General features: G+C 72.0%; 393 protein-coding genes, 2 tRNA genes, 12 pseudogenes and 2 riboswitches (2 of these 409 running past the window's edge). Of the genes and pseudogenes, 230 read left to right on the forward strand and 177 right to left on the reverse strand.

Features of this window, described 5'->3' with window-relative positions:
• The 8 genes and pseudogenes from MMF93_RS22115 to def all read left to right on the forward strand — a co-directional run.
• Positions 1 to 32, forward strand: partial view of an SOS response-associated peptidase gene (locus MMF93_RS22115; protein ID WP_242754188.1) — the end only. 811 nt of this gene lie to the left of the window's left edge; only the last 32 of its 843 coding nucleotides appear in the window; the start codon falls outside the window, past its left edge; it ends in the stop codon at positions 30 to 32.
• A gap of 76 nt (positions 33 to 108) precedes the next feature.
• Positions 109 to 834 (forward strand): alpha/beta hydrolase family protein, encoded by a 726-nt coding sequence (locus tag MMF93_RS22120; RefSeq protein WP_242754190.1) that lies wholly within the window; start codon positions 109 to 111, stop codon positions 832 to 834.
• 377 nt (positions 835 to 1,211) lie between these two features.
• A complete protein-coding gene (locus MMF93_RS22125) occupies positions 1,212 to 1,883 on the forward strand; it encodes a sigma-70 family RNA polymerase sigma factor (RefSeq protein WP_181861069.1) in 672 nt (223 codons plus the stop codon).
• The gene (rsrA, locus tag MMF93_RS22130; protein ID WP_242754194.1) at positions 1,880 to 2,275 is read left to right on the forward strand and encodes a mycothiol system anti-sigma-R factor; all 396 of its coding nucleotides are present in this window, start codon (positions 1,880 to 1,882) and stop codon (positions 2,273 to 2,275) included. The genes MMF93_RS22125 and rsrA overlap by 4 nt, the downstream gene beginning before the upstream one ends.
• A 285-nt stretch (positions 2,276 to 2,560) precedes the next feature.
• Positions 2,561 to 3,433, forward strand: a pseudogene (locus tag MMF93_RS22135) (HD-GYP domain-containing protein); the annotation flags it as partial.
• The gene (locus tag MMF93_RS22140; protein ID WP_242754196.1) at positions 3,430 to 4,842 is read left to right on the forward strand and encodes an HD-GYP domain-containing protein; all 1,413 of its coding nucleotides are present in this window, start codon (positions 3,430 to 3,432) and stop codon (positions 4,840 to 4,842) included. The pseudogene MMF93_RS22135 and the gene MMF93_RS22140, both read left to right, overlap by 4 nt.
• Positions 4,843 to 5,058: 216 nt before the next feature.
• Positions 5,059 to 6,063, forward strand: coding sequence for a tetratricopeptide repeat protein (locus tag MMF93_RS22145; RefSeq protein WP_114014391.1), 1,005 nt, complete (start codon positions 5,059 to 5,061; stop codon positions 6,061 to 6,063).
• Between the two features lie 94 nt (positions 6,064 to 6,157).
• Entirely contained in the window at positions 6,158 to 6,805 is a 648-nt protein-coding gene (gene def / locus MMF93_RS22150) for a peptide deformylase (protein WP_242754198.1), read from the forward strand.
• 81 nt (positions 6,806 to 6,886) lie between these two features.
• On the opposite strand, the gene MMF93_RS22155 is transcribed toward def, so the two are convergent.
• The 8 genes from MMF93_RS22155 to MMF93_RS22190 form a co-directional block, all read right to left on the reverse strand.
• Positions 6,887 to 7,912, reverse strand: coding sequence for a ribonucleotide-diphosphate reductase subunit beta (locus tag MMF93_RS22155; RefSeq protein WP_242754200.1), 1,026 nt, complete (start codon positions 7,910 to 7,912; stop codon positions 6,887 to 6,889).
• On the reverse strand, positions 7,912 to 10,365 hold the full coding sequence (locus tag MMF93_RS22160) for a ribonucleoside-diphosphate reductase subunit alpha (RefSeq protein WP_423835496.1): 2,454 nt from the start codon (positions 10,363 to 10,365) through the stop codon (positions 7,912 to 7,914). The genes MMF93_RS22155 and MMF93_RS22160 overlap by 1 nt, the downstream gene beginning before the upstream one ends.
• Before the next feature lie 112 nt (positions 10,366 to 10,477).
• Positions 10,478 to 10,615, reverse strand: a riboswitch (cobalamin riboswitch).
• 54 nt (positions 10,616 to 10,669) lie between these two features.
• Positions 10,670 to 11,167, reverse strand: coding sequence for a GNAT family N-acetyltransferase (locus MMF93_RS22165; protein ID WP_242757707.1), 498 nt, complete (start codon positions 11,165 to 11,167; stop codon positions 10,670 to 10,672).
• 175 nt (positions 11,168 to 11,342) lie between these two features.
• The gene (gene mctP / locus MMF93_RS22170; protein WP_242754202.1) at positions 11,343 to 13,061 is read right to left on the reverse strand and encodes a monocarboxylate uptake permease MctP; all 1,719 of its coding nucleotides are present in this window, start codon (positions 13,059 to 13,061) and stop codon (positions 11,343 to 11,345) included.
• Positions 13,058 to 13,360: a DUF3311 domain-containing protein gene (locus MMF93_RS22175; protein ID WP_242754203.1), complete on the reverse strand. Its 303-nt coding sequence runs from the start codon at positions 13,358 to 13,360 to the stop codon at positions 13,058 to 13,060. Before MMF93_RS22175 ends, mctP begins: the two co-directional genes overlap by 4 nt.
• Positions 13,361 to 13,561: 201 nt before the next feature.
• A complete protein-coding gene (locus MMF93_RS22180; RefSeq protein ID WP_242754204.1) occupies positions 13,562 to 13,762 on the reverse strand; it encodes a YbdD/YjiX family protein in 201 nt (66 codons plus the stop codon).
• Complete coding sequence (locus MMF93_RS22185; protein WP_242754205.1) at positions 13,762 to 15,966, reverse strand: carbon starvation CstA family protein; 2,205 nt, start codon at positions 15,964 to 15,966, stop codon at positions 13,762 to 13,764. Before MMF93_RS22185 ends, MMF93_RS22180 begins: the two co-directional genes overlap by 1 nt.
• A 193-nt stretch (positions 15,967 to 16,159) precedes the next feature.
• A complete protein-coding gene (locus tag MMF93_RS22190; RefSeq protein ID WP_242754206.1) occupies positions 16,160 to 16,954 on the reverse strand; it encodes a GntR family transcriptional regulator in 795 nt (264 codons plus the stop codon).
• A 339-nt stretch (positions 16,955 to 17,293) separates the two neighbouring features.
• Between MMF93_RS22190 and MMF93_RS22195 the strand changes: the two genes are divergently transcribed.
• The 7 genes from MMF93_RS22195 to MMF93_RS22225 all read left to right on the forward strand — a co-directional run bounded on the left by MMF93_RS22195 (position 17,294) and on the right by MMF93_RS22225 (position 25,901).
• Positions 17,294 to 18,520, forward strand: a complete 1,227-nt coding sequence (locus MMF93_RS22195; RefSeq protein ID WP_242757708.1) for an extracellular solute-binding protein — start codon at positions 17,294 to 17,296, stop codon at positions 18,518 to 18,520.
• Between the two features lie 76 nt (positions 18,521 to 18,596).
• Positions 18,597 to 19,646 carry a carbohydrate ABC transporter permease gene (locus tag MMF93_RS22200; protein ID WP_242754207.1) on the forward strand — a complete coding sequence of 350 codons (1,050 nt, stop codon included), beginning with the start codon at positions 18,597 to 18,599 and terminating at the stop codon, positions 19,644 to 19,646.
• Positions 19,646 to 20,476, forward strand: coding sequence for a carbohydrate ABC transporter permease (locus MMF93_RS22205; protein ID WP_114014383.1), 831 nt, complete (start codon positions 19,646 to 19,648; stop codon positions 20,474 to 20,476). The genes MMF93_RS22200 and MMF93_RS22205 overlap by 1 nt, the downstream gene beginning before the upstream one ends.
• A gap of 44 nt (positions 20,477 to 20,520) precedes the next feature.
• Complete coding sequence (locus MMF93_RS22210) at positions 20,521 to 22,041, forward strand: glycoside hydrolase family 3 protein (RefSeq protein WP_242754208.1); 1,521 nt, start codon at positions 20,521 to 20,523, stop codon at positions 22,039 to 22,041.
• Positions 22,042 to 22,364: 323 nt separating this feature from the next.
• Positions 22,365 to 23,426, forward strand: a complete 1,062-nt coding sequence (locus MMF93_RS22215) for an SIS domain-containing protein (protein ID WP_242754210.1) — start codon at positions 22,365 to 22,367, stop codon at positions 23,424 to 23,426.
• A gap of 11 nt (positions 23,427 to 23,437) precedes the next feature.
• Positions 23,438 to 24,106 (forward strand): class II aldolase/adducin family protein, encoded by a 669-nt coding sequence (locus tag MMF93_RS22220; protein ID WP_242754212.1) that lies wholly within the window; start codon positions 23,438 to 23,440, stop codon positions 24,104 to 24,106.
• Positions 24,107 to 24,425: 319 nt separating this feature from the next.
• Complete coding sequence (locus MMF93_RS22225; protein ID WP_242757709.1) at positions 24,426 to 25,901, forward strand: sensor histidine kinase; 1,476 nt, start codon at positions 24,426 to 24,428, stop codon at positions 25,899 to 25,901.
• Between the two features lie 348 nt (positions 25,902 to 26,249).
• On the opposite strand, the gene MMF93_RS22230 is transcribed toward MMF93_RS22225, so the two are convergent.
• Together MMF93_RS22230 and MMF93_RS22235 are read right to left on the reverse strand one after the other, a co-directional pair.
• A complete protein-coding gene (locus MMF93_RS22230; RefSeq protein ID WP_016469673.1) occupies positions 26,250 to 26,513 on the reverse strand; it encodes a WhiB family transcriptional regulator in 264 nt (87 codons plus the stop codon).
• 316 nt (positions 26,514 to 26,829) lie between these two features.
• Entirely contained in the window at positions 26,830 to 27,798 is a 969-nt protein-coding gene (locus MMF93_RS22235; RefSeq protein ID WP_242754214.1) for a diacylglycerol/lipid kinase family protein, read from the reverse strand.
• A gap of 107 nt (positions 27,799 to 27,905) precedes the next feature.
• Between MMF93_RS22235 and MMF93_RS22240 the strand changes: the two genes are divergently transcribed.
• Positions 27,906 to 28,337: a hypothetical protein gene (locus MMF93_RS22240; RefSeq protein ID WP_242757710.1), complete on the forward strand. Its 432-nt coding sequence runs from the start codon at positions 27,906 to 27,908 to the stop codon at positions 28,335 to 28,337.
• A gap of 131 nt (positions 28,338 to 28,468) precedes the next feature.
• Here the strand turns inward: MMF93_RS22240 and MMF93_RS22245 are convergent, their stop codons facing one another.
• From MMF93_RS22245 to MMF93_RS22265, 5 genes are all read right to left on the reverse strand, one after another.
• Positions 28,469 to 29,422 (reverse strand): RNA polymerase sigma factor SigF, encoded by a 954-nt coding sequence (locus tag MMF93_RS22245; RefSeq protein ID WP_423835497.1) that lies wholly within the window; start codon positions 29,420 to 29,422, stop codon positions 28,469 to 28,471.
• Positions 29,419 to 29,832, reverse strand: a complete 414-nt coding sequence (locus MMF93_RS22250) for an ATP-binding protein (RefSeq protein ID WP_027735701.1) — start codon at positions 29,830 to 29,832, stop codon at positions 29,419 to 29,421. The genes MMF93_RS22245 and MMF93_RS22250 overlap by 4 nt, the downstream gene beginning before the upstream one ends.
• Positions 29,833 to 30,350: 518 nt before the next feature.
• Entirely contained in the window at positions 30,351 to 31,283 is a 933-nt protein-coding gene (locus MMF93_RS22255) for a 1-aminocyclopropane-1-carboxylate deaminase/D-cysteine desulfhydrase (protein WP_242754216.1), read from the reverse strand.
• A 48-nt stretch (positions 31,284 to 31,331) separates the two neighbouring features.
• Positions 31,332 to 31,922, reverse strand: a complete 591-nt coding sequence (locus MMF93_RS22260) for an N-acetylmuramoyl-L-alanine amidase (RefSeq protein WP_242754218.1) — start codon at positions 31,920 to 31,922, stop codon at positions 31,332 to 31,334.
• A 123-nt stretch (positions 31,923 to 32,045) separates the two neighbouring features.
• Entirely contained in the window at positions 32,046 to 33,749 is a 1,704-nt protein-coding gene (locus tag MMF93_RS22265; RefSeq protein WP_242754220.1) for a tetratricopeptide repeat protein, read from the reverse strand.
• Between the two features lie 249 nt (positions 33,750 to 33,998).
• Between MMF93_RS22265 and MMF93_RS22270 the strand changes: the two genes are divergently transcribed.
• Both MMF93_RS22270 and MMF93_RS22275 read left to right on the forward strand, forming a co-directional pair.
• Positions 33,999 to 35,357 (forward strand): NsdA family TPR-like regulatory protein, encoded by a 1,359-nt coding sequence (locus MMF93_RS22270; protein ID WP_242754222.1) that lies wholly within the window; start codon positions 33,999 to 34,001, stop codon positions 35,355 to 35,357.
• A gap of 85 nt (positions 35,358 to 35,442) precedes the next feature.
• Positions 35,443 to 35,973, forward strand: a complete 531-nt coding sequence (locus MMF93_RS22275) for an NUDIX hydrolase (RefSeq protein WP_242754224.1) — start codon at positions 35,443 to 35,445, stop codon at positions 35,971 to 35,973.
• A 42-nt stretch (positions 35,974 to 36,015) separates the two neighbouring features.
• Here MMF93_RS22275 and MMF93_RS22280 read toward each other — a convergent pair whose 3' ends face one another.
• Positions 36,016 to 36,252, reverse strand: coding sequence for a hypothetical protein (locus tag MMF93_RS22280; RefSeq protein ID WP_242754226.1), 237 nt, complete (start codon positions 36,250 to 36,252; stop codon positions 36,016 to 36,018).
• Between the two features lie 241 nt (positions 36,253 to 36,493).
• Here MMF93_RS22280 and MMF93_RS22285 point away from each other — a divergent pair, with 241 nt between their 5' ends.
• The 3 genes from MMF93_RS22285 to MMF93_RS22295 all read left to right on the forward strand — a co-directional run bounded on the left by MMF93_RS22285 (position 36,494) and on the right by MMF93_RS22295 (position 40,198).
• Positions 36,494 to 37,927 carry a N5-glutamine methyltransferase family protein gene (locus MMF93_RS22285; protein WP_242754228.1) on the forward strand — a complete coding sequence of 478 codons (1,434 nt, stop codon included), beginning with the start codon at positions 36,494 to 36,496 and terminating at the stop codon, positions 37,925 to 37,927.
• A 242-nt stretch (positions 37,928 to 38,169) separates the two neighbouring features.
• Positions 38,170 to 38,604 carry an SRPBCC family protein gene (locus tag MMF93_RS22290; RefSeq protein ID WP_242754230.1) on the forward strand — a complete coding sequence of 145 codons (435 nt, stop codon included), beginning with the start codon at positions 38,170 to 38,172 and terminating at the stop codon, positions 38,602 to 38,604.
• A gap of 262 nt (positions 38,605 to 38,866) precedes the next feature.
• Positions 38,867 to 40,198: an MFS transporter gene (locus tag MMF93_RS22295; protein ID WP_242754232.1), complete on the forward strand. Its 1,332-nt coding sequence runs from the start codon at positions 38,867 to 38,869 to the stop codon at positions 40,196 to 40,198.
• A 160-nt stretch (positions 40,199 to 40,358) separates the two neighbouring features.
• On the opposite strand, the gene MMF93_RS22300 is transcribed toward MMF93_RS22295, so the two are convergent.
• Positions 40,359 to 41,222 carry an N-acetyltransferase gene (locus MMF93_RS22300; protein WP_242754234.1) on the reverse strand — a complete coding sequence of 288 codons (864 nt, stop codon included), beginning with the start codon at positions 41,220 to 41,222 and terminating at the stop codon, positions 40,359 to 40,361.
• 128 nt (positions 41,223 to 41,350) lie between these two features.
• On the opposite strand from MMF93_RS22300, the gene MMF93_RS22305 reads away from it, so the two are divergent.
• Positions 41,351 to 42,403 (forward strand): aldo/keto reductase, encoded by a 1,053-nt coding sequence (locus MMF93_RS22305; protein ID WP_242754236.1) that lies wholly within the window; start codon positions 41,351 to 41,353, stop codon positions 42,401 to 42,403.
• Between the two features lie 46 nt (positions 42,404 to 42,449).
• Here the strand turns inward: MMF93_RS22305 and MMF93_RS22310 are convergent, their stop codons facing one another.
• Both MMF93_RS22310 and MMF93_RS22315 read right to left on the reverse strand, forming a co-directional pair.
• The gene (locus tag MMF93_RS22310; protein ID WP_242754238.1) at positions 42,450 to 43,505 is read right to left on the reverse strand and encodes an AraC family transcriptional regulator; all 1,056 of its coding nucleotides are present in this window, start codon (positions 43,503 to 43,505) and stop codon (positions 42,450 to 42,452) included.
• Entirely contained in the window at positions 43,502 to 44,467 is a 966-nt protein-coding gene (locus MMF93_RS22315; RefSeq protein WP_242754240.1) for an AraC family transcriptional regulator, read from the reverse strand. Before MMF93_RS22315 ends, MMF93_RS22310 begins: the two co-directional genes overlap by 4 nt.
• Before the next feature lie 266 nt (positions 44,468 to 44,733).
• Between MMF93_RS22315 and MMF93_RS22320 the strand changes: the two genes are divergently transcribed.
• The gene (locus MMF93_RS22320; protein WP_242754242.1) at positions 44,734 to 45,771 is read left to right on the forward strand and encodes an ANTAR domain-containing protein; all 1,038 of its coding nucleotides are present in this window, start codon (positions 44,734 to 44,736) and stop codon (positions 45,769 to 45,771) included.
• Between the two features lie 456 nt (positions 45,772 to 46,227).
• Here MMF93_RS22320 and MMF93_RS22325 read toward each other — a convergent pair whose 3' ends face one another.
• From MMF93_RS22325 to sodN, 3 genes are all read right to left on the reverse strand, one after another.
• On the reverse strand, positions 46,228 to 46,566 hold the full coding sequence (locus MMF93_RS22325) for a hypothetical protein (protein ID WP_242754244.1): 339 nt from the start codon (positions 46,564 to 46,566) through the stop codon (positions 46,228 to 46,230).
• A gap of 278 nt (positions 46,567 to 46,844) precedes the next feature.
• Positions 46,845 to 47,240, reverse strand: a complete 396-nt coding sequence (locus MMF93_RS22330) for a Rid family hydrolase (RefSeq protein WP_242754246.1) — start codon at positions 47,238 to 47,240, stop codon at positions 46,845 to 46,847.
• A 341-nt stretch (positions 47,241 to 47,581) separates the two neighbouring features.
• Positions 47,582 to 47,977, reverse strand: a complete 396-nt coding sequence (gene sodN, locus MMF93_RS22335) for a superoxide dismutase, Ni (protein WP_114023847.1) — start codon at positions 47,975 to 47,977, stop codon at positions 47,582 to 47,584.
• A gap of 173 nt (positions 47,978 to 48,150) precedes the next feature.
• Between sodN and sodX the strand changes: the two genes are divergently transcribed.
• Positions 48,151 to 48,597 carry a nickel-type superoxide dismutase maturation protease gene (gene sodX, locus MMF93_RS22340; protein WP_242754248.1) on the forward strand — a complete coding sequence of 149 codons (447 nt, stop codon included), beginning with the start codon at positions 48,151 to 48,153 and terminating at the stop codon, positions 48,595 to 48,597.
• A gap of 218 nt (positions 48,598 to 48,815) precedes the next feature.
• On the opposite strand, the pseudogene MMF93_RS22350 reads toward sodX, so the two are convergent.
• Positions 48,816 to 49,412, reverse strand: a pseudogene (locus tag MMF93_RS22350) (CGNR zinc finger domain-containing protein); the annotation flags it as partial.
• A gap of 78 nt (positions 49,413 to 49,490) precedes the next feature.
• On the opposite strand from MMF93_RS22350, the gene MMF93_RS22355 reads away from it, so the two are divergent.
• Positions 49,491 to 50,279, forward strand: coding sequence for a class I SAM-dependent methyltransferase (locus MMF93_RS22355; RefSeq protein WP_242754250.1), 789 nt, complete (start codon positions 49,491 to 49,493; stop codon positions 50,277 to 50,279).
• A gap of 154 nt (positions 50,280 to 50,433) precedes the next feature.
• Here the strand turns inward: MMF93_RS22355 and MMF93_RS22360 are convergent, their stop codons facing one another.
• Positions 50,434 to 51,630 (reverse strand): NAD(P)-dependent malic enzyme, encoded by a 1,197-nt coding sequence (locus MMF93_RS22360; RefSeq protein WP_274709492.1) that lies wholly within the window; start codon positions 51,628 to 51,630, stop codon positions 50,434 to 50,436.
• A 531-nt stretch (positions 51,631 to 52,161) separates the two neighbouring features.
• Here MMF93_RS22360 and MMF93_RS22365 point away from each other — a divergent pair.
• From MMF93_RS22365 to MMF93_RS22395, 7 genes are all read left to right on the forward strand, one after another.
• Positions 52,162 to 53,121, forward strand: coding sequence for an ABC transporter substrate-binding protein (locus MMF93_RS22365; protein ID WP_242754252.1), 960 nt, complete (start codon positions 52,162 to 52,164; stop codon positions 53,119 to 53,121).
• A gap of 75 nt (positions 53,122 to 53,196) precedes the next feature.
• The gene (locus MMF93_RS22370; RefSeq protein WP_242754254.1) at positions 53,197 to 54,165 is read left to right on the forward strand and encodes an amino acid ABC transporter permease; all 969 of its coding nucleotides are present in this window, start codon (positions 53,197 to 53,199) and stop codon (positions 54,163 to 54,165) included.
• A complete protein-coding gene (locus MMF93_RS22375) occupies positions 54,162 to 54,923 on the forward strand; it encodes an amino acid ABC transporter ATP-binding protein (RefSeq protein ID WP_274709493.1) in 762 nt (253 codons plus the stop codon). The genes MMF93_RS22370 and MMF93_RS22375 overlap by 4 nt, the downstream gene beginning before the upstream one ends.
• 111 nt (positions 54,924 to 55,034) lie before the next feature.
• Complete coding sequence (locus tag MMF93_RS22380) at positions 55,035 to 55,940, forward strand: TIGR03620 family F420-dependent LLM class oxidoreductase (protein ID WP_242754256.1); 906 nt, start codon at positions 55,035 to 55,037, stop codon at positions 55,938 to 55,940.
• A gap of 99 nt (positions 55,941 to 56,039) precedes the next feature.
• A complete protein-coding gene (locus MMF93_RS22385) occupies positions 56,040 to 56,633 on the forward strand; it encodes a Uma2 family endonuclease (protein WP_242754258.1) in 594 nt (197 codons plus the stop codon).
• A gap of 71 nt (positions 56,634 to 56,704) precedes the next feature.
• Complete coding sequence (locus MMF93_RS22390; protein WP_242754260.1) at positions 56,705 to 57,667, forward strand: zinc-binding dehydrogenase; 963 nt, start codon at positions 56,705 to 56,707, stop codon at positions 57,665 to 57,667.
• Positions 57,668 to 57,744: 77 nt separating this feature from the next.
• The gene (locus MMF93_RS22395) at positions 57,745 to 58,371 is read left to right on the forward strand and encodes a GNAT family N-acetyltransferase (protein ID WP_242754262.1); all 627 of its coding nucleotides are present in this window, start codon (positions 57,745 to 57,747) and stop codon (positions 58,369 to 58,371) included.
• 148 nt (positions 58,372 to 58,519) lie between these two features.
• Here the strand turns inward: MMF93_RS22395 and MMF93_RS22400 are convergent, their stop codons facing one another.
• The gene (locus tag MMF93_RS22400) at positions 58,520 to 59,065 is read right to left on the reverse strand and encodes a DUF6624 domain-containing protein (RefSeq protein ID WP_341483300.1); all 546 of its coding nucleotides are present in this window, start codon (positions 59,063 to 59,065) and stop codon (positions 58,520 to 58,522) included.
• 266 nt (positions 59,066 to 59,331) lie between these two features.
• On the opposite strand from MMF93_RS22400, the gene MMF93_RS22405 reads away from it, so the two are divergent.
• The 4 genes and pseudogenes from MMF93_RS22405 to MMF93_RS22420 form a co-directional block, all read left to right on the forward strand.
• Complete coding sequence (locus MMF93_RS22405) at positions 59,332 to 60,123, forward strand: 2-keto-4-pentenoate hydratase (RefSeq protein ID WP_242754265.1); 792 nt, start codon at positions 59,332 to 59,334, stop codon at positions 60,121 to 60,123.
• Positions 60,124 to 60,240: 117 nt separating this feature from the next.
• Entirely contained in the window at positions 60,241 to 61,194 is a 954-nt protein-coding gene (locus MMF93_RS22410) for an acetaldehyde dehydrogenase (acetylating) (RefSeq protein WP_242754267.1), read from the forward strand.
• Between the two features lie 23 nt (positions 61,195 to 61,217).
• Positions 61,218 to 62,282, forward strand: a complete 1,065-nt coding sequence (gene dmpG, locus MMF93_RS22415) for a 4-hydroxy-2-oxovalerate aldolase (protein ID WP_242754269.1) — start codon at positions 61,218 to 61,220, stop codon at positions 62,280 to 62,282.
• Positions 62,283 to 62,403: 121 nt separating this feature from the next.
• Positions 62,404 to 62,601: pseudogene (locus tag MMF93_RS22420) on the forward strand (DUF2568 domain-containing protein); the annotation flags it as partial.
• Between the two features lie 174 nt (positions 62,602 to 62,775).
• Here the strand turns inward: MMF93_RS22420 and MMF93_RS22425 are convergent.
• Complete coding sequence (locus MMF93_RS22425) at positions 62,776 to 63,183, reverse strand: VOC family protein (protein ID WP_242754271.1); 408 nt, start codon at positions 63,181 to 63,183, stop codon at positions 62,776 to 62,778.
• Between the two features lie 183 nt (positions 63,184 to 63,366).
• Positions 63,367 to 64,140, reverse strand: coding sequence for an IclR family transcriptional regulator (locus MMF93_RS22430; protein ID WP_242754273.1), 774 nt, complete (start codon positions 64,138 to 64,140; stop codon positions 63,367 to 63,369).
• A gap of 382 nt (positions 64,141 to 64,522) precedes the next feature.
• Between MMF93_RS22430 and MMF93_RS22435 the strand changes: the two genes are divergently transcribed.
• Together MMF93_RS22435 and MMF93_RS22440 are read left to right on the forward strand one after the other, a co-directional pair.
• Positions 64,523 to 65,683 (forward strand): 3-ketosteroid-9-alpha-monooxygenase, oxygenase component, encoded by a 1,161-nt coding sequence (locus MMF93_RS22435; RefSeq protein WP_242754275.1) that lies wholly within the window; start codon positions 64,523 to 64,525, stop codon positions 65,681 to 65,683.
• Positions 65,684 to 65,702: 19 nt separating this feature from the next.
• Positions 65,703 to 65,909 carry a hypothetical protein gene (locus tag MMF93_RS22440; protein ID WP_242754277.1) on the forward strand — a complete coding sequence of 69 codons (207 nt, stop codon included), beginning with the start codon at positions 65,703 to 65,705 and terminating at the stop codon, positions 65,907 to 65,909.
• On the opposite strand, the gene MMF93_RS22445 is transcribed toward MMF93_RS22440, so the two are convergent.
• On the reverse strand, positions 65,868 to 66,701 hold the full coding sequence (locus tag MMF93_RS22445; protein WP_242754279.1) for a class I SAM-dependent methyltransferase: 834 nt from the start codon (positions 66,699 to 66,701) through the stop codon (positions 65,868 to 65,870). The genes MMF93_RS22440 and MMF93_RS22445 overlap by 42 nt on opposite strands.
• A 151-nt stretch (positions 66,702 to 66,852) precedes the next feature.
• Positions 66,853 to 67,455: a TetR/AcrR family transcriptional regulator gene (locus MMF93_RS22450; protein WP_242754281.1), complete on the reverse strand. Its 603-nt coding sequence runs from the start codon at positions 67,453 to 67,455 to the stop codon at positions 66,853 to 66,855.
• Positions 67,456 to 67,554: 99 nt separating this feature from the next.
• Between MMF93_RS22450 and MMF93_RS22455 the strand changes: the two genes are divergently transcribed.
• Complete coding sequence (locus tag MMF93_RS22455) at positions 67,555 to 68,148, forward strand: NADAR family protein (RefSeq protein WP_242754283.1); 594 nt, start codon at positions 67,555 to 67,557, stop codon at positions 68,146 to 68,148.
• On the opposite strand, the gene MMF93_RS22460 is transcribed toward MMF93_RS22455, so the two are convergent.
• From MMF93_RS22460 to MMF93_RS22475, 4 genes are read right to left on the reverse strand one after another with little or no spacing between them, the layout of a single operon-like run.
• A complete protein-coding gene (locus MMF93_RS22460) occupies positions 68,096 to 69,229 on the reverse strand; it encodes an NAD(P)H-dependent flavin oxidoreductase (RefSeq protein ID WP_242754285.1) in 1,134 nt (377 codons plus the stop codon). The genes MMF93_RS22455 and MMF93_RS22460 overlap by 53 nt on opposite strands.
• Entirely contained in the window at positions 69,226 to 69,981 is a 756-nt protein-coding gene (locus tag MMF93_RS22465; protein WP_242754287.1) for a CoA-transferase subunit beta, read from the reverse strand. Before MMF93_RS22465 ends, MMF93_RS22460 begins: the two co-directional genes overlap by 4 nt.
• Positions 69,978 to 70,859 carry a CoA transferase subunit A gene (locus tag MMF93_RS22470; protein WP_274709494.1) on the reverse strand — a complete coding sequence of 294 codons (882 nt, stop codon included), beginning with the start codon at positions 70,857 to 70,859 and terminating at the stop codon, positions 69,978 to 69,980. Before MMF93_RS22470 ends, MMF93_RS22465 begins: the two co-directional genes overlap by 4 nt.
• A gap of 5 nt (positions 70,860 to 70,864) precedes the next feature.
• Positions 70,865 to 71,626 (reverse strand): enoyl-CoA hydratase family protein, encoded by a 762-nt coding sequence (locus tag MMF93_RS22475; protein WP_242754289.1) that lies wholly within the window; start codon positions 71,624 to 71,626, stop codon positions 70,865 to 70,867.
• A 201-nt stretch (positions 71,627 to 71,827) separates the two neighbouring features.
• Between MMF93_RS22475 and MMF93_RS22480 the strand changes: the two genes are divergently transcribed.
• From MMF93_RS22480 to MMF93_RS22490, 3 genes are all read left to right on the forward strand, one after another.
• On the forward strand, positions 71,828 to 72,586 hold the full coding sequence (locus tag MMF93_RS22480) for an SDR family oxidoreductase (RefSeq protein WP_242754291.1): 759 nt from the start codon (positions 71,828 to 71,830) through the stop codon (positions 72,584 to 72,586).
• 61 nt (positions 72,587 to 72,647) lie between these two features.
• The gene (locus tag MMF93_RS22485) at positions 72,648 to 73,580 is read left to right on the forward strand and encodes an SDR family oxidoreductase (protein WP_242754293.1); all 933 of its coding nucleotides are present in this window, start codon (positions 72,648 to 72,650) and stop codon (positions 73,578 to 73,580) included.
• Positions 73,581 to 73,706: 126 nt separating this feature from the next.
• Positions 73,707 to 74,333: a Uma2 family endonuclease gene (locus tag MMF93_RS22490; RefSeq protein ID WP_423835498.1), complete on the forward strand. Its 627-nt coding sequence runs from the start codon at positions 73,707 to 73,709 to the stop codon at positions 74,331 to 74,333.
• 36 nt (positions 74,334 to 74,369) lie between these two features.
• On the opposite strand, the gene MMF93_RS22495 is transcribed toward MMF93_RS22490, so the two are convergent.
• From MMF93_RS22495 to MMF93_RS22510, 4 genes are all read right to left on the reverse strand, one after another.
• Positions 74,370 to 75,194, reverse strand: a complete 825-nt coding sequence (locus MMF93_RS22495) for a hypothetical protein (RefSeq protein WP_242754295.1) — start codon at positions 75,192 to 75,194, stop codon at positions 74,370 to 74,372.
• Between the two features lie 488 nt (positions 75,195 to 75,682).
• Positions 75,683 to 76,846: an acetyl-CoA C-acetyltransferase gene (locus MMF93_RS22500; RefSeq protein ID WP_242754296.1), complete on the reverse strand. Its 1,164-nt coding sequence runs from the start codon at positions 76,844 to 76,846 to the stop codon at positions 75,683 to 75,685.
• 69 nt (positions 76,847 to 76,915) lie between these two features.
• Positions 76,916 to 77,515 (reverse strand): TetR/AcrR family transcriptional regulator, encoded by a 600-nt coding sequence (locus MMF93_RS22505; RefSeq protein WP_114023868.1) that lies wholly within the window; start codon positions 77,513 to 77,515, stop codon positions 76,916 to 76,918.
• 88 nt (positions 77,516 to 77,603) lie between these two features.
• Positions 77,604 to 78,404, reverse strand: coding sequence for an SDR family oxidoreductase (locus MMF93_RS22510; protein ID WP_242757717.1), 801 nt, complete (start codon positions 78,402 to 78,404; stop codon positions 77,604 to 77,606).
• A 248-nt stretch (positions 78,405 to 78,652) separates the two neighbouring features.
• Between MMF93_RS22510 and MMF93_RS22515 the strand changes: the two genes are divergently transcribed.
• From MMF93_RS22515 to MMF93_RS22530, 4 genes are all read left to right on the forward strand, one after another.
• Entirely contained in the window at positions 78,653 to 79,558 is a 906-nt protein-coding gene (locus MMF93_RS22515; protein WP_242754298.1) for an enoyl-CoA hydratase, read from the forward strand.
• 2 nt (positions 79,559 to 79,560) lie between these two features.
• Complete coding sequence (locus MMF93_RS22520) at positions 79,561 to 80,721, forward strand: acyl-CoA dehydrogenase family protein (RefSeq protein ID WP_242754300.1); 1,161 nt, start codon at positions 79,561 to 79,563, stop codon at positions 80,719 to 80,721.
• Between the two features lie 6 nt (positions 80,722 to 80,727).
• The gene (locus MMF93_RS22525; protein ID WP_242754302.1) at positions 80,728 to 81,771 is read left to right on the forward strand and encodes an acyl-CoA dehydrogenase family protein; all 1,044 of its coding nucleotides are present in this window, start codon (positions 80,728 to 80,730) and stop codon (positions 81,769 to 81,771) included.
• 107 nt (positions 81,772 to 81,878) lie between these two features.
• Positions 81,879 to 83,048 (forward strand): tyrosine-protein phosphatase, encoded by a 1,170-nt coding sequence (locus MMF93_RS22530; RefSeq protein WP_242754304.1) that lies wholly within the window; start codon positions 81,879 to 81,881, stop codon positions 83,046 to 83,048.
• A gap of 52 nt (positions 83,049 to 83,100) precedes the next feature.
• Here the strand turns inward: MMF93_RS22530 and MMF93_RS22535 are convergent, their stop codons facing one another.
• From MMF93_RS22535 to MMF93_RS22555, 5 genes are all read right to left on the reverse strand, one after another.
• A complete protein-coding gene (locus MMF93_RS22535; protein ID WP_242754306.1) occupies positions 83,101 to 83,928 on the reverse strand; it encodes an alpha/beta fold hydrolase in 828 nt (275 codons plus the stop codon).
• 147 nt (positions 83,929 to 84,075) lie between these two features.
• On the reverse strand, positions 84,076 to 85,149 hold the full coding sequence (locus MMF93_RS22540) for an alpha/beta hydrolase (protein ID WP_242754308.1): 1,074 nt from the start codon (positions 85,147 to 85,149) through the stop codon (positions 84,076 to 84,078).
• Positions 85,146 to 86,033 (reverse strand): glucose 1-dehydrogenase, encoded by an 888-nt coding sequence (locus MMF93_RS22545; protein ID WP_242754310.1) that lies wholly within the window; start codon positions 86,031 to 86,033, stop codon positions 85,146 to 85,148. The genes MMF93_RS22540 and MMF93_RS22545 overlap by 4 nt, the downstream gene beginning before the upstream one ends.
• Positions 86,030 to 87,172, reverse strand: a complete 1,143-nt coding sequence (locus MMF93_RS22550; RefSeq protein ID WP_242754312.1) for an LLM class flavin-dependent oxidoreductase — start codon at positions 87,170 to 87,172, stop codon at positions 86,030 to 86,032. The genes MMF93_RS22545 and MMF93_RS22550 overlap by 4 nt, the downstream gene beginning before the upstream one ends.
• A gap of 163 nt (positions 87,173 to 87,335) precedes the next feature.
• Positions 87,336 to 88,178 (reverse strand): LysR family transcriptional regulator, encoded by an 843-nt coding sequence (locus tag MMF93_RS22555; RefSeq protein ID WP_242754313.1) that lies wholly within the window; start codon positions 88,176 to 88,178, stop codon positions 87,336 to 87,338.
• A gap of 72 nt (positions 88,179 to 88,250) precedes the next feature.
• Here MMF93_RS22555 and MMF93_RS22560 point away from each other — a divergent pair, with 72 nt between their 5' ends.
• Together MMF93_RS22560 and MMF93_RS22565 are read left to right on the forward strand one after the other, a co-directional pair.
• Positions 88,251 to 89,534, forward strand: a complete 1,284-nt coding sequence (locus MMF93_RS22560) for an MFS transporter (protein ID WP_242754314.1) — start codon at positions 88,251 to 88,253, stop codon at positions 89,532 to 89,534.
• Between the two features lie 90 nt (positions 89,535 to 89,624).
• The gene (locus tag MMF93_RS22565) at positions 89,625 to 90,275 is read left to right on the forward strand and encodes a PadR family transcriptional regulator (protein ID WP_242754315.1); all 651 of its coding nucleotides are present in this window, start codon (positions 89,625 to 89,627) and stop codon (positions 90,273 to 90,275) included.
• Between the two features lie 72 nt (positions 90,276 to 90,347).
• Here MMF93_RS22565 and MMF93_RS22570 read toward each other — a convergent pair whose 3' ends face one another.
• The gene (locus MMF93_RS22570) at positions 90,348 to 90,932 is read right to left on the reverse strand and encodes a dihydrofolate reductase family protein (protein WP_242754316.1); all 585 of its coding nucleotides are present in this window, start codon (positions 90,930 to 90,932) and stop codon (positions 90,348 to 90,350) included.
• A gap of 165 nt (positions 90,933 to 91,097) precedes the next feature.
• Between MMF93_RS22570 and MMF93_RS22575 the strand changes: the two genes are divergently transcribed.
• The gene (locus MMF93_RS22575; RefSeq protein ID WP_242754317.1) at positions 91,098 to 91,694 is read left to right on the forward strand and encodes a TetR/AcrR family transcriptional regulator; all 597 of its coding nucleotides are present in this window, start codon (positions 91,098 to 91,100) and stop codon (positions 91,692 to 91,694) included.
• 152 nt (positions 91,695 to 91,846) lie between these two features.
• Here MMF93_RS22575 and MMF93_RS22580 read toward each other — a convergent pair whose 3' ends face one another.
• Both MMF93_RS22580 and MMF93_RS22585 read right to left on the reverse strand, forming a co-directional pair.
• Positions 91,847 to 92,455: a hypothetical protein gene (locus MMF93_RS22580; RefSeq protein WP_242754318.1), complete on the reverse strand. Its 609-nt coding sequence runs from the start codon at positions 92,453 to 92,455 to the stop codon at positions 91,847 to 91,849.
• A gap of 53 nt (positions 92,456 to 92,508) precedes the next feature.
• Positions 92,509 to 93,051 carry a flavin reductase family protein gene (locus MMF93_RS22585; protein ID WP_242754319.1) on the reverse strand — a complete coding sequence of 181 codons (543 nt, stop codon included), beginning with the start codon at positions 93,049 to 93,051 and terminating at the stop codon, positions 92,509 to 92,511.
• 144 nt (positions 93,052 to 93,195) lie between these two features.
• On the opposite strand from MMF93_RS22585, the gene MMF93_RS22590 reads away from it, so the two are divergent.
• On the forward strand, positions 93,196 to 95,055 hold the full coding sequence (locus MMF93_RS22590) for an AMP-binding protein (RefSeq protein ID WP_423835499.1): 1,860 nt from the start codon (positions 93,196 to 93,198) through the stop codon (positions 95,053 to 95,055).
• 120 nt (positions 95,056 to 95,175) lie between these two features.
• Positions 95,176 to 96,951, forward strand: a complete 1,776-nt coding sequence (locus tag MMF93_RS22595) for an FAD-dependent oxidoreductase (RefSeq protein WP_242754323.1) — start codon at positions 95,176 to 95,178, stop codon at positions 96,949 to 96,951.
• Between the two features lie 30 nt (positions 96,952 to 96,981).
• Here the strand turns inward: MMF93_RS22595 and MMF93_RS22600 are convergent, their stop codons facing one another.
• Complete coding sequence (locus tag MMF93_RS22600) at positions 96,982 to 98,241, reverse strand: sensor histidine kinase (protein WP_242754326.1); 1,260 nt, start codon at positions 98,239 to 98,241, stop codon at positions 96,982 to 96,984.
• A 223-nt stretch (positions 98,242 to 98,464) separates the two neighbouring features.
• Here MMF93_RS22600 and MMF93_RS22605 point away from each other — a divergent pair, with 223 nt between their 5' ends.
• The 11 genes and pseudogenes from MMF93_RS22605 to fxsT all read left to right on the forward strand — a co-directional run bounded on the left by MMF93_RS22605 (position 98,465) and on the right by fxsT (position 114,507).
• Positions 98,465 to 98,674, forward strand: a complete 210-nt coding sequence (locus MMF93_RS22605) for a hypothetical protein (protein ID WP_242754328.1) — start codon at positions 98,465 to 98,467, stop codon at positions 98,672 to 98,674.
• Between the two features lie 111 nt (positions 98,675 to 98,785).
• Positions 98,786 to 99,208, forward strand: a pseudogene (locus MMF93_RS22610) (pyridoxamine 5'-phosphate oxidase family protein); the annotation flags it as partial.
• 99 nt (positions 99,209 to 99,307) lie between these two features.
• The gene (locus tag MMF93_RS22615; protein ID WP_242757718.1) at positions 99,308 to 99,511 is read left to right on the forward strand and encodes a DUF6104 family protein; all 204 of its coding nucleotides are present in this window, start codon (positions 99,308 to 99,310) and stop codon (positions 99,509 to 99,511) included.
• Between the two features lie 226 nt (positions 99,512 to 99,737).
• Positions 99,738 to 100,709, forward strand: a complete 972-nt coding sequence (locus tag MMF93_RS22620) for a DUF4097 domain-containing protein (protein ID WP_242754330.1) — start codon at positions 99,738 to 99,740, stop codon at positions 100,707 to 100,709.
• Position 100,710: 1 nt separating this feature from the next.
• Positions 100,711 to 101,868, forward strand: coding sequence for a PadR family transcriptional regulator (locus MMF93_RS22625; RefSeq protein ID WP_242754332.1), 1,158 nt, complete (start codon positions 100,711 to 100,713; stop codon positions 101,866 to 101,868).
• A 92-nt stretch (positions 101,869 to 101,960) separates the two neighbouring features.
• A complete protein-coding gene (locus tag MMF93_RS22630) occupies positions 101,961 to 102,434 on the forward strand; it encodes a CU044_2847 family protein (protein ID WP_242754333.1) in 474 nt (157 codons plus the stop codon).
• A 470-nt stretch (positions 102,435 to 102,904) separates the two neighbouring features.
• Entirely contained in the window at positions 102,905 to 105,196 is a 2,292-nt protein-coding gene (locus tag MMF93_RS22635; RefSeq protein WP_242754335.1) for a VMAP-C domain-containing protein, read from the forward strand.
• Positions 105,193 to 106,263 (forward strand): AAA family ATPase, encoded by a 1,071-nt coding sequence (locus MMF93_RS22640; RefSeq protein WP_242754337.1) that lies wholly within the window; start codon positions 105,193 to 105,195, stop codon positions 106,261 to 106,263. The genes MMF93_RS22635 and MMF93_RS22640 overlap by 4 nt, the downstream gene beginning before the upstream one ends.
• A gap of 7 nt (positions 106,264 to 106,270) precedes the next feature.
• Positions 106,271 to 109,588, forward strand: a complete 3,318-nt coding sequence (locus MMF93_RS22645) for an SAV_2336 N-terminal domain-related protein (RefSeq protein ID WP_242754339.1) — start codon at positions 106,271 to 106,273, stop codon at positions 109,586 to 109,588.
• Between the two features lie 567 nt (positions 109,589 to 110,155).
• Complete coding sequence (locus tag MMF93_RS22650; protein WP_242754340.1) at positions 110,156 to 111,430, forward strand: aKG-HExxH-type peptide beta-hydroxylase; 1,275 nt, start codon at positions 110,156 to 110,158, stop codon at positions 111,428 to 111,430.
• Positions 111,431 to 111,489: 59 nt separating this feature from the next.
• Complete coding sequence (fxsT, locus tag MMF93_RS22655) at positions 111,490 to 114,507, forward strand: FxSxx-COOH system tetratricopeptide repeat protein (protein WP_242754341.1); 3,018 nt, start codon at positions 111,490 to 111,492, stop codon at positions 114,505 to 114,507.
• Between the two features lie 165 nt (positions 114,508 to 114,672).
• Here fxsT and MMF93_RS22660 read toward each other — a convergent pair whose 3' ends face one another.
• The 4 genes from MMF93_RS22660 to MMF93_RS22675 form a co-directional block, all read right to left on the reverse strand.
• Positions 114,673 to 118,575, reverse strand: coding sequence for a multifunctional oxoglutarate decarboxylase/oxoglutarate dehydrogenase thiamine pyrophosphate-binding subunit/dihydrolipoyllysine-residue succinyltransferase subunit (locus tag MMF93_RS22660; RefSeq protein WP_242754342.1), 3,903 nt, complete (start codon positions 118,573 to 118,575; stop codon positions 114,673 to 114,675).
• A 291-nt stretch (positions 118,576 to 118,866) separates the two neighbouring features.
• Positions 118,867 to 120,006, reverse strand: coding sequence for a HAMP domain-containing sensor histidine kinase (locus MMF93_RS22665; protein WP_423835500.1), 1,140 nt, complete (start codon positions 120,004 to 120,006; stop codon positions 118,867 to 118,869).
• A 176-nt stretch (positions 120,007 to 120,182) separates the two neighbouring features.
• Positions 120,183 to 120,977, reverse strand: a complete 795-nt coding sequence (locus MMF93_RS22670; protein WP_114023889.1) for a response regulator transcription factor — start codon at positions 120,975 to 120,977, stop codon at positions 120,183 to 120,185.
• Positions 120,978 to 121,046: 69 nt separating this feature from the next.
• Entirely contained in the window at positions 121,047 to 121,760 is a 714-nt protein-coding gene (locus tag MMF93_RS22675; RefSeq protein ID WP_242754343.1) for a spermidine synthase family protein, read from the reverse strand.
• A 143-nt stretch (positions 121,761 to 121,903) separates the two neighbouring features.
• On the opposite strand from MMF93_RS22675, the gene lon reads away from it, so the two are divergent.
• Positions 121,904 to 124,387: an endopeptidase La gene (gene lon / locus MMF93_RS22680; RefSeq protein ID WP_242754344.1), complete on the forward strand. Its 2,484-nt coding sequence runs from the start codon at positions 121,904 to 121,906 to the stop codon at positions 124,385 to 124,387.
• A gap of 80 nt (positions 124,388 to 124,467) precedes the next feature.
• Here the strand turns inward: lon and MMF93_RS22685 are convergent, their stop codons facing one another.
• Positions 124,468 to 125,403, reverse strand: a complete 936-nt coding sequence (locus MMF93_RS22685) for a lysozyme (protein WP_242754345.1) — start codon at positions 125,401 to 125,403, stop codon at positions 124,468 to 124,470.
• A gap of 238 nt (positions 125,404 to 125,641) precedes the next feature.
• Between MMF93_RS22685 and MMF93_RS22690 the strand changes: the two genes are divergently transcribed.
• On the forward strand, positions 125,642 to 126,178 hold the full coding sequence (locus tag MMF93_RS22690; protein ID WP_242754347.1) for a MarR family winged helix-turn-helix transcriptional regulator: 537 nt from the start codon (positions 125,642 to 125,644) through the stop codon (positions 126,176 to 126,178).
• 49 nt (positions 126,179 to 126,227) lie between these two features.
• Here MMF93_RS22690 and MMF93_RS33750 read toward each other — a convergent pair whose 3' ends face one another.
• On the reverse strand, positions 126,228 to 126,899 hold the full coding sequence (locus tag MMF93_RS33750; RefSeq protein ID WP_242754349.1) for a roadblock/LC7 domain-containing protein: 672 nt from the start codon (positions 126,897 to 126,899) through the stop codon (positions 126,228 to 126,230).
• Complete coding sequence (locus MMF93_RS22700; protein WP_242754351.1) at positions 126,896 to 129,976, reverse strand: sensor histidine kinase; 3,081 nt, start codon at positions 129,974 to 129,976, stop codon at positions 126,896 to 126,898. Before MMF93_RS22700 ends, MMF93_RS33750 begins: the two co-directional genes overlap by 4 nt.
• 485 nt (positions 129,977 to 130,461) lie before the next feature.
• Between MMF93_RS22700 and MMF93_RS22705 the strand changes: the two genes are divergently transcribed.
• Positions 130,462 to 131,289, forward strand: a complete 828-nt coding sequence (locus MMF93_RS22705) for a protein phosphatase 2C domain-containing protein (RefSeq protein WP_242754353.1) — start codon at positions 130,462 to 130,464, stop codon at positions 131,287 to 131,289.
• A 47-nt stretch (positions 131,290 to 131,336) separates the two neighbouring features.
• On the opposite strand, the gene MMF93_RS22710 is transcribed toward MMF93_RS22705, so the two are convergent.
• The 6 genes from MMF93_RS22710 to MMF93_RS22735 form a co-directional block, all read right to left on the reverse strand.
• A complete protein-coding gene (locus MMF93_RS22710; RefSeq protein ID WP_242754355.1) occupies positions 131,337 to 132,446 on the reverse strand; it encodes a C40 family peptidase in 1,110 nt (369 codons plus the stop codon).
• 556 nt (positions 132,447 to 133,002) lie between these two features.
• The gene (locus MMF93_RS22715) at positions 133,003 to 133,905 is read right to left on the reverse strand and encodes a protein kinase family protein (RefSeq protein ID WP_242754357.1); all 903 of its coding nucleotides are present in this window, start codon (positions 133,903 to 133,905) and stop codon (positions 133,003 to 133,005) included.
• 239 nt (positions 133,906 to 134,144) lie between these two features.
• Positions 134,145 to 134,420 (reverse strand): hypothetical protein, encoded by a 276-nt coding sequence (locus MMF93_RS22720; protein ID WP_242754359.1) that lies wholly within the window; start codon positions 134,418 to 134,420, stop codon positions 134,145 to 134,147.
• 3 nt (positions 134,421 to 134,423) lie between these two features.
• Entirely contained in the window at positions 134,424 to 134,969 is a 546-nt protein-coding gene (soxR, locus tag MMF93_RS22725) for a redox-sensitive transcriptional activator SoxR (protein WP_242754361.1), read from the reverse strand.
• Between the two features lie 244 nt (positions 134,970 to 135,213).
• The gene (locus tag MMF93_RS22730) at positions 135,214 to 135,951 is read right to left on the reverse strand and encodes a TetR/AcrR family transcriptional regulator (protein ID WP_242754363.1); all 738 of its coding nucleotides are present in this window, start codon (positions 135,949 to 135,951) and stop codon (positions 135,214 to 135,216) included.
• Between the two features lie 104 nt (positions 135,952 to 136,055).
• On the reverse strand, positions 136,056 to 137,003 hold the full coding sequence (locus tag MMF93_RS22735) for an AurF N-oxygenase family protein (protein WP_242754365.1): 948 nt from the start codon (positions 137,001 to 137,003) through the stop codon (positions 136,056 to 136,058).
• A 216-nt stretch (positions 137,004 to 137,219) separates the two neighbouring features.
• Between MMF93_RS22735 and MMF93_RS22740 the strand changes: the two genes are divergently transcribed.
• A complete protein-coding gene (locus tag MMF93_RS22740) occupies positions 137,220 to 138,329 on the forward strand; it encodes a ferritin-like domain-containing protein (RefSeq protein ID WP_423835501.1) in 1,110 nt (369 codons plus the stop codon).
• A gap of 190 nt (positions 138,330 to 138,519) precedes the next feature.
• Positions 138,520 to 138,708 (forward strand): annotated as a pseudogene (locus MMF93_RS22745) (Hsp70 family protein); the annotation flags it as partial.
• 75 nt (positions 138,709 to 138,783) lie between these two features.
• On the opposite strand, the gene MMF93_RS22750 reads toward MMF93_RS22745, so the two are convergent.
• Positions 138,784 to 139,299: a MarR family winged helix-turn-helix transcriptional regulator gene (locus MMF93_RS22750; RefSeq protein WP_242754369.1), complete on the reverse strand. Its 516-nt coding sequence runs from the start codon at positions 139,297 to 139,299 to the stop codon at positions 138,784 to 138,786.
• A 28-nt stretch (positions 139,300 to 139,327) separates the two neighbouring features.
• Here MMF93_RS22750 and MMF93_RS22755 point away from each other — a divergent pair, with 28 nt between their 5' ends.
• Positions 139,328 to 139,900, forward strand: a complete 573-nt coding sequence (locus MMF93_RS22755) for a carboxymuconolactone decarboxylase family protein (RefSeq protein ID WP_423835502.1) — start codon at positions 139,328 to 139,330, stop codon at positions 139,898 to 139,900.
• Between the two features lie 299 nt (positions 139,901 to 140,199).
• Here the strand turns inward: MMF93_RS22755 and MMF93_RS22760 are convergent, their stop codons facing one another.
• Entirely contained in the window at positions 140,200 to 140,700 is a 501-nt protein-coding gene (locus tag MMF93_RS22760; protein ID WP_242754371.1) for a DUF5949 family protein, read from the reverse strand.
• A 280-nt stretch (positions 140,701 to 140,980) separates the two neighbouring features.
• On the opposite strand from MMF93_RS22760, the gene MMF93_RS22765 reads away from it, so the two are divergent.
• Entirely contained in the window at positions 140,981 to 141,436 is a 456-nt protein-coding gene (locus MMF93_RS22765) for a hypothetical protein (protein ID WP_242754373.1), read from the forward strand.
• Between the two features lie 89 nt (positions 141,437 to 141,525).
• On the opposite strand, the gene MMF93_RS22770 is transcribed toward MMF93_RS22765, so the two are convergent.
• From MMF93_RS22770 to MMF93_RS22790, 5 genes are all read right to left on the reverse strand, one after another.
• Positions 141,526 to 141,936 (reverse strand): rodlin, encoded by a 411-nt coding sequence (locus MMF93_RS22770; RefSeq protein ID WP_242754375.1) that lies wholly within the window; start codon positions 141,934 to 141,936, stop codon positions 141,526 to 141,528.
• A gap of 137 nt (positions 141,937 to 142,073) precedes the next feature.
• On the reverse strand, positions 142,074 to 142,352 hold the full coding sequence (locus MMF93_RS22775) for a hypothetical protein (protein ID WP_242754377.1): 279 nt from the start codon (positions 142,350 to 142,352) through the stop codon (positions 142,074 to 142,076).
• A 504-nt stretch (positions 142,353 to 142,856) separates the two neighbouring features.
• Positions 142,857 to 143,447 (reverse strand): chaplin, encoded by a 591-nt coding sequence (locus tag MMF93_RS22780; RefSeq protein WP_423835503.1) that lies wholly within the window; start codon positions 143,445 to 143,447, stop codon positions 142,857 to 142,859.
• A 184-nt stretch (positions 143,448 to 143,631) separates the two neighbouring features.
• Positions 143,632 to 143,868, reverse strand: a complete 237-nt coding sequence (locus MMF93_RS22785) for a chaplin (protein ID WP_027735637.1) — start codon at positions 143,866 to 143,868, stop codon at positions 143,632 to 143,634.
• Positions 143,869 to 144,204: 336 nt separating this feature from the next.
• Entirely contained in the window at positions 144,205 to 144,606 is a 402-nt protein-coding gene (locus MMF93_RS22790) for a rodlin (RefSeq protein WP_242754381.1), read from the reverse strand.
• Positions 144,607 to 144,869: 263 nt separating this feature from the next.
• Here MMF93_RS22790 and MMF93_RS22795 point away from each other — a divergent pair, with 263 nt between their 5' ends.
• From MMF93_RS22795 to MMF93_RS33400, 5 genes and pseudogenes are all read left to right on the forward strand, one after another.
• On the forward strand, positions 144,870 to 145,109 hold the full coding sequence (locus MMF93_RS22795) for a chaplin (protein WP_242754383.1): 240 nt from the start codon (positions 144,870 to 144,872) through the stop codon (positions 145,107 to 145,109).
• Between the two features lie 250 nt (positions 145,110 to 145,359).
• Positions 145,360 to 146,229 (forward strand): annotated as a pseudogene (locus MMF93_RS22800) (universal stress protein); the annotation flags it as partial.
• Positions 146,230 to 146,617: 388 nt separating this feature from the next.
• Complete coding sequence (locus tag MMF93_RS22805; protein ID WP_242754385.1) at positions 146,618 to 146,845, forward strand: hypothetical protein; 228 nt, start codon at positions 146,618 to 146,620, stop codon at positions 146,843 to 146,845.
• Between the two features lie 193 nt (positions 146,846 to 147,038).
• The gene (locus MMF93_RS33395; protein ID WP_274709495.1) at positions 147,039 to 147,173 is read left to right on the forward strand and encodes a hypothetical protein; all 135 of its coding nucleotides are present in this window, start codon (positions 147,039 to 147,041) and stop codon (positions 147,171 to 147,173) included.
• Positions 147,174 to 147,740: 567 nt separating this feature from the next.
• Positions 147,741 to 147,875, forward strand: coding sequence for a hypothetical protein (locus MMF93_RS33400; RefSeq protein ID WP_274709496.1), 135 nt, complete (start codon positions 147,741 to 147,743; stop codon positions 147,873 to 147,875).
• 668 nt (positions 147,876 to 148,543) lie between these two features.
• Here MMF93_RS33400 and MMF93_RS22810 read toward each other — a convergent pair.
• Both MMF93_RS22810 and MMF93_RS22815 read right to left on the reverse strand, forming a co-directional pair.
• Positions 148,544 to 148,724: pseudogene (locus tag MMF93_RS22810) on the reverse strand (2-phosphosulfolactate phosphatase); the annotation flags it as partial.
• 166 nt (positions 148,725 to 148,890) lie between these two features.
• A tRNA-Ser gene (locus MMF93_RS22815) sits at positions 148,891 to 148,951 on the reverse strand.
• A gap of 143 nt (positions 148,952 to 149,094) precedes the next feature.
• On the opposite strand from MMF93_RS22815, the gene MMF93_RS22820 reads away from it, so the two are divergent.
• Positions 149,095 to 149,991 carry a phosphotransferase family protein gene (locus tag MMF93_RS22820; protein ID WP_242754387.1) on the forward strand — a complete coding sequence of 299 codons (897 nt, stop codon included), beginning with the start codon at positions 149,095 to 149,097 and terminating at the stop codon, positions 149,989 to 149,991.
• A 792-nt stretch (positions 149,992 to 150,783) separates the two neighbouring features.
• On the opposite strand, the gene MMF93_RS22825 is transcribed toward MMF93_RS22820, so the two are convergent.
• Complete coding sequence (locus MMF93_RS22825; protein ID WP_242757721.1) at positions 150,784 to 152,034, reverse strand: NsdA family TPR-like regulatory protein; 1,251 nt, start codon at positions 152,032 to 152,034, stop codon at positions 150,784 to 150,786.
• A 380-nt stretch (positions 152,035 to 152,414) separates the two neighbouring features.
• Here MMF93_RS22825 and MMF93_RS22830 point away from each other — a divergent pair, with 380 nt between their 5' ends.
• The 3 genes from MMF93_RS22830 to MMF93_RS22840 all read left to right on the forward strand — a co-directional run bounded on the left by MMF93_RS22830 (position 152,415) and on the right by MMF93_RS22840 (position 157,159).
• A complete protein-coding gene (locus tag MMF93_RS22830) occupies positions 152,415 to 152,732 on the forward strand; it encodes a bifunctional DNA primase/polymerase (protein ID WP_242754389.1) in 318 nt (105 codons plus the stop codon).
• A 328-nt stretch (positions 152,733 to 153,060) separates the two neighbouring features.
• Positions 153,061 to 153,243, forward strand: a complete 183-nt coding sequence (locus MMF93_RS33755; protein ID WP_423835504.1) for a hypothetical protein — start codon at positions 153,061 to 153,063, stop codon at positions 153,241 to 153,243.
• Between the two features lie 1,717 nt (positions 153,244 to 154,960).
• Complete coding sequence (locus MMF93_RS22840) at positions 154,961 to 157,159, forward strand: hypothetical protein (protein WP_242754391.1); 2,199 nt, start codon at positions 154,961 to 154,963, stop codon at positions 157,157 to 157,159.
• Positions 157,160 to 157,933: 774 nt separating this feature from the next.
• Here MMF93_RS22840 and MMF93_RS22845 read toward each other — a convergent pair.
• Positions 157,934 to 158,689, reverse strand: a complete 756-nt coding sequence (locus tag MMF93_RS22845) for a GntR family transcriptional regulator (RefSeq protein ID WP_242754393.1) — start codon at positions 158,687 to 158,689, stop codon at positions 157,934 to 157,936.
• A 169-nt stretch (positions 158,690 to 158,858) separates the two neighbouring features.
• On the opposite strand from MMF93_RS22845, the gene MMF93_RS22850 reads away from it, so the two are divergent.
• From MMF93_RS22850 to MMF93_RS22885, 8 genes are all read left to right on the forward strand, one after another.
• Positions 158,859 to 159,215 carry an SCO3933 family regulatory protein gene (locus MMF93_RS22850; protein ID WP_242754395.1) on the forward strand — a complete coding sequence of 119 codons (357 nt, stop codon included), beginning with the start codon at positions 158,859 to 158,861 and terminating at the stop codon, positions 159,213 to 159,215.
• Positions 159,212 to 160,591: an FtsK/SpoIIIE domain-containing protein gene (locus MMF93_RS22855; RefSeq protein WP_242754398.1), complete on the forward strand. Its 1,380-nt coding sequence runs from the start codon at positions 159,212 to 159,214 to the stop codon at positions 160,589 to 160,591. The genes MMF93_RS22850 and MMF93_RS22855 overlap by 4 nt, the downstream gene beginning before the upstream one ends.
• A 12-nt stretch (positions 160,592 to 160,603) precedes the next feature.
• Positions 160,604 to 160,798: a hypothetical protein gene (locus MMF93_RS22860; protein WP_242754400.1), complete on the forward strand. Its 195-nt coding sequence runs from the start codon at positions 160,604 to 160,606 to the stop codon at positions 160,796 to 160,798.
• A 24-nt stretch (positions 160,799 to 160,822) separates the two neighbouring features.
• Positions 160,823 to 161,116, forward strand: coding sequence for a hypothetical protein (locus MMF93_RS22865; protein ID WP_242754401.1), 294 nt, complete (start codon positions 160,823 to 160,825; stop codon positions 161,114 to 161,116).
• A gap of 104 nt (positions 161,117 to 161,220) precedes the next feature.
• On the forward strand, positions 161,221 to 161,466 hold the full coding sequence (locus MMF93_RS22870) for a hypothetical protein (RefSeq protein ID WP_242754402.1): 246 nt from the start codon (positions 161,221 to 161,223) through the stop codon (positions 161,464 to 161,466).
• The gene (locus MMF93_RS22875; protein WP_242754403.1) at positions 161,463 to 162,830 is read left to right on the forward strand and encodes a replication initiator; all 1,368 of its coding nucleotides are present in this window, start codon (positions 161,463 to 161,465) and stop codon (positions 162,828 to 162,830) included. Before MMF93_RS22870 ends, MMF93_RS22875 begins: the two co-directional genes overlap by 4 nt.
• Positions 162,820 to 163,011 carry a helix-turn-helix transcriptional regulator gene (locus tag MMF93_RS22880; RefSeq protein ID WP_242754404.1) on the forward strand — a complete coding sequence of 64 codons (192 nt, stop codon included), beginning with the start codon at positions 162,820 to 162,822 and terminating at the stop codon, positions 163,009 to 163,011. The genes MMF93_RS22875 and MMF93_RS22880 overlap by 11 nt, the downstream gene beginning before the upstream one ends.
• On the forward strand, positions 163,008 to 164,411 hold the full coding sequence (locus MMF93_RS22885) for a tyrosine-type recombinase/integrase (protein WP_242754405.1): 1,404 nt from the start codon (positions 163,008 to 163,010) through the stop codon (positions 164,409 to 164,411). The genes MMF93_RS22880 and MMF93_RS22885 overlap by 4 nt, the downstream gene beginning before the upstream one ends.
• A gap of 223 nt (positions 164,412 to 164,634) precedes the next feature.
• Here the strand turns inward: MMF93_RS22885 and MMF93_RS22890 are convergent.
• A tRNA-Arg gene (locus MMF93_RS22890) sits at positions 164,635 to 164,706 on the reverse strand.
• Positions 164,707 to 164,856: 150 nt separating this feature from the next.
• Between MMF93_RS22890 and MMF93_RS22895 the strand changes: the two genes are divergently transcribed.
• From MMF93_RS22895 to MMF93_RS23015, 25 genes and pseudogenes are all read left to right on the forward strand, one after another.
• Positions 164,857 to 165,294, forward strand: a complete 438-nt coding sequence (locus MMF93_RS22895; RefSeq protein WP_242757722.1) for a response regulator — start codon at positions 164,857 to 164,859, stop codon at positions 165,292 to 165,294.
• Positions 165,295 to 165,534: 240 nt separating this feature from the next.
• A pseudogene (locus MMF93_RS33405) lies at positions 165,535 to 165,702 on the forward strand (DALR anticodon-binding domain-containing protein); the annotation flags it as partial.
• Between the two features lie 105 nt (positions 165,703 to 165,807).
• Complete coding sequence (locus tag MMF93_RS22905) at positions 165,808 to 166,476, forward strand: DALR anticodon-binding domain-containing protein (RefSeq protein WP_242757723.1); 669 nt, start codon at positions 165,808 to 165,810, stop codon at positions 166,474 to 166,476.
• Between the two features lie 30 nt (positions 166,477 to 166,506).
• Positions 166,507 to 167,898: a diaminopimelate decarboxylase gene (gene lysA / locus MMF93_RS22910; protein ID WP_242754406.1), complete on the forward strand. Its 1,392-nt coding sequence runs from the start codon at positions 166,507 to 166,509 to the stop codon at positions 167,896 to 167,898.
• A gap of 162 nt (positions 167,899 to 168,060) precedes the next feature.
• Positions 168,061 to 169,359, forward strand: a complete 1,299-nt coding sequence (locus MMF93_RS22915) for a homoserine dehydrogenase (protein ID WP_242754408.1) — start codon at positions 168,061 to 168,063, stop codon at positions 169,357 to 169,359.
• A gap of 145 nt (positions 169,360 to 169,504) precedes the next feature.
• On the forward strand, positions 169,505 to 170,611 hold the full coding sequence (thrC, locus tag MMF93_RS22920; RefSeq protein ID WP_114024266.1) for a threonine synthase: 1,107 nt from the start codon (positions 169,505 to 169,507) through the stop codon (positions 170,609 to 170,611).
• Between the two features lie 688 nt (positions 170,612 to 171,299).
• Complete coding sequence (thrB, locus tag MMF93_RS22925; RefSeq protein ID WP_242754410.1) at positions 171,300 to 172,340, forward strand: homoserine kinase; 1,041 nt, start codon at positions 171,300 to 171,302, stop codon at positions 172,338 to 172,340.
• Positions 172,341 to 172,743: 403 nt separating this feature from the next.
• Positions 172,744 to 174,825, forward strand: a complete 2,082-nt coding sequence (rho, locus tag MMF93_RS22930) for a transcription termination factor Rho (RefSeq protein ID WP_242754412.1) — start codon at positions 172,744 to 172,746, stop codon at positions 174,823 to 174,825.
• Positions 174,826 to 175,206: 381 nt separating this feature from the next.
• Positions 175,207 to 176,382 (forward strand): LCP family protein, encoded by a 1,176-nt coding sequence (locus MMF93_RS22935; protein WP_242754414.1) that lies wholly within the window; start codon positions 175,207 to 175,209, stop codon positions 176,380 to 176,382.
• Between the two features lie 159 nt (positions 176,383 to 176,541).
• Entirely contained in the window at positions 176,542 to 176,766 is a 225-nt protein-coding gene (gene rpmE, locus MMF93_RS22940) for a 50S ribosomal protein L31 (protein ID WP_114024267.1), read from the forward strand.
• Positions 176,767 to 176,956: 190 nt separating this feature from the next.
• The gene (gene prfA / locus MMF93_RS22945) at positions 176,957 to 178,027 is read left to right on the forward strand and encodes a peptide chain release factor 1 (RefSeq protein ID WP_242757724.1); all 1,071 of its coding nucleotides are present in this window, start codon (positions 176,957 to 176,959) and stop codon (positions 178,025 to 178,027) included.
• Between the two features lie 75 nt (positions 178,028 to 178,102).
• Positions 178,103 to 178,948, forward strand: coding sequence for a peptide chain release factor N(5)-glutamine methyltransferase (gene prmC, locus MMF93_RS22950; RefSeq protein WP_242754415.1), 846 nt, complete (start codon positions 178,103 to 178,105; stop codon positions 178,946 to 178,948).
• Entirely contained in the window at positions 178,948 to 179,595 is a 648-nt protein-coding gene (locus MMF93_RS22955; protein ID WP_242754416.1) for an L-threonylcarbamoyladenylate synthase, read from the forward strand. Before prmC ends, MMF93_RS22955 begins: the two co-directional genes overlap by 1 nt.
• Positions 179,595 to 180,287, forward strand: coding sequence for an arsenate reductase/protein-tyrosine-phosphatase family protein (locus MMF93_RS22960; RefSeq protein WP_242754417.1), 693 nt, complete (start codon positions 179,595 to 179,597; stop codon positions 180,285 to 180,287). Before MMF93_RS22955 ends, MMF93_RS22960 begins: the two co-directional genes overlap by 1 nt.
• 148 nt (positions 180,288 to 180,435) lie before the next feature.
• Positions 180,436 to 181,788 carry an MraY family glycosyltransferase gene (locus MMF93_RS22965; protein ID WP_242754418.1) on the forward strand — a complete coding sequence of 451 codons (1,353 nt, stop codon included), beginning with the start codon at positions 180,436 to 180,438 and terminating at the stop codon, positions 181,786 to 181,788.
• Between the two features lie 283 nt (positions 181,789 to 182,071).
• The gene (locus tag MMF93_RS22970; protein ID WP_242754419.1) at positions 182,072 to 182,497 is read left to right on the forward strand and encodes a Cg1360 family ATP-synthase-associated protein; all 426 of its coding nucleotides are present in this window, start codon (positions 182,072 to 182,074) and stop codon (positions 182,495 to 182,497) included.
• 221 nt (positions 182,498 to 182,718) lie between these two features.
• Positions 182,719 to 183,546: a F0F1 ATP synthase subunit A gene (gene atpB / locus MMF93_RS22975; RefSeq protein ID WP_114023934.1), complete on the forward strand. Its 828-nt coding sequence runs from the start codon at positions 182,719 to 182,721 to the stop codon at positions 183,544 to 183,546.
• Between the two features lie 78 nt (positions 183,547 to 183,624).
• Positions 183,625 to 183,879, forward strand: coding sequence for an ATP synthase F0 subunit C (gene atpE, locus MMF93_RS22980; protein ID WP_114014038.1), 255 nt, complete (start codon positions 183,625 to 183,627; stop codon positions 183,877 to 183,879).
• Positions 183,880 to 183,939: 60 nt separating this feature from the next.
• Entirely contained in the window at positions 183,940 to 184,491 is a 552-nt protein-coding gene (locus tag MMF93_RS22985) for a F0F1 ATP synthase subunit B (RefSeq protein WP_114024270.1), read from the forward strand.
• On the forward strand, positions 184,488 to 185,303 hold the full coding sequence (locus tag MMF93_RS22990; RefSeq protein WP_242754420.1) for a F0F1 ATP synthase subunit delta: 816 nt from the start codon (positions 184,488 to 184,490) through the stop codon (positions 185,301 to 185,303). The genes MMF93_RS22985 and MMF93_RS22990 overlap by 4 nt, the downstream gene beginning before the upstream one ends.
• Before the next feature lie 165 nt (positions 185,304 to 185,468).
• Complete coding sequence (gene atpA / locus MMF93_RS22995; protein ID WP_242754422.1) at positions 185,469 to 187,040, forward strand: F0F1 ATP synthase subunit alpha; 1,572 nt, start codon at positions 185,469 to 185,471, stop codon at positions 187,038 to 187,040.
• 2 nt (positions 187,041 to 187,042) lie between these two features.
• Positions 187,043 to 187,963 carry a F0F1 ATP synthase subunit gamma gene (locus MMF93_RS23000; RefSeq protein ID WP_114014041.1) on the forward strand — a complete coding sequence of 307 codons (921 nt, stop codon included), beginning with the start codon at positions 187,043 to 187,045 and terminating at the stop codon, positions 187,961 to 187,963.
• A gap of 2 nt (positions 187,964 to 187,965) precedes the next feature.
• Positions 187,966 to 189,408 carry a F0F1 ATP synthase subunit beta gene (gene atpD / locus MMF93_RS23005; protein WP_242754424.1) on the forward strand — a complete coding sequence of 481 codons (1,443 nt, stop codon included), beginning with the start codon at positions 187,966 to 187,968 and terminating at the stop codon, positions 189,406 to 189,408.
• 186 nt (positions 189,409 to 189,594) lie between these two features.
• Positions 189,595 to 189,978, forward strand: a complete 384-nt coding sequence (locus tag MMF93_RS23010; protein WP_242754426.1) for a F0F1 ATP synthase subunit epsilon — start codon at positions 189,595 to 189,597, stop codon at positions 189,976 to 189,978.
• Between the two features lie 155 nt (positions 189,979 to 190,133).
• The gene (locus MMF93_RS23015) at positions 190,134 to 190,592 is read left to right on the forward strand and encodes a DUF2550 domain-containing protein (RefSeq protein WP_242757725.1); all 459 of its coding nucleotides are present in this window, start codon (positions 190,134 to 190,136) and stop codon (positions 190,590 to 190,592) included.
• A 60-nt stretch (positions 190,593 to 190,652) separates the two neighbouring features.
• Here MMF93_RS23015 and MMF93_RS23020 read toward each other — a convergent pair whose 3' ends face one another.
• From MMF93_RS23020 to MMF93_RS23030, 3 genes are all read right to left on the reverse strand, one after another.
• Positions 190,653 to 191,573 carry an AEC family transporter gene (locus MMF93_RS23020; protein WP_242754427.1) on the reverse strand — a complete coding sequence of 307 codons (921 nt, stop codon included), beginning with the start codon at positions 191,571 to 191,573 and terminating at the stop codon, positions 190,653 to 190,655.
• Between the two features lie 91 nt (positions 191,574 to 191,664).
• The gene (locus MMF93_RS23025) at positions 191,665 to 192,417 is read right to left on the reverse strand and encodes a response regulator (protein ID WP_242754429.1); all 753 of its coding nucleotides are present in this window, start codon (positions 192,415 to 192,417) and stop codon (positions 191,665 to 191,667) included.
• Positions 192,414 to 193,742 (reverse strand): sensor histidine kinase, encoded by a 1,329-nt coding sequence (locus MMF93_RS23030; RefSeq protein WP_242754430.1) that lies wholly within the window; start codon positions 193,740 to 193,742, stop codon positions 192,414 to 192,416. The genes MMF93_RS23025 and MMF93_RS23030 overlap by 4 nt, the downstream gene beginning before the upstream one ends.
• 192 nt (positions 193,743 to 193,934) lie before the next feature.
• Here MMF93_RS23030 and MMF93_RS23035 point away from each other — a divergent pair, with 192 nt between their 5' ends.
• Positions 193,935 to 194,495 carry a hypothetical protein gene (locus MMF93_RS23035; protein ID WP_242754431.1) on the forward strand — a complete coding sequence of 187 codons (561 nt, stop codon included), beginning with the start codon at positions 193,935 to 193,937 and terminating at the stop codon, positions 194,493 to 194,495.
• A gap of 51 nt (positions 194,496 to 194,546) precedes the next feature.
• Here MMF93_RS23035 and MMF93_RS23040 read toward each other — a convergent pair whose 3' ends face one another.
• From MMF93_RS23040 to MMF93_RS23060, 5 genes are all read right to left on the reverse strand, one after another.
• The gene (locus tag MMF93_RS23040) at positions 194,547 to 195,392 is read right to left on the reverse strand and encodes a hypothetical protein (protein ID WP_242754432.1); all 846 of its coding nucleotides are present in this window, start codon (positions 195,390 to 195,392) and stop codon (positions 194,547 to 194,549) included.
• A 9-nt stretch (positions 195,393 to 195,401) separates the two neighbouring features.
• The gene (locus MMF93_RS23045) at positions 195,402 to 196,049 is read right to left on the reverse strand and encodes an HAD-IA family hydrolase (RefSeq protein WP_242754433.1); all 648 of its coding nucleotides are present in this window, start codon (positions 196,047 to 196,049) and stop codon (positions 195,402 to 195,404) included.
• On the reverse strand, positions 196,046 to 196,618 hold the full coding sequence (locus MMF93_RS23050; protein ID WP_242754434.1) for a cob(I)yrinic acid a,c-diamide adenosyltransferase: 573 nt from the start codon (positions 196,616 to 196,618) through the stop codon (positions 196,046 to 196,048). Before MMF93_RS23050 ends, MMF93_RS23045 begins: the two co-directional genes overlap by 4 nt.
• A gap of 101 nt (positions 196,619 to 196,719) precedes the next feature.
• Positions 196,720 to 197,472, reverse strand: coding sequence for an ABC transporter permease (locus MMF93_RS23055; RefSeq protein WP_242754435.1), 753 nt, complete (start codon positions 197,470 to 197,472; stop codon positions 196,720 to 196,722).
• Positions 197,473 to 197,537: 65 nt separating this feature from the next.
• Positions 197,538 to 198,326, reverse strand: coding sequence for an ABC transporter ATP-binding protein (locus MMF93_RS23060; RefSeq protein ID WP_242754437.1), 789 nt, complete (start codon positions 198,324 to 198,326; stop codon positions 197,538 to 197,540).
• A gap of 81 nt (positions 198,327 to 198,407) precedes the next feature.
• On the opposite strand from MMF93_RS23060, the gene MMF93_RS23065 reads away from it, so the two are divergent.
• The 8 genes from MMF93_RS23065 (at position 198,408) to MMF93_RS23100 (ending at position 207,345) form a co-directional block, all read left to right on the forward strand.
• The gene (locus tag MMF93_RS23065) at positions 198,408 to 199,118 is read left to right on the forward strand and encodes a TetR/AcrR family transcriptional regulator (protein ID WP_242754439.1); all 711 of its coding nucleotides are present in this window, start codon (positions 198,408 to 198,410) and stop codon (positions 199,116 to 199,118) included.
• A gap of 186 nt (positions 199,119 to 199,304) precedes the next feature.
• Entirely contained in the window at positions 199,305 to 200,153 is an 849-nt protein-coding gene (locus tag MMF93_RS23070) for a 3-hydroxyacyl-CoA dehydrogenase family protein (RefSeq protein WP_242754441.1), read from the forward strand.
• A 346-nt stretch (positions 200,154 to 200,499) separates the two neighbouring features.
• Complete coding sequence (locus MMF93_RS23075) at positions 200,500 to 200,859, forward strand: STAS domain-containing protein (protein WP_242757726.1); 360 nt, start codon at positions 200,500 to 200,502, stop codon at positions 200,857 to 200,859.
• Between the two features lie 115 nt (positions 200,860 to 200,974).
• Positions 200,975 to 203,491, forward strand: coding sequence for an ATP-binding protein (locus tag MMF93_RS23080; RefSeq protein ID WP_242754443.1), 2,517 nt, complete (start codon positions 200,975 to 200,977; stop codon positions 203,489 to 203,491).
• Positions 203,492 to 203,611: 120 nt separating this feature from the next.
• On the forward strand, positions 203,612 to 204,556 hold the full coding sequence (locus MMF93_RS23085; protein ID WP_242754445.1) for an ABC transporter ATP-binding protein: 945 nt from the start codon (positions 203,612 to 203,614) through the stop codon (positions 204,554 to 204,556).
• Positions 204,553 to 205,353, forward strand: coding sequence for an ABC transporter permease (locus MMF93_RS23090; protein WP_242754447.1), 801 nt, complete (start codon positions 204,553 to 204,555; stop codon positions 205,351 to 205,353). The genes MMF93_RS23085 and MMF93_RS23090 overlap by 4 nt, the downstream gene beginning before the upstream one ends.
• Positions 205,354 to 205,394: 41 nt before the next feature.
• Positions 205,395 to 206,678, forward strand: coding sequence for a sensor histidine kinase (locus tag MMF93_RS23095; RefSeq protein WP_242754448.1), 1,284 nt, complete (start codon positions 205,395 to 205,397; stop codon positions 206,676 to 206,678).
• Positions 206,668 to 207,345, forward strand: coding sequence for a response regulator (locus MMF93_RS23100; RefSeq protein ID WP_242754449.1), 678 nt, complete (start codon positions 206,668 to 206,670; stop codon positions 207,343 to 207,345). The genes MMF93_RS23095 and MMF93_RS23100 overlap by 11 nt, the downstream gene beginning before the upstream one ends.
• Before the next feature lie 73 nt (positions 207,346 to 207,418).
• On the opposite strand, the gene nucS is transcribed toward MMF93_RS23100, so the two are convergent.
• Positions 207,419 to 208,081, reverse strand: coding sequence for an endonuclease NucS (nucS, locus tag MMF93_RS23105; protein ID WP_114014059.1), 663 nt, complete (start codon positions 208,079 to 208,081; stop codon positions 207,419 to 207,421).
• A 217-nt stretch (positions 208,082 to 208,298) separates the two neighbouring features.
• On the opposite strand from nucS, the gene MMF93_RS23110 reads away from it, so the two are divergent.
• On the forward strand, positions 208,299 to 208,691 hold the full coding sequence (locus tag MMF93_RS23110; RefSeq protein ID WP_114023953.1) for an SCO5389 family protein: 393 nt from the start codon (positions 208,299 to 208,301) through the stop codon (positions 208,689 to 208,691).
• Between the two features lie 188 nt (positions 208,692 to 208,879).
• Here MMF93_RS23110 and MMF93_RS23115 read toward each other — a convergent pair whose 3' ends face one another.
• On the reverse strand, positions 208,880 to 209,941 hold the full coding sequence (locus MMF93_RS23115) for an LLM class flavin-dependent oxidoreductase (RefSeq protein WP_242754450.1): 1,062 nt from the start codon (positions 209,939 to 209,941) through the stop codon (positions 208,880 to 208,882).
• 295 nt (positions 209,942 to 210,236) lie between these two features.
• Between MMF93_RS23115 and MMF93_RS23120 the strand changes: the two genes are divergently transcribed.
• Positions 210,237 to 210,599, forward strand: coding sequence for an ATP/GTP-binding protein (locus MMF93_RS23120; RefSeq protein ID WP_242754451.1), 363 nt, complete (start codon positions 210,237 to 210,239; stop codon positions 210,597 to 210,599).
• A 78-nt stretch (positions 210,600 to 210,677) separates the two neighbouring features.
• Here MMF93_RS23120 and MMF93_RS23125 read toward each other — a convergent pair whose 3' ends face one another.
• The 6 genes and pseudogenes from MMF93_RS23125 to mce all read right to left on the reverse strand — a co-directional run bounded on the left by MMF93_RS23125 (position 210,678) and on the right by mce (position 221,057).
• Positions 210,678 to 211,697, reverse strand: coding sequence for an ABC transporter permease subunit (locus MMF93_RS23125; RefSeq protein WP_242754452.1), 1,020 nt, complete (start codon positions 211,695 to 211,697; stop codon positions 210,678 to 210,680).
• On the reverse strand, positions 211,694 to 213,007 hold the full coding sequence (locus MMF93_RS23130; protein ID WP_242754453.1) for an ABC transporter ATP-binding protein: 1,314 nt from the start codon (positions 213,005 to 213,007) through the stop codon (positions 211,694 to 211,696). The genes MMF93_RS23125 and MMF93_RS23130 overlap by 4 nt, the downstream gene beginning before the upstream one ends.
• A 1,079-nt stretch (positions 213,008 to 214,086) precedes the next feature.
• Positions 214,087 to 215,046: pseudogene (locus MMF93_RS23140) on the reverse strand (ABC transporter ATP-binding protein); the annotation flags it as partial.
• 163 nt (positions 215,047 to 215,209) lie between these two features.
• Positions 215,210 to 216,160: a coiled-coil domain-containing protein gene (locus MMF93_RS23145; RefSeq protein WP_114023959.1), complete on the reverse strand. Its 951-nt coding sequence runs from the start codon at positions 216,158 to 216,160 to the stop codon at positions 215,210 to 215,212.
• A 126-nt stretch (positions 216,161 to 216,286) separates the two neighbouring features.
• Positions 216,287 to 220,366 carry a polarized growth protein Scy gene (gene scy / locus MMF93_RS23150; protein WP_274709497.1) on the reverse strand — a complete coding sequence of 1,360 codons (4,080 nt, stop codon included), beginning with the start codon at positions 220,364 to 220,366 and terminating at the stop codon, positions 216,287 to 216,289.
• A gap of 250 nt (positions 220,367 to 220,616) precedes the next feature.
• Positions 220,617 to 221,057, reverse strand: a complete 441-nt coding sequence (gene mce / locus MMF93_RS23155) for a methylmalonyl-CoA epimerase (protein ID WP_242754454.1) — start codon at positions 221,055 to 221,057, stop codon at positions 220,617 to 220,619.
• Between the two features lie 135 nt (positions 221,058 to 221,192).
• On the opposite strand from mce, the gene MMF93_RS23160 reads away from it, so the two are divergent.
• Both MMF93_RS23160 and meaB read left to right on the forward strand, forming a co-directional pair.
• On the forward strand, positions 221,193 to 222,392 hold the full coding sequence (locus MMF93_RS23160) for an acetyl-CoA C-acetyltransferase (RefSeq protein WP_242754456.1): 1,200 nt from the start codon (positions 221,193 to 221,195) through the stop codon (positions 222,390 to 222,392).
• A gap of 176 nt (positions 222,393 to 222,568) precedes the next feature.
• Positions 222,569 to 223,525 (forward strand): methylmalonyl Co-A mutase-associated GTPase MeaB, encoded by a 957-nt coding sequence (gene meaB / locus MMF93_RS23165; protein WP_242754458.1) that lies wholly within the window; start codon positions 222,569 to 222,571, stop codon positions 223,523 to 223,525.
• Between the two features lie 103 nt (positions 223,526 to 223,628).
• Here the strand turns inward: meaB and MMF93_RS23170 are convergent, their stop codons facing one another.
• A complete protein-coding gene (locus tag MMF93_RS23170; protein WP_242754460.1) occupies positions 223,629 to 224,354 on the reverse strand; it encodes a PepSY domain-containing protein in 726 nt (241 codons plus the stop codon).
• Between the two features lie 125 nt (positions 224,355 to 224,479).
• On the opposite strand from MMF93_RS23170, the gene MMF93_RS23175 reads away from it, so the two are divergent.
• Together MMF93_RS23175 and MMF93_RS23180 are read left to right on the forward strand one after the other, a co-directional pair.
• Entirely contained in the window at positions 224,480 to 225,178 is a 699-nt protein-coding gene (locus MMF93_RS23175) for a response regulator transcription factor (protein WP_242754462.1), read from the forward strand.
• Positions 225,171 to 226,622 (forward strand): sensor histidine kinase, encoded by a 1,452-nt coding sequence (locus MMF93_RS23180; protein WP_242754464.1) that lies wholly within the window; start codon positions 225,171 to 225,173, stop codon positions 226,620 to 226,622. Before MMF93_RS23175 ends, MMF93_RS23180 begins: the two co-directional genes overlap by 8 nt.
• Positions 226,623 to 226,728: 106 nt before the next feature.
• Here MMF93_RS23180 and MMF93_RS23185 read toward each other — a convergent pair whose 3' ends face one another.
• The 4 genes from MMF93_RS23185 to MMF93_RS23200 form a co-directional block, all read right to left on the reverse strand.
• Entirely contained in the window at positions 226,729 to 227,205 is a 477-nt protein-coding gene (locus MMF93_RS23185; RefSeq protein ID WP_114023967.1) for a MarR family winged helix-turn-helix transcriptional regulator, read from the reverse strand.
• Between the two features lie 101 nt (positions 227,206 to 227,306).
• Positions 227,307 to 228,125, reverse strand: coding sequence for an AIM24 family protein (locus tag MMF93_RS23190; RefSeq protein WP_242754466.1), 819 nt, complete (start codon positions 228,123 to 228,125; stop codon positions 227,307 to 227,309).
• The gene (locus tag MMF93_RS23195; protein WP_242754468.1) at positions 228,122 to 228,772 is read right to left on the reverse strand and encodes an AIM24 family protein; all 651 of its coding nucleotides are present in this window, start codon (positions 228,770 to 228,772) and stop codon (positions 228,122 to 228,124) included. The genes MMF93_RS23190 and MMF93_RS23195 overlap by 4 nt, the downstream gene beginning before the upstream one ends.
• Positions 228,772 to 229,416 carry an AIM24 family protein gene (locus tag MMF93_RS23200; protein WP_242754470.1) on the reverse strand — a complete coding sequence of 215 codons (645 nt, stop codon included), beginning with the start codon at positions 229,414 to 229,416 and terminating at the stop codon, positions 228,772 to 228,774. The genes MMF93_RS23195 and MMF93_RS23200 overlap by 1 nt, the downstream gene beginning before the upstream one ends.
• 118 nt (positions 229,417 to 229,534) lie before the next feature.
• On the opposite strand from MMF93_RS23200, the gene MMF93_RS23205 reads away from it, so the two are divergent.
• Together MMF93_RS23205 and MMF93_RS23210 are read left to right on the forward strand one after the other, a co-directional pair.
• The gene (locus tag MMF93_RS23205; protein WP_423835505.1) at positions 229,535 to 229,933 is read left to right on the forward strand and encodes a DUF3817 domain-containing protein; all 399 of its coding nucleotides are present in this window, start codon (positions 229,535 to 229,537) and stop codon (positions 229,931 to 229,933) included.
• On the forward strand, positions 229,930 to 230,226 hold the full coding sequence (locus tag MMF93_RS23210; RefSeq protein ID WP_114023970.1) for an MTH1187 family thiamine-binding protein: 297 nt from the start codon (positions 229,930 to 229,932) through the stop codon (positions 230,224 to 230,226). The genes MMF93_RS23205 and MMF93_RS23210 overlap by 4 nt, the downstream gene beginning before the upstream one ends.
• Positions 230,227 to 230,296: 70 nt before the next feature.
• Here the strand turns inward: MMF93_RS23210 and MMF93_RS23215 are convergent, their stop codons facing one another.
• Positions 230,297 to 231,316, reverse strand: coding sequence for an ArsR/SmtB family transcription factor (locus MMF93_RS23215; protein WP_242754472.1), 1,020 nt, complete (start codon positions 231,314 to 231,316; stop codon positions 230,297 to 230,299).
• A gap of 77 nt (positions 231,317 to 231,393) precedes the next feature.
• Between MMF93_RS23215 and MMF93_RS23220 the strand changes: the two genes are divergently transcribed.
• The 4 genes from MMF93_RS23220 to MMF93_RS23235 all read left to right on the forward strand — a co-directional run bounded on the left by MMF93_RS23220 (position 231,394) and on the right by MMF93_RS23235 (position 235,636).
• The gene (locus MMF93_RS23220; protein WP_242754474.1) at positions 231,394 to 232,824 is read left to right on the forward strand and encodes an MFS transporter; all 1,431 of its coding nucleotides are present in this window, start codon (positions 231,394 to 231,396) and stop codon (positions 232,822 to 232,824) included.
• Positions 232,775 to 233,293, forward strand: a complete 519-nt coding sequence (locus MMF93_RS23225) for a MarR family winged helix-turn-helix transcriptional regulator (RefSeq protein ID WP_242754476.1) — start codon at positions 232,775 to 232,777, stop codon at positions 233,291 to 233,293. Before MMF93_RS23220 ends, MMF93_RS23225 begins: the two co-directional genes overlap by 50 nt.
• Before the next feature lie 220 nt (positions 233,294 to 233,513).
• On the forward strand, positions 233,514 to 233,852 hold the full coding sequence (locus MMF93_RS23230; RefSeq protein WP_114014082.1) for a DUF3817 domain-containing protein: 339 nt from the start codon (positions 233,514 to 233,516) through the stop codon (positions 233,850 to 233,852).
• Between the two features lie 83 nt (positions 233,853 to 233,935).
• Positions 233,936 to 235,636, forward strand: coding sequence for a coenzyme B12-dependent isobutyryl-CoA mutase large subunit (locus tag MMF93_RS23235; protein ID WP_242754478.1), 1,701 nt, complete (start codon positions 233,936 to 233,938; stop codon positions 235,634 to 235,636).
• A gap of 21 nt (positions 235,637 to 235,657) precedes the next feature.
• On the opposite strand, the gene MMF93_RS23240 is transcribed toward MMF93_RS23235, so the two are convergent.
• Together MMF93_RS23240 and MMF93_RS23245 are read right to left on the reverse strand one after the other, a co-directional pair.
• Positions 235,658 to 237,058 carry a HAMP domain-containing sensor histidine kinase gene (locus tag MMF93_RS23240; RefSeq protein ID WP_242754480.1) on the reverse strand — a complete coding sequence of 467 codons (1,401 nt, stop codon included), beginning with the start codon at positions 237,056 to 237,058 and terminating at the stop codon, positions 235,658 to 235,660.
• Positions 237,055 to 237,777 carry a response regulator transcription factor gene (locus MMF93_RS23245; protein WP_242754482.1) on the reverse strand — a complete coding sequence of 241 codons (723 nt, stop codon included), beginning with the start codon at positions 237,775 to 237,777 and terminating at the stop codon, positions 237,055 to 237,057. Before MMF93_RS23245 ends, MMF93_RS23240 begins: the two co-directional genes overlap by 4 nt.
• Before the next feature lie 74 nt (positions 237,778 to 237,851).
• Between MMF93_RS23245 and MMF93_RS23250 the strand changes: the two genes are divergently transcribed.
• Together MMF93_RS23250 and MMF93_RS23255 are read left to right on the forward strand one after the other, a co-directional pair.
• Entirely contained in the window at positions 237,852 to 239,102 is a 1,251-nt protein-coding gene (locus tag MMF93_RS23250) for a UDP-N-acetylglucosamine--N-acetylmuramyl-(pentapeptide) pyrophosphoryl-undecaprenol N-acetylglucosamine transferase (protein WP_242754484.1), read from the forward strand.
• Positions 239,099 to 240,106 (forward strand): GDP-mannose 4,6-dehydratase, encoded by a 1,008-nt coding sequence (locus MMF93_RS23255; protein ID WP_242754487.1) that lies wholly within the window; start codon positions 239,099 to 239,101, stop codon positions 240,104 to 240,106. The genes MMF93_RS23250 and MMF93_RS23255 overlap by 4 nt, the downstream gene beginning before the upstream one ends.
• A gap of 69 nt (positions 240,107 to 240,175) precedes the next feature.
• Here the strand turns inward: MMF93_RS23255 and MMF93_RS23260 are convergent, their stop codons facing one another.
• Both MMF93_RS23260 and MMF93_RS23265 read right to left on the reverse strand, forming a co-directional pair.
• Positions 240,176 to 240,616 (reverse strand): PPOX class F420-dependent oxidoreductase, encoded by a 441-nt coding sequence (locus tag MMF93_RS23260; RefSeq protein WP_242754489.1) that lies wholly within the window; start codon positions 240,614 to 240,616, stop codon positions 240,176 to 240,178.
• Positions 240,617 to 240,673: 57 nt separating this feature from the next.
• Positions 240,674 to 241,321, reverse strand: coding sequence for a TetR/AcrR family transcriptional regulator (locus tag MMF93_RS23265; protein WP_242754491.1), 648 nt, complete (start codon positions 241,319 to 241,321; stop codon positions 240,674 to 240,676).
• A gap of 238 nt (positions 241,322 to 241,559) precedes the next feature.
• Between MMF93_RS23265 and MMF93_RS23270 the strand changes: the two genes are divergently transcribed.
• The 5 genes from MMF93_RS23270 (at position 241,560) to MMF93_RS23290 (ending at position 247,013) form a co-directional block, all read left to right on the forward strand.
• A complete protein-coding gene (locus MMF93_RS23270) occupies positions 241,560 to 242,519 on the forward strand; it encodes a tetratricopeptide repeat protein (RefSeq protein ID WP_242754493.1) in 960 nt (319 codons plus the stop codon).
• A gap of 699 nt (positions 242,520 to 243,218) precedes the next feature.
• A complete protein-coding gene (locus MMF93_RS23275; RefSeq protein WP_242754495.1) occupies positions 243,219 to 243,836 on the forward strand; it encodes a DUF6230 family protein in 618 nt (205 codons plus the stop codon).
• Positions 243,837 to 243,953: 117 nt separating this feature from the next.
• Positions 243,954 to 244,550, forward strand: a complete 597-nt coding sequence (locus MMF93_RS23280; protein WP_242754497.1) for a DUF6114 domain-containing protein — start codon at positions 243,954 to 243,956, stop codon at positions 244,548 to 244,550.
• Positions 244,540 to 245,991, forward strand: coding sequence for a hypothetical protein (locus MMF93_RS23285; protein WP_242754499.1), 1,452 nt, complete (start codon positions 244,540 to 244,542; stop codon positions 245,989 to 245,991). Before MMF93_RS23280 ends, MMF93_RS23285 begins: the two co-directional genes overlap by 11 nt.
• Positions 245,992 to 246,116: 125 nt before the next feature.
• Positions 246,117 to 247,013, forward strand: a complete 897-nt coding sequence (locus MMF93_RS23290) for an aminoglycoside phosphotransferase family protein (RefSeq protein ID WP_242754501.1) — start codon at positions 246,117 to 246,119, stop codon at positions 247,011 to 247,013.
• A gap of 102 nt (positions 247,014 to 247,115) precedes the next feature.
• On the opposite strand, the gene pyk is transcribed toward MMF93_RS23290, so the two are convergent.
• Genes pyk through pta form a run of 3 tightly spaced genes read right to left on the reverse strand, consistent with a single transcriptional unit; the run spans position 247,116 to position 252,047 of the window.
• On the reverse strand, positions 247,116 to 248,543 hold the full coding sequence (gene pyk / locus MMF93_RS23295; protein ID WP_242754503.1) for a pyruvate kinase: 1,428 nt from the start codon (positions 248,541 to 248,543) through the stop codon (positions 247,116 to 247,118).
• Between the two features lie 52 nt (positions 248,544 to 248,595).
• Positions 248,596 to 249,858 carry an acetate kinase gene (locus MMF93_RS23300; protein ID WP_242754505.1) on the reverse strand — a complete coding sequence of 421 codons (1,263 nt, stop codon included), beginning with the start codon at positions 249,856 to 249,858 and terminating at the stop codon, positions 248,596 to 248,598.
• A gap of 50 nt (positions 249,859 to 249,908) precedes the next feature.
• The gene (gene pta, locus MMF93_RS23305; protein WP_242754507.1) at positions 249,909 to 252,047 is read right to left on the reverse strand and encodes a phosphate acetyltransferase; all 2,139 of its coding nucleotides are present in this window, start codon (positions 252,045 to 252,047) and stop codon (positions 249,909 to 249,911) included.
• Positions 252,048 to 252,465: 418 nt separating this feature from the next.
• On the opposite strand from pta, the gene MMF93_RS23310 reads away from it, so the two are divergent.
• The gene (locus tag MMF93_RS23310) at positions 252,466 to 253,491 is read left to right on the forward strand and encodes a 6-phosphofructokinase (RefSeq protein ID WP_242754508.1); all 1,026 of its coding nucleotides are present in this window, start codon (positions 252,466 to 252,468) and stop codon (positions 253,489 to 253,491) included.
• A 74-nt stretch (positions 253,492 to 253,565) separates the two neighbouring features.
• Here MMF93_RS23310 and MMF93_RS23315 read toward each other — a convergent pair whose 3' ends face one another.
• From MMF93_RS23315 to MMF93_RS23325, 3 genes are read right to left on the reverse strand one after another with little or no spacing between them, the layout of a single operon-like run.
• Complete coding sequence (locus MMF93_RS23315; protein ID WP_242754509.1) at positions 253,566 to 256,079, reverse strand: protein kinase domain-containing protein; 2,514 nt, start codon at positions 256,077 to 256,079, stop codon at positions 253,566 to 253,568.
• A gap of 9 nt (positions 256,080 to 256,088) precedes the next feature.
• Complete coding sequence (locus MMF93_RS23320) at positions 256,089 to 256,301, reverse strand: hypothetical protein (RefSeq protein ID WP_242754510.1); 213 nt, start codon at positions 256,299 to 256,301, stop codon at positions 256,089 to 256,091.
• 1 nt (position 256,302) lies between these two features.
• Positions 256,303 to 256,503: a hypothetical protein gene (locus tag MMF93_RS23325; RefSeq protein WP_242754511.1), complete on the reverse strand. Its 201-nt coding sequence runs from the start codon at positions 256,501 to 256,503 to the stop codon at positions 256,303 to 256,305.
• Between the two features lie 172 nt (positions 256,504 to 256,675).
• Here MMF93_RS23325 and MMF93_RS23330 point away from each other — a divergent pair, with 172 nt between their 5' ends.
• From MMF93_RS23330 to MMF93_RS23340, 3 genes and pseudogenes are all read left to right on the forward strand, one after another.
• Positions 256,676 to 257,590 carry a helix-turn-helix domain-containing protein gene (locus MMF93_RS23330; RefSeq protein WP_341483302.1) on the forward strand — a complete coding sequence of 305 codons (915 nt, stop codon included), beginning with the start codon at positions 256,676 to 256,678 and terminating at the stop codon, positions 257,588 to 257,590.
• Positions 257,547 to 257,672: pseudogene (locus MMF93_RS33530) on the forward strand (DUF397 domain-containing protein); the annotation flags it as partial. The gene MMF93_RS23330 and the pseudogene MMF93_RS33530, both read left to right, overlap by 44 nt.
• A gap of 33 nt (positions 257,673 to 257,705) precedes the next feature.
• Complete coding sequence (locus MMF93_RS23340) at positions 257,706 to 257,888, forward strand: DUF397 domain-containing protein (protein WP_242757730.1); 183 nt, start codon at positions 257,706 to 257,708, stop codon at positions 257,886 to 257,888.
• A gap of 22 nt (positions 257,889 to 257,910) precedes the next feature.
• Here the strand turns inward: MMF93_RS23340 and MMF93_RS23345 are convergent, their stop codons facing one another.
• Both MMF93_RS23345 and MMF93_RS23350 read right to left on the reverse strand, forming a co-directional pair.
• Positions 257,911 to 258,741, reverse strand: a complete 831-nt coding sequence (locus MMF93_RS23345; RefSeq protein ID WP_242754513.1) for a DUF4232 domain-containing protein — start codon at positions 258,739 to 258,741, stop codon at positions 257,911 to 257,913.
• A gap of 200 nt (positions 258,742 to 258,941) precedes the next feature.
• Positions 258,942 to 260,219: an MFS transporter gene (locus tag MMF93_RS23350; RefSeq protein WP_242754515.1), complete on the reverse strand. Its 1,278-nt coding sequence runs from the start codon at positions 260,217 to 260,219 to the stop codon at positions 258,942 to 258,944.
• A gap of 95 nt (positions 260,220 to 260,314) precedes the next feature.
• On the opposite strand from MMF93_RS23350, the gene MMF93_RS23355 reads away from it, so the two are divergent.
• The gene (locus tag MMF93_RS23355; RefSeq protein ID WP_242754517.1) at positions 260,315 to 261,310 is read left to right on the forward strand and encodes a LysR family transcriptional regulator; all 996 of its coding nucleotides are present in this window, start codon (positions 260,315 to 260,317) and stop codon (positions 261,308 to 261,310) included.
• Between the two features lie 305 nt (positions 261,311 to 261,615).
• Positions 261,616 to 262,239 carry an LAETG motif-containing sortase-dependent surface protein gene (locus tag MMF93_RS23360; RefSeq protein WP_114023995.1) on the forward strand — a complete coding sequence of 208 codons (624 nt, stop codon included), beginning with the start codon at positions 261,616 to 261,618 and terminating at the stop codon, positions 262,237 to 262,239.
• Between the two features lie 216 nt (positions 262,240 to 262,455).
• Here the strand turns inward: MMF93_RS23360 and MMF93_RS23365 are convergent, their stop codons facing one another.
• The 3 genes from MMF93_RS23365 to MMF93_RS23375 form a co-directional block, all read right to left on the reverse strand.
• Positions 262,456 to 263,490 (reverse strand): chitinase, encoded by a 1,035-nt coding sequence (locus tag MMF93_RS23365; protein ID WP_242754519.1) that lies wholly within the window; start codon positions 263,488 to 263,490, stop codon positions 262,456 to 262,458.
• A gap of 124 nt (positions 263,491 to 263,614) precedes the next feature.
• Positions 263,615 to 264,328 (reverse strand): response regulator, encoded by a 714-nt coding sequence (locus MMF93_RS23370; protein WP_242754521.1) that lies wholly within the window; start codon positions 264,326 to 264,328, stop codon positions 263,615 to 263,617.
• Entirely contained in the window at positions 264,325 to 266,007 is a 1,683-nt protein-coding gene (locus tag MMF93_RS23375) for a sensor histidine kinase (RefSeq protein ID WP_242754523.1), read from the reverse strand. Before MMF93_RS23375 ends, MMF93_RS23370 begins: the two co-directional genes overlap by 4 nt.
• Positions 266,008 to 266,184: 177 nt before the next feature.
• Here MMF93_RS23375 and MMF93_RS23380 point away from each other — a divergent pair, with 177 nt between their 5' ends.
• Complete coding sequence (locus MMF93_RS23380; protein WP_242754524.1) at positions 266,185 to 267,600, forward strand: cation:dicarboxylate symporter family transporter; 1,416 nt, start codon at positions 266,185 to 266,187, stop codon at positions 267,598 to 267,600.
• 70 nt (positions 267,601 to 267,670) lie between these two features.
• Here MMF93_RS23380 and treS read toward each other — a convergent pair whose 3' ends face one another.
• From treS to MMF93_RS23395, 3 genes are all read right to left on the reverse strand, one after another.
• On the reverse strand, positions 267,671 to 269,395 hold the full coding sequence (gene treS, locus MMF93_RS23385; protein WP_242754525.1) for a maltose alpha-D-glucosyltransferase: 1,725 nt from the start codon (positions 269,393 to 269,395) through the stop codon (positions 267,671 to 267,673).
• Positions 269,396 to 269,727: 332 nt separating this feature from the next.
• Positions 269,728 to 271,329: a M4 family metallopeptidase gene (locus MMF93_RS23390; RefSeq protein WP_242754526.1), complete on the reverse strand. Its 1,602-nt coding sequence runs from the start codon at positions 271,327 to 271,329 to the stop codon at positions 269,728 to 269,730.
• Positions 271,330 to 271,716: 387 nt separating this feature from the next.
• Entirely contained in the window at positions 271,717 to 273,000 is a 1,284-nt protein-coding gene (locus tag MMF93_RS23395) for an MFS transporter (RefSeq protein ID WP_242754527.1), read from the reverse strand.
• A 196-nt stretch (positions 273,001 to 273,196) separates the two neighbouring features.
• On the opposite strand from MMF93_RS23395, the gene MMF93_RS23400 reads away from it, so the two are divergent.
• From MMF93_RS23400 to MMF93_RS23415, 4 genes are all read left to right on the forward strand, one after another.
• A complete protein-coding gene (locus MMF93_RS23400) occupies positions 273,197 to 274,504 on the forward strand; it encodes a L,D-transpeptidase (protein ID WP_423835506.1) in 1,308 nt (435 codons plus the stop codon).
• 217 nt (positions 274,505 to 274,721) lie between these two features.
• Positions 274,722 to 275,996 carry a L,D-transpeptidase gene (locus tag MMF93_RS23405; protein WP_242754529.1) on the forward strand — a complete coding sequence of 425 codons (1,275 nt, stop codon included), beginning with the start codon at positions 274,722 to 274,724 and terminating at the stop codon, positions 275,994 to 275,996.
• A 62-nt stretch (positions 275,997 to 276,058) separates the two neighbouring features.
• A complete protein-coding gene (locus MMF93_RS23410; protein WP_242754531.1) occupies positions 276,059 to 276,850 on the forward strand; it encodes an enoyl-CoA hydratase/isomerase family protein in 792 nt (263 codons plus the stop codon).
• 310 nt (positions 276,851 to 277,160) lie between these two features.
• Entirely contained in the window at positions 277,161 to 277,661 is a 501-nt protein-coding gene (locus tag MMF93_RS23415) for an ATP-binding protein (RefSeq protein ID WP_423835632.1), read from the forward strand.
• A gap of 94 nt (positions 277,662 to 277,755) precedes the next feature.
• Here MMF93_RS23415 and MMF93_RS23420 read toward each other — a convergent pair whose 3' ends face one another.
• Positions 277,756 to 278,907 carry an FUSC family protein gene (locus MMF93_RS23420; protein ID WP_242754533.1) on the reverse strand — a complete coding sequence of 384 codons (1,152 nt, stop codon included), beginning with the start codon at positions 278,905 to 278,907 and terminating at the stop codon, positions 277,756 to 277,758.
• Positions 278,908 to 279,145: 238 nt separating this feature from the next.
• Here MMF93_RS23420 and MMF93_RS23425 point away from each other — a divergent pair, with 238 nt between their 5' ends.
• The 5 genes from MMF93_RS23425 (at position 279,146) to MMF93_RS23445 (ending at position 285,293) form a co-directional block, all read left to right on the forward strand.
• Positions 279,146 to 279,469: a plasmid stabilization protein gene (locus MMF93_RS23425; protein WP_242754535.1), complete on the forward strand. Its 324-nt coding sequence runs from the start codon at positions 279,146 to 279,148 to the stop codon at positions 279,467 to 279,469.
• A 148-nt stretch (positions 279,470 to 279,617) separates the two neighbouring features.
• Positions 279,618 to 280,148: a DUF1360 domain-containing protein gene (locus MMF93_RS23430; protein WP_242754537.1), complete on the forward strand. Its 531-nt coding sequence runs from the start codon at positions 279,618 to 279,620 to the stop codon at positions 280,146 to 280,148.
• A 243-nt stretch (positions 280,149 to 280,391) separates the two neighbouring features.
• On the forward strand, positions 280,392 to 280,928 hold the full coding sequence (locus tag MMF93_RS23435; protein ID WP_242757732.1) for a Dps family protein: 537 nt from the start codon (positions 280,392 to 280,394) through the stop codon (positions 280,926 to 280,928).
• A 394-nt stretch (positions 280,929 to 281,322) separates the two neighbouring features.
• Entirely contained in the window at positions 281,323 to 283,404 is a 2,082-nt protein-coding gene (locus MMF93_RS23440) for a SpoIIE family protein phosphatase (protein WP_242754539.1), read from the forward strand.
• Positions 283,405 to 283,592: 188 nt separating this feature from the next.
• Positions 283,593 to 285,293, forward strand: a complete 1,701-nt coding sequence (locus MMF93_RS23445) for a glycosyltransferase family 2 protein (RefSeq protein ID WP_242754541.1) — start codon at positions 283,593 to 283,595, stop codon at positions 285,291 to 285,293.
• Between the two features lie 237 nt (positions 285,294 to 285,530).
• Here MMF93_RS23445 and MMF93_RS23450 read toward each other — a convergent pair whose 3' ends face one another.
• The 9 genes from MMF93_RS23450 to MMF93_RS23490 all read right to left on the reverse strand — a co-directional run bounded on the left by MMF93_RS23450 (position 285,531) and on the right by MMF93_RS23490 (position 295,226).
• Entirely contained in the window at positions 285,531 to 286,001 is a 471-nt protein-coding gene (locus tag MMF93_RS23450; RefSeq protein WP_242754543.1) for an SRPBCC family protein, read from the reverse strand.
• A 68-nt stretch (positions 286,002 to 286,069) separates the two neighbouring features.
• Positions 286,070 to 286,573, reverse strand: coding sequence for a holo-ACP synthase (locus MMF93_RS23455; protein ID WP_242754545.1), 504 nt, complete (start codon positions 286,571 to 286,573; stop codon positions 286,070 to 286,072).
• A gap of 79 nt (positions 286,574 to 286,652) precedes the next feature.
• Positions 286,653 to 286,895 carry an acyl carrier protein gene (locus MMF93_RS23460; RefSeq protein WP_242754547.1) on the reverse strand — a complete coding sequence of 81 codons (243 nt, stop codon included), beginning with the start codon at positions 286,893 to 286,895 and terminating at the stop codon, positions 286,653 to 286,655.
• Between the two features lie 61 nt (positions 286,896 to 286,956).
• Positions 286,957 to 288,312 (reverse strand): beta-ketoacyl-[acyl-carrier-protein] synthase family protein, encoded by a 1,356-nt coding sequence (locus MMF93_RS23465; RefSeq protein ID WP_242754549.1) that lies wholly within the window; start codon positions 288,310 to 288,312, stop codon positions 286,957 to 286,959.
• Positions 288,313 to 288,356: 44 nt separating this feature from the next.
• Complete coding sequence (locus tag MMF93_RS23470; RefSeq protein WP_242754551.1) at positions 288,357 to 289,274, reverse strand: MBL fold metallo-hydrolase; 918 nt, start codon at positions 289,272 to 289,274, stop codon at positions 288,357 to 288,359.
• Complete coding sequence (locus tag MMF93_RS23475) at positions 289,267 to 289,728, reverse strand: SRPBCC family protein (RefSeq protein ID WP_242754553.1); 462 nt, start codon at positions 289,726 to 289,728, stop codon at positions 289,267 to 289,269. Before MMF93_RS23475 ends, MMF93_RS23470 begins: the two co-directional genes overlap by 8 nt.
• 11 nt (positions 289,729 to 289,739) lie before the next feature.
• On the reverse strand, positions 289,740 to 291,539 hold the full coding sequence (locus MMF93_RS23480; protein WP_242754554.1) for an AMP-binding protein: 1,800 nt from the start codon (positions 291,537 to 291,539) through the stop codon (positions 289,740 to 289,742).
• On the reverse strand, positions 291,529 to 293,754 hold the full coding sequence (locus MMF93_RS23485; RefSeq protein WP_242754555.1) for an alpha/beta fold hydrolase: 2,226 nt from the start codon (positions 293,752 to 293,754) through the stop codon (positions 291,529 to 291,531). The genes MMF93_RS23480 and MMF93_RS23485 overlap by 11 nt, the downstream gene beginning before the upstream one ends.
• The gene (locus MMF93_RS23490) at positions 293,754 to 295,226 is read right to left on the reverse strand and encodes a salicylate synthase (RefSeq protein ID WP_242754556.1); all 1,473 of its coding nucleotides are present in this window, start codon (positions 295,224 to 295,226) and stop codon (positions 293,754 to 293,756) included. The genes MMF93_RS23485 and MMF93_RS23490 overlap by 1 nt, the downstream gene beginning before the upstream one ends.
• A gap of 346 nt (positions 295,227 to 295,572) precedes the next feature.
• On the opposite strand from MMF93_RS23490, the gene MMF93_RS23495 reads away from it, so the two are divergent.
• The 4 genes from MMF93_RS23495 to MMF93_RS23510 all read left to right on the forward strand — a co-directional run bounded on the left by MMF93_RS23495 (position 295,573) and on the right by MMF93_RS23510 (position 300,537).
• Positions 295,573 to 296,202 (forward strand): TetR/AcrR family transcriptional regulator, encoded by a 630-nt coding sequence (locus MMF93_RS23495; protein WP_242754557.1) that lies wholly within the window; start codon positions 295,573 to 295,575, stop codon positions 296,200 to 296,202.
• A 146-nt stretch (positions 296,203 to 296,348) separates the two neighbouring features.
• The gene (locus MMF93_RS23500) at positions 296,349 to 298,124 is read left to right on the forward strand and encodes an MFS transporter (protein ID WP_242754558.1); all 1,776 of its coding nucleotides are present in this window, start codon (positions 296,349 to 296,351) and stop codon (positions 298,122 to 298,124) included.
• A 406-nt stretch (positions 298,125 to 298,530) separates the two neighbouring features.
• Positions 298,531 to 299,199 (forward strand): response regulator, encoded by a 669-nt coding sequence (locus MMF93_RS23505; protein WP_242754559.1) that lies wholly within the window; start codon positions 298,531 to 298,533, stop codon positions 299,197 to 299,199.
• 129 nt (positions 299,200 to 299,328) lie between these two features.
• Positions 299,329 to 300,537: a sensor histidine kinase gene (locus tag MMF93_RS23510; protein ID WP_242754560.1), complete on the forward strand. Its 1,209-nt coding sequence runs from the start codon at positions 299,329 to 299,331 to the stop codon at positions 300,535 to 300,537.
• Positions 300,538 to 300,541: 4 nt separating this feature from the next.
• On the opposite strand, the gene MMF93_RS23515 is transcribed toward MMF93_RS23510, so the two are convergent.
• From MMF93_RS23515 to MMF93_RS23525, 3 genes are read right to left on the reverse strand one after another with little or no spacing between them, the layout of a single operon-like run.
• The gene (locus tag MMF93_RS23515) at positions 300,542 to 301,780 is read right to left on the reverse strand and encodes a cytochrome P450 (RefSeq protein WP_242754563.1); all 1,239 of its coding nucleotides are present in this window, start codon (positions 301,778 to 301,780) and stop codon (positions 300,542 to 300,544) included.
• On the reverse strand, positions 301,777 to 302,625 hold the full coding sequence (locus MMF93_RS23520; protein WP_242754565.1) for a class I SAM-dependent methyltransferase: 849 nt from the start codon (positions 302,623 to 302,625) through the stop codon (positions 301,777 to 301,779). Before MMF93_RS23520 ends, MMF93_RS23515 begins: the two co-directional genes overlap by 4 nt.
• Positions 302,622 to 303,704, reverse strand: a complete 1,083-nt coding sequence (locus MMF93_RS23525) for an acetylserotonin O-methyltransferase (RefSeq protein ID WP_242754567.1) — start codon at positions 303,702 to 303,704, stop codon at positions 302,622 to 302,624. Before MMF93_RS23525 ends, MMF93_RS23520 begins: the two co-directional genes overlap by 4 nt.
• Positions 303,705 to 304,047: 343 nt before the next feature.
• On the opposite strand from MMF93_RS23525, the gene MMF93_RS23530 reads away from it, so the two are divergent.
• Entirely contained in the window at positions 304,048 to 304,476 is a 429-nt protein-coding gene (locus MMF93_RS23530) for an ester cyclase (protein WP_242754569.1), read from the forward strand.
• Positions 304,477 to 304,752: 276 nt separating this feature from the next.
• Complete coding sequence (locus MMF93_RS23535) at positions 304,753 to 305,178, forward strand: YjdF family protein (protein ID WP_242754571.1); 426 nt, start codon at positions 304,753 to 304,755, stop codon at positions 305,176 to 305,178.
• 1,176 nt (positions 305,179 to 306,354) lie between these two features.
• On the opposite strand, the gene MMF93_RS23545 is transcribed toward MMF93_RS23535, so the two are convergent.
• The 12 genes from MMF93_RS23545 to MMF93_RS23600 form a co-directional block, all read right to left on the reverse strand.
• Complete coding sequence (locus MMF93_RS23545) at positions 306,355 to 307,017, reverse strand: DUF6875 domain-containing protein (protein ID WP_242754573.1); 663 nt, start codon at positions 307,015 to 307,017, stop codon at positions 306,355 to 306,357.
• A gap of 269 nt (positions 307,018 to 307,286) precedes the next feature.
• Complete coding sequence (locus tag MMF93_RS23550) at positions 307,287 to 307,928, reverse strand: hemerythrin domain-containing protein (protein ID WP_242754575.1); 642 nt, start codon at positions 307,926 to 307,928, stop codon at positions 307,287 to 307,289.
• A gap of 97 nt (positions 307,929 to 308,025) precedes the next feature.
• A complete protein-coding gene (locus MMF93_RS23555; protein WP_242754577.1) occupies positions 308,026 to 309,864 on the reverse strand; it encodes an acyl-CoA dehydrogenase in 1,839 nt (612 codons plus the stop codon).
• A 151-nt stretch (positions 309,865 to 310,015) separates the two neighbouring features.
• Positions 310,016 to 311,113, reverse strand: coding sequence for a pyridoxal phosphate-dependent aminotransferase (locus MMF93_RS23560; protein WP_242754579.1), 1,098 nt, complete (start codon positions 311,111 to 311,113; stop codon positions 310,016 to 310,018).
• Positions 311,114 to 311,150: 37 nt separating this feature from the next.
• Positions 311,151 to 312,797: an AMP-binding protein gene (locus MMF93_RS23565; RefSeq protein WP_242754581.1), complete on the reverse strand. Its 1,647-nt coding sequence runs from the start codon at positions 312,795 to 312,797 to the stop codon at positions 311,151 to 311,153.
• Between the two features lie 2 nt (positions 312,798 to 312,799).
• On the reverse strand, positions 312,800 to 313,810 hold the full coding sequence (locus MMF93_RS23570) for an acyl-CoA desaturase (protein WP_242754582.1): 1,011 nt from the start codon (positions 313,808 to 313,810) through the stop codon (positions 312,800 to 312,802).
• A gap of 39 nt (positions 313,811 to 313,849) precedes the next feature.
• Positions 313,850 to 315,322 carry an MFS transporter gene (locus MMF93_RS23575; RefSeq protein ID WP_242754583.1) on the reverse strand — a complete coding sequence of 491 codons (1,473 nt, stop codon included), beginning with the start codon at positions 315,320 to 315,322 and terminating at the stop codon, positions 313,850 to 313,852.
• Positions 315,323 to 315,465: 143 nt separating this feature from the next.
• A complete protein-coding gene (locus tag MMF93_RS23580; RefSeq protein ID WP_242754584.1) occupies positions 315,466 to 316,392 on the reverse strand; it encodes an SDR family NAD(P)-dependent oxidoreductase in 927 nt (308 codons plus the stop codon).
• Positions 316,393 to 316,413: 21 nt separating this feature from the next.
• On the reverse strand, positions 316,414 to 317,430 hold the full coding sequence (locus tag MMF93_RS23585; RefSeq protein ID WP_242754585.1) for an SDR family oxidoreductase: 1,017 nt from the start codon (positions 317,428 to 317,430) through the stop codon (positions 316,414 to 316,416).
• Entirely contained in the window at positions 317,427 to 318,752 is a 1,326-nt protein-coding gene (locus MMF93_RS23590; RefSeq protein ID WP_242754586.1) for an NAD(P)/FAD-dependent oxidoreductase, read from the reverse strand. Before MMF93_RS23590 ends, MMF93_RS23585 begins: the two co-directional genes overlap by 4 nt.
• Positions 318,753 to 319,643, reverse strand: a complete 891-nt coding sequence (locus MMF93_RS23595) for an SAM-dependent methyltransferase (RefSeq protein ID WP_242754587.1) — start codon at positions 319,641 to 319,643, stop codon at positions 318,753 to 318,755.
• On the reverse strand, positions 319,640 to 319,891 hold the full coding sequence (locus tag MMF93_RS23600; protein WP_242754588.1) for an acyl carrier protein: 252 nt from the start codon (positions 319,889 to 319,891) through the stop codon (positions 319,640 to 319,642). The genes MMF93_RS23595 and MMF93_RS23600 overlap by 4 nt, the downstream gene beginning before the upstream one ends.
• A 189-nt stretch (positions 319,892 to 320,080) precedes the next feature.
• Between MMF93_RS23600 and MMF93_RS23605 the strand changes: the two genes are divergently transcribed.
• From MMF93_RS23605 to MMF93_RS23625, 5 genes are all read left to right on the forward strand, one after another.
• On the forward strand, positions 320,081 to 321,838 hold the full coding sequence (locus MMF93_RS23605; RefSeq protein ID WP_242754590.1) for a thiamine pyrophosphate-binding protein: 1,758 nt from the start codon (positions 320,081 to 320,083) through the stop codon (positions 321,836 to 321,838).
• A complete protein-coding gene (locus tag MMF93_RS23610; RefSeq protein WP_242754592.1) occupies positions 321,835 to 322,503 on the forward strand; it encodes an SRPBCC family protein in 669 nt (222 codons plus the stop codon). Before MMF93_RS23605 ends, MMF93_RS23610 begins: the two co-directional genes overlap by 4 nt.
• Complete coding sequence (locus tag MMF93_RS23615) at positions 322,500 to 323,525, forward strand: 3-oxoacyl-ACP synthase III family protein (RefSeq protein WP_242754594.1); 1,026 nt, start codon at positions 322,500 to 322,502, stop codon at positions 323,523 to 323,525. Before MMF93_RS23610 ends, MMF93_RS23615 begins: the two co-directional genes overlap by 4 nt.
• 87 nt (positions 323,526 to 323,612) lie before the next feature.
• Positions 323,613 to 324,884: an FAD-dependent monooxygenase gene (locus tag MMF93_RS23620; protein ID WP_242754596.1), complete on the forward strand. Its 1,272-nt coding sequence runs from the start codon at positions 323,613 to 323,615 to the stop codon at positions 324,882 to 324,884.
• Between the two features lie 34 nt (positions 324,885 to 324,918).
• Positions 324,919 to 325,413 carry a hypothetical protein gene (locus MMF93_RS23625; protein ID WP_242754598.1) on the forward strand — a complete coding sequence of 165 codons (495 nt, stop codon included), beginning with the start codon at positions 324,919 to 324,921 and terminating at the stop codon, positions 325,411 to 325,413.
• Positions 325,414 to 325,521: 108 nt separating this feature from the next.
• On the opposite strand, the gene MMF93_RS23630 is transcribed toward MMF93_RS23625, so the two are convergent.
• The 7 genes from MMF93_RS23630 to MMF93_RS23660 all read right to left on the reverse strand — a co-directional run bounded on the left by MMF93_RS23630 (position 325,522) and on the right by MMF93_RS23660 (position 335,152).
• Positions 325,522 to 326,271, reverse strand: coding sequence for a 4'-phosphopantetheinyl transferase family protein (locus MMF93_RS23630; RefSeq protein WP_242754600.1), 750 nt, complete (start codon positions 326,269 to 326,271; stop codon positions 325,522 to 325,524).
• The gene (locus MMF93_RS23635; RefSeq protein ID WP_242754601.1) at positions 326,268 to 328,772 is read right to left on the reverse strand and encodes a helix-turn-helix transcriptional regulator; all 2,505 of its coding nucleotides are present in this window, start codon (positions 328,770 to 328,772) and stop codon (positions 326,268 to 326,270) included. Before MMF93_RS23635 ends, MMF93_RS23630 begins: the two co-directional genes overlap by 4 nt.
• A gap of 56 nt (positions 328,773 to 328,828) precedes the next feature.
• Entirely contained in the window at positions 328,829 to 331,096 is a 2,268-nt protein-coding gene (locus MMF93_RS23640; RefSeq protein WP_242754603.1) for an MMPL family transporter, read from the reverse strand.
• Positions 331,097 to 331,182: 86 nt separating this feature from the next.
• Entirely contained in the window at positions 331,183 to 332,097 is a 915-nt protein-coding gene (locus tag MMF93_RS23645) for a TauD/TfdA family dioxygenase (protein WP_242754605.1), read from the reverse strand.
• Positions 332,094 to 333,722 carry an AMP-binding protein gene (locus MMF93_RS23650; RefSeq protein ID WP_242754607.1) on the reverse strand — a complete coding sequence of 543 codons (1,629 nt, stop codon included), beginning with the start codon at positions 333,720 to 333,722 and terminating at the stop codon, positions 332,094 to 332,096. The genes MMF93_RS23645 and MMF93_RS23650 overlap by 4 nt, the downstream gene beginning before the upstream one ends.
• Complete coding sequence (locus tag MMF93_RS23655; RefSeq protein ID WP_341483303.1) at positions 333,712 to 334,359, reverse strand: thermostable hemolysin; 648 nt, start codon at positions 334,357 to 334,359, stop codon at positions 333,712 to 333,714. The genes MMF93_RS23650 and MMF93_RS23655 overlap by 11 nt, the downstream gene beginning before the upstream one ends.
• Positions 334,360 to 334,384: 25 nt before the next feature.
• On the reverse strand, positions 334,385 to 335,152 hold the full coding sequence (locus MMF93_RS23660; protein WP_242754611.1) for a thioesterase II family protein: 768 nt from the start codon (positions 335,150 to 335,152) through the stop codon (positions 334,385 to 334,387).
• Between the two features lie 454 nt (positions 335,153 to 335,606).
• Between MMF93_RS23660 and MMF93_RS23665 the strand changes: the two genes are divergently transcribed.
• The 7 genes from MMF93_RS23665 to MMF93_RS23695 all read left to right on the forward strand — a co-directional run bounded on the left by MMF93_RS23665 (position 335,607) and on the right by MMF93_RS23695 (position 344,725).
• Entirely contained in the window at positions 335,607 to 335,783 is a 177-nt protein-coding gene (locus MMF93_RS23665) for a hypothetical protein (RefSeq protein ID WP_242754613.1), read from the forward strand.
• Entirely contained in the window at positions 335,780 to 338,041 is a 2,262-nt protein-coding gene (locus tag MMF93_RS23670) for a TOMM precursor leader peptide-binding protein (protein ID WP_242754615.1), read from the forward strand. The genes MMF93_RS23665 and MMF93_RS23670 overlap by 4 nt, the downstream gene beginning before the upstream one ends.
• 212 nt (positions 338,042 to 338,253) lie before the next feature.
• Positions 338,254 to 339,516 (forward strand): sensor histidine kinase, encoded by a 1,263-nt coding sequence (locus tag MMF93_RS23675; protein ID WP_242754617.1) that lies wholly within the window; start codon positions 338,254 to 338,256, stop codon positions 339,514 to 339,516.
• Between the two features lie 58 nt (positions 339,517 to 339,574).
• The gene (locus MMF93_RS23680) at positions 339,575 to 340,180 is read left to right on the forward strand and encodes a response regulator transcription factor (protein ID WP_242754619.1); all 606 of its coding nucleotides are present in this window, start codon (positions 339,575 to 339,577) and stop codon (positions 340,178 to 340,180) included.
• A gap of 135 nt (positions 340,181 to 340,315) precedes the next feature.
• Entirely contained in the window at positions 340,316 to 342,424 is a 2,109-nt protein-coding gene (locus tag MMF93_RS23685; RefSeq protein ID WP_242754621.1) for an ATP-binding protein, read from the forward strand.
• A gap of 64 nt (positions 342,425 to 342,488) precedes the next feature.
• Positions 342,489 to 344,192, forward strand: coding sequence for a hypothetical protein (locus MMF93_RS23690; protein WP_242754623.1), 1,704 nt, complete (start codon positions 342,489 to 342,491; stop codon positions 344,190 to 344,192).
• A gap of 77 nt (positions 344,193 to 344,269) precedes the next feature.
• The gene (locus MMF93_RS23695; protein WP_242754625.1) at positions 344,270 to 344,725 is read left to right on the forward strand and encodes an alpha/beta hydrolase fold domain-containing protein; all 456 of its coding nucleotides are present in this window, start codon (positions 344,270 to 344,272) and stop codon (positions 344,723 to 344,725) included.
• On the opposite strand, the gene MMF93_RS23700 is transcribed toward MMF93_RS23695, so the two are convergent.
• Complete coding sequence (locus MMF93_RS23700) at positions 344,628 to 345,320, reverse strand: TetR/AcrR family transcriptional regulator C-terminal domain-containing protein (RefSeq protein ID WP_242754627.1); 693 nt, start codon at positions 345,318 to 345,320, stop codon at positions 344,628 to 344,630. The two genes, MMF93_RS23695 and MMF93_RS23700, sit on opposite strands and share 98 nt — an antisense overlap.
• 326 nt (positions 345,321 to 345,646) lie before the next feature.
• Here MMF93_RS23700 and MMF93_RS33760 point away from each other — a divergent pair.
• The 3 genes and pseudogenes from MMF93_RS33760 to MMF93_RS23710 form a co-directional block, all read left to right on the forward strand.
• Positions 345,647 to 345,844, forward strand: a pseudogene (locus tag MMF93_RS33760) (MFS transporter); the annotation flags it as partial.
• A 13-nt stretch (positions 345,845 to 345,857) separates the two neighbouring features.
• Complete coding sequence (locus tag MMF93_RS23705; RefSeq protein ID WP_242754629.1) at positions 345,858 to 346,418, forward strand: hypothetical protein; 561 nt, start codon at positions 345,858 to 345,860, stop codon at positions 346,416 to 346,418.
• Between the two features lie 177 nt (positions 346,419 to 346,595).
• Positions 346,596 to 347,354 carry a class I SAM-dependent methyltransferase gene (locus MMF93_RS23710; protein WP_242754630.1) on the forward strand — a complete coding sequence of 253 codons (759 nt, stop codon included), beginning with the start codon at positions 346,596 to 346,598 and terminating at the stop codon, positions 347,352 to 347,354.
• Between the two features lie 221 nt (positions 347,355 to 347,575).
• On the opposite strand, the pseudogene MMF93_RS23715 reads toward MMF93_RS23710, so the two are convergent.
• Both MMF93_RS23715 and MMF93_RS23720 read right to left on the reverse strand, forming a co-directional pair.
• Positions 347,576 to 348,309, reverse strand: a pseudogene (locus MMF93_RS23715) (GAF and ANTAR domain-containing protein).
• Between the two features lie 134 nt (positions 348,310 to 348,443).
• A complete protein-coding gene (locus MMF93_RS23720; protein WP_242754632.1) occupies positions 348,444 to 349,646 on the reverse strand; it encodes a PP2C family protein-serine/threonine phosphatase in 1,203 nt (400 codons plus the stop codon).
• Between the two features lie 1,453 nt (positions 349,647 to 351,099).
• On the opposite strand from MMF93_RS23720, the gene MMF93_RS23725 reads away from it, so the two are divergent.
• Positions 351,100 to 353,616, forward strand: a complete 2,517-nt coding sequence (locus tag MMF93_RS23725) for a tetratricopeptide repeat protein (RefSeq protein WP_242754634.1) — start codon at positions 351,100 to 351,102, stop codon at positions 353,614 to 353,616.
• A 26-nt stretch (positions 353,617 to 353,642) separates the two neighbouring features.
• Here MMF93_RS23725 and MMF93_RS23730 read toward each other — a convergent pair whose 3' ends face one another.
• The 5 genes from MMF93_RS23730 to gcvT form a co-directional block, all read right to left on the reverse strand.
• The gene (locus tag MMF93_RS23730) at positions 353,643 to 355,328 is read right to left on the reverse strand and encodes a hypothetical protein (protein WP_242754636.1); all 1,686 of its coding nucleotides are present in this window, start codon (positions 355,326 to 355,328) and stop codon (positions 353,643 to 353,645) included.
• 394 nt (positions 355,329 to 355,722) lie between these two features.
• A complete protein-coding gene (locus tag MMF93_RS23735) occupies positions 355,723 to 357,105 on the reverse strand; it encodes an L-serine ammonia-lyase (protein WP_242754638.1) in 1,383 nt (460 codons plus the stop codon).
• 214 nt (positions 357,106 to 357,319) lie between these two features.
• Entirely contained in the window at positions 357,320 to 358,594 is a 1,275-nt protein-coding gene (gene glyA, locus MMF93_RS23740; protein ID WP_114024040.1) for a serine hydroxymethyltransferase, read from the reverse strand.
• 104 nt (positions 358,595 to 358,698) lie between these two features.
• A complete protein-coding gene (gene gcvH / locus MMF93_RS23745; RefSeq protein ID WP_114024041.1) occupies positions 358,699 to 359,079 on the reverse strand; it encodes a glycine cleavage system protein GcvH in 381 nt (126 codons plus the stop codon).
• Between the two features lie 252 nt (positions 359,080 to 359,331).
• A complete protein-coding gene (gcvT, locus tag MMF93_RS23750; RefSeq protein ID WP_242754640.1) occupies positions 359,332 to 360,462 on the reverse strand; it encodes a glycine cleavage system aminomethyltransferase GcvT in 1,131 nt (376 codons plus the stop codon).
• A gap of 173 nt (positions 360,463 to 360,635) precedes the next feature.
• Positions 360,636 to 360,789, reverse strand: a riboswitch (glycine riboswitch).
• 264 nt (positions 360,790 to 361,053) lie between these two features.
• Between gcvT and MMF93_RS23755 the strand changes: the two genes are divergently transcribed.
• A complete protein-coding gene (locus MMF93_RS23755) occupies positions 361,054 to 361,797 on the forward strand; it encodes an AAA family ATPase (RefSeq protein ID WP_242754642.1) in 744 nt (247 codons plus the stop codon).
• Between the two features lie 242 nt (positions 361,798 to 362,039).
• Here MMF93_RS23755 and MMF93_RS23760 read toward each other — a convergent pair whose 3' ends face one another.
• On the reverse strand, positions 362,040 to 362,519 hold the full coding sequence (locus MMF93_RS23760) for a hypothetical protein (protein WP_242754644.1): 480 nt from the start codon (positions 362,517 to 362,519) through the stop codon (positions 362,040 to 362,042).
• Positions 362,520 to 362,780: 261 nt separating this feature from the next.
• Between MMF93_RS23760 and MMF93_RS23765 the strand changes: the two genes are divergently transcribed.
• The 8 genes from MMF93_RS23765 to MMF93_RS23800 all read left to right on the forward strand — a co-directional run bounded on the left by MMF93_RS23765 (position 362,781) and on the right by MMF93_RS23800 (position 372,276).
• Positions 362,781 to 363,587, forward strand: coding sequence for an enhanced serine sensitivity protein SseB C-terminal domain-containing protein (locus tag MMF93_RS23765; RefSeq protein ID WP_242754647.1), 807 nt, complete (start codon positions 362,781 to 362,783; stop codon positions 363,585 to 363,587).
• A gap of 206 nt (positions 363,588 to 363,793) precedes the next feature.
• On the forward strand, positions 363,794 to 364,585 hold the full coding sequence (locus tag MMF93_RS23770; protein ID WP_242754648.1) for an enhanced serine sensitivity protein SseB C-terminal domain-containing protein: 792 nt from the start codon (positions 363,794 to 363,796) through the stop codon (positions 364,583 to 364,585).
• 315 nt (positions 364,586 to 364,900) lie between these two features.
• Positions 364,901 to 365,899, forward strand: coding sequence for an ABC transporter permease (locus tag MMF93_RS23775; protein ID WP_242754650.1), 999 nt, complete (start codon positions 364,901 to 364,903; stop codon positions 365,897 to 365,899).
• 68 nt (positions 365,900 to 365,967) lie between these two features.
• Positions 365,968 to 367,719 carry an ABC transporter substrate-binding protein gene (locus MMF93_RS23780; protein WP_242754652.1) on the forward strand — a complete coding sequence of 584 codons (1,752 nt, stop codon included), beginning with the start codon at positions 365,968 to 365,970 and terminating at the stop codon, positions 367,717 to 367,719.
• A 151-nt stretch (positions 367,720 to 367,870) separates the two neighbouring features.
• Positions 367,871 to 368,869 (forward strand): ABC transporter permease, encoded by a 999-nt coding sequence (locus tag MMF93_RS23785; protein ID WP_114024049.1) that lies wholly within the window; start codon positions 367,871 to 367,873, stop codon positions 368,867 to 368,869.
• Positions 368,866 to 370,182 carry an ABC transporter ATP-binding protein gene (locus MMF93_RS23790; RefSeq protein ID WP_242754654.1) on the forward strand — a complete coding sequence of 439 codons (1,317 nt, stop codon included), beginning with the start codon at positions 368,866 to 368,868 and terminating at the stop codon, positions 370,180 to 370,182. The genes MMF93_RS23785 and MMF93_RS23790 overlap by 4 nt, the downstream gene beginning before the upstream one ends.
• Before the next feature lie 28 nt (positions 370,183 to 370,210).
• On the forward strand, positions 370,211 to 371,374 hold the full coding sequence (locus tag MMF93_RS23795; RefSeq protein ID WP_242754656.1) for an ABC transporter ATP-binding protein: 1,164 nt from the start codon (positions 370,211 to 370,213) through the stop codon (positions 371,372 to 371,374).
• 179 nt (positions 371,375 to 371,553) lie between these two features.
• Complete coding sequence (locus MMF93_RS23800) at positions 371,554 to 372,276, forward strand: trimeric intracellular cation channel family protein (RefSeq protein ID WP_423835507.1); 723 nt, start codon at positions 371,554 to 371,556, stop codon at positions 372,274 to 372,276.
• Between the two features lie 111 nt (positions 372,277 to 372,387).
• Here MMF93_RS23800 and MMF93_RS23805 read toward each other — a convergent pair whose 3' ends face one another.
• On the reverse strand, positions 372,388 to 373,356 hold the full coding sequence (locus tag MMF93_RS23805) for a LysR family transcriptional regulator (protein ID WP_242754660.1): 969 nt from the start codon (positions 373,354 to 373,356) through the stop codon (positions 372,388 to 372,390).
• A gap of 94 nt (positions 373,357 to 373,450) precedes the next feature.
• On the opposite strand from MMF93_RS23805, the gene MMF93_RS23810 reads away from it, so the two are divergent.
• The 6 genes from MMF93_RS23810 (at position 373,451) to MMF93_RS23835 (ending at position 378,876) form a co-directional block, all read left to right on the forward strand.
• Positions 373,451 to 374,560 carry an epoxide hydrolase family protein gene (locus MMF93_RS23810; protein WP_242754662.1) on the forward strand — a complete coding sequence of 370 codons (1,110 nt, stop codon included), beginning with the start codon at positions 373,451 to 373,453 and terminating at the stop codon, positions 374,558 to 374,560.
• Entirely contained in the window at positions 374,560 to 374,970 is a 411-nt protein-coding gene (locus tag MMF93_RS23815; protein ID WP_242754664.1) for a hypothetical protein, read from the forward strand. Before MMF93_RS23810 ends, MMF93_RS23815 begins: the two co-directional genes overlap by 1 nt.
• The gene (locus tag MMF93_RS23820; RefSeq protein WP_242754666.1) at positions 374,967 to 375,857 is read left to right on the forward strand and encodes a fumarylacetoacetate hydrolase family protein; all 891 of its coding nucleotides are present in this window, start codon (positions 374,967 to 374,969) and stop codon (positions 375,855 to 375,857) included. Before MMF93_RS23815 ends, MMF93_RS23820 begins: the two co-directional genes overlap by 4 nt.
• Before the next feature lie 57 nt (positions 375,858 to 375,914).
• A complete protein-coding gene (locus MMF93_RS23825; protein WP_242754667.1) occupies positions 375,915 to 376,868 on the forward strand; it encodes an SCO6745 family protein in 954 nt (317 codons plus the stop codon).
• 452 nt (positions 376,869 to 377,320) lie between these two features.
• Complete coding sequence (locus MMF93_RS23830) at positions 377,321 to 378,187, forward strand: thioesterase family protein (protein ID WP_242754669.1); 867 nt, start codon at positions 377,321 to 377,323, stop codon at positions 378,185 to 378,187.
• A gap of 212 nt (positions 378,188 to 378,399) precedes the next feature.
• A complete protein-coding gene (locus MMF93_RS23835; protein WP_242754670.1) occupies positions 378,400 to 378,876 on the forward strand; it encodes a Dps family protein in 477 nt (158 codons plus the stop codon).
• A 421-nt stretch (positions 378,877 to 379,297) separates the two neighbouring features.
• Here MMF93_RS23835 and MMF93_RS33410 read toward each other — a convergent pair whose 3' ends face one another.
• The 6 genes from MMF93_RS33410 to MMF93_RS23865 form a co-directional block, all read right to left on the reverse strand.
• A complete protein-coding gene (locus tag MMF93_RS33410) occupies positions 379,298 to 379,834 on the reverse strand; it encodes a class I SAM-dependent methyltransferase (protein WP_274709498.1) in 537 nt (178 codons plus the stop codon).
• A 112-nt stretch (positions 379,835 to 379,946) separates the two neighbouring features.
• Positions 379,947 to 380,342, reverse strand: coding sequence for a glycine-rich domain-containing protein (locus MMF93_RS23850; protein WP_242754671.1), 396 nt, complete (start codon positions 380,340 to 380,342; stop codon positions 379,947 to 379,949).
• A gap of 99 nt (positions 380,343 to 380,441) precedes the next feature.
• Positions 380,442 to 380,567, reverse strand: a complete 126-nt coding sequence (locus tag MMF93_RS33415) for a hypothetical protein (protein WP_274709499.1) — start codon at positions 380,565 to 380,567, stop codon at positions 380,442 to 380,444.
• A gap of 132 nt (positions 380,568 to 380,699) precedes the next feature.
• Entirely contained in the window at positions 380,700 to 380,870 is a 171-nt protein-coding gene (locus MMF93_RS23855; RefSeq protein ID WP_242754672.1) for a hypothetical protein, read from the reverse strand.
• The gene (locus MMF93_RS23860; RefSeq protein ID WP_242754673.1) at positions 380,867 to 381,028 is read right to left on the reverse strand and encodes a hypothetical protein; all 162 of its coding nucleotides are present in this window, start codon (positions 381,026 to 381,028) and stop codon (positions 380,867 to 380,869) included. The genes MMF93_RS23855 and MMF93_RS23860 overlap by 4 nt, the downstream gene beginning before the upstream one ends.
• Positions 381,029 to 381,163: 135 nt before the next feature.
• On the reverse strand, positions 381,164 to 381,430 hold the full coding sequence (locus MMF93_RS23865) for a hypothetical protein (protein WP_242754674.1): 267 nt from the start codon (positions 381,428 to 381,430) through the stop codon (positions 381,164 to 381,166).
• Positions 381,431 to 381,527: 97 nt separating this feature from the next.
• Here MMF93_RS23865 and MMF93_RS23870 point away from each other — a divergent pair, with 97 nt between their 5' ends.
• The 5 genes from MMF93_RS23870 (at position 381,528) to MMF93_RS23890 (ending at position 385,778) form a co-directional block, all read left to right on the forward strand.
• Positions 381,528 to 382,715: a helix-turn-helix domain-containing protein gene (locus MMF93_RS23870; RefSeq protein WP_242754675.1), complete on the forward strand. Its 1,188-nt coding sequence runs from the start codon at positions 381,528 to 381,530 to the stop codon at positions 382,713 to 382,715.
• On the forward strand, positions 382,712 to 383,242 hold the full coding sequence (locus tag MMF93_RS23875; RefSeq protein WP_242754676.1) for a flavoprotein: 531 nt from the start codon (positions 382,712 to 382,714) through the stop codon (positions 383,240 to 383,242). Before MMF93_RS23870 ends, MMF93_RS23875 begins: the two co-directional genes overlap by 4 nt.
• Positions 383,243 to 383,253: 11 nt before the next feature.
• The gene (locus MMF93_RS23880) at positions 383,254 to 383,415 is read left to right on the forward strand and encodes a hypothetical protein (protein ID WP_242757896.1); all 162 of its coding nucleotides are present in this window, start codon (positions 383,254 to 383,256) and stop codon (positions 383,413 to 383,415) included.
• A gap of 474 nt (positions 383,416 to 383,889) precedes the next feature.
• Positions 383,890 to 384,423: an NUDIX domain-containing protein gene (locus MMF93_RS23885; RefSeq protein ID WP_242754678.1), complete on the forward strand. Its 534-nt coding sequence runs from the start codon at positions 383,890 to 383,892 to the stop codon at positions 384,421 to 384,423.
• A 167-nt stretch (positions 384,424 to 384,590) separates the two neighbouring features.
• A complete protein-coding gene (locus MMF93_RS23890) occupies positions 384,591 to 385,778 on the forward strand; it encodes a cysteine desulfurase family protein (RefSeq protein WP_242754680.1) in 1,188 nt (395 codons plus the stop codon).
• A gap of 65 nt (positions 385,779 to 385,843) precedes the next feature.
• On the opposite strand, the gene MMF93_RS23895 is transcribed toward MMF93_RS23890, so the two are convergent.
• A complete protein-coding gene (locus MMF93_RS23895) occupies positions 385,844 to 386,605 on the reverse strand; it encodes an N-acetylmuramoyl-L-alanine amidase (protein ID WP_423835633.1) in 762 nt (253 codons plus the stop codon).
• A gap of 232 nt (positions 386,606 to 386,837) precedes the next feature.
• On the opposite strand from MMF93_RS23895, the gene mnmA reads away from it, so the two are divergent.
• The gene (mnmA, locus tag MMF93_RS23900) at positions 386,838 to 387,980 is read left to right on the forward strand and encodes a tRNA 2-thiouridine(34) synthase MnmA (RefSeq protein WP_242754682.1); all 1,143 of its coding nucleotides are present in this window, start codon (positions 386,838 to 386,840) and stop codon (positions 387,978 to 387,980) included.
• Between the two features lie 111 nt (positions 387,981 to 388,091).
• Here the strand turns inward: mnmA and MMF93_RS23905 are convergent, their stop codons facing one another.
• Both MMF93_RS23905 and MMF93_RS23910 read right to left on the reverse strand, forming a co-directional pair.
• Complete coding sequence (locus MMF93_RS23905) at positions 388,092 to 388,616, reverse strand: LOG family protein (protein ID WP_242757734.1); 525 nt, start codon at positions 388,614 to 388,616, stop codon at positions 388,092 to 388,094.
• Positions 388,617 to 388,735: 119 nt separating this feature from the next.
• A complete protein-coding gene (locus MMF93_RS23910; RefSeq protein ID WP_479685627.1) occupies positions 388,736 to 390,463 on the reverse strand; it encodes a glycine/sarcosine N-methyltransferase in 1,728 nt (575 codons plus the stop codon).
• A gap of 314 nt (positions 390,464 to 390,777) precedes the next feature.
• Between MMF93_RS23910 and mreB the strand changes: the two genes are divergently transcribed.
• The 9 genes from mreB to gatB all read left to right on the forward strand — a co-directional run bounded on the left by mreB (position 390,778) and on the right by gatB (position 402,043).
• Positions 390,778 to 391,818, forward strand: a complete 1,041-nt coding sequence (gene mreB, locus MMF93_RS23915) for a rod shape-determining protein (RefSeq protein ID WP_242754684.1) — start codon at positions 390,778 to 390,780, stop codon at positions 391,816 to 391,818.
• A gap of 64 nt (positions 391,819 to 391,882) precedes the next feature.
• Positions 391,883 to 392,572, forward strand: a complete 690-nt coding sequence (locus tag MMF93_RS23920; protein ID WP_242754686.1) for an SDR family oxidoreductase — start codon at positions 391,883 to 391,885, stop codon at positions 392,570 to 392,572.
• A gap of 4 nt (positions 392,573 to 392,576) precedes the next feature.
• Positions 392,577 to 393,623 carry a methionine synthase gene (locus MMF93_RS23925; RefSeq protein ID WP_242754688.1) on the forward strand — a complete coding sequence of 349 codons (1,047 nt, stop codon included), beginning with the start codon at positions 392,577 to 392,579 and terminating at the stop codon, positions 393,621 to 393,623.
• A 14-nt stretch (positions 393,624 to 393,637) separates the two neighbouring features.
• On the forward strand, positions 393,638 to 395,845 hold the full coding sequence (gene ligA, locus MMF93_RS23930; RefSeq protein ID WP_242754690.1) for an NAD-dependent DNA ligase LigA: 2,208 nt from the start codon (positions 393,638 to 393,640) through the stop codon (positions 395,843 to 395,845).
• 293 nt (positions 395,846 to 396,138) lie between these two features.
• Positions 396,139 to 398,325 (forward strand): putative bifunctional diguanylate cyclase/phosphodiesterase, encoded by a 2,187-nt coding sequence (locus MMF93_RS23935; protein WP_242754691.1) that lies wholly within the window; start codon positions 396,139 to 396,141, stop codon positions 398,323 to 398,325.
• Between the two features lie 142 nt (positions 398,326 to 398,467).
• The gene (gatC, locus tag MMF93_RS23940; protein ID WP_242754692.1) at positions 398,468 to 398,767 is read left to right on the forward strand and encodes an Asp-tRNA(Asn)/Glu-tRNA(Gln) amidotransferase subunit GatC; all 300 of its coding nucleotides are present in this window, start codon (positions 398,468 to 398,470) and stop codon (positions 398,765 to 398,767) included.
• Between the two features lie 5 nt (positions 398,768 to 398,772).
• Entirely contained in the window at positions 398,773 to 400,269 is a 1,497-nt protein-coding gene (gene gatA, locus MMF93_RS23945) for an Asp-tRNA(Asn)/Glu-tRNA(Gln) amidotransferase subunit GatA (RefSeq protein ID WP_242754693.1), read from the forward strand.
• A complete protein-coding gene (locus tag MMF93_RS23950) occupies positions 400,266 to 400,508 on the forward strand; it encodes a hypothetical protein (protein WP_114015981.1) in 243 nt (80 codons plus the stop codon). Before gatA ends, MMF93_RS23950 begins: the two co-directional genes overlap by 4 nt.
• A gap of 26 nt (positions 400,509 to 400,534) precedes the next feature.
• Positions 400,535 to 402,043 (forward strand): Asp-tRNA(Asn)/Glu-tRNA(Gln) amidotransferase subunit GatB, encoded by a 1,509-nt coding sequence (gene gatB, locus MMF93_RS23955; RefSeq protein WP_242754694.1) that lies wholly within the window; start codon positions 400,535 to 400,537, stop codon positions 402,041 to 402,043.
• Positions 402,044 to 402,331: 288 nt separating this feature from the next.
• Here the strand turns inward: gatB and MMF93_RS23960 are convergent, their stop codons facing one another.
• The 7 genes from MMF93_RS23960 to MMF93_RS23990 all read right to left on the reverse strand — a co-directional run bounded on the left by MMF93_RS23960 (position 402,332) and on the right by MMF93_RS23990 (position 410,683).
• Positions 402,332 to 403,294: an MBL fold metallo-hydrolase gene (locus tag MMF93_RS23960; protein ID WP_242754695.1), complete on the reverse strand. Its 963-nt coding sequence runs from the start codon at positions 403,292 to 403,294 to the stop codon at positions 402,332 to 402,334.
• Between the two features lie 69 nt (positions 403,295 to 403,363).
• Positions 403,364 to 404,029, reverse strand: coding sequence for a GAF and ANTAR domain-containing protein (locus MMF93_RS23965; protein ID WP_242757736.1), 666 nt, complete (start codon positions 404,027 to 404,029; stop codon positions 403,364 to 403,366).
• Positions 404,030 to 404,286: 257 nt separating this feature from the next.
• Positions 404,287 to 405,042: an AIM24 family protein gene (locus tag MMF93_RS23970; protein WP_242754696.1), complete on the reverse strand. Its 756-nt coding sequence runs from the start codon at positions 405,040 to 405,042 to the stop codon at positions 404,287 to 404,289.
• 18 nt (positions 405,043 to 405,060) lie between these two features.
• Positions 405,061 to 405,747, reverse strand: coding sequence for an AIM24 family protein (locus tag MMF93_RS23975; protein ID WP_242754697.1), 687 nt, complete (start codon positions 405,745 to 405,747; stop codon positions 405,061 to 405,063).
• Between the two features lie 13 nt (positions 405,748 to 405,760).
• Positions 405,761 to 407,590, reverse strand: a complete 1,830-nt coding sequence (locus MMF93_RS23980) for a TerD family protein (protein ID WP_242757737.1) — start codon at positions 407,588 to 407,590, stop codon at positions 405,761 to 405,763.
• 163 nt (positions 407,591 to 407,753) lie between these two features.
• A complete protein-coding gene (locus MMF93_RS23985; protein WP_242754699.1) occupies positions 407,754 to 409,262 on the reverse strand; it encodes a M81 family metallopeptidase in 1,509 nt (502 codons plus the stop codon).
• 155 nt (positions 409,263 to 409,417) lie between these two features.
• On the reverse strand, positions 409,418 to 410,683 hold the full coding sequence (locus tag MMF93_RS23990) for an ROK family transcriptional regulator (protein ID WP_242754700.1): 1,266 nt from the start codon (positions 410,681 to 410,683) through the stop codon (positions 409,418 to 409,420).
• A gap of 174 nt (positions 410,684 to 410,857) precedes the next feature.
• Here MMF93_RS23990 and MMF93_RS23995 point away from each other — a divergent pair, with 174 nt between their 5' ends.
• The 8 genes from MMF93_RS23995 to MMF93_RS24030 all read left to right on the forward strand — a co-directional run bounded on the left by MMF93_RS23995 (position 410,858) and on the right by MMF93_RS24030 (position 425,093).
• A complete protein-coding gene (locus tag MMF93_RS23995; RefSeq protein ID WP_242754701.1) occupies positions 410,858 to 412,708 on the forward strand; it encodes a peptide ABC transporter substrate-binding protein in 1,851 nt (616 codons plus the stop codon).
• A complete protein-coding gene (locus MMF93_RS24000) occupies positions 412,705 to 413,655 on the forward strand; it encodes an ABC transporter permease (protein WP_242754702.1) in 951 nt (316 codons plus the stop codon). The genes MMF93_RS23995 and MMF93_RS24000 overlap by 4 nt, the downstream gene beginning before the upstream one ends.
• A gap of 65 nt (positions 413,656 to 413,720) precedes the next feature.
• Positions 413,721 to 414,581 (forward strand): ABC transporter permease, encoded by an 861-nt coding sequence (locus tag MMF93_RS24005; protein ID WP_242757738.1) that lies wholly within the window; start codon positions 413,721 to 413,723, stop codon positions 414,579 to 414,581.
• A 9-nt stretch (positions 414,582 to 414,590) separates the two neighbouring features.
• The gene (locus MMF93_RS24010; protein WP_242754703.1) at positions 414,591 to 416,759 is read left to right on the forward strand and encodes a dipeptide ABC transporter ATP-binding protein; all 2,169 of its coding nucleotides are present in this window, start codon (positions 414,591 to 414,593) and stop codon (positions 416,757 to 416,759) included.
• Between the two features lie 152 nt (positions 416,760 to 416,911).
• Entirely contained in the window at positions 416,912 to 419,032 is a 2,121-nt protein-coding gene (locus MMF93_RS24015; RefSeq protein ID WP_423835508.1) for a phosphocholine-specific phospholipase C, read from the forward strand.
• Between the two features lie 205 nt (positions 419,033 to 419,237).
• The gene (locus MMF93_RS24020) at positions 419,238 to 421,577 is read left to right on the forward strand and encodes an MMPL family transporter (protein WP_242754704.1); all 2,340 of its coding nucleotides are present in this window, start codon (positions 419,238 to 419,240) and stop codon (positions 421,575 to 421,577) included.
• A gap of 116 nt (positions 421,578 to 421,693) precedes the next feature.
• On the forward strand, positions 421,694 to 421,885 hold the full coding sequence (locus tag MMF93_RS24025) for a hypothetical protein (RefSeq protein ID WP_242754705.1): 192 nt from the start codon (positions 421,694 to 421,696) through the stop codon (positions 421,883 to 421,885).
• A gap of 61 nt (positions 421,886 to 421,946) precedes the next feature.
• Positions 421,947 to 425,093, forward strand: a complete 3,147-nt coding sequence (locus MMF93_RS24030; RefSeq protein WP_242754707.1) for a helix-turn-helix transcriptional regulator — start codon at positions 421,947 to 421,949, stop codon at positions 425,091 to 425,093.
• Here the strand turns inward: MMF93_RS24030 and MMF93_RS24035 are convergent.
• The 3 genes from MMF93_RS24035 to MMF93_RS24045 form a co-directional block, all read right to left on the reverse strand.
• Positions 425,043 to 425,450, reverse strand: coding sequence for a DUF6191 domain-containing protein (locus tag MMF93_RS24035; protein WP_274709500.1), 408 nt, complete (start codon positions 425,448 to 425,450; stop codon positions 425,043 to 425,045). The two genes, MMF93_RS24030 and MMF93_RS24035, sit on opposite strands and share 51 nt — an antisense overlap.
• A gap of 17 nt (positions 425,451 to 425,467) precedes the next feature.
• On the reverse strand, positions 425,468 to 426,598 hold the full coding sequence (locus tag MMF93_RS24040) for a PQQ-dependent sugar dehydrogenase (protein ID WP_242757741.1): 1,131 nt from the start codon (positions 426,596 to 426,598) through the stop codon (positions 425,468 to 425,470).
• Positions 426,599 to 426,764: 166 nt separating this feature from the next.
• The gene (locus MMF93_RS24045) at positions 426,765 to 427,760 is read right to left on the reverse strand and encodes an aldo/keto reductase (protein ID WP_242754708.1); all 996 of its coding nucleotides are present in this window, start codon (positions 427,758 to 427,760) and stop codon (positions 426,765 to 426,767) included.
• A gap of 140 nt (positions 427,761 to 427,900) precedes the next feature.
• On the opposite strand from MMF93_RS24045, the gene MMF93_RS24050 reads away from it, so the two are divergent.
• The 6 genes from MMF93_RS24050 (at position 427,901) to serA (ending at position 438,202) form a co-directional block, all read left to right on the forward strand.
• Positions 427,901 to 428,878 carry a 2-hydroxyacid dehydrogenase gene (locus MMF93_RS24050; protein WP_242754709.1) on the forward strand — a complete coding sequence of 326 codons (978 nt, stop codon included), beginning with the start codon at positions 427,901 to 427,903 and terminating at the stop codon, positions 428,876 to 428,878.
• 343 nt (positions 428,879 to 429,221) lie between these two features.
• Complete coding sequence (locus MMF93_RS24055) at positions 429,222 to 432,539, forward strand: putative bifunctional diguanylate cyclase/phosphodiesterase (RefSeq protein WP_242754710.1); 3,318 nt, start codon at positions 429,222 to 429,224, stop codon at positions 432,537 to 432,539.
• A 264-nt stretch (positions 432,540 to 432,803) separates the two neighbouring features.
• Complete coding sequence (locus tag MMF93_RS24060; protein WP_242754711.1) at positions 432,804 to 434,666, forward strand: acetolactate synthase large subunit; 1,863 nt, start codon at positions 432,804 to 432,806, stop codon at positions 434,664 to 434,666.
• 31 nt (positions 434,667 to 434,697) lie between these two features.
• Entirely contained in the window at positions 434,698 to 435,222 is a 525-nt protein-coding gene (ilvN, locus tag MMF93_RS24065; RefSeq protein ID WP_027735462.1) for an acetolactate synthase small subunit, read from the forward strand.
• Between the two features lie 175 nt (positions 435,223 to 435,397).
• Positions 435,398 to 436,396 (forward strand): ketol-acid reductoisomerase, encoded by a 999-nt coding sequence (gene ilvC, locus MMF93_RS24070; protein WP_242754712.1) that lies wholly within the window; start codon positions 435,398 to 435,400, stop codon positions 436,394 to 436,396.
• A gap of 216 nt (positions 436,397 to 436,612) precedes the next feature.
• Entirely contained in the window at positions 436,613 to 438,202 is a 1,590-nt protein-coding gene (gene serA, locus MMF93_RS24075; RefSeq protein ID WP_114015961.1) for a phosphoglycerate dehydrogenase, read from the forward strand.
• Positions 438,203 to 438,310: 108 nt separating this feature from the next.
• On the opposite strand, the gene MMF93_RS24080 is transcribed toward serA, so the two are convergent.
• On the reverse strand, positions 438,311 to 439,501 hold the full coding sequence (locus tag MMF93_RS24080; RefSeq protein ID WP_242754713.1) for a PucR family transcriptional regulator: 1,191 nt from the start codon (positions 439,499 to 439,501) through the stop codon (positions 438,311 to 438,313).
• Between the two features lie 249 nt (positions 439,502 to 439,750).
• Here MMF93_RS24080 and MMF93_RS24085 point away from each other — a divergent pair, with 249 nt between their 5' ends.
• The 7 genes from MMF93_RS24085 (at position 439,751) to cimA (ending at position 449,412) form a co-directional block, all read left to right on the forward strand.
• On the forward strand, positions 439,751 to 440,677 hold the full coding sequence (locus MMF93_RS24085) for a proline dehydrogenase family protein (protein ID WP_242754714.1): 927 nt from the start codon (positions 439,751 to 439,753) through the stop codon (positions 440,675 to 440,677).
• Between the two features lie 80 nt (positions 440,678 to 440,757).
• The gene (gene pruA / locus MMF93_RS24090; RefSeq protein ID WP_242754715.1) at positions 440,758 to 442,398 is read left to right on the forward strand and encodes an L-glutamate gamma-semialdehyde dehydrogenase; all 1,641 of its coding nucleotides are present in this window, start codon (positions 440,758 to 440,760) and stop codon (positions 442,396 to 442,398) included.
• A 289-nt stretch (positions 442,399 to 442,687) separates the two neighbouring features.
• A complete protein-coding gene (locus MMF93_RS33420; protein WP_274709501.1) occupies positions 442,688 to 442,816 on the forward strand; it encodes a hypothetical protein in 129 nt (42 codons plus the stop codon).
• Positions 442,817 to 443,103: 287 nt separating this feature from the next.
• Positions 443,104 to 444,168: a 3-isopropylmalate dehydrogenase gene (locus MMF93_RS24095; protein WP_242754717.1), complete on the forward strand. Its 1,065-nt coding sequence runs from the start codon at positions 443,104 to 443,106 to the stop codon at positions 444,166 to 444,168.
• A 315-nt stretch (positions 444,169 to 444,483) separates the two neighbouring features.
• A complete protein-coding gene (locus MMF93_RS24100; RefSeq protein ID WP_242754719.1) occupies positions 444,484 to 445,590 on the forward strand; it encodes a branched-chain amino acid aminotransferase in 1,107 nt (368 codons plus the stop codon).
• A 178-nt stretch (positions 445,591 to 445,768) separates the two neighbouring features.
• A complete protein-coding gene (locus MMF93_RS24105) occupies positions 445,769 to 447,415 on the forward strand; it encodes an alkaline phosphatase D family protein (protein ID WP_242754721.1) in 1,647 nt (548 codons plus the stop codon).
• A gap of 383 nt (positions 447,416 to 447,798) precedes the next feature.
• Positions 447,799 to 449,412 carry a citramalate synthase gene (gene cimA / locus MMF93_RS24110; RefSeq protein ID WP_242754722.1) on the forward strand — a complete coding sequence of 538 codons (1,614 nt, stop codon included), beginning with the start codon at positions 447,799 to 447,801 and terminating at the stop codon, positions 449,410 to 449,412.
• 52 nt (positions 449,413 to 449,464) lie between these two features.
• Here cimA and MMF93_RS24115 read toward each other — a convergent pair whose 3' ends face one another.
• The 4 genes from MMF93_RS24115 to ureA all read right to left on the reverse strand — a co-directional run bounded on the left by MMF93_RS24115 (position 449,465) and on the right by ureA (position 453,738).
• Positions 449,465 to 450,019, reverse strand: a complete 555-nt coding sequence (locus MMF93_RS24115; RefSeq protein WP_242757742.1) for a TetR/AcrR family transcriptional regulator — start codon at positions 450,017 to 450,019, stop codon at positions 449,465 to 449,467.
• 136 nt (positions 450,020 to 450,155) lie between these two features.
• Positions 450,156 to 451,190 carry an agmatine deiminase family protein gene (locus MMF93_RS24120; protein ID WP_242754724.1) on the reverse strand — a complete coding sequence of 345 codons (1,035 nt, stop codon included), beginning with the start codon at positions 451,188 to 451,190 and terminating at the stop codon, positions 450,156 to 450,158.
• A gap of 86 nt (positions 451,191 to 451,276) precedes the next feature.
• On the reverse strand, positions 451,277 to 452,977 hold the full coding sequence (locus tag MMF93_RS24125) for an urease subunit alpha (protein WP_242754726.1): 1,701 nt from the start codon (positions 452,975 to 452,977) through the stop codon (positions 451,277 to 451,279).
• On the reverse strand, positions 452,974 to 453,738 hold the full coding sequence (gene ureA / locus MMF93_RS24130; RefSeq protein WP_242754728.1) for an urease subunit gamma: 765 nt from the start codon (positions 453,736 to 453,738) through the stop codon (positions 452,974 to 452,976). The genes MMF93_RS24125 and ureA overlap by 4 nt, the downstream gene beginning before the upstream one ends.
• 178 nt (positions 453,739 to 453,916) lie before the next feature.
• Here ureA and MMF93_RS24135 point away from each other — a divergent pair, with 178 nt between their 5' ends.
• Both MMF93_RS24135 and MMF93_RS24140 read left to right on the forward strand, forming a co-directional pair.
• Positions 453,917 to 455,422, forward strand: coding sequence for a cytosine permease (locus MMF93_RS24135; RefSeq protein ID WP_242754729.1), 1,506 nt, complete (start codon positions 453,917 to 453,919; stop codon positions 455,420 to 455,422).
• Positions 455,423 to 455,641: 219 nt separating this feature from the next.
• Positions 455,642 to 456,389 carry the beginning of an acyl-CoA carboxylase subunit beta gene (locus MMF93_RS24140; RefSeq protein ID WP_242754730.1) on the forward strand. The gene runs 866 nt beyond the window's last position, so the window shows 748 of its 1,614 coding nt (coding positions 1–748); it begins with the start codon at positions 455,642 to 455,644; the stop codon falls past the right edge of the window.

Below are 456,389 nucleotides of genomic sequence, written 5' to 3' on the forward strand. Positions count from 1 at the left end.
TGCCGGCGCCGGAGGAGGAGACGCTGTTCTGACCGGGACTGACCGCCCCTTCGCGGGCCCCCTGGTCTGACCGGCCCTTTCCCGGGCACCCCTGGAAGGATGCCGGACATGAACGCGCACAAGGACCCGGACATGAGGGCGCACAGGGACAAGGCCACGGCGTATCCGGGCGGGGGCGGGGAGCGGCCCCGCGCGGGCGGCGGGCGGATCGAGACGGTCGCCACGCCGGCCGGGCAGGCCCGTATCACCTGGCACGACGCGAAGAAGGCGCACACGGTGCTGGCGCTCGGCCACGGAGCCGGCGGCGGTATCGAGGCGCGGGACCTGCGGGCGTTGGCCGGAGCGATGCCCGCGGAGGGCGTCAGCGTCGCCCTGGTGGAGCAGCCGTGGCGGGTGGCGGGGAAAAAGGTGGCTCCGGCGCCCAGGACCCTGGACGCGGCCTGGAACGCGCTGTGGCCCGCGCTCGCGCTTCCCGGGCTGCCCGTGATCGCCGGTGGCCGCAGCGCGGGGGCCCGCGTGGCCTGCCGTACGGCGGGCGAGCTGGGCGCACGCGCGGTGCTCGCGCTCTCCTTCCCGCTGCACCCGCCGGGCAAGCCGGACAGGTCGCGGGCCGACGAGCTGACCGGGGTGGAGCTGCCGGTGCTGGTCGTCCAGGGCGGCCGGGACCCGTTCGGGCGGCCCGCGGAGTTCCCGCGGGGCACCAGCCTGGTCGAGGTGGCGTGGGGCGACCACGGGTTCGCGCTCCCGAAGTCGGCCGCGGTCTCCGAGGACGAGGCCATGGGCGTGATCACCGGTGCGGTGGCCCGGTGGATCGGCGGCGGCACGCCTGGATGACGCCCGCGCCGGGGCGGGCCCCGCGGCGGAGCCGTACGCCCGCGCCCGGGCGGGCCCGCGGCGGAGCCGTACGAGGAGCCGGCGGGAAGAGTCTCCGGACGCCGGGAATGATCGGCGGGGCGGTGTGGTTGCACGCAGTGTCCACGAAGGAAGCCGATGTGCGGCGCTCGCCGCGCAAGGACCTCACCACGAGGCGAAAGGAAGCCGCCCAGATGGGTTCTGTCGCTTGCCCCCAGCGTCCGCGGGCCGCCGACCTGGACTGGGCCACGCTGGCGCTGGCCTCAGGGACGGCTGTTCGAGCGGCGGACGGTGCGGATCGTCGTCTATTCTCCGAATCGAGCGGGTCCTCGTTCGGGCTCGCCCCGACAGCGGAGGAGGTGGGTCCGGTCACCGGGACCGAAGACGGCTCGAACGCACAGCCCAGGGATCAGGAGTCGGAGACGGCACAGGAGCGCAGCGCGCGCTTCGAGCGCGACGCGCTCGCCTTCCTCGACCAGATGTACTCGGCCGCGCTGCGCATGACGCGCAATCCCGCCGACGCCGAGGACCTGGTGCAGGAGACCTACGCCAAGGCGTACGCGTCCTTCCACCAGTTCCGCGAGGGCACCAACCTCAAGGCGTGGCTGTACCGCATCCTGACCAACACGTTCATCAACTCCTACCGCAAGAAGCAGCGCGAGCCGCAGCGCAGCGCGGCGGAGGAGATCGAGGACTGGCAGCTCGCGCGGGCCGAGTCCCACATGTCCACCGGGCTGCGTTCGGCCGAGGCCCAGGCGCTCGACCACCTGCCGGACTCGGACGTCAAGGCAGCGCTCCAGGCGATCCCGGAGGAATTCCGCATCGCCGTCTACCTCGCGGACGTCGAAGGCTTTGCCTACAAGGAGATCGCCGACATCATGGGGACACCCATCGGCACGGTGATGTCCCGTCTGCACCGCGGTCGGCGCCAGCTTCGGGACATGCTGGAGGGCTACGCGCAAGAGCGCGGACTGGTCCCGGCCGGTGCCGCGGCGGACGGGTCGCAAGACCGGAAAGGTTCGGGCTCATGAGTTGCGGAGAGCCGCACGAGACGGACTGCGCTGAGGTTCTCGACCACCTCTACGAGTACCTCGATCGCGAGATGCCGGACGGGGACTGCGAGAAGTTCAAGGAACACTTCGACGAGTGCTCCCCGTGCTTCGAGAAGTACGGCATCGAGCGTGAGGTCAAGAAGCTCGTCAAGCGCTGCTGCGGGCACGACGACGTTCCGTCGGACCTGCGGGCCAAGGTGATGGGCCGGATCGAGGTGATCCGGCAGGGGCAGCAGAGCTGTCCCGAGGCGGAGGCCGAGACCGAGGCCGAGACCGCCGGGCCGGCCACGGACACCGTCGAGGCGCAGCACCCGCAGCGGGCACAGCGGGCGCAGGCCCCCACAGGGGCCGAGGGCACCAGCCCCGCCTGACGTTCCGGTTCGTACCCCGCCTGGGAACGTTCCGGTTCACATCGGGCGCGCTCACGTCGGCGCTTCCGCCCACTGTCCCCCCATCGGGTGAGCCCCGTCCGTCTCGTACGGGGGAACCACCCGCCGGGGCGGCAACGGGCCCACGCGGCGCTCCTATTCTCCCCGCCAGGACACGAGGCGGTCGGGAGGCCCGTGATGCGCGTGGGAGTGGGTAGGCGGTGGCGTGCCGGAGCGGGTGGGGGAGCGGATCGGCGGCGGGACGGGACGTTCGCGCTGGCGTGCGTGCTCGCCGCACCCGCGGCGCTCCTGCTGTGGCGCGGTCCCTACGGTCCCCTCGCCGCGCTGCTCGTTCTCGGACCCCTGCACCTGGCCTGGCGGGAGCTGCGCCGGTGCCGCCCGGAGAGCGCCGCCCGTCGCGCCGCGGTCCAGGCTCTCGCCCAGGCGGTGCACCTCAAGGACCGCTACACGCGCGGGCACGGCGAACGGGTCGGCCACGCGGCGGCCCTCATCGCCCGCGAACTCGGCCTGGACGAGGAGCGTACCGAGACCCTGCGCTGTGCCGGAGTCCTGCACGACGTCGGCAAACTCGGCGTGCCCGCCCGCCTGTTGTGCAAGGAGGGTCCGCTCACCCCCGCTGAGCGCCGCGTCGTGGAGCGCCACCCCGAACAGGGCGCGGAGATCGTGCGGGGCCTGGACTTCCTGGGCGAGGCGAGGGCCGCCGTACTGCACCACCACGAACGCGTGGACGGTCTGGGCTACCCGCACGGCCTGGCGGGCGACCGGATCCCGGAGGCGGCGCGCATCGTGTCCGTCGCCGACGCGTTCGACGCGATGACCTCCACGCGCAGCTACCGCAGGGGCAGGCCCGTCGCCGCGGCCGTGGCGGAGCTCGAACGCTGCGCGGGCACCCAGTTCGACCCCCGGGTGGTCGCCGCGCTCGCCCGTGCGCTGCGCCGTCACGGCTGGCCGTACACCGAGCCCGCGACCGCGCGTGACGGCTCCGCCGCATCACCTGCCCGCGCCCCCTCGGCGGAAGGGGCGGCCCCTGCCGTGCCGGCGCGTGGCGTCGCGGCGCGAGCCGTGCCGGAGGCCACCGTGGAGGAGGCCGGCCTGCGGCGCGGGCCCCTCGCGCCGGACGGGCGTGGTGTGGCCGTATGACGACGCGTCCCGTTCCGCGGGCCGCTCGTGTGCGGGCCGTCGCGGGCCGGCGCCTGGCCGCCGGGACCGTCGCCTGGGTGTACGCGGCGGCCGCGGCGCTGGCCGCCGCGGCGCTGTGCGTCACCCTGTGGCACGGCGCGGCGCGTCCTGGGACCGCCGTGGCCTTCGGACTGGTCATCGCCGTGGGGGAGTTGGCCCGGGTTCGGCTGCCGCAGGCGGAGGCCTGCGGGGGCGCGGGACGGAGCACCGGGCTGGTCTGCGGTGCGGGCGCCCTCGGTTACGCGCTGCTGGGCGCGGTGGAGGAGGCGCCGCTGTGGCAGTGGGTGGCGCAGGCGGTCACCGTGGCCCTGGTGGGCTCCCTCGTCGGAGCGGTGCCGCACGTGGCGCTGGGCCAGGCCCCCTCGCCCTGGGCGGCCGGTCGCCTCACGCTCGGTGTGGCCTTCGCCGCGACCTGCTGCCAATCCCTCTCGCCCGGTGGCGTGTTCGCGCCCGCCGTCGGCCATGGGGCGCTGTTCACGCTGTGCCTGCTGCTCCTCGCCCTGCTCGCCGGATGCGTCGACGCCTTCCTCGCCGCCGCGACGGCCGCCACCGAAACGCCCCCGCAGACGGCCGTCCCTCCCTCCCGGAGCGGCGCCGCCACGACGGCCACCCGGGCGTACGGGCCGCTGTTGCGCGCCCAGTTGCGCGCCCGGCTGGTGACCGTCCCCGCCGTCGCCGCGACGGCGGTGCTCCTCGCCCTGGCCTTCGCGTCGGCGGGGCTGTGGGCGCTGCCGGTCTGCTGTACGCCGCTGCTGCTCACCCAGGTCGTCCTGCGCCGCCTGGCCCCCGTACGGGCGACCCGGCGGCGCACTCTGGCGTCCCTGGCGAGGGCGCCGGAGGTCGCCGGGTGCACTCCCCGCGGCCGCGCGCGCCGGGTCGCCGATCTGAGCCGTGCCGTGGGACGCGAGCTGGGCCTGGCGGGAGGGGAACTCACCGCTGTGGAGTACGCGGCCCTCATTCACGACGTGGGGCGGCTTTCCCTGACCGGTCCGGAAACCCGCGGCACCACGGCTGGGCAGGCCCTCGGCAGCCGGCGGGGCGTCGCCCTGTCCGGGGGCGCCGTGGTCCGCCAGACCGGGGTCGGCGGGCGGGTGGCCACCGCGGTGGAGGCCCAGGCGGACCCGTACCGCGAACAGTCCCTGACGGCACGCGTCGTGCGGACCGTCAACGCCTACGAGGACCTCCTGACGGCGTACGGCGGCCCCGTCGGCGCCGCCCCGGGCGCAGGCGGGGCGGCGGACGGTCCGGCGGCGGCCGCGGGGCCGCGCGAGCGGGCCCTGCGGACGCTGCGTGGCGCCACCGCGCGTGACCACGAACCACGCGTCGTGGAGGCCCTGTCACGCGTCGTGTCCCGCTGCCCGGCCGTCTGACGCACGGGTAATGAGCGGGCACCCGAGCGGGCATGGTTGGATGCGAAGGGGGAACCGCGACAGGCGTGGAAGCGAGCGCCGGGCGTCCGGTGTCGAGGCCCCCGATGACGGGTGGCGGCAGGTGAGCGGCCGGGCGTCTGCCGGGCCGCGGGACAGGTGGAACGAGAACGGCGGGCAGCGGAAACGGCGGGAACGGCGGGAAACGGCGGGAACACTGTGAGGATCTTCGGCAAGGTGCGGCACCGTCCCTCCGCCTCGTGGCGGCAGGCGACGGACCGCGCGTTCACGCTCATCGGCGACGGCCGGTACGAGGACGCGGGTGCCCTGCTCACCCGCGCCGCCGACCTGGAGCCGTGGCTCTCGGAGTCCTGGTTCAACCTGGCGCTGCTGCACAAGTTCCGGCACGACTGGGAGCAGGCCAGGACAGCGGGGCTGCGCGCCGTCGCGCTGCTCGACCGGGAGGCCGGTGCGCCCGACTGGTGGAACGTGGGCATCGCGGCCACCGCCCTGCAGGACTGGCCGCTGGCCCGCCGCGCCTGGCAGGCGTACGGGCTGGACGTGCCGGGCCAGGGGCCGAGCGGCGCGGGCGCGATCGACGAGCCCTCCGGCATGCGGCTGGGCAGCGCGGCCGTGCGGCTCTCACCCGAGGGCGAGGCCGAGGTCGTGTGGGGCCGCCGTATCGACCCGGCGAGGCTGGAGGTGCAGAGCATCCCGCTGCCCTCGTCCGGGCGCCGCTGGGGCGAGGTCGTCCTGCACGACGGCGTGCCGCACGGTGAGCGCTCCACCGCGGCCGGACCCTCCTACCCCGTCTTCGACGAGATCGAACTGTGGGCGCCCTCGCCGGTGCCCACCTGGGTGGTGCTGCTGGAGGCCGCCACGGAGAGCGACCGTGACGCGCTGGAGCGGCTGGCGGCCGACGCGGGCTTCGCCGCCGAGGACTGGTCGTCCTCGGTGCGGCTGCTGTGCCGCGCCTGCTCGGAGAGCGCGATGCCCGCCGACGAGGGTGACGGCACAGCGCACCTCGACCCGCACGACCACAGCTCCCCAGGGCACCCCGGGCCGCTGGGCCACATGACGCAGGGCGGCCCCGGCGAGCTGTGGGTGCCCGAGCGGGAGTGCGGGCTGGCCGCCCCCGCCGCTCTGGTGCGCGGCCTGCTCGACGGCTGGGTGGCGGACAGCCCCGACACCCGCGAATGGCGGGATCTGGAGGAGGTCTGCTGAGCGCCTGCCGACCGCCCCGTACTCTGGGGGCGAGCAATTCGCGGTGCTCACCGGATCTCAGTCCCCGCAGGGTCGCAGGAAGGCGTACGACGGCATGGCGCAGCAGCAGGAAACCAGGGCCGGGTCGGCCGATGTGGCCGAGGGCGGGTTCGTCGACGACGTGACGGACGCGGCCGCCCGGGAGGAGGCCCACACCGCGCGCGGCACCGCCCGTCCCCTGACGGTGGTGGGTAACCCCGTGCTGCACCGGGAGTGCGCGGAGGTGACCGAGTTCGGCGACGAGCTCGCCGCGCTCGTCGACGACATGTTCGCCAGCCAGCGCGCGGCCGAGGGCGTGGGCATCGCCGCCAACCAGATCGGCGTCGACGCGAAGGTCTTCGTCTACGACTGCTACGACGACGAGGGCGTACGCCACGTCGGGGTGGTGTGCAACCCGGTGCTCGACGAGCTGCCGGCCGAGCGGCGCGTCCTGGACGACGGCAACGAGGGCTGTCTGTCCGTCCCCGGCGCCTACCACCCGCTCGCCCGCCCCGACTACGCCGTGGTGCGCGGTCAGGACGCGCAGGGCAAGTCGATCACCGTGGAGGGCACGGGATACTTCGCGCGCTGCCTCCAGCACGAGACCGATCACCTGCACGGATACCTGTACATCGACCGGCTCTCCAAGCGCGAGCGCAAGGACGTGCTGCGGCAGATGGCCGAGAGCACCCCGCGCTACGAGACCGTCCCCAACGACGCGTAGCCGGGTACCGGGTGGGGCCTGGGCCACCTGGCCCCACCCGGCGACTGTGGGCGCGCACCCGGCTTCTGGGAAGCGGGCCGCTCAGAAGTCGTCGTCGAGGGAGACGGATCCCTCCACGGCGACCTGGTAGGCGGAGGCCCGCCGCTCGAAGAAGTTGGTGAGCTCCTGCACGTTCTGGAGCTCCATGAACGAGAACGGGTTGGTGGCTCCGTAGCGTTCGGCGAAGCCGAGGCGGCGCAGCCGCTGGTCGGCGACGGCCTGGAGGTAGGCGCGCATGGAGGCGGTGTTCATGCCGGGCAGCCCCTCCCCGCACAGGTCCCGCGCGAACTGGAGCTCCGCCTCGACGGCCTCGTCCAGCATGGCCACCACCTGCTTCTGCAGCGCGTCGTCGAAGAGTTCGGGCTCCTCCTCGCGCACGGTGTCCACGACGTCGAAGGCGAAGGACATGTGCATCGACTCGTCGCGGAAGACCCAGTTGGTGCCGGTGGCCAGGCCGTGCAGCAGGCCGCGGGAGCGGAACCAGTACACGTAGGCGAACGCGCCGTAGAAGAAGAGCCCCTCGATGCAGGCGGCGAAGCAGATCAGGTTGAGCAGGAAGCGGCGCCGGTCGTCCTGCGAGGACAGCTGGTCGATGTTCTCGACGCTGTCCATCCACCGGAAGCAGAACTCGGCCTTCTCGCGGATGGAGGGGATGTTCTCCACGGCGGCGAACGCCTGGACGCGTTCGTCGTGGTCGGGCAGGTAGGTGTCGAGCAGCGTCAGGTAGAACTGGACGTGGACGGCCTCCTCGAACAGCTGCCGGGAGAGATAGAGCCGCGCCTCGGGCGAGTTGATGTGCTTGTAGAGGGTGAGCACGAGGTTGTTGGCGACGATGGAGTCGCCGGTCGCGAAGAACGCCACCAGGCGGCTGATCATGTGCTGTTCGCCGGGCGAGAGCTTCGCCAGGTCGGCGACGTCGGAGTGCAGGTCGACCTCTTCGACGGTCCAGGTGTTCTTGATGGCGTCGCGGTACCGCTCGTAGAAGTGCGGGTAGCGCATGGGGCGCAGCGTCAGCTCGAAGCCCGGGTCGAGCAGGCGGGGCGTGGTGTCGGCGGCTGGTGTGGTCATTACTGGCAGGCCTCGCAGGACTCGGGGTTTTCCAGGGAGCAGGCGACGGCCTCGTCGGCCGCCGCGGGGGTGGGCGCGGGCACGGGGACGGCGCTGGTCCCGGCCGCCTGCGCGATGCGGGTCGCCGGGCGCGAGCGCAGGTAGTACGTGGTCTTGATGCCGCTCTTCCACGCGTAGGCGTACATGGAGCTGAGCTTTCCGATGGTGGGGGAGGACAGGAACAGGTTCAGCGACTGGCTCTGGTCCAGGTAGGGCGTGCGGGCGGCGGCCATGTCGATGAGGGCGCGCTGGGGGATCTCCCAGGCGGTGCGGTAGAGCGCGCGCACGGGCTCGGGCACCCAGTCCAGGTCCTGGACGGAGCCGTTCGCCTGACGCAGTGCCTCGCGGGCGCGCGCGTCCCACAGCCCGTGCCGCTTGAGCTCCGCCACCAGGTAGGCGTTCACCTGGAGGAACTCTCCGCTGAGCGTCTCGCGTTTGAAGAGGTTGGAGACCTGCGGCTCGATGCACTCGTAGACGCCGGCGATGGAGGCGATGGTCGCGGTCGGTGCGATGGCCAGCAGCAGGGAGTTGCGCATGCCGGTGCGGGCGATGCGTGCGCGCAGGGCGCTCCACCGCTCGGGCCAGGCCTGGCTCTCGCGCGCTTCGGGGTAGTGGTCGGGGTGGAGGGTGCCGCGCGCGGTGCGGGTCAGCTCCCAGTCGGGCAGCGGCCCGTGGCGTTCGGCCAGTTCGGCGGACGTCTCGTAGGCGGCGAGCATGATGCGCTCGGCGATCCTGGTGGACAGCTCGCGGGCCGCTGGCGAGTCGAACGGCAGCCCGAGCCGGAAGAAGACGTCCTGGAGCCCCATCACGCCCAGGCCCACGGGGCGCCAGCGGGAGTTGGACCCCGAGGCCTGTTCGGTCGGGTAGTAGTTGATGTCCACCACGCGGTCGAGGAAGGTGACGGCCGTACGCACGGTGGCGTCCAGCCGCTCCCAGTCCATCAGCCCGTCCTCGCCCAGGTGCGCGGCCAGGTTGACGGAGCCCAGGTTGCACACGGCGGTCTGGTCGTCGTCGGTGACCTCCAGGATCTCCGTGCACAGGTTCGAGGAGTGCACGACGCGGCCCGGGGTGCCCGTCTGGTTGGCGGTGCGGTTGGAGGTGTCCTTGAAGGTCATCCAGCCGTTGCCGGTCTGCGCGAGGGTACGCATCATCGCGCCGTACAGCTGCCGTGCGGGCACCTGCTTCAGGGCGCGCCCGTCGGCCTCCGCCGCGCGGTAGGCGGCGTCGAACTCCTCGCCCCACAGGTCGGTCAGCTCGGGCACGTCGGAGGGGGAGAAGAGCGACCAGTCCTCGTCCGCCTCGACGCGGCGCATGAACGCGTCGGGGATCCAGTGCGCCAGGTTGAGGTTGTGGGTGCGGCGCGCGTCCTCACCGGTGTTGTCGCGCAGCTCGAGGAACTCCTCGATGTCCGCGTGCCAGGTCTCCAGGTAGACGCAGGCGGCTCCCTTGCGCCGGCCGCCCTGGTTGACCGCGGCGACCGAGGCGTCGAGGGTCCGCAGGAACGGCACGATGCCGTTCGAGTGCCCGTTGGTGCCGCGGATCAGCGCGCCCCGCGAGCGGATGCGGGAGAAGGGCAGGCCGATGCCGCCCGCGTGCTTGGAGAGCCTGGCCACCTGGTGGTAGCGCTCGTAGAGCGAGTCCAGTTCGTCCTTGGGGGAGTCCAGCAGGTAGCAGGAGGACATCTGGGGGTGGCGGGTGCCGGAGTTGAAGAGCGTGGGGGAGGAGGGCAGGTAGTCCAGGGAGCACAGCAGCCGGTAGAAGGTGCCGACCTCGGCGAGCGCCGCAGCCGTCTCGTCCGCCGCCAGCCCGCAGGCCACGCGCAGGAAGAAGTGCTGCGGGGTCTCGATCGCGCGCCGGGTGGTGGGGTGGCGCAGCAGGTAGCGGGAGTGGACGGTGCGCAGCCCGAAGTAGCCGAACCTGTCGTCGGCGCCGTCCGCGACCGCCTCGTCGACCAGCGCGTCGAGGTGTGCGGCGTGCGCCGCGACGAAGGCGTGCGTGCGGTCCGCGATCAAACCCTGGGCGTGGCCGAGCGCGACCGAGGCGGAGAAGGAGGTGACGCCCTCGGCCGCGGTCTCCTCGCGGATGGCGCGTGTGAGCAGCCGGGCGGCCAGCCGCGCGTACGAAGGGTCCGCGCCGATGGACCCCGCGGCGGCCTCGATGGCCAGGTCCCGCAGGTCGGCCGCGGTCGCGGAGGGGGCGCGCCCGCGCAGCGCCGCAGCGAGCACGGGGGCGGGGTCGGCGTCGGCCAGGTCCGCGGTCAGGGCGGTGAGGGTGTCGCCCAGTTCCGCGGCGGGGCCGTCCTGCGCGCCGGGTACGGGAGCGGTTCCGTCCTGTCCGGTGGGCCCGCCGGTGGGCCGCTCCTGGCCGGGCGGCTGCTCCTGGCTGGGTGACGGGGCGGTGGGGGCGATGGTCACGCGGTGCTCTCCCTCGCTGCTCGTGCTCGTGGCAGGGCGGGGCGCGGGGAGCGCGCAGGCGTTCGGGCATGCCGCACTCCGTCCGCCGGCCCAGTCCACGAGACCCGGACGTTCCTCGATGCCGCCGCCGGCAGGTGATCGGACTCGCGGGGCAGCGCTGAGCTGCTCCGCACACCGTTGCGGGACAGTCCCGGACTCGCACCGGGTTCCCCTGCGTCAGTGGCGACGGCCGTGAGGGAGCATACATGTTGTGGCCGCTGTGGCGTGAACCCCCATATCTTGTGTCGTGCTTACCGTGGTTGGCTCACAGCGTCAGGCCGTACGTCCACAGGCTCATTCCCTCGATCGGGTACCAGTCGCGCTCGGGCGTCCGGGCGAAGCCGAGCCGCTCGTAGAGCCGGTGCGCCGCGGCCATGCGCGGATGGGTGGACAGCACCAGCCCGCGCAGGCCCAGTGCGCGGGCCCGCTCCACGCACGCGGTCACCAGCGCCTCGCCCACCCCGCGGCCCCGCGCGCGCTCGGCCACGGCGAGCATCCGGAACTCGCCTTCGCCCTCGCCCGCCCGCTCCGCGTAGGGGCCCAGGGCTCCGACGAAGGTGACCGAACCGACCAGCGTGCCCGCGCCGTCCTCGGCGACCAGCAGGTCCGCGTGGGCGGCGCGGCCCGCGGCGTCGCGCAGGGTCGTCAGATACGGGTCGTCCTCGCCGAAGTCCAGCAGCCCCCCGTCGAGGTAGGCACGCGCGACCAACTCCCCGGCCGCCGCGTACTCCGCGGGCCGCGCCGCCCTGACCGTGATGCCCAACGGCCCCTTCGCGGTGCCGGTCGGGCCGCTCGCTCCGGTCGCCCCGGGTGCGGCGCCGGCTGTGCTCGTCGTGAAGTCCATGGCCGCCATCATGCGCCGACGCGCCGACACCCGTCCCGGAAATTTCCCGGGACGGGTGTCGGTCGGCGGTGGCGTACGCCGGTGCGGGAGGACGTCAGTTGGCCGCGCCGGCCTCCACCCTGGGATCCTCGCCCTTGCCGTCGTCGGTGCGGCCCTCGTCGGTGCGGCCCTGACCGGTGCGGCTCGCGCCGGAGTCGTGCGCCGTGCTGCCGGCGGCCTGCGCGGCGCCGTCACCGGCCTCGGTGGCGTCGGCCGTGTAGTCCTCGGGACGGGTCTCATCGACGCCGTCCGGGGCCCGCAGCGCGCGCAGTACGACCGTTCCGACGACGGTCACGGCCACGTTCAGCACGAACGCCGTCACACCGATGTAGCCCGTCTCCCCGATGCCGGGGATCACGTCGTTGCTGCCGCCGAAGTGCTGCTGCGTCGGGCTGGCCACGCCGTACGCCGCCAGCGTGCCGTACACCATGCCGACGGCCCAGCCCGCCAGCAGCGCCCAGCGGTGGAACCAGCGGGTGAACAGGCCGCCGACGAGCGCGGGGAAGGTCTGCAGGATCCAGATGCCGCCCAGCAGCTGGAAGTTGATGGCCACGGTCTTGTCCATGCCGAGGACGAAGACGAGGGCACCGACCTTCACCAGCAGGGAGACCAGCTTGGAGACCTTGGTCTCCTGCTCGGCTGTCGCGTCCGGCTTGAGGAAGTCCTTGTAGATGTTGCGGGTGAACAGGTTGGCCGCCGCGATGGACATGATGGCGGCGGGCACCAGCGCGCCGATCCCGATGGCGGCGAAGGCGACACCGGTGAACCAGTCGGGGAACATGTCCTCGAAAAGCTGCGGAATGGCCAGCTGCCCGTTGTCCACCTTGGTGCCCGCGGCGATCGCCATGAAGCCCAGCAGCGCGAGGAAGCCGAGCATCAGCGAGTACAGCGGCAGAATCGTGGTGTTGCGCCGGATCACGTTGCGGTTCTTGCCGGAAAGCGTCGCGGTGATCGAGTGCGGATACATGAACAGCGCGAGCGCGGAGCCGATGGCGAGCGTGGCGTACGCCCACTGGGCGTTCTCGCCGCTGGCCAGTTCCCCGCGCGGTTTTCCGGTCGCCGGATTCTCCTGTGCCAGCGCGTCGCCGGCCTTGGCGAAGATGTCGTCGAAGCCGCCGAGTTTGATGGGGATGTAGATGATGGCGACGGCGATGACGATATAGATGAGCGCGTCTTTGACGAACGCGATGAGCGCGGGGGCGCGCAGCCCCGAGGAGTAGGTGTAGGCGGCCAGTACGCCGAAGGCGATGAGCAGCGGCAGGTCCTTGATGAACCAGTTGGTCGATTCCGAACCGCCGACGCCCATCACGTCCAGTACGGCCTGGATGCCCACCAGCTGGAGCGCGATGTAGGGCATCGTCGCCAGGATGCCGGTCAGCGCGACGGCGAGCGAGAGCCCCTTGGAGCCGAACCTGCCGCGTACGAAGTCGGAGGTCGTGACGTATCCGTGCCGGTGCGAGACGGACCACAGGCGGGGTAGGAAGGTGAAGATCAGCGGGTAGACGAGAATGGTGTACGGCACCGCGAAGAATCCGGAGGCGCCGGCCGCGTAGATCGCCGCGGGAACGGCGACGAACGTGTAGGCGGTGTAGAGGTCACCGCCGAGCAGGAACCAGGTGATCCAGGTGCCGAAACTGCGTCCGCCCAGGCCCCATTCGTCGAGGCTGTTCTCGTTCGCGGCCTTGCGCCAGCGGGCGGCGCGGAATCCCATCACCGTGACGAGTACGAAGAAGAAGATGAAGACGGCGAGTGCGACGCCGTTGACGTCCTTCATCGGGCCTCACCGCTTTCGGCGGCGGCCTCGGCGACGGTCTCGGCGGCGGCCCGGCGCGCCCCGGCCTGTTCCCGCCGCACGATGCGGTAGGCGACCATCGTGAGCACGGCCGATATCAGCACCCACAGCATCTGGTACCAGTAGAAGAACGGAACACCGATGAGGGTCGGCTCGATACGGGCGTAGGAGTCGACCCACAGAATGCCGACGAAGGGCGCGAAAAGGCACAGGCCCGCCACGACGCGTGCGGGGGTGATGGCCGGGCGTCTCTTTCCGGCGTCCTGGGGTGGTGCGGACATGCGGCGGGCTCCGTCCTCGCTCAGAGATCATGCAATGTGCACGCAACCTAGGCGAGCCTCCGGCCCACGTCACGGCCCGTCCGTATAGCGGACATGACACCGTGCGCGTGACGCACCGGTCTCAGCGGCGGCAAAACCCCTCGCGTCTCAGCGGCAGCGACTACCCCTTCGCGTCTCAGCGGCAGCGAACCCCTTCGCGTCTCAGCAGCAGCGGAACCCCTCGCGCGGGTCGCCCTCGCGCGCGTCCGTGCGCCGCCGCTCGAACTCCCTGCGGCTGGGCACGGGTGCCGCCGGGCCCTGGTGGTGCCGCACGTGCGCGACGTACCGCTCGTAGGCGCTCTCGTCGGTCAACTCGCGCACGTACCAGCGCACCCACGAGGCGGCCCGCGCCACGGCCCTCATCACGCCTCCCCGCCGCTGTCGCCACCGCCCCGCGCGCCCTCGGCGGGTCCGGCGGCGGCCAGCGCCGCCCGCTCGGCCTTCTCCTCCTTGGTGGGGAACAGCCCGGCGGGCTCGACCAGCCGCGACGTCTCGTACGGCGCCTCGTGCATCGTCGCGCTCGCGCTGTGCGGGTGGCGGACCGCCTTCACGCAGGTGCGGGCCGCGTCCACGAGCACGACGACGACGAGGAGCGCGAACAGCGCCGAGAGCACCCCGTCCACGGTGGAGTTGGTGACGACGGTGTGCATGTCGTCCATGTTCTTGGCGGGCGCGATGACCTTGCCCGCGTCGATCGCGTCCTGGTAGTCGGAGCGCTGCTGGAAGAAGCCGACCTTCGGGTCGCTGGAGAAGACCTTCTGCCAGCTCGCCGTCAGCGTCACCACCGCGTCCCACGCCAGCGGCACGGCCGTCACCCACGCCCACTTCAGCCGCCCCGACTTGACGAGCAGCGTCGTGCAGACGGCCAGCGCGACGGCGGCCAGCAGCTGGTTGGCGATGCCGAAGAGCGGGAAGAGCTGGTTGATCCCGCCCAGCGGCTCGTGGACGCCGACCCACAGGAAGTAGCCCCACAGCCCGACGACGATCGCGCTGGAGACCAGCAGCCCGGGCCACCAGCTGATCCGGCGGAACGGCTTGTAGACGTTGCCGAGCATGTCCTGGAGCATGAACCGGCCCACGCGGGTGCCGGCGTCCAGCGCGGTGAGGATGAACAGCGCCTCGAACATGATCGCGAAGTGATACCAGAAGGCGCGCATGCCGGATCCGCCGACGACCTCGGAGAAGATGTTCGAGACGCCGATGGCCAGCGTGGGGGCCCCGCCCGTGCGCGAGAGCAGCGAACTCTCCTCCACCGCCTTGGCCGCTGCGGCCAGTTGTTCGGGGCTGATGCTGTACCCGAACGAGCGAACCGCTTCCGAGGCGGACTGCACCGAGTCACCGATCACCCCGGCGGGCGCGTTCATCGCGAAGTAGAGGCCAGGGTCGATGATGCAGGCGGCGACCATCGCCATGACCGCCACGAACGACTCCATCAGCATGGAGCCGTACCCGATCATCCTGACCTGGGTCTCCTTCTGGATCATCTTCGGCGTGGTGCCCGAGGAGATCAGCGCGTGGAATCCGGACAGCGCGCCGCAGGCGATCGTGATGAACGCGAAGGGGAACAGCGACCCGGCGAAGACGGGCCCGTCGCCCACGCCGGCGAAGTCGGTGATGCCCTCCATCTTCAGCGTCGGCAGCGTCACCACGACGCCGACGGCGAGCAGCCCGATGGTGCCGATCTTCATGAACGTCGACAGGTAGTCGCGCGGAGCCAGCAGCATCCACACCGGCAGGATGGAGGCGACGAAGCTGTAGACCAGGATCCAGACCACCAGCGTCGGCTTGTCCAGCGTGAAGGCGCCGGCCCACGACGACTCGGCGACCCACCGCCCCGCCACCAGCGCGAACAGCAGCAGCGCGATGCCGATCAGCGAGACCTCGGTGATCCGGCCCGGCCGCAGCACCCGCAGATAGAAGCCCATGAACAGCGCGATCGGGATCGTCATCCCGATCGAGAAGGTGCCCCAGGGCGACTCGGCCAGCGCGTTGACGACGACCAGCGCCAGCACCGCCAGCAGGATGATCATGATGGCGAGGACGGCGAGCAGCGCGGCGGCCCCGCCGACGGGGCCGATCTCCTCCCGCGCCATCTGCCCCAGCGACTTGCCGTCCCGCCGCATCGAGAAGAACAGCGTCACCATGTCCTGGACGGCGCCCGCCAGGATGACGCCCGCGACGATCCAGATGGTGCCGGGCAGGTACCCCATCTGCGCCGCGAGCACGGGCCCGACCAGCGGCCCGGCCCCGGCGATCGCCGCGAAGTGGTGTCCCAGCAGCACCCGCCGGTCCGTGGGGTGGAAGTCGATGCCGTTGTTGAGGCGTTCGGCGGGCGTGGCCCTGCTCTTGTCGACGCGCAGCACCCGCGTGGCGATGAAGCGCGCGTAGAACCGGTAGCCGATGGCGTACGAGCCGAGCGCGGCGGCCACCATCCAGGCGGCGGAGACCTCCTCGCCGCGCGCCAGCGCGAGCATCGCCCATCCCGCCGCGCCGACCAGCGCGACCACGGACCAGATGACGACGGACCGCGGGTTGATCCGCCTCGCTTGCTGAGCAGTGCTGCGCACGCGCGTTCCTCCTCGACCCCACCCGCCGGCCCCCCGAGGCGGCGGGCACACCACGACGGCAGGGCGACCGTAGAACAGCGACGTGATCCGCGCCATACCCCCGTACGGGGGTTACCCGATCTCCACGCTGCGCGTGCGTCGGCAGGGTGGGGGCGGACGGCCCCGCGGTGGGGCCGAAAGGCACGCGTGCCGCTCAGTCGGTGGGCCGCTGGAGGTTGGCGACGAACTTGTAGCGGTCGCCGCGGTAGACCGAGCGCACCCACTCCACGGGTTCGCCGCCGGTGTCGCGTGAGTGGCGCGAGAGCATCAGCATCGGCAGGCCGACGTCGGTGCCCAGCAGCCCGGCCTCGCGCGGGGTGGCCAGCGACGTCTCGATCGTCTCCTCGGCCTGCGCGAGGTGGACGCCGTAGACCTCGGCCAACGCGGTGTAGAGGGAGGAGTACTTCACCAGGCTGCGGCGCAGCGCGGGGAAGCGCTTCTGCGACAGGTGCGTGGTCTCGATGGCCATCGGCTCGCCGCTGGCCAGCCGCAGCCGCTCGATGCGCAGGACGCGGCCGTTCGCCGTGATGTCGAGCAGGACGGCGAGCCGGTCGTCGGCCGTGACGTAGCCGATGTCCAGCAGCTGGGAGGTGGGTTCGAGGCCCTGGGCGCGCATGTCCTCGGTGTAGGAGGTCAGTTGGAGCGCCTGGGAGACCTTGGGCTTGGCAACGAAGGTGCCCTTGCCCTGGATGCGCTCCAGCCGCCCCTCGACGACCAGTTCCTGGAGGGCCTGGCGCACGGTGGTGCGTGAGGTGTCGAACTCGCTGGCCAGGGTGCGCTCGGGCGGCACGGGCGTGCCGGGCGGCAGCGTCTCGGTCATCTCCAGCAAGTGCCGTTTGAGGCGGTAGTACTTGGGCACGCGCGCGGTGCGGGCCGCCGATCCGTTGCCGCCCGCGGTCCCGCTCTCCGCGGCGGCCGGTGCGATGGCGCCGCCCCCGTCCGTGCTCATGGCCCGCCTTCCCGACTCGCCTCGTGCTGCCGTCACCGGCTTCCTCCGTGTGCTTAGCGGTTCACATCGTGGCATGGCGCGGCGTTGGGCGGGCGCCCCAGCTCAGATGTCGTTCCGATAACGGAACCGACTGGGAGCTTTATACACCGTTGACACCCCTAAAGGTCTAGGCCAAGCTCTGCGCATTGGTCTAAACCAACTGTCCGGATGGGCCCGGATGTGCTGTCCGGAGGGACGGACTGTCCGAATGCGCCGTGTGGAGCGTTCCAGTGTGCAGGGGAGAATGCTGTGAAACGTCATCAAAGGGGCCTTGTGGCCGCGGCCGGTGTCGCCGTACTGATGGTGAACGTCGCGGCCTGTGGGTCCGACGGCGACGAGAAGTCCGGGCCGGAGAGCTTCAAGGGCAAGACGCTCACCCTTTGGGCGATGGACGGGTCCACCCCCGAGAAGTGGACCAAGGACGTCAAGGCCGCCTTCGAGAAGAAGACCGGAGCCAAGCTCAAGCTCGAGGTCCAGCAGTGGAACGGGATCCAGCAGAAGATCACCACCGCGCTGTCCGAGAACGACCCGCCGGACGTCATCGAGATCGGCAACACCCAGACCCCCGCCTACGCCCGCACCGGCGGCCTCGCCGACCTCAGCGACCTGAAGAAGGGGCTCGGCAAGGACTGGACCTCCTCCCTCAACAAGTCGGCGGTCTATGACGGAAAGCAGTACGCCGCCCCCTGGTTCGCCGTCAACCGCACGGTCATCTACAACAAGAAGATCTGGGCCGACGCCGGCGTCAAGGGCACGCCCAAGACCCGCGACGAGTTCTTCGACGCGCTCGAGAAGATCGAGCGGAAGACCGACGCCGAGCCGCTCTACATGCCGGGCCAGAACTGGTACTTCTTCGACGGCCTGCTTATCGGCAACAACGCCGACCTGGTCAAGAAGAAGGGCGGCAAGTGGGTCTCCAACCTCGCCGACCCCAAGGTCGGTGAGGCCATGAAGGTCTACAAGAAGTACGCCTCCTACTCCAAGGCGCCCAAGAACAAGGACGAGGCCACCCCGCAGCAGGCCGAGATCTTCGCCAAGGGCAAGACCGGCGCCTTCATCGGTCTGAGCTGGGAGGCGGCCACCGCGATCAAGGCCAACCCGAAGATCGAGAAGGACATCGGCTACTTCACCATTCCGGGTGAGACCGCCGCTGAGCCCGAGGGCGTCTTCCTCGGCGGGTCCAACCTGGCCATCGCCGCGGGCAGCGAGAAGCAGGAACTCGCCAAGGAGTTCCTCAAGATCGCCCTGTCCGACACGTACGAGGGCGCGCTCGCCAAGGAGAGCGGCGTCATTCCGAACAAGAAGTCCCTGCAGAGCAACCTGGAGGGCAACCCGGCGGCGGAGGCCGCGGCGCCGGCCGTCGAGGGCGGCGGCCTGACCCCGCTGATCCCGGAGTGGGGCGCGGTGGAGAACCCGCCGAACCCGATCAAGACGTACATGACCTCCGTGCTCAAGGGGAAGTCCCACGCGGCCGCGGCCAAGGGCGTGGAGGGCGAGATGAACAAGCGGCTCTCCCAGAAGCAGTAACCGCAGTAACCCACCTGAACGGGCGGGTTGCGGGGGGCGGCAGCCGCCCCCCGCAACCCCCTGCGTTGGAGTCCCGATGTCTGTGCAGACCCATGAGGCGCCGCCTCTCGACAAGGTGCCCGTGCGGCCCACGGGGGAGGGCGGACCGCCGGCCCGTGGCGGGAGGAAGGCGAAGGGCACGCTGCCCTACCTGCTCCTGCTGCCCGCGCTCGGACTGACCGCCGTCCTGCTCGGCTGGCCGCTGCTCACCAACGGCATGCTGTCGTTCCAGAACCTCAACATGACGCAGCTGATCCAGCACGTCACCGAGTGGAACGGTTTCACCAACTACACCGACACGCTCACCAGCGACACCTTCTGGCGGGTCACACTGCGGTCGGTGATCTTCACGGTGGTCAACGTCGTGCTGATCATCGTCGCCGGCACCCTCATCGGGCTGCTGCTGGCGCGGCTCGGGCCGAAGATGCGGCTGCTGCTGTCTGTCGGGCTGGTCCTCGCCTGGGCGATGCCCATCATCGCGGCCACCACCGTCTACCAGTGGCTGTTCGCGCAGCGGTTCGGCGTCGTCAACTGGGTACTGGCCAAGGTCGGTTTCGACTCGATGGCGGACTACAACTGGACGGGCAGCCAGCTGTCCACGTTCTTCGTCATCTCGCTGCTGATCGTGTGGACGTCGATTCCGTTCGTCGCGATCAACCTCTACGCGGCGACGACGACGATCTCCAAGGAGCTGTACGAGGCCGCGGCGCTGGACGGGGCCGGACCGTGGAAGAGCTTCAAGTCCGTCACCTTCCCCTTCCTCAAGCCGTTCTTGATGGTCGCGACGTTCCTGGAGGTCATCTGGATCTTCAAGGCGTTCCCGCACGTCTTCGCCATCAACGAGGGCGGCCCCGACCGGCTGACCGAGACGCTGCCCGTCTACGCCTTCGTCGAGGGCGTCGGCAACCAGCACTACGGCGCCGGCGCGGCGATCTCCGTCCTGACCATCCTCATCCTGCTGGCGCTCATGTCGTACTACCTGCGGCTGGTGCTCAGACAGGAAGACGCCGACGAGACCGAGACCGGTGAGACCGCCGGGACCGCCGGGACCGCCGAGACCGCCGAGAACAAGGGGAAGAAGGCCTGATGCGACGGTCGCTCCTGAGCCGGATATGGCCGAACGCCACCGCGCTGCTGCTGTTCGTGGGGTTCGTCTTCCCCGTGTACTGGATGTTCAACACGGCGTTCAAGCCCAACGGGCAGATCATCAGCGAGAACCCCGTCTGGTTCCCCACCTCGCCCACCCTCGAACACTTCTCCACGGCGGTGCACGCGGAGAACTTCTGGACGCTGGTGCGCAACTCCGTCACGGTCACCGTGCTGGCCGTCGGTATCTCGCTGCTGGTGGCGCTCTTCGCCTCGTTCGCGCTGGCCCGCATGCGGTTCAAGGGACGCAAGGGCATCATCCTCACGTTCATGATCGCGCAGATGGCCCCCTGGGAGGTCATGGTCATCGCGATCTACATGATCGTGCGGGACGCGGAGATGCTGAACAGCCTCGTGCCGCTCACCCTCTTCTACACGGTGATGGTGCTGCCGCTGACCATCATCACCCTGCGCGGCTACGTCGCGGCCGTCCCCAAGGACCTGGAGGAGTCGGCCATGGTGGACGGGTGCACCCGCCTCCAGGCGTTCCGCCGGGTCATCTTCCCGCTGCTGGCCCCCGGACTGATGGCCACCTCGCTCTTCGGGTTCATCACCGCGTGGAACGAGTTCCCCATGGTCCTCATCCTCAACAAGGACGCCGAAGCGCAGACGCTGCCGCTGTGGCTGTCGAAGTTCCAGACCGCGTTCGGTGACGACTGGGGTGCCACGATGGCGGCGGCCTCGCTCTTCGCCGTCCCGATCCTGCTCCTCTTCCTCTACCTCCAGCGCAAGGCAGTGGCCGGCCTCACCTCCGGCGCGGTGAAGGGGTAGTGGAGTGACGGGCCATCCAGTGAAGTGAAGGGACACCGCGCCGCATGACCACCTCTCTCCGAGCGTCCGACACCCTCACCCGCGACGCCCTCGCCGTCCTCCAGCCGGGCTTCGCCGGCACCTCGGCGCCGTCCTGGCTGCTGCGGCAGCTCGACGAAGGGCTCACGTCGGTCGGCCTCTTCGGCCGCAACATCGACTCGCCCGAGCAGCTGGCCCTCCTGACCGAACAGCTGCGCGAGGTGCGCCCCGAGCTGCTGGTGGCCATCGATGAGGAGGGCGGCGACGTGACCCGGCTGGAGGCCCGCACGGGCTCCTCCTACCCGGGCAACCTCGCCCTCGGGCACATCGACGACCCGGACTTGACCAGGGCCGTCGCCCACGAACTCGGCGGCCGGCTCGCCGCGGCGGGCGTCAACCTCAACTGGGCGCCCTCCGCCGACGTCAACTCCAACCCCGACAACCCGGTCATCGGGGTCCGCTCCTTCGGCGGCGATCCCGAGCTGGTGGCCCGGCACACCGTCGCCTACGTCGAGGGCCTCCAGGCCGCGGGCGTCGCCGCCTGCGTCAAGCACTTCCCCGGACACGGCGACACCGCCGTCGACTCCCACCACGCCGTGCCCCGCATCGACGCCGACCTCGCCACGCTCAGGGGCCGCGAGCTCGTGCCCTTCGCCGCCGCGGTCGACGCGGGCAGCAAGTGCGTGATGAGCGCCCACATCCTGCTGCCCGCGCTGGACGCGGCGCACCCGGGAACGCTGAGCTCCGCCGCATTGACGGGACTGCTGCGGGCGCCCCGGAGCGAAGGCGGCCTGGGGCACGAGGGGCTGATCGTCACCGACGGCATGGAGATGCAGGCCATCTCCGCCACCTACGGGCTCGAACGCGGCAGCGTGCTGGCGCTGGCGGCCGGCGCGGACGCCATCTGCGTCGGCGGCGGACTGTCCGGTGAGGACACCGTGCTGCGGCTGCGCGACGCGCTCGTCGGCGCCGTACGCGACGGCGAGCTGACCGAGGAGCGGCTCGCCGACGCGGCCGCCCGGGTGCGGAGTCTGGCCGCGTGGGCGAAGGGCGCGCGCGGCCGGTCGGGCACGGGGGGCCCGGCCGGCCACGCGCGGGACGGCATCGGGCTGGAAGCCGCACGGCGCGCGCTCGTGGTCACCGGGCTCGACGGGTACCGGCGGCCGTCCGGGCCCGGTTACGTCGCCGCGCTGACGCCGCTGGCCAACATCGCCGTCGGCGACGAGACCCCCTGGGGGCCCGCGGCCGAACTGGAGCGGATGATTCCCGGCACCCGCACCGGCACCTACGGCAGCACCGACGGCGACGTCGCCGCCACGGTGCTCGCCGACGCCGGGGACCGGCCCGTCGTCGCGGTCGTCCGCGACCTGCACCGGCACCCGTGGATGGCCCAGGCGGTCGAACAGCTGGTCGCCGCCAGGCCCTCGACGGTGGTGGTCGAGATGGGGGTACCCCAGGCCTCTCCCCAGGGCGCGCTCCACGTGGCGACGCGCGGGGCGGCCCGGGTATGCGGGCGGGCTGCCGCCGAGGTCATCGCCCGAGGCTGACCGGCCCGGACGCCGGCCTCGGCACGGCCCCGGGCTGGGCGCGCCCCCTGGCCTCCGCACCGGCCTCGGCCTCGGCGCGACACCTGCCTCCGGCCCCGGCACCGGCCCCGGCCCGGACCCGACCCCGGGTCGGGGCCCGCCGTGGGGTGCGCGGCCCGAGGGGGCGCGCACCCGGGCGCGGGCCCGCACGGCGGGCTCTCCCAGGCGCCGTCCGCGCAGCGGGCGGCGAGGGCGTGGCAGGGGGAAAACCGGCGTGCGCTCCCACAACGTAGGATCGAAGCAACCCGCACCCTTGTACGGAACCCCACCGGGAGGCGACCCCCATGTCCTCGAACGTCCCGTCTGAGCCGGGCACCATCATGTCCGGCGAGATGGCCGAGCAGCCGTCCGTGCTGCGCCGCATCCTGGACGAGGGCGGGCCGGCCATCCGCGAGGTCGCCGAGCGCATCGCCGCGAAGAACCCGCGTTTCGTGCTGCTGACGGCGCGCGGCACCTCGGACAACGCCGCGCTGTACGCGAAGTATTTGTTGGAGATCCAGCTCGGCAAGCCGTGCGGGCTGACGTCGATGTCCACGACGACGGCGTACGGCGCACAGCAGGACCTCACCGACTGCCTGGTGATCACGATCAGCCAGTCGGGCGGCAGCCCCGACCTGGTGGCCTCCACGAAGGCGGCGCGCGAGGCGGGCGCGATCACGCTCGCCGTCACGAACAACGCGGACTCCCCGCTCGCACAGGTGAGCGAGTTCCACATCGACGTTCTCGCGGGCCCGGAGAAGGCGCTGCCGGCCACCAAGACCTACACCGCCGAGCTGCTGGCGCTGTACCTGTTCGTGGACGGTCTGCGCGCAGGGCAGGGCGCCGAGGCGGCCAAGGCGCTGCCCGAGGTGGCCGACGCGATCCTGGCGCGGAAGGACGAGGTCAAGGCGCTCGCCTCCCGGTACAGGTTCGCGGAGCGGATGGTGCTCACCTCGCGGGGCTACGGCTACCCGACGGCGAAGGAAGCCGCGCTCAAGCTGATGGAGACCAGCTACATTCCCGCGCTGTCCTACTCGGGCGCCGACCTGCTGCACGGTCCGCTGGCCATGGTGGACAACATCTCGCCGGTGATCGCGGTCGTCGCGGACGGCAAGGGCGGCGAGGCGCTCCAGCCGGTGCTGGAGCGGCTGCGGGACCGGGGCGCCGACCTGGTGGTCATCGGCCGCCAGGAGGAGGTGGACCGCGCCTCGGCCGGGTTCGCGCTGCCGACCGACGGGCTGCCCGAGGAGCTCCAGCCGATCGTGCAGATCCTGCCGCTGCAGATGCTGGCGTACGAGGTCACCATGGCGCGCGGCCAGGACCCGGACGCGCCGCGCTCCCTCGCCAAGGTCACCGAGACCCGCTGAGGGGGCGCCGTATGGAGGGCCGCTCGCAGGGCTCCAAACCGCGGATGCGGCAGGCGCAGACCATCGACGGGCTGGTCGAACAGCTCATCGACGTCGGCGCCGACATCGTGCGCCGGGGCTACGCGCTGGCCAGCGGCGGCAACCTCTCGGCCCGGCTGCCGGGCGCGGCGGAGTTCGTCGTGACCGGCAAGGGCACCTGGCTGGACCGGCTGGAGCCCGCCGACTTCACGGTGATGAATCTGGCAGGCGAGGTCGTCGGCGGCAACCCGGTGCCCTCCAGCGAATGGAAGCTGCACCAGCGCAGCTACCGGGTGCGCGAGGACGCGAACGCGCTCGTCCACATGCACCCCCAGCACGCAGTCCTGGTCGACGCGCTCGGCCACGAGATCCGGCTGCTGACGCTGGACCACGCGGTCTACGTACGGTCGCTCGGCCGGATCCCGTTCCATCCGAACGGGTCCGACGAGCTGGCCGACGCCGCCGCCGAGCAGGCCGAGCAGCACAACTGCGTGCTGCTGGCCCACCACGGCTGCTCGGCGCTGGGCGAGGACGTCGGCATGGCGCTCCGGCGCGCCATGAACATCGAGGAGGCCGCGACGGCCACCTACCGCGCCCTGCTGCTGGGGGACCGCACCACCCGCTTCCCGACGAGCGCGGACGAGGCCATCCAGCACGCCTGATCCGCGCGAAGGGCGCGGCGAGAGGGCCCGCCAGAAGGGCGCGGCAAGGACGCGGAAACACTTCGGGCCGCGGCACCGGAGCGGGACCCTCAACCCGCCCGGCACCGCAGCCCGGAGCCACAAGACCCGGCCGCTGTCAGGGCAGAGAGCGTCACGGGCCTCGATCTGCCCTCCTGTGCGGGGAGAGCAGAAGTTCTTCACCCAGGATTGTGGACTAGACCACGGCCCTCTGTCTATGGATCGGACCGGTCAGGACAGCGGGACCGCACCGCCGCCCGGGCGGCGGCCGACCTGTCGTACCCTCGGCCCCGTGCCCTCCATGAACGACCTCGTACGCCAGCACACCGCGCTCTCGGACGCCGAGCTCGAGTGGCTGCACCTGCTGATCTCCGAATGGCAGCTGCTCGCCGACCTCTCCTTCGCCGACCTCGTGCTGTGGGTACCCACGCTGGACGGCACCCGCTACGTCTCCGTGGCCCAGATGCGGCCGAACACCGGGCCGACCTCCCACCAGGACGACATGGTCGGGCACCTGGTGCCCCGCGGCCGGCGCCCGCTGCTGGACGCCGCGCTGGACGAGGGCAGGATCGTGCGCGAGGGAGACCCGGAGTGGCGCGAGGAGGTGCCCGTCCGCGTCGAGTCGATCCCCGTACGGCGCGAGGGCCGGGTGCTCGGCGTCATCGCCCGCAACACCAACCTGCTGACCGTACGCACCCCCAGCAGGCTGGAGCTGACCTATCTGCAGAGCGCCAGCGACCTCGCGCAGATGATCGCGGCCGGCAGCTTCCCCTTCCCCGGGCACGAGGTCGACATGGACCATGTGCCGCGCGTCGGCGACGGCCTCATCCGGCTGGACGCCGACGGGTACGTGCAGTACGCCAGCCCCAACGCGCTCTCCGCCTACCACCGGCTCGGCCTGGCCGCCGACCTGGTCGGTCTCCACCTTGGGGAGGCCACCGCCGAACTGGCGCCCTCCCGCGGCCCGGTGGACGAGGCGATGGTCAAGCTCGCCAGCGGCTGGGCCCCGCGCGGCGCCGAGGTCGAGGCCAACGACTGCATCGTCCAGCTGCGTGCCATCCCCCTCAAGCCCAAGGGCACCCGCATCGGCTCGCTCATCCTGCTGCGCGACATCACGGAAGTGCGCCGCCGCGAGCGCGAGTTGATCACCAAGGACGCCACCATCCGGGAGATCCACCACCGGGTGAAGAACAACCTCCAGACGGTGGCCGCGCTGCTGCGCCTCCAGGCCCGCAGAATGGATTCTCCGCAGGGCAGGGACGCGCTGAGCGAGGCGGTGCGCCGGGTCGGTTCCATCGCCATCGTGCACGAGACGCTCTCCCAGAACCTGGACGAGCGGGTGGACTTCGACGAGATCGCCGACCGGGTCCTCTCGATGGTCGCCGAGATCTCCCCGGGCCGGGTCACCGGCCGCCGCACGGGCCGCTTCGGCATCCTGGGAGCCGAGGTCGCCACACCGCTGTCCATGGTGCTGACCGAGGTCTTGCAGAACGCCATCGAGCACGGCTTCGGCTCCGGCGAGCAGGGCACCGTGGAGGTGCGCGCGGTACGGGGCGCGGCCTCGGTCCGTGACGAGGCGCGGCTGCTGGTCACCGTGGAGGACGACGGGCGCGGCCTGCCCGACGGCTTCGACCCCCGCAGCGCGGGCAACCTGGGCCTCCAGATCGTCCGCACCCTCGTGGAGGGCGAGTTGGGCGGCACCTTCGACATGCAGCCCGCACCCGGCGGCGGCACCCGGGTGCTGTTCGATCTGCCGGTGGCGACGGAGAAGCGCTAGGGCTTTCCTGCGGCTCTTGCTCCGGCACGGGGGTGCCACTGGCCGCCGTGTGCGGTCTGCGGGTGGGGTGTGGTTGGTGGGGGCACCTCCCGGCCGGAGGCTGGGGGAGCAGTTCCCCGCGCCCCTCCGGGGCGCGGGCTGGGGGCACCACCCCTCCCCGCCGCGGCGGCAAGCAGACACGTTCGGCCTCCCCGCCGGAGGCGAAATGCGCTGAGCCCCCGGTCCGTTGGCACGGACTCGGGGGCTCAGCGCTGTACGCTCTGCGTTTGTGCGGGCGCTCTGTCTGCCAGGCGCTCCGAGGGCACTGCGCGCTGCGTCTCGGGGGTGCAGCTGGTGCCGGGCTGGGCGTCAGGCGGTCGCGGCGTTGTTCCGCGCCCGGTTGCGGGCGGCGCGGCGCTTCATCGCGCGACGCTCATCCTCGCTGAGGCCACCCCAGACACCGGAGTCCTGACCGGACTCCAGAGCCCACTGCAGGCACTGCTCCATGACGGGGCAGCGGCGGCAGACGGCCTTGGCTTCCTCGATCTGCAGCAGCGCAGGACCAGTGTTGCCGATGGGGAAGAACAGCTCGGGGTCTTCCTCGCGGCAAACGGCGTGGTGACGCCAGTCCATGGCTGCTACCTCTCCTCGTGTGTGGCTTTGCTTGTGAATGTGAACGCTTTCACGAATCCCCCCGCGTGGGAAGTGGGGCCTCATCGACTGTGATGCGGGTCCCACTGGAGTTAGGGGAGGGGATTCCGGCTCTCAAGGGGGCCCTGTTGACGGGCCGTCCCGATCGCCATGAAGAGACTCGCAAACCTCGGCGACGGATACAACCCCTTCCGGAAACTTTTTTTTGAATCCTTGGTGTCGGCTAGCTCACAGCCGTCATTCCAGGGGGTGGATCCTGGTCTAAACGTTCGAGTGGAAGGACTTTCGGGCCTTCCACTTACACAATCACACGCAGTGCACGCCGTACGCCTGTGAAGCTCACGCTCGTACGCAGTCCCAGGTGGTCACCGTCCATCTGAAACGGCAATGGAGCCTGCGAATGCAAGGTGAAGGAGGTGAGGTCGTGGAGTGTCACCGCGTGCTTGCCGCGCGGCCCCCGCTCGGGGCTGGAAGTGAGCAACTGGGTCCCGTAACGGCTCACCGCCAGCGGCGTCAGCCGCTTGAGACCGAGCACGTCCAAGCCCGTGTCGAAGGACGCCTCCGGCGCCGCGTACAGCGGTTTGTTCCCCAGGTACGACCACGGGGCGGTATTGCAGACCATCGAGAGCGCCAGGTCGCCGACCGGCTCGGCGCCCTCGCGCCGCAGCGTGATCGTGCCGTGCCGGCGGTGCGGCTCGTGCAGGAACTGCCGTACGACCTGGCGCACGTACAGCGGATGCGTCGAACGCTTGCCCCGCTCGCGCTGCTGCTCCACTCTGCCGACCACCCCGGCGTCGAACCCGAACCCCGCGGCGAAGGTGAACCAGCGCGCGGGCACCTCCGCGTCGTCACTGCCCGGCACGCCCCCGGCGAGCCCCAGCCCGACGGTTCTCTCCGCGTGCGACTCCAGCGCGTCCAGCAGATGCCCTGTGGCTTCCACCACATCGTTGGGCATGCCCAGGGCGCGGGCGAAGACGTTGGTGGACCCGCCCGGCACCACGGCCAGCCGCGGCAGCCGCTCGGGGTCCGGGCCCTCGTGCAGCAGACCGTTGACGACCTCGTTGATCGTGCCGTCTCCGCCGAGCGCGATGACCAGCTCCGTCGTGCCGCCCTGCGCCGCCTGGCGTGCCAGGTCGCGGGCGTGCCCGCGGTACTCGGTGGTGGCGATCTCCAGCTTGAGATCACTGGCCAGCGCGTGCGCCAGCACGTCGCGGGTGCGTGCGCTGGTGGTGGTTGCTGCCGGGTTGACCACGAGGAGTGCGCGCATGGGGTGAGCGTACCTACCCCGCGGTACGGGGCCCAGCCCAGCCGGATCCGGAGGGCTACGCTTCTGGTGTGAGCGAGAGCGTGACCCACACGGATACGGAAGAGGCCATGGACAGGGACGGCACGGGCGAGGCGGCCGAGGCGGGGGCGAAGGTGCCGGGGCCGCGCAGGATCGTGGCGGCCGCCGTGGTGACCGGTGTCGAAGGCGTGATCGTTGCCGCGTTCGGCCTCTTCTCGCTCGTGCTGCTGGTCACCGGCAGCCCCGACGACATGGTCCAGGCCGCCACGCTCGCCGTGACGGTCCTGGCGCTGTCCGTGCTGCCCCTGGCCGCGGCGCGCGGACTGTGGCGCAGGCGCCGCTGGAGCCGCGGACCCTCGATGATCGTCCAGCTGCTCGCCCTGCCCGTCGCCTGGCAGATGGCGCAGAACGGGGGCGGGCTGATCGCCGCGGCCGCAGCGCTGGCGCTGGCCGCCGTCGCGGTGCTGGCATGCCTCGTCAACCCGAAGGCGACGGAAGCGCTGGGCATCGATGCGAGGTGAGCGAGTCGCCGACGAAAAGCACCTGGTCCTCAACCTCCGCGCGGGCTGATGTCAGCCCGCACGGCCGTTGAGGACCAGGTGTCCGGGGGCGGGGCCTCCGGTTCGGGGAGGGGAAGGGACGGGGGAAGGGGTCACTCCTCCACCAGCAGGCGGTCACGGAGCTGGGCCAGAGTCCGCGCGAGGAGTCTGGAGACGTGCATCTGCGAGATGCCGACCTCCTGTGCGATCTGCGACTGGGTCATGTTTCCGAAGAACCGCAGCAGCAGGATCTTCTTCTCCCGCGGCGGCAGCTCCTCCAGCAGGGGTTTGAGCGATTCGCGGTACTCGACGCCCTCCAGCGCGTCGTCCTCCGCGCCGAGGGTGTCGGCGACGGCCGGCGACTCGTCGTCGGTGTCGGGCACGTCGAGCGAGAGGGTGCTGTAGGCGTTGGCCGATTCCAGCCCTTCCAGCACCTCCTCCTCGGAGATCTTCAACCGCTGGGCCAACTCGTGGACCGTCGGGGCGCGCCCGTGCTGCTGGGAGAGCTCGGCGGTCGCGGACGTGAGCGACAGCCGCAGCTCCTGGAGGCGGCGGGGCACGCGCACGGCCCAGCCCTTGTCACGGAAGTGGCGTTTGATCTCGCCGACCACCGTGGGTGTCGCGTACGTCGAGAACTCGACGCCGCGCTCCGGGTCGAAACGGTCGACCGATTTGATCAGGCCGATCGTCGCGACCTGCGTCAGGTCGTCCAGCGGCTCGCCGCGGTTGCGGAACCGGCGGGCCAGGTGCTCGACCAGGGGCAGGTGCATGCGCACCAGCTGATTGCGCAGCTCGGCGCGCTCGGGCCCGTCCGGCAGCTTGCGCAGTTCGATGAACAGAGCGCGCGCGCCGTCGCGATCCTGCGGGTCGAGCCCGCGGGAGTCGCCGTGGGTTGCCCGCCCACGCCGCTCGTGCTGCTGCTGGTTCATAGCGTCCGCCCGCTTCGCCTGCCTGGGTCGCTGCATGCTGGGGTCGGCCGGGTGCGGACGGGGCTGCTGTTCGGGAATGCCCCGGGAGACCGCCCCCGGGCGGCCTGACCACGTCTGACTTGCCTCGTGCTCGGTCACGATGCTCCGGGCCCCGCACCGCGCTTCTTGTGCAGGCTGATGCTCACCGTACGGTCATCCGACACTGCTGAACCCACCTCACCGGCCAGGGCCGAGAGCACCGTCCACGCGAAGGTGTCGCGTTCGGGTGCCCGGCCATCGGTCGTCGGCGCCGAGACGGTGACGTGCAGCGAGTCGCCGACGAGCTGGAAGACACAACTGAGCACGGAGCCGGGGACGGCCTGCTGGAGCAGGATCGCGCACGCCTCGTCCACAGCGATCCGCAGATCCTCGATCTCGTCGAGGGTGAAGTCCAAGCGGGCCGCGAGCCCGGCGGTGGCCGTCCGCAGCACCGACAGATAGGCACCCGCGGCCGGCAGCCGGACCTCGACGAAGTCCTGCGACGCGGGGTCGCCTGCGATCTGGGACACCCTCACCTCCAAGGTGACACGAGCCGGTTGGGCCTCGCGGCCGACGCGGCTGTTGGTTCGTTTCGTCAGCGACGCTATCGCGATCCGTGTCACGATGCCGCACGCACTGATCGTTGCCGCCTCAACCCGCGAGCGTCACCCATAGTAAACACATGGGTACTTTCTGTGGCTAGGGGTTGAGGACCCCAATTCCTCTGTGACTACGCTGTGTTGGCACCCGGGTCCGACGCGAACGACTGTCCCGGGCCAGGTCCTCACGCCCGGCGAACACCCTGGGTGCCCGAGGGCGGGCCAGGAGGCGCCAATGAGAGGGCCTGCCAAGTCAATACCCGTCACCCGTTGCGTTCATAGCCCCTGGAAGCACACCCTCGGACAAGGGCCGAAACCCGCCCCTGTGGGTGACCCGGCGGTGCATCCGAGTGGCGAGAGGGGCGAGCGCGCCGACTACGAAGCGTGAAGGTGACCGAGGGGGCGGTGAGTGATCGCTCACGAAGAGTGATGATCATTCTCACTCCGTGTCACCGCTGCGGGCTCCACGACGGCCCGGTCACGACAGCCGTCACGGTGCTCCCCGGGGTGAACGCACCCTCTTCCGTGAGTGCGGTGAGCGCGAGGAGCAGCTTGGCCACGTAGATCGTCTCCAGCGGGGGCAGCTCGTGCCGCGCGGAGAAGTCCTCCGCGAAGTCGGCGAGCCGCGCGCTCACCTTCGCGTAGCCGCCCTCGTGGAAACGCTCTTCCAACCGCCAGTGGCCACGCGGCCCGCCGAAGGCCTCCCGCTGGAGCGCGCGGACCTCGCCGCCCAGGAACCCGCCCTTCAGCACGGGCACGCCGAGACTGCGCTGACCTGCACGAAGACCGGCCGCCATGCCGGCGAGGGTGCCACCTGTGCCGCAGGCGACGGCCGCCACGTCGGTGCGCCCGCGCAGCTCCTCGCCCAGCAGGACGCAGCCGCGTACGGCCGCCGCGTTGCTGCCGCCCTCGGGAACGACGGCGCACTGTCCGAACCGTTCGCGCAGCTCCTGGTGGAACGCCGGCTCCGCACGTCGGCGGTAGACGGAGCGCGGGACGAAGTGCAGCAGCATGCCGTCCTCGGCGCAGCGGGCCAGCGAGGGATTGAGCGGCAGGTCGGCCAGTTCGTGGCCGCGCACCACCCCGACCGTGCGGAGCCCGAGCAGCCGGCCGGCGGCCGCGGTGGCCCGCAGGTGGTGGGAATAGGCGCCCCCGAAGGTCAGCAGCGTGCGGTGACCGGTCTCGGCCACAGCACGCAGGTTGGGGGCGAGTTTGCGCCACTTGTTACCCGCGAGTGCGGGGTGGATGAGGTCGTCCCGCTTGAGGAGCAGCCGCACACCCCGCCGCGCGAACCGCTCGTCCTCGACCTCCTGGAGAGGGGAGGGAAGACGCGGAGCGAGCGCGTCGAGGGGATCAGCGCCGGGGGCGGATGCGGGTGCCACCCCTCCATTGTGGGCGCCACCCGCATCCGCCCCGCACGGCGGGGAACCTCAACCGAGCCGGGCGGCGATCCGCTCCCGCAGCTCGTCCATGGTGAAACCGCGCGGGTCCACCTTCTGGTCCGTCCACTCCAGGTGGCCGATGACCGAGCGGGCACCCCAGCCGTGGTGGCGGCACAGCGCCGCCGCCGCGCGCTCGATGGCGTCCAGCTGCTCGTCGGGCCAGGGGTCCTTGCCGTCGCCGAGGTTCTCGCACTCGAAACCGTAGAAGTACCGGTTCCCGTCGGTGTTCTGCTGGTTCGGCGCGGGGGTGGCCCGCTCGGCGATGACGGCGCGGAGCACGTCGTCATCGCCCGAGCCCGCGTGGTTGGCCCGGCCGTGGCCGGTCAGATGGACGGTGCCGTCCTTGGTGACGCAGCCGTGCGCGAGGGGGCCAGGCAGCTGCGACCGCCCGTCGTAGATCAGGTCGACCGTCTCCTTCGCACCGCTGGTGACGGTGTGGTGGATCATGATGCCGTGCACCGGGCCCCACGGGCCCTGCCGGTTGCGGTTGTGGTTGCGCCAGTCGCGTACCTCTTCGACCGTCACGCCCTCCTTCTCGAGGGCCCGGACGAAAGCGGCCGCGGTGATGGGTGTGGCCATCTCGCCCCCGTCTGCTGTGTCACGTCACGGGTGGTGCCGCCGTGCGCCGGTGAGGTCCGGTGCGGTGCCGGACCCGCGGCGCCGACTGTGTCCCTTGGGCTCATACCCCGAATCGGGCCGCTTCTAGCCGGAGGATCCTGTACCGCTCGGTGGGTTCGCCTGTGCGAGGAGTGAGCGCACCGTGGCGTCGCGCCCGTACGGACGCAGGAGTCCGGGGATGCGCGCACGCGCGGCCCGCACCCGGCCCGAGCTGACCTGCGCCGACTCCGCCAGGAAGCTGCTCCAGGCGGCGCAGGCCTCCTCCAGGCGGCCCCGCGACAGCAGCAGTTCGGCCAGCTCGGCACGGCACAGGGCGCGTGAACGCAGCTCGTCCGCGGGGCGGGCGCCCAAGGAGGCGCGCAGGTCCCGGATCGCGCCGTCGCGGTCGCCCAGCGCCGCCCGCATCTGGCTGGACTGGTAGAGCAGCGCCGCGTGTCGGTACGTGCCCACCGGTTCGCCGCTGGGGCTCTCAGCCCCGGTCGTCAGGTCGGCGGGGGCGCGGGCCAACTGGCGTTCCGCCCGCGCCATCGCCTCCAGCGCCCGGCGCCGGTCGCCGTCGGCCGCACCGGCGACGGCCAGCCCCGCGTACAGGAACGCACGGGTCGCCGGGTCGGCGTCGGCCGGCGCCGCCGCCAGCGCCGCCTCGGCGAGTGCGAGGCTCACCCGAGGGTGGCCCAACTGGTGTGCCTGGGAGCTGAGGGCGCGCCGTGCCAGCGCCACACCGTCCGGATCGGCGGCGTCCTCGGCGAGCTCGGCCGCGGTGAGGAAGGCGCGCTGGGCCAGCCCGTGCCGCTGCTCGTCGGCGTAGACGCGGGCCAGCAGGAAGCTGAGCCGTGCCGCGCCCGCCTGCATGCCCCGCTGGTGCACCCCTTCCTCGCCGGTGCGCAGGGTGCTCACCAGTCCGGAGAGGAAGGCGGCCAGCGAGGTCCTGATGTGGCCGCCGCCGTGCCGGTCCGCCTGGAGGGCGAAGAACCTGGCGTGTTCGTGGACGGAGGCCACCTCGCCGGGCTCGGTGCGGCTCGTGGGGCGGGAGCCGCGCGCGGTGCAGGTGTTGCGTGCGCCGAGCAGCGGCGCGGGCACGGGCGCGCCCGGTGCGCCCTCGGGCACCTCCCCGTGCCGGGGCGAGGGCGAGGGCGAGCGCACCGTCTCCGTCAGCAGCCGCAGCGTGTACGGCGCCGGGGGAGGGCTGTCCGCGCGGGGCGGCGGCACCACGGGTGCCGTCAGCGCGGTGAGTTGGTCGGCGACGTGGGACGGCCTGGCGAGACCGAAGAGGCGGACGTCCACGGGGTGCGCTCTGGCGTTCCGCGGATGCCCGGCGTCACCGGCGTCCCCGGGCCCGAAGGCGTGTTCGCGCGCCGTGAGGTCTCCGGCTCCCCGCGGCCGCGGGGCCGCCCCTGCGGGACCGGACGCCTCGTCGTCGCCGTCCGCGCCGCTGCCCGAGCGCGCTCCCGCGGCCGCGCGCCCGCCCCGCGCGCCGGCACCACCGGGCCGCCGCATGCCCAGTTCCGCGACGGTGACGCGGCGTCCCAGGCGGCGGGAGAGCGCCTCCGCCATCAGGTGCTGCACCCGGGGGTCGGGGCGGCTGCCGCGCAGCCAGTGGGCGACTGAAGTCCTGTCGTACCGAAGGTGGACACCGACCTCGGCGCCGAGACGAGCCAAGGCACGCGCGAACGCCGCCTGCGTCCACTCGGTCTCCTCCAGCAGGGCGCGCAGCGCCCCGTTCGGCGTGCGGCCGCGGGGCCGGGGTCCCGGTTGTGCCGAGACACGGACGGGGTCAGAGGGACACATGGCCCCTCCCGAGGACGAGCCGGATGGGGTCGTTCATCGTTCTGCCTCATTTCCGGAATCCGACGATGCTTTTCCGTAGCTCTCCGTGTGCTGTCTGTGCTGTCATGCACCCGGACGTCTTCAGGAAAGCGCGCCGCCCGCGGCTTGGGGAGCATGTGCCGTACGCACGGCTGCGTGGTGCTTTCACACCCCGTGTGAAAGCAAGTCCGTTACTCTGCGAAACAACACGTTGGACGACGGAGGGCGGTAATGGAGCCCAACAGTCAACTGGACGCACTCCTTGACCAGTCAGGGATGTCGCGGGCCGGACTCGCGGCGAGAGTCAACCGATTAGGAACCCGCGCAAATATCACCCTGCGTTACGATCACACGGCCGTCGCGCGCTGGCTCAAGGGGCAGCGGCCGCGCGGCAGGGTCCCCGAGATGATCTGCGAGGTCCTCGGCCGCCAACTCGGCAGGACCCTCACCCTCAGTGATATCGGCATGGATGTCGCAGCGGCAGGACGCACCCTCGGCACCCCGACAGGATCCGAAACGCCCGGACTCGGCCGGTTCGTGGAGCGCGCCGCCTCCCTGTGGCGCTCCGACCAGGTGCACGGCGACTGGCCAGGCCCCTCCCTGCTGACCGGAGCCGCGGCCGTCGCACCGGTGTGGGAATGGGAGAACCCGCCAGAGGACCTGGACGTCTCCCGCGCCACGGGCGGCCCCGAGGTCACCGGCGCGGACGTCACCGTGCTGCACGCCGCCCGCAGCCATTACGAGCACCTGTACCGCAACGCCGGCGGCGTCGCCACCAGGTCGCGCGTCGTCGGCTTCCTCAACGGCGAGGTCGCCCCCCTCCTGCGCGGCAGCTACGACGACGCGACAGGACGGCGGCTCCACCGGGCCGCCGGATCGCTGGCCGCCATCAGCGGCATCTGCGCCTACGACGCCGACGCGCAGGGGCTGGCACAGCGCTACTTCCACCAGGCGCTGCGCCTCGGCAAGGCCTCGGGCGACCGGCTCTTCGGCGGCTACGTCGTCGCCCTCCTGGTCAACCAGGCCCTCTTCCTCTCCGACACCCGGCACGCACTCGCCTGCGCCGAGGCCGTCCTGCGCACTCTGGGCCCGCGCATCAGCCCCGCGCTCGCCACGGACCTGTACGCGATGCAGGCCGGCGCCTACGCACGGCTCGGCGACCGGCGCGGCGCCCACGCCTGCATGCGCAGTGCCGAGACCCACTCCCAGCGCATCCGGTACGCGGAGGAACCCGAGGAGACCGGCTACGTCCAACCTGGCCTGGTCGAGGTGCGGCTGGCCGAGGCGCTGCTCCTCCTCGGAGAGCTGTCCGCCGCCGCCGGCTACGCCCAGGAGGCCGCGCGGGCGCCCGCGCACGTCCGCGGCCGTGTCAACCGGCTCGCCACCCTCACCGACGTGGCCCTGCACGCCGGGGAGCCGGAGCGCGCGGCAGCCACCGCGGCCCAGATGGTGGACACCGCGCAGGGCATCGAGTCGCAGCGCCTGCGCGGGCGCATGCGCAGGGTCAAAACACGCCTGGCACAGCACCCCGGGACCTCGGCGGCCGAGGCCGCGAAGCTCATCGAGGACTCGCTGAGCGTGCCGTTCTAGACCGGGCGCGCCGAGCACCCCTGTCAGTGGGAGCGCGCGCCATGCTGGGATGTGCCCAACCTCCGTCGGGAAGGGGGCACATCACGTGCGATGGAAGAACCTGGGTGAACACACTGTGTACGAGAACCAGTGGCTTCGGGTGAATCTGGCGGATGTCGAACTGCCCGACGGGCGCCACCTGGATCACTACCTGATCCGGCTGCGCCCCGTCGCCATGGCCACCGCCGTCAACGAACGCAACGAGGTGCTGCTGCTGTGGCGGCACCGCTTCATCACCGACAGCTGGGGGTGGGAACTGGCGGCCGGCGTCGTCGAGGACGGCGAGGACCTGCCGCAGGCCGCCGCCCGCGAGATGGTGGAGGAGACGGGATGGCGCCCCGGGCCGCTCCGCCACCTGATGACCGTCGAGCCGTCCAACGGGCTGACCGACGCACGGCACCACATCTACTGGTCGCCCAGCGCGGAATACCTGGGCCCGCCCGAGGACGACTTCGAGTCCGAGAAGCGGGAGTGGGTCCCGCTCAAGGAGGTGCCCGAGATGATCGCCGGGGGCGAGGTGCCCGCGGCGAACATGGCGGCCGCACTGCTGATGCTCTACCGCGTGCGCTTCGGCTGAGCCGACGGGAGGGCCGCCCTCGCGCGGCCCTCCCGTGGGGCGTCAGCTGCTCTTGAGGAAACCGTCGCCGTTCTGCGCGACGTGCTCCTGGACTGCGGCGAGGGCCTGCTGGACCTCCTGGGCCGAGCCCGTGCCGCGCTGCTCCGCGTAGTAAGCGGCTCCCAGGCGGCGCAGCAGGTCGTTGCCCGTGCGCTGGGCCTGGACCTCCTCCACCTTCTCCTTGCCCTGCGCGAGCCCCCGCTGGGCCTGCTCCTTGGCGCGGTCGAGAAAGCCTGCCATGGTCCTGCCTCCGTGGTGTGCGGCGTGCCGGTCCGGTGCGTCCGGTATCCCGCTCAACGTATGCCGTGATCGGCGGGTTCCCCGAGGCGTCGGACGCGGCGCCGGGCGCCGGGGCGGCATTTCACACGATCGCGTGACTGCCCGGCCGATCCCGCGGGCGTGACGGGCAGGGACGGCGCGAAGCCGGGGCCGTCGGCCGGCGCGACCGGGGCTGTCGGTGGGCGCGGCTAGGGTTTGCCCGGTGAACGCACGAAGCGAGGCCGGTGCGGGAAGCCGGACGGAGTCCGCCGGCCAGGACGACGCCGCCGGCCGCACCGATGCCGCCGGCCGCACCGACGCTCCCAAGCGCGCCGACGCCGTTGGCGCGACCGACGCCGCCGGCCGGAGCGAGGACGTCGGCTGGGACGAGGACGGGGCGTGGCGCACGGCCGCGTGGCGCTCCGGAAGCGGGGCGCGGGCACCGCGCCGGGTGGCCGTCGCCGACGACCGGATGGCTGCCGACCTCGCCTACAGACTCGTCTGCGAGGGCACCGCACTGCTGTGGCGCGGCGACTACCACGGCGCCCGCCAACTGCTGGCCGCGCTCGGCCGCCGCGTGGACCGCAAGCCGCCCAAGCAGGGGGCGACGCCTCGCGAGAGCTTCCACCTCTACCGCCAGGCGCGCACCCGCCGCGCCCGCGTCCTGGGCATGCTGCTGGTTCCGTTGGAGACGGCAGCCGACGGGTCCTGGGCCGTGCCGCTGCGCCGGGCACCGCGGGTGGGGGAGGCGTGCGCCGAGGCGTACGGCCCTCCGCCCGGTCCCGCCGGGGCGCTGACGCTGGTGTCGCTGCGCGAACTCCAGGGCGTGCTCGGCGCGCACGAGTGGCGGCGCAAGGGCGTGCCGATCGAGGCGCTCGGCGGCGCGCGGATCCACCCGCGGCACGGCGTCTTCTCACCGGTCCGCGGCGAGTACGTCGACCTGGTCGCCCGAGCCCCGCTGCCCCGCGCCGCGGGAGCCGGGTTTGGGGAGGACGCCGGGCTCCGGGAGGACGCCGGACCCGTGCCGGAGACCGGCGCCGACGGCGGCGGGGCGCAAGGCAGCGAGGATTCGGGCGGCGAGGATCCTGGCGGCCTCACCGCGTTCGACATCGGCACGGGGACGGGCGTCCTGGCCGCCGTGCTCGCCCGGCGCGGTGTCGGCCGCGTGACCGCCACGGACGTGGGCGAGCAGGCGCTGGCCTGCGCGCGGGAGAACGTGGCACGGCTGGACGTCGCCCAGGCGGTGGAGGTCGTCCGCGCCGACCTGTTCCCCTCCCACGAGGCGGGCCGCGCCGACCTCGTCGTGTGCAACCCGCCGTGGCTGCCGGCCAAACCCACTTCCGTGCTGGAGCAGGCGGTCTACGACCCCGACAGCCGCATGCTGCGCGGTTTCCTCACCGGCCTCGGCGCGCGGCTCGCTCCTGCGGGCGAGGGCTGGTTGATCCTCTCCGACCTGGCCGAACACCTCGGGCTGCGCCCTCGCGAGCAGCTGCTGGAGTGGATCTCGGCCGCCGGACTGCGGGTCGCGGGCCGGCTGGACGCCCGGCCCGAGCACGCCCGCGCGACCGATACCGCCGCACCGCTGCACGCGGCCCGTGCGGCGGAGACGACCTCGCTGTGGCGGCTGCGCCACGCGGAGGAGGCCCCGGTGTCCTAGCCGAGCCGCCCAGGGAGGTCGGTGACGCCCCAAGCCGGTTTCCGATGTCCTGACCTGTTCCGATGCCCTGAAGAGTTCGCCCAGCTCGGCAGTCCCCTGCCGCGTTGCCGGGCTCGCCGGTGGTCTTCGTATGCGGGCGTGGTGATCGCGCTGCCGAGTGGGCGGGCGATGACTTTTCCCGGCTGACGCGGTCTGTTCTTCGTCGCCGTGGTCACGGACGACTCCTCAGGAAAGGACCTCTCATGCCGGAAGACACGCTCCAGCCGCACGGATTCACCGTGCACCGTAGGTACCCCGCCACGACTCAGGAGGTGTTCGACGCCTTCCTCGCGGTCTACGGGCCACAGCCGGAGGAATGGGTCCTGGAGTCGGAGCTCGACCTGCGTCCCGGCGGCCGCTGGTGGCTGCGGTTCGCGCCGCCCGGTGTGGAACCGTTCACCGAGGACCGGCGGCTGACCGTCGTGGACCCGCCCGGCCTGCTGCGCTACACCGCGCGTATCGACGCTCCCGGGAACCCGGCGTACGAGACCGACGTGACGCTGGAGCTCACCACCACACCCGACGGCCGGACCCGGCTGGCACTGACCCAGACCGGCTTCCCCGACGCGGAACTGGCACGGACCTTCGAGGAGAACTGGCCGGGGGTGCTGGAGTTGGCCGCGCAGCGCCTGGCCTGAATACCTGTTTCCCCGCCCGGGTCGGTCCGCTCGACACCGCCCCGCGGCAGCTCGCGTTCGAGCGGCACTCCACTCGTCGTGCTCGACCGCGCGCCGGCGCTTGCTGTCCGGGATCCCGCGGCCCCCTGACTTCTTTGGGCGCCGCTGCTACGTTGAGCCCCGTGTTCCTCCTCTTGGCATAGGCACGCCCCGGCCGCGGCACGCACACGGTGTCCGCGGCACTTCGGCGTCCCTGCTCCCGCCTCGACCGAGGAACACTTCCATGTCTGCGCCTGCTCAAGGGCGGCCCTCGTACGCCGCCGTACTGCGCCTTCCCTGCGCCCGACGCACCTTCGGTGCCGCCCTGCTCGGGCGGCTCTCGTACGGGATGCTCGCGCTCTCCCTGATGCTGGCGGTGACCCGGACAACCGGCTCGTATGCCGTCGCGGGCACGATCACGGCGCTGTTCGGCGCCACCAGTGTCTTCCTGTCCCCGGTACGGGCGGCCCTCGTCGACCGCCACGGTCCCCGCGCCGCGCTCCTGCCGATGGCCCTGCTCTACGCGGTTCTTCTGGGCGCCCTCGCCGCGGCCTCCTGGCGGCTCGGCGCCTCCCCTTGGTTGCTGGGCGCTCTCGCCGCGGCCGCGGGTGCCGCCACGCCTCCGCTCGGCCCCTCGGCGCGGGCCGTCTGGCGTGAACTCACCAATGATCCTTCGCTGTTGCAGCGCGCGTTCAGTCTGGACGGCGTCGCGGAGGAGATGCTGCTCGTCCTCGGCCCGCTGCTGGTCAGCGTGCTGGTGCAGAGCGCGCCCCCGGCGGCCGGGGTGGTGGTCAGCGCGCTGCTCGTGGGGGCCGGGACCTTGGCTTTCGTCCTGTCGCCTGTCGTGCGGGACCTGGGGCCGACTGCCGTTGCCCAGGGGGCGGCCTGCTCCGAGGCACGGTCGCGGGGGGCGCGGGCGCTGCTGACGCCGGTCGTGGTGGCGGCCGGGGTCGGGCTGTCACTGGGCGCCATGGATCTGCTGGTCCTCGCGTTCGCGACGGAGCGGCAGCACGGTGACGACGTGGTCGCCTGGGTGCTCGCGGCCCACTCGGCGGGCAGCGCGGTCGGCGGGCTCGTCAACGGTGCCGTCGGCTGGCATATCGGGGCCCGGGCACGACTGCCGCTGCTGGCCGCCGGCCTCGGTCTCGCCCTGGCCGCGGCGGGGCTCGCGCCCGGTGTGGGCGCGTTGACCGCGGCGGTGGTGTGTGCGGGGTTCTTCGTGGCTCCGGCGTTCACCACGGCGTATCTGCTGGCCGACGAGGCAGCACCGCCGGAGCGCCGCACGCAGGCGGGTGCCTGGGTCAACACGGCGGTGAACGCGGGGCTTTCGGGCGGCACGGCGGCGGCCGGTCTGCTGGCGGCACGGCTGCCCCTCGGGGTGTGCTTCGCACTCGCGGGCGGCGTGGCGCTGCTCGCGGCCCTGGCCTGCGCCGTGAGGACGCCGAAGACAGCCGGCCCGCACCTTGGACCTCCCCCGGAGGGGGGCCTGCTCCGAGAGGAGAGCCTGCTCCGAGACGAGAGCCTCCCGTTGGCGAAGGAGCCCCCGCGCCCTCCGTCCTCCCGCCCGGCTCGCTGAGTACCGGGCCGCAGTCCCGCGCTGCTCACGCTCCGCGATCCGGGCCCCGGCCGGGCACCCCGGAGGGTGGCCGGCCGGACTGGGTCCCCGGGTTGGGCTCTGCCCGGCCGGCCCGAGGCCGGCCGTCTCGCCACCACGCCCGGCGCCGGCAGGCGCAGGCCTACAGCGCGTGACGCACCCACACGTTGGGCTCGACGTAGACCGCGTGGTCGTGGGTGAGGTCGCAGTGGACGGGTACCAGGGCGCCGGGGACCTCCACGTCGCCGTCCCGGTCGAACGGCAGCCCGGTCCACTCCCGCCAGCGGGCGAGTGAGGCGCTCACCGTCATGGACGCGGAAGCCACCGACTCCACGGTGCCGCCCGCCCGAACGTGGACGCGCAGCCACGGGTCGGCCGGCAGCCCGTCGTCGCGGCGCTCGCGGGCGTACGCGGCCATGGGCAGGCGCGGCCAAAGATGCTTGGCGGTCGGCCGTACCGGAGCCAGCAGTGCCCCGAGGCCCTGCTCCGCGGCGGTGCGGCGGAGTGCGGCCAGCATCCGGTAGGAGAGCCCACGGCCGAGGTGGCCGGTGTCGATGGTGATCTCCAGGGCGCTCGCCGCGGTCACCGTGCGTCCCGTCCACCGGTCGGTGAAGGCCCAGCGCAGCACGCGGCTCCAGCCGCCGTCGGGCGTCTCCTGCCTGCCGTCCACGTCGGCGGCGAAGGGCACGCTGAATCCGCGCGCGATGACGCGGTCGCCTTCGGTGGCCACCACGCAGGAGGCGGGGAAGAGCTCGGGGACCCAGGTCAGGAGTGTGCTCGCGGCCGGGTCGTGTTCGACGAACGCGGGCCAGTCCTCGTCGATCTCGTACAGCCGTCCGGTCAGCTCGGGGCGTTCCGCGAGCGTGCTGATGACGACCCGGTCGAGGGCGTCGGAGCCGGAGGGCGCGCCGGAGTGGCCGGGCGCCGCACCCGGGCCGGACGTCGCGCCGGGGCGGCCGGGCGCCGCGTCGGAGTGGAGGCCTGCCGGCCGTGGGTCGGTGCTCATGGCCGTGCAGCCTGGCAGCCCCTCCCCGCGCCCACCAGCGGTTTTCCGGGAGTCTTGCCCAACTCGGGCGCGGTGGAGGACGGTTGCCCGGACAACTGCGCGATCATGACGGAGCGAGGGAGAGACCTGTGGAGTACCGACGGCTGGGGGACTCCGGGCTGCACGTGCCCGAACTGACGCTGGGCACCAGCTCCTTCGGGGCGAGCGGCCCCCTCTTCGGGCCCATGGGCACCACTGACGCCGACGAGGCACGCCGCATGGTGGACATCTGCCTGGAGAACGGCGTCACCATGTTCGACACCGCCGACGCCTACTCCGCGGGAGCCAGCGAGGAGGTGCTGGGCGCCGCGGTGAAGGGCCGCAGGGACCGGGTGCTCATCTCCACCAAGATCGGTGGCGCGCTGGGCGAGGGCCCCGGCGACATGGGAACCGGACGCTCCAGGCTGCTGCGCGGGGTGGACGAAGCGCTGCGCAGGCTGGGCACCGACCACATCGACCTGCTCCAGCTGCACGCCTTCGACGCGGGCACGCCGGTGGCGGAGGTGCTCGCGACCCTGGACCAGCTGGTCCGCTCGGGGAAGGTCCGCTACGTGGGGGCGTCCAACTACCCCGGATGGCAGCTGATGAAGTCCCTCGCCGTCGCCGACCTGCACGGCTATCCGCGCTACGTCTCCCACCAGGTCTACTACTCGCTGATCGGCCGCGACTACGAGCACGAGCTGATGCCGCTGGGCCTCGACCAGGGCGTGGCCGCGATGGCCTGGAGCCCGTTGGGCTGGGGCCGGCTGACGGGCAGGATCCGGCGGGGCGCGCCCCTGCCGGAGCGCAGCAGGCTGCACGAGACCGCACGGTTCGGACCGCCGGTCGAGGACGAGGCGCTCTTCCGGGTGGTGGACGCGCTCGACGAGGTCGCCGAGGAGACCGGACGCACGGTCGCCCAGGTCGCGCTCAACTGGCTGCTGCGCCGCCCCACGGTGGCCAGTGTCGTACTCGGCGCCCGCGACGAGGAGCAGCTGCGCCAGAACCTCGGCGCCGTGGGCTGGCGGCTCACCCCCGGGCAGGTCGCCAGGCTGGAGAGCGCCAGCGCGCGGCACGCCCCGTACCCGCACTGGCTGGCCCAGCGCCAGGCCCCGTTCGCCCGTCTCAACCCGCCCGCCGTGGACCTGACGCCGCCACGGTGACGCCCCGGGCCGGCGGCTCCGCGCCGTGCGGCTCGACCCCGGGCGCTCAGGCGCGCAGCACCTCATGCGGCGTGCGCCCGTAGGCCGCGCGGCACGCCGCGGCGAAGCGTCCTGGGTGCCCGAACCCCCACCTGCGGGCGACGGCCGTGACGGTCTCCCCGCGCGCGGGGTCGGCCGCGGCCAGCTCCTGATAGGCGCGCTCCAGCCGCAGGCGGCGCAGGTAGGTGCTCGGGCTGGTGTCCAGCTGGGCGCGGAAGGCGCGCTGGAGGGCGCGCGGTGTCGTGCGCGACCGGCGGGCCACCTCCGCGAGGTCGACGGGTTCGTGTGCGTGCGCCTCCAGGTAGGCGACGGCGCGCCGCACGACCGCCTCGGAACCCGTCGCTCCTGTGGCCGTGCCGGCCGTGCCCGGCGCGTCGTCGCGGGCCACCGCGGTGTTGGGGAACGCCGTCAGCAGGGCGGCGCCCAGGGACCGTGCCGCGCTGTCGAGTACCAGCGGCTCGCAGGCGGCCCCGCCGCCGGGCACCACCTGCGTGGTCACCAGATCGAGCACGCCGGAGCAGTAGCGGGCCGCGTTCGCAGACAGCGGCCCGCACCCGGTGAAGCGCACGCCCGCGGCTGCGGGCGCGTCGGGCACCTCGGGCCCCGTGGCGCCGTCCGCGACGCTCGCCAGGACGGCTTGGTCCAGGCCGACCAGCTGGAGACTGACGTTCTCCCAGGCGACCGTGTACGGCGCCTCGGGCTGCGCCACGAGGAAGACGTCGCCCCGCGTGGCGCGCACCGTCTCGCCACCGGTGCGGCGCTCGATGTGCCCGTCCAGCACCCGCGCCAGCAGCAGCCGTCCCAGCGGTTGCGAGACGTGTTCGACAGCCATGCTGTGCTTCAGCACGGCCACCGACAGCGGGCCCGCCTCGTCGTAGGTGTGTCTCATCCAAAAGCCGTCCCGGCTGCCCTGGATCCTCATGACGTTCTCGACGTAGGCGCGCCGCAGGAAGGCGTGGGCGCGTTCCGGATCGGTGGTCGAGAACTCCCGCGCGGCGGTGCGGGCGTACTCGGACGGCATGACGTTCTCCTTCGCCCCGCCGTGTCGCGGGGTGCGGCTCATGTACGCAGGGTGTGGCTGGGGGCGACCCCGTATCTGGCACGGTAACGACCCGCGAACCGTCCCGCCTTGGCGAACCCCCAGCGGGCGGCCACTGCCGCGACCGTCACCCCGGATGCGGGGTCGGCCGCCTTCAGCTCCCGGTGCGCGGCCTCCAGTCTGACCCCGCGCAGATAACCGGTCGGAGTCGTCTCGCAGTGCCGCGCGAAGGCGTGTTGCAGCGCGCGGGGGCTGGTGCCGGCCGCGTGCGCGATGTCGTGCACGCCGATGGGGCGCGCCGCGTTCGCGTCGATGTAGTCCATGGCGCGGCGCAGCGCGGCGGGGGCCGGACGGCCCGGGGCCGGCAGCCTGGACCGCTCGGCGGGGCTGCGCGGGAAGGTCGCCAGCGCGGCGGTCGCCAGCAGTCGCGTCGCCTCGGCCAGCACCAGCGGGCTGCCCACGGCCTCCGGGTTGGCCAGCACGTCGTGGTGGACGTGGCGGACGACCGCCTGCCAGTAGCGGGCCCGCTCGGGCGAGACGGGGCGCGTGAGGGCGAACCGGCTCGTCGCCGCTTCGGTGCCCTCGCTCTCCGCCGCGATCCGCTCCACCTCGCGCAGCCCGATGCGCACGATCCCCAGCCGCACGTTGTCCCACTTCACCCGCGTCGGCACGTACGGGTCGCACAGCTGCAGATCACCAGGGCCCGAGCGCAGTTCGTTGCGCCCGGCCGCCATCTCGAACCTGCCGCCCAGCACCTGGACGACGTACACGCAGGCGTGCGGCTCGGTCTCCGCGTCCAGCACCATCGACTGCGCGATCCGCTCCACGCCGACCGCGCCCGCCTGGGTGAGCGAGGCGTTGAAGCGGAACCGCTCCCGGTCACCTGACAGCCGCGGCGTGTGGTCCACGTAGGCCTGGCGCAGGAAGTGCTCGGCCTCCTGCGGGTCGGCGGTCTTCAGCCTGACGCGGCGCACCGGGTCGTGCATGACACCCGCACCTCCTCGCTCGGGCCGCGGGCCGGGCCTTCGATGCTAGGCCCGCACGGTCGGCCCCCGCAGCCCACATCGCGAAGTGGATAGCCACCAAGCGACATCGCGGCGCGGTGACGCTTGCGCCACGCACGCGTGCGCGCTGTCCTGAGCCGTGCCGTGCCGCGCGCTGCCCGACCCGACCGTGCGGAAGGCCGAGAAGCGCCGGAAACAAGCGCCGGGACCAGACGAGCGCCAGGAAGCGGAACAGGACCGGAGTGAGGATGTCTGTGCCGAGGTCCAGCGCGGCGGCCGCGCACGAGGCGGTCCCGGACGCGCCGACACCCCCTCCGCTGCCGTACGCCGACGACACCGCGCGCGCACGCGCATTGGACGCCGTACGCGAACGCGAGCCGGCCGTACGCGAACGGGAGCCGGAGCGCGAGACGGACCGCGAGCGCGAGTTGGCGGCCGCGCTGCTGGAGCTGGCCGGCGCACACGGGGCCTCTCCCGCAGGTGGGGCGGACGCTCCGCACGAGGCCACCCGCGAGGACGGGGCGCACGCCGGGCGCGAGAGCGCCCCCGGCGGCTGCCACCCGCTGTTGGCCGCACTGGCGGACCGCGCGGCCCGCCGCCTCGCACGCGACGGGCGGCGCGGTGAGACCACCGTGCTCCTCGTGCCCTCCGCGGCACGCGGCCCGGCGCCCCACGGCCACAGCGGCGCCCACGCCGCCGTACTGTGGCAGGCGGAACACGAACTGGGGGAGGGACCCGCCACCGACACCCTGCGCACGGGGACCCGCGTCCCCTGGCTGCTGCTGGAGGGCGCGGACGCCGCACGGTGGCCGCGGTACGGGCCCGTGGCGCGCGAGGCGGGCGTGCGCGCGGTGCTCACCGTCCCGTTGCACGGCGAGGGCGTCACGGGTGGGAGTGCCCACCGCAGCGCGACGGACGGGCCGCAGGCGCCGACGGGCGTGCTGGCCGTGCACCTCCACGACGACGGTCCGCTCGACGCGGCGACGCACGCGGCACTCGGCTCGCTCGCCGAAGCGTGCGCGCTCGGCCTGGCGCACCAGGCGGCGCTGCGCCGCGCCGAGGAACTCCAGCGGGCGCTGAGCAGCCGGATCGTCCTCGAACAGGCCAAGGGGATGCTCGCCGAGCGCCGGCACAGCACCCCCGAGGAGGCGTTCCGCACGCTGCGCGCCTACGCCCGCTCCCATCGGCGGGCCCTCCACCAGGTGGCCCGCGACCTGGTCGAGGCCCGGCTCGTCGGCCCGCCCTTCGAACCCTTCGACCCCTTCGACCGCGACCCGAACCGCTGACCGCGGCGCCACCCCACCGGCGCGGCCCGGGGCGCGAGGGGGGATCGCGTAGTGCCCCGGGCCGCTCGGGCCCGCCGCCGATAGGCGCGGCGGCGGGCCCCCGCACCAGCGGGGAGTCGCCGTCCAAGCCCCCGTGGTGCGCCCGGCGGTCGCGCCGCCGGAAGTCCCATCATCCTCTCTGCGGACAGGAAACCGAGCGACTTCGGCCAAATGGACCGAAGTTGATTCCGCGACGCACGAAGACCGCCCCCGGTCCGCCACGTCCCCGAGGGAACGTCACCGAGCGGGGCGGTGAGGTCGCCGAGCGGGGCGGGGAGCTGGTCCCACGAGGCGGCGTGAGCGCTCTCGGAACACGCCACACCGGCTTTCCGGCCGGCGGACACGCAGGGGCGGCAGGCTGGAAAGCGGGGGCACCCGCGTCTCATCCTCGGAGCGGGGCCCTCGCCCACTCGAGGTTCAGCACTCGTCCACGTTGCTGGGCGACAGCTCACCGTCGTCGGTCAGGATCGACGTGTGCGTGTCGATATACCCCGTGCCGCCCTCGAACTCGATCTTGTACGCGTCCGCGTATCCCATCCCGTTCGCGTCCCGTTGGCCGCGCTCGACGCACTTGACGGTCACCTTCGACAGCGTGGTCAGCGTGCCGATCGGTTGGCGGCCCCGGGTGTCTGCGGACGGCCAGACACTCACGTCGTCGTAGTCCATGATCTTTCCTTCGGTTCCGCAACCGGCCAGCGTCACTGCCGAGACCGCGGTGACCAGTGCTGTCGCCGCCAAGCGCTTGTTCGAACCCATGGGCCGATCCCCCGTGTGAGTCGCGGCTTTCACTGCGGGCATCGAACTACTTTTGACCGTCCCCCGACAAGATGCCGAACTGGCCACCGTCTGCGAGTCGTCCAGGGTCTCGGCCTGGGTCTCGGTCTGGGTCTCGGCCTGGGTCTGGGCCTGGGCCGGGATGACCGCCCGGAGTGCCCCGCCACCTGCTCGTAGTGCATCGACTCAGCCGGACAGGGGCCGGTGACGTAGGCAGCGTGCGGCTGTGAGGGAAGGGGCGCCTGTGGCTCCCCCGTGGACTACTGGGCGGCGAGTCCTTCGATCTCGATGAGCATGTGCGGGTCGGACAGGGCTCTGACCTCGGCCAGCAAGCTGGCTGGACGGCAATCCGCCTCGGCCAGTACGTCCAGCACCGCGTCGTAATTGGCTGTCACCGCGCCGATGTCGACGGTGAAGATTCTGATCTGGACGAGATCGCTGAGGGCGAAACCGGCCTTGTGCAGCGTGTCGCCCAAGCGCTGGAACGTCACCCGGATCTGGCCGCGGATGTCACCCACGGCGGCGATGCCTCCCGAGTCGTCCCGCGCTTCGTGACCGGCGACGGCGAGCCAACGCTGCGGCTGCTCGATCAACACGGCCCTGTTGTAGGCCAGCCTGTCACCGAAGTGACGCGGGTCGATGTCCTCACGGTCCATGCGTCCACTGTGCCCCGAAACGGTGTGAGCTGCTCGGCCCGCGGGTCTCGGACATCGGCTGGAAGCGTGGCACGTCCGTGCCGTGCCGCGTCACGCACGACCTGTGGCTCTTCTTCACCTCAGCGGTCCTCGCGGGCGGTGCGGCGTGCGGCAGGGGGCAGGCCGTTCTGGGCCGCGCGTCCGCGTCCGCCGTCCGCACGCTGCGGGCCTGTGTGTACCTGTGACCAGGGGAAAACGACCGCACCCGGTTCGCTGGACTCCGTCGTGGGAGTCCGGCGAACCGGGTGCGGACCGTCGGACACTGCGGAGAAAAACCGCAGGCCAGGCGGGCGAGAAGGGGGTCAGCCCTTCTTGGTCTCCCAGAAGATCTTGTCGATCTGGGCGATGTAGTCCAGCGCCTTCTGCCCGGTGGCCGGGTCGGTGGAGCCCTTGGCCGTGCTGAGCGCCTTGAGGGTGTCGTTCACCAGCTGGTGGAGCTCCGGGTACTTCTCGAAGTGCGGGGGCTTGAAGTAGTCGCTCCACAGCACCGAGACGTGGTGCTTCGCCAGCTCCGCGCGCTCCTCCTTGATGACGGTGGCGCGGGCCCGGAAGTGGGGGTCGTCGTTGGCCTGGTACTTCTCCTGAATGGCCTTCACGGACTCGGCCTCGATCCGGGCCTGAGCGGGGTCGTAGACGCCGCACGGCAGGTCACAATGGGCGCTGACCCGCACCTTCGGTGCGAACAGTCGGGAGAGCATAAAAGCCATCCTTCCTCGTGATCGTCTTCTCACGTGCGAGATTACTCCGTGTGGGAAGCCTTTTCGCGTGTGCCCCCACGGGCTTAGGACAAAAGTCCAGTCGCGGACTGGATCTGCTGGAGTAATCGGGCCGGGCACGGTGGCGCGGCCGGGACGACCGGAGGCGGAGAAAAATGCCGGAGGGTACGCCACAGCGCGGGCCGTTGAAGAGGATCGGTCTCGCGGAGGTCTACAACCCTTCGATGCGGCCGACGCTGCGGCCAGGTGACCACCTGGTGGTCACCTACGGCGCGGCCGTGCGCACCGGGGACATCGTCGTGCTCCGGCATCCCTTCCAGCACGACCTGCTCATCGTCAAGCGCGCGGTCGAGCGGCGCCCGGGTGGCTGGTGGGTCAGGGGCGACAACCCGCTGGTGGTCAACGACAGCCGCGAGTTCGGAGCGGTGCCCGACGACCTCGTCATCGCGCGGGCCTGGCTGCGGCTGCGGCCTCCGCGCGGGGCGGCGCGCTCGCCCGTGGCGGTGGCGCGCTGGGCCTTCTCCGCGGTGCGGCCGGTGACAGGACCCCTGCGGCCGCGCCCGCCCGCTGTACGGGCGGATGCACCGGCTGTGCCGGACTAGCGCTCCGGCCGTCGCCCCGTCGGCACCCCTGCTCAGCCCGCCGCGGCGGTGGCGCCCGTGGCACCCGACGCCCCTGTGGCACCTGCGGCACCTGTGGTACCGGTTGCGCCCGTGGGATCTGCCGTGCCCGCCGCTTCCGTCGCACCTGCTGCACCGTTCGGGCCCGTGGCACCCTCCGCACCCATGTGCCCCGTGGCGCCCGCCGCACCCGCCGCACCCGCCGCGTCCTCCGGGGCATCGGGGCCCTCGGTGCTGCTTTCGCGCCGCTTGCGTGCTCGGTAGGCGGCCACGTTGGCGCGGGTCGCGCAGCGGTCGGAGCAGTAGCGGCGGGAGCGGTTGGTGGAGGTGTCGAGGTAGGCGTTGCGGCAGGGCGTCGCCTGGCAGATGCCCAGCCGGTCCACGCCCAGGTCGGTGAGGTGGAAGGCCAGTCCCATGCAGGCCGTGGCCGCGTAGGCGGCGGTCGCGTTCGCGGGCTGCTCGGCCAGGTGCATGTGCCAGCGCGGGCGCCCGTCGCCGTCCAGGTCGCCGTGCCCGGAGATCTGCGGACTCGTCGGGAACTCCATCAGCAGGGCGTTGAGGAGGTCGACGGCGCGCACTTCGTCGCCCTCGGAGGCGGCGGCGAAGACCGCGCGCAACCGGGTGCGGACGGCGCGCAGCCTGCCCACGTCCGCGTCGGTGGCGCGCCGCCACATGGAGCTGTTCGCCCCGAACAGCTCACGCACCGCGTCGACGGAGGTGAGGGTGTCCTCCCCGCGCTCCGGCTGCTCACTGTTGACCAGTCGCACGGCCAGATCAGAGTAATAGTTGAGTTCCACTTGTGATCCTTACGGCGGACATTCTATGGTCGGTAACAGCTGAATCCACTACGAGGGTATTACGACAGAGGGGGCGCCATGACGACCCACGCACTGCCCGAGGCGGACTGGCAGGCCTGGCAGAACAGTTGGGACCGGCAACAGGAGGAGTACCTGCCCGACCGCGAGGAGCGGTTCCGGGTGATGCTGGAGATGACCGAGGCCGTGGTCGGCCCCGCACCCAAGGTGCTCGACCTGGCCTGCGGTACGGGCAGTATCTCGGATCGGCTGCTCAGGCGGATGCCGAAGGCCTCGACTGTCGGAGTCGACCGCGACCCCGCGCTGCTCACCATCGCCCGCGGCACCTTCGCCGGCGACCGGCGGGCCCGGTTCCTGACGGTCGACCTCAGCGACCCGGACTGGACCGGCGCGCTGAGCCAAGAGGGGCCCTTCGACGCCGTACTGACCGCGACGGCGCTCCACTGGATGCGCACCGAACCGCTGCGCACCCTCTACGGGCAGCTCGCGGGACTGGTGCGGGAGGGCGGCGTCTTCATGAACGCCGACCACATGCCGGACGAGTCGACGCCGCGGATCAACGCCGCCGTCCACACCTGTGAAGAGGCGCGGCGGCGGCAGCGCACGGGTGAGGGACGGCTCGACTGGGGCGGCTGGTGGGCGGCGCTGGCCGAGGACCCGGCGCTGGGGAAGGTCGCCGCCGAGCGGTTCGCCCTGTTCGGGAACCCGGCCGAGGTGCGGCACGACCACAACAACGAGGAGTTCCAGGACGCGGGGTGGCATGCGGCCACCCTGCGGCAGGCCGGCTTCGCGGAGGCGCGGGCGGTGTGGGCCTCGCCCACCGACGCGTTGGTGCTCGGATTGCGGTGAGGGGACCCGGCCTCCCTCCGGGGCCTGGGGACCCTCGCTCCTCGCGTGTCGAGAGGACCGGGAACCCGTCGAGCGCCGGACGGCCGGACCGGGCCGTCCGGCGCTCGGGACGGGGCGAGCCCCATGAGAGGGGGCCGAAGCCCCAGGAGAGGGGTCAGCGGCGGGCGACGCCCTCCGCTCGGGCCGCGGCCGCCACCGCCGAGGTGACCGCCGGGGCGACGCGTTCGTCGAAGGGGGAGGGGATCACCCGCTCGGGGCTCAGCTCGTCGGCCACCACGGCGGCCAGCGCCTCGGCGGCGGCGAGCTTCATGCCTTCGGTGATGTCGGTCGCGCGCACCTGGAGCGCTCCGGCGAAGATGCCGGGGAAGGCCAGGACGTTGTTGATCTGGTTCGGGTAGTCGCTGCGCCCCGTGGCGACCACGGAGGCGTACTTGCGGGCGACGTCGGGGTGGACCTCCGGGTTGGGGTTGGCCATGGCGAAGACGAACGCGTCCTCGGCCATGGCGGCGACCGCCTCCTCGGGCACCGTGCCGCCGCTGACGCCGATGAACACGTCGGCGCCGGCCAGCGCGTTCTCCAGGGAACCGGTGAGGCCGGCCTTGTTGGTGAAGCCGGCCAGTTCGCGCTTGACCGCGGTGAGGTCCTCGCGGTCGCCGGAGACGACGCCCTTGCGGTCGCAGACCGCGACGTCGCCGATGCCCGCCTCGATGAGGATCTTGGCGATGGCGACGCCTGCGGCGCCGGCGCCGGAGATGACGGCGCGCAGCTGACCGAGGGCGCGGCCGCTCAGTTTGGCCGCGTTGCGCAGCGCCGCGAGGGTGACGATGGCCGTGCCGTGCTGGTCGTCGTGGAAGACGGGGATGTCCAGCTTCTCCTTGAGGCGGGTCTCGATCTCGAAGCAGCGCGGTGCCGCGATGTCCTCGAGGTTGACGCCGCCGAACGAGGGTGCGAGCCGGACGACCGTCTCCACGATCTCGTCGGTGTCCTGGGTGTCGAGAGCGATCGGCACCGCTTCCACGCCGCCGAACTGCTTGAAGAGGATGGCTTTGCCCTCCATGACCGGGAGGGAGGCCTTCGGGCCGATGTCGCCCAGCCCGAGGACGGCGCTGCCGTCGGTGACCACCGCGACGACCTGTGACTTCCAGGTGTAGTCGTCGACGAGTTCGGGCTGTTCGGCGATGGCGCTGCAGACCTTCGCGACGCCCGGCGTGTAGGCGAGGGACAGGTCGTCCGCGTCGCGCACGGGCACCGTCGCCTGCACGGCCATCTTGCCGCCCCGGTGCAGGGCGAAGGCCGGGTCGATGACGTCCGGCTCCAGCCCGTCCTTCTGGTTGACGATCTCCGCTGCCACTGTGTTGAACCCCTTATTCGAATCTGGTGAGGGTGACCGCTCCCTGCGGTGAGGAACGGGCGGGCACCGCGTCCGTTTCCCGGGCGAGCGGATGGCCGCGGCCCGGAGGGAGGTACGGACGCCGGGCGCGCCGCACACGCGCCCTGGTCCCCGGGTGAGGGGTGTAATCGACCTTTCTACCCGACGACCGCCGCTGCGGACGACTCACTTCCAGCCGCACCGGTGACCATCCCGTCCCGATCCGGGGCAAAACAGTGGATCGCGGGCAAGCCGTCCACGAAGTGAGACGGGGAGAGGTGTGTGCGGCGGCGTGGGGGCCGTTCGACCGCCCTTACGGCCTCCTGGGGCGCCCTGTAATCGGATTCGCTTCTCCGTTATCCGATTTTGACCTCGGCGGCGTCCTGCACCCGCATGTCCGGATGGCAAGATGCCCCCCATCCGTTCATCCGTTCACGCGTCGGACACGGTCGCGACATCCGAAGGTGTGTGCCCGACCCACGGCTGCCCCCTCACCGCCAGGAGGACCCGCCCATGACCGCAAGCAGGCCCGTCACCGCAGGCACGACCGTGCGCGGGGCCGCGCGGCGCGCCCGTATCGTGCCCGTCGCCCTCGCGGTCAGCGGTGCCCTGCTGCTCGCCGGCTGCGGGGACCAGACGGACGGCGCGCAAAGCGGCGGCTCCTCGGGCGGCAAGGCCGAGTTGAGCGGCAAGCTGCCGGACAAGATCCGCAACGCCGGTGTCATCAAGGTCGGTACCGACGCCGCGTACAAGCCGATGGAGTACAAGGAGGGCGCCGACATCGTCGGCCTCGACGTGGACATCGCCGAGGCGATGGGCGAGAAGCTGGGCGTCCGCTTCCAGTTCACCAACGGCACCTTCGACGGGCTGATCACCTCCATGCAGACCGGCCGCTTCGACATGATCATGTCGGCGATGACGGACACCAAGGAACGCCAGAAGGGCCTCGACGACGACGGCAAGGAGGCGGGCAAGGGCGTCGACTTCGTCGACTACCTCTCCGCCGGCTCCTCCATCCTGGTCCGCAAGGGCAACCCCGAGAAGATCGACTCGGTGGACCAGATGTGCGGTGAGAAGGTGGCCACCCAGCGCGGCACCACCTCGCACGAGATCCTCAAGGCGCAGACCGAGAAGTGCGTCGAGGACGGCGAGAAGAAGATCGACGTCGAGGCCTACAACACCGACGACGAGGCCCGGGTACGGCTGAAGACCGGGGGCGTCGTCGCGGACATCTCCGACTTCCCCGTCGCCGCGAACGCCGCCAAGTCCAGCGGCGACTTCGAGGTCGTCGGCAAGCAGATGCAGTCGGCCCCCTACGGCATCGCCGTCAGCAAGGACAACCGGCAGCTGAGGGACGCGCTCCAGGCCGCCATGAAGGCGATCATCGAGGACGGCAGCTACCAGCGGGCGCTGGAGAAGTGGGGCGTCCAGGACGGCGGCGTGAAGAAGGTCACCGTCAACGCCGGTACCTGAGCCGGGCCACCACAGACGTAAACCGCATCAAGGGCCCCGTGCAGGACCGCCCAGGACGCTGAGAGGCAAGCCCCCGTGAAAACACCCACCGAAGCGACCGACTCCGACGGGACACCCCCGTCCAGGGACGTCCCGGAGGCCATCAAGGCCATACCCGTACGGCACTGGGGGCGGTACGTCTCCGCCGTGGTGGTCCTCGTGCTGCTGGCGCTGCTGGTGCGCGCCTTCGCCACCGCGGAGGGGCTGCGCTGGGGGTCCGTGGGCGACTTCTTCTTCGACGACCAGATCCTCGAAGGCGTCAAGAACACGCTGGTGGTCAGCGTGCTCGCGATGCTCATGGGTCTGGTGCTGGGCGTCATCCTGGCGGTGATGCGGATGTCGAAGAACCCGGTGACCTCCTCGGTCGCCTGGGGCTACATCTGGGTCTTCCGCGGCACGCCCATCTACGTGCAGCTGCTGCTGTGGTTCAACCTCGCGCTGATCTTCCCGATCCTCGACATCATGCCGATCTACAAGGACGAGATGACCGACGTCATGACTCCGTTCATGGCGGCGCTGCTCGGCCTCGGCCTCAACGAGGCCGCCTACATGGCGGAGATCTGCCGGGCCGGCATCCAGTCGGTGGACGAGGGCCAGACCGAGGCCTCGCAGGCGCTCGGCATGACGCAGGCGCAGAACATGCGCCGCGTGGTGCTTCCGCAGGCGATGCGGGTGATCGTGCCGCCGACCGGCAACGAGTTCATCAACCTGCTGAAGACCTCGTCCCTGTGCTCCGTGGTCATGTACGAGGAGCTGCTGCGCAAGGGGCAGAACATCGGCAACACCTCCAGCGCCGTCGTCGAGCTGCTGATGGTGGCCACCGTCTGGTACCTGGTGATCACCAGCGTCTTCAGCATCGGCCAGTACTACCTGGAACGCCGCTTCGCGCGGGGCTCGTCGCGGCAGCTGCCGGACACGCCCTGGCAGCGGGCACGCAAGAACCTGTTCACATTCGGCCGCGGCACCGGTTCCGGCGCCCAGGGCGCGGGAGGGATCGGCGCATGAGCACGATGGTCAAGGCCGAGGCCGTCCACAAGTCCTTCGGACCCGTCCACGTCCTCCAGGGCATCGACCTGGAGGTGCGGACCGGCGAGGTCTTCTGCATCGTCGGCCCCTCAGGCTCGGGCAAGTCCACCTTCCTGCGGTGCATCAACCACCTGGAGAAGATCAACGCGGGCCGGCTGTACGTCGACGGCACGCTCGTCGGGTACCGCGAGAAGGGCGGCAAGCTCTACGAGCTGCGCGACCGCGAGGTCGCCGCGCAGCGGCGCGACATCGGGATGGTCTTCCAGCGCTTCAACCTCTTCCCGCACATGACGGTGGTGGAGAACGTGATGGAGGCGCCCGTCCAGGTCAAGCGCGTGCCCAAGGCCGAGGCGCGCCAGCGGGCCGAGGACCTGCTGGACCGGGTGGGTCTCGCCGACAAGCGGGAGAGCTATCCCGCCCAGCTCTCGGGCGGCCAGCAGCAGCGGGTCGCCATCGCGCGGGCCCTGGCGATGGACCCCAAGCTGATGCTCTTCGACGAGCCGACCTCCGCGCTCGACCCCGAACTGGTGGGCGAGGTCCTCGACGTGATGAAGGCGCTGGCCAGGGACGGCATGACGATGGTCGTGGTCACCCACGAGATGGGCTTCGCCCGGGAGGTCGGCGACTCGCTCGTGTTCATGGACGGCGGCGTGGTCGTCGAGTCCGGCGACCCGCGCGAGGTGCTGGGCAACCCGCGGCACGAGCGCACCAAGTCGTTCCTGTCCAAGGTGCTGTGACCGCGGCGCGGCGCTGCTCGGCCGCGTTGTGGGCGTTGGCGGCGTCGCCGTTGTCGTTGTCGTTGCCGTCGATCCTGGAATAGCGGGCGCCGATGTGATGCTGTGGGCGCCATGGCATACAACGCGCATCTGGGCAGGATCGGCATCTGGGCGAGCGCGCTGCGCACGGACGACGCCGCCCGCAGGCCGCAGGTGGAAGAGGCCGCCGCCGAGCTGGAAGAGCTGGGATACGGCACGCTCTGGCTCGGTGGCAGCCCCTCGCCCGACATGGCCTACCGGCTGCTGGCGGCCACCTCGCGGGCGACGGTGGGCACCAGCATCCTCAGCATCTGGCAGCACGCCGCGCCCGAGGTCGCCGCGCGCCACGCCCAGTTGACGGACGAGTTCGGCGGCCGTTTCCTGCTGGGCCTGGGCGTCAGCCACGACGAGGCCAAGAGCGGCGCCACGCTCGACCACCCGCTGGTCCACCGCCCCTACTCGGCGATGCGCTCCTACCTCGACGTACTCGACAACGCGCCGCGTGGCGTGCCCGCGGCGCAGCGCGCACTGGCGGCCCTCGGCCCGAAGATGCTGAAGCTGGCCGCCGACCGCTCGCTGGGCGCGCTGCCCTACCTGGTGACGGTCGAGCACACGTCCGAGGCCCGGTCCATCCTGGGCGCCGAACCGCTGCTCGCACCCGAGCTGAAGGTCGTCCTCCAGCCCAGCGGCACCGACCGCGCCGAGGCCCGCGGCACCGCGCGCGACTATCTCTCCCACTACCTGGCACTGGCCAACTACCGCAACAGCCTGCTGCGCCTGGGCTTCGCCGAGTCCGACTTCGACGGCGGCGGCAGCGACCGCCTGGTCGACGCCGTCTTCGCCATCGGCGACGCGGAGGCGGTCCGCGCCCGTGTGGACGAGTTCTTCGCCGCCGGCGCCGACCACATGGCCCTCCAGGTGGTCACAGCGAACACCGGCACCGACCTCCCGCGCGCGGAGTGGCGGACCTTGGCCGAGTCCTTGCCGCTCCAGGGCTGACGCCCCCGACGTCACCCGTACGGGTGCACGTCGGGGTGATTCCGTACGACAAACCGCCCGCGTCGCCATGACTGTCTTCCCGAGGAAGGGAGGTACACCATGACGGTTATGGCCGAGCGGGAGGCGCAGCCGCGCGTGGAACAGATGCAGGTGGAGGAGTTCGAGGCGATCGCCTCGTCCTCGCCCGAGACCGTCACGTTGGAGTTCCTCGACGGACGGATCGGGGTCAAGAAGGTGCCGGACGGAAATCACGACGAGATCATCCAGTGGTTGCAGGAGCGGTGCATGCAGCACCGACCGGATGTGTGGTTGTACGGGGAGCGGGGCCTCGTCGTGGAGGCGTACCGAAAGGGCAGGGCGCGTCCGGACGGCGTTCTGGCCCCCAAGCGCCATTTCATCGGTCACGGCGAATGGTCCGACGCCGACGGCGTGCTGATGACCGTCGAGGTCACCTCCTACGATCGTGACACCGATAGCCGTGACCGCACGGAGAAGCCCACCGCGTACGCGTCGGTGGGAATCCCCGTCTACCTGCTCATCGACCGGGACAGCTGCACGGTCACGGTGCACAGCGGCCCGGAGGAAGGCCGCTACCGGGACACCCACACGGTCTCCTTCGGCGAACGTGTCGAACTGCCCGACCCGGTCGGTCTCGCACTTGAGACCGACGCGTTCAAGGAGTTCGTGCGCTGAGCGCGTGAGATGGATCGCTTGCACCCCGCGCGCGCTGTCCCGCGCGAGGCAGCGCGCGTAGCGTCGGCGGCATGTTTGCTGCTTACGCCGCGCGTATCGACAAGGAAGACCCGCTGGCCGGACTGGAGCTGGGGGAGAGGCCGGAGCCGAAGGTGCCGCCCGGGTGGACGGCCGTGGCGGTGAAGGCGGCCTCTCTCAACCACCACGACCTGTGGTCCCTGCGCGGCGTGGGTCTCGGCGAGGAGGCGCTGCCGATGATCCTCGGCTGCGACGCGGCGGGGATCGACGACGACGGCAACGAGGTCGTGCTGCACTCCGTGATCGGGCAGACGGGGCACGGCGTCGGCCCGCGGGAGCCCCGCTCGATCCTCACGGAGCGCTACCAGGGCACGTTCGCCGAACGGGTGGCCGTGCCGCAGTGGAACGTGCTGCCGAAGCCGAAGGAGCTGTCCTTCGAGGAGGCCGCCTGCCTGCCGACGGCGTGGCTGACGGCGTACCGGATGCTGTTCACGAACGCCGGCGTGCGCCCCGGCGACTCCGTACTGGTGCAGGGCGCGGGCGGTGGTGTCGCGACCGCCGCGCTCGTGCTGGGCGCGGCAGCCGGGCTGCGGATGTTCGCCACGAGCAGGGACGAGGCCAAGCGGCAGCGCGCCCTCGACCTGGGCGCCGAGGCCGCGGTGGAGTCGGGTGCGCGGCTTGCGCACCGGATGGACGCCGTGCTGGAGACGGTGGGCGCCGCCACCTGGTCGCACTCGGTCAAGTCGCTGCGCCCGGGCGGCACCCTGGTCATCTCCGGCGCCACCAGCGGGCCCAACCCGCCGGCCGCGGAACTGAACCGGATCTTCTTCCTGGAGTTGAAGGTGGTCGGCTCGACCATGGGCAGCAAGGAGGAGCTTGCCTCGCTGCTCAGCTTCTGTGCGGCCAAGGGCATCCGCCCCGTCGTCGACACCTCCCTTCCGCTCGACCGCGCCCGTGAGGGTTTCGAGAGGATGGCGGGCGGCGAGCTGTTCGGCAAGGTCGTGCTGACGGTCTGATTCCGCTGACGGGTGGCCCGTTGTGCGGCATACTCGCCACTCGAACCGGCCGTTGACGCAAGAGAGTTGTGGTGCGGGTGAGCGGGGTGGAGCCCGACGCGGTACGCGCGCGGATCGGCACGGGCGTCCGTGCGGTCGAGGAGGCCGATCTGGGCGCCGCCCGTGCGCTGCTGCACGCGGTCTTCCGTACGGATCCGGTCAGCCGGTGGATCTTTCCCGAGGAGGAGCACAGAGAGGCGCGGCACCCCGAGCTGTTCGGCGCCTTCCTGGCCTGCGCCCACGCGTACGGGACCGCCGAGATGACGGACGACGGGGAGGCCCTCGCTCTGTGGTTCGACGTACGTGACGGTGCGCTGCGCGGCGGCGGGGAACTGGCCGCCGCGCTGGGCCACGTCGACCCCGGCAACGCCCGGCTGTCGGCCTTGGGCGAGGCCACCGACGAAGGTCACCCCCATGAGGACCACGCCTACCTCCAGGCCATCGCCGTCACACCGGGCCGCCAGTGCCGGGGTATCGGCGGCGCGCTGCTGCGGCACCGGCTCGCCGTGTGCGACCGGCAGGGCCTGCCCGCCTACCTGGAGGCGTCCTCGCCGCGCAGCCGGTCCCTGTACGAGCGGCACGGATTCGCCGTGCGGGGCAGCGGCATCCAACTGCCCGCCGACGGGCCCGTGATGTGGCCGATGTGGCGCGATCCTGGCGGGTGACCGGGCGGCACCGCCCAGCGCGCTCCGGCTCCGCCGCTTCTCCGGCAGGACCGGTCCCCGCTATTTCTCCGACCAGCCCCCGCTATTTCTCGGACCAGCCCCCGCTATTTCTCGGGCCAGCCCCCGCCATCCCGCGGGCCAGTTCCCGCTACTTCTCGGGTAGGAACCGCGCCACGTACTCCGCGAACGGCGGGATGCCCACCTCGCTCCGGTAGGTGTCCATCCTCTCCGGGTCCTCCACCGGCCACAGAATCGGCTCCCCTGCGTCGGACAGACCCTGAATCTGGGTGCCGTAGCGCTGGGGCAGGCCCGCGTTGACGTGCAGCCGGTCGCGGAGGAAGGCCAGGCGGGCAGGCCCCTCTTGGCCCGCCGTACCGTCCTCGACCGCCTGTTCCAGCAGCCGCAGGGCCAGCCGCTGCACGTCGAGTTGGCGGTCGGCGTGCTGGGCCACCAGCCAGGCGCCGAGCACCCCCTCTTCTCCCACCTCCTGGGAGGTCGGCCAGTGACCGTGCGCTTCCAGCAGGGCACGCAGCCGGTCACCGTGCCGGGTGGTCAGCCGTCGCCAGGCGAGTTGCTCGGCCGGGTCCGGGCTGTTGGCCTGAGCCGAGGCGGCGTGGTCCGCCGCCTTCATCGCGGCGAGTTGGTCACCGAGTTCTTCTGTGCGTTCGGGCGCGGGGGCGGGTTCGGCATGCATGTGCTCACCCTAGGAGTGGTTTTCGCGCCGGATCTCGTCCTGCGAGACGGTGACGAAGCCCCCTTCCCGCGGCCATAATGGAACACACGGCGAGCCGCTGCGGTCGGCCGGGGCGCGGCCCCTCGGCGCCCCCCCCGGCTCGCCCCGTCTCCTTCCCACCCGCGGTGTGGCCCGTCCCGCTCAACGGGAGCTTCGGCACCGGCCCGGTCCGCTCCTGCCTACGGTCCGAGAGCCGATCGGAGGCGACGGAGGGGACGGGAGAGCACATGCTGGACGAGGCCGAGCGCCGCAAGGCCGCCGACGCGCTGGGCGCGGCCGAGCGGGCGCGCACCCCGGTGCCGCCCCTGCGCGTCACCTGGCCCGCTGTCGACACCGACGACGCGTACGCCGTCCAGCTCCTGGGCATCCACGACCGGTGCGTGGCGGGCGCCCGCGTCGTCGGCCACAAGGTGGGACTCTCCTCGCCCGTGATGCAGCGGATGATGGGCGTCGACGAGCCCGACTACGGACACCTGCTCGACGACATGGAGCTGAGCGAGGACACCCCCGTGGAGGTGGCGCGCTACTGCGCGCCCCGCATCGAGGTGGAGCTCGCGTTCGTGCTCGGGGCCGACCTGCCCGCCGGGGACTGCACCGTCGAGGACGTGCTGCGGGCCACCGAGGCGTTCGCACCGGCCATCGAGCTGATCGACAGCCGGATACGGGACTGGGACATCCGCATCGCCGACACCGTCGCCGACAACGCCTCCTCCGCCGGCTTCGTACTGGGCCGAGGGCGGGTACGGCCCGCCGACGTGGACCGGTGCGCCGTGTCCGCCGAGCTGTACGGGGCCGACGGTGCGCAGCTCGCCGCGGGGCGGGCCGACGCGGTGCTGGGGGATCCGGCACGGGCGGTCGCCTGGCTCGCGCGGAAGGTCGCCGGGTTCGGGGTGCGGCTGCGCGCCGGGGACGTGGTGCTGCCCGGGTCCTGCACGCGGGCCGTCGACGTCCGGGGCGGAGCGACTTACCGGGCCGCGTTCGGCGCGGGACTCGGCGAGGTGGCGCTGACCTTCGCCTGACGAGGAAGGCCCTGGTCGCCACCCTCGCCCCTCGCCCCTCGCCCCTCGGCGCTTTCGGCCTGCAAGGCGGCCGGGGGCGGGCCGACGCAACCACCACAGACGGGAGAGCCACCCCTCATGTCAACGCAAGTGCCGCGCAAGGCGCGGGCCGCGATCGTCGGGCCCGGGAACATCGGTACGGACCTGCTGTACAAGCTGCTGCGCTCCGCGCATGTGGAGCCCCGCTGGATGGTGGGCGTCGACCCGGCCAGCGAGGGACTGGAGCGGGCCGCGCGTCTGGGCCTGGAGGCCAGCCACGAGGGGGTGGACTGGCTGCTGGAGCGGCCCGAGACGCCCGACCTGGTCTTCGAGGCGACCAGCGCGGCGGTGCACCGCGCCCACGCGCCGCGCTACGCCGAGCGCGGCATCCCCTGCGTCGACCTGACCCCGGCGAAGCTCGGTCCTGCCGTCGTCCCCGCGGTGAACCTGGAGGCCCACCTGGACGCGCCGAACGTCAACCTGATCACCTGCGGTGGCCAGGCGACCATTCCCATGGTGGCCGCCGTCTCCCGCGTCGTGCCCGTCCCCTACGCGGAGATCGTCGCCTCCGTGGCGTCGCCGTCCGCGGGGCCCGGCACGCGGGCCAACATCGACGAGTTCACCCGCACCACCCGCTGGGGCATCGAACACATCGGCGGCGCGGAGCGCGGCAAGGCCATCATCATCCTCAACCCGGCCGAGCCGCCGATGCTGATGCGCGACACGGTCTACTGCCGGCTTCCCGACCGGGTGGACGAGGAGACCCGGCAGGCGATCACGGCCTCCGTCCAGGACATGGCCGCCTCCGTCGCCGCGTACGTGCCCGGCTACCACCTGCGCGGGGAACCGCAGTTCGAGGAGGCGACGCCCACGGCGCCCGCCCGGGTCGCGATCCTCCTGGAGGTCGCCGGAGCCGGCGACTTCCTCCCGCCGTACGCCGGGAACCTCGACATCATGACCGCCGCCGCGACCCGCGTGGGGGAGGGGTTCGCCGCGCGGATCACGGCACGGACGGGGCCCGGCGCTTCCGAGCCGTCGTCGACCACCGCATGACCGCCCGAAGGGGAGCACCCACCATGTCCACGCCGACCACGCCGACCACACCGACCGCACTCGACATCCGGGTCACCGACTCCTCCCTGCGCGACGGCTCGCACGCCAAGCAGCACCGCTTCACCGCCGACCACGTCCGCTCCATCGTCGCCGCGCTGGACGACGCGGGGGTCCCCGTGATCGAGGTGACGCACGGGGACGGGCTGGGCGGATCCTCGTTCAACTACGGCTTCAGCCACACCCCCGAACAGGAACTGATCGCCCAGGCGGTCAAGACGGCGACCAGGGCGCGCATCGCCTTCCTCATGCTGCCGGGGCTCGGCGTCAAGGACGACATCAGGGCGGCCTGCGACAACGGTGCCGAGATCTGCCGGATCGCCACGCACTGCACCGAGGCCGACATCGCCGACCAGCACTTCGGGCTCGCCCGCGAACTCGGTCTGGAGACCGTCGGCTTCCTGATGATGGCGCACAGCCGGCCCGCCGAGGTGCTGGCAGCGCAGGCCCGCCGGATGGCCGACGCGGGCTGCCAGTGCGTGTACGTCGTCGACTCGGCGGGCGCCCTCATCCTGGAAGAGGTCACAGACCGGGTGGCGGCGATGGTCGCCGCACTCGGTGACGACGCCCAGGTCGGCTTCCACGGGCACGAGAACCTGGGCCTGGGCGTGGCCAACTCGGTGCTCGCCGTCCGCGCCGGAGCCCGGCAGATCGACGGCTCCACGCGGCGGTTCGGAGCGGGCGCTGGCAACACCCCGGTGGAGGCGTTCACCGCGGTCGCCGAACGACTCGGCATCCGTACCGGTATCGACGTCCTCAAGATCGCCGACGCGGCCGAGGACGTGGTGCTGCCCGTCATGGACGAGGAGTGCAAGCTGGGCCGCCTGGAGCTGATGATGGGCCACGCGGGCGTCTACTCCAGCTTCCTCAAGCACGCCGACCGCTGGGCCCGCCGCTACGGCGTCTCCGGCGCGCGGATCCTGCTGCGCGCGGGGGAGCGCGAGCTCGTGGGCGGCCAGGAGGACCAGCTCATCGACATCGCCAGGGAACTGGCCGCCGAGGACGCCACGACTACCCCGACCGGGGGCTGAGCGGCTCTCAGGCCTCCCGCCCTGGAAGCCTCTTCCGCTACTGTCGGTGCCCGAGCTGCCCGGGCCGGCCACGGCAGGCCGCCGCACGCGCGCCTCCGTGGCCGACGGCCGGGAGGACACCATGCGCAACACGCCCGGCTCACCAGACCAGGTCGCGCCTGCGCACGGGCTGGACGAGCGGAGTTGGTACGCCGCCAACGACGTTCTGGCGTTCCTGCTCGAACTGGCCGCTCTGGCGTGTCTGGGCCGGTGGGGGGCGGCCGTCGGCGACGACACGGCTCTTCGCGTCCTGCTGGCAGTGGGAACGCCCCTGGCGGCGATCGTGCTGTGGTCGCTCTTCGCCGCGCCGAGGGCGCGCCTGCGGCCGCGGCCACCGGCACTTCGGCGGGACGTGCGCTCGCCGTGCCCGGCCGCCGGGCGGGCCGCCCGGCGGGCGGAGGCGGATGGCGTCGGACGGACGTCGTCTGGCTGCGCGGCGGCTGCGCGTCGGGGATCAGCCGGCGAGGTGGGAGGCGAAGAACCAGAGGTTGCCCTCCAGGTCGCGTGCACCGTACTCGCGCAGCCCGTACGGCATGTCCTGCGGCTCGTACTCGATGACCGCGCCGGCCTGACGGGCGTGCCGGAAGTGGGCGTCCACGTCGTCGACGACCATCATCACCCCGGCGTGCACGGCCGGCAGCTCCGACGCCGACTGGAGCTTCATCTCGGTGCGCGCCTGGCCGACGATGACGGTGTACGGGCCGAGGCCGGCCTGAGCGTTGAGCACCTGTCCGTCGACCTTGTGCACCACCCGCTTCTCCAGGCCGAACGCCTCCAGCAGGAAGGCGAATCCCTTGGCCGGGTCCCGGTAGAACAGGTACGGGCAGATGCTGGGAGCGTTCGGGGCGGGCTGCCGGCTCATCGCTCACTCCTCGGGGACGACGTGTCGCGGATGACGCCACGGTAGGGGACGCCCGGCAGCGCGTCTCGGATTCCGCCTGGGGCGCAGCAGTCCGGGCCGCGCTCCAGCGGTTCGACGGCGGTGCGGAAGCGCGGTGGTGGGGAGCGGCCCCGGGTGCGCTTCTCGGTCCCGGCTCCCGTGCGGTCAGCGGGTGCCGTCAGCGGGTGCGGCGCGTCGAGGGTGGCCCGCTGAGGTGCGCCAGATATGGGCTGCTGCCTGGCGGACCAGGGAGGGGAGGCCCGAGGCGGACCGTACGCGCCCGGCGGGGCCGCAGACGGAGACGGCGGCCAGAGCGGGGGTGCTTTCGCCCGCGCCGACCACCGGGGCGGCGACGCACGCGACGCCGCGGATGGCCTCCTCGCGGTCGTGGGCCACGCCGCGTTCGCGGATCCGTGCCAGTTCCGCGTGCAGCCGCTCGGGGAGTCCGGCCGCCGTGGCGCGGGGCGCGTGGGCGAGCAGTGCCTTGCCCACTCCGGTGCGCGCGGCGGGCAGCCGGCCGCCGATCCGGGAGGGCAGGAGGGTGCCGAAGCGGTTGCCGACCTTGTCGAGGTAGACGACGTCGGCGGCGCCCTCGTCGAGGATCGCCAGGTGCGCCACCAGCCCGGTGGAGGCGTGCAGTTGGTGCAGGTGGGGTGCCGCGGCCTCGCGTACCCGGTCCTGGTGGATGACCAGGGCGCCCAGCTCCATGATCCGCATGCCGAGCCGGTAGGTGTGCGCGTCGCGGCGCAGATACCGGACCTCGGCCAGGTGTTCCAGTATCCGGTGCGCGGAGGAGCGGGGGAGTCCGGTGCGGCGCACGACCTGGGCGAGGGTCAGTCCGTCGGCGCTCTCGAAGGCGTCCAGGATCGTCACGACCCGGTCGATCATCGAGACCGGTGTGGACGCTGCGACGGCGTACTCCGTGGCGGTGACGCTCATGCGACCTCCTAGGGGCTCTCGTTCGGATCTTGCTGGGCTCGCGGGTTCCGGCACGCACTCTCGCGGCGTTGTCGTCGGTCGCCGCTGCTCCGCAGGGACTCCCTCCTCCGCCTTGCGAGAGCACGCACCGGAACCCGCTCCCTGATCCAGCCAGATCCAAACGAAAGCCCCAGCGGCGCTCGCGAGACACCTGTGTCTCACTGCCGGGAGGCTACGCGCGGTCCGCGCCGGGCGGGAAGAGGGTTGCACTACCTAATCGAAATACCTCACCGGGTGTGGCGGGACGGATCCCGCACCCTCCCGGTCAGCGGGACCGGACCCTGTGGACGCCCCGCGGACCGGCCGAGACTCGGCCCATCGGCACCCAGGTGGAGGCGAGACGATGAGCGCGCGCAGCGGCACGGACCAGGGACCACGGACCATCGAGGCGGGCGCACCACCCACCCGGTACGCGCGAGGCTGGCACTGCCTCGGCCTCGCCGCGGACTTCGCGGACGGCAGGCCCCACGAGATCGAGGCGTTCGGCACGAAACTCGTGGTCTTCCAGGCGGAGGGCACGGGACGGCTGCACGTGCTCAACGCGTACTGCCCCCACATGGGCGGCAACCTCGCCGACGGCACCGTCAAGGGCGACGCACTCGCCTGCCCGTTCCACGACTGGCGGTGGGACGGCGACGGCAGGTGCGCCGGCATCCCGTACGCGCACCGGGTACCGCGCCGGGCCCGCACCCGCGCCTGGCGCACGCTGGAGGAGAACAAGCAACTGTTCGTCTGGCACGACCCGCAGGGCGCCACGCCCCCCGAGGGGGTGACGATCCCACGCATCGAGGGGGCGTTCAGCGGCGAGTGGAGCGACTGGACCTGGCACACGCTGCGCATCGACGGCGCCAACTGCCGCGAGATCGTGGACAACGTGGTCGACATGGCCCACTTCTTCTACGTCCACCACTCCTTCCCCACCTACTTCAAGAACGTCTTCGAAGGACACGTCGCCACCCAGTACATGACCAGCGACCCGCGCGAGGACATGACCGCGGCCGACACCCTCTCCGCGCAGGGCAGGCTGCGCTCCGAGGCCTCGTACCACGGGCCTTCCTACATGATCGACCACCTGTGGACGGAGGTCGGCGGCGCGACCGTCGAGACGGTGCTGATCAACTGCCACTACCCGGTGGCACCCGACGCGTTCGTGCTCCAGTACGGGGCCATCGTCAAGAAGCTGCCCGGCATGAGCGACGAGGAGGCGGCGCGGGCCGCGGCCCAGGCGTCCGAGGGTCTGGCCGCCGGCTTCGAGGAGGACGTCGCCATCTGGCGGAACAAGACCCGCATCGACAACCCGCTGCTGTGCGACCAGGACGGCCCCGTCTACCAGCTCCGCCGCTGGTACGAGCAGTTCTACGTGGACGCGGAGGAGGTGGGCGCGGAGATGACCGACCGCTTCGAGTTCGAGATCGACACCGAGCGGGCCGTGACCGTCTGGCGCGCCGAGGTCGAGGCCAACCTGGCGAGCCGCCGGGACGCGGCCACCGCGGGGGAGGGGTGAGGGCCCCGTGCTGGAGCCCGTGACCTGCACAGCGTGCGGCACCCGGGTGCTGGTCGAGAAGCGCAGCCTTCCGCACACCACCGTGCAGTGGACTTCTCCGACCACCCGCTGCCCCGAACTGGCCGGCTGCGCGCCCGCGGGCGTCGCGGTCTGCACCCGGCTGCGCGCCTCGATCGAAGAGGCACTACGGGAGGGACGTCTGAGGGTGACCGGCGGTGACGAGTGACCCGGTCCCCGGCATCGGTTCCGCGCTCACCCGGATCTTGGACTGGCCGTGGCCGCGCAGTTCCCAGTCGTCCATGAAACGGGCGCGCAGACCGTGGTCGTTGGCCAGGGCGGTGAGGGTCTCGGTGCGGTAGTAGAAGTCCTCGCGCAGTACGTGGTGCTCGCTGCCCAGGGTGCGGTCGAAGGTGAAGTCGAAGAAGCCGCCGGGCGCCAGCACGCGTCCGACGTGGGCCAGGCACTCGTCGATGATCTGCAGTGGGGAGTGCGAGAAGACGCTGTGCGCGTGGACGACGTCGAAGTGGGCGTCCGGGAGGAAGTCCAGGGTGAGGTCCTGGGTGAGGGTGAGATGGGGCAGCTTGGCCTGGAGGCCCTCGGTGGTGAGGGTGCGTTTCGCGGCGACGAGTACGTCGGGGGAGATGTCGATGCCGTAGTAGTGGCCGGGGTCGAGATAGTCGATGAAGCGCCGGCCCGCGCGCAGGTTGCCGCAGCCGATGTCGAGCATCCGGTGCCCGGGTTCGAGCCCGTGGGCGCGCAGGTAGTCGAACTGGAGCTCGCCCAGCTGCAGCCACGCCTCGTGGGTGGGGCTGCCCACCGCGGCCTCCGGGCTGCGCCGGGTGTCGGAGGCCATGACGGCCCGGTAGTAACTGACGTGGTCACGGTGGGTGAAGGCCAGCCAGCGGTCCCGCCCTGCGCGCCTGAGGTGGGCCGGGACGCGGTGCGGGTGCGTCAGGGCGTAGCGGACCTTGTGGGCGAGCGCGGCGCGGTCGGCGTGGAGGTTCTTCCTGCTGGCCATGCGTACTCCGTCTCCGTCCCCGGCCGGCCTGGACGGGGCCGCGGGAGCCCGCTGCGCGGGGTGGCGAGTGGCTGGCGCCGTACGCACGCGCGGTGCGGTCGTACGACGCACGTCCTGACCGCCAGTCTCGGCAGCGGCGGACGGCGGCGGGTCAGCGGACTGGGCCGGCCGGCCCCGTCGGGTCACCCGCCGGGGCGACGCACGCGCCGTCGAGGTAGAGCCGCGCCACCGACTCGGCGGCCTCGTCGAGCGAGTCCCCGATCAGCTGCGGGTACAGCAGCGCGCCCTGGATGAGCACCCCGTGCAACGCACCGAGGCGTTGCGCGCTCAGATCGGTGCGGAAGGCGCCTTCCCGCTGCCCGCGCCGCGCCAGCTCGACCAGCGGCCCGGACACCGCCAACTCGCGCTCGCTCGGCCCCTCGGCAGGCCCTGAGGCCACCAGCGTCCAGTACGCGCGCCCCACCCCGAGCAGGGCGCGGGTGGTGCGCACCACCGTGGTGCGCAGCTCCCCGCCCTCGTGCAGTGCCGCGCCTACGGCGCGTACCCCCTCGTCGGCGGAGAACTGGGACAGCTCCGTCAGCAGCGCCTCGCGCGTGGCGAAGTGCCGGTAGACGGTGGCCCGGCCCACTCCGGCGGCCCGCGCGATGTCCGCCATGCCGGCGCCCGTGCCCCGCTCGCGCAGCGCCGCCGCGGCCCCGCGCAGGATGACCCGCCGCTGGCGCACCGACTGGGGGGACTCTTCCGCACCGCTCACGCCAGGCACCCTACGCGGCAACGAGCCTGACAAAACCGCTGGGCCGTGCGGGTGAGCCCTGAGAGACTGCGGCGCGTGGACGTGGGGGAGACGAGTCGGATGAGCCGGGCGGCGAACGGTACGGCGGCGCGCGACGTCGTGGAGCTGGGCGCGGTGGTGCGGGCGGGCCGGCGAGTGAAGTACCTCTTCTTCTGGGGGCACCAGCCGCCCGCCTCGGGCGGCATCGGGCCCGGCTGCCTGAGCCAGTGGTGGCCGGCCCGCTTCCGCGTCGACGGCGTGGAGTACCCGGGCGCCGAGCACTACATGATGGCGGAGAAGGCACGCCTGTTCGGTGACGAGGAGACCCGGCGGCGGGTGCTGGAGGCTCCGCACCCGGGCGCGGCCAAGGCACTGGGCCGCCGGGTACGCGGCTTCGACGAGGAGACCTGGGCCCGCGAACGGTACGGCATCGTCGTCGCCGCGAACACCGCCAAGTTCGGCCAGGACCCGCGCCTGGCCGCGTTCCTGGCGGGCACGGCGGGCCGGGTGCTGGTGGAGGCCAGCCCGGTGGACCGGGTCTGGGGCATCGGGCTGGCGGCCGACGACGCGCGCGCCACGGACCCCGCGCGCTGGCGCGGCGACAACCTGCTCGGCTTCGCCCTCATGGAGACCCGGGAAGCGCTGGGCCGGGCGCGGCGGCAGTCTCCGGGCTGATCCGCGAGGCCAGCGCCGTCAGCTGCCTGGCCGCCTGTGCGACCGTCGTCTCCACCACCTCGGCGACGCTCGGCAGGTCGTCGATCAGTCCGGCGACCTGCCCCGCCGCCATCACCCCCGCGTCGGTACGGCCCTCCACCATGGCGGCCTTCAGCAGCATCGGGGTGTTGGCGGCCAGCAGCATCTGCGCCCACGTGAGGTCCTTGCCGTGGCGCAGTGCCCGGCCGTCGCGGAGCATCGCCGCCCACGTCAGGCCCGAGTCCTTCTTGAAGGCGGCGGCGTGGCGCAGCGCCCGCAGCAGGGAGGCCACCCGGCCCGACGACTCCAGCGCGGCGACCATCTCGCTGCGCAGCATCCGGTGCGGCAGCCCGTCGACCTTCGTGGTGACGGTGACGTCGCTGACCTTCGCCGCCAGGTACCGGGCCTTGACCGCGTCGGGCACCGTCGACTCGCGGGTCAGCAGGAAACGGGTGCCCATGGCGGCGCCGGCCGCGCCGTAACACAGCGCCGCGGCCAGCCCACGCCCGTCGCGGAAGCCGCCCGCGCCGATGACCGGCAAATCCACGGCTTCGACCACCTGCGGCAGCAGCACCGAGGTGGCGACCTGCCCGGTGTGCCCACCGCCCTCGCCGCCCTGCACCAGCACCGCGTCCGCACCCCACGCGGCGACCTTCTCCGCGTGCCGGACCGCGCCGACGGACGGGATGACGACCACCCCGGCGTCCTTGAGCGTTCCGATCAGCTCCCGCGAGGGAGCGAGCGCGAACGAGGCCACGCGCACCCTCTCCTCGATGAGCAGCCGCACCCGCTCGGCCGCGTCCCCGGCGTCGGCGCGCAGGTTGACGCCGAACGGTGCCGAGGTGCGGGACCTGACCTCACGCACCGCCTCCCGAAGCCGCGGCAGCGACATCGTGGCGGACGCCAGGATGCCCAGCGCCCCGGCCTCGGCCGTCGCCGCGACCAGCCGCGGCCCGGCCACCCAGCCCATGCCGGTCTGCACGAGCGGGTGGCGCACCCCCACGAGCGAGGTCAGCGGCGTGCTGAGCGGACCCGCGGGGCCCGGGCCCGGGCCCGCGGTCATGCGCGCACCTCACGGTCGCGGGCGCCGCGCGGATCCAGCACCTCGCGGATCAGCCGCAGTTCCTCCGCGCTCGGTTCCCGGGTGGTGGGCACCTCGTCCGGCACCTGGAGCGCGAACCCCGTGCGCTCCAGCACGAGTGCCACGTCGACGCCCGGGTGGACGCTCGCCAGCCGCATCCGGTTCTCCGCCGTGGCGAAGTCGAGCACCGCCAGGTCGGTGACGACGCGCCGCAGCCCGTGGAACCGGGCGGCCGCGGGCCCCGCCTCGGCCGCCCGGTCGAAGCCCACGCCGCTGACCATGTCCACGCGCTCGACGAACACCCGCGTCGAGTGCCGGGGCACCCAGTAGGAGACCGGGTGGTTGACGGTGTTGGAGGGGGCGCCGCGGGCGCCGAGCAGTTGCCGCGCGGGCCGCTCCCACGGGCCGATGCAGGAGATGTTCTGGTTGCCGTACCTGTCGAGTTGGCTGGCGCCCATCATCATGTGGCGCCTGCCGCGTGCCGCGAGGGAGAGGTGCTTGCGGTAGGGCAGCCAGCCCTCGATGTGCGTGGGGTCCTCGGGATCGGCCAGCAGCATGGCCTCCGAGTCGGTCAGCAGCAGCGCGGGGGAGAAGGTCAGCCGCGCCAGGCGGGCGCCGAGGGCCGGGACGGTGCCGGCCGTGGCGGCCAGTACCTCCCCGTCGCCGCGCCAGGCCTCGGCGCAGGCGACGACGCAGACTTCGGCGCGGGTGGCGGCGGTGGCAGTGGTGGTCACTGGCTGGTGTCCTTCCGCTGTGAACCGGTCTCTTCCGCGAGCGCGTCGACGGCCCTGCGGTAGTCGTCCTCGTCTCCGGCCAGGAAGCGCTCCTCGAACGCCCGCCACGCCTGGGGGTCCTGCGCCGCCCGCACGTACGCGCGCTGGAACGCCTCGTCGCGCCCGTAGTCGGGGGCGCAGCTGGTGAAGTGCGCGCCGCCCGGCGTGTACAGCACGCCGGTGACGTTCTGCCGCTGCACCAGCAGCGACTGCGGCGGCCCCTCGAACCGCTCCACGAGCTGCTCGCAGGACAGGTACGTGCGCTCGGCGGCCTCGGTGAACAGGTCGTCGAAGAACGGGTCGGGGCCGCGGAACTGCCCGTTGCCGCGCACGTCGGCGCGGTTGACGTGGACGAGCGCCACGTCCATCCGCAGCGCGGGCGCCGCCAGCAGCTCCTCGCCGTCCTCGTACGGCGAGGTGACGGTGCGCAGCCGGGGGTTGTGGCGCGGTACGTCGGAGCCGAGGCCGCCGCGCACCGGCATGAACGGCAGCCGGTGCGCGGCGGCCGTCAGCCCCCACAGGAACATCGACTCGTCCCACTCCTCGAAGGCGAAGGCCCCCGCCTCGCGGGCCGCACGGAAGTGCGGCTCCAGCGGCACCGAGTCCAGCGTCACGAACGGCGCCACCAGCCTGCCGATCCGCCCGGCCGCCGCCAGCAGTCCCACGTCGGGCCCGCCGCAGGAGATGACGGTCAGGTCCTTCACGTCCGTGCGCAGCAGCGCCCGCACCAGCGCCATCGGCTTGCGGCGCGAGCCCCAGCCGCCGATGCCGACGGTCATGCCGGACTCGATCCGGGCGGCGAACTCCTCGGTCGTCAGCCGTTTGTCGAGGTCACTCACGTCGTTCAGCCTCCTTGCGCGGCACGCGCGTCGACGAAGGAGTTCCGGTGCCGGTCGGCGACACCGCTCAGGTTGGCCTCGAAGGTGAAGCCCTGTTCGTAGCGGTAGCTGCGGCGCACGTCCACGGGGTCGATCCCGTTGAGGGCTTCCTTGGCCAGGCGCAGCAGATAGCCGTCCTTGCCCGCGATCTCCTCGGCCAGCCCGAGCGCCGCGTCCAGCAGCGTGTCCGCGCTCTCGGCCAGCTCCCAGACCGCTCCGTGGCGGTGGAGTTCGCGGGCGGTGAGGGTGCGCCCCGTGTAGTACAGGGTGCGCATCAGGTGGGGCGGCAGCATGCGGGAGAGGTGGGTGGCCGCGCCGAGGGCTCCCCGGTCGAGCTCGGGGAGCCCGAAGACGGCGTCCTCGCTCGCCACGATCGCGTCGGCGTTGCCCACCAGGCCGATGCCGCCGCCGAGACAGTGGCCGTGGACGGCCGCGACGACGGGGACCTCGCACTCGTAGACCGCCGCGAACGCGGCGGCACAGCCCCGGTTGGCCCCGATGAGGGCCTCGTGCCCCTCGGTGCGCTGCATCTCCTTGATGTCGACCCCGGCGTTGAACCCGCGGCCCCTGGCGGTCAGCACCACGGCGCGTACGGCCTGGTCGCGGCCCGCGGCGGTGACGGCTTCGGCCAGGTCGTACCAGCCGCGTACGGGGAGGGCGTTGACGGGTGGATGGTCGACGGTCACCACGGCGACGCCGTCGCGTGGTGTGGAGGTGGAGACAGTCATGGACGGATCAGCTACCTTTCCACCTAACGTTTGTTTGGTGAGAAGCTAGCAGTGCGCCGGTGCGCTGCGAAAGAGAGGGAGCCGTTTCACCGGGCCGGGCCGGTCGGCACCGGAACCGCGGCCCGGACCCGGACCGGGGGCCGGCGCGGCATCGGCGCCGGCACCGCCGCAGGCGAGCCGCCACCAACCCGAGGGAGCACCATGACCGTTGCCGTCGTCACCGGCGGGACCCGCGGAGTGGGCGCGGGCATCGCCCGCGCGTTCCTGAGCACCGGCGCCGAGGTCGTCATCTGCGGCCGCCGCCCGCCCCGGACCCCACTCACCGCGGCGGGCCGCGAGGCCCGCTACCTCCCCCTCGACGTCCGCGACCCGCACGCCGCGCGGGAGTTCTGCGCCCAAGTGGCCCGCGAACACGGAGCCCTCGACGTCCTGGTCAACAACGCGGGCGGCACCCCCTACCGCCCCCTGTCCGAGGGCTCGGCCGAGCACCACGCCCGCGTGATCGAGCTCAACCTGCTGGCCCCGCTCCACCTCTCCCGCGCCGCCCACACCGTCATGCGCGAACAGGCGGGCGGCGGAGCCATCGTGATGGTCGGCAGCGTCAGCGGCGAGCGCCCGTCGCCGGGTACGGCCGCGTACGGGGCGGCCAAGGCGGGCCTGGAGAACCTGGCGCGGTCGATGGCGATGGAGTGGGCCCAGGAGGGGATCCGGGTCAACACGGTCGTTCTCGGCATGGCCCGCACCGAGCGGACCGCACTGCACTACGGGGACGAGGCCGGGGTCGCCGCCGTCGGTGCCACGGTGCCGATGGGACGGCTCGCCGAACCCGAAGAGGTGGGGGACGCCTGCGTCTTCCTGGCCTCGGACGCCGCCCGCTACGTCTCCGGCGCCTCGCTCGCCGTCCACGGCGGCGGCGAACGCCCCGCCTTCCTGCACGCGGCGAACGTCAACAGACCCTGAGCCGCCACCCCACCACCCCCCAGACACCCACCCCCCAGACACCACCCCCTCAGGAGGTCACATGTCCGCACAGCACACGTCCGCTCCCCGTCCGGCCGAGGGCCGGGTCGTCGTCGTCACCGGAGCGGGGCGGGGCCTCGGCAGGGCGCACGCGCTCGCGTTCGCCCGCGCCGGCGCACGGGTCGTCGTCAACGACCTCGGCGTCGCGCTGGACGGCGAAACCGGCGCGGAGACGCCCGCCGCACAGGTGGCGGCGGAAATCCGGGCGGAGGGCGGCGAAGCCGCCGTCAGCACGGACGACGTGGCCGACAGCGCGGGCGCCGCGAGTCTCGTCCGCACGGCGCTGGACCACTTCGGGCGCCTCGACACCCTCGTCAACAACGCCGGTTTCCTGCGCGACCGGATGCTGGTCAACCTCGACGAGGACGACTGGGACGCGGTCGTCCGCGTCCACCTCAAGGGCCACTTCCTGCCGATGAAGCACGCGGCGGCGTACTGGCGCGCCGAGACGAAGGCGGGCCGCACACCGCAGGCCCGCGTGGTCAACACCTCCTCCGGCGCGGGCCTGCTGGGCGCGGTGGGCCAGGGCAACTACACGGCGGCCAAAGCGGGGATCGCCGCGCTGACCCTCGTCGCGGCGGCGGAGTTCGGCCGCTACGGCGCCCAGGTCAACGCCGTCGCACCGGCCGCCCGCACCCGCATGACCGAGCAGGCGTTCGCCGAGGACATGGCGGCGCCCACCGACGGCGCATTCGACGCGATGGCCCCGGAGAACGTCTCGCCCCTCGTCGTCTACCTGGGCTCGGCCGCGTCCGCCGGCGTCACAGGACGCGTCTTCGAGGCCGAGGGCGGCCGCATCACCGTCATGGACGGCTGGCGCCGCACCGCCCACACCGACAAGTCGGCCCGCTGGGACGCGGCGGAGCTGGACGCTCCGATCCGCAAGCTCCTCCACGAGGCCCCCGCCCCCGAACCGGTCTACGGGGCACGGTGAGGGCGCGGTGAGGCCCGGTGAGGGCGCACGAGCGGGCGTGACCCGTTCGGATGAACGACTCCCGCGTTCATATGCGTAGGGGCTGGCTACGCTGGCATCGTCGCTCCGTGACGAAGGAGGTCTGCCGTGGCGGTAACGGTCCCTGAGTGCGAACCTGAAGTGGTGGCTCACGACGACGACAGCGCGGTACCCGACGAGAGCCTGGCGTACGGACCAGGCCCGTCGGTGGAGGACGCCTTCGACGCGATGAGCGCGGCAGCCCCGAAAGGGTGGCGCGTGGAGTTGATCGAAGGAGAGATCCATCTCGTGCCACCTGCGAACGGCAACCATGAAGAGGTCGTGTCCGAAATCAGCGGGCAGGTCCGTGACCACCGTAAGGATCTCGGGCGCTACACCGGCATCGGTCTCACGCTCACCGGCGACGCACCGGTGGGCCGCGTCGAGCCGGACCTCGTCCTCGCCCCCAAAGGCAGCTTCGACGACGACGTCCGCTGGCACGACCCCGCGCCCGTCCTCCTCGTCGGAGAGGTCACCTCTCCGTCCACGGCTGCCAAGGACAGGGGACCGAAGGCGCGCGGGTTCGCCCGCGCGGGCATCCCCTGCTACCTCCTGATCGACCGCGAGGCGGAGGAGGTCCGCGTGCACACGGACCCCGAGGGGGAGAAGTACACGCAGATCGCTATCGTGCCGCTCGGCAAGACGATCGCTCTCCCCGACCCCCTCGGATTCGAGCTGGACACCGCCGAGTTCTGAGCACCGGGCCGACGCGAAGTCCGCCGCCCGCCGCCGTCAGGACGACATCTGTGGCACCCGTCGTACGTGCGTCATGCCGCTGCTCAGCAGGTCGTCGTGGTGGACGGCGAAGTCGCCGTTGGGCAGCAGCCCCGAGAAGTGGGCTCCGACCACGCGGGTGGGCAGGAAGGCCCGCAGCCGGTGCCGGAGGTCCAGGTTGTAGGAGACGGGTGCGCCCCACACTCTCGGGGCCTCGTCGCTGCCGAACAGCACCCAGTGGTCGACCGGCACCTTGCCCACCATGCCGGGCGGGCGCCCGGTGTGGGCGTCCAGCGCGGGCGCCGTGAGCACGTCGGCGTCCAGCGGCCGGTACCACAGCAGCAGGGGCTTGGCCCGTGCCGCTTCGGCGTTGTCGAAGCAGCACACGGCCATGGCGTACCCGGGGTAGCGCTCGGCGTAGAACCGCATGAGCGCGGGATCGAGCGCGGGCCGTTTGCGCGCGGGCACCCGCTCCAGCGCGCTCGGCAGCGCCGTGGGGTCGGTGGCGAGCAGCACGGTGTAGACGTCGTGCTCGAAAACCTGCACGCTCTCCTCGGCGCCCATCCAGTCCATCACCGCGGCGCCGCCCGCCCCCCGGGACCTGGGGCGTACGGCCCGCACCATCCGTTCGAGGACGTCGGTGTCGCGGCCCACGTCGAGGAAGTTGTCCCGCGTCATGGCGGTCGCGGGCAGGTGCAGCAGCATGGCGTTGGGCCCGTCGGCCCGGTTGACGGCGGTGTTCTGGTAGCCGAGGACGTGGACGAGACCCCGCTCGGGATGGCGGTGGCGTCCCACGTACAGCGTGGTGCCGGAGAAGTCTGCCGGACCCGTCGAAACGCACATACGGGGAGCGTAATCTCCGCGTCGCCGACGCCGCTGACCACGGTCACCCCGGCCTCGCATGTGACGACGAGCCCGCGCGCCCCAGAGGGGCGCGGGGAACGGCGCGATAAGCCCCTACGATCCGGCAGACGACCGGCAACTCTAGCCACCCTCCCCCGTCGAAGCCGCGCGGGCGGCTACGTGCGCACCCCAAAGGGGCGCGGGGAACGGCGCGACAAGCCCCCACGATCCGGCAGACGACCGGCAACTCTAGCCACCCTCCCCCGTCGAAGCCGCGCGGGCGGCTACGTGTGTGCCCCAGAGGGGCGCGGGGAACGGCGCGACGAGCCCCGACGAACGGGCACGCTGACCGGCGACGCAAGCCCCCCCCCTCCCCCCGACGACGAGAAAGCCGCGCCAGCGGCCACCGCGGGGAACGGCGCGACGAGCCACAGCGAACCGGCACGCGGACCGGCGACGCAAGCCCCCCCCAAAAAACACCAGGCGCACTACACCCGTTCGATGATCGTCACGTTCGCCTGCCCCCCGCCCTCACACATGGTCTGGAGCCCGAACCGTCCGCCGCTGCGCTCCAGTTCGTGTAGCAGTGTCGTCATCAGCCTGGTACCGGTGGCACCCAACGGGTGCCCCAGCGCGATGGCGCCGCCGTTGACGTTGACCTTCTCGGGATCGCAGCCGGTGTCCTTGAGCCAGGCGAGGACGACGGAGGCGAACGCCTCGTTGATCTCGACGAGGTCGATGTCGTCGAGGGACATGCCGGCCCGCTTGAGCGCGTGCGCGGTCGCCGGGATGGGCGCCGAGAGCATGCGGATGGGGTCCTCGCCGCGCGCCGAGAGGTGGTGCACGCGGGCGCGCGGGGTGAGGCCGTGGGTGCGTACGGCCTCTTCGGAGGCGAGCAGCATGGCGGAGGAGGCGTCGGAGATCTGCGAGGAGACGGCCGCGGTGAGCCGTCCGCCTTCCACCAGCGGGTCGAGGGAGGCCATCTTCTCCAGGGTGGTGCCGCGCCGGGGCCCCTCGTCGGCCGCGTGGCCGCCCAGGGGTGCGGTCTCCCGCTCGAAGTGTCCTTCGTCGAGCGCGCGGACGGCGTGCTGGTGGGAGCGCAGGGCCCAGCGTTCCATCTCCTCGCGGCTGATGTCCCACTGCTGGGCGATCAGTTCGGCGCCGTGGAACTGGTTGACGGGTGCGTCGCCGTAGCGGGCCCGCCAGCCGGTGGAGCCGTGGTAGGGGCCTTCGGTGAGGCCGAGGGGGTCGCCGGCCTGGCGTGAGGCGTAGGCGATGGGGATCTGCGACATGTTCTGCACGCCGCCGGCCACCACCAGGTCCGCGGTGCCCGACATGACGGCTTGGGCGGCGAAGTGCAGGGCCTGCTGGGAGGAGCCGCACTGGCGGTCGACGGTGACGCCGGGCACCGACTCGGGCAGGCCCGCGGCCAGCCAGGCGGTGCGGGCGATGTCCCCGGCCTGCGGTCCGACGGTGTCGAGGCAGCCGAGGACGACGTCCTCGACGGCTTCCGGGTCCACGCCTGCCCGCTCGACCAGCGCGCGCAGCGTGTGCGCGGCCAGGTCCGCCGGGTGGACGTCGGCGAGCGCGCCGCCGCGCTTGCCGACGGGGGTCCTGACCGCTTCGACTATGTAGGCCTCGCCACGGGACATCCCGTTCACACTCCTCGCTTGGGTGGGGCCCACCCAAGACGCGCGCCTTGGGGGGCGATGACGTGCGTCTCAGGTGGCGATTCCGTCGAGCACCATCGACGTGTACTGTTCGGCGATCTCGGCCGCGCTCTTGCGTCCCTCGGGCCGGAACCAGACGGCGGCCACCCAGACGGTGTCGCGGACGAACCGGTAGGCGACGGGCACGTCGAGGCCGGCCCGGAAGCTGCCGTCGGCCACGCCGCGTTCCAGCGTGCGGGTCCACAGTTTCTGGAACCGTTCCTGGGAGTCGGCCAGGTAGCGGAACCGCTCCTGGGAGGCGAGGCGGCGTGCTTCCTTCTGGTAGATGACGACGGCGGGGCGGTGCCGCTCCATCTGCCGGAACGACTCGGTGACCAGGCCTTCGAACGTGGCGCGTGGTGACGTGCCGGTCTCCTCGATCCGCTGGTAGCCCTCCCACAGGTCGGTCAGGAAGGCGCTGAGGATCTCGTCCGCCATCGACTCCTTGGAGTCGAAGTGGTAGTAGAGGCTGCCCGCGAGCATTCCGGCGCGGTCCGCGATGGTGCGGACGGTCGTGGCGTTGTAGCCCAGCTCCGCGAACACCTCGGCCGCGGTCGCGAGCAGTTCGGCCCGGCGCCCGGCGCCGTGGGGGGTCTTCTTCGGCGTCACCATGCGTCCATTGTCCGTCGGGCGGCGTACGCGCCGGCCACGCCCGTTGCCGGCCTCACGGACCACACAGGGCTCTCGGGCATCACGAACCTCACGGGTGGCGGCTGCTGACGGCGACCGTCTCGCCCGTCATGTACGAGGAGTAGTCGCTGGCCAGAAAGACGATCACGTTGGCGACCTCCCACGGTTCCGCGTACCGGCCGAACGCCTCCTGGGAGGTCAGTTCGGTCAGCAGCTCGGGGGTGGTGACCTTCGCCAGGTTCTCGTGCATGGCCAGGGAGGGTGAGACGGCGTTGATCCGTACGCCGAGTTCGGCGGCCTCCAGCGCGGCGCAGCGGGTGAGCGCCATGACGCCTGCTTTGGCCGCCGCGTAGTGCGCCTGGCCGCGCTGGGCGCGCCAGCCGACGACCGAGGCGTTGTTGACGATGACTCCGCCGCCGGGCTGGTCGCGCATCGTCCGCAGGGCCGCGCGGGTGCAGCGGAAGGTGCCGTTCAGTGTGACGTCCAGGACGCGGGACCACTGCTCGTCGGTCATCTCCACCACCTCGGCGGTGCCGCCGAGCCCCGCGTTGTTGACGAGCACGTCGACGCGGCCGTGGTGGGTGGTGCAGGCGTCCAGGAGGGCACGCACCTCGTCCTCGTCGGTGACGTCGCAGCGCTCGGCGTGTACCCGCTCGGGCCCGAACTCCGCTGCCAGGGCCCGTGCGCTCTCGCCGAGACGGCGTTCGTGGGTGTCGCCGATGACGACGCCCTCGGCGCCTTCTTCCAGCACGCGGCGGGCCGTCGCCCCGCCGATCCCGCTCCCGGCGGCGGCGGTGACGACGACGGAGCGGCCGGTCAGCAGCCCGTGCGGGGCTGGGCAGGCGGGCGGGGTGCTGCTCGCTCGGATCACGCGGAGCCCCTTCTGTGGTGGTCGCGGTCTTCCCGGTTGTGCGGTGTCCCCCGGTTGTGCGGTCTTCCCCGGTTGTGCGGTCTTTCCCGGTTGTGCGGGGGCGCGGTCTGCCCCGGTGCTGCGGGGGTCGCGGTTGGCTCCGCCGCCGGGTGGGTCTCGACGTGCTGTCGGGGCCAAGCTAATCTACCAAACACTTGTTAGGGAAGCCCTCGCCGAGGAGAGCACGCGAGCACCGAGGAGAGCAGCCCATGCCCGACGGCACCGAGAAGAACCCCGGCGCGGCCGACGTCGTGACCTACGAGCGCGTCGGCGCGGTCGCCCGCGTCACCCTCAACCGGCCCGACTACCGCAACGCGCAGAACTCCGCGATGACCTACGCGTTGGACGCGGCCTTCCAGCGCGCCGCCGACGACGACGAGGTCCACGCGCTCGTCCTCGCCGGCGCGGGCAAGCACTTCAGCGCGGGACACGACATCGGAACCCCCGAACGCGACGCCCACCTGAGCTTCCCCCGCAAGGCGGGCCTGTGGTGGGACCACGTCGGCAAGGAGGGCGCCGACGCGCGGTACGCCCGCGAGTCCGAGGTCTATCTGGGCATGTGCCGCCGCTGGCGCGAGCTGCCCAAGCCCGTCGTCTGCGCCGTGCAGGGCGCCTGCGTGGCCGGCGGACTGATGCTCGCCTGGGTGTGCGACCTGATCGTGGCCAGCGAGGACGCCTTCTTCGCCGACCCGGTCGTGCGCATGGGCATCCCCGGCGTCGAGTACTTCGCCCACCCCTGGGTGATGGGTCCGCGCATCGCCAAGGAGTTCCTCTACACGGGGGAGAGGATGAGCGCGCGGCGGGCGTACGAGATCGGGATGGTCAACCGCGTCGTCCCGCGCGCCGACCTCGCGGCCGAAGCCGACGCGCTGGCCGCCCGTATCGCCGGGATGCCGCGCTTCGGGCTCGCCCTCACCAAGCGCGCCGTCAACCAGGCCGAGGACCTGATGGGCCTGCACAGCGGGCTCGACTCCGTCTTCGGACTGCACCACGTGGCGCACGCGCACAACGCCGAGACCGGGGCCGACTCGCTCGGCGGCATGGACGCGCGCGGGATGCGGGACGCGGCACGGCGCGCCGCGGGGCCCGCGGCCGAAGCACCGGAGGGAGCCTGACCATGGATATGGACCTCACCCCGGCCGAGGAGGCGTTTCGGGCCGAGGCGCGGGCCTGGCTCGCCGCGCACGTGCCCGCCGAGCCGCTGCCCTCCCTGGAGACGGCCGAGGGCTTCGCCGCCCACCGCGACTGGGAACGCCTGCTGTACGACGGCGGCTGGTCGGTCGTCTCCTGGCCCCGCGCCTTCGGCGGCCGTGAGGCGAGCCTGACCGAGTGGCTGCTCTTCGAGGAGGAGTACTACGCGGCGGGCGCTCCGGGGCGCGTCAGCCAGAACGGCATCAACCTCCTGGCCCCCACTCTCTTCGCCCACGGCACGAAGGAGCAACTGGCCCGCGTCCTGCCCGCGATGGCCTCGGGGGAGACGATCTGGGCCCAGGCCTGGTCGGAGCCGGAAGCGGGATCCGACCTGGCGTCGCTGCGCTCCCGCGCCGAGCGCACCGGCCGCGACGGCGGCGGCTGGCTGCTCAGCGGTCAGAAGACGTGGTCGTCGCGGGCCGCGTTCGCCGACCGCGCCTTCGGGCTCTTCCGCACGGACCCCAAGGCGGAGCGGCACCGGGGGCTGAGCTATCTGATGTTCCCGCTGGACGCGGAGGGCGTCACCGTGCGGCCCATCGGGCGGCTGGACGGGAAGCCCGCCTTCGCGGAGATCTTCCTCGACCGCGTGTTCGTGCCGGACGCTGACGTCATCGGCGAGCCCCAAGCGGGCTGGCGCGCCGCCATGTCGACCGCGGGCAACGAGCGCGGACTCACGCTGCGCTCACCCGGGCGGTTCACGGCCGCGGCCGCACGCCTGCGGGGGCTGTGGCGGGAGTACGCCGACCCGGCAGACACCGCGCGGGCCGGGCAGGTGGCCGACGTGTGGATCAAAGCCCGCGCCTACCAACTGGCGGGCTACGCGGCCGCGTCCGCGCCCGAGGACCCGGAGGCCGCCGTCCCCTCCTCCCTCAACAAGCTCTTCTGGTCCGAACTGGACATCGAACTCCACGACGCCGCTCTGGACCTGCTCGGACCCGGCACCGCCGAGATCACCGAGGGGCTGAAGGAGTCCGCCTGGCTGGACGGCTGGACCTTCGCACAGGCGGGCCCCGTCTACGCCGGGACCAACGAGATCCAGCGCGACATCGTCGCCGAGCGCGTGCTCGGCCTGCCGAGGGGACGCTGAACAGCCATGCGCCTGCTGCCCGACCAGGACCAGACCGCCTACGCGCGCACCGTGCGCGGGATCCTCGCCGACGCCTCGCCGCCCCAGGTCGCCCGCGCCTGGGCCGCGGGCGACCACGCGCCCGGGCGCGCCCTGTGGCGCTCCCTCGCCGCGACCGGCCTGCCGGCGCTCGCCGTGCCCGAGGAGCACGGCGGGATCGGCTGGTACCCCGTGGAACTGGCCGCCGCCTTCGTCGAGATCGGCCACGCAGGAGCACCGGGGCCGCTCGCCGAGACGGTCGCCGTGGCGGCTGCGCTGCCGGACACCCCCGCCTGGAGCGAGGAGTTGCTGACGGGCGGGAGGCTGGCGACGGTCACCGACCCGGCGGGCCCCGGCTACGCGGTCGACGCCCACGCCGCGGACGCCGCGTACGTCCTGACGCACGAGGCCGGCGCGGCACCCGTGCGCGGGGACGGCGCCCCGGGGCCGGGGGGCGGGAGTCCGGCCGCTGGCGCGCGCCCCTCGGCGCTCTTCGCCGCCGCCTCGTGCGGCGCCCCGCTGCCGTCCGTCGACCCGGCCCGGCGCCTGATCCGGTGCGCCCCGGGCGAGGCGGTGCCGGGCGACACCGGACGCCTACGGGCACTGGCGACGCTGTTGACGGCGGCGCAACTGCTGGGCGCGGGTCAGGCGCTGCTCGCGGGCAGCGTGGAGTACGCCGGGGCGCGGCACCAGTTCGGGAGGGCCATCGGTTCCTTCCAGGCCGTCAAGCACCAGTTGGCGGACGTCGCCGTCGCGCTGGAGTTCGCGGTGCCGCTGCTGCGCGGCGCGGCGCTGGCCGTTCGCGGGGACGCGGCGGCGGACCCGCGCGACCTGCCCGCCGCCAAGGCGGCCTGCGCGCGGGCCGCCCACCGCGCGGCCCGCACCGCGCTCCAGGTGCACGGCGCCGTCGGCTACACCGACGAGTACGACCTCACGCTGCTCCTCCGCAAGGCCCATGCCCTGCGGACGGCGTGGGGCACCGAGGCCGCCTGCCGGGCCGCCGTCCTCGCGGACAGGCTGCTGCCCGACTGACCCCGTCCCGCCGGGGACTCCGCGGCGGGCCGCCCGCGTGCGGCGGCTCGTCCCGGTCACCGGGCGCGCGCCTGTCAGCGCCGCGCCGGCCTCCCTACGTTCACGGCATGCGACTGATGATGAGGGCCCCGAGAGCCCCGAGGGGCCGGAAACGTGCGCGGGTCGGTGCGGCCGTCGGCGTCGTCGTCCTGGTGGCGGCAGGGTGCGGCGACGGGTCCCGCCAGGGGCGCGCGGAAGCGGCCCCGGGGGTCATCCCGTTCACCTCGGCGGTGGTGACCGACCACGCGGACGGCACCTCGACGGTGCGGTGGTCGGCCCCGGGAGCGGGATCGGTCACCGTCTACGCCGAGGGGGAGGGAGAGGACGAGGGGAAGGGAGCGGGAGAGGGCCGGGAGGAGGGGGACGGGGGTGGCCGCGTCGCCGTGGGGGAGGCACGCGACGCGGTCACGCTGCGGGCCGGCGAGCAGGACGGGCGCCGGTGGTTCCGGCTGGTGCCCGACAGGGGCCGATCCCTGCGGCTCGCGGACCGCTCCCTCGGCCTCGACTCCGTGCCCAACTTCCGTGACGCGGGCGGGTACCGCACGGCGGACGGGCGCTGGGTGGCGATGGGCAAGCTCTACCGTTCGGCGAGCCTCGACCGGCTCTCCGCCGCCGACCGCCGCACACTGCGCCGCCTCGGCATCGACCCCGTGCTCGACCTGCGCACCGCAGGCGAGGCACGCAAGCAGCCCGACGCCCTCGGCGAGGGGGAGCGGCCGCGGCGGCTCGACGTGCTGGGCGGCGGCGAGTCCCTCGCCAACACCCAGCCCACCTCGGCGGACCACGCCCGCACCCTGCTGCGGGACTCCTACGCAGACTTCGTCGCCGCGAAGACCGGCCGCGCGGCCTACCGCGCCCTGTTCGCCGAGGCCGCGGACCCGGACGGCGAGGCGGTCCTCTACCACTGCACCGCGGGCAAGGACCGCACCGGCTGGGCCTCGGCCGCCCTCCTCACCGCACTGGGCGTGCCCCGCTCCACCGTCGTGCGCGACTACCTGGCCTCCAACCGCTACCTGACCGCCTACAACCGCCAGGCACGCGCCCAGCTGCCCGACGCGGTGGAGGACGCCTACGAGCCGCTGCTGGGCGTGCGGAAGACCTACCTCGACGCGTCCTTCGCGCGCGTCGACCACGACTACGGCACCTTCGACCACTACCTGGCCGCGGGCCTGCGCCTGGCCGACGACGACCTTGCGGCCCTGCGCGACGAACTCCTGGTGGGCGAACCGGAGTCCTGACGGTCCGGTGGCCCGATGGCCCGGCACGCCCGTGTGCGGGAGGCGGGCGGGTTCAGCTTCCGAGGAAGGCGAGCAGGTCCTCGTGGAAGCGCTCCTTGTCCCCGGGCACCAGGGCGAGACCGTGGGAGCCGCCCTCGTAGACCTTCAGCGTCGCGTCCGGGAGGAGGTCCGCCGCCCTGCGGGCCGTGGCCTCCAGCGGCACGATCCGGTCGTCGTCGCCGTGGACGAGAAGGGTGGGCACGGTGAACCGCCGCAGATCCTCGGTGAAGTCCGTGTACTGGAAGGCCGTCACACAGTCGACGCCGGCCTTGATGCTCTGGTGCATGGCCATGTACCAGAAGGCGTCCCTGTTGCCCTGGGTGGCGCGGGAGCCGGGGGCGTCGGCGCTGAAGAACTGCCCGGCCAGCTCCTGCCAGTACTGCGAGCGCTCCCGCAGGATGCCGTTCCTGATGTCGTCGAACGCCTCACCCGGTACGCCCTCGGGGTTGCCGTCGGAGCGCAGCATGGCGGGCGTGATCGCCGACAGCAGCACCGCCTTGCTGACCCGCGCCGCGCCGTGCAGCCCGATGTAGCGGGCCAGTTCGCCCCCGCCCATGGAGTGTCCGACCAGCACCACGTCCCGCAGGTCGAGGTGGGTGAGGAGGCAGTTGAGGTCCTCGGCGAAGGTGTCGAAGTCGTAGCCGTCCCAGGGCTGTGCCGAGCGGCCGTGGCCGCGGCGGTCGTGGGCGATGCCGTGGTAGCCGTTCTCGGCGACGAGCTTCAGCTGGTCGTCCCAGGCGTCGGCGTCGAGGGGCCAGCCGTGGATGAAGACGACCGCGGGGCCCTCGCCCCAGCTCTTGTAGAAGATCTCCGTACCGTCGCGGGCCGTCACGGTGCTCATGGGCGCCTCCTCGCACGGGTCACAGACCACGGGTCACGCGTTCCGTACGACGCTAGGCCAAAAGGAGGAAGCCCGCAAAAGGTACGGGAGTGCTCAAAAGCGTGGGAGGGGCGCGGGTGACCTGGGCGTCACGGGGGGGGGGAGGCGTCACGTCCGGGAAGCCAGCCGCTCCCGCAGCCAGGCCGCCGCCTCGTCCAGAGCCTCGCGGGCCTCGGGGAGCAGGCCGAAGAAGGCGAGGAAGCCGTGGAAGACACCGGGCACGGTGCGCTGCCGCGCGCACGGCAGCCGGTCCGCGTAGGCCAGGCCCTCATCGCGCAGCGGGTCGCACCCTGCGGTCAGCACGTAGGCAGGCGGCATGGCACGCAGCTCCTCGTCCGCGGCCAGTGACGGCGCCGTACAGGGCGTGGGGGCGGCGCCCGCGAGGTAGTGGCCCCAGTACCAGCGCATGTCCGAGGTGGTCAGGAAGTACCCGCCGGGGTCGCCGTAGGTCCGCATGGAACCCGTGGCCAGCCGCGGGTCCAGCGCCGGATACACCAGCAGCTGCGCCACCGGCAGGGTGCCGCCCCGCCGCGCGGCGAGCAGGCAGGCCGCGGTGGCCAGCGCGCCGCCCGCGCTGTCGCCCGCGACGGCGATCCTTCCCGGGTCGCCGCCCTCCTCGTCCCGTATCCGCTCGGCGGCCCAGCGCAGCACCGCGTACGCGTCCTGGACGGCCGCGGGCGCCGGGTGCTCGGGGGCACGCCGGTAGTCGACGGAGACGACCAGCGCGCCGGTCAGGTGGGCGAGTTCGCGGCAGAGCCCGTCGTGGGTGTCCAGATCGCACAGCACCCAGCCGCCGCCGTGGAAGAACAGGAGGGTGGGCGCCCGGCTGCCGGGCGTGTCCGCCGGCCGGTAGACGCGGACCCGCACGGTGGTGCCCGGGGCGGCGCCCGGTATCGCCCGGTCCGTGACCGAGGCGAGCGGACGCGGCACACCCGACGACCGCGCCGCCACGCGCCGCTGCTCGCGCACATCGGTGCCGGGCCCCAGCTCGCCGAACGCCTCGCGCATCGCGTCCACGACCCCGCGCGCCGCCGGCGTCAGCTGATCGTGCACCTGCGCCGCGGACGCCGTCGCGCTCTCGGGCCGCGCGGCCGACGCTGCCGCGCTCTCCGCCCGCGCCGCCGCTCCCGCGCTCTCCGCCCGCCGCTCGCTCGTCGGGTCGCAGGGCCTTCCCTCGCTCATCGGGCCGCCAGTCCGCCGTCGACGGCGAACTCCGCGCCGGTCACGTACGAGGAGGCGTCCGAGGCGAGGAAGAGCACCATGCGGGCCACGTCCTCGGGGGTCCCGATACGCCGCATCGGCACGTTGGGGTACGCGCGCTCGCGCACCCGCTCCCCGCCGCCCGTCACCCCGGCGATCATCGGGGTGTCGATCATGCCGGGGTGGACGGTGTTGACGCGCACCCGGTCGGCGGCCACGTCCAGCGCCGCGGATTTGGTCATCCCGCGCAGCCCGGACTTGGTGGCCCCGTAGGCGGCGTGCCCCGGTATGCCGGCCAGGCCCGCCGTGGAGGAGATGTTGACGACGGAGCCGCCGCCCGCCTCGCGCATCGCGGGCAGCACGGCGCGCATCCCGAGGAAGGGGCCGAGCAGGTTGACGTCGAGGAGTGTGCGGAACCACTCCTCGCTCTCCTCGCCGACCGGCGCCGTGTGCCACAGTGCCGCGTTGTTGACCAGGACGTCGAGACGGCCGTACCGCTCTGTCGCGGCGGCCACGACGCGGTCCCAGTCGGCGGCGCGGGAGACGTCCTGGCGCACGAAGAGCGCCGCGTCCGCGCGGCGCGTCGCCGTACCGATGGCCGCGGCCACCTCGGCGCCGCCCGCCTCCTGCACGTCGGTCAGTACGACGCTGGCCCCCGCGGCGGCGAGAATCCGCGCGTGTGCGGCGCCCTGGCCGCGGGCCGCACCGGTGACGACCGCGACACGGCCGCTGAGGTCGTAGGGCGAGTCCGCGCGTTCCGCGGGATCCGCACGTTCCGCGGGATCCGCGGGGAGCGTCGGGAGCGCGGGCTCGTGCGGGGAAGGGGCGGGAGAGGACGCGGACCCCTGCCGGGCCTGCCCGCTCACGCTTCCGCGCCCGCGTCGTGCGTCCGGAACCGGGGGATCACGTGTTCGCCCCACTGCCGGATCGTCTCCATGCACGCCTCCTGCGGCACGGTGCCCATCTGGATGAGGCACATCACCTCGTCCACGCCGATGTCGGCGAGCTGTCGCACGTAGTCGACGGCGCGGGCCGCGTCACCGTACGCGTGCTCGGCGTTGAAGGTGCCGGTGTCCACCGGGCGGGCCGGGATGTCGGCCTCGTGCAGCTTGGCGACCAGTTCCTCGCGGTCCTTGGCCATGGCCGCCACGTGGTCGCTGTAGCCGAGGGACTCGGCGTAGGCCGTCGGCGCGGGCGCGTTGCCGTACCAGTGGGCGATCGATTCGGCGAAGAAGCGCTGGCCGCGGGCGCCGAGGCGGAGCGCCAGGTCGGCGTCGTCCAGCACCACCGTGGGACAGAGCGCCGAGAGGTGGTCGTTGGCGCTGTCGGAGACGAAGCGCTCGCCGCTGCGGGCTGCGCGCGCGTCGTCGTAGACCTTGCGCATCGCGCGGACGTCGTCGGCTCCGGCGAACCCCATCACCAGGGCGCCGATGCCGAGTTCGGCCGCCAGCTTCAGCGTGTCGTGCTTGCTGCACGCCATGAACAGCGGCGGATGCGGGGCCTGTACGGGGCGGGGGAGGACGGCACCGGGGCCGATGTCGAGCGAGCCGTGCCACTCGAACCGCTCTTCGCGCCAGGCGGCGGAGAAGATCCGCAGCGCCTCCTCCAGCTGCGGATACGTGTCCTCGGGCCGTACCCCGAACATCGACATCTCCTGCTTGGTGGCCCCACGCCCCGCCCCGATGTCGACCCTGCCGCCGCTGAGGACGTCCAGCATCGCGGCCCGTTCGGCCACCCGCACCGGGTGCTGGTAGCCGAACGGCATGGTCACCACGCCGTGGCCGATCCGGATGCGCCGCGTCCGTGCCGCGACCCACGTCAGGAAGATCTCCGAGGCCGACATGTGCGCGTACTGGGCGAGCGAGTGGTGTTCGACCGCCCAGACGCGGTCGAACCCCATCTCCTCGGCGAAGACGGCCTGCTCGACACAGTCGTGCAGGACCTGCCGCTCCTGGGCGGGCGAGGGGTCCGCCAGTTGCGCTTCAAAGATCATCGAGAACTTCATGAGGTATTACTAACAGGAACACCTCCCTCGCCGAGCGAGACGTGTCACTGACCGGGATGCGGCCTTACGAGGCCTTGAGGGGCCTTGAGGACGCTTGAGGAAGCGGTCTGACGAGGCGCCGCCCCGCGCGAGCGCGGATCCCGCCCGAGGCCGCCCGCGCGCCTCACACCATGCGGCGCAGCGCCGTCTCCACGGCGTCGATCAGCGGATCGCCCTCGGAACGCGGGTGCCGTGCGAGGCCGAGCTCGACGTCCGGCAGGGTGGGCAGGGCGTCGGCCTCGCGGCACGCCATGGCCGGTTCGCGGTTCGCGGGCAGCAGCGCGGCGACGCCCAGCCCCGCCCGTACCGCGGCGAGCACACCGGCCAGGCTGTTGCTCTCGAACGCCACCCGCCAGGGCCGACCGGCCCGCTCGAGGGTCTCCAGCACGGAGGTACGCCAGGCGCACGTGTTCGAGAACAGCACCACGGGCAGCGGATCGGCGGTCACCTCCACCCCCTGGCCGACCGCCCAGACCAGCGGGCGGCGCACCGTCCAGCGCGGCGGTCCGGGAACGGCCGGCACCTCGTTGAGCACGAGGTGGACGCGGCCCGTGTCGTAGGCCTCCCGCATCGCGGCGTGGGACAGGTTGAGCACCTCCAGCCTCGCGCCGGGGTGCAGCCGGGCCAGATCGGCCAGTACCTGCGGGAGCTGGGACGCGGCGAGGTCTTCGAGCAGTCCGACACCGCAGCGGCCGGTGAGCGTGCGCCCGGTCTCGGTGAGGGCCGCTTCCCCGAGCGCGAGGATGCGTTCGGCGTACGGCAGGAGCTCCTCGCCCGCCCGGGTCGGCGACACACCGGACGGCGAACGGTGGAACAGCGGACGGCCGACGGCCCTCTCCAACTTGCGCACCTGCTGGCTGAGCGCGGGTTGCGTATGCCCGAGCGCGGCCGCGGCACGGCTGATGCTGCCCGCCCGCACGATGGCGACGAAGGACCGCAGCCACGCGGTCTCCAGATCCCTGGGCATAACGTTTCCTTATGTCGGCTCCAGCGAATGAACCTCTACCTATGGCATGGCCCGGGATCTAGCGTCACGCGAGTGACCGGATACCGACAGATCCTCGCCGTGCCGGGTATGGCACCGCTGCTGGCCGTTTCCTTCCTCGCCCGCATCGCGATCACGGCCGACGTGATGGCGCTGACGCTGTACGTCGTGCTGGGACTGGAGTTGAGCTACGCGGCGGCCGGCGGCGTCGCGGCGGCTCTCACCGCGGGCCTGGCTCTGGGCGGGTCGCTGCTCGGCCGCGTGCTCGACCGGCGGGGTCTGCGCCCCGTGCTGCTGCTGACCGTCGCGGCGCAGGCCGTGTTCTGGCTGAGCGTGCCGGTCCTGCCGTACGGGGCCCTGGTGGGTGCCGCCCTCGTGGCGGGCCTGCTGATGGTGCCGGCCCAGCCGGTGACCAGGCAGGCGATCGCCGCCATGACGACGGCGCGACAACGCAGGGCCGCGTTCGCGCTGGAGGCGGTGCAGGGCGAACTGTCGTACATGGTGGGCCCGGCGGTCGTGATCCTGTGCGCCGCGCGGCTGCCCCCCGGCGCGGTGGCGTGGGGCCTCGGCGCCGCGATCGTCGCGGGCGGAACCGGGATCGCCCTCCTCGACCCGCCACTGCGCGCCGAGGGCGGGAGCGATCTCGGGCCCGGTACGGGCGCGGAGGCCCGTACAGGTCGCGCGGCTGAACGGCCCCCGCGCCGGGAGTGGCTCGGCGCCCGCATGATCGCCGTACTGACGATGGCGTGCGGTACCACGATGCTGCTGGGCGGTGTCGACCTCGCCCTCGTCGCCACGCTCGAAGCAGCCGGACAGGTGTCCTGGGCCTCCGTGGTCGTGGCGGTGCTCGGCGTGGCCTCCGTCGTCGGCGGGCTGATACACGGTGCGCTGTCCCGGTCGCTGCCCACATGGTCGCTGCTGGGACTGCTCGGGCTCGTGACGATCCCGGCGGGGCTGGCACACCAGTGGCCCTGGCTGTGCGTGGCCGTCGCCTGCACCGGGTTCTTCGCCGCGCCGACCCTTTCCGCCGTGACCGACGCGGTGAGCAGGCTGGCGCCGGCCGGCGTGCGCGGTGAGGCGACAGGCCTGCAGTCCGCGGCGCAGAGCGCGGGTCTCGCGCTCGGCTCCCCGCTCGTCGGGGTGGCCGTCGACGTCTCCGCCCCGGCCGGCGGCTTCGCGGCGGCCGGACTGGCGGGCCTCGCCGCCGCGTTGACCGGCCGCCTGCTGTCCCGCCACCGCCCGTCTCCTGGGCCGTCGGCTCCGGCTGGTCACCAGAGCGGGACGGGGGTGCGGGGGCCCGGCCCACTGCCCCCTGGCTCACGGAGCCCGACGGCGTAGAGTCGGCCGCCGGGACGGAATCCGGCGGGCGCCGGTACGGAAGGTGCGGTACGCGGCGGCGTACGGCGTACGAAAGGCGTGCGGGGCACGATGACGGAGGAGAGCACGGGGACGGACGACGCGGCGCCGAAGGGCGGTCGCACCGCCCAGCGACGTCCGCTGCCGCCGACCAGCTGGGCGGTACTGGGGCTGCTCTCCTTCGAACAGGAGCTGTCCGGCTACGACCTGAAGAAGTGGGCCGACTGGTCGCTGAGCTTCTTCTACTGGTCGCCCTCCTTCAGCCAGATCTACGGCGAGCTCAAACGCCTGGAGGGGGCCGGTTACGTCACCTCGCGCAGCGTCCCGCAGGCGACGGGCAACCGCGACAAACGGGTCTACTCGATCACCGACGCGGGCCGCGGTGCCGTCCGGGAGTGGGCCCGCGGCGCGGCCGTCGAACCGCCCGTGCTCAAACACGGCGTGATGCTCCGCATCTGGCTCGGCCACCTTTTGGAGGAGGACCAGGCCCGCGACATCCTGCGCGAACACCAGGCCAACGCCGACAAGATGGTGCACCGTGCCAGGCTGGACGCCGAGGGGGCGGAGAAGGAACCCTCGTGGGCGTACCCGCGGCTGGTGCTGCGTTGGGCGGAGCGCTACTACGAGGCCGAGCGCCGGCTCGCCGAGGACATGCTGGCCGACCTCGACGAACTGGCGCGGGAACGGGACGCGCCGCCGGGCCACGGGGAGCCCGGCGCGTAGCGTCGGCTCACCGCTCCGCTCGTCACCGCTCCGCTCGTCACCGCTCCACGCGCGCGACCCCCTCCCTGTTCGTCACCACACCCGCTCGTAGGTCGTCCTGCTGACCCCCGAGGGGTACTCGTCGGTGGTGACGGGACGGAACGCCGTCGGGGAGAACGCCCCGTCGAAGAGCGGGACGCCGGCGCACGCCACGATCGGGTTGCGCTTGATGATCAGCTCGTCGATCTCCGCCAGCAGAGCGGCCGCCAGCTTTCCGCCGCCGACCAGCCAGATGTCGCCCCCCTCCTGCTGCTTCAACTCCCGTACGACCTCGGCCGGGTCGCGGTCCGCCACGATCTCCACGGCCGGGTCCTGGCCGGTCAGAGTGCGGGAGAAGACGATCTGACGCAGGTGCGCGTAGGGGCTGGTGACCCCCTCGTTCAGGCCCGGTTCGTAGCTGCCGCGCCCCATCAGCGCCACGTCGAACCTGCGGTTGGGCCGGTCCGGGAGGCCCAGTGCCGAACGGGCCTGCGTGGGGACGGTCTCGGGCAGGTCCTCCCAGATCGCGGCGGCCAGGTCGTCGAATCCGTCGGGGATGGGGAAGAAGTCGAACTCTCCCTCTGGCCCCGCGATGAAGCCGTCGAGCGTGACGGCGACGTAGTAGACGAGCTTGCGCATGGGTGCCCCCTGATGGTCGCTTCACCTGGACTGCTGCGAGCGAACTACTTCACGTGCACTACTCCAATTGCACCACTTCGCTTGCAGTGGTGTGAACGTAGTACTGCGACTACAGTGGTGTCAAGAAGAATCAAGTGCGTTCCCGGCGGAGGCAGGAGACCAGTCATGCGGCAGAACACCGAGCGGCGCGCGGCGCTGCTCGACGCGGCCATCGAGGTACTGGCCCGTGAGGGCTCACGCGGGCTGACGCTCCGCGCCGTCGACAAGGAAGCGGCCGTTCCCACCGGCACGGCGTCCAACTACTTCGCCCACCGCGGCGACATGCTCACCCAGGTCATGCGCCGCACCCGCGAACGCCTCACCCCCGACGAGGCGGTGGTGGCCGAACGGATGAGCGCCCCACGCACCCTCGCCCTCGAAGTCGAGCTGATGCACGACGTGGTGGGCCGGATGCGCGCCGACCGCAGCAGCTACCTGGCGATGATGGAACTGCGCCTGGAGGCCACCCGGCGGCCCGAGTTGTACGAGGAGCTGACGGGCTTCCTGCGGGACGAGTTCAACGGCCTGATCGCCTACCACAACGAGATCGGCATGCCGGGCGACGACATGGGCGTCGCCCTCCTCTACCTGGCGATGACCGGCCTGCTCGTGGACGAGATGACGCTCCCCGACATCCTGAGCGCTCCGTACGACGTGGACCGCCTCATCGCGGCGATGGTGCCCCGGGTGTTCGGTGACAGCGTGCCCGGCGCGGACGGGTAGCCCCGGAGGCACCCCGCGCGGACCGGACTTCGCCCGGGCGCCGGGGGCCTGGACGACCTGTGCCCGCCTCGCCGGGCGGCTTTCCGCCACCGCGCCGCGGGTGTCACCCGGTGAACTCGGTCAGCGGGGCCCGGGGCGGTGGCAGGCGGGCGTCAGTCCGTGCTGTCGTCGAACCAGGTGTCGAGCACGGAGTCGAGGTCGTCGGACCACGTCTTGACCTGCTTGCGGGAGGGCGCCTCGACTTCCGCGTCGAAGCGGCGGTGTCCTGTCGTACAGACGCAGATCCGGAAGCGGCGGCCGAACCGGGGGGCGCCGATCTCCACGGCGCCGATCTCGCTCCACTCGAATGCGGCCTCCGCGTCGTCGAGGCGAAGCGTCACGCCGCGGCCGTCCACGATGATGGCGGACCGGCGGTCCGAGACCTCGAACGAGGGCCCCTCGGGAGGCTCCTCCTCCCGCTCCTCGTCCTCGTCCTTCTCCTCATCCTCGTCCGCGTCGCTGTCGGCCTCCGTGTCGGCGTCGACTTCGGTGTCGACTTCGGAGTCGGAGTCGGAGTCGGCGTCGTCGTGGTCCGCCTCGGCGGGCTCCGTCGTCCGCTCCTCGTCCTCGCTCCCGGTGTCGGGTTTGCGCGATGATGCCGCCCCTTCGCCGGATTCCTTGTCCGCGGGGGCGACGGCGAGGGTGTCGAGGCCGGGGACGAACGTCGGGTCCGTGCCTGCGCTGAGCACGGCGGGCTCGGCTGTGTCAGGTCGTTGCTCCACGAGGCCAGTATGGCGACACGACCTGTGCGTCGTTCAGCGCCCCCTGTCCGCGCTCACGCCGCGTGCGTCCCGTACACCCCGTACGTGCGCCGGAAGTAGAGCAGGGGGCCTGCTTCGCGGGGCTGGTGGAGGGCGGTGACGCGGCCCACGGCGATGGTGTGGTCGCCGCCGGGCAGCTCGGTTTCGAGAGCGCATTCGACGACGGCGAGGGCGCCGTCGAGGAGGGGGGCGCCGTTGCGTCCCGGGCGCCAGGCGACGCCGGCGAACTTGTCGCCGCCGCTGACGGCGAACGAGCGGGAGAGGGCGTGCTGGTCCTCGGCCAGGATGCTGACGGCGAAGTGGCCCGCTGTCCGGATGCGCGGCCAGCTCGTCGAGGTCCGGGCGGGGGCGAAGCAGACCAGCGGCGGGTCGAGGGAGAGGGAGGCGAAGGACTGTACGGCCATGCCGGCCGGTGCGCCGTCGCCGCCCGCCGCGGTGACGACCGCGACGCCCGTGCAGAAGCTGCTCATGACCTGACGCATCAGCTCGGGGCCGACGGCCACGGGCGCTGCGGCGGACCCGCTCTGGGCGGCCGTCGCGGGGGATGTCGCACTCATTGGGACGCTCGCTTCCGTGGAGACCGATACCTGTGAGAGAGGTATTCCTAATCGAAATACCTCTCCGGGCAATCCGGATTGAAAACCGCCCTCGCCGCCGCGTCAACCCCCTCGTCCCGCACGGTGATTCGAAAGGCCCCCGCCATGACCGCACGCGCCGACCGGCCCGTCCGTCCAGCCCGGCCCGCTCACCCCACGCGCCCTGTTCCCCCTGCTCACGCTGAGTCCGCCGGTGCTGCGGCGGCCGCCGCCCCGCAGGGACCCGTCCCGCAGGGACCCGTCCCGCAGGGGGCCGGCGGGACGCGGCCGCCGGCGACCCTCGCCGAGCTGACCGCCTTCGCCGCGCAGGCTTACCCCGGGCGGGTGGCGCTGGTCGAGTACCCGGACGGCGAGGGGGCCGGGAGGGAGGGCGGGGAGGTCCGCTGGAGCTTCGCCACGCTGCGCGCCCACGTCGTACGCAGTGCGAAGGCGGCCCTCGCCCACGGGCTGCGCAAGGGCGACCGGGTCGCCGTGTGGGCCCCCAACTCGCGGCACTGGATCACCGCCGCGCTCGGTGCCGTCAGCGTGGGCGCCGTCCTCGTACCGCTGAACACGCGCTACAAGCCGGCCGAGGCCGCCGACATCCTGCGCCGCTCCCGCGCCCGCTTCCTGTTCACCGTCGGCTCGTTCCTCGGCACCGACTACGCCCGCTCCCTCGCCGAGTCGGGCGAGCCGCTGCCCGACCTGGAGTCGACGGTCACGCTGCCCACCTGCGAGTCCGCTCCGCCGGGTGGCGGGGCGGTCACGCTGCCCACCTGCGAGTCCGCTCCGCCGGGCGGTGGCGCGCAGTGGCCCGCCCTCCCGTACGCCGCTTTCCTCGACCGCGCGGCGGGCGTCGGCGACCCGGAGTACGCCGCACGCGCCGCCGCCGTCACCCCCGACGACCTCTGCGACATCCTCTACACGTCGGGAACCACCGGGCGACCCAAGGGGGTTGAGATCACGCACGGTCAGACGCTGGAGGCGTTCACCGAGTGGGCGCGGGCGGTCGGACTGCGCGAGGGTGACCGCTACCTGCTGCTCAACCCGTTCTTTCACACCTTCGGTTACAAGGCGGGCGTGCTGGCGTGCCTGCTGACCGGGACGACGATGGTGCCCGAGGCCGTCTACGACGCGGGCCGCGCCCTGCGCCGCGTCGCCGGGGAAAGCGTCAGCGTGCTGATGGGGCCGCCGACCGTCTTCCACACCCTCATCGACCACCCCGACCGCCCCACCAGTGACCTGTCCTCGCTGCGGCTGGCCGGGACGGGAGCAGCCGGGGTACCCGTCGACCTGGTGGCGCGGATCAGGCGGGAGCTGGGAGCTGCGGAGGTGTTCACCGCGTACGGGCTCAGTGAGTCCGCCGGTGTCGCCACCGTCTGTCCCACCTCCACCGACGCGGCCACCGTGGCGGGCACCGTGGGACTGCCGCTGCCCGGAACCCAGGTGCGGATCGTCACCGCCGACGGCACCGAGGCGGCCCCCGGCGAACCGGGGGAGATCCGGCTGCGGGCGCGTCACGTGATGCGCGGCTACTGCGACGATCCCGAGGCGACTGCCGCTGCCTTCGACGCGGAAGGCTGGCTGCGCACCGGAGACGTCGGCCGCCTCGACGAGCGCGGCTACCTCACTCTCACCGACCGGCTCAAGGACATGTACATCGTGGGCGGATTCAACACCTACCCCGCAGAGATCGAACAGGCGCTGCGCGGGCACCCCGACGTGGCCGACGTGGCGGTGATCGGCGTACCGGACGCGCGCCTGGGCGAGGTCGGCGCGGCCTACGTCGTGCCCCGAGACGGTGCGGACGCCGCCGCGCTGGAGGGCCGCCTCGCCGGCTGGGCCCGCTCCCGGCTCGCCAACTACAAGCTGCCCCGTACCGTCACGGCCGTCACCGCGCTGCCCCGCAACGCCTCGGGCAAGGTCCTCAAGAACGCGCTGCGCGCCCGCCACGCGCCCACCGGAGTGCCCGGCCAGGAGCGGTGACGCGTCCGACGGCTGGTGCGGCTGCCCGGCCGGCCCCTGCCCGGCCGGCCCCCCGCGGGGCCTCCCACCCACCGGGAAGAGCCGTGAGCGCGCACCGGGGCCCGCGCATAACGTCCCCGCATGAGCCGTATGAACCGTGTGAGCAGCGGCGGCCCGGCGGGCGGCCGGACCGGCGAGGACACCCGAGGGGCGCACACCGAGGCGTCGCGTACCGAGACGTCTCATACCTACGACGTCGTCGTCATCGGCTCGGGCGCCGGCGGCCTGGCCGCGGGGGTGACGGCGCGGCTGCGCGGCCTCTCGGTCGTCGTCCTGGAGAAGACCCCGCTGTACGGGGGCACCACCGCGCTCTCCGGCGGCGCACTGTGGATACCCGACAGCTTCCACCTCGCCGAGGCGGGACTCGGTGACAGCCGCGCCGCGGGGCGCGCCTATCTGGACGCCACCGTCGGCGACCGTGTACCGGCCGCCCGCAAGGAGGCGTATCTGGACCAGGGGCCGCGCATGGTGCGCGAGTTCCACGACCGCACCGACGTCAGATTCGTCCACACCGATGGCTACAGCGACTACTACCCCGAGCGTCCCGGCGGCTTCGCACGCGGCCGCTCCATCGAGCCCGAGATCTTCGATTTGAACCGGCTGCCCGCCGCCGAGCGGGCCCTGATGCGCCGCGCCGCGCTGCCCACCTACGGGCTCACCCTCACCTCCTACGACTTCCGCTACCTCAACATGGTCGCCCGCACCTGGGCGGGCAAGCGCGCCTCCCTGCGCGTGGGGCTGCGCGCCGCCCGCGCCCTGGCCGACGGCAGCAAGCCCATCGCCCTCGGGGAAGCCCTCATCGCCCGGCTCCGCCGCTCCCTCGGTGTCCTGGGCGGCCACCTGTGGCTGGGCGCCCCCATGACGCGGCTGCTGACCAACGAGGCGGGCCGCGTGAACGGCGTGCGCGCCCGGCACGACGGGCGGGACGTCACCTTCCGCGCCCGGCGCGGCGTCGTCCTGGCCTCCGGCAGCTTCGCCAGGGACCAGCGGCTGCGGGAGCGCTACCTGCCCGCTCCGACCCGCGCCGCATGGAGTTCCGCCCCCGAGGGCAACGACGGCGACGGCCTGCGGGAGGGCCTGCGGCTGGGCGCGGGCGTGGACCTGATGGAGAAGGTGTGGGGCGCCCCCTCGGTCGTGGTCCCCGGCAGGGAGGCGCCCTTCTTCCTCGTCGCCGACCGCGGCATCCCCGGCATGGCCGTCGTGGACGGGCGCGGCGAGCGGTACGTCAACGAAGCCGCCCCCTACCACGAGTTCGTCGACGCGATGTACGCGCACCGCGAGAAGACCGGCGCCGAGACCGCGCCCTCCTGGCTCGTCCTCGACGCCCGGTCCAAGGCCCGCTACCTGTTCATGGGCCTCTTCCCCGGCCGGCCCTTCCCCCGCGAACTGGTCCGGAGCGGCTTCGTCAAGAAGGCCGGCACGCTGGAGGAACTGGCGGCCGGGATGGGCGTCCCCGCCGACAGGTTCGCCCGTACGATCGCACGCTTCAACACCTTCGCCCGCCAGGGCAGCGACGCGGACTTCGGCCGCGGTGACAGCGCCTACGACCGCTACTACGGCGACCCCACCCTCCTCAACCCCAACCTCGCCCCCCTCACCAAGCCGCCCTACTACGCCGTCCCCGTCGTCCCCGGCGACCTGGGCACCAAGGGAGGCCTCACCACCGACGAACACGCCCGGGTGCTCCGCGAGGACGGCAGCGTCCTCGACGGCCTCTACGCGACGGGCAACGCCTCGGCCGCCGTCATGGGTGAGACCTACCCGGGCCCGGGTGCCACCATCGGGCCGGCGATGACCTTCGCCTATGCCGCGGTCGGCCACATGACGGGCGGCGCGGCGGACACCGCACGCGGGTGAGACACAGGGGCCCGGAACCGCCGTGCCCCGTCACGCGGTGGTGCCCTCCTTCCCCGCTTCGCCCGCAACCTTCCGTTCCGTGCGGTCCTGCGTGCCCTCCCTTCCGGCGCGCCCGTGCACCGGCGTCGTGGCGTCCCACGGGAGCGTCGCGCTGAGGCGGAAGTCCGCGCCGTCCCAGCCGTGTACGAGGGTGCCTCCCGCCAGCTGGGCGCGTTCGGTCAGACCGATGAGGCCCAGGCCGGCCCCGGGAACCTCTGCCTGCGGGCCGCCGCGGCCCGCAGGGTTGCGGACCTCGACGGTCAGGCCGCGCCCCGAGGCGCCGCGCACGGTCACCGAGACGGGCGTCCCGGGCCCTGCGCCGTGCTTGCGCGCGTTGGTCAGCCCCTCCTGGACGATGCGGTACGCGGTGCGGCCCGTCACGGTGGGCGCGTTCCCCAGTCCGCCCGCCACGTCGAGGTCGAGGCTGACGCGGGCACCGGCCCGCCGTGACTCGTCCGCGAGCTGCTCCACGTCGGCGAGCACCGGCTGGGGATGGTCCACCTGTTCGGGCGCCCGCAGCACGCCGATGATCTCCCGCAGGTCCTGCAGCGCCTGGTGCGCGCTCTCCCGGATCACACCCGCCGCCTGTGCCACCTGCGCGGGATCGCCGCGCGGATTGAACTCGAGCGCTCCGGCGTGGACGCTCAGCAGCGAGAGCCGGTGGGCCAGAACGTCGTGCATCTCGCGTGCCACGTCCTCGCGGGCCTCGCGCCGTGCGTCGGCCGCCGCGTGCTCGGCCCGCTCGCGGAGCGAGGAGAGCAGCTCCCTGCGGGAGCGGACGTACAGCCCCCAGCCCAGCGCCCCGGCGAGCAGCACGAAGTAGGTGAGCGCGGACTCGGTCCTGGGGTCCCCTGCCGCCGGGCCGCTCGCGAGGAGGACCGGCACCGGCGCGTAGGCGAGCGCCGCCACCCACGCCGTCACCCGCGGCGGCCTGCTGACCGCGACGGTGAACAGCGCGACGAGGATCGGCCCCGTGACGAAGTGCGAGAACGGCTCGGCCACCAGCAGCACGACTGCGAGCTGCACCGGCCACCGGCGCCGCAGAAAGAGTGCCGCGCAGGCGAGCCCGCCCCGCAGCTGGTCGAGGAAGAGCGCCGTCGGGGAGGTGCCCGGGTCGAGGGCGACCGCGTCGGTGCTCAGCACCAGGAAACACCCGGCGAACAGGAACGCGCCGATGTCCACCGCCCAGTCGCGTGCGCTGCGGCGCCCCGTCCGCCGGACACCGGCGCCGCTGATGTGCTCAGACCCCATGCTGTGAAATGTACGGTCGCAGCCGGGCCACTGTCCCCGCCGGGCCGCAGGCGGAGACTTCGGTAGGGTCGGGCGGCGACTTCGGTAGGACTGGGCGCAGACATCGGGAGGACCGGGCGGCGACTTCGGTAGGACACGGACGCTCCCTATCGCGGACTTCCGCCGCCCTTTCCGCTCCCGAAGCCCGATCCCCTCAAGCCCCGGCCGCCGCCAGTCTGCGGGTATGAAGAAACTTCTCGGCTTCGTCGCCTTCGTCCTCATCGCGCAGGGAGCGGGCGGCATCGCCCACATGTTCATCGGCTGGTTCGACAAGTGGGCCCTCGTCGACCACCTCGCCTTCCTCGACGGCTACGAGATCTACGTCTGCGTGCTGCTCATCGCCCTGGGCCTCGCGGTCGGCGCCGCGTCGGACGCCGTCGGGCGACACGAGTGACGAAGGGATGGCCCCGCCGCGACGGTGTGAGGGCCGCGCGACGACCGGGGGCCTGCGCCACGACCGTGCGGCCGGGAGTGCCGGGTCCGACGCGCGGGCACGGAGGAGAGCATGGACTTCGATGTCGACGCCTTCCTGGAGCGGCCCCTGACGGCGCGGGTCGCCACCCACGGAGCGACGGGGCCGACGGTGCGGCCGGCCTGGTTCCTGTGGGAGGACGGCGCGTTCTGGATCCTCACAGGCCCCTGGGCGCGGCTGCTCCCGCTGGTGCGGAAGGAGCCCCGAGTGGCGCTGGTCGTGGACGAGTGCGACCTGGCCACCGGGTTGGTCCGCCAGGTGATCGGGCGGGGCACCGCTGAGGTGGTGCCCTTCGACGTGCCGCGGGGCCGGCGGAAACTGAGCCGGTACCTGGGCCCCGACGAGGCCGGCTGGGACGAGCGGTTCGTCCGCTACCTCCGCGACGACCCCGAGCAGCGCGGCACGGTGTGGCTGCGCCTGCGCCCGGACCGGCTGGTGGCCAAGGACCTCAGCTATGTGCCCTCCCGGCCCGGCATACCCTGGGACGACGGCCGCAGGCCGCGCCCGTTGTCCCGTGACCGCCCCGCGGTCACGCATCCGACCAGGAGCAGAACCGTGTACTTCACCGACCGTGGCATCGAAGAGCTGGAGAAGAGGCGCGGCGAGGAAGAGGTCAGCCTCGCGTGGCTGTCCGAGCAGCTGCGGACCTTCGTCGATCTGAACCCGGACTTCGAGGTTCCGGTGGAGCGGCTCGCCACCTGGCTGGCGCGACTGGACGACGAGGACGACGAGGACGACGACGACGAGAACGAGGACTGAAGGCGCCGGCGCCGAGGGTCGCCCGGGGGCGGCCGGGCCCGCCGCCCTCACTCGCGAGGGGGGTTGCGTCTGTCGCGACACACGACATATCGTGTTCTTCGAGAGACGCGATATGACGTTGCCGTGTGCGGAGGCGCAGGCGGGGTGTCGCGCAGCCGCGCGATGTGCCGTGGCCGCGCGCCGCGCCGCGCCGCGCGTACGGCAGCGCCGAGCCTGGGAGGCCGCCGTGCCCGTATCCGACGACCGGTCGTGGCAGATCACCGAGCCGTGGCGGATCGACTTCGAGGACCCCGTCACGGAGTTGGACGTGCGCGTGGTGGGCGGGACGGTCAACGTGGTCGGCACCCAGGAGACGGCCACCCGCGTCGAGGTGGGCAAGGTCGAGGGGCCGCCCCTGCTCGTGCGACGTGAGGGCGGCCGGCTGGTCGTCGCCTACGAGGACCTGCCCTGGGGCGGCTTCCTCAAGTGGCTCGACCGCAAGGGCCGGCGTCGCAAGGCGGAGGTGTCGGTGCGGGTGCCGGCGGATGTCGCGCTGTCGGTCGGAGTGGTGGGGGCCACCGCCGTCGTCTCCGGCATCCACGGCAGCACACAGGTGGCCGGCGTCTCGGGTGCGACGACACTCGTCGGACTGCGGGGTCCGGTGACGGCCGAGACCGTCTCGGGGGACGTCGAGACGCAGCGGCTGTCGGGGCCGCTGCGCTTCTCCACGGTCTCCGGCGACCTGACGTGCGTCGACGGCGCCCTCGGCGCGCTCACCGCCGACTCGGTCAGCGGCGCGATGATCCTCGATCTGAGCTCCTCCCGGGCGGACGGCCCCGCGGACATCCGGCTGAACAGCGTCTCGGGTGAGCTGGCCGTCAGGCTGCCCGCCGACGCCGACCTGACGGTGGAGGCGCAGAGCGCGGGCGGCGGCGCCGTCTCCAGCGCCTTCGACGAGCTGACGACCACCGGCTGGGGCTGCCGCAGGCTGACCGGCGCCCTGGGCGGCGGGCGCGGCACCCTGTGGGCCAACAACGTCTCCGGCGGTGTGGCGCTGCTCCGCCGCCCGCCCGAGGCGGACGGCCCGGGGGAGGGCCCGCCTTCCGGCGACCGTGTCGGCGCCGCCCAGGGGGCAGGGGCGGCCGGCGGCACCCGCCCGCCCGGACCTCCGGATGGCTTCGCGACCCGTGGCAACCCCTCCTCGCCGAAGGATCTGTGACATGCCCCCCGTCTTCGCGCACGGCCGACTGCGCCTGTATCTGCTGATGCTCCTCGCCGAGGCGCCGCGCCACGGCTACGAGGTGATCCGTCTCCTCGAAGAGCGCTTCCAGGGCCTGTACGCGCCCTCGGCCGGCACCGTCTACCCGCGGCTGGCCAAGCTGGAGGCCGAGGGGCTCGTCAGCCACACGACCGAGGGCGGCCGCAAGGTGTACGCCATCACCGAGGCAGGCCGGGCCGAACTCGACGGCCGGCAGGCGGAACTGGCCGAGCTGGAGATCGAGATTCGCGACTCCGTGGCGGCGCTCGCCGGCGACATCCGCGAGGACGTCAGCGGGACGGCGGGCGACCTGCGCCGCGAGATGCGCGAGCAGGCACGGACCACCCGCCACCGGTCGAAGCAGGCCCGCTCGGGGAAGGACGCCACCTCGGGATCTGTGAAGGACGCCACCTCGGGGTGGGACAAGCCCGCCGGCTGGGACGACGGCTGGGGCGAGGGCTGGGAGGGGGTCTGGGGCGACAAGGAGGCGTGGCGGCACGCCAAGGAGGAGATGCGCCGGGCCAAGGACGAGTGGAAGGAGCAGGCCCGCAAGGCCAAGGAGGAGGCGCAGCGCGCCAAGCGCCAGGCCAGGAAGGAGCGGGAGGCCCACACCGAGGCGCTGGCCGAGGTGCAGCGGCTCGCCCACCAGGTGCAGGATCAGGTGCAGTCCCGAGTGCAGGCGGGCGACTGGTCGGGGGCCGTTCGCGACGGCATGTCCGAGCTCGCCCGCGGCATGGGCAGCCTGGGGCGGATGACGGGAGCGGCCACGCCCTGGCCGCCGTACGTACGCCCGCACCCGGCCGGTAGCGACCCGGACGCCGAGGCCGAGGCCCCGATGGCCGATTCCACGGGTGACCCGGCCCGCGATCTCGAACGGCTCCTCGACCGCTTCCGGGACGACGTGCGTGACGCCGCCCGCGATCACGGCGTCAACGAAGGGCAACTGCGCGAGGTGCGCCGCCACCTGTCGACGGCCGCCGCCCATATCGGTGTTCTGCTGCGCGGAGCCGAGGCGGGAGCGGACGGTGCCACGGCCGGCACGACCACCGCGTCCAAGGCGACGGACGGCGTCCATGGGGCGAGCGGGGCGGAGGGGAAGAGGGGCTCGCCCGGCGCATGACGCCGCCGCCCACGCTCGCGCGAGCAGCAGCCGTGGATGTTCAATAGGAGGGCGGCGCAGGGCCGTTGGGGTGCGAGCGGCGAGGGGGACGTATGAAGCGGGAGATCCGGGAGATCACGCTGCCGGGCGGTGAGACCCTGCTGGCACAGGTCCGGGTCCTGGACGAGGACGAGGTCCCGCCGGGGGCCGACGAGTTCCAGTACGACGACGTGGGCACACGGGACCAGCTCATCGCGCGGGCCCAGCAGCTCAACGAAGTGATCAGCGGTGTCGGATCGGCCGTGCTGAGGGCGGCACGCCAGGCCCGCCCGGACGAGGTCAGCGCCACGTTCGGCGTCGAGCTGGCCGTCAAGTCGGGTAAGGCCCTCGCGGCCGTCCTCGCCGACGGGGAGGCCAAGGCCTCGGTCTCGGTCACCCTCACGTGGCACGCGGCGCACCAGCGGGACAGTGACGGCGAGGACGGCGGTGACGGTGGGGACGGCACGACGGGAGCCACACGGACCGCGGACGGCACCGCCACACCCGGCACCGCGCCGCAGGGCGGCACCGCGCCGCAGGGCGGGTGACGCGCGGGCGCGGGTGAAGCGCGGTCAAGCTGCGAGCTCTTTCGCCGGGTTGGGCCGCCGATCCGCTTTGGACCGGGCTGCCCTCCGCCGGGCTGGGCCGCCCACCGTCTGGGCCGGGCCGCCCACCGCCGGGTAGGGCCGCCCGTCGTCCGGGCGCGGCACCCGGGCGCGGCACCCGGCCTCGGCCCGGCCTCGGCCCGGCCTCGGCCCGGGTTCGGGTGCGCACGCGAACCCGGGTGCGCACGCGGGGGAGTGGCCGTCCCCCGCGGTGAGTACGGGCTGTGCGGGGGATGCCGGGGCGCCGCCTCTCCCGTCTGTCGGACCCGGGGACTAGCCTGCTACCTCAGGCATCTCACAGAAGGAAGTGACGGGGGAACGGGGCGTAGAGGGGGGAGTGCTGTGACCGGAGTGCGAGCCGCGCGGTGCGGGAGGCCACGATTCGGCGTGCTGCTGTGCGCGCCCTGTGCCGCGTGAACGCCCCCACGGGCCTCGCCGACTCCGTTCGCGCTTCCGTCGTGCGCATCGGGGCACCGCCCGAGGGGTACGACGGAAGCAGCGGCGGCGGCGTCAGCGGCGGCCGCGGTGACGGAGTGAGCGGTGACGAAGTGCGCGGGATCGCCGCGCCCCTCGCGGGGCGGCGCTCGTTCTGGGGGAGCGGGTTCTTCGTCGCGCCTGGTTGGGTCCTCACGTGTGCCCATGTCGTCGGCAAGGGCGCCGCGAGCGTGTGGAGGGGGGATCGCGCCATCGGCATCACGGTCGGCGACGACGCGCAGAGCACGGTGCTCCTCGGCGAGCTCGCGTTCGGGCTGCCGCTGCCCGACAACCCCGAAGAGCCGCCGGCGCCGTGGCCGTTCCCCGATCTGGCCCTCGTTCGGGTGCCGGACGCGACGGATGTGGACTGCCTGTGGCTGAGCGACCGCTCGGCCCTCACCCCGGCCGCCATCGGGCTGTACGGCTGGGTGCCGGGCCCGGAGCGCGGCGAGCAGATGTTCTTCACGGGGCTGGCGACGGCCACGGGCGTGCGGGGCCGCCCCCTGATGCTCAGCGGTGACGAGTTGACGGAAGGCTGCTCGGGCGGCCCGGTGCTGGACGAGCGGCGCGGTGCGGTGCTCGGCGTCAGCAAGGGCAAGGGCTCCCGCCCGCACACCGGGGTGGCCACGCGGGTCACGGCGCTGCGCAGGCTGTGCGACGCGGGGCCGCGAGGGGCGCGGGTGCTGCACGAGGTGCTGTCCGCGCACGACCGCTATCACCTGCGGCGCTATCACGGGTTCGGGCACAGCTGGTATCGCCAGCACGCGCGGCTGGGCCCCATGGGCGGGGAGCCGGCCTACGGGTTCACGGTGGACAGGCGAGCGGAGCTGTATGCGCTGTTCGCCGAGGTGGAGCCGCCGACGGGCGCCGGACAGGTGCTGCAACTGGCCAACGAGGCGCGGGACATGGTGCTGCGCCTCCCCTACACCCTGAACGAGCACGACCCGCGCTCCTGGCGGGAGGGCGCGGGCCTGCTCTACGAGCCACGGGACAGCGACGCGGCGGCGGAGGAGCCCTCGCCCGACCTGGCCCTGGAGGCGGTGGTGCTGTACGCCGCCAAGGTGGTCGCCGCACTCACCCGTTCGGGTGTGGCGGCGTCGCCGCATGCGGCGCGCGCCCTGGCGGAGCTGCGCGGCTGGGTGGAGCGCACCGCGCACACGCTGCTCAACGACGTGATCAGAGCCCGCGTCCCCACCGTGCTGGAGAGCCACCGTCCCGCGTCGGCGGCCAGGGCCAACGTGCTGGTGGAGGTGGAGCCCGACATCTACGGCTCAGGACGGCACGCCTGGCGGGTGCTGCTGGTCCGCTCGGCCGACAAGGACGAGCTGCTGGCCGGTGACGACGGCGTGGATGAGACCGAGGAGGACGGGGAGCGGGAGGAGTCCATCGTCGACCAGAGCCGCGAGGAGGTGCCGCGCTCCCGGCTGGAGGAGGCCGTGCGCGGTGCGCTGTCCCAGGCGCTCGACCAGTGCGACGTGGACGATCACCTGGCGGCGGTGGAGTTCCTGCTGCCGCGCGCGCTCTTCGACGAGCCGGTGGACGAGTGGCGGGTGCGTCCCTACGATCCTGACGATCCGTTCAATCCGCACGCTGTGCCGTTGGGGCAGCGCCGCCTGGTCGTGGTGCGTGACAGGTCGCGCAGGGACCACGGGTTCACCCCGGAGGCCCGGGCCAGGGCCGCCGCGGTGCTGGGTGGCCCGATGGAGGCCGTGCCGCTGCGGCGCGAGGTGCCCGTGTCCGGGCACGGCGCGTCGGCGCCCGAGGGCGGGCAGGCCGCATACGGGCGGCTGCTGGCCGCGCCGCCCGGTGCCGTTCCCGTGTACTGCGCGCGGGCGGGCAGCGGCCCGGGGGCCCGCGCCATGGCGGCGGCGCTCGGCGCGGGGCACGCGGTGGCGCTGTGGCGGCACTCGTGCGGCGACCAGCACGACCACGACGACTGCGAGGAGTTCCACGAGCGGGCCGCCGCGCTGCTGCGCCAGGTCCACTCGGCGCGGCAGCTTCCGCAGGAGATCAGGGCGCTGCGGAACACCAACGCCGACCTGGGCGACGGGGGGAGCTGGGACACGGAAGGAGCAACTGGCGTGAACAGTGCGCCAATTGACCACCCAGCGGCCTGGGCACGGCATATCGTCCTGCTTTACGATCCGCCCCACAGGACCATTGGGGACGAACCGTTGCGCGAACCACCGCTCATGCCCAGGCAGTCGACAGCGTTGAGGAGCACATCGTGAGCGATTGGCGCATCTACCGCGGCGCGGGTGTGCCGCACGAGGGTGTGCGGGGGCTGCCCGAGCCGCCCCCGTGGCGCGACTTCACCGGTGCCGGCACCGGACCCGACAGCCCGAACGGCGCGGAGGGTGACGACGCCGACGACACCGAAGGCGCCGACACCGCGCGGCGGCTGGGCGCGCGGCGGCGCCTGGTGGAGAGCCTGCATCCGCGGCCCGAGGAGGTGGAGGCGGTCAACGCGGCGCTGTATCTGCGCCGCCCCCTCCTGGTCACCGGCAACCCGGGCACCGGCAAGTCGACGCTCGCGCACGCGGTCGCGCACGAGCTGGGTCTCGGCCGGGTGCTCCGCTGGCCGATCGTCAGCCGTACGTCGCTGGCGGACGGGCTCTACCACTACGACGCGATCGGCAGACTCCAGGACGTCCAGCTGGACCGTGCCGTGGCCGGCGCGAGCGACTCGGCGCCCGCCCGTCCCCCGATCGGGTCGTATCTGCGGCTGGGCCCGCTGGGCACGGCGCTGCTGCCCGCGCAGGAGGGCCCCGACGGGGTGCCGCTGCCCCGGGTGCTGCTCGTCGACGAGCTGGACAAGAGCGATATCGACCTGCCCAGCGACCTGCTCAACGTCCTGGAGGACGGCGAGTTCACCATTCCGGAGCTGGAGCGCATCGCCGACCGCGAGCCGGTCACCGAGGTGCTGACCGCGGACGGCGACAAGGTCCCCATCGAGGGCGGGCGGGTGCGGTGCACGGCGTTCCCGTTCATCGTGCTGACCTCCAACGGCGAGCGGGACTTCCCGGCCGCGCTGCTGCGCCGGTGCATCCAGCTCGACCTCAAACCGCCGGGCGACAAGCAGCTCGCCGCGATGGTCTCCGCACATCTGGGAGAAGAGGCGCTTGAGGAGGGCGCCGAGCTGGTTCAGCGGTTCCTGCGCCGCGAGCCCGGGCAGGTCATCGCCACCGACCAGCTGCTCAACGCACTGTTCCTGACACAGCGCGCCTCGGGCGTCGAGAGGGTCACCCGCGACCGGCTCGCCGAGATGCTGCTGCGCCCCCTCGATCGCCCGAGGTGACCCGCTGATGAGCCCGGCGCCGCCCCCGCCGCGACGGCCGCGTGGCCGTGCGCGGTCCGAGGCGACCCCGCCGCGCCCCTCCACGGCCGTCCAGGAGGCCCTGGCCGAGGGCGAGGTGGCTCAGCTGGTGGCGCGGCTGCGGGCCGCCGGCTGGGAGCCCTCGTCCGAGGAAGTGGCCGAGGCGCTGTGGCTGGCGCGGTTCACCGCCCCCGGGCAGGCGGACGCCGCCGCGGGCGCCACCGGCTCGCCCAGGGCCGAGAGCGGAGCGCCGTCTCCGCAGCCGTCCGCACCGCCGACGCACGAGGACGAGGAGACGGAGCCTGACGAGGCACCGGCGGCGGCCACCGAGCGGACGGCGCCGGTGTCGCTGTTCGCGCCGCGCCGGCACGGGGGCGCGCCGTCCCCCGGCTTCCCGGTGCGCGCCCCGGCGGCGGGGTCACTGTCCGGGCTGCTGGAGTTGCAGCACGCGCTGCGCCCGCTGCACGGCTACCGGCCGCCGCTCCCCCCGGCGACGGGAGGGCTGGATGAGGCCGCCACCGCGGATTTGAGCGCCCGTTCCGCCACGGTGCTGCCCGTCTTCGGCACCGCGATCCGCCGCTACAGCGAGATCCAGCTCATCATGGACGCCTCGCCGACCGCGTCCGTGTGGCAGCCCACGCTGGAGCGGCTGCGCCAGACGTTCGAACAGCTCGGCGTCTTCCGCGACGTGCAGGTCCGCTACCTCTACCGCGCCCGTGACGGTTCCCCGCTCATCGGCACGGGACCGGCCGACGGCAGCACGCGGCTGCGCCCCGCGGACCAGTACCGCGACACCACGGGCCGGCGGCTCACCCTGGTCGTCAGCGACTGCGTGGGGGCGCTGTGGCAGGACGGCCGCGCCCAGCGGCTGCTGCACCACTGGTCAGGGCGCTCCCCGCTGGCCGTCGTCCAGCCGCTGCCGCCCCGCCTGTGGCCGCGCACGGCGCTGCCGGCCGAGCCGGGGACGCTGCTGCGGGAGCGCGGCTCCGGCGGGCGCGTCACGTTCGAGCCCGAGGGGTATGGTCCGCTGCCGCCCGCCGACGCGGTGGCCGTGCCCGTGCTGCTGCCGACGCCCGAGGCGCTGGGCAACTGGGCGCGGTTGCTGGGCAGCGGTGGTGAGCGCGCGGTCCCGGGGGCCGCCGCCTGGGTGCTGCCACGGCACCCGGCGATGCCGCCGCCGCGCGCCGCGCCGGGTGGCGTTCCGCCGCGCACGCTGCTGAGGGAGTTCCGCAACACCGCCTCGCCCGGTGCGCTGGACCTGGCCCTGCACCTGTCCGTCGTCCCGCTGCTGCTGCCGGTCATCCACCTCGTGCAGGAGGCGATGCTGCCGGACACGGGCCCGATGGAGCTGGCAGAGGTCCTGCTCTCGGGGTTGCTGACGCGGCTGCCCGGGGAGGAGTGCGAGGGGGAGGCGTCCGCGTACGGGCCGCGGTACACGTTCGCGCCGGGCGTGCGGGAGTTGCTGCTCCAGTCGCTGGACCAGAGCGCGGCCGTCCTCATGCTCAAACACCTGTCCGACCATGTGGAGCAGCGGTTCGGCAAGGGCACCCGCAACTTCGCGGCCCTGGCCGTCGCCCAGCTCACCGGGGAGGACGAGGAAGCGCCGCTGGTCTCGCCGCGGGACGACGACGAGGTCGACGAGCTGTTCGCCACCATCCCCGCCGAGGTGGTGCGCTTCTACCTGCCCGACGCGCACGCGGCCGACCAGGTGGCCGAAGCCGAGCGGCTGCTGGGCCAGTGGCGGGCCCAACGGGACATCCAACTGCTGTACAGGGCCCGTTCGGTGGGGGAGGCCGCACGCGCCGCCGACCGGGACAGCCCGCGCGCCCGGCTGGCCCTCGGCCGCGTCCTGCGCGCCCTCGCGGGGACGGCCGCCCAACGGCGCAGCCCGCAGGGCGCCGAACCGCTGCTGCGGGACGCCGCCGAACTGCTGACGGACGACGCCCCCGCCACCCTGCTGGAGCGGGCCGGTGTCGAGAACGACCTGTGGCAGGCCCGCGGAGGGGTGCGGCATCTGCTGCGCGCGGAGCGGCTGCTGCGCTCGTTGGCCGGCCGCCTCACGGGGGACACGGCGGACCCGGCGCTGCCGCCGGACGCCGAGCTGACCCGTAAACTCCGGCTGGGCCGGGTGCTGCTCGCGCTGGCCCACGCAGCACCCGAACACCGCCACAGGGCGGCCCTCGAGGCCGTCAGCGAACTCCGCGAAGTGAGCGACATGCTGGCTGACCGCGCGCCCGGGACCCCCGAGCACTCCAGCGCCCCCACCGACCCCGCGGCTCCGTCCTCCGGCCGGTCGGCGGAGGACGGCCGTCGCAAGGACGGCGCGGGTACCGAGCCGGTCACCCCGCTGGAGGCGTCCACGCGGGTGCCCGAGCCCGCCGCGTCACCGCCCGGAGGGGACGCGGCCACGCGGCGGAACCCGCCCTCCGTCCGGCAGGGCAGCCCCTCGGGCCGTTCTGCCACCGCCACGGAGCGCCGCGAGGAGGTGGCGGCCCAGCGCTGCGGTGTCCTGCTCGACCTGGCGTCCGCGCTGCGGCTGAGCGGCGCGCCGCCCGAGGAACGCCTGGAGGTGCTGACGCGGGCTGACGCGGTCGCGGGGGAGCGGACGGGCCTGCGGCTGCGCTGTGCCAGGGAACGCGCCCGCGTGCTGCGCGAGACCCACGACTGGGGGGCCGCCGCCCAGGCGTACACCGAAGCCGAACGGTTCACCCCGCCGGACAGCGTCCAGCGCGGCGAGTTGCTCACCGAGTGGGGGGAGATGCTGCTCACCGGCGCGGGCGACCTCTCCCGCGCCGAGGGCATCCTGCGCGAGGCGCTCACCCGCGCACCGACGGGCAGCCCCGCGGTGGCCCGTGCGGCACTGCTGCTGGGCCGCGTGCTGCTGCTGCGCTATGACGCGGAGGAGTTCAGGCCCGATCTGTACGAGGGCTGCCATCTGCTGGAGCAGGCGGCCCGGCAGGGCGCGGACGCGGAGAGCCGGGCGCAGGCGTGGCTGCGGCTGGGCAGGGCCCGTGCCCTGTTCCCCGCGGGGACGCCGCAGTCCCAGCAGGCGGGCGCGGAGCTCACCAGCGCGCTGGAGGAGGTGGCGGGCGTCCACGAGCGCGGGTCCCTGACGGTGGCCAGGGCGCTGCACGCGCGCGGCGACTTCCACCGCGCACAGGGCCGCGAGGTGGACGCGCTGGCCGACTACCGCGCGGCGGACGCCGAATGGCAGCTGCTGGCGGGCCACCTGGCTGATGTTCCGTGGGACGAGGTGCGTGACACCAGGGCCCGGGTGGCCGAATCGGGGCGCGCGTCGGGGGGGTGATCCGGGGGTCCGACGAGGTGCGTCGTACGTGTGCCGTGGCGTGAGGAGCGGCCGAATGCGACGGTCGTGTACTGCGAACGTGTTTCCGGATACCTGCTACGGGAAAGGAAAACCATCCGTGGCTACCGCCCCCTGGGCGGGGTTCTAGGGGAGGAGAAGAGCGTGGCCGTGCGGACCGATGGCACGTCCCGTGGCCCGGGCCCTCAGACCGAAGCGGCAACGCCGCCTCTGCCCGACCTGACGGGCGTGACTCTACGCGCGCTGAGGACCTGCGACGATCCTGCCGTCACGGCCGTGGTGGAGAACACCCTTCGCGACGGGGGAGAACTGTCGCGGATGTGGAGATCCGGCACGAACGGCGGGAACGGCAAGCACACGGAGGACGCCGCCCCGTCGGGCGCGTCCCGGGCGGGGGAACGGAAGAGCGTGTTTCGGACAATCTCCGGCTCTGCGCAGGGCGCCTACGGCCGGACGGGTACCGCGGGAGGGCGCGGAGCGGGTCGCCAGAACCCGCTGTGACCCGCCGCGATGACGCCATTCGACATACCGGACCTCCAACTGCGCCGGATGGGAGAGACCAGACCGCTGCCCGGGGAGGCGGCGGAGCTGGGCGCCTGGCTGCACTCGCGGCGTCTCGTCCTGCTCAAGGCGCTGTTGACGCGCGTGGAGCGCGCCCGTCCGCCCGAGCGGACCGCCCGCGTGCTGGACGCGCACTGGGCGCTGCTGGAGCAGGCCGAGTCCCACGACCCGGCCGCCGCGCGCTCGGCGCTCGGCTATCCCGCCGTCGGCAACTGGCTCGCGCGGACCCTGGAGGCCGGCCCTGAGGGACTGCCCACGGCGCTCGCCGGCTCCGGGCCGCTCGCCGCCGCCGTCGCCACGACCGCCGGAACCGCCTTCGGGCTCGACCTGCCGGCCCCCCGGGGACGGCTGACGCTGCCGGGCCTTGGCACGTACCTCACGGACGCCCCGTGCGTCCGTCTCGAAGCGGCGGGCGGCGGCGTGTCCTTCACCCCGCAGGGCGGCCGCACGGTCCGCCTGCCGCGTGCCGCCGTCCTCGGCCACGGATACGACGCGGAGCAGGCCCCCTGGCGTCCGCTGCGGGGCCTGGCGGGCGGTTTCGCGGTCCTGGACGACCGCGACCCCCATCTGGGCGACGGGACGCGCCACGCGGGTCTCGGCGGGCTGCGGCCCGTCACCCTCGGAGCGCCCGGCGAGGCGGACGCGTGGCACCGGATGTGGAAGCGGGCTCTCCGCCTGCTGCGGGAGGCCGACCGGGAGCGCGCGGCAGAGGTCACCGGACTGGTGCGCTCCCTGGTCCCCGTGCTGTGGAAGCCCCAAGGGCGCGCCAGCGCGACCCGGATGGCCGCGCCCTGGGCGGTGCTGGCGACGCGCCCGCACACGCCGGAGGAGCTGGCGGAGGTCCTCGTCCACGAGGTGCAGCACAGCAAACTCGCCGTTCTCGAAGGCGTGGTGCGGCTCAGCAGGCCGGGCACGGAAGCGGTCTTCCAGGTCGGCTGGCGCAGCGACCCCAGGCCGCTGGACGCCGTACTGCAGGGCACCTACGCGCACCTCGCCCTGGCCGACCTGTGGGACCGGCTCGCCCGCCGTGCCGCGGCAACGCCCGCCGAGCGGGCGGCCGCGCGGGGCCGCCGCGCGGACTACCTCACCCAGGTCGACCATGCTCTTTTCCTCCTTCTGGGCTCTGGTCAACTGACCCGCCAGGGCACAGAGTTCGTGGAGGGGATGCGCCGCCGCCACGCGCGGCTCACCGCCTCAGGCGGCCGGGACGCCCGCGGCGTCGCCGTCGCTGCCGACAAGCTCACAAACGGTCACTTTGGGTAGTCTTGCCGTACAGGTCGCCCCCGGGTGACGACGGCTGCTGGACGAGGGAGAACGCAGGCATGGTCGCTCAGCGGGAACCGGCTCGGGGCACCCCGCCCGGAGGCGAGTCCGAGCACTTCGTGGTGGTCTTCCCCGGCTACCACCGCGCCTGGGGCCACTGGATCGCGCACCGGCTGGAGAGTCACGGCCACCGCACCACGCTCCAGCGCTGGGACCCGGACCGCGAGCAGCCGCTGCACGAAGCGCTGGGCGACCTCCAGCTGGCCTCCGGTCGCGTGCTGCTGGTCATCAGCGACGTGTTCCTCCAGCTCGGCCCGCGCACCGAGGCCGACTGGAACACGGTGCTGCGCGGCTATGTGGCCGAGCACGCCGACCGGTTCGCCGCCGTCAACCTCACCAACCGCGAGCTGCTGCCGGCCACCGCGGTGCTGGAGCCGGTCAACCTGTGGGGCGTCGGCGAGGAGGAGGCCGAGCGCAGGCTGCTGAACCGGCTGGGGCTCAGCCCGCGCCGCGCGCCCGCGGCGCAGACCGGCTACACCAGCCGCTACCCCAACGACCCGCCGGACGTGTGGGGGGAGGTGCCGCGCCGCAACGGGCGCTTCACGGGCCGCGACGTGATCCTCAACGAGCTCCAGGAGCGGCTGATGGACGCGGAGCAGGGCGCGGCCGTGTGCGCGCTCGTCGGCATGGCGGGCATCGGCAAAACGCACATCGCGGCCGAGTACGCGCACCGCTTCGGCCCTGACTACGACGTCGTCTGGTGGGTCAACTGCGACCAGCGCAACACCCAGCGCGAGACGTTCGGGCAGCTCGCCGTCGAACTCGGGCTCGACCGCGCGGGCGACGTCGGCGAGCGGCTGCGTACCGTGCGGGAGGCGCTGCGCAAGAACACGCCCTCGGGGCGGTGGCTGCTCATCTTCGACGGCTGGGAGGACCCGGAGGAAGCCGCCACCTTCCTGCCGCACGGCGGCAGCGGCCACGTCCTGATCACCTCGCGCAACAAGAGCTGGCGCGCCGCCACCGACATCAAGCAGATCGCCGCCTTCCGCCGCGCCGAGTCCACCGGCTACCTGATGCGCCGCGCCCCGCACATCACCGCCGAGCAGGCCGACGAGGTGGCCGGCGAGTTCCAGGACCTGCCGCTCCAGCTCGCCCAGGCAGCGGCCTGGCTGGGCGAGGAGGGCATGGAGGTCCCCGAGTACCTGCGCATGGTGCGCGGCGTGGGGCTGACCCGGCTGGAGTCGGGCACCATGCCGGACGACTACCCGTACTCGTCGCTGACCTCCTGGTCGATGCTGCTGAACAAGCTGCGCAAGTCCGAGCCGCGCGCCGTCGACCTGCTCTCCCTGTGCGCGGTCTTCGCCCCCGGACGCATCCCGCTCGGCCTGGCGCGCGGCATCCCCGCCGCCGAACTGCCCGACAACCTGCGGTGGATCGCCAGCGACCGCTCCAGCTGGGCGCGTGCCCTCGACTCGCTGGTCAACTACTCGGTGATCACCCGCGAGTCGCGCGTCCAGGCCGGCGAGAGCGAGCAGAACGACTCGGTGCTGATGCACCAGGTCGTCCACAGCGTCATCAGCGAGCTGACCCAGGGCCGCAACAACGACGCCGTCCGCGGCACCGTGCACCGGCTGCTGGTCGAGGCCGACCCGGGCGCGCCGAACGACAGCCGCCAGTGGGGCCGCTACGCCGAGCTGCTGCCGCACCTGCTGCCGTCGATCGCGCCTTCCAGCAAGGAGCGCCGCGTCCAGGAGATGCTGCTGAACTGCCTGCGCTACTGCTACAACTCGGGCGAGTTCACGCTCGGAGCCGAGCTGGCAGCCAGCATCCGCACGGAGTGGGAGAGGTTCCTCGACTCCGACGCGCAGCAGATGCTCTCCCTCGCCACCCTCCAGGGGAACGTGCTGCGCGCGGCCGGACGCTTCCGTGAGGCGCAGATTCTCGACGCCGACCGGCTGGAGCGCCTCGCCGAGGTGCCCCGCTCCGAGGGCCCCTACGAGGAGGCCCTCATGGAGGCCACCAGCTGCCTGGCCGCCGACCTGCGGCTGCTCGGACAGTACGACGAGGCGCTGCAACGCCAGGAGAGAGTCGTCGAGGTCGCCCGCAGGCTCTACGGCCCGGATGAGGGCGCCAGCCTGCTGGCGCAGCACAACCTCGCCGTCGGACTCAGGCTGCTCGGCCGCTACGAGGAGGCCTACGACACCGACCTGGACACCCTGCGCGCCCGCGAACAGGTGCTGCGCGCCCGCCACCCCTACACGCTCGGCAGCGGCAACTCCTGCGCCCGCGACCTGCGCCTGCTGGGCCGCTACCAGGAGGCGCTGGCCCGCCAGGAGCTCGCCATGCGGCTCCAGCTCCAGGTGCTCGGGGCCCAGCACCCGCAGACGCTGATGGCCCGGCACAACCTGATGCTGTGCCAGCGCCGCGCGGGTACACCCCGGCAGGACATCGCGACCGCGATGGCGCTCCTGCTCGACCAGCAGGAACAGGTGCACAGCCGCGGTCACTACACGACGCTGTCCCTGATGACGGACTACGGCAACTTCCTGCGCGAGCACGGCGATCTGACGCTCGCACGGGAGCTGCTGACGGAGGCCGAGGACGGCTTCCGCGCCCTGCTGGGGCCCGCGCACCCGGTGCCGACCGCCATGCAGTCCAACGCGGGCCTCGTCCTGCAGATCGAGGGCGAACGCGACGGCGCCCTGAACATGTTCGAGCAGGCCCTCGCCGGCGTCACCTCGCTGCTGGGCCCCGACCACCCCGTCACCCTCGGGTGCGCGTTGAACACCAGCGGCGGCCGTCACCTCGCCGAGGCGCTGGAGGACGCCCACGAGCTCAGCCGTGACACGCTGGAGCGCTCCCGGCGCGTGCTGGGCGAGGACCATCCCCTCACCCTTTCGTGCATGGTGGCCCAGGCCATCGACCTGCGCTCCCTGCGCCGCCGCGACGAGGCCCGCGCGGTGGAGAGCGACGCGCTGGAGCGCCTGACCCGCTCCCTGGGCGCCCAGCACCAGCAGACCCTCTCCGCCCGGCAGCGCACCCGTCCTTACTGGGACTACGAGCCCTACCTGGGCTGAGCAGGCCCGGTCCGGCCCGGTCCGGTCCGGATCAGCCCGGGAGGCACGCGGCTCGGACGGCGCGCCTTCCGGACCGCCCGAGGCTCCGGACGCCCGAGGGCCCCCACCACGGTCGCGGTGGGGGCCCTCGGGCGCTTCTGCGGCAGGCGGCAGGCGTCAGGCGTCTCAGATGTCGAAGACGTCCTTGACGAGCTGCGCCTGCTCCTCCGCGTGCCGCTTGCCCGAGCCCACGGCGGGCGAGGACGAGGACGGCCGGGAGACGCGGCGCAGCCGGTCCGCGTTCGGCACGGGCTCCGAACCGATGATCAGGTCCAGGTGGTCGACCAGGTTGAGCGCGATGAACGGCCACGCGCCCTGGTTGGCCGGCTCCTCCTGGGCCCAGACGTACTTCTCGGCGTTGGTGAAGCGCGCCATCTCGGTCTGGATCTCCTTGCCGGGCAGCGGGTAGAGCCGCTCCAGCCGGATGATGGCGGTGTCCGTGAGGCCCCGCTTGGTCCGCTCCGCGTCCAGGTCGTAGTAAACCTTGCCGGAGCAGAAGATGACCTTGCGGACGTTCGCCGGGTCCAGTTCGCCGCTGTCGACGAGCGTGTCGCCGATGACCGGACGGAAGCCGCCTGTGGTGAACTCCTCCGCCTTGGAGGCCGCCGCCTTCATCCGCAGCATCGACTTCGGGGTGAAGACGACCAGCGGCTTGTGGTGCGGGTTGTGCACCTGCCAGCGCAGCAGGTGGAAGTAGTTCGACGGCAGCGTCGGCATGGCCACGGTCATGCTGTTCTGCGCGCACAGCTGGAGGAACCGCTCGATGCGGGCCGAGGAGTGGTCAGGGCCCTGACCCTCGTAGCCGTGCGGCAGGAGCAGGGTGACCCCGGAGGTCTGGGCCCACTTCTGCTCGGCCGAGGAGATGAACTCGTCGATGACCGTCTGGGCGCCGTTCATGAAGTCACCGAACTGCGCCTCCCACATCACCAGCGCGTCCGGGCGGGCCAGCGAGTAGCCGTACTCGAAGCCCATCGCCGCGTACTCGCTCAGCAGCGAGTCGTAGACGTTGTAGCGCGCCTGGTCCTCTGCCAGGTACAGCAGCGGGGTGTAGTCCTCGCCGGAGTTCTGGTCGAGCAGCACCGCGTGCCGCTGCCCGAACGTGCCGCGACGCGAGTCCTGGCCCGACAGCCTGACCGGCGTGCCCTCCATCAGGAGCGAGCCGATGGCCAGGGTCTCGCCCATCGCCCAGTCGATCGTGCCGTCCTCGACCATCTGCGCGCGGCGCTGGAGCTGCGGCAGCAGACGCGGGTGGACGGTGATCCGCTCGGGGATGTTGACCTGCGACTCGGCGATCCGCTTGACGACCTCCTGGGAGATCGCGGTGTCGAGACCGACGGGGAACTCCGCCTGCGGGACCGGCACCTCGGCGGCCGCCGGCTGCGACGTCGCGTCGCGGACCTCGGTGAAGACCTTCTCCAGCTGCCCCTGGAAGTCCTGGAGCGCCTGCTCGGCCTCCTCCAGGCTGATGTCGCCGCGCCCGATCAGCGACTCGGTGTAGAGCTTGCGCACCGAGCGCTTCTTGTCGATCAGGTGGTACATCAGCGGCTGGGTGAACGAGGGGTTGTCCGTCTCGTTGTGCCCGCGCCTGCGGTAGCAGATCAGGTCGATGACGACGTCCTTGTTGAACGCCTGCCGGTACTCGAAGGCCAGCCGGCCCGCGCGCACCACGGCCTCGGGGTCGTCGCCGTTGACGTGCAGGACCGGGGCCTCGATCATGCGGGCCACGTCCGTGGAGTACATCGACGAGCGCGCCGACTCGGGCGGCGCCGTGTACCCGACCTGGTTGTTGATGACGATGTGGATCGTGCCGCCGGTGCGGTAGCCCCGCAGCTGCGACATGTTCAGCGTCTCGGCCACCACGCCCTGGCCCGCGAAGGCCGCGTCGCCGTGCAGCGCGATCGGCAGCACCGTGAAGTCCGTGCCGCCCTTGCCGATGATGTCCTGCTTGGCGCGGGACACGCCCTCCACGACCGGGTCGACGGCCTCCAAGTGCGAGGGGTTGGCGGTCAGCGAGACCTTGATCTGCTCGCCGTCCAGGCCGGTGAAGACGCCCTCGGCGCCCAGGTGGTACTTCACGTCGCCCGAGCCGTGCATCGACTTCGGGTCGAGGTTGCCCTCGAACTCCCGGAAGATCTGCGCGTACGGCTTGCCCACGATGTTCGCCAGCACGTTGAGCCGGCCGCGGTGCGCCATGCCGATGACGGTCTCGTCCAGCCGCGACTCGGCGGCCGCGTCGATGACCGCGTCCAGCAGCGGGATGACGGACTCGCCGCCCTCCAGCGAGAACCGCTTCTGGCCCACGTACTTGGTCTGCAGGAACGTCTCGAACGCCTCGGCCGCGTTCAGCCTGCGCAGGATGCGCAGCTGCTCGTCGCGCTCCGGCTTGGAGTGCTGCCGCTCGATGCGGTCCTGGATCCACTTGCGCTGCTTGGGGTCCTGGATGTGCATGTACTCGATGCCGGTGGTGCGGCAGTACGAGTCACGCAGCACGCCCAGGATGTCGCGCAGCTTCATCATGGACTTGCCGGCGAAGCCGCCGACCGCGAACTCCCGCTCCAGGTCCCACAGGGTCAGACCGTGCTCGGTGATGTCCAGGTCGGGGTGCTTGCGCTGCTTGTACTCCAGCGGGTCGGTGTCGGCCATGATGTGGCCCCGGACCCGGTAGGAGTGGATCAGGTCGAAGACCCGCGCGGCCTTGGTGACGTCGTCGTCGTGCGAGGCGTCGATGTCCTGCATCCAGCGCACCGGCTCGTACGGGATGCGCAGCGCGCGGAAGATCTCGTCGTAGAAGTTGTCCTCGCCCAGCAGCAGCTGCGAGACCTTGCGCAGGAACTCGCCGGAGGCCGCACCCTGGATGACCCGGTGGTCGTAGGTGCTGGTGAGGGTCATCACCTTCGAGACGCCGAGCCGGTTGAGGGTGTCCTGCGAGGTGCCCTGGAACTCGGCCGGGTACTCCATCGCGCCGACGCCCATGATCAGGCCCTGGCCCGGCATCAGCCGCGGCACCGAGTGCACGGTGCCGATGCCGCCCGGGTTGGTCAGCGAGCAGGTGACGCCGGAGAAGTCCTCCATCGTCAGCTTGTTGTTCCTGGCCCGGCGGACGATGTCCTCGTAGGCCTGCCAGAACTCGAAGAAGGTCAGCGTCTCGGCCTTCTTGATGCCCGCCACGACCAGCTGGCGGTCGCCGTTCGGCTTCACCAGGTCGATGGCCAGACCCAGGTTCACGTGGTCCGGCTTGACCAGGGTGGGCTTGCCGTCCTTCTCGGTGAACGCGTAATTCATCGAGGGCATCGCCTTGAGCGCCTGCACCATGGCGTAGCCGATCAGGTGCGTGAACGACACCTTGCCGCCGCGGGCGCGCTTGAGGTGGTTGTTGATGACGATGCGGTTGTCGAACAGCAGCTTCACCGGCACCGCGCGCACGGACGTGGCCGTGGGCAGCTCCAGGGAGGCGTTCATGTTCTTGGCCACGGCCGCGGACGGGCCGCGCAGCGCCACGTACTCCGGACCCTCTGCCTGGCCCTCCGCCGCGGCCTTGTCGCCGCCCGCGGCCTTCGCCGCGCCCGCGGGCCGCGCCGCCGGCTTGGCGGCCGGCTTCGGCTCGGCCGCCTTCTGCTGCGGCTCGGCCTTGCGCTGAGGCGCGGCCGGCGCGGCGGCCTGCTGCGGCTGCGCCTGCTGCGCCTGCTGCGCCGGTGCGGCCTGCGCGGGGGCGCTCGCGGGCTGTGCGGCCTGCTGGGCCCGCGCCTGCGGCGCCGCGGAGGACGCCGGGGCCGGCGCGGCCTTCGGGGAGGCGTCCCGTGGGGTGCCCGCGCCATCCGGCGCCGCGGCCCCCTCGGAGGACTCCGGCTGATAGTCAGCGAAGAAGTCCCACCAGGCTCGGTCTACCGAGTTCGGGTCCTGGAGGTACTGCTGGTAGATCTCGTCGACGAGCCACTCGTTCGGCCCGAACGCCGGACCAGGGTCTTTACCCTGTCCGTCCTTCCGTTCCGTAGAGGTGCTCGATGAGCTGTTGGGGGACTGTGACGACACGGCGGCAACCGCCCTCTTCCGCTTCCTTAGGTGGTGGACAGCGGAAATAAAGGCTACGCCTCTCCTGGCGAGAGGCGTAGTCCGGGCGGCCCCTTGGTCACGTACGTCACATTAAGCAGCCGGTTTCGGGCCAGGACTTGGCGGGAATCACTCACGGTTTTACTTCGCGGACGGAACCGGTCACCCCGCCGAGCGCGTCCCCGGGCCTCCCGGCCGCGGGCCGGCGGCGGGTTAGCGCGGGTCGGCGGCTGGTCGGTGGCTGGCCGGCGGTGGGTCGGCGGTGGGAAAACGTCAACCAGGCTGTCCGGTCGTCCCCGGAAGAGTGAGCTGGATCCGGCAGCCGCGGGGCGATTCGGCCACCCGGATCGACCCGCCGTGCAACTCCACCGCCCAGCGCGCGATGGCCAGCCCCAGACCCGTGCCGCCTCCCGGGCTGATGCCCTGGGCACCCCGTGTGGACTCGGTGCTGTGCGTGCCGTTGAACCGGTCGAAGACCCGCTGCCGCTCGGCCTCGGGTATGCCGGGCCCCTCGTCCAGCACCTCGACCTCCAGGCTGTCGGCCGACCCGCCCGCTGCCGCCTCGCCCGGCCTGGCCCGTACCGTGACCCGGCCGTGCTGCGGGCTGTGCTTGACGGCGTTGTCGATCAGATTCGCCACCACCTGATGCAGCCGTTCGGGGTCGGCGTAAGCCGTCAGCTCGGGCGGCGAGACGTCCAGATGCAGGTGGACATCCTTACGGGAGTGCCCCGAGCCCTTGCTCATGTTGGCCTCCTTCAGCACGCCCGCCAGGTACGGCCACACCTCGAAACGCCGCGAGTGCAACGGGACGACACCGCTGTCCAGCCGGGAGAGGTCCAGCAGGTGCGCCACCAGGCGGCCCAGCCGCTCGGTCTGCGACAGTGCAGTGCGCATCGTCTCCGGATCGGCCTCGGAGACGCCGTCGACCACGTTCTCCAGGACGGCCCGCAGCGCGGCGATCGGGGTGCGCAGCTCGTGCGACACGTTCGCGACCAGCTCCTTGCGGTGCTGGTCGACGGCCTCCAGGTCGGCCGCCATCCGGTTGAAGTTCTCGGCCAGTTCTCCGAACTCGTCCCGCCTCCCGCCGCGCACCCGGCGGGAGTAGTCGCCGTCCGCCATCGCCTTGGCCGCGTCCGTCATCTCGTCCAGCGGCGCCGTCACCGACTGCGCCACGAACTGGGTGATCAGCAGCGAGGCCACGATCGAGATGATGGTGATGACCCGCAGCTCGGTCGCCGACTGCACCGCGAAGAGCGCCAGCAGTGTGGTGATCACCACGGAGACGATCACCAGCGCGCCGAGCGCCGCCTTGACCGACCTGTACGGGTCCAGGGGCCGCAGACCCTCCCACAGCCGGTCCCACCAGTGGGAGCCGAGGCGGGCCGCCGCGGAGCGCTTCCAGCGGCTCAGCAAGCGGGCCGGCAGCGTCGGCGGCCCGGGAGGGTCGCCACGACCGGGAGGGCCGCAGGGCCCCGAAGGACCGGAGCCCGGTGAGCCGGATGAGCCGTGCGAGCTGTGGGGGCCGGAGGAACCGGAGGAACCGGAGGGGCTGGACACCGAAGCGGACACGCGCGCCGTCCCGCCGCCCGTCAGGAGCTCTCCGTCGCGGCGCCCGTCACCGGCGCGGGCGCGCCGTCGGGGCCTGGGGTCTCCAGCGCGTACCCCACCCCGTGCACCGTGCGGATGCGCTCGGCGCCGATCTTGCGCCGCAGGGCCTTGATGTGGCTGTCCACGGTGCGCGTACCGGACGCGTCGGCCCAGTCCCACACCTCGGCCAGCAGCTGCTCGCGGGAGAGCACGGCGCGCGGGGAGTGCGCCAGGCACACCAGCAGGTCGAACTCGGTCGGCGTCAGGTGCACGTCCTCGCCGCCGACGCGGACCCGCCGCTGGGCGTGGTCGATCTCCAGTTCGCCGAGCCTGAGTATGCCGTTGCGCGGCGTGCTCGCCGCCTGCGTCGCCCGCTCGACCCGGCGCAGCAGCACGTGCACCCGCGCCGCGACCTCGCGCATCGAGAACGGCTTGGTCATGTAGTCGTCGGCCCCCACGCCGAGACCCACCAGCATGTCCGTCTCGTCGTCCCGCGCGGTCAGCATCAGCACCGGAACAGGACGCTGCGCCTGCACGCGGCGGCAGACCTCCAGGCCGTCGAAGCCGGGCAGCATCACGTCCAGCACCAGCAGGTCGGGCTGCCAGGCCTCGGCCGTGTCGACCGCGGCGGGCCCGTCACCTGCCGTCTGCACCTGGAAGCCCTCCGCGCGCAGCCGCCGCGCTATCGCGTCGACGATGGTCGGATCGTCCTCCACGACGAGAATGCGTCGCTGAGCACCGGGGGTGGTCGCGGCGACGGCTCCGCCAGCTGTCTGAGTGGTGTTCTTCTGGTCCATACGACCCCGCCCCTGTGGCTCTTCCGGCTTTCTTGGAACAGCAGCGTAAGGGCCTGCTACACCGCTCGGCTACGCCGGTCGGGCTGCGAAGTGGACCACGTCGGGGACGCCTCGGACGACCGGGATCTCATCCGTCCGAACACGGCAGAACCCCGCATTCGCGAGTGATCGTTCGAATGCGGACGAGGGCTGGGCCGACCAGACGGCGAGGACGCCGCCCGGAGTGAGCGCCTCCCGGCAGGCCGCCAGGCCGGTCGGCGAGTAGAGCGAGGAGTTGTCGTCGGTGACGGTCCACTCGGGGCCGTTGTCGATGTCCAGGCACAGCGCGTCGAAACGCCCGCCGTCGGCCGCCGCCTCGCGCACGTACGCCACCAGGTCGGCCTCCACCAGCGCGGTCCGCGGATCCGCCAGGGCGTCGGCGGAGAGCCCGGAGAGCGGCCCTGTGCGGTGCCAGTCGAGGATCGCCGGCTCGCGCTCCACCACGGTGACACCGCCCCAGCGCGGCTCCGCCGCCGCCTCCGCGAGCGAGAAACCGACCCCCAGCCCGCCGATCAGGAGCCGCGGGTTCTCGCGGGCGTCGAGCTCCTCCAGTGCCGCGCGCACCAGCAGCCGCTCGGAGCGCCCGTCCGAGGTGTCCATCAGGAAGCAGCCGTTGGCGATGATCTCGTAGTGCGCGCCGCGCTGCCGTAGGACGACCTCGCCCCACGGGCCCTCACGCCGTTCGAGAGCGACGGGGTCATCGGTGGCCGGGAGGCCCGGGAGAGGGGCGGCGGGATGCGACATGAGGGCAGCGTAGGCCGGAACCCCTCAGCTGGTGGGCGCGGTGATCGCTGAGAGCGAACGGCCCCTCGGGGGACTGGGGGAACATCCGGGGCATCAAAAGCATTGAGTGGGTACTACTCAACTTGCCTGCCTAGGGAGAGATCATGGCTGCTGAGTCTGTTGAATCCACGGAGCCCCAGTCCGCACCGCTCGCCCTGCCCGTGCTGCCGATCGACGCCGAGGACGGCGTCGTGCTGCCGGGAATGGTGGTGCCGCTGGAGCTCTCGGACAGCGATGTGCGGGCAGCTGTGGACGCCGCGAAGTCGGCCGCGTCCACGGCGTCCGCTCCCGAGGGTGCGTCGGCCGGGTCCGAGGGAGCGGCCCCGGCGGACAAGCCGCGCGTGCTGCTCGTCCCGCGAGTCGAGGGCACGTACGCCGGCATCGGTGTCGAAGGGCGCGTGGAGCAGACCGGACGCCTCGCCGACGGCGACCCCGGCGCCCTCATCCGCGCCCTGCGCCGCGTCCGCGTCGGAACGGGCACGAGTGGTCCCGGCGCCGCCCTGTGGGTGCTGGGCACGCCCGTCGCCGAACCGGTGCCCGACCCCCTGCCGGGGCAGGTCGTCGAACAGATGAAGGAGTACAAGGCCCTCATCACCGACTGGCTGCGCAAGCGCGGCGCCTGGCAGGTCGTGGACCGGGTGCAGCAGATCGACGACGTGGCCCAGCTCGCCGACAACGCCGGCTACTCCCCGTTCCTGACCACCGAGCAGAAGCTCAAGCTGCTCGAGACCACCGACCCCGTCGAACGGCTGCGGCTCGCCACCGCCGCACTCCGCGACCACCTGGCCGAACAGGACGTGGCCGAGTCCATCGCCAAGGACGTCCAGGAGGGCGTCGAGGCGCAGCAGCGCGAGTTCCTGCTCCGCCGCCAGCTGGAAGCCGTCCGCAAGGAACTGGCCGAGCTCAACGGCGACCCGGAGGGCGAGGGCGAGGACTACCGCGCCCGCGTCGAGGCCGCCGACCTGCCCGAGGAGGTCAAAAAGGCCGCCCTCAAGGAGGTCGACAAGCTGGAGCGCTCCAGCGACCAGTCGCCCGAGGGAAGCTGGATCCGCACCTGGCTGGACACGGTCCTGGAGATGCCGTGGAACGTCCGCACCGAGGACGCCTACGACATCACCGGTGCCCAGGCCGTCCTCGACGCCGACCACGCCGGGCTGCAGGACGTCAAGGAACGCATCACCGAGTACCTCGCCGTACGCAAGCGGCGCACCGAGCGCGGCCTCGGTGTCGTCGGCGGGCGGCGCGGGGGAGCGGTGCTGGCGCTGACGGGTCCCCCCGGTGTCGGCAAGACCTCGCTGGGCGAGTCCGTGGCCCGCGCGATGGGACGGAAGTTCGTCCGCGTGGCGCTGGGCGGCGTCCGCGACGAGGCCGAGGTCCGCGGCCACCGGCGCACGTACGTCGGCGCCCAGCCGGGACGCGTCGTCCGCGCCATCAAGGAGGCGGGGTCGATGAACCCGGTCGTCCTGCTGGACGAGGTCGACAAGGTCGGCTCCGACTTCCGCGGCGATCCGGCGGCAGCGCTGCTGGAGGTGCTGGACCCGGCGCAGAACCACACCTTCCGCGACCACTACCTGGAGGTCGAGCTCGACCTCTCGGACGTCGTCTTCCTGGCGACGGCCAACGTACTGGAAGCCATCCCGCAGCCCCTGCTCGACCGCATGGAGGTCGTCGAACTCGACGGCTACACCGAGGACGAGAAGGTCACCATCGCCCGCGACCACCTGCTGCCCCGGCAACTGGAGCGCGCGGGACTCGCCGAGGGCGAGGTCACCCTGGAGGAGCCGGCGCTGCGCAAGCTCGCCGCCGAGTACACCCGCGAGGCGGGCGTGCGCTCCCTGGAGCGGGCCGTGCAGCGGGTGCTGCGCAAGGTCGCGGCCCGGCAGCAGCTGGGCCAGGCCGAGCTGCCGTACACCGTCGGCGTGGACGAGCTGCGTACGCTCATCGGCCGCCCCCGGCACACGCCCGAGGCCGCCCAGGACCCGGCCGAGCGGCGCACCGCCGTCCCCGGCGTCGCGACCGGTCTGGCCGTCACCGGCTCAGGTGGTGACGTGCTCTTCGTCGAGGCGTCCCTGGCCGACCCCGAGACCGGCGCCTCAGGGCTGACCCTGACCGGACAGCTGGGCGACGTGATGAAGGAGTCCGCGCACATCGCCCTCTCCTACCTGCGCTCGCGCGGCGCGGAGCTGGAACTGCCCGTCGGCGACCTCAAGGAACGCGGCATCCACCTGCACGTACCCGCGGGCGCCGTCCCCAAGGACGGGCCCAGCGCGGGCGTCACCATGACGACGGCCCTGGCCTCGCTGCTGAGCGGACGCCAGGTGCGGCCCGAGGTCGCCATGACGGGAGAGGTCTCGTTGACGGGCCGGGTGCTGCCCATCGGCGGCGTCAAGCAGAAGCTCCTGGCGGCTCACCGCGCCGGTGTGACCACCGTGATCATCCCCAAGCGCAACGAGCCCGACCTGGACGACGTGCCCGAGGAGGTGCTCGACGGCCTCGACGTCCACCCCGTCTCCGACGTCCGCCAGGTCCTGGAGCTGGCCCTGACCCCCGCACAGAGCCCCGCCCGGCAGACCCCGGTCGCGGCGTGACGGACGCGACCGGCACACGAGTGGCCCCCGCCTCCGGGCGGGGGCCACTCACTGTCAGTCCCACAGAGTGCTCGAACGGCTCAGCCGTTGCTGGCCAGCACCTTCAGCCGGTCCATCGACCCGTTGAAGTAGTTGTGGTCGCCGACGGTGGGGCCGCTGGAGGTGTACTGCCAGAAGGTGTAGAAGCCCCAGCCGGCCGGGAGGGTGCCGGGGGAGGAGGCGTAGCGGGCGACCCAGAGGGGGTTGGAGTTGCCGAAGGCGCTGCTGTTGCCGGTGCACTGGGTCCACCAGCTGGTGGTCGTGTAGATGACCGCGTCCCGCCCGGTGCGCGCCTTGTACGTGCTGGTGAAGTCCTTGATCCAGTTCACCATGGCGCTCTTGCTCAGGCCGTAGCAGGTCGCGCCGTACGGGTTGTACTCGATGTCGAGCACGCCGGGCAGCGTCTTGCCGTCCTTGCTCCAGCCGCCGCCGTTTCCGGCGAAGTAGTTGGCCTGGGTGGCGCCGCTGGAGGTGTTGGGCGTCGCGAAGTGGTAGGCCCCGCGGATCATGCCCACGTTGTAGGAGCCGTTGTACTGCTGCGTGAAGTACGGGTTCTTGTAGCTCGTCGACTCGGTGGCCTTGACGTAGGCGAAGCGGACACCGCTGTTCCACAGCGTCGACCACGCGACGTTGCCCTGATGGCTGCTGACGTCGACGCCGTGCACCGTCGCGGCCAGACCCGCACGCGCCCTGTCGGGCGGGGTGCCGTCGGTCTTGTCCGACTCGTGCATCCGCACACCGGCGCCCATCCAGGCCTCACCACGCTCGGCGGGCGCCTTGGGGTTGCCGCGCAGTCCTTCCACGTCCGTGACGGCCTGGTCCGACCTGGCCGCCTTCGTGTCTGCTTCCCCGTCGCCGGGAGCCGCCGACGCCGCGCCCGGAAGAGCCAGTACGAGCGCGAGCAGGGAGACGAACATCCCGATGACAGCCGCGAGTCCGCGTCTGTGACGGGCCGTACCGGATCTGAAGCTGGGCATCTCTGCCTCCGGAGCCTCGGTGGTGGGGGTCTGGTACGTGCGTAGTATTTACCGATGTGGGGGGTTTTGTGCTGCGACGCGCGGAGTGACAGTCGCTCCACTGGAATGGGCATGTCATGTGTGAAGGTACGCGCGTAGACCGACCGGGCGGAAGATGCCCCACCGTCCGCCGTTGGTCTAATCCTGCGAAATACTGGCGGAGCTGGGACTATCGCGCTCGCTGGAGATAAGTTTCTTCATGGAAAACGCCGGAGACACCGCCCCCGCCGCTGGGACGCCCGGAAACACCCCCGCGCAGGCCTCGCCCGCCACGGCCCACGCGGACCCCGCCGAGCTGTTCGGCCCCGAATGCCTCGACGTGGAACGCGAATTGGCGGTCTTCCTGCGGCGCGCCCGCTCCTCCTCGGGGGAGATGGCACGCCAGGTCCACCCCGACCTGGAGCCCGCCGCCTACGGTCTCCTCGTCCGCCTCGAGGACGCCGGCGAACAGCGGGCGACGGAACTGGCCGGCTACTTCGGAGTCGGCAAGGCGACGATAAGCCGTCAACTGCACGCACTGGAGGCTCTCGGCCTCGTCGAGCGCCGGCCTGACCCGAAGGACCGCCGCGCCTCGCTGGTACTCCTCACCGACGAGGGGCGCAGGCGGTTCACCCGGGTGCGGGACGCGCGACGGCTCTCCTACGCCCGCAAGCTCGCCGCCTGGGACCGCGGGGAGATCGCCGAGCTGGCCCGCCTCCTCCACCGCCTGAACTCCCTGGCCGACCAGGAGGAGTGAACAGTCCTCCATCCCTCTCCCGAAGGGGCCGCCCGCTCGCGCGGAGGAGCTACCAGCTCGCGCTCATCGCCCCGCGCAGCTCACTGCGCAGCTCCGGCGTCAGCACGTGCCCCGCACGGCCGACGAAGAGCCCCATCTGGTAGCCGACCGCCCCCATGTCGCAGTCCGCCGCCGCGTGCACCCCGAGCAGCGACCCGTCCCCGATCGCCATCACCATCAGGGCGCCCTCTTCCATGGCCACCATGGTCTGCCGCACGGCACCCCCCTCCGTCAGCCTCGACGCCGCCGTCGTCAGCGAGGCGACCCCGGACACGATGGTCGCCAGGTCCCCGCTGGAGCCCCGGGGCCCGCGGCGCCGGCCTGCCGCACCGCGCCGCCGCATCGGCGGAACACGGGGCTCGTCGGGCGAGCCGCCGTCCTGCCGCGCCTCCCCTCCCTCGTTTCCCTCGTCTCCCTCGTCAACGCTGTCCGTGCTCTCCGTCTTCCCGCTCTCCTTCTCCGCGCCACTGACAGCCTCCTCGTCCGCGGAGAGGGCCGCGCCCTGACCCAACCGCCCGTGCTCGGGGCCCAGCGCGGGGTCCGAGGCGAGCAGCAGCAGCCCGTCGGACGAGACGACCGCCACGGACCGGATGCCCGGCACCTCAGCGACCAGGCCGTCCAGCAGCCAGCGCAGACTCTGTGCCTCCGCACTGCCGGACGTACGCGTGGTGGGCACACTCACTTGCGGGCCTCCTCGGCGCTACCTCCGTCAGCCTGCGGACGCGCCGGCTCCGTCGCCGCGCTGCCCTCGGGACGCCCGTTTCCGTCCCCCGCGCGCTCCCGGTCACCCTCCGCCCCTTCGGAGCTCGCCGTGTCGCCTGCGCTCTCCGCGGCGACCCGGGCGGCCGCTTCACGCAGACCCTTGCGAGCACCCTGCTGGAACCCGTCGAGCCTGCGCCGCAGCTGCTCGGGGTCGGCACCGCCCGAGCGCTGTCGCGGCGCCGCCGCGTCCTCTGCCGTCGCCTCCTCTGCCGTCGCACCACGGACCCGCTTGGGCAGCCCGGTGTGTGTGACGGACCCGTCCGGTTCCGCCGCGCCGGCGGGGGTGCCGGCAGCCGCGCCCGTCGGCAGGCTCCCCTCCGGCTCACCCGCGGGCGGCACCTGCGCAGGAGCCACAGCGGGACCTTCGGGCAGACCTGCGCTCCGGCCCCCGTCCTCGCCCTCGCTCCGGGGCACCTGGGTGGCTCGGGTGCCTTCGTCGTCCTGAGCGGACGGGCTCGTCTCCAGGGCTCGGGTCGGCGCCTGGTCGGCAGCCCTGGCGTGCTGCCCCTCCCCGGCGTCGTCCCCCTCGGTCGAGCCGGCGCCCCCGTCGCCGTCGGCCTGCACGTAGCTGCCCCCCGCCTCGCCGCCGCCGGCACCACCGGCATCGGTGCCACCATCAACGGCGCCACCGTCAGCGGAATGACCGTCGTCCGCGTCGTGGTCACGGAGACCGCCGGTTGTGGGAGCGCCGAGAGCGGGGCCGCCGTCGCCCCCGTCGTCACTGGCGACGATGTCGCCTGCCGCTGCTGGGTCGGCCGGCCCGCTGCCGCCGGCCACACCGGCGTCGTCGAGCGTCCCGTTGAGCAGGAGTCTGCTCGCCACCGTCACCCGCGCCGCCGTGCCGCCCTCTTCGAGTGCGCTCAGCCGCACGCGTACCCCGTGCCTGGCTGCCAGCTTGGCGACGACGTGCAGCCCCAGCCCCCAGGGAGCGGAGGTCTCCCACGCGCCCGAGGACCCTGGCGCCTGCGCCGTCTGCGGCTCGGCCAGCCGCGCGTTCACCTGAGCGAGTACGGACTCCTCCATCCCGGCGCCCTCGTCCTCCACGGATACCAGGGCGTCACCGGCCTCGGTCGTCAGCGCGGTGAGCCGCACCTCGGACCCGGCGGGGGAGAAGGCGGCCGCGTTGTCGAGGAGTTCGGCGACCAGGTGACTCAGGGCGTCCGCCGCGACGCCCTCCACGTGTACGTCCTGCGGCACGTCACCCAGCGCCACGCGCTCGTACTGCGCTATCTCGCTGACGGCGGCCCGCACCACGTCCAGCAGCGGTGCCGGCAGCTGCTCCGCGGCGTCCTGACGCTGCGAGCGCGGGGAGTCCGCGAGGAGCAGCAGGTTCTCGCTGTGCCGCCGCATACGGGTGGCCAGGTGATCGAGCTTGAAGAGCGTGTCGAGCCGGTCCGGGTCGGCCTCCTTCTCCTCCAGCCCCTCGATGATGCCCAGCTGCCGCTCGACCAGGGTGAGACTGCGCGTCGCCAGGTCCGCGACCGCCTCCTGTCCAGTGGCCGACGAGGCCGTCACCGGAAGCGCCGTTTCCGACGGGACAGCGCCCTCGGAAACTGTGCCCGACGGGGCCGTTTCCGACGTGACCGCCGCGGCCGCGGGAACCATGCCCTCGTATCCGGCGCCACTCGCACCGTTCAGGCCCCCGCTGTGCGCCACCGCGCCGCCCGACCGTTCCCTGGCCTCTTCCAACTCGGCCCTTAGGGCGGCGAAGTCCTCGGCCAACAGCTGGTACTTCTCGGTCAGCTGGGCCTTCTCCACCGCCAGCTGGTCCTGTTCGCGTTCCGCGCACGCCGAGCGGCGCCGCAGCTCCGCGGTGGTGGCCCGCAGCGCGTTGAGCGCGCCGACGACATCGGCGAACTCGTCGTTGCGCCCGCGGAAGGTGATCGGCTCCTCGCCGACCGGATCCTTCGCCAGGCGCGTGGAGCCGCGCCTGAGCACGGAGAGCGGCCGCGTGAGCGAGCGCGCGGTCGCCACGCTGAGAGCGACGGCGAGCAGCAGGCAGAAGCCCACGAGCCCGGCCCGCAGCTGAAGCGCCGTCACGTCGTCGTCGCGGAGGCCCTCCAACCGCTTGACCTCGGCCGCGGCGAACGCGGACTGCACACCGCGCATGTGCGCGAGCCGGGCCGAGACGGAGGTGTCGAACCGTTCCTCGTTCACGGAGCGCGCCCCGGGGGTGAGGTACGGGCGCGCCGTGAGGCTGTTCAGGTACCGCTCCGCCGCGGAGACGTCGGGACCGTTGACGGTCGTGGTGTACCGCTCCCAGGCCTTCGTGCCGGCTGTTTCCTCGAAGTCGGCGAGCGCCGCCTTCTCCCGTAGCCGCGCCTGCCCGGCCTCCGCCATCACCTCGCGCTGGGTGCCCCGGCCCGCCAGGGCGGCCTCCAGCAGCCCCCGGGTGGCCGAGGCCTGGTCGACGGCGCGCGCGAGGTCGGGCAGCGCGACGGCCGTGCGGTCCTGTGCTCGCGCCGGCAGGCCGCCGGCCACGTCTCGGGTGAGGTGGCGGAGGGTCTGGATGACGCGGGAGTAGTCCTCGTACGACTCCAGCGCCCCCTTCTTGCCCGTCATGGCCTGCTGCCGGACGGCCGGCAGCTTCTTGAGGGCCTCGGCGACCGCGGTGGGGGAGCCGGACGGCACCGCGCTGCCGGAGGGTGCGGAGGAGGCGGCTGAGCGGACCTCACGTGCCTGCCGGTCGACCCGGGCGCGCTGGGCGTCGCCGGCCCCCGTGCCCTGTCGGCTGCCACGCCCTGCGGCGAGGTGTTCGACCATGCCGTCCCGCTCGTCCTCGAGGGAGTGGGAGAGGGCGATGGCCTGCTGGTTGAGCCGGGCGAGGTCCACGAGTTCCTGCGCGGCCGCGGTGTCGCTGGAGCCGGCGACCAGACTCGGCGCACCGGCCGCGACGACGGCGAGGGCGCACACCGCGACCGACACCAGTAGCCGGTTGCGCACGCGGGCCCGTCGACGGGGGGCGGCCACCACCTCCTGTGCCTGCGCGGGAGGCATTGACGGCGCGTCACCGCTGCCGGTCGGTGTGGCCTGGGGAACGTCCGCTGTCCGACGCTGCTTCTTCCGCACCCGCACTCGCAATCTCGTCCCGCCTCTCCCGGAGGGCCCGGGATGCCCCGACTCGACGACCGACCATTGCAGTGCGCTCTTGAGGCGGGTGAGGATCCCCTGCTGGGCCACCCGAAGGAGTGAACAACACTCCTCGGCGGCGGAACAACTCGGCCCGAGCCGGGCGTGGTCGGCGATTCGGACCCTGGTTGGAAATCCTTCCGGCCTCCTGGCAGGATGCCGGACCCAGTTTTTCGGAAGGTCTCATTCCGGTCATTCCCGCGCGGGACGCCCTCGCGCAACCCGGCCACGAGCCGGTACCCCCGCAGGGCCGCACCGCCGCTGTCGCCCCCGCCCGCGCCTCGGCAGGGGAGGGGGTGCCGCCACGGTTGCCGCCCGCCGCTCCAAGATCCCCGGTCCTGCACACTGCTGCCATGCGTATCGACATGGTCACCGAGCCGGGAGATCCCCAACGCCCCAACGAGGACTACGCGTCGGCCGCGGTGCCGGCGGCCGGCACGGGTGGTGTACTCGTGCTCCTGGACGGGGTCACCCCGCCCGAGGGGGACGACGGCTGCCGCCACGGTGTGCCGTGGTTCGTGGCCCGGCTGGGCGGCGCTCTCGTCGAACTGGCGGGCGCTCGCCGGGACATGGCACTGTCCGAATGTCTCGCGGCCGCGTTGACCCGCACAGCGGACACACACCGCGAAACGTGTGATCTTTCTCACCTCCGTACACCTCAGGCAACCGTGGTCGCGGCCCGGTGGGACCAGGAGCAGGTCGAACACCTGGTGCTCTCCGACTCCGCGCTGCTCGTGGAGGCCGCCGACGGCACGGTCGAACCCCTGCTCGACCGCCGCCTGGCCGAACTTCCCGAGACCGTGCGAACGCTGCGTGACCGGGTCCGCCGTACCGGCGCGGAAGAAGACCGCGCGGCCTACGTGCGCGCTGTCGAGGGCCTGCGCAACGCGCCCGACGGCAGCGGGTTCTACACGGCCGCCGCGGACCCCGAGGTCGCTGCCCGGGCGGTGACCGGAACCCGGCCCCGCGCTGACGTCCGCACTCTTCTTGCCCTCACGGACGGCGCCACACGCTGGACCGAGACCTTCCACCTCGGTGACTGGGCGGGGCTCTTCTCCCTCGTACGCAAGGAAGGCTCCCGCGCTCTCGTCAGCCGGGTCCGCACCGCGGAGGCGGAGTCGGTCCCCGCGCGGGGCAAGCAGCACGACGACGCGACGGTGCTCCTGGCGGAACTGAACTGACGCCTCATTCCTGGACGACGTGTCCCTCCCGTGAGCCGGCAACCTGCTCATGTCCGGCGCTTGTCCGGTCGTACGGCGCCCAGCGGAGGGTCCGTTGCCAGGGGGGTCACCTGCACGTCGGCACCGGGCCGAGGCGCCTGCACCACACGTCCGGCACCCGCGTACATGCCCACGTGGGTCGCCCCGCGGCGGTAGATGACCAGATCGCCCGGGCGCAGCTCGTCCAGTGGCACCCGGGGCAGCCGCCGCCACTGTTCCTGGCTTGTGCGGGGGATCGTGCGGCCGGCATGCCGCCACGCCTGCGAGGTGAGCCCCGAACAGTCGAAGGAGTCCGGACCCTCGGCGCCCCACACGTACGGCTTGCCGACCTGGTCCATCGCCCAGTCGAGTGCCTCGCGCCCCTGGCCCGAGGAGCGTGGCACCGCGCCGCTCGGGTCGAGTGCGCCCGAGGACACCAGCTTCTGCTGTGCCGCGTCCGTACGGTCACGCTCCAGCGTGTCCAGCTGGGCGAGCTGATCTCCGGTCAGCGAGGAGAGCAGCCTCTCGACGTTCCGCAGCCGCTTGCGCACCTTGTCGCGCTGCTTCTTCTTGCGCTCAGCCAGCCCCTCCTGTCGTTTCACCGCGGTGCGAGCACGCTGCGCCGCGGTGGCGTGCCGCTGTCGGCCGTCGGTCATCCTGCGTACCGTCTCCGCCTGTGTTCCCGCGGCTCGCCGCAGGAAGTGGCCGTGCTCCAGCAACCGCTCCGGGTTCGGGCTCAACAACATCTCGACGGCGGGCGGCAGCCCGACGCTCTCACCCCGGTACTGCTGACGGGCCAGCTCGCCCGCCCGGACCCTTTCCCGCTCCAGCGCCGTCCGGGCCCGGGCCAGCTGTGACTGCGCCTTCCGGGAGGAAGCGCGCTGCTTCCTGAGCTTCTCGGCCGTCTGGTTGTAGGCCTCCGAGGCCTCCTCCGTCCGCTGGTACAGCACACTCAACTCGCCCAGCAGCGCGCCCACCGATTCCCGTCCCGTCCCCGGCGGTCCCGGTTCGGGGCCGGGCGCCGGCGTGCCCGGCGCCCGTGCGCCTGCCTGCGGTACCGCTCCGAAGACCGGCGGAGCCACCAGTCCCAAGGCCACCAGCACCGGCACCACCACCGCCGACGACGCCAGCGCCGACACCCGCGCCGTACCGCCGCGAGCCTTGCCGCCGCGAGCCGTACCGCTTCGCCTCGCGCCGTCCCGCTTCGTACCGTCCCGCCTGGCGGCCCGGCTCCGCCCGTGCTCGCGGACCGCCCACGTCCTCCGTGCCCTCAACAACACCGCGCACCTCGCTTCCGAGCGGCATTTCCCCGTTTTCAGGCCGCTCCGCCGCGATCGTGGCACGGTTTCGGGCACCGGCTCAGGACGAGCTGAGCGGGAGAGCGGACGTCCCTCACCCGATCGAGATGACACCGGGGTTCGGCGCCGACGCGGCAGCCCGTGCCGGGGCATCACGAAGAGCGGCGCCGGGTGACGGTGGCCCGGGGCCGCCCGCCGGGCCTTCGTGACGACTTCGCGCTGGTCCGGCCTGCCGAGAGGCGGGGGACAGACCGCTGACGGGACGCCACATAAGGCTGGAGCAGACGAAAAAGCGCCTCCATAACCCCGGCACCCCGTTCCGTCCAGTACATGAACCACGGCCGTCTTCACTCGCACGGGTGACGACAGGGGCTGAGCCGGAGCTGAGGGCCCCGGCTCAGCGGCGCCACGCGCCTCTGCCCACCAGCTTCCGTGCCTCCTCGGCGCGGCCGTCGATCTCGTGGAGGTAGGCGTCGGGAAGCCATTCCCTCGCCGGGCGTACCGCAGCACCGGACAGGTCCAGCGCGCGGGCCAGGGCTTCCGGATGAGGGCGGGACTCGGGAGTCTTGTGCAGGCAGGCGAGCAGCGGTGCACGGAGGGCGTCGGGCACTCCCGTCAGGTCCGGGCTCTCCCGAACGGTGGGCAGCGCGCTCCCAGCGAACGGGTGCCGTGCGCTGGCGGCCAGGACCAGCACCGTGGCCAGCGAGAAGACATCCTCGGCCCGCCGCGTCAGCGGTCCGGCCACGGCGCTCTCGCCGTGGCCGGTGCCGTCAGCGAACGCGGCCGGACGCCCGAAAGCCGCGCCCTGGTCCACCACACGGGGCCCGTCGAGGGTGAGCACCACGTTGCCGGCGTGGAGGTCGCCGTGACCTGTGCCCGCCGCGTGCAGTGCCGTCAGGGCGCGGGCGAGACCGCCGCCGAGGGCGCGGATGGACATCTCGGGCAGCGGCCCGTACGACGTCACCAGCGCCGAGAGCGGCAGACCGTGGGCATACGCGCCGGCGAGCCACGGCTGCTCGCTGTCCAGTTCGCAGCCGAGCGCCTCGGCGACGAACGGACTGTCGACCGCGTCGGCCCCCCGATGGGTCTCCTGCCGTACCAGAGCCCGCAGCTGCCGGTCGCGCAGAAGCTCTGGCCGTACCGCGCGCACTGCCGCGAGCCGCTTGCGGGTCCCGCGCCGCGCGGTGCCTCTGCCGAGGTACACGGTGCCCGTCCGGCCGCTGCCAAGGACGCCGAACAGGCGGAAGGGACCGAGCCGCTGCGGGCCGGCTTCGGGCAGCCGTGCGATTCCGTCGATCACGTCCAGCAGAAAACCCCGCCGTTCCCCGCCTGTCCAGGTCCGAGTCCGTCCAGGTTCGGGTCTGTCCAGGTTCGGGTCTGCCCCGGTCCGGCGGTGACACGGCGATGGCGGCAACAGGACGCCCGTCGACGTTCCGCGGGCGAGAGTGGTGTGCCGTCCCCGGCCGGCTCGTCTCCTCCAGCCGGCGCCCCGGTGCGCCTCCCTCAGCCGGTGCGCCTCCCTCAGCCGGTGCGCCTCCCTCAGCCGGTGCGCCGCCGTCGCCACGGAAGCCGCGCCCACGGCCCCTTCTCGGGTGTGCCCTCCGGTTCGTAGACGTACGCCCAGCCGCGCGGCAGTCCGAGGCGGTTCACTGCGGCGGGTTCCAGCCGGTAGACGTGGACCGTCGTGGAGCCGCCGTCGGCAGCGGGGACGGGCACCTCGTAGCTGCGCGGCGGTCTGCCGGTGGGGCCGAGGGGGACGGAGAGTGTGCGGCCGTCCAGCGGTCCGCCACGGAAGGCGGTCTGTTCACTGCGCACGGATCAGACCGCCTCTCCGGCGGCAACGGGGGGCTGGCAGCCGGAATCGCCTGTGCAGACGGAGCCGTCCGCCCGGGACGGGTCGGGTCCGCACGGCTGAGCGAGTTGGCGGGCTCCCGGCCCCTCGTCCCCGAGACGGTCGCGCGGGTTGACCAGCGCGCAGGTGGTCATGGACAGGCAACCGCAGCCGATGCAGTCGGTGAGGTGGTCGCGGAGTTGCTCCATGAGCGCGATCCGCTGGTTGAGGTCCTCGCGCCAGCACTCGGAGACAGCCGCCCAGTCGTCACGGGTCGGTGTGCGTCCCTCCGGGAGCAGTGCGAGGGCGTCGCGGATGGCGGCGAGGGGGATGCCGACCCGTTGGGACGCCCGGATGAAGGCGACTCGGCGGAGGGTGTCGCGGCTGTAGCGCCGCTGGTTGCCGGTGGTGCGGCGGCTGCGGATCAGCCCTTCGCGTTCGTAGAAGCGCAGAGCGGAGGTGGCTACGCCGGCCCGCTCAGCCAACTCTCCGACGGTGGCTTCCTTGGCCTTCCATGACAGGTGAGTCGCCATGGGACCAGCGTAGCCCGCCCCTCAAGTCTTCTTTAAGTCTGCGTGACCGGAAGAGCCCCGTGACGCTGTGCGCGCTCACGCGACTCCGTGCGCGTGCGACTCAGCGCTCACGCGACCTCGCGCTCACACGGCTCCGCGCTCACACGGCCCCGTGCTCACACGGCTCCGCGCTCACACGGCCCCGTGCTCACACGGCTCCGCGCTGACGCCACTCCGTGCTGACAGCACCCCGCGGTCACCAGGGTCACGGGCCGAGCAGGTGGCCCGCGTCGGCGACCACGGGAAGCGCTCTGCTCACCAGATGGGCGACCGGCCCGTCGCTCTCCTCCATGGCCAGCGCCCTCCGGGTTACGGCGGCGGCTGCCTCATCGGAGGCGGCGGTGGCCGTCAGCACGGCGATGAAGTGGTCGACCAGCCAGTCGCGCAACGCGGACAGAGACGGCCGCTTGCCCTCGTCCAGCCAGATCAAGGAGGCGGCCTCGACGGCGGCTATCCAGGTGCGGACAGCCATCCGCAACCGGGCCGAACCGGGACCCGCTTCCGCTTCGAGGTGCGTGAGGATCTGTTCGGCCGCGTCCCTGCGCACCTCGTCGACGATCGCGGTGGTGCGGGAGGTCTCCACCACGCTGCCGCCCTGCAGCAGGGCCATGAAACCCGCGTCGTGCTCGTCGACGAACGCCAGGTACCGGTCGAGCGCCCGGGCGAGCCGGGTGGTGAGCGGTCCTGCGGGAGGCTCGGCGAAGCACTGTTCCAGCTGGTTGGCGGCGCTGCGCAACGCGGCCTCGTAGAGCTGTTGTTTGCCGCCGGGGAAGTAGCGGTAGACGAGTGGCCGCGAAACGCCCGCGGAGACCGCGACGTCGTCCAGCGAGACGTCCTCCGGCGACCTGTGCGCGAACAGGCCGAGTGCGTGACGGAGCAGTTGGCTGCGCCGCTCGTCCACACTGAGCCTGCGATACGCCGGGGCGGTGCCACTGCTGCTCATGCAGTGCAGCGTAACCGCCCCGGCAGGCTCGGAGGCCGTCAGGTTCCGCAGTTCTCTTCCACTCTCTTCCACGAGGGCTTCACGTGACCCTCACGCGAAGGGCGTCACTTGGCCAGCAGTCCCGAGCTCACCCACAGCCTGCGCCCGGCGCCGCGCAGGACGCCGATCTCGTCAAGGAAGTCGGTCAGCCTCTTGGCGCCGGTCTGCATGATCTCCCTGCGGTGGCCGCTGGCCTTCACCTGGGCGACCGCCTCCCGCTTGTCGAGTCCGACGTTCTCGTAGACCTGCGGGTTGACGAAGGAGATGGAGAAGACGCGCGCGGCCTCGCCGGAGCTGATCCGCGTCAGTTCGGCCTCCCAGCGCGGGCACGTGACCATCTGACGGCGCAGTTCCTCACGCGCGTAGCGCACGTGGCGGGCCTCTTCGATGACGTGGATACGGGTCACGCCGCGCACGAGCTGCTGCACGCGCTCGTCCGGGAACGTCAGCCGCTGCATCCAGTCCAGGATCTCCTCGCCCAGCAGCGTCGCGGTGAACGACCCCGGGGTGGTGGAGATCGTCTTGAGAACGCGAGCCAGGTTGTGGTGCAGCCGGGAGACGGGATAGGCGGGCGCTCCGCCCTGCTTGATCATGCGCGCGAACATCATGGAGTGCCGGCACTCGTCTGCGATCTCCGTCAGGGCGTAGCGCACGTGGTTGCTGGTGAGCGGCTTGTCGTAGATGTGCCGCACCAGCAGCTGCATCAGTATGACCTCGAACCAGATGCCCAGCGAGGCGAGTGAGGCGGCCTCGTGCCGGGCCAGGTCCTTGCGCTGTTCCTCCGACATGCGCCGCCACAGGGGCGTGTCGTAGAGGGAGACGAGCTCCGGCGGCCAGAACCACTTGTCGTCCTCGAACGGCGCGTCCCAGTCCAGCTCGGTGTCCGGGTCGAAGGAGTGCTTCCTGGAGGACTCGAGGAGGCGCTCGGCGACCTGCTCGCGGTCTTTGAGCAGTCCGAGGGCGTCCCTGAGCGCCTCGCGTTCCGTCGCGGCGATGTCAGGCGCTGTCGTCATGCTGGGGCACCTCTTCGTCGGGGTGTCACCGGCTCGCGAGGGGCTGCCGACTCACGAGGGTTACCGGTGGTCACGTCTGCTGTCGACTCTTATGAGACTGCTTGTCAGTAAGGACGTCAATCCCCCGCGCACCACTTGTTGACCCCGCGGTAACACGCGTGTGACTCTGCCAACAACCCATGCATACCGGGCAGTCCGTGACCGAAGGAGATGTCCGTGTCCACACACGATCTCTATGTGCACGCAACCGACGCCCCCCTCTGGCAGGTCCCCGCCTCCGGCTCCGCCCGCTTCTCCTGGGAGTACGACGACGGACGGGACCGTCTTCTCGCTCTTTACCAGAAGGGCAAGGACAAGCAGTGGGACGGACAGCGCCGCATCGACTGGGAGCTGGAGGTCGACCCGTACGACCCGCTGGGCACCCCCGACGAGGCGATGACCCTCTACGGCACCCGCTACTGGGACAAGATGAACGAGGCGGAGCGCGGCGAGCTGCGCAGGCACTACGCCTCCTGGCAGTTCAGCCAGTTCCTGCACGGGGAGCAGGGCGCCATGGTGTGCGCGGCGCGGATCGTGGAGTCGGTGCCCGACATGGACGCGAAGTTCTACTCCGCGACGCAGACCATGGACGAGGCCCGGCACGCGGAGATCTACGGCCGGTTCCTCCACGAGAAGGTCGGGATGCTCTACCCGGTCAACGACAACCTCCAGTCCCTCCTCGGCGACACCCTGCGCGACTCCCGCTGGGACATGCCGTACCTGGGCATGCAGGTGCTGATCGAGGGCCTGGCTCTCGCCGCCTTCGGCATGATCCGCGACACCACCGACAAGCCGCTGCCCCAACAGATTCTCGCCTACGTCATGCAGGACGAGGCCCGGCACGTCGCCTTCGGCAGGATGGCGCTGCGCGACTACTACAAGCAGCTCACCGACGCCGAACTGCGCGAGCGTGAGGAGTTCGTCATCGAGGGCTGCTACCTGATGCGCGACCGCCTCAAGGGTGCGGAGGTGCTGGAGAACTTCGGCATACCGCGCGCCGAGGCGGACGTCTTCAGTGAGCAGTCCGAATACCTCCAGCTCTTCCGCAAGCTCCTCTTCAGCCGCATCGTGCCCTGCGTGCGCGACATCGGGCTGTGGGGCGAGCGCCTGCAGCGCGCCTACCTCGATATGGGCGTCTTCGAGATGGGCAACCAGAACCTCGACCTGCTGATGGCCCAGGACGAGCAGATCGCCGAGAAGCTGGACGCCGAACGGTTCGCGGCGGAGGAGGCCGAACGGACCGCGGAGGTGGCCGAAGCCATCGAGGAGGGCAGGGCTCTCCCGTAGCCGGCTGGTGCCCCGCGCGTCGGGCCAGGGCCCGCACGGCAACCGGCGAAGGAGGACGGTCATGGCACGCGCTGGCGGGATCGCTCTCGGTGCGGGGAACTCGGTCGTCAGCGTCCTGGATGGCGGAGTGCCCGGCGCCGTCGCCAACGCCGGGTGGCCAACTGGCCAAGAGGGCCGGTGACGCGAGCACGGCCTCGACCTGTCGAAGGACGACATCGAGCGCATGATGCGCGAGGCCGGGCAGTACGCGGGGGAGGACCGCAAGCGCCGCGAGGCCGCCGAGGCCCGCAACCAGGCCGGGCAACGGGTCCACCAGATGGAACGGCTGCTTGCCGACACGGACGACGGCGCGGTCCCCGCCGAGACCCGTTTCGAGGTCGCGGGGCACGAGACCGGCAGCGACGAACCGAAGGGCGGTCCCGCCTCGGGCGGATGAGGCGCTCGCGGCCGTGAGTCAGTCGCCGAACCACCCGGCGGCATCCAGCCGGAACCCCGCAGGGCCGACCACGCTCTCCAGCGCGTCCTCCAGCTCGGTCAGCCGCCCGGTACCCAGGCGCTCGGCCCACTGGCCGCGCAGTTCCTGGAAGACGGCAGCCGAGAGCGTCAGCGCGTCCAGCCCGCGCGGAGTGAGCCGGACGAGCTTGCGCCGCGCGTCTCGTGAGTCCGCGACCCGCTGCGCATAGCCCACGGCCGCGAGCCGGTCGACGGTCTTGCCCGCCGCCTGCTTGGAGACCCCCAGTCGCCGTCCCAGCTCGCTCGCGGTCACTCCGTCCGGCCCGATGGCCTGCATCGCGAAACCGTGCGCAGGGCGCAGGTCTGGGTAGCCGTGGTCGGCGAGCTCCTCGTGCAACTGGTCGATGAGAGAGCGGAATCCGGCGAACAGCAGCAACGGCAACTCGAACCCCCACCGCTGAGAGGGGTCCCCCTCGACAGGGTCGACAACCTGGTTTACTTTCTTTTCGACAACCACGTTGACTACCCTAAGGGGGGCCTTCCGCATGCCTGAAGCGACGTCCGCCACGCGCACCGAGCCCAGCGAGTTCAGCGATCTCACCCCGCGAAGCGCCCCGGCCGCCTCCCGCCCACTCATGGAGGCCACGAGTCGACGGCTCGGCTTTCTGCCCTCCGCGGTGGCGCGCCTGGCCACCTCCCCGCGGACTCTTGAAACGTTCACGAGGATGAGCGCCGCGTTCGAGGCCACCACCCTCGATCCGCTGGCCCGCGAGACCGTCATCATGACCGTCGCGACCCGCAACGACTGCCGGGTGTGCGTTCTGATGCACACCCGCAAGCTGTCCGCGCTGGGAGCGGACGAAGAGCTGGTGGGGGCACTGCGTGACGGGCGGCGTCTCTCCGACGAACGACTGGAGGCCGTCCGGGCCTTCACGCTCGAGGTGCTCGACCGTGCGGGGGATGTCGACCGCGAGGTACTCGACACCTTCCTCGGTCACGGTCACACCCTCGAGCAGGCCCTCGAAGTCGTTCTCGGAATCGGCGTCTACACGCTTTCCACGCTGGCCAACCGGCTCACCGGCGCCCCCGTCGACCCGCAGCTGGAGTCTCGTGCGTGATCCGCGGCCCGGCCCCGTCCGAACCGTCGGGCGGGGGTCGGGCAGGTCTTCCGGCGCCTCTGTGCGCCGCACAAGGTGGACCCGTTTGCGGCTCACCCCGCGAGCCCCTCTGGCGGCCCACTCTCCTGCGCACCGAACGGACCCGCGCGCGGCTCGCCGTGCGGACGTTCTGCGGCCGACTCTGCGGCCCCGTGCGGACCCTGCGGCCGACTCTGTGGCTCACCGTGCGGGCCCCTGTGGCCCACGCTGCGGCCCTCTCAGGGCTCGACCCGTGGTCCACCGGACGGGCGCCCGTGCGGTCAGCCCGCGAGAGTCCGTACGGGCAGCAGACAGTGTGCGGCGGAGGACATCATTTCCTCGCTCACGTACTCCCTCAGCGCCTGCTCGCCCACGGCGGCGCCCGAGGGGGCCTGCGGCCACGGCGTGGTCGCCAGCATGAAGTAGACCTGCCCCCGTTCCCGTGCGGCGGCGACCCACTCCGGTGGGGCGGGATACTGAGCCGTCAGCTTCGGCATGGTCAGCGCCGCCTGGCCGCCTTCGACGATCAGCGTCACCGGGAACCGCCGTCCCGCCGCGGCCGCGTCCACCGCCTCGGTCCCCACCGGAAGTCCCGCCTCTTGTGCGAGCTTGTGCATCGCGGCGACCGTCGCCGCCCGGCCCCCGGCGCCGTCACCGAGCGAGTAGACGAGCAGAAAAGCCATGTCCCGACCGTCCCCGTACTCGCCGGCCCAGCCGAGGACGGTGAGGGTTCCGAAGTCGCGCTGCTGGGTGCCGCTCTGGGCGGCCTGGGGGGAAGTCATGGATCGGCACCCTAGCGGCGCAAGAGGCTGTTCATCGTCCCGGAATCACCCTGAATGACCACCGTGGAGACGCGAACACGCCCCCGAGGGCACGCTCGGTCACGCGTGCGTCGCCACCGTGTTGACACCCGTCGTCCCGGCCCGCGAGGGCGCCACTCGGGGTCGGTGCGCGGCTGGAGCACCACACGGGGGCTCGACTACCGTGTGCGCTTACACGGTCACAACGCGTCTTCGAGTGCTGTGTTCCGTGCTCCGTGCGACTCCTACTCGGTGGTGACACATGCTCAACTCTGCACACGCCCGCCACAAGGCACCCGCTCGCCGTACCCGTGTCCTGATGCGGGCCGGACTGCTCACGACGGCCCTCGGTGTGGCTCTCGGCACGGGGGGACCCATCGCGATGGCCGCGGAGGGGAGCAAGGCGCCACAGAGCGGCGGCGGCGACACTGCGGCCAATGCCGTCAGCAAGGGCCTGGCGGCTCCCGTCAAGGAGACGACACGGGGCACCGGCGTCGCGCTGGGGAGAACGCTCGAGACGGTCAACGACCTCCAGCTCAACCCGCTGGCCAACACCGGGACGGACCCGCTGGACAACTCCGTGGGGACTCAGGTCGCCGACTTCAAGCCGGTGAGCACCGCGGCTCTCACCGGACCCCTCGCGCGCGGGGCCTCGCTCGGTGAGCTGCCGCTCGTCGGGCCGGTGACCAGCACCCTGACAGAGGCGCTGCCCGGCTGACCCCCGGCCGTGCCGACACGGAAGAAGCCACCGGCCGGCTGCCGGTGGCTTCTTCCGTGTGGTGCGCGACGGGCGCGTGGCCCGCCGGCTCAGTTGTTGTTCTCGCCGTTCGCGGACAGGGCCGAGATGTCGTCCAGGATGTGCGACAGGGAGTCGTCGCCCTTGGCCTGCGAGGAGTTGTCCGAGCACTGCTGGTTCTGCGGGTTGTGCAGAACGTTGATGTCCTGGACGGCCACGTTGACCAGGCCGACGACGGAGCCGACGTTGACGTCAGCCGGCAGGCCGACGCAGGGCTTGTTCAGGGTGCCCTGAACCGCCTGGAACTGCGGGCTGCCGTTGCCGTAGGTGGCGGCGTTGCCCATGCTCTGGTCGGCACCGTTCCCGTTCACCGTGGTGGTGCCGGTGTCGTTACCGGTCGCGAACGCCTGCGGGGCGGCCAGCGCGGACATACCGACGAGCGAGACGGCCACCGTGGCGGTGGACAGAGCCTTCTTCATCATTGGTTTTACCGTTCCTCTTCGAAGAGTGCGGAAGTCTGGGACGCCGGGTTCAACTGTCGACCGCCCTCTGAGTTGTTCTTTTTCACCTGAATGGTGAGTATTCCGTGACCGGGGAAAACCGGGTCGGCCGATCCGGCTCACTTCGTCAGCGGCAGTCCGCCGAGCAGATTCCGGTCGCTGGTCAGCTCGCCGTCCCGCAGGGTGTTGCCCACGGCGTCCTTGAGGGCGTCCACCTGCGGCCCCGCGACACCCACCGGGGGCTGCGCGAGCAGTTCGCCGCTGGCGAGAGCCTGGTCGAGGGAACCGTTGAGGCTGAAGTTCGGCCCTGCGGCGGGCTGCGCTGCGAAGGCGGGCGCACCGGCGGCCAGAGCCATCACGGAACCGGCGAGGGCGGCGGCTGTCTTCATGTACTTCATGGGGTGCTTCTTCTCCCGGAAGTTGTCGGAGGTTCCAGGGCGCCCTGCTAACGACCCACTCGGCGGCCGGAAACGAGGGACGCGCGCATGCGCGAAGAGAGGCGAAAAAGGCGCGCAGAGGTGAACCCCGAAGTGCGATCACCTGGGCATACGAACTCACGAACTGATGAGCCCACGAACGCGAGGTGCACAAGAACGCGAGGTGCACAGGAACGCGAGACCGCGCCAACGTGCGAACGTGAGAAGGCGAGAAAGCGAGACCGAGGCGAGGGAGCGCGAAAGCGCGTGAACGCGGCGCGCACCCGGCTTTCGCGGGCGGTGGCTACAGCCCGGCATGAGGTCCTTGGAATCACAGAATCGCGGAACAGCCCAGGGGCCGTTCCGCGATTCAGGGGTGCCGGCGTCTTCCCGCGAGGGGACGTCTCTGTGCGAGGGATGTCTCCCGACGCGAAGCGCCTTCTCGTCAGGCACGCCTTTGCGTCAGGGGCGCCTTCGAGCGTGGGATCAGACCCGGTTCCGCGCCGCGCGGCGGTAGAGCACCGTGCCGCCCAGCAGGGCGCCGAGGCCGAGGGCCGCGGCGCCCCAGGGGCCTTCCGCGCCGGTCTCGGCCAGCATCTCGGGCGCCTTCTCCTCCTGCTGAGGCGCCGCCTGGGGAGCGGCCTTCTCGACCGGAGCGTCGGCCTGCACCGCGGGCTTCTCGGCCTCCGGTGCGCGCGGCTCCTCCGCCGGTTCGGCGGGCTTCTCAGGAGTGCGCTCAGGCGTGCTCTCCTCCTGCTTGGGCGGCTCCTCCTCCGTCCGCTGCGGGGGGTTCTTCGGCTCTTCCTCGGGCTCGTGGTGCTGCGGAGGGGCGTGGTGGTGGCCGGAAGGCTCGTTGACGCACGAGTTGCCGAACGCCGGGTTCAGCGCACCGACGACGTTGACGGTGTTGCCGCAGACGTTGGCCGGCACGTGCACCGGAGCCTGTACGGCGTTGCCCGACAGCACGCCGGGGGAGCCGGCGGCGCCACCACCGGCTCCCGCGTCGGCTTGTGCGTACCCGGCCGCACTGGCGAGCACTCCTGTGGTGGCGGCCGCGGTCAGGAGACTCTTGCTCAAGACCTTTCGCATGGTCTCTTCCTGCTCTCAGTCTGTTGCTGAAGGTGCGGACGGGGCGGACACGCTGAACTTCACGTCCCCCCGGTCCGCGCCGTGGGAAACCGGACGGCTCCGGTGCGCGGGCTCGACGCCCAACGCACCGGAGCCGGTCCGAACTGGTTCCCGCACACGAGGGCGGGGGACGTCAGTCGCTGACGCAGGTGTTGCCGAACGCCGGGTTGAGCAGGCCGATGACGTCGATCGTGTTGCCACAGACCTGGACCGGCACGTGCACCGGAACCTGGATCACGTTGCCCGAGATGACACCGGGGGAGTTCGCGGCGCCGCCCTGGGCGCCCGAGTCGGCGAGAGCCGGAGCGGCGGCGGTGCCCAGGGCCATCAGGGTGCCGGCGGCAACAGTCGCGACCTTCGTGTACTTCACGTGGGAGTCCTTTCTCAAGCGGGTTTCCCTGGACCACGGATTTCGTATGTCCACGAGTGCTGGCTGATCGCCCGCAACTCCGCTGTCGTCCTTCGTAACGAGGCCGCGATCCGTACGACACGAGTTATGCCGAATTCCCCGGTCTCTCCCTCGGATGGCCTAATGTCCGAGTCGGTTCCGTCACTCGCAGGTGGTGGTGAAACGATTGTGCGTACCGCCGTCGGAACCACCCGCACATGGGCGTAGGGCCCGGGGCGTGTGTGCCCCGGGCCCTGTTGCCCGCGTTCCGCTCAGGTCGCGGTGGGAACCCGCCTCAGATCGCGGCGGGAGTCCGCCTCAGCGGTTGTCCTCGCCGTTCCCGGAGATGATGGGAAGGTCGTTGAGAACGTGCGAGAGCGGCTCGTCACCCTTGGCCTGGGTGGAGTTCTCGACACACTGCTGGTTCTGCGGGTTGGACAGCACGTTGACGTCCTGGACGGCAACGTTGACCAGGCCGACCAGCGAGCCGGCGTTGCCCTTCAGCGGCAGACCGATGCAGGGCTTGTTCAACGAACCCTGGATCAGGGCGAACTGAGGGCTCCAGTTCCCGTAGGTCGCGGAGTTGCCGTACATCTGGTCCGCGCCGTTGCCGTTGACCGTCGTGGTGCCTTGGTCGTTGCCGATGGCCGAGGCCTGCGGGGCCGCCACGCCGACGATGGCGGTCGCGGCGGCGGCCGTGGCCAGCGCGTTCTTGATCATTGATAGTCCTCCTGAAGTGGAGCTCGACGCGGAGCGCACTGGACAACTGAGCCGCACGGTGTTGGTTGCGCACGTTCACCCGGACGACGAGTGACGCGCGCCAAACGTCGGTTCATCGTTCCGGGTGACAACTCCACCCGCGCGGGTGGTTCATCGGCCGATCGGCGGAAGCGCCACCGAAGCCGTGCCCGCTCCCGCACCCACGCGTTCACCAGGCCACGGCGCCGGCCCGGTGCCGCCAACAACCGTGCGGAGGAGCACACATGAAGACCACGAAGAAGGCCGCCTGGACCCTCGCCGCCGCGGGAGCGGCCGTCGGAGCCGCCTCGGCGCCCGCCTTCGCCGACGCGGGAGCCGCCGGGAGCGCGACCGGCTCACCCGGCGTGGTCACCGGCAATGACGCCTCGGTGCCGCTCACCATCCCGGTGAACGTCGTGGGCAACACTCTCGACGTCGTCGGTGTACTGAACCCGGCGTTCGGGAACCGCGGCATCAACGCCTGACCACCGGGGCCGCCGCCGCTCGCGGCGGTGCCCCCTCGCCCGGTCTCGCCCAGGGGAGGGTCGCCCGGCGGAGCGGCGCGACACGGCGGGGCCCGCCCTCCCTCCCGACGTCCGTCCGCGGCCGTCCGGTCATCCGGCCGCCCGTTCGGGCCATCCCTTACTGCCGTACGGCACGGCGGGCGGTATCCCTGGAGATGGGACGTGCGCAGGCGGAGCGCCGCGGAGCGCGGTCCCGGAAGGGAGCGCGGCCGTGACCGGGACCGTAGTGGTGGGCGTCGACGGCTCTGCCTCGAGCCTGGAAGCCGTGGACGTCGCGGCGCGGGAAGCCGAACTCCGTGGCGGTTCGCTGCACGTCGTCCACGCGTTCGTCTGGCCGACGATGAAGGTCCCCCTCGGCCCCTCCGTGATGGGCCCACCGGAGGGCGGCTTGCGCAACCTCGCCCACAAGACCGCCGAACAGGCAGCCGCCCGGGCGAAGAGCTCCCGACCCGCCCTGGAGGTCACGCACGCGGTCGTCAGCGGCGACCCGCTCTCCGTCCTGACGACCGAGTCCCGCGGCGCCGCACTCGTCGTCGTCGGGACCCGGGGCCTCGGCGGTTTCACCGGACTGCTCGTCGGCTCCGTCGCCGTCTACCTGGCCGCGCACGCGGAGTGCCCCGTTCTCGTCACGCGAGGAAGGAAGCGCCCCACTGGCCCGGTGCTGCTCGGAGTGGACGGCTCCGACGTGGGCGACCCCGCCGTCGGGTGGGCCTTCGAAGAGGCCTCGCTGCGCGGCGCGGAACTCGTCGCGATGCACAACTGGAACAACTGGAGCGGCCCCGTCGCTGCGGGCTCTGGCATCCAGGTGCCCACCTACTACGACGTCGACCTCTTCCGCGCGGAGGAGGAACGTGTTCTGTCCGCGGCCCTCACCGACTGGCAGGAGCGGTACCCCGACGTGACGGTGACGCCGCGCCTCGTCCAGGAGTACACGCGGCAAGCGTTGCTCTCGGCGAGCGAGGACGCCCAGCTCCTCGTCGTAGGAGCCCGCGGCCGCGGCGGCTTCACCGGACTGCTTCTCGGCTCCGTCAGCCAGGCCGTCCTCCACCACGCCGAGTGCCCGGTGGCGGTCGTACGGGCGCATCGCGAGCACGGGCACGCCCATGGGCATGGGCGTGGCCACGGGCGTGGGCATGGGCATGAGCACGGGCACGAGCGCGGGCACGAGGAGCGCGGTGAGGACCGGCCTGGCCGGTGGCACCGTCACGACGGCGGGAGGCATGGCGGCGCTGGTCATGGCGGTGGTGGTCGCGGCGGTAGCGCTGGGGGCCCGGCGGACTGTTGAACTGAACACCGCAGACGGGAACCGCCGTTGCCGGCGTCGTCTCCCGGCTACGGGCTGACGGGTCGGGGGAGAGAGGCCGACGGCGCGTCGACGTCGGCGACATCGTCGACGGGCCGTCGATGTCGACCCGCGCAGCGACGCGGGCACGTTGGCTCCCTGACGTTTCGTAGGCGACCATTCCTCCATGGACACCGCGAAGCTGGAACTGGCCGCGAAGCGCTACCGCGAGGCGGAGGAGGCCTTCAACGCGGCGGGCCTCGACCTCCAGGCGGAGGCCGTTGCTCTGCTCCGAGACCCTGACGACCCCACCGGCGTCCACTCCGCCATCGCCGACGTCACCGGCTGGACCCCCGGATACGTCCAGCAGCTCCAGGCGGTGGCCGACGCCGAGGAGGAGGAACCCGCGCCCTGACCGTCGTGACGGCGAGAGGGTCAGCGACGTTCACTCGGTCCCCGGGCCCCGATCCTGCCCGCGCACCCTCGTCCGGCCCCGGCCCCGGCCCCGGCCCCGGCCCCGGCCCCGGAAAGCGCGGAGGACGTCAGCGAGGGCTTGGAGGATCGCGGGCCGGTCGGCGGGTTGGGTGCCTGCCAAGGAAAGAACGGTCATGACGATGAAGGCCACCAGGGCGGTGACCAGAGTGACGGTGATGGGCCAGACAGCAAGGGCGGGGTACATCAGTCAGCGCTCCCATGCCTCGGCGGCTGAGGACGACCCCCGCCCGACCGTCCCGGCCGGCTGAAACCGAGCTTCCACGCGCGTGATCAGGGGTCTTTCCACGACTATGACGCATACCCCGGCCCCGCCCCTGCACCTGGAACCCGGCTGTTTCCGTGCCGCCGACCGCTTCCCGACCCCCGCCTCACCGAAACCACGCTGAGCGGCCGCTGACGCCTGTTCCGTCAGTCGAACCCTCGTCGGCCTCCTGTGCAGGGACACGTGCCCCAACTCGCGCCGCTCGTCGAAGAGTCATCGTCATCTTTTGCACGACCGTCCGACTGTGGTCGCATACTCGGAGCACCCGGGCGATCGCACTCGCCCCCTCACCTGGTGCCTGAGTGCCCAACCCGCCGCTGTGCCTGCGCACCTCCGCTGTGTACTCCGAGAAGGTGAGCCGGAACCTCCGTACGGCGCGCGTCTGCGTGCGCAGCACGCACCGGTGCCGACTGGCCTTCCCCGATGTCACCAAAACGACCAAGAGGGAGGCAGGCCGGAGCGCAGAAGCTCGGGCAGTGCGGGGGAGGGCGAGTACGGCTCGGTGGGCCGGGTGGGGGCAGGTGTCGGGTGAACCCGAGCGCACTCGGGGCCTGTGGCCCAGCGCAAGCGCGAGGTCGAGGGGTGGTTCTACGACGGCATGGTCAAGGCGCTCGACGAGAAGGAGGATGGGGAGGAGGCGATCCGGTTCATCCCGCCCTCGCGCGGGGGTGGTCAACTCCCGAGGTGAGGGCCTGGGGGATGACTCGATACGCTTCTCCGACCTGTACCACTTTCTGGACCAAGTACGCCCCGTGTCAGGCTGTTTGCCAGGCCTTCGAGAAGGCCAACATGGGCGGTCGCCCTGACCGTCTTCGCATTGCTGACGGCGACGTACGCCGCCGATGAATGCGATTTGCGGCGTCGCTGGCACGAGTTCCGTTTCGCCTGAGAGACGCAGGAGTACGCCTTCCTCCAGGAGGTCCCCAACACCGATTTCCCCCGACCCGGTTCAATCTCGCCCCCGACGTCGTCGACTGGATCAGCGGATCGACGAACGAGCTTCGAAAAAGGCGGCACGTCCTCCATGAACACGTCGCCACCGCGTTGGGCAAGCCGAGGGTCGACGACCGCAGCCCGGGCCAGCAGGCCCAGGCGGCGGTCCGGGGCGCGGAAAGAGGGCTGAAAGCCGGCGTCTCAGTCGTTTTGGAGCCGTGACGTGCCGGTCCGTTCCGGTCCATGGCCGGATGCCAAGCATCAGCTGCCAGACGACGGGCTAACGGGCTTCACAAGAGGATGGCAGCCACCTGCGGCTGCCCTGACCACCGGTGCGAGGTGGACCTCTCCGACGATCAGAGGCGATCAGACCGACGCTGCGTCGGTCAGCGAAGGTACGACGCATGGACGCGCATCATGAGGGAGGGCGCCGACCGTCCCCGCCGTGGTCTTCTGCACGATGGCGCGCTCGCCGAGGTCAGCGGGCCGCAGCGGGCCCGACGAGTTGACCATGGATCCCTGGCGTGGGCGGCCCGTCCTTGAGCGCCACCCAACCCGGATGTGCAGCCTTGAGGGCTAGGACTTCGCCCAGCGACTCAGCGAGAGGGCTCCAGTGGCTCAACCCCGGGTGCCAGCGCCGATTGTCCTCAGACGGGCAGGAGACCGGACCGCTGTCGGCGTTGGTCAGCTGCATCTGCCTGCCCTCACGACAAACGCCCCGCAACCAGCATCCAACCTGGCCACAGGGCGTTTCGGTACTTCGTTCAAAGTACCCCCGGCAGGATTCGAACCTGCGCACACGGCTCCGGAGGCCGGGCTGGTCTGTGGGGTTGCGCCTGGTCAGAGTGCTGTAGGCGTGTGCTGGCGTCGGTCCCACGCCGTGAATACGCCGCGTTGAGGTGCCCGGCGGGCTGTGGAGGGGAAGGGATCGCCTGTACGGTCGGTCGTGATCACCAGGCGGGGAGGGGCACCAAATGGCGGCAGAGTTCACCGCGGAGTCGGCCGGCGCCGTACTGACGGAAGCGTGCCACTCGGCGGGACTCGACGCCACCGGCGCTGAGCTTCTGCGCCTCGGCTCCAACGCCGTCTACCGGCTGGCGTCGGCTCCGGTCGTCGTCCGCATCGCTCGCGACTCGGATGCCCTGGAGAGCATGCAGCGGGCCGTGGGTGTCGCTCGCTGGCTGGAGACGGAGGACTTCCCCGCGACGCGTGTGGTGGCCGGGGTGGAACAGCCGGCTCTGATCGGTGGCCGTGTCGTCACGTACTGGGAGAACGCCCAGGACGGTGAGGAGTACGCCCGCCTCGACGAGCTGGCCGACCTGCTCCGCCGGTTGCACTGGCTGGAGGAACCGGAGTCGCTGCGCCTTCCGTACTTCGATCCGGTTGCCAAAGTTCGGGACGGACTGCGAGCGCTCGACGTGGTCACGGACGATGATCGCGTATTCCTGGAAGCGCGCGCGGAACGGCTGAGCAAGGAGTACGACCGCCTGGACTTCGTCCTCCCCTTCGGCATGATCCACGGGGACGCCAACGTCGGTAACGCCCTCCGCGACCGCGACGGCCAAGCCATCCTGATCGACCTCGACGGCTTCGCCCTGGCCCCGCGCGAGTGGGACCTCGTCCTGACCTCGCTCTACTACGAGCGCTTCGGCTGGCACACACGCGCGGAGTACGAGTCCTTCGTCCACCACTACGGCTTCGACCTCATGAACTGGCCCGGGTACCCGGTCCTCGCTGACGTCCGAGAGCTGATGATGACGCTCTGGCTCGGCCAGCAGGTGACTACGAACGAGCGGGCCGCGGAGGAGTTCCCGCGCCGCGTCCAGGACATCCGCACGGGCGGCAGCCGTCGCGACTGGCAGCCGTTCTGAACGAGCCGTTGCCCTCAGAGAACGTGCTCGTTGATCGTGTGGCGACACCGGCAGGGACGAGCATGTGTGAGTCATGAGGGCCGGGAAGTGTGAGAAGAGGCGACATGTCTGAGGTTCACGTTCGTATCGGAGTGCATCGATACGCATACCACACTGACCCGGAGTGCCCGGCGCTCAACGGCAAGCCGGGGACATATGGCGGGCGCGAGACAATGTCTGAGGACGACGCAAAGGAACAGGGCCTCAAATCCTGCAAGCAGTGCAAGCAGTAGAGGCCGTCTCGCTCAGGTCTTGGCACTTGTACGGAAGCTCGACGGTGCGGGGTGATCTTCGTGTCGGCTGATAGCAAGAAAGAGGAGCGATGAATAGATTAGGCATCTCTGGTGTGCTGGTTAGTGCCGCCCTTGCCTTGTCGGCCTGTGGGGGACATGAAGATGCCCAGAGAAACTCAGAGGTGGTGTCAGCCAAACCAACCGCAGGAGGGTCCATACAGGGTGCCGTGGAGAGGGAATGGGATGCTTTATCCCCGCAGGTCCGTGAAAGGATGTGCTCAATTTCCCGCGGCGTTAGTGCCGAGAGCGCAGCGGAAACGCTGGAATTCTACGGCAAGCAAGATCGGCCGAACACATTGGACAAGAGTGCAGAAGCACACAAACGCCGTGTAGCGCTCATGAGGTATGCGCAAGAACATTGCAAAGGAAAATAATGTGCCAGGGAACGGTGTAGCGCTCTGCGCGGATTCGCCGGAATGCCGAGCCCCGCCGGGGGCATCGGTGAAACCAGCTGAGCATGTCAGTGTGGCAGCTTGACGTCTCGGGCTGCCTGCCACAGACGGTGTTCAGCCGCCTGTTCGTGGAAGTCGCGCACTACGCTCGCTTCCCCCAGCTCCTTCAGGTTCTCGCGGAACTCCGCAAGGTAGCTCGCGCACCGCTTCGACTTGAGCTGAGCTCCAAGGTCGAGAGCGTCCAGCGCCACCCGGCAGCCTTCCTCCGGCTCCCCGGCACGCACATACGCGTCGGCGAGAACCATGGTGGCGAAGAAATCGCTCCGGACGTGGCTGCCGCTCATCGCGTTCTCGGCCTGGGAGACGGCCTTCCGCGCGTTGTCCACGTCTCGGAAGCAGTGGGCAGCCTCGGCGGCAAGTTCCGCATGGTCGAAGTACGTGATCCACTCGGGCTCGTCGTCCGAATTACTGCTGTCCACCAATCTCGTCGCCTCGGCGAGCGCAACCTCGCAGCCGCGTGTGTCACCCGTACGGGCAAGCGCGCGGGCCTCCATCGCGTGGAACTGGGCCATCAGCGTTGGCGTCGCGACCCCTGAGATCCCCATACGTGCTGCGCGCGCAAGCGTCGCAGCCTCGGTGAAGTTGCCGGTGAAAGTGGCCTGGTGGCTCATCGCGGAGAGGATGCTCCCGGCAAGACGGCGGTCGTCTCCGTCTTGGGCCAGTCTGAGCGCCTGGAGAAAGTACCGCTGAGCGAGTCCGTGGTGGCAAGCGTCGTATGACATCCACCCGACCAGGAGCGTTGACTCCGCCACCGTGGAGAACAAAGCCCGGCCGACCGCGTCCGTGTACTGCCCTGTAAGCATGGGAGCCACTTCGCGGTTGAGGTACTGGACCACGGACTGCCGGGCGTGGTCGCCTCCGAACCGGTCGTCGAGCTCGGCGAATAAGTCGCTGGTGGACTTCACCGCATCGACGTCGGCAAGGCCGACCCGGACGCTGGTGCCCTGCGCTGTGGGGAACGTCGCCTCGGGGGCGACCAGCCATCGGAGCGATGCCTCGTTCCACGCGGGCTGGGAGGTCTCTGAGAGGAGAAGTGGCTCGTACCCGTGAAGGTCGGCCCGCCACAGCTGGTCGACGGCCCGAAAGGCCTCCTCAGGCGTGGGCGGATAGCGAGCCTTCAACAACGCGGCGTCCTGTCCCGCAAGGTGGCTCAGGCCCAGCTCGGCCGGCGTCAGCCCGAGCCCCTCGCACACCAACGGGCCGTAGAACTCGTCGGGCGTGCTGTGCCCGTTCTCCCAACTCGCGATCCGGCGCTTCACGCTGGCGTCAGCAGGGAGCGTCTCGCCCCTTCGAGCGGCGGCCTGGCGCATCTCGATGATCAGGCGCCCCTGGCCCCACCCGCGTTCCTTGCGGGCGATTCGCAGCCGGGTTCCGAAAGCCTGGTTCGAGTCCGTAGTGACCGCCCTCCCCCTGCTGGCCTGGTCGTCCTTATTGAAGGTAGGCAACGCAACCCGCTCGTGTCTCGCGTTCTGACACGCCTTATCCCTCCCGCGCGACGGTGACGGGGGGGTGACACGGTCTCGCCGGGTACGTCATCCCCCGTCACCTCTCGTCATCTCCTCAGGTCAGCGGCTTACGTCGGAGGGTGGCGTTACGGCAGCCAACCGGCCGCCGGTCAGGCCAACTGAGGTGAGACAGCGTGCAGATGATGACCAAGCGCGGCATCCAATGGCTTTCCGCCTCTGCGGATGATCCGCAGGAGTGCCGGGAGCGTTGGGCGGCTGATCCGCGGGCTCCCTACGCGCTGGCGGCCGGCCGCTACTTCGACGTCGTGGTGATCGGCCAGCGAATCGGCATGGAGACCTTCGAACAGCTGGCGCGCCACGGCATGCCCATGGGCCCGGTCATGCTGGATCGTTCCGCGAAGCTGACCGGCTTCTTCCTGCCGTCCGGTCAGCGGGAGCGCTTCGCGCGGATGCTGATCAACGAGGACTCCGGACCACTCGCGTACCGCTAACTAGACACCGGTTCTGTGGTCGTCGTTCCGGGGCCGATGCCGCTCACGGGGGACCGGTACGCGTGGCTGCGGGCTCCCGTGCGGCGCCCGGAGGCCACGCCGGCCCGGGTCGCTGCCCTGGCAGCGATGTTCGTTGCGACGTCGGCCCTGGTGGAACGGGCGGAGCGGTACGAGCAGGAGCGCCTGGAAGTCGAGAGGCGGCCCGTCGAGCCCGTGGAGGTGGACAAGTGAACGCTGAACACGGTGGCTTCCCGGACAGCGCAAACTGGTCGCCGATCGACAGCAGCGAGTGGTACGCGGCGCGGAGGCAGTGGCCTCGCTGCGGGACGTGCTGATCGCGGCTGGCATGGGACGGGACTTCCCCTACCTCCGGGCCGACTTGAACGCCTTCGGGCACGGGGTGATCGACCTGGGGCGTATCGGACCGCAGGCGGCGGAACGCGTGGCTGAGCTGCTGGGCCTGGCGCTGGAGTGCCCGCACATGACCCGCAGCGTCGACGGCGGCCAGTGAGACAACGAGCGGATCGGTAGAACGAGCGGCAGAGGGTGAGAGACGTGACGGACAGGCGGGGCGTGTGCGCACCGAGCGCGGAGGACCTGCGGCCGGGCGTGCCGTATGTACGAGGGTGGCAGGACGGGAAGCGGGGCGCCGATGTGCTGGCGGACACGCTGCGGGTTCTGGGCCTGGATGACGACTTCCCCGGGCTGCGCGCGGATGTGAACGTCTTCGGTGAAGGGGTCGTCAGTCTCGGCGAAGTGCACCCAGCGGCTGTCGAGCTGCTGACCCGAGCCCTGACGGCCGGCCTCTCTGTGGAGAGATGGCCCGTCACGCATCTCCCTCTGACGGAGGTGAAGCCCCGCCCGCCGCTTCGGCGGCGTAGCTCGGCCACCCCTGAACGGCCCGGCATGCTGGCTTGCCCACCCCACCCGGCGGCCTGTGTGCGGGGCTTCTATGTGGATGCGGTGGCGGTGACTCCGGGGCTGGCGCCCAGCCGCTGCCTTTGCGGCACTGCGGGCGGCCCGACTGTCCCCGCCGGGACCGGCGCCCCAGCGCCGCAGCCCGGACGGGGCAGGCAGGGCCGCCAAGCTGCGTCTCGGCTGAAACTGCCCAGCCTTCAGCTGTTCGTCCGCCTACGGCCGGGGAAGTGTCGGGCCATGGATTCAAACGGTGACGCTCAAGCTGCAGCTCGGGAGTTGGCACGTCGAGCGCAGGAGATGAGGTTCACTGCTGCCCGAAGGGCATGGCGGAAGCTTCTTTGGAAGCTCACTGACGGGGAGTTCGGCCGCACTGGGCCATGGAAGGACCGGAGATGCGGTGCTTACGAGCGCGAAGGTTGGCGCGTACGAGCGGCTGGGCTGGACGACGACAATGCTTTCGCGGTCACCTACTGGGTGTGCAGGCGATGCCGCCGGGGATGGGTGGTGTGGCCGTATACCGCACCTCAGTACCTGCGATGTGGCCTGGCCTGTGCTGGCCTCGCAGCTCTGCGCGCTGACAATCCGGGGGTGGCTTGGCACACCCTGGGCGGACACGATCGGGACGCCCTCCCATTTTGGGAGTCGGTTGGTGCCGGCGTCCCAGGTGGCTACGAACCGCGCAAGCCGTGTGAGCACGACCCCCAGCGCCTTGGGCACAGCAGCGCTTGAGGCGCACGCTCCTCACTGGGGGCATGGAGCTTGCTCCGGTTGGTGTCCGTGGGCCCGCAGGGGAACCGGCGGCCAAGGTTGGGATGTACTGCTCTCAGCGGCTGACGCGTTGGCCGTCCGGGAGTGCTTCCTCTGCACAGTACCTTCTGATTACAAGCTGTGGACAGCTCAAACATCTACGGTCGGAGCGGTCGCACGAGCGGCGACTACAGGGGCCAGCGACTGCCAACGCTGGGTGGAGTTGCTGTACTTCGCTGCTGTACTGCACTGACCCCCAGACGGCGGCCAAGCCTTGAGATCGACCTTCGACTGGGCGCCACCGGCCGCTGATGGCTACTCAGGGGCGCAGAGGTACGGGGTTGTTGGCGTCAGAATGGGCGTCAACAGTGTGCCTCCTCTACCCTGCTCGACTCTCAGATCATCTTGGTGTGCGTCTGGGCAGGGGCTCTCGTGTTCAGAGGACACGCTGGGCTCAGAGACCAAGCTGAGACCTACGGCATACAACCGTTAGCCCCTCATGTACGTCTAAAATCTATCAATACCACTTAAGAACGTCCTACCGTATAGCGTTGGAGTACCGAATGAACCGCGATCGGTTTGAGCTAGCTCTCAAGCAACTTTCGTCTCATGACGGATTCCTGTTCGAGCAATTGGCCTCCGCATTTGCTGTCATTGAGTTTGGCGAACTGCGAACAGTGGCATCAGTGGGCGGCGATGGTGGTAGGGATGCGATTCTTTACTCATCCGTTGACGACAGTGCGGTTATCTTTCAATACTCGGTAACCACGGACTATGCGGGAAAGATCCTACGTACAGCCAAGAGGCTAGCAACGACGACACCCGATGCCAGAGAACTCATCTACGTCACCAATCAAGAGATTGGCACAAAGGTGGACGAAGCAAAGAGGAGGTTGAGGAGGGAATATAAGCTTTCTCTCGATGTCTGGGATAGAGGATGGTTTCTGGATCGGGTAAACCTGCACTCACAGACAGAAGAGGCAGCCGAGTCACTGGCAAGAATCAAAGTCGACCCCCTTGCTGCTGCCGCCCTCTCCCGTACGCGTTCACTTCCGTCTCTTTCATCCGATGAGGAGCGAGAAGCTGCCTTTTTCCTAGAGCTTAATTATGGTGATGAAGATCGGCATAAGGGGCTCACTAAAGTCGGCTTCGACTCGCTTGTCAGAGCGGCTCTGCGCCAGACGGATTCCGGTAATCGCATGTCGCGTTCCGATGTGCATGAACGCGTTTCGCGGATGCTCCCTGCAGGTCGCGATTATAACGTCGCTATTGACAGCTCCTTGAAGCGTCTTTCCAAGGGGGCGATTCGCCACTGGGCCCGAGCAGACGAATTCTGCCTATCTCACGAATCGGTTTTGAGGCTACGGGAAAAGATGGGCTCGTATGTATTGATTCAACAAGAGTTCAAGGATGCGGTGCAAAGTAGAGTGCTCGATATGGCTGCCATGGAGGGAGAATCTCTGTCGTCCTCCGAGTCCGCAAGTGCTGTCGATCTTGTTGAGATGACGCTCGATCGGATTCTTCTCGAACGAGGTAAGTCATTTGCAGAAGCTCTCATCACATCGAGAGTGTCTGATTATCAGTCGGAAAGCATTGAGCCGATGCTTGAACGTGCGATTCGCGCAATGGCGAAGAAGCCCTCAGGGAAGTCTCGAAGAATCGTTTCTTATGTGATTTCCTCGATTATTAGCGACTCAACGGGGGCGGTGCGTGAGTATATGCGTGGTCGCCTAGAATCTTATACCCTCTTCTCGCTCTTGCAGGCCACGCCTGATGTGCAGAAAACAGTGGTCAAACTATTCAGCGGTGGCACTATTTGGCTCGATGCCAACCTGATTCTTCCAGTAGTGGCAGAGGATCTGGCGGAGGAGAAAGACAGATCCTATACGCGCATGTTGGAAGCTGCGCGAACCTGCGGCATCTCGCTGCGTGTCACGAGAGGCGTTGTGGAAGAGCTCTCCTCTCACATGAGAAGGTCCCTCGCATACGCACGCGTCGTGGGGCAGGGGAAGGCATGGGACGGGGACGTTCCTTTCCTTGCTTCAGCACATGCGGCTAGCGGGGAACCCGCCGGCGCATTGGGAAGTTGGTTGGAACGCTTTCGAGGTACGGAGCAACCGATTGAGGATGTATTGGAATACCTTGAAGAGGTTCATGGGGTTCGTGTAAAGGATCTACATGACGAAGCTGAGGCGGTAGATGTAGAGATCAGGGGTGCTGTCCAGGAGATTTGGTACGAAGCTAGGGCACGGAGGACTCAGAAGTTCTCGCCTGCAACCATCCAGGTGCTGGTAAATCATGACGTGGAATGCTATCTGGGTGTGGTTCACAGGCGAAGGAGGGAAAATCGTAGCCCGTTGGGATTCAATTCCTGGTGGCTTACTCTTGACGGTACTGCCTTCAAGATGCACGGGTTTCTGAAGGAGAGGCTTGTGCAAGATCCCCCTTCGCCCCCCGTGATGAGTCCGGACTTCCTTTTGAGGTACTTGGAGCTTGGGCCTCTCCGCGCGCAAGTCTCAAATGACATGCGCCACGAATTGCCGGTAATGCTGGATGTCTCATTCTTGGAAGGGGTATCGCCGCACATAATGCAGGTGGTAGAGAAAGTTCGGGTGGAGCATGGAAATCTGCCCGGATATGTGCTGCGCAGGAAGATCAGAGACACAGTGAATCGGCTTAAGTCAGAGAGGGGGAGGATCGCTGAAGGTGGGGTCGCCCTGGTAGAGCAAGAGGTGCTTGAAAGTATCAACGCAAAAGAATAGAAGATGGGTGCTGGGATTTCCCGTCGTAAGGTCGGTGGAGCGGCTTTGGGCTGGAGCTGGCTTGGGGCGAGAGATCGGGGGCTCGTAAGCTTCCCGCGACTCGGGCAGTCTCCTGACCTGCCCGCAATAGCCCGAAGTGAGCCCCCGATCTTAGAGGCTCGCCCCAAGGTGGCTGCCTAAAGCCGTGGAGCCGACCGGTCCTGCCGGCGCCTTCCCTCTCTTCTGGCTGGCGCCCGCGCGCGGAACGGCGGCCGGGCCGGAGCGGGGCGAAGACAGGAGCGTCGGCCCGGCGGCGAGCCGGGCCGCGCGGCGAGCGGAGCGAGCCCTTGAAGACGTAGAGAAAGTTTGAGCCACGGCGGTTGGGTCGGTCACCGACGCCTTCCACGTGCGGCTCGAAGCACCTCAGCCAGAGCCCTAAGGATCGCGGGTCGTTCTCCGGGTGAACTGCCCGAAAGCGCGATCAGGGCGAGGATGACGAAGCAGATTGGCCCTGAGAGTGTCACAGCTACGAGGGGCCACAGTGGTGTATCGATGGGCACCAGCAACCTCCGGTGCTCGACTGTTTGCAGCCGAGGCAGACGAATGCAGCTGAAGCCCCGCGCCAGTGGACCCACGGTCTCCAATTTCTATGACGCCATGCGGCGGCGTATTTGTAAGCATCACGGTGGGGTGTTGGGTGATCAGCGTGCCACTGGCTCACGCCGATCAGAGCCACAGTGAATGCCGTTTTCCCCGTGGACCTCGGAGCCCACCCTATCGCAGGCTGAGCTTGGACTACAGGTTGAAGCTCAACTCAGAGTCACCGCCGGGGAGGTGGACCTCCTCAACCGCGAGAGGGGTCGACGCTCCGTTGCCCACTAGGCGGAGGATCTGCAGGAGCGGTACACCCTCGGCCAGGCGCAGGGCGTTGGCCTGGTCGGGCAACGGCATACGCGTACGTACGTACTCCGTGAAGCTCAGCTGATGCCCCAGCGCGGCCAGTGCCCCGTACAGCTCTGGCGCCGGTGGGGGAGCTTCCTCCTCGTACTTCGTGCCGACCAGCACGGAGAACGGGACGTAGGTGCGGTGGAGTTGGCGGAGGCGGCCGTTGTCGGCGGTCTGGAGGGCGTCGTACGTGTAGAGCGGCTCGCCCGGCGGGATGCGCAGCATTTCCGCGAGCGCTAGCGGGGCGTCCGTGCGGGTTGCTGTCTGGGGTTCGGCGTCCGTCCAGCGGATGCCGTCGGCCTCGACGTACCGGCCATCAGATGTACGGCGGACTCCGCGCGGGCGCGTGACGCTGGGGCGGCCGTGGAGTGAGCGGACGAAGGCGCCACGTCCGGCCATGACCTCGACCAGCCCTGATGCGCGGAGTTCTGCGATGCCCTGGCGCACGGTCGGCCGGGTCACCCCGAACTGCTCCGCGAGCTTGTCTTCCGAGGGGACGGGCCGGCCTTCCTGGAAGGTGCCGTTGAGGATGCCCTCGCGCAAGTAGTCCGCGACCTGGCGGTACTTGGGCTGTTTCTGCTGCTGGCTGCGCTTCTGCGTCGGCATCGGGGCTCCGTTGGGGTGGCTGGTTCGTCAGCTCGTACAGAGTCTCTCACTTCATGTCGGTTGACAACCCGTACTACGGGTTGCACTCTGGTCGTGCTGCACCCGTAGTACGGGTTGTAAAGCAAGGCGAAGGAAGGTCCTTCGGAGCCACAGACATGGAGGTCAAGCAGTGGCAGTCCTGCCGATCGATACAGCGAAGTACACCGGGATCATCTGCGCCGTTCCGCCTGCTCCCCGCATCGCGGACAGGGAGACGGGACGCGTCCGGGTGGACCGGGACACCGGCAAGACCGTGTACCAGGTCGGTCTGTGCCTGATGTCGGCCACGTCCGCCGACCTGGTCAACGTGAACGTCCCCGGCGAACCGGCCGGGGTGCAGAACGGGCAGCCGGTCCAGGTCCGGGACCTGGTCGCCGTGCCCTGGGAGAACGACGGGCGACACGGCATCGCCTACCGCGCCGCCGAGATCAAGCCCCTTGCGGCGACTCCCGCCCCGGCCGCGGGTGGTAAGGGGGCCGGCCAGTGATCCTCTCGGCAACCGCGTCCGCTGACTCAGCCGGTACCGGCTGGTCGGGCTGGGTGCTGGTGGTGGCCGCCGCGCTGGTGTCGGGTCTGCTCATCGCAGGCCCGGCCCTGCGCCGCCGCTGGCCGGTGGCCTGGTGGGTGTGCCTGGGATTCCCGGCCGCATGGCTGCGGGTCGTACGTACCTGGCGACCGCTCATGGCCGGCTGCGGCCTGGCGTTGAGCCGTAAGGCGGCGCTCACCGTGGTCTCGGGGCTCGTCGGCAACGGCGCACCGCCGCCCCAACCGCGCGTACCGCGCCGGGGACTCATTCGGCCGACGGCCGGCGGCTTCTGCCTCTTGGTCCGGCTGTTGCCGGGGCAGGTGCCCGACGACTTCGCCAAGGTGGCTCCGGCCATGGCTCACAACTGGGAGGTCCACGCCGTTCGGGTGAGCGAGAGTCGGCCCGGCGTCGTACGGATCGTCGCCTCCGCGTCCGATCCGCTCAAGGAACCGCGTCTTCCTCGACAGCGCGGGACGGGGCAGATGCTCCGGGTGGTCGTCGGCGTGTTGGAGACCGGTACGCGATGGGTCATGGACCTGCGGCAGATTCCGCACTGGCTCATCGTGGGCGCGACCCGTTCCGGCAAGTCCACGCTCATCAACGCGCTCGTCGCCGGACTCGCCCGACAGCCGGTCGCCCTGGTCGGCATCGACTGCGAGGGCGGTATGGAGCTCTCGCTATACCGGCCTCGGCTGTCCGCCCTGGCGACCAACCGGGCGCAGGCGGTGAAGCTGCTGGGCTCGTTGGTCGACCTGACCTTGGACCGGATGACGCTCTGCCGGGAGGCGCGCGTTCGGAACGTCTGGGGGCTGCCGGAGAAGAAGCGGCCGGTGCCGATCGTCGTGATCGTGGACGAGCTGGCGGAGCTCTTCCTCGTCGCCAGCCGCAGCGAGAAAGAGGAGGCGCAGGCGGCGGGGACGGCGCTGATCCGGCTCGCGCAACTCGGGGCGGCGCTCGGGGTCTTCCTCGTCGTGGCCGGCCAGCGGGTCGGCTCCGACCTTGGCCCCGGCGTCACGGCCCTGCGCGCACAGCTCGGCGGCCGTGTCTGCCATCGGGTCGCCGACCCGGGCACGGCGGAGATGGCCCTCGGCGACCTCAATCCGGACGCCCTGCACGCGGCGCAGTCCATATCTCCGGAAGCGGCCGGAACGGCCGTGCTGGCCTCGGCGGACGGCTGGGATCGCGCCCGGTCGTACCTGGTCTCGGAAGAGGAAGCGGAACGCGTCGCGGAGGAGTACGCGGACCTCACGCCGTATCTGCCGGAGCTGGTCGGCGCGGGCGAAGAACCGTCCGTCGTGCGGCTGGACCGGATCGACCCGAACGACCTCGACGACTGAAGGGCGAGATCCGTGCTGCTGTCCATCTCGGCCGTGCTGCTGCTCGGCCTGCTGATCGCCCTGTTACTGCGCATCCGCTATCTGCGCTGGCTGGAGGTCCTGCTCTGCACGACGTTTGGCTTTCTGCTCGCCAAGTCCGCTGTCGGGCCGGTGTTTCAGCTCGTGCTGGAAGGCGTCGGCGGCTTTCTCGGCGGACTCCGCTTCTGACGAATCGAAAGGAGAGACGTACCCATGAACGGCTACACGATCAAGGCGGCTGGTGATCGAGAGGCAGTCATCAGGGGACTCCGTGATCTCGCGGATTTCCTCGCCGCCCACCCGGACGTACTTCCGCCGGCGTACCCCTCGGTCGGCGTCCTTGTCGGCGCGGACGACGAGGAGGCGCGGCGAGAGAGCCCGGAACGCGCGGCTACGCCGCTCGGCGTCCCGGTAGAGGAACTGGGAGACGGCTTTCTCTCGGCCGATCTCCACTTCGGCCCGCTGCGCTACTACGTCGCAGCCGTACCGCCCGAGGGGCGCAAGTGAGCCCCGCAGTGACGGGCTCCCGACGGGGCGCGAAGTCGCCAAACCCGACCCCGTCAGGAACCCACTCCATCCGCCACGTAAGCAGTGAAAGGAGTAGCCCCACCTTGTCCACCGCGCATCGATCGCGCAAATTCTCTCGCCCCTGGTGTGAGCTGTACGAGGAGGAACAGCCCACCTGCGCTGGCCGCGAACCGGTCGTCCTCGTCGGGACGGATGACGAGGAACGGCACGTGTGCCCCGGGCACGCCGCTGCCCTGTGGCTGACCGAGCCGACGCTCCGCTTCTCCGCCAAGACCCGGCCGGAGGCCATCGCCGCCGTGATGCGGCAGGCGTTCGGGGGTGCGGGATGACCATCGAGACTCCTACTCAGAGCGGAGTCGGGGCGCTGCTGGAGCGGGCGGCGTCGCCGGGCTTCGACGGCTGGCGCCGGAACGTCCTCCGGCTGGGTGGGTGCACCAACCCGGTGCACCTCGTCGGCTCCGCCACCCTCGTCGACCAGGCGACGGGGGAGGCTCTGCGCTCGTTCACCTCGGACGAGTACGGCGGGCGGCTCCTCGTCGCCTGCGGGAACCGTCGGGCCTCGGTCTGCCCGGTCTGCGCCGCCCTCTACCGCGCGGACACGTATCAGCTCATCCGCGCGGGCCTGGTCGGTGGGAAGGAGACTCCGGCCGGCGTCGGCGGCCACCCTCGGGTGTTCGCCACGCTCACCGCTCCCGGCTTCGGGCCGGTGCACACTCGACGCGAGCGTGACGGCCGGGTTCGTGCCTGCCGTCCGCGCAAAGCGGGGGAGTGGTGCCCGCACGGGCTCCCCGTGGGGTGTCGCGCGCGCCATGCGGAGGATGACCGGCGGCTCGGCGAACCACTGTGCCCGCGCTGCTACGACTATGCGGGCGCCGTGCTGTGGCAGGCGCAGGCGGGGGAGCTGTGGCACCGGTTCGCGCTGGAGCTGCGGCGGGTACTCGCTCGGCGGGGTGGTCTCTCGCGTACGGAGTTTGCGGAGGCTGTTCGTCTCTCCTACGCCAAGGTCGCGGAGTACCAGCGACGCGGGCTGATCCACTTCCATGTCGTCATCCGCCTCGACGGTCCGGAGGGGCCGGAGACGGCTCCGCCTGGCTGGGTGACCACGGGCCTGCTCGCGGACGCGGTGCGGGAGGCTGCGGGCCTCGTCCGGCTCGTTGCCCGTGGTGCCGATGTGGTCGGGCGTCGGGTGCTGCGCTTCGGTCGACAGATCGACATCCGACCGATCGCGGCCTTCGATGCGGGGGAGCGGCTGACATCTTCAGCTGTCGCGGGCTACATCGCGAAGTACGCGACCAAGGGAGCCGAGTCGGCCGGCGCCGTTGACGGGCGGATTCACCAAGCGACGGACCTGCCGTTGCTGCCTGTACGGGATCACACGCTCCGCATGATCGGTACGTGCTGGCGGCTCGGTGGCCTGGAGCCGTTCGAGTCACTGCGATTGCGGCGCTGGGCGCACATGCTCGGCTATCGCGGCCACTTCTCCACGAAGTCTCGGCGCTACTCGACCACCCTGACCGCTCTGCGCTCCGCTCGGGCGGAGCATCGGGCCCAGGAGCAGCGAGACGCCTTCGGCTTCGGGGACCGGCCCACGCTTCTCGTCGGCCAGTGGCGGTATGCGGGGCGTGGCTACAGCCCGGAAGCGGCCCTCGTCGCGGAGTCCGTGCGAACGGGAGGTGTCTCCCATGACGCGTGACCGGCTGATGACCGTTCCGGAGGTCCTGGAGGAGCTGGGCGGCGTCTCCCGGCGGACGTTCTATCGCTGGCGGGAGGTCGGCCGGGGGCCGGCCGCGATCAAGCTGCCGAACGGTGAACTTCGTATCTGGCGCTCGGAATTCCTGGCATGGCTGCGCACGTACGAGGAGGTGCCCGCGTGAAGTCCCAAGACGTACGGATCTGGGAAATCCGTCGCAACAAGTCCAGTAAGCGACCCTCGTACGAGGTGCGGTGGAAGGTCGCCGGAAAGCCCCTCTCCAAGACCTTCCGGACTAAGGCGCTGGCCGACAGCTTCCGTTCCGGCCTGGTGAAGGCCTCGCGCGCGGGTGAGGGTTTCGACACGGACACCGGACTGCCGGACTCGCTGACCGAGGCTGCGCCGTCTTCGACGTGGTTCGCGTTCGCCAAGAAGTACGTCGAGATGAAGTGGCCGCACGCGGCGCCGAACTCGCGGGACAGCATGAACGAGACGCTCGCGGCCGTCACAGCGGTCCTCACCGCGGACCGGTCTGGTCGGCCCTCGGGTGCGGTGCTGCGTCGCGCGCTGCGTGGTTGGGCGTTCGTCCTCGCCACACCGGACGAGGAGTCCGAGATTCCCAAGGAGATCGCGAACGCCCTTGCGTGGGTCGGCAAGGCGTCGCTCCCGCTGGCCGACCTCAAGCAGCCGGCGACGATGCGACGCGCCCTCGACGGGATCACGCTCAAGCTGGACGGTTCGCCGGCGGCTGCCGAGACCGTACGGCGCAAGCGTGCAGTGCTCTCCAACGTGATGCGTTACGCGGTCGAGTTGGGCGAGCTGCCGGAAAACCCGATGGCGGCCGTCCAGTGGCAGCCACCGAAGATCGCCAAGCAGGTGGACCGTCGCGTCGTGCTCAACCCCCGACAGGCGCGGGAGCTGCTGACGGCTCTGTCGTACGTGGGCCTGTACAGCCGCGCCCGTGGGCGGCGCATGGTCGCGTTGTTCGCGTGCATGTACTACGGCGGGCTTCGTCCTGCGGAAGCGGTTGGTCTGCGTGCGCAGGACTGCGAGCTGCCGGACAAGGGTTGGGGGCTGCTCCACCTCCACCGCACGCGACCCACCGCGGGTAAGCGCTGGACCGGTACGGGTGAGGTGCACGACGACCGGGGGCTGAAGAACCGGTCCCGTGAGGAGGTGCGCTCGGTCCCGATCCCGCCTCGACTGGTCACGATCCTTCGCGAGCACCAGGAGGAGTTCGGCAAGGCTGACGACGGCCGGCTGTTCCGCAACGAGCGGGGCGGCGTGCTCGGCTCCTCGTCCTACTCCCGTACGTGGGAGGAAGCGCGGGCCCTGGCGCTCACCCCGGAACAGGTGGCGTCGCCGCTCGCGGGCACCCCGTACGACCTCCGTCACGCGGCACTGTCGTCCTGGCTGAACGCCGGAGTCGATCCTACGGAGGTCGCCGAACGCGCCGGCAACAGCGTGGACGTACTGCTGAGCCGCTACGCGAAGTGCCTCGACGGGCGCCAGGAGCTCGCCAACCGTCGAGTGGAGGCGCTGCTAGGTAACGAAGACGGAGAGGACGGGGGCGACGAGGGGTAGGCCCTCAACCTCACTCTCCCCTCACTCGCAGCCCCCGGGAAGCCATCCCGGGGGCTTCCTCATGTCCGGGACTGACCAGCGAAAACGCCCCCGGTTCCATCCCACGAATACGCCGTGAACGCCGACAACGAGCCGCCTACGCCCGCATCGCCCTGCACACACGACAAACGCCCCGCGCCAGCGAAGCGGCTGGTCGCAGGGCGTTTCGGCACCTCATCAGAAGTACCCCCGGCAGGATTCGAACCTGCGCACACGGCTCCGGAGGCCGTTGCTCTATCCCCTGAGCTACGGGGGCGTGCCGTTTGGGCGGCGACAGGTAGAACAGTACCAGGTCACCGGTGGTGGGGTGGAAATCGGTGGGGGTGGGGTGCGGGAGGGGCGGTGGAAATGGGCAAAAGCCGGACGCGGAGGGAGGGGCGCGCCTAGGCTTCTGGGTGTGCCAGGTATGTCCGGCCGGGTGCTGGTTGTCGACGACAGCAGCGTCATCCGGCAGTTGATCAGGGTCAACCTCGAGCTTGAGGGCTTCGAGGTGGTGACCGCCGCCGACGGTGCCGAGTGCCTGGATGTGGTGCACCGTGTCCAGCCCGACGTGGTGACGCTCGATGCGGTGATGCCGCGTCTGGACGGTGTGCGGACGGCGGAGCGGCTGCGGGCCGATCCGCGGACGCGGCACCTGCCGCTCGCGCTCGTGAGTGCGTGCACCGAGTTGGAGAGCGAGGGTGTGGTCGGTGGGGAGAGAGGTGTGGACGTCTTTTTGTCGAAGCCGTTCGAGCCTGCCGAGCTGGTGCGGATGGTGCGTCGGCTGATGCACGGGAGGCCGGATCCCGCCGTGGAGGGCGAGGGCGGCGGCCGGGGGGCCGTGACCGAGGCCGTCGAGCCGTAGCCCGTCACAGACCTGTCCCCGAGGCGCCCCCCCCCGAGGCGGCCCCCCGAGGCGGCCCCCTCCGACGGGCGCCCGCTCTGGGGGCCGCGCGCGGTGATCGGTGCGCAGCTGTGTGTGGTCGGCGATGTCGCGTGCGGCTCCGGTGGCGTCCAGGGGGCGAAACCGGCTCGCGCGTACCCACCCCACCTCCCATACGCTTGCTCTGTGACACCCGCCCAGCTCTCGCGCATCATCCGGCACGTGCTGTGCCGTGCGCTCCGCGACGATCTCGAAGGTGTGCGGGATGTGCCCGTCGTCGTCGAGTCACCGCCGCGGCGGGGAGGCGGGGACTACGCGACAGGGGTCGCCTTCCGGGTTGCCGCCCTCACCGGGCGCTCTCCGCGCGAGATCGCGGAACTGGTCTGCGCGCGCCTGGTCGAGCCCGCGGCGGGTCGGTATGACGCGACAAGTCGGTGTGACGTGACAAGTCGGTGTGACGCGACAAGCCGGTGTGACGCGACAAGTCAGCGTGACGTGACAAGCCGGTGCGAGGCGGCAAGCCGGCGCGGCGCCACAGGAGAGACGCCTCCCGCGGGGGCGGCCCCCAAGCCCCTCATCGCCGATGCCCGCGTCGTCGGTGGCGGGTTCGTCAACGTCACTCTGACCCCGCGGGCCCGCGCCGCGCTCGTGCGCGGCCTGGTCGCGGGGCGGCCGGCCGGGGCGCCGGATCCCGTGGCGGAGCCCGGTGTCGTGCCGAGCGACGCGCCCGCCCGTGACATCTCCCGGTGGGCGGAGTGCACCGGGGAGAGTCCCGCGGCGCTCGCGGTCCGTACGGAACGTGCGAGTTCGCTGTTCCGGGTGCAGTACGCCCACGCGCGCAGCTGCTCGCTGCTGCGGAACGGGAGTCGGCTCGGTGTGGAGCCGGTCGCCGAGGACGCGGAGCCGCTGGTGCCCGCGGGCGCCAGGCTGCTGGCGTTGCTGGCGGATCGGGCGCGGGTCACGGCGCCTGCCCGGCTGGCGCGCCACCTCGACGCGGTGGCGGCCGCCTTCGCGGTGTTCCAGGAGACGGCTGAGCCGTTGCCGCGCGGTGAGGAGAAACCCGGGGCCGCCCACCGCGGCCGGCTGGCCCTCGCCGAGGCCACCGGAGCGGTGCTGGCCGGCGGCCTGTCCCAGCTCGGCGTCACCGCACCCGCACACATCTGAGACGTACAAGGGACACAGGGACTCCAGATCATGAGCCGTTCCGCACACCCCGCAGGACCCCGCCACGGCGACGTCCTCCCCGAGGGGCATTTCACCGCGCCGCCCGCCGACCTCAACGCGCTGGACCCGCGCGTGTGGGCGCAGACCGTCGCACGTACCGGCGAGGGCGCCGTCGCGGTGGGCGGGCTGGACGTCCGTGCGCTCGCGGAGGAGTTCGGCACGCCTGCGTACGTGCTGGACGAGGCGGACTTCCGGGCCCGCTGCCGTGCGTGGCGGGACGCCTTCGGACAGGATGCCGACGTCTTCTACGCGGGCAAGGCCTTCCTCTCGCGCGCGGTCGTGCGCTGGCTGCACGAGGAGGGGCTGAACCTCGACGTGTGTTCGGGGGGCGAGCTGGCGACCGCGCTGGCTGCCGGGATGCCGCCGGAGCGCATCGCGCTGCACGGCAACAACAAGTCGACCGAGGAGATCGCCCGGGCTGTCGAGGCCGGGGTGGGCCGGATCGTGCTGGACTCCTTCCAGGAGATCGCCCGCGTCGCGCACGTCGCCAGGGCGCTGGGGCGGCGGCAGCCGGTGCAGATCCGTGTGACGGTGGGTGTGGAGGCGCACACGCACGAGTTCATCGCGACCGCGCACGAGGACCAGAAGTTCGGTCTGGCGCTCGCCGGGGGCCAGGCGGCCGAGGCGGTGCGCCGGGTGCTGGGGCTGGAGAGCCTGGAGCTGACGGGTATCCACTCGCACATCGGCTCGCAGATCTTCGACATGGCGGGCTTTGAGGTGTCGGCCCGCCGCGTGGTGGGACTGCTGACCGAGGTGCGGGACGAGCACGGGGTGGAGCTGCCGGAGATCGACCTGGGCGGCGGTCTGGGGATCGCGTACACGCCCGAGGACGATCCGCGTGAGCCGCACGAGATCGCCAAGGCGCTCGGGGACATCGTGACCCGCGAGTGCGAGGCGGCGGGGCTTGCGGTGCCGCGGCTGTCGGTGGAGCCGGGGCGGGCGATCGTGGGGCCGACGGCGTTCACGCTGTACGAGGTCGGCACGCTCAAGGAGCTGGAGGGGCTGCGGACGTACGTGAGCGTGGACGGCGGCATGTCCGACAACATCCGCACGGCGCTCTACGACGCCGAGTACACGGTGGCGCTGGTCTCCCGTTCGTCCGAGGCGGAACCGATGCTCAGCCGGGTGGTCGGCAAGCACTGCGAGAGCGGTGACATCGTGGTGCGGGACGCGTTCCTGCCGGCCGACCTGGCGCCCGGGGACCTGCTGGCCGTGCCGGCCACGGGCGCGTACTGCCGGTCGATGGCCAGCAACTACAACCACGCGCTGCGTCCGCCGGTGGTCGCCGTGCGGGACGGGCAGGCGCGGGAGATCGTGCGGCGCGAGACGGAGGAGGATCTCCTGCGGCTCGATGTCGGCTAGCGAGATACACGTCCCACATACGAGATATACGTCCCACATACTGGACCGGGCGTGGAATCTCCGGTCCGGTAAGTGAGACTTGAGCACCGGCAGCTGTGCTCGGGGACAGACGGACGTCAGACGGAAACCAGCCGGAATACAGACGGAAAAAGAGGTCGAATGATGCGTACGCGTCCGCTGAAGGTGGCGCTGCTGGGCTGTGGGGTCGTCGGCTCAGAGGTGGCACGCATCATGACGACGCACGCGGACGACCTCGCCCAGCGGATCGGCGCCCCCCTCGAACTGGCGGGGGTCGCCGTCCGCCGTCCCGACCGCGTCCGTGCGGGCATCGACCCCGGCCTGGTCACCACCGACGCGGCGGCGCTGGCGGCCCGCGAGGACGTCGACGTCGCGGTCGAGGTCATCGGCGGCATCGAGCCCGCGCGCTCCCTGATCACCTCGGCGTTCGAGCACGGCGCCAGCGTCGTGACGGCGAACAAGGCGCTGCTGGCCGAGGACGGCGCGACGCTCCACGAGTCCGCCGAGAAGCACGGCGTCGACCTCTACTACGAGGCGGCCGTGGCCGCCGCCATCCCGCTGGTGCGGCCGCTGCGCGAGTCGCTGGCCGGTGACGAGGTGGGCCGTGTCCTGGGCATCGTCAACGGCACCACCAACTTCATCCTCGACCGCATGGAGTCCACAGGGGCGGGCTACAGCGAGGCGCTGGACGAGGCGACCGCGCTCGGTTACGCGGAGGCCGACCCCACCGCCGACGTGGAGGGCTTCGACGCGGCCGCCAAGGCGGCCATCCTCGCCGGTATCGCCTTTCACACCCGGGTGCGCCTGGACGACGTGCACCGCGAGGGTCTGGCCGACGTGACGGCCGCCGACATCGCCTCCGCGAAGCGCATGGGCTGCACCGTCAAGCTGCTGGCCATCTGCGAGCGCGCGGCGGACGGCCGCTCGGTGACGGCGCGGGTGCACCCCGCGATGATCCCGCTCAGCCATCCGCTGGCCTCGGTGCGCGAGGCGTACAACGCGGTCTTCGTCGAGTCGGAGGCGGCCGGGCAGCTGATGTTCTACGGCCCCGGCGCGGGCGGCTCGCCCACCGCCTCGGCCGTGCTCGGCGACCTGGTGGCCGCCTGCCGCAACAAGCTCAGCGGCGGCAGGGGGCCCGGCGAGTCGGCGTACGCGCAGCTGCCGGTTTCCCCAATGGGCGAGGTGGTCACCCGTTACCACATCAGCCTGGACGTCGCCGACAAACCCGGCGTCCTCGCGCAGGTCGCAACCGTCTTCGCCGAGCACGGCGTCTCCATCGACACCGTGCGCCAGAAGGGGAAGGAAGGACCGCACGACGGGGCCTGGCTCGTCGTCGTCACCCACCGGGCCCCTGACGCGGCGCTCAGCGCCACCGTCGAGGCACTGCGCAGTCTCGACACGGTGCGCGGGGTGGCCAGCATCATGCGGGTCGAGGGTGAGTGAGCATGCGCGACGTTCCGCACTCGCGCGTGAGGGCGACGCCCCCGCGCGCCGTGCGGTGTGCAGCGCGAACAGCCCGGCGCGGTGGGCAGCGCCGGACAAGGGTCAGTAAGGGAGCCAAGGAACAGTGACCGTCATGGAGCCTGAGATGTCTCAGATCCCCGAAGAGGCGTCCGCGCCCGCCGCCCGTGGTGCGGGTCGTCCGCAGTGGCGCGGCATCATCGAGGAGTACCGGGACCGTCTCCCGGTCGCTCCCGACACCACTCCCGTCACGCTCCGCGAGGGCGGTACGCCGCTGGTGCCCGCCCGGGTGCTGTCCGACCTGACCGGCTGCGACGTGCACCTGAAGGTGGAGGGCGCCAACCCCACCGGGTCCTTCAAGGACCGCGGGATGACGATGGCGATCACCCGCGCCAAGGAGGAGGGCGCACAGGCCGTCATCTGCGCCTCCACGGGCAACACCTCCGCGTCGGCCGCCGCGTACGCGGTACGGGCCGGCATGGTCTGCGCCGTCCTGGTGCCGCAGGGCAAGATCGCGCTGGGCAAGATGGGCCAGGCGCTGGTGCACGGCGCCAAGATCCTCCAGGTGGACGGCAACTTCGACGACTGTCTGGAGCTGGCCCGCGGCCTCTCGGACAAGTACCCGGTCTCGCTGGTCAATTCGGTCAACCCGGTCCGGATCGAGGGGCAGAAGACCGCGGCGTTCGAGATCGTCGACATGCTCGGCGACGCGCCCGACATCCACGTCCTGCCGGTGGGCAACGCGGGCAACATCACGGCCTACTGGAAGGGCTACCGGGAGTACCACGAGACCGGGCCCGCCACCCGTGCGCCGCGCATGTGGGGTTACCAGGCGTCCGGCGCGGCGCCGATCGTGCGCGGCGAGGCCGTCACGGAGCCGAGCACCATCGCCACCGCCATCCGGATCGGCAATCCGGCCTCTTGGACGCTGGCAGAGCAGGCGCGCGACGAGTCGGCCGGCTTCATCGACATGGTGACCGACCGTCAGATCCTGCGCGCCTACCGCCTGTTGGCAGCCCAGGAGGGTGTATTCGTGGAGCCCGCCTCGGCCGCTTCGGTCGCCGGGCTGATCCAGGCGAGTGAGGAGGGCAAGGTCGAACCGGGGCAGCGCATCGTGTGCACCGTCACCGGCAACGGCCTCAAGGATCCGGACTGGGCGGTGGCCGGTGCGCCGCAGCCCATCGTCGTCCCCGTCGACGCCGACGCGGCGGCCGAGCGCCTCGGCCTGGCCTGAGCCGCGCCGGGGCCCGCCCGCGTGCGGCCACGCCCGCGTGCGGCCACGCCCGCGTGCGGCCACGCCCACGGGCGTCCGGTCGCCCACGGGCGTCCGGTCGCCCACGGGCGGCGGGCCGCGGGGGAGTCGCCGCCGCAGGCGGAAGAAACGTATCCCCTCGGGCCGCAGCCGCAGCCGCAGCCGCAGCCGCCGCGTCCCGGCCGCAGCCCGCGGCCCCTCCTGGCTGGGACGCAGGCCCGGCGAGGAGGGGCACGTCCAGCGCCGAGGGGACACTGCCCCGTCCCGAAGGGACATGGCCCCGCTCCGCCGGATGCGGGTCCGTGCCGCCCGGATGCGGGTCCGTGCCGCCCGGACGCGGGTCCGTCCCGCCCGGACGCGGGTCCGTCCCGCACGGAGGCGGGCTCCCGTGGCGGACTCCGCCGGACGGGGCACGGCCCCGTCCGACCCGCTCCGCACGGACATACCGTGCGGAAGCACGGAGAGGCTCACGACACGCATCGTGCGCCTCCCGTGCGCCCTATGTCGTCAGCGAACCCACCTTCGATAGGCTGAGTTTCACCCCGACCCCCGTAACGTCCCCGCAGCGGGACCTGTGCGGTGCGGTGGCCTGTCCGGCACAGCCATGGTCTCCGGCGCAGCCACGGTCTGGGGAGCTCCGCACAACCGAACCAAGGAGTGTCATCGGAAGATGGCCGGTCCCGCGTTCCGCGCCGCCGCCGTCCGGGTGCGCGTCCCCGCCACCAGTGCCAACCTCGGCCCCGGCTTCGACACCCTGGGCCTCGCCCTGGGGCTCTACGACGACGTGGTCGTCCGTGTCGCCGACTCCGGCGTGCACATCGATATCGCAGGGGAGGGCGCCGAGACGCTGCCCCGCGACGAGAACCACCTGCTCGTCCGCTCGCTGCGCACCGCCTTCGACCTGCTGGGCGGGCAGCCGCGCGGCCTGGAGATCGTGTGTGCGAACCGCATTCCGCACGGCCGCGGCCTCGGCTCCTCCTCCGCGGCGATCTGCGCGGGCGTGATGGCGGCCCGCGCCGTGACCACCGGCGGTGAGGCCCGTCTGGACGACACCGCGCTGCTGGAGCTGGCCACCGAGATCGAGGGCCACCCCGACAACGTGGCCGCCTGTCTGCTCGGCGGTTTCACGCTGGCGTGGACCGACGGCGGTGCGGCGCGTGCGGTGAGGATGGAGCCTGCCGCGTCGCTCGTCCCGGTGGTCTTCGTCCCTGCGAAACCCCTGCTCACGCAGACCGCGCGGGGGCTGCTCCCGCGCGCCGTTCCGCACGTGGACGCGGCCTTCAACGCGGGGCGCGCCGCGCTGCTCGTCGAGGCGATGACGCGCCGCCCCGAGCTGCTGCTGGCCGCCACCGAGGACCGGCTGCACCAGGAGTACCGCGCCCCGGCCATGACCGAGAGCGCCGACCTGGTCGGCCGGCTGCGGGCCGAGGGCGTCCCGGCCGTCATCTCCGGAGCGGGCCCGACGGTGCTCGCGCTGGCCGCCGACGAGGGCGAGGCCGACAAGGTCTCCCGGCTGGCGGGCGAGGGCTGGACGGCCAACCGGCTGGCTCTCGACGCGGCGGGGGCCAGCGTGCTGCCGCTGTCGGCGGGCCCCGCAGGCGGTTCCCCCGGCTCCGAGGGCGGGAGCGGGAGCGGCGTCGCCGTGGGTGGCGGCTCCCTCGCCCAGGGTGCCGGGCGAGCGCCGGGGGGATCGGGCGACGAGCCCCGGTGACACCGGGTTGCGGATCTTCGAGAGGGGGAATGTTTGTTGGATCCGGTAGTGTTAACCTCAAGTCTGCACTCGCAGTCTCGTGGACCTCGCACAGAAAAGTGCGATGGTTCGAGGAGTGCGGTGCTTGCGTGTTCCCCTGGCAGCCCCAGCAGGGGCCACCTCTTCTTCCAGGAGCCCCCCGTATTGCTCGGATCACTGTCGGGCAGGGGCGAACACGCTCCGGAGCCGACGTGAAGGACATCCATGTCGAGGCTTCACGCCGAACCCACGTACTGATCTCCCCGCCGTACATCGAGGCGGGACCACCGCCCCGGCGAAGTTCCCCAGCACAGGACCACAGCCGGACAGCACAACCGGTCGCCGAGCCAGACTGGCCGACGTCCGCTCCAGGGAAGGACCCTTCGTGAGCGACACCACCGATCTGATGGGCGTGAACGCCGATACCGCAGCCGACGGTGCCGCGGCGCCCGCCGCTACGGACGCTTCCGCCGCGCCTGCGGCCTCCGGTGCCGCACCCAGGCGTCGGCGCTCCGGCACGGGGCTCGAGGGCATGGTGCTGGCCGAGCTCCAGCAGGTCGCCTCCAGCCTCGGCATCAGGGGCACCGCCCGGATGCGCAAGAGCCAGCTGATCGAGGTCATCAAGGAGCGCCAGGCGGGCGGCAGTTCGCAAGGCGCCTCCGAGCCGGACGGCAAGAGCGCCAAGCCCGCCGACAGCAAGGACAGCAAGGAGGGCAAGGCCGCCAAGCCCGCCGGGGACCAGGCGGCCAAGGACGCCAAGTCCCCCGAGGGCGGCGAGCCGGCCGCCGAGCAGAAGCCGAAGCGCCGCGCAACCTCGCGGACCCGTACGGGCGATGCCGAGGCCGCGCAGCAGCCGCAGGGCGGTCAGCAGCAGATCGACATCCCCGGGCAGACCGAGGGCGATGCCAAGGCGGCCCAGGAGGGCGGCCGGGCGCGCCGCGCCAAGGGCGACTCCGCGGACGCCGCCGAGGGCCGCGGCGACGCCAAGTCCAGCGGTGACAGCGGCCGGCAGGACGGCAAGGACGCCAGGGCCGAGCGGCCCGACAAGGACGGCGGCAAGGGCGGCCCCTCCGGCGACGGCAAGCAGCAGCAGGACCGCCCCTCCAAGCGGGACCGCCAGCGTGACCGCGACCGCGACCGCAACCGCGGCAAGAACGACGGCGGCAACCAGCAGAACCAGTCGGGTGGCGGTGGCGGTGGCGGCCGCCGGGACGAGGCCTTCGACGACGACGGCGGCGGTGGCCGCCGCGGGCGCCGGGGCCGCTACCGCGACCGCAGGGGCCGTCGCGGCGGCCGTGAGGACTTCGAGCCGCAGATCGCCGAGGACGACGTCCTGATCCCGGTCGCCGGCATCCTCGACATCCTCGACAACTACGCGTTCGTGCGCACCTCCGGCTACCTGCCGGGCCCGAACGACGTGTACGTCTCGCTCGCCCAGGTCCGCAAGAACGGCCTGCGCAAGGGCGACCACGTCACCGGTGCGGTGCGGCAGCCGCGTGAGGGGGAGCGGCGCGAGAAGTTCAACGCGCTGGTCCGTCTCGACTCGGTCAACGGGATGTCGCCCGAGGACGGCAAGGGCCGCTCGGAGTTCAACAAGCTGACCCCGCTCTACCCGCAGGAGCGGCTGCGTCTGGAGACGGAGCCGAACCAGCTCACCTCGCGGATCATCGACCTGGTCTCGCCGGTCGGCAAGGGCCAGCGCGGTCTGATCGTGGCCCCGCCGAAGGCGGGCAAGACGACGGTGCTGCAGTCGATCGCGAACTCGATCACGCGGAACAACCCCGAGTGCCACCTGATGGTCGTCCTGGTGGACGAGCGTCCCGAAGAGGTCACCGACATGCAGCGGTCGGTCAAGGGCGAGGTCATCTCCTCGACCTTCGACCGCCCGGCCGAGGACCACACCACCATCGCCGAGCTGGCCATCGAGCGTGCCAAGCGGCTGGTGGAGCTGGGCCACGACGTGGTGATCCTGCTGGACAACATCACCCGCCTCGCCCGCGCCTACAACCTGGCGGCGCCGGCCTCGGGCCGCATCCTGTCCGGTGGTGTGGACTCCACGGCGCTGTACCCGCCGAAGAAGTTCTTCGGCGCGGCGCGCAACATCGAGGACGGCGGCTCCCTGACGATCCTCGCGGCGGCGCTGGTGGAGACCGGCTCCCGCATGGAGGAGGTCATCTTCGAGGAGTTCAAGGGCACCGGCAACATGGAGCTCAAGCTCGACCGGAAGCTCGCCGAGAAGCGGATCTTCCCCGCGGTGGACGTGGACCAGTCCGGTACCCGCAAGGAGGAGATCCTCATGGCGAACGAGGAGCTCCAGATCGTCTGGAAGCTGCGGCGCGTGCTGCACGCGCTGGACCAGCAGCAGGCCATCGAGCTGCTGCTGGACAAGATGAAGCAGACGAAGTCCAACGCGGAGTTCCTGCTCCAGATCCAGAAGACGACTCCGACGCCCAACGGCCAGGACTGAAGGTCCAAGGCCGCTCGCGCGGGCGCCCCGCGCGGGGGCGTCGCCCGGACGGATCACGGCGAGGGCCGTTCCACCACGTACGGTGGAACGGCCCTCGCCGTCTGTTCTGGCTGCTCGGAGCCCGGTTCCTCGGCGCTGAGAGCTTGCCCACAGGCCCGCTGGGCTCCGCGGCGGTCTCAGCTCGCCGGGCGCGGGTACGTCGTCGCAGGTAAAACGGGACCAGGGGCGAGATGTGGGCCCGTTGACGCGCCGCTGTCCCGCCGCGCGCGGCCGACGCGCGTGGTGACGCGTTGTGCAACCCTTCCGGCGAGACCCAGCGTCCAGACAGGACAAAGCGTCCACACAGGACACACGCCACGAGCAGGACTGAGGGAAGTGACAATGGCGGGCGACAGCTACGAGGGCGACACGGCGGCAGGAGGCCGCTCCCGGGGCATACGTGCCTCGGGCCGTCGCCGCAGGCCGCGCAGCGGGCGTCGGCGCGCCATGCGAGCCGCCGCCTGGACCGTGGCGGGCGCGGTCGTGCTCGGCGGTACCAGTCTCGGGTTCGTCTATTTCAAGCTGGACGGCAACATCTCCGGCGTCGACATCAACGCGGCCCTGGGGACGGACCGGCCCGAGGACGTGCCGAACGGCTCGATGGACATACTCGTCCTCGGCTCGGACACCCGCGCGGGTGACAACGCGAAGTACGGCCAGGACCAGGGCGGGGCCCGCTCGGACACGGCGATGGTGCTGCACATCAACGAGCAGCACGACAAGGCGTCGGTCGTCTCGATACCCCGGGACACGCTGGTGCGGCGCCCGGCGTGCAAGGGCGACGCCTCGGAGGGCCACAAGAACGTTCCGGCGCAGCGGGCCATGTTCAACAGCGCCTACGAGGTCGGCGGCCCCGCGTGCGCGGTCAAGACGGTCGAGTCCCTCTCCGGCGTACGGATGGACCACTACCTCGAGGTGGACTTCGCGGGCTTCAAGAAGCTCATCAACACCCTCGGCGGGGTCGAGATGACCACCTCCAAGCCGATCCACGACAAGAACAGCCACCTCAACCTCCAGGCCGGCACCCACCAGCTCAGCGGCGAGCAGTCGCTCGGTCTGGTGCGTACCAGGCACGGCGTCGGAGACGGCAGCGACCTGGGGCGCATCCAGCTCCAGCAGGCGTTCGTGAAGGCCCTCATCGACCAGGTCAACAGCGTCGGGCTCTTCAGCAGCCCGAAGAAGCTCTACGACTTGGCCGACACCGCGACCTCGGCGCTCACCACCGACTCGGAGCTGGACTCGGTCGGTGATCTGACCGGCATGGCCAAGATGCTCAAGGGCATCAAGTCCGACGACATCCAGATGACGACGCTGCCGGTCCAGTACGACCCGGCCAACCCCAACCGGGTGGTCCAGATCGACTCCAAGACCGACAAGGTGTGGCGGGCGCTCCGGCACGACAACCCGGTGCCGAAGTCGGCGACCAAGGGCTCGGCGGGCGACCAGACCGACATAGGCGGTGTGGTCGGCGGCAAGAAGGCCGCCAGGGCGGCGGCCGAGGAGCGGACCGGACGCTGAGGGGCCGCCTCGCGGCGGACCCGGGTGCCCGGGGAATACCGGGCGCGGCCCCCCGGTTTTGGGGGGTGCGGCAACCAGTGGCAAACTGGACCGTCGGCCCCGGTTCACGGGAAACAACCCGTCTCCCGACCCGGTGCCCTCCCGAACCTAGGAGTGACCTTGAAGCGCGACATCCACCCCGAGTACCGCGAGACCCAGGTGAGCTGCACCTGCGGCAACTCGTTCACCACGCGCAGCACCATGCCGGAAGGCGTCGTCCGCGCCGACATCTGCTCGGCCTGCCACCCCTTCTACACCGGCAAGCAGAAGATCCTCGACACCGGTGGCCGCGTGGCCCGTTTCGAGGCGCGCTTCGGCAAGAACGCCGGCACCGCCAAGAAGTAGCGACACCGCAGCGCCGGTCCGCGGCTGCCCCGTGCCGGGCAGCCCGGCCCGGCGCTCTTTTGGTGCTCGGCGCCCGGAGCGCGCCGCCTGCCCGGCTGCGGCGCACGGCCCTCCCGGGCGCCGCACGTCTTCCGTAAGCGTCCTTGCGTAAGCGGCCCGCCAGCAATCCGTCAGTAAAGGGATGACCACGATGTTCGAGGCGGTCGAGGAACTCGTCGGCGAGCACGCCGATCTGGAGCGGCGGCTCGCCGACCCGGCGATCCACGCCGACCAGGCGGGCGCCCGCCGGCTGAACAAGCGCTACGCCGAGCTCACCCCGATCATCACCGCCTACGGCGAGTGGAAGCGGACCGGGGACGACATCGGCACGGCGCGGGAACTGGCCGCCGAGGACGCGGAGTTCGCCGCCGAGGTCAAGGAGCTGGAGCACCGCCGCGAAGAGCTCACCGAGCGGCTGCGGCTGCTACTCGTCCCGCGCGACCCCAGCGACGACAAGGACGTCATCCTGGAGATCAAGGCCGGTGAGGGCGGCGACGAGTCCGCGCTGTTCGCCGGTGACCTGCTGCGGATGTATCTGCGCTACGCCGAGCGGCACGGCTGGAAGACCGAGCTGATCGACTCCACCGAGTCCGACCTGGGCGGCTACAAGGACGTGCGGGTCGCCGTGAAGGCCAAGGGCGCCTCCGAGCCGGGACAGGGCGTCTGGGCGCGGCTGAAGTACGAGGGTGGGGTGCACCGCGTGCAGCGGGTGCCGGCCACCGAGTCGCAGGGCCGCATCCACACCTCCGCCGCCGGCGTGCTCGTGCTGCCGGAGGCCGAGGAGGTCGACGTGGAGATCAACCCGAACGACCTGCGGATCGACGTCTACCGCTCCTCCGGGCCCGGCGGGCAGTCGGTCAACACCACCGACTCGGCCGTCCGCATCACGCACGAGCCCACCGGCATCGTCGTCTCCTGCCAGAACGAGAAGAGCCAGCTCCAGAACAAGGAGCAGGCCCTGCGCATCCTGCGCGCCCGGCTGCTGGCCGCGGCGCAGGAGGAGGCGGAGAAGGAAGCCTCCGACGCCCGCCGCAGCCAGGTCCGTACCGTGGACCGCTCCGAGCGGGTGCGCACCTACAACTTCCCGGAGAACCGCATCTCCGACCACCGCGTCGGCTTCAAGGCCTACAACCTCGACCAGGTGCTGGACGGCGAGCTCGACGCGGTCGTGCAGGCCTGTGTGGACGCCGACTCCGCGGCCAAACTGGCCGCGGCACAGTGACGCGCAGGGGTACGCCGTGACGCCGAGGACGCCGAAGAAGCCGGCAACAGCGCTGGCCCCGGGGAGGGGAACGGAGTGAACGTGCTGCTCGCCGAGGTGGCGCAGGCCACCCAGCGGCTGGCCGACGCGGGCGTCGACTCGCCGCGTTTCGACGCCGAGGAGCTCGCGGCGTTCGTGCACGGCGTGGGACGCGGTGAGCTGCACCGCGTGGCCGACGCCGACTTCGACGCGCGCTACTGGGAGGCCGTCGCCCGCAGGGAGGCCCGCGAACCGCTCCAGCACATCACGGGGCGGGCCTTCTTCCGCTACCTGGAGCTGCACGTGGGCGCCGGCGTCTTCGTGCCACGCCCCGAGACGGAGTCCGTGGTCGGCTGGGCGATAGACGCCGTGCGCGCCATGGACGTCGCCGAGCCGCTGATCGTGGACCTGTGCACCGGGTCGGGGGCGATCGCGCTGGCGCTCGCGCAGGAGGTGCCCCGCTCGCGGGTGCACGCCGTCGAACTCGACGAGTCGGCCCTCGAGTGGGCCCGCAAGAACGTCGAGGGGTCCCGGGTGTCGCTCCACCACGGGGACGCGCGCTCCGCGCTGCGCGAACTGGACGGCCAGGTCGACCTGGTCATCTCCAATCCGCCCTACATCCCGCTCACCGAGTGGGAGTACGTGGCGCCCGAGGCCCGCGACCACGACCCGCAGCTGGCGTTGTTCTCGGGTGAGGACGGGCTGGACGTCATCCGCGGCCTGGAGCGCGCCGCACACCGGCTGCTGCGCCCGGGCGGCGTGGTGGTCGTCGAGCACGCCGACACCCAGGGCGGCCAGGTGCCCTGGATCTTCACCGAGGACCGCGGCTGGGCGGACGCCGCGGACCACCCCGACCTCAACAACCGGCCCCGTTTTGCCACAGCACGCAGGGAGGTGCCGTGATGGCACGGCGTTACGACTGCTCCGACGCGACCGATCGCGCGACTGGACTGCGCGAGGCGGCCTCGGCCGTCAAGCGCGGGGAACTCGTCGTGCTGCCGACGGACACCGTCTACGGGATCGGCGCTGACGCCTTCAGCGCCGACGCCGTCGGCGATCTGCTGGAGGCCAAGGGCCGCGGCCGTGGCATGCCCTCACCTGTGCTGGTGGGATCCCCGAACACGCTGCACGGCCTCGTCACGGACTTCTCCGAGCAGGCGTGGGAACTGGTGGACGCCTACTGGCCGGGTGCGCTGACCCTGGTGGCCAAACACCAGCCGTCGCTGACCTGGGACCTGGGGGAGACCCACGGCACCGTCGCGGTCCGTATGCCGCTGCACCCGGTCGCCATCGAGCTGCTGACCGAGTTCGGCCCCATGGCCGTCTCCTCGGCGAACCTGACGGGGCACCCGGCGCCCGCCACCTGTGACGAGGCGCAGGACATGCTCGGCGAGTCGGTCGCCGTCTACCTCGACGGCGGGCCCACCCAGGACAACGTGCCCTCCTCCATCGTCGACGTCTCAGGGCCCGTGCCGCTCCTGCTGCGCGCCGGCGCCCTCGACGCCGACGAGCTGCGCAAGGTGGTTCCCGACCTGGAGGTGGCCGGGTAGTGACCGCCCCACCCGGGCGTGGTGCGGCCGAGTCCGGCGGCATAAACGGCGCCGCCGGCGCGTTCCGCATCCTCCACGTCTCCACAGGCAACGTGTGCCGCTCGCCGATCACCGAGCGGCTCACCCGGCATGCCCTGGCCGAACGGCTCGGTGCCAGCCGCACCGGCGGCCTCGTGGTCGAGAGCGCGGGCACCTGGGGGCACGAGGGCGCGCCCATGGAGGAGAACGCCGTCGCGGTCCTGCTGGAGTACGGAGCGGACGCCGAGGGCTTCACGGGGCGCGAGCTGCTGGACGACCACGTGGTCCGCGCCGACCTGGTGCTGACCGCTACCCGCGACCACCGGGCCCAGGTCGTCTCCATGGGCCACTCGGCGGGACTGCGCACCTTCACGCTCAAGGAGTTCACCCGCCTGGTGCGGGCCATAGACCCCGCGACGCTGCCCGCCGCGCGCAGCCGCGAGGAAGTGGTCGAGCGGGCGCACGCGCTGGTCCAGGCCGCGGCGGCGCTGCGCGGCTGGCTGCTGGCGCCCAGCCCGGAGGCGGACGAGATCCACGATCCGTACGGGGCGCCGATCCCGTACTTCCGCAGCGTCGGCGAGGAGATCAGCCAGGCGCTGGACCCGGTGGTCACCGCGCTGACGGGGGTGCCGGCGGCGGCGGGCGCGGCCGGGCACGGTCCCCTGTGCCGGTGACGGCCTGGAACCTGCCGCGCCACCGGTGGCGGCCGCGGAGGGTTCGAGGCCGTCACCATGTGTCATAGGCTGTGGTCCGAGCAGTTCGACTCGTTGACGTTGGCCTATGGTGTGGGCCCGAGCAACCCGCGAGACCTCTGGGGAGTCCGTGCGTGAGTATCTGCTGACGCTGTGCGTCACAGCCGCGGTCACCTACCTGCTGACCGGCCCGGTGCGCAAGTTCGCCATCGCGGCGGGCGCGATGCCGCCCGTGCGGGCGCGGGACGTGCACCGGGAGCCCACACCGCGGCTCGGCGGCATCGCCATGTTCGGCGGCTTGTGCGCGGGCCTGCTGGTGGCCTCGCAACTCACCAACATCGGTGAGCTGTTCACCCTGTCCGACGAGCCTAGGGCCCTGTTGTCGGGGGCCGGGCTGATCTGGCTGATCGGCGTCCTGGACGACAAGTGGGGCGTGGACGCGCTGGTGAAGCTCGGCGGGCAGATGATCGCCGCCGGTGTGATGGTGCTCCAGGGCCTGACGATCCTGTGGATCCCGGTCCCGGGTGTCGGCAACGTGGCGCTCACGCCGCTCCAGGGCACGCTGCTGACGGTGGCGCTGGTGGTGATCACCATCAACGCGGTCAACTTCGTGGACGGTCTGGACGGCCTGGCCTCGGGGATGGTCTGCATCGCCGCGCTCGCGTTCTTCATGTACGCGTACCGCATCTGGTACGGCTACGGCATCGAGGCGGCGGCTCCGGCGACGCTGTTCGCCGCCGTCCTCATGGGCATGTGCCTGGGCTTCCTGCCGCACAACATGCACCCCGCCCGGATCTTCATGGGCGACTCGGGCTCCATGCTGATCGGCCTCGTACTGGCCGCGGGCGCCGTCTCGATCACCGGCCAGGTGGATCCGGACCTGATGGTCGAGCACACCGGTTCGGTCAAGAACGCGGTGCACACGATGGTGCCCCTCTACATGCCGCTGCTGCTGCCGCTCAGCATCATCGCCATCCCCGTCGCCGACCTGGTGATGGCGATCGTGCGGCGCACCTGGAACGGGCGTTCCCCGTTCGCGGCGGACCGTGGCCACCTGCATCACCGGCTGCTGGAGATCGGGCACTCGCACAGCCGCGCGGTGCTGATCATGTACTTCTGGGCCGCGTTGATCGCCTTCGGCGCCGTGGCCTTCTCCGTGCGCTCCTCCAGCCTGGCGATCGTGCTGGCCATCGTGCTGCTCAGCGCCGTGGGGCTGATCGTGCTGCTGTTGCCGCGCTACACCCCGCGGGTGCCGGCCTGGTCCCAGCGCGTGCTGCCGCCCCGCTACCGGCGCTCGTCCCCGGCGCAGGGTGCGGCGGGGGTGGACCCGACGCCGCCCGGCCCCGGGGAGGATCCCGAGCCGGCGGGTGAGGGCGCCGAGGAGGGCGAGCGGGCGCCCGCGTTGGCGGGTCTGGAGGGTGCGACGGCGCTGGGGGAGCGTCGGCAGTTCACCCGTCCGAAGAAGATCAACACCCGGGACTGACCTGCCCTGTTGGCTGCCGTGCCGCCGCTGAATGCGTCAATACCAGACATAGCGCTCGGCGTCAGCCCGGTGCGCCGAGGCTCATGCCTCCGTGTGACCGGGGGCACACGAAGTAGGTAAAGACCTCATCAAATAGTTTGTGATACCGTTCACGAAACCCGGTGACAACCGAAGTGCCGCGCTTGCGCAGGCGCTTCTGCGGGAGGTCGGTCCGCCCTCCGGGCCGGGCTACTCTCGTCACCCGACGACTCACATTTCCCCGAGTTCCCCCGGAGCACACCACATGCAGTCGAACGACGCACGCATGCTGCTGCACTGCGCCGTCCCGACCGCCGTAGCCGGTGTCGTGGCCGCAGCGATCAGCGGCGTGTTCGCAGGAGGTAAGGGAGCCATCGGCGGCGCAGCCGGAGCACTCGTCGTGATCCTCTTCATGGGGCTCGGCCTTTACGTCCTCCAGCGGACAGCGCGCTCTCTCCCGCACCTCTTTCAGGCGATGGGCCTCCTGCTCTATACGACGCAGATTCTCCTGCTGTTCGTGGTGCTGGTGGTCTTCCGGGATACGACTCTTTTCGACACCAAGACCTTCGCGTTCACTCTGCTCGGCTCCACCGTCGTGTGGGTGGCCGCACAGGGCAGGGCGCACATGAAGGCGAAGATCCTGTATGTCGAGCCCTCCTCAGGTGGCAGCGAGAAGGCCAGTGCCACGTAGGGGCGGGATAAGCGCTCGTTCGAGCAACTGCTATCGTCCGTTGCCAACTGCGGCGCAGCAGACGGCGGCGGCAGAGCTTCGCTCCGTTCCGGCCCCAACGCCACGAAACGGACGCTCTGACGCCCTGATCAGCCGCCGCCCCCGATTCGTACGACCCAGACCAGTGCCGTTCCGTGGCAGCAGGCCGCGCCGACACAACGAGGTAGCCGTTTTCATGCGCCATGCAGAAGGAGCCCGCGGTGAGTGCTGACCAGATGCTCGCCTTTGAGACCGACTGCCACCTTTTCAGTGGTTGCGGCTTCGAGGCTCCCGGGCTCCACTCGTTCGTCTTCGAGCCGATGTTCAGCATCGGCGGATTCGACTTCAACAAGCCGATCCTGCTCGCCCTCGTCGGCACGCTCGCCATCGTGTGGTTCTTCTGGGCGGCCTTCGCCAAGCCGAAGATCGTCCCCGGAAAGCTCCAGATGATCGCGGAGGCCGGATACGACTTCATCCGCCGAGGCGTCGTCTACGAGACCATCGGCAAGAAGGAAGGCGAGAAGTACGTCCCCTTCGTGGTGGCGCTCTTCTTCTTCGTGTGGGTGATGAACCTGTGGGCGGTCATCCCGCTCGCCCAGTTCCCCGTCACGTCCATCTTCTCGATTCCGCTCGGCCTCGCCCTGATCGTCTACGTCGTCTGGGTCGGGCTCACCTTCAAGCGGCAGGGCTGGACCGGCGCCTGGAAGAACTTCACCGGCTACGACAAGTCCCTCGGCCCGGTGCTGCCGATGGTCATGGTCATCGAGTTCTTCTCGAACCTGCTCGTGCGCCCCTTCACGCACTCCGTCCGGCTGTTCGCGAACATGTTCTCGGGCCACATGCTGGTGGCGCTGTTCACGATCGCGACCTGGTACATGCTCAACGGTATCGGGATCGCCTACTCGGCCGTCTCCTTCATCATGACCATCGTCATGATCGCGTTCGAGCTGTTCATCCAGGTCATCCAGGCGTACGTGTTCGTCCTGCTGACCTGCTCCTACATCCAGGGCGCGCTCGTCAAGGAACACTGAGCCGGCCCGCTCCCCGCACAACCCCCAGCTGTCCGGCGGCCAACCCCCGCCGGTCCGTACAGAGAAGGAAGTAACGGCATGTCCGCTGCTCTCGACATGGTCAACATCGCCGCCTCCGAAGGCGTCACCGGCAACCTCGGCTCCATCGGCTACGGTCTCGCCGCCATCGGCCCCGGCATCGGCGTCGGCATCGTCTTCGGTAACGGCACCCAGGCGCTGGCCCGCCAGCCCGAGGCCGCCGGTCTGATCCGTCAGAACCAGATCCTCGGCTTCGCCTTCTGTGAGGCGCTGGCCCTCATCGGCATCGTCATGGGCTTCATCTTCCGCTCCTGACGGCCGAGCGAACGAACCCTTTTTCCGACGGAAGGCACTGACGTGAACGCCCTGGTACCCATGGCGGAGACCGAGGTTCCGCAGAACCCGCTCATCCCGCCGATTCCAGAGTTCGTCATCGGCCTGATCGCATTCGCCATCGTCTTCTTCTTCCTGTGGAAGAAGCTCCTTCCGAGCATCAACAAGGTGCTGGAAGAGCGTCGTGAAGCCATTGAGGGCGGCATCGAGAAGGCCGAGGCGGCTCAGCAGGAGGCTGCCGACGTACTCCAGCAGTACAAGGACCAGCTCTCCGAGGCCCGCCACGAGGCCGCCCGACTGCGTGCCGAGGCACAGGAGCAGGGCGCGGCGCTCATCGCCGAGATGCGCGCCGAGGGCCAGCGGCAGCGTGAGGAGATCATCGCCGCGGGCCACTCCCAGATCGACGCCGATCGCAAGCAGGCCGCGGCCACGCTCCGCCAGGACGTGGGCAAGCTCGCCACTGACCTGGCAGGCAAGCTCGTCGGCGAGTCCCTGGAGGACCACGCCCGGCAGAGCCGTGTGATCGACCGCTTCCTCGACGGCCTCGAAGAGACCGCCGAGGCGGAGGCGAATGTCAACGGAGCCGCCCGATGAACGGAGCGAGCCGTGAGGCGCTTGCCGCCGCACGTGAGAGCCTGACCGCGCTGACCGACTCCACGTCGGCCGACGCCGCGGCCCTCGCCGACGAGCTCGCCGCCGTCACCGCGCTGCTGGAGCGCGAGGTCTCGCTGCGCCGGGTCCTCACCGACCCGGCGCAGGACGGGGAGGCCAAGGCCTCGCTGGCCCAGCGTGTGCTGGGTGGCCAGGTCAGCGGCCCCGCCGCCGACGTGGTCTCCGGCATGGTCCGCTCCCGGTGGTCCACCCCGCGCGACCTGGTCGACGCGGTCGAGGAGCTGGCCGACCTGGCCGACCTGGTGGCGGCGGAGCGCGACGGCTCGCTCGACGACGTCGAGGACGAGCTGTTCAGGTTCGCCAGGACGGCGGCCTCCGCGCCCGACCTGCGCTCGGCCCTGACCAGCAGGACAGCGGCTCCGGCGGCGAAGAGTGCGCTGGTCAACACGCTGCTCGCCGGCCGGGTGCGCCCGGCCACCGAGCGGCTGGTGACCCGCCTGGTGATCCAGCCGCGGGGACGTAGCCTGGAGGCAGGGCTGGAAGCCCTGTCCAAGCTGGCAGCCGAGCGCCGCAACCGTTCGGTCGCCGTGGTGACGTCCGCGGTGCCGCTCAGCGACGAGCAGAAGCGGCGTCTGGGCGCGTCGCTGGCCAAGCTGTACGGCCGCCAGGTTCACCTCAACCTGGACGTGGACCCCGAGATCCTCGGCGGGATCAGGGTCCAGGTGGGCGACGAGGTGATCAACGGCTCGGTCGCCGACCGGCTGGAGCGGGCGCAGCGGCGGATGGCGGGCTGACGGGCACGCCGAGCCCGCAGAGCGTGGCAGGACCCGGCGCGTGTGCGCCAACCAACTCAACAAGCACGAACGCGGCCCGAGTTGGGCCGTACATGGGAGCCGGGGGAGACGCCCCCCGGTGCCCGCAGCAACTTACGGGCCCAACAAGGAGAGCAGGGAACCCAGATGGCGGAGCTCACGATCCGGCCGGATGAGATCCGGGACGCGCTGGAGAACTTTGTCCAGTCGTACACGCCGGACGCGGCCTCGCGGGAAGAGGTCGGTACGGTCAGCGCTGCCAGCGATGGCATCGCGAAGGTCGAGGGGCTGCCCTCGGCCATGGCGAACGAGCTGCTGAAGTTCGAGGACGGCACCCTCGGCCTCGCCCTCAACCTCGAGGAGCGGGAGATCGGTGCGGTCGTCCTCGGTGAGTTCAGCGGCATCGAGGAGGGTCAGTCGGTGCAGCGCACCGGCGAGGTCCTGTCGGTCCCGGTCGGCGACGGCTACCTGGGCCGCGTCGTCGACCCGCTGGGTGCCCCGGTCGACGGTCTCGGCGAGATCGAGCCCGAGGCCCGCCGCGCCCTGGAGCTCCAGGCGCCCACCGTCATGGACCGCAAGTCCGTGCACGAGCCGATGGCGACCGGCTACAAGGCCGTCGACACCATGACCCCGATCGGCCGCGGCCAGCGCCAGCTGGTCATCGGCGACCGCCAGACCGGCAAGACCGCGCTGTGCGTCGACACGATCATCAACCAGCGCGACAACTGGCGCTCCGGCGACCCGGACAAGCAGGTCCGCTGCATCTACGTCGCCGTCGGCCAGAAGGGCTCCACCATCGCGTCCGTGCGCGGCGCGCTGGAGGAGGCCGGTGCGCTGGAGTACACGACGATCGTCGCGGCCCCCGCGTCGGACCCGGCCGGCTTCAAGTACATCGCCCCCTACACCGGCTCGGCCATCGGCCAGCACTGGATGTACCAGGGCAAGCACGTCCTCGTCGTCTTCGACGACCTGTCCAAGCAGGCCGACGCCTACCGCGCCGTGTCCCTGCTGCTGCGCCGCCCGCCGGGCCGCGAGGCCTACCCGGGCGACGTCTTCTACCTGCACTCCCGGCTGCTGGAGCGCTGCGCGAAGCTCTCCGACGACATGGGCAAGGGCTCGATGACGGGTCTGCCGATCGTCGAGACCAAGGCGAACGACGTCTCGGCGTTCATTCCGACCAACGTCATCTCCATCACCGACGGCCAGTGCTTCTTGGAGTCCGACCTGTTCAACGCGGGCCAGCGCCCGGCGCTGAACGTCGGTATCTCCGTCTCCCGCGTCGGCGGTTCCGCGCAGCACAAGGCGGTCCGGCAGATCACCGGCTCGCTCCGGGTGAACCTGGCGCAGTACCGCGAGCTGGAGGCGTTCGCCGCCTTCGGTTCCGACCTGGACGACGCCTCCAAGGCGTCGCTGGAGCGCGGTAAGCGCATGACCGAGCTGCTCAAGCAGCCGCAGTACGCGCCGTTCTCCACCGAGGACCAGGTCGTCTCCATCTGGTCGGGCACCAACGGCAAGATGGACGACGTGCCGGTCGAGGACATCCGCCGGTTCGAGCGCGAGCTGCTGGACTACATGCACCGCGAGGAGTCGGGCCTGCTGACCAGCATTCGCGAGGGTGCCAAGATGTCGGACGACACCATCCAGACGCTCGGCGACGCGGTCGACAAGTTCAAGACCCAGTTCGAGACCTCGGACGGCAAGCTGCTGGGCGAGGGCTGAGCATGGGTGCCCAGCTCAGGGTCTACAAGCGGCGGATCAAGTCCGTCACTGCGACCAAGAAGATCACCCGGGCGATGGAGATGATCGCCGCCTCGCGCATCATCAAGGCGCAGCGCAGGGTGGCCGCGTCCGAGCCGTACGCCACGGAGCTGACCCGCGCGGTCACCGCTGTGGCGGGCGGCTCCGCCACCTCGCACCCGCTGCTGACCGAGGCCGAGCAGCCCAAGCGGGCCGCGGTCTTGCTCATCACGAGCGACCGCGGGCTCGCGGGCGGCTACAACTCCAACGCCATCAAGGCGGCAGAGCAGCTCAACGAGCGGCTGACCGCCGAGGGCAAGGAGATCGTCAGCTTCATCGTCGGCTCCAAGGGTGTGGCCTACTACGGTTTCCGCGACCGTCCGGTCAAGGAGTCGTTCACCGGCTTCACGGACAACCCGACCTACGCCGACGCCAAGACGGTGGCCGCCTCGCTGATCGAGGCGGTGCAGCAGGAGACCGCCGAGGGCGGCGTGGACGAGCTGCACATCGTCTACACCGAGTTCGTCTCGATGATGACGCAGACGCCGGTGCGCGACCGGATGCTGCCGCTCACCCTCGACGGCGACCAGGCGACGGAGGCGGCCGGCGGCAAGGGTGTCCTTCCGCTGTACGACTTCGAGCCCTCGGCGGAGGACGTGCTGGACGCGCTGCTGCCGCGGTACGTCGAGTCCCGGGTCTACAACGCCTTGCTCCAGGCGGCTGCCTCCAAGCACGCCGCCACCCGCCGGGCGATGAAGTCCGCGACCGACAACGCCGAGGAACTCATCAAGTCGCTGACGCGGCTTGCCAACGCGGCCCGCCAGGCCGACATCACCCAGGAAATCAGCGAGATCGTCGGTGGGGCGAGCGCGCTGGCTGACGCTAACGCGGGGAGTGACCGCTAACCATGACCACCACTGTTGAGACGGCCACCGCCACGGGCCGTGTTGCCCGGGTCATCGGCCCGGTCGTCGACGTGGAGTTCCCCGTCGACGCCATGCCGGACATCTACCAGGCGCTGACGGTCGAGGTTCTCGACCCGGCCGAGGACGGCAAGCGCAAGACCCTGACCCTGGAGGTGGCACAGCACCTCGGCGAGGGCGTGGTCCGCGCCATCTCCATGGAGCCGACCGACGGCCTGGTCCGCCAGGCCCCGGTGACCGACACCGGCGCGGGCATCACCGTGCCCGTCGGTGATGTCACCAAGGGCCGGGTCTTCAACACCCTCGGCAAGATCCTGAACGAGCCGGAGGCCGAGTCCGAGGTCACCGAGCGGTGGTCCATCCACCGCAAGGCGCCCTCGTTCGACCAGCTCGAGTCGAAGACCGAGATGTTCGAGACCGGTCTGAAGGTCGTCGACCTGCTGACCCCGTACGTCAAGGGCGGCAAGATCGGCCTGTTCGGCGGCGCGGGCGTCGGCAAGACGGTCCTCATCCAGGAAATGATCATGCGTGTGGCCAAGCTGCACGAGGGCGTTTCCGTGTTCGCCGGCGTCGGCGAGCGCACCCGTGAGGGCAACGACCTGATCGAGGAGATGGACGAGTCCGGCGTCCTCCCGCAGACCGCGCTGGTCTTCGGCCAGATGGACGAGCCGCCGGGGACCCGTCTCCGCGTCGCGCTGGCCGGTCTGACCATGGCGGAGTACTTCCGCGATGTGCAGAAGCAGGACGTGCTGTTCTTCATCGACAACATCTTCCGCTTCACGCAGGCCGGTTCCGAGGTCTCCACCCTGCTGGGCCGCATGCCCTCCGCGGTGGGTTACCAGCCGAACCTGGCGGACGAGATGGGTGTGCTCCAGGAGCGCATCACCTCGACCCGCGGCCACTCCATCACCTCCATGCAGGCGATCTACGTGCCCGCCGACGACCTGACGGACCCGGCCCCGGCGACGACGTTCGCGCACCTGGACGCCACCACGGTGCTCTCGCGTCCGATCTCGGAGAAGGGCATCTACCCCGCGGTGGACCCGCTGGACTCCACCTCCCGGATCCTGGACCCGCGCTTCGTCACCCAGGAGCACTACAACTGCGCCGAGCGCGTCAAGGGGATCCTGCAGAAGTACAAGGATCTGCAGGACATCATCTCCATCCTCGGCATCGACGAGCTGTCCGAGGAGGACAAGCTCACGGTGTCCCGCGCCCGCCGCATCGAGCGCTTCCTGTCGCAGAACACCCACGCGGCGAAGCAGTTCACCGGCCTGGACGGTTCGGACGTGCCGCTGGACGAGTCGATCGCGGCCTTCAACGCGATCGCCGACGGCGAGTTCGACCACTTCCCGGAGCAGGCGTTCTTCATGTGCGGTGGCCTTGACGACCTCAAGGCCAAGGCGAAGGAGCTCGGCGTCTCCTGACGCCGTTCCTCTCCCGTCCGGTGGGCCCCCGGGCTCCGGACGGGAGGGGCTTCGGCGCTCCTGCGTGCTTCCGCGCGCGGTCTCACGCACATGTGCGCCGGTCGTGCTCCGCGGCGGGGCGGGTGGGCGTACCCGTCCCCGCACCGCACCCCTTATCCTTTCCCCATCCCAAGCTGAGGAGCCACAGTGGCTGAGCTGCACGTCGAGTTGGTCGCCGCCGACCGCAAGGTCTGGTCCGGCGAGGCCAGCCTGGTCGTCGCGCGCACCTCCTCGGGTGATATCGGTGTCATGCCCGGCCACCAGCCGCTGCTCGGCGTGCTGGAGTCCGGCCCTGTCACCATCCGCACGAGTGGTGAGAGCGGCGGCGGTACCGTCGTCGCCGCCGTGCACGGCGGATTCATCTCCTTCGCCGACGACCAGCTCTCCCTGCTCGCGGAGGTCGCGGAGCTGACCGACGAGATCGATGTCGAGCGGGCGGAGCGCGCGTTGGAGGAGGCCAAGTCCAAGGCCGACGAGGGCGCCGAGCGGCGTGCCGACGTGCGGCTGCGAGCGGTGACGGCCGCTCGCTGACGTACGCCGCCCCGCAGCGGCGCACGGTGCAGGACGACACTCAGCCGCGGGTGGTCCCGGAATTTCTCCGGGGCCGTCCGCGGCTGAAGCCATACAGAAGCGTTTGAGAGACTTGCCGGCGGCAGGTCCCGGAGAGTGCGAGGAGGTCGATGAAGATGGTCCTCGCTCTGCTGCTGTGCGGCGTGGTCGTTCTGCTGGTGATCGCGGGGCTTTTCGCCTTCGGGGTACGCAGGCGGCTGATCCAGCGGTCCGGCGGAACGTTCGACTGCAACCTGCGGTGGGCGGTACCCGAGGAGGAGGCCGCCGAGCCGAAGGGAAAAGGGTGGGCGTACGGCATCGCCCGCTACAACGGCGACCGCATCGAGTGGTTCCGCGTCTTCTCCTATGCCCCCAGGCCCCGCCGCCATCTGGTGCGCGGGGCCATCGACGTTCTGGAGCGCCGTTCGCCGCGGGGCGACGAGGAGCAGGCGCTGCTGTCCGACTCCGTCGTGCTGGCGTGCGCGGTGGGGCCCGAGCGGGTGCGGGTCGAGCTGGCGCTCAGCGAGGACGCGCTGACGGGGTTCCTCGCCTGGCTGGAGGCCGCCCCTCCGGGGCAGCGCGTCAACGTGGCCTGAGCGGGGGGTCTCAGCCGGCCAGGGGCGTCAGCCGGGCAGCGCCGCGACCGGGCAGCGCTGTCAGCCGAGCAGGGCCGCGATCGTGAAGAGCACGGGCACCGCCAGCACGGTCGAGACGAGGATGGATTCGCGGGCCAGCCGCGTGGCGACCCCGTACCGGCTCGCGTAGGCGAACAGGTTCTGCGCTGAGGGCAGCGCGGCCGTCACGACGACGGCGAACAGCGCCCGGCCTCCCAGGCCGAACACGACGGTGCCCAGGAGCCAGGCGACGAGCGGCTGGCCGAGCGACTTGAGCAGCACCGAGAGCACCAGCGGCCCGCGTTCGCCGTCCCGCCCCGGCAGGGCGCTGCCGTACAGCGAGATGCCGAAGGCCAGCAGTACGGCGGGCACCGACATCGCGCCGATGAGGTGGAAGGGCTCCATGACCGGTTCCGGCACCCGCCACCCGGACGCGGCGACGGCGACCCCGGCGAGCGAGCCGACGACGATGGGGTTGCGCAGGGGGCTGGTGAGGCGCCGCAGCAGGCTGTCGCCGCCGCCCGAGGTGGTGACGTCGAGGACGGTGAGTCCGACGGGTGTCATCAGCAGCAGTTGGAAGAGCAGCACGGGGGCGACCAGCGAGGCGTCTCCCAGTACGTAGGCGGCGACGGGGATGCCGAGGTTGCCCGCGTTGACGTATCCGGAGCACAGCGCGCCGACCGTCGTCGGTGCGGCGGGCCAGCGGCGTACCGCGCCGACGAGGGCGTAGCCGCCCGCCATGGCCGCGGCGGACAGCGCGGTGATGGCCAGGGGCGCGGAGGCGAGGACCGTCAGGTCGGCGTGCGAGAGGGTCTCGAACATCAACGCGGGGCTGGCGACGTGGAAGGCGAGCTTGGTGAGGACCTCCCGGCCGCCGTCTCCGAGGAGGGCGAAGCGGCCGAGGACGTAGCCGGTGCCGATGACGGCGGCGATGACGGCGAAGCCGGTGAGCACGCCGGACACGGCGGACCTCCCCTGCGCGGATCGGGACTCGCTCAATTGTCCGGATGTCCTCAAGGGGGCCGACCAGCGGGTCCGCCGGTCGCCAGTACCCTCACGGGGCGGTGATCCCCACCTCCTGCGCGAGGACCGCCGCCTGGGTCCTGCTGCGCAGCTCCAGCTTGGCCAGCAGCCTGCTGACGTGGGTTTTGACGGTGGCCTCCGCCATGGTGAGGCGGTCGGCGATCTCGACGTTGGAGAGGCCTTCGCCGAGGCAGCCGAGGACCTCGCGCTCGCGGCGGGTCAGCCCGCTCAGACCCGGCGGGGGCTCCTGCGGGGCGCGTGCGGCCCGCGACGGTCCGCCGGCGAACTCGGCGATCAGCCTGCGGGTCACGGCGGGGGCGATCATGCCGTCGCCGCGGGCGACGGTGCGGACGGCCTCGACGAGTGCGGCGGCCTCGCTGTCCTTGAGCAGGAATCCGGCCGCGCCCGCGCGCAGCGCCCCGAAGACGTAGCTGTCGTGGTCGAAGGTGGTCAGCACCAGCACGTCCCCGGCCCCGGCCTCGACGATGCGGCGGGTGGCGCTCACGCCGTCGAGCCGCGGCATCTGGATGTCCATCAGCACGACATCGGGCCGCAACGTGTGCGCGAGCCTCACCGCCTCCTCGCCGTCGCCCGCCTCACCGACGACGTCGATGCCGGGGGCGTGCCGGAGGATGAGGACGATACCGGCGCGTACGGCCTGCTGGTCCTCGGCGACGAGGACCCGGAGGGGCGGGGCGGCGCCTGCCGCCTCCCGCGGCCGGTCCCCGCCGTGCTCGGCCTGTGCGAACCGGTCCGTCCCGTTCCCGGCGCCGGGCTGTGTCATTCTTCCGTCTCCCTGCGCTCGTTGCGGCGGCTTCCGCGTGCGGTCCCCGGGTTGCGGTCCGTCTTCTCCTGTGCGGGCAGTACGGCGCGGACGTCCCAGACGTGCCGGCCCCCGGGCGTGGTGGAGGGGCCCGCGGTCAGGGTGCCGTTCAGCAGCTCGACGCGCTCCCGCATGCCGGTCAGACCGGCCCCGGCACCCGGGGCGCGCGGGGGACCGCCGTGCTCCTCCCGGTCCGAAAGCGGGCTGGTGACGCGCAGACACAGCCCGAGGTTCGAACCGTCGTCGCGGTGCGGTGCGACGGCGACGGTGACCTCGCCGGGCGCGGCGTGCTTGAGCGCGTTGGTGACCGCCTCCTGGACGACCCGGTAGGCGGCCAGCTCCACCGGCGTGGGCAGCGGCGGATCACCCGGCGCGCGCCGGTCGGTGAGGACGAAGGTGCGGCCGTCGCCCGCCATCGCACGGGCCCGCTCCAGCAGGGCGTCGAGACCGTCGAGGGAGGGCGTCGCGGTGGGCTCGTCGGCGCCGGTCGCGTTGCGCAGCAGGCCGATGAGGCGGCGCATCTCCGCCAGGCCCTGCACACTGTTCTCGCGGATGACGCCCAGCGCCTCACGGTTGGCGTCCTGGCTGCTCGGGCCGCTCTCGCCGGCGGTGAGGGAGAGCGCGGCCGTGGAGTGGATGGCGATGGCCGACAGGTGGTTGGCGACGACGTCGTGCAGTTCGCGTGCCATGCGCGTCCGCTCGGCGTCGATGGCCTGTTTGCGGTCCAGCTCGGCGAGCAGCGCCGTCTGCTCGGCCCGCTGCCGCTCGGCCGCTGCCTTGTCCCGGTGGTTGCGGATCATCTCGCCCGAGGTCGTGGGCACCAGCAGGATGCCCGCGCAGGCGGCGACGAGCAGCAGCATCTCCGCACGGTGGAAGGCGAGCAGCAGCCAGGCGGAGAAGAGCACGGTGACGGCCACCGAGCCGCGCAGCACCGCGCGGGAGAAGCGGGCCGAACCGTAGAGCACCCCGGCGTAGAGCAGGTCGGTGAACAGCACGAGGGTGGCCAGCAGCGAGCCCGTCAACAGGTCGGCCACCTGCGCCGGCAGCCCGACGAGCAGCGCGTAGGGCTGCGCGGTGCGGCGCACCAGCGCGGCCAGGCACATCATGGCGAGCGGCACCAGCACCAGCCAGCGGGGGCCGCGCGCCACGATCGGGTCACTGGCCAGACCGAGGACCCACAGCAGCAGGCCGCCGACGGCACCGCAGACCGCGACGAGCACGTCGTCGCGGTGGGGACGCCACCGGTGCGGCGCGCGGGTCGGCGCGGTGGCCGCGGCGGTGGTCATGGCCCCATTGTCCCGTGAGCGCCCCGTGTCAGGTCCTCCTCCGCCTGGCCGAGCGACGGCCGGCTGCGACTGCATCTTTCGATGCAGTCGCGCTCCGCCAAAATCGTCACGCCCGACGACGCCGCGCCGCCACCGCGTGGGCCACCGTGGTGGAGCACGTCCGCGCCGTGACAGCCGCCTGGAGGACCCACCATGATCGTGACGCTGATCGTCGTCAGCGAAGTCGGCTTCTGGGTGCTGCTGGCGGCCGGCCTCGCGCTGCGCTACCTGGCCAGGATGGAGAAGACGGGCGCCGCGGTGCTGCTGTGCGAGCCGCTGCTGGAGGTCGTGCTGCTGGTCGTCACCGCGATCGACCTGAAGAACGGCGCGGAGCCCGACTGGAAGCACGGGCTTGCCGCCGTCTACATCGGCTTCACCGCGACCCACGGCCACTACCTGGTGAAGTGGGCCGACGGCCATGCCGCGCACCGGCTCGGCCGCGGGCCGCGCCCGGTGAAGCCGCCCCGGTACGGGATGCCGCGGGCCGTGCACGAGTGGAAGATGGCGGCGCGCGGTGTCGGTGCGGCGGCCATCGCCGCGGCACTCCTCCAGCTGGCGGTCTGGTACGTCGGCGACGGCGAGCAGGCCGGGCCGCTGCACGCCTGGCAGGCCCGCATGGGGCTGGTGGCGGGGATCAGCCTGGTCATCGGGGCGAGCTACACGGTGTGGCCCAAGCGGGCTCCCGAGCGCGTCACGGACGGCGCGTCACGCTGAGGGCCGCGCGCCGCCGCGTCGAGGGGCGCGGCGGCGGGCCTCACGGCGGGGTCAGGCGCCGGGGTCGCGGCCCGGCGCCTCTTTGGTGTCCGGCTTCTTGAGGGCGGCGAGCGTGGCGCGGGTGTCGGTCTTCATCCAGCCGAGCACGGTCTGCTCGGGCGGCGGCTCGAAGTCGTCGTCGGGGCCTCCGCCGAACCAGCTCCAGCTCATCTCGTACGTCATCCAGCCGGCGCGTACCTCGAGTTTCAGGCTGCCCAGACTGTTGGCCCGCTGCTCCTTGACCAGGTACGCCTCATTGCCGATCCCCTTCACGGGGGTCACCTTGTACTGGTAAGTCTCCGACTTCCGGTCCAGCCAGGTGCGCTGCTCGGAGGCGAACTCCCCGGAGGGATCCGCCTTCTTGTGCCATTCGACGTGCGTGGTCACGTACGTGGTCGGCGGTGTCCGCGAGGTCTCGCCGCGTTCGGTCATGGTGCGGCTGCAACTGCTCACGTCGAGCCCGTTCTGCTGCGAGGAGTACCCGTCGGGGTCGTCCGTCGCGGACTTGCTGAGCTCGTACTCCGCGACGAACGACTTCAGTTCGGCCGTCTCGCACATGTCGTGGTGGTAGCGGTAGCCCCGGTAGTCCGGCGTCGCCTCGTCGCCCTTGTCGAGCGCGCCGGTGGCCATGAGCGTCGCGGCCCAGGTGGCGGACGCGATCACCACGCCGCCCAGCGCCCACAGCCAGCGCGGCGCGCCGCGGCGCGGCGGCGTCCCCGGCGGTGGCCCGGGTGGTCCGGGCGGCCCGGCGGGCGGAGTGTGCGGCTGTGCGTACGGGTTGAACTGGTACGCGGGCATCGCGGTGGAGGTGGGTTGCTGTGAGTACGGCTGCTGCGGCTGCGCCCCCGGTATGGCCATGCGCGCACGTTACTCGGTGCCGTCGGCCTGCGAAGCGGTGGCCCGGGGCAGGCGGGAGGCGAACGCGTCGAGCGCGGCGAGCGTGCCGGCGGAGCCGGTGTGCAGATGTACGTCCATCCCCAGCGCCCGCGCCGCCTCGACGTTGCGGGCCACGTCGTCGACGAACAGCGCCTTGGAGGCCTCGGCGCCCAGCAGGCGCAGGGTGTGCGTGTAGATGCGCGGGTCCGGTTTGGCGTACCCCACCTCGCAGGAGAGCACGGCCACTTCCGCGGCCGGCAGCACCGCGCCGAGGTGCGGGCGGGCGTCGGGCCAGGCGTTGCTGACGAACGCGGTGGCTGCCCTGCCACGCAGCGCCGCCACCGCGTCGAGCAGCGCGCGGTCGTACACGGGGTCGGCCGCCAGGTCGGCTCGCAGCTCGGTGACGGCCTCCGCGTCCAGGCCCAGACGGTCGCGTACCACGGACCACCACTGGGGCCCGTCCATCCGGCCGACGAGCACCTCCGTGTCGTTGCCCGCGTAGACGGAGGTGACGAAGTCCTCTTCGGAGATGCCCAGCCGCGCCGCCCACTTGGCGGCGGCGGCAGGGAGTTTGTCCTCGACCACCACGCCGCCCAGGTCCATCAGCAGCGCGGGCCGGTCGCCCGCGGCGGGGCTCACCGCTCGCCCCCCGGCACCCACAGCACGTCGCCGACGGACTTGTTGGCCGTACGGGCGAGGATGAACAGCAGGTCGGAGAGGCGGTTGAGGTAGGTCGCGGTCAGCGGGTTCATCGTCTCGCCGTGTTCTTCCATGGCGGCCCAGGTGGAGCGCTCGGCGCGGCGGACGACCGTGCACGCCTGGTGCAGCAGCGCGGCGCCCGCCGTACCGCCCGGGAGGATGAAGGAGCGCAGCTTCTCCAGGTCCTCCAGGAACCGGTCGCAGTCGGCCTCCAGCTTGTCGATGTAGGCCTGCTCCACGCGCAGCGGCGGGAACTCGGGGTTGTCCACGACGGGGGTGGACAGGTCGGCGCCCACGTCGAACAGGTCGTTTTGGACGCGCAGCAAAACGGTGCGGACCTCTTCGTCGAGGCCGCCGAGGGCCAGCGCGGTCCCGAGCGCGGCGTTCGCCTCGTTGGCGTCCGCGTACGCCGCGATGCGGGTGTCGGTCTTGGCCGTACGGCTCATGTCGCCGAGCGCCGTCGTGCCCTTGTCGCCGGTACGGGTGTAGATCCGCGTCAGGTTCACCATGCTGCGAGCGTAGCCCGCGTACCCGCACGTGGGAGGGTGCCCTCCGGCCTGTCGCCCGCCCGCCGCGAGGACGCGCGGCGGGCGGGCGAGGGGCGGGGCGGTCACGCTCCGGCTTTCCTGAAGACCTGGGTGCCCAGGCCCAGCGAGACGGCGGCGAGGGCGAGGGCGACCAGGGCGCCGAGGGCGAGCGTTCCCCCGTAGTGCCCCAGGAAGGCGTCGCGCACGGCGTCGACGACGTACCGGAACGGCACGAAGTGCGACACCGCGTCCAGCCAGTCGGGCGCCAGCGCCATCGGCAGCAGGATGCCCGAGAGCAGTACGGCCGGCAGGTTGAGCGAGTTGATGACCGGCGCGAACTCCTGGGGGGAGGTGACCCGCATGGCCAGCGCGTACGACAGGGCGGCGAGCGAGGCGGCCAGGACGCCGACGAGGACGAAGCCGATCGCCACCCCCACCACCGGGGTGCGCAGCCCGAAGGCGACGCCGACCAGGACGAGCAGGAGCGACTGGGCGAACAGTTGGAGCACGTCGCGCACCAGGCGCCCCAGCAGCAGGGCGAGCCTGCTGACGGGGGTGACGCGCAGCCGCTCCACGACGCCGTGCTGTTTCTCGATCAGGAGGGTGAACCCGGCGAACGCCGAGGAGAACAGCCCGAGCTGGACGAGGAGCCCCGGCACCAGCGTCTGCCAGGAGTCGCCGGCGCCGCCCAGGTCGATGTCGCGCAGCAGGGGGCCGAAGAAGACCAGGAACAGCAGCGGTTGGAGGAGTCCGAACAGCACGCCGAGGCGGGAGGCCAGGGTCTGCCGGATGTAGCGTCCTGCGATGATGCCGGTGTCGGTGAGCAGGTGGGACATGGGGCGTCTGTTCCTTCGGGGAGGGGCGTCTGTCGGAGGGCCGTTCCGCCGGTGCAGGGGCGGGGTCACACGGCCACGGGTGCGCGCTCGGTCTCGCGCTTCGCCTCGCGGCCGGTCAGGGCGATGAAGGCGTCCTGGAGGCTGGCTTGCACCGAGCCGCCGTACTCCTTCTTGAGCTGGGCCGAGGTGCCCTGTGCGGCGATGCGGCCGTCGTCCACGACCACCAGCCGGTCGGCGAGTGCGTCGGCCTCGTCCAGGTAGTGCGTGGTCAGGAAGACGGTCATCCCGCGCTGTTGACGCAGGCGCCGCACGAGCTGCCACAGGTCGGCGCGGCTGCCGGGATCGAGGCCGGTCGTCGGCTCGTCGAGGAAGAGCAGGCTGGGCTCGTGGGTGAGCGCCATGGCGATGTCCAGGCGCCGCCGCTGGCCGCCGGAGAGCGCGCGGCAGGGCCGCTCCAGCAGGTCGGTCAGGTCCAGGTCCTGTGCCAACTCCTCCGTGCGGCGGGCGGCTTCCGCTTTGGTGAGGCGGTAGAGGCGGGCTTGGGTGGTGAGCTCCTCACGGACGCTGACGACGGGGTCGACGCCGCCGGCCTGTGCCACGTATCCGATGCGTTTCCGTACGCCGCGCGGGTCGGCGATCAGGTCGTGGCCCGCGACGGTCGCGGTGCCCGAGGTGGGCGCGAGCAGCGTGGTCAGCATGCGGAGCGTGGTGGTCTTGCCCGCGCCGTTCGGGCCGAGGAAGCCGAGGATCTCGCCTTGTCCGACGGTCAGGTCGATGCCGCGCACGGCTTCTACGGTGCGCTTTTTGGTGTGGAAGGTCCGGGTCAGTCCGGCGGTGTGGATGACTGCTGGCATGCCGACAGAAAAACAGAGACGCTCAAATTTTGCAACGTCCCCAAGAATTAACCGACCCCATCGGAGCGGTACCATGACGCCATGGCCAGCACTGCACCGAACGCCGGCGCCGCGTCCGCACCAGGCGCCCCACCGGACGCCGGCACCGCACCGAAAGAGGGCCGCAGGGAGCGGAAGAAGCGGGAGACCCGGACGCGGATCTCCGACATCGCCACGGGCCTGTTCCTGGCGCGCGGCTTCGACGCGGTGACCATCGCCGAGATCGCCGAGGCCGCCGACGTCTCGGTCAACACGGTCTACAACTACTTCCCGGCCAAGGAGGACCTCTTCTTCGACCGCGAGGAGGAGATGATCGACCGCACCGCCGCCCTGGTGCGGGATCGCGCGCCGGGCCAGTCCGCCGCCGCCGCGGTGCTCGGGAGGCTGCGCGAGGACATCGCCGAGCGGAACCTGTACGCGGGCATGAGGGAGGGCTTCGGCGACTTCATGCGCGTCGTGCGGGGATCGCCCGCGCTGGTCGCGCGCCTGATGGTGCTCCACCACCGCACCGCCGACCGGCTGCGCCAGACCCTGGAGGCCGAGACCGGCGCGGGCCCCGAGGACCCCATGCCCGAACTCGTCGCCTACGAACTGGTGAACCTGATCAACCTCGTGACCCGGCGCGCCACGCTCAGCGTCGCCGACGGCGTCTCACCCGAACGGGCCGCCACGGACGCGCTCGCCAGGCTGGACGCCTACGAGTCCCTGGTCACCGACGCGCTTGTCAACTACGCGAGAAAACCCGCTCGCTGACGTCCGCCCACGCTCCCGCGCCCGAAGGTGTGATGTCCGCCATGTGAGACGTGATGCGTGTCTCTATCCCGCCCACGGCTTGCGAAGAAGCGCTAATGTCCGCCCAACAGGCGGACATTCACGGGGCGCGAGGCGTACGCATCGGCGCGGGCCGGACGCCCGGCGGGACGAAGTGAGGGGAAGAACGTGGCGAAGAAGCTCGCCGTCATCGGGGCCGGCCTCATGGGCTCCGGAATCGCGCAGGTCTCCGCTCAGGCGGGCTGGGACGTGATGCTCCGCGATGTGACGGACGAGGCGCTCGCCCGCGGTACCGACGGGATCAAGGCGTCCTACGACAAGTTCGTCTCCAAGGGCAAGCTGGCGGCGGCCGACGCCGAGGCGGCGCTGGCCCGCATCACCACCACCACGGACCTGGACGCGGTGGCCGACGCGGACGTCGTGGTGGAGGCCGTCTTCGAGAAGATCGAGGTCAAGCGGGAGATCTTCGCGGCGCTCGACAAGCTCGCCGACGAGCACGCCGTCCTCGCCTCGAACACCTCCGCCATCCCGATCACCAAGATCGCGGCAGCCACGGAACGCCCCGAGCGGGTGGTGGGCACCCACTTCTTCTCGCCGGTGCCGATGATGGCGCTGTGCGAGCTGGTGCGCGGCCACAAGACCAGCGACGAGACGCTCGCCCTCGCACGGGAATTCGCCGAGTCAGTCGGCAAGACGTGCGTCGTCGTCAACCGGGACGTCGCCGGCTTCGTCACCACCCGGCTCATCTCGGCGCTCGTGGTCGAGGCCGCCAAGCTGCACGAGTCGGGCGTCGCCTCGGCGGAGGACATCGACACCGCGTGCAGGCTCGGCTTCGGCCACGCCATGGGCCCGCTGGCCACCGCGGACCTGACGGGCGTCGACATCCTGCTGCACGCCACGGAGAACATCTACACCGAGTCCAGGGACGGCAAGTTCGCCCCGCCCGAGTCGATGCGGCGGATGGTCGACGCGGGAGACCTCGGACGCAAGAGCGGACAGGGCTTCTACGAGCACTGAGGCCCGTCGGCTCCCGGCCGCCTCACCGGCCGGGAGCGCCCCGCGCGGCCGGGACGCGCTCGCCCGCAAGGGTGAAACTCCGTATCGGTCGGGAAACGAACGGCAACGCGGCCGCACCGGAACCCGTCATCCCCAGTGGGGCCGCCGCCGAGGCGGACCCCGGGGCCGCCCAGGGACCCGCCCGTCCGACGGCGCACCACCGGCTCGTCGGACACACCGGCTCATCGGCCGTAACGGCTCCCCGGGGCGAGCCGGGGGCCACCGCCACGGTCCACCCGGCAGCGCTCACGGCTCGCCGCAGCACAGTTGAAGGATGCACGCCACGGACACCACTCCGGGAGCACATATGCACATCAGGGGCGACCACGCCGAGCTGGTCGTCGGAGGTCGTCTCGACGTCCGCAGCGCCGCGGACGCCCGCACGGTCCTGCACGCCGCTGTCGACGGGGGAGACGGCGATCTCGTGCTCGACCTCGCCGGGCTCGACTCGTGGGACGCCACGGGGCTCGGCGTGATCATGGGCGCGCACCGCCGCGCCGGGCGCTGCGGCAGGAGACTCGTGCTACGGAAGGTCCCGCCGCAGATGCAGCGCGTGCTGGTGGCCACCCGGCTGCACCGGATCCTGGCCATCGAGCCCCGGCCGGTGAGTGGCCGCGGCGCAGGTCCGGAGGGGTCCGCCAGTACCGGCGTCCTGGCGAACCCATGACAATCCCGTCGGTCCCGGCTCCGCATCGCTCCGCTTCCTGGAGAATGGAGAGCGCGCGCCGGACCGACCCCGCTCGGGTGGCCGGTCGCGACATCTGTTCTTGGGAGACATGACCATGGATCGGCACGCCAGCGACCGACCCCCGCACGGGGACCCGTACGAGCCCACCGGCGACGCGCCCGGCCCGGCCCCCGGCGCCGACGGCCCCAACGGCGAGGCGGCCAGGGCCGTGCGGCTCGTCGCCGAGCAGTACCTCGTCACGGTCAATCCCGTCGACGGCAGCGAGGTCGAGCCCTGCCCGCCCGGCGCCCGGCAGGAGACGCCGCCCAAGCTCGCCGCGCCCGACCGGCCGGTGGCCGAGACCCCCACGGCCGCCGCGAAGCTGCCGCCCGGCAGCCTCGTCGAGCGGGACGAGGAGCGCGAGCGGCTGGTACGGCTGCTCTCGCGGGGCCGCTCCGTGCGGCTGACCGGGCCCGCCGGGTCGGGCCGCAGCGTCCTGCTCGACGTCGTCGCCGAGGACGTCGCCCACCTCGCCCCCGACGGCGTCGTCCGCCTCAGCGGACACCGCCGTACCCCGAGCGACCTGATGTACGACCTGTTCGCGGCCGTGCACAGCGCCCCTCTCCACCGGCCGGGCAAGACCGAACTGGTGCGCGCCCTGGCCGGGATCGGCGCCATCGTGCTCGTCGACGACCTGGAGTTCGGCGGCGCGGCCCTCGACGAACTGCTGCGGGCCACGCCCGAGTGCGCCTTCCTGTTCGCCGCCACCCCCGGCGTGACCGCGCCGGCCGCGGACTCCTGCGTCGAGGAGGTCTTCCTGGCGGGGCTGAGCCGCACCGCCTGCCTCGACCTGCTGGAGCGGGCCATCCACCGGCAGCTCACCGACGAGGAGGCCGACTGGGCGGCCGGACTCTGGTTCGCCGCGGAGGGCCTGGCGCTGCGCTTCGTCCAGGCCGGCGCGCTGCTGCGGTTGCAGGCCGACGGCGGTGTCGTGCCGGGACTCGCCGGCGACGCCGCCCTCGCGCCCCCGCTGGCCGCTGCGCTCCCCGAGTCGGGCCGTGAGGCACTGCGCCTCGCCCTCGCGCTCGACGGCGAGGTCCCGCACCCCACCCACCTGCCCGCGCTCACCGGTGACCCGAACGCCGACGACAGCGTCACGGAACTGCTGGCCTTCGGCCTGATCAGCCCGGCGGGCGACCACTTCAAGCTGGCCGCGGGCGTCGCCGAGCAGCTCGCCGAGGCCGGTTACGGCGACGGCAGCGACGCCCACGCGCTCGCCGCCGCTCAGCACTACACCTGGTGGACGGGGCACCCCTCCGTCAGCGCCGACCGGGTCACCCAGGAGGCCGACGCGGCTCTGGCCGCCGCCCGTGGCGCCCACCAGGGCGGCAGCTCCAGCGCCGCCGTGCTGCTGGCCCGCACCGCCGCACCCGTTCTCGCGGCAGGGATGCGCTGGAGCGCCTGGGAGCGGATGCTGCGCTGCGGACAGGAGTCGGCCCGCGCCTCGGGCGAGCTCGCCGAGGAGGCCTACTTCCACCACGAGCTGGGCATCCTCGCGCTGGCCGCGGGCAACCCGGAGCGGGCGCGTACCGAGCTGGAGGCCGCGATCGCGCTGCGGGGCACCCTCGCGGAGCAGCGCGGCATGGTCGCGGGCCGCAGGGCGCTCGCTCTGGTGAACGACCGGCTCGCCTCCCCGGCGGCCGGTGCCGCGGGCGCGGCGGGAGCGGCCTTCGGGGCATGGACCCGGCCGACACCGGCAGGCGAGCAGGCACCGGCCGACGCGTCGAAGACCCCGACCGACGCGGTTCCCGTGGCGCCGCAGCCCAGGGCGGCGACCACGCCGCCCGGCTCCACCGGCGCGACCACCGCGGTCGTCTCCTCGGCCGACTCCGCGGACCAGGCGCCGGGCGGCACGCTGATCTCCCCGTCCGACGAGGGTTTCCCCTCCTCGGGCGCGGCCGGCGGCCCCGTAGGCGGACCGGGCCGCAGCGGACGGCACGGCGCCCCGCGCGGCTGGCGCGCCTTCACCAGCAGCAAGCGGAACGTGGCGGCGGCGGGCGCCGGCGCCCTGCTCGCCGCCGTGCTCGGCACCGTCGTCACCCTGGGCACCGTCTCCGACGACAGCACACCCGACACCGTGCGGCCCGACTCCTCCACCTCCCACGACGACCAGGACAACGCACCCGGTGACGAGGCGCCCGGGGACAGCGGCGACACCGGTGCCCCCGCCGGCCGCCAGCCGGCCGCCGGCACCCCGTCGCGGGACACGAAGGCCCCGGGCTCCGGCGCGCACAAGAGCCAGGCGCCCACGCACGAGACCAGCCCGGGCAAGCACACCCCCAGCTCTCCCGAGGAGCCCTCCAGCGACCCCGGAGAGGACGACCCGCCCTCCTCGCCCGAGGACCCGCCCTCCTCCCCTGACGACCCGCCGTCGTCGCCGGACGACCCGCCCACCTCCGACGACCCTTCGGACCCGCCCACCGACGACCCGACCACGCAGGACCCGCCGTCCTCGCCCTCCTCGAGCGGCAACGACGGCGGCGACGGCGGTTCCTCCAGCGGCGCGCCCACAGGCCGGGCCCCCGGCGGCGGCAGCACGCAGCCGGGCACGCCGAGCGGGTCCGGCCGGTAGCGGGAGCCGGCAGCAGAGAACCGCAGCCGGGTCGTAGTCCTGGCATCAGCCGATCGGTTGATGCCAGGACGAGAGCGTTGGGCGATGTGCGCACGGTGGCCGCGGCGGCACGCTCGTGCCATGCCACTCATCGAAGTCAGCGGGCTGCGCAAGGAGTACGCGGGGCGCCCGGTCGTGGACGGCGTGAGCTTCTGCGTCGAGGAGGGCGAGATCTTCGGCGTCCTCGGCCCGAACGGCGCGGGGAAGACCACCACGGTCGAGTGCGTGGAGGGGCTGCGCGCCCCTGATGCGGGGCGGATCCGCGTCGCGGGTCTCGACCCCGTCGCCGACCACGACGACGTCGCGCAACTCCTCGGCGCCCAGCTCCAGGAGAGCCGGCTCCAGCCCAAGATCACGGTGCGCGAGGCGCTGCGCATGTACTCCGCGTTCTACCGGCGGCCGGCCGACTGGCGCTCCCTCGCCGCGAGGCTGGGGCTCCAGGACCGCCTCGACGTACGGTTCGGCACGCTGTCGGGTGGCCAGAAGCAGCGGCTGTTCATCGCCCTGGCCCTGGTCGGCAGCCCCAGGGCCGTGGTGCTGGACGAGCTGACGACCGGCCTGGACCCCCGGGCCCGCCGGACGGTGTGGGAACTGGTCGAGGACATCCGCGCCTCCGGAGTGACGGTGCTGCTGGTCACCCACCTCATGGAGGAGGCGCAGCGGCTCTGCGACCGGGTCGCCGTCATCGACGGGGGCCGACTGGCCGCGCTGGGCACCCCGGCCGAGCTGATCAGCCAGAAGGCCGACCCCACGGTCATCGCCTTCACCCCCTCGCAGCCGCTGCCCGAAGGGGAGCTGAGCGCGCTTCCCGGAGCCCGCTCGGTACGGACCCAGGGGCCCCGCGTCACCCTGCACGGCACGGACGAGACGGTCGACGCCCTCCTGACCACCCTGGCGCGGCGCCGCATCACCGCGGGCCAACTCCGCGTCAAGGACGCCTCGCTGGACGACGCCTTCCTCGACCTGACCGGCAACGAGTCCCCGGCGCCCCGCCCGGCACACGCCCACCAGGAGAACCTGACATGACGACCGCGCACCTGTCCGGCACGGCCGCGCCCCCGAACGGCGCCAAGCCGGCGGGCCCGTCCGCCCTGCTGTCCGTCCTGCGCACCGAGTTCCGGCTCTTCCTGCGCGAGCCGGGCGCACTCTTCTGGGTCGTCGTCTTCCCGCCCGCACTGCTGACGATCCTCGGCTGCATCCCCTCCTTCCGCGAGGCGTCCGCCGATCTCGGCGGGCGGCGGACGGTGGACCTGTACGTCCCGGTGGCCGTCCTGCTGTCGATGATCGTCTCCGGTGTGCAGACGATGCCGGGCATCCTGACGGGCTACCGCGAACTCGGCATCCTGCGCAGGCTCCGCGCCACCCCCGCCAGACCCCACCACCTGCTGACCGCCCAGATCGTGCTCCACGGCTGCGCCAGCGCCGCCTCGGTACTCCTCGTCCTTGCCATCGGGCGGCTCGCCTTCGATGTCTCATTGCCCGGGCAGCTCGCCGGATACCTGGTGGCCGCCGCTCTGACCGCGGGCGCGGCCCTCTCCCTCGGCGCCGTGCTCAGCGCGACCGCCAGGACCACCAAGATCGCTCAGACGGTCGGCACCCTCGCCTTCTTCCCCATGATGTTCACCGCCGGAGTGTGGCTCCCGGTCCAGGCGATGCCCGACACCCTCCGCCACCTCGTCGAGTTCACCCCGTTCGGCGCCGCCTCCCAGGCCCTGGACCAGGCGGCGACGGGCAGCTGGCCCGGCTGGACGCATCTGGGGGTGACGGCGCTGTGGACAGCGGTCTTCGTGTGGACGGCGGTGCGCCGGTTCCGCTGGGAGTAGCCGACGCCCGCACGGCGCCGCGCGCGGGCGAGACTGGTGCCATGACCGAAGCCGGCGCGGCGGAGCCCGCACACCAGGAGGCGGCGGCCCTGCTCAGGGGCTGGGACCGCTTCTTCAGGTGGGGGCCCTACGCGCTCCTCGCCCTGAGCGCGGCCCTGACGGCGGCGACCCGGACCGAGCTGATGACCGAGAGCGAGGCGGTGGCCGCCGCCGTGCTCGGCGCGGCGGCGCTCGTCCTCCAGCTCTGGTGGGGCCGCGCGGTGCGCACGGCACCCGGGCCAGGACCGCTCGGTGCCGTCTACTACGTCACCCGCACGGTGCTCGCCGGAGTGCTGACGCTGCTCAACCCGTTCTGCGCGCTCTACGCGGTGGCAGGCTACTTCGACGCCGCCCGACGGCTGCCGGAGCGCTGGGTGCGCGCCGGGCTCCTCACCAACGCGGCCACCATGGCCGGATCCCAGTCAGGAGGTCTGCCGCCCGGACCCCCGGTGGGCTGGCTGATCTTCGCCGCGCTCTTCTTGCTGAACGCCTGGATGGTGCTCTACTTCGCCCGGCTCGCACAGCAGGAGGACGAGAACGCCCGCGCCAGGGAGGCCACCATCGCCGAACTGGGCCGCACCAACGCCCGGCTGGAACAGGCGCTGGAGGAGAACGCGGGCCTGCACGCCCAACTGCTCCTCCAGGCGCGGGAAGCCGGTATCAGCGACGAGCGGCGCAGGCTCGCGGCGGAGATCCACGACACCCTCGCCCAGGGGCTGACCGGGATCATCACCCAGCTGAGGGCCGCCTCCGACAGCGAGTCGCACGAGACCGCCCGCTCCCACCTGGGCCTGGCCGGCGAACTGGCCCGCGAGAGCCTCGCGCAGGCCCGCCGCTCGGTACAGAACCTCGCACCCAGGGAGCTCGAACACGACGCGCTCCCCACAGCGCTGGAGAAGGCCACCGACGCGTGGGCACGCTCCGCCGGAGTGCGGGCCGACTTCACCGTCACCGGAGCCGCCGAGCCGCTGCACGCCGAGGTGGAGGCCACCTTGCTGCGCATCGCCCAGGAGGCGCTCACCAACGTCGACCGGCACGCCCGCGCCACCCGCGCAGGCGTCACGCTCTCGTACATGGGCGACGAGGTCACCCTGGATGTCCGCGACGACGGGCAGGGCTTCGACGCGGACGCGGTCCGCGAGCGCCCGGGGACGCAGGGAGGGTTCGGGCTGGGCGGCATGCGCGCCAGGGCCGAACGCCTCGCCGGCACGGTCGAGGTCGAGACGGAGCCGGGAGGAGGGACGGCCATCTCCGCTCGCGTACCGTTGGTCCGCCATGACGACTGAACAACCGCCGCCCGGTCCTGAGCCCGTCTCCGTGCTGCTCGTCGACGACCATCCGGTGGTCCGCGACGGGCTGCGCGCCATGTTCGAGCGGGGGCCTGGCTTCCGGGTGCTGGGGGAGGCGGCGGACGGGCTGGAAGGTGTGCGGCTGGCGGCCGAACTGCGCCCCGATGTGGTGCTGATGGACCTGCGGATGCCGGGCGGCGGGGGAGTGGAGGCCATCGCGGGGATCGTCGCACGCGGGCTGCCGTGCAAGGTACTCGTCCTGACCACGTACGACACCGACGCCGACACCCTGCCGGCCATCGAGGCCGGGGCGAGCGGCTACCTGCTCAAGGACGCGCCGCCGCGCGAACTGTTCGCTGCCGTGCGGGACGTGGCCGCCGGCCGGACCGTGCTGTCTCCCGCTGTCGCCTCCCGCCTGGTCGACCGCGTCCGGACCCCGCGCCCGGAGGCCGGCAGGAACGCGCTGAGCACCCGCGAGCGCGAGGTGCTCATCCTGGTGGCCAAGGGGACGCCGAACCGGGAGATCGCCCGGCTGCTGTTCATCAGCGAGGCCACCGTCAAGACGCACCTCACCCACCTGTACGCCAAGCTCGGGGTGAACGACCGCGCGGCAGCGGTGGCCACCGCGTACGGGCGCGGGATCCTCGGCCGCGACGAGGACTGAGGCCCCCCCGTGCCGTCCGCGCCGTCCGCGCCGCCCGTGCCGTCCGCGCCGCCCGGGCGCGGCGCGGGGAGCGTCAGAAGAGCCGGAGTTTGTCGTCCTCGATGCCGCGCAGGGCGTCGTAGTCGAGGGTGACGCAGTCGATACCGCGGTCGGAGGCCAACACCCTGGCCTGCGGCTTGATCTCCTGCGCCGCGAAGACGCCCTTCACCGGCGACAGGTGGGGGTCGCGGTTGAGGAGCTCCAGGTAGCGGGTGAGCTGTTCGACGCCGTCGATCTCACCGCGGCGCTTGATCTCGATGGCGACGGTGGCCCCGTCGCCGTCCCGGCACAGGATGTCCACGGGGCCGATGGCGGTGGGGAACTCGCGCCGGATCAGCGTCCATCCGTCGCCCAGCGTCTCCATCCGGTCCGCGAGAAGTTCCTGGAGGTGTGCTTCCACGCCATCCTTGATCAGCCCGGGGTCGACCCCCAACTCGTGCGAGGAGTCGTGCAGGATCTCCTCCATCGTGATGATCAGTTTCTCGCCGGCCTTGTTCTCCACCGTCCAGCGCTGATCGTCCCCCTCCTTGAGGGTGCAGGGCGGGGACATCCAGTTGAGGGGCTTGTAGGCACGGTCGTCGGCGTGCACGGAGACCGATCCGTCGGCCTTGATCAGGATGAGTCTGGGCGCGGACGGAAGGTGCGCGGTGAGCCTGCCGGCGTAGTCGACAGAGCAGCGGGCGATGACGAGACGCATGGTCGGTCACGCTACTTGACGGCCGGGCCCGCGCGCGATTCGCCCCCGGATGGGGTGTTCGGCAGTGGCGCGAGTATTCCCATTCTCGTGCTGATTCGCCCCAGGAGCCGTACGGTAAGGCTGGGCGTCGCCGTCCGAGGTTGCGCGACTACACGGTGATGTCCTTTCACCCCCAAGAGATCCGGCTCCACGGGCCGGGTCGCGAGAGGAGAAACCCATGTCGCTCGACGTCCCACCTGCGCTGTTGGAACAGGCAGAGCGTGGCGAGGTGGATGAGGCGGCGTTCGTCGACTGCGTCCGCACGTCCCTCCCGTACGCGTGGGAGATGGTCAGTTCGCTCGTCGCGCAGTTGAAGGTGGACGGCGGTGAGTTCGCCGACAACCAGACGCCGCCCCCGGACGAGCAGCACCGCGGTCAGCTGCTCCGCGCGCTGGCGAGCGATGCGATACGCGGAGCGCTGGAACGCCACTTCGGGGTACGGCTCGCGTTCCAGAACTGCCACCGGGTCGCGGTCTTCCCCCTCGACCCGTCGGCGGACGAGCGCCTCACCCGCTTCACCTCCCTGCGCGGCCAGCTGCTCAACCAGTCCCCGGAGCTGCGCGACTGCTGACCGCCCGGTCCCCGGCGGCCGAGGTGGCCGACGCGTCCTGCGGGGCGTGCGCCGTTGCGGCGGTGGTGGACACCGCCGCAACGGCGTTCGGGCCCTTGCGGCACTTTTCGGCCGTTCCGCGAGGCGCGCCGCCGCCCCTCCTTCAGCCGACGAGCAGCCTCTCTCTCAGCCGACGAGAGGCCGCTCCCTCACCCGACGAGGGGCAGCACCTCGTCGGCCAGCCTGCGGATGTTCCGCACGGTGCCGTCGCGGTCCCCGGTGCCCTCCACCAGCAGAGCGAAGCGGCTGATGCCGGTGCGCTCTGCGCTCGCCGCGAGCCGGTCGGCGCACTCCCGCGGGGCGCCCACCGGATGCAGCTCGCACAGCAGCTCCGTGTAGCCGAGCGGGTCGCGCATGCGGCGGGGCCGCCCGTCGACGGTCACATGCTGGCCAAGACCCTCGCGCAGCCAGCCCGGCATCGCCTTGAGCAGCGTCTCCCGCGCCTCCGCGCGCGAGTCGCCGACCTGGACCACGCCGGCCGAGACGTGCCGGGCCGCGGCGGCCTCGACCTCCTCGTGCGGATGGCCGGCGGCGCGTGCCTCACGGCGCCACATGCGCGTCATCTCCGCCTTCTCCTCGTCACCGCAGTGCATGCCCAGCAGCATGGGCAGCAGTCGCGCGGCGGCCAGCCGCAGCGTCCCCGGCGAGGTGCAGGCGACGACCAGACCCGGTGCTGCGGTCCCGCCCGCCCGGCCCTCCCGCTCGCGCGGGGCGATCGCGCAGTCCGGGCGCGGCACCACCGGTACCTCACGGAAGCGGTACCGCTCCCCGTCCGCCGAGACCCGCGGCTCGCGCAGCCACCGCAGCAGCAGGTCGAGTGCCTCGGGGAAGCCCTCCTCGAACGCCGGCAGCCCACCGCCGAACACCTCCAGGTCCACCCAGGGGCCGCCCCGGCCCACACCGAGGGTGAAGCGTCCTTCGGACAGCAGGTGCAGCAGCGCCGTCTGCTCACCGAGGGCGACCGGATGCGCGGCGGGCAGCACGCTGACGGCCGTTCCGACGCCGATCCGCCGTGTGCGCCCCAGCAGCAGCGCCGCGAGGGTCACGGCCGAGGGGCACACGCCGTAGGACACGAAGTGGTGCTCGGCCAGCCAGACGTCGGCGAGTCCTGCCGCCTCGGCTTCCTCACCGGCCCGGACCGCGCGGTCCAACGCCTCGCCCTGCCCCTGACCCGGGAACTGTGCGCCCAGGACGAAAGCTCCAACTCGCATTTCCCACCGCCCTCAGTGGGCCCGCGACCGACGGCTTGGTCCGGGCCGCGTGTCCGCAGGACCGGACACCTCATCAGCACTAACGCCTGACACGTGCCAAAGGCACGGCCCGTGATCCGATTCGTGTGATGAACGGCAACCCGGGCCCGCCTGTGGACAACCGGCGGCAGCGCTCCACGGCGTGCGTAGGCTGGACAGCACACGGCCACCGCCGGCCCGTGGCCCAAGCGTGCGGCCCCGGAGCGGCGAGGGGCCGTCCGCCGTCCACCGTCGCCGACCCACCGAGGTGCCCCACGTGTCCCCGCGTCGAAACCGCTCCCGCAGCGGTGCCGCCAAACCAGCAAAGGCCGCCCGCACCGGCGCCGGGGCGCGTCGTGACGAGGACGAGCGCGAGGGCCGCGAGCGCTTCGGCCTGGAGCGCACCGAGGACTGGCGGGGGGAGGAGTGGGCGGTCCGCCGGATAAGCGGAGGCGCGGCGCTCAAGCGCTACCGGTGCCCCGGGTGCGATCAGGAGATCACCCCCGGCGTCCCGCACGTCGTCGCCTGGCCGCTGCTCGGCGACGTCGCCGACCGGCGCCACTGGCACGGAGCGTGCTGGAGAGCACGGGACCGCCGGAGCGCCAGGCTCCAGCGGTCCCGCAACGCCCCTCGGTACTGAGTTCTCGGTACCGGGCCTCTCGGTACCGAACCTCTCGTCACGGAAGGGGGACGTCGGCGTCCGGACGGGGCGTATGCCCTACACGTCGCGCTTGTTCAGCAGCGCGTAGGCCGCCGCGAGGACGGCGAGAGTGACGAGGGCGAGTCCGCCCAGCAGCGGCCAGCCCGTGGCGTCCTGGTCGGTGGTCATCGGGATGCGGTAGAGGGAGGCCAGCCCGTTGAGCGGGGAGTACTCGATGAGGAAGTCCCGTACGTCCTGCAGTGCTTCGCCCGCCATGAACATCGCCATCAGCAGCGGCAGCAGCACGACGCCCAGCATGGTGGTGATCGCGCCCGCGGAGTGCCGCAGCAGCGCGCCCACCGCCAGCGACAGCAGACCCAGCAGCGCCACGTACAGCCCGGCGCCCACCGTCGCACCCAGCCACTCGCTGCCGGAGGCGACGAGTTTCCCTCCTTCGAAGGAGTCGGCGAGTTCGCTGCCCCTCTCGTACGAGGGAAGCGTCTGGTCGCTCAGCAGCGCGGAGTTGATCAGCGCGGTGAGGGCGCAGGCGAGCGTCGTCATCACGAACGCCAGCAGGAAGAAGACCGTGGCCTTGGCCAGCAGGACCCTGCCGCGCTGCGGGCAGGCGGTGAGGGTCGTACGGATCATGCCGGTGCCGTACTCGGAGGTGACGACCAGCACGCCGAGCGTGATCACGCAGATCTGCCCGAGCATCAGCCCGAACAGGCCGCTGGAGAGCAGCGGCATCCCGGTGTAGTCGCCGCTCAGCCCGACGGCGGACAGCAGGCCGATGCCGACGACGAGAGCGAACATCACGCCGAGCGTCCACACGGTGGAGCGGACGGTGCGGATCTTCGTCCATTCCGAGACCAGCGCGTGCCCGAGGTTGGTGCGCGCCATCGGGATGGGGGAGCTGTAGGGGGCGATGCCGCCGGGCCAGTGGCCCTGGCCGGGCTGCCCTTGCCCTGGCTGCTGCCCGGCGCCCGTGCCGGCGGGTGGGCCGGCGGGTGGGACCGTTCCCGCGGGGGCGGGTGCGGGCACGTGCTCGGGCGCCGGCTGGGCGGGGGCCGCCTGGCCGTTGTGCTGCTGGGTGCTCATCGGGCGTCCTCGCCTTCGTTCGTGCTGCCGCCTGGCATGCCCTCAGCCGCGCCCGGGGCCGCGGGGCCCGCCGGGGGAGCGGTGGGTGCTGCCGGAGTGCCGGCGGCGTACGGGTTGGTGCCGGGGCGCGGCGCGCGCATCTGCAGCGTGCCGCCGCCGGGCACGCCCGGCTGCGGGGCGTCCTGCGGCCCTCCCGGATACGCGGCAGCGCCGTGGGCGGGCGCGGGGGCCGCCTGCTGCCCCGGCGGCATCGGGGGCGCGGCGGCCATGCCGGGCACGGCCGCCTGCTGCGGTGCGGCGCCGGGCACGGCGGGGGCGGCGGCCCCTGCCATGGCGGGCGCGCCTGCCATGGCAGGGGCCGCCGCGGGCTGCTGGAGACCCGCGCGCATGTCGGTCGTCGAGCGGTAGTCGACGGAGCCCTGGGTCAGCCGCATGTACGCCTCTTCCAGTGAGGCCTGGTGCGGGGAGAGCTCCCACAGCCGCACGTCGGCACCGTGCGCGAGGTCGCTGATGCGGGGCAGTTCCAGGCCGGTGACGCGGAGCGCGCCGTCCTCTTCCGGCTGGGTCCGCCCGCCCGCCTCGTGCAGTGCGGCGACCAGTTTCTCGCGCTGCTGCGGCTCGCTGTCGGGTGTACGGACGCGGGCGAAGCCGATGGAGTTGCGCGCGATGAACTCCGTCACGGACATGTCGGCCATCAGCTGCCCGCGGCCGATCACGATGAGGTGCTCGGCGGTCTGCGCCATCTCGCTCATCAGGTGGCTGGAGACGAAGACCGTACGGCCCTCGCTCGCGAGGCGCTTCATCAGGTTGCGGACCCACAGGATGCCTTCGGGGTCGAGGCCGTTGACCGGCTCGTCGAACAGCAGCACCTGCGGGTCACCGAGCAGCGCGGCGGCGATGCCGAGACGCTGCCCCATGCCGAGCGAGAAGCCCTTGGAGCGCTTCTTGCCGACCTCCTGGAGCCCGACGACGCCGAGCACCTCGTCGACGCGGCGCGCCGGGATGCCGGACAGCTGCGCGAGGGAGAGGAGGTGGTTGCGCGCGCTGCGGCCGCCGTGCACGGCTTTGGCGTCGAGCAGGGCGCCGACCTGGCGTGGGGCGTTGGGGAGCCCTCTGAAGGCGTGCCCGCCCACGGTGACCTGCCCGGACGTCGGTGCGTCCAGCCCCAGGATCATGCGCATGGTGGTCGATTTCCCTGAGCCGTTCGGCCCCAGGAATCCGGTGACGGCCCCCGGCCGTACCTGGAAGGACAGGTTGTACACGGCCGTCTTGGCGCCGTAGCGCTTCGTCAGGCCGTATGCCTCGATCATCCTTTGCCCCTGGACGCAGTTCGGGGCTCACGTGCCCCCGGACATGGCCTAGGAGGACACGAGAGGCCTGTTCGGTTCCATGAGGCGGCCCCTCGGTCGTGGGCGGGGGCCTGACGCCCGGTCGTGGGCCGGGGTCAGGCGTCGCGCTTCTTGAGGACGATGAAGCCGGCGATCAGTGCGGCCGCCGTCCACGCGGCCATGATCAGAAGCCCTTCCCAGGGGCCGTAGGGGCGGTCCAGCGTCTCGGGGACCACGGACATCACGGTGGTGCCGGCCTGGTCGGGGAGGTACTGGCCGACCTTCTTGGTGGCCTCCACTGAACCGAGGATGTTCGAGACGAGGAAGAAGAACGGCATCAGGATGGCGAACGCGAGCAGCGGGCTGCGCAGCACGAAGGTGATGCCGACGGCGAACAGGGCGATCAGCGCCATGTAGAGACCGCCGCCGACCACGGCGCGCAGCACCCCGGGGTCGCCGATGCCCACCCCGTGCCCGCCGAGGAGCGCCTGGCCGAGGAAGAACGTGCAGAAGCTCGTGATCAGGCCGACGACCAGCACGAGTGGCCCGGCGACCAGCACCTTGCACCACAGGAACGTGCCGCGTTGCGGTACGGCGGCCAGCGAGTTGCGGATCATGCCGGTGCTGTACTCGGCGGAGACGACGAGGACGCCGAAGGCGATCATCGCCAGCTGGCCGAGGCTCATGCCGGCGAAGCTGGTGTAGGTCGCGTCGAACGTGCGCCGGCTGACGGTCGACATGTCGTCGAAGGTCGAGGCGGTCACCGCGCAGATCAGCGCGCCGAGCCCGATGGAGACGACGACCGCAGCGGCGAGGGTCCAGATCGTGGAGTGGACCGAGCGGACCTTCGTCCACTCGGACTTGAGGACGCGCGTGGTGTGACTCATCAGCTGCGCCTCCTGCGCTGCCAGTCCTCGCCCCAGGCGGGACCCTCCGGGGGCGGGCCCTGCGGGCCTCCCGGCGGCGGTGCCTGCGGAGTTCCCGGCGGCGGTGCCTGCGGGGGACTGCCCGGCGGGGCCTGTGCGCCTCCTGGCGGGGCCTGGAGGCCTTCCGGTGGGGGTTGGGGGGGCTCCGGGCGGGACCTGTGCGCCTTCCGGCGGAGCCTGGGCGCTGCCCGGGGCGTGTCCGTGGTACTCGACGCTCTGTGCCGTCAGCCGCATGAACGCCTCCTCCAGCGAGGCCCGCTGTGGACTGAGTTCGTGCAGCACGATGCGGTGGGCCGCGGCGAGTTCGCCGATGCGGGCGGCGTCACCGCCGTCCACCTCCAGCGCTCCCTGCGTCCCGGCCGCGGGCCGCAGCCCCTCGGTGGTCAGGACGTCCAGCAGCCGTTCGGGTTCGGGCGTCCGGACGCGAACGTGTGTGCGGGAATTCTCCGCGATGAACTGCGACATCGAGGTGTCCGCCAGCAGCTTGCCCTGGCCGATGACGATCAGGTGCTCGGCGGTCTGCGCCATCTCGCTCATCAGGTGGCTGGAGACGAACACCGTCCTGCCCTCGCGGGCCAGATGCTGCATCAGCGTGCGGATCCAGTGGATGCCCTCCGGGTCGAGGCCGTTGACGGGCTCGTCGAACATCAGAATGCGCGGGTCACCCAGCAGCGCGGCGGCGATGCCGAGGCGCTGCCCCATGCCGAGCGAGAAGCCCTTCGGCCGCTTGCGGGCCACGTCGCGCAGGCCCACCATCTCCAGCACCTCACCGACCCGGCGCTCGGGGATCCCGTTGGACTGCGCCATGCACAGCAGGTGGTTGTGGGCGCTGCGGCCGCCGTGCACGCCCTTGGCCTCCAGGAGCGCGCCGATGCTGTTGAGCGGCTCCTTCAGTTCGCCGTAGTGCTTGCCCTCGATGCGCACGTCACCGCGGGTGGGGGCGTCGAGCCCCAGCACCATCCGCATGGTGGTGGACTTCCCCGCGCCGTTCGGGCCCAGGAAGCCGGTGACCGTACCAGGGCGTACGGTGAAGCTGAGACCCTCGACGGCCGTCTTGTCCCCGTACCGTTTGGTCAGGTCCCGCAGCTCGATCATTCTTCGACGCTACGGTGCGACCGACACGCTCGCCACTCGTGCGCACGATCCGCACATCATTCACACATGCGAAACGCCCCGCACCGTCCGGTGAGGGGCGTTTCGCATGTCCGGGAACCGCGTCTTCGAAGCCGCGCGTCCGGGAGGGAGGGCCGGAGTGGCCTCAGCGCGACTGCTGGGCGGGGACCGAGCGGCCCGCCGACTCCTCGTCCGCCGCCTCGTCGCCCGCCTGCCCGCCGGCGGCCACGGCCGCACCGGTGAGGGTGGCCAGCATCTCGCGCACGTTGGTCAGCTGCGCGTTGATGCTGTCGCGGCGGTTGGTGAGAGCGGCCAGCTCGCGCTCGGACTCGCTGCGCACCCGGTCGGCCTTGGCGTTGGCGTCCGCGACGATGTCCTCGGCCTGACGCTGCGCCGTCTCCACCGTCTGACGGGCGCGGCGCTCCGCGTCCGTACGCAGCTTCTCGGCCTCCAGGCGCAGCTGCTCGGCACGGTGCTCGATCTCCGCGAGCCGTTTCTCCGCCTTCGCCTGACGGGAGGCCAGGTCGCGCTCGGACTGCTCGCGCCGCTTGGCGAGGTTGGTCTCGAAGTCGGCTGCCGCCTGGGCGGCCTTCGCGCGGGTGTCCTCGAAGAGCGAGTCGGCTTCCTCGCGCTTGGACTGGGCGTCCTTCTCCGCGTCGCTGCGCAGCGTGGTGGCCTCGCCCTTGGCCTTCTCGACGATGCGGGCGCCCTCGTCCTCCGCCTTCTGCTTGCGCTCGGCGGCGAACTGCTCGGCGTCGTTGCGTACCTGCTGGGCCGCGCCCTCGGCGAGCTCGCGGTGCTGCTCGGCGGCGCGACGGGCCTCCTCGCGCAGGTCCTTGGCCTCCTCCTCGGCGAGGCGGAGGATCTTCTCGACACGGGCGCCGAGGCCGGCGTACGACGGCTCCGCGTCGTTGACCTGAGCCTGGGCGTTCTGCGTTTCGAGGTGCAGCTCCTCGATGCGCTTTTCCAGAGAGGTGATCCGGCCCAGGGCGCTGTCACGGTCGGCGACGAGCTTCGCGATGCGGTCGTCAACCTGTCCGCGGTCGTAGCCACGCCGCACGAGCTCGAAGCCGTAGGGGGAGGAAGTGTCGCTCATGGGGTTCCTGTCGAGTCAGACGGGTTATCAGACGGGGGGAGTGATAGAGGGAATCCTAGGGGTCCAAGCGGCGTGTCATCGAGCTTATGCGCGTTTGATCTGGAGAATGTGCCCTCGTTCGAGTGGCTAACCCTCCGAACCCTTGCCATTCGAACGAGTTGTACCAGCGCCAACGCCCGCTGTCACACCACCGTTCGCGCCGGAGGCGCGCCCGCCCTTCTTGCCGGACCCCGAGCCGCGTCCCGAGCCGCCACCGGACCCCGAACCGCCACCCGAACCCGAACCGGAACCCGAACCGGAATCCGCACCGGCATCCGACTCCGCGTCCGCCTCCGCACCGTCCTTGCCGCCTGACGACGCGGCACCCGGCGCCTCGAACGACTCGAGCGCCTCCAACACGTCCTGCACGCGGGAGATCTCCGCGTTGATGTCCTCCTGGCGCCGCATCAGCAGGTCCAGCTCGTGCTGCCCGGCCTCGACCGTGCGCTGCGCCTCCTCGGTGGCCTCCTCGCGCAACTGCTGGGCCTCGCGCTCCATCGCCGCCTGCTTGAGCTCCGCCTCCTTCAGCAGGCCCTCCGCCTTCTTCACGGCGGCGATGCGCACCTTGCCGGCCTCCGCGTTGGCCTCCGAACGCAACTCCTCGGCCTTCTCCCGCGCTTCGGCCAGCTGCTCCTCGGCGGCCTGGACGAGCTTGTCGCAGCGCTCCCCGGCCGACTGCATCGCCTCGGCCGCCTCCCGGCGCGCCCGCTCGTGCAGCTCCTCGACCTCCGCCTCGATGCGGGTACGCAGCTCCTCGGCGCGCTCCCGGATGGCGCCGGAGTCGCTGCGGGCCTCCTCCAGCAGCGTGTCGGCGTCCGAGCGTGCCTTCTCGACCAGCTCGCGGCCCTCGCCCCTGGCCTCGTTGACCAGCCGCTCCGACTCGCCGCGGGCCGCGCCGACCATGGCGTCCGCCTGTTCCTCGGCGGTGGCCTGGGCGCGCAGCGCCTCCTCCTGGGCCTGGGCCAGCAGGTGGTCGGCCTGCTCGGCGGCCTCCGTGCGCTTGGCCGCGGCGTCCTGCCTGGCCTCGTCACGCAGCCGGTCGGCCTCGGCGCGCGTCTCCTCCGCGTACCGCTCGGCCGCGGCACGGGTGTCCTGGTCGAACTGCTGGGCGGCCGCCCGGGTCTCCTGGTCGTACTGCTCCGCCGCCGCGCGGGTCTCCTGGTCGTACCGGTCGGCCTCGGCGCGCGTCTCACGGTCGAACCGCTCGGCCTCCGTGCGCAGCGCCCCGCTGACCCGCTCGGCCTCGGCCCGCGTCTCCTCGCCGGCCTGCTCGGCCTCGGCGCGCACCCGCTCGCCGAACTGCTCGGCGTCCGCGCGCGTCCGGTCCCGGTACTGCTCGGCCTCCGTGCGGGTCTGCGCGCCGTACTGCTCGGCCGCGGACCGCGTCTCCTGGTCGAACTGCTGGGCAGCCGACCGGGTTTCCCGGTCGAAGAGCTGAGCCGCTTCCCTGGTCTCCCGGTCGAAGCGCTCGGCCTCGGAGCGGGTCTCCTGGCCCGCGCGCTGAGCCTCCTCGCGGGTGCGGTCGGCCTCCTCCTGGGCCTTGGCCATGAGCTGGTCGGCCTGCTCGGCGGCCTCGGTGCGCTTCTTGGCGCCTTCCTCGCGGGCCTCGTCCAGGAGACGGTCGGCCTCCGTGCGGGCCTCTTCGCTGACGCGCTGTGCTTCCGCGCGAGTCCGCTCGGCCTCGGTCACCGCTTCCGAGACGGTCTGCTCCGCCAGCGACCTGGCGGCGTCCGCCTCCTCCCGGGCCTCCCTGCGCACCGTCTGCGCCGCGTGCTCCGCGGCCGACCGCAGCCCGGCGATCTCCTCCTCGGCCTCCTCGCGCAGCCCCGCGACCGAGTCCCTGACCTGCTGAGCCGTCTCCTCGGCCGAGGCCACCAGCTCCGCCGCGCGGCGCTCGGCCTCCTCCGTGAGCCGCTCGGCCTCCGCCTGCGCCTCGGCGACCCGCTTGCGCGCGGACGCCAGCAGCTCCTCGCTCTGCTCGCGGGCCTGCGTGCGCTCCTGGTGCGCCTCCTCGCGGGCCTCGGCCAGCAGCTCCTCGGCCTCGCGGCGACGCCGGGCGGCCTCCTCCTGGGCGGCGCCCAGCGCCTCGGCGGCCTCCGCGTTCGTCCGCTCCGCCGCCGCGTCGGCCTCCGCGCGCACCCGGTCGGCCGTCGCCTGCGCCTCCTCGCGCAGCCGCTCGGCCTCCGCCGTCGCCTCGCCGCGCAACTGGACGGCGACCGACTCGCCCTCCGCACGGGCCTGCGAGGCGTCCGAGGCCGCCTCCGTGCGCAGCCGCTCCGCCTCTTCCTCGGCCTGCTCGCGCAGGGTGCGCGCGCGCTCCGCCGCCTCCGTGCGCAGCCGCTCGCTCTCCGCCCTGGCCTCGTCGCGCAGCCGCTCCGCCTCGGTGCGGGCCTCGGTCAGCCCCGACTCGGCCTCGGCCAGCTTCGCCTCGGCCTCCTCGCGGAGCCTGGTCAGCTCCGTCTCGGCCTCGGCCTTCCGCTGCGAGGCGGCCTCCTCGGCCTCCTGGCGGGTCTTGCGGGCCGCCTCGTCCGCCTCGGTCCTGGTCTGCTCCGCCGCCTCCTCGGCCAGCGAGTTCAGCTCCTCGGCCTCCGTGCGGGCCCGCTCCAGCGCCTCCTCGGCCTGCTTGCGCAGCGACGTGGCGCGCTCGATGGCCTCCGTGCGCACCCGCTCGCTCTCCGTGGCGGCGTCGGTGCGGGTCTCCTCCGCGTCGGCCTTGGCCTTGCCCAGCAGCTCCTCGGCGCGGTTGGCGGCCTCCTCGATCTGCTGGACGGCGTCGCGGCGGGCCTCGCCGCGGATCTTCTCGCCCTCCTCGACGGCCTCGGCCCGCAGCTGCTCGGCCTCGCCGCGCAGCCTGCGCGCCTCCTCCTGGAGCTCGACCGTCTTGGCGCGGTAGTCCTTCGTGTCGTCCTTCGCGGCCCCCTTGAGCTGCTCGGCCACGTCGTGGGCCTCGGCCCGCAGCCGGTCGGCCTCCTCCTCGGCCTCCCGGCGCAGCCGCTCGGCCTCCTCGGCCGCGGTCTTCGTGGTGGCCTTGGCCTCCTCGGACGCCTTGGTCAGCACGTCCTCGGCGGTGCGGGCGGCCTGCGCCAGCTGGTTCGCCGACTCCTCGGCCGTGGTGGTGCGCGCCTTCTCACGGGCCTCGGCGATCAGCCGCTCGCCCTCCGCCTTGGCGTCCTCGCGCACCTGCTCGGCCTCGGCCCTGATGGCCTCGGACTCCTTGGTGGCCTGGCCCACCAGCCGCGCCACCTCCGCCTTCGCGGTACGGGTGCGCTGCTCGTTCTCCGACTCGGCGTCCGCGAGCCGCCTGCCCGCCTCGTCCTCGGCCTCCCTGAGCTTGTCCGAGGCCTTCTCGCCTGCCTCGCGCAGGGCCTCCTCGGCCTGCCGCATCTGCTCCTCGGCGCGCCGCACCAGCTCGCCCGACTCGCGCCGGCTGCTCTCCGCCTCGCTCGAGGTGGTGGTACGCAGCTGCTCGGCGTGCTCGGTGGCCTCCTGGGCCTGCGTGGAGGCGGCGTTCAGCAGCCGCTCGGCGTCGGCACGGGCCCGGCGCAGGATCGACTCGGCCTCGCTGCGGGCGTTCTCCGCCTCGGAGCTGAGCCGCTGCCGCGCCTCCTCGGTCAGCCGCTGGGCCTCGGCACGGGCCCGCGTCAGCGACTGCTCGGACTCCGCCCTGGTCTCCTCCATGAGCCGCCGGGCCTGCTGCTCGGTGCGGGAGCGCAGCTGCTCGGCCCAGGCGATGTTGTCGTTGACGTGCGTCTCGACCGTGGCGCGGCGCTCGGACAGCTCCTGATCGAGCTGCTGGCGGCGGCGCACGGCCTCGGTGTGCAGCTCGGACTCCAGCCGGGCCTGCGCCTCGGCCTGGTCCTGGAGGAGCCGCTGGGTCTGGGCCCGCGCGTCGCGCAGCTCACGCTCCGCGTCGGCGCGCATCTGGTCGGCCTGGAGCTGGGCGTTGCGGAGCAACTGCTCGGCCTGCTGGGAGAGGTTGTCGTACCCCGCAGGGCGCGTGGCCAGCGCGCGGCGCGCCTCATGCAGCTTGGCGCGCAGCACTTCGACCTGGTAGCCGAGGTCGTCGGCATGCTCGACGGCCCTCTCCCGCTCCTTCTTCAGCCGGTCCATCTCGGCCTCGAACTGCGAGAGGTGGTCGTCAGCCTCGTAGCGGTCGTAGCCCCGCACTGCGCGGTCCCATCCGTCCCCTGGTAGTCGTGGAGATGATCCGAACCCTCTCCCCGGACTTGATGACACGTCCCGACGGAAATGGTGTCAGATCGTCGGCGGAACGTGGACCGAGCCCCCAACCCGGAGACCTCGTCGGGTGGGGAGGGCCCGCCCCGGCCGTCAGGCCACTCTACCGGGCTCCGAAGCGGACGTCAGTGGTCCGTTGGCGCGGCGGGGGTTTCCCGCCGTACGGACCCCTGTGCGGGGTTCACCGCTCCTGGTCGCCGGGGGTGGCCGAGGTCACCAGTTCGGTGAGCACTCCGTGGCAGTCCTTCGGGTGCAGGAAGGTGATGCGGGAGTCCATGGAGCCGCGCCGGGGCTCGTCGTAGAGGACGCGGACGCCCTTGTCGCGGATGGCCTCGGAGTCGCCGTCCACGTCGGCGGTGCCGAAGGCGATGTGGTGCACGCCCTCCCCGTTCTTGGCCAGCCACTTGGCGACCGCCGAGTCCTCCTGGATGGGTTCGAGGAGCTGGAGGTAGGAGGAGCCCCCGTCGTCCGTGCCGTTGATCCGCAGCATGGCTTCGCGGACGCCCTGTTCCTGGTTCACCTCGGTGTGGAACACCTCGAAGCCGTAGGCGCGGGAGTAGAAGTCCACGGTGGCTTCCAGGTCCCGGCAGGCGATTCCGATGTGGTCGATACGCGTCAGCATGGGCAACAGTGCAGCGCTCCTCACCCGGTTACGCAACGTGCGCACGGTCACACTCACCGACCGGTGACCCGGACAGGTACCGCTCAGTATCTTGAGTGGTAACCCTCGTTAACTTCCCCGCCGGAAGGGAACCTCATGACTGCCACTCCCAGCAGCTCCACCTCCGTGATCGTCGCGGGCGCCCGTACGCCCATGGGACGGCTCCTCGGCTCGCTGAAGTCCTTCTCCGGTGCCGACTTGGGCGGCTTCGCCATCAAGGCGGCGCTGGAGCGGGCCGGAATCGGGCCGGACCAGGTGGAATACGTGATCATGGGCCAGGTGCTGCAGGCCGGGGCCGGGCAGATCCCGGCGCGCCAGGCGGCGGTCAAGGCGGGCGTCCCCATGAACGTGCCGGCACTGACCGTGAACAAGGTCTGCCTCTCCGGACTCGACGCGATCGCGCTGGCCGACCAGTTGGTGCGTGCGGGTGAGTTCGACGTCGTCGTCGCCGGCGGCCAGGAGTCCATGACGAACGCCCCCCACCTGCTGCCCAAGTCGCGCGAGGGCTACAAGTACGGCGCACTCGAAGTGCTTGACTCCATGGCGCACGACGGGCTCACCGACTCCTTCGAGAACATCGCCATGGGCGCCTCCACCGAGAAGCACAACACCCGCCTGGGCATCCCGCGCGACGTGCAGGACGAGATCGCGGCCCGCTCCCACCAGCGCGCCGCCGCCGCCCAGCGCGACGGGCTCTTCGCAGCGGAGATCACCCCGGTGGAGGTTCCGCAGCGCAAGGGCGACGCGGTGCTCGTCTGTGAGGACGAGGGCATCCGCGGCGACTCGACCGCCGAGTCGCTGGGCAAACTGCGCCCCGCCTTCGCCAAGGACGGGACGATCACGGCAGGTTCGTCCTCGCAGATCTCCGACGGCGCCGCGGCCGTCGTCGTGATGAGCAAGGCCAAGGCCGAGGAGCTGGGCGTCTCCTGGATCGCCGAGATCGGCGCGCACGGCAACGTGGCGGGCCCGGACAACTCGCTCCAGTCGCAGCCTTCCAACGCCATCGCGCACGCGCTGAAGAAGGAGGGCGGCTCCGTCGCTGACCTGGACCTGATCGAGATCAACGAGGCGTTCGCCGCGGTGGCCCACCAGTCGATGAAGGACCTGGGAGTTGGCCCCGAAAAGGTGAACGTGAACGGCGGAGCGATTGCCCTGGGACACCCGATCGGGATGTCCGGGGCGCGGATCGTGCTGCATCTCGCGCTGGAGCTGAAGCGGCGCGGGGGCGGTCTCGGGGCCGCTGCCCTGTGCGGGGGCGGCGGTCAGGGCGACGCGCTGCTCGTCCGCGTGCCGTAGGAAGGTCCCCTCCCCGCACCTTCGGGTGCCGGCCCCGATATCTCCGGGTATCACCGGGTGTCTCCGGGGTCCGGTCCCCGCACGTGCGGGTGCCGACCCGGTTGACTCCGGGCCGGCAGAGCGGAGGCTGGGGGAGAATGCCTGGTCACAGCCACAGGAACGGAGCTGTAGGAGCAATGGTGGATGTCGCAGCGTTGGTGGCGGCGGCCCGCGAGGGGGCGCCGCGCGCGGTGGCGCGGCTGATCTCCCTGGTGGAGGGCGCCTCCCCGCAGCTCCGCGAGGTCATGGCCGCCCTCGCCCCGCACTGCGGCAACGCGTACGTGGTCGGGCTCACGGGGTCGCCGGGTGTCGGCAAGTCGACGACGACCTCCGCGCTGGTGACCGCCTACCGCGCGCAGGGCAGGCGGGTGGGCGTGCTCGCCGTGGACCCGTCCTCGCCGTTCTCGGGCGGAGCCCTGCTCGGTGACCGGGTACGGATGGGGGAGCACGCCTCGGACCCGGGGGTCTACATCCGCTCCATGGCCACCCGCGGCCATCTGGGAGGCCTGGCGTGGGCGGCGCCGCAGGCGATCCGGGTGCTGGACGCGGCGGGCTGCGACGTCGTCCTGGTCGAGACGGTGGGGGTCGGCCAGTCGGAGGTGGAGATCGCCGCGCAGGCCGACACGAGCGTGGTGCTGCTGGCGCCCGGCATGGGGGACGGCATCCAGGCGGCGAAGGCCGGGATCCTGGAGATCGGTGACGCGTACGTCGTCAACAAGGCCGACCGGGACGGCGCGGGCGCGACCGTCCGCGAGCTCAACCACATGCTGAGCCTGGGCGAGGCCCGCCGTCCGGGCGACTGGCGGCCGCCGGTGGTCAAGGCGGTGGCCGCGCGCGGTGAGGGCGTGGAGGAGATGGTCGCGGCGCTGGACAAGCACCGCGGCTGGATGGAGGAGCACGGGGTGCTCGCCGAGCGCCGCGCCGCGCGGGCCGCGAAGGAGATCGAGAACATCGCGCTGACGGCGCTGCGGGAGCGCATGGGCGAGCTGCGCGGCGGCAAGCGGCTGGACGCGCTGGCCGCCCGGGTGGTCGAAGGGTCGCTGGACCCGTACGCGGCCGCCGACGCACTGGTCGAGGGCGTCACCGAGGGGTGACGCCGTGGCCAGCCGGGACGCGCGGATGCGGCAGGGCGGGCGGGTGACCTGATGTCACCCGCCCGCCCTCGTCCGTCCGTGTGACCTGCCGGGGCCCGGCGGATCAGTCGTCGTCGCCCTGGTCGCTCTCGTGGTCGAGCACCTTGCCGGAGGCGCCGTCGAGGACGAGTTCGTGCTCGGTGCCCTGCTTGTCGACGGTCTCGGCCTCCCAGTGGCCCTTGGCGGCGCCGTCGTCGGCGTCGTCCTCCAGGCTGACGGAGGTGACGGTGGCGCCCTTGGTCGCGTCCGCGGCCTTCTTGCCCACCTCGGCGGCGTCGAGCTTGGCGGCACGGGCGACGGAGCGGTCGTCGTCCTTGTGGGTGTCCACGCGGTTGGTGACGACGTCGCCCTTGGCGGCGTCGATCTTCACCTCGTGCCACTTGCCGTCCTTGCCGAGGACGTCGGCCTCCCACACGAGCGTGTTGTGGTCGGTGTCCAGCTCCAGCTCGGTGATGCTGCCGGGGACCTCCTCGAGCACGGACTGGGCCGCGCGGGCGAAGGAGACGTCCGCGGCGCCGGTGTCCTCGGCCTTGTCGGCGCGGTCGCCGTCCTTGCCGTCCTCGCCGTCCTTGCCGTCGGCGGCGCGGTCGTGACGGTCACCGCGGTCGTCGTCGTGACCGTCACCCAGGTCGTCGTCGTGTCCGGCCGAGCGGGTGTGCGACTGCGACGAGGAGGCCGGCTTGCCCTCGGCGCTGTCGCCGCCGCTGCCCGCGACCCCGAAGGCGGTCGCCGTACCACCTCCGACCAGCGCGGCCGCGGTGACGGTGGCGATGATGACCTTGCGCTTCATGACGTTCGACTCCTCGGTTCCTCGGCTGCTCTCGCTTTCGATGACTCCACGGTGGCCGACCGTTGCTGAACGTGAGCTGAAGCTACCTGAAGCCCTCTTCAGCCGCGATTTGGCAGGCTGGGCGCATGCGCCTGCTGATCGTGGAGGACGAGCGGCGACTGGCCAGGTCGCTCGCCGGGGGCCTGACGGCCGAGGGCTTCGCCGTGGACGTCGTGCACGACGGCACGGAAGGCCTGCACATGGCCGTCGAACACGAGTACGACCTGATCGTGCTCGACATCATGCTCCCCGGCATGAACGGCTACCGGGTCTGCGGTGCGCTGCGCGCCGCGGGCGACGAGACGCCGGTGCTGATGCTCACTGCCAAGGACGGCGAGTACGACGAGGCCGAAGGCCTCGACACCGGCGCCGACGACTACCTCACCAAGCCGTTCTCCTACGTCGTGCTGCTGGCCAGGGTCCGCGCGCTGCTGCGCCGCCGCACCCGGGGCGCCAGGGTCGCGCTGCGGATCGGCGAGCTGACCGTCGACCCGGCGGCGCAGCGGGTGACCGTGGGCGCGCGCGAGGCCGAGCTGACGGCCAAGGAGTTCGCCGTGCTCGAATACCTGGCCACCCGCGCGGGGGAGGTCGTCTCCAAGACGGAGATCCTCGAACACGTGTGGGACTTCGCCTACGAGGGCGACGTCAACATCGTCGAGGTGTACGTGAGCGCACTGCGGCGGAAGCTGGGCGCCGGCTGGATCACCACCGTGCGCGGAGCCGGCTACCGGCTCCAGGGCGAGGCGGCCGGCGGCCGCGAGGACGGCGGGCGACGCGATGCGTAGGGCGTCCGTACGCCTGCGCGCGGCGCTGGGCGCCACGCTGGTGGTGGCGCTCGCCCTGGTCGCCGCCGGCTTCTTCGTCGTCTCGGCGCTGCGGGGCGGTCTCGCCGACACCGCCCGCCTGAACGCGGAGAACTCCGCTCGCGGCACGGCGGCGCAGCTCGCGGGCGTACCCGAAGGCGGCATCCCGGACGTCGACGGCCTCGACGGCGACGACCCCGTGCAGGTCGTCGACGCGGACGGAAAGGTGCTCGGCGCCAGCGACCCCCTCAAGGGCCGCGGCCCCGTGGCCGACTTCGCCCGCGCGGACAAGCCCGACGGCGACGCGGGAGACGCGGACGGCGACGGGGGCGGGGACGCGGACGGCGACGAGGTCGACACCGACAGCGAGGACGAGACCCGCACCTTCCCCGTGGACGACGACGGCGAGGTCACCTACGACAAGGACGACATCACCGGCTCCCAGGAGTTCAGCCTCGCCGCCGTCCAGGGCCGCACCCGCGCAGGCACCCCCGTGACCGTCTACGCCGGCGCCTCCCTCGGCGCCCAGCAGGAAGCCGTCTCCACGGTGACCCGCTCCATGCTGTTCGGGCTGCCCGCGCTGCTCGTGGTCGTCGGCGGCGTCACCTGGCTCGTCACCCGGCGCGCGCTGCGGCCCGTGGAGGGCATCAGGCAGGAGATGAGCGCCATCACCGCCAGCACCGACCTCTCGCGCCGCGTACCGGAGCCCGACGCCAGAGACGAGGTCGCCCGCCTCGCCCGCACCACCAACGAGACGCTCGCGGCGCTGGAGGGGTCCATCGAGCGCCAGCGGCGGTTCGTCGCCGACGCCTCCCACGAACTGCGCAGCCCCATCGCCTCCCTGCGTACCCAGCTGGAGGTCGCCGCCGCGCACCCCGAACTCCTCGACGTCGACGGCGCCGTCGAGGACACCGTACGGCTCCAGGCCCTCGCCGCCGACCTGTTGCTGCTCGCCCGGCTGGACGCGGGCGAGCGGCCCGCCGAAGGGCGCGTCTCCCTGGCCGCGTTGGTGCGCGAGCAGGCGGGGCAGCGGCCCCGCGACCCGCACCCGCTGCGCATCGCCGCCCTCGACGAGGGGGAAGTGCGCGGCTCGGCGGCCCAGTTGGGGCGCGTGCTGGGCAACCTGCTGGACAACGGGCAGCGGCACGCCGCCGCACGGGTCACCGTCGAGGTGCGGCGGGAGGGCGGGGACCTCGCGCTGGCCGTCAGCGACGACGGGGAAGGGGTGCCCGAGGCCGAGCGGGAGCGGATCTTCGAGCGGTTCGTGCGGCTGGACGCGGCGCGGTCACGGGACGAGGGCGGTGCGGGGCTGGGGCTGGCCATCGCCGCGGACGTCGCCGAGCGGCACGGCGGCACGCTCCGGGTGGACAGCGCGCAGGACGGGGGAGCCAGGTTCGTGCTGCGGCTGCCCGCGGCGGACGGCTGAGAAGAGGAAAGGACCGGCGCCGCCGCGGCCCCCGCCTCGTCGCCGTGTCACCGCTTCCGCCGGGCGAGACCCCCGCGGAAACGGCGGCAGGGGCGGACCGGGATCCTCACACGCGGCCGCGGCCTGCCCGCAGCTTCTCCGTCAGGGGTCGGAGCGTGCGCTCCAGGTGGGCGAGGTCGGCCGGGTCCACCCCGTCGATGAAGTGCCTGCGCACGGAGGCGACGTGGTGGGGCGCGACGCGCCGCATGGTCTTCCAGCCGTGGTCGGTGAGGACGGCGAACAGACCTCGCTTGTCGGACTCGCAGGACTCGCGCCGCACGAGTTCCGCTTTCTCCATCCGCGTGATCTGGTGGGACAGCCGGCTCTTGGACTGGAGGGTGGCGGCGGCGAGGTCGGTCATCCGCATGCGGTGCTCGGCCGACTCCGAGAGGTTGACGAGGATCTCGTAGTCGTTGAGTGTCAGCCCGAACGGCTGGAGATCGCGCTCGAGCTGGTAGCTGAGGAGCCTGCTGACATCCAGGTGGGTGCGCCAGGCGCGCTGCTCGTCCTCGGTGAGCCAGCGGGTGCCGTCGTCGGTGTCCATGTCGTGAGACTCTACCGAGCGTCGTACACACGTGCTTACGCGGTGTGGCGTGAAGATGTCGCAGCGTTGTCACGTGGTGGTGTGTACGCGGTGGGTGACGGTCAGCGGCCGAACCGCCGCTGGAGCCCGCCCAGCTGGCCGGGCAGCTGCGGGAACTGCTGGCCACCTGCCCCGCCCGCGCCTCCGCTTCCGCCGTCCCCGCCGCCCGGCACCCCCGCCTGCTGCGGCACCTGGCCGGTGGAACGGTCCTCAAGGAGCGTCTCGGACGACTGGATCAGTACGGTCCCCGCCCCGACGAACTCGAACTGGTGCTCCTCGCCGGAGGCCCCTCCCAGCCCCGTCACGGCCCGCACCCCACCCAGGACGCCCCTCATGTACTGGTGGTCGTAGTGGTGGCAGGGGGAGGGGCAGTCCGCCCAGCCGACGAGTGCCTGGGGGTCCACCCGCACCGGCGGCTCGACGAAGTGGACCTCGCCGTTGGAGGCGGCGACGAACTTCCCCGTGCCGATCAGGGTGAGGAAGCCGGGAATGATCGACTGCTTCAGCGACAGCGCGGGATCGAAGGCGAGCAGATTGCCGGAGCGGACGGTCAGGTTGCCGTCCTCCAGGTCGAAGGAGTTGATGTCGAAGGCGCGGTCGGCGAGCAGCAGCTTGCCGCGCCCCTCGGCCACGACCCAGTCGGCGGCGTGCAGCGGCGAGTGGAAGCTGCCGGCGACGAGCCCGTCGAGCCGCCCGTGGCCGATGCCGTGGAAGTCGATCTGCCCGTAGTAGGCGATCATCTTCCCCTTCTGCAAGAACCACTGCCCGTCCAGGTCCACGGAGAAGGCGTACGGGTTGACGTTGTCGTTCGCGGGCAGGGTCGCCGCGTCGAAGACCTGGTAGTCCTGCGGCGCGGAGCCGTGCGGTGTCGGTGTCGTCACAGTTTCTCCTCACTCGCCTGCACGAACACGGCCCCGCTTCCGCTCAGTTCCAGCTGGAAGGCCTCCCCGGAGCCGCGTCCCACCATGTCGCGCCAGCCCAGCGCGGAGGACAGCTTGTTGCGCACGTCGCCGAAGTGGGCGACGTAGGCCTGCGGGTCGACGTGGACCGGGTGGCCCGGGGTGAGCGGGAGCTGGAGGATGCCGCCGTGGGCCATCACGGCCACCGAGCCCCTGCCCGTCAGCGTCGTGGTGAACAGGCCCTGGCCCGACACCTGGCCGCGCACCATGCCCATGACGCCGCCGTCCCGGCCGAGGAAGAGGGTGCCCTGCTGGAGGCTGCCGTCGAAGGCGAGCAGCCGGTCGGCCTCCACGCACAGCGTGTCGCCGTCCAGGTTGATCACCTCGACGTGGTGGCCGCCGTGCCCGAACATCACCGTGCCGTTGCCCTCGACGGTCATCAGCGGGGTCGCCTCGCCCGCCACCCGCCGCCCGATCATGGACGTCAGGCCGCCCTGGCCGCCCTGGACGTTGGGCGTGAAGGTGACCTCGCCCCGGTAGCCGACCATGGCACCGCGCTGGCTGAACAGCCGCTGCCCGGGTACGACCTGCGCCTCGACGAGCTTGCCCGACAGTTCACGGAACGGCATCAGACGTCACCTCCCAGGGTGTTGCGCTCGCTGGGCTGCACGTACACCACGCCGTCCCCCTCGAACCTGACCTGGAACGACTCGCCCGAACCCTCGCCCATGAACGTGCGGAAGTTCACACCGGACTGGAAGCTCTGCCGCAGATCGCCCTGGTGCGCGACGTAGGCGCCCGGGTCGACCTGGAGCGGGGTGTCCCGCGTGACGCGCAGCAGCACCGCGGGCCCGTCCGACATGAGGGCCGCCCATCCGGTGCCCTCGACCGAGGTCGTGAACAGGCCGTTGCCCTGGGAGGCCCCGCGCAGCCCGGTGAAGGCCGTGCCGGTGCGCAGGCCGCCGTCCGTGCACAGCAGGTTGCTGGCCTCCACGTGCAGCTTCTCGCCCGCCAACCGCACGAGGCTGATGTCACTCGCCCGGTCGGCGAAGTAGCACGTCCCCTGCCCCTTCACCTCCATGACCGTCATCTGCTCGCCGGTCAGCCTGCGGGTGACCATGCCGCGGACGCCGTCTCCGCCGCCGCTCAATTTCTTGAACGTCATCTCGCCGTCGTAGGCGACCATCGAGCCGTTCTTCGCCTTGACCGTGTCGCCGCCTCCGCCGAGCGTGGCGGCCAGCACCTTGGTGCCCTGAAGTCGCAACTGAGCCACGCTGTCGAACCTACCCTGAGGCCGGGGACGGTCGGCAGAGCTGCCACAATGGCAGAGCTTGTGCTTGGCTTCACAAGCGATCTCGTCGCCGACCCCGCAAACGATCTGAGGACCTGCCGTGGCCATACTGGAAACTCCTAGCGGCCTGCCGCCCAAGTCGGTCTCCGCGCTGCGCCGCCTGCGACTCACCTCGGTGCCCGAGGGAGTCTCCTTCCTCCTCCTGCTGGTCTGCTCGGTGCTGAAGCGGACCACGGACTTCAACGCCGTCCCGGTCATGGGGGCCGTCCACGGCGTCCTGTTCATCCTGTACGTGCTCTTCTGGGCCGACGCCTGGAACCGCATCAAGTGGCCGTTCGGGCGCGCCGCCCTCTACTTCGTCCTCTCCGTGCTGCCGACCGGCGGCTTCTTCGCGGACCGGATACTGCGCGAGGAGGAGAAGGCGGGCGTCATCGCCGCCCGCGCCCGCAAGGAGCAGGCGGGCACCGTGAGCGCGGGCGGAAGCGCGGTCAACTCGTGATCGTCGCGTTCTCCGTCACTCCGCTCGGCGTCGGCGAGGACGTGGGCGAGTACGTGGCCGACGCCGTGCGGATCGTCCGCGAGTCGGGACTGCCGCACCGCACGGACGCCATGTTCACCTCGCTGGAGGGCGAGTGGGAGGAGTGCATGGACGTCGTACGCCGGGCCGTCGCCGCGGTCGAGGCACGGGCCCCGCGCGTCTCGCTCGTCCTCAAGGCCGACATCCGCCCCGGTGTCGTCGACGGCCTCACCGCCAAGGTCGCCACCGTGGACCGGTACCTGGACGAGGGCTGACCCGCCCCGGCCAGGTACCGGATCGGTCCGCCCGGCGGGCTCCGGCTGCGGTGACCGGCCGGCCGCCTGCTCAGCCGCCCGCGGGCGGTCCCGGCGGCTGCTGCGCCCGCCCCGCCACCACAGCCGCGCCGAGGGCCGTGCGGGAGTACAGCACCTGGTGTCCGATGCGGCAGGAGTCCAGCAGCCCGGCGCCGCGCAGCACCGACAGGTGCGCGGAGACGGACGAGGGCGCCAGCCGCAGCCGGAGAGCGAGCGCGCTCGTGGAGGCGGGCTCGTCCAGCGCCGTCAGCACGGCCGCGCGCCCCCGCCCGAGCAGCCGCACCAGCGCGCGCGGCGGATCCAGGGGCGCGCTCGGCGACCACAGGTGCCCGACGCCACGCGCCGGGTACATCACCGCGGCCGGCGCGGGCGGCTCGAACCCCGCCGCCACCCCGGGCCACACGAACGCGCTCGGCACCAGCGTCACCCCCTCGCCGCCGGTCAGGACGCGGGAGTGTCCGGGACGGCGCGCGATCCGCAGCGCGCCGTCCCGCCATGTGACCTGCGGGTGCAGCGCGGCGAGTACCCGGCCGAGCCCGCCGTCGGCCAGCCGCCGCGCCCGGAAGGTGATGTCCGCCTCCAGCAGCGCCCGCAGCCGGGGCCAGCAGGGCGCGAGGAGGCCCTCCCAGGCCCGGACCACGGCGCGCGCCAGCGTCTCGACGGCGGCGCCCGGATCCGCGAGCAGGTCGCGCCCCACCGCCGTGCGGGCGGCGCCGGGCGTTCCGGCCAGCGCCCGGGTGAGCTGCGCGTGCGCGCAGGCGGGGTCCGTGGCGCGGATGCGGGCCGCCTCCTCCGCGACGGTTGCCGCGGGCGCGGCCGGTGCGGGGAAGAGGAAGTCGGGGGTGTAGCCGCGGGCGGGCAGGACGGCCCACAGCGGATCCAGCGCCAGGGAGCGCGCGAGCGGCAGCGTGCGCCGTACCCAGCCGCTGTGCGGCGTTCCGTGGGGCGCGTGCGCCAGAGCCCGTAACGCCGCCTGCGTCTCCCACCCGGGGGAGAGGGCGAAGCGGCAGTTGAGCGGGTCCGCGGGCCCGAACCGGATCGTGATCGTCACCCAGGCCCCCGCAACTGGAAGATTCGGCTGAGCCCGAAACACTAGGCGGTGCTCAGCGCCCCCGCCAGGCTCGGCGCATGCCGGAACGAGAGCAGCACGAAACCGCCGCCGGCGGCGGGGACGGATCCGACGGGGCAGTCGGCTCCGGCGGCCGGGCGGGAGGGCGGGCCGCCCGCGTACCGCCACCCGCGCCCACGTCGAGCCCCGCGCCGGCGCCCGCACCCCCGGGTGAGGGGGCCGCCGTCGGTTACGGATCCCTCTTCCGCGTGCGCGAGTTCCGCGCCGTGTTCGCCGCGCACGTGCTCTCCCTCCTCGGCACGGTGGTGGCGGGCCTCGCACTGCCCGTGCTGATCTACGCCCAGACCTCCTCGCCTCTGCTGACCGCCCTCACCTTCGCGCTCGGCTTCCTTCCCAACGCGGTGGGCGGGGCGCTCCTGGCCCCCGTGGCGGACCGGTTTCCGGCCCGGCCCGTCCTGGTCGCCTGCGACCTGTTCAGCGCGGCCTGTGTCGCGGCGATGCTGCTGCCGCAGGCCCACGTGGCGCTGCTGCTCGCCCTCCGCGCGGCCGCCGCGTTCGTACAGCCCCTCTTCACCGGCGTACGGGCCGCGAGCCTGGGCGCGATCCTGCCTGACGAAGACTCCTTCGTTCTGGGCCGCTCCCTCATCCGCGTCGTCGCCCAGAGCGCGCAGATCGTCGGCAACGCGGCGACGGGGCTGCTGCTGGTGCTCGTCACCCCGCGTACCGCGCTGGTGGGGACCGTCGCCGGGTTCCTCGCCTCGGCGCTGATCCTCAGGGCGGGGACCCGGCTGCGCCCCGCACTCGCCGGGGCCGCCGCCCGCACCCGCGGCGCCACCCGCGCCCGTGGCGGCATCCGCGCACTGCTGGCCGACCGGAGAGTCCGCTCCCTGCTGCTGTTGTGCTGGCTGCCGCCGACCTTCGCGGTCGTCCCCGAGGGGCTGGCCGCGCCGTACGCCGACGACCTCGGCGCGGGTCCGGTCGCCGTCGGGCTGCTGCTGGCGGCGGGCCCGGTCGGCAGCGTCGCGGGCGAGCTGGCGGTCGGCACGCTGCTGCGCCCCGCCGCCAGGGAACGCCTCGTGCTGCCGCTGGCCTCGGCGCTCCTTCTGCCGCTGCTCGTCTTCGCGCTGCGCCCCGCGCTGCCACTGGCGCTGGCCGCGCTGTGCGCGTCGGGGCTCGGCATGGGCTACACCCTCGGCCTGGACCGCTGGTTCTTCGACGCCGCGCCTCCCGGGCTGCGCGGCAGGGCGCTGACGGTGATGTCAGCGGGGCTGATGAGCGCCCAGGGCCTGGGCATGGCCGTCGGCGGCGGGGTGGCCGAGTTCCTTCCCGCACACGCGGCGGTGGCGCTGACGGGCGCCGTGGGAACGGTGTGCGTCGTGGTGGTCGCCCGGAACGTGAGACGGCTTCAGACCGTCCCTGACCGGCCGGTAGGGTCGGAGCGTGCCGAAGCCTCTCAGTCTGTCGTTCGACCCGATCGCCCGTGCCGATGAGCACTGGAAGCAGCGATGGGGCTCTGTGCCGTCCATGGCCGCCATCACCTCGATCATGCGCGCCCAGCAGATCCTGCTGTCCGAGGTCGACGCCGTGGTCAAGCCGTATGGGCTGACCTTCGCGCGGTACGAGGCGCTGGTACTGCTCACCTTCTCGCAGCGGGGTGAGCTGCCGATGTCGAAGATAGGCGAGCGCCTGATGGTGCATCCGACCTCGGTGACCAACACCGTCGACCGGCTCCAGGCGGCGGGCCTCGTCGAGAAGCGGCCCAACCCCAACGACGGCCGCGGCACGCTCGCCGCGATCACCAGCAAGGGGCGTGAGGTGTGCGACGCGGCCACCGAGAAGCTGATGGCGATGGACTTCGGTCTCGGTGTCTACGACGCCGGGGAGCTGGATGAGATCTTCACCCTGCTGCGCCCACTGCGGGTGGCGGCGGGCGACTTCCCCGACGGCCCGGCGGACTAGCACTCTCGCGCACTGGGCTCCGGAGAGGCGGTGCCGCTGCCCGTAGCGTGCGGTCCGCGGGCCGGCGGTGGCTTGCCGCGCGGTTCCCCCGCGCCCCCGCGGGGCGCGTACACGCTCCGCCCGCTGCCCTTGGGCACGCCCCCGGCCCGCCGGCCCGAGGCCCGGCGCGGGGAGAGGGGGGCGGGAAGATCGCCCCGGCGCGCGGGCTACGCTCGGTTCCATGAAACGAAGCGTGCTGACCCGCTACCGCGTCATGGCGTACGTCACCGCCGTGCTCCTCGTGCTGCTGACTCTCGGTGTGATCGGCAAGTACCTGCTGGGCATGGACGGCGCGGCGGGCTTCACCAGCATGGTCGGCATCGCGCACGGCTGGCTCTACATCCTGTACCTGATCTTCGCGTTCGACCTCGGCCAGAAGGCGAAGTGGCCGCTCGGCAAGCAGCTGTGGGTGCTGCTCGCGGGCACCGTTCCGACCGCGGCGTTCTTCGTCGAGCGCAAGGTCACCCGCCAGGTCGAACCGCTGATCAAGGAGCGGGAAGCCACGCCTGTCGGCGTCTGACCGGCCCCCCGCCCTGGTGGCGGGGGCCACATCGGGCCCGTTGCCATCGACTTTTACTTGGACGTCCTAGTAAATTCGGTGGTATGGATGCTGACGCCATCGCACAGGGCCGCCGCCGCTGGCAGGAGCGCTACGACTCCGCACGCAAGCGCGACGCCGACTTCACCACGCTCAGCGGCGACCCCGTCGAGCCGGTCTACGGACCCCGGGACGGCGACTCCGTGGAAGGGTTCGAGCGCATCGGCTGGCCGGGCGAGTTCCCCTTCACACGCGGGCTCTACCCGACCGGCTACCGGGGCAGGACGTGGACCATCCGCCAGTTCGCCGGGTTCGGCAACGCCGAGCAGACGAACGAGCGGTACAAGATGATCCTCGAAGCCGGCGGCGGCGGGCTCTCCGTCGCCTTCGACATGCCCACCCTCATGGGCCGCGACTCCGACGACCCGCGCTCCCTGGGCGAGGTCGGCCACTGCGGCGTCGCCATCGACTCCGCCGCCGACATGGAGACCCTCTTCTCCGGCATCCCCCTCGGCGACGTCACCACCTCGATGACGATCTCCGGGCCCGCCGTCCCGGTCTTCTGCATGTACCTGGTCGCCGCCGAACGGCAGGGCGTGGACCCCGCCGTCCTCAACGGCACGCTCCAGACCGACATCTTCAAGGAGTACATCGCGCAGAAGGAGTGGCTCTTCCAGCCGGAGCCCCACCTGCGGCTCATCGGCGACCTGATGGAGCACTGCGCGCACGGCATCCCCGCCTACAAGCCGCTCTCCGTCTCCGGCTACCACATCCGCGAGGCGGGCGCGACGGCGGCGCAGGAGCTGGCCTACACGCTGGCCGACGGCTTCGGCTACGTCGAACTCGGCCTCTCCAGAGGACTGGACGTCAACACGTTCGCGCCAGGCCTGTCCTTCTTCTTCGACGCCCACCTCGACTTCTTCGAGGAGATCGCCAAGTTCCGCGCCGCCCGCCGCATCTGGGCCCGCTGGATGCGCGACGTCTACGGGGCGACCAGCGAGAAGGCCCAGTGGCTTCGCTTCCACACGCAGACGGCCGGCGTCTCGCTGACCGCCCAGCAGCCCTACAACAACGTCGTACGCACCGCTGTGGAAGCCCTCTCGGCCGTCCTGGGAGGCACCAACTCGCTGCACACCAACGCGCTCGACGAGACGCTGGCGCTGCCCAGCGAGCGGGCCGCGGAGATCGCTCTGCGCACCCAGCAGGTGCTGATGGAGGAGACCGGTGTCACGAGCGTCGCCGACCCGCTCGGCGGCTCCTGGTATGTCGAGGCGCTGACGGACCGCATCGAGGCCGACGCGGAGAAGATCTTCGACCAGATCCGCGAGCGCGGCCGCCGCGCCGTCCCCGACGACCAGCACCCCATCGGCCCGATCACCTCCGGAATTCTGCGCGGCATCGAGGACGGCTGGTTCACCGGCGAGATCGCCGAGTCCGCCTTCACCTACCAGCGGGCGCTGGAGAAGAACGACAAGAAGGTCGTCGGCGTCAACTGCCACACCGGCTCGGTGACCGGCGACCTGGAGATTCTGCGGGTCAGCCACGAGGTCGAACGCGACCAGGTCAGCGCACTGACAGACCGCCGCGCGGCACGGGACGAGGCCGCCGTGAGCGCGGCACTGGCCGCCATGGTCGAGGCCGCGCGGGGGACCGGCAACATGATCGAGCCGATGCTCGAGGCCGTGCGCGCCGAGGCGACGTTGGGCGAGATCTGCGGCGTGCTGCGCGACGAGTGGGGCGACTACACGGAGCCCCCGGTCTTCTGACCGGGGCCGGGGCGGCGGCGCTCAGCCACCGAAGCGCAGGCGGAAGAGGGCGCCCCCGCCTTCCGGGCGCTCCGCGGTCAGCCGGGCGCCGTGGGCCCTGGCGATCTGCTGGGCCATGGCGAGACCGAGCCCGGACCCGGGCAGCGCGCGGGCGGCCTCCGCGCGGTAGAAGCGGTCGAAGACGTGCGGCAGGTCCTCGGGCGCCAGCCCGGGGCCGTGGTCCCGCACGGTGATCTCCGTGGCATCACCCACCGCCAGCACCGCCGACTCGACCGTCCCGTCGCTGAACTTCGCCGCGTTGTCCAGGAGGTTGGTCAGCAGCCGCGTGAGCCGTGCGGGCACTCCGGGCACGGCCGCGCCCTCAGCGGCCGGTGCGACGTGCAACGCGAAGGCGGTCGTGGGCCAGTGGCCGCGGGCCTCGGCGACCGCGTGCCGCACCAGGGCCACCAACTCCACCTGTTCGACCAGCGGCTGCGGCTCCTCGTCGCGTGCCAGCTCGATCAGGTCGTTCACCAGGGCCGTCACCTCGCGCAGCTGGCGGCCGAGCGCCGCCGAGGCGCGCTCGCGCTGCGCGGGCGTCAGCCGGTCGGCGCGGGCGAGGAGTTCGGTGTTGGTGCGCAGCGCGGTCAGCGGGGTGCGCAGCTCGTGGGAGGCGTCGGCGACCAGCCGGCGCTGGGCCGCGACCGACTGTTCGAGGGCCCCGAGCATGGTGTTGAAGCTGGCGGCCAGCCGCGACAGCTCGTCCTCGCGGGCCTGCGCGCCGCCGGGCGGCAGCGCGATGCGGTGGCCCGCATCGCGGGTGCGGGTGATGCGTTCGGCGGTCGCGGTCAGCCGAGCGACGGGCGCAAGCCCGGTACGGGAGACCCAGAAGCCGAGCCCGGCCGCGACCAGCACACCGGCGGCGCCGACGGCGGCCAGCAGCAGCGCGGCCTGGCGCACCCCTTCCCGCACGGTGTCCGAGCGCAGCGCGACCTGGAGAGCGCGGCCCTCACCCAGCGGGGTGGTGAGCATCCGTGCCGGGCGGCCGTGCACGGTCACCGCGCTGTAGTACGGCTCCCGCTCGCCCGCCGCCACCTCGCGCGCCGTCTCGTCGACCGGCAGCCGGTAGCTCTCGCGCCCGCGCGGGTCCTGCTCTGGGCGCGCCGCGACGACCTGCGCGCAGGCGGGCGCCGCCAGGTAGCGGCAGTCGGCGGACAGGACGCGCGGGGCGTCGCCGTTCTGCCGCACCTCCTGGGTGGCGCGGCTCGCGGACTGGGTGAGGTTCAGCTCCACCTGGTGGAGCAGCTCGTAGCGGATGACGACGAAGGCCGCGGCGCACACCCCGACGGCGACGAGCGCGACGGCCGCCGTGGCGGCCAGCGCGAGCCGGGTACGCAGCGGACGGCGCCGCCGCCAGGAAAGGCGGCGTCGCTCCCCGCTCACGAGCGGTCCAGCCGGTAGCCGACCCCGTGCACGGTCTGTACCAGCCGGGGTTCGCCGCCCGCCTCCAGTTTGCGGCGCAGGTAACCGATGTAGACGGCCAGCGAGTTGGAGTCGGGCCCGAAGTCGCGGCCCCACACCTCCTCCAGCAGCACCTGCCTGGGCACGGTCTGGGCCGGGTGCCGCATCAAGAGCTGGAGCAGGGCGCACTCGGTCTCGGTGAACTCGATGCTCCGCTCGCCCCGCCGCCCCGTCCTGGTGACCGGGTCGAGTTCCAGTTCGCCCAGGACGAGTCCCTCCTCGTCGGCGGGGTCGGGCGCCACCCGGCGCAGCAGCGCGCGCACGCGTGCGGTCAGCTCGTCCAGCGCGAACGGCTTGACGAGGTAGTCGTCGGCGCCCGCGTCCAGCCCGTCGACCCGGTCGCTGACCGCGTCCAGCGCCGTCAGCACGAGGACCGGGGTGCGGTCGCCCAGCGCGCGCATCCTGCGGCAGACGGCCAGCCCGTCGAGCGCGGGCATCAGCACGTCCAGCACGAGGGCGTCCGGGTCCCAGCGGGCGACGGCGCTCAGCGCCGTGAGGCCGTCCTCGGCCGTCTCCACCTCGTGGCCCTCGACGGTGAGCGCGTCGGCGACGGCGGCCCGCACCTCCGGATCGTCGTCGACGACCAGTACCCGCGCCGCCCTGACCAGGCCCGGTGCCTGCTCCGCCGGTGTCCTCACCATGTGCTCACCATGGACACAGGCTGCCAAAAGCGGCTCTTAAAACCCTCTTACCCGCTTCCGCGAGCGTTTCCGGCATGCGGACACCACCGGATCGCCCCGGAGGCGATCGACACCACACGGCCCCGCAGGAACCGCTCTCCGTCGTCATCGGCGCGGGCGGGACCGGAGGGCACATCTACCCGGGGCTCGCCCTGGCCGAAGCGCTGCGGCGGGCCGAGCCCGACGCGGTGATCTCCTTCGTCGGCACGGAGCGCGGGCTGGAGACGCGCCTCGTCCCGCAGGCGGGATACCCCCTCCACACCCTCGACATGATCCCCTTCGACCGGGCGCTGGGGGCTCGCCGGTACCTGCTGCCCGCCGCGCTGCTGCGCGCCGGAGCGCAGGCCAGGGCCGTACTGCGCGACCAGCGGGCGCAGGTCGCCGTCGGCATGGGCGGGTACGCGAGCGCCCCCGCCGTCGTCGGCGCGCGGCTGGCGGGACTGCCCAGCCTCGTGCACGAGTCCAACGCCGTGCCGGGCCGCGCGAACCGCTTCGCGGCCCGGCTGACCCCGCACGTCGCGCTCGCGTTCGACCGCAGCCGCACCCACCTGTCCGGCGGCGCGGACGCCGAGACGGTCGGCATGCCGATCGCCGCCCCCTTGGCCCAGCTGGGCCGGACCGCGCGGACCGACCCCGGCGCCTTCGCGCGGCTCAGGGAGCGTGCCCGGGGTGCGCTGCGCGTCCCGCCAGGGGCCCGGCTCGTGCTCGTCGCCGGCGGCAGCCTCGGCGCCGACCGGCTCACCCGCGCGGCCGTCGAACTGGCCGGGCACTGGCGGGCACAGCGGCGCGACGACGTCCACGTGCTGATCAAGACCGGCCCCGCGGCGCTCTCCGGAGCCCGGGCCCGGCTCGCGGCCGTCGACGGCGACGAGCGCACCGCGCGCGCCGTGGCCTACCTCGACCGGATGGACCTCGCCTACGCGGCGTCCGACGTCGTGATCTGCCGTGCGGGCTCGGCCACCGTCGCCGAGCTGGCCACCGTCGGCGTCCCCGCCGTCCTCGTGCCCTACCCGCACGCACCCGGCGACCACCAGAGACACAACGCGCGGGTGCTCACCGAACAGGGCGCGGGGCTGCTGCTGCCCGACGCCGACACCAGCGGCGACAGCCTCGCCGCCCTGCTCGAACCCCTGCTCGCCGACCCGCGGCGGCTCGCCGCCATGACTGGCGCCGCCGACCCCGGCACCCACGGCGCCGCCGCCGACCTGCTGGCCGCGCGCGTCCGCGCACTGGCCGCACCCACGGCCCCCTCCCGGCACCCCCGCGAAGAACGGAGCATCGCATGAACACCGCCGAGACCACCTGGGCCTCACGCAGGGTCCTGGTCACCGGGGCCGAGGGCTTCATCGGCAGCACCCTCGTCGACCTGCTGGTCGAACGGGGCGCGCGGGTGAGGGCGCTCGTGCACTACAAGCCGTACGGCACCAAGGGGCACCTGGCGCACCACCTCGCCGACGCCGACGCACCCGTCGAGATCGTCGCGGGAGACGTGCGCGACCCGGGGCGGGTCAGGGAGGCCGTCGCCGGCTGCGAGGTCGTCTTCCACCTGGCCGCGCTCATCGGCATCCCCTACAGCTACGCCTCGCCCGGCGCCTACGTGCAGACCAACGTGACGGGCACCGAGAACGTCGCCGAGGCCTGCCGCGAGCACGGCGTACGGCGCCTGGTGCACACCTCCACCAGCGAGGTGTACGGCTCCGCGCTGAGCGTGCCGATCAGCGAGGCGCACCCACTCCAGCCCCAGTCGCCCTACTCCGCCTCGAAGATCGGCGCCGACATGACCGCGCTGTCGCACTGGCACGCGTTCGGGCTCCCCGTCACCGTGGTGCGGCCGTTCAACACCTACGGCCCGCGCCAGTCCGCGCGGGCCGTCATCCCCTCGATACTCGCCCAGCTCCACTCCGGAGCCCGCGAGATCAGGCTCGGATCCCTGGAGCCCACCAGGGACTTCACCTACGTGACGGACACGGCCGCCGGATTCCTCGCGCTGGCCGGCAGCGAGGGGGCCGTCGGACAGGTCGTCAACCTGGGAACGGGCCGGGAGATCTCGATCGGGCAGCTCGCCAGGGAGCTGGTCTCCGCCGCGGGTGCCGAGGCCCGGATCGTCACGGACGCGGAGCGGATGCGGCCCGCCGCCAGCGAGGTGGCCCGCCTGCTGTCGGACAACTCACGGGCCCGTGAGCTGTCCGGCTGGGCGCCCGCCGTCTCCCTGCGGGAGGGGCTGGCCCGCACGTCCGCCTGGGTCGCCGAGCACCTGCACCTGTTCGCCCCCTCCCGGTACGAGGTCTGAGCGGCCCCGGCAGACCCCTGCGGGGGCGGGCCCGGGAGCGCCCGGCCGCTGTCCGTGGCCGCGTGGCCGCTATCCGGCGGCCGCTCCCGGCGCGCCGGACGGCAGCGGTTCGACACCCACCACGTGCCGGACGCGGGTGGGCTCGATGAACACGGTGACCCGCTCCTCGCCGGGGATCAGCCACTCGTAGGCGGTGCCCAGGTAGGACTGGGCCAGCCGGTCCATGGTGCGGTCGGCCTCGGCGCCCTCCACGAAACGGACGGCGCGGCCCCGGATCTGCACCCGGTCGAAGGGGTTGTCCGTGTCCGCGTGGGAGAGGAACACCCGGGGCTCGCGGCGCAGGTTGCGCTCCTTCATCCGTCCCATGGAGGTGTTGAACAGGACCAGGTCGCCGTCGAGCCCCACCCACATGGGGCTCACGTGCGGCGAGCCGTCGGGGTTCACGGTGCCGACGTGCCAGATGTGCGGCGCTCCGACGCGGGAGCGCAGGTCGTGCGGAATCTCGCTCATGACGTGGGCCTGCCCGTCCTGCGGACACGCATGCGGAGGGGCCTGGAGTGAGCCCGGTCACGGCCCGGGCGGCTCCCCGGCCCGGGGAGCCGACGCGGAGCCCAGCCCGTCCAGCAGCAGCGTGGTGAAGGTGGCCGCCCAGGCGCCGTCCACCGGGCAGTCGCTCACCAGCGACCTGTGCACCACGGCCCCGGCGATCACGTCGAAGATGAGGTCGACGACCCGCTCGGTCTCGGCGGGGTCGGCGGAGTCGGGGGGCAGCTCGCCCCGCCGCTGCGCCCTGGCCCGGCCGTCCAGGACCAGGCGCTTCTGGCGGTCGACGATGGCCGCCCGGATCCGCCTGCGCAGCGCCTCGTCCGTGGTGGACTCGGCGAGGACGGCCATCAGCGCCGTCTTGGTCTCGGGGCGGCGCAGCAGGGCGGCGAAGGAGAGGACGACGCCCTCGACGTCGGCCCGCAGGCTGCCGCCGTCGGGGAGTTCGAGCTCGTCGAAGAGGACGGCGACGGCGTCGACGACGAGTTCGCTCTTGGCCGCCCAGCGCCGGTAGAGCGTGGTCTTGGCGACACCGGCGCGGCGGGCGACCTCTCCCATGGTCAGCTTCGACCAGCCGACCTCGACGAGCGCGGTGCGCGTGGCGTCGAGGATCGCGCGGTCCGCCGCGGCGCTGCGGGGGCGTCCGCGTCGGGGAGCGGGGCAACCTGCCATGCGCCGACCATACCGAGCGGTACGGAGGCTCTTGGAGAGCGCGGAAGGCGCCGTGAGACGGATCACCGGGCAGCGCCCGTGGCCGCCCTTGCGGAGCGGTCGCCCGTTCGAGATACGCTACGGGGCGTAGCGGAATGGGTGGCGGACCGACCACCGCGACCCCCGCGACAGCCACCCGCCAGGTGGGGACCTGGCGACCACTGCACACGCGCCCGCGGATAAGGGGGAGACTGGTGCCATGCAGCCACGCAACATGTCCATGAGCGGAGTGGTCGACCTCGCCGCGGTGAAGGCGGCCGGAGAGGCCAAGCAGAAGGCGGAGCAGGCGCGGGCCGACGCCGCCGAGGGCCACGGCGCCCCGGCCCCGGCCGGCCTGGTGATCGAAGTCAGTGAGGCGACGTTCGAGGCGGAGGTGCTCCAGCGCTCCGCCGAGGTCCCGGTCGTCATCGACTTCTGGGCCGAGTGGTGCGAGCCGTGCAAGCAGCTCTCGCCGGTTCTCGAACGCGTCACCCAGGAGTACGCGGGCCGCGTGCTGCTGGCGAAGATCGACGTCGACCAGAACCAGATGCTGATGCAGCAGTTCGGTGTCCAGGGCATCCCGGCGGTGTTCGCCGTGGTGGCCGGGCAGGCGCTGCCGCTGTTCCAGGGGGCGGCCCCCGAGCAGCAGATCCGCGCGACGCTGGACCAGCTGATCGAGGTAGCCGAACAGCGCTTCGGCATCACAGGGCTCCAGGGTGTTCCCCAGGAGCCCGCACAGGAGGAGCCCGTCGAGCCCGAGGTGCCGGAGGACCCGGTGCTGGCAGCGGCTCAGCAGGCGCTGGACGCCGGCGACCTGTCGGGCGCCATCCAGGCCTACCGCAACAAGCTGACCGACGAGCCGGCCAACGTCGAGGCGAAGGTCGGTCTCGCCATGGCCGAACTCCTGGACAGGGTGCAGGAGTTGGACGCGCGCCAGGTCCGCAAGGACGCGGCCGACCGGCCCGGCGACGCGGCCGCGCAGCTGCGGGTCGCGGATCTGGACATGGCCGGCGGCCACGTCGAGGACGCGTTCGGCCGGCTGGTGGACACGGTGCGCGGCTCGGCGGGGGAGGACCGGGACGCGGCGCGGGTCCGCCTGCTGGAGCTGTTCGAGGTGATCGGTCCGGAGGATCCGCGCGTCGTCACCGCGCGTGCGGCGCTCGCTCGCGCGCTGTTCTGACCTGCCCGTACCGACGGTCACACGTACGTCGGCACGCGGCGTGATTCATCGACTCAGCGACAACAGCGGCCGCACTTTGCCAAAACTTGGCAATTGCGGCCGCTGTTACTCGTCGTAACGAAATCTCGCGGAAACCTTCCGCGATGCCCGGTTGTTCCGCATGCGTACCCGTCCGGTGTCCTGACCCTGTGTCGTTGTCGACACCCTTCGGGCGGCCTTCCGGTTATCCAGCCGTTACTCGTAAGTAACGAACCCCCTTGTGTCACGGGCTCAGATGCACCACGATCGGCCAGGCTCGGTCCATTGCCCGCAGCCCGGCAACCATTCGGCGCCCCGCAGGCGATGGGTCCCCACCGAGCGGACCGGCACGCACCATCCGCACCCGTACCACCCCGTCCCAACCGCCGGTCCGCAAGGACAGGGGGGTCCCTGCTCCACGGCAGGGCCTGTCCTCACAAAGCAAGGTTGCGCGAGAGCGTGGCCCGTGGTTGTCGCTCGGGGGTGATCGTCGACAGCTCGGACGTGTCGTACCAAGAACGCCGCGTGCGGGCGACGTTGGCGCTCTCCGTTCCGAGGACGTAGCTCTTCTCCCTCCCCAGCCCCGTGGCCGGGAGGTACCCCCACGGCAGGAGCGGCCCGCTGAGTACAGGCGGCACGGCTCTCCGAGCCGGAGATGTACGTCCGAGAAGGAGGAAAGTCATGGAGTCCCTGGCTCGTGGCGGGACCAGATGGAAGCGGTTCGCCGTCGTCATGGTGCCGAGCGTCGCCGCTACGGCAGCGATCGGCGTGGCCCTGTCGCAGGGCGCGTTGGCGGCGTCGTTCAGCGTCTCCGGCCAGCAGTTCAAGGTGACCGCGGACAAGCTGGACGGCAACGGCTTCGTCCAGTACGGCGCGATCGACACCACCCAGAAGGGTAAGAAGGCCGTCGCCGTCGTCGGCATGGACTCGGCGAAGATCACCAATCTCTGCCAGTCCGTCGTCGTCCCCGTCCCGGTCTTCGGCGACATATCGATGAAGCTCAGCGCCGGCGGCGAGGGCGGCCCCCGCGTCGAGGCCAAGAAGCTCTACATCGATGCCGACGACCTGAACGCCAACGCGACGTTCAAGAACATCGACATCGGCGTCAACGTGGACAAGACCACCAAGGGTCCCGGTCCGCACAACGGCGACGACTACACCAAGGGCTCCTTCTCCCAGCAGGCAGAGAGCGTCCAGTTCACCGACGTCAAGCAGCGCGCGTGGGCCACCACCGCCGGCACCTTCAAGCTCAGCGGCCTGCACCTGGCCGTCAAGAAGGGCAAGAGCGAGTGCTACTGACGTGAGCCGCCCCGCGGGCCCGGAGGAGACAGGGGCGCCCGCTCCGCTTCGCCCTCCGGGCCCGTAGGGTCCGCTGCACCCAGCAAGATTTGTGCCAGTTCCGAGGAGCCCGTACCCATGAGTGCCGACACGCCAGCGAGGACGACGACCGGATTCGGCCACAAGCGGCAGGCCTTCCGTAACTGGCGCGGCCAGCGCCCGTTCTGGGGCGGGATGCTGACGCTGCTGGCCGGCATCCCGATCATGTACGTCCCCTACCAGAACCTCACTCTGGGGTCCCTGACCATCCGGATGTCGACGACCGCGGGCGCCGGCTCGCTGATCATCGGCGTACTGCTGGTGGTCCTCGGGCTGACCATGTGGTTCCAGCCCCACTCGCGGGTCTTCGCCGGCATCGCCGCGATCCTGCTCGCGCTGGTCTCCCTCGTCGTGTCCAACTTCGGCGCCTTCCTGATCGGCTTCCTGCTCGGACTGATCGGTGGCGCGCTGGGCGTCTCCTGGGCCCCCGCCAAGCCGGCGCGGGCCGAACGCGGCGCCAAGGACACGACCGGAACGGCGAGTGCCCCGGTGACCGCCGCCGACGAAGAGGCACCGCCCGCACAGGACCCGGCCGCCCCCCAGCAGGGCCCCCGGGACGACACTGCAGTCTCTGAGGCGTCCCCCGCAGCCGGGGCCGACGCGTATGACGGGAACGGGAGGCACCGTGCCGGGTGACGAGGTCCACGAGGGGGAGGGCGCGCGCGGGGTCTCCGCGCCCGGCGCCCGGGGGAGAACCGGTCCCCGGCACGCGGCGCCCAGAAAACCGCTGCTGACCCGGCTCCACCTGCCGGCGGGCAAGGCCGTGGCCATCGCCGCGATGCCCTCCGCCGTCCTGATGGGCATGGGGCTCACCCCCCAGCTCGCCAACGCCAAGCCCCTGCCCAAGAACCCCTTCAAGGGCGACTCCTGCGTTTCCATCACCGAGCAGCAGGAGACCGAGAAGGAGAAGCAGGAGCGCAAGGAGCGCGGCGAGAAACTCAAGCGCGACCTCGCCAAGGCGCAGGCCGAGCGGGAGAAGGACGCCAAAGAGGCCAAGGAGGCCAAGGAGGCCAAGGAGAAGGCCGAGGGTGACAAGGGGGGCTCCTCCTCGGACGAGGGCTCGTCGAAGAAGCCCTCCGGCTCACACGAGAGCTCCTCCACCCCCTCGGACGCCCCCTCCGGCTCCGACGAGCCCTCCGCGCAGCCGGAGGACTCCGCGGGCTCCTCCTCGTCCGAGGAGAAGGAGAAGGAGAACCCCTGGTACGACCCGCTGGGTCTCGGCCAGAAGCTCGACGACACCTTCAACCCGGACAAGGACAAGGACGAGCCCGCCGAGGAGCCTCAGACCTCGCCCAGCCCCGACCCGACACCCTCCTCGCCGTCGCGGGACGACGACTCCGACTCCGGTAAGCAGCGCAAGTCCCCGGCGCCGGGTGACAGCTCCGGCTCGTCCGAGTCCGGGAACCCGGACTCGGACGGTTCCGACGAGGACTCCTCGTCCAAGAAGGACACCCCGAAGGACTCCTCGTCCAAGAAGGACGCCAAGGGCGACAAGGACGCCAAGGGCGACAAGGACGGCAAGGCCTCCGACAAGGAGACCGGCGTCGACAAGAAGGACGGCACCGTCCGGGACTACGACCCGGACAAGGACGCGGGCAAGCCGTTCCCCTGTCCTGAGAAGGAGGACGTCGAGGGCACCGCCGAGCAGACCCCGGCCCAGGTCGCCAACGACCCCTGGTTCCTGGAAGCGTCCTCGCTCACCCTCAAGGGCCTCGACTACAAGGGCGTCGTCAACATCACCACGCCCGACGGCAGGACCAAGCAGGCGCTGAAGTTCACCTCAAGCGGCCTCGACATCGGCGACCTCCACCAGACGGTGAAGGCTGACGGCCTCACCTACCACGTCCAGGCCGCCGAGGGATCGACCTCCACCATCCGCGACGGCGAGGTCACGATGTACACGGAGGAGCTGAAGGGCAACCTCTTCGGGCTCATCCCCATCACGTTCAGCCCGGACACCCCGCCGCCGATCAACGTCCCCTTCGCCTACTTCACCGACGTCTCGGTCAAGCAGGCAGGCCAGTTCGGCGGCACGCTCACGATCCCGGGCCTGCACCAGTACGTGACGAAGAAGTAGCCCGCGCCACGTCTCCGGACTCCGCGACATCCGAGCACCGGGCGAGCCGATGCGCAGCTCGCCCGGTGCTCGACTCTGTGCCGCAGGAGAGAGGGCGCCCCGCCGCTTCGGTACTGTGACGTCGTATGACCGACTCCGAGAGTGTGATCACCGCGGACCTGGTGCGCGACCTGTTGCGGGAGCAGCATCCCGACCTCGCGGAGCTGGCTCTGCGCGAGGTGGCGGGCGGCTGGGGCAATCAGATGTGGCGTCTCGGGGACGAGTTGGCCGTCCGCCTGCAACGCATGGACCCCACCCCGGATCCCCAGCTCAAGGAGCGGCGGTGGCTCCCCGTGCTGGCCCCGCGGCTGCCGCTGCCCGTACCGACGCCGGTGCGGTGCGGGGAACCGTCCGCGCGCTTCCCCAAGCACTGGACCGTGATGACGTGGGTGCCCGGCGAGCCGCTGGACCACGGCGCGATCAGCCGCGACGACCACGCGGCCGACACGCTGGCGGGCTTCCTCCGGGCGCTCCATGTGCAGGCGCCCGCGCAGGCGCCGACCGCCGAGGACCGCGGAGCCCACCCCAGGAGTTGCGCGGACGGCTTCGAGAGGTTCTTCCAGGCCGCCGCCCCCGACGACGTCGCCGCCGATGTCCGGGCCGTCTGGGACGACGCCGTCGCGGCCCGCGCGTGGGAGGGTCCGCCGGTGTGGGTGCACGGCGACCTCCATCCCGCGAACGTCCTGGTCTCGGAGGGCACGCTCTCGGGCGTCGTCGACTTCGGCGACATGTGCGCCGGCGACCCGGCGTGGGACCTCGCCGCCGCGTGGGTGCTGCTCCCGGCGGGAGCGGCCGCACGGTTCTTCGAGGCGTACGCCCACGCGGACGAGGAGGCGATCCGCCGTGCCCGTGGCCTGGCCGCCCTCAAGAGCCTCTTTCTGATGCTCATGGGACGCAACGGAGACCGGGGCCTCCCGGGCGGCAAGCCCCACTGGGGACCGGCAGGCCGGGCGGCACTCGACCGCGTCCTGAAGGGCGTGTGACGCACGCTTGTGTGCGGGTGCCAGAAGCGCGGTCCGCGCACGCGAAACGGGCGCTCGGCCGGAGGGACAGGCCGGGCGCCCGTTCGCGCGTGCGGGAGGGGCTCAGGCCGAGGGGTTGCCCAGGTGGTGGACGCGGACCATGTTGGTGGTGCCCGGGACGCCGGGGGGCGAGCCGGCCGTGATGAGCATGGTGTCGCCGGCCTCGTAGCGCTGGAGCTTGGAGAGCTCGGCGTCGACCAGCTCGACCATCTCGTCCGTGTGGTCGACGTGCTTGACGACGAACGTCTCGACGCCCCAGCTGAGCGCCAGCTGGTTGCGGGTGGCGACGTCCGTGGTGAAGGCGAGGATCGGCTGCCTGACCCGGTACCTGGACAGACGGCGCGCGGTGTCACCGGACTTGGTGAAGGCGACCAGGGCCCTGCCGTCGAGGAAGTCGGCCATCTCGCAGGCGGCGCGGGCGACCGAGCCGCCCTGGGTGCGGGGCTTCTTGCCCGGCACCAGCGGCTGGAGGCCCCGGCCGAGCAGCTCCTCCTCGGCGGCCTGCACGATCTTCGACATCGTCTTGACGGTCTCGATCGGGTACTGGCCCACGGAGGACTCCGCCGAGAGCATCACCGCGTCGGCGCCGTCCAGCACCGCGTTGGCCACGTCGCTCGCCTCGGCGCGGGTGGGCCGCGAGTTGGTGATCATGGACTCCATCATCTGGGTCGCCACGATCACCGGCTTGGCGTTGCGGCGGCACATCTCCACCAGCCGCTTCTGCACCATCGGGACCTTCTCCAGCGGGTACTCGACCGCCAGGTCGCCGCGGGCCACCATGACGCCGTCGAAGGCCATCACGACCTCCTCCATGTTGGAGACGGCCTGCGGCTTCTCGACCTTGGCGATGACCGGTACGCGCCGCCCGACCTCGTCCATCACGCGGTGCACGTCGCGCACGTCGGAGGCGCTCCGCACGAAGGAGAGCGCCACCATGTCGCAGCCCATGCCGAGCGCGAACTTCAGGTCCTCGATGTCCTTCTCGCTCAGCGCGGGCACGTTGACCGCCGCGCCGGGCAGGTTGATGCCCTTGTGGTCGGAGATGACACCGCCCTCGATGACGATGGTGCGCACCCGCGGACCCTCGACCTCCACGACCTGGAGCGCGACGTTCCCGTCGTTGATCAGCACCGGGTCGCCCTTGGAGACGTCGCCCGGCAGGCCCTTGTAGGTGGTGCCGCAGATGGTCTTGTCGCCGGCCACGTCCTCGGTGGTGATGGTGAACTCCTCACCGCGCACCAGCTCGACGGGGCCCTCGGCGAAGGTCTCCAGCCGGATCTTGGGGCCCTGGAGGTCGGCGAGCACGCCGATGGCACGGCCGGTCTCCTCCGCGGCCTTGCGGACGCGGTGGTACCGCTCCTCGTGTTCGGCGTGGGAGCCGTGGCTCATGTTGAAGCGGGCCACGTTCATGCCCGCCTCGATCAGCGTCTTGAGCTGGTCGTAGGAGTCGACGGCGGGACCGAGGGTGCAGACGATTTTGGAACGGCGCATGGGGGCGATCCTATCGTTTTGTTTACGTACTGAACGATTCGGGGCGGCGGGCTCAGCCGGCGCCGCCCTCGGGCCCGGGGCCCGGTGAGGCGGTGACCAGCGCGTAGCTCTGCTCTGCGATCTCCAGTTCCTCGTCGGTCGGTACGACGGCCACCTTGACCCGCGCGGACGCGGGCGAGATCAGCCGTGCTTCCTTGCCGGCCGCCGCGTTCAGGTCGCCGTCCACGGCCAGGCCCAGTTCTTCCAGGCCCGCCACGGCGGCCTCCCGCACGGGCGCGGCGTTCTCTCCGACGCCCGCGGTGAAGACCACGGCGTCCACTCTTCCCAGTACGGCGTAGTAGGCGCCGATGTACTTCCGCAGCCGGTGGATGTAGATGTCGAACGCGAGCCGGGCGGCCGGATCGCCCGCGTCCACCCGGCGGCGGATCTCCCGCATGTCGTTGGCGCCGCACAGCCCCAGCAGGCCGCTGCGCTTGTTGAGCAAGTCGTCCACCTCGTCCGCGCTCATCCCGGCGACCCTGCCCAGGTGGAAGACGACCGCCGGGTCGATGTCGCCCGAGCGGGTGCCCATCACCAGGCCCTCCAGCGGGGTCAGCCCCATCGAGGTGTCCTCGCAGCGGCCGGCGCGCACCGCGGAGGCGGAGGCGCCGTTGCCCAGGTGCAGCACGATCAGGTTGGTGTCGGCTGCATCCTTGCCCAGCAGCTCGGCGGCCTTGCGCGAGACGTAGGCGTGCGAGGTGCCGTGGAAGCCGTAGCGCCGCACCCGGTGGGCGTCGGCGGTCTCGACGTCGATGGCGTAGCGGGCCGCGTGTTCCGGCATGGAGGAGTGGAAGGCGGTGTCGAAGACGGCGACCTGCGGCAGGTCGGGGCGCAGCCGCTGCGCGGTGCGGATGCCGGTGACGTTCGCCGGGTTGTGCAGCGGCGCCACCGGAACGAGCCGTTCGATCTCCGCGAGGACGGCGTCGTCGATGACCGTCGGCTCGGTGAGCTTCAGCCCGCCGTGCACCACCCGGTGGCCGATCGCCGCCAGCTCGGGCGAGTCCAGGCCGAGCCCGTCGGCGGCCAGCTCCTGCGCGATGGCGGCCAGCGCCGCGTCGTGGTCGGCCAGCTCGCCCTGCCACTCGCGCTTGTCGCCGCCGGTGGACAGCGGCTGGTGGGAGACCGCCGAGGTCTCCTCGCCGATCCGCTCGGCGAGGCCGACGGCCAGCCGCGAGCGGTCGGCCATGTCGATGAGCTGGTACTTCACCGACGAGGAGCCCGAGTTGAGGACGAGGACGCGGGTGGGGGCGGGGCTGGGGCCGGTCGGGGTGGTCACGTCGCGAGAGCCTTCTTCAACGGGGGCAGGGGGCGAGGGCGGGGGAGGGGTCAGGCGCCGGGGCCGGGGGCGTCGGCCTGCGCCTGGACGGCCGTGATCGCGACGGTGTTGACGATGTCCTGCACCAGCGCGCCGCGGCTCAGGTCGTTGACGGGCTTGCGCAGGCCCTGCAGGACCGGGCCCACGGCGACGGCCCCGGCCGAGCGCTGCACGGCCTTGTAGGTGTTGTTGCCGGTGTTCAGGTCGGGGAAGACCAGCACGGTCGCCCGCCCCGCCACCTTCGAGTCGGGCAGCTTCGTGGCGGCGACCGAGGGGTCCACGGCGGCGTCGTACTGGATGGGGCCCTCCGTCAGCAGGTCGGGGCGGCGCTCGCGGACCAGCTCCGTGGCCCGCCGCACCTTGTCGACGTCGGCGCCGGAGCCCGAGGTGCCCGTCGAGTACGACAGCATCGCGATCCTGGGCTCCACCCCGAACCTGGCCGCGGTGGTGGCCGACTGGATCGCGATGTCCGCGAGCTGTTCGGCGCCGGGATCGGGTACCACGGCGCAGTCGCCGTAGACCAGCACGCGGTCGGCCAGGCACATGAAGAAGACGGAGGAGACGGTCGAGGCGCCAGGCTCGGTGCGGATGATCTCGAAGGCGGGACGGATCGTCGCCGCCGTGGAGTGCACGGCGCCGGAGACCATGCCGTCGGCCAGCCCTTCCTGGACCATCATCGTGCCGAAGTAGGACACGTCGGCGACCACGTCGTGGGCCAGCTCGTGGGTCACGCCCTTGTGGGCGCGCAGCTTCGCGTACGACTCGGCGAACCGCTCCCGCAGCGGCGAGGTCTGCGGGTCGACGATCCGGGCGGTGGCCGCACCGCCGGTCGCGGGCGCCTCCCCGTCGGCCAACAGGTCGAGGCCGACGCTCAGCTCGGCGGCGCGCTTGCGGACGGTCACCGGGTCGCCGAGCAGCGTCAGGTCGCAGATGTTGCGGCGCAGCAGCACCTCGGCCGCGCGCAGCACCCGCTCCTCCTCGCCCTCGGGCAGCACGATGTGCTGCCGCTTCGCGCCCCCGGCCCGCGAGCGCTCCACCAGCTCGTGCTCGAACATCATGGGCGTCACGCGTGCGCTGCGCTGAACGGCCAGCCGCTCGGACAGGCGCGCGGCGTCCACGTGCGTCTCGAACAGGCCCAGCGCGATCTCCGCCTTGCGCGGGGTGGCGGCGGTGAGCTTGCCCTCCAGCGACAGGAGGGCGTCCGCGGTCTCCATGGAGCCCTCGGTGACGACGAGCACGGGCGTGCCCGGCGCCAGCCGGGAGGCCAGCGCGAGCGTCTGCTCCCCGGGGTGCTCGTCCAGGGTGAGCAGGACCCCGGCGATGGCGGGGGAGCCCGCCGAGTGCGCGGCCAGCGAGCCGATGATCAGGTCGGAGCGGTCGCCGGGCGTGATCACCATGCAGCCTTCGGTGAGCGCCGGCAGGAAGGCGGGCAGGTGGGCGCCGCCGAAGACGAGGTGGCGGACGTCGCGGGAGAGGCCCGCGTGGTCCCCGAGCAGCACCTCGGCGCCCGTGGCCTCCTTGACCTGGGTCACGGTCGGTGCGGCCAGCGCGGGCTCCTCGGGCAGCACGTACACCGGTTCGGGCAGCCGCTCGGCCAGGCCCCGCACCGCCTGGGCGGCCGTCGGCTCCGCGACCCGGTTGGCGACCATCGCTATCAGGTCGGCGCCGAGGGAGGCGTAGGCGTGGTGGGCGTTGCGCACCTCGGCGACCACCGCGTCCGGTGCCTGGTCACGGGCCGCGACGACGGGCAGGACGGCGGCCCCGAACTCGTTGGCGAGCCGCGCGTTGAGGGCCAGCTCGGCGGGCAGCCCCGTGTCGGCGAAGTCGGTGCCCAGCACGAGGACCGCCTCGTAGGAGTCGGCGACCCGGTGGTAGCGCTCCAGCAGGCGCGATATCAGCTCGTCCGTGCCCTGCTCGGCCTGGAGCGTGGCCGCCTCCTCGTAGCTCATGCCGAAGACCGAGGAGGCGGGCTGGGAGAGCCGGTAGCGGCTGCGCAGCAGGTCGTAGAGGCGGTCGGGCCCTTCGTGCACCAGCGGCCTGAACACCCCCACGCGGTCCACCTGCCGCGTGAGCAGTTCCATGACGCCCAGCTCGACGACCTGGCGGCCGTCGCTGCGTCCGATGCCGGTCACGTACACGCTGCGCGTCACGCGCTGTCTCCTCCGGGTCGCGGTCCGCTTGGTTTCGCGTCGCTTCTTGTGGCAGCCGTTTCCGCCGGCAGTCGCTCGGCAGTCGCCTCTTCCCGAATCCACGGGTCTTCCGGAGACCACCGACAAGGGTACGGCTTTACCCTTGACAGTACCTGCGCTCGTCGCCATACCGCTCGCCAGGCTGGCGCCGGTGCCCGGCACGCCGAAGCCCGGTGCCGGGCCCCGCGACGGCGGCGCTGGGCCCGGTCCGCATGCTGAGCGGGGCCCATGCCCGCGCCTTCAAGACGTGAAACAATCGCACCGGCTCACATGGACCAGTGGCACCGGACAGTGAGGTCCGACCGTGCCCCAAGCGGCCCGCCCCCGGGCGGGCGCCCGTTCCCAGGCGGGCATCTACGGAGCAGGAGAAGCGAACCCCATGCGCATCGGAGTCCTCACCGCAGGCGGAGACTGCCCCGGTCTCAACGCCGTGATCCGATCCGTCGTGCACCGTGCCGTGCACGACCGCGGCGACGAGGTCATCGGCTTCGAAGACGGTTTCAAGGGCCTGCTGGAGGGCCGCTACCGCCCCCTCGACATAAACTCCGTCAGCGGCATCCTCGCCCGCGGCGGCACCATCCTCGGCTCGGCCCGACTGGAGCGCGCCCGGCTCCAGGAGGCGTGCAACGACTCCGAGGAGCTGATCGAGCGCCTCGGCCTCGACGCGCTCATCCCCATCGGCGGCGAGGGCACGCTGACCGCGGCCCGCATGCTCGCGGAGATCGGCCTGCCGGTGGTCGGCGTCCCCAAGACGATCGACAACGACATCTCCGCCACCGACCGCACCTTCGGCTTCGACACCGCCGTCACCGTGGCCACCGAGGCCATGGACCGCCTCAAGACCACCGCCGAGTCGCACCAGCGCGTCATGGTCGTGGAGGTCATGGGCCGGCACGCGGGATGGATCGCCCTGGAGGCGGGCATGGCGGGCGGCGCGCACGCCATCTGCGTCCCCGAGCGCAACTTCGAGGTCGACGACCTGGTGAAGATGGTCGAGGAACGGTTCGCGCGCGACAAGAAGTTCGCGATCATCTGCGTCGCCGAGGGCGCCCACCCGGCCGAGGGCTCCATGCCCTACGAGAAGGGCGTGATCGACCAGTACGGGCACGAGCGCTTCGCCGGCATCGGCAACCGGCTCGCGGTCGAACTGGAGCACCGCCTCGGCAAGGAGGCCCGCCCCGTCATCCTCGGCCACATCCAGCGCGGCGGCACCCCCACCGCCTACGACCGGGTGCTCGCCACCCGCTTCGGCTGGCACGCCGTCGAGGCCGCGCACCGCGGCGACTTCGGCCACATGACCGCGCTGCGCGGCACGGAGATCGTCATGGCGCCGCTCGCCGACGCGGTGACCGAGCTCAAGCGGGTGCCGCAGAACCGCATGGACGAGACCGAAGCGGTCTTCTGAGCCGAGGCCCGCGGGCGCCACGGCCCGCGGGCTGACGCGGCCCGTCCGGCCCGGGCACACGTCGCGGCGGGCGGCTAATTCCGCGCGGTGGAGAGCGTGCGTACCCGGTGCCATGCGCCGTCCTTCCGCTCGTCGACCCAGACGGGGCGGTCCGCGCCCGGGCTGTCGGCCAGCCGGTAGTGGCCCAGCAGGCCGTCCGCCGAAGCGTCGGCCAGCTTCGTGCGCACGCGGTCACGGGCCTGGCCGACGGTCGGCTCGCCGTCCAGCACGGGGCCCAGCTGCTCGGCGGCCAGCAGCGTCGCGTCGTACAGCTCGGCGGCGCCGCGCAGCCGCAGCAGCTTCTTCAGGGAGGCGGGCGCGGAGCACAGCTTCGGCGTGTGCGCGCAGTCCGGCTTCTGCGTCTCGTCGCGGAAGGTGCGGAAACGCAGGGCGCCCTCGGGAAGTTGCCGGTCCCTGCGCGCGTCCTCCGCGACGTCGTCGGAAGGGTTGCACGCCGCGTACCTGCCGCCGTGGAGCACGATCTGCTTCCCTTCCGCGCGGGCCGCCCGCGCCCACGCCGCCGTCTTCCCGTCGTCCGCCGACACGTCGTTGGGCAGCACCACGCCGTCCGAGTCGTACCGGCGGATCGCCCGGCGCACGTCGGGCTCGCTCTCCAGCGGCTCGTCGGGCGCGACGGCCTTGACGCCCGAGGCGTTGAAGTCCGCTGCCTCCACAGCGGCGTCGTCGGAGACGAGGAGCGTGCGAACGCCGTGCTCTCGGCGCAGCTCGTCGGCCTCGACACCGGCGAGACCGGCCTCGGACACCGAAAGGGACGCGCCACTCACCGGCCAGTCGGCACGGCAGGAGTCCAGCGTGGGAACCCTGGCGTCGGGGTGGTCGGCGTCACCGGACAGAGAGGCGGTCTTGCCGACCAGCGCCACCATGGAGGGATGCTCGCGCAGCACGTCGGAGCCGGTGGAAGTGTTCGTGTCGACCGGTACGACGCGCAGCGGGACCTTCTCGCCTCGCCGGCGCTCCACCTCGTCGACCGCGGCCCTGGCCACCCGGGCGAGCTGATCGGACGCGGCCTGCGGGTCCTGGAGGGGCAGTGCGACACCGACGCCCAGTTCGTAGGTGTCGGGGGTCAGCCTCTCCGCGATGTCGAGGGCGGAGCTGCCGCTGCGTGCCGGGGCGTCGTCCTTCGCGCCGAGCGCGAAGGACGAGCCGAAGACGAGGGCCGTCGCGGCGATGTAGGCAGCCCGCCGCCACAGCACCTTCTTCTCGCGGGCCGTCCTGCGGACCGGCGGGCGAAGCCGCGGCTCACGGCCGTTCCGCCACACGTACGGGTCGGCGGGGCCGGTCCGAGCCGGGACCGGGGCCGGGACCTGGCCGCGCCCCGCACCGGCCACCGTGCCCGCCGCACTTGACGGCTGCACCGGGGCTGCTGGGGCCACCGGGGCTGCTGGGGCCGCCGGTGCGGCCTTGCGGGGTACCTCCGGCTCGCGGAAGGCCGTGGGCGCGGCACGATTCGGCTGCCGCTCGCCGGGACCGGCGGCGGAAGGGGACGCACTCTCCTGTGAAGCGCCCGGTGCCGCCTCCGGGCCCGTCTCGCGCGCCTCCGTCCGCGGCTCGTGCTCTGCCGCCGGGGGCGTCCTGCGGTCCGGTACGCGGGGTGTACGCAAGACCGTGCCAGGGCGGCCCTCCTGCTCCGGTCCGGCAGCGGCGTCGCCGCGCGCCTGCGCACCGGAGCCGGCGACCTCCCGGATGCGCGCCAGCGCCTCGGACGCGTCCGCCGGGCGGTCCGCCGGGTCGCGGGCCATCAGGTCCAGGACCAGCCGGTCGACGCCCGGGGGCAGGGATGCGCGTGCGCGACTGGGGCGCAGGGGCACGTCGTTGAGGTGGTTGTACATGACGCCGGCCGCCGAACCGGTGTACGGCGGACGCCCGACGAGGAGTTCGTAGAGCACACAGCCGAGCGCGTACAGGTCGGTGCGCCCGTCCACGCCGGACTGCCGGAACTGCTCGGGGGCCATGTACAGGACGCTGCCGAACGGCATCTGACCGGTCGTCGTCAGCTGCGGGTCGCTCGACCGCGCCTCGGTGAACTTGGCGATGCCGAAGTCGACGACCTTCGCGCGGCTGCGCCCCTCCTCCCCCTCGACCATGATGTTGGCCGGTTTGATGTCGCGGTGGACGACGCCCGCCGCGTGCGCCGTCTCCAGCGCGCGGCACACGTCCGCGCTCCAGCGCAGCGCGTCGGCGAGCTGGACGCGTCCCGCCTCACGCAGCACCTCGTGCAGGGAGGGGCCGTGCACGAGCGCCATGACGAGGAACGGGGTGGCGGCCCCGTCCGAGGTGTCGGTGCCGTGGTCGTGGACGGCGGCGATGTGCGGGCTGTCCAACGCGGCGGCCGAGCGGGCCTCGCGCCGGAAGCGGCCCAGCAGTTCCTCGTGCCCGCTGTCCTCGGCGGTGCCCTCCTGCGGCCTGAACACCTTGACGGCGACCTCGCGGTCGAGCGTGGTGTCGCGGGCCCGCCACACCTGCCCCATGCCGCCGGAACCGAGCGGTGCGATCAGCTCGTAACGGTCGTTCAGCCGGCGCCCTCGCATGGGCACATGTTAGAGCGTCTTCTCGAACGCCTGCCCGCCCGGCGCCTGTGCGGGCGCCGCCCGCAACTGGTCGCCGTACCGGAAGATCATCACAGGCGGCTCGCCCGCGCCCCGCTGCTCCAGCAGCACCCGGTAGATGAACGGTGCGGGTCCGGTCACCTGTACGACGCGGCCCGCCTTGCCGGTCCTGGCGTCCCGCACCCGGTCGCCCTCCGACCACATCTCACACGCTCCGCAAGGGCCGCGTGGCGGTGGTCGGTTCGCCGTGTGTGCGGCGCAGGTGGGCGCCGTAGAGCGCCTCCAGATCGGCCCTCGGCCGGGGGTCGCCGGCCGCCCGCCTGATCATCGTCCGGTACCACGCGCAGTCGGCGCAGTCCGGTTGTGCGCTTTCCTGTTCCTCGGATTCCGGTTCGGCCTGTGTCATGACTACTCCCGCCCATCCGCTGCGAGTTGGTGACTTTCTGTGGTGAGAACAACACGGAGAGGGCTAACGTGGTGCGGAGTGAACGCCGTCCTTCACATGTGCGGAGCATGCGCAAGGCGGTCCCGGCGGCTCTGTGGGCAGGTCAGCGGCTATGAAGAGGCAGCAACGTGCTGTGAGTGTGAGTTCCCCGAGTGGCGGCACCCTCGGCGACGACATCCGGCAAGTACGCGAAGCGCGTCGGCTCACCCAGCGTGCGCTGGGGGCGGCGGCCGGTTATTCGGTGAGCTACGTGACCAAGGTGGAGACAGGTGTGGTGTTCCCGGCCCTGCGCTTCGTGGAGGGCTGCGACCGCGCCTTCGGCACGGGTGACCTGTTCGTCCGCCAGCGGCGGCGGTTGGTGGAGGGCGAGAACCCGGCCTGGTTCACGCCACATCTGGAAGCGGAGAAGGTGGCGGTTGCGATCCACGACTACTCGATCGCCTTCATCACGGGCCTGTTGCAAACTCCCGATTATGCGCGGGCGGTGCTCGATCTGGGGCTCTTGCCACTGCCGCGGGAAGAGATCGAAGCGCAGGTGCGAAGCCGGATGAACCGCCGAGCTATTTTTGACCGGCCGGGTCCGCCACGGGTGTGGGTCGTCCTGCACGAGGCGTGCCTGTGGTCTTGCGTCGGCTCCGCGAAACTGATGGCTGAACAACTGTCCTATCTCGTGGAACTGCTGAAGCGATGCCCCACGCTCACGGTCCAGGTCCTCCCCTACCAGGCGGCGGGAGCAGCGACCAACACCCCCTTCACGACGTTGGAGATTCCCGAGGGCGCCCCAGTGATGTACGTCGAAGGCCCGCAAGGGTCACGGCCCTATACTTCTGACGCTGTAGTCGCCAACTCACGCCGGTTCTTGGACCACTTGCGAGCCGCAGCGATGAGTCCGCATGATTCGGCTGAATACATCGAAACGGTGGGGAGCGAGCATGCCCGAGACGCAGTGGATCAGGTCCAGCTACAGCGACGGCACCGGCGGCAATTGCGTCGAGTGGGCGCCGGGGCTCGCGTTCGGCGGCGATCTGGTGCCGGTGCGGGACAGTAAGGACACTGGTCGTGTGCCGTTGTCGTTTCCGTCGGCGGCGTGGTCGGCGTTCGTCGAAGGCGTGAAGCGCGGCCGCGTCTGAAAGGCAGGTCGCACGAATAACAGGCCTGTTTGGATCAGGTCCAGTTACAGCGATCACCAAGGCGGCGAGTGCGTCGAGTGGGCGCCGGGGCTCGCCTCCCGCACCGGCGTCGTCCCGGTGCGGGACAGCAAGGACGTCCGCAGGGCGCCGCTGTCGTTCTCGTCCGCTGCGTGGGCCGCCTTCCTCGGAGGCGTGAAGCGCTCTGCGGACTCGTGAGCGCGGCCGGTCATCGGCCGCGCTACTCGCCGGCTGACGCCGCAGAGGTGACCGCTTCCGCCACGCTGCTTTGGTAGAGGCCCATCCTGGGGTTGACGACTCGCGCGTCGCCGCCGAGCGGGAAGTTCCGGGTGGCCGCGAGAGGCATGTTGGTGCCCTCCTGGTCGGCCAGCACGTTGAGCTCGTTGACGTCGGCGGCACCGCCGCCGCGAGCACCGCTCGGGTTGAGGTCGATCACCGTGTAGGCGCTGTGGCCCGCCGGGACGGGGAAGCGCGAGGTGCCGCTGGCGAGTATCGGCTTGATGTTCTTGCTCTGGTCCGGGGAGTCGGCGTTGCCCAGGTCGACCCCGGGGGAGGAGCTCAGGCTGCACGCGGCCGTGCCGGTGTTGCGCGTCTCGATGACCCGCTGGCTGGGCGCACCGGCACGTGCCGTCACGTTGATCGTGAGGTTCTGGCTGTCGCACGGGTGGGCTGCCGCGCCGTCGTCCGACGAGCCGGAGCCGGGCTTCCCGTCCGAGGTTCCGCCGGTGCCGTGTCCTCCGGAGCCGGACGTGCTCAGGGCGTCCGCGTGGTCTCCGCCTCCCTTCCCGGTCCGCGACGACGAGGGTGAGGCGGTCCCCTTCTTCGAGGGGCTGTGCGAGGGGTCGCCCGGTGCGGGCGCCGCTTTGCCGGCCACGGTCTTGGGGCCCTCGGCAGTGTCGTCCTGCGCACCACACCCGGTCAGCAGGGCTGCCGCGAGCCCCGCACCGACAGCCGTCGCGAGGCACACCCGCGTGGTGAGCCGTCGCCGGGCGACCCCGGCCCGTCCGAACGGGCCGCCGGCACGCGCCGCCCCGGGCTGCTGTTCTGCCACTACCGTCACTCCCTGGTCGCCCTCCGGCGCGTAGAGGCCCCGGGGGGCACGTACGGCCTGCGGGGCCGGGCTACCGCCCCGTCTTCACTGTTCCCGCATACTCCGATGACCGGTACGGCGAAAAGGTTCACGGAAGGGCCCTTGTTCTTCGGGTCCCCCACAGGCTCCGCCGGGTGCGGGCCCGCGCCGCCACGAAGCGCCTACGCCACGTCGTCACCGTGCCCGGGTGAACCCGCAGATTCGCTGCGCGCCGCACACCGGGCTCCGGAGCCGGAGCCGGAGCCGGAGCGGACGGCGGGGTGAAGTGCCAGCAATACGACGGCGGTGGCCGCCAGCGCCGCGCCCGCCCAGAGGACGGCGGGAAGGGGCGCCGTGTCCGCGACGCGGCCGCCCGCCAGGGCGCCGAGGGCGATCGAGGCGTTGAAGACCGCGGCGAACAGCGCGCCCGCCGCCTCCCGGGTCCTCGCGGCCGTCGCCAGCACGTACGCCTGGCTGCTGACCGAGACCCCGCCGTAGAAGACGCCCCACAGCAGCAGAACGCCGATCGCCGCCAGGGCGTGCCCGCCCAGCAGCGCCAGGGCGGCCATCGTCACGGCCATGCCGCTGCCGAGTACCAGCAGGACGCGGCGCGGGGTGCGTGAGGCCGTCGTTCCGGCCGCGAAGTTGCCGGCGATGCCCGCCGCGCCGTAGCCCAGGAGCAGGACGCCGATCAGGCCGGGGGCGATGCCGGAGACCTGTTCCAGGAAGGGGCGGACGTAGGTGTAGGCGGCGAAGTGGCCGACCACCAGCAGGGCCAGGAACAGCATCCCGGTGCGCAGCGGCGCGTTCCGCCGGAGTCCGGCGAGTTCGCGGGGGCGTACCGCCCGCTCGGCCGGAAGGGCGGGCAGTGCCAGCGCCAGGGCCACGGCGACGAGCGCGGTGAGGGCGGCGGCGCCGAGGAACGCGGCCCGCCAGTCGAGGAGTTGCCCGAGCATGGTGCCGGCCGGGACGGCGAGCACCGAGGCGGTGCCGATCCCGGCGAACACGGCGGACAGCGCCCTGCCGACCCGTGCGGCGGGCACGAGGCGTACCGCGAGGCTCGCCGCCAGTGCCCACACGCCGCCGTGCGCCACCCCCGCCGCGACGCGGGCGAGCAGCAGCACGAGGAGCGAGGGGGCCAGCGCCGAGAGGAGGTTGGCGGCCGCCATCACGGCCATCAGCGCCGCCAGCAGGACGCGCCGGTCCACGCGGCCGGCGAGCAGCGGCAGGGTGGGCGCCGCGACGGCCGCCGTCAGGCCCATGAGGGTGACGGTGAGGCCCGCCGAGCCCTCGGAGACGTCCAGTGCGCCGCCCATCGGCGTGAGCAGGCCGACCGGCAGCATCTCGGTCGCGGTGATGGAGAACGTGGCACCTGTGAGGGAGAGGACGGCGAGCCAGGAGCGGAGCGGGGTCCTGCCGGCTGCCCGGCCGGGGGCGGACGCGGTGGCGGTTTCGGTCATGGACCCAGCCAACGCCGCGCGACCTGCGGGAACAACGGCGGACTTCTCATCCTTCCATGAGCGGGACTCATCGATGGGCGAGGGGAGCGGGGACGGTGCCACGGGAGGACGGGGTGCGGCCGGGCGGCGAGGGGCCGAGACCGCTGGAGGCGCGGGAGCTGGAGTGCTTCCTCGTGCTCGCCGAGGAGCTGCACTTCGGCCGGGCGGGGGAGCGGCTGTACGTGTCGCAGAGCAGGGTGAGCCAACTGCTGCGCGCGCTGGAGGGCCGGATCGGGGCGCGCCTGGTGGAGCGCACCAGCAGGCGGGTGGCGCTGACGCCGCTCGGGGAGCGGTTCCGCGCCGAACTGGAGCCGGCTTACGGGCGGCTGGCCGCCGTGGTCGAGGAGGCGCGCTCCGCGGCCCGCTGCGTGCGGGGCAGTATCCGGCTGGGCTTCCTCGGCAGCGCCCACCACCGGATGACGGCGGCGCTCGGCCTCTTCCACGCGCGGCATCCGGGTGTGACCACCAGCGTCGTGGAGGTCACCATGGCGGACCCGTTCGGGCCCGTGCGGCGGGGCGAGGTGGACGCGGCGGTTCTTCTGCTGCCCGTCGACGAACCCGACCTGGTGACAGGACCGGACTTCGAACGGCAGCCGTGGCGGCTGGCGGTGAGCATCCGGCACCCGTTCGCGGCGCGTACCGGGATCGACGCGGAGGAGTTGGTGCGGACCCCGCTGATCCACTCCGCGCCGCCCGCGCCCGCCTACTGGCGGGATCATCAGGCCCCGCTGCGTACCCCTGGCGGCCTCGCGGTGCCGCGCGGGCCCGCCGTGACCACGCTCCAGGAAGGGCTGGCGACGGCCGCGGCGGGCGGCGGCGCCATGTTGCTGTGCCGGCCGACGGCCGAGACGCACGCCCGTTCGGACCTGGCCTTCGTTCCGGTTGCCGGGCTCGGTTCCTCCGAACTGACCCTGGTGCGCGCCCGCGACGGTGAGACCGCCGTGGTCCGCGCTTTCGTGCAAGCCGTCACGGAAACCGCCTCGGACACCGGTCGGGACCCCGCCTCGGACACCGGCCCGGACCCGCGGACCCGCACGGCGGTCGGCCTTTGACCGCACGCGCCGCTGTGCGCCGACCCGGTGCGCCCACCCGCTGCGCGCCACCTCGGGGTGCGCGCACCCGCTGCGCGCGCATCCGCCGCGGACCGTCATCGAACCGCAACGTTGCCGGACGCGGCGCGCGGCCACGGCTGCGACCTGCGCTCCTGCGGCTGTGCCGGAGCGGTGCGGAACTGCGCGCTCCGGAGGAAGAGTTGAATATTCCGGGGCGGGTGTGTCCCAGGTTGTGGAGGCGAGTACCGTGCTGTCACCCGCCGTGTGGGTTTTGTGCGCGGCGTGGCCCTACCGGAAGGAAAACGATGACAGCACTGCGCCTCAGATGGCAGCGGTCGATCGCCATCGCGGCGACCGGTGCCGCGGCGTTCGTCGGCACCGCCATAGCGGCCGCCCCCGCCCAGGCACACACCCCCGGGTGGTCGGTCACCTGTGACTCGGTCTCCATCGACCTGAAGGCCTACGCCCAGAGCGGCAACAAGGTCACGGTCAAGGCCGGTGACGAGGTCCTGATCAGCGAGAACTTCGGCGCTTCCTTCAACAAGAAGGTCGACCTGCCCGAGCACAGCAAGCCGCTGACGGTGACGGCCCAGGTCGTCGCCTCGGACGGCGACCAGTACAGCTGGGGCCCGGAGACGAAGACGTCGCCGGTGTGCGACACCCCGGCACCGACCCCCAGCGAGTCGGAGTCCACCGAGCCCTCGCCCAGCGCCAGCCCCTCCCAGAGCGCGAGTGAGAAGCCGGAGCCGAGCGCGCCCGAGAGCAGCTCCAGCGCCCCGGCGGCCAAGCCGCAGAGCGGTGGCGAGGACCTGGCGGAGACCGGTTCCTCCAGCAACACCCCGATGATCGCCGGGATCGCGGCCGCCGTGGTCGTGGCCGGTGGCGGTCTCGTGTTCTTCGCGCGCAAGCGCCGTTCGTCCCACAGCTGAGGACGAACCCCGTAACGCCGCCCGGCGGCCCGTCCCCTCGGGCCGCCGGGCACCTTTTTCGACCGCACCGTCGCCGCGCTGTGCGAGGGCTCCGACACGCGGCGGTCCCGTCACGTGCGGGCCGACGGCACGCGAAGGCCCCGTCACGGTGTCGCACCGTGACGGGGCCGGACGGCGGAGCTCACCCGGGCGGATGCCGCCGGATCAGGCGTGGGCTCAACCGCCGTAGCCGGCGAGGATCTTGGAGAACTCCCACTCCTGCTGGTCGACGCCGCTGCACGAGTCGCCCGGGCTGCCGCCGCCCGCGCACGAGCGGTCGCGGTTGACGGCCCAGAAGCTCACCCGCGACAGGCCCTTGTCCTTGGCGTAGTCGACGATCTGCTGGAAGTCGCCGGGGGAGACCTGCTCGCCCTGCACGTCTGTGGTGCCGTTCATCGAGGAGAGCCCCGACTTGCCGTAGGCCTCCGCGTCGGACAGCCCGTAGGCGGCCTTGACCTCGTTCTTGAGCCCGTCGACGGCGGACTTGGTGGCGGCGACCATGTCCGTGGTGCCGTCGCCGAAGTCGAACGGCATCACCGTCCAGCCGTCCACGTCCAGGCCGGCCGCCGCGCCCTTGGCGATGAGGTCCTTGCCGTCGGCGGTCGGCCCCTGCGGGGTGGTGCCGAAGGTGACGTAGACCTTGATGCCCGCGTTCTGGTCCTTGACGATCTTGAGGGCGTCGACGACGCGCTGGCGGACCTCGGCGTTCTCCACCTCGCTCGCCTCGATGTCGATGTCGATCGACTTCAGGCCGTAGGCGTCGATGACCTCCTGGTACGCCGCCGCCAGGTCCTCGGCGCTGGAGCAGGCCTCGCCCAGCTTGTTGCCGCTCCAGCCGCCGACGGACGGGGTGACGTCGCCGCCCGCCTGCTGGATGGCCTTGATGGCCTGCTCGTCCTGGCCGCCGGCCAGCGGGCGCTGGCCGTCCCAGGCGGGCGAGCAGCCGCCGTCGGAGAGGATGAACGCCATGGTGAGCTGCTTGGTGCCGGTCGCCTCCATGAGGGAGACCGGGTCGGGCGGGTTGCCCCAGCCCAGGTAGAGGTAGGGGCCGTTCGTGCCGCTGGGCGCCGCTGTGGCCTTCGCGTGGTGCCCGCTCGCCTGTGCGGTGACGGACGGCAGACAGACGGCCAGGAGTGCGGCCGTCGCGCCGAGGCCGGCCGCGAGGTGGCGGTGGGCCCTGCGGCGGTGGCGGCGTGAGGGGTGGGGGGACACGCAACTCTCCCTTCGGGGGAACCGGTTGCTGATGCCGTGCTCGTTGCCGCCGCACGCTAGCCCCGCGGCATTGGTATAGACAATAGGGCGGCGGGAATCGGCGCGGAACGCCCGTGCGGAAGGCTCAACTCCCGCTCGTCGCGCCGGGCCCGGGTCCGCGCCACGCGTAGTGGTGCTCGGGGCGCCCCACCTGCCCGTACCGCTGCCGCCTGTCCGCGTCGCCGGTGGTGACCAGGTGCTCCAGGTAGCGGCGGGCCGTGATCCGGTTGATGCCCAGCGCTCTCGCCGTCTCGCTCGCGGTCAGCCCCCGGGCCGCGGCCTCCCGCAGGTGCGCGGTCACCCTGGCGAGGGTCGGCGCGCTGAGCCCCTTGGGCAGCGCGGACGACGCCGGGGCCGCCCGCAGGTCCGACAGCGCGCGGTCCACCTCGTCCTGGCTGGCCGCTTCGCCGTGCGCCTCGGCGGCCGTACGGAAGTCCCGGTACCGCAGCAGCCGGTCGCTGAGGGTGCGGAACGTGAACGGCTTCAGCACGTGCTGCACGACGCCGAGGGACACGCCCTCCCTGATCACCGCGAGGTCCCGCGCCGAGGTCACGGCGAACACGTCCTGGGTGTGGCCGGCGGCGCGCAGCCGGCGCAGGAGTTCGAGGCCGTTGCCGTCGGGCAGGTAGAGGTCGAGCAGGATCAGGTCGATGCGCGCCTCCTCGTCCAGGGCGCGGACGGCCTCGGCGCGCGAGTGGACGGTCGCCGCGACGGTGAAGCCCGGGACGCGGCCGACGTAGAGGGCGTGGGCGTCCGCCGCCACGGGGTCGTCCTCGACGACGAGGACCCGCAGTGTCACGAGTGTGCTCCTCCCTGAGCGCAGGGCAGCCGCACGGTGAACTCCGCGCCGGTGGGCCGCAGATCGCGCGCGTGGACCTCGCCTCCGTGCCGGCGGGCCGTCTGCCTCACGAGCGCCAGGCCGATGCCGCCGCCACCGCTCTTGGTGCTCCAGCCGCGCTCGAACAGGGCCTCACCGGCCCCGCCCGGCAGGCCGGGACCGTTGTCCGCGACGCGGAGCAGCAGCCGGCGCGCGGGGGTCTCCTCGACGGCGACGGTGACGGTGACGCGGGGGGTCCCGCCTGCCGACTCCGCCTTTCCGAGCGCGCCGGGTGCCGCACCCGGCTCCGCCTCCGGCGCCCCTGTGCCGCCCGGGGCGGCGGCCTCGACCGCGTTGTCGATCAGGTTGCCCAGCACGGTGACCAGGTCCCTGGCCGGCAGCCCCGAGGTGTCGTCCACGTGGCTGTCCTCGGAGAGCGTGAGGTCGATACCGCGCTCGTTCGCCTGGGCGGCCTTGCCCAGCAGCAGGGCGGCCAGGACAGGCTCGCCGACCGCGCTGACCACGCGGTCCGTCAGCGCCTGGGCGAGCTCCAGCTCCTCGGTGGCGAAGTCCACCGCGTCCCGCACGCGGCCCAGTTCGATGAGCGAGACGACCGTGTGCAGCCGGTTGGCCGCCTCGTGGGCCTGCGAGCGGAGGGCTTCGGCGAAACCGCGCACCGAGTCGAGCTCGCCCGTCAGCGCGCGCAGCTCGGTGTGGTCGCGGAGGGTCACGACGGTGCCGCGTCCCGCGATCGGGGAGGTGTTGACGACGATCACCCGCCGGTCGGTGAGGTGGACCTCGTCCACGCGGGCCTCGGCGCCCGAGAGCGCGTCCGTCAGCTCCCGGGGCAGGCCCAGCGCGGTGACGGGCGAGCCGACCACCTCGCCTCGCCCGGTGAGGCCCAGCAGGGTGCGCGCACCGTCGTTGACGAGGGCCACCCTGGCGTGTCCGTCGAGCAGCAGCAGCCCCTCCCGCACGGCGTGCAGCGTCGCCTGGTGGTAGTCGTACAGGCGGCTCAGCTCGGCCGCGTTCATGCCGTGGGTGTGGCGGCGCAGCCGGGCGTTGACGACGTAGGTGCCCAGGCCGCCCAGCGCCAGGGCGCCGCCCGCGACCGCGAGCAGCGCTGCCAGCTGGTCGCTGACCTGCTCGCTGATGGTGTCCACTGCGATGCCCGCGCTGACCAGCCCGACGATGCGGCCGCCGTCGCGGACCGGGGTGACCACGCGCACCGAGGGCCCCAGCGTGCCGGTGTACGTCTCGTCGAACGTGCGTCCTTCGAGGGCGGGGCCGGTGTGCCCGACGAAGCGTTCGCCGATCCGGTCCGGGTCGGGGTGGGTCCAGCGGGTGCCGTCGGTGTCCATGATCGTGATGAAGGTGACGCCGGTGTCGCGCCGGGTCTCCTCGGCGTACGGCTGGAGCCGCCGTGAGGGATGGGGGGAGCGGATCGCGTCCCGGACGGAGGGGGAATCGGCCACCGCCTGCGTGGTTGCCCGCGCACGGTGCGTAGCGGACTCCCTGGCCTGCGCCTTGCCGGACAGGTAGGCGAACAGCGCGCACCCGGCGACGACCACCGCGACCAGCACCACCTGCATGGCGAACAGCTGCCCCGCCAGGCTGCGCGGGCGGGACCGCACGGCAGGACGGGGGCGGGCAACACGCATGGTGACAGTTTGCCGTGGCTTGTTTCATGCACGTAATGCACGTAAGGGTGACGCCCGTCGCACCGTGGTGCATAGTCACCGGGACTCAACACGATATGGATCCGCGATGAACGTACCCCACCAGGGGCGTTACGCGGTGATCAACGTGACGTGACCCATGGACGAGGAGCCGCCGACGTGTCGAAGAAGACACCGCAGCAGGCCGCAGCAGGCGCTGCGCCGGACGCACCACGGGTGAAGCGGGATCGCACCCACTACCTCTACATCGCGGTGATCGGCGCGGTGGTGCTGGGCGTGATCCTCGGCCTCACGGCACCCGGAGTGGCCACCGAGCTCAAGCCGCTGGGCGAGGGGTTCGTCAACCTCATCAAGATGATGATCTCGCCGATCATCTTCTGCACGATCGTGCTGGGCATCGGCTCCGTCCGCAAAGCGGCCAAGGTCGGCGCCGTCGGCGGGCTGGCGCTCGGCTACTTCCTGACGATGTCGCTGGTCGCGCTGGCCATCGGGCTGGTCGTCGGCAACGTGCTGGAGCCGGGCCACGGGCTGCACCTGACCGAGGCGGACCGCGAGGCGGGCGCCTCGCAGGCCGAGGGCGGGGAGGGCATGACCGACTTCCTGCTCGGCATGATCCCCAAGACCATGGTCTCGGCCTTCACCGAGGGCGAGGTGCTCCAGACGCTGCTGATCGCCCTGCTCGTCGGCTTCGCGTTGCAGGCCATGGGCAAGGCGGGCGAGCCGGTGCTGCGCGGCATCGGGCACCTCCAGAAGCTGGTCTTCCGGGTGCTGGCGATGGTGATGTGGGCGGCGCCCGTCGGCGCGTTCGGGGCGATGGCCGCCGTGGTCGGCGAGACGGGCGTCGACGCGCTGAAGTCGCTGGCCGTCATCATGATCGGCTTCTACGTCACCTGTTTCCTGTTCGTCTTCGTCGTGCTCGGGCTGATCCTGCGGCTGGTCGCGGGCGTCAACATCTTCGCCCTGCTGAAGTACCTGGCCCGCGAGTTCCTGCTGATCTTGTCCACCTCCTCGTCCGAGTCCGCGCTGCCGCGGCTGATCGCGAAGATGGAGCACCTGGGCGTCAGCAAGCCCGTCGTAGGCATCACCGTGCCGACCGGCTACTCCTTCAACCTCGACGGCACGATGATCTACCTGACGATGGCCTCGATCTTCGTCGCCGAGGCCATGGGCGACCCGCTCAGCCTCGGGCAGCAGATCTCGCTGCTCATCTTCATGTTCATCGCCTCCAAGGGCGCAGCGGGCGTCACCGGCGCCGGGCTGGCCACCCTGGCGGGCGGGCTCCAGTCGCACCGCCCCGAACTCGTGGACGGCGTCGGGCTGATCGTCGGCATCGACCGCTTCATGAGCGAGGCCCGCGCCCTGACCAACTTCGCGGGCAACGCGGTGGCCACCGTGCTGGTCGGCACCTGGACGAAGGAGATCGACAAGTCGCGGGTCGCCGAGGTCCTCGCCGGGAACGTGCCCTTCGACGAGAGCACTCTGGCGGCGGACAGCGCGCCCGCGGACCGCACCGGCGACGACGCGGGCCAGGTTCCCGCGCAGGAGGAGCGCCCCGAGGTCGCCACCAAGGCGTGAGCACCCCCTCGCGCCGCGCGAGACAGCCAGGACCGCCCCCGACCCGCCCCGGGTCGGGGGCGGTCCCGGCTCAGGCGGTGGCGGAGGACGGCTTCCGCAGCCGGAACCAGTAGAAGCCGTGTCCCGCGAGCGTCAGCAGGTAGGGCAGCTTCCCGACGGCGGGGAAGCGGACACCGCCGATGAGCTCCGCGGGAACATGCCCCTCCCACTCGCGCAGGTCCAGCTCCGTCGGCTGCGGGAAGCGGGAGAAGTTGTGCACGCACAGCACCGGTTCTCCGTCCCCTCCGGCGGTCTGCAGCTCCCGCAGGAAGGCCAGCACGGAGGGGTTGGAGGAGGACAGCTCCTCGTAGGAGCCCAGCCCGAAGGCCGGATTCTGCTTGCGGACCTCGATCACCCGCCGGGTCCAGTGCAGCAGGGAGCTGGGTGAGCTCATCGCGGCCTCGACGTTGGTGACCTGGTAGCCGTGGACGGGGTCCATGACGGCGGGCGAGAAGAGCCGGCCCGGGTCGCAGGAGGAGAACCCGGCGTTGCGGTCCGGCGTCCACTGCATGGGGGTGCGCACGGCGTCGCGGTCGCCGAGCCAGATGTTGTCCCCCATGCCGATCTCGTCGCCGTAGTAGAGGATCGGCGATCCGGGCAGCGACAGCAGCAGCGCGGTGAACAGCTCGATCTGTTTGCGGTCGTTGTCCAGGAGCGGCGCGAGGCGCCGCCTGATGCCGATGTTGGCCCGCATGCGCGGGTCCTTGGCGTACTCCGCGTACATGTAGTCGCGTTCCTCGTCGGTGACCATCTCCAGCGTCAGCTCGTCGTGGTTGCGCAGGAAGATCCCCCACTGGCACCCGGACGGGATGTGCGGCGTCTTGGCCAGGATCTCCGAGACCGGGTAGCGGGACTCGCGCCGCACCGCCATGAAGATGCGCGGCATGAGGGGGAAGTGGAAGGCCATGTGGCACTCGTCGCCGCCGAGCGCGTAGTCGCCGAAGTAGTCGACGACGTCCTCCGGCCACTGGTTGGCCTCGGCCAGCAGTACCGTGTCCGGGTAGTTGGCGTCCACGATGGTGCGCACGCGCTTGAGGAAGGCGTGCGAGCGCGGAAGGTTCTCGCAGGTGGTGCCCTCTTCTGCGTAGAGGTAGGGCACGGCGTCCAGCCGGAATCCGTCGATGCCCAGGTCCAGCCAGAAGCGCAACGCGGAGATCATCTCGTCCTGCACGCGGGGGTTGTCGTAGTTGAGGTCGGGTTGGTGCGAGAAGAAGCGGTGCCAGTAGTACTGCCGGCGCACGGGGTCGAAGGTCCAGTTGGAGGCCTCGGTGTCGACGAAGATGACGCGCGCCTCCCGGTACCCCTGGTCGTCGTCGGCCCAGACGTAGTAGTCCCCGAAGGCGCCTTCGGGGTCGCGCCGCGAGGCGAGGAACCACGGGTGCTGGTCGCTGGTGTGGTTCATGACGAAGTCGATGACGACCCGCATGCCGCGCCGGTGCGCCGCCTCGACGCACTCGACGAAGTCCGCGAGGTCGCCGAACTCGGGGAGCACGGAGGTGTAGTCGGCGACGTCGTAGCCGCCGTCCCTGAGCGGGGAGGGGAAGATCGGCGGGAGCCACAGGCAGTCGACGCCCAGCCACTGGAGATAGTCCAGTCGCGCGGTGAGCCCCCGCAGGTCGCCGATGCCGTCGCCGTCGCTGTCCTGGAAGGAGCGCACGAGCACTTCGTAGAAGACCGCACGCTTGAACCAGTCGGGGTCGCGCTCCTTGGCGGGGGTGTCCCCGAACGTGTCGGGAACGGGCTCGTTGACGGTCATCGGGTGCTGGCGCTCCGGTCGGTGAGGGCGGTGGGTCGTCCCGCCCCGGTGGCCGGACTCCTCGGCGCGCTCGTCGTGGCACCCGCGACGGCCTCCGCTCCGCTCACCTGAGCGGAGCTCGGCCCGGATGGGGCGAGCCGCGTTCTGTCCAACGACACCGCCGCCTGGTGGGTGTGGTGCGCGTCGGGCCGAAGCGCACGGCCACGGGGTCCGCAAGCGCGCCACGGCCCTCCGGGCGCGCAGGCAGCGCAAGGGCCCCGCCCCCGGGAGGGGGCGGGGCCCTGGAAACGCCCGTGCTCGGTTGCCGGCTGTCGGGTGTCGGCCCTCAGCCTTCAGCTGCCGGTGACGTTCACCGCCGTCCAGGCGGCCTCGACCGTCTTGACCTCGGCGCTGTCGGCACCGTACAGGTCCGTGGCCGACGCGATGGTGGCCTTGCGCGCGTCCGCGTAGTCGGTCGTCGACGTCATCTGCTCGGTGAGCGCCTTGAACCAGATCTGCTCGGCCTTCTCGATGCCGATGCCGTCGATCTTCGAGCCGTCCTTGGTGGGCGAGTTGTACTGCACGCCGTTCACCTCGCGCTCCCCGCTGCCCACCGACAGCAGGAAGAAGAAGTGGTTGGCGATGCCGGAGGAGTAGTGGACGTCCACGTCACCGGCGTTCGAGTCCCAGTAGTCCAGCGACTGGCCGTCCTTGCTGGGCTCGTCCATGTAGCGCAGCGGGGTGCCGTCGCCGTTGATGTCGATCTTCTCGCCGACCATGTAGTCCGGCGTGTCCTCCGGGCTGTCGGCGTGGAACTCCACGGCCGCGGCGAAGATGTCGGAGGTCGCCTCGTTCAGGCCGCCCGACTCACCCGCGTAGTTGAGGTTGGCCGTGGTCGAGGTGACGCCGTGCGACATCTCGTGCGCCGCGACGTCCAGCGCCGTCAGCGGGTGCTCGTTGTTCTGCCCGTCCCCGTAGGTCATGCAGAAGCAGGAGTCGTCCCAGAACGCGTTGACGTAGTTGTCGCCGTAGTGGACCCGGCTGACCGCGCCCTTGCCGTCGCCCGCGATGCCCTCGCGGCCGTGCACGTCCTTGTAGTAGTCCCAGGTCTGGCCCGCGCCGTAGTGGGCGTCGACGCCCGCGGTCGCCGGGTCGTTGACCGTCCCGTCGCCCCAGGTGTCGTCCTCGTCCGTGAACAGCTCGCCGTCGCCGCTGGAACCGTTGTCCAGGTTGGTGGTCTTGTTGCCGCCCCGCGCCTCGTCGGTCATGGTGAACTTGCCCGAGGAGCCCGAGGTGCCGATCTCGACCTTGCCGCTGTACTGGCTGTTGCCGGTACCTTCCTTGATGCCCTGGAACTCGAAGAGCTTCTTGCCGGTCTTCGCGTCCGTGATGACGTGGAGCTGGTTGGGCGCACCCGACTTCTGGACACCGCCGACGACGGTCTCCCACGCCAGTACGGGCTTGCCCTCGGCGGCCCACACGACCTTGCGGGGCGCCTCGCTGCCCTTCGCCTTGGCGAGCGTGGGCTTGTGCGCGGACGACGCCTCGGTCGACACGGCGATCTTCGCGGTGGTGGCCTTGGTGGTGCCGGTGCGCTTGCCGCTCGCGGACTTGTGGACGACCAGGTCGCCACCGAGCACGGGCAGCCCGTCGTAGGTCCGCTCGTAGCGGACGTGTGTGGACCCGTCCTTGTTCTTGACGACGTCCTTGACGTGGAGCTTCTCCTTGGCGCCGAGGCCCAGCGCGTGGGCGTCGGCGGACTTGGCCGCCTCTGTGTTCGCGGACTTGACCAGCTTGCTGTGCTGGGTCGCGCTCAGCTGCGCGGGAAGCGCGCCGTTCGCCGAGGTCTCCCCGCTGGGGGCCGCGCCGGCGGTTCCCGCGGTGACACCCGCCGCTACCAGGGCCGCGGTGGCGGCGAGGGCGGATATCCGCTGCTTCGAGGTGAGGGGTCTCACGTCAGTGGCTCCTTCTGCCGTGGGGACCGGACGGCATGGGTGGTCAGCCGTCCGGGCAGAACTTCACGTGCGAGGCACCGTGCGGAAGTCCGGCCGAGGGCCGTTCTGGCGTACGAATGCCGCACCGCGCGGTCGGCAGCCTGCCACCAATTGCATGTGCATGTCACCGGTGCGTCACGCGTTGACCAGAGGTTGGCCGGATTCTGTTCGTTGCTACGAAAGCGACGCCCGCATAGCGGACGCGCTCGCTCCGGCTCCCGCGCCCGGCGCTGCGGCTCCCGCGCCCGGCGTTCCGGCTCCCGCGCCCGGCGCCGCGCTCCTTCCTGCGCGGTGACAGCACCGCGCACGTCGGCGGCGCGAAGGGATGGGCAGGCGCGGGTGCGCGGGTCAGGCGCCGCGGTCGGGCACCCGGTCGCCGGCGGCGCGGGTGTCTCCGGTGGAGGAGGCGAGTGCCGTACTCGGTGTCACCGCGCGCAGGTTGCGGATCGCGGGGACCGCGAGCAGGGCCGCGCTGACCCCGATCATGAGGAAGCCGCCCGCGAGAAGCACCGTACGGCCGCCGAACACCTGCGCGGCGGGCCCGGCGAGCGCCTGGCCGACCGGCATCATCGCCAGCGAGCCCGCCACCTCGTAGGCGTGGATGCGGTTGAGGATCTCTCCCGGCACCTGCGTCTGCACGCTGGTCGACCACATCACGGCCCAGACGCCGCCGCCCAGTCCCCACAGCGCTGCGGCCGCCATCATGGCGGCCGGAGGCAACGCCAGGCCCACGGCGGCCGGGTAGAGGCAGCAGGCGAGCAGGGCGCAGGAGCCCGCGCGCAGCTGCCGCACGGGACGGAAGCGCAGCGCCAGCAGTCCGCCGAGCGCGGTGCCCCCGCCGAGCGCCGAGTTGACCAGTCCGTACACACCGGGGCCGTCGGCCGGAATGATCTCGGACGCGGTCAGCGGCACCAGCGGCCCCGAGACCGTGACCATGTAGACCATCCAGATGACGATGACGCTCCACATCCAGGTGCGTGCCCGAAACTCCCGCCAGCCCTCGGCCAGGTCGGCCCGGTAGGTGGGGCGCTCGGCCCGCGGCGCCTGTGCGGGCAGCCGCAGCAGCGCGAGACAGACCGCGCTGAGCGCGTACGTGGCGGCGTGCGCGACGAACACCCCGCCGGGCGAGAAGGAGCCCACCAGCGCACCGGCCGCCGCGGGACCCAGCAGCATCGCCAGCGACTCGGCGGTGCGGATCAGCCCGTTGGCGCCCTGCACGTCGGAGGCGACGCGGGGGATGGTGCCGGCGACGCCGGGCTGGAAGAGGCCCGCGCAGATGCCGTTGACCGCGCCGATCGCGCACACCTGCCACAGCACCACGTGTCCGGTCAGGAACAGCGCGGCCATCAGCCCCTGCGTGCACACCCGCGCCAGGTCCGAGCCGATCATCAGGGCGCGGGTGTTGAACCGGTCGCAGAAGACGCCGCCGAAGATGACGAAGCCCGCCAGGAAGACCGTCAGCGAGGCCAGCGCCGCACCGATCGCTCCGGGCCCGTGGCTCTGCTGGATCAGACCGGCCGACAGCGCCAGGGGCAGCATCGCGTCGCCGAGCTTGGCGACGGCCCGGCCGGTGAAGAAGAGGACGAAGTTACGGGAGCGCAGGGAAGCCGTCTGGGCACCGGGGGAGGTCACGGGCCCCCAGTCTGGTCCGGCCCCTCGCGCCCGGCGAGTGATTTTCGTCCCCGGGCCGGGACCTCGCCGAAAGAGACACTCGTTCACTCGCGTGGTTGTGGTGTCCCCTTCGCACGCGCTTCGTTGGTCCGGACGTCCGTGGGGGACGGACAGCAGCCAACGCGCCGGAACAGTCACACAGGAACGGGGACGCACCATGTCACGGGGCGCACGCAGTACGACGGACGCAGGCGCCGGGGCCCCGTGCGCCACGGCGGGGCGCGCGGCGCGGTGGGCACGCGCGCCGCGGATGGCGCGCGCCCTCGTAACGGGGCTCGCGCTGCTGTGTGCGGCACCCGCGGGGTGCGGCCCCGTGGACGACGCGAAGCCGCCCGAGGACGCCATCCAGGTGAAGCCGGCCGACGGAGCGGACGACGTGGCGACCGACGCCCGCGTCGAGGTGTCCGTGCCCGAGGGGAAGCTGCACAGCGTGCGCATGGAGCGCAAGGGCAAGGACGCGGGACGGCCCGTCGCCGGACGGTTCTCACCCGACCGGCGCAGCTGGCACCCCGTGCCCGCCGCCGAAGCGGGCACCGCCGAACACCCGGAAGGGCAGCGCTCCGACACGGTGCTGGAACTGGCCAGCACCTACGTGGTGGACGTGGTGGCCGTCGACGGGGAGGGGGACCGGGTGATCCGGCACGCCACCTTCTCCACCCGGGTGCCGCCGCACCGCTTCGTCGGCTACTTCCGCCCCGAGGACGACCAGACCGTCGGCACCGCGATGATCGTCTCGCTCGACTTCAACCGCTCCATCGCCGACAAGGCGGCCGTCGAGCGCGCGATCAGCGTCACCTCGCAGCCCCAGGTGCCGATCGCCGCCCACTGGTTCGGCGACAACCGTCTCGACTTCCGGCCGCGCACCTACTGGCAACCCGGCACGAAGGTCACCCTCGACCTGCGGCTGCGGGACGTGCGGGCGGCTCCCGGCGTCTACGGCACACAGCGCAAGAAGGTGCGGTTCACCATCGGCCGCGACCAGCGCAGCGTCGTGGATGTGGCGCGCCGCACGCTGACGGTGCGGCGCGCCGGCCGAACCGTCGAGAAGCTGAAGATCACGGCGGGGACGAAGAAGAACCCCACCTACAACGGCAAGATGGTCGTCAGCGAGAAGTTCGACGAGACGCGGATGAACGGCGACACCGTCGGCTTCGGCGACGAGTACGACATCAAGGACGTGCCCCACGCCATGCGGCTGACCCGCAGCGGCACCTTCCTGCACGGCAACTACTGGGCGTCCAAGCGCACGTTCGGCCAGAAGAACACCAGCCACGGGTGCATTGGGCTGGCGGACAAGCGCGGCGGTGACGACAAGTCACCCGCCGGACGGTTCTTCGGCCAGTCGCTCGTCGGCGACCTGGTGACCGTGCGCAACTCCCACGACAGCACCGTCAAGCCGGACAACGGGCTCGGCGGCTGGAACATGCCCTGGAACGCGTGGGTGGCCGGCTCGGCGTTGAAGTAGCCGCCCGGCCCTTCTTGATCCTCCTTTCCGCCTCCCCAAAACCGCGACCGAACGGTGACCCGACGGGGCACGTGCCGCCCCGCTCCGGTGTGGTTATCTAACAGGACGCGCGTACGCCGTCGTTCAGGAGCCGCCACGGCCCGACGGCCGCGCTGGCGTGTTCGGGGGCGCACACGGGTGCGCGGAGCCGTGTGAGGACATGAGGGATGGGGCCGTCTTGGACCTGAAGAACCTGGCCAAGAGCAAGCTGTCATGGGAGTCGATACGCGGGGACGGCCGCGCACAGGTCATCGGCGGTTCCGCCGTCGGCCTCGTGGTGCTGCTCGTCGTCCTGCTGCTGACGCTGACCACCTGCGGGGGCGGCGGCGGTTCCGGGGCCCGCGCCAAGGACAAGGACGGCGGCGAGAAGGTGCCCAAGGGCCCCTCCGAGGCCGTGGTCGCCATCGCCCCCGAGGACGGCGCCGACGACGTGAAGACCTCCGGTGCGCTCAAGGTGACGGCAGCCAAGGGCAAGCTGACGAAGGTGACCGTCAAGGACGGCAAGGACAACCCGGTCAAGGGCTCCCTCACCGCGGACGGCTCGGCCTGGAAGCCCGCCACCCACCTGGCCGCGGGGACGAAGTACACGGTCGACGCGGTGGCCGAGGACACCGAGGGCCGCGCCGCTGCCAAGCACGCCGCGTTTACCACGTTCGTGCCGAGCAACACCTTCGTCGGCTACTTCACTCCGGAGAACGGCGACAAGGTTGGCGCGGGTATGCCGGTCTCCGTCAAGTTCAACCGCCCGGTCTCCGACAGGGAAGCGGTGGAGAAGGCGATATCCGTCACCGCGGACCCGAAGGTCGAGGTCGAGGGGCACTGGTTCGGCGACCAGCGCCTGGACTTCCGTCCCGAGGAGTACTGGAAGTCCGGCACGAAGGTCACCCTCGATCTGAACCTCAGCGGCGTCGAGGGCTCCGAGGGTGTCTACGGTACGCAGCGCAAGACGGTGAAGTTCACCGTCGGCAGGCAGCAGGTCAGCGTCGTGGACGCGGAGAAGAAGTCCATGACGGTGACCAGGGACGGCAAGAAGATCAAGACCGTCCCGATCACGTCGGGCAGCCCGGCCCACCCCACCTACAACGGCAAGATGGTCATCAGTGAGAAGCACCCGGTCACCCGGATGAACGGGGAGACCGTGGGCTTCGGCGGCGAGTACGACATCAAGGACGTGCCGCACGCGATGCGCCTGAGCACCTCGGGCACCTTCATCCACGGGAACTACTGGACGCCCAAGCCGCAGTTCGGCCAGGTCAACGCCAGCCACGGCTGTGTCGGTCTGTTCGACCTGCGCGGCGGCGGGGACAACGGCTCGCCGGGCGCCTGGTTCTTCGAGAACTCGATGGTCGGCGACGTCGTCGAGGTCAAGAACTCCAAGGACGAGACCATCGACCCGGACAACGGCCTCAACGGCTGGAACATGTCCTGGGAGAAGTGGACGGCGCCGCAGTAGTCCCCGAGCCCTCGGGGCCGGCGCCCTCCTCGGGGCGCGTAACGGCCGTTAACCTTCCCTCCATGACGATTGACGAACCCAGCGGCGCGACCGCACGCCTCGAGGTCGCCGACGGCGTCGGCACCATCAGGCTCGACCGGCCCAAGATGAACGCCCTCGACATCGCGACCCAGGACCTGCTGCGCGTACTCGCCGAGGAGGCGGCCCGCCGCGACGACGTGCGGGCCGTCGTGCTCTACGGCGGCGAGAAGGTGTTCGCCGCCGGAGCGGACATCAAAGAGATGCGGGAGATGGACCACGCCGCGATGGTCCTGCGCTCCCGCGGGCTCCAGGAGGCGTTCACCGCCGTCGCCCGGATCCCGAAACCCGTGGCGGCCGCCGTCACCGGGTACGCGCTCGGCGGCGGGTGCGAGCTGGCGCTCTGCGCGGACGTGCGGTTCGCCGGGGAGGGCGCCAAGCTTGGCCAGCCGGAGATCCTGCTCGGGCTCATTCCGGGTGCGGGCGGGACCCAGCGGCTCTCCCGGCTGGTCGGCCCCGCCAAGGCCAAGGACCTGATCTTCACGGGGCGGACGGTCGAGGCGGCCGAGGCCCACCGGATCGGCCTGGTCGACCACGTGGTGCCCGACGCGGAGGTCTACGAGCGCGCCCACGCCTGGGCGGCCCGGCTCGCGCGCGGTCCCGCGCTGGCGCTGCGCGCGGCCAAGGAGTCCGTCGACTTCGGTCTGGAGGCCGACATCGAGACGGGGCTCGCGCTCGAACGCAACTGGTTCGCAGGGCTGTTCGCCACCGAGGACCGCGAGACGGGCATGCGCAGCTTCGTCGAGGAGGGCCCGGGCAAGGCGAACTTCCGCTGAGCCCCGGCCCGCACGGGCGTCGGCCGACGGTCTGGCTGCTGGGCGCGGCCGGGGTGGTGGGGGGTGGCGTAAAGCGTGGCCTCACCAACCACCGCACCGTGCGGGGGAACCGCAGGGCGCCACTCCACGGGGCGGCGCCGCCCGCTCGTGGCGCCTTGTGATCACTTGAACACCGGTTGTCGTGCCAGCTCAGAGCGCGGCTGCCCGGAACGGGGCGCGCCGCGGACCGCCGCGTGCCCGCCCGGACGCTGCGCCGCCGCCGTCCCGGAAACCGCCGAACCGCCCACGACGGGTCGTGCCTGCCGTCATGATGGGGGCCATGGCGGGTCAGGGAGATGTGGCGAGCGTGACCGAACGGGTTCCGGAAGACCTCGCGCGGCTGTGGGACGCCGAGCCGTTGAGCACCGTCCTCGACCGTGCGGGCGATCCGACCGTGCGGGAGGTGCCGCTGGTGAACCTCCCCGAGTCCGCGCGGCGCGCGCGCCGGCTCGCCCAGGCCGTCCTCCAGCAGCGGTGGGCCGTCTCCGCGCAGATCACCGAGCACACGGTGCTGCTCGTCTCCGAGCTCGTCGGCAACGCGGTCCGGCACACCGGCGCGCACACCATCGGCATCCGCATGCTGCGGCGCTCCGGCTGGATCCGCGTGGAGGTCCGCGACCCCTCGCGCGGGCTGCCCTGTCTGCTGCCGGTCGGTGAGCTGGACGTCAGCGGCCGCGGCCTCTTCCTCGTGGACACGCTCGCCGAACGCTGGGGTGTGGACCTGCTGCCCCGCGGGAAGACCACCTGGTTCGAGATGCGGGCCGCGGACTGACGCGGCGCGCACGGCTGACGGGCTTCCCCGCGTGGCGTCACCCCTGCGCGACGTCGGACGGGCTTCCCCTCGCGGCGTCACCCCCCGCGTGACGTCACCCCCTGCGCGGGGGCTGCGCCGCGCCCTGCCGGTGGGCGTGACGGAACTCCACCAGCAGCCGGTCCGCGTCCGTGAGCAGGACGCCGTGGCTGGGCCAGGCCTCGCCCTCCGCCCTCTCGCGCAGCCGCGCGTACCGCTCGCGGCACTGCCGCAGGGCGCGGCGCAGGGGATCGTCCCCCTCGTCGTCCTCCAGGGAGCCGATCAGCCCGGCTGCCTCGGAGATGCTCTCCAGCAGTTCCCCGTAGGCGGACAGGAAGTCGTCGCCCGGCCGGGTGGCGTCCTCGCCGTGGAACCGCACGAACCCGTAGCTGATGCTGCGGATCTGCTCACCGGCACGGCCCAGGGACTCCATCAGCGTGCGGTACCCCTGGAAACTCCGGGAGTTCGTACGGCGGTGCAGCCAGCTCCGCGGGTTGTAGACGACGCTCTCCGCGCCCATCTCGACGGCCTCGCGCGCCGCGCCGAGCGTGCCGTCCAACTGGCGTGCGCGGTGCAGCCAGTCCTCCGCGGTCTCCTCGCTGGGCAGCCCCTCCTTGAGGCCGTCGGCCATGTCGCTCAACAGGAGCTGGGTGGCCTGGCTGATCTCCTCGATGCCCCGTTCGGCGGTGCGGTAGCGCAGCGGGGGAAAGACCAGCATGGCGACGAGGATGCCGATGACCGCGCCCAGCAGCGCCATCTGGATGATCTCCCACAGCATCTGGATGTGGGTGCCCGAGAGCGCGTTGTAGGCGAAGGCGCCGGCGATCGAGACCTGGATGCCCTGGCTGCCCAGGTGGCGCCAGCGGCCGATCAGCAGGGTGATGGACAGCATCACCGCGAACGCGAGCGTGTTCTCGCCGATCAGCGGCCCCACCAGCCCCGCCGCCAGGACGCCGAGCACGACGGCCACCACGTACCGCAGTGACTGCATCAGGGAGCGGTACGCCGTGGACTGCACCACCAACAGGGCGGTGAAGGGCGCGTAGGTGGGCTGCGGTGAGGCGATCACGTAGGCGCCGAGGGCCCAGGCCAGCACGCCCGCGGCGCCGCTCTTGGCGAGCAGGAGTACGGTCTCGCGCTCCGGTCCCGCCTGCTGCCGCGCCCGGTGCGCGGCCCGGCGCACGCGAGCGATCACTGTCGGACGCCATCCGCTGTCCTTCGTGCTCACCTGGACCGGTCCCTTCCGTGTTCGTGCGGTGCTCGACCGGCTCGCGCGCGGTGCGCGGCTCGCGCGTGCCGGGTGTTCGGTGTGGGCGCCGGGTTCCACGTGTGCTGCGTTCCGCACGTGGAACCCGGCCGGGGTGCGCGCTGGTGCGGTCGCCGTCCGGCGCGCGAGGGCAGACCATAAAAACGAACAAAAGATATGAAACGGATAGACAGCTACGACCACAGAGTACGGAGGGACCATGCCTGCCGGATCGAACGCCAAGCGCGAACGCCAGTACGAGCACGTCAAGGAGGGTGCCAAGAAACGCGGCACCTCCACGGGCCGCGCCAAGGAGATCGCCTCCCGCACGGTCAACAAGGAGCGCGCCCAAAAGGGCGAGGCCAAGACCGCCAGCCGCACCTCCGTGCGCGACAAGCCCGCGCCCAAGCGCGGTGGCGAGCGGTCCCACAGCGGCCCCGGCGGCCCCACCCGCGACCAGCTCTACAACGAGGCCAGGCAGAAGGGCATCGAGGGCCGGTCCCACATGAACAAGCGGGAACTCCAGCGGGCACTCGGCCGCTGAGCACCCCGCGAAGGACGTCGCCGCACGGGTCCCTGGCCGCCGCGGGCGTCGCGCCGGCGGGTGTCTCGCCGGCGGGCGTTTCACCGGCGGGCGTTTCGCCGCCCGCGGCCGGGGAACCTGAGGCGCACGTTTTGGGAGGTAACGCTGTATGCCGGGTAAACCGCGTACGCCCCGCGAGGTCGTACAAGAGCACGAGCACCGCTACGCACCGGACGCCGACCGCCCGCTCGGCGGATACCTGGCCGTGCTCTCGTCGTTCGGTACCGGCGTCGTGGGTGCCGCCCTCGCGGCCCGCTGCGCCGGACGCCGCGCGCCGCAGGACCTCAGCACCCGCGAACTGGTACTCCTCACCCTGGCCACGCACAAGCTGTCCAGGATGGTGTCCAAGGACGCGGTGGCCAGCCCCTTCAGGGCCCCCTTCACCCGCTACGCGGGTACCAGCGCCCCGGCGGAGGTCGCGGAGGAGGTGCGCGGCAAGGGGCTCAAGCACGCCGTGGGCGAGCTGATCACCTGCCCGTTCTGCCTGGCCCCGTGGGTGGCCTCCGCGCTGCTCGTGCTGCGCGCGGCGTCCCCGGCGACCGCACGTACCTGCTACAGCGGCCTGGCGGCCGTCGCGGGCTCGGACTTCCTGCAGTTCGCGTACGCCGCCGCCCAGGAGCGGCACTCGCCGCGAGACTGACGGGCACGCCGCCCCCGGCGGTGGGCCCGCACCCCTCGGCGGAGGCTCACCGCCTTCGGTCCGCCCCGCAGGCCGCACGCCTACGGCGCCCGCCGCACACCGGCGGCACCCGGACCACCTCCCCCTTCACCGCTGACGATTCTGAAGAAATCCCACGGATCCCAAGGATTCACACGATTGGAGTGCACCGTGGCAGCCAACGCTTCGCGCAACGGGTCCAACCCCTCGTACACCGTCCCCGGCATGTCCACGAGTGACGGCGGCGACGTCATCCGGCTCCTGCGGATGCGCCTGCACGCCCTCAACGATCTGGCGTTGACGCTCAAGCACGTGCACTGGAACGTGATCGGACCGCACTTCATCGCCGTCCACGAGATGCTCGACCCGCAGGTCGAGGCCGTACGCGAGATGATCGACAACACGGCCGAGCGCATCTCCACGCTCGGCGGCTCACCCTGGGGCACCCCCGGCGTGCTGGTCTCCGAGCGCACCTGGGAGGACTACTCGCTCGGCAGGGCCGAGGCCATCGAACACCTCGGCGCCCTCGACGTCGTCTACACCGGCGTCATCGAGGACCACCGCAAGGCCGTGGAGGCCACCGACACCTCGGACCTGGTCACCCAGGACCTGCTGATCGAGCACCTGCGCCAACTGGAGCTCTTCCAGTGGTTCGTACGCGCCCACATCGAAAGCTCCGGCGGCAAGCTGTCCACAGGACCGCACGACACCGAGGAGGCGGCCGCCGGCAAGGCCGCCCAGGGGGCCCGCGACAAGCCCTGACCGGCACGAGACCGGCCCGGCCCCGGCAGGCGAACGGTGCACTGACCAGGTCAGGTGTGCCAGGCCCCGCCCGGCGCCGGAGCAGCGGTACCGCACGTGGCAGGCAGCCGCCGGATGCGCCCCGACAGTGGCGCACCCGGCGGCTGTCTGCCGTGTGCCTGCCGGCTGTCTGCCGTGTTCCTGCCGGCTGCCTGCCGTGTGCCTGCCGGCTGTCTGCCGCGCCGCACCCGCGGGGACGGCAGCGGTGTCCGAGGAGGGCACGGCGGCCGGCGGCACGGATGGCCTCCCCGGCAGGCGGCTGCCGCGGGTCGGCCGCATGATGGGGAAGCGGCCTTGCCAAGGAAGCCGTGGCCGCTGCCGGCCCTGCCCGGCGGGCCGACCCCGGGAGAGAGCGATGCACCGCTTCCGCGAACCGAACAGGGCGCACGGGCTGCGCGGCGACCCACCGGTCGCCCCGCACGTGGCTCTCGCCCTCAACGGGATGGGGAGCTTCGCCTGGGACCTGGCCAGCGGCGAGATGCGCTACGACGACGCCGGGCTCGCCGTGATGGGCTTCCGCCCCGAGGAGTACGACAACCGGACCGCGACCCTCGCCCAGCGGATGCTCGGCGAGGAACTCCCCGAGATCCAGGCGCGGGTGGACCGTGCGCTGAAAGAGCACACGGGCTACAGCCTCTACTTCCGGGTACGCCACCGTGACGGGTCGCTGCGCTGGACCCACTCCCAGGGCACCGTCGTCTGCGACGAGCACGGGGAGCCCGCGCACGTCATCGGCATCATCCGCGACGCCAGCCAGGAACTGCGCGCCGTCGACCAGACGCGGGAGCTGCGGCAGGCCAAGAGCGACCGCCGCAGGCAGGCCGACATCGTCGGCCACGTCAACGAAGCCCTCGCGCCGACCGTCACGGTGGAGGACGTGGCCGAGGCGCTGAGCACCGACCTGCTGCTGGAACGGCTCGGCGCCTCCAGCATCCTGCTCGGGCTGGCGGAAGGCGGCCGCATGGGGCTGGTCGGCGCCAACGGTGTGCCCGAGGGACTGATCCGCGACTTCCACCTGGCCCGGATCGCCGAACCGCTGCCGCTGAGCGAGGCCGTCCGCACCCGCAAGCCCGTCTTCGTGACCGACCGCGAGGAGTTCGCCCGGCGCTACCCCGGACTGGGCGCCTACCTGCGCGCCGTCCCGGAGTCCACCGCCGCCGTCTACCTGCCGCTGATCGCGCACGACACCCCCATCGGCGCCCTCGGCCTCACCTACGACGGCAAGACCCGCTTCACCCACGACGAGCGGACCGTACTGACCGCGCTGAGCAGCACCATCGCCCAGTCGCTCCAGCGCGCCCTGCTCTACGACCAGGAGCACGAGCTGGCCACGGGGCTCCAGACGGCGATGCTGCCGGGGCACATCCCGCACGTGCCGGGCCTGTCCATGGCCACCCGCTACCGCCCGGCCCGCGCCAGAGGCGGGATCGGCGGCGACTGGTACGACGCCGTCACCCTGCCCGACGGGCGGATCGCCGCCGTCGTCGGCGACGTGCAGGGACACGACGTGACGGCCGCCGCCGTGATGGGCCAACTGCGCATCGCCCTGCGCGCCTACGCCGCCGAGGGGCACCCGCCCACGACCGTGATGGCACGGGCCTCGGCCTTCCTCGCCGAACTGGACACCGACAGGTTCGCCACCTGCCTCGTCGTCCTGCTCGACCCGCACACGGGGCACGCGGTCAGCGTCCGCGCCGGCCACCTGGACCCGGTACTGCGCCGCCCTGACGGCAGCTGTGTCTGGCTCAACACGCCGGGCGGACTGCCGCTCGGGCTGACCGCGCGGTCGACCCAGCCCCCCTACACGACCGCGGAGACGGTACTGGACCCCGGATCCACCCTGCTGCTGTGCACCGACGGCCTCATCGAGTCCCGCACCAAGGACATCGACCAGGGCCGCGACCAGCTCATCGACGCCGTCAGAACCGGGCCCCTGCGCCCCGACCCGCTGGCCGACCACCTGCTGCACACGATGGGCGCGTTCACAGGCCAGGAGGACGACGTCGCGCTGCTGCTGCTCAGACGCGCCGCCGGCAGGCGCCACACCGCACCCCAGATGGCCGTCACCATCACCACCAACGACCCGCACTCGCTCCAGGCCGCCCGCCAGGCCCTGCGCACCGCGCTGCACCGCTGGTCACTGGACGACCTCAGCGACACCGCCCAGCTCCTCGCCAGCGAGATGGCCACCAACGCGCTGCTGCACACCGAGGGCGACGCCACACTGACGGCCAGGCCGGTGCGCGCCGGGGGCCGCGCCCTGCGCATCGCCGTCACCGACACCTCACCCGCCTCCCCGCAGCGCCGCGCCGCCACCGAACAGTCCACCTCGGGCCGCGGTCTCGTCCTCATCGAGGAGCTGGCCACCGACTGGGGCGTCGAGCCACGCGGCAACGGCAAGCGCGTCTGGTGCGAGATCCCGCTCGACGTGCGCTAGGTCTCCTGCCCTGTGAGGTCGGGGGCGCGGCCGGCGGAGGCGGGGCGGGGCGCGGCGGGGCCGGCGGGGATTCGGCAGCGTGGCGCCGGGCACCCGCCTCGCGGACGTCACACGCAGCGATGCCACACGCAGCGATGTCGCACGCAGGGGCGTCTGAGGCAGGGATGTCAGCGATCAGGAAGGCGGCAGTGCACACCACAGCGCACACCTCAGCGCACACCTCAGCGCACACAGCGCCCGACACCGGCCGGCAGCCGGTCAAGGTCAGCATCGTCGTGCCCACCCACGACACGGGCGAGACGGTGCTCACCGGGCTCCGTTCCTTCCTGGCGCAGAGCATGCCGCGCTCCGAGTTCGAGATCATCTACGTGGACGACGAGTCCAGCGACGACACCGTCGCGCTGCTCGAGGCCGAGATAGCCAGGCAGGGCGCCCAGCAGACGGCCCGCGTGCTGCGGATCGACCACTCGGGCTGGCCGGGACGGCCACGCAACATCGGCACGGACGCGGCACGCGGCGAGTTCGTCCACTACGTGGACGACGACGACTGGCTGGCCCCCGAAGCGTTGGAGCGCACCTACGCGCGGGCGCGCGAGACCGGCGCCGACATCGTGATCGGCCGGATGGCAGGGCACGGGCGGCAGGCGCCGCGCGCGCTGTTCGAGCAGCCCATGGCCTCCTGCGACCTGCGCGAGGACACCGCGCTGCTGGCCTCCATGACGGTGCACAAGCTCTTCAGGACGGACTTCCTGCGGGCACACGGGCTGCGCTTCCCCGAGGGGAGGGTGCGCCTGGAGGACCACATGTTCACCCTGCGGGCCTTCCTCCTCACCGACCGGGTCGCCACCGTCCACGATTACACCTGCTACCACTGGGTGCGGCACGCCGACGGCAAGCACAACGTCAGCTACGAGCGGATCGACCCGGCCCCCTACATCGACAGCGTCCGCAAGGTCCTCGCGATCCTCGACGCGCCGGACACCCGCGTCCCCGCGGGCCGCCACCGCAACCGGCTGACCGCCAAGTGGTACGGCAAGAAGGCGCTGGAGAGGATCGCCGGACGGCGCCTGCTCGACCAGCCCGCCGAGCGCAGGGCCGCCTGGTTCGAGGCGGTCGGCGCCCTGGCAGCCGAGCTGCCCGAGGGGGCGGACACGGCGCTGCCCACGCGGTTGCGCGTCGTCGCGGCCCTGGCCCGCCACGGCGACCTGGCACTGGCCGAGGAACAGGCGGCCTTCGAGGCCGGCGTCGTCCAGCGGCCGCGGGTGGAGTCGGCCCGGTGGCAAGGCGGCGCGCTGCGGATGCGGTGCACCTCCTCGCTGGTGCGGGAGCGCGGCAGGGGGCGGACCGCCGCACCGCTCGTCTTCCTGCGGCCCGACGAACGCCGCCTCCGGCTGCGCCTGCCGCCCCGCGTCGCGGACGTGGAGGCGGCGGTGGAGGTGGCCGACTTCGCCAAGGCGGTCCGGCGCAGCAACGTGCGCGGCCAACTGCGGCACCGCGAAGGCGGCACCGTGCTGAGCGTCCCCACCACCTGGCAGGTCACCGAGGTACCGGCCGCACGGACCGCGGCAGGCCGCGGCCCCTTCAGCCGCCTGCGCAACCTGTGCGCGAAGGCCGCAGCCCGGCTGCGCGGCCGGACCGGCGAGCCGGACGCGCGCACCCTGCGCTACACGGCGGAGTTCACCCTCGACCCCGCCACGGCCGACCACGGCGGCCCCCTCGCCCCCGGCACCTGGGACGTCCACTTCCAGCTCGGGGTCGGCGGCTGGCGCACCTCCAAGCCCCTGCGAGGGCACACCCTCCAGGTGCCGGACGACGCGGCCTGCGCACCGCCGCCAGGGAAGCGGTCACCGCGCGGACGCCGCGAGCTGGAGAGCGCCGCCGCGTCCTGAGGGCGCCACGCGGCAAGACGCACCGCACCCGGCCGCAGACGCCGCGCTCACCCCCGGCGCTGACGCGCCGCCTTTCGGAGGCGCCTCAGCTGCGCGCCCTTCGCCTGTGCACCTCCCGCCCGGACACGCCTCACCTGGTCAGCGACCGGCCCGCGAGTCCAGTGGCCACCCGATGGTCGGCGAGGGGTGAGGGGCGGGCCCGCCGGAGCGGGCCCGCCCTCGTCCCGCCGACGCCGTTCACGCGGCGGCAGCTGCCGCTTCGGTTTCCACGAACTCCTTGGTGCGCTGGAGCGCCTTCTGCGTACCGCCGAGGATGATCTCGGCCATGCCGTCGTTGTCCACCGGCGCGTCGTCGGTCATCTCGAAGTCCTGGACGGAGCGGATGGAGGAGCGGCCGCCCGGCTCCTCGCGGTAGACCCACAGGGCGACGGAGTAGTGGAAGTGGGGGTTGCCCCAGCGGCGGGCGTAGGCGGTGTGCCGTTCCGGGTCGAGGATCCGCTCGACGAAGTAGTACCACTCCCGGCCCTCCGCGTCGGGCGGTGTGACGATCCGCAGGGTACGCGCGTGGCGTGCCGGGTCCTCGGCCACCAGCTCGTGGCCTTTGCCGCCCGACGCGTGCCTGCGGTCGTTCTCCTGGGTGTTGGCGAGTCGCCAGGTCAGCTCCAGTGGTGCCTCGATGAGGACGTGCGTGTCGATGTGGCCGGCCATGCCGTCATTCCTTCCGGACGTTCAGGTGGTACGGGACGGGTTGTGCGGGGGTGATCTACGGGTGGTGCTCATGAAGGTTCGGTTCCGCGTCGGCTCGGCTTCCGCCGGTCCAGCTCTCCTCGGTTCAGCTGTTGCTCCAACAGGGCGCGGACGCCGAGGTCGCGGTGCGCCGTGCCGGAGCGGACGGTGGAGACGGCGGCCAGGACGACGAGGACCCGGCCACCGTCCGCCGCCGCCCGCCAGCAGCCCGGCCAGTCGGACATGCCCAGGGCGTGCGCCCTGCGGCCTGCCGCGCCCGTCAGCTCGACGTGCAGCCCGGTCCCGTCGGGTCCGGGCTCGGGCGTGGCTTCGATGTCCGTCCATGCCACGCCGACCAGCCCGGTGCCCAACGCCTTGCCGCAGGCTTCCTTGGCTCCGAAGCTGATGCCCAGCCGCAGTGCCGGATCGTCGGCGCCGCGCACCGCGGTCAGTTCGCGCCGGGTGAAGACGCTGCGCAGTTCGCGGTCGCCGAAGCGGGCGAGCAACCGGGCCATACGGTGCAGGTCGGCGATGTCGAGGCCGACGCCCAGCAACCGACTGGGCAGTCGACCGGGCAGTTGGCCGGGCGGTCGGCCAGGCAGGTGAGCCGAACGGGTGCCGGCGGCGGGCGCGTCAGGCGGCGGCGGGCTGGGCTTTGTCGACCAGTTCGCACACATCGGAGACGGTGAGGTCGTCGGCCAGCTCCAGCTTGACTTCCTTCCCGGTGCTGCGCTGGATCTCCAACGAGACCTCGACGAGTTCGGTCGAGTCCAGCTCCAGGTCGCCGCGCAGCCTCGCCGTCGCGGTGACGGTCTCCTCGGGGATGCCGAGTGCGGTGAGGGCCTTGCGTACGGTGTCGAGTGCGTCAGTTGCCATGTGCGGTGTCTCCTTCGCTGAGGCCGGCAGTGCGTGTGGTGCGCTGCCGGGCGGGTCGGCTTCAGTCCGCCGCGCCCACGAGGGCGGCGACGTTGGTGCCCTCGCGGGAGCGGCCGTTGACGAGAGCGAGGCCGACTCGCGCGGAGCGGGCGCTGGTCACCAGGTCGAGGCCGAGAGCGGGGTCCGCTTCCTCGGTTCCGGGTGTGGGCGGCAGGGTGGCGTCCCGTGCGGCCAGCAGGGCGCAGGCCACCTCGGTGGCCACACTGGCGCCGTACTGGTGGCCGTAGCCGGCTTTGGGGACGGTGACGGGTATCCGGTGGGCGCCGAACACCGCGCGCAGAGCCTCGGCTTCGGTGGCATCGCCCGGGACCGAGCCGCTGCCCTCCGCGAAGACGACGTCCGTCTCGCCGGGGCGGCGGTCGGCTGCGGTGAGAGCCGCTGTCATGGCGTCGGACAGGCCCGTGTGGTCGTCGGGCGCGGCGGTGCGCTGTTCGACGGCCAGCAGTTCACCGAGGACGCGGGCGCCGCGCCGCCGCGCGTGCTCGTACTCCTCCAGCACCAGTACGGTGCCGCCCTCGCCCAGCACCAGCCCGCCCCGGCCGGCGGAGAAGGGGGCGTAGCCGGTCGCGGGGTCCTGGCTGCGGGAGAGCTCCCCGGTCGTCACGTGGGCGGCGAGGCCGAGCCGCGTGACGGGGGCTTCCGCGCCGCCCGCGAGCACGATGTCGTTGTGCCCCCACTGGATGCTGCGCAGCGCGTAGCGCAGCGCGGCCCCGCCGCTGGCGCGGTCGCAGGCCACGCTCTTGCTGTAACCCCGGATGCCGTAGCGGATGCTGACGAAGCCCTGTGCCGCGGTGGGGAACCAGGCGGTGGCCTGCCAGGGGTTGATCATGGCCGGGCTCTGCTCGTAGTACTCGCGGAAGCCCCGCTCGCACAGGTCCCAGCCGCCGCTGTTGTTGCCGAAGCAGATACCCGTACGGAACCGGTCGTGCCGGTCGAGGTCGAGGCCCGCGTCGCGCAGTGCTTCGTCCGCCGCGGCCATCGCGTAGTGCGCGAACACGTCGCTCTTGACGGCGAGCCGGCGGGGGATGTTGTGGTCGGTGGGGCGGAAGCCGTCGATCTCGGCCGCGAGGCGCACGGGCAGGCCCTCCGCGTCACACCGCGTCACCGGGCCCACGGCGCTCTCCCGGCCCTGCACGGCCTTCCAGAACGTTTCGGCGTCCCGGCCCAGGGGATTGACCACCCCGATGCCGGTGACGACGGCGCGCCGGGGCCTGTCGCGGTCACGGTCGCCCGTAGGGAGGCGGTCCTTCCCGTGGACACGGTCCTTCCCGTGGACGCGGTCGTTCTCGCCGGTGTGCTCGCTGTGAGGTGCTGTCCCGCGTTCGCGGTCGCTGTCTGTTGCGGTGGAGGGGGGCACGTCGTCACTCCTCGTGTGCTGGTCGGTGGGTCCGGTGGGTGCGGTCACCGGCGCTGCGGCGGCCCGAGCGGCAGCGGGGTGCCTGCGGCCTCGGCCATGGCCACGCGGAGGTTCACCAGAGTGCGGTCGGGCTCGTGCCATTCGGCGAGCTCGCCGGGGTCCGCCTCGTGCCAGGCGTCCTCGGCCGACGCGCCTGCCGCGACGGCGCGTTCGGCGACGTCGCTCACGTGTGTGAAGTAGTCGCGCAGCGTACGCAGCGTCGCGGCCGTGGTGGGCGGACCGTGCCCGGGGACGACGGTCGTCGGGTCGAGTGCCAGCAGCGCGTCCAGCGCCTCGGTCCAGCCGGCGATCCGGCCGTGCCGGGCCAGCGGGACGACGCCGTTGAAGCACAGGTCGCCCGAGATCAGTACCCGCGACTCCGGCACCCAGACGGCCAGATCGGCCGGGCTGTGAGCCTGCGCGAACGCCAGCGGACGTGCCGAGCGGGGCAGTATCAGCTCCCCCGGATCGCCGCGCAGCGGCTGCGGGACGCGCAGGCCGGCTGCCATGAGCCGGTCGGCGTGCTCGGGGAAGAGACCGGGCAACCAGCCGAGGTCGTCGGACATCTTGTCGACGATCTCGGCGGTCGCGGGCAGCGCCATGACCGGCACGTCGGGGAAGGCGCTGTTGCCGCCCACATGGTCGAGATGGTGGTGGGTGTTGAGCACCAGTTCGGGTGTGAGCCCGTGGGTCTCCAGCTGCTCGGTCACGGCGTGTGCCATCTCGGGGACGAGCATCGTGTCGACGACGACCGCCGTACCGCCCTGGGCGAGCACTGTCGAGTTGGACAGCCCCCAGGCGCCGTCGCCGTTCAGTACGGCGAAGACGCCGTCGGCGACCTCGCTCACGGCCGTGCGGCAGTTGCCCGTCCGCCGTGGGGGCGGGTTTGCCGCCGCGCTGCGCTTCGTGGCTCCCTCAGACATGGGTGACTGCCGCCTCGATGACTGCCTTGTGCCGGGCGAGCTGGTGCCGGGAGTTGGTGTTGATGCGCTCGGCCATCTGCGCGTCGTCGAACGGCGCCTCGGGCAGCACTTCGAAGTCCTGCACCCAGCGCAGCCGGGTACCGCCGCTCCCGGTCTCCTCGAACGACTGGAAGATGTGCATGTACAGGAACGGTCCCGTCTCCACCCGCCGCGCGTGGACGGTGTGCCGCTCGGCGTCCATCAGCCGCTCCGAGACCCAGCTGCGCCGGACACCCCGGGGGCCGGGGACGGTCGTCAGCCGGAAGACGACACGGCCCGGCGCCTCCTCGAGGATCTCGGCCTCGGCGTACTCGCTGTCGAACAGCTGCGGCCAGCTGCGTACGTCGTTGGCCGTCCGCCACACTTCGCCGAGCGGCGCGTCGATGGTGATCTCGTTGTCTGTGTGCATGGCCATGGTGCGACTCCTCAGGATGTGCTGGTCAGATCGGGCAGGGCCGCCGGGTCCTCCGGGCTCGCCGGGTCCTGCGGGTCGGAGGGAGGCTCGGCGACGAGCCGGGTCAGGGCGGCGCGGTCCGGCTTGCCGACGGCGGTCTGCGGCAGCGCCTCCACCACCCGGACCGACTCGGGCAGTCCGTACGGTGGCAGCCCGGACTCCCGCAGGTGGCGGCGCAGTTCGTGGAGGGTGACGGCCTCGGGGCCGGCTCCGGCGGCCGGCACGACGAAGACGCACACCGTCTCGCCCAGGAAGTCGTGCGGGGCCGGGACGGCAGCGCAGTCCGACACCGCCGGGTGGGCAGCCAGCCGGCCCTCGATCTCGGCGGCGGCGACCTTCTCCCCTCCCCGGTTGATGAAGTCCTTGCGCCGCCCCGTCACCACGAAATTGCCCGACTCGTGCAGCCGCACGATGTCGCCGGTGCGAAACCAGCCGTCCTCGGTGAAGGCCGCCGCGTTGACCTCCGGCTTCGCCAGATAGCCGCGGATCGTGTACGGGCCGCGTACCTGGAGCTCCCCGCCCTCCTCGGCGGGGACGGGCCGGCCGTCAGGACCGACGGTCCGCCACTCGTCACCGGGTGAGGCCGGGCGGCCCTGGGTGGCGGCCACCACGTCGTCGGGGTCGTCGAGCCGGGTGAAGTTCAGCAATCCCTCAGCCATGCCGAACACCTGCTGGACTCGGCAGCCCAGCTGGTCGATCAGTCGCCTGGCATCCGCCTCGTGCAGTTTGGCGCCGCCTGCCTGGAGTACCTCGAGGGAGGAGAAGTCGGCGCCGGCCACGGCGGCGAGGGACTTGGCGAGCCCCGGTACCAGTGCCGCGACGGTGACCCGGTGAGCGGCCACGGCCGCGGCCACCTTGTTCGGTGTCGCCTCGCTCAGTACGACCGTGCCACCGGTCGCCAGGGTCCCCAGAACACCGGGGCAGCCGAGGGCGAAGTTGTGGGTGACGGGGAGCGCCGCCAGGTAGCGTGAGTGCGGGCCGAGGCCTGCGAGGCGTGCGCTGATCTCCACGTTGTGGACGTAGTCCCGGTGGGTACGCGGGATCACCTTGGGCGGACCCGTCGACCCACCCGAGAGCAGGCAGACAGCCAGGTCCGCGCTCCGCCACGTCCGGGGAGGCACCCGCCGCCCGGATGCCGCCTCCTCCAGTCCTTCCTCAGCGTCCTTCCCGGCGCGTTCCTGAGTGCCTTCCCCCGCGAGCAGCTCGGAGAGGTCGTACGCTCCCTCGGGCAGAGCACCGGTGCGGCCGGAACCGTTTCCCGCGCGGTCGGTGGCCGTGGTGAGGAACGCACCGAAGAACGGGCGGTCCTCGCCCAGCTGTCCGGTGTGCTCGGTCCGCAGCGTGGCCCGCAGCTCGGTGAATGCCCGGACGCTCCGGCCGTTCAACTGATCGACGAGGAGCACCCCGCGAGCCTTGGTCGCGGCCACCACGTGCCGCAGCTCGTCCTCTCCCACGGCCGGTGGCACCAGCACCGGGACCACACCGGCCCTGAGGAGACCGAGCAGGGCGACGACGACCTCGACCGTATTGGGAAGCCGCACCGCCACCGCGTCGCCTGGGCGCAGGCCGGCGGCGGCGAAGGCCGCCGCCGCGGTGTTCGTCTCGGCGGCGAGCCGGCCGTAAGTCAGCGTGCGGGACGGGCCGATCAGCGCGGGACGGTCGGGCGTGCGGGAGGCGTACCGAAGGGCGACGTCGTCCAGAAGGTCGGCGCGCCAGTAGCCGCGGTCGACGTAGGCCCGCTCCAGGTGCGCAGGCACGGTTTCAGCTCGCATGGGCGGCCTCCGCGCGCGGTGCGTGGGCGCTCGCCGGGCCGCCGCGGAGCGAGTGGAGTCGCTGTGCGAGTGCCGCGTGCACGTGCGCCGGGTTCTCGAGCAGGGCGTAGTGGTCCGCGTCCTGGAGGACGACCGAGCTCGCGTGGGGCGGGAGTTGGGCGAGGGCGCGGCTGCGGCGCGGAGAGACCACCCGGTCGCAGGCGGCGATGACGGAGAGTACCGGCACCGGCAGGGTCGCCAGCCGCTCGGTGAGGTCGAGGTTCCGCACGCCCCATGTCTCGGCGTCGGCGTGCGGCAGCCGGAGTTTGCGGAAGCCGTCCACCAGCAGGCGCCGTGCGCCTGACTGCGGGGAGGGGCGGTGCAGGGCGCCGGCCAGGAACGTCTCGTCGACCGCGCCCTCGGTCACCTGTGCCGCGAGGGTGGGGTGCAGCCGTACCCGTGCGGCCGATCCGACGACTGCCACCTCGCGTACCCGGCCGGGGTGCGCGGCAGCCAGGTCAAGGGCGAGCAGCCCGCCGAGCGAGTGTCCTACCAGGGCGAACTCACGGACGCCGGCGGCCTGTTCCACCACGTCGAGCAGGTAGCTGTGCACGAGTTCGCGCGGTGTGTCCACGGGCAGTGAGTTGTCGCCGTGTCCCGGCAGGTCGACCGCCAGGCCACGGACACCGGGCCCGAGCCGGCCCAGCACGGGCTCCCAGTGGGCTGCGGTGCCGCCGAATCCGTGCAGGAAGAGCGTGACAGGCCCGCCCGCGCCGCCGCCTCCGTGCAGGAGGCGGGCGCCGCCGGCCGTCGCGTGCACCCGGGCGGCGGGGACAGGCCGAGGCGTACCCGGAGCCGGCGTCTTGGGGGCCGGGACAGCACCGCCCGGCGTGTCCGTGCCCAGCCTGTCCGCGTCCGCAGCCGGGGCGTCCACCGTGCTCTTCTCCAGGCTGCGCCACCAGTCGCGGTCGGGTTCGCCCACGCGGCGCAGTACGGCGCAGGAGTGGATGCCGCCGAAGCCGCTGGCGCTGACCAGCGCGGTGCCGGTCTCGTGCACGCGTGACCTGTTCGGCACGTAGTCGAGGTCGCACTCGGGATCGGGGGTCTCGTAGTGGACGGTGGGTGGTACGACGCTGTAGCGCAGGGCGCCCATGGCGGCGATGGCGCCGACCATGCTCGCGGAGGAGAGCGAGTGGCCGATCATGGACTTGGTGGAGCTGACCGGGGTGCGTCGGGCGTGCTCCTGCCCGAGTGCGCGCTTGAGCGCCTGGGTCTCGAACACGTCGTTCTGCGGTGTGGAGCTGCCGTGCGCGTTGACGTAGTCGATGTCCGCGCCCTCGACCCCGGCGTCCCGCAGGGCCCCTTCGATGACGACGGTCATCGACTCGCCGTCCGCCGCCAGGTCGCTCATGTGGTGGGCGTTGTTGGAACTGGCGAAACCGAGGACTTCGGCGTGGACGCGGGCGCCGCGCGCCACGGCGTGGTCGTAGTCCTCCAGGACGAGCGAGGCCGCGCCCTCACCGAGGACGAATCCGGCGCGTGTGGCGTCGAAGGGACGGGAGGCCGTCTCGGGCGGGCCCTCGGCGACCGACAGCGAGCCGATGACGTCCAGCGTGGAGTAGGCCAGCCCGGACAGCGGTGCCTCGCCGGCGCCGGCCACCACGATGTCGAGTTCGCCCTGCCTGATCTGCTCGAAAGCCAGCCCGAGCGCGTCGAGCCCCGCCGTGCAGCCAGTGGTCAGCGTTCCGCTGGGGCCGCGCAGCCCGAACCGGCGGGCCAGCCAGCTCGGCGGGTAGTTGAGGAACACCGCGTCGTAGAAGCGGTGCTCCTCGGGGAAGGCGCGCAGCGGCCTCGTGCCGTTGTCGCTCTGCTCCTCGTAGGCCACCTGGAACTCGGGGGTGCCGCCGATGGCCGAGGACAACACCGTGCCGGCCCGCTCGGGGGCGAAACCGCCCTCTCCCAGGCTCGCGTCCTGGCAGGCCAGCATGCCTGCCGTGACGGTCAGCTGTACGAAGCGGCTGAGACCGGCCAGTTCGGCGGCGTCCTGCGGCGTGTGGTGGCGGCGCAGATCGAAGTTCTCGATCGGCGCCACCGTGCGGCTCTTGAGGCCGAGTGCCTCCAACAGCGGCTCGTGTTTCAGCCATGAGCGTCCTGCGGCGTTGTTGCGCCAGAACTCCTCGGGGCTCGAACCGCTGGGGGCGAGGATTCCGATGCCGGTGACGGCAACCCTGCGCATCACGCACCCCCCGCCTTCGCCAGGTGGCCGGCGCGCACCGGTGCCGGGTCCTCCGCCCCGGCCGCCTCTGTGTCCCCCGCCGTGTTCGCGTGCGTCTGGTCTCGGCCGGGGACCAGGTGGTGGGCGATGGACTCCAGCTTCTCGCAGGTCTCCTCGTACTCCCGTTCCGGCGTGGAGCCCGCGACGATCCCCGCGCCGGCACGCAGCCAGCAGCGGCCCGCGGAGCGGTAGACGGAGCGCAGCACCAGCGCCGCGTCCATCTCGCCCTCGCTGTCGACGGTCAGTACAGCGCCCGCGTACAACCCGCGCGGCCCTGTTTCCAGGCGCCGCATGCAGTCGTAGGCGGCGCGCTTGGGGACTCCGGAGGCGGTGACGGCGGGAAAGGCGGCTGCGAAGGCGGCCCAGGCCGTCCGGCCGGGGGCCAGTTCGCCGCTGACGCTGGAGGCGAGGTGCTGGACACTGCCCCGCTCGCGTACGGACATGTAATCGGAGACCTGGACGGATCCCGGTTCGCAGACGGTGCCCAACTCGTCCACGGAGGTCTTCACGGAGATGGCGTGTTCGTAGATCTCCTTCTCGGAGGCGTACAGCTCCTCACGCAGCCGCAGCGTCTCCGCACGGTCGGGCGAACGGCGGCGGGTGCCTGCCAGCGGCTGAGTCGTCACACGGGAGCCTTCGACCTCCACGACCGTCTCCGGGCTGAACCCCGCGGCGGCGACACCGCCGAGGTCGAGGAGGAAGGAGCGGGCCGGGGTGTTGTGCGCCCTGCCGTGTGCGTAGGTGGCGGCCAGGTCGACGGGGAAGTCGACGGGCACCGTGCGGGAGAGGATGACCTTCTGCAACAGCCCGGCCCGGATGTCGTCGACAGCCAGCCGTACAGCAGCACGGTAGGTCTGCGAGCGCGGGTCGTCGGGCGCGTCCGGGTCCAGCGGCACGGGTATGGCGGCCCGTGCCGGAGCGATGTCCTTTTCGGGTGCCGGTGCCGGGTTGTGCGGGCGTTCGGCGGCCGGTGCGGTGAGCAGCGCGCAGACGGCGTCGAGCGACTGCTCGGAGAGCGCGCGCACCCGGGCACCTCCCTCCTCCAGCACCACCTCGGTCGCCGGAACGGCCAGGTGCGCCAGCGGCTCGTCGCCGACGGGAAGCCCTGCCAGCGCGCAGCCGAGCTCGAAGGCTGCCCAGCCGTACGCACGCCAGGATGCGAGAGGAAACGCCCGCAGACAGGCGTTGAGCTGCCGCAGCGGGTCGACCGCCTCCTCGTCGGTGACGAGGACGCCGTCGCACCACGCCCGCACGCGGCCGCTCTGCAGCCGGACCTCACCGAGGAGATCGCCGCAGACCGAATACCGGCCGTTCCGCTCGAAGACGACGTGGCCACCTTCCGGCCACAGCGACTCCACCAGCCGCATCGCGTTGTGAAGAGGCGGTAGGGAGAGGGACAGCTCGCGCTCCAGATATCGGCGCCGTTGCGGCATGTCGGGTTCTCCTCGCTCGGGGCGTACTGCACTGCCTGTTGGCTGACTCATCTGCACTCAAGGCTCGGGGACCACCCGTGGCGGGGGTACCTGCGAAGACCGCAGGTGTCAGAGGCGGTCCCGCACGCGCGGTGCGGATCTGCCGCAGTGGAGGGTCGCGGATTCCCGTGCGGGTCGATTTGCGCGGCCGGGTGTGCGGATTTACAGTACCCAGAGTTTCGAAACTTGGAGTACCGTAACCCTGTCGAGGCGACCGCCGCGGCATCACCGCCACGACGCGGTAGCGCCCCGCCACTGCGCCACCGCGGCGGCCGACACCGCAGCGGCAGGACGGAAAGGACGAGCCATGGCCCCGGGAGCAGTCGGTCGGCCGCGTGACGCGGCCCGCGAGGAAGCCCTGTTGGACGCCGTGATCGAACTGCTGGACGAGGTCGGTTACGAAGGCCTGACCGTCGCGGAGGTGGCCCAGCGCGCCCACGCCAGCAAGGCGACCGTCTACCGGCGCTGGCCCTCCAAGGAGGACCTGCTGTGCGCCGCACTGCTCCACGTCACCCGCGACGCCGTGCCGGTGCCCGACACCGGCAGCCTCGCCTCCGACCTGCGCGAGATGCTGCTGTACAGCGCGGGCGCCCTGGCCGAGCACCGGCCGCGGATCGCCGCGATCATGGCTGCCGTCGTCACCCGCCGTGACTTGGCGGCCACTTTCGACCAGGTCTTCCTGGAGGGGCGCCGCGCCGCCGCCCGGAGCATCTACGAACGCGCGCTCGACAGGGGCGAGTTCGCTCCGGGACCTGACGTCGCCCTGCTGATCGAGGCGGCACCGGCGCTGCTGCTGCAGCGGTGCCTCTACCAGCCGGACGAGCCGCTCGACGCGGTCTTCGTCGACCGCATCGTCGACGGCCTCGTCCTCCCGGCGCTCGGTGCCTCCCTGGCCCGATCGGGGGACGCGCGCCCGGACCGGCACATGGACCACTGAACGAACCGGCACGCGGGCCGGGGAACGACTCGGCACGCGGGCCGGCGAACGCACCGCGCACACACGAGTGAGCGCATCACCGAACGGATCCGCACACGAGCACCCGCACCCGACCCGGACACAGCTCAGCACACCGAGGGGACCTCATGACCACCGTCGCGGAACGGGACCAGCCCGGGACCACACCGCACCTGTCCGCCGCCACCCGGCGCGGCGACCGGCACCCGTATCTCGTCGTCTGCGTCGTCCTGGTCGCCGCGGTGGTGCAGATGGTCGACGTCAGCATCATCAACGTCGCCGTGCCCGCGCTCCAGAGCGACCTCAAAGCCTCCACCTCCAGTACCCAGCTGGTCGTCGCCGGCTACCAACTGGCCTTCGCCTGCGTGCTGATCGTCTCCGGGCGGCTCGGTGACCTCATGGGCAGCCGGCGCATCTTCCTGCTCGGCATGGTCCTGTTCACCGCGGCCAGCGCTGCCTGCGGTGCGGCCACCTCGCCCGGCGCGCTGGTCGCCTTCCGCGTCGTCCAGGGGCTCGCCAGCGGGCTGATGTATCCGCAGGCGTACTCGGTTGTGCAGCTGCGCATCCCCGAGGAGAAGCGGCGGCAGGCGTTCGGGATGGTCGCGGCCTCGCTGGGCCTTGCGACCATCCTCGGGCCACTCGTCGGCGGGCTGTTCATCAGCTGGGACGTCGCCGGGCTCGGCTGGCGTGCCATCTTCTACGTCAATGTGCCGATCGGGCTGGCGGCCGTCGCCGGGGCACTGCTGCTCCTGGACAACCACAGGCCGCCGCGCACCCGCAGGATGGACATCTCCTCGGCGCCGCTCGTCGTGACCGGGATGTTCCTGCTGCTCTTCCCGCTGGTGCGGGGGCGCGAACTCGGCTGGCCCGGCTGGCTGCTGTGGATGGCGGCCGCGGGCTGTGCGCTGCTGGCCGCCTTCGTGCTGCGCCAGCGCGGCGCCGAGCGCTCCGGAAAGCTGCCGCTGCTCGAGCTCGGCCTCTTCAGGGACCGCGGGTTCACGGTCGGACTGCTCGTCATCGTCGTCTTCTTCGCCGGACTCCCCGTGTACGCGCTGGTGTTCACGCTGTACCTGCAGATCGGATACGGAGCCAGCGCACTGACCGCCGGGGTGGCCACGCTCCCCTTCGCCCTGGGCACAGTGGTCGCCTCGGCGCTCTCGGAGAAGGTCTCGGACCGGCTGGGCCGCTACGCACTGGGCGTGCCGAGTCTGGTGATGGCCATCGGGATGGGCGCCCTGGCCTGGCAGGTGGACCGTGCCGGGGCCGAGCTGCACGTGTGGAGCTACGCCCCGATGCTGCTGGTCATCGGGTTCGGACTCGGGCTGTTCGCACCCGTGGCCGTCGACCGGGTACTGGCCGGCATCCACGGCCGGGACGCCGGTTCGGCCTCGGGCGCGCTGGCCACCTCGCAGCAGGTCGGCGGCGCCTTCGGGGTCGCGCTGATCGGCATGGCCTTCTTCACCTTCGTGGGTGACAACGCCCTGCCCGCGGCCGACGCCGCGCTTCGCCAGGCGCGGCCCGCACTCACCGCGCAGGGGCTGCCGGGCCGCGCCGTCGACCAGCTCTCCGAGGGGTTCCGTACCTGTTTCCACGATCGCCTCACCGCAGCCGACTCCCGCACGCTGCCGGCCAGCTGCCGGGCGTCGCAGCAGCAGAAGGCGCAGGACAGTGCCGTATCCGGTGGGCACACCGGGCAGGGCAAGGAGACGGGGGATACCGGGGGCACCGGGCACGCAGGCACCGCCGGCAAGGTCCGTGCGGAACTGACCGGGCACGTGGCGCCGCGGGCCCTCTCCGACGCCTACGGGCGCGGGCTGCACAGGACGCTGCTGATCGAGGTGGGCGTGTATCTCGTCGCGGCGCTGCTCGCGCTCCTGCTCCCGCGCCCCCGGCGCACGGAATAGCGCGCGGAATGGGGTGGTGCGCGGAATGCACCGGCGCACGGAATGGCTCCTCCTCCCTCGTCGCTCCGGCGCAATTGGCGGGGCCCGGGCGGCGCGCGCCCGGTCAGATGCAACGGTCCTGTCACAGTCCACACCGCAACGGTCCCGACAGCGGCGCGACGTCCTTGTAGGGCCGTGTTCTTGCCGAGTGTCCGGCGCCCGAGCGCCGGACACTCGGCGCGTCCGTGCCAGGAGCTGTCCTGGACCCCCGTCGTAAACCGGCGCCTCCTGTGGGAACTTCGGCCGGTAGGAGCGTCGCGGGTGGCGTTCCCCAGCCCCGGGCCGCGCGTGACATCCCCCGCGGCGCTGTGCCACCATCGAAGCACTGGGGAGCACACGTGATCTGGTACACGGGGGATAAAGGCACATGGGAGTTCTTGCTGCAAGTCCGACGGAAACAAGTGTTCTCGGCACTCACCGTTGCGACATCGTCATCGCCGACGACCACCGATTGTTCCGGCAGGGCGTCCGGCTTCTACTGGATGATTCAGAGTTCAACATCGTCGCGGAATCCGGAAATTACCCGGAAACGCTCAACTGCGTCCGCGTCCATCGGCCGGATATTCTCATTCTCGATCTGAATCTGCGGGAAGAGTGGGTCATTCCCCAAATCCCGCAGCTGCTCGCGGAGTCACCACAGACCAGGATCCTGGTGCTCACCATGCACAACAACCCGGCGTACGCGCACGAGGCACTCGGCGCCGGCGCCAAGGGATACGTGTGCAAGGAGGCCACCTCCGAAGAGCTGGCCTCGGCCACCAGGGCGTTGCGGGCCGGGGGCATCTACCTGGACGCGACGGTCAGCGCGGGCTTCTCTGCCCCGGTCGGCACGCAGGGCCAAGGCCGCCTCACGCCGCGCGAAAGCGAGGTGCTCGCGGACATCGCCGCGGGCTACACCAACCAGGAGATCGCCCGCCGGCTCTACGTCAGCCTGCGCACAGTGGAGTCCCTGCGCGCCTCTCTGCGCCGGAAGCTCGATCTGCACACCCGCGCCGAGCTCAGCGAATACGCCAGGAGTCATCACCTGCTGAACTGATCCCGGCGGCGGCCGGCGACCGGCGACCAGCGCTCGCCGGTCGCCGGTCGCCAGCCGGGAAGCGGGCGAAGCGGGCGGGGCATCAGGCGGGTATGCGGACAAGTGAGGTCGATCGGGGGAAACGGGGAAATGGCCACACCCGGGCGCGCCGTGCGCGTCGTTCTCGCAGCAGTCGTGGTCGGCTGCGGCGCACTGCTCCTTGCCCAGGACGTGATCTCGACCTGGCTGTACTCGTGGCTGTTCATCAGCGCCTTCATAGGTATCGCCACGCTGTTCGGACCGCTGCGCGCCGGCATCGCCCAGCGTCTCTTCGACACGGTCATCGCCGTGGGCGCCGCCAGCGTCGGGCTGCTGACGAAGCCCGAGGCGCTCTTCTCGGCGCGCGGCCACCTGTCCCTGCTCCTGTGCGTCGGAGTGTCGTTCGTGGCCGGCACCCTCTACCGGCACGGCAGAATCGCCCAGGTCTGGCACGCCGCACACACCCAGGGCGCGGAGCACGCCCGCGCCGGCATCGCCAGGCATCTCCACGACGGAACGCTGCAGACACTCGTCGCCGCGCGCATGGGCCTGCGCAATGCGCTCACGTCCAAAGACGAGAGCAAACTGGAGGAGGCGTCGTCGCTGGCGGCGCAGTTGCTCGACGAGCAGATTCACACCCTCCGGGACCTCAGCCACGAGCTGATGCCCAGCCGACTGGACAAGGAGGGCCTGGCCGCGGCGGTCGAGCACCTCGCGGACCAGGTCAGCCGCAGCTGGGGCCGGCCTGTCGCGGTGGTCGTCGCCGGAGCACGCGACACGCGAGCGGCACCGGTCGCCGAGCTCACCGCCTACCGGGTGATCCAGGAAGCGCTGAACAACACCGTGCGGCACAGCGGCGCCACACGTGCCACTGTCCGGCTCCGCCTCCACCGCTACTGCCTGCTGGCAGAGATCCAGGACGACGGAGAGGGGTTCGACACCGACACACCGCCGCAGCAGGGCATCGGTCTGTCGGGGATGCGGGAGCGGGTCGTGCAGTGTGAAGGGAGCATCACCGTGCGTTCCCGTACCGCTGAGACGGCACAGACCTCCCGTGCGGGAGCCGGTGACACGGGCAAGCTGTCCGGCAGCCAGCACGGCACCACCGTACGGTTCCTGCTGCCTGCCCGGCCGGGCGGACAGCGCCCGGCCGGGCAGGCAGGAGCGGCAGCTGCCTCGGAACCGGCCTCGGCCCCCACCCTGGCGGGCCGGGGCGCGTCGACGCCGGCTGAACCGGCGCCGACGGTGCAGCGAACCAGGCGGACGGTGCAGCGAACCAGGCTGACGGTGCGGGGAGGCCGAGTGCGGGGGGCGAGGTAGGGAACTACCAGCGCACCCACAGCTCGCGTAGCCCACGGACGATCATGCCCGTCTTCCACGCCTTCTCCTCGACAGGCCCCTCCAGGGACAGCCCCGGCAGGACGTCGAGCAGTCCGCGCAGCCCTTCCTGGAGCTCCACCCGGGCGAGCTGGGCGCCGACACACCGGTGCGGTCCGTACCCGAAGGCCAGGTGCTGACCGCACCGGGCGAAGGAGCGGTCGAGGGAGAGGGCGTGGGGGTCCGCGAAGACCTCCTCGTCCCAGTTGGCGGAGCCGAGCACCGGGACGACGGTCTCGCCCTCGCGTACCACGGTGCCGCTCAGCTCCACATCCTGTCGCGCCACCCGGGTGAAGCCGCCGGTCACCAGGGACGGCACGTACCGCAGCAGTTCCTCGACGGCGGCGGGGACGCGCTCGGGGTCCTCGCGCAGTTCCTGCCACAGGTGAGGCCGCCGCAGCAGCGCGTACGTGAAGTTGGCCAGCTGGCCGGCCGTCGTCTCGTAACCGGCCACCAGCAGCCCTCCGGTGAAGACCACCAGCTCCCGCTCGCTGAGCCGGTCGCCCTCGTCCCGCGCCTGTACCAGGGCGGTCAGCAGATCGTCCCCCGGCTGCTCGCGGCGCTGCGCGACCTGCCCGGCCAGGAACCGGGACAGCGCCTCGCGCGAGGAGCCGACCTCCTCCCGGGTGAGGGCCGTGGTGGACAGCAGCGCGTCGCACCACGTGCGGAACCGGCCGCGGTCCTCCTCCCGAATGCCCAGCAGTTCACAGATGACGGTCACCGGCAGCGGCAGCGCGAAGTGGTGCACCAGGTCGGCAGGTCCGCCTGGAGCCGACTCGGCGCTCATCCGCTCCAGCAGCAGCCGCACGTGTTCGCGCACCCGGGGCCGCAGTCGCTCGGTGCGCCGGGCGGTGAACGCCTGGGCGACCAGCCGGCGCAGTCTGCTGTGTTCGGGCGGGTCGGAGACGAAGATCCCGACCGGGGGTGGTGGTACGGGCTCGAACCGCGCCCCGTCCGGGTCACAGGCCGCAGTTCTGCTGAACCTCGGGTCGGCCAGCACCGTTCTGACGTCCGCGTGGCGCGTCACCAGCCACGCCTCACCGCCGAACGGCAACGTCACTCGGAAGACGGGCTCGTCGGCGCGCAGCTCGGTGAATTCCTCGTCGGGCTCGAGACCGACGGCGGTGCGGAAGGGATAGGCGGGGGCGCTTCGTCCCTCGCCGGAGTACGGACAGGAACCTGTCACCCCGCTCTCCTCTCCCGAGCCCCCTCGCCGGGCCCAGCCGCCTCGCCGGGCTCTGCCACCTCGTCAGTTTCCGCCGCCTGGTCCGGCTTGGCCGACCCGGCGGCTGTCGCCGTGAACAGCGCGAAGCTGCCCCGGGTGCGGACGGTGACCCCCTCGAAGTTCCGCTCCAGCACCGTCTGCAGATCCTCGAGACTGTCGCCGGTGTTCTGCAGGATCCCGCGTTCGTTGTGGTTGCGGAGCACCGCACGCGCTGCGCGGCTCTGCCGCACGCCGTGCGCGAGGATGGTGCTGCCGAAGACTGTGCCCCCGGGGCGCACCGCGCGGGCAACGTGCGCCAGCGCCGGCTCCTTCTCCCGCAGGCTGCTGCCGGGCAGACAGTGCAGGACCATGTTCAGCCCCGCCGAGTCGTAACTGCCGTCCGGCACCGGCAGCGGTTCCAGCACATTGGCACGCCGCACCTCGGGTGACAGCCGTGCCAGTCGGCGCGAGGCGTACTCGAGGGTGTGGGAGTTGAGATCGAGCAGCGTCAGCCGCGGCGCGACCGGGCCGGGGAAGCGGCACCGGTCCAGGAAGTAGCCGGTGCCGACCCCCACCTCCAAGTGGCGGCTCGTCGCGTACCGCCGGTAGAGGCCGAGCATCTCGCGCCGTGGGCAGCGCCACACCAGGCTGTTGGTGGCCAGCAGCACGAGCGGATCGTAGATCCGCAACACCCGGTCGGAGTAAACCTCCTGGCCGAGGAGTGTCCGCTGCTCGGCCTCCCGCACCGCAGGCGGCTCCCCGCGGCCTGCGGAGGTCTCGTCCCGGAAGGCGGGGGCCTCGCCGCGGCGTGCGGACCCGGCGCTCACGCCGGCTTGCGCGCGACGACCAGTGTGTCCGTGGCCGCCAGCGGGCGCTCGGTGACGGCTTCGAAGCCGGCCTTCTCCAGCCAGGAGCGGCAGTCGGCGACGGTGTACTCGCTGCCGATCGGGGACACCAGGGCCATACCGAGGCTGCCCAGCATGCTCAGCGGCTTCTCGCAGCGCGCGTCGTCGATCATGCGGTCGAAGACGAACAGGGTGCCGCCCGGCCGCAGACCGGCGAAGGCGCGGTGGGCGAGCTCCTCGCGCTGCTCGAGGTTCCGGCCGTGCAGGATGTGTCCGAAGACGTAGACGTCGGCGTCCGGCAGGGCGTCGGTGACGAAGTCGCCACCCCGCAGTGCGACCCGGCCCGCGATATCGCTCTTCTCGACGCGTTCGGTGAACAGCGGCTCGATCTGCGGCAGGTCGAAGCACACGGCGGTCAGATCGGGGTGTCGCTCGGTCAGCCGCACCGACAGATCGCCGCGGGCGCCGCCCACGTCGACCAGCTTGCGGTAGCCGCTCCAGTCCACGGCCGAGGAGAGGACCTCGGCGATCTCGTCGTTGAAGGTGTCCATGGCGTCCATGAACTTCCGTGCGGCCTCCGGGCGCTGGTACAGGCCCTCGAAGAAGTTGCCGCCCGGCGGGATCTGCGGCTCGCCGGTACGCAGCAGGTCGGTGAGCTTCATCCACAGCGGGTACAGCGAGGCCCCGCCCATCTCCGCGAAGCCGCCCACGTAACGGCCGCGTCCGCGCACCAGGAAGCGGTCGGCGAGCGCGCTGTTCGCGTACCCGTCCGCGCTCCGCTCCAGCAGCCCGAGCGCGACCAGCGCGTCGAGGAAGTCACCGGAGGCCCGGCTGTGCAGGCCGGCCTTGCGCTCGATGGCCGTGCGGTCGGCTGGACCTTCGGTGGCGAGCACGGAGAAGAGGTCCAGCTCCAGGGCGCTCATCAGTACCCGGGAGCGGTAGAAGGCCATGGCCATCTCGATGAGCGGAAGTGCGTCCGCGCTGCGGTCCGCCGTCACGGGGTTCTCCGTGGCCGGGTCCAGGGTCGGGGTCTCCGGTGTTTCCCGGGTGTTCTCACTCAAGGTCTGCTCCGTGTGTGTCTGAGTTCGCCGTGCGGTGTCCTGTGATCACCGAGGGAATGCGAGGCGCGCACTGATCCCGGCTTCCGGGTGGAAGAGCGCGGCGGAATTGCGTATCGCTCACAGAAACTTTCGTGAGGGCCGCCGGGAGTGGTCAAGGTGTCGGCTGCCGGTGCGCGGAAGGAGCGCCGGCGTTGTACGGCCTCCCCGTTTGGCACTGCGGCATACCCGCAGTGCGGTACGGCCATACGACCTGGCTGCGCAACCTCCCCCTCGGTTTACTTGATTCCCGTACTCGATTCCCGCACTCGATTTCCGTAGCGGAAACCGGCGCAAGGAGCCTTCTGTGACGACTGTGCATGCGACCACCGCCAAAAACCTGTGGAACGCGGTGTGGAATGCCGTGGAATCCGGGTCCCTGGAGGACCTCGACCACTTTTTCGCCGACGACGCCGTCTTCCGTACCTCCAGCGCGGAAGGAAAGGGAAGGGAGTACGCGGCAGGTGTCATGGGGCGGCACCGCGCCGCCTATCCGGATCTGCGCCGTGAGGTGCTGGACATCGTGGAGTCAGCGGATGGGACGGCGGTCTGTGTCGAGGTGCTCTTCTCCGGCACCCATCAGGGCACTCTGGTCCACCCGCAGGGCGGGCGGATCGAGCCGACCGGACGCCTGCTGCAGTGGCGCGCGGTGGACAAGGTACGCGTCGAGGACGGCAAGATCCGGGAGTGGAGTGCCCTCTTCGACCGGCTGTCGATGCTGGAGCAGGTCAGCTGACCGCAGTGCCGCGGCGCGCCGGCACGGTGTCCGCCGCGCCGAGGAAGCCGCCGCCCGTACGGCACGGGAACGGACTTAACGCGGTGCGGGGCCGGACGATAAGCTGGAAGCTGGAAATCGACACGGCGGGCGAAAACACAGTCCGGTTGGTAGTCCGGGCGCCGTGCAGCCGGCCGACGGCTGACGGTCAGTAACCTCCCTCCCAGGGTGTCCGGCCCGTCAGCTTCCTTCCCGTGCCTCGCGGCGCGGGGCGCACCACAACCATGGGAGGACGCTATGCCGAGCACGTTCACCGTGTTCTTCGAGGACCCTTTCTGGGTCGGTGTCCTGGAGGTCACCGAGCCGGACGGGGTCCGCGCGGCACGCCATGTCTTCGGCGCCGAGCCGACCAACCCCGAGCTGCTCGACTTCGCGGTCCGCGACTTCGGCGGGCTGCTGGAACAGGCGCTCTCCTCGCCCATCGTCCCACCCGACTCCACGGAGCGCTCCCGGGTCACCAACCCTAAGCGGCTGGCCCGCGCCGCGGCCCGGGAGCAGGGCAAACGCCCGGTCAGTACCGCCGCGCAGGAGGCGCTGGCGCGCGGCTTCGAGGAGTCCAAGGCCGAGAGCCGCGCCGCGGCGAAACGCCGCCGTGCGGCGGAGGACGCGCATCGCCGGGAGCTGGCGCGGGCGAAGGCGAAGCAGCGGCACCGCGGCCGCTGAAGTCTTTCGTTCGGCTCTGGCCGGATCAGGGAGCGGGTTCCGGAGCGTGCTCTCGCAAGGCGGAGAATGAGGTCCCCCTGGCCGAAGCCGGGGGAGCCCGCGTGGGGTGGGGCACCTCTCGGGGCGAGCGAAGCCGGGACCTGGGCGGAAGCGTCCTGACCAGCGATTCCAGGCTCAGCTTCGTGACCTGCGCGGAAGCCGGGGACTTCGCAGGGACTACCCCGTTCCGGGCCGGCCGGAAAAGGGCAGGACTCCATGGCCGTACGGCGCGGCAACGCGCGCGGCCAGTCGCGGCACCGCGAGAGCGGCACCGTGCTGAACCTGGCCACCACCTGGCGGGTGACCGGGGGCCGGGGACGCGGCCACGGAGCGGAACGGGCAGCAGGCACCGCGCAGCCGTCCGGCGCCATGCGCCATGGCGCAGCGGGCCTCGGACGGCCGGGCCTTCGGTGCGCAGCCATCCGGTGGGCGTGCACCCGGCCATGGCCCGCCACTCCCGGGACAGGTGCGCCTGATCGGCGAACCCGGACGCGGCGGCCACGTCCGCCAGAGCGGCCCGGGTGGTGCCGGTGGCCGCGAGCCGGCCTTCGCTCTCCCACAGGGCCGGGGAGCCTCCCAAGCGGGGCCAGGGCCGCCGTGCGCATACGCGGCAGGGCGCCTGCCCCGACACGCGCAGCGTGCGCCAGAGGCCGAGTTCACCGTCGGCCCCGCCACCGCCGACCACCGCCGACCACCGCCGGCCACCGCCGACCGCCGGCTCCGGGCATCTGGGATGTGCACTTCCAGCTCCGCGCCGGCGACTGGCGCACCTCCCGGCGGCTGACGCACCTCCCGGCGGCTGGCGCCTCCGCACTTCCCGGCGGCTGGCGCACTTCGTACCTCCCGGCGGCAGCGCGGCCGCTCCATCGAGGTCCCTCAGCGGCCGCCGCGAGGCTCCCGTTTTCTCCGGTCGGAGTCGTTCAGCTCTTCCGCGCGGTCCCGCCCTTCACCCGGCCTGTCACCCTGACCGCCGGGCCCGCGTGCGGTCGGGCCGGCGCGGCCGGCACCGGCACGGCAGGCACCCGCGTGGAGGGGTGGGGGGTGGCGGTGACAAGTCTGTGGCGTCCACGTCTGCGGGCAGCCGCTCGGTCGTGACGGTGCCGTACGTGGCGCGTTCCCCGTGAGGTGTACCGGCTCTCAGGCCTCGTTCCACCGGTCCCGTGCCGCGGCGAACGTCTCGGCGAACAGCGGGTCGGCGACCGCCCCCTGTTCGTGCCGCTTGCCGTACCGCTGTTCGTAGGCGGCGAACCACTCGGGGTCGGAGTCGAGGAAGAGTACGTCGTGGAGCGCCATCCGGCGCATGGCCAGCATCGGCACCGGGGCCCGGGCGACCTGGAAGTCGGGGTTGCGGGCGGCGCGTTCGTCACAGTGGGGGTGGAACTGGGCCAGCATCAGCCCGCGGTCCACCAGTTCGGGCTTGACCAGCCGGTGTGCCTCGTCGAGCAGGCGGTAGCGCTCTTCGGGGAGGCCGGAGAGGACCAGCACCAGTGTGTGCAGGAAGCGGTTGCGGCCCTCCCAGTCCGTCGCCTCGAAGGCGTCGGCCATCCGGCGCGCCACCTCGACCAGGCCCTCGGCGTCGGTGTCCGGATCGACCTCCCATTCCTCCAGCAGAAAGGTCTGCGCCTTCATCGCGGACTCCACGAACGGGCAGACCGCGCCGTCCCGGTTGGTGCCCTCGTGCGGGCGCATGACGAACTCGTCCACCCATCGGCGCCCCGCCTCCGTCAGCGGCGAGGGCGAGCGGTCCGCCGTGTCCGTTCTCTCGCGTGAGGACGGAAGGTTGGATAGGGGTATTTGCATGGATATTCCTCCTCGATTAAGAACGCACTGAACCGCCGCCCGGCCCGTGCGACAGGGGGTGCGGTCGCGCGGCGACCGGGCGGTCCAGTGGTTCAGTGGTTCAGTTCTGACCGTTCAGTTCAGGCCCGGGGGAGCAGCGCCACCGAACCGGCGCCACCGAACCGGCGCCACCGCACCGGCGCGGTGGCAACGCACCGGCGCGGTGGCCACGCCGGTGCGGCGCACCTGAGTGGTGACTTCCGCGATGGCGTCTCTCCGTGGCCGTGCCGTCAGTAGGTGTCGCCGAACGCGGCGCGCCGGTTCTTCTCCAGCCAGCCGCTGAACAGCCGTCCGATCGGCGCGCCGGGGACGCCGCCGCGCTCCGCAGGGGTTGCCACCGACAGCAGCCAGGCCGGCATGAACCGCAGCGTCCAGCCCGGCGCCGTCTTGCGCATGTGGGTCGCGAAGCCCTTCCAGACGCCCTTGTCGAGGGCGGGGGCCAGCCGCCCCGTCAGCTCGCGCTCCTCGTCCCCGGCGTGCTGGGCGAGCTGCTCGCGCAACGTGTCCGTCTGGGTGGCCAGCTCGGCCGGGGCCGCCTCGTCGCTGCCGAGCCGGCGGCTCGTGGCGTGCCAGACGTGCAGGACCTTGGTGAGGTCCTCGTGCTCGGCGGTCATCAGCGCCAGCGCCTCCTCGTCGGCACCGCGCTCGCGCAGCTTGGGCCAGAGGAAGTCGTCCTCGCCCTCGTGGTGGTGCTCGATGAGCTGGGAGATTCTGTCCACGTAGTCGCGCAGGGCGGTGGCGCGCTCGGCGTTCCCGGCCGGCAGCTCGCGCGCGGCGCGGCCGATGCGCTCCAGGTCGCGCACCATGGCGCGGTGGGCCAGCAGCATCGTCTGGTGTCCCGGGGCGAGTGCGGCGGTCGCAGACTCGGTCACAAGTGGCTCCTTACAGGCTGGGCGGTCGGAGGGACCCTGGGGGTCGGTGCTTCACATACGCCGGGCGCGCGCATCGCGGGCGCCCGGCGCGGGGCGGTCACCAGGCGTCGTCCGGCAGCTCCATCAGGATGCTGTCGTGACGCTCCGCGAGGGCCCGTTCGGTGGTGATCAACGGAAGCACCTCCTGGGCGAAGAACCTGGCCGTCGCTATCTTGCCCAGACGAAAGGCGCGTCCGGCGCCGTTCCGGCCATCCTCGCCCGAATCCAACTGTTCTGCTGCCACGCCGGCCTGACGCAGCAGCAGCCAGCCGAGCAGCAGGTCGCCGGTGGCCATCAGCAGCCGCGTGGTGTTCCGTCCCACCTGGTGGATCGCGGCGGGCTCCTCCAGTGAACGGAGCAGATACGTCCCCAGGGCGTCCGCCATCGCGCGCACCTGCGTCACCGCCTCCGCGAGGAGCGCGCGCTCCGCCGCCAGGGCGCCGCCCGCCTCCTGGCGTGTCTCCTTCTCCACCTCGGTGAGCAGGCCGTCGAGGGCCGCGCCCTGGTCCCGCGCGATCTTGCGGAAGAAGAAGTCCTGCCCCTGGATGGCGGTGGTGCCCTCGTACAGGGTGTCGATCTTGGTGTCGCGGATGTACTGCTCCAGCGGGAAGTCCTTCATGTAGCCCGCACCGCCCAGGATCTGCAGGGCGTGGTTGAGCTGCTCGCAGGCGCGCTCGGAGCTGTAGCCCTTGACGACGGGCAGCAGCAGGTCGTTGCGCGCCGTCGCCTCCTCGTCGGTGCGCCCCTCCGCCTGCGCGGCGGTGATCCGGTCCTGCAGCGTCGCCGTGTAGAGGACCAGGGCGCGCAGCCCCTCCGCGTACCCCTTCTGGAGCAGCAGGGAGCGCCGTACCTCGGGGTGCCGGGTAATGGGCACCTTGGGCGCTGAGCGGTCACCGAGTGCGGTCAGGTCGGTGCCCTGGATCCGCTCCTTCGCGTACTCGACCGCGTTGAGGTATCCGGTGGACAAGGTGGCCGCGGACTTGGTGCCGACGATCATCCGGGCCTGCTCGATGATCTGGAACATCTGCCGGATGCCGTTGTGCTCCTCGCCGAGCAGCATGCCGACGGCCGGCTCCTCGGCCCCGAAGGTGAGTTCGCAGGTGGCCGAGGCCTTGAGGCCCATCTTGTCCTCGAGCGCGGTGGCGTGCACCCCGTTGCGCGCCCCCAGCCTGCCGGCCGCGGGGTCGGCGATCCGGAACTTCGGCACCAGGAACAGCGACAGCCCCTTGGTGCCGGGCCCGTGCCCGTCGGGGCGGGCGAGCACGAAGTGAACGATGTTCTCGGCCAGGTCGTGCTCGCCTGAGGTGATGAACCGCTTGACGCCCTCCAGGTGCCACGTCCCGTCCGGCTGCTTGCGCGCCCTGGTCCGGCAGGCCCCCACGTCGCTGCCCGCCTCGGGTTCGGTCAGCACCATCGTGGCGCCCCACTGCCGGTCGACCATCAGCTGGGCGAGCCGCTGTTGTTCCTCGGTGCCGAGGCGGTCGAGGACCCGCGCGAAGCCGGTGAACCCCTGGTAGAGGTAGAGCGCCGGGTTGGCGCCCAGGGCCAGCTCCGCCACCGCCCAGCGCAGTGACGGCGGCGCGTCGGCCCCGCCGAGCGACGCCGGCAGGTCGAGCAGGTGCCAGCCGCCGTCCGTCCAGGCCCGGTAGGCGCGTTTGAAGGAGTCGGGCAGCGTGACGGAGCGGGCCCGGGGGTCGTGGACCGGCGGGGTGCGGTCCGCCGCGACGGAGGCGTCCGCCAGCTGGTGTACGGCCAGGCGTTCGACCTCGGCCAGCACCGCGCGTGCGGTGTCCTGGCCGGTCCCGGCGAACGCCCCCGTGCCGTACACGTCGCTACGCCCCAGCACATCGAAGAGGGTGAACTCCAGGTCCCGCAGGTTCGACTTGTAGTGGCCCATGGCCTCCGGCTGTTCCTTCCGTAAGAGATGTCGGCCCGGCGCCCCGTCCCGGCTCCGGCCCCGGCTCCGGCCCCGGCTCCGGCCCCGGCTCCGGCTCCGGCCCCGGCCCCGGCTCCGGCCCCGGGCCGGCGGTGGCCGGCACCGGGGTGGATCAGTGGCGGCCGAGCATGTGGGCGAGGGCCGCGGCGAGGCGCTCGACCTCCGCCTCCGTGCCGACCGAGACGCGCAGCCGTCCGGGCAGCCCGAGGAGGGTCAGATCGCGGACGAGGATGTGGTGTTCCTCGGCGAGCCGGGCCGCGAAGCGGGTGCTGTCACCGGGTTCGGCGCCCTGCCCCGGGACCTCGACCATCACGAAGTTCGCCGCCGAGGGGGAGTGGCCGAGGCCCAGCGAGTCCAGGGTCTTGCACAGCAGCTCCCTCACCCGGGCGTTGTCTGCCCGCACCCGGTCCAGGTGGGCGGGGGCCTCCAGGGCGCGCAGCACGGCGCGCTGGGCCGGGCGGTTGACGTTGAAGGGCAGTGCCCTCGCGGTCGCGGTGATCTGTTCCACCAGCTGAGGCGGGCCGAGGGCGAGACCCGCCCGCACCGAGGCGAGCCCCCACGCCTTGGAGAAGGTGCGGGTCACCAGTACCCGACGCCCCTCGCGCACCGCTGCGAGCGCGAACTCGTGCGCGGGGCCCGCGAAGTCGAGGTACGCCTCGTCGAAGACGAGCACGGTGCCGCTGGACTCGGCGGCGTCGATCAGCTCGGTGACCTCGTCGCGGTCCAGCAGCGCCCCGGTCGGGTTGAGCGGGTTGCAGACGAAGGCGAGGGCGGCGCCCTGCCGCACGGCGGCCGTGAGGCCGGCGACCGGGAGGGCCGCGCCCGCCAGCGGAACGACGTGCGTGGGCGCGCCCACGGCCGCCGCCGAGGTCACGTAGCCGGGGAAGGTGGAGTCGGTGGTGACGACGCGGCTGCCGGGCTCGCGCAGGAACGTCATCGAGGCCAGCAGCACCAGCTCGTCGGTGCCGTTGCCGATGGCGATCATCTCCGGGGTGACACGGAAGTGCTCGGCCAGGCGCTCCCGCAGGAGACCGCACTCGCTGTCCGGGTAGCGGTTGAGGTGCTGTGCCGCCTCCGTGTGCACGGCCTCGACGGTGCCGGGCGGCGGGCCGTACGGGTTCTCGTTGAGGTGGAGGCGCAGGTAGTCCTCCCGGCCGATGATCTCGGTGGCGGTGAAGAAGCCCGGCTGTGCCGGGCGGCCCTGGAGCATGGGGTGTCCCTCTCTCGAACGGTGGCTCAGGGGCGGGTCAGCCCAGGGGAATCCGGGCGAGGGTCTTGAGTGCGCCCCCGTCCGGTCCCAGGGCGGCCCGGCAGCGGAAGCGCTGGATCTTCCCGCTGGGGGTCCGGGGCAGGTGGCCGCGCTCCACGAAGACGCACTCGGCGAGCGCGAGGCCCGACTTCTCCCGGGCGACGGTGGCGGCCCGGTCGGCGATCACGCGGAAGTCGTCGCTGCGGCGCCTGGGTTCGAGCAGCAGGACCAGCCGGGAGATGCCGCCTTCGGCCACGTCCACCAGGGCCGAGCAGCCCTCGCGGACCGGGCCGAGCGCTTCGACGGCCGATTCGATCTCGCTCGTGTACACGTTGCGCCCGCCCACCGAGATCAGGTCGTCGGCACGGCCCACGAAGTACACCTCGCCCTGGTGGACGAAGCCCAGGTCGCCGGTGTGCAGCACGCCGTCCCTGAACCGCTCGGCCGTGCGTGCGGGGTCCCCGAGGTAGCCGGAGGCCAGACTCGGGGAGGAGACCAGCAGCTGCGAGACCCGGCCCGGCTCCTGTGTGGTCACCGTGACCCCGGGCAGCGGCGGGCCGTTGGAGACCAGCCGGGTGGCGCCTGGGGTGTCCTCGGCGACCTCGACGATCTCCCCGTCCCGCAGCGCCGCCCCGTCGAAACTGCGGGCGACCGGGTGCGCTCCCGTCGGGCTGCTGGCGACCGCCAGCGTCGCCTCGGCCATGCCGTACGCGGGCATGAACGCGGCCCGGCTCAGGCCCGAGGGACCGAACGCGGTCATGGCCGTCTCCAGCGTCGCCGCGTCCACCCGCTCGGCGCCCACCACGAAGACCTTCAGGGCGAGCGGGTTCGGCAGCGGGGTGCGGCCCTGCGCCCGGGCGGCCAGGTACAGGGCGGTGTTCGTGCCCGCGGACATGGTGGCGCCGAAGTCGGACATGTCCCGGAACCAGGTGCGCGGCGCCATCCCGAAGCGCTCGGGGGAGGAGAGGACGAAGTCGTAGTCGAACGCCCAGGCGTTCAGCAGCGTTCCGAAGACGCCCATGTCGTGGGAGAGCGGCAGCCAGGAGACGATCGTCTCGGCACCGACGCGCCCGTCCGCCAGGTCGTAGAGCATGTGCAGGTGGGTGGCGATGGCGCGGGAGGTGAGGGCGCACCCCTTGGGCAGGCTCGTGCTGCCGGACGAGTACTGGACGAAGGCGATGTCCTGCGGCCCCGGCGGCGACGGGTCCAGGTGCCCGCCGCCGTACAGCGAGGTCCAGGTGCGGACCGGGAACCGCGCGGTCAGCCCGGCCGGCACCAGCGGCAGTAGCGACTCGTCCGTCAGCAGCAGCGCCGCGTCGAGCCGTTCGGTCAGCCGCGTCAACTGGCCCCCGTACTCCTCGGGGGTCTGTCCCCGGGCCGGCAGCGGGAAGGAGGCGACGGCGCCGCCGGCCAGCCAGACCGCGAGCAGCCCGCGCACGGTGTGCGCCGAGTTGGTGAGGACGGTGGCGACCCGCGTCCCCGGCCGCACGCCCGCCGCGCGGAGTGCGGCCGCCATGCCGTGGGCCTCCCGTACGACCTGGCGCCACGGGGTGTGCCCGAAGCCCTCGCCGTCCCAGTGGTGCAGGACCCCCTTCGACTCGTCGCGCAGCAGCAGGTCCCACAGTTCGGTGCCGGTGGCTGCCATGGCTACTCCACGTCCACGAGGGAGACGTCGGAACCGTCGCGCGAGCGGTCCGCCATGGGGGCGATGCGCTGCTGGGCGACGAGCAGCTCCTGCCGGTCGAGCTTGGCGCCGTCGACCCGGCTGATCCCGGCCTCGCGCATCGTCATCCGCTCCGGGTCGATCCGGATGACCTTCCAGGCCAGCCGGGTGCGCTCCAGGCTCCAGATGAAGACGGCCGACAGGTCGACCTCGTACCACTTCATCCCGTGCCGCGCGGAGCGCGGGAAGGCGTGGTGGTTGTTGTGCCAGGCCTCACCGAAGGACGGCACGGCCAGCCAGGCGACGTTGCGAGACTCGTCGGTGGTGGTGAACCGCCGGCGGCCGAAGTAGTGGCCGATGGAGTTCACCGCGTACGTCATGTGGTTGATCAGGAAGATCCGCACCAGACCGCCCCACAGCACGCCGGTCAGCAGCGCCTGGAGCGAGCCGCCGGTGATCGCGAAGGCCAGCAGGCCGGGCAGCAGGATGCCGGCGGCGACGACGAGGACGAACTTCTCGCTGAGCCAGCGCAGCGGCTTCTCCCGCACCAGGTCGGGGCAGTAGCGGATGGGGTCGGACTTGAGGCCCTCGTCGAAGAGCCAGCCCAGGTGCGCGTGCCACATCCCGGCGATCGCGCCCTTGAAGCCGGGCTCGAAGCCGAGGTGCGGGCTGTGCGGGTCGCCCTCCTTGTCGGCGACCCGGTGGTGCTTGCGGTGGTGGGCCGCCCAGATGATCGGCGGGCCCTGTCCCGCCATCACCCCGGCGGTGGCGAGCGCGACGCGGATGGGCTTGTACGTCTCGAAGGCGCGGTGCGTCAGCATCCGGTGGTAGCCGGTGGAGATGCCGAGGCCGGAGATGGCGTACATGATCAGCGTGACCAGCACGTCGGTCCAGCCGAAGATGTGGTTCCAGGCCAGCACCATGGCCGCGCCGAGTGCGAGCAGCGGTAGCAGTGACGCGACGAGCATGTACCAGCGGTGTTCTCTGCCGTCCATATCCCTGTTGTCCTCTTTCGTGGTTTCTGGCCGTGCGGGTCAGACGCCCGAGGTGGTCTCCGGGTCGAACTCGGTGCGCAGCGCGGGCAGGGCCAGCGACAGCAGCGCGGCGCACGCGGTGAGCACCGTGCCGACCAGGAACGCCGAGTGGAAGCTGGTCAGCAGCGCGTCCGGCACGGCGGTGCCGGAGGAGATCTCGTCGTCCAGCCGGTTGCTCGCCAGGGTGGCCAGGATCGCGAGTCCGATCGCGCCGCCGATCTGCTGGCCGGTGTTGAGCACTCCGGAGGCCGCTCCGGAGTCGGCCTTGGGCACTCCGCTGACGGCCGCCACCACCAGCGGCACCATCGCCAGCCCGTAACCCGCCGCGCACAGCAGCAGGGTGGGCAGCAGGTCGGTGGGGTAGGAGGCGTCCAGCGGTGTCCTGAGCAGCAGACCGAGCCCGAGGGTCGCCGAACCGAGACCGACCAGGCACAGGGCCCGGCTGCCCACCTTGGGCAGGAGCTGGATCGCGATACCGGAGAAGGCCGCCATCGTGACGCCGAACGGCGCCCAGGAGATGCCCGCCTTCAGCGGCGACCAGTGCAGCAGGTTCTGCATGTACTGGGTCAGGAAGAAGAAGATGCCGTACAGCCCCGAGGCGGCGAGCAGCATCATCACGTTGGCGGTGGAGATCTGCCGGCTGGCGAACAGGCCGAGCCGGATCAGCGGTTCGTCGGCACGCTGTTCCCGCACCACGAACGCGGCCAGCAGCACCGCGGAGCCGATGAGACCGGCCACCGTGGCCGCCGACCCCCACGGGCGGTGGTTGGTGCTGATGACGGTGTAGACGAGCAGCAGCAGCGCCCCGGTGATCAGGACGGCCCCCGTGCCGTCGGTCGCGGGCCGCTTGGCGGGCCCCTCGGTGCGGTCGGCGAGCGCGGGCCGCAGCGTGAGGGTGAACAGCAGCGCGCCGATGGGGATGTTGACGAAGAACACCCACCGCCAGTCGATGAGGTCGGTGATGAGGCCGCCCAGCAGCACGCCGGAGACCCCGGAGATGCCGGTGAGACCGCCCCAGATGCCCAGCGCCTTGCGCCGCTCCTTCGCCTCCGTGAAGACGGTGATGAGGATGGCCAGGGCGGACGGACTCAGCAGCGCCGCCCCGAATCCCTGGGCGCCGCGGGAGACGATCAGCATCTCGGACGTGGTGGCGAGCCCGCAGGCGAGCGAGGCGACGGTGAAGACGCCCAGCCCGGTGAGGAACACCCGGCGGCGTCCGAACAGGTCGGCGCAGCGGCCACCGAGCACCAGGAAACCGCCGAACAGCAGCATGTAGGCGTCGACGACCCAGGCCAGCGAGGCCCGGTCGAAGTCGAGGCTGCTGCGGATGCTCGGCAGCGCCATGGCGACGACGGTGTCGTCGATGATGACCATGAACTGCGCACCGCAGGTCACCGCGAGCGCGAGGCCGGCAGCCTTGGGTACCGCGCCGGAGGGAGCCTTCTCGGTGGACCGGGCTGTTCCCCTGCCCATACGGGATCTCCTGTTCGTCGTGCTGCGTGGGAACACAGCGTGGGGGTGGTTGCCGGGGCTCTTCGGCCCGCCCCGGTGGACACGGTGCGGGGCACCGGGGGGCGGGTCACGGCCGTTCCCGTGCCGGCCCGCTCCCGGGCGGATCAGGAGGTGCCGGCCTGGGCGACGACCCGGTTGAGCCGGTCCATGCGGGTGGCGAGACTCATCCGGCCCTCCAGGCGGAAGGCGGGCAGCCGCCGCCCGTCGGTGTCGTTGAAGCCGTACTCCCCGGCCAGGTCACCGGTCGAGAGGATCTGGCCTGAGCGGTCTCGCACCTGCGGGTCGGCGGCCAGGTGGACGATCGCCCGGCCGACGTACTCGGGGGAGTGGACGATCGCGGCGGGTCCGTCCCCCAGCGCCTCCCAGGCGGCCTCCACCCGCTCGGTGCGCACGAAGCCCGGGTGCACGGACAGGGCCGTGACCTGCTGCTTGCGCAGGTCCGCCGCGAACGCCTTGCTGAGCCGGTCGCTCGCCGACTTGAACACGTCGTAGGCGGCCTGCCCGAGGTAGGTGTCGCCGTCGGTGAAGCCGATGCCGACGATCAGCCCGCCCTGCCGCTCGATCATCAGCGGCGTGAGCAGCCTGGTGACGTCGTACTGGGCGCGCAGCGAGCCCTCGCACAGCTCGTACCGCCACATCGGCTGCTTCCAGTAGGGGGCGTCGAAGCGGACGTCGGCGGAGCGTTCGTACCCGGCCCAGGCGTTGTTCACCAGCAGGTCCACCGAGCCGTGCTCGGCAGCGATCCGGTCGGCCAGCGCCTGGTTGTCGTCGCTGGAGCGGTGGTCGCAGCGCACCGCGATGCCGGTGCCGCCGCGCGCGGTGACCTCCTGTGCGGTGTCGTCCACCGTGCCCGGCAGATCCTCGGTGCGTCCCGTGGTGCGGCTGCTGCGCCCGGTGACGTAGACCGTGGCGCCGGCGCTGCCCAGGGCGAGCGCGATGCCCCGCCCCACGCCCCGGCTGGCACCGGTGACCACGGCGACGGTCTGCTCCAGCCGCGGCGGCTGCCACTCCTCGTGCGGGTCCTCGTTCACGGTTGCGTCCTTTCCGGCTCGTCAGCTGAGGTGGGCGGAGGCGTAGGCGAGGGTCTGCGCGTAGGCGTCCGTGTCCAGGACGTGCGGGACCCCGTAGCGTTCGCGGAGCGTCGGCATGGAGGTGGGCAGCACGCCGCCGCCGCACCGGGTGACCTCGCTGACGTCCCGCAGCACCGAGAGGTAGGAGCGGGCCAGGGCGGGAAGCCGGCGCAGCTCCTCCGGGTCAAGGGCGTCGGGGTCGGTGACCGGCGGCGGGGCCAGGGGACGCCCGAGGGAGGCGGCGTGCTTGGCGCACACCTCGACGGCGGTGGCCATGTCCATCGCCTCCTCGCCGTACGTCACCCAGAACTCCCCGCTGTCGTCGCCCAGTTCGATGCAGCGCAGCACCGCTTTGGCGAGCATGTCCTGGGGTACGACGTCGATCCGGTTGCCCTCGTGCACCGGGAGGAAGGGGGCGCGCCCGCGGCAGATCCAGTCGGACATCAGCTGGACGATCTGCCCCCGGGAGGTCCAGCCCGTGCGGGAGTCGCCGATCAGGTTGGTCGGCCGGAAGACGGTGTGCGGCAGGCCGCTGTCGCGCAGCAGCTGCTCGGAGCGGAGCTTGGAGCGCACGTAGTTGGTGGTGACGTTGGTCTCGCTGAGCCGGTGGGGGGCGCTCGCCGACAGCGCGGCGACGAACGCGGTGCTCATGAAGTGCACCGTCGCGCCGGACTCCTCGGCGAACTCGATCACCCGGCGGGTGCCTTCCACGTTGACCGGCCGGTAGCGCTCGTCCGGCAGGCCCCACTCGGTCAGCCCGGCCGAGTGGATGACGGTGTCCACGTCGCGGGCCAGCGCCCGGTAGCTGTCCTCGTCCAGGCCGAAGCGCGGCTCGGCCAGGTCGGCCGCCAACTGCTCGCCGGCCTCGGCGGGCAGTGAGGTGCCCTGCCGCCTGGTCATCGAGATCAGCCTCAGGGGGCGGCCCGGTACCTCCCGCAGGACGGCCCGGCCGACGACGCCGGAGGCACCCGTCAGCAGTACTGTGCGGCTCTCGCTCATGCCCGCGACTCCTTCCACTCCATCAGGCGCGTGGTGGCACGGGCGCCGACGTACAGCAGGGGCTCCGGCGGGAAGTCGCGCGCCGAGCGCTGTGCGTCGTCGACGTAGAGCAATCGGGAGAACTCCGAGTCCTTGCCCAAAACCAGGTCCCGCAACACCTTGCCGCCGGTGTGGGTGGCGGCGATCCCGTTGCCGTTGAACCCGTAGCCGTAGAAGATGTTGCCGCCCGGCAGCGCCCCGAAGTGCGGGGCGTAGTCACGGGTGATGTCCATGACGCCGCCGTAGGTGTAGGTGAACTTGAGGTCCCGCCACATCGGGAAGAACCGCCCGAACTCCTCGGCCAGGGCCCGGTAGGCGCGCTGGTCGTTCATGCGGCGGCGGCGCAGGTCGCGGCCCCAGAAGTAGAAGGCGGGCCCGCCCGCCCACAGCAGCCGGTTGTCGGCGGTGAAGCGGGCGCAGGTCAGGAACGTCTTCGCCTCGACCATCCCCTCGCGGCCCGCCCAGGCGATCCGGCCGAGCTGCTCGGTGGTGAGCGGTTCGCTCACCATGGCGTAACTCCACAGCGGCACGGTCTTGTTGCGGAACTGCTGGAAGGTGAACTGGCGGGCGTTGGCGGCGACGATGACCTTGTCGGCGGTGATCGTGCCGCCGGGGGTGACGACCTGCGGCCGCACGCCAGGCCGTACCCGCACGACCGGGGTGTTCTCGTGGACGACGACGCCCCGCTCCTTGACCACCCGGGCCACGCCGCGGGCCAGCTTGAACGGGTTGACCAGGGCGCCCCCGGTGCGCATGGCGCCCAGTACGGCGGGGGAGCCGATCACCTCCTGCGCGTCGGCCGGCGAGAGGACCGGCGGCTGGTCCCGGCCGGCGATCCTGGTGGCCAGGTCGCGGTCGGCACGCAGCCGGCGCAACTGCGCCTGCGTGGTGGCCACCATCAGGTAGTCGTTGGCCTCGTACTCCGCGTCGATCTTGTTGCGGCGCGTGAAGCGGCCGATCTCCAGCACGGACCGTCCGACCGCCTGCGAGGCCTCCAGGGCGCGGCGCGTCCCGAACTCCTTGACCAGTGCCTGGATGTCCTTGCCGATGGTCGGCGTGACGAAGCCGTCGGCCCGGCCCGAGGCACCGTGCCCCGCGAACTCGGCCTCGACGACGCGGATGTCCAGCGCGGGCTCGGCCTCCTTGAGGAAGTGCGCGGCCCACAGCCCGGTGTAGCCGCCGCCGACGACGGCGATATCGCAGTCCACGTTCTCGCGCAGCGGCGGTTCCGGGACGACCGGCTCCGTCTCGTGCCAGTAGACCACATGTTTTCGCGTACTCACTCAGCGCCCCTTTTCGAGAATTATTCTCGACAGCCCCAGGTGGCGGTTCTGGAAGTGCCTGACGCTCGCCCCCAGATAATTCTCGTAATTGACGACGTTCTCCTCGCCGGAGAGCCGCACGGCCGCTTCCCTGTTCTCCCGGAGGCGCCGCAGCCATTCCACGCAGGTGCGGCTGTAGTGGTCCGGGTCGTTGCGCAGGGAGACGACGTCGAAGAGTTTCTCGCTCGATTCGACGACTTCCGAGAGTGCCGGGATCTCGGACTCCGGGAAAATCGTTTCCATGATGAACATCAGCTCCCGCACGGTGGCCTTGTCCATCACCGTGTTGTTGCCCTTGACGTTCGTCTGGAGGGCGACGCGGCCCCGGGGCGGCAGCCACGCGAAGCAGCGCTCGAAGAACTCCTGGTAGCCCGCCACCCGCTCGGCGCGGGTGAGGCCGGTCCTGGCGAAGTGCTCGAAGGCCCCGATCGAGACGATCGCGTCGTACGGCTCGGCCGGCTGGTGGTCGAGCCAGTTCTCCACCCGGATCTCGGCCCCGGTGATCCCGGCCGACTCGGCCAGCTCGGCCTGGCTGTCGCTGAGCGTGAGGCCCACGGCGTGCTGGACGCCGTGCACCTGGGTCAGCCGCTTGAGGAGACTGCCCCAGCCGCAGCCCACGTCCAGGACGCGCCGCGCGCCACCGGCGCGCGCCCCCTCGATGAGGTGGTCCAGCTTCCGCGCCTGCGCCGTCTCCAGGTCGTCGAGCGGCGCCTCCTTCGACCCCGGCTCGGCCCACAGGGCGCAGGTGTAGGTGAGGGAGGAGTCCAGCCAGAGCGCGTAGAAGTCGTTGGAGACGTCGTAGTGGTGCCGGATCGCCTCGGCGGTGGCGCCCTGGTAGGCGGTGGCGCTCACGCCGCGGCGCCGGCGGCCCGGGTCGTCTCGACCAGTTCGACCAGGTCGCCGACCGTCTTCACGTTCGCGGCCTGGCTCGGGTCCAGCTCGACCTCCGCGTCGTCCTCGATCGTGTAGACGATGTCGGCGATCTGCAGGCTGGAAAGGCCCACCGAGTCGAAGGCCGTATCGGCGCCGAGGGTGAGGTCGGCGGCTTTGCTGCCGAGCTTCTTTGCTATGAGGGCACACACGGTGTCGACGGTGATCACGGATTCTCCCTTTCATTCGGTCGCGGTTGAAGGAAGCTAACTCCGCCAGGCGGCGCGGCACATGACAGGCGGGCATGGCAGATCCCTGTCATACCGGCCCCGCTCCCGGATGGCAGACAGGTGCCACTTGCCGGTGTGCGCCGCACGGAACTGAAATGAAGGGACCACCGCCTGAGAAAAGGACGGTTCATGACAACCCCATTCCGTGTGGTCGACTTCATTGTCGACTTCTTGAGCCGGCAGGAAGTCCGTCACGTCTTCGGAGTCGGTGGCGCCAACATCGAGGACCTCTACGACGCTCTCCACCTGGCGGCGCACGGCCCGCTCGGCGTGGTCGCGAAACACGAATTCTCGGCAGCCACGATGGCCGACGGATACCACCGTGCGGCCCAGCGGATGCCCGTGGTCGCCGCCACCTCCGGCGCAGGGGCCATGAACCTGGTCCCCGGACTCGCCGAGCTGCGCGCCTCCTGCGTACCGGCCCTCGCGCTCATCGGGCAGCCGCCCGTGTCGCTGAACGGGCGCGGCTCCTTCCAGGAGACCAGCGGCCTGGCGGGCTCCATGGACGCGGCCCGGCTGTTCGGACAGATCGCCGTGGACTGCGAGCGGGTGGAGGAACCCGAAGCGATCCTCCAGGCACTGCCGCGGGCCTTCGCCGCCGCGTCTGCCGCGCCGGGCCCCGCCGTGCTGCTGCTGCCCAAGGACGTGCAACAGGCCGTCCTCGCCCCCTGGGACAACCCGGCGAAGCAGGCCGCGCCCGAGCGCCCGAGCTCCGCCGCCGCCGACCGCGCGCAGGCCGTGACCCTGCTGCGCTCGGCCGCGGAACGGCAGGGCGTCGCCGTGATCGCCGGCGAGGGCGTGGCGCGGGCCGACGCCCGGCCCGAACTCGCCGCGCTCGCCACGGCGCTCGGGGCGCACGTCGCGGTGGCACCCGACGCCAAGGACGTCTTCGACGACCGGGACCCCCGGCACCTGGGCATCGCCGGAGTGATCGGCAGCGCCCAGGTGCAGGCCGCGCTGGAACAGGCCTCCGCCGTCCTGCTGGCCGGTACCCGGCTGCCGCAGATGGCAGGTGCCGGGCTGCACGACCACCTCAAGGGGGTGCCGGTCGTCTGCCTCGACCCCCGGCCGCCGTTCCTGGAGCCGCACGAGGACCTGGTGCGGCTCACCGGGGACCTGCGGGAGGAGATGAGGCTGCTCACCGGGGAGCTGCTCGCACCCGGCGCGGGGCTCCAGCAGCGCAACGGTGCCGCGCGGGCCCTGGTGGACAACCTGGCAGCCAAGCAGGCGAGCGCCCCGTCCGTGGAGCTGCCGCACGTGCCGGACTCGGCGGCGCTGGACATGGCGACGGCGGCGCGCCTGGTCGGTGCGGCCCTTCCCGAGCGCTCCACCGTGGTCAGCGACGCGGGCAACACCGGCGCCGTCACCATCCACCACGTGGGCGTGCCGCCGGGAGGCCGGTTCATCGTCGCCATGGGCATGGGCGGCATGGGCCACAGCTTCGGCGCGGCCGTCGGTGCCGCGTTCGCCACCGGGCGGCGCACCTGCGTACTGGCCGGTGACGGGGCGTTCTTCATGCACGGCATGGAGGTGCACACCGCGATCGAGCACCGGCTGCCCGTCACATTCGTGATCTTCGACAACCGGTCGCACGGCATGTGCCGCACCAGGGAGCAGCTCTTCTACGGGGGCGACTACTCCTACAACCTCTTCGGCCCGGCCCGGATCGGTGACGGCATGGCCGCCATGTTCCCCGGCCTGGACGCGGTGACCGCCCGGAGCGCGGGCGAACTGCGCGCGGCGCTCGGACGGGCGCACGCCACCCGCGCGCCGGCCCTGATCTGCGTCGAGACCGACCCGGCCGAGGTGCCCCCGTTCCGTCCGTTCCAGGACGCCATCGCCGCCGGATCCAACCGGCCTGTCAACCAAGGAGTCGTACCAGGATGACCACCGCCCCGACGCACACCGACCCGGCCGCCGACTACACCCCGCCTCCCGCGGTCCCCGACGACCTCAAGGACGTCCCCGGGCTGCTGCGCTGGGAGACCACGTCCCGCGAGGAGGCGTTCGCGCACGCGGCGACGCTGACCAAGGAGACCTTCACCTACGACGAGGTGTACGGGCAGTTCGTCACCGTCCACCAGTACATCGACGCACCGCCGCAGGCCGTCTACGACTACCTGACCGACGAGCGCAACCTCAACGAGTACACCTACAGCACCCGCGACTTCGCGCCCACCGACACCCCCGGTCTCTACCAGGGCCGCGACACCCTGCTCGACGACGAGACCAAGATATTCCTGCGCATCGACGGCAACCCGGACGCGCTCACCGTCGACATGAAGTGCGCCTGGGACCAGGGCGAGGAGCTGTGGATGGTCTACATCCACCGGATCATCTCGGCCGAGACCGTGCTGGGCAAGAGCGGTTCGGTCGTCATCTGGACCAACTGCCACCACCCGTACTACGACAAGAACCCGCACCCCGAGCTGGCCTCCAGCCCCGAGCGCCCCTGGGTCGGCGACACCTGGGGCCTCTTCTACGCCGGCCACAAGGTGGAGATCGACAACCTCAAGAAGATCCTCGAACTCCGCCACGGCACCGCCGCATGAGGACGGTCAGCCTGCTCGAACTCGCCTCCTACCTGCCGGGGGAACCGGTGGGCACGGACTGGTTCCGTCAGTTCCAGGAGGACGACGGCGAGATGTCCGGGCACACCATGTTCAAGGCGCCGCACCACCGGCACCAGGTGTCCCGGGACGAGACCCCCGCGGACATGATGGAGAAGGCCGGACTGCTCCTGCGCGAGCGGATCGGCAAGGACGCCGTCGAGGGCGCCGACGTGGTGATCACCAACACGCTGCTCCCCGAGGTGCCCTTCACCGGTCCGGGCGCCGAGGTCGCCCACCGGCTCGGCGTCGGCGCCGACTGGGTGCTCGACGCCCACAACGGCGGATGTGCCTCCTTCGTGCACCTGCTCAGGATCGCCCGGGCACTCATCGGCTCCGGGCAGGCCGAATCCGCGCTGCTGTTCAACGTCCAGAACAGCGCGGGCCCGGTGATGACCCAGTCCCAGGTGCGCGGGCTCCCCGAGGCCGTCATCCCCGGCGACGGCTGCAGCGCCGCCTACGTGGCGGCGTCCGACACGTCACCGGTGCTCGGCATCGCGGTCGCCAACCGCGGCGACTACACCCGCGACTGCGGACTCTCGCTGCACGACGGGCGCAAGTACTGGGAGGCGGGGGAGAGCCAGATGCACGTCGGGTTCACCCCCGACAAGGTGGCGGACATCGTCGAGCGCGGCAACCGGCTCGTCCCCGAGGTGGTGGGCCGGGTCTGTGCGGAACTCGATCTCAAGACCGACGACATCGACATGCTGATCACCAACCAGCCCAACCGGATGTTCCTCAAGCAGTGGCAGGAGAGGCTCTCCATCCCCCCGGAGCGCCATCTGGACACCTTCGACCGGTTCGGCAACCTCTTCGGCGCCGGCGTCCCCATCACGCTCGACCACGGCATCCGGGAGGGCCGGGTCCCGGACGGCAGCCTGCTGATGCTGGCCGGGTTCGCCCACGCCGGGGACTTCGCCGGAGCCGCGGCCGTGCACTGGCGGGCGGGAGGTGCGCGCGAGTGACCGCGTGGGCCGGCCGGAGCGGGCCGCGGCCCGCTCCGGCCGGCCCGCCAGCCCGAGCACGCACCGCACCCCTTCCGAGGAGAGCCCATGTCCCCTCCCCGAGCTGTCGTCATCGGCGGCGGCATCGGCGGCCTGACCACCGCGCTGGCCCTGCACCGGCGCGGCTGGCACACCACCGTCCTGGAGCGCGCTGCCGGCCTCGCCCCCGTCGGGGCCGCCCTCACGCTGGCGCCCAACGCCCAGCGCGCACTGGGCACGCTCGGGCTCGGTACGCAGATCACCGAGCTGGCGTCCTGGCGGGGCGACGGCCTGATGTGCGACCCCGCGGGCCGGCCCCTGACCCGCACCCACAGCGAGGCCGTCGTCGCCCGGTTCGGCGCGCCCCTGGTCGTCCTGCGGCGCAGCGACCTGATCGACCTGATCGTCGACCGGCTGCCCGCGGGCACCGTCCGCACGGGGGAGGCGGCATTCCTCACCCACGCGGGATCGGCCCGGCACAAGGCCCATGTGAGCACCCCCAACGGGAGGCACGAGGCGGACCTGGTCGTCGCCGCCGACGGCGTACGCTCCCCGGCCCGGGCCATCCTCTTCCCCGACCACCCCGGCCCCGCCTTCGGCGGCTGGACCGTCTGGCGCCTCCTGGCGCCGACACCCGGCTCCGGTTTCGTCCCGCACGAGTCGTGGGGCCGCGCCCAGGTGTGGGGCACCCTGGTGCGGGACGCGGACAGCGTCTTCATCTACGCCTGCGCCGCCACCGACGAGGGCGGCCGGTCCGCCGACGGGGAGAAGGCGGAGCTGCGGCGCCGCTTCGGCCGCTGGCACGACCCGGTGCCCACGCTGATCGACTCCGTGCCCGAACACGAGATCCTCCGCAACGACGTCCACCACATGCAGGTGCCGCTCACGGCGTTTCACCGGGGCCGCACAGCGCTCCTCGGCGACGCGGCGCACGCCATGGTGCCGACCCTGGGACAGGGCGCCAACATGGCCATCGAGGACGGCGTCGTCCTCGCCCACCACGCGGCGCCGGACGCCGACCCGCTGGTCGCGCTCGCCCGGTACGACCGCGACCGCAGGCCCCGCACGCAGGACGTGGTGCGCCGGGCCGCGCGCCTCCTCAAGCTGACCTCGCTGCGCTCCCCCGTCACCGTCGCGGCCCGGGACGGCCTCATGCGCATGGCCTCCCGCACCGTGCCGGGACTCCTGCTGCGCGGCTTCGACGGCATCGCCGACTGGCGACCGCCCACCGCGGGGCCGGGGACCTCACCGGCACGACCGCCGGACCACACCTCGGCGTCCCCTCCCCCCGGCACACCCCGAGTTTCCCGGACCCGGGCGACCGACCCCGGCCGCCCGTAGCACCACCCACCACGAGTGAAAAGAGGAACCGAACATGCGTCGGATCATCCAGGCGGGCACTGTCGCCACCACCGCCGTCCTCCTCGGCGGGCTGGCCCTTGCCGCCCCGGCCTCCGCAGCCCCCGCCGCCGCACAGACCGTGACGGCGACGTACGACTGCGGCTCCTACGGGGTCACCGACCTGAAGATCGAGGCGTCCGCCGAGGGCGGTGTCGGCTCGGTCAAGGTCTCCACCAGCGGTGGTCTGGCCCCGGCCGACATCCCCGCCGACTCCGTCACCGCCACCCTGCGCCTGGAGCGGGCCTCCGGTGGCACGGTGGACTTCACGGGCACCGCCAACGAGGCCGCCCCCGCGGGCCAGCCGCTGACCGTCGGCCCGCTGACCGCGCCGGTCACCGCGGGCGACAGCCTCGACTCCTACATCCCGGCCGAGGGCTCCGACGTCGCGTCACTCGACCTCAACATCCTGGGCCAGGCCAACACCTGCAAGGCCGTCAGCAAGCAGACACCCGGCCCGATCGTCTTCTGACGCGGTCCCGCCCGGCGAGGCCGTCGCCGGGCGGGCACCAGGCGGGTGCCCGCACGCGGTGGGACCGGCTGTGCGCACAGCCGGTCCCACCGCGCGCGGCGGCGGTGCTCAGGGCGCGGCGAGCTGCCAGGCTGCCGCTTCCGGCGGGCGGAGTACGAGCGGCGCCGTGTCGTCGGCCGGACGGGACAGCGCGGCCAGGCACTCCTCGCCGGCCGGCACGTCCTGGACCACCCACAGCTCCCGCGCGGCAGCGCCCTCGTCCTCCGTACGCTCCAGCACCGCGCTGCGCAGCTCGGGGCGGACCGCCACCCGGGCCAGGTCGGTGCCCAGACCGATGCCCCAGCCCTTGACCACGGCCTCCTTCCGTACCCAGCAGCGCAGCAGTTCCTCGTCGCGTGCCGCGCCCTGTGCCGCCGCCGCGACGTGGGCGCGCTCCTGGGCGCCGAGACAGCGGCGCACCACCGCGGGCACCGTGAGCGGGCGGCGCTGCTCGATGTCGACGCCGACGGGCGCCGCACGGGAGAGGGCCAGCATCCACCACGGGCCGGAGCGCGAGACACTCACCCGCCAGCCGCCGCGGGGCGCACGCAGGAGCGGCGGGCCGTGCCGGTCGCTGCCGCAGCCCGGGCACCGGCCTGTGCCCCACACCACCTCGGCCGGCCGCACACCGTGCCAACGCGCCACCGTACGCCGGACCGCGGCCCGTGCCCCCGCGTAGTGGGCGGCCGCGAGGGCGTCCCGGTACTCCGCGAAGCGGTGTCGCTCCCGCTCGTCGAGCACCGCCACGTCGTCGGCCGCCGGAGTGTCCCGCACCCGGCCGCTCCACACGTGCACCCCCCTGCGGGCGGTCCCGCTCATCGCTGGGACCGCTGCAGAGCGCGTACCACCTGCACCCGGGAGCCGCACTCCAGCTTCTGCATGACGGCGCGCAGATGGTTGGTCACGGTCCACTCCGAGATGCCCAGCGCCGTGCCGATCTGCCGGTTGGTCAACCCCTCGGTGACCAGCAGGGCGATCTCGTGCTGCCGGGGCGTCAGGCCGTGTGGGGCCGCCGGCACCGCGGCCCGCCCGGCGGGCTCACGCCGGCCCGGGGGCTCGCGCCGCGGGCCCGGGGCGAAGAGGCCCGCGATCAGGGCGTCGTGCAGCGAGACCTCCTGCGCCCCACGCCGTATCTGCCGCAGCGCTCTGGCCTCCAGTTCCTCGTGGAGTTGCGCCGAGACCGTGCCCAGCGCCGCGTCCTCGGCGGGGCCGAGCCCGTGCCGGCGCCGGATGCTCTCGGCACAGGCCAGCACCCGGGCCTGCGCCTCCGGCTGAGCCCCGTCCCCGGGGCGCCCGATGACCAGCGCCAGAGTCTCCAGGGCCTCGGCGACCTGCGCCGGGCCGCCCGTGCACAGCAGCAGCCGCATCGACTCGCGCACGTCCTCGTACGCCTCGTCGGTACGGCCGAGCGTCCAGCGGACCCGGGCCAGGGCGGCGAGCAGAGCGGCGCGTACGGCGACCGGCGACACCGGGTCCGCCCAGGGCCCCGGCCCCCCGCCCGCCTGTCCGAAAGTCCCCGCGTCCGCCGGCTCGGACGTCTCCGCCGGTGCGGCGGATGCTTCCGCAGGCACGACAGTGGTCCCCACCGGTGCCGGCGCCTCCATCGTGCCCGGGCCTGGCGGTCCTGGCACGGTGGGCGCTTCGGCCAGTGCCGTGAGCACGGGCGTCTCCGCCTCCGGGTCGCCGAGTGCGGCCCGCGACAGCGCCTGCGACCGGCGGGCCGCAGCCGCGCCGAGCGTGTCCCCGGCGGCGCACAGGTCCTGCAGCGCCGAGCCGAGCAGTGCGCCGGCGGCCACCGGGTCGCCCCGGCGGCGCAGCAGTTCGCCGCTGAGCGCGGCCACCCGGGCGCGGGCCGCGGGGTGTCCGGCGGCTGCCGCGTCCGCCGCGTCGCGCGCCTCCTCGGCGCGCCGGAGGGCACCGTGCTCCAACGACCAGCGGGCGACGGCGAGCAGCGCTGTCGCGGTGAGCGGACCGCCCGCCTCCGCGCGTCGGGGTGCCGCGGACTCGGCGAGCTCCTCCACCGCGTCCGGGGCGAGCCCGTGGTGCAGCAGGGGCACCTCCAGTGCGGTCAGCAGGCGCAGCGCCGCCGCGTGGTCACCGCGCCCGCGCAGGTGACGGGTGGCCCTGCGCAGGTCCGGCAGCCTGATGGCCACGAGCGACAGCAACTGGGCCACGTCGTGCCCGCGGCGCAGCCGGTCGCCGATGCCGACGGCGAAGGCCGTGCAGCGGTCGGCGTGCCGGTCGAGGGCGTCGGCGAGCGCCGCCGGCCTCTCGGCCAGCCGCGTCCGGTAGTGCGCGCGGACCGGTTGCGGCAGCCGGAACTGCGGGGTGCCGTCTGGACCGGTACCGCTCAGCAGCAGGCTCGCGCGGACCAGGGAGTCCACCCCCGCCACCGTCCTGGCCCGGTCCAGCTCCGCCACCCGGCCCGCCTCGGACAGGCCGACCGGTGCCTCGAAGACGGCGAGGCCGTCGAGCAGCGCGCGTTCCGCCGTGCTCGACGGCCGCGCCGCCCACCGCAGTGCGCTGGCGACCGAGGCGTGCCGGGCGGGCGCGTCCCGCAGCCGTCTGCCTCCGGCGGCCGCTCCGGAGCGCAGCTTGGCCAGCACGTCGTGCGGGCCCTCGCTCCCCACCGCTTCGGCCGCCAGTTCGATGGCCAGCGGCATGCCGTCGACCACCCGGCAGATCTCATCCACGACCGACGGCCCGTCACCGTCGGCCAGACCGGCGCGGTAGTAGGGGCCGACCCGGTCGGTGAACAGCCGCTGGGCGGGCGAGCCCGCGCCGGTGGGCAGCGGCCCCACCAGGACGAGGCGTTCGGCGCGGATGTCCAGCGGCACCCTGCTGGTGACCAGCACCTGCAACCGGGGGCAGGCCCGCAGCAGCGAGGAGAGGTGCAGCGCGACATCGGCCGCCACCGGGTCGCTGTTGTCCAGCACGACCAGCAGCTTCGCGGCGCCGATCCGTTCCTCGGCCCGGCTGCCCGTCGGCGCGCCGACGGCGGACCACAGGGAGGCGGCGCCGGACGCCTCGGCCAGGTCGGCCCACAGCACGGGGACCGGGCCGTGCCGCAGCCGGGCCGCCACCGCCGCGTGGGCGAGGTGGCTCTTTCCCACCCCGGCGGGTCCGGTCAGGGTGATCAGCCGGTCCTCCTCGCCCGCCAGCAGGCCGGCGAGGAGATCGACTTCCTCTCGGCGTCCGTGCAGCGCGCCGAAGCCGGGCCCCGTGAGGGGGCCGACGGCAGGCCGCGTGTCCCGGGGCGGACCACCGCCCTGCGGCGTGTCCGGGACCGTGTCACCGAGCCCCCGCTCTGGTGCGAACATCTCAGCCCTCCTTGGGTGTGTGTCGAGCGAAGCCGTCCACGTTCCGGCCCGGCGCGCTACGGCGAGGCGCTGCCGGAGGCCGGGGCCGGCTCGGTCTCCGGCGTGCGGTGGACGGCCGCCTCCCGCGCTCCGGCGGCCGTCTCGTGCGGGCCGTCGTACGGGCCGTCCTGTGCCGTCTTGGTGGTGGGCGTGGCGGCGGGCGGCTCGGCGTGGTCCAGGCGCAGCACGCGGTGCAGGCGCCGCAGCGGCCCCGGCGCCCACCAGTTGGCCTTGCCCAGCAGCGTCATCAACGCGGGTACCAGCAGCGCACGGACGAGCGTGGCGTCGACGGCGACCGCGAACGCGGTGCCGAGTCCGAGCTCCTTGACGAAGACGATCCGGGAGAACACCAGCGCGCCGACGGCCACGCAGAACAGCAGCGCGGCCGAGGTGACGATGCGCCCGGTCCTCGCCAGGCCCTCGGCGACCGCCGCGCGGTCGTCCAGCCCGGTCGCCCTGGCCTCCTTGATCCTCCCGAGCAGGAAGACGTTGTAGTCCGTGGACAGGCCGAAGGCCAGCGCGAACACGAGGAGAGGAGTGGTGCTCTCGATGCCGCTCTGCGCCCCGAACCCGAGGTGCCCGTCCTGGAAGACCCACACCAGGAAGCCGAGCGCGGCTCCGGTGGAGAGCGTGTTCATCACCAGGGCCTTGAGCGGCAGCACAACCGAGCCGGTGAACGCGTACAGCAGCACCAGGGTGACCAGGGCGAGCACGCCCGCCGCCCGGGGCAGCCGGTCGCGGATGCCGTCCAGTTGCGAGAGGAAGTCGGCGGTCTGCCCGGTGAAGCGGACCGGCACGGGCGCCCCGAGGTCCTCGACCGCGGTGGCGGCGTCGCGGGCCGCGGTGTCGAGCGGTGCGCCCTTCAGCACGGCGTCGATCTCGAAGTGCTCGCCGTCCAGCCGGACCGGTTCGGCCACCCGCTCGACCCCCGGCACCCGGGCGATCTCGCGTGCGTAGGAGGCGAGCGGGGCCTGGTCACGGCTCTCGGCGACGATGCGCAGCGGGGAGGTGGACGGCTGCGCGAAGTCCGTCTCCAGCGCCGCGGAGACCTTGCCCGCGCTGATGTCGGTGGGCAGCGAGGAGGCGTCGGCGCCGGTGAAGCGGATGCCGAGGGCCGGCGAGGCGATCAGCAGCAGCAGCGCGGTGGCGGCCAGCGCGGTGGCCACGGGCCGCCGCATCACCCCCAGCGCGATCCGCCGCCAGCGCCCGACGGCGGGGTCGTCGGCCTGCTCGGAGCGGCGCAGCCGCCGCGGCGCGAGGGCGTTGATACGGCTGCCGAGCAGCGCGAGCAGCGCGGGCAGGCCCAGCAGCGCGAACAGGACGGCGGCGAGCGAGGTGATGACGCCGGCCAGGCCCATGGAGCGCAGGTAGGGCTGGGGGAAGACCAGCAGCGCCGCGAGGGCGGCGGCCACCGTCAGCCCGCTGAAGAGCACCGTGCGGCCCGCTGTCGCCAGGGTGCGGCGCAGCGCCTCGGGTCCTGGCCCGCACACGGCCAGTTCGTCGCGGTAGCGGGAGACGCACAGCAGTCCGAAGTCGACGGCCAGGCCCAGCGCGAGCGCGAAGGCGAGATTGAGGGCGCCGGTCGACACGTTGCCGAAGAACGTGGCCACCCGCAGACCGGCCATCGTCAGCAGCAGCGTGAACACCGCTCCGATGACGGGCACCAGCGCCGCGACCGCCCCGCGGAAGACGAGGAAGAGCAGGACCAGCAGCACCGGCAGGGCGAGCCCCTCGGCCAGCGCGAGGTCCGTCGTGGTGACCTTGCCGACCTGCACCATGCCGATGGTCGGCCCGCCCAGGTGGGCGTGGCCGCGGAGCGCGGGGTCGGCCTCGATGGCGTCGGTCAGCTCCTTCTCGGCCTCCTTGGTGTCCTGCTCCGCCATCGGCCGTACCGCGGCGACCACCACGGTGCTGCGGGAGTCCTCGGAGACCAGCCCCGGGTCCCGGGCCGACTTGTAGTCGACGACCCGCTTCACCTCGGACCTGTCCTCGAGCAGGTCGATGCCGGCGCGGACGGCTGCGGGCGCGGGCGCGTCGGGGTCGATCGCGGTGCCGGGGCGGATCAGCAGCGCGTACCCCTGCTGCGGGTCGATGCCGGTGGCGTCCTGGATCACCTGCCGGGCCCTGGTGTGCGAACCGGTGGGGTCGTCGTAGTCGGCGAGCCCGTTGGTCACCTTCGTCTGCACGGACCCGCCGAGGACGGCGGCGAGCACCGCGACAGCGAGCGCGAGCAGGAGGGAGAGCCTCCGCCTCGCGTGGAGGGCGGAGCCCAGGGCGTGGAACATGCGGCATCACCTTCGGTGGTTCACAGGGTGCGGGGCGGAGGCCGGTGCGGGGAGGCGCCGGCCTCCGCCGGTCGGGCGGGAGCGGATCAGGCGGCGAGTCCGCCCGCCTGCGGCGGCTCGATGAAGCTCAGCGCGTTGTAGATGGTGCGGTCCGGGTCGGTGATCGCCCTGCGGCCGTGCATCACCCGGGTGTTGTCGATGACGGCCACGTCGCCGTCGCACCACTCCAGGTTCTCGGTCAGCCGCTCGGTGGTGCCCGCGACCTCCTCCAGCAGCGGCGCCGGCAGGTCCTCGCCGTCGGCGAAGGTGATGCGCGGCTTCTCGTAGTTGAAGGACGGGCCCAGGATGCTGTTGGCGAACGAGATCCGCGTGCCGAACAGCGTGGGGCCCATCGCCGGGGTGCGGAACGCGTAGGTGACCCCGCCGTCCGCCTCGGGCGTCACCTCGGTGCCCGGCATGGTCGCGGCGAGCGCCGACAGCTCCGCCGCGTCGATGTCGTCGGCGGGCCGGTTCAGCAGGTGCTGCGCCATGACCCGCCACTGCGCCTCGGCGACGTACCGGCTGTAGACGATGTCCCGGCCGCGGAAGGCCTCACGTACCGCTTCCGGCAGCGCGTCCCACACCCGGTACCCGTCGCAGACGGTGGTCTGCGAACCGGAGGCTGCGGCCTTCTCGCAGAAGAACCAGGCCAGGTGGGCGCGGAAGGGGCTGTTGCCGTTCTCGGTGTGCAGCCCGACCTCCTCGAAGCCCGCGTCGACCTTCTGCGCCACGTCGGAGTGGAACTCGCGTGCCGGGTCGAGCGTGGTGGAGGTGGAGGTGCGCTGCACCAGGTCGGTGAAGGAGTCCATGTCCGCGCCGAAACCGCGCAGCAGCAGGTGGCCCGCCTCGGCCAGCAGGCCGAGCAGGTCCGCGGGCGCGATGCCCGCCGTGCCGCCGTCGGCCGGCTCCAGCAGCAGCCCGCTGCCGGTGCCGAGGGGGCTGGTGCGAAACGCCGTGCTCATGCGGTGATCTCCTCGGATGCCGTACGGGTCAGCAGGTCGCGGACGGCGTCCCGGCGGGGCCGTCCCGTGACCGTGAAGCAGCGGGTGTACGCGGGGTCGTCCTCGGCCATCAGCCGTACGGCGGTGACCCGTTCGACGTCGGAGAGCCGGTCCCGGCCGAACCTTGTGATGTGCCGCAGGGCGTCCGCACGGTCGGCGCCGGCGTCGATCACGAACAGGCCGCGCACCTCGTCCAGGCCGTCCGCGACGACGGCCACCTCGCGCACGATGCCGATCTCGCGGTAGCGCGCCTCCACCCACTCGGGCGAGAGATTGCGGCCGCCGGAGGTGATGACGAGGCTCTTCTTGCGGCCGGTGATGCGCAGGTAGCCCTCGTCGTCGAGCGTGGCCAGGTCCCCGGTGTGCAGCCAGCCCTGGTCGTCGATCACCACGCTGGAGGGGTCCTCCTGGCTGTACCCGGCGAACAGCGAGTCGCCCCGCACGAGGAGTTCGCCGTCGGGGGCGAGCGTCACCCGCACGTGGTCCAGCGGCCGGCCCACCGTGCCGAACCGGAACCGGCCGGGGAAGTTCCAGGACACCACGGAGCTGTTCTCGCTCAGGCCGTACCCCTCGTACAGCGGGATCCCGAACGCCTCCAGCCGCTCCAGCACCCGCACCGGGACCGGCGCGCCGCCGCAGGCGATGAAGACCGAACCGGTGTGCCCGAAGAGCCGGTTGCGGCGCTGGTCCAGCGTCTCGGCGGGGTTCTGCTCGCACAGCGAGAGCAGCAGACCGGCGACTGTGGGCGGCACCACCATGGCGGTGGGCCGCGCCTGGCGCAGCAGCGAGAGCATCCGCGGTCCCGCGTCGGCCACAGTGCCGATCAAGGGGGTGCCCGGCGGGAGGAAGGTGACGCTGCCGCCGTTGAGGAAGGGCATGTACAGCCCGGCCACCTGCTCGATCAGCAGGCTCAGCGGCACCACCGACAGGTACCGGGCGAACGCCTCCTGCTCCACCCGGCCCGCCAGCGATCCCAGCAGCGCCTCGATGCCGCGCAGCCTGATCCGTACGCCCTTGGGCGCCGAGGTGGTGCCGGAGGTGTGCACCACCTTCACGACGGTGTCCGGCGCCGACTCGGCGGCTGCGATGCCGGCGGCGAGGCCGGGCAGGTGTCCGCGGGCCGCCTCCTCGGCCAGCTCGGCCAGGGCGACGTCCACCACCCGGCAGTCGGCCGGCAGGGGCCGGGGCGCCCCCGCGGCGGCCCGCTCCGCCAGCCAGGCACGGCCGGACGCGTCGACGAGGCAGATGTCGGCTCCGGCCAGCAGCGAGGCGGCCTGTTCGGTGGTGAACGCCGTGGGGACCGGGATCTCCTCGGCCCGTGCGAACAGCGCGGCGAGGTCGGCGGTCACCCACTCCGCGGAGTTCCCGGCCAGCAGACCGACCCGTACCGGCCGGCCGAGCTGAGCGCTGTGCCGTTGCAGCCGCTGGGCCAGCACCCGGGCCGCCGAGATCACCTGCCGGTAGGTGTGGCGGACTCCGGGGCCGCCGGTGGGGGAGAGCACCTCGACCATGGGGGCGTCGCTTCCAGCCCGGCGCAGCAGACCGGCCACCAACGACGGCGCGGTACGGGTGGGTTCAGGCAGCATGTGTCAGCTCCGTCACTTCCGGGGTGAGCAGCCGGATGTCCACCGCGTCGAGGGCGTAGCGCTCGACACCGGTGACCAGCTGTTCGGAGTGGTCCGCCAGCCGCCCCCAGCGCACCTCGGGCCGCTGGTCGTAGAACGTGCCCCAGCGCGCGAGTTCCTCGGCTCCCAGGCGGTTGCCGTCGGCCTCGCACAGCCTGTGGGTGACCAGTCCGAGCCGCCGGGCGAGCCCCGCGGAGCGGCCGGTCATCGTCATGGCGGCGTACGACCGGCCCAGGCACGCCTGGATCAGCGGCACCGCCCGGTACAGCTCCGCGCCCGCCAGCGTCCTGGTGGAGGCGACGCTTCCCAGGTGCAGGATCTGGCGGCGGCGCACCGGACGGCCCTCCACCGCGGTGAGGACCTCCTCGATCGGCGCGTCCAGGTACCGCTCCAGGAGGACGGGCCCGTCCTCCGGCAGTGAGACGCCGATGCAGGCCTCCACCTGCTCGGGGCGCCCTTCCGGTGCGCCCAGATAGGCGATGAACCGGTCGGGGTCCGGGTCCACCCTGGCCCCGAAGCGTCTCTCGAACACCTCGCTGACCATGGCGGCCGCATCCCGCCATACCGGCGTTCTCCGCCGGGCGATCACTATCCGCACGTTCGGTTTCCTCTCGTGGAAAGGGTCACGGGGCCGGCACCGGGCCGTACCGGTGGGCCACCGCGGTGAGGTGGCGCAGCAGAGCGTTCTCGTGGGTGCGGACGAAGAAGTGTCCGCCGGGCAGCGTGTGCAGCTCGGTGCCCGCACCGCCGTGCACGGACCAGGCGTCCATCGCCTCCACCGGCACCAGCCGGTCCTGCGCACCGACGAGCAGGTGCAGCGGCACCCGCAGGGGTTCGGTCTCCTCCTGGCGCACCGTGTGGGAGCACACCCGCAGGTCGTCCCTGACCAGCGGCATGTACCGGGCCCGGAAGCCGCGCCGGCCGGCCAGCTCGGGCGGTATCCCGCCCAGTTCGGCGAGGGCCGCCGCCAGCGTCTCGTCGTCCGCGTCCGGATCGAGGACACGGTTGGGGGGCACGTGCGGGGCGCGGTGGGAGCTGAGCACGAGGGCCTGCGGCAGTACCGCGCCGCGGCGCTGCCTGCGCAGGGTCAGGGCGTGGGCGACGAACGCCCCCATGCTGTGCCCGTACAGGAGGTGGGGCCCGGCCAGGGCGTCGTCCAGGTGCTCGTCCAGCTCCGCGACAAGGGCGTCCAGTTCGGTGAACCGGGCCTCGCGGGCGCGCTCCTCGCGGCCCGGCAGCTGCACCGGCAGCACCCGCAGCCCCGCGCCGTGGCCGGCCAGCGCCTGTTGCCACCCCGCGTAGGCGGAGGCGCCACCTCCCGCGCAGGGCAGGCACAGCAGCGACAGCCCCGCCTCGATGGCGGTGGCCGCGCGTGGCAGATACGGCGTCATGGTGCGTCCCCCGTCGGTCCGGCCTTCCGGCCTCTTCCCGTCCCGGCGGAGCCGCACGAACCCGCCGTGCCACCGAAGGTCGCACCGTCGGCGGGCCGGAAACAGTGGCGAGATCCCCGTGTACGGCGTGGGTTCCGCTGTGCCCGGACGTGACGTCGTCATGGCCGGGGCCGCACCGGGCGAGGGCCCCAGAGCGACCTCTCAGGGCGAAACAGGGTGGTATGTCAGGAAACGAGAGGTGAGGTACCGATGGTGAGAGCGTGGTGCAGCCGGTGGGGAAGTGAAAATCTGATGGATGTGCCCGGGAATTCTTCACCCCACGGTCATGAATCGGTGACTTTCCCAGGGTGGGTCATCCAGCCAGGATCCTGCCGTGCGAGACACCGCACCAGCACCTGTCGCGCCCCTGGGAACAGGGCGACGACACCTGCTCGAGACCGGAGAGGACCTGCTCATGCCGGACAACACCGTCTCAACGCCCATCGCCGCCCCCGTCACCGCTGACCCGCACCACGACGCGCTCCCGCAGCTCGTCGTGGAACGCCTCGGGCACGACGCCGACGACGCGGGCGCCGCCCTGTTCACCTTCACCGCAGGCCCCGTCCCCGGCGTGGAGCCCGCCTTCGCATGACGGCCACCACGGGGGAAGCAGGACTGGTGGAGTTCAAGAGCCACCTCGGATGCACGGTGGTACCCGGCGAGGCCGCCTACCTGGTCTCCCACTCGGGGATCACCGCACTGCGCGGCCCGCAGGCAGAGATCCTCGCGCCGCTGCTCGACGGAACCCGCACCCGAGACGGCGTCGCCCGGGACGCCGCGGCGTCGCTGACCGCCGCCGAGGTGAGCGACGCGCTACGCGTCCTGGGCGACGCCGGACTCCTCAGATACCGGACCCCGGCCGGTCGCACACCCCGCGACCGCGCCGCCGAGGCCTACTGGGACCTGGCAGGACTCGACGGGGCCCGGGCGGTCGAGGAGACCGCCCGCGCTTCCGTACGCCTCGTCGCGCTGCCCGGCGTGTCCTCCGACACGGCCCTGGAGGCGTGCCGCGCCACAGGGCTGCGGGTCACCGACTCGACGCGGGAGGCCGCGCTCGGCCTCGTCCTGTGCGACGACTACCTCGCGCCCGAACTGAGCACCGTGGACGCCGAACACCGGGCCGCCCGGCGCCCCTGGCTGCTGGCCCGGCTGGGCGGGCCAGAGCCCTGGATCGGCCCGTTCTTCCGGCCGGACGACGGGCCGTGCTGGTCCTGCCTGGCCGCCCGGTTACGCGGACACCGGCAGGCCGAACCCACCGTGCGGGGAGCCGGACACCTCTGCCGGCCGGAGGCAGCCCTGAGCGCCGGCAGGGCGCTGGCCGTGCAGACGGCCGTCCTGGAGGCGGTCAAGTGGACGGCCGGGTACCGCGGCGCCGAACAGGACGCCGTGCGCGCCCTCGACCTGCTCGGGCTGCGGGTCGACACCCACCCGGTGTCCCGACGGCCGCAGTGCGAGACGTGCGGTGATCCGCAGCTCGTCGGCGCCCGCGGCTGGCACCCGCCGCGACTGCGCAGCACACCCAGGGCCGAGGCCGGCCCGAGCGGCGGCCACCGCGCCCTGACCGCCGAGCGGATGCTGGAGCGGTACGCGCACCTGGCCGACCCGGTCACCGGCGTGGTCGCCCGGCCCCGCCGCGCCCCGGGCGCCGCGGACTTCACCCAGGTCTACGTCTCAGGTCGGAACCTGGCCATGGCGGCGGCAGGGTCAGCGTCCGGGGTGCGCGCGCTCAGCGGCGGCAAGGGGCTCACCCCCGCGGAGGCCCGGGCCGGCGCCCTGGGCGAGGCGGTGGAGCGCTACAGCGGCACCCGGCACGGCGACGAGCCTGTGGTCCGCGACAGCTTCCGTGGCCTGGGCGAGGCGGCGCTGCACCCCAACGCCGTGCAGCTCTACCACGAACGGCAGTTCCAAGACCGCGCCGCCTGGAACGCCGGCCGCTCGCCCTTCGCCTGGGTCCCCGAGCGGTTCGACCCGGGCGCGCCACTCGACTGGACCCCGCTGTGGTCCCTGGCCTCCGGCACGCACCGGCTGCTGCCGAGCAGCATGCTCTACTTCTCCGCCCGGGCCGGCGCCCGGGGCGAGCCGCTCGCCGACTCCAACGGCAACGCCGCCGGCAGCAGCTTCGAGGACGCGGTGCTCCAGGGCCTCCTGGAGCTGGTCGAACGCGACGCGGTGGCCCTGTGGTGGTACAACCGCACGCGCCAGCCGGCCGTCGACCTCGACGCCTTCGCCGAGCCGTACCTGGAGCGCCTCCGGCACGGCTACCGCCGGGTGTCCCGCGAGATCTGGGCGCTCGACCTCACCTCGGACCTGGGCCTTCCCGTGGTGGCCGCGCTCTCCCGGCGCACCGACAAACCCTCCCAGGACATCGTCTTCGGCTTCGGCGCACACTTCGACCCGCGGATCGCGCTGCGCCGGGCCCTGACGGAGATGGGGCAGCTGCTCCCCGCCGTCGGCGGCGCCCGCCGCGACGGGACGGGATACCGCGTCGAGCACCCGCAGGCGCTCCAGTGGTGGCGCCACGAGACGGTGACCAGCCAGCCGTACCTGCTCCCCGACGCCGAACAGGAGCCCCGCGCCCCGCACTGGTGGGACCACATGCCCACGACGGACCTGCGCGAGGACATCACGGCGGCCACCGCGCTGCTCACCGCGCGCGGCATGGACGTGCTGGTGCTCGACCAGACGCGCCCGGACCTCGGACTGCCCGTGGCCAAGGTGGTGGTCCCCGGGCTGCGGCACTTCTGGGCCCGGTACGCGCCCGGACGCCTCTACGACGTCCCGGTCGCGCTGGGACGGCTCGCGGAGCCGACACCATACGCCCGGCTCAACCCCGTACCGCTGTTCGTCTGACACCCCAGCGCCGGTGACCGGCACGGGAGTTGCCCTTGGCCGGCGTGGGTGAAGCGGGGTCGTGATTTCCACGAAAGGGGCTGATGTGAAACAGGTCATCCGCGTAAAGTCTTGCGGACGAGCGTTCGGGCCCTGACAGCAGGCTCCGGTCCTGGAGCGTCCGGAAAATCCCCCCTCGCGAGCGCTCCCGAAGGGACAGGAGTATTCGGAGGATGCGAAGCGACGCTCAGCCGGACACCGCGGCGACCCGCGTCCGATGGTGGAGCACCACCCCCGCTCCACGGCTCGCCCGGGCCATCCTGCTGGCCGCACTCTCCTGCTATCTCGGCATCACGGCGATCAACATTCTCAGCGTCGGGCCGTCGACACCCGCGCTGGCCACCGGACTTGTCACGCTCGTGGCCGTCTTCGTGCTGCAACTCCTGCACTGCCGGCCGGGGGCGGCCCGGGCCCCGCTCTGGTCGAGGGTGGCCACCCTCACGGCCCAGGGCCTGCTCACGTTCCTGCCGCTGGCCTCCTTCGGCATCATGTGGGGCGCCATGGCCGGCTTCCTGGGCGGCTCGCTGCTGCTCCTGCTGCCGCCGCGGGTCGGCTGGCCGCTGTACGGCCTGACGGGGCTGAGCCTGCTGGTGCCCGGATTACTGCAGAAGATGTCCGTCGTCGACCTGCTGTACATGTGCCAGACCACCCTGCTCACCGGATTGGTGACCTACGGCCTCACCCGGCTCTCCGCGCTGGTGGAGGAGGTCTACGCCGCCCGCCCCGAGATCGCCCGGTTGGCGGCGAACAGCGAACGCCTGCGCCTGGCCCGCGACCTGCACGACCTGCTCGGGTACAGCCTCTCGGTGATCGTACTCAAGAGCGAGCTGCTGCAGCGGCTGGTCCGCGCGCAGCACGAGTTGGCCGACCAGGAGGTGGAGGAGGTCCTGACCATCTCCCGTCAGGCGCTGGCCGATGTACGGCGTGTGGCGCAGGGCTACCGCGACATGTCGCTCGCCTCCGAGATCTCGCTGGCCCGTTCGGTGCTCGACGCCGCGGACGTCGTCACGGACGTGGTCCTCGACCCCGCCGTCGAGGAGATCGACGCCCGGTCGCGCACCGTGCTGGCCACGGTGCTCCGTGAGGGAGTCACCAATCTCCTGCGGCACAGCAAGGCCACCCGCTGCGGTGTCACCGCGGTGATCGACCAGGGCACCGCACGGCTCACGCTGCTCAACGACGGAGCGGTCGCCGACTACCGCGACCCCGCACCGGACAGCGGCAACGGTCTGAGCAACCTGCGGCAGCGTCTGAGCGAGGTCGGCGGCAGACTCATCACCGAGCAGGACAACGAGGGGACGACGGACCGCGAGGGCTGGTTCCGGCTGGTCGCGGAGGTGCCCGTCGCGACCGAGGCGCTCGCCCAGGCGCCGCCCGCATCGCACGACGGAAAACCCGCATCGATGCCCAATCAGGCGCTTTCGGGGGGCTGTTAGCATGACCTGCTGAGCAGCACGAGTGGCTGCCTGTCGAACAGTCATGGGGGGACTTTCGATGATTCGTGTCCTGCTCGCCGAGGACATGCACATGATGCGTGCGGCGCTGGTGGCGCTGCTGGACCTCGAACACGATCTGAAGGTCGTGGTCAGCGTGGAACGCGGTGACGAGATACTCGCCGCGGCACGCGAGCACCTGCCCGACGTCGCCGTCATCGACATCGATCTGCCCGGCATCGACGGCCTGAGCGCGGCCCAGCAGCTCCACGAGCGCGTACCGCTCTGCCGCACCCTGATCCTCACCACCCTCGGCCGCCCCGGCACGCTCCGCCGGGCGATGGCCGCGAAGGTGTCCGGCTACCTGCTCAAGGACGCCCCGCCGCAGGAACTCGCTCAGGGCATCCGCAAGGTGGCGGCCGGCCAGCGCGCGATCGACTCCGAACTCGCCCTCGCCGTATGGGGCAGCGAGGACAGCCCCCTCACCTCCCGCGAGACGGAGGTGCTCCGGCTCGCCGCGCAGGGGGCGGACGCCGCCGAGATCGCGAAACGGCTGCGGCTGACCGCCGGCACGGTGCGCAACTACCTGACCACCGTCGTCAGCAAGCTCCAGGCCCGCAACCGGGTCGACGCCATCCGCATCGCCCAGGACTCCGGCTGGATCTGAGCCCGCGCGGCGAGCCGGCCGGCGGGGCGCGGCCGGGAAGAGGAGATGCCGCATCAGCGGAATCGGTCTCGGCCCCGAGAGGAGAGCCAAGGCATACCCTGTTGGTCGCCGCACGGGGCATCGGAGGGAGCGCGGGTGAGCGAGCAGGGCGCGAGTGGCGACGTCACGCGGAATCTCGTCGCGGGTCGGGCGGTGATCCACGGGTCGGTGATCCAGGCGAACCGCATCGAGTCGCTGACCCTTCCGGCTTACGAGCCGCCCCGCCCCCGGCAGGTGCCCCCGCTCACGCGGGACTTCGTCAATCGGGACCGGGAGCTCGCCGAGCTGGACGCGGCAGCCGCCGCGGCCGTGTCGGGCCAGGGGCCGCGCATCGTACTGCTGTCGGGGCTCGGCGGCATCGGCAAGACCGAGTTGCTGTCTCGTTGGACGGGCTCGGATCACCACCCGCGCTGGTTCCCCCAAGGGCAGTTGTACGTGGACCTGGAGGAGCTGCGGCAGGACGGCGCCGCTGATGTGTGCGCGGTCCTGTGGGACTTCCTGCTCGATCTGGGCGTCCACCCGGACGTGGTGCCCCACGAGCGCAGGCGCCTGTCGTCGCTGTACAGGACCGTCTCCGCGAACGGCGGTCTGCTGGTGGTGGTCGACAACGCTCAGCATGCCGCCGAGGTGCGCGGTCTGGTGCCGAGCACGGGGCTCCTGGTCGTCACCAGCCGCAGACTGCTGCCGGCGCTGGTGGCGCGGGACGGAGCTCACCCGGTCTCCGTCGGCCCCCTGGACGAGGGCGCCGCCTCCCGGCTGATGGCCGGACTGCGGGGTGCGCGGCCGTCGAGGGAGGACCCCACCGCGCGCGAAGCACTGCCGGAAGGGGCCTCGGTGGCCCTGGCCCGGCTGTGCGAGGGGGTGCCGCTCGCTCTCCTGACGGTCGGCGAATGGCTCGCGGCCCGCTCCCACCTCGATCTCGACCTCGACGAGACGCTGCGCTCCTTCGGGCCCGAGCGCCTGCTGACCGCAGCCTCCGGCGACGGGAGCCCGTCGATGAGCGCCATCCTCGACACGGTCCACGCGCAACTCCCCGCCTCCGCCCAGCGGCTGTACGCGCTCCTGGGCGCCGCCGAGCTGGTCACCTTCACGACGCCGCTGGTCCGTTCCGTGGCCGGTGACGAGGCGGACGACGCGGTGGGCGCCCTGTACCGCTCTCACCTGCTCACCGGCGCCGGGAGCCCCGGTCGCTTCCGCCCGCACGATCTCGTGCGGGCCCACGCCCGAGCCCTCGCCGCCCGGCTGCCCGAGGAGGAGCGGCGGTCACTCGTGTCCGCCGCGGCGGCCTTCTACACCACCGCGGCCGCGCACGCCGACCGGCTCGCCCTGGGCGAGGCGCGCTTCCGCCTCCAGGAGCCGCCCGGACCGCTGCCTCCCGGTCTGTTCGAGACCGGCGCCCAGGCCCTGGACTGGCTGGACGGCGAGCGCGGCAATCTGCTGCCTGTGGTGCGGGCAGCCATGACGCACGAGCGGTACGACGAGGTGTGGCGGCTGTGCGAGTCCCTGTGGGCGTGGTTCCACAGCCGGAGGCCGTACGCGGTCTGGCGGCCTGTGCAGGAGTGCGGTGTCGAGGCCGCACAGTGGGCCGGCCGCCGGGACGCCGAGATCCGGATGCGCAACCAGCTCGCCCGCCACGACTACCACAGGGGCCTGCACGACTCGGCCGACCAGCAACTGTCCGTCGCCGGCACGCTCTGCGAGGTCATCGGCCGCCCGGTGCTGAGCGGCATGGTGCACGAGACCCGCGGCCTGATCGCCCTCGCCCAGGAGCGGCACGCGGACGCTCTCTCGCTGTTCCGCCAGGCCCTCAACGCGAACGAGCAGGCCGAGGACCGCCACGGTGTGACCGTCCAGACCTACAACCTGGCGCAGGCCCACGTCGCCGCCGGTGACTGCGCCGCCGCGCTCGCCCTCCTGGAGGAGGCCGCGGACCGCGCCGCCGGCTCGACGATGCTCACGCGCATCGAGCTGGTCCGCGCCAGGGCCCTGCGGGGCCTCGGTTCCCTGGAGGCGGCGCTGGAGGCCGCGGTCACCGGGGCCGAACAGGCGGCCGCGCTGGGCTGGCACACCAAACTGGAGGAGGCTCTCGCGTTCCTGACCGGCCTGGCCGCCGACACCGCCGACGATTCACGGCTGCGCCGTGCATGCGATGCGAAACTGCGGGGACTGCGCCAGATCGTGGGCACCGTCCCGGACGGTGACTGACCCCGACTGCCGGCCGCCCGACCGCCCGCCCCAGCCGATTCGCCGTCCGGAGTACTCCTTGTCGATGCTGTCGTTCCCGTGGCTGCCCCGCACCCGCGCTGCCCGGTCGCGGCTCCCGCGCTGGAACACCTATCCGGCGCGGGCTTCGGTCCTCGGCGTGGCCCGTACCCTCACCTCGGCCACCCGGGTCCTGGACGTCATGCGGCTGCTGCGCCCCGAGGACGGCATCGACAAGTACTGCACGGTGAATCCGGGTTCCGCCTTCGCGGAGGGGCTCACCGAGTACCTGCGGCGTACCGGAGTCCGGGTGCTCGACTGGCGGGAGGCCACGCGCGGCAGGTTCGACCTCGCCGTCTCCTGCTCGGTGCACCCCTCGATGCGGCGGTTGGACGCGCCCCTCATGGTGCTCCCGCACGGAGCCGGCTACAACCGGCTCGTGACCGAGTCGACCGGGGACACGGTCTCACCCGCCGGCCTGTCGCGCCGCGAACTCACCCATCGCGGCAGAGTGATCCCCTCCGTCATCGGGCTCTCGCACCGAGAGCAGCTGACCAGGCTCGCGCGCTCCTGCCCTGAGGCTGTGCCCTACGCCGAGGTCGTCGGCGACTGGAGCTTCCAGCGGATCCTGCACAGCCTGCCGCACCGTGACGAGTACAAGGCCCGACTCGGCGCGGGCGGCGGGCGCCGGCTGGTCGTACTGCACTCGACCTGGAGCGAACACTCCCTGCTGGGACAGCACCCCGACCTGCCGCTCGACCTGGTCTCCCAGCTCCCGGCCGACGAGTTCGCCGTCGCCGCGGTACTGCACCCCAACGTATGGGCACGGCACTCGCCGCTCGGCGTGTACGAGCGGGTCGCCAAGGCCATGGACGCCGGCCTGCGCATGATCCCTCCCGAAGAGGGCTGGCGCGCGGCGGTCGTCGCGGGTGACTGGGTGATCGGCGACCACGGCAGCACGACGTTCTACTCCGCGGCGGCCAACCACGTCACGCTGCTGGCCGCCACAGGGCTGGACGAGCTGGACCCGGACTCGCCCACCGCCGCCTTCGCACGGCAGGCCCCGCGCCTCGATCCGCACGGTGACCTGTACGCCCAACTTCTGTCGGCCGAGCAGCAGTACGACCCGGAGGCGCTGCGCCCCCTCATCGACGCCCAACTCGCAGAGGTGGCCAGGTCCGACGTCCTGACCCGGGGCCACATGTACCGCCTCCTCGACGTGCCGTCCCCGACGGCGCCCCCCGACCCTGACCCCGTTCCACCACCGCTTCCCCGGCAGGGCCGCCCGCCGACAACCTACGACGTGACCGGCAGCGCGCACGGTGACGGCGTCGTCGAGGTACAGCGCCGCCCCGTGATCCCGGGCCACCACCGCGAGGCCCGCGGGTTCTACGCCGCCGCGGTCGAGCAGAGCCATCCGAGCTGGCTCAGCTCGGCCGAGGTAGTGGCCCGCACGGCCACCGACTCGGCCACCGACACCCCCGCGGCGGACTGGCTGCTGACGGCCCCCGACGACTTCCCCGACCAGGACGTACTGGTCGCCGCGATCGACGAAGCCTGCGCCCTCGTCCGACTGCGGGAGGGGCCCGTCCTCGAGGCACACACCCGACGCCCCTGGGGCGCCGCCCGCCCCCGCCTCGACCCCCTCCTCCTCGGCTCCGCCCTCCACCTCTGGCTCGTGGCAGGCGGCACCCCGGGGCGCCTCGTCGAAGGTCTCCTGATCCGCACCGGACGCCGCCACATGCAGGTCGGCTTCAGCGCCGCGCCCTGACACTCAAGCCCGCCCCGGTGCCTTAGGGATTTCCCGCCTGCAGGCCACGGTATCCGCCCGCGCGATACGGATGCGGCATGAGGATCACCTCCACTTCCCAGGTTTTCGCATTCCGCTTGCAAGAGAACTCTCCCCGTTGCCGTGAGCGCGATAGAAGTTCTGGGAGTGGTACCGAACTGCCCGCCGAGCGCGTAGGAGAGTTGCGATGCCTTTGGACCGTATATCCCGGAACTGATCAACAGGCGTTGCGCCGATATTCCCCCGGCGCCGGTCCGGGAATTGTCATCGAGAAGGCCCGTGAGCGGTACCGGGCGACACGCGGCCCGTCCGCTTCGGGACCAGGACGGTTCCGCGATCCGCTGAGGGCGGACTTCCGGGGCCTTCCGCCCACCGTCGTCGCCACAGCCGAGTACGACCCGCTCCGTGACGAGGGTCTCAGCGAGCCAGGTTGCCGCGCTTCCCGGGTGCTTCGCGCGTCGCGTCCCCGGACGCCGGGCGGGTCTGCTGGGCAGACGGGGCCGCCAGGTGGCTGAGTCCCTCGACGAAGACCCGCAGTCCGTACTGGAACCGCTCCGCCGGGTCCGTGTCCCACAGCGAGTCGAGCGCCACGGCGAACTGCGGTGAGACCTGCACGTCGAGCCGTTCGTTGCGCACGCGCCAGTTGTTGTCGGACGGCAACTGGCGCTGGGCCTGCTCCTCAATGGTGTGCCCGAGCACGTAGTAGAAGAGGGCGAAGGTGACCCAGCCCGCCTGAGCGGGGGGCAGCCCGGCGCGGCACAGCACCTGCACAGCCATGTCCGAGCCGACGATGGTGTTGACGCCGGGGGCGAACGTTCCCGCCACCACCCGGGCTCCGTCCCGGTGGCTGAGCAGGGCAGTGCGGAGCCGGTTCCCCAGGATCTCGACCTGGTCGGTCCAGGGGGAGTCGGGCAACGGGTCGCCCATGTCCTGGACGATCTTGTCGGCCACCGCGTCGAGCAGGGCTTCCTTGTTGGGGAAGTGCCGGTAGAGAGCGCCACCGTGCACGTTGAGCGAGGCTCCCAGCTTGCGCATCGTGAGCTGGTCGAGGCCTTCGATATCGAGAAAGCGCAGCGCTGCGTCCACGACATCCGACTTGCGAAGTGCCACTGATTCTCCCTTGATTGACATCCCCCGGGGGACATCGTAATGTGAACGGCGTTCACTCGCGATCGGCCGCCCATGAGGAGGCTCCATGCCAGAGACGCGAGATGAGTCAACTCCTTCTCTCCTCCGGCCAGGTCTGCCTTTCGGTTTCGTCGTGGCTATGTCGTGTCTTGCCCTTTTCATGGTCGTGCTCGACTCCACCATTGTCGCCGTGGCTCTGCCGGACATGAAAACAGGCCTGCACCTGTCAGCCGACCAACAGCAGTGGGTCGTCGGTGGTTATTTGATCAGCTTGGGCGGCCTGCTGCTCCTGGCGGCCAGCGGACCTCTTGGGGCACAAATGGGTGTTCCTGGCCGGAGTGGCGCTCTGCACCGTCGCCAGCCTGATCGGCGGCCTGGCGTCCGAGGCGACGGTTCTGATCGTGGCCCGCATCGCCCAGGGTGCCGGCGCTGCGGCGATGAGCCCGACCAGCCCGAGCCTCATCACAGCCAGCCGCACGGGGGCACGCGAGCGGTCACGTGCCCTGGCTCTCTGGAGCCATGAGGGGCGGGATCGCCGGCCTGGTCGGCGTGGTCCTGGGCGGCGTGCTCACCGCCGAACTGAGCTGGCGCTGGGTGCTGTTCGTCAACATCCCCCCGGGCGCGGTGCTGTTGGCCGCCGGGATGCTGTTCCTGTTCCCCACGGGCAGCGCCGAACGGATCCGGCTCGACCTGCCCGGCGCGCTCACCGTCACCGTCGGGGTGGGCTTGCTCACCTACGGGCTCTCGGAGGCATCCGACAACGGCTGGGGGGCATCGAACGTCGTGATCCCCCTGCTCGTCGCCGTCGTCCCGATCGCCACCTTCTTCTGGGGCGAGGTCAAGAGCGCCCACGCTGTCGGCCTCGCCGTGCTCGTGAACGTCGCGTCCAGCGCAACGTCGAGAGCGAGCCCCGACAGCGGCCCACCCGAGGCACTGGTTCATGGCTACCGAGTCGCGTTCCTGGTGAACGCGGGGATCATGGTCATCGCCGCGCCGGCCGCCCTGACGCTGCCGGCCATGAAGAAGGCCAAGGCGGAGACTCCGGCGCCGGCCGACGGACCGGCGGTCACCGAGCCGTGACCCAACCTCCCCTTGCAGTCCCGCCGGTGGAGTGCGGCATGGCCGCTCTCGCACCGCTCGTTCTTGCCGGCGCCGGGCTCATCCGACACCGCCCGGCCATGTCGCTCGCCTTGACGGCGACCTGCGGCGGCCACCGGTTTTTTTCAAGACGTCCGCAGCGAAAGTGAGGTCAGACGTATGGTCGGCAACAAGGATGACGGCTTCCCGCGGCCGAAGGTCTGGGCGCCGCGGTACGGGGTCGACGCGCCGGCGCTCCCCGCGGTGCTCGGGGCCGCCGGCGCCGTCTGCTGTGCGGCCGCGGGCCGGCGGCGGTCAGGACGCAAGGCGCTGCTGGCCGCAGGTACGTTGCTGCTCGCGCAGAGCGGCACCTACCTACACACCACGCTCCGTGGCAAGCTGCGCATCTGGAAGCGGGAGCTGGACCTGGTCGGCCTGAAGGGTGACGAGCGGCTGCTCGACATGGGGTGCGGGCGAGGCGCGGTACTGATCGAGGCGGCAGGACGGCTGCCGAGGGGGCACGCCGTGGGCGTGGACCTGTGGTCCGGGGACCAGAGCGGCAACCGGCCCGAGGCCACGCGCGCCAACGCCGCGGCGGCCGGTGTCGCCGACCGGGTCGATGTGCATACGGCCGACATGACCGCGCTGCCGTTCGAAGACGAGTCGTTCGATATCGTGACGAGTGCGATGGCGCTCCACAACATCTCCTCGCCGGAAGGTCGGTATCGCGCCTTGGACGAGGCCATGCGGGTGCTGCGCCCCGGCGGACAGTTGCTCCTGGCCGATGTCTGGTTCGCGGCCAAGAAGTACGTCAGGCACCTCGAGCAGGGCACGCTGCGCTCACTCGGCCCCGGGTACTGGTACGGAAGCCCCGCTGTGGGCGTCTCACTGCTGCACGCTGTCAAGGAGAGCCCGGCCACGTCTTCCGCCGAGCGGTAGGCCGCCCCGGCCGGACACGCCCGTGCATCCCCGCGAGGGACTCGCCCGCTTCGAGCCGCACGCCGGCAGAGGTGGCCCGGCCACAGGCCCGGGTCACCCTTCGTCTGTCAGCGACCACCGGGAATGGCAGGCAGACGATCCTCCCCTTGACCCTGGCCTGTGGGCGTTGGGCGACGCCTGGCACTCAAGCGCCGTGCACGGATGACCCGCGTACTCCGGCGCTATGGGCGGCGGGTGAGGTCGGGGTAGGCGGGGGGCTGCCCGCCGATGTCGGTGATCAGATCGGTGCACAGGTCGCGGAGTTTGCGGTTGTGGTGCTGGGAGATCTCGCGCAGGACGACGAAGGCGTCGTCGGCGGAGCATGTGCGCTGGCCCATGATCACGCCTATGGCCTGGTCGATGACGGCACGGGAGCGCACGGCGGTGCGGAGCTGATCGGCGAATTCCTCGGCATCGGCAAGTCGCTGGGCCACCGCGATGGCACCGGTCGCCTGGTCGGCCAGGGCACGCAGGGGACCCAGATCCGTGTCGGCGAAGACGCCGGGGCGGGGAGCGTAGAGATTGAGGGCACCGGTGGTGTGGGTGCGGGCGGCGATGGGCAGCGAGAGCGAGGAGCGGGTGCCGCAGGCTACGGCGTAGGAAGGGTAGTCACCCCAGCGTCGCTCATCGAGCATGTCTGGATCTCGGTGCCCTCGCGCAGAGCCTGAAGGCAGGGGCCAGTGTCGAGACCATACTGCTTCTCGTCCAGAGCGCTGGCGCTGTCTCCCGCGCTCACGACCGTCAGCGGGCGGTGAGCTCGCTCCAAGGTGATGCCGCAACCGTCCGCACCCGGCGCCTGCCGCACCGCCTGGTCGGCGATGACCTGCAGGAAATCGTGGAAGGTTTCGGTCTCCAGCATCAGCTGCGTCAGGTCGATGTCCGGGGCGGTCTCGTGGCCGAGGTCGCTGTTGCTCATGGCGGGCCTTCGTCTCCCGGGCCGTACACGACGGCCCGCGGTCGCTGCCGTTCGAAGGGGCCACGATAGTGGGCTTGTCGCCCGGGGCGCCGGGACCGGCCTCGGGGAGAGCGACTGCGGTGCGTGGTCGGCGGTCAGCCGCGGGTGGGGTGCCATTCGAACATGAGGATGGTCGCGTCGTCGCTCAGGTGGCCTTCCTGATGGGTGAGGATGGCGTTGATCAGCCGACGCAGGGCCTCGGGAGCGGGTTCGCCAGCGGCGATGGTGCGGATGAGGAAGTCGGTGAAGCGGTCCTCCCCGAAGCGCTCACCCGCCTGATTATGGGCGTCGGTGACGCCGTCGCTGTGGAGGAGGACGCGGTCACCGGGTTCGAGCTGGATGTGATCCTGGCGCCAGACGTGCTCCTCGTCCGCACTGCCCATGCCCAGCGGGAGCTGGGGGGCCCGTTCGAGGGCGCCGGGTACGACGGTCTGGTCGCGCAGCAGCAGTGGGGTGGGATGGCCGCAGTTGATCCAGGTCAGCACGCCGGAGTCCAGGTGCAGGTGCGCGAAGACAGCCGTGACCTGGCGGTCGGGGAACCAGCGCTCCAACTCGCCGTCGACGTTGGCGACGATCTCCTTCAGGTTGCCGCTGTCGCTGCGGCGCACCTGGCGGCAGCCGGCCATGGCGACCGTGGAGGTCAGACCGGAGAGCAGGTCGTGGCCCATGCCGTCGAGAATGGTGGTGTGCAGGTCGCCGTCGATCAAAGAGTGGTCGAAGGCGTCCCCGCCCAGGTCGTAGGCCGGCTCCAGGACCGCGCTGGAGGTGACCTGGTCGGTGCCCATCGTGCGCGGCGGCAGATAGGCCCACACCATCTCCGCCGACAGGCGCATCTTCGAGCTGCGCTGCAGGCGGGAGAAGGTATCGCTGTGGTGGCTCTTGGCCACCACAGCCAGTGCCACCAGGGACGCCAGAACCCGGCAGACACGCAGTGTGGGCTTGTCCAGGCTCTGCGCGTGCACGCCGAGGACGCCGATACGTTCGACGCCGTCGATCAACGGCACCCACACCTGCAAACCGCTGGTGCGGCTCTCCAGCGTCTGCGCCTCGCCGGTGCGGTAGGCCCGCCCGGCGTCGCTGTCCTCCACGCTCAACCGGTGCGAGGGCCGCTGAGCGCCTTCGGGCATCGAGACCAGGCTGTCCTGGCGGATGTCGGCCAGATAGATGGTGACCTCCTCCAGACCCAGTTCCCCCGCATGCCGGTTGAACAGCGCCGGGAGCCGGTCCGGGGCCACCTTGTGCATCTCCTCGGTGAGGACGGCCAAAGTGCCCTCCCCCTCCTGTACGCGCGCCTGCATACCCGCCACCGCCCTCCTGGACATTGGCCGGCTGGCCCAGCCGGGCAACCGGAGGAGAGGACAACCCGCCACCTTCACCGCAGGAGAAAAGGTGCGTTATGTCCCCATCGCCTTCCAGGGTAGACGGAAGATCCCCGCCGCCGGTGGGCCGACCTTCGTGCGGCCCACTCGTCAACCGCAACAGCCCGAAGGCCGGCACGGCTGCCGTAAGGCACTCGGCGCTACGGGCGGAGCCTGGGAGTGCGCAGAGAGGATCATCGGCGCCCCCCCCTCGCCTGCTGGCCGTCCCCTCCGCCCAGTGGGCCGGCCACTCTGGCTACGAAGAGAGATACCTCGGCCACCCGTACGACGGCGAGAGCTGGCAACCTCAGAGGAACTCTGACCTGGGGTTTCTCGTGTTTCTGGGGCGCTACCGGGCCAGCACTGTCCCGTCGGTTTCCGCCCCGCGTAGGACGATCCCTTCGGGCTAATACCAATCAGGCGTCGTCAGCGGACCGGAGCCCCTTCTCAGCTGTCTCGGTTCGGATTGGTGGTGCCGTGGCATCACGCGCATCGGCCATGCGGGAGCGGCACCCGTGCGCTTCAGGTCGCGATAGGTGTCGTACGAATTGCACCAGGTGCCCATCGCTCGGAAGCGTACCTGGAGCTCACCGGGCCGACTTGTGGGACTGCTGAGTTCGACGGTGCACTGTCGGTCGTAGTGAGGGTCTGCCCACGGCGCGTCGCACTCGCAGTGGAGTTTGTCGACGGCCAGACTCATGCCCCATTTCGGGTCGGTGAGGTGATCGATGAATGCGTCGCGGGAAGGTTTGACTCCCAAATCGCGCTTGAGCTCGATCCGCCACTGGTCCCACGTCGACCAGTAGCGGGTGCAGTACGCCGTCCTCAGCTCGTGGAACAGCCCGCTTCTGCGCAGTAGCCCACTCGGGAGCTAGGAGGGATCCTCGATGACCCGGGACATCTCTGCGTGGTCCTGGTGGAACGCCCTCTCCGGCGGAGTCATCTCCGCTTCGTTCCAGCAGGGCCGATACTCGGCGGATTTCAGCTGTTCTTGGCGGTCGGCAAGCAGATCTGCCTAGTTGGTGCTGCCGTTGCATGTGAGAATCACGATCGCCTTGGTCCCGGCGAGCGACAGGCGCAGCCCTTCCCGGCCGGCTCGTGTGGTCCGAATGCCGGGTACGCCGCGCTTGGGACGACACTGCGGTCGGGCGGTGTCAGGAGCGGCCTCCCATAGGGCCAATCCCCATGCTGCCTTCGCAGCCAGCCGGTGTCGTGCGACACGCCGACGCTCATAGACGCGTAGCAATGCCGACCCCGATCGAGGAAACAGCGCGTTGTTCCGGGAACGGGCGACCATGGGGGATGCGGCAGGCTGGGCTGTCCAAGCGTCCACGATCTCTCTACGGTTGGTGGTCGACGGCCTTGAAGGGCCGGATAGTGCGAAGGGGGCTGTGTGGAAGCCGAGTTGGCGGCTCTTGCCGCGTCGGGGGCGACGGCGCTGGTCGGGTTGATCGTTTCTGAGGGGTTCGAGCGGGCGAAAAGCGGACTGGCCCGGTTCTTCGGACGACGACGCGCTTCGGATGAGGTCGCCGAAGAGGAGCTGAGAGCCGCACACGCGGAGTTGGACAGAGCCCGGGTGGCTGGTGACCTCGGGGCCCAGGCGGAGGTCGAAGCCCGCCTGCGGCAGCGGCTGGAAGGCATGTTCCAGGAGGATCCGGGCGCCGCCGACGAACTGGCACGGCTGTTGTCCGAGCTGGCGCCGGACGCGTCGCGCACCTTCGTCAACCTGGTCAGCGGCGGGGTGAACCACGGCCCGGTCTTCCAGGGGGCGCCCATCCACGGTGACATCCACTTCAACGTCCCTCCTGCGCCTGCGCCGACGGGTCGGCCCGTCAGGCCGGATCAAGTTCCTGTGATGACCGTGCCGTTCAGCAACCGGACGACCGAACTCGGAAGCCTGGAGGCGAGGCTCGGCGCGCTGGCGGGCGGCTCCGGATCCGTGGGTGTCGATGTGTTGTTCGGACCTCCGGGAGTCGGCAAGCCGGCCATGGCCTGGCGGTGCGCGGAGAGGGCCAAGGGACGCTTCCCGGACGGACAGCTGTATGTGGATTTCGGGGCCCTGCGTGATCAGGCCGCGCCGCTGAGCGGCCCCGGCGGGGATGTCTCCGAGGCCCTGGCCATGTGCCTGAGGTCGTTGCCGGAAGGTGAGCTCGGCATTCCGGACTCGCTTCTCGACCGGACCAACCTGTTCCGGTCGCGCACGTCCGACCTGCGCATCCTTCTCGTCCTCGATGACGTCAACCAGGCCGCACAGGTGCGCGCGCTGATTCCCAAGGGGGCGGGCAGCGCCGTGCTGGCCACGAGTCAGGGCAGAATCGGTGAACTGGCCGTACAGGGCAGCGCCCGGCTGATCCGCGTCAAGCCGCTGGACGTGCACGGCGGGTTGGAACTGCTGAAGGACCGATGCGGTCCGGAGGCGGTCGAGGCTGAACGGGAGGCAGCGGAGCGCCTGGTGCTGTTGTGCGACGGGCTGCCCGTTGCCCTGCAGGTCGTGGCGGCGCGACTTGACGACGAGAACCTGAGCATGGCCGAACTGGCCGCCGAACTCGACGACGAAGCCAGTCGGCTGACCGGCCTCGCGCTGGACGGGGAGGAGTCCTCGGTGTCCGCTGTTCTGGGTCCCTCCTACCGACTGCTGCCGCCCGACGCGGCCCGGCTCTACCGGCTGCTCGGATGGCTGCCGTTCGGCATCTTCGACGTCGGCGTGGCCGCAATCGCCGCCGACGTCGCCCCGGGGAGCGCGAAGCACCTGCTGGGCGTCCTGGCAAAGGCCAGTCTGGTGGAGAAGACGCAGGACGGCCGGTACCGCATGCACGATCTGGTCCGTCTCCATGCCCGCGAGCGCGCCGCCGAGGAGGAGCCGCGGACCGAGCAGACGGCACTGGTACAGCGGGTCGGAACGCACTACCTCGTGCTGAGCGCGTTCGCTGACCGGGAGCTCAGGAAGGAGCGGCTGCGGATCGCCAACCTCGCGGATCTGGTGCGGGACGCGCACAACCCCTTCGCCGCAGCCGGTGGGCCACCGCCGCTGGAGTGGCTGGACACCGAGCGCTCCGCCATCCTCGCGATCCTGCGCCAGGCTGTCTCGCACGAGCTGTACACCCTGACCTGGCGACTGGCCGAGGCGTTCGCGGTGCTCTTCCTCTACCACCGCTACCTCAGGGCGTGGACGGAAACACTGGAGCTGGGCATCGAGGCGGCCGAGGCGGCGATGGCCACGGTGGAAACGGCAGAGGAGATCGAGGAGGTCACGGCGGGCGCGGCCCGACTGCGCAGCCTGCTCTCGCGCCCGCTGCTGGACCTCAGCGAGAACGACCGCGCGGGAGAGCAACTGGAGCGGGCCGTCGCCTTGGCCGAGGCGACCGATCGCCTCGCCTTGCAGGCATCCGTCCAGGAATTCCTCGGCCGATACCTGGACGTCGTCAACCCGGCCGAAGCGGCCGGGGCGTACCGGCGCTCCCTCGAACTCAACGAGCGGGCCGGGGAAGCCCGCGGAGCCGCCCTCGCCACCTTCTTCCTCGGACGCGCGCTGGGCGCTCAGGGCGATCACGCGGAGGCCCTGGTCCTGCTGCACCGGGCGCAGCAGGAGCTGGAGAACCGTGAGGAGCCCGACCGGCGGATGGCGGCCCGGGTGAAGGCCGCCATCGGCGTCGTACACAGCCATCTCGGTGACACCGGGCAGGCGATCCGCGAACTGCTGGAGGCGATCCGGGAGCTGGCCGAGGTGGCGGACGGCATGCAGTACGAGGCTCAGGCCCGGGCGAAGCTCGCCGAGGTCGCGCAACGAGCGGGCGGGCACGAGGAGCTGGTCCGCGAGTGCCTGAGCCGGGCCGCCGACATCCACGAAGCGCTTGGCGACCACTCCTGGGCAGAAGAGCTGCGGCGGCGGTTGGAGGACCCCGACGAGTGAGGCTGCCGCACGGGCGGGCAGGGCGATCAGCAGGTGGGAGGGGTGGGACGGATCCGTAGGAGGACATCCTCGTCCCGCGAGTCACCTATCCGCAGCGCCACTTGAGCGTCGTCCAGCGAAAGCCCCGCCCGCAAAAGGGCGTAGACGACCGCTGCCGGCAGACCCGCGTCCAGCGCCCGGCCCGTGGCCGCCGCCTCCACGACCCGGCCGTCCCTGAGACCGACCAGGCAACCGCCTCCGCTGACCGCCGATGCCGCGAGAAGACTGCCCGGCAGCTCGGCGAGGGTGTTCCCGATCCAGCGCAACGCCTCGACCGTGACGGATGCGGGTCGGCGTCGGACGAGCACCGAGGCGCTCTCGGTCAGCCGACGGTCGCGCTCGTCGTCCGCGCAGGCCAGATGCGTGAAGAGGGTGGCGGTCTCCGGGGGCGTCGTGCCGTACGCGGTGACGGTCGCCGGGAAGCGGCGCACGGTGACGGTCGGCGTCGCTGTGTTCTCGGTGATACCGGTGGTCACCTGCCACGAGGTGACCTGAGCGGCGGGTGGATCCGGAACCGGCAGTACCGGGGGAGTCGGCGGGAGAGAGGAGGGCTCGGGGAGCTTGAGCAGACGGTAGAGAGCGGTGCGAAGCCGGGCCAGGGCATGTCCCGGCTCGGCGAAGGCTTGCGTGGTGACAGCGGCGTACCGCTGGGGCGTGTGCTCGCGGATAACGTCCTCCACCTGCCGGCGCAGGCTCCCGCGTGTGTCGAGCCGGGGCGCGACGGACGACAGGGTGTGGACGGCCGTCCCGGGCACCGCGTCGTCGCCGAACGCCGCGAGCAGCAGTGGGGTGCCGGCCGCCGCGCCGTACAGCGTCACCGAGCCGTGGTCACCGATGAGAACGTCGGCCGCGACGAGCGCGGGCCGCCAGGCGTGGATGGCCGGCATCAGCAGCAGACCCGCGTCCAGGGCTGAGGACTGCAAGGTGCGGATCTGCCAGGCTCCGTGGGCCGACCACACATTGGGGTGGACGATCGCGCCGACCCGGTACTCGTCACAGGGCAGTTGGGCGATCAGCCGCGCGAGAAGCCGGGGGAAACGCCCCAGGAGCGAGGTGGGTCCCCAGGTCGAACTGACCATGACCAGACGCTGGTGTTCCGCGACGCCCAGCGCCTCTCGGTACGCCCTCCTGCGCTTCCGGCTGCTCACCAACTCGTCGAAGCACGGGTCGCCGACCAGCAGTGTGTTCCCGGCCGACTTCGGATGGGTGGCGAGCAACTGCTCCTCCTGCGCCGGATGCGAGACCGCCAGCCAGGCGCGTCCCGATCCCAGCAGGGAGTCCGGTACGACCCCGGAGAGCCTCTCGTGTGGACTCCGGGAATCCGGTACAAACTTCTGGAAGCCGACGCCGTGCGGCAGCACCAGTACCGGGCAGTCGCCCTCCGGCACGTCGATGTTCTCGCTGGCGGACAAGATGAGGTCGGGGGCGATCTGCCCCAGCTGTTCCCAGGGGGCGACCCGGCAGCCGGCGGCGTGGAGGAGATCGAGGACACCCTCGTTGAAAGCGGAGGTCGGGTCGTAGGCGAAGACGACGGTCACGCGGGCGTCGTCGCGCAGGAGTTCCGGCAGTGTTTCGAGGACGCGCACGGTCGAAGTCACCGTGCGGGCGGCTATGACCAGGGTGCGCTCGCCGCGGAAGGTGCTCCAGCGGTGGGCGTCCCGTCCCACGGGCACACGCAGCGGCAGGCTACCGAACACGCCGACCGCCTCTAACAAACCCGAACCTCCAGTCGGTCAGCGGCTCGCGGCTCGCGGCTCGCGGCTCGCGGCTCGCGGCTCGCGGCTCGCGGCTCGCGGCTCGCGGCTCGCGGCTCGCGGCTAGGGTGCTCTTATCGCATTTCAATCCGGTCGGCAATCATTTGGGAGGGCGGGCGGATCAGGGTGTGCACTCGTACACGGTAACGAACCACACCGGCCGCAACGTAGGGTCCGCCGCACGAGTGACAGTCAGGGGTCCTTGCGGAAGGCTGGCAGTTCACAGGGACCTCTGCGGAACTTTCCGTCGTACAGAAGAGCAAGCCCGTGACAGAGCTGAAAGGAGCAAAGCGCCTGGTCAGAGGCGCTGTGCTCAGCACTCGATGACGTTCACCGCGAGGCCGCCGCGCGCGGTCTCCTTGTACTTGACCTTCATGTCGGCCCCGGTCTCGCGCATCGTCTTGATGGCCTTGTCGAGGGAGACGTGGTGGCGGCCGTCGCCGCGCAGGGACATGCGGGCGGCGGTGACGGCCTTGACCGCGGCCATGCCGTTCCGCTCGATGCACGGGATCTGTACGAGGCCGCCGACCGGGTCGCAGGTCAGGCCGAGGTTGTGTTCGATGCCGATCTCGGCCGCGTTCTCCACCTGTTCGGGGCTGCCCCCGAGGATCTCGGCGAGGCCTCCCGCGGCCATGGAGCACGCCGAGCCGACCTCGCCCTGGCAGCCGACCTCGGCACCGGAGATCGAGGCGTTCTCCTTGAAGAGCATGCCGATGGCGCCCGCGGCGAGCAGGAAGCGGACCACGGCGTCGTCGTCCGTGCCGGGTACGAAGTGGTGGGCGTAGTGCAGGACGGCGGGGATGATGCCGGCCGCGCCGTTGGTCGGCGCGGTCACCACCCGGCCGCCCGCCGCGTTCTCCTCGTTGACGGCCATCGCGTAGAGGGTCGTCCACTCCATGGAGTGGGCCTGCGTCTGGCCCTCCGCCCGCAGCTGGCGGGCCGAGGTGGCGGCGCGGCGGCGCACCTTCAGGCCGCCGGGGAGGATGCCCTCCTGGGACAGGCCGCGGGAGACGCACTCCCGCATCACCTGCCAGATCTCCAGCAGCCCTTCCCGGATCTCCTCCTCGCTGCGCCAGGCCTTCTCGTTCTCCAGCATCAGCCGGGAGACCGACAGGCCCGTCTCCCGGGTGAGCCGCAGCAGTTCGTCGCCGGTGCGGAAGGGGTGGCGCAGTACGGTGTCGTCGAGCACGATGCGGTCCTCGCCCACCGCGTCCTCGTCGACGACGAATCCGCCGCCCACCGAGTAGTAGGTCTTCTCCAGCAGCGGGGCGCCGGTCTCGTCGTAGGCGAAGAGCGTCATGCCGTTGGCGTGGTACGGCAGGGAGCGGCGCCGGTGGAGGATCAGCTGGGAGCGCTCGTCGAAGGCGATCTCGTGCGCGTCCCCTATCTCGGTCGCCAGCAGGCGCAGCCGGCCGGCCTCGCGGATGCGGGCCACCCGCTCGTCCGCCGTCTCGACGTCCACCGAGCGCGGTGATTCGCCCTCCAGACCCAGCAGCACGGCTTTGGGCGTGCCGTGGCCGTGCCCTGTCGCCCCGAGGGAGCCGAACAGTTCGGCGCGCACGGAGGTGGTGTGCGCCAGCGCGCCCTCGTTCTTCAGGCGCCGCGCGAACATGCGCGCCGCGCGCATGGGGCCGACCGTGTGGGAGCTGGACGGTCCGATGCCGATGGAGAAGAGGTCGAAGACCGAGATTGCCATGGTGCGGCTCTCCTTGCCCTTGTGGGGCGAGTGGGATTGCTGGGGCGCGACGCGGGGCGGGTCGCGGGGTGGGCACGTGCGCGTCGGGTCGCGGGCCGGCACGGGTGCGGGGTGGCACACGCGGGTGCCGGGTGCCCGGCGGGGCCGGCCCGAACCCCGGCCGCCGGAGCGTCCGGGGCGGGCCGGGCCCGCGGCGGGGTGCTGTGTGCCGGTGCTACTTGCCCAGACCCGGGTACAGCGGGTGCTTGTCGGCGAGGGCGGAGACCCGCGCGGCGAGGGTCTTGCTCTTCGCTTCGTCGAACCCCGGCAGCAGGGCTTCGGCGATGACGTCGGCGACCTCCGTGAAGTCCTCGTCCTGGAAGCCGCGGGTCGCCAGCGCGGGCGTCCCGATGCGCAGCCCCGAGGTGACCATGGGCGGACGCGGGTCGTTGGGGACGGCGTTGCGGTTGACGGTGATGCCGATCTCGTGCAGCCGGTCCTCGGCCTGCTGCCCGTCGAGCTCGCTGTGGCGCAGGTCGACGAGGACGAGGTGGACGTCGGTGCCGCCGGAGAGGACGGAGACGCCCGCGTCGGTGGTGTCCTGGCGCAGCAGACGCTCCGCGAGGATGCTCGCGCCGGACAGGGTGCGGCGCTGGCGGTCCTTGAACTCGTCGGAGGCGGCGACCTTGAAGGCGACGGCCTTCGCGGCGATCACGTGTTCGAGCGGGCCGCCCTGCTGCCCGGGGAAGACCGCCGAGTTGATCTTCTTGGCGTGCTCCTTCTTCGACAGGATCACGCCGCCGCGCGGGCCGCCGAGCGTCTTGTGCGTGGTCGTGGTCACCACGTCCGCGTACGGCACCGGGCTGGGGTGCAGCCCCGCGGCGACGAGACCGGCGAAGTGCGCCATGTCGACCATCAGCAGCGCGTCCACCTCGTCCGCGACGCGGCGGAAGGCGGCGAAGTCGAGCTGCCGCGGGTAGGCGGACCAGCCCGCGACGATCAGCCGCGGACGGTGCTCCTTGGCCAGCCGCTCGACCTCCTCCATGTCGACCCGGCCGGTCTCCTCGTCGACCTTGTAGGCGACGACGTTGTAGAGCTTGCCGGAGAAGTTGATCTTCATCCCGTGGGTGAGGTGCCCGCCGTGTGCGAGGTCCAGGCCCATGATCGTGTCGCCCGGCTTGAGCAGCGCGAACATCGCCGCGGCGTTGGCCTGGGCGCCCGAGTGCGGCTGCACGTTGGCGGCCTCCGCGTCGAACAGCGCCTTGATCCGGTCCCTGGCCAGGGTCTCGACGACGTCGACGTACTCGCAGCCGCCGTAGTAGCGGCGGCCCGGGTAGCCCTCGGCGTACTTGTTGGTGAGCACCGAACCCTGCGCCTCCATCGAGGCGACCGGGGCGAAGTTCTCCGAGGCGATCATCTCGAGGGTGGACTGCTGACGGTGGAGTTCGGCGTCGACGGCGGCGGCGACGTCGGGGTCGACTTCGTGGAGAGAGCCGTTCAGAAGCGACATGGAAGAACCATCCCTGGGGAAAATGGCGGGCGGGCAAGCTGCCTCGGGCGACCGAGGCCGGCCTCGGCCCACCCGGGACCGAGGCCGAGACCGGGACCTGAGCCTCAGGCGCCTGAGGCGAAGGTGGCGTACTCGTCGGCCGTGAGCAGGTCGTCCGGCAGCTCGGAGACCTTCACCTTGAACAGCCAGCCGCCCTCCAGCGGGGCGGAGTTGACCAGCGCGGGATCGTCCACGACGTCCTGGTTGACCTCGGTGACCTCGCCGGAGGCGGGGGAGTAGAGGTCGCTGACGGACTTGGTGGACTCCAGCTCACCGCAGGTCTCGCCTGCGGTGACGTCCTCGCCGACCTCGGGAAGCTGGACGAAGACCACATCGCCGAGCGCGTTCGCGGCGTGCTCGGTGATGCCGACCGTCGCCACGCCGTCCTCGGCGTGCGACAGCCACTCGTGCTCCTTGCTGAAGCGGAGCTGCTCGGGGTTGCTCATGGGTCGATTCTCCCGGATGCGGTAGGTGGGAAGGAAAGCGGTCTTGGCAGGTGAACACCGCCGGCCGGCCGCGGGGCCACGGGGCCCGGCCGGGGCCCGGCCGGGGACGGTCCCCCGGCACTGTTCGGCCCGCGGCCGCGTCACGCGGTCTCGGGTGGGCGGCGCGCGGCCCGGCCGGCGTTCCCGCACGGGCTTCGCGCGCCCGGCGCACGCGGGCCGCGCGGGCGCGTCGCCGCGCTGGGGCCCGCCGCGCTAGCCCCGCTTGTAGAAGGGCAGCGCGACGACCTCGTACGGTTCGTGGGAGCCGCGGATGTCGACGGCCACGCCCTCCGTGCCCGGGGCCGCGACCGCCGCGTCCACGTACGCCATCGCGATCGGCTTGCCCAGCGTCGGCGACGGCGCGCCCGAGGTGACCTCGCCCACGACGGAACCGTCCGAGGCGACCACCGGGTAGCCGGCGCGCGGCACCCGCCGGCCCTCGGCGACGAGTCCCACCAGCTTCCGCGGCGGCGCGTCCTCGGCCTTCCGCGCGGCCGTCGCCAGCGCGTCCCGGCCCACGAAACGCCCCTCGTTGGTGGCCTTCTCGAACTTGACGATCCTGCCCAGACCCGCGTCGAAGGGCGTCAGGGACGTGGACAGCTCGTGCCCGTACAGCGGCATCCCCGCCTCAAGCCGGAGCGTGTCGCGGCAGCTGAGCCCGCACGGCACCAGGCCCGCGTCCTTGCCTGCCGCGGTGAGCGCCTCCCACACGGCCACGGCGTCCCCGGGCGCGACGAACAGCTCGAAACCGTCCTCACCCGTGTACCCCGTACGGGCGATGAGCGCGGGCTTGTCCGCCACCATGTCGCGCTCGCCCGCGTAGTAGCGCAGACCGTCGACGTCGAAGGCCGTCAGCTGCTTGAGGATGCCGGCCGCGGCCGGGCCCTGGACGGCGATGAGGGCGTACCCCTCGCGGTCGTCGCGCACCTCGGCGCCGAAACCGTCCTGCCGCTCGCGCAGCGCGTCCAGCACCGTCTGGGCGTTCGCCGCGTTCGCGACGACCAGGTACTCCTGGTCGTCCAGCCGGTAGACGATCAGGTCGTCGAGGATGCCGCCGTCCTCGTCGCAGAGCATGGTGTAGCGGGCACGGCCCACGGCCAGCTTCGAGAGGTTGCCGACCAGCGCGAAGTCCAGCAGCTGCGCGGCCTGCGGCCCGGTGAGGGTGATCTCGCCCATGTGCGAGAGGTCGAAGAGCCCCGCGGCGGAGCGCACGGCGAGGTGCTCCTCGCGCTCGCTGCCGTAGCGCAGCGGCATGTCCCAGCCGGCGAAGTCGGTCATGGTGGCGCCCAGGGCACGGTGCGTGGCGTCCAGCGCGGTCGTGCGGGTGGCCGATGGGTCGGTCATTCAGGCTCCCAGGTCCCGGAAAGGGGTGTGACGCGGATGTCCTCCCCATCTGTCATCGGAACCTGAGAGGTTCGCCGACAGCCTCGCCGGGAGGCGGAGCGCGGCTTGCACCTTGGGTGGAACCACCGGCCCGCACAGAGCATGGAAGACGGTGGTCCGCTTTTCAGATCTGCCTCGCCCGCACGGTATCGGGGCCTGAGAGATTCAAGGGAGGATCTTGCTCCTTCGGCGCCCTGGCGTGCGGCGTCGCGTCCGCTCGCGGGCCCTCGTGATGCCCTGCTCGCGGTTTCGCGCCCTGCTCGCCGGGGACTCTCCCGCGCGGGTTCGAACGGCCGGTATGCAGTTGGTCCGCACATCATCGCACGGGTGAGCGGGCTGTGGCTGCCCCCGAGCGGAAGCCGTTCACCTTGAATCGCATTACCTTTTCTTTACACTTGGCAGGAGTGGCGGCCGGGCCGCCACCTCGGGGAGGGGAGAGCTGTGGGCAGCCTGCGCGGCGCTGAGGCGACACGGACGGACGCGGGGGCGAGGGGGGAGGCCGCGGCCGCGCGGGCGTCCCTGCGGAGAGGGCCGGCGTTCGCACAAGGAGGGATGTCCGGGTCGCCCGCCCGCACCGGGGCAACCGGAGCCCGCGCCTGCCGGGATGCCCGCACCCCCCTCCGCCACGACCTGCGCGACAGCGCCGCACCGCGCACGCTGCGCTACCGCACCGGAGACATCGTCGTCGTCTCCGGACTGCCGGGCGGCGGCAAGTCCACACTGATGCGGGCAGCGGTGGCGCAGTGCCCCGGTGTGGTCCGCGTCGACTCCCAGGACACCCGCGAGCGCTGGGAGCGCCGGCTGCCCGACTGGCTGCCCTACGGCCTCTACCGGCCGCTCGTCCGCCTGGCGCACTACGCGGGTCTGCGCGCCGCTTTGGCCTCCGGCGCCTCCGTGGTGGTGCACGACTGCGGTACGCAGACCTGGGTGCGCCGCTGGCTCGCCCGGGACGCGCTGCGCCGGGGCAGGGCGCTCCACCTGCTGTTGCTCGACGTCTGTCCGCGCGACGCGCTGGCCGGGCAGGCGGCGCGCGGCCGCGGCGTGTCCGGCTACGCGTTCCGCCGCCATCTGCGCGCCGTGCGCAGGCTGCGGGCCGCCGCCGAGGGCGGCCGGCTGCCGCGCGGCTGCGCCTCGTCGGTCCTGCTGGACCGCCGCGCGGCCCAGGCCCTGCGCGCGGTGTCCTTCGCGCCGCTGCCTGCCGCCGCCCCGCTGTCCGTCACGGCCCACGTCCGACCGGCCCCGCGGCCCGTTCCGGCTCCGAGGCCCGCGCCGACCGCGAGGCCGACCCCGGCGTAGTGCCGCCAGGGGGCCGCGGGCCGGCGTGGCCCGGTCGGGCCCCGACGGGCGGGTGCGCCCCCCGTCGGGGCCCGACGTCCAACAGGGCGGGTAGGGGGAAAGGCCCGCCGGGCCGAAAAAACGTCCGGGGGAACGTCCGTGGGTCGGGGAAACGTCCGCGGGCCCGCCACCCGGGAAGGAGGCGGGCCCGCGAACGGGGGACATGCCGGAGCAGCCGGTCGGCTCCGGCGGGCAGCCGCGGCTCAGCGGCCCTGTTCGGGGGTGAGGGGCTTCTGGGCCTGTCCGGGTGCCGCGTTCTCGGCGCCGGGCTTGGCGGCCTCAGCCGCCGGCTTGCCCGGGGCCTGCTGAGCGGGGGCCTGCGGCTTCGCGGCCTCCGGGGAGGCCTGCTCCGGCTGCCCGGGCTTGCCCGGCTTCCCGGTCTGCTTGCCGGGCGCCTGCTCCTCGGTGGGCTGCTTCGGCTGCTGCTGGTCCAGCGGGAACTGCGGCTTGGTGGGCTTGTCCTGGTCGGAGGGGTTCTGCTGCGGCTTGGTGGGCTTGGCCGTCGCGTCCTGCTGGTCCTGAGAGTCCGGGTCCTCCGAAGGGCCGGGCTTCGCCTGGGCGCCCGCCGTGTGCCCCGGGGAGTGGTCGGCGGGCGCGGCGGACGCGGCACCCGCCGCGCCGATGGCGAGCGAGCCGGCCAAAGAGACGGTGACGGCCGCGGCGGTGATCCTGTTCACGCGCATGTGCTTTCCTCCAGTCAGCGTGCCGGTCGGCACGTAGTGGGACGTTCTCCACTTTTCGACCACCTCCCACGGAACGCAACCGGAGCGTCGCCGTACGTGTCACCCGGCCTCTCGCGGAGCGTCCCGCCGCGCACCACCCCAAGGCTTCACCGTGCGTACCCCCGCGCGCCTCACCGCCCGCGTCGCGCGCGTCACTGCCCCGCCCCGTAGGCGCTGCCCGGGCCCCCGGGCGGTGCGCGGGCCATGGATAGGCTGGTGCGCATGACAGTTCCCTCGCAGCCCCAGCAGCCCCAGCAGCCGCAGCACTTCGGGCCAGGGCACGGCGGCGGCTGGCCCGGCAACGAGCTGGAGGAAGCCCTCGCCGCCTCGCTCCAGGTGCCGCACGCGGGGGCCCGGCTGCTGGAGGTGCTCGGCCGGTCCAGCGTGTGGGTCCCGCTGCCGGAGGGCGGCAGCCGGCAGAGCCGGGAACTGGACCTGCCCACCATCGAGTTGGACGGCTCGGTCTACGTGCCGGTCTTCAGCTCCGAAGAGCAGTTCCTCCAGGTCGTCGGCGCCCACGTCGGCTTCACCATCGCCCCGGCGAGGCAGTTCGCGCGCGGCCTGCCGGCCGGTGTGGGCCTCGCGGTCAACCCGGACGGCACCGTCGGGGTGCCGCTGCCCGCCGATGCGGTGGCCGAACTGTGTGCCAACTCGCCCACCGAGCAGGCGGCCGCGGGTGTCGCACGGGGGGCGCGGGTCCGGCTGTTCGAGCCGGACTGGCAGGACGACCCGCTCGCGTTCCTGGCCGCCGCCTCGGCCGAGTTCGCGGCTCTGCCGACCGTACGCTCGGCGCGCAGAGGGCTCGCCAGCGTCGAGGGGGACGATCCGGCGCTGTTCGTCGGCATAGAACTCGACCTGCTGGAGCCCGAGTCGCGGCAGGCGGCGCACGAGGCGCTGGGCAGGGCCCTGCATCAGGCGCAGGTGCGCTGGCCGGTGCAGATGGTGCTGCTGGACGCGGCGAGCGACCCGGTCGTGGACTGGATGCGGCAGTGCGTCCGCCCCTTCTACGACCGCGAGGCCCAGGTCTGACGGGCGACGGGTGACGGGCCCGGTGCGCCTCGGAAGCCGGGGGGCCGGGCGGGCTGAGGGGAAAGTACGCACCCCGGGGTGGGTCAGGGTACGGGTCCGGACTGAGTAGGAGTACCGATGTCCCGCCCCCCTCTTAAGCTGGTTGGATAGCGGTGCGGAGCGACGAGACGGGCAGGGACGGCGTCAGTGGTGGGAGGGCGGCCCAGGTGAGCGCGGGTGAAAGCGTCGATCAGCTCGTGCGGCGGGTCTCGCCGGGGGCGTACGACACCTTCGAGAGCTATGAAGCCCTCCTCCAGGCGCTCGCGGGCAGCCGGCTGTGGATGCTGCTGTGGAACGGGCAGGCGGGATCGCCGGACGCGCAGTACGGCAACATGGAAGTGGCCGGATACGGCTACGCGCCCTGTGTGACCTCGGCGCAGGAGCTGGCGGCGTCGGGCTGGAGCCGCGCGCACGAGGTCGTCGGCGGGCGGGACATCGCGGCGGCCCTCTTTCCCGACCGCTGGGGAATCTGGCTGAATCCGCACGCTCCCGGTGGCGGTGTCGGCATCCCCTGGCTGGATCTGCGGCGTGTCGCCGTCGGCCTCGACCAGCTGCCCGCGGGGCCGCTGAGCATCGGCGAACCCACCCTGGAGATCCCGCAGTTCTACGCGCTGCTGACGCAGAACGCGCACCTGACGCCCGCCGTGCGCTCGCTCCGCCGCGCCTGGGTGCGGCCCGCGCTGGGCGTGCCGTATCTGGCCATCGGGCTGGAGCTGTACGACAGCAGCCCCGCCTCCGTGGAAACGGCGCGGCGGATGATGGCACAGTCGGTGGCCGCCGTCCCGGAGGGGCTGCCGGTCTCCAGCGTGGCGATGGCCGACGACTACGATCCGGTGGCGATGTGGCTGCGCCGCCAGTCGCGCCCCTTCTTCGATCGTGACGCGCAGCCGCGTACGGGATACGGCGCTCCGGGGCCGCAGGCCGGCGGTTTCGGTTACGGCTATCCGCGGCCTTTCTGAAAAGCGCCGCCTTTCGGGGTAGCCGCTGCCGCGAGAGCGTTCAGATCAGGACATAAGCACTGGTCAGACACCGCTTAACGTCAACTTCCGTCCGCATAACGGAACATGACGCGTCACATCACAGTTGCGCATCCTTTCACGAGCAGGTCTGGCGACTGATCGTGACCGCGATGAAGACTCCCGAGCCATGAGCCACACGGTCGCCGCCGCACTGTCCGGCGGTTGTCGCGGCTTGCGATAGTCCTTCAAGTTTCGACCGCTACAGCGGTGCGCGTGGACTGGTCAACTGCCGGTCGAGAAGGGGTCTCCAAAGCGATGACGGCACCACTGCACGAGGAAACGCCTGCGGGAACCGCGGTCGTGGAGCCAGCCCCGACCAAGACGGAACAGGCGATCGAGGGCCGCTCACTCGGACGGATCGCGTGGGAGAGGCTCAAGCGTGACAAGGTGGCGCTGATCGGCGGCGCCTTCGTGCTGCTGCTGATCCTGGTCGCCGTCTTCGCGCCCCTGCTGACGGCGCTGACGGGACAGTCGCCGAACGAGCGCCACGAGGACCTGATCGACCCGCTCTTCTCCACCCCCAAGGGCGCGCTCGGCGGGATGTCGGGCGAGCACCTGCTGGGCGTCGAGCCGGTCAGTGGCCGCGACATCCTCGCCCGCATCCTCTACGGTGCCCGCGTCTCGATCCTCGTCGGCTTCCTCTCCGCCGTCGTCGCCGTCGTCTTCGGCACCATCCTGGGCACGCTCGCCGGCTACTTCGGCGGCTGGCTGGACGCGCTGATCAGCCGCGTGATGGACATGCTGCTGGCCTTCCCGCAGCTGCTGTTCATCATCTCGCTGATCTCCGTGATGCCCAACGACCTGCTCGGGCTGACCGGCACCGGGGTACGGCTGCTGCTGATGATCCTGGTCATCGGCTTCTTCGGCTGGCCCTACATCGGCCGGATCGTCCGCGGCCAGGTGCTCTCGCTGCGGGAGCGGGAGTACATCGAGGCGGCCCGCAGCCTGGGCGCGGGGCGGGGTTACATCATCGGCAAGGAACTGCTGCCCAACCTGGTCGCCCCGATCACCGTCTACATGACGCTGATGATCCCGACCAACATCCTCACCGAGGCCGCGCTCAGCTTCCTCGGCGTGGGCGTCAAGCCGCCCACCGCTTCCTGGGGTTCCATGCTCTCCGACGCCGTGACGTACTACGAGTCGGACCCGATGTACATGATCATCCCAGGTGTCGCCATCTTCATCACCGTGCTCGCCTTCAACCTCTTCGGCGACGGCGTACGCGACGCACTGGACCCGAAGGGGACCCGTTGACCCCCCATTCCAGACCCCGGCCCCGCCCAGCTCGTGCGGGCCGTGACCTACCACGGAGGTTGCGAGACGTGACAACCCTACGCACATCGAGGCGCCGACTGGCCGCGGTGTCGGCCGTCGCCGCCGCGACGCTGCTGGCCACCTCGGCCTGCGGCGGCGGCAACGGCGACAGCGAGGGCGGCGGCGAGTACAACGCGGGCGTCAACAAGGTCGCCAACGCCTCGAACAAGAAGGGCGGGACCCTGAAGTTCGTCGGTGTCCAGGACGCCGACTCCTGGGACACCACCCGCATGTACTACGGCTTCGTCTTCGACTTCGCCCGCTACTACGCCCGCCAGCTGGTGAGCTACAGCCCCAAGCCGGGCAAGAAGAGCGTGGACCTGCAGCCGGACCTGGCCACCGACAAGGCGCAGATATCCGACGACGGCAAGGTCTACAAGTACACCCTGAAAGACGGCCTGAAGTGGGAGGACGGCAAGCCGATCACCGCCCAGGACGTCAAGTACGGGATCGAGCGCCAGTGGGCGCAGAAGACCCTCTCGGGCGGCCCCACCTACATCAAGGACGTCCTGGACCCGGACGGCAAGTGGAAGGGCCCGTACGAGGAGAAGAGCGAGTTCGAGGGCATCAAGACCCCCGACGAGAAGACGATCGAGTTCCACCTGCCGAAGCCCAACGGTGACTTCGAGCAGATGCTGGCGATGCCGACCAACTCGCCGGTGCGCAAGGACAAGGACACCAAGTCCAAGTACACCCTGCACCCCTTCTCCTCGGGCCCGTACAAGTTCAAGTCGTACACCCCGAACAAGTCGCTGCTGCTGGTGCGCAACAAGCACTGGGACAGCAAGTCGGACCCGCTGCGCAAGGCGCTGCCCGACAAGGTCAAGGTGACGCTGCTGACCAACCCCGACGAGCGCGACAAGCGCCTGCTCAACGGGGACGCCGACCTCGACCTCAACCAGCGCGGCATGGAGGTCCAGGGCCGGCAGAAGGCTCTGAAGGAGCACAAGGGCAACGTGGACAACCCGCAGACCGGGTTCATCTCCTACGTGGCCTTCCCGCAGAGCGTGAAGCCGTTCAACAACATCCACTGCCGCAAGGCCGCCATCTACGGCACGGACCACAAGTCGGTCCAGACCGCGCGCGGTGGCCCGACCGCCGGCGGCGAGCTGGCCGTCAACATGCTGCCCCCGGTCGTGCCCGGGCACGACGAGAGCGACGACCAGTACGGCATCCGCAAGAACAGCGGTGCGGCCAACGTCGCCAAGGCCAAGGAAGAGCTCAAGAAGTGCGGCAAGCCGAACGGCTTCAAGACCACGCTCGCCGTCCGTAACACCGACAAGGCGGACGTGAAGTCCGCCGAGTCGATCCAGGCCTCGCTCAAGAAGATCGGCATCAAGGTCGAGATCGACCAGTTCGACGGCTCCCAGGGCTCCTCGATCGTCGGCAACCCGGCGACCGTGAAGAAGAAGGGCTACGGGATGGTCCTCTACGGCTGGGGCCCCGACTTCCCCAGCGGTCAGGGGTACGGCATCGAGCTGTGGCACAGCTCCAAGATCCGGGACAACGGCAACAACAACTACGCCCTGATCGACGAGCCGAAGATCGACAAGGGGCTCGAAGAGGCCATCGCCGAGCTCGACCCGGAGAAGTCCGCCGAGAAGTACGCCGAGGTCAACAAGGAGGTCATGGCGGGCGCCTACTACCTGCCGCTGACCTACCTGAAGGTCGTCCAGTGGCGCTCCGACCGGCTCACCAACGTCTACGCGGCCGACTCCTTCAGCGGTTGGTACGACTTCGCGTCCATCGGCGTCAAGTGACCTTCCCGGTCGCTGTGACCGCCACCGACATCACCATCTGACGGCGCCACCCGCCGCTGGCACGAAGGGCAGGTGAAGGCCGCCGCGGCGGCCCGGCCGCCGGCTCCCTGACCGGGAGCGGGCCGGGCCGCCGAAGGGCGGCCGGAGAGCAGTGCTCACATACCTCATCAGGCGGCTGTTCGCCGTCGCAGTGATGCTGGTCGTCATCATCCTGGCGGTCTTCTGCATCTTCTTCCTGATCCCCAAGTGGGCGGGGATAGACCCGGCCACCATGTTCGTCGGCAAGCAGGCCGACAAGGAGAGCATCGAGGGCGTACGCGAGAAGCTCCAGCTGGACGATCCGGTCCTCGTGCAGCTCTTCGAGTTCTTCAAGGGCCTCTTCGTCGGCCGCGACTACACCGGCGGCGGCACCACCACGCACTGCGGGGCGCCCTGCTTCGGCTACTCCTTCCGTACCGAGCAGGAGATCTGGCCCGTTCTGACCGACCGCCTCCCGGTCACGCTCTCCCTGGCGCTGGGCGCGGCCGTCATCTGGCTGCTGATCGGGCTGACCGCCGGCGTGCTCTCCGCGCTCAAGCGCGGCACCCTGTGGGACCGGCTGGCCATGACCGGCGCACTGGCCGGCGTCTCGCTGCCCATCTACTTCACGGGTCTCGTCTCGCTGGCGATCTTCGCCTACCAGCTCGACCTGGTGAGCAACTCCTTCACCCCCTTCGGCGACAACCCGGCCAAGTGGTTCAGCGGCATGGTCCTGCCCTGGATCACCCTCGCCTTCCTCTTCGGCGCGATGTACGCCCGGCTGACCCGGGCCACCATGCTGGAGGTGATGGGCGAGGACTACATCCGCACCGCCCGTGCCAAGGGCCTCAAGGAGCCCGTCGTCATCGGCAAGCACGCGATGCGCTCCACGATGACGCCCGTCCTGACGCTGCTCGGCATCGACATCGGCGCCCTGATGGGCAGCGCGATCCTGACGGAGACCACCTTCAGCATCCCCGGACTCGGGCAGGCCGTGCTCAAGGCGATCACCGACCGCGACCTGCCGCTGATCCTGGGGGTCACCCTCATCACCGCAACCGCCGTTGTCATCGCGAATCTCGTCGTGGACCTGCTGTACGGCGTGATCGATCCACGAGTGAGGCTGGGATGACCGACCACGAGCACAAGTCCCGCAAGTCCCGCAAGACCCCCGAGGCTGCCGAGGCGGCTGCGGCCCCCGCGTCTGCCACGCCGCCCGCGTCCCCCGAGGACGCGAAGGCGGAGGCGCTGCGGACCGAGGTCACCAAGGCCGACACGCCCCCGACGAAGCCCGTCGACGGCGCCGCGGCGGGCGCCGCCTCGGACGCCGGCGTCTCGGGCGCCGCCCTCTCGGACCTGACGAGTTCGGGGACCGCGCCCGGCGAACCGGTGCTGAGCAAGGAGCCGCCCACCGCGTTCCTGGAGGTCCGCGACCTGCGGGTGCACTTCCCCACCCAGGACGGCCTCGTCAAGTCCGTCGACGGCCTCTCCTTCACCCTGGAGAAGGGCAAGACCCTCGGTATCGTCGGCGAGTCGGGGTCCGGCAAGTCCGTCACCTCGCTCGGCATCATGGGGCTGCACACCGTCGGCCAGTACGGCAGGCAGCGCCCCCACCTGTCCGGGGAGATCTGGCTGAACGGCCAGGAACTGCTCAGCGCCGACCCCGACAGCGTGCGCAAGCTCCGCGGCCGCGAGATCTCCATGATCTTCCAGGACCCGCTCTCCGCGCTGCACCCCTTCTTCACCGTCGGCCACCAGATCGTGGAGGCGTACCGCGTCCACCACAGCGTCGACAAGAAGACCGCGCGCAAGCGTGCCGTCGAACTCCTCGACCGGGTCGGCATCCCCGAGCCGGGCAAGCGGGTGGACAGCTACCCGCACGAGTTCTCCGGGGGCATGCGCCAGCGCGCCATGATCGCCATGGCGCTGGTCAACAACCCCGAACTCCTGATCGCCGACGAGCCGACCACGGCACTCGACGTCACCGTCCAGGCGCAGATCCTCGACCTGATCCGGGACCTGCAGAAGGAGTTCGGCTCCGCCGTCATCATCATCACCCACGACCTGGGCGTCGTCGCCGAACTCTCCGACGACATCCTCGTGATGTACGGCGGCCGGTGCGTGGAGTACGGCGCGGCGGAGCAGGTCTTCTACGAGCCGCAGCACCCCTACACCTGGGGGCTGCTCGGCTCCATGCCGCGCATCGACCGCGACCGGGCCGAACGCCTCATCCCCGTCAAGGGATCGCCGCCCAGCCTCATCAACGTCCCCGACGGCTGCGCCTTCAACCCGCGCTGCCCCTACGCGGACGTCCCCAAGGGCGGCATCACCCGCACCACGCGGCCCGAGCTGAGCGAGGTGAGGCCCGGGCACCTGTCCGCCTGCCACATGGCGCAGGAGGACCGGGAGCGCATCTGGAACGAAGAGATTGCCCCGAAGCTGTGAGCTTTCAGTGAGTGAGGACGACGAGCCGATGACGAACCCCGAGAAAACCCCGGGTGAGGGCTCCGAGCCGCAGACCCCCACCGAGGACGCGGCCGGCGCCACAGCCGAGTCCGGCGCCCTGGGCACCCTCACCGAGCCGCGCGAGGGCGAACCGCTGCTCAAGGTCAGCGGCCTCAAGAAGCACTTCCCCGTCACCAAGGGCCTCTTCAAGAGGCAGGTCGGCGCCGTGCTCGCCGTCGACGGCATCGACTTCGAGGTCCGCGCCGGTGAGACGCTCGGCGTGGTGGGGGAGTCGGGCTGCGGCAAATCCACGATGGGCCGCCTCATCACCCGGCTGCTCGAACCCACCGCGGGCAAGGTCGAGTTCGAGAGCCGGGACATCACGCACCTGGGCGTGAGCGCGATGCGGCCGATGCGCCGCGACGTGCAGATGATCTTCCAGGACCCCTACTCCTCGCTGAACCCCCGGCACACGGTCGGCTCGATCATCAGCGCGCCGTTCAAACTCCAGGGTGTGCAGCCCGAGGGCGGGGTCAAGAAGGAGGTGCAGCGGCTGCTGGGAGTGGTCGGGCTCAGCCCCGAGCACTACAACCGCTACCCGCACGAGTTCTCCGGCGGCCAGCGCCAGCGCATCGGCATCGCCAGGGCGCTCGCGCTCAGCCCGAAGCTCGTGGTGGCCGACGAGCCCGTCTCGGCGCTCGACGTCTCCATCCAGGCGCAGGTCGTCAACCTCCTCGACGACCTCCAGGAGGAACTGGGCCTCACCTACGTGATCATCGCCCACGACCTGTCCGTCATCCGGCACGTCTCGGACCGGATCGCGGTGATGTACCTGGGCAAGATCGTCGAGATCACCGACCGGCAGTCGCTGTACGACACGCCCATGCACCCCTACACCCGGGCGCTGCTGTCCGCGGTGCCGGTACCGGACCCGCGCCGCAAGGCCGAAGGGGGCCGGGAGCGGATCCTGCTCCAGGGCGACGTGCCCTCGCCGATGAACCCGCCGTCAGGGTGCAGGTTCCACACCCGCTGCTGGAAGGCGACCGAAATCTGCCGGACCAAGGAACCGCCGCTCGTCTCGCTGGCCCCCGGCCACCAGACCGCGTGCCACCACCCGGAGAACGCCCCCGACCAGGAGCCCGGCGACACGAAGCTGCTGCGTACGGCCGCCACCGTCAAAGAACCGAGCTGACGCGCTCGCCCCCGATCGCCGGACGGGCTGAGGGATCAGCCCGTCCGGCGATCGAGGACCGGCGGCCTGGCGGCGCAGCCTCCCGGGGGCACCTTCCGGCCGGAGTCCGGGGGAGGGGAGCGGCGGGGCGGGGGGCAGGAGCCGCCCGCCGCGGCCATCCCCGCCCGGGCGGTACAAAGGTGCCCGTGGACTCCCTCTTCAGCCCCTCACTCCAGCACTGGCTGGACCTCGCCGGCATCTTCGTCTTCGCCATCTCCGGCGCGCTTCTCGCGGTGCGGCGCAATTTCGACGTCTTCGGCATCGCCGTCCTCGCCGAGGTCACCGGGCTGGGCGGCGGGCTCTTCCGTGACGTCGTCATCGGCGCCGTACCACCGGCGGCCTTCACCGACCTCGGCTACTTCCTCACGCCTCTCCTCGCCGCGTTCCTCGTCTTCTTCCTCCACCCCGAGGTGGAGCGGATCAACAAGGCGGTCAGCGTCTTCGACGCGGCCGGTCTCGGCCTCTTCTGCGTGACCGGCACCCTCAAGGGGCACGAGTACGGGCTCAGCCTCACGTCGTCCGTCGTGATGGGCCTGGCGACGGCCGCCGGAGGCGGGGTGCTCAGAGACGTCCTGGCCAACGAGGTGCCCTCGCTGCTGCGCTGGGACCGCGAGGTCTACGCGGTGCCCGCCATCGTGGGCTCCAGCGCGGTCGCGCTGCTGATCCACCTGGACCAGGTGCGCCCCTCCACCACGGTGGGCGCGGCCCTGCTGGCGTTCCTCCTGCGGCTGCTGGCCCTGCGCTACAACTGGCGTGCCCCGCGCGCATGGCACCGCAGGAGCGCGACGGTGGACGCGCAGGCGACGCACGGGGACGCTGCCAGGGAGCCGGAGAACGGCGGCCGCCAGGTCGGCAGCGGCTGACCCGCGGCTGCCGATGCGGCGTCCGTGAGCCGACCGTGCGGCTCCCCTGCGCCGACCGCGCGGCGCCCATGCCCGCCGACCGCGCGGCGGTGCGGGCGGAGCTGCCGCTGATCATGTCGTGCGGATCGGTCCCGGTCCCGGTCCCGGTCCCGGTCCCGGACCCGGACCCGGTCCCGCAGGGTGGGTTCCGGTGAGCAGAGCTTCGGCATGCTTGCGGAAAGCGGTGACCAGACGGCCGCGGTCGCCGGAGCGCGTGGCGAGTACGACCTGGCTCGGTTCGACCCCGCGCAACGGGACGGTGGTGAGGCTGGGGTGCAGGCCGGTCGCATGGTCGAGGGGCGGCCCGATGGCCACGGCCTGCCCGGCGGCGATGAGTTCGTGTTTGTCCTCAAGGGCTTCGACCAGGGGGCCGTCGGGCGCGGGCCGCCCGTCGGGCCGGGGATCGAGCCGCCAGTAGGCGTTCAGCAACGGGTCGGACTGGCGTACGTGGGGGATCGGCTCGCCGGCGATGTCGCCGAGGGTGACCGACTCCCGGCCGGCCAGACGGTGGTCCCGGGACACGACCAGCACGCGCGGTTCGTCGTGGAGGACGGTGACGCGCAGCCGGTCGGTGGGGAACGGCAGACGCGTCACCACCGCGTCGACGCGGTGCTCCAGCAGCGCGCCGCGCGAGTCGTTCCAGGCGAGCAGGCGGGTGTGGACCTCGGCATCGGGATCGCGGTCCCGCAGGGCCCGCACGGCCGCGGTGATGACCAGCCCCTTGGTGTAGCCGACGGTGATGCTGCTGGGCCGGGCCGCGGCCCGGGTGCGGGCCATCGCCTCGGCCGCGGCGCGCAGCAGCCCCTGGGCCTGGGGCAGGAAAATTTCGCCGGCCTCGCTCAGCCGGGTGCCGCGCGTGGTGCGGTCGAGCAGGCGGACCCCCACTTGCTGTTCGAGGCGGCGGATCTGCCGGCTCAGCGACGGCTGGGTGGTGTGCAGCGCCTCGGCGGCACGGCCGAAGTGCTGGTACTCGGCGACCACCGTGAAGCACTGCACCAGCCGGAGATCGAGATCCACAGGCGCGGGGAAGTGTTCGGACACCACCCCACTCTAACTGGCCTTATACGCAGCCTGTATTACCTGTACCGGAACAATCATTGGACTGCGCGCTCGTCGCGGCCGCACCGTGGCGACCATGACATCGGACAGCGTGACACCGTTTCGTATCGACGTCGCGGACAGTGCCCTGGCGGATCTGAGGGACCGGCTCCACCGGGTACGCCTCGCCGGCCGGGAGACAGTGCCGGACAGCAGCCAGGGGGTGCGGCGGGAGCGCCTGGAGGAGCTGCTGGAGCACTGGGCCACCGGGTACGACTGGCGCGATCTGGAGCGGCGGCTCAACGAGCTGGGCCAGTTCCGCACGACCATCGACGGTCTGGGCCTCCACTTCATGCACGTACGCTCACCCCGCCCCGACACCACCCCCCTGTTGCTGCTGCACGGATGGCCGGGCTCGTTCCTGGAGTTCCTCAAGACCGTCGGCCCGCTCACCGAGCACGGCTTCCACCTCGTCGTCCCCTCGATGCCCGGCTACGGTTTTTCCGGCCAACCCGCCTCGACAGGCTGGGACCCGGACCGGATCGCCCGCGCGTACGGCGTGCTCATGCGGCGCCTCGGCTATGACTCCTATCTGGCCCAGGGAGGCGACTGGGGCGGTGTCGTCGCGACCCGCATGGGGGCGCAGCGCCTGACGGGCCTGCGGGCGATCCACGTCAACTTCCCCGAGTTCCTCGCCGCACCACCGGTCGGCGACGACCCGGCTCCTGAGGAGAAGGCCGCACTCGAACAGGGCAGCCGCTTCTTTGCCGTCCATTCCGGATACCACGTCGTGCAGCGCACCCGGCCGCAGACCATCGGCTACGCCCTGACCGACTCCCCGGCCGGGCAGGCCGCCTGGATCTACGAAAAGTTCCTCGACTGGGCCCGGCCCGACGCCCTCACCCCCGACGAGATCCTCGACCACATCTCCCTGTACTGGTTCACCGGCACCGCTGCTTCCTCCGCCCGCCTCTACTGGGAGTACGCCCGGCAGCCGCTCGCTCCGACCGAGCTGGACGTTCCCGTCGGGGTCAGCGTCTTCCCGGACGAACTGACGCGTACCCCGCGCATCTGGGCCGAGCGCGCCTATCGCGACCTGCGCTACTTCAACGACGACATCCCCGCGGGCGGCCACTTCGCCGCCCTGGAGCAGCCTGAGCTGTTCGTCGAGGAGATCGTCAGGTTCGCGCGGACGGTGGCCGCGTGATGACGAGCGAGATCAGCGGGGGCACGGACGGCATCGGGCGTGGGGGCCGGGTCGCGGCCGTCGGGACCGACAGGGCCAAGGCCGAGTCCGGCGCCCGGTTCCAGCGCCCCAGGCGTACAAAGACCGCCGACGGCCCGGCGTCCGACTCCGCGCCGACCTGCCGCAGCCGATCTCCACTCAGCCACGGCCTGCCCAGCCACGGCCTGCCCAGCCACGGCCAGCTCAGCCACGGCCGGCTCAGCCACGGCCCGGCCGGCCTGCTCGGCCGCGCCGCCCATCCGGTCGTGACCGCCTTCGGCGGCGCCGGGCGTTTCGAGACCGCCGTCAAGGAGCTCCCGGCCTTTCAGGCGTCCTCCCTGGCCGACGCACGACGCCTCTACGGCCGCACCCGGGAGGTGCTTGCCCGGTGAAGTGGGTCAGCTACCGCTCCGCCGACGGCTCCACGCGCTGCGGTGTGCTGCGCGACAACAAGATCCACGCCGTGGGCGGGGGCCTGTTGGAACTGCTGCGCGCCGAAGGCGGGCTGGAGGCCGCCGCAACCAGGGAACCGACCGAGATCGTCGAGCCGGCCACCGCCGACCTGCTGGCACCGATACCGGTACCCCCGGCGGTCCGGGACTTCGCCGCGTTCGAACGTCACATCAGTAACGCGGGGAAGGCAGCCGTCGGCGACGGCAGGGTCAGCCCAGTCTGGTACGAGTGTCCGCTCTTCTCATTCTCCAACCCGGCGGCGATCAAGGGGCCGCACGACGAGGTCGCCATCGCCCCGGGCGCTCGGTTGTGGGACTACGAGGTCGAGGTCGCCGCGGTGATCGCCGGGGACTGCTCGAACCTCGACGCCGCCACGGCGGAGAATCACATCGCCGGCTACCTGGTCTACTGCGACTGGAGCGCACGCGACATCTCCGCGAGCGAGATGGGGTTCGTGTTGGGCCCGTCCAAGAGCAAGGACGCCTCGACCAGCCTCGGCCCGTTCCTCGTCACCCCCGACGAACTGGAGCCCTACCGCTCGGGCCGGGGCTATGCGTTGCGGATGGACGGGTACGTCAACGGTGAGCATTACGGCGGCGGCAGCTGGGACGAGATCCACTGGTCGTTCGGCGAGATGCTGGCGCACGCGTCGCGCGGCACCTCACTGCGAGCCGGTGACCTCATCGCCAGCGGCCCTGTGGGCACCGGCTGCATCCAGGAGTTGTCCGGCCGCCGCCCCTACCTGGCACCCGGAGACACGGTCCGGATCGAAGTGCGGGAACTCGGCGCGATCTCCGTACGGATCACCGCGCCAGAGCCGTCCTGACGTACCGGACGCACCAAGAACGACCTTGATCATTCCACTTGCCGGGAGACCACCCCGATGCATCACGCCAACACCTTCGCTCGCGCCGACACGGACCTGAACGCCGTTCGCGAGGTCAGCCTCACCGTCAACGCGGCCCACCTGTTCGTCTACTTCATCCCCGAGGCACCGGAAGAGGCCGCCAAGCTGGGCGTGACCGAGTACGGACCGGCGTACTTCGCGTTCCGGTCAGCCCCCATGGGCGCAGTCCCATGGCAGGTCACGCTCGCGGCCTTCTACAACTTCAGCCCGCGGTCGGTGCGGGCCATGGCAGGCGTCTGGGACACAGCGTCGCCACAGGAGTGGCAGGCCGCTCGCTTCACAGCCGTCGACCGTGCGTTGCGGCGCGTCGGCGTGAGCCTCACCGCCGACCAGATCGCCGAGGCACGATCGCTGATCGACCCGGTCGTCGCGAGCGCCGACCACGCGGGGAAGACGATGGCCGCCGCCAACGCCTCGGTCCCCCTCCCGGACGACCCGCTCGTCGCGCTGTGGCAGCACCTCACGGTGCTGCGCGAGTGGCGCGGCGACGCGCATATCACCGTGCTCGCAGCGGGCGGCCTCGGGCCGTGCGACTGCACCGTGCTGCAAACCGCGACAGGTCACTTCCCGGAAGCGATCGCGCGTGCCACCCGGCTGTGGGACGACGAGGAGGTGGCCGCGGCAACCACACGCCTCGTCGCACGCGGCTGGCTCGACGCCGACGGCACCGCCACCGATGCCGGCATCGCGGCGCGCGAGCAGATCGAGGTCGAGACCGACGAGCACTGCGCGGCGCTGTGGACGCCGATCGGCGACGCCGGCGTCCGTCGCCTCACCTCGCTCATCAGGCCGATCCACGACGCGTTCACCGCAGCCGGGACATACCCCTTCCGGGTGGAGACAGGAGACACACGGTCCGCCGACCCGGAGGCCGCCAGGCAGGCTCCGCTCTCGCGCAACCGTGACGAACGGACACATAGCGCAGGGTGACGCTGAGGGCTGTACCGGGCTCGGCCGACGGTACAGCGATCAGCGGCAGCAGCGATCCCGCTGTCGGACCGTCGACACGCCTGACGGCTCGCCAGGGTGCTGCCGCAGTAAATGCCGGGTTTACTGCGGCAGCGGCAGCGGCAGCGGCAGCGGCAGCGGCAGCGGCAGCGGCAGCGGCAGCGGCAGCGGCCCGCTCCCGCCACGCCTCCGTCCGCTCCCTGGAGCGATACGCACGGCCCGGCGTCGACTCCGACACCCGGTACGTCGCCGAACGAGACCCCGCCGCACGCCGCCGAACGAGACCCCGCCAAACGTCGCCGCACGTAGATCCGGGCGCATCAGGGCTTCAAGATCATCCCGTTGCCCCTGTGGCGCGTACCTCGGTCACACCCCCACGTTGCCCACCCCAGGCGCGCCTACCCACCAGTAACAAGGCGGTGTACGGTGCCACCATGTCCGACGCTCCTTCTCAGGCCACCGCTGCACCACAACCGGCGCCCCTCACCCCCGCCACCAGCGAGTTCGACCGCGACACCGTGGTCAGCACCCGCGAGCCCGGCGTCCACGAGACGCACCTCGCGCCGGGCTGGGCGATAGGCAAGGCCCTCAACGGCGGCTACCTGCTGGCCGTCCTCGGCCGTGCGCTGCGCCAAGCGCTCCCGCACCCGGACCCCTTCACCATCACGGCCCACTACCTGACCGCCACGGCCGCCGGGCCCGCCACCATCCGCACCGACGTCGCCCGCAGCGGCCGCACCGTCTCCACGGCCTCCGCCGGCCTCTTCCAGACGGACGAGCGCGGCACCGAGGTCGAACGCATCCGCGTGCTGGCCACCTACGGCGACCTCGGCGCACTGACGGACGACATCCGCACCAGCGCCGGCCCGCCCGCCATACCGCCCCGCGAACAGTGCTTCCGCTCCACGGACCACCCGGACGGCGCCGCCGCCGTCCCCGAGATGGGACACAGGCTCGACCTGCGGCTCGACCCGCAGACCTGCGGCTGGGCACTGGGGGCACCCAGCATGCGCGGCGAGATGCGGGCGTGGCTCGCCCTCGCGGACGGCCGCGACCCCGACCCGCTCTCGCTGCTGATGACCGTCGACGCGCTGCCGCCCACCGGATTCGAACTCGGCCTCACCGGCTGGCTGCCCACCGTCGAACTCACCGTCCACGTCCGTGCCCGCCCCGCACCAGGCCCGCTCCGCGTCGCCGTCACCACCCGCAACCTCGCGGGCGGCTTTCTGGAGGAGGACGTGGAGGTGTGGGACACCGCCGACCGCCTGGTGGCACAGTCCCGCCAGCTCGCCCGCGCGTAGGCGGGCGGGCGCCCGTGGGCCGGCGGGGGGCGCCCGTAGGCCACGGGACGCACTCTCGCAGACCGCCGGACGCACGCCCGTAGGCCGACGGGGGTACCGAAGCCCGCCACCAGCGGTTACCGGCGCCCCCTCCGGCCGCGAGTGCTTCGTGCGCACCGCGCGAGTGCTTACGGTGTGCGGAAACGCCACTCTCCGAGAGAAAGCGACGCAAAGTGACCTACACAGTCAAGAGCACGCTTCCGGAGCAGGACCTCAAGACCGTCGCCGAGGCCCTGCGCGGCACGCTGCTGGACCTCATCGACCTCTCCCTCGTCGCCAAACAGATCCACTGGAACGTGGTCGGCCCCCGCTTCCGCTCCATTCACCTCCAGCTCGACGAGGTCGTCGACACCGCCCGCCAGTACTCCGACACCGTCGCCGAGCGCGCCTCGGCGCTCGGCATCAGCCCCGACGGCCGCTCCGCCACCGTCGCCCAGGGCAGCGCCCTCGCCACCGTCCCCGAGGGCTGGCTCCCCGACAACGACGCGGTCCGCACCATGGTCGACGCCCTCGGCACCGTCATCGCCAAGTCCCGCGCACGCATGAAGGCCGTCGGCGAGGCCGACCCGGTCACCGAGGACGTCTTCATCTCCCTGACCGGTGACCTGGAAAAGGAACACTGGATGTTCCAGGCGGAGAACCGCGCCTGAGGCACTGGAGGGCTGAGGGCGGCTCCCTTTCCGCAGCGCGGGAAGGGAGCCTGCGAGCAACTTCTCCGCGCTCGGTGCCGAGCCGGCCGCACCGTCGGGTACCCGCGCAGGGAACGCGGCCTGGCCCGGGAGGGCGCCGGCTGAGCTCACCGGGCTCTCGGCGGTAAACGCTCCGCCGCCCCGAACCGGGTACCCGTTCGGCGCGGCTCGACTGCTCGGCGCTCCTCGCTGCCGCGCGCGACGTGCCGCTCGCCGACGTCGTGCAGGACACGTGGCCTCCGCGCGGGTGCTCTCAGCCCCGGGCGGTGATGAGGAGGGTTCCGACACGGCGGGCACCGGGCGGTGGCGGAATCGTCGCCGTCTCGACGTGGCTGAAGCCGGCTCGCGCGAGCATGGCCCGCCACGTGTTCGGGTCGTAGTCTCAGCGGCGTACGACGTGCGGGTCCTGGTCGGGGCCGCGATCGATGTAGGAGGCCTGGCAGCCGTAGCAGCCCTCGACGGGAGGACGCTGGGAGAATCCGAGCACGCCGCCGGGGCGTAGCCGTCGGCGGATCAGCGGCAGCAGCACCGCCGGGTCGGTGAACCAGACAGCGCCGAAGACGCTGAAGACCGAGCCGAACTCGGCGTCGGTGTCGGTGAGGTACCGGACAGCGTCCTCCTGGTGCAGCCGGAGGTTCGGCAGGTGCCCCCACCGGCCTCGGGCGGCTGCCAGCTGCACGCGTGAGATGTCGATGCCTTCGACGTGGTAGCCGAGGGTGGCGAGGTGCGCGGCGTTGCCCCCCTCTCCGCACCCGAGGTCGAGCACGCGGTCCCCGCCGGTTGGCAGTTGCAGCACCTCCACGCCGGGGCCGTGGTCGGCGTGCTGGGTCCAGTTGAACCAGGTGGTGTCACCGTGGGCGTTGACCTCACGGCGTGCGGGCCTGGTGCGGCCGTAGGTGTCCCACGCGGCAGCGTGCATGGATCTCCTCCGAGGGCCGGCCGCCCGCGGGGAGCGGGCGGCCGGCGGGATGGTTACTTGGTCGGGCTGTTACTGCAGCCGGCGTGGCACTGTGAACACTTGGCCCCGGAGGTCAGCCACAGCAGCGGGTCCGGCGTGTAGCCGGCCGCCGCGATCGCGGCCGGGTGCGTTCCAGCGTTCCGTCCTCGACGCGAGCGACGGTGCCGGGCAGCTCGGGCACGTGGTGCACGAACCGGCCCAGACGCTCGCACAGCCCGGCGTACACCCGGGTGTGAACGATCAGCGCGTGCCAGCCCTCGTCCACGTGCTTGGACGGGCGCAGCGTGGGGCTGCCGGGCCGGGCACAGGCCGCGACGAACGCCAGTGCTTCGGCCGCCACCTTCGTGGCCACGTCCCCACTCATGCCCGGGTTGTCGGCCAGCACCGTGGCGGTGACGGCCTCGAACTGACTGTCGCTGAGGAGGTGCCGTGCGCCGGTCTGCTGTCCGGCGTCGTGCTGTACTGACATGTGCCTCTCCTGTCTCGATGGGTCGGGGTGGCCTCGCTCCCGATGGCCGGCGCGCGTTGGTTGCGATCCCGGTGTGCGGTGGTCACCTGGGGCGGGGTCTCACATGAGGCCGTGGTTGTTCCGGCTGTGACACCGCCCTGCGGTGGTGCCGCAGGGGGCGCAGTCGTCGCCGGGGTGGCCCTCCTGCGGCTGCTCGGGCTCCTGGCCGTCGTTCTCGTCGCTCACGTTCCTCACCTCCCCTCGACCTCCTCTCGCGGGTGGTCGGGTGAGGACCCGCCCCGGCCGGGCTGTGGTGCCACGGGGTCGGCACTCGTCGGTGGCGTGACCGACGGCCTCGCCGGGACGGGAGCCGGACGGTCAGTGGGGGCTGTTGTCGACGCACCTCAGCCGTCGTTCGTGTGCTTGCTTCTCCTGCCGGTGCTTGAGCAGCACGCCGTTCAGCACGCGCGCGTTCTGCGTCTCGTCCCGGTTCTCGGCGAGGCGGATCATGTCGGTGAGCTGCTGGCAGTACCGGCAGGGAACGGTCATGCCGACTTCTCCGTGCGGGGGCAGCAGCGGGCGCGGATCACGAGGGTGCCGTCCTCGTTCTCGCCGGCGGTCAGCCGGATCGGCTTCCCGCACCTGCGGCAGGTGCCGTAGAAGCCCTTGCGGCCGCGGCTGAACGCGGAGGTGAGGTCACGAGGCACGACGCGGCGCCTTCCGGCAGCGCGGGCACTCACACGGCGGGAAGCCGCCCGCGGCGGGCGGGCCGGTGTCGCGGTGGGTGCGGCGCCGTGTCCAGGTGCGGCCGCCGTCACGGGAGACGCGGAGCGTCATGACGCTCACGCCCGCACCCCCGCCCGGTGCGGCACCGCCACGTCGTAGGCGGCCCGCTGCGCGGCTGAGGCCTCGCTCAAGTCGTCTACGTGGGCGGTCCACTCGGTGCCGCGCGGGGTGACGAGACGGACGTGCTCCTCGTCGAGGACGGTTTGGACTCGGCCGACCCACGGAGGCTCAGGTGGTGTCGTCTGTCTGGTGGCCTCATCCACCTGGTACGCGCCCCGAGCGAGGCCGGCGTGATGCGGCGTTGACACCTCATTGGATCTCACCGTGACTCCTTCGCTACGTTCCGTATGTACGCGCAACGTAGAACGGGGTACAACAGCAGCGAGCACGCAAAGTGCGTGCGTTGGCGGGGAGCTCTCCATGGAGACTGGCATTGGCCGTCGCATCGCCTACTGGCGCGACCGGCGCGGGCTGACGCAAGGGGATTTCGGTCGCCTCATGGGACAGTCCCGCCGCTGGGTGCAAGACCTGGAAGGCGGGCACCGGCAGACAGACCCTCGGCTGTCCGTCTTGGAAAGGGCTGCCGAAGTCCTTCGCATCCCCCTGGAACGTCTCGTGAGCGACCCCACGCCGGAAACTCCAGCGCGCCCTCTACCCGCCGAGGTAGCCGCGCTCGCCGACTCCCTGCACACGCCGTCCCGCTCCGGCAGGATCATCCCGGTGGAAGACCTCAAGCGGCGCGTCATGTTCTGCTGTCAGGCATGGGCCTCCTGTCACTACACGGCCGCTGCTCGGGATCTACCCCCTGTACTCGCTGACGCTCACCGAACCGCTGTGGCCAGTGCGGAAGCGGCCGTGCTTCTGTCCCGCGCATACCAACTGGCGGCGAGCCTGCTCTACAAGTACGGAGTGCTTGCCAGGACGCCCGCCGTGCTCGCTGCGGAGCGAGCGCTGACTGCCGCTGAGGCCTCGGGGGATCCCGTGTCCATCGGCGCCGCTGCACGGCGCGTCGCACGCGGCCTGATACACCAGCAGCGACACACTGCCGCAGCCGACTACGCGGCCACCACGGCGGCCACTCTGCGCAACGACTTGGAGCAAGCGGGGCCAGCGGGGCTGTCCACGCTGGGCATGCTGTACCTGGTGGCCGCTGTCGGCGCGACCGGGGATGGGCGCTCCTCGCAGGCGGTTGCTACGGCGGCCGAACGCCTTGACGAGGCTGGCGAGGTAGCAGACCAGCAGGGTGAGGACGGCAGAGACTTCACCAGCTTCGGCCCGACCAACGTCGCGCTTCACGAGGTGGATGTCCTGCTGCGGCTCGATGACGCATGGGCTGCGGTCGAGGCTGCACAGAGGATCGATCCCGCGGCCGTGGCAGGGTTGGGGCGGGAACGACAGGCCCGGCATCTCGTCACGACTGCACGCGCATCGGCCTTGACGCGCCGCAGAGAAGACGCTATTCGCGACCTGTTGGAAGCCGAACGGCTCGCGCCTCAAGAGGTCGCGCGCCCCTCCGTGGTTCGCCTGGTGGGTCAGCTCCTAGAGCTTGTGCCGAGGCCTGGCCCCGAGTTGCGTGGTCTCGCCCAACGATGTGGACTCCCCGCATGACACAGCCCGTGCTCTACCTGATCGCGTGTGCGGCCGGTCCCGCCCAGCACGTCGGCGAAGGTGTCCGCGCTGCGCAAGCTGCCGGGTGGGACACCTGTCTGATCCTCTCCCCGACGGCTGCGAGATGGTGGGGGCAGCGCACGGCCGAGTTGGAGGAGTTGACCGGGCACCCGGTGCGGCATCGGTACACCCTGCCCGGCGAGTCAGGGGGGTTGCCGAAAGCCGATGCGATGCTCGTTGCTCCGCTCACGACGACGAGTGCGTGTAAGTGGGCGGCAGGGATCACCGACACTGTGGCGCTGGGCATTCCGGCGGAAGCCGTACACATGGGCGTGCCCGTCGCCGCGGCACCGTTCTGGAGTACGGCGCTGGGAGCGCAGCCGGCAGTGATCCGGGCCGTAGAGGTGCTGCGAGAGCAAGGTGTGCATGTGGTCTTCACCCCGGGTGAGCCGCACCCGCCGAAGCAGGGCAAGGGCGCGGCCTACTCGTGGGAGAGCGCGCTCGAAGCCCTGGTCAGCGGACGCTGATCGTGTCTGACATGCGTATGGTTCTGATCTGCCGCGCGCAGATGCGGCTGGTCGCCGTGTGGGACGGGCGGCCGCCTTCCCGCGAGGGCGGGGGCACCGCCGACGCCGTGGAACAGGCCCGGGCCGCGGGCGTGGACGTGGTGCGGCCCGAGGGGGCAGGTCGGAACGGCTGAGGCACCAGCAGGTGTGCGCAGCGTGGGGGCGGCTACGCCGGTGGGCGGCGGTCGGGGCGGATGAGGGGGGTGTCGGCGTGGTGTGCGCCCTCGCAGGGGGTGGGGGCCTGGCACGCGAAGCCGCGGTCTCGGCAGTGCCGGCAGCCGTGGGGCGCGGCCACGCTCTCGCCCGCGCCGTGGTCGGATACGTAGACGGCGCCTCCGTGTACGGTCCCGGTCCCTCCGCAGCCACGGCACAGCTGGTGCGGGCCCGAGCAGCTCATCGGCCGTTGCCGCCGTACGGACCGGACCGCCGTTGGTCGTCACTCACCGTGGACACCTCCCCTCAGAGCGTAGAGCCGGTACGGGGCTCGAGGACCCGGTTCGGCACGACACGTGCGCGGCGACGGCGGCCCGCCTGCGTTCCGTTGGCGTCGCGGGCCGTGTGGGTGGAGGATCGGGCCCTTGGCATCCACCGCTGAGGGGAGACCGGGGATGAGGCAGTTGGCCGCCCGCGCTTGGCATCGTCTGCGGGGGTCGTGGCAGTGGCGTCTGCTGTGGCTCGCGCACGCGAAGTTCATGGTCGGGGTGACCGGCGTGGTGCGGGACGAGGAGGGACGGGTGCTGTTGCTGCGGCACCGGCTGTGGTCGCGGGAGAGGCCCTGGGGGCTGCCGACCGGGTGCGCGGCCAGGGGTGAGGAGTTCACGCAGACCGTGGTGCGCGAAGTGCGCGAGGAGACCGGTCTGGAGGTGCGTACCGGGGCGCTCGTGCGGCTGAGGAGCGGCTACCGGCTCCGTGTCGAGGTGGCGTACGAGGCCGTGTACGTCGGAGGGTCCATCCGGATCGATCCGATGGAGATCCTCGAGGCGCGGTGGTTCTCGCCCGACGCCCTGCCGGACGGGCTCCAGGAGTCGCACCGCGAACTGATCACGCCGACCGCGACGGCGACCGCGACGACGACCGCGACAGCGACCGCGACCGCGACCGCGACCGCGACGGCGACCGCGCGCACGGTTGCCGACAGCTGAACCCCGTACAGCCCGCGATGTCCGACCGGTCCGCAACCCGCAACCCGCAACCCGCTGCGGGCCTGCCGGACCCGCGCGCCTACGCGGCCGGGCCCCCGCAGCCCGGCCGCGCTCCGCTTCCACGCGCCGGTCGTGCGCCCCGCGGCGGCCCGTAGAATCGGATCACCATGGCTGACACCGTCCACCCCGCCTATCTCGACCACGCCGCCACCACTCCCATGTGGCCGGAAGCGGCGCGGACGATGACCGAGCAGCTCACGGTCGTCGGTAACGCGTCCTCTCTGCACGGAGCCGGGCGGCGGGCGCGGCGCACGGTGGAGGAGTCACGGGAGTCCCTGGCCGCGTCCCTCGGTGCCAGGCCCAGTGAGGTGGTCTTCACCGCGGGTGGCACGGAGGCGGACAACCTCGCTGTGAAGGGGCTCTACTGGGCGCGTCGAGGAGAAGACGCCCGGCGTACCCGGGTGCTGGCCAGTCCCGCCGAGCACCACGCGGTGCTCGACGCCGTCGAGTGGCTGGCCGAGCACGAGGGGGCCCGTCTGGAGTGGCTGCCGGTCGACTCGTACGGGAGGGTGCGTCCGCAGGCGCTGCGCGAGGCCATCGAGCGGGACCCTTTCGATGTCGCGCTGGCCACCGTGATGTGGGCGAACAACGAGATCGGCACCGTCACGGACGTACGGGCGCTCGCCGACGTCGCGGCGGAGTTCGAGGTGCCGTTGCACTCCGACGCCGTGCAGGCGTTCGGTCAGCTGGACGTCTCCTTCGCCGCTTCCGGGCTGGCCGCGATGGCGGTCACCGGGCACAAGATCGGCGGCCCCTACGGGGTGGGCGCGCTGCTGCTGCGCCGCGCGTACGCGCCGGTGCCGTTGCTGCACGGCGGAGGCCAGGAGAGGCAGGTGCGCTCCGGCACTCTCGACACCCCGGCCGTCGCCGCGTTCGCGACGGCCGCCCGCCTGTCCTCCGAGCGGCGGGAGGCGTTCGTCGCCGAGGTGGGCGCGCTGCGGGACGCGTTGGTGGCGGGCGTGCGGGACGCCGTTCCCGACGCGGTGCTCAACGGCGACCCCGATCCGGCGGGGCGGCTGCCCGCCAACGCCCACTTCTCCTTCCCCGGGTGCGAGGGCGACTCGCTGCTGCTGCTCCTCGACGCGCAGGGGATCGAGTGCTCGACGGGTTCCGCCTGTACGGCGGGTGTGGCGCAGCCCAGCCACGTGCTGCTGGCCGCCGGTACGGACCCGGAGGCGGCTCGGGGCACCCTGCGCTTCTCGCTGGGGCACACCTCGACCAAGGCGGACGTGGAAGCGCTGGCCGAGGCGATCGGACCGGTCGTCGCGCGGGCCCGGAGCGCCGGCCTGAGCTGAACGCGGACAGGGGGCGGGGGCCGGACAGGGGGCCTCGGACAGGGGGCAGCGGACGGCGCGTGCCGTCACCGCTTTCTGAGGGTGCTCTCCACCTTCATCTGGGCCCGGACCATCCGCATGTACTTGTCCCAGTCCCAGTGCCGGCCCGGGTCCGTGTGGTCGGCTCCCGGCACCTCGTTGTGGCCGATGACGTGCTCGCGGTCGGCGGGGAACTTGTAGCGGGTGCAGATGCCCGCCGTCAGCTTGGCGGAGGAGCGGTACATCTCGTCCGTGAAGTCCTGCGGCTTGTCGATCCAGCCCTCGTGCTCGATCCCGATGCTGCGCTCGTTGTACTCCCTGTTCGCCGCGTGGAAGGCCACGTCCAGTTCGCGGATCATCTGTATGATCTGCCCGTCCTGGCAGACGATGTAGTGCGCCGCGGCCCGGTGCTCCGGGTTCCTGAAGACCTTCACGGCAGCCGCCGCGCTGCCCTGGGTGACGTGGACGATCACCCGGTCGATCCCGTAGTCGGCGGGCCGGTCCCCGCGCCGCAGGTTCGCGTCGGCGGCGGCCACCCACCGGGCGCGGGAGTCGTCGACCTGGCCCTCCATCCGGGGCGTGCTGTTTCCCGGCATCCGCCACCACCAGCGCTTGAGCTCCTGCTGGGTGGCCACGCCCAGCACGCCGAGGCCGACGGTGGCGGTACCGGCGATCAGGAACCTGCGCCGTGCCAGGCCCCGCGGCCGCTGCCCGCCGGGGCCCCGTCCGCCCTGCGGACCGCTGTCCGCGCCGCCGCCCGCACCGCTGCTCACCGAGTCCTCCGCCCCGTCGCCCGTCCTGCCGTCCACCGGCCTGCCCGCCCCGTCGTGCACCCCGTCGCCCGTACTGCCGTCCACCGGCCCGCCCGTTCCCTTGTCCACCCCGTCGTTCGCCCCGGCGTCCGAGCCGCCGCCCGCGGGGGCGCTCCCGGCGTCGGGCCCCTGCCCGGATCCGGGTTCTCGTCCGTCGTCAGCCGCCTGTCCCATGTGTTCACCAACGCGTTCGGGCCACCGGGTGGTTCCGTCTACCCTGGAGGGCGCTATGACTATTGCATCCTCGCGGGGGACAGCCTCCGCGCGTCCGCTGCGTGTGCTGGCCGCGATGTCCGGTGGTGTCGACTCCGCTGTCGCGGCGGCCCGCGCCGCCGAGGCCGGACATGAGGTCACGGGCGTGCATCTGGCTCTGTCCGCCAACCCTAAGTCGTTCCGCACCGGCGCGCGCGGCTGCTGCACCGTCGAGGACTCCCACGACGCGCGCCGCGCCGCCGACGTCATCGGCATCCCCTTCTACGTGTGGGACCTGGCCGAGCGCTTCCGCGAGGACGTGGTCGAGGACTTCGTCGCGGAGTACGAGGCGGGCCGTACGCCCAACCCCTGCCTGCGCTGCAACGAGAAGATCAAGTTCGCCGCGCTACTGGACAAGGCGCTCGCACTGGGGTTCGACGCGGTGTGTACGGGTCACTACGCCACCGTGGTGACGCACGAGGACGGGCGCCGGGAACTGCACCGTGCGAGTGACGCGGCCAAGGACCAGAGCTACGTGCTCGGGGTGCTCGACGAGCGGCAGCTCGCCCACGCCATGTTCCCCCTGGGCGACACCCTCACCACCAAGGACGAGATCCGCGCCGAGGCCGAGCGGCGCGGCCTGGCCGTCGCCAAGAAGCCGGACAGCCACGACATCTGCTTCATCGCCGACGGCGACACCCAGGGCTTCCTCGCCTCCCGGCTCGGCACGGCCGAGGGCGACATCGTCGACGAGTCCGGAGCCAAGCTGGGCACACACGAGGGCGCGTACGGCTTCACGATCGGCCAGCGCAAGGGGTTGCGCCTGGGCCACCCGGCCCCGGACGGCAAGCCGCGGTACGTGCTGGACATCTCTCCGGTCGACAACGCGGTCACGGTCGGCCCCGCCGCCTCGCTCGACATCGCCGAGCTGACCGCGGTGCGCCCCCGCTGGTGCGGCGAGCCGCCGGCCGACGGGCCCAGGGCCTACACCGCGCAGCTGCGCGCGCACGGTGCCGAGACGCCCGTCGAGGCGGAGTTCGTGGACGGCGAGCTGCGGGTCCGCTTCTCCTCGCCCGAGCGGGGGGTGGCCCCGGGCCAGGCGATCGTGCTGTACGACGGCACCCGCGTGGTCGGCTCCGCCACGATCGAGCGCACCGAGCGGGCGGTCCCGGCGGTCTGAATCCGGCGCGCCCGGGTACCGGAGCTCCGCTCCGAGGTGCCGAGGGGCCCCGCTCTCAGGCCGCGGGGGCCCCGCTTACGCCCCCTGGACCGCTCAGGCCCCCTGGACCGCTCACGCCCCGAGGAGCTGGAGCGCCTGGAGGCCGTCGTCGGCGAAGGTGACCAGGTCGCTCAGCGGGATCGGGAGGAAGCCCTCGGCCTCCATGCGGGCCATCTGCTGCCGCAGGCCGTCGTAGAAGCCGGCGGTGTTCAAGAAGACGACCGGCTTGGTGTGCATGCCGTGCTTGCGCAGCTCCAGGATCTCCGTGGCCTCGTCGAGCGTGCCGGTGCCGCCCACCATGACGACGACGGCGTCGGCGCGGTCCAGCATGAGGGCCTTGCGCGCGGCGAGGTCCTCGGTGACGACCATCTCGTCGGCGCCGGGGCGCGCCACGTCGCGCAGGAACTCCACCGAGATGCCGATGAGCCGGCCGCCGGCCTCCTGGACGCCGTCGGCCACGACCTTCATCAGGCCGGAGTCCGAGCCGCCCCACACGAGGCTGTGGCCGCGCTTGCCGATCAGCGAGGCGAACTCGCGGGCCGCGTCGGTGTAGACGCTGTCCAGCTCGGCGGCCGAGCAGAAGACGCAGATGTTCATGGGGGAGGGCACGGCGGCCGAGGGCGCGGAGGAGGTCATGGCCTCCAGCCTAGAACCGCTGTCCGAGCCGCGGTACCGCGGCTCGGACAGCGCGCCGTGTCTCAGCTCTCCGGGGCGGCTCAGCCCTCGGAGAGGGTGAAGCGGAAGATGCCCCAGGTCAGGCGGCGCCCCTCACCGCCGTCGACCCAGTGGGTGAGGCCCTTCTTCATCTGCGTGAGGTAGTCGGAGCTGACCTTCGCTCCGAGCCCCTCGGCCTCCTGCCGCTCGGTCTCCTCCAGCACGCGCCCGTAGTGGGTGACGAGCTGCGCGCGCAGGTCCTCGAACCCGCCGGGGGAGTCCTCGTGGTCGCTCGGCACGAAGCCGAGCCGGATCAGCTCGCGGGTGTAGAAGCCGGGCGAGCCCATGTCATCGAGGTGGATGCGGTCCAGGATGGGCTGGAGGGCGCTCAGGTCGGTGCCGTCTGCGGCCATCGGGTCGGTGAAGACGAGCCGCCCGCCGGGCCTGAGCACCCGCCGTATCTCCTCCAGTACGCGCAGGCGGTTCCCGCTGTGCAGGAACGCGTCCTGGGACCAGACCACGTCCACGCTGGAGTCGGGGAACGGCACGCTCTCGAAGGACCCGTCGACGACCTCGATGCGGCCTGTGAGACCGCGTTTGGCGTTCAGTTGCCGGTGGCGTTCGTTCTCGACCTCGCTGAGGTTGAGGGCCTGCACCGAGCAGCCGAAGGTCTCGGCGAGGTAGCGGGCCGAACCGCCGAAGCCGGAGCCGAGGTCGAGCACGCGGGATCCCTCGGTCAGGCCCAGGCCCGACGCCATCCGCTCGACGGTGCGGCGGCTGGCGTCCGCGATGGGCTCCGCGGGGTGCGCGTACACGCCGACGTGAATGTCCTCACCGCCCCACACGGAGGAATAGAAAGCGTCCGCGTCGGGGGAGTTGTAATAACTCCGCGCCGTACTCACGGCGCCCCCGTAAGAACCTTCCCCCTGGTCCTCCATTCGGTATTCCTTCTCCGCCACGTGCACGAAGAAGTCGGGCTGTTCCTCCCTGTAGGTGTGCTGGAAGTCGCCGTACGTCTCGATGCGTTGGAACCCGACGTCCGACATGAGGCGCCGCGTGTAGTCCTTGCGGAGCGGGAACATGTTGAGGTGGTACACGGATTTGTCGGGGAACCTGTACCGCATGCGGCACAGGCCCTCGTCCATGTACTCGGGTTCCACCGCGACGTCTTCGCCGCAGTAGTAGTACGTGTGCTTGCTGGAATAGCCGCGGTCCAGGATCGCGTCATAGTTGCGCTGGTCCAGGATGAGGATTCCGTCGTGCTTCAGCATCGCGTAGAACTCGGCCAGCGCCTTGCGCCGGTCCCGCTCCGAGAAGAGGTGCGTGAAGGAGTTCCCGAGGCACACGATGGCGTCGTACTCACCGTGAACGTCCCGGTTGAGCCAACGCCAGTCGGCCTGGACGACCCGCAGGATGTGGTCGCCGTTCTTCATTCCGTTCTCGAACGCCATCGCGAGCATATCGGCACTGCCGTCGGCGCTCACGGCCTCGAATCCGGCCTCCAGCAGCCGGACAGAATGGAATCCGGTGCCCGTTGCGACGTCCAGAACGCTTTTGACCCCGCGCTTGCGCAGAAGGTCGATGAAGAAATTTCCCTCGCTCTCCGCTCGCTTCTCCCAGTCGATGAGCGAATCCCACTTCTCGACGAAGCTGGGCACGTATTCCTCTGTGTAGTGTCCGGTTTCCCGAACCTCTACGGGGTTGTCTCCGAATTCCTGAGCCGGTCGCGCGGAAATGACGAAACCTCCAGTAGAAGAGACGGTGGCCCAAGGCGCGGTCGCCGAGGACACACCAGTACTTGGGCTCGGTGAACCGCGCGTGGTCTCCGGTGCATAGCTATCCACCGGCCGGGGATCTATGCCACCAACTCGAAGGAACACCCGTGTGATTAGCCAGAAAACGCGCTCCGACCAGCGTCTTTCCGATTCCAGATTTCTGCACGGGGCAGGGGCCCCACCCGCCCCAGCAAACAGGACACTTGGGTATGCTGCGGCTGTCAGCACCACAATGTGGCGACTACGCGTACTACGCGGCACGATCCCGTACGACACCGCACAGACACGGCGTGACGCGTACAACACCGCACCCGACATGGCGAGTACACATGGCTAAGCGCACCCAGTCAGCTCCCTCCGCAGGCTCTTCGGGGTTTCGCGGCCGCGACATCGGCATAGACCTCGGCACGGCCAACACCCTGGTTTTCGAGCGCGGTCGCGGCGTCGTCCTGGACGAGCCGTCCGTGGTGGCGATCGACACGCACACCGGAAAGGTGCTGGCCGTCGGCGCCCAGGCGCGGCAGGCGGTCGGCCGCACCCCCGGCTCGATCACCGCGACCCGCCCCCTCAAGGGCGGGGTGATCACCGACTTCGAGGCCACCGAGGGGATGCTGCGGCACTTCATCCGCGCCGCCCGCGACTCGCAGGGCCGTGGCGGGCGCGGCAGGTCGCCGCGGGTGGTGGTGTGCGTGCCCAGCGGCGTCACCGGAGTCGAGCGGCGCGCCGTGCTGCAGACCGCCAGCCGGGCCGGCGCCCGCTCGGTGCGGCTGATCGAGGAGCCCATAGCGGCGGCGATCGGCGCCGGGCTGCCCGTGCACGAGGCGCGCGGTTCGATGGTCGTCGACATCGGCGGCGGCAGCACGGAGATCGCCATCATCTCGCTGGGCGGGATGGTCGTCTCCCGCTCGGCGCGGGTGGCGGGCGACGCGCTGGACGCGGCCATCGCCTCCTATGTCGAGCGGGAGTTCGCGATCGCCGTCGGCGAGCGCACCGCCGAGGAGATCAAGATGTCGTACGGCAGTGCCGACTTCGTGCCCGTACGCGGCCGCGACAAGGGCACCGGCATGCCCAAGGTCATCCACTTGGCGCCCGAGGAGATCGCCGCGGCCGTCGAACGTCCCGTCCGCTCCATCGTGGAGGCCGTGCAGGCGGCGTTCGAGGAGTGCCCGCCTGAGCTGTACGGCGACATCATGGAACGCGGCGTCGTCCTGACCGGCGGCGGGGCGCTGCTGCACGGGTTCGACCAGCGGCTGGCGGCGGAGACGGGCATGCCGGTGACCGTGGCGGACGAGCCGCTCGGCTGCGTCGCCCTGGGGACGGGCAGGTGCCTGGAGGAGTACGACAAACTGGAGTCGATCTTCGCGGCGTGACCCGCGCCGGGCCGCGCCGCCTCCCGCGCCCGGCGGCCCGCCCCCGGTGCGGGATCATGGGGGCATGGCAACACATGTGATCACAGGGGCCGGGTCCGGTATCGGCGCCGCGGTGGCGCGCGCACTGCTGGAGCGCGGCGACACCCTCTATCTGCTGGCCCGCGACGCGGGGCGCGCCAAGGAGCTCGCCCGGGAGTTCGAGGGCGCGCACACGCTGGTGGGCGACCTGGCAGAACCCGAGCGGCTCTCCTGGGCGTTCGAGCACCAGACGCTCCCCGAGGACGTCGACTCGCTGCTGCACGTCGCCGGCGTCGTCGAACTCGGCGCCATCGGCGACTTCGGCCCCAAGCTGTGGAACGCCACGCTGGCCGCCAACCTGGTCGCGCCGGCCGAGCTGACCCGGCTGCTGCTGCCGCAGCTGCGCAGCGCACGCGGCCACGTCGTCTTCGTCAACTCCGGCGCGGGCCTGCGGGCCAACCCCGAGTGGGGCGCGTACGCCGCGAGCAAGCACGGCCTCAAGGCGCTCGCCGACGCGCTGCGCGGCGAGGAGGCCGGCAACGGGGTGCGGGTCACCTCCGTCCACCCGGGGCGCACGGCCACCCCGATGCAGGAGAAGGTGCACCGCCAGGAGGGCAAGAGCTACGACCCCTCCCGGTGGATCCCGGCCGAGGCGGTGGCCACCACGATCCTGACGGCCCTGGACCTGCCGCGCGGCGCCGAGCTCACCGACCTGAGCGTCAAGCCCGGTGGCTGACGCGATGAACGACACGCAGCCGACAACCGTCTGGGGCCCCGCGGCGGCGACCGGTATCGGGTCCATGCCCGGCACCGACGCGCGGGAGGCGGCCAAAACCGTCACCGGCTCCCTCGAGGCGCCGGGGCACCTGCCCCATCTCCCGGAGCTGCCCGCGCGCGGCCCGGGGGCCGACATGCTGGGCCGCACCACGGGCCTGCTGGCCGAGATGTACGTACACCTCGAACCCAGCGGCTGGCGGATCAGCGACCGGCCGGGGCGTGACACCCGCCGCGCCCGCGCCTGGCTGGGCGAGGACCTGGACGCGATCGAGGAGTTCACCCAGGGGCTGGGGGAGGCCGGGCGGCCGCGCGCCCTCAAGGTCTCCGTCGTCGGCCCCTGGACACTGGCGGCGGGCGTCGAGCGGCGCAACGGGGAGGCGATGCTGGGTGATGCCGGCGCGGTCCGCGACCTGGCGGGCTCGCTGGCCGAGGGGCTGGCGGGGCACCTGGCCGACGTGCGGCGCCGGGTGCCGGGCGCCGTCCCGGTGCTCCAGCTCGACGAGCCCTCCCTCACCGCCGTACTGACCGGCCAGGTGCGCACGGCCAGCGGCTACCGCACCCATCCCGCGGTGGACAGGGCGGTGGTCGAGTCCACCCTCCGCGAGCTGCTCGCGGTGCACGACGGGCCGACGGTCGTGCACTCGTGCGCCGCCGGGGTGCCGGTGGGACTGCTGCGCCGGGCCGGCGCCGACGGCATCTCGCTCGACTTCTCGCTCCTTACCGAGCGTGACGACGAGGTGATCGGGGAGGCCGTCGAGGACGGCGTGACCCTGTTCGCGGGTGTCGTACCCGCCACCGAGGGCGACGGGCGGGCATTGTCAGACCCTGCCGGTAGCGTCGGGGGTGTCAGGTCGCTGTGGCGCAGGCTCGGGCTGTCCCCGGGTCTGCTCGCCGAGTCCGTCGTGGTCACCCCCACGTGCGGGCTCGCGGGAGCCTCACCGGCGTACGCCCGCCAGGCGCTCGCCCACTGCGCCCGGGCGGCACGAGCACTCGCTGACAACCCTCAGTGACGGGAGGACCAACGGTGGCTGGCGAAGAGGACGTGACGGCCCCCGCCGAAGCGCGGGAGAAGCACAAGAGCCTCGCGGAGCAGATCGAGGAGCACCGCTTCCGGTACTACGTCAAGGACGCTCCTGTCGTCAGCGACGCCGAGTTCGACCGGCTGCTGCGCGCGCTGGAGGCCGTGGAGGAGGAGTATCCCTCCCTGCGCACCCCCGACTCCCCGACGCAGAAGGTCTCGGGGCACTACGAGACGGAGTTCACGGAGGTCGCCCACCGCGAGCGCATGCTCTCGCTGGACAACGCCTTCGACGACGAGGAGCTGGGCGAGTGGGCCGACCGCGTGGCCCGCGAGCTGGAGGGCGTGGCGTACCACTTCCTGTGCGAGCTCAAGATCGACGGCCTCGCGGTCAACCTCACCTACGAGCACGGCAGGCTGACGCGCGCCGCCACCCGGGGCGACGGCCGCACCGGTGAGGACATCACGCCCAACATCCGCACCATCGCGGACATCCCCGAGCGGCTGAGCGGCGAGCGGGTGCCCGAGCTGGTCGAGGTGCGGGGCGAGGTCTTCTTCCCGATGGAGCGGTTCGAGGAGCTGAACGCGCGGCTGGTCGAGGCGGGCGAGAAGCCGTTCGCCAACCCGCGCAACGCGGCGGCCGGCTCGCTGCGCCAGAAGGACCCGCGGGTGACGGCGACGCGTCCGCTGCACATGGTGGTGCACGGCATCGGCGCCCTGGAGGGCTTCGCCAAGGAGGACTTCACCCGCCTGTCGGCCGCCTACGACCTGCTGCGCGCGTGGGGCCTGCCCACCTCGACGCACGCGAAGGTGGTGGATGGCCTGGCCGGTGTGCGCGAGTTCATCTCCTACTACGGCGAGCACCGCCACTCGGTGGAGCACGAGATCGACGGCGTCGTCGTCAAGCTGGACGAGATCCGCCTCCAGGGCCGCCTGGGCGCCACCTCGCGCGCCCCGCGCTGGGCCATCGCCTGGAAGTACGCGCCGGAGGAGGTCAACACCGAGCTGGTGGACATCCGCGTCGGCGTGGGCCGCACCGGGCGGGTGACGCCGTACGCGGTGGTCGAGCCGGTCACCGTCGCGGGATCCGAGGTCGAGTTCGCCACCCTGCACAACCAGGACGTCGTCAAGGCCAAGGGTGTCCTGATCGGCGACACGGTGGTGCTGCGCAAGGCGGGCGACGTGATCCCCGAGATCCTCGGCCCGGTCGCCGATCTGCGTGACGGGAGCGAGCGGGAGTTCGTGATGCCCGCCGTGTGCCCCGAGTGCGGCTCGGCGCTCCAGCCCATGAAGGAGGGCGACGTCGATCTGCGCTGCCCCAACGCCCGCTCCTGCCCGGCCCAGTTGCGGGAGCGGCTGTTCTACCTGGCGGGCCGCAAGTGCCTGGACATCGAGCACTTCGGCTATGTCGTCGCCAGCGCGCTGACCCAGCCGCTGGAGCCCAAGCAGCCGCCCCTGCGGGACGAGGGCGGGCTGTTCGACCTGACGGTGGAGGATCTGCTGCCCATCGTCGCCTACGTCGTCGACCAGGACACCGGCATCCCCAAGCGCGACCCGGAGACGGGCGAGGACAAGACGGTCACCCTCTTCGCCAACAAGCAGGGCGAGCCGCGCAAGAACACCCTGGCGATGCTGGAGAACATCAAGGCCGCCAAGGACCGCCCGCTCGCCCGGATCATCACCGGGCTGTCCATCCGCCACGTCGGGCCCGTCGCCGCCGAGGCGCTGGCCCGCGAGTTCCGCTCCCTGGAGCGGATCGCCGAGGCCGACGAGGAGGAGCTGGCCGCCACCGAGGGGGTCGGGCCGACGATCGCCGCCTCGCTCAAGGCCTGGTTCGCCGAGGACTGGCACCGCGAGATCGTCGAGCGGTGGCGTGCTGCCGGAGTGCGGATGGAGGAGGCCTCCGGCGGTGAGGAGGGGCCGCGCCCGCTGGCGGGTCTGACGGTCGTCGTCACCGGCACCCTCGCCTCCCACACCAGGGACGGCGCCAAGGAGGCCCTCCAGAAGCAGGGCGCCAAGGTGACGGGCTCGGTCTCGAAGAAGACCGATTTCGTGGTGGCCGGCGAGAACCCTGGCTCGAAATATGACAAGGCCGTCCAGGCGAAGGTGCCGATTCTGGACGATGACGGCTTCGCCGTGCTGTTGGAGCAGGGGCCCGACGCCGCGCGTGAGGCGGCCGTGGCCCCCGGGGAGGGAGAGGAAGCGGGCGACTGACGCGAGGCCGGTCACCAGGGGCGAGTCCGGGGTGATCCGCGAGCGTGCCAGGCGAGTTCGCCACTCGCGCACGGGCCACATTCAGCCACCTGTGCCCCGCCCCTTTCGTGCCCGGGGCACAGGCCCCGGGCCCACAGGCGCCGTACCACGCCCGGAAGTTGTGCGCACAGGATGCGAACGCATTGAGGCAACAGCGGCCGATCGCTGCCCCTCTTCCCAGGCAGCGGCCTACTGTTGACGTAGACGCCTGTCGTGGCGAGGGGCAGGCGTGGACGGCTGCGAGAGGGACCAGGATGCTGGATTTCTCCGGGGGCTCCGGGCCCCCGTTCTCCCGCCTGCCCTCGGACGGCACGCGGGGCGGGGCGGGACACGACGCCGGGGCGGGCCCCGGCGGTGCGCAGGCCGGCGGTGCGTGCAGCGAGGAGACCCGGCTGCTGCGGCTGCTCGCCGCCCGCCCGCCGGCGCTGCCCGCGCTGGTCGTCGCCGCCGCGGCGCTGGCGCTGATCGGCGGTGTCGCCCGCCTCCTGTGGGAAGGCCACGCGCTCTTCCCCGGCGGCACCGCCGGATGGTCGTTCGCGGTCCTCACCGGATGTGTGGTCGCCCACCTGGTCACCATGAGCCGCGACCGCTGGTGGGGCGGCACCGGGTCGGGGCCCGCGCTGACGCTGGCGATCCTGCTGCTGCACGGCTGGGTGCCGGCGCTGCTGGTCAGTCTCGCCGTCGTCGCGCTCGTCGGCGCCGCACGCCGGCACAAATGGCGGCAGGCCCTCGTGCACGGCGCCATCGACCTCCTCGGCATCGGTGTCGCCAGCCTGGCGCTCGCCGTGTGCGGGGTGCGCCCCTCGGTCGAGCGGCCGTGGGGGCCGGACGCGTGGAGCCTGGCCGCGGTCGCGGAGGTACCGCTCGCCGCCGCCCTCTACCTCGTGTTCACCCGCGGGCTGCAGTGGTTCTGCTTCGCCCCGCGCACCCGCGGTCTGCCCTCCACGCTGCGCACCGCGCTGATCCGCCAGAGCCTGGTGGGCGTCGCCCTGCTGGGCATAGCGCCGCTCATCGCCGTCGTGGCCTACCACAAGCCGCTCACACTGCCGCTGTTCGCGGTGCCGTTGATCGCGCTCGACTCCACGCTGCGGATCGCCCGCGCCCGCGCCGAGGAGCAGCTGCGCGACCCGCTCACCGGGCTGCCCAACCGGCTGTGGCTGCTGGAGCGCGCCTGGGCGGCGCTGGACGAAGCCGAGCGCACCGCGTCGCGCTCCGCGCTCGTCCTCATCGACCTCGACCGCTTCCGGTCCGTCAACGACACCCTCGGCCACCTCGCGGGCGACCGGCTGCTGCTGCAGATCGCCGAGCGGCTGCGTGCGGCGCTGCCGCGCGGCGCCGAGGCCGCCCGCCTGGGCGGTGACGAGTTCGCCGTGCTGCTGCCCGTCGCCGACTCCACGACCAGCGCGCAGCGCGTCGCCCGCGGCCTGGTCTCCGCGCTCGGCTCCCCGCTGGATCTGGACGGGCTGACGCTGGTGCTGGAGGCCAGCGCGGGCGTCGCCGTCTACCCCGACCACGCCACCGAGGCCGAAGGCCTGCTGCGCCGCGCCGACGTGGCCATGTACGAGGCCAAGCGCGACCGCACCGCCGTCGAGGTCTACGAGGCCACCCGCGACGGCAACACGCCCGACCGCCTGGGACTCCTCGCCGACCTGCGCAGGGCGCTGGACGCCGGCGAGGTCGAGCTCCACTACCAGCCCAAGGTCGGGTTCGACGGCACCGTCTCAGGTCTGGAGGCGCTGGTGCGGTGGGTCCACCCCGAGCGGGGCCGCGTCCCCCCGGACGAGTTCATCGCCATCGCCGAGACGTCCGGGCTGATGCCGCGACTGACCGAGTACGTGCTGGAGACCGCGCTCGCCCAGGTCGCGCTCTGGCGCGCCGGCGGGCTGACGGTGCCCGTCGCCGTCAACGTCTCGCCGCGCGACGTCCACTCGCCCGGCTTCGCCGGGGCCGTCGCCGCGCGGCTCGCCCGGCACGGTGTGCCGCCGGGGGCGCTCCAGTTGGAGATCACCGAGCACGTCCTCCTGGAGGACCCGCAGCAGGCCGCCGACACCCTGGCGGGGCTGACCGGGCACGGGGTGAAGATGTCGCTCGACGACTTCGGGACCGGGTACTCCTCGCTGGTGCACCTGCGGCGGCTGCCGGTCAGCGAACTCAAGATCGACCGTTCTTTCGTGGCGCGGCTCGCCGTCGACACCGAGGACGCCGAGATCGTGCGCTGCACCGTCGACCTCGCGCACTCGCTCGGTCTCCTCGTCGTCGCCGAGGGGGTGGAGGACGACGAGACGTGGGAGCGGCTGCGCGACCTGGGATGCGATGCCGTCCAGGGGTGGCTGGTGGCCGCGGCGATGCCTCCGGGGGAGACCACCGCGTGGCTGCGGGCGCGCGAGGTCTCGGTGAACCGCGCCCTTCCCGCTGCCCCGCCCCCCGCCCACACTCCGTGAGCAAGCCCAGGTCACGGGGGTCGGTCCACCGGGAACGGGCGCGGTGGACCGGGGGAGCGGCCAGGGAGGGAAACGGCAGGGGCGCGGGCCCCATAGGATTGGGGCGGACAATCCGCAACTCACCCATCAAGAGGACCGCCGCATGCCTGGCATCACACGCGAGGAGGTCGCCCACCTCGCGAAGCTGGCGCGTCTGGAGCTGAAGGACGAAGAGCTCGCTCACTTCGCCGGTCAGCTCGACGACATCATCGGCGCGGTAGCCGCCGTCTCTGAAGTCGCCGACGACGCTGCCGTACCGCCGACCTCCCACCCGCTCCCGCTGACGAACGTCATGCGGCAGGACGAGGTCCGTCCGTCGCTGACCCCGCAGCAGGCGCTCTCCGGAGCGCCGGCGCAGGAGCAGCAGCGATTCAAGGTGCCGCAGATCCTGGGGGAGGAGTGACCGGGATGGCCGGTGAACTGATCAAGCTGACCGCCGCCGAGCTGGCGGCGAGGATCGCGCGTGGCGAGCTGACCGCCCTCGAGGTGACCGAGGCGCACCTGGCCCGGATCGAGGCCGTGGACGAGAAGGTCAACGCCTTCTTGCACGTGGACCGCGAGGGCGCGCTCGCGCAGGCCCGCGAGGTGGACGCCAAGCGGGAGCGCGGCGAGAAGCTGGGCCCGCTGGCGGGTGTGCCGCTGGCGCTGAAGGACCTGTTCACCACCGAGGGCGTGCCGACGACCGCGGGCTCGAAGATTCTCCAGGGCTGGGTGCCGCCGTACGACGCGACGGTCACCAAGCGGCTCAAGGACGCCGACGTCGTCATCATCGGCAAGACCAACATGGACGAGTTCGCCATGGGCTCGTCGACGGAGAACAGCGCGTACGGCCCGACGGGCAACCCGTGGGACCTGACCCGCATCCCGGGTGGCTCGGGGGGTGGCTCGGCCGCGTCGCTCGCCGCGTACGAGGCGCCGCTGGCGATCGGTACGGACACCGGTGGCTCCATCCGCCAGCCGGCGGCCGTGACCGGGACGGTCGGTGTGAAGCCGACGTACGGCGGCGTCTCCCGCTACGGCATGGTCGCCTTCTCCTCGTCGCTCGACCAGGGCGGCCCGTGTGCCCGTACGGTGCTGGACGCGGCGCTGCTGCACAGCGTGATCGCGGGCCACGACGAGAAGGACTCGACGTCCATCGCGCAGCCCGTCCCCGACGTGGTGGAGGCCGCGCGGAACGGCGAGGTCGAGGGTTTGCGGGTCGGCGTCGTCAAGGAGTTCCGCGGCGAGGGCTACCAGGCGGGGGTGATGCAGCGGTTCGACGAGTCGGTCGCGTTGCTGCGCGAGCTGGGCGCCGAGGTGGTGGAGCTGTCCTGCCCCTCGTTCACCAAGGCGCTGGCGGCCTACTACCTGATCGCGCCCTCGGAGTGCTCCTCCAACCTGGCCCGTTTCGACGCCATGCGGTACGGGATGCGGACCGGCGACGACGGTACGCACTCGGCGGAGGAGGTCACCGCGCTGACCCGCGAGGCGGGCTTCGGCGACGAGGTCAAGCGGCGCGTGATGCTGGGCACCTACGCGCTCAGCTCCGGCTACTACGACGCGTACTACGGGTCGGCGCAGAAGGTCCGCACGCTGATCACGCGGGACTTCGAGAAGGCGTTCGAGCAGGTGGACGTCGTGGTCTCGCCGACCACGCCGACCACCGCCTTCCCCATCGGGGAGCGCGCCGACGACCCGATGGCGATGTACCTCGCCGACCTGTGCACCATCCCGTCCAACCTGGCGGGCAACTCCGCCATGTCGATCCCGTGCGGTCTCGCGCCGGAGGACGGGCTCCCCGTGGGGCTGCAGATCATCGCCCCCGCCATGGCCGATGACAGGCTCTACCGTGTCGGTGCGGCCGTGGAGGCCGCCTACCAGGCACGTTGGGGTCACCCGCTGCTAGAGGAGGCACCGTCGCTGTGAGTTCGAAGCTTGAGAAGGCCAAGGGTTTCAAGAAGTCCAGGACCGGGCTGTACTTCTCCATCGCCACGTCGCTCATCGGTGTCCCCGGCACCGTCAAGCGCGCCAAGGAGGCGAGGAAGGAAGGGGACACGCTGCAGCTCATCGACGTGGCGGTCTCCGCGGCCGGCATCGTCACCGGCGTCGTGCTGCTCGTGCGTGAGCTGCGCCGTCTCGACGTCGACGACATCCTCGACGACTGACGCGGTCGAGAAAGGTTAAGTTTTCCGTGACCGTCACCGAACTGGTGTCGTACGACGAGGCGCTGGCCTCCTACGACCCCGTCATGGGCCTCGAGGTCCACGTCGAGCTCGGCACCAGGACCAAGATGTTCTGCGGCTGCTCGACCGAGCTGGGCGCCGACGCCAACAGCCAGGTGTGCCCCACCTGTCTCGGCCTGCCCGGCGCGCTGCCCGTCGTCAACAGGACGGGCGTCGAGTCGGCCATCCGCATCGGCCTCGCGCTGAACTGCTCCATCGCCGACTGGTGCCGCTTCGCCCGGAAGAACTACTTCTATCCGGACATGCCGAAGAACTTCCAGACCTCCCAGTACGACGAGCCGATCGCCTTCGACGGCTATCTGGACGTCCAGCTGGAGGACGGCGAGGTCTTCCGCGTCGAGATCGAGCGCGCCCACATGGAGGAGGACACCGGCAAGTCCACCCACGTGGGCGGGGCCACCGGGCGCATCCACGGCGCCTCGCACTCGCTGCTCGACTACAACAGGGCCGGCATCCCGCTCATCGAGATCGTCACCAAGCCCATCCAGGGCGCCGGTGAACGCGCCCCCGAGGTCGCCAAGGCCTACGTCGCCGAGCTGCGCGAGCTGATCAAGGCACTGGGCGTCTCCGACGCCCGCATGGAGATGGGCCAGATGCGCTGCGACGTCAACCTCTCGCTGCGTCCCAAGGGCGTCGAGAAGTTCGGCACCCGCAGCGAGACGAAGAACGTCAACTCGCTGCGCAGCGTCGAGCGTGCGGCCAGGTTCGAGATCCAGCGGCACGCCGCCGTGCTCTCGTCCGGCGGCACCATCATCCAGGAGACGCGCCACTTCCACGAGGAGGACGGCTCCACCACCTCCGGCCGGGTCAAGGAGGAGGCGGAGGACTACCGCTACTTCCCCGAGCCCGACCTGGTGCCCGTCGCGCCCTCGCGCGAGTGGGTCGAGGAGCTGCGCGGCACGCTGCCCGAGCTGCCGCGGGTGCGCCGGATGCGGCTGCGCGAGGAGTGGGGCATCTCCGAGCACGAGATGCAGTCGGTCCTCAACGCCGGTGCCGTCGACCCGATCGTCGCCACCGTGGACGCGGGCGCGCCCGCCGACCAGGCACGCAAGTGGTGGATGGGCGAGCTGGCGCGCCGCGCCAACGAGGACGGCGTCGAGCTGACCGCGCTGCCCATCACGCCCGAGCAGGTCGCCCGGATCTGCGCGCTGGTCGCCGAGGGCTCGCTCAACGACAAGCTGGCCCGGCAGACCATCGAGGGCGTGCTGGCCGGAGAGGGCACCCCGGACGAGGTCGTCGACAAGCGCGGCCTGGCCGTCGTCTCCGACGAGGGGGCGCTCGGCGCCGCCGTGGACGAGGCGATCGCGGGCAACCCGGACGTCGCCGAGAAGATCCGCGGCGGCAAGGTCCAGGCCGCCGGCGCCCTGGTCGGCGCCGTCATGAAGGCGACGCGCGGTCAGGCGGACGCCGGCCGCGCCCGCCAGATGATCCTGGAGCGGCTCGGCGTGGAGGGCTGACCTCCACGCCTCGACGACGGTCAGGGCGGCGCCCCCGCGCGGGGGCGCCGCCCTGTGCCGTGCCCGGCGGGTTTTCGGCACGGGCGCCTTCGCCACGCCCGCCGGGCTTTCGTGGTGTCTGCCAGGCCCTTTGCCATTGTCCGGTCGGGCCTCGGCATGTCCGGTCGGGCCTCGTCGTGCCCGTTATGTCCGCCGGGTCTCGGCGCGGACCGTCAGGCTCTCAGCCTGGTCCGCCGAAGGCCCGCGTGGCCCCGGGCGGTGCTGCCCTGGGCCGCCGGGGGATCCGTGTCAGGCGCGTTCCGCGGCGAAGGCCGCCACGTCCTCCATGACCTGGGCGAGGGGGCGTGGCGGTGTCCCGTCCAGGTGGCGGTATTCCGAGCCGATGGTCACGACCAGGCGCTCCACCAGGGCGAGTTCGGGCCGACGGGCCTCGTCGGCCACCGCGCGGGCCGCGTCGAGCGCGGAGACGCCCCGCCCGTGCAGGGCGTGCGCGCGCTCGCGGAGGTGCGCGAGGTAGTCGATGTGGGCGCGCAGGCCGTCGGGGTCCAGCACGGGGCCGTGTCCGGGGACGATGGTCTCGGCGCCGGTGACCAGCACCCGCTCGCACGCGGCGATGACGTTCTCCAGCGGGCCCGCCCAGTGGATCGCGTGGTCGCCGGGTGACTCGGGGGTCGTGCCGAAGACGATGTCGCCGGTGAAGACGACGCCGTGCTCGGGCAGGTGGACCGTCATGTCCCCCGCGGTGTGTGCGGGCGGCTGGCTGGTCAGCACGACGGTGCGCGTGCCGACTGTCAGCTCCAGTTCGCCCTCGAACACCGTGGTGGGTACCACGACCCGGGTGGACGACCAGTCGAAGTGGCCGAAGTGGCGGGCGAGGTAGGAGCCCACGAGCGAGTCACCCGCCGCCTCGATCAGGCCGCTCAGCTGCTGCGGGGTCGGCTCCACCTCGAGGTGGTGCCGTGCCTCCCGCGTCGCGATCACCTCGGCGCCCGGCAGTACGTCGGCGCCCCACAGATGGTCGCCGTTGGCGTGCGTGACGGCTATGCGCCCGATTGGGGCTTCGCCCAGGATTTCCTGGGACGCGGCGAGGAACGCCTCGGCCATCGGCCGGTCGTAGGGCGTGTCGATCCACAGGCCTTCCGACGCGCTGGTGACCAGCCCGCAGTTGGCGAGCCCCCAGCCGCGTTGCGGCGGGTTCCACAGGTAGAGGCCGTCACCGAGGACACGGAGATGCGAAGGAGTGAGCACCATGGGGCCGATTATGCCGTCGGCGCCGCGGGGGCCGGACAGCGGCCGCGGCCCGGTCGGGCGGCCGGGAGGTCATCCGCCGACCGCGCCGGGGATCTCTCCTGTCTCGGCGACCGTGCGGGCGATGTCGCGCAGTTTCACGTTCTGTGTCTGCGAGCTCTCCTTCAGGACGGTGAACGCCTGCGGGGCGGGTATGGAGTACCGCTCCATGAGGATGCCCATGGCGGCGCCGATGTCGTGCCGGGAGGCCATGGCCGTCTCCAGCTGCGCGTGGCTGCGGGCACTGGAGAAGGCGACGGCCGCGTGGGAGGCCAGCAGCCACCCGATGTGCTCGGAGCGCTCGGTGAAGGCGCCGGGGTGCGGCGAGTACATGTTCAGCGCCCCGAGGTTGTCGTCCTCGGTGTACAGGCAGAAGCCCATGATGCTGCCGACGCCCAGCTCCCGGGCGCGCGGCACGTACCGGGCCCAGCGTTTCTCCTCGCGGGTGACGTCCTCGATCCGGTAGACCTCGTGCGCGTACCGGGCCGCGTCGAAGCAGGGGCCCTCGCCGACCTCCTCCTGCAGCGCGTCCGAGGTGTGCACCAGATCGCTGTTGGCGGCCAGGGTGCGCACTCGCCTGCCGCCCTCGATCACGAGCACCCCCGAGTCCTGGCAGCCGTCCACCAGCTCCACCGCGTGCGCCACGATGCGCTCGAGCGTCGTGTCCACCGAGGTCTGCGCGAGCAGGTCCCGTGCCATGTCCGCCAGCCGTGTGGCCAGCTCCGCGTCAGCCTTCGTCAAGCCTCTCGCCTCCCACACGGCTCGGCCGTTCCTCAGCACGCACGCTACCCCCGCGGGCTGTGTGCGGCCGACCCGGTTCCGGGGACGGCCGAAAAGACCGGGGGGCGGGGGCGCGGCCGTGCGGCCCGGCCGCGGAAGCGACGACGGCTGCCCCCACCGGGTGGCGGGGGCAGCCGTCGCGGGAACGCCGGTGCTGCCGGTACCGGTCTACCGGTCTACCGGTTGGTGAAGATGTTGCCCTGGTTCTGGCCGTAGGCGCCCTGCGCGCCCATGCCGTACTGGGCGCGCAGCCCGCCGCCGATCTCGGCGCCCTGCGGCGGCAGGAGCTCGCTGGGCTGGACGAGCGCGTAGCCCTGGCCCAGGAACGACAGCTCCCAGCCCTCGCCTGTGCTGCCGCGGCGGCGCCAGACGCCCTGCGAGGAGGTCTGGGCCTGCATCTGGACGCGCAGGCCGCTGGACCAGGCGACGACCGCGTCGGAGTCGGCGTTGACGTAGGTGTCCGGGGTGACGTTCAGCAGCAGCGGCTGGCCCGAGGTCATCAGCGCCACCCTGCCGGAGCCCGTGATGTTGAGGTTGTAGGCGCCGGTGCCCGAGATGCCGAACTGGCTGTCCACGGAGATGATCTCGTGGTGCAGCGTGGAGTCCATGGCCAGGACGTAGCCCGCGTCCACGGTGAGACCGTCGTGGTCGACGTCGACCACGTGGACGTACTGCGCCAGGTTGGCCAGGAACACCGTGCCCTGGCCCGAGCAGCGCATCAGCGGCAGCTGCTCGCGGGCCGGGCCGCGGCGCCCGCCGCCGCCCTGGTACTCGGCGTCGAACTCCAGCAGCCCCTGGTAGGCGACCATCGCGCCCTGGCGGGCCAGTACGTCGTCGTGCCCGGTCAGCTGGACCCGCAGCAGCTGCGGGTTCTGCACCGCGTACCGGTCCTCGGTCTGGATCTCGGCGTAGCCGAAGAGTGAGCTCTGCACGGCTGTTCTCCTTCCCCCTCAGCCCCGGATCCGGATGCGGTCCGTGCTGTCCTCGTTCGGCTGGACGACGACGAAACCCTGGCCCGAGAAGGCGATCTGGTAGGCCTCGCCGCTGCCGCGGCCGATGAGGGCGCTCGCCTTCATGCTGCGCTTGCCCTTCATCTTCAGGCCGCTGGACCAGGCCACGAGCGCGTCCGGGTCGACGTACGTCTCGTCCTCGCCGCGCCCGCAGTCGACGACGACGGGCGCGCCACGCGAGGTCAGGGCGACCCATCCCGTGCCGCGGACGCCGACGTTGAACAGGCCCTGACCTGCGAACTTGGCCAGGCCCTTGACCCGCTCGACGCCCCACTGGAGGTGCGCGTCGAAGGCGAGGAGATTGGTGCCGTTGACCGACAGCGACTCCTCGTTGAGGTTGAGGCAGACGACGTCGGCGCCGTAGTCGGCCAGGTAGAGCAGGCCGTCGCCGCGGCAGAGCATCAGCGGGTTCTGCTCGCCGGTCAGCCACTGGGAGGCCATCTGGCGGACGGCGGGCGGGTTGGCCTCGTACTGGACGAAGCCCTCGTAGGCGACCATCGAGCCGGGACGCGCGAACAGGTCCTGGCCCGACTGCATGGCGACCTTCACCATGTGGGCGCCGTGGTTCTGCATCCTGGCTGCCACGGGGGCGGGCGCGAAGCCCGCGAGTGCTGCTGGCTGGTTCATGACGGGCTCCCCCTCAGACCTCGTACGGCTGGACGACGATGAAGTTGCCGGGCGCGCCCCGGAACTGGAGGTTCACGGTCTCCCCGCTGTGCCCCGGGTAGGCGTTGCGGCGCAGCCGCACCTGGCTGGAGATGATCACCTGGGCCGCCGCCGACCAGGCCACCACGGCCTGCGCGTCGGCGAACGTCGTGGGCGTGACCGGCAGGACGACGGGCGTGCCCTGGGTCTTGACGACGACGGTGCCCGTGCCGGTGAACTGCATGGTGAACAGGGCGCCGCCGGGGATGCCGTGGCCCTCGATCCTGCGCACCTCGTGCTGGAGCGACTCGTCGAAGGCGAGCACGTTCTCGGCGGAGACGCAGAGCGAGTCGCCCTGGAGTTCCACCGGGTGCACGTGTGCCGCGTTCTCGGCGAAGAAGACCTGGCCGCGGCCGCTGCACCGCATCAGCTGCATCTCCTGGCCGGTCGCGTTGCCGACCACGCGCCCGGTGAATCCCGCGCCCTTGTAGGAGAAGTCGACCTTGCCCTGGTAGAGCACCATGCTGCCCTGCTTGGCGAGCACGGGTTGGCCGTCGATGCCGATGTCGGCCCGGACGAGGGACGGGTTTTGCAGCGTCCAGCGCTGACCGGTCGGCACCTCGTGGAACTTCTGGAGCGCCGCGCCGATGCCGGCGGCCGGGCCCTGCGGGATCTGCGGTGCCTGGCCACCGCCGAAGCCGCCGGGGCCCGCCGGCTGCTGCGGGGCGAACGGGTTGGACAGCTGCCCGCCCCCCGGCGGGACGGGCGGTCCGGGCTGCCCGGGCGCCTGCGGGGCTCCGTACGGCTGGGGAGGCTGCGGCGCTTGCGGCGCCTGGGGCATGCCGGGGGCGCCGTACTGCTGCGCTCCGGGCGGCGGCCCCGGCTGCGGCGGCGGAGGCGGCACCTGGCCGCCGTGCTGCGGCTGGTAGGGCGAGGGAGCGACCATGGTGGGCGCGCCGTGCACGTCCGGCGTCGGCGGCTGCGGCGGCTGCGGCGGCTGTGGTGCCTGCGGCGGCTGTGGAGCCTGCGGCTGCTGCGGCACCTGCGGCTGGTGAGGCGCCGGGGGCTGCTGAGCGGCCTGTGGCTGAGGCTGTGCCGGAGCCGGAGCCGGAGCCGGAGCCGGAGCCTGCTGCTGGGCGGGCTGCGGCTGCTGCGGTGCCGGGGCCTGCGGGGCCGCCCCGGGCGGCGGCGCGAAGCCGGGCGCGGGCTGCTGCGGAGCGGGAGCACCGCCCCCGGGCGGCGCGAAACCGGGCACCCCCTGGCCGGGGGCGGCCTGCTGCCCCTGACCCTGCTCCTCGGCGACCTCGCCGCCGAAGTTCTTCAGCAGCGCGTCCAGCCCGCCGTCGAAGCCCTGGCCGATCGCGGCGAACCGCCAGATGTCGCTCTTGCGGTAGATGTCGCCCAGCATCACCGCGCGCTCGGTGCTGAACTCCGAGCCGTCGAAGGCGTACCGCGCGACTTCCTCGCCGCCCGCGACGATGCGGATGTAGCCGGGGCCGATCTGCGACATCTGTCCGGCGCCGTCGAGCGCCGCCGTGAAGGAGAGCCGCTGCACCTGCTGCGGTATGCGCTCCAGGGTGACCCGGAAGGACTCGGTGTCCCCGGCCTGCGCGCCCAGCAGCTGGAGCGACTCCTCGGGCGACTTGGGCTGGTTGAAGAAGATGAAGTAGCGGTCGTCGGACAGCTGCTCGTGCTCGTCGAGACCGAAACAGCTGATGTCGAAGGAGAGTCCGGGACCGGCGATCTGCACGCCCACGTACAGATCGGTGCCCGCCGTCAGATCACTGATCTTGGCCTTGTGGCCGCGCTGCAATTCCTTGGGCATACCTGAACGACCGTCCCCCATCCCGTGGTGGTGCGTGCTGCGGGCCATGCGGCCGCCTTCCGGCTGTCCCCGCGCCCGGTCGTCACGTCCGGGCGGCGACAGTTCCCACAGGCTAACGGGTGCCGCGGGCCCGGGGCCCCGGGCAGGGTGTCACGGCTGCGTCTCACAACAGCACCGGCACCGTCCCGGGCTCCTCGAACCCCTCGTCGTCGAACGGGAACAGCGGGCGGGCCACGTGGTGGTGGCCGAGCCGGAGCAGGTCCTGGTCCACGCCGCCGGGGGTCAGCGCGAGGAGCCAGTCGGCGGCCATGTCGTACAGCTCCGGCTCCAGATAGCCGATCTTGACGACGACGAGGTCGTACCCGAGCGGGTCGAGTTCGCCGAAGTCGGCCCTGGTGTGGAACGGGGCGCGGCGTTCCGTCAGCACGGCGGTGACTCCGCCACGGCGCACGGCCGCGGCCCGCACGCCGCCGAGCGTCTGCAGGGAGACGATCCGCCCCGTCAGTTCGCAGGCTTCGGCGTGGTCGCCGCTGCCCGCGCTCACGTGCCCGCCGACCTTCAGTGTCACCTCGGCGCCGGTGCCCGCGGCGAAGCAGGCGGCCACGGCGGCGGGGTCGTGGATGCCGGGGTGCAGTGCGGTGACGCGGCCTGCCGAGAGGTCCTCGTTGGCCAGCAGCCGTCCCAGCATGTAGGCCAGGTCGCCGGCGCCGCCGGCCGTCGGGTTGTCCCCCGAGTCGCTGATGAGGAAGGGACGCGCGGTGGAGGCCACCGCCGCGGCGACGCACTCGTCGGCCTGCCCGGTCGGCCCGACGAAGGTGAAGTCGTGCCGCGCCTCCCAGTAGCGCCGGGCCAGGGAGCCGGCCTGTTCCAGCGCGAGCTCGGCGTCGTCTCCGGTGACCACGACGGCGGCCCGGCAGCGCGGCTCGTCCGCCCACGCGTAGCCCACCCAGATCGCCGCGTCGCAGATCCCGTCCCTCGCTTCGATGTCGGCGAGCGAGCCGTAGAGCGACTTGGCGGGCTCCAGCCTGGTGCTGGTCTTCTCGCCGGGCAGCAGGACGGGCACCTGCACCCAGGCGCGGTGCGGCCGGCCCGCTCCGGTGGCCAGGCGCTCGACGAGTTTGCGCGCGGCGCGCTCGCGGGTCTCCCAGGCGTCCTCGTGCGGGGCGAGCCGGTGCGCGGTCAGCAGGTCGAGGTGGCGGGCGAAGTCGTAGGAGACGTTGCCGTGCAGGTCCATCGCCGCGGAGATCAGCGTCTCGGGCCCTGCCGCCTCGCGGACGGCCGCGGTCAGTTCGGCCTCGGCGTCGGTGAGCCCGACGACGCTCATGGCGCCGTGGATGTCGTAGACGAGACCGTCGAGCGGGGCGGCGTCGCGGACGCGGGTGGTCAGCTCGTCGCGGATGCGCTCGAACGTCTCGCGCACCACGGGCCCGCCGGGCAGGGCCACCGCGTGGACCAGCGGCACCCACTCCACCAGGGGCGCCAGGGCGTCGTCGGGGCGCGTCCAGGTGTAGCGCGCGAGCAGGTCGGCGCCGCGGGTGACGCGGAAGTCCTCGTAGGAGGAGCGGTGCGGGCAGAACTCGCTGGACTCGATCGCCATGCCGCCGATGCCGATGCGCAGCCTGCGGCGCGGTGCGCGGGTGGAGACGGGGCCGGGGTGGGAGGTCGGTGTCATCGGGAGGGGGGTTCCTTCCTGCGGACGCTGAAGGGATGAGGGGAGCGAGTGGAGTGCGGGAGTGCGGGGAGTTGAGGTGCGGGAGGGGAGCTGACCAAGGGGGTGGGGCGAGGCGGACGGTCGGCGGCGCCCGGTCCGGTGCCGCCGCCGGGGCCCTACGCCCGGCCCGGTTCCGCCACCGGGGCTCCGGACGCGCGGCCCGGTTCCGTCGCCTGGACCGCGGTCGCTCGGCCGGGTTCCGCCGGGGGTTCGTGCGCCAGCTCGCGGAGCGCGGCGTGGCCCGCGCCGAGCAGCCCGGCGTCGGGACCCGTGGTCGAGGCGGTGATCACCAGGTCGCTGGTGGTCATCGGCAGGCAGCGCTCGTAGAGCATGCCGCGCACGGCGGCGACCAGCGGCTCCGCCTCGGCCAGCGCGCCACCGAGCACGACCGCCTGCGGGTTGAAGAAGTTGACGACGACGGAGAGCACGGTGCCGATGTGCCGCCCCGCCTGCCGGACCAGGGTGGTGGCCCGCGGCTCGCCGTCGCGCACCAGACGCAGGACGTCGGCGGCGCCGTCCACCCGCAGCCCGCGCTCCCGCAGCGCGGCGACCAGGGAAGCGCCGCTGGCGACCGTCTCCAGGCAGCCGATGTTGCCGCAGGAGCAGGGGCGTTCGGCCGCCGCCTCCACCCGGACGTGGCTGATGTCGCCGGCCGCGCCACCCGCGCCCCGGTAGAGCGTGCCGTGGCTGATGACGCCCGAGCCGATGCCGCGCCCCGCCTTGACCAGCACCAGGTGGCGCAGGTGCGCCAGGACGGTGCGGTGTTCGCCCAGTGCCATGACGTTGGCGTCGTTGTCGACGAGGACGGGCAGGCCGAGTGCGTCGGCGAGTCGGTCGCGCAGGTCGAACAGGTGCCAGCCTGGCATGCGGGAGGGGGCCACCACCCGCCCTGCCTCGGTGTCGACGGGGCCGGGGAAGCCGACGCCGAGGCCGCGGACGGTGCGGCCCGCGGCGCGCTGCCGTTCCGCGAGCGCACGCAGCCGCTCGACGAGCACCCCGAGTGTCGCCGCGGGGCCCGCGGCCAGGTCGAGGGCGTGCTCCTCGACGTCGTGGGCGCTGCCCGTCAGCCCGACGGCTGCGAGCCGCACGTGGTGGCTGCCCAGGTCGGCGGCGAGTGCGACGGCGCCGTCGTCGGGTATCCGCAGCAGCCTGGGGCGCCGGCCGCCGCGCGAGGTGCCCTCGCCGACCTCCGTCAACAGCCCCTGGTCCACCAGCTCCTGCACCCGCGCGGAGACGGTGGAGGCCGCCAGGCCCAGTTCGCGGACGAGGTCGGCGCGTGAGGAGACGACGCCGCTCGCCACCAGGTCGAGAACGCGGGCCGCCGTGCCGGGCAGCCCCGCCGGTACGGCCGGGGCGCTCGGCTGCTGCGGTGCGGGGGGCATAGACACCTGTCCTGGTCACTCGTGCACGGGTCTTGGTTCGGCTGCCGAAGGAAGTGGCGGCTCCAACTTCCGTCAGTAGACATGATTTCCACGGAATCGGCCAAGAGGTCTTGACCTTTTTTCGAGGGCCTCCGTACTTTGCTCGCTATCTTTGGCCGTTACACCGGAGGCAGCATGCGCCAGTCCAGGACTCGCACACGTGTCAGGGCGCGAATACCCCGCCGCCGCGGCCGGCTGCTCGCCTCGGTCGCCCTGCTCGCCACCACCGCGCTGCTCGCGGGCTGCGGGCCGAAGGTGGAGGCGGTCACCGATGTGCGTCCCGGCCAGGGCACGCCCGTCGAGGGCGGCACCGCCGTCATGGCGCTCCCCCCGGCGGCCACCCCCAACTGGATCTTCCCGATCGGCGCGCCCGGTTACCTGGCGACCTACAACAGCGCCATCCAGAACCTGCTCTACCCGCCGCTCTACACGCCCGAGCCGGACAAGAGCGGCAAGCTGACGATGGACAGCCCGCGCAACGTCGCGGAGAAACCCCGCTTCAGCGACGGCAACCGCACCGTCACCGTCACCCTCAAGAAGCGCTACCGGTGGAGCGACGGGGAGCCGGTGACCGCGGACGACGTGCGCTTCTGGTTCGAGCTGATCCGCGCGAACAAGGACGACTGGGGCGGTTACTCGCCCAAGCTGCTGCCCGACAACGTCGAGACGTTCCAGGTGCTGGACGACCACACCTTCCGGCTGCGCCTGGACCGCGCGTACAACCCCGCGTGGTTCACCGCGGACCAGCTCGAGTACTTCAAGCCGCTGCCCCGGCACGCCTGGAGCAAGAAGGGCGAAGACCCGAAGAAAGTCTTCAAGCGGCTGCTCTCGCACGCCAAACAGCTCTCGAAGTTCGACAGCGACCCGCTGTGGAAGACCACCATGGGGCCCTGGCGTATCGAGAAGTGGACCGCGTCGGGACACGTCTCCCTCGTCCCCAACAAGCGCTATGGCGGCCCCGACAAGCCGCATCTGGACCGGGTCGTCCTCAAACCGTTCACCACCGCGAGCAGCGAGTTCAACGTGCTGCGCGCCGGCGGCCTGGACTACGGCTACATCCCGCCCTCCGTCATGGCGCAGTCCGCGCACTTCAAGGAGACCGGCTACCGCATCGACCCGTGGGAGAGCTGGGGCATCACCTACCTCGTCCCCAACCTCAACCACCCCGAGACAGGGCCGCTGATGCGGCAGCGGTACCTGCGCCGGGCCCTTCAGTCCCTGATCGACCAGAAGGCGATCTCGGAGCACGTCTGGCACGGCAGCGCCGAACCCACACTCGGCCCCGTGCCCTCGGCCCTGATGGAGGAGAACGCGCTGCCGTACGACCCGGGGAAGGCCCGCTCGCTGCTCGCCGCGCACGGCTGGAAGCGCGGCGAGGACGGGGGCGGCACGCTGCGCTGCGCCGCACCGGGCACCGGCGAGGGACACTGCGGCAAGGGCATCGACAAGGGCCAGGAGCTCGCCCTCGAACTCCTCTCCCAGTCGGGCTCGACGGAGACGTCCAACACCATGCAGGCGATCAAGTCGTCCTTCTCCCGCGCCGGCGTCCGGCTCGACATCCGCGAGCAGCCGCTGAACACCGTGCTGGGCACCACCGTGCCGTGCAAACCGAAGGAAGTGGTCTGCTCCCAGTGGCAGCTGGGCTTCTTCGGCACCCAGGGCAGCTGGATCTTCCCCGCCGAGCCGAGCGGCCAGCAGCTCTTCGCCACCGGAGCGCCCTCCAACATGGGCAACTGGTCCGACGCGAAGACGGACGAGCTGATCAAGCGCACCGAGTACTCCGACGACGACTCGGCGATGCGCGACTACGCCCGCCACCTGGCCCGCGAGGCGCCCGTGCTGTGGACGCCCAACCCCGCATACCAGGTCTCCGTCATCCGCAGTGACCTGCGCGGCATCGACCAGAACCCCACGCTGACGCTGGCCCCCCAGGACTGGTACTTCGTGAAGAAGCCGGCGCGGGGCGGCAAGGGGGCCGACCGGTGACCCGCTTCCTGCTCAAGCGCACGGGCCAGGCCCTCGTCGTCCTCTTCCTCGTCTCCCTCATCGTCTTCGTGCTGCTGCACCAGTTGCCCGGCGGGCCCGCGCGCGCCATCCTCGGCCCGAAGGCCACCCCGGAGGCGATCGCGCACTTCAACCACCTCCAGGGTTACGACCGCTCCCTGCCCGTCCAGTACGGCATGTACCTCAAACGGCTGGTCACCGGCGACCTGGGGGAGTCCTACAAGCTCAACCAGCCCGTCTTCGCCCTGCTGACCGAACGGCTGCCCAAGACGCTGCTGCTGACCGGTCTCTCCGTCGTGCTCGCCGCGCTGCTGGCGATCCCCCTCGGCATCCTCCAGGCGGTACGGCGCGGCCGGCCCTCCGACTACGTGCTCACCGGCGCCGCCTTCGTCGCGTACGCCACCCCGGTCTTCTTCCTCGGCCTCGTCCTCATCCTCGGGTTCGCCCAGCAGTGGCCGCTGTTTCCCGCGGAGGCGCCGCAGGCCGAGTCGGTCGGCGGCATCCTGGCCGAGCCCGCCGGGCTGGTGCTGCCCGTGGTCACCATGGCGCTGGGCATCATCGCCATGTTCAGCCGCTACATGCGCTCGGCCGTCCTGGACAACCTCGGCGAGGACTACGTGCGCACCGCCCGCTCCAAGGGCCAGTCGCAGGTGCGGGTGCTGGCCAGGCACGTGCTGCGCAACGCGCTGATCCCGCTCGCCGGGCTGCTCGGGCTCTACCTGCCCACCCTCTTCAGCGGCACCCTCGTCGTCGAGTCGATGTTCAACTACCCCGGCATGGGCCTGCTGTTCTGGAACGCCGCGCAGTCCAACGACTTCCCCGTCCTGCTCGGCGTCACCCTCGTCGTCGGCGTCGCCACCGTGCTCGGCTCGCTGCTCACCGACCTCGCCTACGCCGTCCTCGACCCCCGCATCCGGAGCGTCTCGTGACCGCAGAAGCCGCCACCCCGACCACACCGCAACCGGCCGCGGGGGAACCGGCGGACGACGACGGCATGGACACCGCCCCGGGCCTGGCCCGCAGGACCCTCGCCGTCTTCGCCCGCAACCGGCTCGCGCTGCTCGGCGCCTGCCTGCTGGCCGCGCTGCTCGCCTTCTGCTTCCTGGGGCCGCTGGTCCACCCCACCGACCAGGTGCACACCGACCTCGACCAGGCCAGCCTCGCACCCGGTGAGGCCGGGCACCTGCTGGGCACCACCGACCTGGGCTACGACATGCTGGGCCGGCTGATGCACGGCGGGCAGACCTCGCTGGAGGTGGGGCTGGCCGCCGGGCTGCTCGCCACCCTCTTCGGCACCGTCTACGGCGCGGTCGCCGGCTACTTCGGCGGCTGGGTCGACGCGGTGCTGATGCGGGTCACGGACGCGGCGCTCGCCATTCCTGCGCTGTTCCTGCTGGTCGTCGTCGCGGCGATGGTCACCCCGAGCAAGCCGGTGCTGATCCTCGTCATCGCCTCCGTCGCCTGGCTCTCGCCCGCGCGGCTCATCCGCGGCGAGGCGCTCGCGCTGCGCAGCCGCGACTACGTGCACGCCATGCGGCTGATGGGCGGCGGGGGAGGGCGCGCCGTCTTCCGCCACATCGTGCCCAACGCCGTCGGCACGATGATCGTCAACGCCACCTTCCAGATCGCCGACGCCATCCTCTACGTCGCCTACCTGTCGTTCCTGGGCCTGTCCATCCCGCCGCCCGCCGCCGACTGGGGCTCGATGCTCAGCTCCGGCATCACCTACACGCAGGTCGGCTACTGGTGGCTGATCTTCCCGCCCGGGCTGGCCATCGTGCTCGTCGTCGCCGCCTTCAACTTCATCGGGGACGGCCTGCGGGACGCCTTCGACGTGCGGCTCGAGAAGAACTGAGGTGTCATGATGCCGACCACGCAGCCGACCGGGCCCATACCGTCCGGCGAGCCCCTGCCCGCACGCGAGCCCCTGCTGTCCGTCGAAGACCTGCACCTGTCGATCGCCGGGCGCGACCGCGCCGGGTCCGAGCGCACCGTGCACGCCCTGGACGGGGTCTCCCTGCGGCTGGCGCCTGGCGAGGCGCTGGGCCTGGTGGGCGAGTCCGGCAGCGGCAAGACCATGACGGCGCTCTCCGTCCTCGGGCTGCTGCCGCCCGGCGCCCGCGTCACCTCCGGGCGCGTCCTGCTGGAGGGCACCGACCTGGCCGCCGCGCCCGACCAGGTGCTGCGCACAGTACGCGGCGAGGCCGTCGGCGTCGTCTTCCAGGACCCGCTCAGCTCCCTCAACCCGACCATGACGATCGGCGCGCAGGTCGCCGAACCGCTGCTGCTGCACCGCGAGGTGAGCCGCGCCGAGGCCAGGGAGCGGGCGGTCGAGACGCTGCGTCTGGTCGGTCTGGGGCAGCCGGGCGAGCGGATGAGGAACTATCCGCATCAGCTCAGCGGCGGCATGCGGCAGCGCGTCGCCATCGCGATGGCGCTGGTGTGCGAACCGAAGCTGCTGATCGCCGACGAGCCGACCACCGCGCTGGACGTCACCACCCAGCACCAGATCCTGGAGCTGATCGGCGAGCTGCGCGAACGCCTGGGCATGGCCCTCATCCTCGTCAGCCACGACCTGGGGGTCATCGCCCGCCGCGTGGACCGCGTGGCCGTGATGTACGCGGGCAAGGTCGCCGAGCAGGCCCCCGTCGCGCAGCTGTTCACCTCGCCGCGGCACCGCTACACCCAGGCGCTGTTCGACGCGCTCCCCGAGCGCGCCGCCGGCACGGGCCGCCGACTGGCCACCATCCCGGGACTGCCGCCGTCGCTGACCAGACGGCCCGCCGGATGCCGCTTCGCCCCCCGCTGCGCGCACGCCACCGACGTCTGCCGCACCGAGGAACCGGCGCTCCGGCCCGCCGACGACGAGGACCTGCACACCTACGCCTGCTTCCACCCGGCCGACCCCGCGGCGCGGGCGGCCCCGGCGGGCGAGGCGCGCCCCGCCGAGGACGCTTTGGCCTCCCCGGGCGCCGACGCCGACGTGCTGCTCGACCTCGACGACGTGCGCCGGGAATACCCCCTGCACAGCAGCCCCTTCACCCGGCGCAGGGACCGCCGCCGGGTCAGCGCCGTGGCCGGAGTGTCCCTGACCGTGCGGCGCGGCGAGACCTTCGGCATCGTCGGCGAGTCCGGCTGCGGCAAGTCCACGCTGGGCCGCCTCGCCGTCGGTATGGAGGCGCCGACGGGCGGATCCGTGCGGTTCGAGGGCGCCGACCTCGCCACGCTGGACCGCGCGCGCCTGCGCGCCCACCGGCGGCGGGTGCAGCTGATGTTCCAGGACTCCTACGCCGCCATGGACCCCCGGATGCGGGTCGGCGCGATCCTGCGCGAACCCCTGGTCGTCCAGGGCGTGGGCGACCGTGCGGCCCAGGAGGAGCGCGTCCGTGCACTGCTGGACGAGGTGGGTCTTGAGCGCGGCGCCGTCCACCGGCACCCGCACGAGTTCAGCGGCGGCCAGCGCCAGCGCCTCGGGCTGGCCAGGGCGCTGGCACTGGCCCCCTCGCTGGTGGTCGCCGACGAACCCGTCTCCGCGCTCGATGTGTCCGTGCAGGCGCAGATCCTCAACCTGATGCGGGACCTGCAAAGGGAGAAGGGGCTGAGCTACCTGTTCATCTCCCACGACCTGGCCGTGGTCCGCTACCTCGCCGACCGGGTGGGCGTGATGTACCTGGGCTCGCTGGTGGAGACGGGTCCTGCCGCCGAGGTGTTCGCCCGGCCCCTGCACCCGTACACCCGGGGGCTGCTGGAGACCGCCGACAGCGCGGTCGTGGACGGTGCGCGGGAAACCGCCGTGGACGGTGCGCCGGAAGCGGGACCCGCCCAGGGGGCGGGGCCGCTCGCGGGCGAGACCCCGTCGGCTGCCGACCCGCCCTCGGGGTGCCGCTTCCGCACCCGCTGCCCGCTGGCGACCGAGCTGTGCGCGACCACCGCGCCGGAGCCGACCGCGCCCGCGGGGGAGGGCCACCTGGTGAGCTGCCACTTCCCCCTGGTGCCCGTCGCCGGCCACGCCGGACAAGGCTCCGCCGGATAACGCTCCGCCGGATAACGCTCCGCTGGATACGGCCACGTGGGGTAAGGAAATGTCCATCCGGCGACCTTTCGCGTGTCACCTTGTCCCGCTAGCGTCCCTGTCGCGTTCGGCAATGGCCTACGAGCGAACCATTGGGTGGAGAGGCGGCAGGGGTGGCTGACGGGATATCGCGCCGGAGGGCGCTGGGCATGACGGCGGCGGCAGCGGGACTCTCGGTCACCGGCTCCCTGCTGCCGCCGTCGCTGCGGCAGGCCATCGCGGCCGACGCCGGGCACACAGCGGGCCCTGACGGCGGCAGGGGGCTCGAAGACATCCGGCACGTGGTGATCCTCATGCAGGAGAACCGCTCGTTCGACCACTACTTCGGCACCCTGCGCGGGGTGCGCGGCTACGGCGACCGCAACGCCGTCCAGCTGCCCGGCGGCACGAGCGTGTTCGAACAGCCGGGCGCCCTCGGTGCCGGCACCGTGCTGCCCTTCTCCGTCCGCGAGGCCGCCGAGACCCAGCGGCAGGAGGCCCAGTACATCGGCGCCCTCGACCACGGCTGGGAGGGCGGCGCCAGGGCCTGGCACGACGGCTGGATGGACAACTGGGTCACCGCCAAGACCGCCAGCACCATGGCGCACTACGACCGCGCCGACATCCCCCTCCAGTGCGAGCTGGCCGAGACGTTCACCGTCTGCGACGCCTACCACTCCGCCATCCACTCCTCCACCAGCCCCAACCGCAACCACCTGGTCAGCGGCTGGACCGGGTTCGAACCCGTGACCGGGAAGAGAGCCGTCGGCAACGACGCCTACGACGAGGACACCCACCCCGGCTACACCTGGACGACCTACCCCGAGCGGCTTCAGAAGGCGGGACGCAGCTGGCAGGTCTACCAGGAGTGGGACAACTTCACCGACAACAACCTGGAGTTCTACGCGTCCTTCAAGGCCGTCGGCCGCAAGGCCCTCGCCGAGGTGGAGGGGGCCGAGAACATGACGGCCTTCTACGGGAAGCTGGCCGACGCCGACGAGGCGGGGCGCGCCGACCTGCTGGACCGGCTGGAGAAGGGCCGCGCCACGCTCACCAAGGCCGAACGCAGCCTCTTCGACCGCGCCCTCTTCCGCGGTGAGCCCGGCACGACGGCCGACGCGTTCGCCGCCGACGTGGACGCGGGGCGGCTGCCCGAGGTCAGCTACCTGGTCCCCTCGGCCGCCGACTCCGAACACCCGGGCAGCTCCTCACCGATCCAGAGCGCCACCTTCGTCTACAAGGTGCTGGACGCGCTGGGCCGCAACCCGAACGTGTGGCGGCACACGGTGCTGCTGCTGATGTTCGACGAGAACGACGGCTACTTCGACCACGTGCCACCACCCGTGCCGGGACGGGACGTCGAGGACGAGCACTGGCAGGGCAAGCCGACGGGCCTGGGCATGCGCGTGCCGATGACGGTCGTCTCCCCCTGGACCGTGGGCGGCTACGTGTGCTCCCAGGTCTTCGACCACACCTCGGTCATCCGCTTCCTGGAGCGGTGGACCGGCATCCGCGAACCGAACATCTCCGCCTGGCGGCGCACCGTCACCGGCGATCTGACCAGCGCGTTCGACTTCTCCGTGCGGCGCGCGCAGCCGTCCGCCCAGGAGCCGGGCGCGATCCCGCCCTTCACCGCCCGCTGGAGCCCGAGGCCGCCCGCCGACCAGCGGCTGCCACGGCAGGAGCCGGGACACCGCAGGGCGCGCCCCCTTCCGTACCAGCCCGACGCCGACGCGGTGTACGACGCCGGAGCCGCCCGTGTACGGCTCACCCTGCGCAACGCGGGACGCGCCAGCGCGCACTTCGCCCTCTATCCGTACGCGAAGGAGTACGCGGATCCCCTGCACCTGGACGTGCGCGGGGAGCGGGAGGAGCGGGTGCCGGTCAAGGATGGTGCCTACCGGTTCACCGTCACGGGACCGAACGGGTTCAGGCGCGAGTTCGCCGGCAGCGCCCGTGGCGTGGCGGCGGGCGCCGGGGTGACCACGCGGATCGAGGGCCGCTCGCGCGAACTGCGGCTGAGCCTGGCCAACGACGGCGAGCACACCCTCACCTTCCGTCTGGAGCCGCTCGCCTACAGCGACGAGGCGCCCCGCACCGTACGGGTGAAGCCGGGGCGCCGGCGCGAGGTCGGGTACCGCACCGCGGCGGCGCACGGCTGGTACGACCTGAAGGTCGGCGTGGCCGAGGACGACTCCTTCGGGCGGCGGCTGATGGGGCACATCGAGAACGGCGAGGAGTCGGTGACGGGCTGAGCAGCGGCGGCCCACGGACCCGCTGCCGGGCCCGGAACCGGGTCCGGCACCGGAAAGTTCCCGTGTGCGGTGGGGTTGTGGGTATCACCACAAAGGTCTCAAAGGATCTTTTCGGGATGGCAGGCTGCTGAAGCGGTGGTTTCGGAGCGGTGCATTCCGCTCCGCGCCGTCCCGCCCGTGCCGAGACCCGAGACAGGCGACGCCCGTGACCGCTCTTGCCCGCTGGTGCCTGAGGCGCCGCCTGACCGTCCTGCTGCTCTGGCTCGCCGCGCTCGCCGGCGCGGTGAGCGCCGCGGCGCTCACCGGCAGCGCCTACTCGGACGACTACGGCGCGGCCGGAACCGAGTCGGCACAGGCCGCACAGCGGCTGGAGAGCGCCTTTCCCGACCAGCGCGGCGAGGGCGCCACCCTCGTGTGGCACACCGACGAGTCCAGCGTGCGCGCCGCCCCCGTCGAAGAACGCATGTCCGAGACGCTGCGGGCCGTCGCCGACCTGCCCGGCGTCGCCTCCGTGCGCTCCCCCTACGCGCCCGGCGGCGAGAGCCGGATCAGCGAGGACGGCCACACCGCCTACGCCACCCTCACGCTCGACGCGCCCACCGACGAACGGGGCGAACAACAGGCCCAGCGCGTCCTCGACACCGCACGCGACGCCGCGGGGGACGGCCTCCAGGTCGAGGCGGGCGGCCCGGGCATCGCGCTCACCGAGGCACCGAAGGCGCAGCTGGCCGAGGTCATCGGGCTCGCCGCGGCAGCCGTCGTCCTCTTCCTGGCCTTCGGCTCGCTCGCCGCCACCGCGCTGCCGCTGATCACCGCCGTCGTCGCCGTCGGCACAGCGGCGGCCGGCATAGGGCTGCTCAGCCAGGTCATGACCGTCGCCGACTTCGCCCCCATGCTGGGCATGCTCATCGGCCTGGGCGTCGGCATCGACTACGCGCTCTTCATCGTCACCCGGCACCGCACAGGGCTGCGCGCAGGGTTCCCGGTGCACGAGGCGGCACAGCGCGCCGTGACGGTCTCCGGGCGGGCCGTCGTCTTCGCCGGCGCCACGGTGTGCATCGCCCTGCTGGGCATGTTCATCCTGCGGCTCGGCTTCCTGGAGGGAGTGGCACTCGCCGCCTGCCTCACCGTCGTCCTCAGCGTGGCCGCCTCCGTGACGCTGCTGCCCGCGCTCCTCGGCATGATCGGCATGCGGGCACTCAGCCGCCGCGAACGCCGGCGGCTGACCGAGCACGGGCCGCGCCCCGAGGCGCCCACCGGCTTCGCGGTGCGCTGGTCCGCGTTCGTCGAACGCCGGCCCAAACTGCTGGGCGCCCTGGCCGCCGTGCTGATGGCGGTGCTCGCGCTGCCCACCCTCAGCCTCCACCTGGGCACCTCCGACCAGGGCAACGACCCCGCAAGCAGCACCACCCGCAAGGCCTACGACCTGCTCGCGGGGTCTCCCCCCGGGGCCGAAGGCTCCGGGGGAGGCTTCGGCCCCGGCACCAACGGCCCCCTCACGCTGGTCGGCGAGGTCGACGGCGCCGGAGACAAGCTCGCCTTCGACCACCTGCCCGAGGCCATCCGCTCCACCCCGGGCGTCGCCCAGGTCTCCGGACCCGACTTCAACGGCAGCGGCGACACCGGCGTGATCACCGTCGTGCCCGACAGCTCACCCCAGTCCAAGGCCACCTCCGACCTGGTGGACCGGCTCCGCGACGACGTGCTGCCCCAGGCCGAGGAAGGATCGACCCTGCGCGTCCTGGTCGGCGGCCCGACCGCCGGCTACGACGACTTCGCCGATGTCATCGTCGGCAAGCTCCCCCTCTTCGCCGGCGTCGTCATCGCACTCGGCTGCTTCCTGCTGCTGCTGGCCTTCCGCAGCATCGCCATCCCCCTCAAGGCCGCGGCCATGAACATCGCGGCCGTCGCCGCCGCCTTCGGCGTCGTCGTCGCCGTCTTCCAGTGGGGCTGGGGCAGCGAACTCCTCGGCCTGGGCAGCGCGGGCCCCGTCGAGCCTTTCCTGCCCGTCATCATGATCTCGGTGCTCTTCGGGCTCTCCATGGACTACCAGGTCTTCCTCGTCAGCCGGATGTACGAGGAGTGGCGGCTGACCGGCGACAACAGGCGCGCCGTACGGGTGGGCCTGGCCGAGACCGGCCGCGTCATCAACTCGGCGGCCGTCATCATGATCGCCGTCTTCGGCGCCTTCGTCCTCAGCGGCGACCGGCTGATCGCCATGTTCGGCATCGCGCTCGCCGCCGCCGTCGCCCTGGACGCCTTCGTCCTGCGCACCCTGCTGGTGCCCGCCCTGATGCACCTGCTGGGCGGCGCCAACTGGTGGCTGCCCGGCTGGCTGGACCGCCTCCTGCCCCGCATCAGCATCGAACCGGAACCCGCCGCCCCGGGCTCCCGCGCGGAACCCGCCGCCCCGGGCTCCCGCGCGGAACCCGCCGCCCCGGGCTCCCGCGCGGAACCCGCCGTCCCCGGCGCCCTCCCCACACCGGCCGTACCGGCCCCGGGCCCGCCCGGGGCCCTGCCTAAGGCGGGTCGGCCCCGGCCCTAAGGCCCCCGGCCGCGCAGGACGGGGCAGTCGCCCGATGTGGCGGGACGCCGCAGGCAGGAGTGTGGACGTGTCAGGTCCGCAGAGACACCGCACACTTCTGGAAGGGGACGAGGGCCATGCTGTACGACCTCAACCACACCACCCACCACCTGCGCATGGACGACCTGCGCCGCGAGGCCGACCACGAGCGGCTCGTACGCCGGGCCCGGGAAGACAGCCGGGAACCGGGGCGCGGATTCCGCTCCCTGTTCGGCCGCGGGCGACACGGGCGCCGCGGGGAGGGGACCGCCTGGGTCAGGGCCGCGTGAAGGACCGCGGACGCTCCCGCGCCCCGGCCGGTACGGGTGCCCGGTGGCGGTGGGGGATGCCATGCTGAACACCGTGCCGCTCACCACCACCGTCAGCCCCGTTTTCGTCGGCCGCGCCGAGGAGTTGGCCGCGCTCACCGAGGCGCTCGCCCGCGCCGAGGCGGGCACGCCGCAGGCGCTGCTGCTCGGCGGTGAGGCGGGCGTGGGCAAGACCCGGCTGCTCGAGGAGTTCCTGGAGCGGGCGCGCGCCCGCGGCGGCGTCACCACGCTCGGCGGCTGCCTCGAACTGGGCGCCGACGGCCTCCCCTTCGCCCCGTTCACCACGGCGCTGCGCGGCCTGCGCCGCGCCGTGGACCCGGCCCTTCTCGCGGCCGCCGCCGAGGGCCGCGAGGCCGACCTCGCCCGGCTGTGGCCCGATCTGGCGGCCCCCGCGCCCGCCGCGCAGCGCGAGGCGTATGCCGACGGAGCCGACCTCGCCGACGGAGCCGACGGCGGCCGCGCCCGGCTGTTCGAGGCCACCGCCCAACTGCTGGAGCGGCTCGCCGCCGACCGCACGCTCGTCGTCGCCCTCGAAGACCTCCAGTGGGCCGACCGCTCCACCCGGGAACTGGTCGGCTACCTCTTCCGCTCCACCCGCGCCTGCCGCCTCGCCCTGCTGGCCACCTACCGCAGCGACGACATCCACCGCCGCCACCCGCTGCGCCCCTTCCTCGCCGAACAGGACAGGCTGCGCACCGTCCTCCACCTCGGCCTGCCCCGCCTCACCCGCGCCGAGGTCCGGGCCCAGATCACCGGAATCAACGGCGCCGAGCCCGACAGCGTGCTGGCCGACGAGGTCTTCCGCCGTTCCGAGGGCATCCCCTTCTTCGTCGAGGAACTGACGGCCACCCGCGCGACCTGCTCCATCAGCGACTCCCTGCGCGACCTGCTGCTCGTCCGCGTCGAGGCGCTGCCCGACGCGGCCCAGCGCGTGGTGCGCTTGGCAGCGGGCGGCGGCTCCGCCGTCGAACACGCGCTGCTGGCGGCCGTCGCAGGGCTCGGTGAGGACGCGCTGCTGGAAGCCCTGCGCGCCGCCGTGGGCGGCAACGTGCTGCGCGCCACGGACGACGGATCCGGATACCACTTCCGGCACGCCCTGCTGCGCGAGGCCGTCCGCGAGGACCTGCTCCCCGGCGAACTCGCGCGCGTCAGCCGCCGCTACGCCGAGGCGCTGGAGGCCGACCCGACGCTGGTCCGTGCCGAGGAACGGCTGGCCCGCCTCGCGCACTACTGGCACCGCGGCCGCGACGCGGCCAAGGCGCTCCCCGCCGCGCTCTCCGCCTCCGTCGAGGCCCGCAGCCGCCACGCCCACGCCGAGGAACACCACCTTCTCGAACGCGTCATCGAACTGTGGGACGAGGTGCCCGAGGACGCCAGGCGCGACCTCCCCGCCCTCACACTGCCCCGCGCCTTCCCCACGGGCGACCCAGCGGGCCCGGCCGGGCCGCCGCGCCCGCCGCGTTTCATGGAGGTCCTGGCCGAAGCCGTCGTCGCCGCCCGCACCAGCGGCGACGTGACCAGGGCCCAGGCACTCACTCGCCGCGCGCTCGCCCGGCTCGAGGAGAGTCGGGACCCGCTCACCTGCGCCTGGTTCCAGCTCAAGATGGGCCTGCTGACCGAAGAGGCGGGCAAGGGCGACGGCTGGGCCCAGATCGCCACGGCCCAGGAACTGGTCCGCGGACTGCCGCCCTCCGCCGTGCACGCCAAGGTGCTCTCCAGCGCGGCGAGCTGGGGCCTGGTGCACCGCCCCGGGCGCGAGGCGCTGGCCACCGCCGTACGCGCCGTCGAACTGGCCCGCGTCGTCGGCGTCACCGTCATCGAGCTCGAAGCCCGCGTCACCCTCGGCACCCTCCTCGCCCAGTCGGGTGACCTCGAAGCGGGCCTGGCCGAGATGGCCCGCGCCCGGGACGAGGCGGCCGAGGCCGGCGTCACCAGCGTGGAGATCCGCGCCGCCACCAACATCGCCGTCGAACTGGAGCTGGCGGGACGCTGGGAACAGGCGGCGGCCGAGGCCGCCCACGCGGCCCGCGTCGCCCGCGAACGCAACCGCCCCAACTCCTACGCCGGCGCCCTCGCCTCCCACGCCGAAGCCCTCCTGTCGACGGGGGAGTGGGACGAGGCGGCCGCGCTCCTCGACGAGGCCAGGACCGCCGCCCGCGCCGCCGACGTCCGCGCCTGGGTCGCGCTCCTGCGGGCCCACCTGTCCCACGACCGCGGAGACCAGCCGGGGCTGGAGGCCGCCGTCGAGGAAGTGGTGGCCGCGCTCGGCAGCTCCCCCGTCGTCGAACCGCAGAAAGCCGTCGCGCTCCGGCACTTCACCATGGTCCTCGCCGCCCGCCGCGGCGATGTCACTCAGGCCCGCGCCGAGCTGGCCCGCGCGCTCGAGGAGGGCTTCGGCCCCGGCAGCTATCCGCAGGCCTGGGCCCTGCTGACGGCCGCCGCCACGCACGAGGCCGAGACCCGCGGCCTCCCCGGCACCGACCACGAGCGCGGCCCCGTCCTGGACGCACTGCGGCGCGCCGCCCGCAAGCTGCCGCGGCCCGCACCCGTGTGGGAGGGGCACGCCCTGCTCCTGGAGGCCGAACTCACCCGGGCGGCCGGGGACAACGACCCGCGCCGCTGGGAGGCCGCCGCCCTCGCCCTCGAACCCCTCGGCCGCCCCCACCCCCTCGCACTGTCCCGCCTCCGCTGGGCCGAGTCCCTGCTGGAGACCGATGCGGCACGGCGCTCGGCAGCCGGGCGAGGGTCCGGCGCCGGCCGCTTGCCGGGCGAACTGCTGCGGGCGGCGGGCGCCGAGGCCCTGCGGCTGGGGGCCGCGCCGCTGCGCGCCGAGGCCGAACAGCTGGCGCTGCGCGCCCGGATCGCCCTGGACGACGATCCGCCCGCAGGCCCCGCGCCCAGCCGCGCTGCCCTGCCCGCCACCTGTGACCCGGCCGATTCCCTCGGACTGACCCGCCGCGAGCGGGGCGTGCTGGACCTCGTGGCCGAGGGGCTGAGCAACCGGCAGATAGCCGAGCGGCTGCACATCGCGCCGAAGACGGCGAGCGTGCACGTCTCCCACATCCTGGCCAAGCTCGGCGTCGCCACGCGGGGTGAGGCGGCGGCCATGGCCTTCCGGCTACGCCTGGTCACCCTGCGGGGAGCCGCCGCGCCCGGGGCGGTCCGCTGACCGGTCGGGACCATCCGCCAACCCATCGGGACCATCCGCTGACCGGTCGGGACCTCTCGCCGGCACGCCGGTGCTCGCAGGGGGCGGTGTCGCCGAGCCAGGTGCGGTGCGCGGTGCCGGTGCGGATGCGGGTGGCTCGGCTTCGGCGCGCGGCGCGGAACCGCCCGGCGGCGGGTCTTCCGGCGCTGCATCGCGCGGTGCGGGTGGGCGGATGAGGACGTGCCCCGAGGAGAGGTCTATCGGCCCCGCCCCCGGATCGGTGCTGCCCGCCTGCACGCGGGTGTGCTCAAGACGCTGCCTCTCGTCATCGGCGTGCTTGCGACTCGGTGCGAACAACTGCTCCAGCAGATTGAACACCAGACCACCCGGTCCTCTCAGCGCACCTCAAGGCGGAGAATACGGTCGTCCCCCTTCTCCGGGGAGCCACGTCCGTCCGTCTCGCTCGTGACCAGCCAGAGCCCGCCGCCACCGGTGCCGGGGTCGGCGACGACCGTGCGGAGGCGGCCGTACTTGCCCTTCAGGAACGACTGGGGCTCGGCCACGGGTTCCCCGCCCTTGAGAGGGATGCGCCACAGCCGCTCGCCGCGCAGCCCCGCCATCCACACCGAACCCTTGGCGACCGCGATGCCGCTGGGGGAGGCCTCGGCGGTACGCCACTGTTCGACCGGGTTCCGGTAGCGTTTCTCGTCGCTCTTGCCCTCGGCCTCGGGCCAGCCGTAGTTCTTTCCCGGCTCGATGAGGTTGAGCTCGTCCCAGGTGTCCTGGCCGAACTCCGAGGCCCACAGCCGCTTGTCGGCGTCCCACGCCAGACCCTGCACGTTGCGGTGGCCCCAGCTGTAGACGACGGAGTCGGTCTCGGGGTTGCCGTGGCCTGGGGGCTCGCCCTCGGGGGTCATGCGCAGGATCTTGCCGCCGAGCGAGTCCCTGTCCTGCGCGAGCCGCCCGTCGCCGGACTCGCCCGTCCCGGCGTACAGCATCTTGTCGGGTCCGAAGGCGATCCGGCCCCCGTTGTGGGTCCGGCCCTTGGGGATGCCCTTGTAGACCACGTCGGGAGCGCCCAACTGGTCGCCCGGGTCCTTCTTGTCGTCGTAGACCATGCGCACGACGCGGTTGTCGGACGCGGAGGTGAAGTAGGCGTACACCCAGCTGCCGGCCTGCTCGCCGTCGGGCGGCACCGCGATCCCCAGCAGCCCGCCCTCTCCGCCGGGTTCGACCCCGGGCACGGTGCCGAGTTCGGTCTGCTTGCCGCTGTCCGCCTCGACACGCAGGATCTTCCCGGTGTCCCGCAGCGAGACCAGCAGGTCCCCGTCGGACAGCGGCGCCAGCCCCCAGGGGGACTCCAGTCCGGTCGTGACCGTCTCGGCGACCTTCACGGAACCCTTCGCGGGGGCCGCCCGGGAGGAGGGGGCGCCGCCCGCCGACGACCGCCCCTCCTGGGAGGGCTCGGCGCCCGACCCGCCGCCCCCGCCCGAACACCCCGCGGCCAGCACCACCGCACAGGCCATACCGACACCCACACCCGTCGCACGTCGCACGCTCTGGCTCCTCGGCCCCTCGACACCGAACGCTTCCAGGGGACCACACGGAGCACGCGCGGGGGAGTACCCCGCGCGGCCGCCGTCGGTCCCGGCGAAAGGGCCGCGCCCGGCTGACCAACCCGGGTTTCCGGGTTCAGTCCCACGATCCCCGGGCCGTGGGCAGGGCCGCGATCTCCGCGAGGTCGTGCTCGCTCAGCTTCAGCGCCGAGGCGCAGGCGTTCTCCGTGACCCAGTGCGGCTTCTTCGTTCCCGGCACGGGCACCACGTGCCGGCCCTGGGCCAGTACCCAGGCCAACGCGATCTGGCCCGGTGTCGCGCTGCCGTGGCGGCGGGCCACCCGGCGCAGCCCGGCGACGATGGGCTGGTTGGCGGCCATCATCTCGGCGGTGAAGCGGGGGTGTCGCGCGCGCACGTCGTCGGGCTCGAAGCCGCCGCCGGTGGTCAGGGCGCCCGTCAGGTAGCCGTTGCCCAGCGGCATGGCGGCCAGGAACCCGATGCCGCGGGTCTCGCACCAGGGCAGCAGGGTGGCCAGGGCCTCCCTGGACCAGACGGACAGTTCGGCCTGCACGGCGCCGACGGGGAAGACCTGCTGGACCCGTTCGAGCTGCCGTATGGTCCCGTCGTGGATACCGGTGCCCGCGCGCCGGTCCGCGCGGGCGCCGACGGCGCAGAAGCCCAGCGCGCGCACCTTCCCCGCCGTCACCAGCTCGGCCATCGCGCCCCAGGTCTCCTCGATCGGTACCTCGGGGTCGGCGCGGTGCAGTTGGTAGAGGTCGATGGTGTCGGTCTGGAGCCTGCGCAGCGAGGCGTCGCAGGCCCGGTGCACGTAGCCGGGGCGGCCGTTGGCGACGATGTGCTGGTCGCCGACGAGCAGTCCGCACTTGGTGGAGACGAACGCCTCCTCGCGGCGCTCCTTGAGTACCCGTCCGAGCAGCAGCTCGTTGGTGAAGGGCCCGTACATGTCGGCGGTGTCCAGCAGCGAGACCCCGGCGTCCAGGGCCGTGTGCACCGCGCGCAGCGAGGTGACGCCGTGCTGCTCCGAGGAGGAGTAGGCCCAGCTCATCGGCATACAGCCCAGTCCCACGGCCCCCACACCGAGTGCTGCCGCACCGATCGTCCTGCGCTCCACCGCTTTCCTGCTCCCTCCGGGACGGACCCCAAACTAGCGGGCGCCCGGGTGTCACACACGTTTGCCCCGGCCACACCGCCCCCACGCGTCGCGGGAAGGCGCCCCTGTCCTGTGGGGTGGCCGCCCCTTAGTCTCTCCTCATGGCTGATGCGACGGAGGTATGGCTCTCGCTCCCGCCGGAGAGTGTCGAGGGGCTGCCCGACTCCCTGACGTACCGGTACTGGAACGGAGAGGAGGAGTATCCGGCGGACCCCGCGGACTGCGCCTTCTACGTCGTCCCCTATTACCTGGGTGCCGAGGTCGCCGTACGGCCGCTCGCCCGGATGACGGGCCTGAAAGTCGTCCAGACCCTCACCGCGGGCATCGACCACATCGCGCCCGCCATCCCACGCCTCCCCACCGGAACGCGCGTGTGCAACGCCCGCGGTGTACACGACGCGAGCACCGCGGAACTGGCCGTGGCGCTCACCCTCGCCTCCCTCCGCGACCTGCCCGGATCGGTCCGCGCCCAGGACCGCGGCGAGTGGTGTACCGGCTTCCACCCCGCTCTGGCGGACCGCACCGTGCTGATCCTCGGCTACGGAGCCGTGGGGGAGGCGATCGAGAAGCGGCTGCTGCCGTTCGAGGTCGCCGCCGTGCACCGGGTCGCCCGCTCGCCGCGCACGGCCGAACTCGGTCCCGTGCGGCCGCTGAGCGAGATCGACGAGCTGTTGCCGCTCGCCGACGTCGTGGTAGTGGCGACTCCGCTCACCGAGCAGACCCGCCATCTGGTGGACGCCGGGTTCCTGGCCCGGATGAAGGACGGGGCGCTGCTGGTCAACGTGGCCCGTGGTGCCGTCGTCGACACCGGAGCCCTGCTGGCCGAGACGGGCACCCCGGCGTCCGCGCCGGGGGCCGGTGACGGCGTCCCTGGCCGGCTGCGGGCCGCGCTGGACGTGACGGACCCCGAACCCCTGCCCAAGGATCATCCCCTCTGGCGAGCACCCGGAGTGTTGATCACACCGCACATCGGAGGGCCCACTTCCGCGTTCCCTCCGCGCGCCAGAAGGCTCGTCGGCGCACAGCTGCGGCGCTGGGCGGCCGGTGAGGAGCCGGCGAACACGGTGGCCGTGGCGTAGGGCGCGTAAACCCCCCGAGGCCGCGAGAGGCCACTCTACGGATCCGTACGACTGCACCCTGTTCCGAACTTCCCTCTTGTGGTTACGGTCAGTATTGGGACTATGTCCCTGAGTGACGAACCTGGTGTATCGTCCCGATCGGGGGGGCGAAACCCGGACACGAGGGGGGCGACGGGCGAATGCACGATCAACGGACGAACTGCCGCACGGGGGAACGCGCACACGGCGTTCCACGCCGCCGCGACCGTCAGCCGCGAAACCCGCGTTGCGCCGCACCACCGGACACCGTGCGTGACGGCCGTGCCGACTCCACCAAGTGGCCCCCGTCCTGGCGGGTGGCACGATGACGACCAACGAAGCGGCCCCGCGACGCAATCCGTACTGGACGACCACACCCGCGGTCCGCGCCGCCGGCACCGAGCGCGGTACGTCGGTGCCGCCGCAGACCCGCGGAATCCCGCCACGGGTGAGAGGGACCGGGCCCCGGGCGAACGGCCCCACCGGCAGGACCGGCAGCACCGACGGCGTCCCGCCCCAGCCACGCGGAGGAGGCTCGGGCGGCGCCACAGGACTCGCCTCGCAGCTGGCGCTCGCCGTCGTCTGCGCCGGCTACGCCATCGGAGCAGCCCTCGGCTGGGGCTCGCAGACCGTCGCCGTGTTCATGGGCGACTTCGGGCTCAGCGCCGCCGCCCTGCTGGCCGCCACGTCCTGCCTGTGGTACGCCTACACGCAGCGCCGCGCCGCCGAGCGGCCAGGCGCCGCCCACCTGGCACCGGCACAGCGCGCCCGGCTGCGGGCCAGCCGCCCCGCCTGGGCGCTCTTCGGCGTCTCCTCGCTGATGGCGGGGCTCGGCAACGGGGTGTGGGGCTGGTACGAGCTGGTGCTCGACCAGCCGGTCCCCAGGCCCTCACTGGCCGACTTCTGCTTCCTGCTGTTCGCGCCACCGGCCATCGTCGGGCTGCTCGTGCTCGCCAAGCGCCCGGTGACCCGCGCCGGCTGGGTGTGCCTGAGCCTCGACGCCTGGCTGATCGGCGGCTCGCTGCTGACGCTCTCCTGGTCCCTCGCGCTCGCCCACACCGCCTACTGGCAGGGCGACTCGGTGGCCAGGGCCGCGCTGAACATGGCCTATCCGCTGCTGGACATCGTGCTCGTCAGCATGGTGCTGGCCCTGCACTTCAGGCGCTCCTCCGCGCACCGCAGCGCCATCAACACCGCGGTCGGCGCACTGGCGCTGACGGTACTGTGCGACGCCCTGTTCACCTCGCCGATGCTGCGCGAGCACTACGCCTCGGGCCAGTTGCTGGACGCGGGCTGGTTCGCCGGATCGCTGCTGCTCGCGTACGCGCCCTGGGTCGGCAGAAGCCGCGGCCCCAGCCCGGCGCCGCCCCAGCCGCAGCCACTGGCCACGGCCCGTGAGGCGGAGGCCCGCGCCACGCATCCCAGCCGGCCCATCTCCGGTTCGCTCAGCGCGCTGACGCCGTACCTGGCCGCGGCCGTGTGCACCCTGGGCATCCTCTACAACTCGGTGGACGGCCGCGAGATCGACCGCGTCGTCCTCTACACAGGCTGCACGGTCGTGCTGGCACTGGTGCTGCGCCAGGGCATCATGCTGCTGGACAACATCACGCTCACCCGGGAGCTGGCGCAGAAGGAGAACCACTTCCGCTCCCTGGTGCAGGGCTCCAGCGACGTCATCATGATCACCGCGGCCGCCGGCAGCCTCCGCTACGTCTCGCCGGCCGCGGCGGGCGTCTACGGGCGCGACGCCGAAGACCTGGTCGGCGCCGAACTCTCCTCCCTCGTCCACCCGGAGGACCTCGGCCAGGTGCTGCACGAGCTGCGCCGCTTCCTGGCCGCCTCCTGGGAGCAGGAGGCGTGCACGAGAATCGAGTGCCGCATCCGGCACGGCCAGGGCCACTGGCTCAACGTCGAGTCCACGGTCAACCGCTACCAGGGCGGCCTGATCTTCAACAGCCGGGACGTGACCGAACGCGTACGGCTCCAGGCGCAGTTGCAGCACAACGCCTCGCACGACGCGCTCACCGACCTGCCCAACCGCGCCCTGTTCACCGAGCGGGTCCGGCAGGCCATCGGCTCGCGCCGCGGCGGTGACTGCGGCACGGCGGTGCTCTTCATCGACCTGGACGGCTTCAAGGCGGTCAACGACACCGTCGGCCACCAGGCGGGCGACGAACTGCTGGTGCAGGCGGCAAGGCGGCTGCACGAGTCGGTGCGCTCCGGCGACACCGCGGCGCGGCTGGGCGGCGACGAGTTCGCCGTGCTCATCCGCGGCGACGGCGAGCCGGGGGCGCCGCCGGACGCCGAACGCGAGCTGCGCATACACGACATCGCCGACCGGCTGCGGATCACCCTCTCCGATCCCTACCGGGTCGAGGGCACGCAGGTGCGGGTGGCCGCCTCCATCGGCATCGCCTTCGCCGAGCCCGGCATCACCCCCAGCTCCCTGATGCGCAACGCCGACCTGGCGATGTACCGCGCCAAGCAGGCGGGCAAGGCCCGGGTGGAGCTGTACGCGCCGCAGATGCAGGCCGAGGTCGTCAAGCGCGCAGAGCTGGCCGCGCGGCTGCGCAGCGCGCTGCACGACGGCGAGTTCGCGCTGCTGCACCAGCCGATCGTCGAGCTGGCCAGCGGCAAGATCACCGCGATCGCGGCGGAGGCGCGCTGGCGCTCGGAGGCGGGCATCCTCTTCACACCGGCGGAGTTCCTGCGCACCGAGGGCGCCTCGGCGCGCGAGGCCCGCGGTATGGGCGGTGAGCGGGCCGCCGAGGTGAGCCGCTGGCTGCTGGAGGAGGCCGTAGCCCAGGCGGCGGCCCGCCAGCGTGCCGGATACGGGGCCCCGGTCACGGTGCGGCTGCCGGCCAGGCGGCTGACCGAACCCGGCATGGAGCCGCACAGCGTCGGTGCCCTGCTGGCCCGGCACGGGCTGGCCGCCGCGCCGGGGCACACGGGCGGCACGGCGCTGGGCGCGCCCGCGGCCAACGCGGGGGTGCCTGGGGCGCCGGGCGCGCTGATCCTGGAGCTGTCGGACAGCGATCCGCGCATCCCGCTGGACGAGCTGGAGCGGCGGCTGAGCGCGCTGCGCAGGCTGGGCGTGCTGATCTCGCTGGACGGCTTCGGCAGCGGGTATGCGGCGATCTCGGCGCTGCGCAGGCTCCCCGTCGACATCCTGCGCCTGGACCGGGGGCTCACGGACGGGATCGTGGAGTCCACCAGGCAGCGCAAGATCACGGCAGGGCTGCTGCGGATCGCCGGCGACCTGGGGCTGACGACGGTGGCCGAGGGGGTCGACCTGCCCGAGCAGGCCACGCTGCTGCGCGAGATGGGCTGCACGCACGGTCAGGGTGCCGTCTTCTCCGGACCGCTGGACGAGCACCGGCTGCGCACGGCGCTGGCCCGCGGGGTCTACGGGGTGCCCGAGTCGAGCCGCAGCGGGGGCGCTTCCGGCTACGGCGAGGAGCACCCGGAGGGCCGGGAGGCCGCGGTGGCGGTCCCGGGAGCGTCGCCGCGGCGGCGCTCCACCTCGCCAGGGCCTGTGCGGCCGGGGGCCGGGACGCTGACGGCGCGGAAGCAGGGCACGCCGGAAGCCCTGGTGCATCCGGCGTCGCGTTCGGATGCTGAGACGCCTGTCCCACCCACTTGACACTCGGGGGTTGACGGGGAGAGGGTCATCATCATGCGCACCCGAATTCTCGTACTTGGAAAGCGCGTCGGCTGACCGGGGCTCCACACCCCGCGACCCTCCCGGCGCGCTCCCCTCGCTTGCCTGACGGCACGAGGGGTTTTTTGTTGCACCAGCACCTGAGCCCATACCGGCGGTAGCCCGGACAAACAGGACATGACCAGCCCCGTACGGGCGACCGCCCCCGACGAGTGTCAACCCTCACTCTCCGAGAAGAGACAAGCGATGACCGAACAGGCCACCGGGGCCCCCAAGCCGCAGCCGCGGGCCCGCAGCGGCGGACAGCAGCCGACCTCCGTTCCGGCCCAGGCGCCCCGCATCACCGGCGCCCAGTCCCTCATCCGCGCTCTTGAGGAAGTCGGCGCCGACACCGTATTCGGCATCCCCGGCGGCTGCATCCTGCCCGCCTACGACCCGATGATGGACTCCTCGCGGGTCCGGCACGTCCTCGTCCGCCACGAGCAGGGCGCGGGCCACGCGGCCACCGGGTACGCGCAGGCCACCGGCAGGGTCGGCGTCTGCATGGCCACCTCGGGCCCCGGCGCCACCAACCTGGTCACCCCGCTGGCCGACGCGCACATGGACTCCGTGCCGATCGTCGCCATCACCGGGCAAGTGGCCTCGGGATCGATCGGCACGGACGCCTTCCAGGAGGCCGACATCTGCGGCATCTCGATGCCGGTCACCAAGCACAACTTCCTGGTCAAAGACCCCGACGAGATCCCCCGCACCCTCGCGGAGGCCTTCCACATCGCCTCCACGGGACGCCCGGGGCCCGTCCTGGTCGACATCGCCAAGGACGCCCTCCAGAACGAGACGGTCTTTCAGTGGCCGCCGACCGCCGAGCTGCCCGGCTACCGCCCGGTGACCAAGCCGCACGGCAAGCAGATCCGCGAGGCCGCCAAGCTGATCAGCGAGGCCCGCCGCCCCGTCCTCTACGTCGGCGGGGGCGTCCTGAAGGCCGGCGCCACGGCGGAGCTGAAGGTCCTGGCCGAGCTGACCGGCGCACCGGTGACCACCACCCTCATGGGCATCGGCGCCTTCCCCGACAGCCACCCGCAGCACCTGGGGATGCCCGGCATGCACGGCACCGTCGCCGCCGTCACCGCGCTGCAGAAGGCCGACCTGATCGTCGCCCTCGGTGCCCGCTTCGACGACCGCGTCACCGGCAAGCTGGACTCCTTCGCGCCGTACGCCAAGATCGTCCACGCCGACATCGACCCGGCCGAGATCGGCAAGAACCGCGCCGCGGACGTGCCGATCGTCGGGGACGCGCGCGAGGTGCTGGCCGACCTGGTGGTCTCTCTCCAGGCCGAGCAGTCCGAGCGCCCCGGCGAGCCGGGCGACCGGTACGCCGACTGGTGGGCCATGCTCGACCGCTGGCGCGAGACCTACCCGCTCGGCTACGACAAGCCCGAGGACGGCTCGCTCGCCCCCCAGCAGGTCATCAAGCGGATCGGCGAGCTGGCCCCCGAGGACACCGTCTTCGCCGCCGGGGTCGGCCAGCACCAGATGTGGGCGGCCCACTTCATCGACTACGAGAAGCCCGCCACCTGGCTCAACTCCGGCGGTCTCGGCACCATGGGCTATGCGGTGCCCGCCGCGCTCGGCGCCAAGGTCGGCATGCCAGAGCGCGCCGTGTGGGCCATCGACGGCGACGGCTGCTTCCAGATGACCAACCAGGAGCTGGTCACCGCCGCGCTCAACGGCGCCCCCATCAAGGTCGCCATCATCAACAACGGCGCGCTGGGCATGGTCCGCCAGTGGCAGACCCTCTTCTACAACCAGCGCTACTCCAACACCGTGCTGCACGACGGCGAGCAGGGCGAGCCGAGCCGGGGCACCAGGGTGCCCGACTTCGTCAAGCTGGCCGAGGCCATGGGCTGCGTCGGCATCCGCTGCGAGGACCCCGACGAGCTGGACGCGGTCATCGAGAAGGCGAACGCGATCAACGACCGGCCCGTCGTCGTCGACTTCATCGTCCACGAGGACGCCATGGTCTGGCCGATGGTCGCGGCGGGCACCTCCAACGACGAGGTCATGGCGGCGCGCGGCGTGCGCCCCGACTTCGGCGACAGCGACGACTGACGGCCACCGGCACAAGGAAGGCATGACACCGATGTCCAAGCACACGCTCTCCGTGCTGGTGGAGAACACCCCCGGCATCCTGGCCAGGATCGCCTCGCTCTTCTCCCGCCGCGGCTTCAACATCGACTCGCTCGCGGTCGGCGTCACCGAGCACCCCGACATCTCGCGCATCACCATCGTGGTGAACGTCGAGGACCTGCCGCTGGAGCAGGTCACCAAGCAGCTCAACAAGCTGGTCAACGTTCTCAAGATCGTCGAGCTGGAGCCCTCGTCCGCCGTTCAGCGCGAACTCGTCCTGGTGAAGGTCCGCGCCGACAACGACACCCGCTCCCAGATCGTGGAGATCGTCCAGCTCTTCCGCGCCAAGACCGTCGACGTCTCACCCGAGGCCGTCACCGTCGAGGCCACCGGCAGCGCCGACAAGCTGGAGGCGATGCTGAAGATGCTGGAGCCGTACGGCATCAAGGAACTGGTGCAGTCCGGAACCATCGCCATAGGGCGCGGCGCCCGCTCCATCACCGACCGGAGCCTGCGCGCGCTGGAGCGCTCCGCCTGAGGGCTTCCGCCTGAGCGCTTCGCATGACCGAGCGCGGCGACAACCGCGATCGGTCATCCCGCCGGACCCTCCCCGCCGTGGCCGCACGCCGTTGCGGCGGGGTTGGGACGGGCACCACCGCCCGGCCGCGTAGGTTGGGCACCACACCAAGACTGAGCACAAGGAGAAACATCCCGTGGCCGAGCTGTTCTACGACGACGACGCCGACCTGTCCATCATCCAGAACCGCAAGGTCGCGGTCCTCGGATACGGCAGCCAGGGCCACGCCCACGCGCTGTCGCTGCGCGACTCGGGCGTCGACGTCCGGGTCGGCCTGCACGAGGGCTCGAAGTCCCGCGCCAAGGCCGAGGAGCAGGGCCTGCGCGTGACGGCGCCCGCCGAGGCGGTCCAGGAAGCGGACGTCATCATGATCCTGGTTCCCGACCCGATCCAGGCCAAGGTCTACGAGGAGTCCATCGCCCCCCACCTCAAGGACGGCGACGCCCTCTTCTTCGGCCACGGGCTGAACATCCGCTACGACTTCATCAAGCCCCCGGCCTCCGTCGACGTGTGCATGGTCGCCCCCAAGGGCCCGGGCCACCTGGTGCGCCGCCAGTACGAGGAGGGCCGTGGCGTGCCGTGCATCGCGGCCGTCGAGCAGGACGCGAGCGGAAACGCCTTCGCGCTGGCCCTCTCCTACGCCAAGGCCATCGGCGGCACCCGCGCCGGCGTCATCAAGACGACCTTCACCGAGGAGGCCGAGACCGACCTGTTCGGCGAGCAGGCCGTGCTCTGCGGCGGCACCGCCTCCCTGGTCAAGGCGGGCTTCGACACCCTGGTCGAGGCCGGCTACCAGCCGGAGATCGCCTACTTCGAGTGCCTCCACGAGCTGAAGCTGATCGTGGACCTCATGTACGAGGGCGGCCTGGAGAAGATGCGCTGGTCGGTCTCCGAGACCGCCGAGTGGGGCGACTACGTCTCAGGCCCGCGCATCATCAACGACCAGACGCGCGCCGAGATGAAGAAGATCCTCGGCGAGATCCAGGACGGCACCTTCGCCAACAACTGGATGGCCGAGTACAACGCGGGCCTGCCCAAGTACAACGAGTACAAGAAGGCCGACGAGGACAGCCTCCTGGCCACCACGGGCGAGAAGCTGCGCTCTCTGATGAGCTGGGTCGACGAGGACAAGTAAGAGCCCCTTCTTCCTCCGTTCGCGGGCCCGGCACACCTGGTCGCGGGCGCCCTCCCCGGCCCCGGGGAGGGCGCCCGCACCCTCGGTGTGGGGTGCACGGATCGCCCACATCGAGGGTGGGGCCCTCGATAGACTGCGGGGCACACAGGCTCACAGCGTCGTGCGTCTGCCCTCCCGCCCCGCAGGGACCCGCGCTGTCCAGGACTTGGAGACCACGTGAGCAAGCCCGTAGTACTCATCGCCGAAGAGCTCTCCCCCGCCACCGTCGACGCGCTGGGCCCGGATTTCGAGATCCGCCAGTGTGACGGCGCCAACCGGGACGAACTGCTGCCCGCCCTCGCCGATGTGGACGCCGTCCTCGTCCGTTCCGCCACGAAGATCGACGCCGAGGCCGTCGCCGCGGCGAGCAAGCTGAAGGTCGTCGCCCGCGCCGGCGTCGGGCTGGACAACGTGGACGTGCCCGCCGCCACCAAGGCGGGCGTGATGGTCGTCAACGCGCCGACCTCCAACATCGTCACCGCCGCCGAGCTGGCCTGCGGGCTGCTCATCGCGACGGCCCGCAACATCCCGCAGGCCACCGCCGCGCTCAAGGGCGGCGAGTGGAAGCGCAGCAAGTACACCGGTGTGGAGCTGAGCGAGAAGACGCTCGGCGTGGTCGGCCTCGGCCGCATCGGCGTGCTGGTGGCGCAGCGCATGTCGGCGTTCGGGATGAAGGTGGTGGCCTACGACCCGTTCGTGCAGCCGGCGCGGGCCGCGCAGATGGGCGTGAAGCTGCTGTCCCTGGACGAGCTGCTGGAGGTCGCCGACTTCATCACCGTCCACCTGCCCAAGACCCCCGAGACGGTGGGGCTGATCGGCCACGAGGCGCTGCACAAGGTGAAGCCGGACGTGCGCCTGGTCAACGCGGCACGCGGCGGCATCGTCGACGAGGAGGCGCTGGCGGCCGCCCTCAAGGAGGGCCGGGTCGCGGGCGCGGGGCTGGACGTGTACGCCTCCGAGCCGTGCACCGACTCGCCGCTGTTCGCCTTCGACCAGGTGGTGTGCACCCCGCACCTGGGTGCCTCCACGGGCGAGGCGCAGGAGAAGGCGGGCATCGCGGTCGCCAAGTCGGTGCGACTGGCCTTGGCGGGCGAGCTGGTGCCCGACGCGGTCAACGTGCAGGGCGGCGTCATCGCCGAGGACGTGCGCCCGGCGCTGCCGCTGGCCGAGAAGCTGGGCCGGATCTTCACCGCGCTGGCCGGCGAGGTCGCCGTGCGGCTGGATGTCGAGGTGTACGGCGAGATCACCCAGCACGATGTGAAGGTGCTCGAACTGTCCGCGCTCAAGGGCGTGTTCGAGGACGTCGTGGACGAGACGGTCTCCTACGTCAACGCGCCGCTGTTCGCGCAGGAGCGGGGCGTGGAGGTGCGGCTGACCACCTCCAGCGAGTCGGCCGAGCACCGCAACGTGGTCGTCGTGCGCGGCACCCTGGCGGGCGGCGAGGAGGTCTCGGCCTCCGGCACCCTGGCGGGCCCCAAGCACCTCCAGAAGATCGTCGCCATCAACGAGCACGGCGTGGACCTGGCCGTCGCCGACCACATGGCGTTCTTCCGCTACGGCGACCGCCCCGGCGTCGTCGGCACGGTCGGCCGCATCCTCGGCGAGGCGGGCATCAACATCGCCGGCATGCAGGTCTCCCGCGCGGAGGAGGGCGGTGAGGCCCTGGTCGCCCTGACGGTGGACGACACCATCGCAGGCCCCGTGCTCACAGAGATCGCCGACGAAATCGGCGCCACCCACGCCCGGGCGGTCGACCTGGCGGAGTGACACCCCGGCCGCCGCCGCGAGGCGGCGACCGGTAAGCGGGCCCGAGCGGGCCGGTGCGCGGTCACCGGCCCGCTCGCGTGTGTCCAGCGGCGGCCGGGCGGGGCAGCCTCACAGCCGGGCCGCCTTCAGGGCCATGTGGAGGAGGAGGCGGTCCTCGCCCTCGTCCAGGTCGAGGCCCGTCAGGCGTTCCACCCGGGTGAGGCGGTAGTAGAGCGTCTGGCGGTGGATGCCGAGGGCGGCCGCGGAGCGGCCCGCCTGGCCCGCGCAGTCGAGGAAGACCTCGGCGGTGCGGGCGAGTTCGTGGTGGACGGGGCGCAGCAGGTCGCGGACGACGGGGTCGGGCACGGGCCCGGCCTGGGCGAGGCCCGTCAGCAGGCGGTAGGGACCGAGGGTGTCCCATGCGGCGATCGCGTCCTCGGGGGGTTCGGCCGCGGCGGCCCGCGCGGCGGCCCGTGCCTCGCGCCAGGCGGTGGGCAGTCCTGTCAGCCCGGTGCGCGGCGTACTCAGCCCCGCGGTGGGGCCACCGCCGTCACCCGCCACCGGAGGACCTGCCGACCGCAGCAGCCGGCCGGCCGCCGCGCGGGCCGCGTCCAGCCCGTGCGGGGTGCGCAGCCGTACGAGCGCGGCCAGCGCACCGTCGCGTACGCACTGCGCCGCGAGCCGGGGGAGTGCGCCCGTGAGGGGGGACTGGCCGGACGCGCCGGGGTCCTCGTCCTGCTCCCAGGGGAGGACGGCCACCACGGCGAGCGGGCCGGACGCGGCGTCTCCCAGTGCGGCGGCCAGCCCGGCGACCGCTTCGTCCCGGGCGCCGCCGCCCCGCTCGGCGAGGGCCGCGCTGAGCAGCTCCCCGGTCCGCTCCTCCGCGCGGAAGTGCGCGGCGAGCTGGGCGCCGGTGCGTTCTGCGACCGTCATCGCGGCGGTCAGCCGGGGGTCGGCCAGGTCGAGCGCGCCGTCGTCGAGGAGCCAGATGTAGCCGTACACCACGCCCCGGTCCCGCACGGGCAGGCAGATCCGGCCGTGCACCACCCCGGCGGCCGGGTCGGGAGGGATGCGGACGGGGCCTGTGGCGCGGGTGATGCCGTAGTTCTCGAAGAAGGCGCGCACGGCGGGCGCCGACCTGCGTTGCAGGATCGTGCGGGTGCGCACCGCGTCCAGCGCCAGTTCGTGGCCCTGGCCCTCCTCGTCGCCGCTCTCGTGCGCGCCGAAGGCGATCAGCGAGAAGTCACGGGCCTCCAGGGTGGCGGGGGTGCCCAGCAGCTGGGAGACCTCGTCGATCAGCGCCTGGTAGTCCTCCCGCATGCCCGTCCGGCCTCCGTGCCACTCGTCCGCTTTCCGCGCCGCACGCCGTCGTCGCGCTCCACCGACCATTCTCATACATCTGTATGAGATCCGGTCCACGGACACGTGACAGCTGTCGATGGTCCGCGCCCGGCCGCGCTCCTTACCTTCGAGGTGGCTCAGCGCACCCGCTGTCCGGTACCGCCGTGCGGCACCGCCCCCAGCCCGCGCCGCCGAGCCGCCCACAAGAACAATCCGTGGAGGTGCCCCGTGCTGGGACCCGTGCTCCTCGCCGCCGCGCGCAGCGACAGCATCCGCCGCCTCGTCTCGGCCGCTCCGGTCACCCGCCCGATGGTGGACCGGTTCGTGGCGGGCGAGCAGCTGGAGCAGTGCCTGACCAACGTCACCTCGCTCACCGGGCGCGGCATGCAGGTCACCGTCGACCACCTCGGCGAGGACATCACCGACCGCTCGGAAGCCCTCCGCAACCGCGACGCCTATCTCGCGCTGACCGACGCGCTGGCCGGTGCCGGGCTGGCCGAGCACGCCGAGATGTCGGTCAAGCTCTCCGCCTTCGGGCAGGCGCTGCCGGGCGGACACGACCTGGCGCAGCGCAACGTGCTGCCGGTCGTGGAGGCCGCCACGGCCGCCGGCACGACCGTCACCCTCGACATGGAGGACCACACCACGGTCGACTCCACGCTGGCGATCCTCGGACAGCTGCGCGAGCGCTTCCCCCGCACCGGGGCCGTCGTCCAGTCCTACCTCTTCCGCACCGAGGACGACTGCCACGCGCTGGCCGGTGAGGGCTCCCGCGTCCGCCTCGTCAAGGGCGCCTACAAGGAGCCCGCCGACGTCGCCTTCCAGAACAAGGGCGAGGTCGACAAGGCGTACGTGCGCTGCCTGAAGATCCTCATGGCGGGCAAGGGCCACCCGATGGTCGGCTCCCACGACCCCCGCATGGTGGCCATCGCCCAGAACCTCGCCGAGCGTTACGGTCGGAAGAAGGACGAGTACGAGTTCCAGATGCTGTACGGCATCCGCGAGGCCGAGCAGGAGCGGCTGGTCGCGCAGGGCCACGGCATGCGCGTCTACGTCCCCTACGGCACGGACTGGTACGGCTACTTCATGCGCCGCCTCGCGGAGCGCCCCGCCAACATGGGCTTCTTCCTCAGGTCCCTCGTCAGCCGGGGCTGAGACGGTGACGCCCGCACCGCCTGAGGCCTGAAGGACCCCACCCACACGATGCCCGAATCCCCCGATCACAAGGAGCAACCGTGGACGCTGTGACCCAGGTCCCCGCCCCGTACAACGAGCCGGTGCACGGCTACGCGCCCGGCAGCCCCGAGCGTGCACGCCTGGAGGCCAAGCTCAAGGAGCTGGCCGACAACCCCCGCGAGCTGCCGATGACGATCAACGGCGTCAAGCGCATGGGCGGCGGTGAGCGCGTCGACGTCGTACAGCCGCACAACCACCGCAAGGTGCTGGGCACCTACGCCACCGCCACCCGCCAGGACGCGCAGGACGCCATCGACGCCGCCCTCGCCGCGGCGCCGGCCTGGCGCGCGATGTCCTTCGACGACCGCGCGGCGATCATCCTCAAGGCCGCCGAGCTGCTCTCCGGGCCGTGGCGCGAGACGATCGCCGCCTCCACCATGCTGGGCCAGTCCAAGACCGCCCAGCAGGCCGAGATCGACGCCCCCTGTGAGCTCGTCGACTTCTGGCGCTTCAACGTGCACTTCGCGCGTGAGCTGATCACCGAGCAGCCGCTGATCCAGCCGAACGGCATCTGGAACCGCATGGACCACCGCCCGCTGGAGGGCTTCGTCTACGCGATCACGCCGTTCAACTTCACCGCCATCGCCGGCAACCTGCCCACCGCGCCCGCGCTGATGGGCAACGTCGTCGTCTGGAAGCCCTCGCCGACCCAGACCCACGCCGCCGTGCTCCTGATGGAGCTGCTGGAGGAGGCCGGGCTGCCCAAGGGCGTCATCAACCTGGTGACCGGCGACGGCAAGGACGTCTCCGAGGTCGCCATCCCGCACCCGGACCTGGCCGGCATCCACTTCACCGGCTCGACCGCCACCTTCCAGCACCTGTGGAAGAGCGTCGGCGAGAACATCGCGACCTACAAGTCCTACCCGCGCATCGTCGGTGAGACCGGCGGCAAGGACTTCATCGTCGCCCACTCCTCCGCCGACCAGGCCGTGCTCAAGACCGCCATCACCCGCGGCGCCTTCGAGTACCAGGGCCAGAAGTGCTCCGCCGCCTCCCGCGCCTACCTGCCCCGCTCCATCTGGGAGAACGGCTTCAAGGACGAGCTGGCCACCGAGGTCCGGGGCCTGGCCATGGGCGACGTGACGGACCTGTCCAACTTCGTCGGCGCCGTCATCGACGACCGCGCCTTCGCCAAGAACAAGGCCGCCATCGACCGTGCCAAGGCCGACCCGGCCTGCGAGATCGTCGTCGGCGGCACCTACGACGACAGCGTCGGCTACTTCGTCACGCCCACCGTCATCGCCTGCTCCGACCCCGAGAACGAGGTCTTCAAGACCGAGTACTTCGGCCCGGTCATCGCCGTCCACGTCTACGAGGACGAGACCGAGGGAGCTTGGGAGACGATGCTGGAGCAGATGGAGTCGGCCTCCGCGTACGCCCTGACCGGCGCCGTCCTCGCCAAGGACCGGGCCGTCCTCGCCGCCGCGTCCGAGAAGCTGCGGTTCGCCGCCGGCAACTTCTACCTCAACGACCGGCCCACCGGATCCATCGTGGGCCAGCAGCCGTTCGGCGGTGCGCGGGCGTCCGGCACCAACGACAAGGCCGGCTCCAAGTTCAACCTCATCCGCTGGTCCTCGCCGCGCGCCATCAAGGAGACCCAGGTGGCGCCGACCGACTACCGCTACCCGCACATGGGCTGACGCCCCCGCCCCTGTGCGAAGGAGGCCCGGCCCGCAAGGGCCGGGCCTCCGGTGCGTGGCCGAAAAGGTGTGGCTCTCGTCTCAGATAGTAGGAAGCCCAACTAATTGGCGAGACAACACGGCTTCCGGCTCCTATCTTTGTAGGAAGCCGATCGTTCCGCTCGACCGAGCATCTCGCGGATGCGACGCCCGTGCCTCCGGCAGGTGACCCCTGCCGCACCGGCGGTCCCCGCACCTTTGGCTGTTCCGGCAGATCTCTCCTCGCACCGCGCAGAAGGAGTTGTTCCCCATGGCCACGCCCACAGCCGACCACGTCCCCGCCTCCCGCCTCCGCCGCTCGCGAGTGGCCGCACAGCTCCGCGAGGAGGACCGCCGCAACGCGGCGAAGGCCTTGCAACGAGCCTTCGACCGCCGCTGATCATGCCCGTGGGGGCATGGTGGCTCCCCCCATGGTCTTCCCCTTCTTTCGTGAGGGTGCCCTCGGCCGTGGTGGGGGCTCCTCCCCCAGACTCCGTCCGGGGGGACCCCCACCCAAACCCCCGGGCCTCGCCGGCCAGGCGTTGGGGCGGCTCCGCCCCCCAACGGCCCCCCGCTACGGGGGCTCCGCCCCCCTAGGAGCCCCCACATGGGGTACTCAGCGCACAAAAGGTCCGCCATACGGACAACCCCGTGTCAGCGCATGGGACAACGAGTAGGCTCCGCCGCATGTCTTCAGGAACGGCCTCCCACACGGACCGCACCATCGACCTCGCAGTGATTTCCGGCGACGGAATCGGCCCGGAGGTCGTCGCCCAGGGCCTCAAGGTCCTCACCGCCGTCCTCCCGCAGGACGTGAAACTGGAGACGCACGAGTACGATCTCGGCGCCAAACGCTGGCACGCGACGGGCGAGACCCTCACCGACGCCGAGCTGGAGAAGCTCAAGGGCCACGACGCGATCCTGCTGGGCGCCATCGGCGACCCGGGTGTGCCCTCGGGCGTGCTGGAGCGCGGCCTGCTGCTGAAGCTGCGCTTCGCCTTCGACCACTTCGTCAACCTGCGCCCCTCGAAGCTGTTCCCGAACACCTCCTCGCCGCTGGCGGGCCGTCCGGAGATCGACTTCGTCGTCGTCCGCGAGGGCACCGAGGGCCCGTACGTCGGCAACGGCGGCACGATCCGCAAGGGGACCCCGCACGAGGTCGCCAACGAGGTGAGCGTCAACACCGCGTACGGCGTGGAGCGAGTCGTGCGCGACGCGTACGCGCGGGCCCAGGCCCGTCCGGCGAGGAAGCTGACGCTGGTGCACAAGAACAACGTGCTGGTGCACGCGGGCCACCTGTGGAAGGACACCTTCGACCGGGTCGGCCGGGAGTTCCCCGAGGTGAGCACCGACTACCTGCACGTGGACGCGGCCACGATCTTCCTGGTCACGGACCCGGCGCGGTTCGACGTGATCGTCACCGACAACCTGTTCGGCGACATCATCACCGACCTGGCCGCGGCCGTGAGCGGCGGCATCGGTCTGGCGGCGTCCGGGAACATCAACCCGACCCGCGAGTTCCCCTCGATGTTCGAGCCGGTGCACGGCTCCGCGCCGGACATCGCGGGCTCCGGCAAGGCCGACCCGACGGCCACCGTGCTCTCCGTCGCGCTGCTGCTGCGCCACCTGGGCTTCGAGGCGGAGGCCGCCCGGGTCGACGAGGCGGTCACCGCGGACCTGGCGGAGCGGGGCGAGACGGCCCGCACCACGGACGAGATCGGCGAGGCGCTGGCCGCCCGCGTGGCCGGCTGACGCCGCGGAAAGCGTCTGCTGAAGACCGCCGTCGTCCCGCGCCGGGCGACGGCGGTCTTCGCTGTGTGCGGGCTCTCGCCGAGCGCCCCGCCCGGGTGCGGACGTGGTGGCTGTCACACGCCGTGCGGCGGCTCGTACCCGCGTCCGGAAAAGGTTGACCCCCGCGCGATAATCGGGGGTGAGGGACCGCCCCATGAGGGAGGACTCGGACGTCCGAGCAGTACGCGCCGCAGCCAGGGGAGTGACCGGGAGAGCGGCCACGCTCTCCCGGGCCGCCGGGGCAGGTCCGCAAACGTACGAGCGAAGGACGCGGACATGACGACGCCCCGTATCGATTTCGACCGCAAGCCCGCGGCGCAGCCGGTCGCTGACGCCGAGCGGGAGGCCGTGCTGGCGAACCCCGGGTTCGGGCGGTACTTCACCGACCACATGGTCACCATCCAGTGGACCGAGGGCCGGGGCTGGCACGACGCGCGGCTGGAGCCGTACGCGCCTCTCCAGCTCGACCCGGCGAACATGACGCTGCACTACGCGCAGTCGATCTTCGAGGGGCTCAAGGCGTACCGGCAGCCCGACGGCTCGGTGAAGGTCTTCCGCCCGGACGCCAACGCCCGCCGTTTCCAGCGCAGCGCCCGGCGTCTGGCGATGCCCGAGCTGCCGGTGGAGACGTTCATCGAGGCGTGCGACCTGCTGGTGGGACAGGACAAGGCGTGGGTGCCGAGTGAGGGCGAGGCCTCGCTGTACCTGCGCCCTTTCATGTTCGCGAGCGAGGTGGGGCTCGGGGTCAAGCCGGCGAGCCAGTACACGTTCATGGTGATCGCCTCCCCGGCGGGGTCGTACTTCCCCGGTGGGGTCGAGCCGGTGTCGGTGTGGCTGTCCGAGGAGTACGTGCGTGCGGCGCCGGGCGGCACGGGTGAGGCCAAGTGCGCGGGCAACTACGCCGCCTCGCTGGTCGCTCAGGCGGAGGCGGCCGAGCACGGCTGCGACCAGGTCGTCTGGCTCGACGCGGTGGAGCGCCGGCACATCGAGGAGATGGGCGGCATGAACCTCTACTTCGTCTACGGCTCGGGTGCCGACGCGCGGATCGTCACTCCGGCGCTGACGGGGACGCTGCTGCCCGGGATCACCCGTGACTCGCTGCTGAGGATCGCGGCCGACATGGGCTACGAGACGGGCGAGGCGCGGATCACGACCGACGAGTGGCGTGCGGGCAACGCGGACGGCTCCCTCACGGAGGTGTTCGCGTGCGGTACGGCGGCCGTGATCACCCCGGTGGGCGAGGTGAAGTCGTCGCGGGACGAGTGGAAGGTCGGCGACGGTACGGCGGGGGAGATCACGCTGAGGCTCCGCGAGGCGCTGCTGGCGGTCCAGACGGGCCACGCCGAGGACGCGCACGGCTGGATGCACACGCTGGGCTCCTGAGCGGGGCATTGCCGGGCACGGCACGGGGGCATCGCGGGACGTGTCGCGGTAAGTCCGGAACCGACTGCGTGTACATGTACCTGACATGCAGCGGTAGGACGTCCGTGGCCGCCGGGTCTCCCCGCGGCGCTGGGATGAGGGGTGTCATCGTCCGTCTCCCGGAAGGCCGCGATCCACGATGCCGCACCTTCAGGTGTCCCAGCAGGAGCAGGCAAGTCAGCAGGAGACAAGAAGGGCGGCGGCGGCACTGGGCCGCCGCCGCTTCCTGACCGTTACCTCGGCCGCCGCGGCGCTCGCCTTCGCCACGAACCTGCCGGGCAGCGCCCGGGCCGCGGAGGCCGACGCCAGGTCTGCGGTGAAGGCCGAACCCTTCACGCTGGGCGTCGCCTCCGGCGATCCGCTGCCGGGATCCGTCGTGCTGTGGACCCGGCTGGCGCCCGAGCCCTACGAGAGCGGCGGCGGACTTCCCAGGGCCCGCGTCGCCGTCCAGTGGGAGATCGCCCACGACCGCCGCTTCCGCCGCGTCGCCCGGCGCGGCAGCGCCACCGCGCACCCCGAGCTGAACCACACCGTGCACGTGGAGGCCGAGGGCCTGGACGCGGACCGCGTGTACTACTACCGCTTCCGCGCCGGCAAGTGGACCAGCCCCGTCGGCCGCACCCGCACCGCACCCGCCGCGGGCGCCGACCTCAACGAGCTGCGGCTGGCCGCCGTCTCCTGCCAGGCGTACCACGACGGCTACTACACCGCCCACCGCCACCTCGCCGAAGAGGACGTCGACCTGGTCTTCCACCTGGGCGACTACCTGTACGAGTACGCGGTCGACGCGCACGGTGGCGCCCGCCGGTACACCGACCGCACGCTGCCGGCCGTCTTCGACCGCGAGATGGTCACGCTGGAGGACTACCGGCTGCGGTACGCCCTCTACAAGAGCGACCCGGACCTGCGCGCCGCCCACGCCGCCCACCCCTTCCTCGTGACCTGGGACGACCACGAGACGGAGAACAACTACGCGGACAACGTGCCGGAGGATGGTGGGTCCTCGGAGGACTTCCTGGTGCGCCGGGCCGCCGCCTACCGCGCGTACTGGGAGAACCAGCCGCTGCGCCGCCCGCAGAAGCCCGACGGGCCCGACATGCGGCTCTACCGCAGGCTGCGCTTCGGCAAGCTGGCCCAGTTCGACATCCTGGACACCCGTCAGTACCGCTCCGACCAGGCCTACGGCGACGGCGCCCAGCGCCCTGGCCCCGAGTCCGAGGACCCGTCCCGCACGATGACCGGCGCCGCTCAGGAGCGCTGGCTGATTGACGGGTGGCGGGCCTCGGACACCCTGTGGAACGTGGTGCCGCAGCAGGTGACCTTCTCCGAGCGCCGCACCGACGACACCCCCGAGTACAAGGTCAGCATGGACGCCTGGGACGGCTATCCGGCCTCCCGCGCACGGCTGCTGGCGGGTGCGGAGTCGGCGGGGATCGAGAACCTGATGGTGCTCACCGGGGACGTCCACAAGGGCTACGCGTACGACATCAAGCACGACTTCGGGGACCAGGACTCGCGCACCCTGGGTACCGAGATCGTCGCCACCTCCATCACCAGCGGCAAGGACGGTGAGGACAAGCCCGGCAACTGGGACGCCTACCGGGGCGCCAACCCGCACATGAAGTTCTACAACGGCCGCCGCGGCTATGTGACGGTGCGGCTGGACAGGCACCAGGGCCGGGCCGACTTCCGTACCGTCACCGCCGTGACGAAGCCGGGCGCGCCGATCACCACGGCCGCCTCCTTCGTCACCGAGGTGGGCAACCAGGGGCTGCGGGAGGTGTGAGCGCGCGCCGCGGGACCGGCACGGTGTGAGCGGGCCGCGGGACCGGCACGGTCCACGGTGGTCCGTGACGGTGGGTGGCGGACCGCTTTCCGTATCGTGAGACGGGTGAGGGTGCCGGGGTGGTGGTGTGCCACACTGCCCCCGTGCCCTCGTTCGTCATGATTATTGGCAGCAGGCGCGCCGGTCCGCAGTGACCGACTGCCGTGGAATCACCGCACGGCGGCGGCCACCGTGCCCCAGACCCGCGCGCAGACCTCTCGCACCCGCGAGAGGTTTTTTCGTTTTCCGGCCCACCCGGCCGGGGGCGGACGCCGCGAGGGATGATGGGGGCAAGTGGAGCGCTTCCTTCCGCAACCACTGAACCCTTCCAGGAGCCACCAGCCATGACACTCCGGACCCCGGACGACAGCTTCCACGTCTTCGACACCACCCTGCGTGACGGAGCGCAGCGCGAGGGCATCAACCTGACCGTCGCCGACAAGCTGACCATCGCCCGCCACCTGGACGAGTACGGCGTCGGCTTCATCGAGGGAGGCTGGCCCGGCGCCAACCCGCGCGACACCGAGTTCTTCGCCCGCGCCCCGCAGGAGATCGACTTCGGCAACGCGCAGCTCGTCGCGTTCGGGTCCACGCGCAGAGCGGGCGTGCCCGCGCAGATCGACCCGCAGGTCACAGGGCTGCTCGACTCGGGGGCCCCGGTGGTCACGCTGGTGGCCAAGGCGCACGATCGGCACGTCGAGCTGGCGCTGCGCACCACCCTGGAAGAGAACCTGTCGATGATCGCCGACACGGTCGGTCACCTGCGCGAGAAGGGCCGCCGCGTCTTCGTCGACTGCGAGCACTTCTTCGACGGCTACCAGGCCAATCCGGACTACGCGAAACAGGTCGTACGGACCGCGCACCAGGCGGGCGCCGACGTGGTGGTGCTGTGCGACACCAACGGCGGCATGATCCCCGCCCGCATCCAGGCCGTCGTGCGCACCGTCGCCGCCGACACCGGCGCGCGGCTGGGCATCCACGCGCAGGACGACACCGGCTGCGCCGTCGCCAACACCCTGGCGGCCGTGGACGGCGGCGCCACCCACGTCCAGTGCACCGCCAACGGCTACGGTGAGCGGGTCGGCAACGCCAACCTCTTCCCCGTCGTCGCCGCGCTGGAACTCAAGTACGGCAAGCGTGTGCTGCCCGAGGGCGCGCTGGCCGAGACCACGCGGATCTCGCACGCCATCGCCGAGGTCGTCAACCTCACCCCCTCCACGCACCAGCCCTACGTGGGCACCTCCGCTTTCGCGCACAAGGGCGGCCTGCACGCCTCCGCGATCAAGGTGGACCCCGACCTCTACCAGCACATCGCCCCCGAACTGGTCGGCAACACCATGCGGATGCTGGTCTCCGACATGGCGGGCCGCGCCTCCGTCGAGCTCAAGGGCAAGGAGCTGGGCTACGACCTGGGCGGCGACCGTGAGCTGGTCGGCCGGGTCGTCGAGCGCGTCAAGGAGCAGGAGCTCAAGGGCTACACCTACGAGGCCGCCGACGCCTCGTTCGAACTGCTGCTCCGCGACGAGGTGCACGGCGGCGCCGCGGGTGCCGCACCCCGCTTCTTCCGCGCGGAGTCCTGGCGGACCATCGTCGAGCAGCGGCCCGACGGCGAGCAGGTCAACGAGGCGACGGTGAAGCTGTGGGCCAAGGGGGAGCGCATCGTCGTCACCGGCGAGGGCAACGGGCCCGTCGACGCGCTGGACCGGGCGCTGCGAGCCGGCCTGGAGCGCATCCACCCGCAACTCGCGCGGCTCAACCTGGTCGACTACAAGGTGCGCATCCTGGAGGGAACCCACGGCACCTCGTCCACCACGCGGGTGCTGCTGTCCATGAGCGACGGCAGTACGGAGTGGACGACCGTGGGGGTGGGGGACAACGTGATCGCCGCCTCGTGGGACGCGCTGGACGACGGTTACACCTACGGCCTGCTGCGCGCCGGGGTCGAGGCGCGCGACTGAAGCCCGGCGGCGGGGCGCCCCGCCGCCTCCCCGCCCCGGGGAGGGCGCCGGGTCAGGGGGTGCGGGAGGGCGGGGTGAGGGCCTGGTCGAAGTGGTCGCGTACATGGCCCAGTACCCCCTCCCGCTCCACGCCGGGCAGCCCCACCACCAGGTGGCTGCCGAACCCGTCGAGCAGGGCGCGGGTGCGGGTGGCGAACCGGTCGGCGTCGACGGCGGCGAACTCGCCCGCGGCCGCGCCCTCCACCAGCAGCGCCACCAGGTCGCGGTGCCAGCTCAGCTCCAGCTCCAGCTGGCGTGAGCGCGCCTCGTCGTCGGCCAGCTGCGAGCGGTTCCACACCTCCAGCCACAGCGCCCAGTGCGGGTCGCGGTGGCCGTGCGGCAGATAGAGCTCGACCAGCGCGTCCAGCCGCTCCCTGGCAGGCACCCGGCGGGCGAGGGCGGCGCGGCGCTCGGCCCCCAGCTGTTCCTCGCTCCACTGGAGGGTCTGGAGCAGCAGCTCGTCCTTGGTCTTGAAGTAGTAGACGAGATGGCCGCTGCTCATGCCGACCTCGCGCCCGAGCGCGGCCATGGTGAGCCGGTCGAGACCGCGTTCGGCGATCATCTCCATGGCGGTGGCCAGCACCTGTTCGCGGGGCTGCGCCGCGCGGCGGCCGCCTCTGGGCTGCTTCGTCCCGGTCCGCACGACCACCGCCGTATCCCTCCGCCGTCCACGCGTGGCAATCCGGCCGGTCAGCCTATCCGGCTCACGGACGGGGCTGCTGCTGGGTGAGGCAGTGGATACCGCCCCCGGCGGCGAAAACGGTCCTGGCGTCCACCAGCGTGACCGTCCGCTGCGGGAAGAGGCGGCGGAAGATCCCCGCCGCGTGTTCGTCGCGCGGGTCGCCGAAGCCGCACAGCACCACGCCGCCGTTGCACAGGTAGTGGTTGACGTAGGAGTAGTCGACCGGTTCCCCGTCCTCGGTGTGGGTGACCGTCGGCGCGGGAAGTTCGACCACCTCCAGCTCGCGGCCGCGCGCGTCGGTGGCGGCGCGCAGCAGCTTCACCGTCTCCTTGCACAGGTCGTGGTCGGGGTGCGCCGGGTCCGGCTGGGTGTGGGCGACGACGACGCCGGGCGCGGCGAACGCGGCCACCAGGTCGACGTGGCCGCGGGTGCCGTACGTGCCGTAGTCGGCGGTCAGCCCGCGCGGCAGCCAGAGGGCCTTGGCCGTGCCGAGCCGCGCGTGCACCTCGGCCTCCACCTCCTCGTGCGTCCAGCCGGGGTTGCGCTCGGCGCCCAGCTGTACCGTCTCGGTGAGCAGCACCGTGCCCTCGCCGTCCACATGGAGGCCGCCGCCCTCGTTGACCAGCGGTGAGGAGCGGACGGGCACCCCCGCCTGCTCGGCGACGAACCCGCCGACCAGCTTGTCCTTGTCCCAGCGCGCCCACTCCTGGGCGCCCCAGCCGTTGAACGTCCAGTCGACGGCCGCCAGCCGGCCGCCCTCGGTGACGAAGGTGGGGCCGATGTCGCGCATCCACGCGTCGTCCAGTGGCTGCGCGACGACCTCGATGCCCGAGCCGAGCTGCTCGCGCGCCCCGGCCACGTCCCGCGGGTCGGCCACCACGGTGACCGGCTCGAAGCGGCGGACGGCGCGGGCCACCCGCGCCCACGCGCTGCGGGCCTCGGCCAGCTTCGTGGCGTCCTCGAAGGTGGGGTTGTGCGCCGGCCAGGCCATCCAGGTGCGTTCGTGCGGCGCCCACTCGGGAGGCATGAAGGGGGCGGCGGGCGTTGCGGTGCTCATGGAAGGGCGTTCCTTGCAGTGCTCGAAGGAGACGGAGAAGGGGGAAGGCGGGGGAGGGGGGAGAAGGCGGGAGAGGGGACGGGGGCTCAGAGGAAGTAGAGGCGGTTGAGAGAGACGCTCTGGGCGGGTTCGGAACGCAGCGGCTCGCCGTCCAGGGTGACCAGTCCGGTCCGCTGGTCCACGTCCACCGCGCCCAGCCGCGTGTTGTGCACCAGGTCGGCGGGGCCGATGCCCCGGGTGCCGCGGACGGCGACCCGGCGGCGCCGGGTCGGCAGCGTGTCGCCGCCGTGTTCGGCGGCGGCGCGGGAGACGAACGCCACGGACAGCTCGGCCGGTGCTGCCCCGTGACCGCCGAACAGCGGGCCCAGTACCAGCGGCTCGCTGGTGTCGGTCGCCGCGTTGGGGTCTCCTGTCACCCCCCAGGCGGGGAAGCCGGACTTGAGCACCATCTGCGGCTTGGCGCCGAAGTAGGCGGGGTGCCACAGCACGATGTCCGCCATCTTGCCCGGCTCGATGGAGCCGATCTCGTGCGCGAGGCCGTGCGCGAGGGCCGGGTTGAGGGTGAGCTTGGCGATGTAGCGCAGGACGCGCGCGTTGTCGTCTCCGGCTCCGGTGACCGACGCGGCGCCGTCGAGGTCGCCCAGCTCGGCCTTGAGCTTGGCCGCCATCTGGAAGGTGCGCCGCACCGTCTCGCCCGCACGGCCCATGCCCTGCGCGTCGGAGGAGGTGATGCCGATGGCCCCCAGGTCGTGCAGCACGTCCTCGGCGCCCATGGTGCCCGCGCGGATGCGGTCGCGGGCCATGGCGGCATCGCCCGGCAGGTCGGTCTTCAGGTCGTGGACGGAGACGATCATGCCGTAGTGCTCGGCGACCGCGTCCCGGCCGAAGGGCAGCGTGGGGTTGGTGGAGGAGCCGATGACGTTCGGCACGCCCGCCATCCGCAGCACGTTGGGGACGTGGCCGCCGCCGCAGCCCTCGATGTGGAAGGCGTGGATGGTCCGCCCCTCCAGCACCGCGAGGGTGTCCTCGACGGCCAGAGCCTCGTTCAGCCCGTCGCTGTGCAGCGCGACCTGGACGTCGTGCTCCTCGGCCACCCGCAGCGCGGTGTCCAGCGCGCGGTGGTGCGCTCCCATGTCCTCGTGCACCTTGAAGCCGCAGGCGCCGCCCTCGGCCAGCGCCTCGACCAGGGGAGCGGGGTGGGAGGAGGAGCCGCGGCCCAGGAAGCCGATGTTGACCGGCCAGGCGTCGAACGCGGAGAACGCGTGCCCCAGCGCCCACGGCGAGTTGACGCCCACGCCCCACACCGGGCCGAACTCCTGGCCGATGATCGTGGTGGTGCCGGAGGACAGCGAGGCCTCCATGATGCGCGGCGAGAGCAGGTGGACGTGGGTGTCCACGGCGCCCGCGGTGGCGATGAGGCCCTCGCCGGAGACGATCGAGGTGCCGGTGCCGACCACGACGTCCACCCCGTCGACCGTGTCGGGGTTGCCGGCGCGGCCGATCGCGTGGATGCGGCCCTCGCGGATGCCGATGGACACCTTGCGGATGCCCTGCACCGCGTCGATGACCAGCACGTTGCTGATGACCACGTCGCACGTCTCGCGGACGGCGGCCGCCTTGAGGTGGAGTCCGTCGCGTGCCGTCTTGCCGAACCCGGCCAGGAACTCGTCGCCGGGGCGCTGGGAGTCGGATGCGACGCGGACGACGAGCCCGGTGTCGCCCAACCGCACCCGGTCACCGGCGCGGGGTCCGTGCACCGCCGCGTACTCGCGTGGGTCCACGCTCATGCTTGGTCCTCCTCGGGGTGCGGGGGGCCGGACTCGGGTGCGGCGTTCAGCGGACCGGGGCCGGGCGCGGCGCCCAGGTAGCCGCAGGCCGCGGCGCGGCGCAGCGCCTCCTCGCGCGCGCCGGGCGCGTCCAGTGGGCCGTCCACCAGTCCGGCGAAGCCGATCGCCACGCGGTCGCCGCCCAGCGGGAGGAGCCCGACCTCGTTGACGCCGCCGGGGTCGAAGCGGACGGAGGATCCGGCCGGCACCGCGAGACGCATGCCGTAGGCGGCGGCGCGGTCGAAGTCGAGGCGCGGGTTGGCCTCGAAGAAGTGGAAGTGGGAGGTGACGCTGACCGGCACGTCGGCGGTGTTGCGCACGGTCAGCGTCACCTCGGGCGGCGTGGGGGAGTACGCCGCGTCGGTGCCCTCCGCGGGTCCCGCGGGCAGCACCGCGCCCGGGCCCTCGTGCGTGGCGGGGGCGCCGAGGGGGTGGGGGACGACCGCGAGCCGGGATCCGTCGTCGAAGACGGCCTCGACCTGGATCTCGGTCAGGACGTCGGCCACCCCGGGCAGTACGTCGCCGGGGGCGAGGACGGACTGTCCCGCCGCGATCGCCTCGGCGAGCCTGCGCCCGTCGCGGGCCGCCTCGCAGACGGTGTCGGCGATCAACGCCGTCGCCTCGGGCACGTTGAGCCTGAGCCCTCTGGCCCGCCTGGCCCGTGCCAGTTCGGCGGTGCCGAAGATCAGCAGGCGGTCCCTCTCGGTCGGCCCCAGCCGCACGCGCGTTCCACCTTCCGCCTCGTCGTGTGTGCCGCCCCGTGGTGCGGGTGGCCATGGCGCTCCAGCATTTAGAGCAACGGTCAAATAGTCAAGTCTCTGCTCAACCCATTGACCCGAGTGCGATGCATGCCTCAGATTGAGCGCTGCTCAAACAAGTGCCCGACCCTCAGGGAGCACCATGCAGATCGAGCAGCACGGCGTCGACGTCATCCCCGAAGCCGAGCGCACGAGCCGGCCGCGCGACATCGTCAGCTTCCTCATCGGCTCGAACCTGGCCCTCGGCGTCGTCGTCTTCGGGTGGCTGCCGGTCTCCTTCGGCCTCGGCTTCTGGGCCTCCGCCTCGGCGATGGTGCTGGGCACCCTCATCGGGACGCTGCTGGTCGCCCCGCTCGCACTGGTCTCCCTGCGTACCGCGACCAACCTCTCCACCAGCAGCGGCGCCCAGTTCGGCGTACGGGGCAGGCTGCTCGGCTCGGCCCTCGGCCTGCTGCTCTCGCTCGGCTACACCGCACTGACCCTGTGGGTCGGCGGCGACGCGATGGTCGGCTCGCTCGCCCGGCTGTTCGGGCTGCCGGACTCGGCCGCCTCCTACGCGCTCGTCTACGCGGTGCTAGCCGTGTGCACCGCTGTGTGCGCCGTCTACGGCTACCGGCTGCTGCTGCGGCTCAGCCGCGTCCTGGCCATCGGCATGACCGCGCTGCTGGTCGTCGGCCTTGCCGCGTACGCGCCGCAGTTCACCACCCAGGCCCCCACGGGCACGAGCTACCTGCTGGGCGACTTCCTCCCCACCTGGTTGCTGGCCGTCGTCGCGGCCGGGCTCAGCGGCCCGATGGCCTTCATCACCCTGCTGGGCGACTACACCCGCTACATGTCGCCCACCCGTCACTCCGCACGCCGGGTCTACCTGACCACCTGCGGCGGACTCGTCGCCGGGCTGCTCATCCCGCAGCTGTTCGGCACCTTCACCGCGGTCGCCGTCGACGCGGCGCGTGACTACGCGGGCCCCCTCGTCCAGCAGGCACCGTTCTGGTTCCTCGTCCCGCTGCTGCTGGCCGCCTCGCTCGGCTCGGTCGGCAACGCGGGGCTGATGCTCTACTCGATGGGCCTGGACCTGGACGCCATCGTCCCGCGCACCACCCGCACCCGCGCCACCTACGGCGTCGCGGCGCTGGCCACCGTCCTGGTCTACCTCGGCCACTTCGTGTGGGACGCGCAGGACGCGATGACGGCGTTCGTCCTGCTGCTGACCGCCGTCGGCACCCCGTGGGCCGTGATCGTGCTGATCGGGCACGCGCGCTGCCGCGGAAACTACGACGCCGAGGCGCTCCAGGTCCTCAACCGGCGTTCGGTCGGCGGCCGGTACTGGTACACGGCGGGATGGAACGCGCGGGCCACCGCGGCCTGGGCCATCGGTTCGGGCGTCGGCCTGCTGGCCGTCGACACGCCCGTCTACACCGGGCCGCTCGTCGGGCACTTGGGCGGATTCGACCTCAGCTTCCTGCTCTCGGCCGCCGTCACGGCCGCGGTCTTCACCGCGGTGACGACCGGGGAGCCGGCCCGCCCGGCGGCTGAACCGCCCGCGGCGGGGGAGATCGCCGCGGCGGGGGAGAGGTCCGGAAACGGGGAGGCCAGGGAGTCGGAGGGGGCCGGGGGAGCACCGGAGGCCAGGGGTGCGACGGCCTGACCTGCGGCCGGCCGCCCGCACGACAAGCGGAGGCACGCGATCCCCGCACGGTCCCGGTTGCTGTGGAATCCCCACAGCAACCGGGACCGCTGATGTGAGGATCCCCTGCTTGGTCCCGTGTCCCCGCGCGGGTTCTGTCCAGCGCTGCCATGAATCGGGCGCGGAGACTGTACGAATCTGACGACGGCGGCGAGGCCCACGGTTTCGTAGGGTCTATACATGACCGATCTGTCCCAGCCGTCGCCACGGACCGAGGAGGCCGCGCCCGGCACAGCCCCGGCGCAGGACACGCGCGGGCGTGTCGCCGAGTTGCACGCGATCCGTGCACAGGTGTTCCAGGGTCCCAGCGAGAAGGCGACCCAGGCCCAGCACGCCAAGGGCAAGCTGACCGCCCGCGAGCGCATCGACCTGCTGCTGGACGAGGGCACCTTCCGCGAGATCGAGCCGCTGCGCCGGCACCGGGCCACCGGCTTCGGACTGGAGGAGAAGAAGCCGTACACCGACGGCGTGATCACCGGCTGGGGCACCGTCCACGGCCGCACGGTGTTCGTGTACGCACACGACTTCCGGATCTTCGGGGGCGCGCTGGGCGAGGCCCACGCCACCAAGATCCACAAGCTGATGGACAAGGCCATCGCGGCGGGCGCGCCGCTGGTCTCCCTCAACGACGGCGCGGGCGCCCGTATCCAGGAGGGCGTCGCCGCGCTCGCCGGGTACGGCGGCATCTTCCAGCGCAACACCAGGGCCTCGGGCGTCATCCCGCAGATCAGCGTGATGCTCGGCCCGTGTGCGGGCGGCGCCGCCTACAGCCCCGCGCTGACCGACTTCGTCTTCATGGTCCGCGACACCTCGCAGATGTTCATCACCGGGCCCGACGTGGTCCAGGCGGTGACCGGCGCCCAGGTCTCCCAGGACGGACTCGGCGGCGCGGACGTGCACGCGGCGACCTCCGGCGTGGCGCACTTCG

This window comes from Streptomyces tubbatahanensis (genome assembly GCF_022699385.1).
Lineage (GTDB): Bacteria > Actinomycetota > Actinomycetes > Streptomycetales > Streptomycetaceae > Streptomyces > Streptomyces diacarni.

Excerpts from the sequence above, each read along its gene's own strand:
- MMF93_RS22120 (WP_242754190.1), top strand. The coding sequence starts at position 109 with ATGAACGCGCACAAGGACCCGGACATGAGGGCGCACAGGGACAAGGCC.
- rsrA (WP_242754194.1), top strand. The coding sequence starts at position 1,880 with ATGAGTTGCGGAGAGCCGCACGAGACGGACTGCGCTGAGGTTCTCGAC.
- MMF93_RS22140 (WP_242754196.1), top strand. The coding sequence starts at position 3,430 with ATGACGACGCGTCCCGTTCCGCGGGCCGCTCGTGTGCGGGCCGTCGCG.
- def (WP_242754198.1), top strand. The coding sequence starts at position 6,158 with ATGGCGCAGCAGCAGGAAACCAGGGCCGGGTCGGCCGATGTGGCCGAG.
- MMF93_RS22155 (WP_242754200.1), bottom strand. The coding sequence starts at position 7,912 with ATGACCACACCAGCCGCCGACACCACGCCCCGCCTGCTCGACCCGGGC.
- mctP (WP_242754202.1), bottom strand. The coding sequence starts at position 13,061 with ATGAAGGACGTCAACGGCGTCGCACTCGCCGTCTTCATCTTCTTCTTC.
- MMF93_RS22175 (WP_242754203.1), bottom strand. The coding sequence starts at position 13,360 with ATGTCCGCACCACCCCAGGACGCCGGAAAGAGACGCCCGGCCATCACC.
- MMF93_RS22180 (WP_242754204.1), bottom strand. The coding sequence starts at position 13,762 with ATGAGGGCCGTGGCGCGGGCCGCCTCGTGGGTGCGCTGGTACGTGCGC.
- MMF93_RS22190 (WP_242754206.1), bottom strand. The coding sequence starts at position 16,954 with ATGAGCACGGACGGGGGCGGCGCCATCGCACCGGCCGCCGCGGAGAGC.
- MMF93_RS22195 (WP_242757708.1), top strand. The coding sequence starts at position 17,294 with ATGGTGAACGTCGCGGCCTGTGGGTCCGACGGCGACGAGAAGTCCGGG.
- MMF93_RS22200 (WP_242754207.1), top strand. The coding sequence starts at position 18,597 with ATGTCTGTGCAGACCCATGAGGCGCCGCCTCTCGACAAGGTGCCCGTG.
- MMF93_RS22205 (WP_114014383.1), top strand. The coding sequence starts at position 19,646 with ATGCGACGGTCGCTCCTGAGCCGGATATGGCCGAACGCCACCGCGCTG.
- MMF93_RS22210 (WP_242754208.1), top strand. The coding sequence starts at position 20,521 with ATGACCACCTCTCTCCGAGCGTCCGACACCCTCACCCGCGACGCCCTC.
- MMF93_RS22215 (WP_242754210.1), top strand. The coding sequence starts at position 22,365 with ATGTCCTCGAACGTCCCGTCTGAGCCGGGCACCATCATGTCCGGCGAG.
- MMF93_RS22220 (WP_242754212.1), top strand. The coding sequence starts at position 23,438 with ATGGAGGGCCGCTCGCAGGGCTCCAAACCGCGGATGCGGCAGGCGCAG.
- MMF93_RS22225 (WP_242757709.1), top strand. The coding sequence starts at position 24,426 with ATGAACGACCTCGTACGCCAGCACACCGCGCTCTCGGACGCCGAGCTC.
- MMF93_RS22230 (WP_016469673.1), bottom strand. The coding sequence starts at position 26,513 with ATGGACTGGCGTCACCACGCCGTTTGCCGCGAGGAAGACCCCGAGCTG.
- MMF93_RS22235 (WP_242754214.1), bottom strand. The coding sequence starts at position 27,798 with ATGCGCGCACTCCTCGTGGTCAACCCGGCAGCAACCACCACCAGCGCA.
- MMF93_RS22240 (WP_242757710.1), top strand. The coding sequence starts at position 27,906 with ATGGACAGGGACGGCACGGGCGAGGCGGCCGAGGCGGGGGCGAAGGTG.
- MMF93_RS22260 (WP_242754218.1), bottom strand. The coding sequence starts at position 31,922 with ATGGCCACACCCATCACCGCGGCCGCTTTCGTCCGGGCCCTCGAGAAG.
- MMF93_RS22265 (WP_242754220.1), bottom strand. The coding sequence starts at position 33,749 with ATGTGTCCCTCTGACCCCGTCCGTGTCTCGGCACAACCGGGACCCCGG.
- MMF93_RS22270 (WP_242754222.1), top strand. The coding sequence starts at position 33,999 with ATGGAGCCCAACAGTCAACTGGACGCACTCCTTGACCAGTCAGGGATG.
- MMF93_RS22280 (WP_242754226.1), bottom strand. The coding sequence starts at position 36,252 with ATGGCAGGCTTTCTCGACCGCGCCAAGGAGCAGGCCCAGCGGGGGCTC.
- MMF93_RS22290 (WP_242754230.1), top strand. The coding sequence starts at position 38,170 with ATGCCGGAAGACACGCTCCAGCCGCACGGATTCACCGTGCACCGTAGG.
- MMF93_RS22295 (WP_242754232.1), top strand. The coding sequence starts at position 38,867 with ATGTCTGCGCCTGCTCAAGGGCGGCCCTCGTACGCCGCCGTACTGCGC.
- MMF93_RS22300 (WP_242754234.1), bottom strand. The coding sequence starts at position 41,222 with ATGAGCACCGACCCACGGCCGGCAGGCCTCCACTCCGACGCGGCGCCC.
- MMF93_RS22310 (WP_242754238.1), bottom strand. The coding sequence starts at position 43,505 with ATGAGCCGCACCCCGCGACACGGCGGGGCGAAGGAGAACGTCATGCCG.
- MMF93_RS22315 (WP_242754240.1), bottom strand. The coding sequence starts at position 44,467 with ATGCACGACCCGGTGCGCCGCGTCAGGCTGAAGACCGCCGACCCGCAG.
- MMF93_RS22320 (WP_242754242.1), top strand. The coding sequence starts at position 44,734 with ATGTCTGTGCCGAGGTCCAGCGCGGCGGCCGCGCACGAGGCGGTCCCG.
- MMF93_RS22325 (WP_242754244.1), bottom strand. The coding sequence starts at position 46,566 with ATGGGTTCGAACAAGCGCTTGGCGGCGACAGCACTGGTCACCGCGGTC.
- MMF93_RS22330 (WP_242754246.1), bottom strand. The coding sequence starts at position 47,240 with ATGGACCGTGAGGACATCGACCCGCGTCACTTCGGTGACAGGCTGGCC.
- sodN (WP_114023847.1), bottom strand. The coding sequence starts at position 47,977 with ATGCTCTCCCGACTGTTCGCACCGAAGGTGCGGGTCAGCGCCCATTGT.
- sodX (WP_242754248.1), top strand. The coding sequence starts at position 48,151 with ATGCCGGAGGGTACGCCACAGCGCGGGCCGTTGAAGAGGATCGGTCTC.
- MMF93_RS22355 (WP_242754250.1), top strand. The coding sequence starts at position 49,491 with ATGACGACCCACGCACTGCCCGAGGCGGACTGGCAGGCCTGGCAGAAC.
- MMF93_RS22365 (WP_242754252.1), top strand. The coding sequence starts at position 52,162 with ATGACCGCAAGCAGGCCCGTCACCGCAGGCACGACCGTGCGCGGGGCC.
- MMF93_RS22375 (WP_274709493.1), top strand. The coding sequence starts at position 54,162 with ATGAGCACGATGGTCAAGGCCGAGGCCGTCCACAAGTCCTTCGGACCC.
- MMF93_RS22380 (WP_242754256.1), top strand. The coding sequence starts at position 55,035 with ATGGCATACAACGCGCATCTGGGCAGGATCGGCATCTGGGCGAGCGCG.
- MMF93_RS22385 (WP_242754258.1), top strand. The coding sequence starts at position 56,040 with ATGACGGTTATGGCCGAGCGGGAGGCGCAGCCGCGCGTGGAACAGATG.
- MMF93_RS22390 (WP_242754260.1), top strand. The coding sequence starts at position 56,705 with ATGTTTGCTGCTTACGCCGCGCGTATCGACAAGGAAGACCCGCTGGCC.
- MMF93_RS22400 (WP_341483300.1), bottom strand. The coding sequence starts at position 59,065 with ATGCATGCCGAACCCGCCCCCGCGCCCGAACGCACAGAAGAACTCGGT.
- MMF93_RS22405 (WP_242754265.1), top strand. The coding sequence starts at position 59,332 with ATGCTGGACGAGGCCGAGCGCCGCAAGGCCGCCGACGCGCTGGGCGCG.
- MMF93_RS22410 (WP_242754267.1), top strand. The coding sequence starts at position 60,241 with ATGTCAACGCAAGTGCCGCGCAAGGCGCGGGCCGCGATCGTCGGGCCC.
- dmpG (WP_242754269.1), top strand. The coding sequence starts at position 61,218 with ATGTCCACGCCGACCACGCCGACCACACCGACCGCACTCGACATCCGG.
- MMF93_RS22425 (WP_242754271.1), bottom strand. The coding sequence starts at position 63,183 with ATGAGCCGGCAGCCCGCCCCGAACGCTCCCAGCATCTGCCCGTACCTG.
- MMF93_RS22430 (WP_242754273.1), bottom strand. The coding sequence starts at position 64,140 with ATGAGCGTCACCGCCACGGAGTACGCCGTCGCAGCGTCCACACCGGTC.
- MMF93_RS22435 (WP_242754275.1), top strand. The coding sequence starts at position 64,523 with ATGAGCGCGCGCAGCGGCACGGACCAGGGACCACGGACCATCGAGGCG.
- MMF93_RS22445 (WP_242754279.1), bottom strand. The coding sequence starts at position 66,701 with ATGGCCAGCAGGAAGAACCTCCACGCCGACCGCGCCGCGCTCGCCCAC.
- MMF93_RS22455 (WP_242754283.1), top strand. The coding sequence starts at position 67,555 with ATGAGCCGGGCGGCGAACGGTACGGCGGCGCGCGACGTCGTGGAGCTG.
- MMF93_RS22460 (WP_242754285.1), bottom strand. The coding sequence starts at position 69,229 with ATGACCGCGGGCCCGGGCCCGGGCCCCGCGGGTCCGCTCAGCACGCCG.
- MMF93_RS22475 (WP_242754289.1), bottom strand. The coding sequence starts at position 71,626 with ATGACTGTCTCCACCTCCACACCACGCGACGGCGTCGCCGTGGTGACC.
- MMF93_RS22480 (WP_242754291.1), top strand. The coding sequence starts at position 71,828 with ATGACCGTTGCCGTCGTCACCGGCGGGACCCGCGGAGTGGGCGCGGGC.
- MMF93_RS22485 (WP_242754293.1), top strand. The coding sequence starts at position 72,648 with ATGTCCGCACAGCACACGTCCGCTCCCCGTCCGGCCGAGGGCCGGGTC.
- MMF93_RS22495 (WP_242754295.1), bottom strand. The coding sequence starts at position 75,194 with ATGTGCGTTTCGACGGGTCCGGCAGACTTCTCCGGCACCACGCTGTAC.
- MMF93_RS22500 (WP_242754296.1), bottom strand. The coding sequence starts at position 76,846 with ATGTCCCGTGGCGAGGCCTACATAGTCGAAGCGGTCAGGACCCCCGTC.
- MMF93_RS22505 (WP_114023868.1), bottom strand. The coding sequence starts at position 77,515 with ATGGTGACGCCGAAGAAGACCCCCCACGGCGCCGGGCGCCGGGCCGAA.
- MMF93_RS22515 (WP_242754298.1), top strand. The coding sequence starts at position 78,653 with ATGCCCGACGGCACCGAGAAGAACCCCGGCGCGGCCGACGTCGTGACC.
- MMF93_RS22520 (WP_242754300.1), top strand. The coding sequence starts at position 79,561 with ATGGATATGGACCTCACCCCGGCCGAGGAGGCGTTTCGGGCCGAGGCG.
- MMF93_RS22525 (WP_242754302.1), top strand. The coding sequence starts at position 80,728 with ATGCGCCTGCTGCCCGACCAGGACCAGACCGCCTACGCGCGCACCGTG.
- MMF93_RS22530 (WP_242754304.1), top strand. The coding sequence starts at position 81,879 with ATGCGACTGATGATGAGGGCCCCGAGAGCCCCGAGGGGCCGGAAACGT.
- MMF93_RS22535 (WP_242754306.1), bottom strand. The coding sequence starts at position 83,928 with ATGAGCACCGTGACGGCCCGCGACGGTACGGAGATCTTCTACAAGAGC.
- MMF93_RS22540 (WP_242754308.1), bottom strand. The coding sequence starts at position 85,149 with ATGAGCGAGGGAAGGCCCTGCGACCCGACGAGCGAGCGGCGGGCGGAG.
- MMF93_RS22550 (WP_242754312.1), bottom strand. The coding sequence starts at position 87,172 with ATGAAGTTCTCGATGATCTTTGAAGCGCAACTGGCGGACCCCTCGCCC.
- MMF93_RS22555 (WP_242754313.1), bottom strand. The coding sequence starts at position 88,178 with ATGCCCAGGGATCTGGAGACCGCGTGGCTGCGGTCCTTCGTCGCCATC.
- MMF93_RS22565 (WP_242754315.1), top strand. The coding sequence starts at position 89,625 with ATGACGGAGGAGAGCACGGGGACGGACGACGCGGCGCCGAAGGGCGGT.
- MMF93_RS22570 (WP_242754316.1), bottom strand. The coding sequence starts at position 90,932 with ATGCGCAAGCTCGTCTACTACGTCGCCGTCACGCTCGACGGCTTCATC.
- MMF93_RS22575 (WP_242754317.1), top strand. The coding sequence starts at position 91,098 with ATGCGGCAGAACACCGAGCGGCGCGCGGCGCTGCTCGACGCGGCCATC.
- MMF93_RS22585 (WP_242754319.1), bottom strand. The coding sequence starts at position 93,051 with ATGAGTGCGACATCCCCCGCGACGGCCGCCCAGAGCGGGTCCGCCGCA.
- MMF93_RS22590 (WP_423835499.1), top strand. The coding sequence starts at position 93,196 with ATGACCGCACGCGCCGACCGGCCCGTCCGTCCAGCCCGGCCCGCTCAC.
- MMF93_RS22595 (WP_242754323.1), top strand. The coding sequence starts at position 95,176 with ATGAGCCGTATGAACCGTGTGAGCAGCGGCGGCCCGGCGGGCGGCCGG.
- MMF93_RS22600 (WP_242754326.1), bottom strand. The coding sequence starts at position 98,241 with ATGGGGTCTGAGCACATCAGCGGCGCCGGTGTCCGGCGGACGGGGCGC.
- MMF93_RS22605 (WP_242754328.1), top strand. The coding sequence starts at position 98,465 with ATGAAGAAACTTCTCGGCTTCGTCGCCTTCGTCCTCATCGCGCAGGGA.
- MMF93_RS22625 (WP_242754332.1), top strand. The coding sequence starts at position 100,711 with ATGCCCCCCGTCTTCGCGCACGGCCGACTGCGCCTGTATCTGCTGATG.
- MMF93_RS22630 (WP_242754333.1), top strand. The coding sequence starts at position 101,961 with ATGAAGCGGGAGATCCGGGAGATCACGCTGCCGGGCGGTGAGACCCTG.
- MMF93_RS22645 (WP_242754339.1), top strand. The coding sequence starts at position 106,271 with ATGAGCCCGGCGCCGCCCCCGCCGCGACGGCCGCGTGGCCGTGCGCGG.
- MMF93_RS22650 (WP_242754340.1), top strand. The coding sequence starts at position 110,156 with ATGGGAGAGACCAGACCGCTGCCCGGGGAGGCGGCGGAGCTGGGCGCC.
- fxsT (WP_242754341.1), top strand. The coding sequence starts at position 111,490 with ATGGTCGCTCAGCGGGAACCGGCTCGGGGCACCCCGCCCGGAGGCGAG.
- MMF93_RS22670 (WP_114023889.1), bottom strand. The coding sequence starts at position 120,977 with ATGGACCAGAAGAACACCACTCAGACAGCTGGCGGAGCCGTCGCCGCG.
- MMF93_RS22675 (WP_242754343.1), bottom strand. The coding sequence starts at position 121,760 with ATGTCGCATCCCGCCGCCCCTCTCCCGGGCCTCCCGGCCACCGATGAC.
- lon (WP_242754344.1), top strand. The coding sequence starts at position 121,904 with ATGGCTGCTGAGTCTGTTGAATCCACGGAGCCCCAGTCCGCACCGCTC.
- MMF93_RS22685 (WP_242754345.1), bottom strand. The coding sequence starts at position 125,403 with ATGCCCAGCTTCAGATCCGGTACGGCCCGTCACAGACGCGGACTCGCG.
- MMF93_RS22690 (WP_242754347.1), top strand. The coding sequence starts at position 125,642 with ATGGAAAACGCCGGAGACACCGCCCCCGCCGCTGGGACGCCCGGAAAC.
- MMF93_RS22700 (WP_242754351.1), bottom strand. The coding sequence starts at position 129,976 with ATGCCTCCCGCGCAGGCACAGGAGGTGGTGGCCGCCCCCCGTCGACGG.
- MMF93_RS22705 (WP_242754353.1), top strand. The coding sequence starts at position 130,462 with ATGCGTATCGACATGGTCACCGAGCCGGGAGATCCCCAACGCCCCAAC.
- soxR (WP_242754361.1), bottom strand. The coding sequence starts at position 134,969 with ATGGCGACTCACCTGTCATGGAAGGCCAAGGAAGCCACCGTCGGAGAG.
- MMF93_RS22730 (WP_242754363.1), bottom strand. The coding sequence starts at position 135,951 with ATGAGCAGCAGTGGCACCGCCCCGGCGTATCGCAGGCTCAGTGTGGAC.
- MMF93_RS22735 (WP_242754365.1), bottom strand. The coding sequence starts at position 137,003 with ATGACGACAGCGCCTGACATCGCCGCGACGGAACGCGAGGCGCTCAGG.
- MMF93_RS22755 (WP_423835502.1), top strand. The coding sequence starts at position 139,328 with ATGCCTGAAGCGACGTCCGCCACGCGCACCGAGCCCAGCGAGTTCAGC.
- MMF93_RS22760 (WP_242754371.1), bottom strand. The coding sequence starts at position 140,700 with ATGACTTCCCCCCAGGCCGCCCAGAGCGGCACCCAGCAGCGCGACTTC.
- MMF93_RS22765 (WP_242754373.1), top strand. The coding sequence starts at position 140,981 with ATGCTCAACTCTGCACACGCCCGCCACAAGGCACCCGCTCGCCGTACC.
- MMF93_RS22770 (WP_242754375.1), bottom strand. The coding sequence starts at position 141,936 with ATGATGAAGAAGGCTCTGTCCACCGCCACGGTGGCCGTCTCGCTCGTC.
- MMF93_RS22775 (WP_242754377.1), bottom strand. The coding sequence starts at position 142,352 with ATGAAGTACATGAAGACAGCCGCCGCCCTCGCCGGTTCCGTGATGGCT.
- MMF93_RS22790 (WP_242754381.1), bottom strand. The coding sequence starts at position 144,606 with ATGATCAAGAACGCGCTGGCCACGGCCGCCGCCGCGACCGCCATCGTC.
- MMF93_RS22795 (WP_242754383.1), top strand. The coding sequence starts at position 144,870 with ATGAAGACCACGAAGAAGGCCGCCTGGACCCTCGCCGCCGCGGGAGCG.
- MMF93_RS22805 (WP_242754385.1), top strand. The coding sequence starts at position 146,618 with ATGGACACCGCGAAGCTGGAACTGGCCGCGAAGCGCTACCGCGAGGCG.
- MMF93_RS33395 (WP_274709495.1), top strand. The coding sequence starts at position 147,039 with ATGACGATGAAGGCCACCAGGGCGGTGACCAGAGTGACGGTGATGGGC.
- MMF93_RS22820 (WP_242754387.1), top strand. The coding sequence starts at position 149,095 with ATGGCGGCAGAGTTCACCGCGGAGTCGGCCGGCGCCGTACTGACGGAA.
- MMF93_RS22840 (WP_242754391.1), top strand. The coding sequence starts at position 154,961 with ATGAACCGCGATCGGTTTGAGCTAGCTCTCAAGCAACTTTCGTCTCAT.
- MMF93_RS22845 (WP_242754393.1), bottom strand. The coding sequence starts at position 158,689 with ATGCCGACGCAGAAGCGCAGCCAGCAGCAGAAACAGCCCAAGTACCGC.
- MMF93_RS22865 (WP_242754401.1), top strand. The coding sequence starts at position 160,823 with ATGAACGGCTACACGATCAAGGCGGCTGGTGATCGAGAGGCAGTCATC.
- MMF93_RS22875 (WP_242754403.1), top strand. The coding sequence starts at position 161,463 with ATGACCATCGAGACTCCTACTCAGAGCGGAGTCGGGGCGCTGCTGGAG.
- MMF93_RS22880 (WP_242754404.1), top strand. The coding sequence starts at position 162,820 with ATGACGCGTGACCGGCTGATGACCGTTCCGGAGGTCCTGGAGGAGCTG.
- MMF93_RS22895 (WP_242757722.1), top strand. The coding sequence starts at position 164,857 with ATGTCCGGCCGGGTGCTGGTTGTCGACGACAGCAGCGTCATCCGGCAG.
- lysA (WP_242754406.1), top strand. The coding sequence starts at position 166,507 with ATGAGCCGTTCCGCACACCCCGCAGGACCCCGCCACGGCGACGTCCTC.
- MMF93_RS22915 (WP_242754408.1), top strand. The coding sequence starts at position 168,061 with ATGCGTACGCGTCCGCTGAAGGTGGCGCTGCTGGGCTGTGGGGTCGTC.
- thrC (WP_114024266.1), top strand. The coding sequence starts at position 169,505 with ATGTCTCAGATCCCCGAAGAGGCGTCCGCGCCCGCCGCCCGTGGTGCG.
- thrB (WP_242754410.1), top strand. The coding sequence starts at position 171,300 with ATGGCCGGTCCCGCGTTCCGCGCCGCCGCCGTCCGGGTGCGCGTCCCC.
- MMF93_RS22935 (WP_242754414.1), top strand. The coding sequence starts at position 175,207 with ATGGCGGGCGACAGCTACGAGGGCGACACGGCGGCAGGAGGCCGCTCC.
- prfA (WP_242757724.1), top strand. The coding sequence starts at position 176,957 with ATGTTCGAGGCGGTCGAGGAACTCGTCGGCGAGCACGCCGATCTGGAG.
- MMF93_RS22955 (WP_242754416.1), top strand. The coding sequence starts at position 178,948 with ATGGCACGGCGTTACGACTGCTCCGACGCGACCGATCGCGCGACTGGA.
- MMF93_RS22970 (WP_242754419.1), top strand. The coding sequence starts at position 182,072 with ATGCAGTCGAACGACGCACGCATGCTGCTGCACTGCGCCGTCCCGACC.
- atpB (WP_114023934.1), top strand. The coding sequence starts at position 182,719 with ATGCAGAAGGAGCCCGCGGTGAGTGCTGACCAGATGCTCGCCTTTGAG.
- atpE (WP_114014038.1), top strand. The coding sequence starts at position 183,625 with ATGTCCGCTGCTCTCGACATGGTCAACATCGCCGCCTCCGAAGGCGTC.
- MMF93_RS22985 (WP_114024270.1), top strand. The coding sequence starts at position 183,940 with ATGGCGGAGACCGAGGTTCCGCAGAACCCGCTCATCCCGCCGATTCCA.
- MMF93_RS22990 (WP_242754420.1), top strand. The coding sequence starts at position 184,488 with ATGAACGGAGCGAGCCGTGAGGCGCTTGCCGCCGCACGTGAGAGCCTG.
- atpA (WP_242754422.1), top strand. The coding sequence starts at position 185,469 with ATGGCGGAGCTCACGATCCGGCCGGATGAGATCCGGGACGCGCTGGAG.
- MMF93_RS23000 (WP_114014041.1), top strand. The coding sequence starts at position 187,043 with ATGGGTGCCCAGCTCAGGGTCTACAAGCGGCGGATCAAGTCCGTCACT.
- atpD (WP_242754424.1), top strand. The coding sequence starts at position 187,966 with ATGACCACCACTGTTGAGACGGCCACCGCCACGGGCCGTGTTGCCCGG.
- MMF93_RS23015 (WP_242757725.1), top strand. The coding sequence starts at position 190,134 with ATGGTCCTCGCTCTGCTGCTGTGCGGCGTGGTCGTTCTGCTGGTGATC.
- MMF93_RS23025 (WP_242754429.1), bottom strand. The coding sequence starts at position 192,417 with ATGACACAGCCCGGCGCCGGGAACGGGACGGACCGGTTCGCACAGGCC.
- MMF93_RS23030 (WP_242754430.1), bottom strand. The coding sequence starts at position 193,742 with ATGACCACCGCCGCGGCCACCGCGCCGACCCGCGCGCCGCACCGGTGG.
- MMF93_RS23035 (WP_242754431.1), top strand. The coding sequence starts at position 193,935 with ATGATCGTGACGCTGATCGTCGTCAGCGAAGTCGGCTTCTGGGTGCTG.
- MMF93_RS23040 (WP_242754432.1), bottom strand. The coding sequence starts at position 195,392 with ATGGCCATACCGGGGGCGCAGCCGCAGCAGCCGTACTCACAGCAACCC.
- MMF93_RS23050 (WP_242754434.1), bottom strand. The coding sequence starts at position 196,618 with ATGGTGAACCTGACGCGGATCTACACCCGTACCGGCGACAAGGGCACG.
- MMF93_RS23055 (WP_242754435.1), bottom strand. The coding sequence starts at position 197,472 with ATGTCCCACCTGCTCACCGACACCGGCATCATCGCAGGACGCTACATC.
- MMF93_RS23060 (WP_242754437.1), bottom strand. The coding sequence starts at position 198,326 with ATGCCAGCAGTCATCCACACCGCCGGACTGACCCGGACCTTCCACACC.
- MMF93_RS23065 (WP_242754439.1), top strand. The coding sequence starts at position 198,408 with ATGGCCAGCACTGCACCGAACGCCGGCGCCGCGTCCGCACCAGGCGCC.
- MMF93_RS23075 (WP_242757726.1), top strand. The coding sequence starts at position 200,500 with ATGCACATCAGGGGCGACCACGCCGAGCTGGTCGTCGGAGGTCGTCTC.
- MMF93_RS23080 (WP_242754443.1), top strand. The coding sequence starts at position 200,975 with ATGGATCGGCACGCCAGCGACCGACCCCCGCACGGGGACCCGTACGAG.
- MMF93_RS23085 (WP_242754445.1), top strand. The coding sequence starts at position 203,612 with ATGCCACTCATCGAAGTCAGCGGGCTGCGCAAGGAGTACGCGGGGCGC.
- MMF93_RS23090 (WP_242754447.1), top strand. The coding sequence starts at position 204,553 with ATGACGACCGCGCACCTGTCCGGCACGGCCGCGCCCCCGAACGGCGCC.
- MMF93_RS23095 (WP_242754448.1), top strand. The coding sequence starts at position 205,395 with ATGACCGAAGCCGGCGCGGCGGAGCCCGCACACCAGGAGGCGGCGGCC.
- MMF93_RS23100 (WP_242754449.1), top strand. The coding sequence starts at position 206,668 with ATGACGACTGAACAACCGCCGCCCGGTCCTGAGCCCGTCTCCGTGCTG.
- nucS (WP_114014059.1), bottom strand. The coding sequence starts at position 208,081 with ATGCGTCTCGTCATCGCCCGCTGCTCTGTCGACTACGCCGGCAGGCTC.
- MMF93_RS23110 (WP_114023953.1), top strand. The coding sequence starts at position 208,299 with ATGTCGCTCGACGTCCCACCTGCGCTGTTGGAACAGGCAGAGCGTGGC.
- MMF93_RS23115 (WP_242754450.1), bottom strand. The coding sequence starts at position 209,941 with ATGCGAGTTGGAGCTTTCGTCCTGGGCGCACAGTTCCCGGGTCAGGGG.
- MMF93_RS23125 (WP_242754452.1), bottom strand. The coding sequence starts at position 211,697 with ATGAGCACCCAGCAGCACAACGGCCAGGCGGCCCCCGCCCAGCCGGCG.
- MMF93_RS23130 (WP_242754453.1), bottom strand. The coding sequence starts at position 213,007 with ATGATCGAGGCATACGGCCTGACGAAGCGCTACGGCGCCAAGACGGCC.
- MMF93_RS23145 (WP_114023959.1), bottom strand. The coding sequence starts at position 216,160 with ATGAGCGACACTTCCTCCCCCTACGGCTTCGAGCTCGTGCGGCGTGGC.
- mce (WP_242754454.1), bottom strand. The coding sequence starts at position 221,057 with ATGCTGACGCGTATCGACCACATCGGAATCGCCTGCCGGGACCTGGAA.
- MMF93_RS23160 (WP_242754456.1), top strand. The coding sequence starts at position 221,193 with ATGACTGCCACTCCCAGCAGCTCCACCTCCGTGATCGTCGCGGGCGCC.
- meaB (WP_242754458.1), top strand. The coding sequence starts at position 222,569 with ATGGTGGATGTCGCAGCGTTGGTGGCGGCGGCCCGCGAGGGGGCGCCG.
- MMF93_RS23170 (WP_242754460.1), bottom strand. The coding sequence starts at position 224,354 with ATGAAGCGCAAGGTCATCATCGCCACCGTCACCGCGGCCGCGCTGGTC.
- MMF93_RS23175 (WP_242754462.1), top strand. The coding sequence starts at position 224,480 with ATGCGCCTGCTGATCGTGGAGGACGAGCGGCGACTGGCCAGGTCGCTC.
- MMF93_RS23180 (WP_242754464.1), top strand. The coding sequence starts at position 225,171 with ATGCGTAGGGCGTCCGTACGCCTGCGCGCGGCGCTGGGCGCCACGCTG.
- MMF93_RS23185 (WP_114023967.1), bottom strand. The coding sequence starts at position 227,205 with ATGGACACCGACGACGGCACCCGCTGGCTCACCGAGGACGAGCAGCGC.
- MMF93_RS23195 (WP_242754468.1), bottom strand. The coding sequence starts at position 228,772 with ATGCCGTTCCGTGAACTGTCGGGCAAGCTCGTCGAGGCGCAGGTCGTA.
- MMF93_RS23220 (WP_242754474.1), top strand. The coding sequence starts at position 231,394 with ATGCCGGAACGAGAGCAGCACGAAACCGCCGCCGGCGGCGGGGACGGA.
- MMF93_RS23230 (WP_114014082.1), top strand. The coding sequence starts at position 233,514 with ATGAAACGAAGCGTGCTGACCCGCTACCGCGTCATGGCGTACGTCACC.
- MMF93_RS23235 (WP_242754478.1), top strand. The coding sequence starts at position 233,936 with ATGGATGCTGACGCCATCGCACAGGGCCGCCGCCGCTGGCAGGAGCGC.
- MMF93_RS23245 (WP_242754482.1), bottom strand. The coding sequence starts at position 237,777 with ATGGTGAGGACACCGGCGGAGCAGGCACCGGGCCTGGTCAGGGCGGCG.
- MMF93_RS23250 (WP_242754484.1), top strand. The coding sequence starts at position 237,852 with ATGCGGACACCACCGGATCGCCCCGGAGGCGATCGACACCACACGGCC.
- MMF93_RS23255 (WP_242754487.1), top strand. The coding sequence starts at position 239,099 with ATGAACACCGCCGAGACCACCTGGGCCTCACGCAGGGTCCTGGTCACC.
- MMF93_RS23260 (WP_242754489.1), bottom strand. The coding sequence starts at position 240,616 with ATGAGCGAGATTCCGCACGACCTGCGCTCCCGCGTCGGAGCGCCGCAC.
- MMF93_RS23265 (WP_242754491.1), bottom strand. The coding sequence starts at position 241,321 with ATGGCAGGTTGCCCCGCTCCCCGACGCGGACGCCCCCGCAGCGCCGCG.
- MMF93_RS23270 (WP_242754493.1), top strand. The coding sequence starts at position 241,560 with ATGCAGCCACGCAACATGTCCATGAGCGGAGTGGTCGACCTCGCCGCG.
- MMF93_RS23275 (WP_242754495.1), top strand. The coding sequence starts at position 243,219 with ATGGAGTCCCTGGCTCGTGGCGGGACCAGATGGAAGCGGTTCGCCGTC.
- MMF93_RS23280 (WP_242754497.1), top strand. The coding sequence starts at position 243,954 with ATGAGTGCCGACACGCCAGCGAGGACGACGACCGGATTCGGCCACAAG.
- MMF93_RS23290 (WP_242754501.1), top strand. The coding sequence starts at position 246,117 with ATGACCGACTCCGAGAGTGTGATCACCGCGGACCTGGTGCGCGACCTG.
- pyk (WP_242754503.1), bottom strand. The coding sequence starts at position 248,543 with ATGCGCCGTTCCAAAATCGTCTGCACCCTCGGTCCCGCCGTCGACTCC.
- MMF93_RS23310 (WP_242754508.1), top strand. The coding sequence starts at position 252,466 with ATGCGCATCGGAGTCCTCACCGCAGGCGGAGACTGCCCCGGTCTCAAC.
- MMF93_RS23315 (WP_242754509.1), bottom strand. The coding sequence starts at position 256,079 with ATGCGAGGGCGCCGGCTGAACGACCGTTACGAGCTGATCGCACCGCTC.
- MMF93_RS23320 (WP_242754510.1), bottom strand. The coding sequence starts at position 256,301 with ATGTGGTCGGAGGGCGACCGGGTGCGGGACGCCAGGACCGGCAAGGCG.
- MMF93_RS23325 (WP_242754511.1), bottom strand. The coding sequence starts at position 256,503 with ATGACACAGGCCGAACCGGAATCCGAGGAACAGGAAAGCGCACAACCG.
- MMF93_RS23350 (WP_242754515.1), bottom strand. The coding sequence starts at position 260,219 with ATGACCGAAACCGCCACCGCGTCCGCCCCCGGCCGGGCAGCCGGCAGG.
- MMF93_RS23360 (WP_114023995.1), top strand. The coding sequence starts at position 261,616 with ATGACAGCACTGCGCCTCAGATGGCAGCGGTCGATCGCCATCGCGGCG.
- MMF93_RS23375 (WP_242754523.1), bottom strand. The coding sequence starts at position 266,007 with ATGCGTGTTGCCCGCCCCCGTCCTGCCGTGCGGTCCCGCCCGCGCAGC.
- treS (WP_242754525.1), bottom strand. The coding sequence starts at position 269,395 with ATGACCGTCAACGAGCCCGTTCCCGACACGTTCGGGGACACCCCCGCC.
- MMF93_RS23400 (WP_423835506.1), top strand. The coding sequence starts at position 273,197 with ATGTCACGGGGCGCACGCAGTACGACGGACGCAGGCGCCGGGGCCCCG.
- MMF93_RS23410 (WP_242754531.1), top strand. The coding sequence starts at position 276,059 with ATGACGATTGACGAACCCAGCGGCGCGACCGCACGCCTCGAGGTCGCC.
- MMF93_RS23415 (WP_423835632.1), top strand. The coding sequence starts at position 277,161 with ATGGGGGCCATGGCGGGTCAGGGAGATGTGGCGAGCGTGACCGAACGG.
- MMF93_RS23425 (WP_242754535.1), top strand. The coding sequence starts at position 279,146 with ATGCCTGCCGGATCGAACGCCAAGCGCGAACGCCAGTACGAGCACGTC.
- MMF93_RS23430 (WP_242754537.1), top strand. The coding sequence starts at position 279,618 with ATGCCGGGTAAACCGCGTACGCCCCGCGAGGTCGTACAAGAGCACGAG.
- MMF93_RS23435 (WP_242757732.1), top strand. The coding sequence starts at position 280,392 with ATGTCCACGAGTGACGGCGGCGACGTCATCCGGCTCCTGCGGATGCGC.
- MMF93_RS23440 (WP_242754539.1), top strand. The coding sequence starts at position 281,323 with ATGCACCGCTTCCGCGAACCGAACAGGGCGCACGGGCTGCGCGGCGAC.
- MMF93_RS23450 (WP_242754543.1), bottom strand. The coding sequence starts at position 286,001 with ATGGCCGGCCACATCGACACGCACGTCCTCATCGAGGCACCACTGGAG.
- MMF93_RS23460 (WP_242754547.1), bottom strand. The coding sequence starts at position 286,895 with ATGGCAACTGACGCACTCGACACCGTACGCAAGGCCCTCACCGCACTC.
- MMF93_RS23470 (WP_242754551.1), bottom strand. The coding sequence starts at position 289,274 with ATGTCTGAGGGAGCCACGAAGCGCAGCGCGGCGGCAAACCCGCCCCCA.
- MMF93_RS23475 (WP_242754553.1), bottom strand. The coding sequence starts at position 289,728 with ATGGCCATGCACACAGACAACGAGATCACCATCGACGCGCCGCTCGGC.
- MMF93_RS23480 (WP_242754554.1), bottom strand. The coding sequence starts at position 291,539 with ATGCGAGCTGAAACCGTGCCTGCGCACCTGGAGCGGGCCTACGTCGAC.
- MMF93_RS23485 (WP_242754555.1), bottom strand. The coding sequence starts at position 293,754 with ATGCGCAGGGTTGCCGTCACCGGCATCGGAATCCTCGCCCCCAGCGGT.
- MMF93_RS23490 (WP_242754556.1), bottom strand. The coding sequence starts at position 295,226 with ATGCCGCAACGGCGCCGATATCTGGAGCGCGAGCTGTCCCTCTCCCTA.
- MMF93_RS23495 (WP_242754557.1), top strand. The coding sequence starts at position 295,573 with ATGGCCCCGGGAGCAGTCGGTCGGCCGCGTGACGCGGCCCGCGAGGAA.
- MMF93_RS23500 (WP_242754558.1), top strand. The coding sequence starts at position 296,349 with ATGACCACCGTCGCGGAACGGGACCAGCCCGGGACCACACCGCACCTG.
- MMF93_RS23505 (WP_242754559.1), top strand. The coding sequence starts at position 298,531 with ATGGGAGTTCTTGCTGCAAGTCCGACGGAAACAAGTGTTCTCGGCACT.
- MMF93_RS23510 (WP_242754560.1), top strand. The coding sequence starts at position 299,329 with ATGGCCACACCCGGGCGCGCCGTGCGCGTCGTTCTCGCAGCAGTCGTG.
- MMF93_RS23535 (WP_242754571.1), top strand. The coding sequence starts at position 304,753 with ATGCCGAGCACGTTCACCGTGTTCTTCGAGGACCCTTTCTGGGTCGGT.
- MMF93_RS23545 (WP_242754573.1), bottom strand. The coding sequence starts at position 307,017 with ATGCAAATACCCCTATCCAACCTTCCGTCCTCACGCGAGAGAACGGAC.
- MMF93_RS23555 (WP_242754577.1), bottom strand. The coding sequence starts at position 309,864 with ATGGGCCACTACAAGTCGAACCTGCGGGACCTGGAGTTCACCCTCTTC.
- MMF93_RS23560 (WP_242754579.1), bottom strand. The coding sequence starts at position 311,113 with ATGCTCCAGGGCCGCCCGGCACAGCCGGGCTTCTTCACCGCCACCGAG.
- MMF93_RS23565 (WP_242754581.1), bottom strand. The coding sequence starts at position 312,797 with ATGGCAGCCACCGGCACCGAACTGTGGGACCTGCTGCTGCGCGACGAG.
- MMF93_RS23570 (WP_242754582.1), bottom strand. The coding sequence starts at position 313,810 with ATGGACGGCAGAGAACACCGCTGGTACATGCTCGTCGCGTCACTGCTA.
- MMF93_RS23575 (WP_242754583.1), bottom strand. The coding sequence starts at position 315,322 with ATGGGCAGGGGAACAGCCCGGTCCACCGAGAAGGCTCCCTCCGGCGCG.
- MMF93_RS23585 (WP_242754585.1), bottom strand. The coding sequence starts at position 317,430 with ATGAGCGAGAGCCGCACAGTACTGCTGACGGGTGCCTCCGGCGTCGTC.
- MMF93_RS23605 (WP_242754590.1), top strand. The coding sequence starts at position 320,081 with ATGACAACCCCATTCCGTGTGGTCGACTTCATTGTCGACTTCTTGAGC.
- MMF93_RS23610 (WP_242754592.1), top strand. The coding sequence starts at position 321,835 with ATGACCACCGCCCCGACGCACACCGACCCGGCCGCCGACTACACCCCG.
- MMF93_RS23615 (WP_242754594.1), top strand. The coding sequence starts at position 322,500 with ATGAGGACGGTCAGCCTGCTCGAACTCGCCTCCTACCTGCCGGGGGAA.
- MMF93_RS23620 (WP_242754596.1), top strand. The coding sequence starts at position 323,613 with ATGTCCCCTCCCCGAGCTGTCGTCATCGGCGGCGGCATCGGCGGCCTG.
- MMF93_RS23625 (WP_242754598.1), top strand. The coding sequence starts at position 324,919 with ATGCGTCGGATCATCCAGGCGGGCACTGTCGCCACCACCGCCGTCCTC.
- MMF93_RS23630 (WP_242754600.1), bottom strand. The coding sequence starts at position 326,271 with ATGAGCGGGACCGCCCGCAGGGGGGTGCACGTGTGGAGCGGCCGGGTG.
- MMF93_RS23635 (WP_242754601.1), bottom strand. The coding sequence starts at position 328,772 with ATGTTCGCACCAGAGCGGGGGCTCGGTGACACGGTCCCGGACACGCCG.
- MMF93_RS23640 (WP_242754603.1), bottom strand. The coding sequence starts at position 331,096 with ATGTTCCACGCCCTGGGCTCCGCCCTCCACGCGAGGCGGAGGCTCTCC.
- MMF93_RS23645 (WP_242754605.1), bottom strand. The coding sequence starts at position 332,097 with ATGAGCACGGCGTTTCGCACCAGCCCCCTCGGCACCGGCAGCGGGCTG.
- MMF93_RS23650 (WP_242754607.1), bottom strand. The coding sequence starts at position 333,722 with ATGCTGCCTGAACCCACCCGTACCGCGCCGTCGTTGGTGGCCGGTCTG.
- MMF93_RS23660 (WP_242754611.1), bottom strand. The coding sequence starts at position 335,152 with ATGACGCCGTATCTGCCACGCGCGGCCACCGCCATCGAGGCGGGGCTG.
- MMF93_RS23665 (WP_242754613.1), top strand. The coding sequence starts at position 335,607 with ATGCCGGACAACACCGTCTCAACGCCCATCGCCGCCCCCGTCACCGCT.
- MMF93_RS23670 (WP_242754615.1), top strand. The coding sequence starts at position 335,780 with ATGACGGCCACCACGGGGGAAGCAGGACTGGTGGAGTTCAAGAGCCAC.
- MMF93_RS23675 (WP_242754617.1), top strand. The coding sequence starts at position 338,254 with ATGCGAAGCGACGCTCAGCCGGACACCGCGGCGACCCGCGTCCGATGG.
- MMF93_RS23680 (WP_242754619.1), top strand. The coding sequence starts at position 339,575 with ATGATTCGTGTCCTGCTCGCCGAGGACATGCACATGATGCGTGCGGCG.
- MMF93_RS23690 (WP_242754623.1), top strand. The coding sequence starts at position 342,489 with ATGCTGTCGTTCCCGTGGCTGCCCCGCACCCGCGCTGCCCGGTCGCGG.
- MMF93_RS23695 (WP_242754625.1), top strand. The coding sequence starts at position 344,270 with ATGAGGATCACCTCCACTTCCCAGGTTTTCGCATTCCGCTTGCAAGAG.
- MMF93_RS23705 (WP_242754629.1), top strand. The coding sequence starts at position 345,858 with ATGAGGGGCGGGATCGCCGGCCTGGTCGGCGTGGTCCTGGGCGGCGTG.
- MMF93_RS23710 (WP_242754630.1), top strand. The coding sequence starts at position 346,596 with ATGGTCGGCAACAAGGATGACGGCTTCCCGCGGCCGAAGGTCTGGGCG.
- MMF93_RS23720 (WP_242754632.1), bottom strand. The coding sequence starts at position 349,646 with ATGCAGGCGCGCGTACAGGAGGGGGAGGGCACTTTGGCCGTCCTCACC.
- MMF93_RS23735 (WP_242754638.1), bottom strand. The coding sequence starts at position 357,105 with ATGGCAATCTCGGTCTTCGACCTCTTCTCCATCGGCATCGGACCGTCC.
- glyA (WP_114024040.1), bottom strand. The coding sequence starts at position 358,594 with ATGTCGCTTCTGAACGGCTCTCTCCACGAAGTCGACCCCGACGTCGCC.
- gcvH (WP_114024041.1), bottom strand. The coding sequence starts at position 359,079 with ATGAGCAACCCCGAGCAGCTCCGCTTCAGCAAGGAGCACGAGTGGCTG.
- gcvT (WP_242754640.1), bottom strand. The coding sequence starts at position 360,462 with ATGACCGACCCATCGGCCACCCGCACGACCGCGCTGGACGCCACGCAC.
- MMF93_RS23755 (WP_242754642.1), top strand. The coding sequence starts at position 361,054 with ATGTCCGGGTCGCCCGCCCGCACCGGGGCAACCGGAGCCCGCGCCTGC.
- MMF93_RS23760 (WP_242754644.1), bottom strand. The coding sequence starts at position 362,519 with ATGCGCGTGAACAGGATCACCGCCGCGGCCGTCACCGTCTCTTTGGCC.
- MMF93_RS23765 (WP_242754647.1), top strand. The coding sequence starts at position 362,781 with ATGACAGTTCCCTCGCAGCCCCAGCAGCCCCAGCAGCCGCAGCACTTC.
- MMF93_RS23775 (WP_242754650.1), top strand. The coding sequence starts at position 364,901 with ATGACGGCACCACTGCACGAGGAAACGCCTGCGGGAACCGCGGTCGTG.
- MMF93_RS23790 (WP_242754654.1), top strand. The coding sequence starts at position 368,866 with ATGACCGACCACGAGCACAAGTCCCGCAAGTCCCGCAAGACCCCCGAG.
- MMF93_RS23795 (WP_242754656.1), top strand. The coding sequence starts at position 370,211 with ATGACGAACCCCGAGAAAACCCCGGGTGAGGGCTCCGAGCCGCAGACC.
- MMF93_RS23810 (WP_242754662.1), top strand. The coding sequence starts at position 373,451 with ATGACATCGGACAGCGTGACACCGTTTCGTATCGACGTCGCGGACAGT.
- MMF93_RS23815 (WP_242754664.1), top strand. The coding sequence starts at position 374,560 with ATGACGAGCGAGATCAGCGGGGGCACGGACGGCATCGGGCGTGGGGGC.
- MMF93_RS23825 (WP_242754667.1), top strand. The coding sequence starts at position 375,915 with ATGCATCACGCCAACACCTTCGCTCGCGCCGACACGGACCTGAACGCC.
- MMF93_RS23830 (WP_242754669.1), top strand. The coding sequence starts at position 377,321 with ATGTCCGACGCTCCTTCTCAGGCCACCGCTGCACCACAACCGGCGCCC.
- MMF93_RS33410 (WP_274709498.1), bottom strand. The coding sequence starts at position 379,834 with ATGCACGCTGCCGCGTGGGACACCTACGGCCGCACCAGGCCCGCACGC.
- MMF93_RS23850 (WP_242754671.1), bottom strand. The coding sequence starts at position 380,342 with ATGTCAGTACAGCACGACGCCGGACAGCAGACCGGCGCACGGCACCTC.
- MMF93_RS23855 (WP_242754672.1), bottom strand. The coding sequence starts at position 380,870 with ATGACCGTTCCCTGCCGGTACTGCCAGCAGCTCACCGACATGATCCGC.
- MMF93_RS23870 (WP_242754675.1), top strand. The coding sequence starts at position 381,528 with ATGGAGACTGGCATTGGCCGTCGCATCGCCTACTGGCGCGACCGGCGC.
- MMF93_RS23875 (WP_242754676.1), top strand. The coding sequence starts at position 382,712 with ATGACACAGCCCGTGCTCTACCTGATCGCGTGTGCGGCCGGTCCCGCC.
- MMF93_RS23880 (WP_242757896.1), top strand. The coding sequence starts at position 383,254 with ATGCGTATGGTTCTGATCTGCCGCGCGCAGATGCGGCTGGTCGCCGTG.
- MMF93_RS23885 (WP_242754678.1), top strand. The coding sequence starts at position 383,890 with ATGAGGCAGTTGGCCGCCCGCGCTTGGCATCGTCTGCGGGGGTCGTGG.
- MMF93_RS23890 (WP_242754680.1), top strand. The coding sequence starts at position 384,591 with ATGGCTGACACCGTCCACCCCGCCTATCTCGACCACGCCGCCACCACT.
- mnmA (WP_242754682.1), top strand. The coding sequence starts at position 386,838 with ATGACTATTGCATCCTCGCGGGGGACAGCCTCCGCGCGTCCGCTGCGT.
- MMF93_RS23905 (WP_242757734.1), bottom strand. The coding sequence starts at position 388,616 with ATGAACATCTGCGTCTTCTGCTCGGCCGCCGAGCTGGACAGCGTCTAC.
- mreB (WP_242754684.1), top strand. The coding sequence starts at position 390,778 with ATGGCTAAGCGCACCCAGTCAGCTCCCTCCGCAGGCTCTTCGGGGTTT.
- MMF93_RS23920 (WP_242754686.1), top strand. The coding sequence starts at position 391,883 with ATGGCAACACATGTGATCACAGGGGCCGGGTCCGGTATCGGCGCCGCG.
- MMF93_RS23925 (WP_242754688.1), top strand. The coding sequence starts at position 392,577 with ATGAACGACACGCAGCCGACAACCGTCTGGGGCCCCGCGGCGGCGACC.
- MMF93_RS23935 (WP_242754691.1), top strand. The coding sequence starts at position 396,139 with ATGCTGGATTTCTCCGGGGGCTCCGGGCCCCCGTTCTCCCGCCTGCCC.
- gatC (WP_242754692.1), top strand. The coding sequence starts at position 398,468 with ATGCCTGGCATCACACGCGAGGAGGTCGCCCACCTCGCGAAGCTGGCG.
- gatA (WP_242754693.1), top strand. The coding sequence starts at position 398,773 with ATGGCCGGTGAACTGATCAAGCTGACCGCCGCCGAGCTGGCGGCGAGG.
- MMF93_RS23960 (WP_242754695.1), bottom strand. The coding sequence starts at position 403,294 with ATGGTGCTCACTCCTTCGCATCTCCGTGTCCTCGGTGACGGCCTCTAC.
- MMF93_RS23965 (WP_242757736.1), bottom strand. The coding sequence starts at position 404,029 with ATGGCACGGGACCTGCTCGCGCAGACCTCGGTGGACACGACGCTCGAG.
- MMF93_RS23975 (WP_242754697.1), bottom strand. The coding sequence starts at position 405,747 with ATGAACCAGCCAGCAGCACTCGCGGGCTTCGCGCCCGCCCCCGTGGCA.
- MMF93_RS23980 (WP_242757737.1), bottom strand. The coding sequence starts at position 407,590 with ATGCCCAAGGAATTGCAGCGCGGCCACAAGGCCAAGATCAGTGATCTG.
- MMF93_RS23985 (WP_242754699.1), bottom strand. The coding sequence starts at position 409,262 with ATGACACCGACCTCCCACCCCGGCCCCGTCTCCACCCGCGCACCGCGC.
- MMF93_RS23990 (WP_242754700.1), bottom strand. The coding sequence starts at position 410,683 with ATGCCCCCCGCACCGCAGCAGCCGAGCGCCCCGGCCGTACCGGCGGGG.
- MMF93_RS23995 (WP_242754701.1), top strand. The coding sequence starts at position 410,858 with ATGCGCCAGTCCAGGACTCGCACACGTGTCAGGGCGCGAATACCCCGC.
- MMF93_RS24005 (WP_242757738.1), top strand. The coding sequence starts at position 413,721 with ATGGACACCGCCCCGGGCCTGGCCCGCAGGACCCTCGCCGTCTTCGCC.
- MMF93_RS24010 (WP_242754703.1), top strand. The coding sequence starts at position 414,591 with ATGCCGACCACGCAGCCGACCGGGCCCATACCGTCCGGCGAGCCCCTG.
- MMF93_RS24025 (WP_242754705.1), top strand. The coding sequence starts at position 421,694 with ATGCTGTACGACCTCAACCACACCACCCACCACCTGCGCATGGACGAC.
- MMF93_RS24030 (WP_242754707.1), top strand. The coding sequence starts at position 421,947 with ATGCTGAACACCGTGCCGCTCACCACCACCGTCAGCCCCGTTTTCGTC.
- MMF93_RS24040 (WP_242757741.1), bottom strand. The coding sequence starts at position 426,598 with ATGGCCTGTGCGGTGGTGCTGGCCGCGGGGTGTTCGGGCGGGGGCGGC.
- MMF93_RS24050 (WP_242754709.1), top strand. The coding sequence starts at position 427,901 with ATGGCTGATGCGACGGAGGTATGGCTCTCGCTCCCGCCGGAGAGTGTC.
- MMF93_RS24055 (WP_242754710.1), top strand. The coding sequence starts at position 429,222 with ATGACGACCAACGAAGCGGCCCCGCGACGCAATCCGTACTGGACGACC.
- MMF93_RS24060 (WP_242754711.1), top strand. The coding sequence starts at position 432,804 with ATGACCGAACAGGCCACCGGGGCCCCCAAGCCGCAGCCGCGGGCCCGC.
- ilvN (WP_027735462.1), top strand. The coding sequence starts at position 434,698 with ATGTCCAAGCACACGCTCTCCGTGCTGGTGGAGAACACCCCCGGCATC.
- MMF93_RS24080 (WP_242754713.1), bottom strand. The coding sequence starts at position 439,501 with ATGCGGGAGGACTACCAGGCGCTGATCGACGAGGTCTCCCAGCTGCTG.
- MMF93_RS33420 (WP_274709501.1), top strand. The coding sequence starts at position 442,688 with ATGGCCACGCCCACAGCCGACCACGTCCCCGCCTCCCGCCTCCGCCGC.
- MMF93_RS24095 (WP_242754717.1), top strand. The coding sequence starts at position 443,104 with ATGTCTTCAGGAACGGCCTCCCACACGGACCGCACCATCGACCTCGCA.
- MMF93_RS24100 (WP_242754719.1), top strand. The coding sequence starts at position 444,484 with ATGACGACGCCCCGTATCGATTTCGACCGCAAGCCCGCGGCGCAGCCG.
- MMF93_RS24105 (WP_242754721.1), top strand. The coding sequence starts at position 445,769 with ATGCCGCACCTTCAGGTGTCCCAGCAGGAGCAGGCAAGTCAGCAGGAG.
- cimA (WP_242754722.1), top strand. The coding sequence starts at position 447,799 with ATGACACTCCGGACCCCGGACGACAGCTTCCACGTCTTCGACACCACC.
- MMF93_RS24115 (WP_242757742.1), bottom strand. The coding sequence starts at position 450,019 with ATGGAGATGATCGCCGAACGCGGTCTCGACCGGCTCACCATGGCCGCG.
- MMF93_RS24120 (WP_242754724.1), bottom strand. The coding sequence starts at position 451,190 with ATGAGCACCGCAACGCCCGCCGCCCCCTTCATGCCTCCCGAGTGGGCG.
- MMF93_RS24125 (WP_242754726.1), bottom strand. The coding sequence starts at position 452,977 with ATGAGCGTGGACCCACGCGAGTACGCGGCGGTGCACGGACCCCGCGCC.
- MMF93_RS24135 (WP_242754729.1), top strand. The coding sequence starts at position 453,917 with ATGCAGATCGAGCAGCACGGCGTCGACGTCATCCCCGAAGCCGAGCGC.